This window comes from Arthrobacter methylotrophus, from assembly GCF_039539965.1.
GTDB lineage: Bacteria > Actinomycetota > Actinomycetes > Actinomycetales > Micrococcaceae > Arthrobacter > Arthrobacter methylotrophus.
Genome location: NZ_BAABED010000001.1, coordinates 3,724,640 through 4,178,483 on the forward strand (window position 1 = coordinate 3,724,640; position 453,844 = coordinate 4,178,483).

Consider the following 453,844-nt stretch of genomic DNA (forward strand, 5'->3'; position numbering starts at 1 on the left):
TCGTCCTGCGCTTGGAGTGCCGCGGCGACAAACTGTTCCTTATGCAGTCCGCTCAGGTACCCATAGCCAATGCGGGTTCCCGGGTACTCGGAAGGATATGTTCCCGGCCGCATCCCATGGAAGTAAATTCGCACATGTCCTTGGCCAAGAACTACTTCAGCAGGTGCACGACCGTTATTTCGGTGTGGGCCGGATCGGGCGTCGGATCGCCGTAGATCTCCCAGGAGTGCCCGGCAGACTCCCGGTGATTCGCCGCGATCCACTCCTCGATAGCGATGTATGCCTCATTCATGCGGTGGTACGGCCCATGGTGGACTGCAACGGCAGCCTCGCCGCCAGGCGTTTCGCTCGCGTATACCTCGCCCATCGCCGCAAAGACGCGTGTGACTTCGACGCCGAATTCGCACAGAATGGGGGCATCGGGCTTGTTTGTGTGGTGGTAGACGAAGATGTTGTGGCCGTCCGTCCACAGACCCGGCTGACTGCGAACGAAGTCCCAGACCTTGCCCACCGCCGGTCCCCATGCCGAGCCAACTTCACCCGGCGCGACCACGCGCCGGACGGCGGCCAGCATGCGCGGGCGAACAGTCTGTAAGTTAACGGGGCCGACCATGCCGCGATCGTACATCACATCGGCTTGAGGCTAGCGACACGGGCTACTTGGGCTGAGCCGGGCGTCAGTCTTCCTTCGGTTTCTCGGCGAGCATCACGATGATTCCGCTGGGTCCGCGGAGTTATGTGAGTTTGTAGAGTCCGCTAAGGGGCTCAAGGGGGCGTCGCCCCTCCGTGTCTGCGCCTGGACTGCGTCATATGATGGCCAAGGAGTGGCGGGATGGTCACGTCGCGAGAAAGGACGCAGATGGCAGGCAGGCCGAGGCAGGACAACGGGCAGGTTCAGGGAGCGGCGGCGTCGCTGTTGAATGGTCTTGCTGTGCTGGAAGCCTTTTCCGTTCAGAATCCGGTTCTTGGTGTGACTGAGGTTGCTCAGCGCGTTGGCCTCCACAAGAGCACGGTCTCGCGCATTCTTAGCGGTTTAGCAGAAGCTGGATATGTGCAGCGGGATGAGGAGACTGGACGGTATCGGCTCGGGCTCGGTCTCCTTGCTTTGTCCGGCCCTTTGCTGGCGGACCTGGATGTCCGCCGTGCTGCGCTTCCGTATTTGGAGCAGTTGACCGAAAAAACCCAAGAGACCAGCGCCATTTCCGTCTGGAACGGCTACGAGGCGATCGTCGTGGAACAGGTTGCCAGCCCCTATCAGGTCAAACACACTGCCACCATCGGAACCCGGTACAACAAATTCGAAAGTTCTTCGGTGCGGGTCTTCCTGGCTGAGCTGGCGCCCGCCCTCGCGACCGAACTGATCGAATCCGGGAAGATACTGCGCACGGCGGGAGACGGTTTGCCAGTGGACCACACCACCCACCTGCAGGAAGTCGCCCGTCAGGCTTACGCCGTCAACGACGGTTCCACTACCGAGGAGGAGTTTGGTGTCTCTGCTCCGGTTCGGGATTACCGGGGCAAAGTGGTTGGTTGCATCACCGCATCCGCTCCCCGCTCCCGCGTGCACAAGCTCGCCAGCAGGGACGCCGTGGTTCAAGCCGTGCAACATGCCGCCTCGGAAGTATCCAGCCGTTTGGGCTGGCAGGCTTCCCCGGATGTGACGTGAGCCAGTCAGCACATTGGACTTGTTTCCCCCGGCCGGCTGCCTAGCCGTGTCGACACGCGCTGAGCGGCCTCTAGCACGGCTTCGCGCAGGAGGAACTGACTCTGCTGATGCTGCACCCGGGCCCGGGGTGCGCTCGCCGTGATGCAGCCGACGACGGCGCCACGGTAGTCCCGCACGGGGGCGGACACCCCGTATTCCTCGTAGGTGGTCTCGCCGTCGTTGACGGCGAAGCCTTGTTCCCGAACGCCCGCCAGCTGTTCATGGGCCGCGTCCTCGAGTCCGAGGTAGCCTTCTCGCAGCACGGTCTGGCCAGCCAGAAGGCGGTCCGTCTCTTCGGGCGGCAGTTCGGCGAGGAACACGCGGACTGAAGAGCTGGCGAACTTGTTATAGCGCGTGCCGATCGCCGCGCTGTGCTTGACCTGATGGGGGCTCGCCGTCTGTTCCACAACGATCGCGTTGGTGCCGTTCCAGACGGCGATCGCGGCCGTCTCGCCGGTGGCTTCGGTGAGTTCTTCGAGGTGGGGCAAGGCGGCACGGCGGACGCCGAGTTCGGCCAGCAGCGGTCCCGCCAGGCCGATCATCCCGAGTCCGAGGCGGTATCGCCCGGTGTCTTCGTCGCGCTGCACGTATCCGGCTTCGTCCAGGCCGGTGAGCATCCGGGAGACGGTGCTTTTGTGCAGGCCGACGAGTTCGGAGATCTCCGTGACGCCAAGGAGCGATCGCTTGGCGACGGAGAAGGCTTCGAGGACCGTCAGACCGTTGAGCAGCGATGCTGCCGCCCCTTGCGGTTTGTCAGGAGTGGGTTGTAGGCCCAGCATGAGTTCTCCCTCTCCAGGTGTTTGTGCACGCCACGGCGCGATCCAGGAGATCCAGGACCGCGCCGTAGTGTGAGGATCCAATCAGGCCGCGGATGCCGGACCGCGGGGCTCCGAGAGTGCGGTGCGGCTCAGGCCGGATCCGCGGGGGCCGCCACCTCGGGCTGGGGATCCGAGAGGGTCTTCGGGACTGTGTCCTCGAACTGCGGGAGGCCGTTCAGGTATTCCACCACCGAATCAGTGGACTCCACGTCACCGAACTTGTTGTCGATGTCGTAGAGGTTCCACTGCACGACCCCCGGGACGCGGTCGCCGATGGTCTCCCGGGGGATGATCGGGCGGAAGCCCTTCGCGATGGCGTCCTCGACGGTGTGGCGCACGCACCCGGCCGCGGTCGCACCGGTCACGATCAGGGTGTCGATGCGGTTGGAGGTCAGGAAGAGCTCGAGGTTCGTCCCCGGGAACGCCGAGGCGCGATTCTTCTCGATCACGACCTCGCCCTCCGCGGGCGCAATGCGGTCGTCGATCTGCGCCCAGTAGGAATCCGCCGGAAGGGTCTCCGTGGGGATCTTCGAGTACCACAGGCCCATGTCGTTCGTCCCGGAGGTGGCATCGCGGTTGCGATACACGTTGGTGGTGTAGAAGACCGGGACACCCTTGGCGCGCGCGGCCTCGTTGATCCGCTGGACGTTCGGGATGATCGTCTCCATGCCCGGGCAGCTGAACGGGTGGCCCGGACGGGTCCAAGCGTTCGCGAGGTCGATGTGAATGACGGCTGGGCGGTTGCCGTAGCCGATCCGACGCCTGAAGCCTCGCTCGTTGTAGATGTCCGTGCCTGCTGCGAACGCCTCCTCCAGCACTGCTGCAAGTCGGGCTTCGATGTCGTTGAACGTCTCTGTTGTCATGGCTGTCTCCACTCTCTCGGGACCGGGTTTCCCCCGTCCGCAATTTGTTGCTGTGCCATCACAGTAGTTGCTGAATGTGCAACATGCAATCCCTTTTTTGGATTGCTCGGAATTCCCCACATCCGACTTGAATGTACAAAGGGGGTGCCTCAAAAAAAGATCGGTCAACCATTGCATGTTGCTCCCACGGGAACTACATTGCTTAGTAAGCAACTTTGTGACCTACAGCACATTGATTTGCGGTCTAACCCCAGTGGACTCCAACCCGGGGCTCGCCTAATGGCCGAGAGGCCCACCCAGGCTTTCCCCTTCAACGCAGTCCTGAGCCTCACTTCCGAAAGGACACATTATGAAGCGCATCGGAGTAGACGTCGGCGGCACCTTCACCGACTTGTATTTTTCGGACGACGATCAGCGCATCGCCGTTGTGGAAAAGGTTCCCTCGACCCCGCACGACCCGTCCGAGGCCGTGGTCAACGGCATCATAAAACTCTGCGCGAAGGCCGGGGTCTCGCTTTCGGAGATCGACCAGCTGGTGCACGGGACCACGGTCGCCACGAACACCGCGCTGACGCACACCGGCGCCGAGGTCGGGATGATCACTACCGAGGGTTTCCGGGACATCCTGCACATTGCCCGTCACAAGAAGCCGTACAACTTCTCCCTCCAGCAGGATCTGCCTTGGCAGACCAAGCCCCTGATCAAGCGCCGCCATCGGCTCACCGTCAAGGAGCGCATCACCGCGCCGAACGGCGACGTCCTGGTTCCCCTGGACGAGGACGAGGTCCGGGAGCGCGTGCGCGAACTGCAGGCGGCCGGCGTCGAAGCCATCGCCGTTTGCCTGCTGCACTCCTATCTGAACCCCGCCCACGAGCAGCGGATCGGGGAGATCGTCGCGGAGGAGTTCCCCGAGGCTTACTTGTCCCTTTCCAGCGAGATCGTACCCTTGTACCGCGAATACGAGCGGTTCTCCACCACGGCGCTGAATGCTTACGTCGGCCCCCGGGTCTCGCGTTACCTGTACCGCCTGCAGGAGCAGGCCGAAAGCCTGGGCTACAAGCGCGAAATCCTGCTGATGCAGTCCTCCGGCGGTATGGTTCCAATCAAGGAGGCTGCCAAGCGGCCCGTCACACTGATGATGTCCGGGCCCGTCGGCGGCCTGATCGGCGGCATGTGGGCCGGTCGTCAGTCCGGTTTCGAGAACGTTGTGACCCTGGACATCGGTGGTACCTCGGCGGACATCGGTGTGGCCTACCAGGGTGAACTGCGCATGCGTCACCTCTTGGACACCAAGATCGGCGACCATCAGGCCATGGTCCCCATGGTGGACATCGACACCATCGGTGCCGGCGGCGGCTCCATCGCCTACGTCGACGCAGGCGGGGTCTTCCGGGTCGGTCCCCAGTCGGCCGGCGCCGTCCCGGGCCCCGTTTGCTATGGCCGCGGCGGGACGGAGCCGACATCGACCGACGCCCAGATGTTGCTGGGCCGCATGCGTCCCGACCGGGTCCTGGCAGGCTCAGGCATGGATCTGGATCTCGAGGGCGCTCGAAAAGCGATGGAAGGGCTCGCAGAAAAGCTCAACATGTCCGTGGACCAGGCAGCCCTCGGCGCGCTGCAGATCCAGAAGTTCGGCATGACGCAGGCGATTGAACAGAACTCCGTACGCCGCGGCTACGATCCTCGCGACTTCACCCTCGTCGCCGCCGGGGGTGCCGGAGCGCTGTTCGCCTGCGAGATCGCAGCTGAACTGGAGGTCCCGAAGGTTCTGATCCCGGCCCACCCCGGCATCATCGCCGCCACCGGTCTGCTGGCCACTGACGAGAAATATGAGTTCGTCGCCACCAGGCGGTTCACCTTCGCCAACGCAGATCCTGCCGCCATCCAGGCCTCCTACGAGCAGTTGGAGCGTGACGCCAACGCCCAGCTCGATGCCGAGGACGTCCCGGCCGAACGGCGCAAGCTTGAATGGCTCGCCGATGCGCGCTACGAGGGCCAAGGATACGAGATCCGATTCACCACCCCCGCCGGTCCGGTCAATCAGGTCTGGCTGGAAAAGGCCGAGGCAGCCTTCCACGACGCCCACTTTGAGGAGTACGGCCACCGCTTCAAGAACGGCACCGTGGAGGTCATTAACATCCGGGTCGAGGCCAGCGCGGTGATGGATGACCTGCCCACGCCGGAAGCGACGAAGTCCGGTTCCCTCAAAGATGCCCTGGTGGAAACACGCCCGGTGACCTTTGAACAGGATGGCAAGCCAGTCACCTTGGACACGGGCTTCTATGATCGCGACAGGATGGGCGTGGGAATCACCTTCGCCGGCCCCGCCATCATCGAGCAGTACGACTCCACGACGGTTATTCCTCCGGGATTCTCCGGAACGGTGGACGCAGCCGGCAACCTCGTCATCGACTGCCCGGCCGCCGCCCAGAGCGCCGAGAAACTGGCCACCCCGATCCTGATGCGCGTGATCGGCGGCGCCCTGAACTCAGCGGCCAAGGAAATGGCCTCGGTGCTGTTCCGCATGGCTTACTCCTCGATCATCCGCGAGTCCGAGGACCTCGGCGCAGGCCTGTTCGACAAGGACGGCAACGTGCTGGCCGAGTCCGACTCCACGCCAATGTTCATGGGCTCCATGCCCAAGATCGTCAAGGGCGTGATCTCGGTGCTCGGCGACGACATCCACGACGGTGACATCATCCTGCACAACGATCCGTATCTGGGCGCCACGCACTCTCCCGATGTGGCGATCATCGAACCGATCTTCCACGACGGGGAGCTCGTCGGCTTCGCCGGCGCCTCGGGCCAGCTGATCGACAATGGCGGCGCGTACTCCGGGCTGATGGTGGACATCCAGGACATCCAGTCCGAGGGCACCATTTTCCGGGCGGTCAAGATCTCCGAGAAGGGCGTACGCCAGGAATCGCTGATCCGGCACATCCTTAACAACACCCGGACACCCACCTCCAACGAGGGCGATTTCCAGGCCATGATCGCCGCCTGCGAGTTGGCCAAGACCCGCTACACCGCCCTCATTGAGCGCTACGGTTTTGGCGCGGTGCGCGAGGCCGGCCAGAGCTGGATCGACTACTCCGAGCGGATGTTGCGCCAGGAGATCGCCAAGATCCCCGACGGCGTCTACGAGACAGAGGTCGGCTACCTGGACGACGACGGCCGCAACTACGGCAAGAAGCTGCCGATCGTCGTGAAGGTGATCATCGAGGGTGACGAGATCACCTACGACCTGACCGGATCGTCCGAACAAGTACCCACCGCCTACAACTGCGCCTTCGAGGGCACCACCGTCTCGGCGTTCACGTTCATCACCCGCATGATGTTCCTGGACGAGGTCGCCTTCCCGGTGTTCGTGCCCCAGAACGAGGGCATGCTCAAGCCGTTGAAGGTGATCGCCCCGGAAGGCACCATCTTCAACCCGAAGTACCCGGCGGCGACCTTCTCGCGGTTCTCCCAAGTGCAGCGCGCCGTCGACCTGGCCCTGCGGGCCCTCGCCCCCGTTATCCCCGAACGGGTCACCGCCGGCAACTCCGCCCACATCCACTTCATCTCCTACTCCGGATGGGACGAGAAGCAGGGCGAGTACTGGGTTTACCTCGAGGTCAACGAGGGCTCCTACGGCGGACGCGCCACCAGCGACGGGCCGGACTCCGTGGACAACCTCATCGCCAACACCCGCAACAACCCGATCGAGGAGCTCGAGTGGAGGTTCCCGATGCGCACCGACCGCTATGAACTGCGTTCCGAGCCGGCAGCGGCCGGGGAGTTCCGCGGCGGCATTGGCATCATCCGCGAGAACACGTTCCTGACCGACACCGCGATCACCTGCGAGGGTGAACGCCACGAGTCGGATGTACCGTGGGGCGCCTTCGGCGGGCATGAGGGCCTCAACGGATCGCTCGTGAAAAACCCCGGCCGGGCGGGCGAAGAGTCCTGGCCCTCCAAGGTCACCGGCCGCCAGCTGCTGGCAGGAGACTCCCTCCAGATCACCGTGCCCAGCGGTGGAGGCTTCGGCGACCCGCATCGAAGGGACCCGCTGAAGGTCCTGGAGGACGTGCTGGACGGCTTCACGACCGCGGAGGCGGCAGCCCGGGACTACGGCGTGGTCCTCAGGGAGGTCAACGGCCAGCTGACGGTCGACTTGGCGGCCACCGCCGAACGCCGCGAGGCTTTGGTCTCGGAGTTCAGTTCCGCGACCTGAGCCAGAAGCAGCAGTGAGGAGGCGGCCTGGAGCCAGTCAGCGACCAGGCCGCCCCCTTCGTTCCGGATTTATCACATTGCCCACCTACCCCCGTGAATTAGGAACCGCTATGTCCACTGCCTCAACCTTTCAATTTGTCGAGTCTGATGTCCGGCCCAAGGACGTCCGGCTCGCCACCTGGATCTGCTTCTTCGCCTGGACCTTCGCCGTCTATGACTTCGTCCTGTTCGGCAACCTCCTTCCGAAACTGGCCTCAGACCTCGGCTGGAGCGCTGCCCAGTCCACGGGGATAAATACCTGGGTGACCGCCGGCACTGCGCTCGTGGCCTTCGCGATCGGCCCGATTGTCGACCGGATCGGCCGCCGCAAGGGCATCCTGATCGCGGTCGCCGGTGCCGCCGTCGCTTCCCTACTGACCGCCACTGTCGGCTGGGTTGCGGGCATTGCTGCCGGCCTTGGACTCGTCTTCCTGGTCCTCGTGCGTTCACTGGCTGGTCTCGGCTACGCCGAGCAGGCCATCAACGCGGCCTACCTTAACGAAATGTTCGCCCACCAGAGCAACCCCGCCAAGGCCCGCCGCCGCGGTCTCATCTACTCACTCGTCCAGTCAGGCTGGCCGGTCGGCTCCGTACTGGCTGCCGGGTCCGTCTACCTGCTGTTCCCCATCGGCGGGTGGGCGCTCTGCTTCGCCGTAGCCGCCATCCCCGCCGTCTTCATCGTCATCGCCGGACGCTGGCTGAAGGAGAGTCCCCAGTTCGGCCACCGTCACCAAATTGACAAGATGATCAAGCACGGCCGGGTGGAAGAGGCGCAGCAGCTCGGAAACAAATACGGAATCGACGTCTCCGAGAAGGCCAGCCCCCTCGTTTCGGTCTTCCGCGGGGAATCGCTGAGGTCCACCCTGACGATCGGCGGGGCCTTCCTCCTGAACTGGCTGGGCGTCCTTGCATTCGCGATCCTTGGCACCTCGCTGCTTACGGCACCGGACGGCAAGAACATCGAGTTCGACAACGCGCTGCTGGTCCTGGTCATCTCCAATGCCACGGCCTTCGCCGGCTACCTGTTCCACGGCTGGTTGGGCGACCGGATCGGGCGCCGCAACGCGATCGGGATCGGCTGGATCCTATGTGCCGTCTCCTTCTTCATCATGCTCCAGGCACCGAACGGGAACTTCCCGCTCATCATCGGGCTGTACAGTGCCGGGCTGTTCTTCCTCATCGGCCCCTTCTCCGCCCTGCTGTTCTTCACTGGCGAGAGCTTCCCCGTCCACACCCGGGCAACGGGCAGCTCCATCATCAACGCCTCCGGCCAGGTCGGAGCGATCATCGGCGGGCTGCTGATCACCGCCACTCTCGCCTCCGGCGGCGGCTGGATCAACGCCACCCTTTGGTGGGGTGTCCTCCCCATCCTGGCCTCCGGCCTGCTTATCTTTGCCGCCCGGAACGTCGACCCCAGCAAGGTCCGCAAAGACTGACAGGCCGAACCGCACCACAAACACCATCCGCACCGCGAGAATTCCCTGGACCCCGGGGAGTTCTCGCGGTGCGGACGACTTTAAGATGCAGGAAGAAGCTGCCGGGCCCGCTCGTCCTGCTAAGCGTCCTTGCGCGACTTGGCCTGCTCCACCAGCTCGGTCATCCAGGGCCGGTGCCCTCGGTGGAGCACCATGCCCTCGGTTAGCCCTCGGACGGAGGCGGTGGAACCGGAAATGTCGATGGAGATCCGGCCGCCTGCCATGGGCGCATTGGCGACGTGCAGCTCGCCGTAGGACTCCGGCAGCACCGGGTCTAGCCACACGCCACCAAGAGATACGTGCGCGTCGTACCGCATCAGGCTTGTCACAAGCAGGACCGGCGCGGTGGCGGACCAGGCCTGCGGCGAGCACGCCGTCGGATACGGCACGGGCTGGCCAAACCGTTCCCGGTCAAAGCCGCAGAAGAGCTCGGGCAGCCGGCCGTCCGAGTACTCGGCGGCCTCCAGGAGGGCCGTGGCGATCCGCTGCGCTTCTTCGACGAAACCATAGCGCACCAGGCCCGCCGCAATAATGGCGTTGTCGTGCGGCCAGACCGAGCCGTTATGGTAGCTCGCCGGGTTGTAGGCTCCCATGTCGGAAGCCAGTGTGCGTACGCCCCAGCCGGAGAACATCTGAGGGGACATTAGCTTCTCGGCTACCAGCGGCGCCTTGTCCTCATCCACCAGACCGAACCAGAGGCAATGGCCCATATTAGAGGCACAGGCATCGACGGGGCGCTTGTCCTTATCCAGCGCGATCGCGTAGTAGCCGCGATCGGGAAGCCAGAACTGTTCGTTGAACCGTGTCTTCAGCTGTGCCGCCCGGTCGGTGAGCTCGTCAGCCAAGGCCGTGTTGCCGGCGTCGTAGGCCATCCACGCACGCGCCATGTACGCCGAATAGACGTAGGCTTGGACCTCGCACAAGGCGATCGGCGGTTCCGCCAGGGTGCCGTCCGCGAAGTTGATCCCGTCCCAGGAATCCTTCCAGCCCTGGTTGATCAGCCCCCGATCATTCAAGCGTTCATATTCGACAAAGCCGTCGCCGTCACGGTCACCGTAGTCGCGGATCCAGTCCAGTGCCCGATCCGCGTTGGGCAGCAGGGCGGCAATGGTCTCCTTGGCGAACCCCCAGCGGCTGACGGCTCCAAGCACGCTCACAAAGAGCGGGGTCGCATCGACGCTGCCATAATATTCTGGCTTACCGCCCAGGGACAGACCGCTGGAGACACCGAGCCGGACCTCGTGCAGGATCTTGCCCGGCTCCTCCTCACTCACCGGGTCAAACACCCGGCCTTGGCGGTCGGCCAGGGTCTGCAGCGTGCCCAGGGCGAGGGACGGGTCCACCGGCAGCGCCATTTCCGAGGCCCAGAGTGAGTCGCGGCCGAACAGAGTCATGAACCAGGGCGCCCCGGCGGCGACTACCACCCGCTCCGGATGGTCGGGGTCCTCGATCCTGAGCGCGCCCAGATCGTCGTAGCTGCGTTGCAGGGTGCGTTCGATGGAACGGTTTCCCATCCGCAACACCGGGATCCTGGCCACCCACTCCAACCGGCGCCGGTCCCGAGGAGACATGCCCCCTGGCTCCGGACGAACAAACGGTATCGCCGGACCGGATCCGTCCACGGCCGGCACCACGCTCAACAGGGTGCTCCAGTGGCCGTGCGGCGGGACAACTGTGCGATATGTCAGGGCGTCCGGCCCGACATCGGCGCCGTCGGCGTGGATGACGGTCCCCTTGCGGGCATCCTGCCAGGCGGCCTTGATCGTCAGTGAACCAGCGTCCGGCTGCCGGGTTTCGTCCCAGTGCCGCTGGATGCGCGCTTCCTTGACCTCGAACAGATCGGCAAAATCCGCTTCGATGCTGAGCGAGACCACACATTCAACCGGATCCAGCGAATAGTTCCGGACGGTGATCTCCTCCAGGATGCCGGCTCCCACCTCGCGCAGCCGCTCCACAATCAGGGGGCTGTCCGCATACCCGTCAGCACGGGCAACACGGCCGGCGAACAGCGCCCGGTAGGGTTCCTTCATTTCCGCTGCCAACGGCTCCAGCTGCTGGCCATTGACGGTCAGGCTCCAGCGGGACAGGATGCGCGTGTCCTGGAAGAAGACCCCGTGCGGCAGCTCGGGTTGGATGTCCCCGTTCGGCAAGGAGATGCAGAAGGACGAACCTTCCACCAACGTGATCGTCCCGGCACCCATCGGGCCGGCCGCCGTATCGGCATTCCATCCAGCCATTTCCGGCTCCTCAAACGGATATTGGCACGGTACGGCGGCGGGCCAGCCCCGGTCAGGCTGGGAGGGGCGGCCACCGCCGTCGTACTAATTGACGCTACGCCCGTCGGCTCTCCGCTGCCAGAGGCCGCGTTGACTCTCTAAGAGCTCCACGAAGGGGCCCGGGGACGATCCCACACCCTAGAACTGGGTGGTGCCGCGCAACTGGCGCGGACGGCCGTCGGGGTCGACGACGAGGCGGCCGATCAGATCCGCCCAGAAACGTTGGAGAGGCGGCACCGGTTCTGGAGTGTGGCGGCGCACGTGTCCGGTGGGGCGGGGCGGGCGGCGCCCGGTTTCGTGCCAGTGGTCGAGGGTGTCGGCAGTGGTGTTCCAAAGGTTGAGCCCAGCCGCCGGGTCGCCGAGTTGGGGATCGTCCTCATCCAAGCCCAGGTGTTCTGCCCAGAGTTGGAGCCGGAGCGCGCGGGCCAACGGCCGGGAAGCCTCGTGGCCGGTGTCCGTTCCGTGGGGTTCCCGGTTATCGGCGGTGGTGTCGAGTACGGCGCAGGTGAGCTCGCTGTCGGTAGTCCAGGATCGGCGGTTGAAATTGTCTGAGCCGCAGGTGAACCAGGTGTCGTCGATGATGCAGATCTTGGCGTCGACGTAGATCGGAGTTCCGGAGCTGTTCTCCAGGTCGAACACGCCGACCCTGCCGGGCGCGACCCGGTGCAGCATTCCGAGGGCGCGCAATTGCCCGATTCGGCTAGGCAGTCCCGCTAGTGGGCCGTCAGAGTCGGGATAGCGGGGCACGACGGCGATCACGTTCAAGTCGGGGTTCCGCTCGAGGGCGTCAGCGATTCCGGCTGCGACCTCTGTCGACCACAGATACTGATCCTCGATGTAAATCAGCGAGCGGGCACGAGCGAAGGCTTTCGCATAGCCGCGGGCAACGCTGCGTTCCCCTGCCGGCGCGAACGGAAACGGGGGACGTTTCACCCCATAGGTGCGCAGCAGCTGCACGGCATGAGGGCCTGCCGGTGGTGGTGGCGGTGCAGAGGCCGGTAGCGGTTTGGGGTGCCGGGGCATACGGGCCAGACGTTGCAGCAGCATCCGGTAGGGGGTGCGTCGGTCGAGGGGATGGGGGTCATTCCACCGTTCGGCGAACACTGCCAGCACATCTGCGACCACGGGGCCACGCAGTTCAAGGGCGGCGTCGTGCCACGGGGGTCGTTTCCCGTACCGGGAATCCATGGTCACCGCTTGCGGGTCTCCCGCGTGGTCGGCGTCGTCTCGACGACCGTGGGAAAGGTCGAGCCCGCCAACGAATGCGATGTCCCGCGCCGGATCGTCACGACGGCGGATGACCAACATTTTCTGGTGATGGGAGCCGAACCGGCGTACACGCTGATCCAACAGCACTTCTCCGCCGGCGTCGTTGATCTTACGGCTCAGGAGCTCGTTGGACCGGCCGCTCATTGGGGCCGATACTCGCTCTCCGTGGGATCTCCAGACAAGGCCCCGCACTTCGACCCCTGCGCGGGCCAACCCCGCGAGCACGTCCCCGATCGACGGTCCATCCTCCAGCAGCCGCTCATCGGCGTCGCCCCGCCAGTCGGTGAACCATACACGGTCCCCCGCCTGCAGAGTAGTCAGCTCCTCATATAGTCGGGTGAAGTAGCTCGCTCCATGAATCAAGGGCCGAACCAGGTTGCCCTCAGACCACGACGGACACCCGGCACTTCCCGCGTGCACGTCTGTGTCCAGATTCCCCCGCTCAGCGCGACTCAGGAACCAGGTACCAGCATCACTGTCCACTCGGTGCTCCTTTCGGGGCCAGGCCAGGCCGCTGGTGTCCGGTCTTCACATAGCCTACGGCTGTGCCGGTCAGTGAAAGACTAGGGCGTGGACTGGCCCGCGTGGGCAGTGTGCACGATTCGACCCCGCAATAATGGAAGATAACGTCACTTATCAAATATCTGTGCAATGTAAATCTGTGCAATGTAAGGCGGAAAACGATGGGTGTTGGCGCACAAGGCACATCAGACGACAGGTCAGCGGGAGGCAAAGGCGAACTCAGCGAAGACCGCTTCGTCGGTGACACTGATCTGGCCCAATGGAAGACCCCCGCAGGCAGGTGGCTTGCCTCCCGTGCACAGCGGCTCAGCGCCCGTCTCGGCCCATACGGTGTGCTGATCCTGACCCTTGCCGCCGGAGCGATCATCGCATCGCTGCTGGCCTTCACGACAGGCTGGGTCTACGACGCTGTGACAGAAGCGGATGGCGTGGCCGCCCTGGACCACCCGGCGTTGGAGGCGGCGAAGGCCCTGCGCAGCCCCGCACTGGACGCCGCAGCCACTGCCTACACCGACCTGGGCGGAGGAATCGGGATGCCGATCCTGGCCGCGATCGCCACGGCCGTGCTGGTCCTCCGCCGCCGCTCCTGGACCCCGGGGATCCTCATCGTGACCGCCGCAGCCGGCTCCCTGTTCATGACCATCGCCGGCAAGCAGCTTATCGGCCGCGCCCGGCCCCCGCTTAGCGACGCCGTGCCTCCCTATGAGTATTCCCCCTCGTTTCCCAGCGGGCACTCGCTAAACTCGTTCGTGATCGCCGGAATCGTCGCTTACGTGATCATCCTGCGTTGCCGCTCCCGCCGGGCCCGCGCCTGGACAGTGACCACCGCGGCCATCTTCGCCCTGACTATCGGCCTCAGCCGAGTGTTCCTGGGCCACCACTGGTTAACCGATGTCCTGGCGGCCTGGACCCTCGGCGCCGCCTGGCTGGTCCTGGTCATCACCGCCCACCGTGTTTACCTCACCGCCAGAAAGACTCAAAAGCTCAGCCACTCCCGGGGCGAGACTCCAGGCGGATGAAGGAGGGAAACGCTTCTGCTTGCGCCCCCCCATTGAGCACCCGACGAACATCAGCCACATGCGGAGTGGAACACTCCAGACCAATTACATCTCTTTACGGATAACTCAATCTCAATAAAGACGTACTACTACAGCAACCTCAAGATCACCTCAAAATAGCAACAATTTTCGAAATGGAACCATCTCCGCTGAGTGGCTTCGCCAAGGCCGACAACCCTCCTAAATGAACTAAACAAAACTGCGCGGTTTGCATTAGTGAATATAAAATGAAATAGCTTTAGATCGTGTGCCGAAGGCACACCGGCCGAGTGGACGCCGATTCAGGCCGGAGGCCGTTCAGCTGCGGCTGTAGTACGAGCTATGGGGGCATAGACGAATGGTCGGGCGGGGCATTGCCGTCGTTGTGGAGGACGACGAAGACGTGAGGGGAATTCTGGAGGACGTACTCCGGCAATCAGGTTTTACCGTGCATGCGTCATCCTCCGGGGTCGAAGGTGTCGAGGCCGTCAGGGAGCACAACCCCGTCATCATTATCATCGATGTAGGTTTGCCTGATTTTGACGGGATTGAGGCCTGCAGGCGGATCCGCACCTTCAGCGACGCCTACCTCATCATCGTCACGGGAAGGGTTGAGGAGGCCGATGCCCTGATGGGATTCGAAGCCGGCGCCGACGACTACCTGACGAAACCGTTCCGTCCTCGCGAGCTGCGCGCCAGGATCACCGCCATGCTCCGACGGCCCCGGTCACTTAGCCCAAAGCCGTCGCTCATCTCCGCAGGCACCGGGTACCGGCCGCATCCCGAGCCTCTGACCGCGGCACCGCCAACCTCTCCTTCCGTTTCATCGGCCGGGTCGCAGCTCAATCCGCAGACCGAAGGGACCTCCAGCGGTTTCGAGCACAGAGGATTGACCCTCCATGAAGGATTCCGTGCAGCCGCAATCAACGGCGTGCCCGTTGACCTGACCAGGACACAGTTCGACCTTCTCCTGGTCCTGATGGAGAACGGACGGGTGGTCCAGACCAAAGCCGACCTGGTCCGCCGGCTGCGGAACAAACCCTTCAACACGGGCTCCCATGTCAGCACCAGCGAGGAACGCACAGTCGAGGTCCATCTAGGCAACCTGCGCAAGCGCCTCGGAGACAGCTCACGCTCTCCGCGCTGGGTGGAGACCGTCCGGGGCGTGGGCTACCGGCTGACCCCGTAACTATTCCGAAAGGGAATGAGGGGCGCTGGCCAGGTTTCTTCCTCAACCAGCTTCGGGACGAGCATGTCAAAGATCAAGAGTAATCAGCACAAACTTTTGCGCTCCTGCTGCGAATGATTTCGCAAATAGTGCGAAATCATTCGTGACGGTTTTTGTCATGGATCAGAAAAATATAATGATGACCATAACGTCGTATAGGAAGTTACTGGTGATGAAAACAAAGTCTCCGTCATACCGATATTTTGAAAAAAAGGAACGGCGAAGCCGCCGAATCAAGATTGCCTCGTACGTGCTGGTGGGGCTGCTCGCGATCACCACGGCTGTCGTCGTTTATTACGCGTTGACTAAATAGTCTGTCAAGCCCCGGGTTTGATGGAGACGTTTTTAGTTCGGATACGGCAGTAGTTCCGGTGCCGGGTGCCCGGCGTGGAGATGTTCGTATTCGGTAGGTTGAATGGCGGGTAGACCCAGCCGGCGAACGTGCGGACATACTTCATGCCGGCGACCCATAGCCGTTCCACCGCGCACTGCGCGGCCGGTATGTCCCGGCCGCGCAGCTCCCTGCAGATCCGCTCGACCCCGTGTTCGTCGCGGTGCTTGTCGACGAAGTCGCACATCACCTGGGCGGGCGGTCGAGCTCCGCCTGCTGGAACCAGGTCCGCAACGCTTCAGGATGCACTCCGAGCTGCTCTCCGATCCGGCCATAAGCTCCGGCCCTGGTCGCCGGATCCCTTCTTACCTCGACGGCCATCCGGTCCGCACGTCCACGCAACTCGATCGGGCACTTCCCTTTGTGCTGGCATGGGAATCATCCTTCCGGGCAATCAATGCCTCCATCAAACCCGGTGCGATTCACTATCGACTCGCAGCGACGAACGCCTTCGAGAACGCCCATCGCGGGTCGCTCACGCCGGAGCACATGTACGTCGGGATGCCTGCTGCACACGGCTGGTCTCGCGTCATCTCCCACCAAGCGAGGTTGGCAAGCGAATTCGCCTTGGCAAATGCGCCAACTGTCGCCACGTCGGCCAGTGTGAAGATTTCCCCCGCGATGTCGTTCGCACCAATCATCGGCGTGAGGCCGACCAGAGACAGCCGCTGTGCGCTGGTGAGGCTGGCATAAGCGGGTACGGTGGCCAGCTGGGCGGCCGTCGCATTCGCTGCGGAGATCGCGGCCGCGCCCATGGCGGTCGTCCCGTCGCCATAGTCCATCGCCATGACGTTGACGGCGGACAACGTCACTCCTGCAGCGGCAAACTCCCGGACCGTGCGCAGACCGCTCGCGACAAGACCGTAAGGCATGACCGGGAGGGTCAGAGAGACCTGCAGCGGATGACCGGCTGCGGCGCGCTGCGCTTGGAGAGCCGCGACCGCCGTGGCGCGACGCTGGTTGGAGGTTGAATCGGAGACGTCAGCGCCCTCAATGTCGAAGTCGATCCGGTCCAGGCCGAATCGGGTCACAACCTTCGTATACGCGTTCAGCAACGAAGCAGGGTTGGTACAGACACGGGCGAGCTCGTCGTTGATCGCTCCACCGAACGAAGCGATGAACCGCCCTCCACTGGCTTGGAAAGCGCTGATCCCAGCCAAGGAGTCACCCGTCGAGCCGATCGTATAGGCGGTGTACCCGGCCCAGGTCGGGCTGCAAGCACTGGACCTGTCAGCGACGATGAACGCCGCTGTCATGGCCTTGACGCCGGAAGCCGAAGAGAATGCCGACAAATCTGCGGTCGGCCACACTCCCATGTCCACGTAGGGGGCGACGAGGGTGTTACCGGCGCCCGGCGTCGGGGTGGGAGTCGGCGTCGGCGTGGACGTGGGAGTGGGCGTCGGAGTCGGGGTGGACGTCGGAGTGGGAGTCGGGGTGGACGTCGGAGTCGGCGTGGGAGTCGGAGTCGGCGTGGACGTGGGAGTGGGGGTCGGCGTGGACGTCGGAGCCGAACCATTAATGGAACACGGGATTGCTGGGGCCCCCGCTGGAAGACCGATCACGGTGCACGCCGTGGGGAACAATGCGGCGGTTCCGACCTTGAAGGAGGTCAAGCCGAACGATGTGGAGGTGCCGGCGGCCAGCGTCGTGGCCCAGGAGGGAGCCGCCACGGCGAAGCCACCCGCGGCGGGCGACAGGACTCCGTTCCACAGCGTGTTCACCTGATTGCCATACGCGAAGGAGATCTGCCATGGGTTGAGTTTGGTGGACGATGTATTGCGCACTCCAACCTCGGACTGGAATCCGGTTGTCCAGACATTGGTGTTGGTCCAGGTGACAGCGACACCACCCGAAACGGTGGCCGCCGATGCTGGCAGTGTGCTAACCGCTCCCACACCGATCATGAACAAGAAAGAAGTGATGAGAGCAACTGCCCGCGGGCGTTTAGTGATCATGCCGGTCATCGTATTGATTTCTTTCCCGGGGGGCTAGCTATTACTTAGATCGATTTGGAATGTGTCGGTTTTAATCCGCCCTTGACCTATAATTCTTCTGGCATGGGCGGCGAAAAGCCTCCGGCGCTCGTTTTATGCAGCCTGCGATGACAGAATGCATGTTTTTATTCTTGGTTGCATACTTCATCTGCGGGACATCTCGATGCCCGAATGCAGACGCTCGGAGTTAAGCCAATGGACATGTGCAAAGTTCTGGTCTCAACTTGCTGACATGATTTCCGCAGCAGGTTACAATGGCGGTCGATGACCGGGCAACAACAAGAAAGCTGGTCTATCTGGCAGAACCGCAATGCTCCGATAAGACTGGCTGTGTCTTGTGCACCGAGAGCCCTGTTAACCCGATTCACAGCGTGCAAGGCGGAGTTACTAAGCTCCCGCTCCTTCCTTAAAGGTGGAGAATGCACGCGATAAGGTCATGCTCACTTTCCAGCCTGTCCTTACTTTCCTTCAATCTCAGGCGATTCTTGCAAGTCCAAAACTGCCAATGTAGCGAGAGACGCTATCAATTCTCCTTTACGGTACCTTCGGCACATCGAAGCCTGTATTAGCTCTGATATTGCGGATTGGGTTCCGGGATGAGGCGTACGGTGTGTCCGAGCAGGCCAGGGTAGGTGACGTTGAGGCGAATCCAGCGCCACGGGTCCAACCGGGCTTATGAGGATGCCAGCGCCACTGTCCAGGTTCGGACTCCTGCATATTCGCCTTTGTAGAACAGCACGGGTTCGGCGTCATCGCGGGCGCTAAAGGCGCGTACCGCAGCGACGGCCAAGTGCCAGTCATTGTGTCCTTTCAAAGTCTGTGCACTCTGTTGCGCCTATGCTCCGGCGCTCACAATGCCGGAGTCTTAAGCCGTGCGGGCAGCGTCGGCTTCTGCCCAGCTGCCCGGACCAGAGGCGAAGGGGAATCCTGCCGGACGGCACGCGACTTCCGGACCACACACCGTTGAAGGACGTTCCGAACAACGGCGGCCAGGGGCACGTGGATTGGCTCCGCGCGGCCACTCCGGACCGCGAACCCACCCTAGCGGACCTAGCCCAGGGCCGCCTGCGCCGCGGATAGGTGGCGGGCACCCCGGACCCGATCGCAGACCGCCTGGCCGACTGGCAGGCGGCAGGCGCAGACGGCATCAACGTCATCAACTGGCGCCTGCCCGGCAGTTACCAGGAGTTCAATGAACAACTCTTGCCGACACTGCAGCGCCGCGCGGGCTGGCCAAGACGGAATATGCGGAAGGCACGCTGCGCCACAAGCTCTTCGGGCAGGACCGGATCAATGAACGCCACCCGGCCGCGCGCTACCGCGGCGCCTTCGGCGGCGTCACCGTCAACAACACCGACGATTGAGCGCTTGAAGGATCCGGAGGCGACGGCAGCGGGCTTGCTACGGCTCAACGGAACCGGGTCAAACGCCCTCGTGATGCCGGAATCAATGGGCCTCCCCCTAATGAAATGCGTGATCACCTGAAGCAGGAATCTACCGGGCTGGTGATTGCGTGTTGATGGGCATATGGCGGGCCTAACCTAATGTGGAGAAGTTGTGATTGAGTGGAGCATGGCTGCACTCATAGAGGACTATGCGTTGCTATCGGATCTTCAGACCGGGCCTCTTATATCCCGGGACGGCAGTGTGGACTGGCTCTGTTTCCCGCGTTTCGATTCGCCGTCCGTGTTCAGTGGAATTGTGGGCACCGATGAGCACGGCCGCTGGCTGTTGGCTCCCAGCGAATCAGGTGCTGTGGTTGTCGATCGACACTATCTTGACTCGACCTTCGTGCTCCAAACCATCTGGGAGACCGGTGGCGGAAGCGTCCTGGTTACCGATTTCATGCCGCTGGGGGATAACGGTTCTTCCCTTATCCGCCGGGTTACCGGTTTGGCTGGCAGCGTTGAGATGCATCAGGAACTTCGGATCCGCCCGGGATATTCAACGGTCGTGCCTTGGGTGAGTCGTGTCCGGGACAATGCGCCGACGGCGGCTCCGGTCCTGTTGGCCATGGCCGGTCCGGATGCTCTGGCGCTAAGAGGACCTCATCTTCCACAAGCCCATGCGCACGGGCACGAGGGAAAATTCCTCATTTCAAAGGGCGAGAAGGTGGATTTTGAACTAACGTGGTTCCCCTCCCACCGCCCCCTGCCAGCAGCGGTTGACGTTGATGCTGCTCTTGAAGAAGCCACTGAGTACTGGAGCCGCTGGGGAAGCCACTGCCGGCAAGACGGCGCCTATGGGAGCGCGGTGAAACGTTCGTTGTTAGTACTGCGGGCCCTGACGCATTTTGAAACCGGCGGCATTGTCGCAGCTCCCACGACGTCCCTCCCGGAGGATTTCGGCGGATCACGGAACTGGGACTACCGGTATTGCTGGTTGCGCGATGCGGCCCTGACACTGGAATCGATGCTGACCCACGGTTATGAAACGGAGGCGCTTCAGTGGCGCAACTGGCTCCTTCGGGCACTGGCCGGCAACCCCGAGCAAATTCAGATCATGTACGGGGTCGGGGGAGAACGGGAACTTCCTGAACGCGAGCTCAACCACCTCCCCGGATATGCGAACTCCAAGCCTGTTCGCATTGGAAATGCGGCCGCTTCACAGTTCCAGGCCGATGTTGTCGGCGAAGTGATGGTGGCATTGGAAAGACTGCGTATGGCCGGAGGTAAAGAAGACCATTTCTCCTGGGCCCTTCAGCGGGCCCTCTTGGGATTCGTCGAAAGACACTTCGATGACAAGGACTTCGGCCTTTGGGAAATGCGCGGCCAGGCACAGTACTTCACCCACTCACGAGTGATGATGTGGGCCGCCTTCAACAGCGGGATCCGGGCAGTGCGGATCCACGGACTATCCGGAGATATAACGAAGTGGGAGCATCTGCGTGGCCGGTTGCGCGAAGAGATAATGCGCGAGGGATTCGACCGGAGGATTAACTCCTTTACCCAGACCTACGGCGGAGGCCAAACCGACGCTGCGTTACTCGTCATTCCACAGGTCGGTTTTCTCCCCTACAACGATGAACACATGCTCGGCACAGTCGCACGGCTGGAAAAAGAACTCCTCACCGACGACGGTCTCTTGCTGCGCTATCGAACAGAGAGCGGCGTTGACGGCCTGGAACCGGGCGAACATCCTTTCCTCGCATGCTCTTTCTGGCTCGTGGAACAATATGCCCGCACAGGCCGTCAGGACGAGGCAACAATGCTCATGGACAAACTCGTCGGGTTTGCCAACGAGCTCGGCCTGCTCAGCGAAGAATACGCAACGAACGAACGACGGATGGCCGGCAACTTTCCCCAAGCATTCTCACACCTGACCCTGGTCAGAGCCGCCGACGCCATCCACGGCGTCGACCGCCTCAGCCTGGCCGTCAACACAGCAGTTTAATGGAACGGCTTCGGAGGAGGCGGTCGCGGCGGGTCAATTCGGTGCTTTTGCGCCGCTCCTACCGGGAGGGCGCGAAGGTCAAGCACGAGACCCTGGCGAACCTCGCGGCCCTGCCGGAACACGCGGTCGAATCGCTGCGGGCTCCCGGGCCGGCAAGACTCTCATCTAGCACTGGCGCCCCAGACCGTCACCGATCAACCACACACCGCCACCCACACAGCGTAGCCAGAACCCCACACACCAAAAACGCCGGAATCCCCGCCCATACGGGGATTCCGGCGTTTCAGCCTGCGTGACTTCGGCCCTAGTGGGTGTCGACTGCCGAGATTTCGGACTTGTCTTCGCCCCAGAGGGTGTGGAAGGTGCCTTCAGCGTCGACGCGGCCGTAGGTGTGCGCACCGAAGAGGTCACGCTGTCCCTGGATGACCGCCGCGGCGAGGCGCTTGCGGCGCAGTCCGTCGTAATAGGCCAGCGAGGAGGAGAACACCGGAACCGGGATGCCCAGCTGGACAGCCGTGGCCACCACGCGCCGCCATGCCGGCAGCGCACCGGCAATCGCCTTGGTGAAAGCCGGAGCGAACAGCAGGTTGGCCGGCTTCTCTTCGGCTGCGTAGGCGTTGGTGATTTCCTTCAGCAGCTCGGCACGGATGATGCAGCCACCGCGCCACAGCGAAGCGATTTCATCCAGCTTCAGGTCCCAGCCGTACTCCTTCGCAGCCGAGGTCAGCATGTCCAGGCCCTGGGCGTACGAAACGAGCTTGGAAGCGTACAGCGCCTGGCGGACGTCCTCGACGAAGTTCCCGGGAACCTCGACGGCGATTTCCTCACCCGCAAGCAGCTCCTGACCCAGCTTGCGCTGCTCCGCCTGGGAAGACAGGGCCCGGGCGAAGACCGACTCCGCAATGCCCGAAACCGGAGAACCGAGCTCCAGGGCGGAGATGACCGTCCAGCGCCCCGTACCCTTCTGCCCGGCAGCGTCCACGACGACATCCACGAACGGCTTGCCCGTCCTGGCATCAACGTGGCCCAGAACCTCCGCGGAAATTTCGATCAGGAACGACGCGAGTTCGCCCTTGTTCCACTCGGCAAAGATCCTGGACTGCTCAGCCGGCTCGATGCCCGCACCCGAGCGCAGGAGATCGAACGCTTCACCGATGACCTGCATGTCGGCGTACTCGATGCCGTTGTGAACCATCTTGACAAAGTGACCGGCACCATCAGTGCCGATCCACGCACAGCACGGCTTCCCGTCAACCTTGGCAGAGATCTTCTCCAGCAACGGACCCAGAGCATCGTAAGACTCCTTGGAACCACCGGGCATGATCGAGGGGCCGTTGAGCGCGCCCTCCTCGCCGCCGGAAACACCCACGCCCACGAAGTGCAGCTCCTTCTCAGCCAATGCTGCTTCCCGGCGACGGGTGTCCTCGAAATGCGAGTTACCGGCATCGATCACAATGTCACCAGGCTCCAGCAAAGGAACGAGCTGATCGATCACAGCGTCCACCGGCTTGCCGGCCTTCACCATGATCAGGACACGACGGGGCTTCTCCAAGGAATCAACGAGCTCCTGGAGGGTTTCCGTGCGGATGAAGTCACCATCCGTGCCGTGCTTAGCCAGCAGGGCGTCGGTCTTCTCAACGGAACGGTTGTGCAGAGCAACGGTGAAACCGTTGCGGGCCAAGTTGCGGGCCAGATTGGCGCCCATCACCGCGAGGCCGGTGACACCGATGTGTGCTGACATCAAAACTCCAAAGATAGTAGTTCTAGAGATTTCGGAAGAATCTCCCGTTGTAAATGCTGGAGCACGTCGCCGAAGACCTCGTCGGGGTCGAGGCGACGCAGTTCTTCGGCGAGGCAGTCCCGCAGGCTGCGGCGCGGGAGGGAGATCCGCTGGTCGGGCTGACCGGGCTGGGTCAACTCGGCGATGGACAGGCCGGAGCGGACCAGCTGGATGTCGCCACCGGGGCGGGTCAGCCGGACGCCGTGAATGCCGGTGCCGATACCGGCCGGGTCCGCGACGATGGTGACGGGGGCGTCCAGGGCCCGGTGGAGCCAGGCGGCGAGGAGGATGGTGCTGGGTGAATCGGAGGCGCCCTCGACCTCGATCGCCGTGACGGACCATGCATCTACTTGGTCCAGGGCGGCGGCGAGTTGGATGCGCCAGTTGCTCAGGCGTGTCCAGGCGAGGTCGGTGTCTCCTGCCCGGTAGGTTTCCCGGATCCGGGCCAGTGCTGCTGCGGGGTCGGGTTCGTTGGCGGAGTCGGTGATCCGGCGGTGCGCGATGCGTCCGATGGAGGTCTCGCAGGCGTTCTCGGGGGCGCCGTTCGGCCACCAGGCCACGATGGGTGCGTCGGGCAGGAGCAGGGCCGCGACGAGGGATTCGCTTTCCTTGGCGAGTTCCCCGTAGCCGCGCAGCACGATGACTTCCGAGGCCCCGGCGTCCCCGCCGACCCGGATCTGGGCGTCGAGGCGGGTCGGTGCCTGGGCGCCGGCGTCCGCGAGGACGATGATGCGGCAGGGGTGTTCGCGGCTGGCGTCGTTGGCTGCCTCGATGGCTTCTTCTTCCAGCCCGGATTTGGTGACCACTACCAGGGTCAGGACGCGTCCGAGGGCGATCACGCCTCCTTGCTCGCGCAGGGAGGTGATCTTCTTGGAGATCTTGGAGGTGGTGGTGTCCGGCAGGTCTACGATCATGGCCTTCTCCAGGTTCGTCCGTCGCGGGCAAGCAGCTCATCGGCCGAGGCCGGGCCCCAGCTGCCGGGAGCGTAGGGTTCGGGTTGTTCGTCCAGGGACGCCCAGTAGTCCTCGAACGGGTCAAGGATCTTCCAGGACTCCTCGACTTCGGCGTGCCGCGGGAACAGCGGGGGTTCGCCCAGGAGCACGTCCAGGATGAGCCGTTCGTACGCTTCGGGGCTGGACTCGGTGAAGGAGTGCCCGTAGCCGAAGTCCATGGTCACGTCGCGGACTTCCATCTGCGTGCCCGGGACCTTGGACCCGAACCGGATCGTGGCGCCCTCGTCGGGCTGGACCCGGATCACCACCGCGTTCTGACCGAAGTCATCCTCCCCGTGCCCGCGGAAGAGCAGGTTCGGTGCGCGTTTGAACACCACGGCGATCTCCGTGACCCGGCGCCCGAGGCGTTTACCGGCACGCAGGTAAAACGGTGCCCCGGCCCAGCGCCGGGTATGGATATCCAGGCGGATCGCGGCGAACGTTTCGGTCTTCGAATCGGCCGGGATGCCGTCCTCGTCCAAATACCCCTGGACCAGTTCCCCGCCTTGCCAGCCGCCGGTGAACTGGCCCCGGGCCGAGTGGGTGGACAGGTCCTCGGGCAGCCTGACCGCGGCCAGGACCTTTTCCTTCTCGGCCCGCAGGTCATCGGCGTTGAAGGAAATCGGCTCTTCCATGGCCGTCAACGCGAGCAACTGCAACAGGTGGTTCTGGATCACGTCCCGTGCCGCCCCGACGCCGTCGTAATACCCTGCACGGCCCCCCGTGCCGATGTCCTCGGCCATCGTGATCTGGACATGGTCCACATAGTTCGCGTTCCACAAAGGCTCGAAGAGCTGGTTCGCGAAACGCAGTGCCAGGATGTTCTGCACCGTTTCCTTGCCCAGGTAATGATCGATACGGAACACCGCGTCCGGCGGGAACACGGACTCCACAATATCGTTCAGCTGCCGGGCGGATTCCAGGTCATGACCGAAGGGCTTCTCGATCACCACCCGCCGCCACTGCCCGTCCCCGGCCTGGGCCAGACCGTGGCGGGAGAGCTGCCGGCAGACCTGCTCGAAGGCCTTGGGCGGAATCGAGAGATAGAACGCATGATTCCCCCGCGTTCCCCGGGTCTCATCCAGCTCATCCAGAGTCTCGGCAAGCCGCCTAAAAGCGTCGTCGTCGTCGAACTCCCCCCGCACGAAACGGATACCCTCGGCAAGCTGGCCCCACACCACCTCATCAAACGGCGTCCGGGAATACGCCCTGACGTTCGCCCTGACCTCGTTGGCGAAGTCCTCGCTACTCCAGTCGCGCCGGCCAAAACCGACCAACGCGAAACTCGGCGGCAACAGCCCCCGGTTGGCCAGGTCATACACGGCGGGCATGAGCTTCTTACGGGCAAGATCACCGGTGACCCCGAAAAACACCAACGACGACGGCCCGGCAATGCGGTTCAGACGGCGGTCACGCGGATCCCGGAGGGGGTTATGCCCGGACCTCACACCCGCATCAAGGTAACTAACAGACATTGTTGCCTTCTAACTTTTCGACGGTCAGTACAGCTGGCGACCGACCGTCACTAGAGGATTTGTGCGGCCGTTGACCGGCGGTCATGAGAGGACCTGCTCGCGGGTCTCACCAAAGGGAACCGCGGCGCTGAGCGCGAGCGTATATCGGCCAGGATGATGGCGGGTAACCAAGATTCCGGCAGACTGTTGGGGTAGCGCTACTTGCCGGAGCATGGCTTCTGCATCGTCGAGCAACTCGTAAAGCCGAGCAGGCTCTGTAACGAGGACTTCCAAATGCTCGGCGGTCTGACTACGCATGCTGAACAGCTTCCTTCCCAGGGATTAGGGTTCCCAAATATGCCACCCCGCATATGAGGGTGTGTTGTGTCTTAGATCGAATACAGCGTGATGGGGGCATCACGAACAAACAGATGGCGGCAGCCGGTGCCGTTCTCGATGACCCAGATCAGGTGGCCGTCGTCGGCACGGCCATCAATATAGGCGGCGTAGAGGAACGAACCGTTGGACCCGAATTCAACACAGTTGCCATACTGCAGGGAATTCCACCCGCGAACAGGCTGCTGGACAGAGAATCTGCGACTTCCCCCGGGCATTCCCAGGGTTTGTTGATTCGTCAGTTCCTCCGCCGGGCTTGTACTGCCCCGCGGTGATGTAGCTCCGTGGACAGCACAGCTCAGAACCTCCGAGGCTGCGGGTCCCTGAAGTTACAGGGGCTGCGCCTCGGAGGTGACGCCCGAGGGGTTAGACGATCGCGGCGCGCAGTGCCTTGGCTGCCAGGGCCGGGTCGGCTGCACCGTAGATCGCGCCACCGGCGACGGCGACATCAGCGCCGGCCTGCTGCACGGCGGCGATGGTGGACAGGTTCACGCCACCGGCCACGGAGAACGGAACACGCGCTTCGGCTCCGGCACTGAGCAGACCGTTCAGGTCGTAACCGGGCTGAGCCTGCTCGTCCAGGCCCGCGTGCATCTCGACGAACTTCGCACCCAGCGCACGGACTTCCTTCGCACGGCTAACCTTGTCGGCCACACCGATAAGGTCAACCACGATGCCCTTGTTGTGGGCCTTGGCTGCCTTGACCGCACCGGCAATGGTGGAGTCATCAGCGCTACCCAGCACCGTAACCAGGTCCGCGCCGGCCTTGAAAGCGATATCGGCTTCAAGCTCCCCCGCGTCCATGGTCTTCATGTCAGCGAAAACGATCTTGTCCGGGTGGGCTTCCTTCACAGCAGTGACGACAGCAAGCCCGGCAGCCTTGATCAACGGGGTACCCAACTCAATGATGTCCACGTACTCGGCAACCTTGCCGGCCAGTTCGAGAGCGTCTTCGGTCGTGAGGAGGTCCACGGCAACTTGGAGTTTCATGATGATTTTATCTTTCTGTAGGGAACTGCAGAGATGGTGATGGAAAAAACGGGGGCCCCGCTAAACCAGGGACCAGTAACCCGGGGCCAGCCAGACCGGGGCCGGTAACCCGGCGGGTTACCGGGGTTATACAGGGGGGGTTATTCGAGGTTGGCGTGCCTGAGCCACAGCTGTTCAGCCGGTTCGTCGGCGTTTTCCCACAGCGACTGGAACAAAGCCTCGGTAGCCAGGAACAACACCTGCTCGAACAGGGAACCGGAGTACTGGCGCGAAACACTCGAACCATGATCGGTCTTCTGCGCGGCAGGAATGATCACCAACGCGTCGGCCAGCCCGGCCAGCGGCGATTCCCGATTAGTGGTGAACGCGGCAATACGCGCCCCGGCCTTCGCCGCGGTCTCCGCGGACTTGACCACACCCGAGGTCGTTCCCGACCCCGAAGCCACCAAGAGCAGGTCCCCGGACGCGATTGCCGGAGTAGTGGTATCCCCGGCAATATGGACCGTCAAACCCAAATGCATCAGCCTCATCCCGGCCATGCGCAACACCAGACCACTCCGGCCCGCCCCGGCGACGAACACCCGGCCCGGCTGGCCAAGATGCCCCGCAAGACCAGCCAACTCCTGCACATCAATCTTGGCCGCCGTGTCCGCGATCTCATCCCTGACAAGCGCCAAATTACGCACAATATCACTCGTAGTGCTATACACCGCACGCGTCGCGTTAGCTGTCGGATTCACGATTTGGTCCCTTCGATTCGGCAAACGGCCATAAAGGCCGAATGGGTGCTTTCCGGTTGACATCCATGATCCAGAAGCAAAGGGGTGGGAGTAACGCTATTTTCTGACGGTTCTAACTACCCTTAAGGATTGGTGGGCGTCCCCGCTGCCCAGGCAAACTGTCCGGATAGGGACCAACTCACGCTGTGCCCTCAGCCGCCAGGTTGGGGGCACGGGCTCACCGGCACCACTAAACGGCCCGGTTCAACCGGAAAACACTCCCAAGTCTGTTCCGTGCAACCGGCACGCCACCAGAGCCCGCCCCGGCACATAATTCCATGCCCGATGCGGGGCGAAGCCTCTGGGTAATTGAAACCGTCAAACGTGGGTGAGGTGTCCCCAACAAAGTTGCAGTGGACGCATGCAGGTCACTCCGTGCTGGCTCCCGTGGAGAAATCCGTGATGACCACGGATGCACAGTATCTGTGACCCAATCCACACTGAAGGGGAAGCGTTGTAGATCCTGAATCTGAAACTTTCGGAGGCTTTTGTGAACGTCTCAATCCTATGTATCCGTGAACTTCGACTGGCCCTGAGTTAATTTGCGCCTGGCGTAGCCGCGGGTGACAGCACCGTTCATAGCACCCGTGTTGGGCTGGTTGCCCAACATCTGACAAATGGGTAGCTACGTAAGCCGCCGTCCTTACCAAACAAATGAAAGGAAGAAATCGTGACTACACAAGTTGCTAACGACAGCCTCCTCCTCCAGGACGCTCTTTCACATTTTCCTGCAGGCGTGGTCGCCCTGTCGGCGACGGTCGAGGGCGAACCGCAGGTTATGGTCGCCTCCTCATTCTCTGTCGGAGTTTCGTATGAACCGTCCTTGGTTTTGTTCTCCGTTCAGAAATCTTCGTCCACTTGGCCCAAGATCAAGGAAGCTCCCCTGATTGGCGTGTCAGTAATGGGTGAGGACCACAATCCTGTCTGTCGTCAACTCGCCTCACGTGATAAGTCGAAGCGGTTCAACGGAGTCGAGACTGTTTCCGGGGGCCTAGGCGACATCTACATATCCGGGTCTCCCCTGTGGCTTACGTGCTCGATTTACCAGGAAGTCGACGCCGGCGATCACATTCTCATCCTGCTGAAGATTGAAGATTTCCAGGCTCATAGCCTGCACATGCCGCTGGTGCTCCATCGTTCGATATTGGGCCGCTTGGACCGCTTGGACCGCGTTTAGCCCCCGAACGGAAGAACCATAAGTAGCCGTACCGGAAGACGACGAATCATGAATGGGTTCTCGCCGCCACCTGGATCATCGTGATCCTTGGACAAATCGAAGGGAGGTTGAGGTGAAAAAGCGCCCACCCGTCCACTGCAGCAAATGCGGCCAGCAGCTCGTATTGCACACTGCAGGCAACATCGCAGACTACCGGCATAACAGCATATGTCCGGCCATGATCGAGCTTAAGGAAGCAGCATGATCTACGACAAGCAGTGCACCGTCTGGGGGCGGTCGCTGCCGTCAAAGCATTGCACGTGATGAACGTACAAGCCACTGCGTCTGACCAAGTCCGACGCATTAAGCCTGCTGGTCAGCCCTCGAGGCGAGTCGTCGACTCGAAGACGAGCGTAAGACAGCTTGACATTCTGCTGACGTGGAGGGGTCGGGTGGGTCTCTTCAAGAAGTCTGCGCACGGTTCAACGGCGAGCACCCCATGGGAACTTCTCTCCGTAGCCCATGCGGGCAGTGGGTGGGCTACGGATGAGGGATTCCTGCAGTGCATCCAACTGCTCCATGTGGAAACCGGCCTCGCCGTTCGCGACATCCTCACGATTCAGCCTGGCCCCACTGTCGAGTTGGTCCACGGCTCGCAAAGCACCGACCACGTCATCTACGTGGTCGAAACCAACCACCGGCGGCTGGCCCTTGGACCCGAGTATTCGGTTCACAGATGGGTCAAGAAGTCGAGGATCGGACGATTCGATGGTGGCGCCGATTGGCTCGAACCTGTACTTATGGCCGCCGTTTCCAGGCCGTCGAAATCGCCTGAGTTGGTCCACGACACGGCCGGCAACAAAGCCTTGTTGGCCTGAATGGTCTCAGCCCCATCAAGCGAAACCCCAGACGCAAGTCCCGACGAATGAGTTAAGGAAACGAATGACACTCAAACAAGCAACCCTGCCCGTAGTGCGAGGGCGCACCAGGTCTATTCGCCTGATTCTGCTGTGTCAGGTCCTGACCTTGGCCGTCTGGTTCGCCTCGACTGCCGCGTTACCTAGCATCGCTGTCCATGAATCCATTTCTGAGACACAAATGGCGTTGATGACCAGTGTGCTGCAGGTAGGGTTCGTTATCGGTGCTCTGGTCAGTGCTTTTCTCAATGTGGCAGACAGATTTGACCCCCGGAATCTCTTTGCAGTGTCGGCGGCCGTGGCAGCACTGACTACGGCAGCCCTGCTTGTGGTGTCTCCTGTAGGAACCGAAGCGTTGATTCTCAGGGCCCTTACCGGAATATCCCTGGCAGGGATCTACCCCGTGGGTATGCGTATGGTGGCCAGTTGGGCGACCAATGACCTGGGAAAACTTGTCGGCCTACTGGTCGGAGCACTGACCATAGGATCTGCACTGCCCCATCTCTTCACCATCGGTGAAGCGTGGGACTGGAAACTTGTTTATGCCGTCTCATCAATCGCTGCCCTGTCGGCAGCAGGCCTGGTCAAACTTGTGAAGCTCGGACCAGCCTTCACTCGGGCGCAAAAGTTCGACCCAAACATCGCGAAAGCTGCTTGGCTCCAACGGCCAGTCCGTCTGGCCAACCTGGGGTATCTCGGCCATATGTGGGAACTGTACGCAATGTGGGCCTGGATCGGGCTGTTCTTCCGGGCATCCTTGGATGCAAGGGGAATGAACCAACCAGGACTTGCAGCCGCAGCCACCTTCATCGTCATTGCCGCGGGCGCTCTGGGGGCAATGATCGGGGGGCGTTTAGCCGACCGATTTGGTCGCACAGCTGTCACGATTTATTCCATGGCAATCAGTGGTGCATGCGCGCTGACGGTCGGATGGCTCTTTGGCGGGCCACCTCTGCTCATCCTCTTCGTGGCCGTAATCTGGGGCATCTCGATCATTGCGGATTCTGCCCAATTCTCGGCATGCGTCGTAGAACTCTCACCCCCCGAGTCAGTGGGCACCATGCTGACCATCCAAATCTGTATGGGCTTCGCACTAACCCTCGTCACGATCCAATCCATGGGCTTCGTTGTCAGCCATTTGGGATGGGGAATCGGATTCTCGATGCTCGCCCTAGGTCCGCTCTTTGGCTGCCTGGCCATGTGGCTGCTGAGGCGCGATCCAGCGTCGCATCTGCTTGCGGGCGGACGCAAATGATGCGTGATGATCCCATCACGCTGTATTCGATCTAAGACACACCACACCCCTATATGAGGGGTTGACACCTTTGGGAACCCTAATCCCTGGAAAGGAAGCTGTTCAGCATGCGTAGTCAGACCGCCGCGCATTTGGAAGTCCTCGTTACAGAGCCTGCTCGGCTTTACGAGTTGCTCGACGATGCAGAAGCCACGCTCCGGCAAGTAGCGCTGCCCCAACAGTCTGCCGGTATCCTGGTCACCCGCCATCATCCTGGCCGATACACGCTCGCGCTCAGCGCCACGGTTCCCTTTGGTGAGACCCGCGAGCAGATCCTCTCATGACCGTCGGCCAACGGCCGCACCGCGTGTATCAAGCTATAAGGCAACAATGTCTGTTAGTTACCTTGATGCGGGTGTGAGGTCCGGGCACAATCCGCTCCGACGGCCGAGACCGCCGGCTATCACCGGTGGCGGGCCCGTCCTCCCTGGTGCTCTTTGGCGTAACCGGTGACTTCGCCGGTAGAAGCTCATGTCGCGGTGTATGACCAGACTGAAGGTATGGCTGCCCGTGTCTCGGTCGAGGCAGGCTTTGCCCTGGGCTGGAAGGAATTCGTCGACGATGCCGGCCGTTCCGTCAGCCCGAAAGGCATTCCGCGGCGCCATCGCAAGCTGCCACCAATTTCGAAGGAAGAAACAGAAGCCATGACCGATGCAACACCCACCGCACAGCTTTCCGCCGCCGGCGTGTCCACCTGGTTGGATGACCTTTCACGGGAACGTCTTTCCAGCGGCAGCCTGCAGAAGCTCATCAGCTACGACGCCAGCGGTGCTGCGCAGCAGGCCATCGAGCAGCACGTCCCGGCCCTTGTTGAAGACCGGATTGCCACCAGGATTTTCGCGAAGGACCACACGTTGTGGGGTCCCGATGCGGAGTCCGAGTCCGCCGTCCGTCTTGGATGGGTGGACGCGGCGACCGTTTCCCGGTCCTTGGTCGAAGGAATCCTGGAACTCCGGGATGCCCTCAGGGCAGAAGGTGTCTCCCGCATTGTCCTGTGTGGCATGGGCGGTTCTTCGCTTGCTCCGGAGGTCATTGCCGGCACCGCCGGCGTCGAGCTGACCGTGCTGGACAGCACCGACCCCGAACAGCTCGGTGCCGCCCTGACGGACCGCCTGGCCCAGACCGCTATCGTGGTCTCGTCCAAGTCCGGCTCTACCGTGGAAACCGACTCGCAGCGACGGGTGTTCGAGCAGGCCTTCACCTTGGCCGGCATCGATGCCAAGAGCCGCATCATCATCGTGACCGATCCGGGGTCCCCGTTGGACAAGGCCTCCCGGGAAGCCGGCTACCGGGCCGTCTTCAACGCGGACCCGAACGTCGGCGGCCGGTTCTCGGCGCTCACGGCTTTCGGGCTGGTCCCCAGCGGCCTCGCCGGAGTCGATATCCAGGCATTCCTGGACGAGGCCGAGGAAGCAGCGGAGATCCTGAACGAGGACTCCCCCGAAAACATCGGGCTCCGGCTCGGCGCTGCCCTGGGCGGCACCACCCCGCTGCGCAACAAGATCCTCATCGTCGAAGACGGCTCCGGCATTGTCGGTTTCGCGGACTGGGCCGAACAACTCATCGCCGAGTCCACCGGCAAGCTCGGCACGGGCGTGCTGCCGGTCGTTGCCGGTCCTTCCGCCCCCGAGGTCAGCAGCGGCGCGGACGACGTCCTGGTGATCCGCCTGGTCGGTGCGGACTCCGACGTCGAACTCGGTGAGAACGAAGCGGCGATCGCCGGTGGCCTGGCCACGCAGATGTTCCTCTGGGAATTCGCCACCTCGGTCGCAGGGCGCCTGCTGGGCATCAACCCCTTCGACCAGCCCGACGTCGAGGCGGCCAAGATCGCCGCGCGCGGCCTGCTGGACGCCCGTCCCGAACCCACCCCCGCCGCGTTCACCGACGGCGCGATCGAAGTACGCGGCGGTGACTGGCTCCGTGGTGCAGCCACCGCAGAGGAAGCCGTCGGGGCCCTCTTGGGAACGCTCGATGACGACAGTTACCTCAGCGTCCAGGCCTACTTCGACCGGATCGCGTACGCCGGGTTCGAGGGTGTCCGTGACGAACTCGCCCGCCTCAGCGGCCGCCCGGTCACCTTCGGCTGGGGTCCGCGCTTCCTGCACTCCACCGGACAGTTCCACAAGGGCGGGCCCGCCATCGGTTCATTCCTGCAGGTAACGGCTTCCGCGAACGGCGACATCGCCATCCCGGAACGGCCATTCACTTTCGGCCAGCTCATCACGGCCCAGGCCGCCGGCGATGCCCAGGTCCTGGAAAACCACGGCCGCCCGGTCCTGCGCCTACACCTCACAGACCGTACAGCCGGGGTCGCCCAGCTCCAGGACATCATCGCTGCGCTTGGCGCCCGGCCTGCCCTCGTCGCGGCAAGCTAAGGCCCACCAACAGCTGTGCCAGAAACCGAACACGCAGCTGGTGGGTAACCTGCCAGCCGCAGGCGCGCTTCCGGCACATTAATCAGCGTATTTCCCGGGTCCGGCAGCTTCGGAACACCGACCGAGGCACGGAACAGGTCGACCGATAGGAAGTCTCGTCCGCCTGGGCGATGGCCAGCAGATTAAATACGTAGGCATCAACGGCCTGGACGGCCAGTGATTCCACGGGGAATCGATGGAATCTGAGTCTGTAGTTGGTGAAGTTACGGAAGCCGTCGGCGATTCTGCGAGTGGTTTCGACGCCGCCATTGATCGTTTCGGTGGGTCCGTTGGAGGCGCCGTGGGTGTCAAAGTAAGCCAGGATCGCGGACTTCCATTGTTTGCGTGTCCGGCCCAGTCGGGAGACCTCGGGGATCGGGCAGGACGGGAAAGAGGAGATCACCTGGCTGACGAGTTCCCAGCCCCGTTCCGGCCGCGTGGTAAGATGTTGCGGAGCTTCTGGTAGCACTGCCAGGCCAGGCTGACTTCGTGGTTCGGGTCTCCGGCAGCGAGTTTCGCATCGCGCCGGGCGGATTGTTTTTCGGTGAGGTGTTCGACGCCGATCCGCAGGGTCCGGCGGATTCCGTAGAGCGGGTTGCCCTTGCGGCCGCGGTGCTCGAGGGTTTCCTGCTGCACGCTGCGGCGGACCTCATCGACCATGGCTGATCCCAGTTTCACGACATGGAAGGCGTCCAGGATGGTGATGGCTTCGGGCAGTTCGTCGCGGATCGCGTTCGCGTAGCCGCGGAACGGATATAGCGCCGCCGCTTTGGTGCCAGCGGTGAATTCCTCGCCGCGGGCTTTGAGCCAGTCAGCGTAGGCTTTCCCGGACCGGGACGAGGTCTGGCAACAGGGCATGGGCGGAGACCGAGGCGTCAAAACGCTGCAGGCCGGCGGTCGCCCACGCAACGGCCCTGGCCGTGAGTTTCTCGCCCGGGGCCCGGCCAACGCATGTTCTTCGGTGAAGGTGGTTCTGGGGCAGTCAGGGTCCGGGCAGCGCCAGACACGCTTGTCCCACAACGGCCGCACCGGCCGCCCGAAACAGGGTGCGTCATGGAGCCGGACCTGTCGGCGGCCGTGACAGAGCAGACGTGGATGCCTTCGACACCAAGAAGCGCGTCTGCGAAGGGCCGCATATCCTCGCGAAGAAGGCTGTCTCCTTCAGCAGCCCTTAAACCGCACAGAGCCGACACCGTACGAGGTGGCGACGTTGATCGGTTTGGACGTGTTGATCATCTCGCGGCACAGCTCGTCCTTGAACTCCTGGATAATCGTCTGCGTGATGGGGCCGATGTCTACCTTCAGCAGACCCCTGTTCTACGGGGCCCCTGTCCGGGATCTCCTCGACAACTCGTGCCCCCCGCTTTCACGGCGGTCATTTGATCCTGGTAATAGGTTCACGAATTTGGGTATCTACTAGGTCCATTCCGGGTTGCATTGAGATCGCGGTGGGTCCACTGAGCGGCTAATTATGGTTGACCCGGCCGATGCCGGGCACACACGTGAAAAAAGCAGGCTGCTGGACGGGCGCAAATGGGACTACGAGCCATTGACCGCCATAAAATTCCACGTACGAATCCGGGGTGCAACCTGCGTAGGCTTCTTCTCGCGTCATATTGATCTGCCTTTCTCGCTAGGTAGTGAGTTATCGGGAAGGGTACTGCCAGCGGGGTACTGGCCATGCCCTTGAGATCTACAACTTCTCCCTCTCATTGTGGAATGCGTCACATACACTATTCATCCGTGGCCATCACGGATTTCTCCACGGAAACCAGTACTGGAGCCAGTACTGAAGCTGTCGGGTCGTCGTTGAGCAGATCAGGGACTCCCCCGGTTTTGTTGACTCCCTGACCTAGCAAGCGAGTGCTCGTGGAAGGATGTTGACCATGCCCACACCTTATGGGTCGGAGTTCAGCCAGGATGTTATTGATGTGGCCCGCAAGGGCGAGGCGCCGCCGCTCGCTCATACACCCCGTCACGATCTCACGCCAGAACGCCCGCTCGGTGTCCCGCCTCAATGACGGATTCCCGGGCGATTTCATGACAGGTCTGGCCGTCGCCATTTTCATCCAGCCCGCCGACCTGCCCACCTCGGTCGCTTGATCAGAAGATTGTCCACCCTTGCGGGGCGTGACCCATCAGAGTGCTGTTCCTTTGGTGACCTCTACCTGGACTGGCGCCGGCCGGTGACGGCCATGACCACATCCGTGAAGAGGAAGGTAGGAATGACCGCCATGTCGATCGTTGCTCATGCCCATCCATTTGTCGTGGGTGTCGACACGCACGCCCGAAACCATGTCTACGCCATCCTCGCCGGCACCGTGGCAACCCACGGATTCCCAGTCGCCGAAGCGCCGGGCATGGATGCCAAGAAGCGCCGTGGCATGGGCAAGTCCGATCCCCTGGACGTCCACCAGATCGCCATGGCCCTGCTGCCCCTGCCGGTGAAGAAGCTGCGCCGACCACGCCTTCATGCCGGGGTCCGCCAGGGCGTGCGGATCCTGGTCACGGCGAGGGGATCCATGGGCAAGGGCCGGACCCGGTCGGTCAACGCGCTCAACGCACTGGTGCGCGGCAATGATCTGGGCATCGATGCCCGCCAGAAGCTCACAGGCGCTCAGATCAACGAGGTCTCAAAGTGACGTTCCCGCGAGGAAGAGCTTGCCTTGTCCATCGCCCTGCTGAGGCCGTACGACTGGCCAAACACGCCCTGGCGCTAGATAAACAACTCACGGCCAACGAGAACCAGCTGGACGAGCTAGTAAAGGTCAGCGAGGCCTCACCGCTCCTGGAGGGTGACCGGCGCTTGCCCGGCCACCTCAGTGGCTTGATCAGAAGCATGCCCGACCTCGCGGGGTCGTGGCTCATCACAGGTATGCCCCGAAGTGATTCCTTTCCGGGTCGGCGCCGGTCGTCAGCGACCGGATCCTCACCCCTGCAAGGAAAGGAACCGGACGCTGTGAGCATCGACTGAACCGTGGCGGAGACAGGCAACTCAACCGGGGGTTGAATGTCATCGCGATGGTCCGAATGGTCCACGAGCCCGACACCCTGCCTCCGTCCACCGCCGACGCGCCGAACACAAGACCGACGGTGAGATCCGCCGCTTCGTTGAATCGATCCGGCCCCACCCACCGGCTCACAGGATCGATGGTCTCGCTGCTGCGGATGGGCCTACCTGCCAGGCTGCATTTTCCTCAAGCATCTTTTGCGCGGCAGCCCTTTAGTCCGTCATGCAGAGGGACTCTTCAGGCCCTTCCCGGACCTTGTCTTTATCGCCGGCTGGTTCTGTTTGATGGGAAACCATCGACGAGTAAGTGTGAATGACCGTGGTGAATTCAGTGTTGAGCACGGATGTAGAGCAGTGCTTGTTGAACATAGGTTGGACAGTGATCGGCGTCACATGCGCTGAAGATAATGGAGGCAGATCATGTCGAGTTCAGTCGGATTGTTAGTCACGTTTGAAGCGAAATCGGGCAAGGAGGCCGAACTGGCTGAGTTCCTCAAGTCTGCTCGGGCCCTCGTTGTTGATGAGCGTGACACGTCCACCTGGTATGCGTTCAGGATCAATGCCAACCAGTTCGGAATTTATGACACTTTTCCCGGTGAGGAAGGTCGTCAGGCGCATCTCGCCGGAAAGGTGGCCATAGCCCTTGGGACGAAGGCGCATGAGCTTCTCGTCTCCCCGCCGGAGATCCAGCCTGTTGATGTCTTGGCCTTCAAGTAACCCCGATCTCGAAATCGTTTTTCATCGATACCCCTTACTAGTAAAAGGATGTAAGCATGGCAAATGAGCAGAACACCAAGAAGCGCATGATCCTGAACGCGTTCGACATGAACTGCGTGGTGCATCAGAACCCTGGGATGTGGGCGCATCCTGATGATCAATCCCACCGCTATAAGGACGTAGACTACTGGACCGATTTGGCAAAACTCCTTGAGCGTGGGGGATTTGACTGCCTCTTCATTGCAGATGTCCTCGGCTTCTACGATGTTTACGGCGGATCACGTGACACCGCACTTCGCACTGCAGCCCAGGCGCCTGTCGGAGATCCGGCTATCCCGGTGGCAGCGATGGCGGCTGTGACGGAAAGGCTGGGATTCGGGGTTACGAAGTCACTGACTTACGAACTTCCGTATTCTTTCGCTAAGACGATGACCACTCTGGACCACATCACAAAGGGCCGAGTCGCCTGGAATATCGTGACGTCGTATCAAGCGAGCGCAGCCGAGAACCTGGGGCTGGTCAAGCAGATCCCGCATGACGAGCGTTACGCGGTGGCGGACGAGTTCATGGAGGTTTGTTACAAGCTTTGGGAAGGGTCGTGGGAGGACGACGCCGTGGTTAGGGATAAGAAGAACCGTATCTTCACGGATCCGTCTAAAGTCCATAGCATCAACCACGAGGGGAAGTATTACAAGGTTCCCGGTGCCCACCTAGGGGAGCCGAGTCCACAGCGCACTCCATTCCTGTTCCAGGCGGGCACATCCAAGAAGGGCATGGAGTTCGCCGGGAAGCACGCTGAGGCCGTGTTCGTCATCGGCACCAGCCCGGAAGAGCTGCGCCCCACTGTGGACAAGCTGCGCCAGCAGGCCGCTGCGGCAGGCCGGGACCCCCGCAGCGTGAAGATCATCGTGATGTTGACCCCGATCACGGCACCGACGGATGAGGAAGCCCAGGCCAAACTTGAGGACTTCAACCAGTACGTAGACATGGACGCGGCACTGACCCTGTTCGGCGGCTGGACAGGCATCGATATGTCTTCAGCGGCGGCAGATCAGCCCCTGGAGAGCATGGAGAGCGACGCCATCCGGGCAATGATCGAAATGCTGACCGGCGTTGACAGTGAGATTGTCTGGACCAAGGAGCGGCTGGCGAAATGGCTGTGCATCGGCGGATTTAGCGCTTCAGTGGTTGGATCGCCGAAAACCATCGTCGATGAGATGGAGCGATGGATGGAGATCGCCGATGTCGACGGCTTCAACCTTGGCCGCGTCATTGCACCCGGGACCATGAAGGACTTCGTGGACCTTGTCGTTCCCGAACTGCGCAAGCGAGGTCACGTCCCGCAGGAACCGCTCGCCCCCATGACTATGCGTGAACGTCTCACAGGTGACTCTCGACTCCCGTCAGAACACGCTGGCGCCAGCTACAGGGTGGGCGCTGAGGCATCGGTTTCCCGATAAAGTCAAAACACTAATTGGGGCGACCTCTGGTTCCAAGGAAGTCAAGTCCGCCCCAAGGCAAGTCGGATTGTGTGGCATTTTGAATTACACACCGGTTTCCTGAGGGCGAAGCTACCGGCGGCCACCGATTTGAGGATCGGTGGCCGCCACTCTTTCCGGGCAGTATTCTTCTACGATGAGACTCGACACATGCCAGCTCGGGAGAGCGCGTTTCTAGCCACGGAGCCAGTCGCTCTAATCCAGGAATTACACAATTTCCGCAAGCGGAGTGAGTCCAACACCCGCGGAAATCTACGTGTCACAACAGGCCCCGTATTGTTGGTGGCTGCACGTTGGCCGCTCCGCACGTGCCTACTCTTGTCCGATCAGTTCGAACTACGCATGAGACCGGTTGAAGGCTTCCGGTTGAGTGTAGTGTTTAACTGCCACACCTTTGGGGGTTCAGAGAGGAATCCATTCAATGCCGGCAGACTCCAAGCAACTGCAATCTGGGTCGCTCCGTGACCGGGGTATCACCGCCAGGGAGTGGGAGGTGCTTCAGGCGGTTCTTGACCACCTGACGAACGGCGAGATTGCTGCCGCCTTAAGTATCAGCGTACGCACCGTGGAGAGTCATGTCTCGAATCTCTTGACGAAGTTCGAGGTCACTGACCGCTCGGGGTTGGTGGCTGCTGTGCAGGCTAACCAAAACGCTGAGCCAGTGCGACTGGAGGCTCCCCCGTCATTGCTACGCATGGCCAGCGCAGGTGAGTTCGTGGGCCGGGGCCCAGAGCTCCGGCAGCTCCACAATGAGTGGGGCAAGGTGCAGGGAGGCGCGCAGGGCCTTGTGCTGATCTCGGGCGATGCAGGCATTGGAAAGAGCAGGCTGGTTGCTGAGTTCGCGCGACAAATATCAGTCACTGATGATCCAGTGGTGCTGCATGGACGTTGCGATGAAGACGTGGCAGGCCCTTTCGAGGCTCTCGGCCAGGCCCTAGCCCCCTATCTCCGTGCCTGTGATCCGGGACGTTTGGCGGCGGAACTTGGTGATCTAGCTGAAGAATTGAGCCGGATTGTTCCAAATTCCGGCCTTCGTTTACCAAGGGTTCCCGTTGACGCGATGCACTCAGATCCGCACTTTATCCGTTCTCGGCTGTTCGATGCCGTCACCCGCGTTTTCCGTCAAGCATCGACGTCTTCTCCGGTGCTACTCGTAGTTGATGATTTGCACTGGGCTCCTGAGCCAACACTCCTTCTGCTCAGGCACCTCATGCAGAGGGGGATGCTTGAACGTACGCTGATAGTCTGCACTCTTCGCCCGGGATACTTTTCAGATGCCTTGATCGACTTTCTAGGTGAGCTGCGCCGCGATGCAATGCCGGTTCAGCTTGAGTTGGGCGGATTGCATCGGCTCGAGGTAGCCCAACTGTTGGGTGCAGATGTGGGGTCGGCAGTGTCCCGCGATGATATCTTCTCTGAACGCTTGGCCTATGACATCTTCTCTGAAACACGGGGAAACCCTCTGTATGCCGGAGAACTGATCCGTAGTCTGGGGGAAGATAACGGACCGAGATCAGCAGGCAATGCAGATGTACCTCACGGAGTAAAGGACATCGTTGCGGCACGCGTTCGGCGACTTAGGCAAGAGACGCAAACCATGTTGGGGATGGCCGCTGTTTTAGGCCAGGCATTTGAACTAAGCGTGCTCCAACGACTCGCCGAGGTTGATGATCAGACTCTCTTGGAGGGAGTGGAGGAAGCAACGCAAGCGCAGCTCTTGTACGATGTCACGGGGATTTCCCCAGGCGCTGTTGAACGCTATGAGTTTGTGCATGCCATCGTGCGTAAGGCAATAATTGAGAGCGTCTCGCCTGCTCGGGTGCGTCGAATCCACGCTGCAGCGGCTGCAGCACTGGAGCAATTGTTTTCGCACGCCTTGGAAGAGCGGGCAGATGAGATCGCACGGCACTTGGTTCAAGCGGGCCCGATTTCAGACCGGCAAAATATTATGCGATATCTCACGATGGCCGGCAGGGCCGCCCTGGGCAGTTCCGCGGCAGAAGAGGGACTTCGCTATCTGAATCAGGCCATGGTGATTATGGATACGGCCGAAGCCTCTGACCGTGCGGAATTGTGGTTCCAGCGAGGCTTGGCGTTGCGTATGATCGGTCGTTGGCCCGACTCGGTAGCCTCGCTGCGCACCGCCCTGAACATCTACGCGGAAATGGGCGATGTTAGAGCCATTTCCCGCACGAGTTGCGAGGCCACTCACACTATGTTTTGGTTTTTCCGGATGAAAGAAGCTCGCGATTTGGCGGCTTATGGACTCGAGAGGCTTGGCAGTCACGAGGGCGCAGAACGAGGAAGGCTGCTTGGCGCATTGTCATTTGCCCAGGCGTGGAGCGGTGAGTACGAGTCAAGTGTGGATAATATCCGTCGAGAGTTGGAAATAGCGTCCCGGCTCGAGGATACGGAGCTTCGAGGACATGGCTTGGCTATGCGAGCTATGCAGCTTCCTGCATTCCTCGAGCACACGGAGGCGGTCGCAGCGGGATACGAGGCTTTGGAGATACTACGCCACTCCAGTGATGTCTGGACATTGACAAGCATGCTGGGCTTTTTGAACTACACACTTGTTGGTTTAGGTCGCCTAGGTGAAGCCCGCGCGATAGGCGCAGAACTTGCCCCAATCGCGGTTCGAGTGGGCAATTACGCCGCCCAACAACAACACACACGTATGAACGCCATGATCGAGTTCTTTCAGAACGGAAGTCCGGCCGCCCTTGAGAGATTTGCGCGCAAGGACCTCGCATTCTGTCATGCCGTTGGTCTAGCAACGCCGGAGCATTCGCTTGCATGGCTTGGGTTAGCCAAATTTCTCGCCGGCGAATGGGAGGAGGCAAAGGAGGCATACTCAGCCGCTCTTGAGACAGAAGCGGAGACAGGCATGGTCGGGTGGGGATGGTCTGCCCTGTTTGAGTTGCTCGCATACATGGGAGATTCTCAGGCCGCGATGAGTTTGCTTGAAAAGAATCGAAACACCTTTCCGCAGCTGGATAAGGCCAACACATGCGGCTCATGGGTGGCGGCGCTTACAGCCGTAGAAGGTCTAGTAGTTTTGGGAGAGCTGAAGCAGGCCGCCGAATTGCTTCCTGCTATCGAACAATGTATCGAGCGTACCGGCGTTGTGTGCATTGAATTCCGAGCCGGTCGCCTGGTCAAACGTTCCGCTGCGATTGCCGCCGCGGCCGCTGGTGACTGGACTCGCGCAGAACGGTACTTCCGTGAAGCTCTTCAGGATGCTGAGAGCATTCCCCATGTTGTGGAGCGCGCCCATACGTTGAGGTTTCACGGAAAGATGCTTCTTCAAAGTGGTGAAAAATCATCGTCCGAGCGGGCAAAGTCGTATCTGCGAGACGCTCGTGCTACATACATGAAGCTCACGATGCCTCGTCATGTTGCGATCTGTGATCTGGACTTGGAACCGAACCAGACTGCGAGCAGATTGCCGGGATTCGCCGACACTGGCCATTGATGAACTGCAGACGCTTCTGACTTGCCAGCGGCGCCGACGCCGCACGTTCGTGTGAGGTTCCAAGGAACCCGCACCTCAACGGGACGTGAGGTGAGTCTTTAAACCGCACCATCGGAAGTCAGGCTTACGCCGAAACAACACTTAGTCATTTGTCGAGGAGTTTCAATTGAAAAAAGACCCAACAAGATGTAATTCTTCACGTACCCCGCAGTCCCAAGCGGGTCCGAACGGCTATTTCCAGATCACCGGCGTGGTTGGTCATGGAGACCATCGTGGACGGCTGCTCGGCTTTCCGACGGCCAATATCGCTATACCGCCAAATAACTTGAGCAATGGCGTCTGGGCGGGCACAGTTCACCTTGGCTCTCAACTTGACCGCTCGCTCTATGTTGCGGCTATATCAGTCGGCGACCGGCCGACCTACTACTCAAGAGGTCAAAGTCTGCTGGAGGCGAACCTTCTGGACTACACCGGCGATCTTTACGGGCAGAGCCTCGTGGTGACGCTGCACACCCTGATCCGTTCACAACGCAAATTCGCCGGCACGTCTGAGCTCGTGGATCAGATCCAGGACGACGTTGCACGTGTTCGCAGTTGGGCTGCGCAAGCCGGCTTGGGCGGCTACCTCGGTGAGGAATAAAGAGGACCAATCGCCCGCTTCCGATCCCGTCAGGACCAGACGCCTCGCGCAGGAGACGTTGCAACTTCCGTGGAAAATACTCAACAATTGCCCCACTGTCGGATTTCCACAGGCACAGAGCTAGTCCATGTGACCGGTCGAGAAATACTGTCTTTCGCCGTAACCGGGTCGGCGAGGGACCCTGTGGCGAACAGCATCCGGAGCGGCTACTTGATGCGCCACGCGGTCTGCAGCTTCAAGGTGGCATCCGTCGGTCCCCAACACGGTGCTAAGCCTGTTCCGTGCCCGGTCCGAGAGGGTGTCGCCGCCCCGCAGGAGCAGTCGGCGGTTGGCCCACACCGGATCGATGGAGCGTCCCCGCCGGCCATGGACCTGCTGGGCGAGCCGTTCCCGGACTTCGGTGAGCATGTCCTTGCCTAGCTTGACCAGGTGGAACGCATCGACCGAGACTGCGGTGCGCGGGAGCCACATCCGCATTGCCTTGCGGAACGCCGCTGAGGGGTCGATCGCGACGACCTGTACGCCCGGTCCCATTGTGGAGCGGCCGGGCGAAGAGCCAGTCTCCGACGCGCCCCTCACTGTAGCGGCCGTCCACGATCCCGAGCACCTGTCCGGCGTCCAGATCGACGACGGTGCTCATCCGTGGCGAGGCATCAACGTTTGGCGTTGTCAGGGTCGCGGAGTCCAGAGCCCGCTTGACCGCCACCATGAGGCACCGAACGAGGAGGAAGCCACAGCGCCTGTCCTCCCGACCCGGTCACGGTAGCCACGAGGGCGTAGCGGAGCCGGCGGGCGGCCTCGACGCGGACCCCTCGCAGCCCGAACGAGGACCTCGATATCTGTGACACGTTATTCACAGGCAGGTGAAAATGGCGGTGCCGACACCGTACGCGGAGTGCGGACGGCTGAGACCGGAGTGGGCGTATGGGCAGCTGCTCCTCGTCACTCGCCCTTTCCGGAAAGGTCCATTGTGTAGCACACAGCCGTGCCTTCAAGGACGATCGTCCCGTCGTCGCGGACAACCCAAGTCCTAAGCTTGGTAATCGGCTTGTCCTCGCGCGCTTCCATGACTAATACGTGCCCCGTTATTACGTCTCCGGGACGGACGGGTGCCTTGAAGTCCCAGTTAACATTCAAAAAAACTGTACCGGGACCAGGCAGCTCTTCCGCCACAACGGCGTTCAAGATGGCGCTGGTGACTCCGCCTTGAACCACTATTTCCCCAAACCGGGAGGCCTTTGCCGCCTGCGGGTCATAGTGGAGGGGATTATGGTCACCGCTGATCTCGGTAAATAGCCCGATGTCGCTGTCCGTGATCGTTCGTGACAGCTGGGCGGTTTGTCCGACAACGGGCCGGGTGCGGGTTTGGTTCAGGGTCATGTCTGACCTTTCTTGTAGTAGGTGTCGCCGGTCCCGTGGTTGTCACCCGCGCCCCAAGCCCAGACCGTCCGCTTGAACTTCTCTTGCTCTGAGCCAATTCAGCTTGGGGAAGGTGTCCCAACAGAATCACGGTTATACGCATCCGGGTCAATCCGTACTGGGTTCCGTGTAGAAATCCGTGATGACCACGGATGCACCATGTCTGTGACTCATCCCACACTGGAAGGGAAATGTTGTGGATCCTGAATCTGAAACTGTTGGATCCGCGCTGGCTCTCGATGAGCCGGGGGCGCCAAATTCTTCCGTCGAATGGACCTTGAGGGCCATGGGCACCTAAGCCATCCGGGCAGGGTGGCGTTACCCCTACAAGTTTGCTTCGAGATCATGGATATCAATCAGAAGGACCCATTCGGCCTTTATGGCCGTTTGCCGAATCGAAGGGACCAAATCGTGAATCCGACAGCTAACGCGACGCGTGCGGTGTATAGCACTACGAGTGATATTGTGCGTAATTTGGCGCTTGTCAGGGATGAGATCGCGGACACGGCGGCCAAGATTGATGTGCAGGAGTTGGCTGGTCTTGCGGGGCATCTTGGCCAGCCGGGCCGGGTGTTCGTCGCCGGGGCGGGCCGGAGCGGTCTGGTGTTGCGCATGGCCGGGATGAGGCTGATGCATTTGGGTTTGACGGTCCATATTGCCGGGGATACCACTACTCCGGCAATCGCGTCCGGGGACCTGCTCTTGGTGGCTTCGGGGTCGGGAACGACCTCGGGTGTGGTCAAGTCCGCGGAGACCGCGGCGAAGGCCGGGGCGCGTATTGCCGCGTTCACCACTAATCGGGAATCGCCGCTGGCCGGGCTGGCCGACGCGTTGGTGATCATTCCTGCCGCGCAGAAGACCGATCATGGTTCGAGTGTTTCGCGCCAGTACTCCGGTTCCCTGTTCGAGCAGGTGTTGTTCCTGGCTACCGAGGCTTTGTTCCAGTCGCTGTGGGAAAACGCCGACGAACCGGCTGAACAGCTGTGGCTCAGGCACGCCAACCTCGAATAACCACCCCCGGGTTACCGGCCCCGGTCTGGCTGGCCCCGGGTTACTGGTCCCTGGTTTAGCGGGGCCCCCGTTTTTTCCATCACCATCTCTGCAGTTCCCTACAGAAAGATAAAATCATCATGAAACTCCAAGTTGCCGTGGACCTCCTCACGACCGAAGACGCTCTCGAACTGGCCGGCAAGGTCGCCGAGTACGTGGACATCATCGAGTTGGGTACCCCGTTGATCAAGGCTGCCGGGCTTGCTGTCGTCACTGCTGTGAAGGAAGCCCACCCGGACAAGATCGTTTTCGCTGACATGAAGACCATGGACGCGGGAGAACTTGAAGCCGATATCGCTTTCAAGGCCGGCGCGGACCTGGTTACCGTGCTGGGTAGCGCTGATGACTCCACCATTGCCGGTGCGGTCAAGGCAGCCAAGGCCCACAACAAGGGCATCGTGGTTGACCTTATCGGTGTGGCCGACAAGGTTAGCCGTGCGAAGGAAGTCCGTGCGCTGGGTGCGAAGTTCGTCGAGATGCACGCGGGCCTGGACGAGCAGGCTCAGCCCGGTTACGACCTGAACGGTCTGCTCAGCGCCGGAGCCGAAGCCCGTGTTCCGTTCTCCGTGGCCGGTGGCGTGAACCTGTCCACCATCGCCGCCGTGCAGCAGGCCGGCGCTGATGTCGCCGTCGCCGGCGGCGCGATCTACGGTGCAGCCGACCCGGCCCTGGCAGCCAAGGCACTGCGCGCCGCCATCATCTAACCCCCCGTCTCTGGTGGCGTCCCGCGGCCTTGCTCAGGGCCAACACCCGCCCAGACCCGTCAGCGCTAACCACCGCCTGGTCCGAATCTCGCACATTTAACTACAGCCATAGGAGTTCCTCTGCCATGTCCAGCACCTCTCTTATCGACAACCCGCCCCTTGCCTCCCAAGCGCCCGCAGCCCCATCGGCTCCGTTAAGCGGCCCGCTGGAGGGCGCGCCCGGCATAGTCGGACTCCCTATGGCGATCGCCGGAGCATTTGGTCTGGGCCTGGTCAACACCGGGTTTGTGCCCGCCGGCGCAGCTGCCGCTGCATTACCCACAGTGATCGCGGCCTCTGCCGTTGGCCTGCTGCTGGCAGCCGTCTGGGCCTGTGCGCTCGGGCAGAACGTATCAGCTGGCATCTTCGTGTTGTTCTTCGGTTTCTTTGCCACTTATGGCACGCTGTCGCTAGGACTCATCAATGGATGGCTTGGCATTCCCTCGAATCAGGTGGTGAACGCTCAAACACTCTGGCTGACATGCTGGCTGGTCATTTTCGTGATGCTCACACTTGTGACGTTGCGTCTGCCCTGGGGTAACGCCCTCATGCTCGTGTTCGTCGACATCGCCCTCGTCCTGCTCCTCATCGGCACCGTGCAAGGCAACGCCGGCATGATCAACCTTGGAGGTTGGTTTACCTTCGCTTTTGTTGCAGTGGCCATCTATTTCTACATCGACGTGATGTGGAGCCAGACCGGTGGCCGTGGACTGCCCCTCGGGAGGCCGCTCGTCCGCTGATCAGTTCGGTCTCCGGGGACCGAGTGACGTCGCCGCGGGCACGGTCCCGCTGCGACGTCACGGGTCGGAGCGACGCCAATCTGCCCGGTCCTGCCACGGAGACCAGATAGGAGCCACAAGGTCTTTGTCATCAGCCCCATCACACCACCGATACGCCGACATCCTGCAACAGGAACCGGCTACAACGACGAACAAATGCCACTCACGTCCCTCGCCGTTGACTCGAATCGACTTTCAGCCAGCCAACGATCTTTCGGGATACAGGCACGCGAAGGATGGATCATGTGCATCGAAAACGTATCACTGGGCTTCGGCGTAGCTCCGGTGCAGACGTCAACAATTCCCTCAGCGCACGCCGTGGTAGCGATTGTCATCGAGTGTCGGGGACAGATCGCAATGTTGAAGCGAAGTCAGCTTCTCGACCACGACCGAGGCCTGTGGCATTGTATCTCCGGCTACCTCGAACGCGGAGCGACGCCCCGGCAACAGGCTCTCGAGGAGCTCTTCGAGGAAACGGGCATACTCGCAACAAACTTGCTCGACTTCCGATCTGGGCCTGTCCTGGTGATTCATGACGATGACGGGAGGCCGTGGCTTGTCCACACCTTCACCGCCGTCACATCCCAGCGCCGGCTCGAAATCGACTGGGAGCATGATTCATACCGCTGGACAGCGCCAGGCAAGGTCAAGCGCTTTGCCGACCGCGTACCTTGGCTGGACAGCGTGCTTCATGCAACCGGATTCCTCGCACCCTAGACGCCATACCCCAACTGGATCTTCAGCCTTGTTGACCTTCGGACGAGGTAATCGCGCCAAACTTGGCATATATCGGCATCTTCAAGGCCACCGGGCTGGGGCACCGATCCCGGTCCGCTGCCGGTGGACAGGACCGCGGCCTAGGCTCTGGCTGCGGTGGTGCTGGACGCGGGCGTTGACGTCGCACAGTCCGAGAACATGCACGATGACCACGGGATTTCCCAGCAGCTGGAATTCCTTCTTGGTACGGGCTACAAGAACCCGATGGCGCCGATCCTTATCAACGCCGTCGGGCTGCCCCTGGCCGGCGGCGACGTGTCAGCCAGGATGCCTGGACCAACGAATGGTTGGAGAAGGAGGGCGGTCACTCGGCCCACGAAATCCGGAAGCGGGCTGCCTCCTAGGCCGCGGTGGCCGGAGACTCCACCGTCACGAACCGGTGGTACTGGCCGGCGCAGGAATGGATGACCGGGTTCGGGGTGATGACCACCGTCTCGAAGGAGCCCTGATAATGGAAAGAACGGTCGGTGCAGAAACCCGCGCCGCCATTCAGGCGCTGACCGTTGAGCATGCCATGTGACCCTACAACGGCACAGACCCGTGAATAGCCCGAGCAGGGCATAGGCGACCACACCGGAGGTATCGCTCCGGACAATAGGCGGGTCTGGAAATCAGACAGCCGGGTCGATGACGACGGTGTGACCAAGATGTTCGAGCTTGGCTACCAGCCGTCGGGTATGGGCCTCGTCGCGCCGGTGTTGCAGCCAGTTGGATCCGAGATCGCGGTAGGGCTCATTGCGTTCCAACATGTAGTAGACGCTGACGAGGATTGAAAGCGCGGCCGATCTGGGCACTTGGCACCATGGCGGGAGGCGATCCAGGCCTGTTTCGCTAGGAGGCGGGTGTTCTTGCTGCGAGCTGCCGACGCAGCTAACCCGACTCCGGCCCGCACTTGCGGGGCTGTGTCGTGGTCAATGTTCAAATTGCTCTGTGCCACGACCCTGTGAGCATCGCTCCCGTTCTAGGAATCTCCATCCCGAGAAGTCAGGCTGCAAAAACGCCAGTCCGGCCCGACTAAATCCGCAACTCAAAGCCACAATCTGGAGCCCCCTGTCGGATTCGAACCGGCGACCCCCGCCTTAGCCTCAGACGCCTATGTGCGCCTTGAATATGGTCGCTCTCCCCCGAATCTAGGGGTTTTTGCAGGCAACGACGGGTGATGAATTGTCATTGGTTGACGCTGATTAAGGTGAGTTAAAGGTGAGTCGGTTGCAACGGCCCGCTTGCTGTCGGCCCTGCAAACGACACAGGTCCGTCTACCTCCTCTCCCGTCTGCAGGTGGACTTAGATGGTCCATCCAGTCCTTCATTGTGTAGGGCGGGCGAGTGTTCATGATTTCCCCGACGTCATCCCAATGGCAGGCCACAGAACAAGGCATCCGTGGATTGAGCGTCCGTTGAGAGCCCTCTCGTGGTGGCAAGCGACACCCACACTCTGTGATCACTGGGCCAGAGAAGAATCCTCACGTCATTCGATTCTTATTGAATCCATTCTTATCCGTTCTAGTGAGCAGACGGTTCACTAGAACCATAAGGAGTTGATTCAAGTTCACTTGAATACTTCCTCGCGTGTTCCAGTAGAAGCGCTTACAACTAGAGTCCGAATCATCTCCGAGTCAGAATGCCAAAAATGTCCGAGGCTATGTAGGTGTTCTGCGAAGCCTCGAAAGGGTAGTCTTCCAAGATCCCGAGCTGCTGCAACTTCACCACGGCGTTGCTGATGGTCTGGTAGTTCTTTCCAAACTTCTTGGCCAGCCTTGCCTTTGTGACAATCGGGCTCGCCAAGAGGGATCCGGCCACATCGAGTATCACGCCGGTCGCGCCAGCTCCTCGAAGCGTATCCATGTGTTTCTGGCTGACGTCCAGGAGATCATCAACGAGCGTGGCAGTCTCCTGAGCCGATGCGGCAATGCCCTCCGCAAAAAACTCCACCCATCCGGACCAGTCGCCTGTCTCACTTAGCCGGGCAAGCTGGTCCTGATAAACATCCCGTCTGGCCTCAAACCAAGGCGAGACACTGAGCAGCGGTTCTGTAACAACGCCGTCTCGCATCAGACCAAGAACAATCAGGAGCCGGCCTAAGCGACCGTTCCCGTCATTGAAAGGGTGGATAGTCTCAAACTGGTAATGCGCAAGGGCAGAAGCAATCACAGGATCTCGCCCGCCTTCAGGGGCTTCGTTTATCCAGTCCAACAGGTCTCGGACAGCCGCATCCAGCTCTATACCTGGGGGTTGGGGAATGAAACGCGCGTCCGTGATATCAGCGCCGCGGCTTCCAATAACGACCTGCACAGACCTAGCAGCGCCAGCGTCTGCGTTGTCTGCTGCAGTCCCCTTCACAAGAGTTCGATGCAGGTCAGTAAGCAAGCCAGGGGTTATCCGCCGGCCGGCTTGGACCCAATCAAAGGCCCTTTCCGCGACCTCGACATAGTTCATGATTTCGTCTAGCTCCGCACTTCGCGGTTTATCAGACGTGTCATCAACCGCAAGCACTCGGTCAAGAGGAGCATAAGTGCCCTCCAAAGCGGACGTGCTTTGAGCCTCACGCCTGATCATCGGCATGCGGATGAGGGCTGGGTTTGGTACTTGTCGGCTGGCTTTGTCTAGTGCACCGAGAGCTCTGTTAGCCCGACTCACGGCGTGCCAGGCGGAATTGCTAAGCTCCGGCTCCTTCCCCAAAGGATGGGGAACGTACGCGAAATGGTCGTACTCACGTTTCAGCCCATCTGTGCCTCGGATAGGCACCAAACTTCCAATCGGGCTCTCGCGAAACCTCTCGACGTCCATACTTTCCTTCAATCTCAGGCGGTTCTTGCTGACTTGAACACTACAACACACATTCTAGTCAAAAGCCTGTTGACTAGAATCAGCTCGTTCCGGTTACCCACCAGAGACAGTGTTTCAGATCTGTAGATGCGCGAGAATTTAGCGCCCCACCGTTAGGTGGGAACTGTGGATTAGACCGCCCGGTGGAGGCATTCCGTGAACGTTCGGTGTCTCACCCGAGATCACGCCGCTGTATCTAGGAAGGGAAATGTTTCGTAGAAGTCGTGCCTTCCGACCCGCCAGACTACAGCCGCAGCGTTTCGAGACGCTGGGTTACGTACCAGAATCGGGGAAGCCCTCGCCAACCTGGTGAGGATGATCGACCCTGAACTGATAGCGCTAGGTGGCGGAGTGTCACGGGCAGGCGAACCTCTCTGGGGACCCCTCACGCAGGCTTTGGGAGACTCACTCACGCGGGACGGCTACCCCGTCCCGCGTGAGTGCACGCCGAACTCAGCGACGACGCAGGGCTCCACGGAGCCGCAATCATTGCGCGAAAGGCAACGTCCGGTTCCTCAACCAGTACCGGGACACAAGGCATCGAGGTCTAGAGGGCAACGAGGTGTGACAGATTCCAACCACGATGCCGCCGAGGTCGATTATGGTGAGTTTCTGGTGGGCCCGGTTCGAATAAGACCTCCTGGGCAAGCCTTCCAGAACCAAAGCCGCAGGTCAGCAATGCGGCGCCTTCGTTCCTAGGCGCTCCGTGGTGCGCGAAGACTTGGCAGCGGCTGGTCTGTGGTCGTTGCCCGCCTACATGGCGCACACTGAAAGGGTTCGTCGTGGTCGACCCCGATTGCTCTGTAGTGCCGCTGAGCCTGTAGGTCAGCATGGTGGTGGATGGGCTCCACGGGAACCGTGGATTGTTGCCTTCGAGCACGAGCGTCAGACTTACTTTTTCTCCCTGCCCTCCCCGCGACGGACATCAGTGATGGTCCTGTTTGATATGGAGGAGGAAGTAGCCATGGAAGTCGTCCATGTCCGCTGTGCCGGGCCCGACATCTACAAGAGGGACGCAAAGGTTTGTGTCCGGATCGCCGGGGCGGGACGTCGCAAAACAATCGAGACCGTGACGACCTGGGCCTCGATGACCAACCAAATCCTCGCATTGCGAGAACACCTTGCCGTTGAGGGGGTCACCTGTGTGGTGATGGAAGCGACCGGAGACTACTGGAAGCCCTTCTACTACCTGCTCGAAGACCTGCCGGGCGTCGAGGTGATGTTGGTCAACGCCCGGCACGTGAAGAATCTTCAAGGCCGCAAAACCGATGTCTCCGACGCCACCTGGCTAGCCCAACTCGGTGCGCACGGCCTGGTGCGTGGTTCGTTTGTTCCACCGGAGCCGATCCGTAGATTGCGGGACCTGACCAGGGCCCGGACCGCGATCACCCGTGAACGAGGCCGTGAGATCCAGCGCCTCGAGAAACTCCTCGAAGACGCCGGGATCAAACTCTCTGCGGTGGCCTCGGACATCACCGATGTTTCCGGACGGCTGATGCTCGAGTCCTTGGTCGAGGGCCAGCGCGACCCCACTGTCCTCGCGGACCTGGCCAAGCGACGGCTGCGCTCGAAGATCCCGGAGCTGATCGAGGCGCTGACGGGCCAGTTCAGCGAGCACCACGCGTTCCTCGCCCGGGTCCATTTGGACCTGATCGACCGGCACGCGGCCGCGATTGAGGACATTACCGCGCGGATCGAGGCGGTGATCAAGCCCTTTCACGGATTCCGAGAGCTGAACACCACCATTCCCGGCATCGGTGTCTTGACTGCCGATGTGATCATCGCCGAAATCGGAGGTGACACGTCCAGGTTCCCCACACCGGGCCATCTTGCATCCTGGGCCGGCACGACCCCGGGCAGTAACGAGTCCGCTGGACGGATCAAATCCACCAGGACCCGCCCAGGCAACCCCTACCTCCAAGGAGCCCTTGGCGCCGCGGCAATGGCCTGTGCACAGAACCCGACAACCTACCTCGGCGCCCGATACCGGCGGATCGCTTCCCGGCGAGGTCCGCAGAAGGCAAACGTCGCGATCCAGCACAAAATGCTCGTCTCGATATGGCACATGGGCATGGACGGGACCCTCTACGAGGACCCCGGCAGCGATTTCTACACCCGTTTACACCCGGAACGGGCAACGAGCCGGGCGGTCCACCAGCTCGAAACCATGGGCTACCAAGTGACCCTCGACCGCGTTAGCTGACCACAGCAGCGGACTCTGACGCGAATCAAATCTTCGCGTCAGAGCCAAACTAAGAGCCCCCTGTCGGATTCGAACCGACGACCCCCGCTTTAGCCCCAGACGCCTGGTGGCAGGCGGGAAAGGTGCCATTATGCCCGGAATCTAGAGGTTTTTGCGGTCAGCGACAACTGATGAATAGTTGTTGTTTGACGTTGATTCAGGTGAGTTAAAGGTGAGTCGGTTGCAATGGCCGGCTTGGTGTCGGCCTGTTAGACCCTGCAATCGACACAGCGCCCGTCTAGCTTCCTCCTCCCTTCTATGCGGGACCTCGATGGTCCACCTAGTCATTCATTGCGAGGGGCGTGCAGGAAGACGAATCGACGGATGCGGTGCTTCCTTTTTGGGCGTTGTCTCACTGCTGGCTGCTCCAGGAACCGGTTGTCCACCGTCATGATTGGTATGCCAGCCAGATGGTGCGGGTCTGGCTTCAAGAAGGGCATCTGAAGAGGGGGAGTATTCGTCTCCATTATTCCCACCTTCAAATGAAAAGGACTCCCGCGGATTTGTTGATGGAGTTGGGACCATTATACGCCTTTAGCTATTTCTCAGGCCATAGAGAGAATGTTGTACGGCGCGTTATGATCTCGATATCTCGGGAATATACATGACGATTCTAAACAGTGCCAACTAGGGCGTTTATTCGATTCTTCTACTGGCGTTAAAAACTCGGATGCGATGACGTGTTTTTGCACCCTATACGTTGGTGACGCCTCGCAGGGAAGACCGCTAGCACAACCCTGCGGTGCATGGGCAGCAAGAAAGTTGCCCCAGCGTGTCCCCCCTAGGCCATCGTCTGGACCGCTCGTAAGCTTTGAGTCATGAGGCTGAGATCAGGCAAGACACCGGACCAAGTTGAACCGGCGGAACAACTCAAGTTGATCCATGATGAGATCGGCCGTCAGCGTCCCCTGCTTCTTCAGCGAATCGGCAGCATGCACACCAGGGCATCCATCCTGGTTACCGCGTCGGGCATCGCTAGCGTCCTCCAGGCCAAGCAGCCGGACATCGGATGGCAATATCTCAGCGTCGCCATGGGGGTATGTGCGGCGGTAATCGGACTCTTTTCGCTGCGACCCCAGAACGGGGCAGACGCGATGGCGTCTAAGTCCATGGAGCAGCGGTTGGAAGCCGATCTCTACGACGCCCACAAGAGCATTGTCGACGATGCTGCGGCTTCACTAGACGCTGACAGGGAGCACCTAAATCACCTCGGCAAGCCTCTTGGCTTTGGCTATGGTCTTCTAGCTGCATCCTTGTTGACCAGCATTATCCTTTCCGCCCTGCACTACTTCGAGTTCATCTAGAAAGGCACTTCAATGTCCAAGCAACAGCCGCAACAAACCCCGAAGCCCAAGGTTCAAATTCCTTCAACGCTTACGAGTATCTCCAAGAGCGGAAGCAAGCCGCAGCCCCAGCCGACGCCAAGGCCGTCAAAGGGCAAGTAAAGCGTCTCAGCTAGTAGCTAGCGCAGGAACGATTGAATCAGTCCGCTAGCTACTAGTAGTGCGCCACCGCTAGCCCCGCACCACATGGATATTTGAACCCATCGGTGCTTCTGCCAGGCGATGTCGGCCATGACCGTGATCTGCCTAGTGATGACCGGCAAGATGTCCCGCTTAGTGAGGGCGTCTTTCAGATCCTCGGGCTCCCAGTGCTGGGTGTGTCCAAAGTAGATGAAGTTTTCCGCTGACGCCTTCTGGAGGCCTTCGGATTTCAGACGGGGGATGACGGCAGTGATTGCGAAAATTGCACCAGCCAGAAGCCCTAATAGACCCATCCAGTAGAAGGTGATGGATGTGCCATTGGCGAGTCCCGAGTAAAGACGATCCTTGGCGGATAGGCCAACCGCGATGCCAATAACAGCTGAACAAAACGCGAAGGCAAACGTGGCTTTGGTGTCTACTTTGCCTGTCCAGTCAACATGAGCAGCGTGGATCTTCCACGCGGTGTCGACGGCGTCCTTATTGTCCATCACAGCTCCCACCATCCTGAGGAGCGGTAGAGATCTTCGAAGAATCCATCGTCATTCTGCATCGGTGCCCGAGTCCAAAAACTTGAATCCTCTTTCCACATCGTCACCTCGGGGGACAGAGCCTCGAAAACATCAGGGGTGATAGTGATCGGATATGAATCGCGCTTCTCACTGAGCTTGGCGGCGCGATTGGGCGCTCGGCCGATAGAGATGAGGTCATTGTCGTTGCGAACGCCGCCACGGACGACCAGCGCCTCTCCAGTGTCTATCCCAATACCATGGTTGATATCGCAGAAGTCTTTGCCGTCCGACCAAGCAGCCTCTACCGCTGGACGTATGACCTTGATGACTGCCCAGTTGATCGCAAAGGCAGCCCGAACCGCCTTCGATTCCTTGTCATCACCCATGAAAATTGCCATCACCCGGTCACCATCAAAGCTCCGGATCTCGCCCCCCTGGTGCTTCAGAATGCGCGAAGCTGTGTTTATGTAAGACCGGATGATCTTGGCCGTGGTTTCCTTCTTTAGGCTGTTGGCCATCGCTGTTGAACCGGCCAGGTCAGCGTAAAGGTATGTGGCATCAATGAGCCGGCCGCCGTTTTTCATCACGACGTCGTCAGTCGTTGGTACCTTCGTTCCGTTGGTGATGTTCCAAGTCTCGCGAAGTATTTCGGTAACGGAAGATTCAATTGACGGATACACGAGTCTCCATCCGGACGAAGACGGAGGGAGAAGTGCCTGTCACGGCTTTCTCCAACCCGACGTGCTGTACGTCTTGATAGTGTGGGGACCGACCTGTCGATCGACAGCGTTCTTCCACACCGGCTTTTCGCCCATGAGCTTGTTCTTTTGATTAAGGCGACTGTAGACACGATCCGTGATCGTAATGGTTCCAGGTTCCTTGCGGATGCCACTCAGTTTGGCGGCGACATTTGGCGCCGTCCCGATTGAGATCAAGTCGCTGTTGTCACGTGCACCGCCGCGGACGATCAGCGTTTTTCCGTCATCAATGCCCACACGGTGGCTGAGCGACCACGTCGTCTTCGAGTTCTTGAGATGCTTCTCGAGCTGAGGATTGATGACCTCGCTCACCGCCCAATTGATGTGGAGCGCGGCTTCGACGGCGTTATTCCGGCGCCTTGGACCAATGAAGATCCCCATTACTCTGTCGCCGTCGAAGCTGCGGATGTGGCCTTCCTTGAAGCGTATGGCGTCTACGGCTGCGCGTAGGTACATCCGCATCACTCTGGCGGTGAACTCTGGAACATAGGTCTTAGCCAGGAGAGTGGAGTCCGCCAAGTCCGCATACAGATAGGTGGCTTCAAGTCGCTTGCCCCCGTTCTTCTGACTGACATTCTCTGTCTTAGGAACTACCTGGCCATCTTCTATGACCCATGGCTCGGCTAAGATATCGCTAATGCGCGACGTGATGTCGTCGGACTTTACTGACATACTTCCCCCAACGATGGTTTCTATTGAATTAATCGTACTAACCACCGGTGACACTTGAGGTCCCACAGCAACTCCATGGAGCCTAGCCCTCTACCTAGAGGCAATGCCGTTTACTTAACTCGGTTGTGTTAATGTTTCCGGATGGCGCGTAGTGGATGGGTGACCCCGGAGGGTCCTGAACGGTTGACTGACCATATTTCCTTCGGTGTGTTGACACGGGTTTCCCGGCGGATGCGGTGGATGCGGTGATCGTGCGTACCGGGGCCCTGGAGCAGCGGAACCGTTTGCTGCCCTCGCGGTCACCGCAGGCTGAGGACCTTCCTAGCGGCCGCGACACGCCTCTACCTGGTCATACTGCTGATCATGCCGGCTATCGCCATCACTGCTAGCTAGCACCGGCGCCGGCGGCGTTATCATCATCGTAACCTCGGCCATTTTCCACGACAGCTGGAGTTATCTGTCGTAGACTATGAACATGAAGCGCCAAAGCCCCCTATTGGACCGGCTGCCCCGCGGCCCCTTCAGCCTCTCCGACGCCGCAGAGCACGGCGTCTCCCACACGAGCCTGTACCGGATGCGGAGCGCCGGTCTGGTTGAAAGGATCGGCTCCGGGCTGTACGTCACCGGGACCGGCCTGGAGGCCGACATTGACCTTCTTGAAGCTTCCCGCAAGGCCCCCTTGGCGACGATCTGTCTCAACAGCGCTCTCGCCCGGCATGGACTGATCGATGAGATCCCTGCCAGCATTGACTTGGCCATACCCCGCGGTAGAACTCCCCCGCTACTTTTGGCCCCGGTCACCTGGCATCTCTTTGACAAGGCCACGTTCGAGATCGGCCGCTCCACCATCTCCGTTGAAGGGACCGACGAGGCGAGGATTGGTATTTACTCCCCCGAACGATCGATCGTTGACGCCTTTCGCCTTCGTAGTACCACGGGATACGAAACTGGAATCGAAGCGCTGCGTAACTGGCTCAAGCGCCCGGGATCCCAGCCGGCCAGGCTCATGGAGATCGCCTCGTCGGTCCCCCGGTCCAAGGGCCCGCTCCGGCAAGCGCTGGAGGTCCTCCTGTGACGGCGACCGGCTCCATTTACCTCCAACTGCAGAAAGTTGCCCGGGACCGGAAACGTCCCGCCGATGAGATCTTCACCTTGTACGGGCTCGAGCGGTTCCTAGCCCGACTGACAGCCACCGCTTACGCGGACGATTTCTGCCTCAAAGGCGGCGTCCTGCTGTCCGCCCACGCGCTGCGCCGCCCGACCCGCGACATCGACATGCAGGCTCTCGACTTCCAACTCGACGTAGATCACCTCAACAAAGTCGTGAAAGCAGTCTGCGACGTCGTCGTGGACGACGGCCTGGTCTTCGACCTCGCGTCCATGCAAATCGAACAGATCCGGGACGAAGACGAGTACAGCGGCCTGCGCGTCTCGCTTCCAGGACTGCTTGGCCGGGCGAAAATCACCATCAAGCTCGACATCAGTACCGGTGACCCCATCTGGCCCGAACCGGAGCAGATAGCCCTCCCGTCTCTGCTCGGCGGATCGGTAAAGATGCAGGGCCACCCGTTGGTGACCGTGATCGCAGAGAAGACCGTCACCATGCTCCAGCGCGGCACCACCAGCACCCGATGGCGGGACCTGTTGGACGTGGCAGTCCTGTCTGACCGGTTCGAATTCAGCGCGTGGGACCTCCGGCAAGCAGCGGCACGCGTGGCTGCGCACCGCGGAGCCGAGCTCGAACCGCTCCGTGCCCTGATGGCCGGCTATGGTGCGATCGGGCAGGCGAAATGGGCTGCATGGCGCCGAAAACTAAAGGTGGAAGATCTCTGCGAACAGGACCTCGACGCGCAGGTGGAGCGAGTCCTCATCTTCATGGAGCCAGTCTTCGACGGGACCGCCGAAGACCACCACCGGTGGAACCCCAACGCGCGCATCTGGTCATAGACCGCTCTGGCAGCCTGCACCGGGAGTAGCAGCAACACGAAAGTACAAAGTGTCGTCGTCGATGCAGGTTCCTGCTCGCGCGGGTTCAAGGGCCTGAGTAAACGCCAAGACCATAGCTTCCCGCTACACTCAGGGCGTGGTCGAACACTTCACGAGGCAGTACGACAGCCCGGCTTATACGAAACTCATCAACGCAGGCAAACACTTCGAAGCTCTCGAACGGGAGATTATCGAATGGGGCGATTACAACCCGCTGCTAGCTCCTGCCCGGGCTCTAGGCCCGGATTTGTATGAACTCTTCCGTCCAGAAACGCCTGTTGTTCCGCTCCTAGCGTGGAGCGGCCGTTTTGGCGACGGAGTCCACAATCTTCGCGCCGCCTTGGACTTACTAGCGTACGAGCTGTGCCACATCGACGGTGGCTTTCCCGCGAAACCCAGGAAGGTGTACTTCCCCGTTGTGGAGAACGAGGAGAATTGGGCGGAAAAAACTGAGCACCTCGGATCAATCCCTTCTACGCTATTGGAGCGGATTCGAGACGTCCAGCCATGGCACTCAGCTGCGCCTACCAAGCACGCATTATCTTTGCTCACCGCACTGGACAACATGGACAAGCACCGTTCAACCGTGGGGTTGATAATCCTTCCCGGGAGGCTCGATCCGCCCCGCCTCCATCCGCTACCGGGAAAAGACGAATCTTTGTGGCAGGAGCCATGGATGCAGTTCGGCATGAACCCTCCCCTGCCTCAGGGGGCTCTGCCCGCCTTATGGCAGGTTGGCCCGGCTCCAATGGTCTACTTCGAGAACCGCATGACGTCCCTCGGACACCTGCAACGGTGGCTGTTCCACGAGACCAACCGAGCCTTCGGGTACATTGCCAAAGGCGAGTGGCCCACGCTTCAGCATCCGGCTCCGGAACCTGAATGGGCGAACCTCCCTTAACGACTTCTCCGACGCCAGCCTTCGTGGCCTTCGCAGTGACAGGCCTTCGCAGTGAGCGTTCCAAGGCCCTCGATAGCCGATGACCGTGCAGAATGCTGCTTTTGTTTTAACTGTGGTCGGGACCCTGGAATAGCGCGTCTCGGAGCTGTTCGATATCGGTAGCAGCCAAACCACCGAGGGTGTGGTGTCTGAGAACTGCGGTGGCCAGCGTGCGAACGCGGCCGAGTTGCATCTCATCAACGGAGCGAACCGACCCGTGAACGAGGCCACTTCGGATGCCATTTAACCGACCAACAGGTTCCTTGACCAGGTGTTCATCCACATCAAGTATTGCCGCCAACCTACGCCGCAGGGGTGCAATGTTCGCATTCTCGCCAAGTTCAAGTGATTCAAGGACCAGCCAGTACGAGATGAAGCCCATCACCCGATCTGCTTGCGATTCGGCTATCCAGTACCACTGTCCGGCAATCTTCAGTCTCTGGCGACTTGCGTCATCAAGTTCCAGGTACGCAGATATCTTGGGTTCAAACGGCCCCCAAACTTCCTGGGCGGGAAGAAGGTTTGGCCGCGCCTGTGATTCTAAGGCGACGGTGCGACCGCCTAACATGCGGTTCCAGTGCCAGTCCTCGAAGACCTCGCCGACTTCTTCTGTAATGAGGGGTCCGAGCATGCGCTCCCCGAACATCAGATCCAGCATAACCAAGAGCGGCGCTACGCCGGCACGTCCGGCGGCCACCATTCCCTCATAACTGCTGTCGCTGCTCTCACCGATGGCGTAGAGAATTTCTACGTAATTCCCTACTGGGGTGTCTGTTTGATGCGCCCGAACGTGTATCCCTACGTTTGGTTTGAACTGGTAACGAAAAAAGCCACCTTCGTGCTCGATTGACCCCCATTCGGGCAGTAGAAAATGACCAGGACGCCTGGATGAAAGGGCTCCTTCAAATATTGGTTCTCCGAGCGTTACCGCCCCATTTCCGAAGGTGAGGCGCAAAGTGTCCATGTCAACGCTGAGAGATGGCGCCACGACTGTCCGAATTGTCTTGTGGACTAGCCGATATGCGGGCTTGCCACCACCCTTTGGGTGGTCGTCGTCAGTCATCTGCCACCCTTCGAAGCTGAGTGGAGATGGAGTATCTACCTGCGGTTCCCATGCATGGATGAATTCGTCGAGCCCCTGCACTTTGTCAGCTTCGACCGGTCGAGCGCTCCCTGTCGCCGCATCAACAATCTGAACCCGCGGATCAAATTCGGCGCTGGAATTAGCGTCCAACAGAATCCATCTAGGCCCGTGCCAGCATCTCATCCAAGCCGCAACTGACGTCCAAGGCCGTAGCGGCGTATTCTCGAACAGTTTCGACTGGGATGGAGAACTCCTCTGCGTGAGCAGCCTCAGTGCGGAGCCGGCTCAGGCCGCCCGCTGCTGCTACAAGATACAGAGGAACCGCCTCCACACGCTCGAGCATGCGGGGAATGGAGCCTCGCCTTACATGAGGTGCATATTGAGCGACTACCTTTGCCGCCGCTGTTTCCACTCTCAGGTACGCTTCGAGGATTGCTGCCCGCGGTGAGATTTCTGCCAACGCGTCTATCCTCGCCAGGAAGGAAACGGCTGCCCCCGGATCATCGCCGCCTGCATCTCCGTGCCCCTCGTTGTTGGAGGCCTTCTGAGCTTCAGGCGGAAGGTCATCCTTCACTTCCTTTAGCTCTTGCTCAAATTTCAAAGCAAAGTTTCCCGGGCCAGTGATCTCTGAGACCGTTGGAATCCGTCCGGCAATGTTTCCCAGCAGGCTTTTTAACTGGTTGTTGAACATGAACATGATGACGACGATAACGATGGGCCAAGAAAGCGATGAGGCCAAGCTTGCAACAAATTCCCAACCGTTCATGTCCCGACCCTACCAACGCTGGGCAGTCGAAGGCTCTTTGAGTGCCGACCATGCCGTGTGTCTACCGGCTGACAAGAGACCATGGGCGCCTGCAGGTGCGCCAGCAGACGAGTGTTGGTGGACGTTTGAAACGACAGGCGTACCCGCAGACCCTACGGATACGCCTACATATTCGATACCCAACTATTCGCGCTAGCGGAAGGAGCCCAGGATATCGCTCAGGTTGGGGCACATCCCAACCTGACGTCAGGCAATCACTTAAACGGTTAGATTAGCATCCAGAAGGTGTTTCATGCACTCCTCTGCTGAAGAGTCTCAGATCTCAATCTGAGAGAAGGTCGCGGAAACGGAGGGCCTACGTTGAACCCTGCTGGTACAAATCTGAGAGCACCGCGCTGATAGGTGGACGCTTTGTCCAACCTGGCTGCCTCAGGCAACCTTTGAGCCACAACCCGATTTCGCCCGTGGCCACATGCTGCCGACCGGCCGGGTCCTGAAGTAGTTCAGGTTCGCCTTTACCGTGCTAACAACTGTCCGGCGACGCTGATTAAGGTGAGTTAATGGTGAGCCCTGACTGGAATGGGCTTCTTCCAAGCGGTGTTCGAAAGTAACCGTGCAGGTCAGAACCCAATTTGGTCGGCAGGAGCATTCGAACCGAAGATCCGAGCCGGAAGTTTGCGGCAATCGACAACTCGGGCGCGGCGTCCAAGTGACTGAAACCGCAGGTCAGGGCCCTCTGCGGCCACTGCGGACGCATTAGAACCGACGAAAACCTGCCGAGTCCTACATAGAATCTGGTCCTGCGCGTCATGGGCTCCTGACTAAAACCGCAGGTCAGAGCCAAACTAAGAGCCCCCTGTCGGATTCGAACCGACGACCCCCGCTTTACAAGAGCGGTGCTCTGGCCAACTGAGCTAAGGAGGCGCGCCCCGGCGGACCGGAGCTAGGTGCCCCGGCGGACCGGAGCTGGTGCGCGCGAGCGCTAGATAAGGGTAGCCCAAGACCTCCCGCCCACGGAAATTCCGCGGGCGCCAGTCGGCGCGGCGCCCATCTAACACCGCCAGTCGGCGCGGCACCACCCAACTCCCACGGCCAGCGGGCAACCACCCAACACCCCGGCACCACCCCAAACACCCCAGCCCACCCGGCGGAGCGGCACTGCCGTCATGCGACGGCAGGCATCCTCCGCCACCGGGGGGAAATCCCTAAGTGAGAACTACTTCTTCGCGGCGATAGCTGCGTTCAGGACTGTCGTGAAGTCCGTCTTGTTGTCCCACTGCTGGCCGTCGACGAAGACCGAGGGCGTACCTGTGACTCCGATAATCGAGGCCTCCTTGGTGACCACCTTGACGAATGGTCTGTACGTCTTGTTGTCGATGCAAGAGTCGATGTTCGCTGATCCCGCATCGGTGGCCAATTTCTTGAGGTCGTTGTCCGAAATACCTGCACTGCCCTCAGCAGGCTGGCGTGCGTACAACATGTCGATGAGTGCCGAGTACTTGTCCGGCGACGTGTTGGCCACGCACGCTGCGGCGTTGGCGGCACGCGAGGAGTAGTTGGTGGTGGAGCTGGCGTCCAGGAAGCCGATCGGACGGTACTCCAAGGTGATCTTGCCGTCGTTGCGCAGCTGTGTTAACTGAGTGTTGTAGGTGGTCTCGAAGTTCTTGCAAATGGGGCAGATGAAGTCGATGTAGGCCACAACCTTGACCGGCTTTCCGGACTCAGCTTCAGCGCCGGGGGCGGTCACGACGGCGGGCGCCGTGGCCGGGGCTGACGGCAGGGACGCCAGGCTAACGGTGGCAGCGGCCGACTTCGTCACGTCGGTGCCCTTCAGCAGCGTCACGCCGCCGTGCACGTTGGCGTTGGCCGGCGTCGGACCCTGGTCCGCAATCGGAGCGTTGTTCGCGATGTTCTGGGTGACCACCAGGGCAATGACGGCGAGGATGGCCACGACGGCAACCACAATGCCCCAGCCGATGAGCAGCTTATTGCGCTTGTCTTTCTTCAGCTGAGCTTCACGGATCGCGCGGGCCTTTTCGCGGGCCTGGGCGGTGCGTTCTGCCTTGGACAGGCGTGGTTCGTTTGCGGGGCTCATCAGTTCCTCGTGCTTAATCGGCGGCGTAGGTCTAGCTATGGCAACCAGGCCAGTTTACGGGAGAAGACCGACAAGACGGGCTGCGGTCGCCGACTCCAGCCGGAGGAACTAGCAAGTGTCCTTGATGATTCCCGCCGGTAGGGTGGAAGGTGAGTCACAAGTAACCCCAGGGGGCAGCAATGCAAGAACCGGCAAGCGAAATAATCGACACCGCGTCCGAGGGCAAACAGGCTCCACAGGCCCGGAAACACGATTTCATGGTGGTGTCCAACCGCCTTCCGGTGGACCGCTACCCCTCCGAGGACGGGGAAAACAGTGAGGACGGTTGGCGTCGTTCTCCCGGGGGCCTGGTGACGGCCCTCGCACCGATGATGACCAAGACCGACGGCGCGTGGGTGGGCTGGCACGGCGCCCCGGACGAGGCTTTGGAGCCCTTCAGCCATGACGGCATGGACCTGGTTCCCGTGGAACTCAGTACCACCGATGTTGAGCTGTATTACGAAGGCTTTTCCAACGCGACTCTCTGGCCGCTTTACCACGACGTCATTGCCCCACCTGAATTCCACCGCACCTGGTGGGATAGTTATCGCCGGGTCAACCGGCGGTTCGCCGACGCCGTCGTTGAGCATGCGGCCCACGGAGCCACCGTGTGGGTGCAGGACTACCAGCTCCAGCTCGTGCCCAGCATGCTCCGTCAGGCGCGCCCGGATCTGAGGATCGGATTCTTCAACCATATTCCGTTTCCGCCGCCGGAGATCTTTGCCCAGCTGCCGTGGCGCCAGGCCATCATCGAAGGCTTGCTCGGCGCTGACTTGGTGGGCTTCCAGCGCCCCAGTGACGCGGCGAACTTCATGCGCTCGGCACGGCGCTTCCTCGGCGCCAGCGTCAAGCAGCAGCAGATTCACGTCAAGGGGCCGGACGGCCGGATCACCCACTATGCCCGTGCCCAGTCCTTCCCGATCTCCATCGCCGTGGATCAGATCAGCGGACTCGCCGAGCGTCCGGACATCATCGAACGCGCCCGCCAGATCCGCCAAGATCTCGGCAACCCCAAAACCATTCTCCTGGGCGTGGACCGGCTGGACTACACCAAGGGCATCCCCCACCGCTTGAAGGCCTTTGAGGAGCTCCTCAAGGAAGGCCGGCTCACGGTGGAGGATGCCACCCTGATTCAGGTGGCGAGCCCCAGTCGCGAGCGTGTGCGGCAGTACCGGCTGCTCCGTGAGGAAATTGAAGGCACGGTGGGCCACATCAACGGCACCTACGACACGATGCAGAACACCGCGGTGCGTTACCTCCACCACAGCTACCCGGTTGAGGAGATGGTGGCCCTCTACCTTGCGGCCGACGTCATGCTGGTGACGGCATTGCGCGACGGCATGAACCTGGTGGCCAAGGAGTATGTCACCGCCCGGACCGACAACACAGGCGCCCTGGTCCTTAGTGAGTTCACGGGCGCGGCCGATCAACTCAAGCAGGCGCTCCTCATGAATCCGCACGACATCGACGGACTCAAGAGCACCATCATGAGGGCAGTGAACCTGTCTCCGAACGAATCCCGCCGCCGGATGAGGTCCATGCGCAAGCAAATCCTCGATCATGACGTCGATCATTGGTCCGCTGACTTCCTCTCGGCCTTGGCAGAAACTGTGGTGCGCGATGACTCCTGAACCAGCCACTCCCCCGCTGAGCCTCTCGCCGGAGCTGCTCGACGCCGTCCGGCGGATCGCGGGAACTGATCATCTCTTGGTGGCGATGGATTTTGACGGAACCATCTCGCCTCTGGTGGACCACGCCGACGACGCCCGGCCGCTCCAGCGCTCAGCCGCCGCTCTTGCTGAACTCGCCAAACTTCCGAGGACGACGACGGCGCTCATCTCGGGGCGGGCATTGGCCAGTCTGCGCGCGGTCGCCTCGCCGTCTGAGGACACGCTGCTGATCGGCAGCCACGGCGCTGAGGCCTGGATGGGTCCCGGTTCGGCGAAGCTCCGACTCGACGACGCCCAACGGGAGCTCCTCGCCGAAGTCCGCGGGGTCCTGGCCGGAATCTCGGAGGAAGCTCCGGGTACGGTCCTCGAAGACAAGCCGGCCGGCGTCGTACTCCATACGCGACTAGCCGCGGATGATGTAGCGGAGGACGCCGTCGCCGCAGCCCGGACGGTCCTTGAAGGCCGGCCGGGAGTCTTCCTCAAGAACGGTAAGCGCGTTTTTGAGACGTCTGTTGTGCATTCGTCAAAAGGCGAGGCCGTGGACTTCCTGCGCCAGGCGACTGCAGCTACCGGGATTCTGTTTGCGGGCGACGATGTGACGGATGAAGACGCGATTGCCAGGTTGGGTCCCGGGGACGTGGGGGTGAAGGTCGGGCTTGATTTCACCCAGGCCGAATTCCGCGTGGAAGCCCCTCTCTACGTTGCGGAACTGCTGGAAACGGTCCTTCGCGAGCGGCGTCGCGAAGTCGCGGGAGACACATCTCACATGTGACATGCGTAACATTTGCGCGAATACCGGAAACTACTGCCATACTCTTGGTTGTGATGTGGCGCACAGTTACCGTGCGGCGTCACGCGAACTCGCCTGCCTGGGCTCCGGCTCAGGGCAGGGGGTCCAACTGAATAAACATGAACCATTCACTACGGATCGTCCGGCACGTACCTGCCGGTGAAGGGATTGATAACTGTGGCAACAGTTACTTTTGATAACGCTACGCGTCTGTACCCGGGCACAGATAAGCCCGCCGTCGATAAGCTCAACATCGACATCGCCGATGGCGAATTCCTGGTCCTCGTTGGACCCTCCGGTTGCGGTAAGTCCACCTCCCTGCGCATGCTTGCAGGTCTTGAGGATGTGAACTCCGGCCGCATTCTGATCGGTGACCGCGACGTCACGGACGTCCCGCCGAAGGACCGCGACATCGCCATGGTCTTCCAGAACTACGCCCTGTACCCGCATATGACGGTCGCGGACAACATGGGCTTCGCACTCAAGATCGCCGGCGTCTCCAAGGAAGAGCGCGCCGAGCGTGTCCGCGAAGCCGCCAAGCTTCTTGACCTCGAGCAGTACCTGGACCGCAAGCCGAAGGCACTCTCCGGTGGTCAGCGTCAGCGTGTTGCCATGGGCCGGGCAATCGTCCGTAACCCGCAGGTCTTCCTCATGGATGAGCCGCTTTCCAATTTGGACGCCAAGCTCCGCGTCCAGACGCGTACCCAGATCGCATCCCTGACCCGCCGCCTCGGCGTCACCACGGTCTACGTGACGCACGACCAGGTCGAGGCCATGACCATGGGTGACCGCGTTGCCGTCCTCAAGGACGGCCTGCTGCAGCAGGTGGACACCCCCCGCAACCTGTACGACCGCCCGAAGAACGTCTTCGTCGCCGGCTTCATCGGCTCCCCCGCTATGAACCTGCTGGAACTGCCCGTCGTCGACGGCGGCGTCCAGTTCGGCGGCACGGTGTACCCGGTCCAGCACGACGTCCTCGAGGACGCCACGGGCAAGACCGTCACGCTCGGTTCCCGTCCGGAAGACCTCGAGACTGTCGGTGCCGGCGAAGGCCTCGAAGTTGAGGTTGACGTCGTCGAAGAGCTCGGCGCCGACGCCTACGTCTACGGCCACACCACGCTTGATGGCAAGAGCCACGACATCGTGGCCCGCGTCGACGGCCGCCGTCCTCCGATGAAGGGCGAGTCCATCTTCGTTCGTCCGCAGTCGGGCCATGTGCACCTGTTCGACACCAAGACGGGCCTGCGCCTGGGCGACTAGTCCCCACCGGCACCCTAACCTCGCTCCGCTTCGGCCAGGGAACCCTGCCGGCGTGGGCCCTAATATTGAAGCGACGGCGGCCCATCCCAGTGGACGGGCCGCCGTCGTCGTTAACCCCATCTCCATACGGAAGAATTGACCCATGACCGAGCAAAGCGGTGCCAAGTGGCATGACGAACCCACCGACTACACGCAGATCGGTAAACTTCCGCGTACCGAGTCCGCCAGCGCCAATGACACCGCCCCGCCCGCGAGCGTCATCGGTTCACTCAACATCACGGCCGCGGCCGCGGATCCGGAACTCCTGGATCTGCCGTGGCACATCGCACTCGAGGACTGGCCAGCCGCGAACCTGGCTGCCCTGCCCCGCGGCATTTCCAGGCACATCGTGCGTTTCGCGCACCTGGCCGGTTCCGTCATCGCCATCAAGGAAACGTCCGAGCACGTTGCCCGGCACGAATACCACATGCTCCGCAAGCTGGCCCGGATGGATGTACCCTGCGTCGAGCCCGTGGCGGTCATCACCGGCCGCACCACCGTTGACGGCAAGCCACTGAACCCCGTGCTGGTCACCCGGCACCTCAAATTCTCCATGCCGTACCGTGCGCTCTTCTCACAGATGCTGCGCCGGGACACCCTGACAAGGCTCATTGACGCCCAAGCCCTGCTACTGGTTCGCCTGCACCTGATCGGTTTCTACTGGGGCGACGTTTCGTTGTCGAATACCCTTTTCCGCCGCGACGCCGGGGCCTTCGCCGCATACTTGGTGGACGCCGAGACGGGTGAGCTGTACCCCGATCTTTCCGTGGGCCAGCGCGAATACGATCTCGAGATCGCCCGGGTCAACATCGCCGGAGAACTCATGGACTTGCTTGAAGGCGGCCTAATCGAAGAGAAGGTGGACCCGGTAGCTACGTCGGAGCTCATTATGGACTCGTACCATCGGCTGTGGGCCGAACTCACCGAAAAGGAGTCGTTCGAGCTGGGCGAACGGTGGCGTGTGGGCGCGCGCATCCGCCGCCTCAACGAACTCGGCTTCGACGTCGAGGAATATGCCATCAAGACCACCGCTGACGGCTCCACCATCCAGCTTCAGCCCAAGGTGGTCGACGCCGGCCACCACCAGCGTCGGTTGCTTCGCCTCACAGGTCTGGACGCCCAAGAGAACCAAGCCCGCCGGCTGCTCAACGACATGGATTCGTTCCGGGCGGACAACAACCCGGGCCTCGACGAAGAGATCAATGCACACACTTGGGTCAGCCAAATCTTCGAGCCCATTGTCCGGTCCATCCCCCGGGACCTTGCAGGAAAGCTTGAGCCGGCGGAAGTGGTCCACGAAGTCCTTGAGCACCGCTGGTATATGAGCCAGAAGCAGGACCGCCACATTCCCTTGGCGGAAGCGGTGCAGTCCTACCTGGACACCGTGCTGCGCCACCGTCGTGACGAGGCAGCCATCATGCTCAATCCGGACACGGCAATGCTGAAGATCCTGGAAGTGGAAACCGAAGAATCCCGGTACGACCAGGACGAATACCCGGATTCGGACGACTAGCGCCCTTTAGGGCTCCAGCGTCTCCGCGAGTCCCGTAAGCACGGTTTCGCGTCCGAGTTCAATATGCGAGTACGCCAAGGTGTCCACGAGCTCGGCTTTGCCGCCAAGGATGGCTTTGCACAGTTCCGCGTGCTCGTCGGGCTGGAGTTCGTTGCTGCGGTTATGTGCCAGCCCGAAGATCCAGCGCATGCGGCCAAACAGCGGCTTGACTGATTCGATGAGGAGCCGGTTTCCGGAAAGCCGGACGATTTCGGCGTGGAACGCCGCGACGCGGACGGCCGCCATGCGCGCAGCGAACGTTTCAACGAAGCCGGCTTCGGCCACCCTTCCATTCCCATCGCTTTCGTTCGTGGCGCCGGCTTCCGTCAAAGGCTTGCTGCAGCTGTCCCAAGGTGCCCGCGATTGTCGTGGTGCTCGGACGAAGGTTGATCGAGACAAGGATCAGTGCAACGGTGAGTTTACTGTCTCGTTTTTGGAATACCAGAAGCCTAAATGGCTTTACCCGGGTTGAAGATCCCGGCTGGGTCGAAAAGCTCCTTGATGCGATGCTCCAACTCGCGGACGGGCCCGGGCTGCTCCAGGCCCAGCCATCGCAGCTTGTACTGCCCCACCCCGTGCTCGCCTGTGATGGTTCCACCCATCTCCAGCGCAGCGTCGATGGAGTCGTCCAAGGCCATGTTCAGGCGGGCCATCGCGTCCGCGTCCACCTCCATATCCACACGGTCCACCCAGAAGGTTGGGTGCAGATTGCCGTCGCCGGCATGGGCCACCACCTTGAGCTGGACGTTGTGGGTCGCGGCCATGGCTTCGAGCGCAGCCACATAGTCCACGAGTCGGGACCTCGGGACGGCGACGTCCTCACCCACCCGGTATTCGTTGTCTACTTCGTCGCCGCGGCTCGAACGCCGCATCTCGACCAGGCGCTCGGCTTCAGCATTTGCTTCCGCCATCATCGTGGCACCGCCGGCCACCAGGACTTCCCGGACCAACGCAGCCTCCGCCGCGGCCCCGAATCCGTCCGTCTGGATCAACAGCAAGGCCTGCCCACGTTCACCCAGATCGGAACCATACAGCTCGTCGAGTTGCGCGAGCGTCCCGGCGTCGAGCATTTCCATGATGGCAGGTTGGACGCGCGCTTTGCCAACCGCCAGGACGCCTGCGGCAGCCGCCCGGAAATCCGGATAGAAGGCCGCCACGGTCTGTACGTCCCGGGGAAGATAACGCAAGCGCACCGTCACGCCCACGACGATCCCCAACGTGCCCTCGGAGCCCACCAAAAGAGCTGTGAGGTCATAGCCTGCCACGCCTTTGAAGGTCTGGTGTCCGGTGTGGATGAGCGATCCGTCGGCCAGGACGACGTCGAGCGCCAGCACCGAGTCCCTCGTCACACCATATTTGGCGCAACGCAGGCCGCCGGCGTTCGTGGCCACATTGCCACCAATCGTGGACATCTTGTAGCTCGCCGGGTCCGGAGCATACATCAGGCCATGTTCGGCCACCGCAGCGTTCAGATCGGCGTTCACCACGCCAGGTTCGACGACGGCGGTCTCGTCGTCCACGTTGAGCTGCAGAATGCGGTTCATGCGTTCCAAACTGAGCACGATGCACCCCGCGCTGGCGTGGGCGCCACCGGAAACACCGGTTCCAGCGCCGCGGGCAACAATCGGCACCTTGTGCTTCGCGCAGCTAAGAACCACATGCTGGACGTCTTCAACGGATTCGGCAAACACCACAGCCAAGGGCAGCTGCGGGTCCAGGACGGGCCCCTGGTCCGTGGCATAGGCGGTGCGCATGGGTTCGTCAACCGCGACTTGCCCCGGAGTGAGCACAGCGGCCAGCTCGGCCATGAATTCGCTGGTGCTGTTGGTTTCTGGCTGAAGGCGGCGGGCCATGATGACTTCCCGCTTGGTTTTGTCTTGCGGATAGGGCCGGCTGGCCCCAGTGTCTTCAAAACCGTGCCGGGAATAGAAGGTCCTGGCACGGGCATTTTCCTCGTGGACGCCCAGCTCGATCACCGCGGCACCAAGCTCAGCACCTGCTACGGCGCACGCTTCATCAAGCAATCGCGCGGCCAAGCCCAAACCCCGGTACTCGGGTGCAACGTAAACGCTGATGAGCATAGCTTGCAGCGCTTGGGAGGGCTCCTGTGGCTGATTCACGACCACGCGCATCAGTCCAATAATTCGACTACCGTCAGTACCGTCGTCGGCCACCAAGGTGATGCTCGAGTCACCCGACATCGTGGCTGCGCGTTCCTGCCATTGCGTGTCGGTCTGGCGACGGGCGGCCGCCAGGCTCTCCACGTAGGCCATGGGGGTGTCCGAGAGCATTTCCAGCCGCACCTCGCGAAGCAACCGCCAATCATCCGCCTGGAGACGGCGGATTCTATTCACTTCCGCCGCCCATGAACCGCGCATAGCGCTCCAGGACTCCCGGCCAATCGGCCGCGTAGTCCGCCCGGGCTTTCGCTGGCTCTTCGGCGCCTTCCCAACCGTCGTGGACCAGGCGCACCTCTGTGCCGCCATCCACAGCCCGGAACGCCACACGAACCTCGGTGGACCACATCGCAGTACTACCCGGATACCAGCTCGCATGGAACGACAACGGTGGCTGCCAATCGTCGATCGTCGCCCATACCGCCGTACGGCCGTCGTCAGCCGTCTCCAGGATGAGGTTCTCCTCGAACTCAACGTGCGAGCCCGCCCCGTAAACGCTGTGGTCTTCCATAGGCCACCACAGATGCGGGTGATCAGTAAAGCCCATGAAGGCGTGCGCCACCGGTGAAGGCACGACGACGGTGCAAACTACCGCGTCCAGCTCACCGGGCTCCTCTGGCTGAGGTTCGGGATCCGGCGCAAGATGACTGAAAAGGCTCTCCATGTGCACCAACTTTACCGTCCAGCAAAGCAATCGCCGCCGGTCCCGACGCTCGCTCACTTATGCGCGGTTCGGGCCGGACGCCCGCTCACGTATGCGCGGTTCGGGCCGGACGCCCGCTCACTTATGCGCGGTTCGGGCCGGACGCCCGCTCACTTATGCGCGGTTCCGGCCGGACGCCCGCTCACATATGCCGCGTTCTGTCCGGACGCCCGCTCACGTATGCGCGGTTCGGGCCGGACGCCCGCTCACGTATGCGCGGTTCGGGCCGGACGCCCGCTCACTTATGCGCGGTTCCGGCCGGACGCCCGCTCACATGTACGTGAGCGGGGGGTGCTGGCAACTGGTGGATTGGTGATGGAGGGTTTGGGGGAAGCGCCTGATATGTGATGGAGGGTTTGGGGTTCTGTCCGGACGCCCGCTCACGTATGCCGGGTTCTGTCCGGGCGCCCGCTCACTTGTGTATGGGTGGGTGGTTGGTTAAATGGTTCAGGCCCCGACATCGTGGTCGGGGCCTGAACGTTAATGGTTGTCCGGCGGTGTCCTACTCTCCCACACCCTCCCGGGTGCAGTACCATCGGCGCTGTGGGTCTTAGCTTCCGGGTTCGGAATGGGACCGGGCGTTTCCCCCACGCTATGACCGCCGTAACCCTGTTACCCGTCCCCCCGTGTTGGCGGGGGGTGGGAAGACTGTGGTTACAACATGGTGGTGTTGTTATTCAGTTGTTTGGTTCCTGGAGCAACGGGTTTTGTTGTTCGGGAACCACATAGTGGACGCAAGCAGTAATGGTTGTGTGGTGTAAGTTATCGGCCTATTAGTACCGGTCAGCTTCAACAGTCTTTAGTCCTGTCTTCCACATCCGGCCTATCAACCCAGTGGTCTGGCTGGGGGCCTCTCACACACGAGGTGTTTGGAAATCTCATCTTGAAGCGAGCTTCCCGCTTAGATGCTTTCAGCGGTTATCCCATCCGAACGTAGCTAATCAGCGGTGCACTTGGCAGTACAACTGACACACCAGAGGTTCGTCCGTCCCGGTCCTCTCGTACTAAGGACAGCCCTTCTCAAATTTCCTGCGCGCGCAGCGGATAGGGACCGAACTGTCTCACGACGTTCTAAACCCAGCTCGCGTACCGCTTTAATGGGCGAACAGCCCAACCCTTGGGACCTACTCCAGCCCCAGGATGCGACGAGCCGACATCGAGGTGCCAAACCATGCCGTCGATATGGACTCTTGGGCAAGATCAGCCTGTTATCCCCGAGGTACCTTTTATCCGTTGAGCGACGGCCATTCCACAATGTACCGCCGGATCACTAGTCCCGACTTTCGTCCCTGCTTGAGATGTCTCTCTCACAGTCAAGCTCCCTTGTGCACTTACACTCGACACCTGATTGCCAACCAGGCTGAGGGAACCTTTGGGCGCCTCCGTTACTTTTTAGGAGGCAACCGCCCCAGTTAAACTACCCATCAGGCACTGTCCCTGACCCGGATCACGGGCCGAAGTTAGATGTCCAAAGTGACCAGAGTGGTATTTCAACGATGACTCCACCCGAACTGGCGTCCGGGCTTCAACGTCTCCCACCTATCCTACACAAGCCACTCCGAACACCAATACCAAACTATAGTAAAGGTCTCGGGGTCTTTCCGTCCTGCTGCGCGTAACGAGCATCTTTACTCGTACTGCAATTTCGCCGAGTTTATGGTTGAGACAGCGGGGAAGTCGTTACTCCATTCGTGCAGGTCGGAACTTACCCGACAAGGAATTTCGCTACCTTAGGATGGTTATAGTTACCACCGCCGTTTACTGGGGCTTAAATTCTCAGCTTCGCCTTGCGGCTAACCGGTCCTCTTAACCTTCCAGCACCGGGCAGGAGTCAGTCCGTATACATCGTCTTGCGACTTCGCACGGACCTGTGTTTTTAGTAAACAGTCGCTTCCCCCTGGTCTCTGCGGCCCCGATCCCCTCCCACCAGCAAGTGGTGTTCAAGGTAGGGGCCCCCCTTCTCCCGAAGTTACGGGGGCATTTTGCCGAGTTCCTTAACCATAATTCTCTCGATCGCCTTGGTATTCTCTACCTGATCACCTGTGTCGGTTTGGGGTACGGGCGACTAGAACCTCGCGTCGATGCTTTTCTAGGCAGCATAGGATCACCGGATCCCCCCGAACGGGGGTCCCATCAGATCTCAGGAACGTCATCAAAGACACAGCGACGGATTTGCCTATCGCTGACCCTACATCCTTAGACCGGGGCAACCATCGCCCGGCCCGGCTACCTTCCTGCGTCACACCTGTTAATACGCTTACCTCCCGGGATCAGATCCCGCGCTCGGCCAAAACCCGCACACCACAAGGGTGATAGGGCAGGCTCCGGGCGGTTAGTATCCCCCGCTTGGCATGGGCGGTCCTTCGCCGGTACGGGAATATCAACCCGTTGTCCATCGACTACGCCTGTCGGCCTCGCCTTAGGTCCCGACTTACCCAGGGCAGATTAGCTTGACCCTGGAACCCTTGATCATTCGGCGGACGGGTTTCTCACCCGTCTTTCGCTACTCATGCCTGCATTCTCACTCGTGTAGGCTCCACCGCTGGTTTACACCGCGACTTCACCGCCCACACGACGCTCCCCTACCACTCCAGACGACTGAACCACGAAGGCTTGTCTACTATCTGAAATCCACAACTTCGGCGGTGTACTTGAGCCCCGCTACATTGTCGGCGCGGAATCACTTGACCAGTGAGCTATTACGCACTCTTTCAAGGATGGCTGCTTCTAAGCCAACCTCCTGGTTGTCTTCGCAACTCCACATCCTTTCCCACTTAGCACACGCTTAGGGGCCTTAGTTGGTGGTCTGGGCTGTTTCCCTCTCGACTATGAAGCTTATCCCCCACAGTCTCACTGCTGCGCTCTCACTTACCGGCATTCGGAGTTTGGCTGACGTCAGTAACCTTGTAGGGCCCATCGGCCATCCAGTAGCTCTACCTCCGGCAAGAAACACGCAACGCTGCACCTAAATGCATTTCGGGGAGAACCAGCTATCACGGAGTTTGATTGGCCTTTCACCCCTACCCACAGCTCATCCCCTCCATTTTCAACTGAAGTGGGTTCGGTCCTCCACGACGTCTTACCGTCGCTTCAACCTGGCCATGGGTAGATCACTCCGCTTCGGGTCTAGATCACGCCACTAACTCGCCCTATTCAGACTCGCTTTCGCTACGGCTACCCCACACGGGTTAACCTCGCGACGTAACACTAACTCGCAGGCTCATTCTTCAAAAGGCACGCCGTCACAACTACAAGGCTGCTCCGACGGATTGTAAGCACACGGTTTCAGGTACTGTTTCACTCCCCTCCCGGGGTACTTTTCACCTTTCCCTCACGGTACTGGTCCGCTATCGGTCATTAGGAAGTATTTAGGCTTATCAGGTGGTCCTGACAGATTCACACGGGATTTCTCGGGCCCCGTGCTACTTGGGATCCTCTCCAGGCGGTACACAACATTACGGTTACGGGGCTAACACCCTCTCCGGCCGGCCTTTCAAGACCGTTCACCTATGCCTGCACCCACACCCCACCGGTCCGGCAGAACCAGTACGGAAAGTCCCACAACCCCGCCCATGCAACGCCCGCCGGCTATCACACATGGAACGGTTTGGCCTCATCCGCGTTCGCTCGCCACTACTAACGGAATCACTCTTGTTTTCTCTTCCTGCGGGTACTGAGATGTTTCACTTCCCCGCGTTCCCTCCACACACCCTATGTGTTCAGATGCGGGTCACCAGATCACGCCTAAACGCCCCTGGCGGGGTTTCCCCATTCGGACATCCTGGGATCACAGTCCGGTTATCGACTCCCCCAGGCTTATCGCAGATTCCTACGTCCTTCTTCGGCTCCTAATGCCAAGGCATCCACCGTGTGCCCTTAAAAACTTGACCACACAAAGATCAAAAACTCTCGAAAGAACCAAACCACCAAAATGGCCGGGTTCATAAAAAAGAAATTGCTGTAAGACACGGACCAAACCCGAAAGCCCGCCCGTGCCTAGATGCTCGCGTCCACTATGTAGTTCTCAAACAACAACCCCGTACCACACACCCCGCACCAGCCCCCACCCCCACAAAAAACACCAGGAACAGGAAACCACACGCACGAACCATGCAGCCAGGAAACCAGAAACAAACAAACCCGGAACAAACCACGCAACCCTCACAGGCCACGCAACCCCTCCCGACCCTGTTGCCTCAGGACCCAACAGTGTGCCAAACACGAACACCAACACCCTCCCCGCACCCTTCCAGACCACCCCCCGCAAAACGAGAGACAACCGTACTAAGCACAGAAAAAACACCGGCCGCTATCTGCTGAAATTCCACCCATGAGCACCCACCGCAGAACGAACGCCTGCGCAATGGGCTTTGCTTCCACACACCCCCGAACCATCCATGCAGACAGCACAGGGGCAATAATGGTGCTCCTTAGAAAGGAGGTGATCCAGCCGCACCTTCCGGTACGGCTACCTTGTTACGACTTAGTCCCAATCGCCGGTCCCACCTTCGACAGCTCCCTCCCACAAGGGGTTAGGCCACCGGCTTCGGGTGTTACCAACTTTCGTGACTTGACGGGCGGTGTGTACAAGGCCCGGGAACGTATTCACCGCAGCGTTGCTGATCTGCGATTACTAGCGACTCCGACTTCATGGGGTCGAGTTGCAGACCCCAATCCGAACTGAGACCGGCTTTTTGGGATTAGCTCCACCTCACAGTATCGCAACCCTTTGTACCGGCCATTGTAGCATGCGTGAAGCCCAAGACATAAGGGGCATGATGATTTGACGTCGTCCCCACCTTCCTCCGAGTTGACCCCGGCAGTCTCCTATGAGTCCCCGCCATCACGCGCTGGCAACATAGAACGAGGGTTGCGCTCGTTGCGGGACTTAACCCAACATCTCACGACACGAGCTGACGACAACCATGCACCACCTGTGAACCAGCCTCAAGAGGGGAACGCATCTCTGCGCTTTACTAGTCCATGTCAAGCCTTGGTAAGGTTCTTCGCGTTGCATCGAATTAATCCGCATGCTCCGCCGCTTGTGCGGGCCCCCGTCAATTCCTTTGAGTTTTAGCCTTGCGGCCGTACTCCCCAGGCGGGGCACTTAATGCGTTAGCTACGGCGCGGAAAACGTGGAATGTCCCCCACACCTAGTGCCCAACGTTTACGGCATGGACTACCAGGGTATCTAATCCTGTTCGCTCCCCATGCTTTCGCTCCTCAGCGTCAGTTAATGCCCAGAGACCTGCCTTCGCCATCGGTGTTCCTCCTGATATCTGCGCATTTCACCGCTACACCAGGAATTCCAGTCTCCCCTACATCACTCTAGTCTGCCCGTACCCACTGCAGAACCGGAGTTGAGCCCCGGTCTTTCACAGCAGACGCGACAAACCGCCTACGAGCTCTTTACGCCCAATAATTCCGGATAACGCTTGCGCCCTACGTATTACCGCGGCTGCTGGCACGTAGTTAGCCGGCGCTTCTTCTGCAGGTACCGTCACTTTCGCTTCTTCCCTACTGAAAGAGGTTTACAACCCGAAGGCCGTCATCCCTCACGCGGCGTCGCTGCATCAGGCTTTCGCCCATTGTGCAATATTCCCCACTGCTGCCTCCCGTAGGAGTCTGGGCCGTGTCTCAGTCCCAGTGTGGCCGGTCACCCTCTCAGGCCGGCTACCCGTCGTCGCCTTGGTAGGCCATTACCCCACCAACAAGCTGATAGGCCGCGAGTCCATCCAAAACCGCAAAAGCTTTCCACCAACACACCATGCGGCGATCGGTCATATCCGGTATTAGACCCAGTTTCCCAGGCTTATCCCAGAGTCAAGGGCAGGTTACTCACGTGTTACTCACCCGTTCGCCACTAATCCCCCCAGCAAGCTGAGGATCATCGTTCGACTTGCATGTGTTAAGCACGCCGCCAGCGTTCATCCTGAGCCAGGATCAAACTCTCCGTTGAAGTAAAACAAAAACAGACACAACCACCACCACCGGAAATAACGGCGACAGGGCTGCACAAAATTTGAAACCAGCCGTAAAAACCAGCCCCACACCACAAAAAGTGACACAAGACCAGCCAAAACAACCAATTCAATAAAAAATCGGTATCAACAAACTTGGCACACTATTGAGTTCTCAAACAACAGACACACCCGACACCACCCAAACCACACGGTCCAAGATCGCTCCGGAGCAACTTCACAAAGTTACCGGCTGCATACCTCCTAGTCAAATCGGCGTTCTTGACTTGACATTCACGAGGAACTTAGTCAACTTCACCGATCTCCACTGGGGAGCAGCGCGGGTACTAACTATACCACCACTTCCCCGGGGAGGCAAAAGCTCCTCGCCCTAGCTCCTGCGTCCGGGCGAGGTTCTAAACGCAAGAGGCTAGGGCCCGGAAACGCGCGGCTTCCAGGCCCAAGTTCAGCCAGGCAACGGTAACTAGGCCAAGGGCGTGAACCAGGACGCTCCGAGCGGCGGCAAGGTGACAGTCAGTGCCGCAGGCAGTCCTTCCGCGCCAGGCGCGGTAGCAACCAGCTCACCGCTGTTGATCGCATCTGAGCCTCCGTACACCTCGGCGTCAGTGTTAAGCACTTCCTGCCATGCCCCGGCAGATGGGACACCAAGCACATAGTCCTTGTGCGGGCCGCCCGAGAAATTCACGGCGCATACCAAGGGATTGCCGTCGTGGTCCCACCGGATGAATGTCAGCACATTGCGATCTGCGTCTGCACCGTTGATCCATTGGAAGCCGCCGGGTTCGTTGTCTCGAACGTGCAAGGCCGGCGTCGAGCTGTACAAAGTGTTCAACTCGCGGGTGAGCAGCTGCAGCCCCCGGTGCGAGGGGATGTCGGCAAGGAACCAGTCGAGGCCGTGCTGCTCGGACCATTCGGCTTCCTGGCCGAATTCGGTGCCCATGAAGATGAGCTGCTTGCCCGGGTGGGCCCACTGGTACGCCAGGAAGGCCCTCAGGTTCGCGAGCTGTTGCCATCGATCACCGGGCATCTTACGCAGCATGGATCCCTTGCCATGCACTACCTCATCATGGCTGACGGGCAGCAGGAAGTTCTCCGTGAAGGCGTAGACCATAGAGAACGTCAACGTACCGTGGTGCCAGCGACGGTTGATCGGGTTTTCGGAGATGTATTTGAGGGAATCGTGCATCCAGCCCATGTTCCATTTGAGGCCGAATCCCAGGCCACCATGATTGGTCGGCGCGGTAACACCGGGAAACGCCGTGGATTCCTCGGCAATGGTCACTGCGCCGGGGTGGGTCTTGTAGATCGTGGCGTTGACCTCTTGGAGGAAGGAAATGGCTTCCAGGTTCTCCCGTCCGCCGTGGATGTTGGGGAACCATTCTCCTTCCTCGCGTGAGTAGTCCCGGTAGAGCATGGACGCCACAGCGTCCACCCGAAGCCCATCAATGTGGAATTCCTCAAGCCAGTACAGGGCGTTCGCGACCAGGAAGTTGCGCACCTCGGTGCGTCCGAAGTCGAAGATGAGCGTGCCCCAGTCCGGGTGCTCGCCAAGCCGGGGATCGGAGTGCTCGTACAGCGGTTCGCCGTCGAAGCGGGCAAGTGCCCACGCGTCCTTCGGGAAGTGTGCGGGGACCCAGTCCAGAATGACGCCGATGCCCGCCTGGTGCAGCGAATCGACCAGGAATCGGAACTCATCCGGATGCCCGAAGCGGGAGGTCGGAGCAAAATAGGACGTGACCTGGTAACCCCATGAACCACCAAAGGGATGCTCGGCTACCGGCATGAACTCGACATGGGTGAAGCCAAGCCACTTCACGTATTCCACGAGGTCCTTGGCCAACTCTTTGTACCCGAGACCAAGGCGCCAGGAACCAAGGTGGACTTCATACACGCTCATGGGCGAGTTGTGCGGATCCTTGTTGGCACGCGCCGTCATCCAGGCGTCGTCCTTGAATCGGTAGCTGGACTCCACCACGCGTGAAGCGGTCAAGGGTGGTACTTCGGTGCCGAAGGCAAGCGGGTCCGCTTTCTCTACCCAATGTCCGGCCTTGGTGAGCAACTCGAATTTGTAACGCGCCCCTGCTACAACGCCCGGAATGAAGACTTCCCAGACTCCTGAGGAGCCGAGGGAGCGCAAAGCGTGTTCACGCCCGTCCCAGGAGTTGAAGTCGCCCTTGACGCGGACTGCCTGCGCGTTAGGCGCCCAGACGGCGAAAGAGACACCGTCCACATCGCCGAGCGGGGAGCGGTAGTGCTGGACGTGGGAGCCCAGCGTGTCCCAGAGCCGTTCGTGCCGGCCTTCGCCGATGAGGTGCAGGTCCACTTCACCGACGGTCGGGAGGTAGTGGTAGGGATCATTGATGGTCACGGGATCGGAATCGCCGTACACCACCTCCAGGCGGTAATCCGGCACGTGGCCGGGCTGCACCGGCTCGAGGACCGCCACCCAAACGCCGTCGCTCTCGTGGGTCATCGGCGTGGAACCGGCTTCGGTGACCACCGTGGCCGAAGCCGCGAGATGCTTGACCGTTCGGATGGTGACGTGGCCGTGGTCGTCGAGGTGTGCGCCCAACACCGAGTGCGGGGCGTGGTGCGCACCAGCGGCCACCCGGCCCAAGGTGGCGGCGTCCACATACAGCGGGACCCGGGGCCGTTCGGTACGTGCTGAGCCTGTCATTTCCTTACCTTCCGATGTCGCCGCGGCATCCGTGCCGGGGCTCGTATTGCCGAGGAGCTGCCGCGAGGCGTTGACCGGAATAGGCAACCAATCCGGCCTGTTCCGCAACTCGTAGATCACCTCGTACAAGGCCTTGTCCAGCCACAATGCCACAAACAGCGGTGAACGGCGGTCAATCGTTCCAGGTGTGATGTCGCCGTAGCCGGCCAGGAACGCTTCGGCGCAGTCATCAACCCATGTGTCGGGCACCACCGCGCCAGGATTCTCGCGGGCCGCCGCGCCGGCCGCATAGTCGAACGACCTCAGCATTCCGACGACGTCGCGCAAGGGAACGTCGGGGATGTTACGGTGTTCGATCGGCCTCAGTGGCTCGCCCTCAAAGTCCAGGATCGCCCACCGGCCCGGTTCTCCGGCGGCGCCGGGCACCAAGAGGATCTGGCCCAGGTGAAGGTCGCCGTGGACGCGCTGCAGTGTCCCGGACTCTTTGCCGTCGAGTTGAGTCATGAGGGCCTCGAGCTGCTGCTCATGGGGCCCGACGGCGGTGCCCGCTTCAGCCCACGACTGGCGGACGCGCCGGACTACTTCGGGCGCGATGTCCTGGCCTGGAACCCGTTCCCCGGCAGTCCCAAGGCTCTCCGCAAGACGCAGGTGCACGGTGGCTGTCGCCCGGCCCATCTCCCGGGCCTCGGCCCTAAAGTCCGTGCCGGTTGCGGCGGCGTTGACCGCGAGGCGCCAAGCGTCCTGCCCGCCCGCGAGGAACTCGTGGGCCACCGCGAGGTCCGCGGAGGCCGTACCGTGCCGGCCCAGAGGTGTCCGCACTTCCCATGTTCCGGTAATCCAGCCGAGCGTGGATGGCACTTCCTGGGTTCCTGCCGCGGTCAAGGCGGCGCCGACCTCGACCTCCGGGTTCTTGCCTATCGACAGGACACGAAAGATCTTCACGATCGCCGCGGACACGCCGTCGTCGACGATCACCGAAGTGTTGGACTGCTCACCGGAAGAGACACGCACGGATCCATCGGCAGTGGGCAGGCGCAGGCTGCCAGGCACCGAATGGCCGCTCGCTGCGCACTCCCCCTCTCCGGGTTTCACCGAGGCCTCCTCCCTGATGAGATCCAGCCAAGCAGTCACGAAGGCGGGATCGTGGGGCGCGTCGTAGACCCAGACTGGCTCGTCGCCGTCGACCGTTCCGCTGATCTGGCCCACTAGGGCAGCGGACAAAGCCGGCAGCGGAGCGGAACGGTAACTGAGCGGAACCTGGATGATGTCAGTCTGCATCCCGCCGTCGGCCGTTGCGTAACGGATGGACAGTAGCCGGACCTCCAAGCCTGCACCCGCGGCGGGGTCAGCAAGCCTGAAGGCGCCGACGAAGTCGAGGTCGAATGACCCCGCCTTGACCGGAAACCAGCGCTGCCGGGGCAGCCATTCGTTGAGTAGGGGTGCCAGGACCGTGGCGGGCGCCAAGAGACTCATATCAGCCTTCGATGGAGAGCACTGGGATGGCTTGGGTGTACGGCGAGGATCCGGTGGATCCCGCCGAGCGTACCCGGAGCCAGAAGAAGTCGTGGCTGCCGAGCGTGAGGGTCAGGGAGCCGTCGGCCCCAATCCCCGGGAATGGCTGGCCGCCGAACACATCCCTCAAGCCCCTACCGGCGTATTCAGGGATATCCAAAGTGGTGGCCACCGGATGCTGGGACAGGTTGAAAACGCACAGGATGGACTCGGCATCCTCGCCTTCCGGATTGCCTTCGCGGAGATCGCGCATGTAGGCGAGCACCACCTCGTGGTCTGCCGGGACGTGCCGGAATTCGCCTAGTCCAAAGGCCGCGTGGTTCTTCCGGACGCTCAGGATCTGCCGGGTCCAACGCAGGAGCGACCCGGAATGGGCTGCTTCGGCTTCGACGTTCGCCATGCTGTAGTTGTAGACCAACGACTGGATGACGGGCAGGTAGAGCTTTCCGGGATCGGCGTTGGAGAAACCTGCATTGCGGTCCGGGTTCCATTGCATCGGCGTGCGGACGGCGTCGCGATCGTCGAGCCAGATGTTGTCACCCATCCCGATTTCATCCCCGTAGTAGAGGAAAGGACTGCCGGGGAGGGACAGCAACAACGCATTGATGAGCTCGATCTCGGAGCGGGAGTTGTCCAGCAGCGAGGCAAGCCTGCGCCGGATTCCGATGTTGGCGCGCATCCGGGGGTCCGGCGCATACCAGCCGAGCATGGCGGCGCGTTCGTCGGCCGTGACCATTTCCAAGGTCAGCTCGTCGTGGTTGCGCAGGAAGGTGCCCCATTGCGCCCCGGCGGGAATGCCCGGGGTGTCGCGCAGGGTTTCGATGATCGGGGCGGCTTTCTGGTCGCGGAGCGCGTAGTACAAGCGCGGCATGATCGGGAAGTGGAAGGCCATGTGGCACTCCGGTTCTTCCACGGTGCCGAAGTACTCCACGACGTCGTGCGGTGGTTGGTTGGCTTCGGCGATGATCACGCGACCGGGGTAGTTCTCGTCCACCATTTTGCGAAGTTCCCGCAGGAACCCGTGGGTGGCCGGCAGGTTTTCGCAATTCGTGCCCTCCGCTTCGAAGAGGTACGGGATGGCATCCGCCCGAAATCCGTCAATGCCTTGGTCCAGCCAGAACCGGACGACGTCGTGGACGGCCTCGATCACCTTGGGGTTTTCGAAGTTCAGGTCAGGTTGGTGGCTGAAGAAGCGGTGCCAGAAGAACTGCCTGCGGATCGGATCGAAGGTCCAGTTCGACTCTTCCGTATCCACGAAGATGATGCGGGCGTCCTGGTACTTTTCGTCGGTGTCACTCCACACGTAGAAGTCGCCATAAGGACCATCTGGATTCTTGCGCGACTCCTGGAACCACGGGTGTTGGTCCGAGGTGTGGTTCAGGGGGAGGTCGATGATGACCCGGACGCCCCTCGCATGGGCCTCGGCCACAAGCCGTTTGAAATCGCTGATGGTGCCGAACTCGTCCAGGACGGAGGTGTAATCGGAAATGTCGTAGCCGCCGTCGCGCAGGGGCGAATCGAAGAATGGCGGCAGCCACAAGCAGTCCACCCCGAGCCATTGCAGATAGTCCAGTTTGTCGATCAGGCCGTGAAAATCGCCGGAACCGTCACCATTGGCATCCGCGAAGGCCCTCACCAGCACCTCGTAGAAAACCGCCTTCCGATACCAGTGAGGGTCATGCTGAAGGCCCGGGGCGTTCAGCTCGAAAGTGTTCTTCGGCGTGAAGTACTGGCTCTGGCCCTGCGGATTAAAGCTCACTAAGGCTACCTCCGGATGTTGAGAATGTGTGCCGGTTCTACATGGGCGTCCAGTCGGACGTAGTTGTACTCGCCCCATTCCCAGCTTTCGCCGCTGACCAAATCATCCACCCAGAATCGTCCGTTGGCGGTGAAGTCGGATGGATCCAGCGAAAGAGCGGAGAGATCCAGGGTCACAGTGCTTTCCCTGGTGCCGTGGGGATCGACGTTGACCACGATGATCAAGGTGTCCTTGCTGCCGTCGGGCAGGGTCTTGTGCTTGGAGAACACGATGGTGGCGTCATCCGTGCTGTGGTGCAGCGTCAGGTTCTGCAGATCGCGCAAGGCGGGGTGGGCCTTCCGAATGGCGTTCAGCCGTGTGATGTAGGGGGCGAGACTGTGCCCCGAGGCAGCTGCGGCATCCCAGTTGCGGTCCTTGAACTCGTATTTCTCGTTGTCGATATACTCCTCGGCACCCGGACGTGCCACGTGCTCGTATAGTTCGAATCCGGCATAGACACCCCACAGCGGGCTGGCGGTGGCAGCCAGGGCGGCACGGATGCGGAATGCGGCCGGACCGCCGTACTGGAGGTATTCCGTGAGGATGTCCGGGGTGTTGACGAAGAAGTTGGGCCTGAAATATGCCGGGGACACGTGGCTGACCTCGTGGAAGTAGGACTCCAGTTCGCTCTTCGTGTTCCGCCAAGTGAAGTAGGTGTACGACTGTTGGAAGCCTGCCCGGCCGAGGGCGTGCATCATCGCGGGGCGGGTGAACGCCTCGGCGAGGAAAACGACGTCGGGGTACTTCTTGTTGACCTTGCCTATCAGCCACTCCCAGAACCACACCGGTTTGGTGTGCGGGTTGTCCACACGGAAGATCTTCACGCCGTGGCTGACCCACAGGAAGACAATCCGCAGGACTTCCTTGGACAGCCCGGCGGGATCGTTGTCGAAATTCAGCGGGTAGATGTCCTGGTACTTCTTGGGCGGGTTTTCCGCGTAGGCGATGCTGCCGTCCACACGGGTGGTAAACCATTCCGGGTTTGTCTTCACCCAGGGATGGTCAGGGGCGGCCTGCAACGCCAAGTCGAGCGCTACTTCCAGCCCCAGCTCGTTGGCGCGGGTTACGAAGGCGTCAAAATCTTCGAACGATCCGAGTTCCGGGTGGATGGCGTCGTGCCCGCCGTCCTTGGAGCCGATAGCCCACGGCGAGCCGGGATCTTGCGGGCCCGGGGTCAGGGAGTTGTTGCGGCCCTTGCGGTGTTGGAAACCAATCGGGTGGATCGGCGGCAGGTAGATGACATCAAAGCCCATGTCCGCAACAGCGTCGAGCCGCTTCGCCGCCGTCGTAAAGTTTCCTGAGGTCCATGTTCCGTCGGCGGGATCGAAAACGGCCCCCTCGGAACGCGGGAAGAATTCGTACCAGGCTCCGCGGCCGGCAAGGTCACGCTCCACCAGCAGCGGGTACTGTTCCGAGACGGTCACCAGTTCACGGATCGGCTGGAGCTCGACGACGGCGGCAACCTCTGCGCTGAAACCGGCGGCGAGGCGCTCCTCGGCAGTCTTAGACGTATCAGCCAACGCTTCAGAAGCGGCGCGAAGGGTGCGCTTGTCTGCCGCGCTGCGAGCGCTCTCACCGGCGGCTTCCGCGAGGAGGGCGACGCCTTCGGCGAGCATCAGCTCGACGTCGATACCGGCCTCTACCTTGACTTCGGCGTTGTGGTGCCACGTTCCGTAGCGATCGTGCCAGGCTTCGATCGCGAACGTCCAGGCTCCTGGCGCCGTCGGGGTCAGCAGGCCTTCCCAACGGTCGGTTCCCTTTCCGCGCTCGCCCGGTGCGGGTGCGAGCCGGACACGTTGACGCTCTTTGCCTTTGGGGTCCAAAAGGATGGCACTCACGCCAAGCTGGTCATGGCCCTCACGGAAGACCATGGCGCCTACCACCAGGTCTTCGCCGGGCAACGCCTTGGCCGGGAACCGGCCTTCTTCGATCACGGGTTGCACGGCCGTAATGGGGAATCTGCCGAATCTGAGACCTTCGGTGATGCCTGTCTTCTGCTTGGACTTGGATGCTGAGCTGGATCGCGGTGTTGCAGTAGTCGTCACAACCTCGACGTTAGCGAGAAAAATCACATTTTGCTAAGGGGTGCCCCCAGACTCCTCGGCGCAATGTGTCATTTACCTAAAAGAAACCGAAAGCTGTTCCTGCTGTACATCGAGTGGATTAGTGTGGCGCTAGTGAAGGCAATTCGAAGGTTTACAGTCCGTACTCTGCTCCCTGAGCCGATCCAGCCGCTGGCACGTCTCGCAACCAACCTGCGTTGGTCGTGGCACCGCCCCACCCGCGAGCTCTTTGCAAGCCTCGACCAGGAATTGTGGCAGGAGAACCGCCATGATCCCATCAGCCTTCTGGGATCAATCAGCCGCGATCAATTGGACCAACTTGCCTCCAACAATGATCTTGTTGAACGTGTCCAACAGGCCGCGGCGGATCTTGACCGGTACCTGAGTGAACCGCGCTGGTACCAGGGGCTAGGGCCGGACGCTCCGGCGTGCATCGCCTACTTCTCACCTGAGTTCGGTATCACGGAAGTGCTTCCGCAGTACTCGGGTGGCCTGGGCATCCTGGCCGGTGACCATCTGAAGGCCGCTTCGGACCTGGGCGTGCCGTTGATCGGCGTCGGACTGCTCTACCAGGCGGGCTACTTCAAGCAGTCCCTTTCGCGGGACGCCTGGCAGCAGGAAACCTACCCGGTGCTCGACCCGGACGGACTCCCGCTGACGCTGCTCCGTGAACCGTCCGACGACGGCCCCGGCAAGCCAGTGACGATTTCGCTGCCGCTGCCCAATGGACGCAAGCTCAATGCGCACATCTGGCGGGCCGACGTCGGACGCGTGCCCCTCCTGCTGCTCGATTCGAACGTTCCCGGCAACGACGACGCCGCGCGCGGCATCACGGATCGCCTCTACGGTGGCGGTGGCGACCACCGTCTGCAGCAGGAACTCCTGCTTGGCATGGGCGGAGTGAAGGCGCTGCGGGTCTACCAGCGCCTCACGGGCACCCCGGCCCCGGAAGTGTTCCACACCAACGAGGGCCACGCAGGTTTCCTGGGTATCGAACGCATCCAGGAGCTCATGTCCACCGAGGACCCGCTCTCGTGGTCCGAGGCTCTCGCGGCCGGGCGGGCGTCCACCGTCTTCACCACGCATACCCCGGTTCCGGCCGGGATCGACCGCTTCGAGGCCGTGCAGATTCGGCACTTCTTCGACGCAGGGCTGGCACCGGACGTTCCCGTGGACAGGGTCCTGGAACTCGGCAGGGAAAACTACGAGGGTGGCAACCCCGCAGTCTTCAACATGGCTGTCATGGGATTGCGCCTGGCGCAGCGGGCCAACGGCGTGGCCAAACTGCACGGTGTAGTGTCGCGCGAGATGTTCTCCGGGCTTTGGCCTGGCTTCGACCACTCCGAAATCCCGATCACCTCGGTCACCAACGGGGTCCACGTGCCCTCCTGGGTGGATCCGCGTATCTCTTCTTTGGCCCGCGAGCAGTTCGGAACCGAAGCCGAAGCCGTGGGCCGTTGGGACCTCGCCTACAACGTCAGCGACGAGGACGTCTGGAAGCTGCGCCGGCAACTTCGCGTGTCCCTCGTGGAGGACGTGCGGCGCCGGCTCCGCGCAGCGTGGAAGAAGCGCGGTGCCGCCGATGCGGAACTGGGCTGGACCGACGCCGTCCTGGACCCGGACGTACTGACGATCGGCTTCGCCCGGCGCGTGCCGACCTACAAGCGCCTCACACTCATGCTCCGGGACCCCGCACGCCTGAAGGCACTGCTGCTTGATCCCAAGCACCCCATCCAGCTGGTTATCGCCGGTAAGTCACACCCCGCGGACGACGCCGGCAAGAAAATGATCCAGGACCTGGTGAAATTCACCGACGACCCCTCGGTGCGGCACCGGATCGTGTTCCTGCCCAACTACGACATCGCCATGGCCCGCACGCTCTTCCCGGGCTGCGACGTATGGCTGAACAACCCGCTCCGTCCCTTGGAAGCCTGCGGCACCTCCGGCATGAAGGCGGCCATCAACGGTTCCCTGAACCTGTCCGTCCTGGATGGCTGGTGGGATGAGATGTACGACGGCGAGAACGGCTGGGCGATCCCCACCGCCAACAACGACGCGTCTCCGACCGAACGCGACGACATCGAGGCCGCAGCCCTGTACGAGCTCTTGGAGACCCAGGTGGCCCCACGCTTCTACGGTTCCACAGTGTCCGCGGACGCCGGCGCCGCAGGTCCCTCGCAGTCCCCTCCAGAAACCGTCCCGACGCACTGGGTCTCCATGATCAAGCACACCTTGGCCCACCTCGGCCCGGCGGTCTCGGCCGAACGCATGCTCCAGGACTACGTCAATACCTTGTACCGTCCAGCCGCAGAGTCGGGGCGGCGTGCGGGGACCGGTTCCTTCAAGGAAGCGAAGGAATTGGCGTCCTGGATCACCAAGGTCCGCGGCGCCTGGCCGCAACTGGTCGTGGAGCACGTCGATTCCGTAGGCGTCTCCGAGGAACCCCAGGTCGGCGACACGCTCCGCGTCAATGCATACATCGCCCTCCACACCCTGACGCCGGCGGACGTCAGCGTCGAGGTGGCTTATGGGCGGGCCGAGGAAACTGACGAGCTGGAGGACATCACCGTGGCCGAGCTGAACTCCTTCGAGGATCTGGGCAACGGCCGGCACCTGTTCACCGGCTCCATTCTGATCAACCGCTCCGGTTCCTTCGGCTATACCGTCCGGGTCTTCCCGAAACATTCCTCCCTGGCTTCGAAGGCGGAGCTAGGGCTGATCGTCAACGCATAGCGGTCAAACTGCCTGCCGGGCGGGCTCTGGCCCGCCCGGCCCGTATGCTACTGCTGGAAGACCGCGATGACGGCGAGGTCCCGTCCGGAGTAGCTTTCTGCGTCCTGGAGGATTTCACACACCACTCCGAAGGACCGGTCCGTGCGGTAGGCCGCCGGGACCTGCCAAATCAGCGTGACGGGCGGCTGGCCGTCCTCGGACACGGTGTCTGCGAAATCGTGGAGTGAATCGTTGAGGGCGTCCAGGTCCACGCCGTAGTACTCGGGGAAATCGAGCACTTGGCCGAAGACCTCCAGGACCGCCTGCTTACTTGCTGCCGGGGGAACCATCACCGTGCGGCGGCCGGCGTCGGACACTTGTTCTTGCAGTTCTTCCAGCGTCCAGGTATCAGCGGAATAGATCTTCATGGCGTCCCTAGGTGCGGTAGATGTTGATGGTGTTGCCTTGGACCACTTCCCGCTCGCCTGCTGCAACCAGTGCTCCCTGCCTGCGGTCATTGAGCTCGGACGTCGTCAGGCGTAGCTCGAACATACGGCTTCCCGTGCCGGATTCGGCCATCAATTTAGGGAGGACGACCTTGTGGTCATCCTTGTTGCCGTTGATCACGATCAGTCCGCGGAAGGCGCCACCTTCCGAGCTCATCAGCAACTGGACAATCCGCAAGGAGGAATCGTGCCACCGGGCCTCCGTCATGGGCTGGCCCTTTTCATCAAACCACTCCAAGCCCGTGCCGCTGTCCGGGAAACCGGCGCCTTGGGCCTTCATGAACTCTTTGCGGAGCCGGATCACCCGTTTGGTGCTCCGCAGCATCTCATGGGATTCGGGTGTCTGGGTCCAGTCGATCCACGTCAGTGGGTTGTCCTGGCAGTAGGCGTTGTTGTTCCCCTGCTGCGTTCGTCCAAGCTCATCGCCAGCCGTGATCATGGGTACGCCAAGGGAGATCATCAACGTGGTCATGAGGTTCCGCTTGGAAAGGGCGCGCGCCGAGAGGATCGTCTCGTTTTCCGTGCGGCCTTCGAATCCGTGGTTGCAGCTGAGGCTGTGGGTCTGCCCGTCCCGGTTTTGCTCGCCGTTGGCCTCGTTGTGTTTGCGGTCGTAGGACACCAGATCTGTCAGGGTGAAGCCGTCGTGGGCCGTGACGAAGTTGAGCGAAGCGAGCCTGGAACGTCCGGATGGTTCAAAAACCCGGGCCGAGCCCGTCAAGGCGTCGGCGAGATCTCCCATGGTGCTGCCGGACATCCCGCCTTCCACGGATCCGCGGTCCGAGAGCCAGAAACGGCGTACGCCGTCCCGGAAGTGATCGTTCCAGTCCACCCATCCCTTGGGGAACCGACCGGTCTGCCAGCCGCCGTACCCCACGTCCCAGGGTTCGGAAATGAGCTTGGCCTTGGACAGCACCGGATCCTCCGCGATGCGCTTCAGGAAAGGATGCTCGGGATCGAATTCGTTACCCGCATTGCGGCACAGCGTCACGGCAAGGTCGAAGCGGAAGCCGTCAATGTGGAATTCATCCACCCAATAGCGCAGCGAGTCGATGGCCAGGTCAACTACCCGGGGTTCGGCGAAGTTGAGGGTGTTGCCGCAACCGGTCGTATCAAGGTAGCGGCCGTGGGCATCGTGGCGGTAGTACTCCCGCTCCCCCAGGCCCCGGAAACTGAAGGTATCGCCGTCGGGACCGCCTTCCGCCGTGTGGTTATAGACGACGTCGAGGATCACTTCGATCCCCGCGGCATGCAGCAACTTCACCATGCCCTTGAACTCGTCTTGGACGGCTTGGGGACCCGCCTGCTGGGCTGCCTGGGTTGCGTAGTCCGCATGCGGGGCGAAGAACGCAGCTGTGTTGTATCCCCAATAGTTGGTCAGGCCCAGGTACTGCAAGTGCTGCTCGTCCATGTGGAAATGCACGGGCAGCAATTGAACGGCTGACACACCGAGCGAGTGGAAGTGCTCGATCATGGCGGGATGAGCCATGCCCGCGTAGGTTCCACGGAGGTGCTCCGGGATATCCGGATGCTGCATGCTTTGGCCCCGGACATGTGCCTCGTAGATGATGCTGTCCCGCCACGGCGTGCGAAGCGGCCGGTGGTCTTCACCCCAATCGAAGGCCGACTCCATGCGGACGGAGGTCAACAACTCCCCGCGCTGGTGCACCGCCCGGCCGTAGGGATCCAGCAACAATTGCTCGGCGTCGTCGGCGTCAAAGTCCGGAGCGGGAACGGACAGCGGGACTGCGTCCTCAAGGACGGCGGCACGGAAGCCGTACCGGCTGCCAGGTGGCAGCCCGTCCACGATTCCGTGGTGCACTCCGTCATCTATGTTGGGCAGTATCTGGACTTTCCAGGAATCGCCGGGGGCCTTGTAGGCGAGCTCGATTCGGGTGATCCCGGGTGCCCACACGGCAACGTTGACCCGGTCAGGAGAGTGGGCATCGCCGTCGGACGCTCCAGGCCGCGGAACACTCAGCCCAAGCGGCGACGGCCGCGAGGCGCCCGTTGTTGATGCTGTGTCAAAAATCGGCATAACCATTGATTGAGAGTTTAGTCTTCGATGCCAAATCTCTGTTGTCCGCTGCTCATATGACAGTGTCGATGGCCGGCGGTCGGGGCCGGACCGACGGCCCCAGCGGGTGCAAACAGGCCGCTCACCTGCTGAAACGTCCTATCACCCGGTTCCTGGGGCGTCTCCCGAAACCGGACGTGTGCGCTGATTGTGTCAAGGGGCCGGATAGCCTGCCGGCCCGCGGATGAGTTCGATTCCTCCCCGTGGTCGTTGCATACTTTGCCTATAGACCATATGGAGGTAATTGTGCGAATCGCCCTTGCTCAACTCATCAGCGGCCGCGAACTGGCAGACAACCTGATCCTGTTGGAGGCCTACGCGCGCCGGGCCAAGGACGGCGGTGCCGAGCTGGTGGTGTTCCCGGAGGCGACCATGCGGGCGTTCGGGAATTCCCTGATCGACATCGCCCAGCCCCTGGATGGCCCGTGGGCCAGCCGGGTGCGGGAGATCGCCCAGGAACTTAGGATCGTGATCGTGGCCGGCATGTTCACCCCCGGGTTTGCGTCCGACGGCAGCAGCAACGGCAAGGTGAGGAACACCTTGATAGCCACGGGACCCGGCGTGGAAGCCAGCTACGACAAGATCCACCTCTTCGACGCCTTCGGTTTTGCGGAATCGGACACCGTTGATGGCGGCACGGATCCAGTAACGTTCGACGCCGGCGGCCTCACCTTTGGCCTGGCCACCTGCTACGACATCCGGTTCCCGGCTCTCTTTACGGCCAACGCTGTCCGCGGAGCCGACGTGAATATCGTGTCCGCATCCTGGGGAGCCGGGCCGGGCAAGGCGGAGCAATGGACGCTGCTCGCCCGGGCCAGGGCGATCGATACCACAACCTTCGTACTCGCCTGCGGCCAGGGCGATCCCGCGAGCGAAGGCCGCGAGCCCAAGGGTGCCGCGCCCACCGGAGTGGGGCACTCCGTCGTCGTGTCACCCCTGGGAACGGTATTGGAAGAGCTCGACGCCGAACCCGGCCTGTTGTTCGCGGAGCTGGATGCCGCCGTCGTCGAGGACGCCCGAATCAAGCTCCCGGTCTTGGCGAACCGCCGCGACTTCTAAGGCGACTTTTCGGGCAGAAAGCGACGCTCTCTCACATATCACGGGAAAACGACGGACGCCCGCTCACATCTAGTGAGCGAGCGTCCGTTGGAAACGTCAAAAAGGTGAGCGAGCGTTGGCTACTTGGCTGCGCGCTGCCTTGAGACTTCGTACAGGGAGATCCCCACGGCCATGGAGGCGTTGAGCGATTCCATGGCGGAGTCGATCGGGATGGAGATGATCTGGTCGCAGTTTTCCCGGACCAATCGGCTCAGGCCCTTGCCCTCGGAACCCACCACAATGCATACGGGATCGGTGGCCAGGGCGAGATCCGGCAACGAGACGTCGCCGTCGCCGTCCAGGCCCAGCACGAAGATGCCCATCTCCTTGAACTGCTTGAGGGCGTTGTTGAGGTTGGCCGCCCGGGCCACGGGGACGCGGACTGCCGCGCCGGCGCTGGTCTTCCACGCAGAGGCCGTAACACCGACGGAGCGGCGCTCAGGCACAATCACGCCGTGTCCACTGAAAGCGGAGACGGAGCGGATGATGGCGCCCAGGTTTCGGGGATCCGTGATGCCGTCAAGGGCGACGAAGAGGGGCGCGTTGGCGATGTACCCCTTCTTCCACTTGCCAACCGTTTCCTCGGCGAGATCGTAGGCGTCCTGGTACTCGTACGGCGGGATCTGCAGCACGAGGCCCTGGTGGACGGCGTCCTCGGTCATGCGGTCCAGTTCCGGCTTACCGGTTTCCAGCAGCGGGATACCACGTTCCGCAGCGAGCTTGAGGGACTCCTTGACGCGATCGTCCATCTCGATCCGGATGGCAACGTGCAACGCCTTCGCGGGGATGCCGGCGCGCAGGGCTTCCACCACGGAGTTGCGTCCAGTGACTACTTCCTCAGTAGCGCGGCCCTTCGGACCCGAGCGGGCGCCGGGATTGGAGCGGCTGGCTCCCCCGGCGGCACGCTTGGCTGCCGAGCGTTCGGCCAGCTGCTTGCTCTTATAAGCCTTGTGGTATTCACGGTCCTCGGCTTTGGGGGTTGGACCCCTGCCTTCCAAGGCCTTTCGACCGTGGCCACCGGTTCCAGTGGAGGGGCCCTTCTTCTTCTTGACAGCCCGACGACCGTTGTTGGCCATGAATTCCACCCTTGATTGTGTTGAGTACGTCTGCAATCAAGTCTACTGAATCAACTTAAATCGGGCCGACGGCGCAGATTCAGTCCCTTTTCAGGCTCCAGCTGGCACCATCAGGGCCATCCTCGACGGCGATTCCAGCCGCGGCCAGAGTGTCCCGGATCGCGTCGGAGGCTGCCCAGTCCTTACTGGCCCGTGCTTCGGCGCGGGCCTGCAACTGTGCCTCCACCAGGACCTCAAGGGCTTGGACGGTCTCGGAGTTCTCCTGGACTTCGCCACGGACATCGTTCAGTCCAAGCACAGTGGTCATGGCCCGGACGGCTTGAAGCGCTTCCTTGGCCACGGCATCGTCCCCTGATGCCAGCGCCGTGTTGCCCGCGCGGACTGTTTCGTGCAGGGCGCCCAGAGCCTGTGGCACGTTGAGATCATCATCCATGGCGGCAGCAAAAGCGTCCGGGACAGGGCTGGACTCGGGATGCGCGGCGAAGCCGCCGCCGAACTTCTTGGAAGCCTTCGCGATGAAACCGTAGATGCGGTCCACGGCGGCCGCGGCCTCCTGCAGCGACGTGGGCCGATAGTCCAAGACGGAGCGGTACTGTGCCTGGCCGAGGTAGTAACGAACTACCCGCGGACTGGCGAGCTCCAGCATTTCCTGGGGGCTCACCGTGTTTCCCACCGACTTGGACATCTTTTCGCCCTCGTAGGTGACCATGCCGTTGTGCAACCAGACGTTGGCGAAGCCGTCACCGGCGGCCTGGGACTGGGCCATCTCGTTCTCGTGGTGCGGGAAGCGGAGGTCCAATCCGCCGCCATGAATGTCGAACTGCTGGCCCAAGTACTTTGTAGCCATGGCGGAGCATTCAAGATGCCAACCCGGCCGCCCGGTTCCCCACGGCGAAACCCAGCTCGCCGTCGTCGGCTCTCCGTCTTTGAAGCCCTTCCACAGCGCAAAGTCGCGTGGGTCGCGCTTCCTGTTACTGAATTGAGGCTCGACGTCGGCGGCTCCCTGCATGTCGTCGATGTTCTGGCGGGTCAGCGAGCCGTACTTGCTCCAGGAGCGGACGTCGAAGTAGACATCCCCGGAGCCGTCCAGCGCAGGATAGGCGTGCCCACGGTCGATGAGGCGTTGGATGAGAGCGTGCATCTCGGGGATGTGGCCCGTAGCTCGGGGCTCGTAGGTGGGGCGGGAGACACCGAGGGTATCGTAGGCCTGCTCGAATTCCTGCTCGTAGCGGTAGGCCAAGGCCCACCATTCCTCCTCGGCCTTGGCTGTGGCTTCTTCGGCCCAGTCCGGCCCGAACGACTGCGCCGACTTGGCGAGAATCTTGTCGTCGATGTCCGTGACATTGCGGACTACCGTGACACGCAACCCGCGGTATGTCAGCCAGCGTGTCAACTGGTCGAACGCGATCGCTGAACGGACATGTCCAACGTGAGGCATCCCCTGTACCGTGGCACCACAGTAGTAAACGCTGGTCTTCCCGGCTTCAAGGGGAACGAAGTCGCGGACTTCGGCGGATGCAGTGTCGTAAAAGCGCAGGGTCACCGCTCCAGATTAGCGGATGCACACCATTTGCCTTCGTCGCAGCACCTACCGGCGTTCAGGCACCCTCGCCGCGGACTGTCGCCGGCACGGCGTAAACGAGGGCGGTCGCGACGGCGGAGATGCCCTCGCCCCGCCCTGTGAAGCCCAAGCCATCGCTGGTGGTCGCCGTAACGCTCACAGAAGCCCCCGCGGCAGCGCTGAGGACACGCTGCGATTCTTCGCGCCGCGGGCCGAATTTGGGCCTGTTGGCAACGAACTGCACTGCCACGTTCCCAATTTCAAAACCGGCATCCCGCACAATTCTGGCCGCTTCGCCCAGCAACTTCACTCCGGAAGCACCGGCGAATTCGGGACGGTCCGTACCGAAATGCGTACCCAGGTCACCAATGCCACAAGCAGAGAAGAGGGCATCCGCAGCTGCATGGGCGACGCAATCGCCGTCGGAATGTCCTGAAAGCCCGCGTTCCCCCTCCCAAAACAGCCCGCCCAGCCAAAGCGGTTGCGGTTCGTCCTCCGGCGCATAGGCGTGCACGTCCACACCGATGCCCGTCCGCGGCAGGATCATGGCGGCATTCCCGGGCGCAGGGCCCATCAGCCTTCCACCCATCGGACTCCGAGCGGCCCTTCCAACAGGCCTTCGGCAATGATGAGGTCCAACGGCGTGGTGATCTTCAGCGATTGACTGGCGCCCCGCACCGCGTGGACGCGTACGCCCAGTAGTTCGACCAGCATGGCATCATCCGTGATTGCAGCTGATTGGGTGTCGTCGAAGTGTGCGGCCGCCGCGTGGGCACGCAGCAAAGTCTCATAGTCGAATCCCTGCGGTGTCTGCACGGCACGGAGTTGCTCCCTCGGCGCGGTGCCTGTGACGATCTCCGGCGCGATTCCGGCGTCGTCCCCGTCAGTTTCGGCGACCATTTTGACGGTGTCCACCACCGGAATGGCGGGGATGACTGCCTTGGCGCCTGACGAAAGCGCAACAGCCACGCGGTGGAAGACCCGATCGGGCGTAAGGGCTCGCGCGGCGTCATGGACCAGCACAGCGTTCGTCCCTTCAAGCACGGCCTCAAGGGCAGCACGGACCGAATCGGCCCGAGTGGGGCCGCCGTCGACCACTGTGACCAGGGGGCCGTCAGTGCCGAGCTCTTGCCGGAATTCCTCACAAATCGCGCGCAGCTCCAGGTCCCCCGCGGGGAGGGCAACGCAGATCTGGCGCGCGACATCTGCCGCAGCGACGCCGCGAAGGGCATGGGTGAGGATCGCTTCGCCGCCCAGCGGCACTCTTGCCTTGGGCATACCGTAGCCGAGCCGCTCGCCAGAGCCTGCCGCAACGACGACGACGGCAGTGGCCTCACGATTGGATGGTGTAGTCATGCGCCCAAGCCTACGTGGTGCCCACCCGCCCAACTAGCTCGCATTTGATGTCGTTTACAGGGCTCATAACGACAACAAATGCGAGCTAGTTGGGGAAGTTGGCTGGCACCGGGGATTCATGCAAAAGGAAACCCCGGTGGCAGATTGCCACCGGGGTTCAAAACTTTGAATCTTGTTAGGAAGCCAGAACTTCGTCGAGAACGCTTGCAGCCTTCTCTTCGTCGGTCTTCTCAGCCAGTGCCAGTTCTGAAATCAGAATCTGACGGGCTTTGGCCAGCATTCGCTTTTCACCTGCGGAAAGGCCGCGATCGTGATCACGGCGCCAAAGATCGCGGACGACCTCTGCAACCTTGATGACATCGCCGGAAGCAAGCTTCTCCAGGTTTGCCTTGTAGCGACGGGACCAGTTGGTGGGCTCTTCAGTGAACTCGGCACGGAGCACGTCGAACACGTGTTCCAAGCCTTCCTTGCCCACCACGTCCCGAACCCCAACAAGGTCTACGTTTTCTGCTGGAACTTCAATGGTCAGATCACCCTGAGCCACCTTGAGCTTGAGATACATTTTCTCTTCGCCCTTGATAGTGCGCATCTTGATTTCTTCAATTTTTGCTGCACCGTGGTGAGGGTAAACTACTGTCTCGCCGACCTCAAAAACCATGTGGACTTTCCCCTTTCCCGCAGACCAGTTTATCACGCTTAAGGCATACGATTGGCATGGAGAGGGGCCCCGAGGCCTGTAAATACGCGGAAAATGGCCTTTTCGGCCCTCCAGCACCCCCTTGACGGGAGGGCATAAAAGTGCATGGGACACAGCGTCCCGGACGACCCTACTCCTCTCGGAGGGCCGCCACAATGGTGATCGAAAGCCGTGTTCCTGCTAGTTTGCCGATAGGCTATGCCTGAAAAGTGTTCCAATGACTCTTAGAGGAGTACGTGTCGTGCGCATTACTGCGATGAACCGCGTCCAGCGCGGCAAGCTGGCGATGGCGTCGGCCGCTGTCGCCATCGGTCTCTTGTCCGTGACTGGCTGTGCCTACATCAATCCCCAGCAGACCAACCAGCAGTATTCTCCGTCTGACGGCGTGAGGGAAGACCTCGGTTCGCTTCAGCTGCGCAACATGCTCATCATCTCCACGGATGCCAACAAGCCGGGCCGCGTCATTGGCGCCGTGTTCAACACCTCCTCGAGCGATGCCACCCTCACCCTCAGCGGCGCCGGCGGGTCACAGGCGACCGTTCCTGTGAAGGCAAAATCCGAGACGTACCTCAACGAAACCACCGACGCCGTCATTCTGAGCACCAGCGGCGGAAACCCTGGCTCCATGGCTTCCGTCACCATCAAGAACGGCTCCGATTCCCGCACCGTGCAGTTCCCGGTCCTGGATGCTTCGTTGAAGGAATACCAGCAGTACCTCCCCACCGCGTCCGCTTCACCGAGCCCCTCAGCCAGCGGTTCCGCCACCCCGAGCAACGGTTCCACCTCGTCGAGCAGCAGCGCGAGCCCGACGTCGAGCGCCAGCAGCACCGGCCACTAAGGCGGCAAGGGCCCGAGCCTGCAAAGCTCGGCCGCCCACGAAACCACAAAGGAAGGGCTCCCACCAGGGAGCCCTTCCTTTGCCGTTGCTATGTGTTTGCCCTGCGAGGCCGTTCCGGCCGCTCAGGGCATGCGGTTCCTACGGCTCGAACTTGTAGCCGAGGCCCCGCACCGTCACGAGGTAGCGGGGAACCGAGGGGTCGGGCTCGATCTTGCTGCGCAAACGCTTCACGTGGACATCCAAGGTCTTGGTGTCACCCACATAGTCCGAACCCCAGACGCGGTCGATCAACTGCCCACGGGTAAGGACCCTGCCCGAATTGCGAAGGAGCATCTCCAGGAGTTCGAACTCCTTGAGCGGAAGCGATACTTGTTCGCCGTTGACGCTCACCACATGCCGCTCAATGTCCATCCGGACCGGACCGGCCTGCACGGTGGACGTGATGAGTTCCTCGGGCTCGCCTTGCCTGCGCAACACAGCACGCACGCGAGCCACAAGTTCCCTCGAAGAGTACGGCTTGGTGACGTAGTCGTCCGCGCCGAGCTCAAGGCCGACCACCTTGTCGATTTCAGAGTCCTTGGCGGTCAGCATGATCACCGGAACGCTGGAACGTTGACGCAGTTGCCGGCAAACCTCCGTGCCAGGTGTCCCCGGCAGCTGCAGGTCCAGCAGCACCAGGTCTGCCCCGTTGCGGTCGAACTCCACCAAGGCGTCGCTTCCGTTGTCCACCACCTGGACATCGAAGCCTTCCTTGCCCAATAGATAGGACAGAGGGTCGCTGAAGGACTCCTCGTCCTCCACGATCAGAATCCTGCTCAAGCGCCAGCTCCTTGCTCTTGGGCGCGTACCGCACCCGTCGTTTGAATCACGCTTCGGGGCTTCGCCCCGGCGTGGTCAGCCTCCTGGCCTTCCATTTCCGGAAGGCGGATGGTGAAAGTTGAACCCTGGCCGGTCTGGGACCAGACGGTGACCTCGCCGCCGTGGTTGGACACCACGTGCTTGACAATACTCAGACCCAAGCCTGTACCCCCGGTCTGGCGGGACCTGGCCGCGTCCACGCGGTAAAAACGTTCGAAGATCCGCTCTTGGTCTTCCGGGCTAAGCCCCTCACCCTGGTCTGTGACGGAGATAGCCACCACGCCCTCTTTGGCGCGGACACCTACTCCCACCCGGGTGTTTTCGGGCGAATAGCGGATCGCGTTGTCGATCAGGTTCCGCAAGGCAGTGACCAACAAGTCCTGATCGCCGAACACCATGGTTTCCGTCCGGCCGCCGACCACGATCTTGATGTTCTTGAGCTCGGCCGGGAGCTGCGAGCGATCCACGGCTTCGGCAATTACCGTGTTGATATCCACCGCGTGCCCCTGCTGCGCCACGTTGGCGCCCTGGAGGCGGGACAGCTCTATGATGTCTTGCACCAGAGCGGCGAGTCGTGTCGATTCCTTGTGCATGCGCTTGGCGAAACGGCGGACGGCTTCTTCGTCGTCCGGGCTGGCCTCGAGCGCCTCGGCCAGCAGGGAGATGGCGCCTACCGGGGTCTTGAGTTCGTGCGAAACGTTTGCGACGAAGTCGTTGCGGATCTCTTCGGTACGGGTGATTTCCGTGCGGTCATCGGCCAACAGGACGATATATTCCTGTCCGAGCATGGCTGCCCGCACCTGCACCACGATAGTGCCCTTGCCCAGCGGACCGCGGGGCAACTCGAAAGTCTCCTCCAGGATCACGCCGTCGCGCCGCACCTTCGCGGTCATGTCCAGCAACTGCTTATGCACCACGGTGTGGCCCCTGACGAGGCCGTACGCGTAGGCCGCTGGACTGGCGCGGACGACGCCGTCGATCGCGTCCACCACGACGAAAGCGCGCCCGACGACGGACAGCACCTCCGCTGCGCCCTCCGGAAGAATCGGTTCGGCGACGTCCAGGTCCGCGATCCGTCGCTGCCGTTCACTGAGCCTGAACGCGAGCACGCCAAAGACGCCGCACGACAGGCCGACGAGACCTGCGATGACACCGATGAGCACTGGATCCACGGATCTAGCTTATGCGCTGAAAACACTGCAAAATATGGAACGGTCACCAATCGGCCCCGATTCAGCTAACGTTCACCTAAAGATGCGCAACCGTTCACGGACCACTGCGATCGTTGCTAGTTGGACCATAGTTAAGCCGCGATGATTTCCGCGCCGTCAGAGGGGTGCGGAGAAGATTTCCAAGGAGAGGACGCCACCGTGCGCAAGGTTTTTCAGGAGGAGCTCACCCAAGTCGGTGAGGACCTCATCGAGATCTCAAAACTGGTCACTGAGGCGATCCAGAATGCGACCACCGCCTTTGAAGGCGCGGACGTCGATCTCGCCCAGGACGTCATTGCCGCTGACGCCCGCATCGATTTCCTGCAGAACGGCCTCGACGAGCGGGCCATCGACATCCTTGCCCTCCAAGGCCCCGTGGCCAGCGACCTCCGGATGATTGTCGGCTCCCTGCGGATGAGCGCATCACTGGAGCGCATGGGTGACCTCGCCAGGCACGTGGCCCAACTGGCCCGCCTGCGCTACCCCTCGACGGTCATTCCCGAGCAATTGACGGCAACATTCAAGGACATGGCCCGGCTCGACCTCGAGATCAGCCAGAAAGTGACCCTGTTGCTGGAGACCCGCGACTTGGAAGTTGCCCGGGACATCCTCAAACTCAACATCCACGTCGACGACCTCCACTTGAGTGTCTTCCGGGCCGTCGCGGATCCCTCCTGGGCCGAGAACGCGGCCACCACCGTGGATGTGGCCCTCGCCAGCCGCTACTTCGAGCGCTTCGCCGACCACGGCGTCTCGGTCGCCCGAAAAGTGACCTACTTGGTCACCGGCGAATGGCAGCCCGAAGGCTTCTAGCCCCCGCCAACAACGGGTTTAAACCTTAAACAACGACGCCGGCCGCCACACCTCGCAAGGTGGGGCGGCCGGCGTCGTCGATTAACGGGAGCGCAGCGCGTTCTTCGGCTGCGAAAGCCTACTTCTTGCCCTGCGCTGCAACAGCCTTGATGGACTCCGCTGCAGCCTCGGGATCGAGGTAGGTTCCACCGGGGTTGATCGGCTGGAAGTTGTCATCCAGCTCGTAGACCAGCGGGATGCCCGTGGGGATGTTCAGGCCCGCGATGTCCTCGTCGCTGATGCCGTCGAGGTGCTTGACGAGCGCGCGCAGGGAGTTGCCGTGCGCAGTGACCAGGACAGTCTTGCCCGCTTTGAGGTCTTCCTTGATGTCCGATTCCCAGTACGGCAGAAGACGCACGAGGACGTCCTTGAGGCACTCGGTGCGCGGGAGGGCGTCGCCGAGGTCCGCGTAACGGGGATCGTTGGCTTGGGAGAACTCGCTGTCATCGGAGAGGGGCGGCGGCGGGGTGTCGTAGCTGCGACGCCATTCCATGAACTGCTCTTCGCCGAATTCGGCGAGGGTCTGGGCTTTGTCCTTGCCCTGCAGGGCACCGTAGTGGCGCTCGTTGAGGCGCCAGTCACGCTTGACCGGGATCCAGCCGCGGTCGGCTTTATCCAAGGCGATGTTCGCCGTGTTGATGGCCCGCTTGAGCAAGGAGGTATACAGGATGTCTGGGAGAACGTTGTTCTCGACCAGAAGCTCTCCGCCGCGGGCGGCTTCCTCGCGCCCTTGCTCGTTCAGGTCGACGTCCACCCAGCCGGTGAACAGGTTCTTGGCGTTCCAGTCGCTGTGGCCGTGGCGCAGCAGAATCAGCTTGTAAGTCATGACTTTTATCCTAAGCGATCCGGCCGTGCCGTTGCCGGGCGTTACGCCACTACCCTTTCACCGCAACGCGGGGTCACTTAGCGCCGATGTTTGTACGTCGGATGGGCCGTAAGTGACCCCGCGTAGGAGGATAAAGTGGAACCGTGGTGCAAAAAGCGGAGCGGGTGCAAGGAAGACGCGGCAAACCCGTCGGCAACATCACAAGGGGCACCACCAATCCCAACCGCATGCGCCGCCTGGACCGCTGGCTGGCGGGACCGCAGGCTTGGCGGCTGCGCTCCGCCGTCGACCCTTTGGTAGTGGACCTGGGCTATGGCGCTTCCCCGGCCACCGCGGTCGAACTCTTCGAAAGGCTGCAGGCCGTGCGCCCGGACGTTCGTGTATGCGGGATCGAGATCGAACCCGAGCGCGTCCGGATCGCCAAGTCCTTGGAAAGGCCCGGGCTCAGCTTCCATGTGGGCGGATTCGAGGTTCCTGTTCCAGGCAATCCCGTGCTGGTTCGTGCCTTCAACGTGCTGAGGCAATATGAGGAATCGGACGTGGCCGGGATCTGGGCGTTGGTACAGTCGCGCTTGGCGCCGCACGGGTTGTTTATCGACGGAACCTGCGATGAAATCGGTCGCCGGGTGACGTGGGTTGCGCTGGATCCGGACGGGCCGTTGAGCCTGAGCCTATCCATGCGGTTCGGCGGTTTCGAGCTGCCCTCCGACGTTGCAGAACGCCTGCCGAAGGCTCTCATCCACCGCAATGTCCCGGGAGAACGGATCCACACTTTCTTGAATGCCTTGGACCAGGCCTGGCTGGAGGCGGCACCACTTGCGTCGTTTGGCAACAAACAGCGGTGGACGGCCATGTGCCAATCAACGCGCGACGCCGGATGGCCCCTTCAGGACGGACCATCGCGTTGGCGCTTGGGGGAACTTACCGTCGACTGGGCCGCTGTGGCTCCGGCCTAGTTGGCCAGCAGGAGTCGGGTCACCAGGGACCGTACGGACCTTGGTTGCGGCCGCTGTTGCCGATTTCCTTCACCGCGGGGCGGACGTCCGCCAGGTAGACACACGCCGCGGTCACGGCAGCGATGCCGAAGAGACCCAAGCCACCGCCGCCCGTGAGGACGGAAGAGCCGCCGATGACCGCTGCAATGCAGGTCAGGGCCAGCCAGAAGGTCTTAGTACGCTTGGATGCGGCTTCGAAGGAGGAGGGTTTGTGGCGCAAGCAATCCACCAGCGCCCAAAGCTCCAACGCAAAGGCAACCAGTCCCAGAAGGAAGTAAATCCCATTCTGGATGTATGAAATCAAAACTTTTCCGTCCACGTCCCCCAGCCTAGCCGTCAAGCGCCTTGAGCGCTTGCTCAAGGTCCGCCCAGAGGTCTTCGACGTTCTCGATCCCGACGCTCATCCTGACCAGATTGTCCGGCACGCTGAGAGGCTCGGCCGTGTGCCGGCGTCGGCGTTCGATGAGGGACTCGACTCCGCCCAGCGACGTAGCGGGGAGCCACAACTTCAATGCACGGACCAGCTGATCGGCGGCGTCGGCTCCGCTGCGGGTCCGGTCTCCCGCCAGCTGGATACACAGGATGGAACCGAAGCCTTTCATTTGGGACTTGGCCCGCTCATGGCCAGGATCGGTGGGGAGGCCCGGGAAGCGGATCGACTCGACCCGCGGGTGGGTACTCAACCTCTCGGCCAGCGTCGCGGCAGACGCCTGGGAGCGTTCGATCCGCAGTGCCAGGGTGCGCAGCCCCCGGAGCGCGAGCCAGGCCTCGAAAGGACCCGCAATGCCGCCGTGGATGATGCGGTGGTGGAGGAGTTCCGCGCGCAGCTCAGGATTGGATGTCACCAAAGCGCCAAGGACGACGTCGGAGTGGCCGGCCAGGTATTTGGTGACGGAGTGGAGCACGACGTCCGAGCCCAGGCGGAGGGGCTGCTGCACGAGCGGCGTGGAAAAGGTGTTGTCCGTGACAACGATGGCGCCGGCCTCATGGGCCGCGGTGCTCAAGGCCTGGACATCGGCGATGCCGAGCATCGGGTTGGTGGGGCTTTCAATCCACAACATGTTTGCGGGCTTTCCGTCCGCAGGGGCGAGCTGCGCTTTCACGGCGTCCGTGTCGGCAATATCAACGGTCCGCAGCTCAAGGATGCCCTTGGCCGCGAGTTCGGCAGCCATGACGAGCGATCCCGCGTAGCTGTGCGTGGGCATGACGAGGACTCCCCCAGCGGGCACGAGTGACAACGCCGAGCTGACCGCGGCCAGGCCCGAAGCGTAGAGCAGCCCCGGAAGTTCGGCTCCCTCCAGCTGGGACAGCGCTTCCTCGAACGGGTCCCAGGTGGGGTTGGCGTAGCGTCCGTACCCGCGGTCACCGTCGCCCAACGCTCCTGTGCCGAAATACGTGGAGGACAGAACGATAGGCGGGTTGACGGGCTGGTCATGGCTACGTTCGGGACGGCCCGCCGCGACCACCACAGTGTCAGGGGATAGATCCGCGGCATGTTCTCGGGAAAGACTCATTGCTCCAGCCTAAGGCCCGGGGAGCCGGGGCTGGAAAGGCGTTACGGCTGAGTTTCGCCGAGCGGCAGGTTCGGTCCCGCACGGGTGGGCCAGCACCGCCGTCGAGCACTGTCGGTGTTCCTCTGTAGGCTTAGAACCGTGACTACGCAGCGCGAAGAGCGGGACCAGAACCCCACGCCGGACCAGCGCCCTGGGCTCTTCATCGCCTTCGAGGGCGGCGACGGGGCCGGAAAGTCCACACAAGCTGCCCTCCTGGCCGAGGCACTCGAGTCCCACGGCTTTTCCGTGCTGCGCACGCGCGAACCCGGTGGGACTCCGATCGGCGAAAAGCTGCGTTCCTTGGTGCTGGACCACGGCCACGGCACTATCGACCCCCGGACCGAAGCCCTCATGTTCGCCGCCTCCCGGGCCGCCCATGCAAGCCAAGTCATCCGTCCCGCTTTGGCACAAGGTTCCGTGGTCATCACGGACCGATACATCGACTCTTCGGTCGCCTATCAGGGTGCTGGCCGGGACCTTGGAACCGGAGACGTCCGGCAGCTCAACGAATGGGCCACCGAAGGCCTCGAACCGGACCTGACGGTGCTCCTGGATGTTCACCCCGGCGATGGCCGGGACCGCAGAACCGCCGGTGATGCCGCGGAAGACCGGCTCGAGTCGGAACCGGATGACTTCCACGCCCGCATTCGCACCGCGTTCCTGGAACTGGCCGAAGCCCACCCCCAGACGTACCTCGTACTGCCCGCCAAGGATGCCATCGAGGACCTTGCCACGCAGATCCTCCAGCGTGTGCAGGACTTGCTCGGGAGCCGCACATGAGCGTTTGGGATGAGCTCCAGGGCCAGGCGCCCGTCGTCGCGCAATTGCGTGCCGCCGCCCAAGGCGACGGACTCACGCACGCTTGGCTGTTCACCGGTCCGCCCGGTTCCGGCAGGTCCAACGCGGCCAAGGCGTTCGCTGCGGCGCTAAATTGTGAACAGGACGATGTTGCCCTCCGCGGCTGCGGCGAGTGCGCCTCGTGCCGGACTATCCTTGGCGAAACCCATTCAGACGTGACCTTTGTCCGCACGGAGAAAGTCACCATCACCATCGAAGAGGCCCGCCAGCTGGTGTCCAAGGCTGGGGACCGGCCGGCGTCGGGCCGTTGGCGGATCATTGTGGTGGAGGATGCGGACCGCATGGCAGAGCGCACCACCAACGTGCTCCTCAAGGCGATCGAAGAGCCGACGCCCCGAACCATTTGGATGCTGTGCGCGCCGTCACCGGCCGATGTCCTCGTCACCATCCGCTCGCGTTGCCGCCCGGTGAGCCTCCGGATTCCGCCAGCTGCCGACGTCGCGGCCCTGCTGGTCAGGCGCGACGGCGTCGACCCCGCCATCGCCGACCGGGCCGCCCGCGCAGCCCAAAGCCACATCGGGATCGCGCGTCGGCTCGCCCGCGATCCGGAGGCCAGGGAGCGCCGGATGGAAACCGTCCGTTTCCCGCTGGGTCTGCGGGGCGTCACTGCTGCCGTGATGATGGCGGAAAAGTTGGTGAAGATCGCGACCGAAGAGGCCAACAGCTCCAACGACGAACGCGACGCCACCGAGAAGGTCGCCTTGTTGGCGAGCTTGGGCGCGCCGGAATCGGGGACGTTGCCGCCGTCGATGCGCAGTCAGGTGAAGCAACTTGAGGACGACCAGAAACGGCGGGCCAAACGCTCCATCACCGATTCGCTGGACCGCACCCTGACCGATCTGCTGTCCTTTTACCGGGACGTCTTGGTCATTCAGTTAGGGAACGCCGTGGAATTGGTCAACGTTGAACTCAGGAGCGAACTGGAAGCGTATGCCGCTGGCTCCACGCCTGAGGTCACGTTAGGGCGCATGGATGCCATCAATAAGGCGCGCGTCCGGATAACCACCACCAACGTGGCACCCCTGCTTGCCGTCGAATCCATGGCGAGCAGCCTGATTCAGCAATAGCCGGATAGTTTAGAAGTACAGCACGCTTCCCCACCACGAGGAGAAACGCATGACGCCCGCACGACGCCGGTCCGCCGGGTCCGGTTCACGGACACGGTTCCCATCCCTGCGGCGGGCGGTATCGGCACTCGCTGCCACGGTCTCCGCCAGCCTGCTACTGAGCGGCTGCGTGTTCTCCTTGCCGGCACCCACTGACGGAACCGGAAGCGGTTCCGTCAGTGTCAGCACCCCGGACGCGTCCATTGCCGCTGCGGCCCCGGCGGGACTGGAGAGTTTCTACTCCCAAAACCTGAGCTGGACGTCCTGTGAACAAGGATTCCAGTGCGCCAACATCAAAGTGCCGGTGGACTATGCCAAGCCGGACGGCGGCAGCATCTCCATCGCCGCCATCCGACTCCAGAGCCAGGGCACGAAGAAAGGCTCACTGCTGGTCAACCCAGGCGGTCCCGGCGCCTCAGGCTATGACTTCGTCAGGGATGCGGCCAAGACGCATTTCACCAGCAAATTGCGGTCCGGCTTCGATCTGGTGGGCTTCGATCCCCGCGGCGTCAAGCGTTCGGCGCCGGTAACGTGCCTCAGCGATGCCGAGCGCGATGCATCCCGCGAAAAGGTCTACAACTACGACACAGACCAAGGAATCGCCGCGGCACTGGCAGACACCAAAGCCATCAATGCCAAGTGCGTGGACCAGTCCGGTCCGGCCCTGGCACACATTGACACCGTTAGCTCCGCCAAGGACATGGATATCCTCCGCGCGGTGCTGAACGACGCAAAGCTCAACTACTTGGGCTTCTCGTACGGAACCTTGCTCGGCTCCACCTACGCGTCCTTGTTCCCGGACAACGTCGGCAAGCTCGTGCTGGATGGTGCGGTGGATCCGGCCCTCAACAACGAGGACCTCACCGCCGGCCAAGCGGAAGCGTTCGAAAAGGCACTCCACACCTATGTGGCGGATTGCCAAGCGAAGGCCGGATGCCCGCTGACAGGGGGCGTCGACAATGGCGTGCAGCAGATCCAGGGTCTCATTGCCGACGTGGAACAGAATCCCCAGCGGGCAAAGGACGGCCGGCTGGTGACGGGGGCGACGCTTGTCAGCGCCATTTTCACCCCGCTCTACGACAACGAATCGTGGCCCGTTCTGACCCAGGCGTTGGTGGCCACGTTCAAGGGCGATGTGTCCCTCATGCTTCGGATTGCCGACTTTGGCGCGGACCGGGAGCCGAACGGCACTTACAGTTCCAACACCACGTTCGCGTTCAACGCCATCAACTGCCTGGACTACCCCATGGTCACGGACACGGCGGGAATGCGTGCTGAGGAAGCCCGATTGAAGCAGCTCTCCCCCACCTTCGGCTACTACTTCGCGTACGGCGGCATCAATTGCAAGGACTGGCCGTACAAGCCAGTGCACACGCCGGCCCCCGTCAAGTACACCGGCAAGGCCCCGGTTGTAGTCATCGGCACCACCGGCGACCCAGCCACACCTGTGGCATGGGCAGGTTCATTGCGGAAACAGCTCGGCAACGCTGCCCTCGTGACGTGGCAGGGCCAAGGCCACACCGCCTACGGCCGCTCCAACAGCTGCGTGTCCAACGCTGTCGACGACTACTTCGTGGACGGGAAGGTGCCGTCAGACGGGACCATGTGCTGACTGGCTTTTGGCTGGGCCGCCACAAGCGACCACAATTGGGGCTGGGCTGTGCTGGCAATCCCTGGCGCGGCGCGGACGCGTGGTGCTTGCGGCCCTCAAAGCTGGTCATTTGTTGAGGCGTAGCCCTGAACGGTGAGCCCGGATTGCCGCCTGCACCTCGGCAACCATTGCTTCCGGATGGTGCACAACGTCCTCGTAGAAGTACCTCAACACGGTGAAGCCGCCGGCAACGGAAGTGTTGTTCCGCCGTCGATCCCTCTTGATGGCACGGGGCTCGAAGTGCGTTTTGCCGTCCAGCTCAACGATCAAGAAGCGCTCGACGACGAAATCGACTTCTCCGACTCCAGGCAGTTCCACGTGCTGCACGAAGGCGATTCCAGCTTGCTTGAAGTGCATGGCCGCCAGGGGTTCGAGCAAAGAATCTGCTTTCGGGCACACGAAATCCAGAACGTCCCGCGCCCGGCCATTCCGGTTGCCAGGTAGCCTTTTGCGCAGGAAATCCACAGTTGTGTCGCCGCGAATAACCGCACATTGCACCATGACCAGCGATTCCTCGGTTGGCCGGCATCGCAAGGCATGCACCAGCACATCGGCAAGAGCTGCCACCGGTCGGCCCGGCATGGGTGGCAACGAAGCGCTCCGGTGCAGCACTACGCCGTCGCGAGGTATCCCGTTACCGCAGACTAAATGGAGCTCATTGGCTGGATTCAGTTGCCAGAGTCCATAGTGTGGGGCGGCCGAGATGCATGTGAGGACACCTCCGTGCTTGTATGCCGCACCAAATTCACGGGGCGCATCGGCCAAGGCCAGCACGCCGCGGTAAGGGACCACCACGCGGTCCCGCCGTGCCGCGGTGCGGAGCTGCCAAGCCCCGACACCGGCCTTGAGGAGGTCCCGGCGCAGGGCCACTCCCCCTCGTGCACGAAGAGCAGCCATGAGATCCATACTCCACAATGCCCACAGGCAGCGTTCCTAGGGAGACGGCACCATGCCTATGTGGATAACCCGGGGAATTTTAACCCCGCCACGTCTCACCGCTTTTGCCCACCACCCTGAAACGTCAGTGGCGGGCTGGCGGCTCGCGCGGTGCGGAGCACACGGGAAAGTTGGTCGATCGTTGAGACCTGGTCCTAGAGCCGTGCTGCGCGCGGTTCCAGTAGCGCAGGAAGGTTCTTGACTGAGGGCACGACGGCGGTGGCGCCGGCCGCGCGCAAGGCCGCCTCGGAGTGGAAGCCGGTGAGCACGCCCACCACGGCGGAAGCCCCGGAGCGAACGCCGGACAACATATCCGAGCTCGTGTCCCCCACAACGACGACCTCGCGTACATCATCCAGGTCAAGGGCCAACACTGCCGTGAGAATCATGTCCGGGTAAGGGCGACCGCGGCCGGCGTCGGCGGGGCACAGGCTCAGATCGGCCTTCCCCATCCAGCCCAAGGACTCAAGGACCATGTTCTGAGTATGGCGTCCGAAGCCGGTAGCCAAGCAGACGTTCATGCCGGAGTCTCGCATCCAGTCAATGGTTTCCTCGGCTCCAGGAATCGGCCGGACGCCGCCGTCGGCAATCAGATCGTCGTAGGCGCGCTCAAAGGTCTTGTTGGCGCTCTCGGCCCGTTCCAAGTCTTCGAAAAGGTGGCTGAAGACGGTCAACTTCGAAAAGCCCATGGTGTCCCGGGCGTAGCCGAGCATGCTTTCGAAGCGGGAGGAACCGGGCTCGACGCCGGTCTCTTGCAGCGCCCGGGACATGGCGCGTTCCGTGCGCCCATCGTCCGTGATGGTGGTGCCCACCATGTCCAGTACAGCAAGCCGGAGCCGCTGTGCACGATGTGCCCCGGCGTCGTCCGCGTTGATCCTGTTGCTGCTGTCCATGCTCATGGCGCCCCTTCGCTGGTCGATGGCCGGAATCGCGCGGCCACGTTATTCCGCCCAGCTTGCCCCCGGTCCGCGACGACGGCCTGAACCGGGCGCAACGTGTGGGTGAATTCCGCAACAACGCCGCCGCGGGAGCTACGTCCGCCGCTGTTTTGACCCGGGCGAGGTGACTCTATTACAGTTGTATCTTGCGTGATTCAGCCGGAATCCGGACGATCACGCGGTGCTTCCTTAGCTCAGTCGGTAGAGCGTTTCACTCGTAATGAAAAGGTCATCAGTTCGATTCTGATAGGAAGCTCGGAACAGAGTAGGCCCGCATCCCGGTATTCACAAGGGATGCGGGCCTACTTATTGTCCGGCGTGCTTGCCCTGAAACGCCTCAGGTGTAGCCGATACCACTCTCCCGGCATGTCTCGGCACGGGAGCGCATACGGTGTTTTGCCCAGATTAGCCAAGGCATCAGGTGTCGGATCGGGCTGACGCTCTCGATTAGGCATCGCACGATTACGCGCCCCACGCGGACGCTTGATGACGGACGGCGACACATGGTGCCTGAGTTACAAATCTTCCAGCAACGAAGGTGGCCATGGCTGCGATAGAAGCGCTGCCGGCAGCCGGATCGTCATGACGAGGACCACCCCTTAGGCGTTTGAGTACCTGTCGAGCGCTCCCCTTGGCGATCTTATGGGAATCTTGATCCTTTCTTTAGGCGATCTTGACCTTCGCCGCGTAGGGCAAATTGTCTCTTGAGGGATATCCCAAGCTACGATCAGCAGGTTGTCCGACTGAAAGGCGCCGTTGCTTGTGGATCCAGACCGATATTTCAGCGGCCTAATGGTCTTCGCTGGCCTCTCACTCGTACTGATGTTTTCCGTCCATCTGCTCCTATTGGGGTGGCGCAAGCGGTCGGGCTCGGCATCGTCGCGCCCCGAGAAGTAGCAGCGGCCATGCCCTATATCGATATCAACCCTCATCGACAGCGACCGAGATGGATCAGCCATGTCGGGCTGGGCGTCTTGGCGGTGCTCGCCGTCGTGGTCGTCGTTGTTGCTTTGGCCGGCACATAATCGAATGACCAAGACCAGCATCGAGGCCTGACAGCCTACGTCGACCGGAGCTCCGGGGAAGGCGAACCGGTGACAAGGAAGCCGGTAACGGCTCGCTGGGGACCGGTGCCGTCGTGAGCGAAGGGTCCCGAAGGGCGGCGCGGGTCCCGAAGGGCGGCGCGGGTCCCGAAGGGCGGCGCGGGTCCCGAAGGGCGGCGCGGGTCCCGAAGGGCGGCGCGGGTCCCGAAGGGCGGCGCGGGTCCCGAAGGGCGGCGCGCGACTTATCAACGCCCGGATGGAAACCGTCACCGAGAAACCGTCGTTCCGGAAAGCGGCCTCGGCGCGACGCGTGTCGCTTGCTGCCGATGGGTGCTACGAGTGGGAGAAGCTCCCGAGTGGCGGGAAAATCCCGAGCTACCTGCACGACCCCGATGACCAGATCCTGGCTATCTCGGTACTGTTTGAGAACTGGCGGGATCCGGCATTGCCGGACGGACACCGTGACAAGTGGTTGCGGACGTCCGCGCTTTGCTTGACTCCATGCCCGAACCTCGCCGTGTGCCCTGGGTCGTGATTGAAACCCGAACTCAACCAGCCGGCCGCCTGAACCCGCTACCTTTGCTCGCTGTCTCAGGTGTCTCATTTTCCTGCTTGGCACTCACGCAGATCGCTTCAACGTTCGAGAGTGATCGCGAGTTCCGACACGCCGCCGGAATTTCATCTGCAGGACAACTTGGCCGATGGCTTGGACCCCTACGATGAAGCGTCATCACTCGTCTATTTAGGAGATCCATTTGTCGTACCAACAGCAACAGACCACCCAGTTTGGCAGCGCCGTCCCGCTTTGGGCCCCGTACTACGGTGCTCCTATCGGCGAAGCAGCACGCCGGTTCTTCAAGAAGTACGCGACCTTCACCGGCCGGGCCAGCCGTAGCGAATACTGGTGGTGGACCCTCATCTCCGGCGTCGTGAGCATTGTGCTGAACATCATCATGTCCGTGGCCGGCTCCGCGGGCGCGACCGTCAATGACTCCGGGGCAATGGTTCCGGGGCCCGGCATGATTGTTGGCGTCATCCTCTTAGTCATCTGGGGTCTGGCAGTCATCGTCCCGTCCTTGGCCCTCGTCGTCCGGCGCCTGCACGACGCGAACTTCAGCGGCTGGCTGATCCTCATCGGACTCGTTCCGTTCCTCGGTGGCCTGGCGCTGCTGATCTTCATGTTCCTTCCGCCCAAGCCCGAAGGCCAGCGGTTCGACGTCCCGGCCTAGTCTTTACCAGAGGACGCATTGAAGGGCCGCCATTCGGCGGCCCTTCCCTGTCTGTCTTGGAGGGCAGCGCCCCCGGCCACCGTCAGCTTCGAGTCCTCCGAGGTCGGCATGGCCCGGTTTTCTTGTCGGAGGGCCAGGGGGCGTTTCAATCTGGTCAGGCAGGCCGAGGCCAGTCGCGATGATGCCTATGAGCCCGTGTACTACACCGGGCGCGACGTGGCCGGCTATCAGCCCAAGACCATCCTTGCCCTTCTCGACGGGGTATGGCACACCGGGGTCGACGGCGCCACCTCCACGCACATCATCAAGCCGGTGGTCACAGGAAACGAACACGCCCTGCACGCCGAGGCCTACTGCCTGGACCTGTACCGGATCCGCGTCGTGGCGAGCAGGCCGGACCGCTCCATCTCCGATCACCTGTACGGGATCGCGCACACCGGGCCCCGCGGGGCTTGTGACAACTCCTATAACCTCGTCCCGGTGAAGGTCTACTGATCCGGGCGGCCGGGAGCGATCGGCGAACCGGGGTCTCCAGAAGGTCAGGTCCGGCCGAGGAGCTGCTGGTAGAGCGCACGGGTCGTCGGGCTGGGCGAGACGCCGAGCTGTTCGCGGAGAAGGTCGGACAGCTGCACGTATACGGCCAGCGCCTCGGCCAGGTTGTCCTGGGCGGCGAGAGCTTGCATCAGGTAGCGATGGCCGCTTTCGCGCAGAGGGTCCAAGGCGATGAGTCGGCGGCCGGCGCGGACGGCGCCAGCCACTTCGGCGCCGCCGACGCCGAGTTCGGCGGCGGCGTAGCATTCCAGGGCTCGCAGCCGGATCTCGGCGAGCTGCTTACGGGTCTGGTCGATCCAGTCAGCATCCTCGCCGGGCAGGAATCCGCGTTCGGCGACGAACAGCGCCACCAGAACAGGCCCCCAGGCACGGGTCCAATCATGCTGAGCGACGGCGGACTCGGCGCGGTGAATTGCTTCCACTGCGGCTTCGAGGTCGATCCACGCGCCGGGAAGATGGAGCTGGACGGTGACGCGTCCATCCACCGCATCCGAACCGAAGACGTGGCGAAGCTTCGAAATCAACGGGTTGAGGCGCGCGTCGATCCCGGCGGGATCGGGAGAGCGCCAGAGCGCCTCGACCAGCTCGTCGCGAGGCACCAGACGGTGCCGGTTAATGACGAGGTACGTGAACAGCAGGCGTCCCTGACGACCGGGCAGGCCGTGGTCGAGCCTGAGCCCGTCCCGCTCCACCACCAGCGGTCCGCAGATCTGGATATGCAGCGCTGACTGCACGGTCATGACACCATGATCGCATGTGCCCTCATCACTCCGAGGGCTCGACCAGGTTTGGGAGGTCGTTATGGCGAAGCTCATCCGATGCGAATGTGGGTTCGTCGTCCGCGGCGACACCGACGAAGAAGTGATCGGTGCGATCCGCGGCCATATTGCCAGCGACCACCCGGCGCTCCTCCGCGCAGTCAGTCGCGAGGACCTACTGGGGTGGATCCAAGTGGAATAGCCGGACCACCCCGACGCCAAGGTATCGCCAACCTTGAGCCAACTCTGGCCCAACGACAGGCGGGCAGACTATGGACATGCTCATCGAACCCATCTGGCTGGCACATCACCTGTACGATCCTGCGGTCCGCGTCGTCGAAGTGGACGTTTCCGCGGCCGCCTACAATCAATGGCACATCGACGGCGCCGTACTGTGGAACGTCTACGCCGACCTCAAAGACGAGCGGTATCGCCCGGTCGGCAGACAAGCGATCGAACGACTGTTGGCTCGCTCAGGCATCGGCCCGGCCTCGACGGTCGTGTGTTACGGCTACGCCCCGGCGCTCGGCTACTGGCTGCTCAAGCTGTACGGGCACGCCGACGTCCGCATCCTGAACTGCTCACGAGACGCCTGGCGCGCCGAAGGACATCCCTGCGGCACCGCGCCGTCCCGTCTGGAAGCGGCACCGTACCCGCTCACCGAACGGGACCACGGACTGTTCGCCGACATGCCGGCCGTGCGGCAGGCCATCAGGCGCCCGGGAACAACAATTCTGGATGTCCGCTCCGAGTCCGAGTACGCCGGTGAGCGGTTCTGGCCATCCGGCGGAATGGAACCGGGAGGGCGCGCGGGCCACATCCCGACGGCCGTCCACCGGCCGTTCGGCGATCTCTACGATCAGAATGGCGCATTCCGCCCGATCATCGAGCTGCGCCAGGCGATGCCCGTACCCGAGCTCGAGGGAGAAGACGAGCTGATCACGTACTGCACCGTAGGCGGCCGCGCGGCCACCGCATGGTACGTGCTCACCGAACTTCTCGGACGAGAGCGTGTCCGGGTCTATGACGGATCCTGGGCCGAATGGGGACTTAGCCCAGACGCTCCGGTCGAGACACCGCGCAGATCCCCGACCCTGGAGCGCTCCGTCAATGAAGGGTAGACCTTTATGAACGGGCTGGCAGTCTGTCCCGGTTGACGTATGGGCCGCGGGACACCTGCTGGGCCGGCGCGAGCGCTAACCGTCCTTGACCGGTATCGCCACCGCCGCCTCGGTCGCGAGCATGCCCAGCTCTCCCGGGATGCACCAATCTTACGCGTGCTCTTGCTCCTGAATTGGTTGAATGTGGGGAGAGTGTCACGTTAGATGGGCCGTGTGAGCGAGTCCCGAATCCGGTGCCAAGTGAACCGCATCAGAACGGCCTCGCCTTGCCAGGAGGCCGAGCAATGACACGGGAATTCACGCTTTCCCTAGCTGATCCGCGCGCGACGCTGGAGAACGTCGGCGGCAAGGGTGCATCGCTCGCGCGACTTGCCGACTGGGGCTTGCCGGTACCAGACGGCTTTCATCTCACCAGCGAGGCGTACAGAGACTTTGTGACTGACAACGGACTCGAACCTGCCATCTTGGATGCGCTTGACGCCGCGGACCCATCGCAGCCCTCATCGTTCGAGACGGCGTCAAGCGTCATATCCGGTCTGTTCGCCAGCGCTCCGATGTCGCCTGAGATCGCTCACGCCATCGCGGGCGCCTACACACGGTTGCCCGGAGGTGCTGCGGTCGTCGTGCGTTCATCTGCCACGGCGGAAGACCTGCCCGGAATGTCCTTCGCGGGTCAACAGGAGACCTATCTTAACGTGCGCGGCGAGGAGGAGCTGTTGGGGGCGGTGGTGCGCTGCTGGGCCTCCCTGTGGACGGCTCGTGCGATCGCCTACCGGCTGAGGATGGGGGTCGACCAGCGATCGGTGTCCATGGGGGTGGTGGTCCAGGTCATGGTGGCCTCGGAGGTTTCGGGGGTGCTGTTCACGGCCGATCCCACCACGGGCGAGCGCGAAGAGATGGTCATCAACGCCAGTTACGGCCTCGGGGAGGCTGTGGTGTCGGGCCGGGTTACGCCGGACACCTTCGTGGTGGACAAGACCAGCCTGATAGTGAAGAGGGCGACCCTCGGGATGAAGGACGTCTCGATCCGGGCCACCGGGGAACAGGGAACGGTCACTGAAGGCGTTCCAGAAGGACGCCGCAGGCAGCTGGCCCTCTCGGAGCGAAGTGTGAAGGAGTTGGGGAAACTGGCTCTTCAGGTGGAGAGGGAGTCTGGCGGCGTGCCCCAGGACCTCGAGTGGGCGGTCGCCGATGGGCGCTACTGGATCCTCCAGGCCCGGCCGATGACGGGCCTGCCGGCCGCCCCGCTCAAGGACATGCGGTGGGATCCCCCCATCCCGGGAACGAAATGGATCCGTCGCCAGGTGGCCGAGAACATGCCCGAGCCCCTGTCTCCGCTCTTCGAAGAGCTTTACCTCAGCGATGGGATGGAGCTCGCCATGCAGATGGACATGGAGATGCTGGGATACCCAGGTGTCGTCGCCAACACTGGCCTCCCCTCCTACGCGACGGTCAACGGGTACGCCTACATGTGTGCAAGCTTCACCATCAATGCGAGGGGCCTGCTGAAACTCCTGGCATCCCTTCTCGGCGGCAAGACAATGCGCGCGACCTTCGTCCAGGCGATACCGTACTGGCGAGACGAGGTGCTGCCGGGCCACCTGAAGACCGTGGAACGATGGAAGGAATTGGACCTGGCCTTTGCACCGGACGAGCAGCTCCTCGACGGGATCCGCGAGCTCGCCCTCTCCGAGGCCCGCTACTGGGGCAGCACCACCCTTGCCCTGGCTGCCGCGAAGGGCAGCGATATGCTCCTCGGCCGCTTCCTGGCCATCGCCATGCCAAGAAGCGGACTGAGTAGCTCGCTTTTCCTGCGCGGGTTCCCCTCGAAAGCCCTCGAAGCCCAAGCCCAGCTCGAGGCGATTGCCGAGCACATCCGTGCCTCCGAGGATCTACGGCAGATCGCCCTTTCTATCCCCGTTCAGCGGCTGCTCGATGCCCTGAGCGCCGGGGGCGGCGACGTGGCCGAGCAACTCCAGGATTACCTCGGACGCTACGGCCACCAGGTCTATAACCTGGACTTCGCGGATCCGACCCAGGACGAGGACCCGATACCAGTCCTGCTGAGCCTGAAGGCTGAGGTGCATCACCCGGGCGTGGAGGTGAGGGTACGGCAAGCGGAGATGGTCCGCGACCGCGAAAGCCTGGTGGAACAGACGGCCCGCCACCTCGATCCATTGCGCCGGCGCCTCTTCCTGAAGATTCTCCACTGGGCACAGGGCTTCGCCCCCTACAGGGAAGAGACGCTCTTCTACATCGGTTCGGCCTGGCCTGCTCTCCGTCGTCTGGCGTTGGAGCTGGGGCGGCGCTTGGCCGAGGCAGGTTCCCTCGATGCCCCAGACGACGTGTTCTACCTTCAGACCCGAGAGTTGCTGACAGCCAGTGGGGGGCGAAGAGCAGGGCGGAACTGCCCGGACCTGGCCCGGATCGCCACGGAGCGCCGCGAGCTTCGAGAGACCCGAAAGCGGCTGCATCCGCCCGCGGCCGTGCCCCCTGCCGCCAGATGGAAATTCGGACGCATCGATCTATCCGGCTTCGAGACCCAGAAGAGGAACGCCGACGAGGGGCCAACCCTGCAGGGCTTCCCCGTGAGCCCCGGACGGGTCACCGCCCCGGCAAGCGTGATCCTCTCACCCGCGGACTTTGACAAGATGATGCCCGGCACCATCCTCGTCTGCCCCACGACCATTCCCGCCTGGACGCCGCTCTTCGCCCAAGCGCGGGGTCTGGTCACGGACATCGGCGGAGTGGCAGCCCACGGCTCCATCGTCGCCAGGGAGTATGGCATCCCTGCGGTCATGGGCACCGGCAACGGGACACAGCGGATAGTCAGCGGGCAACAGGTGACTGTAGACGGAGACGCCGGCACAGTGACCTTGGGGGTCTAGATCAGCATCATCCTGCTCTCCAGCCAGATGCTCACCAAGTCCCTTCGCCACCGGCCACCGGAACTCGCCGGAAAATGGTTCGACGCGGCAGTGACACATACGGCAAAGGGACACATACGGCAAAGGCCCCGCACCTGGCGGTGCGAGGCCTTCCCGTCAAGAATGTCGAGAAATTAGGCGAAGTCGGAAACTGCCGGATCCGGTCCGATGCGGCCTTCGGCGCCTCGGTCCAGGCCGTTAATGGCCTCGACGTCGGCTTCGTCCAGAGTGACGCCAAGCGCTGCGAAGTTCTCCTGAATCCGGGACTCGGTCACGGACTTGGGGATCACCACGTTACCGATCGCGAGGTGCCAGGCGATAACAACCTGCGCCGGGGTGGCGCCGTGCTTGGCGGCGATTTGCGCGATGGTGGCGTTCTCGAGAAGCTCGCCGCCCTGGCCCAGGGGCGACCACGCCTGGGTCAGGATGCCCTGGGAGGCATCGAATTCCCGGAGTTCGGCCTGGTTAAAGAACGGGTGCAGCTCGATCTGGTGGATCGCGGGAACTACGCCGGTTTCCTCGATCAGGCGCTGCAGGCCTTCTTTGCTGAAGTTGGAGACGCCGATGGACTTGATGCGTCCGCGTTTCTGGAGCTCAATGAGCGCCTTCCAGGTGTCCACGAACTTTTCCTGCTTGGGCTGCATCCAGTGAATCAGGTACAGGTCAAGGGTTGCCAGGCCGAGGCGATCCATCGATTCTTCGAACGCGGCGAGGGTGGACTCGTAACCCTGGTCCGCGTTCCACAGCTTGGTGGTGATGAAGATTTCCTCGGGCTTGAGGCCGGAGGAAGCGATGGCACGTCCCACGCCTGCCTCGTTGCCGTAGATCTTGGCGGTATCGATGTGGCGGTAGCCGGCGTCGAAGGCCTGGCGCACCACTTTTTCGGCTACATCGTCCTCAACCTGCCACACCCCGTAGCCGAGCTGGGGAATAGTGTTGCCGTCGTTAAAAGTGAGGTTCGGTGACGAAGTCATGGCCTCCATCCTGCCAGCCGCGCACACCGGGTGACTACGGATTCCGGCCCCTCTAAGCTAGGCGCTTAATAGTTGCCGTGTGGGAATAGACGCGTCTGCACCTAAATCGGCCGAAATCCTACAAGCCGGCATGTCCCCTCAATAACCGTTCGGCTTCCTCTACATGCTCGTAAACGGCTTCGGCGCGCCGTCGCACCGAAATCGCTCCCACAGGGACGGGCCCGACGGCGAGACGCAGCATCGCGGCTGCCTCCGCCGTCGTCGCAAGGGAGTTCCCCGCTTTGGACAGCGCACGGTGGACCCCGGCGAGCGGCCCGGGGATGTCGAGCCCGTCGCTGGGTGCCCGGAGCTGCGCCTCGACGCAGATGGCCCGCACCCTGGAGGACAAGTCGGCCAATTCGTTGGCAATGGCTACTAGCTCGACATAGAGCTGTTCGTCTTCTACGCCCTCAAGCACCTGGTGGTACCGGTCAAGGCCGCGGTGGAAGCGATCGTGGGCACGCCTCCACAATCCTTTGCCTAGCTCAGCATCATCCTTCCGTCCCTGCCGGACGGCCCCAAAAAATCCCAATCCAGCGCTCAGAGGTATTGGCCCGGGTGGCGGTCCGGGTCTTCAACGCGCGGCGGCTTGCCGGGTTCGGGTTCCTTGCCGGGAAGGTGGGCACGCTGCGGCTCACCATTCTCGCCAATAACGACGCCCGGGGCGATCATGGTCCCGGGCGGCAGCTGGCGAAGCTGCAGTTGGGCAACCGCGTGCTCCCGTGCTGCCTGTTGCGCTGCGATGGCGGTCTGGATTCCGTGGAACAACCCTTCGAGCCAACCGACCAGCTGGGCTTGGGCAATCCGGAGCTCAGCGTCGGACGGAGTGGAGTTTTCAGGGAAGGGGAGGCTGATGCGTTCCAGCTCCTCCACCAATTCCGGAGCGAGGCCCTCTTCCAGCTCTTTGATGGAGCGTTCGTGGATCTCGGCAAGGCGCCCGCGCGCAGCCTCGTCCAAGGGAGCACTCTTCACTTCTTCAAGCAATTGGCGGATCATGGTGCCGATCCGCATGACTTTGGCAGGCTCGTCGACGAGGTCCTGCAGCGTGCTGCCTTTCTTGGCACCAGACTTGGCCTCGGGCTTCGAGCCCGCTTCAGTTGTGCTCTCCGCCGTACCAGCGTCCAAGGTTGTGCCCTCCACCGGGATGTCGTCAAAGCTCTCGCCACTGGTTTGAGTGTCGTCCTGATCGCTCATGCGTTCATACTCTCACGGGCCGCAACTCAGCCCAGAGCCTTGACGAGTATTTCGCCTTCGTCCTTAGCGAAACCACATTTTTCATAGAAGCCCGTGGCATAGAGGTTGGCGGGAACCCAGACTTCTTCCATCCCGTGTTCCCGCATCCAGTCCTCCATGACGGCCAAGAGGGTTCGGCCGACACCACGGCGGCGGCACGGAAGGGTCCTCATCGAACAAGTTGTCTGTCTCGGCGAGGCGGATCAGCGCGTCGGCGTCGTCGGGGCCGAGCAGCCGGATCCGAACGTCGGCATTCGTCAATGATGCGATATCGGCACCTCCTGGAGGTAGCAGTTCATGCGGCGGGTACTCCCGGGCCACGGACCATTCCGGCTGTGCCGTTGCCGGCGCCATTGGCCTGCTGGACCAGCCTCGCCTCGCAGAGATCCAGCCAGCGGGCCTCAGCCTCGGCATGGAAGATCAGGGAGTCCAGGACGAGCAACCGCGCAGTATCCGCTAATCGCTGGTTGGCGGCCAGGTCCTTGCGGGTCTGGGTAAGTTCCTGCAGTTCCTTCAGCGAAATCTCACGTTGGGCCTGGATGAGGGCGGGGACGTCGATTCCCGCCGTCGTGACTGCCAGCGCCAGCTTAATGGCCAATTCATTCCTCGGCGGAGCTCCACGATCCACCGCAGTTGAAAACCATCGGGTGATCTCTTCAGCCCCGGCGTCGGTGACGCTGAAAAGCACGTGGCCGCGGCCGTCGTCGCCCTCTTTGCGGACCAAAGCGTCGCGCTCCAGCCGGTTCAGGGTGGTGTAAACCTGGCCTATGTTCAGAGGCCAGACCGCCCCCGTGCGTTCCTCGAATGCCGCCCGCAACTGGTACCCGTAGCGTGGCTGCTCCTGGAGCAATGCCAGGATGCTGTACCGGATGGACATCTCTCTCCTTCTGCAGCTGGAGCGTTCTAGAGCAGCAGCAGGACTTTGCCCATGTGCTCGCCGGAATCGAAGTATTCGTGGGCCTCGCGGACCTGTGCCAAGGGGAACGACTTTGCCACCAACGGCTTGATCCGGCCATCGGCGAGCATTGGCCAGACCGATTCACGGACAGCGTTCATGATCACGCCTTTTTCCGCGACCGGGCGCGGGCGCAGCGCTGTGCCGATGATCGCTGCGCGTTTGCTCAGCAGCTGGCCGAGGTCGAGTTCGCCTTTGGTGCCACCCTGCAGCCCGATCACCACCAGCCGGCCGTAGTCCGCAAGCGCTTCCACGTTCTGCCGCAGATATTTGGCGCCCACGACGTCGAGAATCACGTCCGCGCCTTTGCCTCCGTTTTGTGCCTTGAGGCTTGCGGGAAAATCTTCCTCCGCATAGTTGATGGCGATATCTGCCCCGAGGAAGGCTTTGGCAGTGCTGACCTTTTCAGCCGTTCCGGCGGTCGCCGCGACTGTGGCACCGTAGGCTTTGGCGAGCTGGATGGCCATGGTGCCAATACCGCCGGTGGCGCCGTGGATCAGCACAGTCTCGCCGGGTTGCAGCTGGGCAGTCATGATGAGGTTCGAGTACACGGTGGCGGCCACCTCGGGCAAGGCAGCAGCGGTCACGAGGTCCACGCCGTCGGGCAATCTCAGGACCTGTTCGGCCGGGACAGCAACCTGTTGTGCGTAACCACCGCCGGCAAGCAGGGCGACCACCTTGTCGCCGACGGAAAACGGTTTGCTCACCTCGGGGCCGAAAGCGGCAATCCGGCCCGAGACCTCAAGGCCAGGAACCTCGGATGCACCGGGGGGCGGCGGGTAGAAACCGCGGCGCTGCTGGACATCAGCCCTGTTGAGGCCGGCGGCGACGACGTCGATGAGAACCTCGCCGGGGCCGGGAACCGGAGCTGGGACGTCGCGGATTTCCAGAACCTCGGGCCCGCCCGGTTCGGAGATGTAGACGGCTTTCATGAAGTGCTCCCGATTCCTTGCTCAATGCAGTTAGCCTTTGGGACACCTTAACCGTGTTTATCGCAGCGGCAGGTTTTTGGCGCAGCCAACTCCCTATGAAACACTACTAGGCAGGGAAGGTTGTCCGAGCGGCCTAAGGAGCTGGTCTTGAAAACCAGTGTGCGGTAACCCCGCACCAAGGGTTCAAATCCCTTACCTTCCGCGTGGCGCATTGTTTGCGCAGCTGAGAGGCCGGTTCGTGCGAATCTTTGGATTCCACGAACCGGCCTCTCTCCTTAATCGGCGGGTCCTAAGGGCCGGGTTGGGGACCCGCCAAGAAGACGCGAATGGCCGGTTCCGCGAGCGGAACCGGCCATGATCGGCGTCGAGCGCTGGTAGCTTAGACGGCTACCTCAATGTATCCGTCCACCAGACGTGTGGCGTAGATTGCGAGCCGCAGTTCGGGGTTGGTGAAGCATTCGCCGGTTTCGAGGTCGTAGATCTCTTTGTGAAGCGGCGAGGCGATGGTGGGACGGCTGCCCCGGGAACCAGTGATACCGCGGGCCATGACGTTAGCCAAGGTGGCAGGATCCTGCTGCGCAACTGCGTAAACCTTCTCGGAGTCGACCCGGAAGATCGCCACCTGGACGCCTTCTATCAAGGCTGCCTCGCCCCACGCCGGCTCCAGCTCGTCCAACGGGCAGACGCGATGCCAGCCGGACGCCATCGGCGCGTTCGTCAGTTGTTCTTCCCGCTCCAGAATGACGGTCATGTCAGCCCCTCTCGCTCTTGACTGCGGCGGACGAATGATGTCCTTGCCTCTGTCCTTGCCTTTTAGGCGACTGCCGCCAAGCAGCCATACCTTCACGGTAGGCCCGTCATGTTTCGCCGGAATGCAATCGATGTGTCCGGTGCGTAAAAGAGACCTCACACGGAACGACATCCAATCGTGATCCAGAAGTTAAGACCACGAAACAAAAGGGAAACTGAAGGGAAACTGCCCGTCCGTAGTCTGAAGTGACAAGTTGCGGAGTACGTTCTGCGGCGTATGCGAAAGGCCACCAGTGACCGGACACACTTCCAACCCCGAAAGCCAGCGCCGTGTTGTTGTGGCAGGCGGAGGCCCTGCGGCCCATCGTTTTGCCGATGCCATGCATACGCGCGGTCTTGAGGGCTGGCACGTCACGGTCCTCACCGAAGAAGCGCATCTTCCCTATGACCGGGTCACGCTGAGCAAGGCCCTCATCGAGGTGGATCACGACCTCACTTTGGGGGACATGTCCATGTGGGAGCACGATGCCCTGGACCTGCGCACGGGCGAGCGGGTGGTGAAGATCAACGCCGCAGCCAAGTCCGTGGAAACCGCGGCGGGCAACAGCTACGAATACGACGCCCTCGTGGTCGCCACCGGCTCGGATGCGGCGCCGCTTCCCTTCCCCGGCGGCGAGCTCGCGCATGTCTACCGCACGCTCGAAGACGTCTGGGCCATTAACGAGGCCATCACCCGGCTCACGAAGAAACTGGGCCGCAAGGTCAAGACCGTCACCATCGGCGGCGGTCTCCTCGGCCTCGAAGCGGCAGCAGGCACCATGGAGCTCGGCGCGCATGCCACCGTCATCAACGGTTCACCCTGGCTCATGAATGCCCAGCTGGATGAAGGCGCAGGCCAGGCGCTGGGCCGCCTCGTCAAAGACAAAGGACTTGAAGTCCTCACCGGAACCTACCCGTCCGAAGTATTGACCGACGACGACGGCCAGGTCACCGGCGTCCTCATGGCCGACGGCCGGATCATCGACGCCGACATCGTGATCGCCGCGATCGGAGTGAGGCCGCGCGATGAACTCTTCCGTGCCGCGGAAGGCGAGGAACAGGTCTTCACGCTCGGCCAGCGCGGCGGTGTTGTCATTTCCGATAGTTGCGCCACGACAGTCCCCGGTATCTTCGCCATCGGTGAAGTCGCGAACTTCGGCGGGATGTGCCTGGGGCTCGTGGCGCCGGCGAACACGATGGCCGAGATCGTCGCCGACCGCCTGCACGGCGGACACGCGACCTTCCCCGGTTTCGACACCGCCACCAAACTCAAACTCTCCGGCGTGGACGTCGCCAGCTTCGGCGACGCGTTCGCCACCACCAAACACGCCCTGGAAATCGTCTACGCCGACCCCGCCCGCGGCGTCTACCAGAAAATCGTCACCACCGACGACGCCAAAACCCTCCTCGGCGGGATCTTCGTCGGCGACGCCACCCCCTACATGAGCCTGCGCCCCCTGCTCGGCCGGAAACTCCCCGCCGAACCCGGCGCCTACCTCACCGCCGCAGGAAGCACGGACGCCCCCGACACCGAACTACCCGACGACGCAATCCTATGCTCCTGCAACAACATCCCCGCCGGGACCATCCGCGAAGCCATCAACGCCTGCGGCGCCTGCGACGGCAACACCCCCGTCCAGGAACTGGGCGAACTCAAAACCTGCACCCGCGCAGGCACCCAATGCGGCTCCTGCGTGCCCATGCTCAAAAAACTCCTCGAAACCGAACTGAGCAAATCCGGCATCGAAGTCTCCAAAGCCCTCTGCGAGCACTTCAGCCTCTCCCGCCAAGAACTCTTCGACGCCATCCGCGTCCTGGAACTGGACTCCTTCGAAGACATCCTGGCCACCTACGGCACCGGCGCCGGCTGCGACATCTGCAAACCCACCATCGCCTCCATCCTCGCCTCCCAGCATTCCGCATACGTCCTCGACGCCGGCCGCGGGACCCTGCAAGACACCAACGACCGCGCCCTGGCCAACATGCAAAAAGACGGCACCTACTCCGTGGTCCCCCGCATCCCCGGCGGCGAAATCACCCCCCACGGACTGGGCATCATCGCCGCCGTCGCCCAGAAATACGGCCTCTACACGAAAATCACCGGCGGCCAACGCATCGACATGTTCGGCGCCCGCCTGGAACAACTCCCCGAAATCTGGAAAGAACTCGTCGACGCCGGCTTCGAATCCGGCCAGGCCTACGGCAAAAGCCTGCGCACCGTGAAATCCTGCGTCGGCTCCACCTGGTGCCGCTACGGCGTCCAAGACTCCGTCGCCATGGCCATCAACCTCGAACTGCGCTACCGCGGACTACGCAGCCCCCACAAACTCAAAATGGGCGTCTCCGGCTGCGCCCGCGAATGCGCCGAAGCCCGCGGCAAAGACGTCGGCATCATCGCCACCGACAAAGGCTGGAACCTCTACGTCGGCGGCAACGGCGGCGCGAACCCCGCCCACGCACAACTCCTCGCCCAAGACCTGGACAACGACACCCTCATCAAATACATCGACCGCTACCTCATGTACTACATCCGCACCGCCGACCGCCTCCAACGCACCGCCCACTGGCAAGAAGAACTCGACGGCGGCCTCCAACACGTACGCCAAGTCATCATCCACGACTCACTCGGCATCGCAGGCGACCTCGAAACCGCCATGGCCCGGCACGTCGAAAACTACCAGGACGAATGGGCCCAAACCCTCAAAGACCCCGAACGCCTCCGCCGCTTCCGCTCCTTCGTCAACGCCCCCGACCAAAAAGACGAAACCATCACCTTCACCCCCGAACGCGGCCAAATCCGCCCCGCCACCAACAAAGAAAAAAACGCCGTCCTGATCTCTTCCGCGACCATCCCCGTCCGCAGCCAGGGCTAAGAACGCACCTTTTGGCGGGCTACGGCGACGGCGAGTGGTCGCCGCTGGCTCCGGCCACGCCGCCCCGTAGCCCGCCGTCGGCGTCTTCCAAGAGGGCACTCAACCGCTCGACCTGCTCGGCCAGCCGGCGGATCTCCTGCCTCATGGGCTCCTCGGCGACTGTCGCGGCAGCCGCCGCTCCCGAGGAAACCTGTTCAACCAGCCACGAGGCAACCGAGGCGGTCACGACGCCCAAGACAGCGATTCCACAGACCATCAATCCCGCGGCAACGCAGCGACCCACCACGGTCACCGGGTAGTGGTCCCCATAGCCCACGGTGGTGATCGTGACCATGGCCCACCAGATGGCATCGCCAAAGCTGGTGATGTTGGCGCCCGGGGCGTTCTCTTCAGCATCGAGCACGGCGAGCGCACCGCAGTACGTCAGGAGGGCCGCGGACCCGAGGACAAAAGTGAGAATGCGGCCCCGCATCGCGTTTCCGGCGGTGCGATGAAGCAGCTTCAGTAGTGTTACGAGCCGCAACAGCCTCAGCGGTCGCAGGACCGGGAGAGCCAGTATCAGCAACTCATGGAGGTTTCGCACAAACCACCGAGCGCGACGCCGCGCCAAGAGGAGGCACATAGCGTAGTCGAGGGCAAACACCAGCCATGTGACCCAGATGATCGTCTCAACGACGGTGGACTGGGCCTCACTGAGATTGGCGATCACCTGGAACGAGTAGGCCGCCAGGAACAGCACTGCTGCCGCCACCATAGGCCACTCGGAAACCTGCCGCCATCGCTCTTAGGTCATTCGTCGATACTAGCCACCCGCCCTATTAGCTGCGTTCACCTGCTGGCACACGGCTGCCTCCCAGCAAACGTTCATCTCCCAGTAACCGGTATTGGCTAGGATCGAGCCCATGATTAATATGATCCAGGCCATCGTCATGGGCCTGCTGCAGGGAATCACCGAGCTCTTCCCGATTTCCAGCCTCGGCCACAGCGTCATCTTGCCCAAGCTCTTCGGTTGGGGCCTGGACCAGACGGCACCAGGATTCCTGAACTTCCTCATAGCCACGCATCTAGCGACAGCAGTCGTACTGTTCTTCTTCTTCCTCCGGGACTGGATTGAAATCGCCAAGGGTCTCGGACGCTCCATCCGGGACAGGAAGATCGCGCCCTCAGACACCTACGCAAAGCTCGGCTGGTTGCTTGTCGTCGGCACCGTACCGGCTGGAATCATCGGCTTGGTTTTGGAAAAGCCCATTCGGAACCTCTTTGGATCCCCGCTGATCGCTGCGGCCTTCCTTGTGGTCAACGGCCTTGTCCTTTTTGGGGCCGAACGTCTGCGGACAAGGGACAGCCGCCGCGCCGCGGCGCAACCGGTGACTGCCACAGCTTCCGACGCCGAAATCGCCACCTTGTCGTGGAAGCGTGCCTTGGGAATCGGAACGGCCCAAGCGGCCGCCCTGATCCCGGGAATCTCCCGCTCCGGCTCGTCCATGGCCGGCGGCTTGCTTTCGGGGCTGAACAATGAGAACGCCGCGAGGTTCAGCTTCCTGCTCGCGACGCCGATCATCGGTGCGGCCGCCCTGCTCAAGCTTCCCGAACTCTTCGCCCCGGCCATGGCCGACGAGCGCGGCGTGTTCCTGGTGGGTGCGCTGTGCGCCGGTGTCGCAGCATGGTTCGCCACGAAGTTCCTCCTCCGTTTCTTTGAGACGCGCACCCTGACGCCGTTCGCCATTTACTCGGTGGTCGGCGGCGCGATCTACTTCGTCTTGATGCTCGTGATGGGATAGCACCCGCCGAAAGCATTGAAACTGTCAGGGGCCCCGCATAGGGTTTTGTCTGTCTCCACCACCCACTCATGAAACCGCAGCCACAGCAGCGGTAACTACCCAGGAGCAAACATGCCCACGCCTGACATCACCCCCGGATCACCTTGCTGGATCGACCTGATGACCTCGGACCCGGAGAAAGCAAAGTCCTTCTACAACACCCTCTTCGGCTGGACCTACGAGACCGGGGACCAAGAAAAGTATGGCGGCTACATCACGGCCTCCAAGGACGGCAAGTTGGTAGCCGGGATCATGCAGAAGCAAGAAAACATGGCCCAGATGCCCGACGTCTGGTCCACATACCTGCGCACTGACGACATTAAGGCCACCACCGCAGCAGCCGTCGCCAACGGCGGCCAGGTCTACATGGAACCCATGGAAGTACCGGAGCAGGGAACCATGGCAATGTATGGAGATTCCTCCGGAGCGGCCATCGGTGCCTGGCAGTTCGGCGAAATGAAGGGCTACCAGGTGGCTGCCGAAACAGGTGCACCCGCCTGGCACGAGCTGTTCGCCAAGGAGTACGATTCGGCAGTTTCCTTCTACCAGAACGTCTTCGGCTGGGAAACCACCGTCATGGGTGACTCCCCGGAGTTCCGTTACACCACGCTGGGGGCGGGCGACCAAGCCAAGGCAGGCATCATGGATGCCTCCGGTTTCCTGCCTGCCGAGGTGCCGTCCTACTGGGGCGTCTATTTCGCTGTGGACAAGGTCGATGCCTCCATCGAGCAGGCCGTCTCCTTGGGCGCCACCATCGTCCAGGCGGCTGAGGACACTCCCTACGGCCGGATGGCCACCCTGACCGACCCGACGGGTGCGATCTTCAAACTCATCGAAAACCAGCCCGCATAAGCCCACACCAGCTAGGCGCAGCCCGCCACCTACCAGAGAGCATGCTCCCCCCACGACGCGGGGAGTGGACATATTGGCAATATGTCCACTCCCCGCGTCAAAGGGAGGGCATGCTCTCTATTGTTTGTGCCGTCACCACATGGCAACCCGGTATTCACCCACGCCTGATGTGATGCCGAGCGTGATATCCCCACCGGAGTAAAGCCCGGTTCACCGCCCGACAACACACGCGACGGGCGTCTTCCAGTGCGCCCACACGGCCAATTGAAAGTTTGAGCTAATGCAATTTAAAAATGGGAAACTCGTCGGTTTGGTGGTGTCAGCGGGATTGCTAGCAGCCCCGCTCGCGACCCTACCGGCGATGGCAGCCGATACACCCCCTGCAACAGGCGCGTCGGTGGTGATCAACGAGGCCTATCTCAGTGGCGGCAGCGCCGGAGCCGCCTTCCGGAACAAGTTCGTGGAGCTGTACAACAGCTCCGACTCCGCCGTAAGCCTGAGCGGATGGTCCCTCCAATACCGTGCGGCGAGCAACGTCAATCCGCCCACCTTCATCACTCCCCTCAGCGGCAGCATCCCGGCCAAGGGATACTTCCTCGTCAAGGGCGCCAGCAACAACGCGGCCTCGACGGCGGCAGAATTGCCAGCCGCCGACGTCGACGGCTCCGGCACGCTCAACCCCAGCGGGAGTGCCGGCACGATCGTCCTCGCGAAACAAGGCACCGCAGTGAACCCGCTCCCCACGGGTTCCGTAGTGGGCAACCCCGCCGTAGCCGATCTGCTCGGCTACGGCACCACGAACACCTTCGAGACCGCAACAGCCCTCGCGCCGGCAAGCAACACCGATGTCAGGAGCCTCAACCGGAACAACGGAGCGGACACCAACAACAATGCCGCAGACCTAAGCCTTAGCGCCGCGATCACTCCGACAGCGGCCGGGGCCACAACCCCTCCGCCGACAGGCCCGGAGACCAAGACCATCGCGGAGATCCAAGGCACCGGAGCAGCCAGCCCGTTCACCGGCGCCACCGTCACCACCCGCGGTAAGGTCACCGCCGTCTACCCAACGGGTGGTTTCAACGGCTATTACGTTCAGACCCCCGGAACCGGCGGCGACAACGATCCAGCGGCCAGGACGGCGTCGGACGCGATTTTCGTCTACTCGCCGTCGACCGTGGAAAGCACCCGGATCGGCGACTACCTCGAGCTCACCGGCGTGGTGAGCGAGTTCGCCAACCAGACGCAGCTCAGCACAGACGCAGCCGGAGTAAAAAAGCTCAGCGACGCCGCGCCTGAGGTCAAGCCCAGCAACTTCACGCTACCGGCTGACGAAGCCACCCGCGAGCGCTATGAAGGGATGCTCGTCGCCCCACAGGGTCCCTTTACGGTGACGGACAACTATTCGCTCAACCAGTACGGCGAAATCGCCTTGGCGGGCGGGACCTCCCCTTTGGTCCAGCCCACAGCAGTGGCAAGCTACGGCTCGCCGGAATACAACGCCGTGGTGGCGGACAACGCCCTGCGGGGCATCAAGCTCGACGACGGCGCGTCCACGAACTTCCTCAAGGACGCCTCCACGAAGGCGGAGGCGCTCCCCTACCTGAGCGCGAGTGATCCCGTCCGGGTTGGATCGGCCGCGAGCTTCCGTACCAACGTGATCCTCGGCTACGGGAACAACGCCTGGAAATTCCAGCCGCTCTCCCAGCTGACCCCGGCCACCGCGGATTCCGTGCAGCCGGTCAGCTTCGCCGGAAGCCGGCCCCAGGCCCCGGCCAACGTGGGAGGCAACCTGAAGATCGCCTCCTTCAATGTGTTGAACTACTTCCCCACCACCGGTGACCAGCTCAGCGGCTGCACCTACTACACGGACCGCGACGGCAACCCGATTACGGTCAAGGACGGTTGCAACGCCCGCGGCGCGGCGAATGCCGAGAACCTCCAGCGCCAGCAGGCAAAGATCGTCGCCGCCATCACGAAGTCCGGCGCCGACGTCGTCTCCCTCGAAGAGATCGAGAACTCGGCACAGTTCGGCAAGAACCGCGACGATGCCCTCGCGAAGCTCGTGGATTCCCTCAACATTGAAACCCCGGGAATCTGGGACTACGTCCGCACGCCTGCCAACGCTCCTCCACTGAGCGACGAAGACATGATCCGTACGGCTTTCATTTTCAAGAAGGCCACAGCCGAACCACTGGGTGAGTCGATCATCCACAACGACACCGTTGCCTTCGCCAGCGCACGCAAGCCCCTCGCCCAGGTTTTCAAGCCGGTGGGAGCAAGCGATGACAAGAAGTTCATCGCGATCGTGAACCACTTCAAGTCCAAGGGCTCCGCAGTCACGCCGGACGACACCGACAAGGGCCAAGGCGCCTCCAACATTGCCCGCACCAAGCAGGCCCAGTCGCTCCTAACCTTCGCCGATGGGTTGAAGTCCTCCATGGGCACCGACAAAGTGTTCCTGATCGGCGATTTCAACGCCTATTCCAAAGAGGACCCGATCAACGTACTGACGGGGGCCGGCTACGCGGATCTGGAAACCACCACGGGCAAGCACTCGTACTTGTTCGGCGGAATGGTCGGCTCCCTCGACCATATCCTGGCTTCTCCCACCGCTCATGAGGTGGTCACGGGAACCGACATCTGGAACATCAACTCGGTGGAGTCGGTGGCATTCGAGTACAGCAGGTACAACAACAACGTGGTGGACTACTACGCCGCGGACCAGTTCCGGGCCAGTGACCACGACCCCGTCGTGGTTGGCTTGAACCTTCCCACCACCCCGGCCAGCGTCGACCTGCAGTTCCTGGGGATCAACGACTTCCACGGACGCATCGACAGCAACACCGTCCTGTTTGCCAGCACCATCGAACAGCTCCGTGCGGGGGCCACACCCGGTTCCACTGCGTTCATCTCCGCGGGAGACAACATCGGGGCATCCCTTTTCGCCTCCGCGGTGGCCAAGGACCAGCCAACTCTCGATGTGCTGAACGCCCTTGAGCTCAAGGCCTCCGCCGTGGGCAACCACGAGTTCGACGGCGGATGGGCGGACTTGCGCGACCGCGTCATCGCTGGCGGAAACAACGCGAAGTTCCCCCTCCTGGGTGCCAACGTCTATCAGAAGGGCAGCACCACCCCGGTGTTGCCCGAGTACACCGTCGTGGACATGAACGGCGTCAAGGTGGCTGTCATCGGCACCGTGACACAGGAGACCCCGTCCTTGGTCAGCCCGGCCGGAATCGCGGACCTCGAGTTCGGTGACCCCGTGGACGCCGTCAACCGCGTTGCTGCCAAGATCAAGGGCGGCAAGCTGGCCGATGTGATCGTCGCGGAGATCCACGACGGCGCCGGAGCCGGTACGCCGGAAGGCGCCACCATCGATCAGGAAATCGCCGCGGGCGGCCCGTTCGCCAAGCTTGTCAAGGAAACCACCCCCGATGTGGCGGCCATCTTCACCGGCCACACGCACAAGGAATACGCCTGGGACGCCCCGATCCTCGACGCCAAGGGCCAGCCGACGGGCAAGACCCGCCCGATCGTCCAGACCGGCAACTACGGCGAAAACATCGGGCGTATCACCTTGACCTTGGACACCAAGACCATGGCCGTGACCGCCTACACAGCCGGCAACGTCAAGCGCTCAACAACGGACATGTCCGGAACCTACCCCCGTGTTGCACAGGTCAAGGCGATCGTCGACAAGGCGCTTGCCGACGCCGCCGCCGTCGGCAACCACCCCATTGGCGCAGTGACTGGGGATATCACCACGGCGTTCACGCCTGACCCCGCCGGCGGGACTCCCAAGCGTGATGACCGCGCGAGCGAATCCACTCTGGGCAATCTGGTGGCCGACTCCCTGGTGGATACGCTCAGGGCACCCGAACTTGGCGGGGCTGAGATCGGCGTCGTGAACCCCGGCGGTTTGCGCAACGAGCTCTACTACGCGCCCGACGGCACCATCACCTACGCGGAGGCCAACGCAGTACTTCCCTTCGTAAACAATCTGTGGACCACCTCCCTGACGGGTGCCAAGTTCAAGGCGCTTCTTGAGCAACAGTGGCAGACCAACGCCGATGGTTCTGTGCCGAGCCGGCCGTACCTGCAGCTCGGCGTATCCAAGAACGTGAACTACACGTACGACGCCGGCCGTGCGGCAGGCGACCGGGTCACCTCCGTTTGGGTGAATGGCGCGCTGATCGACCCCACCAAGCTGTACCGAATCGGTACTTTCAGCTTCTTGGCGGCAGGTGGCGACAACTTCCGGGTCTTCACGGAAGGCGGTAATACCAAGGACTCCGGACTGGTGGATCGTGACGCGTGGATCAAGTACTTGCGAGAGCACCAGCCCGTGTCGCCGGACTTCGCCCGCCGATCCGTAGCCGTCGCGAACACCACGGCGGCAGAAGTGAAGAACGGTGACGCGGTGACCCTGGCCGTGTCCAAGCTGAACCTGACCTCGCTCGGCAGCCCGCAAAACACCTCGCTCCGGGCTGTCTTCACGGATGCCAAGGGGCTCGCAACCCAGCTGGGAACGGTCGCCGTGACTTCCGGTGCAGCGACGGTGAACGTCAAGGTACCTGCAGGAGCGGCCGCCGGCACGGGCACTTTGGCGCTCACCGCCGTCGAGTCCGGGACCGTGGTGAAGACCGCCGTCAAGATTGCCCTCCCGCTGCCTCCGAAGTGCACTGCGCCTGTCATGCCAAACAAGTGGTACGACATCCTTGGCTGGCTCAAGTATGCCTTTGCCTGGCTTGAATACCAGGGATGCCTGAGGGGCTAATCTCAGCACCAACCCCGGATGAGCATGCTCTCCCTTGGCCTCGGCGGATGGACATATGAGGAATATGCCCACTCGTTGAGACGGGCGGGGAGCATGCTCATTCTTCTTTGCGGAGCATGCTCATTTTTGGAGGGGAAGGCCGAGCATGTCCCTGGCGATTTCGTCCGCGTCGCGGAGTGTGCGCTGGCCGCTCTTGTACGCCGGGCCGTTGGAAGGCCGGGCCTCCGCGGCAATGGCCGTCCCCCATTGGGTCGAGGAAAGCTGCAAGCCAAGGGCGTACAACCCGGGAGTCACGGAGCCGTTGGCGCCCACTAAACGGTACGGATGCGAGTGAACATCCAATCCGGAGGTCTGCACCGGCATTCCCTCGGCGGTCATCATCATCTTGGGCCGCACCAAGCCGTCGGCAAGCAACTGCCGCAGGAACGGGGAATCGCTCACTCCCACCCTGTTCGCCGGGGACATGGCCTCGATTAAAGTCCTGGCTTGCGCTGCGTCGTCGTGCACCCAGGCGGATACCGCTTGGAAGGCACGCCTGGAACGGTCCACGTTGAATCGCGGATCCGGACCCACGAAACTCACGACGCCGGCACGCGCCAAGGCGGCCAACTGTTCTGCGCGCAGCGCGGGAGGCCCGCTAGCGAGTCCCTCGACGAAGGACTCGAACCAGCCCCGCAACTCGCCCACCCACGATTGGTCCGTGATGCCGCCGTCGGCCACCGCACTTTTCAGGACGGCCCGTCCCGTATGCAGGGCACCGATGGCCATCTTCACGGGATCGGCCTCCCCCAGGGAGGAACGGCGGGCATCGTCGTCCAGATAGTCCACGACGGCGTCGTCGAGTGCCTTCCTCGACGCAAATGAACGCCCGGCCAACGGCGCCGCGAGACCCAGCAGGTCGAGGCGGCGTGACGCTGCAACATGGTGTGAAACCAGCTCGTTTACTTGGTTTTCCCATCGACCGGTGGCATGCGCATGAGGCCGCAGCAGCTCTTCGAGGGCAGTCAGGAAGTCCGTCGCATGAGACACTGCCACTGGTTCCGCCACGACCAACGTCGAGTAGTAGGCCCACAGGGCATCCCGATGCAGGAGCGGCCAGAGATCGTGATCGAATCCGGGTTGAATGCCCGCGGCGGCGAAGCGTTCCAATGCGCTCTCGGTCAAGTACCGCAAACGCACGGACTTCGGATAATAGCCATCCAGTCCGGCCTTGGCCCGGTACGGAGTGCCGCGCCTGGATGCCGCAATGATCTTCGGTTCCCTGCCCGACGGCAAGTACTTGAGCTTTCCCGGGAGGCCATCGCCCGCAGCCACGAATCGTCCCCCGCGACTTTCCGTCAGCTGGCCGAGCAGGTCGAAGAAGTTCAGTCCCATACCCCGCACCAGCACCGGTTCGGAATCTGGGACCAGTGCCCAGTCCACGTCGGCCGGAGCCGCCGGGGGCAGATACAGCAAACCAAGCTCCGCCGCGGCTTCGCTGAACGAGCGCTGCTCCGGGTTGAGTCGGGACTCAAGGTGGCCCAGCGCAAGGACGAGGGAATCGACGGCGAGCCGGCCGCCGTCGTCGAGTTCGACGTCGAACCCTCCGCCCGCGGGCCCCGCCGCCGCGTCCGGCAAGGGACGGGCCGCCACGGCGCTGCTCCGATGGAAAGCGATTTCGACGCCGGCCGGGACACGCTCCAGCAGTTCTTCCAGCGTGGTACGCAGGTACCGCCCATAAAGGGCGCGGCTGGGAAAGTCGCGGGAAGCGAGCGCAGCAAGTTCGGCCCGTTCCTCGGCGCTCAGGCCTGAACCGTCGCCGGAGCGCTGCTCCGCGCGCCATTTCTCAAAGGAACCCCCGGCCAACGGCGGCGCGAGCCCGGGGTCTTCGGGGATCAACGTGGGGTAGAACGACTGCGTATTCATGAGGTATAGCCGGGATTGTTCGGGCTGCCAGACGTGTCCGGGACCGGCGGGATAGGGATCCACGACGTCGATGTGCAAGGAACGTCCGGCCGTTTCCGTCGCAGCCCAATTGGCGAGCAAACGCTCCAGCACACTGGTGCCGCGGGGACCTGCCCCGATCAGCCCCACCCGAATGTTCTGCGATTTACCCACGCCCAAGCCTAACTTCTTGTGACTTGCTTCCTGCTCAGACAGTCACCCTAGGATGAGGGATGACCACCACAGCAGCTGATCAAGCGCCCGCGCCCGACAACGAAACTGCCCAGGGAACCGCAATCGCCCCCGAACCTGTCGATGAGAACATCTGGCTCGAAGACATTCACGGCGAGGAACAGCTGGCCTGGGTGCGGGAGCAAAATGCCCGCACCGAAGACTTGCTCGACGACGCCGGGTACGCCGCCTTGGAAGCCGGAATCCTGGAGGTTCTGGACTCCACGGACAGGATCGCCATGGTCAACAAACGCGGCGAGCACTACTACAACTTCTGGAAAGACCAACAAAACCCCAAGGGCCTCTGGCGCCGGACCACTTGGGAAAGCTACCTCAGCGAGGCTCCGGAATGGGACGTGCTCCTGGACATCGATGCCCTGGCCGCGACGGAAGGCGAAGAATGGGTCTTCCACGGCGCCAACTTCCTGCGTCCAGCCGAAGGGGAACCGCATCGCTTCGCCATCATCGCCCTCTCCCCCGACGGCGGTGACGCCAACCGCCATCGTGAGTTCGACGTCGAGACCCGCAGTTTCGTGGACCCGGCCGCGGGCGGCTTCGACCTTCCGACGGCGAAGGGCAACGTGAGCTGGCTCGACGCCGATACCCTGCTGGTTGCCACTACCGCCGACGGTCTCCCACGCACCAGCTCATCCTATGCGCGCACGGGAGTCAGGCTTCGGCGCAAGCAAGCTTTGGCTGAAGCCGAACGGATCTTCGAGATCCCCGAAGACCATATGATGGCCCTTGTCGCCCACGACTCCACGCCTGGATTTGAACGCACCTTCGCAGTGGACTGGATCGACTTCTTCAACCGGACCACCTCCGTGCTGCAGGACGACGCATGGCTTCCCCTTGACGTCCCCACTGACGTCAACCTCAGTTCCCACCGCGAATGGATCATGTTCCGTCCACGGCAGGACTGGACCGCGGGCGGAACCACCTACCCCGCCGGGTCTCTGCTGGCTGCCGACTTCGAGGGCTACTTGTCCGGGGCACGCGACTTCACGGTGCTTTTCACCCCGGATGAGCACACCTCCCTGCAGTCCTGGAGCTGGACGCGGGACTACCTCCTCCTGAACCTCCTGCACGATGTCTCTTCCGAAATCAGGGTGCTGGACCCCGCGCGCAAGGACTCTGCCGGCGGGTGGGCCGTGACCCTGTTGGATGCGTGCCCGCCGTTGCACGATGTGAACGCCTACGCGGTGGACGACGAGGACGAAACGGAGGGCGACGACGCCGGCAACGACTACTGGCTCGTTGCGACCGGCTTCACCACTCCCACCACCCTCCTGCGGGGCACCTTGTCTGCCGGCACCCCCAGCTACACCCTCGATGCAGGACACGACGGCGGGGTGTCCAGCAAGCACGCAGTGGTGAAGTCCTCGCCGTCCTTCTTCAACGAGGCGGACTATGAGGTCCAGCAACACTTTGCCACCTCGGCAGACGGCACCCGGGTGCCCTACTTCCAGGTGGCTTCGAAGGGCCTGGATCTCGACGGCGAGAACCCCACGCAGCTTTCGGGCTACGGTGGATTCGAGGTCTCGAGGACCCCTGCCTACAGCGGAGCCATCGGGCGTGCCTGGCTGGAACGCCGAAGCGAAAGCATCCAATCCGAAGACGGCTCCGCGGAACATTCCCGTGGCGGGGTGTACGTCGTGGCCAACATCCGCGGCGGCGGGGAGTACGGTCCTGCTTGGCACCGCGCAGCCCTGCAAGCGAATCGACACCGCGCGTTCGAAGACTTCGCCGCAGTGGCGCGAGACCTCATCGCGCGCGGCGTCACCAGCCCGCGCAGGCTCGGCTGCGTCGGCGGCTCCAACGGCGGACTGCTCGTGGGCAATATGCTGACCCAGTACCCGGAGTTGTTCGGCGCTGTGTCGTGCGGTGTCCCGCTGCTGGACATGCGCCGCTACACGAAGCTTTCTGCGGGCTACTCCTGGATTGCGGAATACGGCGATCCCGACATCCCGGAACAGTGGGATTACATCGGCACATTCTCGCCTTACCACCTGCTGCGCGACGGTGTGGACTACCCGGAGACGTTCATCTGGACGGCCACTTCCGATGACCGGGTGGGCCCGGTCCAAGCCCGGAAGATGGCTGCCCGGATGCAGGCCATGGGCATCCCGAACGTGTGGTTCCACGAAGCGCTGGAAGGTGGTCATGCAGGGGCCTCGGACAACCGCCAGGCGGCCTCGCTCCAAGCCCGCAGCCAGCACTTCCTCTGGCGGGCACTTGCGGGCCGGCAGGGTGCCGGGGCCTGATCATCACCCTGCCGGCCCGCCCCGCGGCTGCTAGACTCCCCCGTTTTGCGCTGCGTGCCCAGTTCTGCGTATCCTTGGTTGGCTAGCAATAGCAACTGGAGACGTGCCAGAGCGGCCGAATGGGCTTCACTGCTAATGAAGTGTGGGGCACAACTCCACCGGGGGTTCAAATCCCCCCGTCTCCGCGTTTTGGCCCCGGTCTTTTGGACCGGGGCCTTTTTGCATTCCAGGTCCCGAGGGCCGGAATTTCTGGGTTTTGGCGTGGTTCATGTCGCAGACTCTTGGAATTCAGCTCGCGCCAGTAGCCTCGTCCGGGTGATCCGAGACCGACGAGGAGAAGTTCATGCGTTCAATGACGAGATTCGCCATCGCGACGGTTGGGGCCGTATTACTGTCAACCATGGTGCTCACTCCGTCTGCATTGGCGGCCGGCAACGGCTCTAACGGCAACGGGCACCAAGGCAACACCGATGGCTTCAGCTTCGGAGTAATCGGCGACGTACCCTACGGCGATGCTGAAATCCAGGCATTCCCGTCCTATATCCAGGATCTTAACGCCCACAAGGAACTGAGCTTTGTAGCACATGTGGGCGACATCAAGAATGGATCATCGCAGTGCACGGACCAGTATTTCGAAGCCATCAAGAAGAACTTTGACAGTTTCACCGCGCCGCTCGTCTACACCCCGGGCGACAACGAATGGACAGACTGCCACCGGACGAACAACGGAGCCTACGACCCCTTGGAAAGGCTGGCCAGGGTTCGGGAAATCTTCTTCCCGAAACCCGGTGTCACGCTTGGTTCGCCCATGCAGGTGAGGTCCCAGGCCAAGGAAGGCTTCCCGGAGAACGTCAGTTTCCGCAAACATGAGGTCGCCTTCGCCACAGTCAACATTCCAGGCAGTAACAACTCGATGCTGCCTTGGACGGGATTGGGCCAAACCCAGCCCACGGCCACCCAGCTCATCGAGGTCCAGCAACGGACCCAGGCGGATATCCAGGAGTTGAAGGACACCTTTCGCAAGGCGCGGAACAACGGCGACCGAGCCGTCGTCGTGATGACGCAAGCCGACATGTTCGACCCGACAATCGCGGCTCCGTCCCAGGTCGATTTTGGCGCTTTCAAGCCGTTGGTACAGACCTTGATCGAGGAATCCAACTCGTTCGGTGGACCCGTCTACCTGATAAACGGCGACAGCCACGTTTATCACCAGGACCATCCCCTCGCGGCCGGTTCCGCGTGGCTGTCCTTTTACGGCCAGCCCACTGCGGCGAAGAACCTGACACGAGTCACTGTGGATGGATCGAACAATGCGAAAGACTGGCTCAAGGTCACGATCAATCCTGAGGATGCAGCGACCGTCGTGTCCTTCGACCGGATACCGTTTACGCACCCGGCTTCCTAGCTAGCGCCCGGCGTCTTTCGTTTTGCCCGGCCAGCCCTCTGGCCTTGCCGTTTAGCCTTGCCGTTTCTCGGGCCTGCTCACGCTCCGGCTGACTGCAGCCCCGGCGTGCCGAGGCAGCGTGAGGCTGTCCGCGGTGCTCAAAAGCATCGCTACAGCCATCGCGAGGAACGCGCCACGGTACGCGGAGGAAGGGCCGCCGCCGAAGAGTGAAGCATGATCGAAGAGGCGCAGGAAGAGTGCGCCTACCGCGATGCCGGTCCCCGCTGCAAGTTGCACCAGAGTGGCCGAAACGGCGTTGGCCGAGGAAAGCTCTCCCGGAACGATGTCCGCATATTGCACGGAGGCGTAGGCCGAGAAGCCGATCGAACGGAAGGCTCCGCTGGCCAGGAGCAGGACAAAAATCAACGGCTCCGGGGTCCCGGCGTTGAGCATTGCGCAAGCTGCAAAGGTGATCGCAGACGCAAGGGAGGCGAAGACCAAGACGGGCTTGAAGCCGAAACGGCGGATGATGGGCGTCGTTGCAGGCTTGATGCTGATGTTGCCGATGAAGACGGCAGCCACCATGGCGCCGGACCTGAGCGGATCCCAGCCAAAACCGTCTTGGAACAACAACGGCAGCAAGAAGGGTACCGAGCTGATGGTCAGCCGGTAGACAAACCCACCCGTGGAGGTCGCCCTGAACGTGCGCGTGGCGAAGACCCGGAGGTCGAAAAGCGGCGACTTGGCCTTGAGCATCCACCAGGCCGCCCCGGCCAAAGCCAATACTCCGGCCAACAGCACAACGGCCGGAATCACGCCCGGGCCGTGACCGCCCACTCCTTCAAGGCCCACCACGAGAGATCCGACGCCGAAGGTGGTTAGCGCGAGCCCCCGCCAGTCGAGCCGTCGGCCAGTGTCACCTCCCGTGCGCGGAACCAGCCGCAACGCCGCGAGGAACGCGACAAGACCCAGCGGTACATTGATCAGGAAGATCCAGTGCCATGAAAGATAGGTGGTGAAAGCTCCGCCCACGAGAGGCGCCAAAACGGGAGCGAGCAAGCCCGGCCAAACAAGGAATGCCGTGGCTCGGAGAAGCTCTGATTTGGGTGTCCCCCGCAGCACTACGAGCGTCCCTACCGGCACCATCATGGCCCCGCCGGCGCCCTGTGCGACCCGGCTCAGCGTCAGCCAGGTGAGGTCCGGGCTGACCGCGCAAAGCAACGATGCCGTCGTGAATACTGCTATCGCCAGGCAGAAGATTCGACGTGCCCCAAAGCGTTCTGCGAGCCAGCTACTGAGCGGAATTCCCATGGCCACCGTCACCAGGTAGGCGGTCATCGTGACGTTGATATCGGCAGAAGCGACTGTGAAGTCGGCTGCAATGCTGGGCATGGCGGTAGTGAGGACCGTACCGTCCAGGAACTCCATGAAGAAGGTGGCGGCAACCAGCAGTGCGAGCCGTGGCTGCCACTTGGATCCGGACTCGACAGGCGGGGCTGCGCCGTTCAAGCTGCTTGACCGAGTACGAGGGGTAACACCGATCCCGCTCCGGCTTGCCTGAGGGCGCGGCCTGCAATGGTCATGGTCCAGCGGCTGTCCGCCAGGTCATCGACCAAGAGGATGCCTTGGCCGCCGAGCGAGGCGAGGTTCTGTGCAAGTTCGGTGCCAACTACTAGGCGGTCCCAGACACCGGCCAGCCGGTAGGCGCTGTTGCCTCCCCGGGCGCCGGCGGGCCCACCATGCTCGAGTTGGAGGGGGCCCAGATACGGCATCTGGCCGATCCCCGCTATGCCGCGGGCCAAGGATTCAACCAGCACCGGCTTGTTTCTGGAGGGGATGCTCACGACGGCTACCGGCCGTCCTTGCCCGCTCCACCCCGCGGTTCTGCCATCTCCGACGGCCCACTCGCGCAAGACCTGAACACAGCCCTGCAACATAGCCGGTTCAATTTCACGGTCAGCCGCGCCGGTCGCAAAGAGTTCGCGGAGGGCCCCTCCCCAACCCAAATCAGTCAGGCGGGCCAGGACACGGCCTTCAGCCAGCAACTCTTCCGGCTTGATCTTGCCTTTCACGGCCACGCCCAGCCGGTCCATGCCGCTGGGCCATTGAAGCCGGGGTTCCAGCACCAGGCCCGCGCGCCGGAGGGTCTGCCCCGCAGCGTCTGCGGCGGCTGCTTCCACGTGGGCCGGGAACCATGTACCAGCGCAATTGTCGCAATGGCCGCAGGCACGTGCGGACTCGTCGTCCAAGACGGCGGTGATATATTCCATCCGGCATCCAGCAGTGTCCTGGTAAATCACCATGGAGTCTTGCTCGTCCACCCGGGCCTCGGCAATACGAGCGTAGCGTTCGGCATCGTAGATCCAGGGACGTCCCGTGGACCTCCAGCCGCCGCCGACTCGCTCCACCGCGCCATCGACCGCAAGGACCTTCAACAGGAGTTCCAAGGGCGTCCGGCGCAAGTCCACCCGCGCTTCGAGGGCCACGGTGGACAACGCAGAGCCGGACCCGGCCAGGACGTTGAGGACGGCTGCGGCCTTTTCCTCCGAAGGCATGGAAGCGGTGGCAAAGTACTGCCAAATTTCGCGGTCTTCGGACCCAGGCAGGAGGAGGACATCGGCATTTGCGGCGCCACGACCGGCTCGGCCCACTTGCTGGTAGTAAGCCACCGGCGACGAAGGTGCGCCGAGGTGGATAACGAAACCAAGATCGGGTTTGTCGAAACCCATGCCGAGGGCCGAGGTGGCCACCAGCGCCTTCACTTGGTTGTCCTTGAGAAGCTGCTCGGCCCGTTCCCGGTCCGCAGGGTCCGTGCGTCCTGTGTAGGACAAGACCTGGTGGCCCGCTTCGGAGAGAAGCCGTGCAGTGTCTTCGGCGGCGGAAACGGTCAAGGTATAGATGATCCCGCTGCCTGGCATATCAGCAAGATGTGTGAGCAACCAGCCCAGGCGATCCCTTGAGTCGGCAAGCTTCAGGACACCCAGCCGCAAGGACTCTCGGCCAAGAGTGCCACGGATGGTAAGAACGCCGGAGCCGAGCTGCTCCTCGATGTCATGCACCACCCGGGAGTTGGCCGTCGCCGTGGTCGCCAGCACGGGGACGTTACCGGGCAACTGCTCGATGAGATCGGAGATGCGCCGGTAGTCGGGACGGAAATCGTGGCCCCAGTCCGAAATGCAGTGTGCCTCGTCAATCACCAGGAGGCCGGTACGGCGGATGAGCTCGGGGAGCTGGTTTTCCCGGAAGGAAGGGTTGGTGAGCCTTTCCGGCGACACCAGAAGAACGTCCACCTGGTCAGCGGCGAGTTGCTCGCGAACGTTGTCCCACTCGAGCTGGTTGGCCGAGTTGATCGCCACTGCTCGCACACCGGCCCGGGCGGCGGCGGCCACCTGGTCCCGCATGAGTGCGAGCAGCGGGGAGACAATCAGCGTGGGCCCGGCTCCTCGCCGCCTCAGCAACAACGACGAGACGAAGTACACCGCGGATTTACCCCAGCCAGTCCTCTGGACCACCAGGGCGCGCCGTCCGGCGTCGACGAGGGCTTCGATCGCCTCATACTGGCCGTCGTGGAATTGCGCGTCCGTACTCCCCACAAGCTCCCGCAATACCTCAAGAGCTTGCAGCCGGGTGGTGGACTGTTCTGCTGCGAGGAGAGCAGCATCAGGGTTGTTGGGCATGGGTTCAGTATTCCAGCATGCGCAAACAGCCAGAACCTGGAACTTCATCTATGTGGACGAACATCCGTGTAGCGAAGGTTTTCCACATAGCCGCTTTCCTGGCAAGGTGACGGCCGGGCTCCACAGTAGGATTGAGCCCGTGACTAGCGAGCAGAAGAAGAAGACATTTGACCTCTCGGCTTCCTTCAAGGCCTACGACGTTCGGGGAATCGTCGGTGAATCCATTACATCCCGCATCGTGGAATCCGTCGGCGCCGCTTTCGTCGACACCCTCGGGCTTTCGGGCGAGACCGTTCTGGTGGGCGGCGACATGCGCCCGTCATCGCCCGAGTTCATCAAGGCATTCGCCGACGGCGCCGCTCGCCGGGGTGCCAATGTCCAGCTTCTGGGCCTCATCTCCACCGACGAGCTCTATTACGCCTGCGGCGCCCTCAATGCCGCCGGCGCCACGTTCACTGCGAGCCACAATCCCGCAGAGTACAACGGCATCAAGATGTCCAAGGCCGGTGCTCAGCCGATCTCGTCCGAAACAGGACTCAAGGAAATCCAAGCACTCGCGGAGAAGTACCTCAATGACGGCGACATTCCTGCTGCGGACGTCCACGGTGAGATCAGCTCCCACGATGTACTGAAGGATTACTCGGAATACCTGCGCAGCTTGGTTGACCTTAAAGTCTCCCGTCCTTTGAAGATCGTCGTCGACGCCGGGAATGGCATGGCCGGACTCACCACGCCCGCCGTGCTCGGTGACACGCTGCTTCCGGCGCTGCCGTTCGAAATCGTCCCCCTGTACTTTGAGTTGGACGGTTCCTTCCCGAACCATCCGGCCAATCCCCTTGAACCTGAAAACCTGCGTGATCTGCAGGCCGCCGTCATCGAGCACGGCGCGGATATCGGGCTGGCGTTCGACGGAGATGCCGACCGTTGTTTCGTGATCGACGAGAAGGGCGAGCCGGTATCGCCCTCGGCGATCACCGGCATGGTTGCGCGGCGGGAAATCGCCCGCGCCCAAGCCGCGGGAGAAGAAACCCCCGTGATCATTCACAATTTGCTGACCTCCCGGGCCGTCCCGGAGCTCGTGGCCACGGATGGTGGCAGGGCTGTCCGCACACGAGTGGGACACTCTTTCATTAAGGCGGTCATGGCAGAAGAAGGGGCCGTCTTCGGCGGCGAGCACTCGGCCCACTTCTACTTCCGCGATTTTTGGAACGCGGACACCGGGATGCTCGCGGCCATGCACGTGTTGGCAGCCTTGGGCGAGCAGGACGGCCCGCTGTCGGAGCTCGGCCGCCAGTACGAGCCCTACGTTTCCTCCGGCGAGATCAACTCCGAAATCGAAGACAAGGCAGGAGCCATTGAGCGCGTCCGCGCCGAATTTGATGGCGAAGACGTCGATGTCGACACCATGGATGGCAGTACCTTCACCGCGAAAGATGGAAGCTGGTGGTTCAACCTTCGTCCGTCCAACACGGAGCCGTTCCTGCGCCTGAACGCCGAAGCAAAGGATGTGGCCACCATGGAAAAGGTCCGCGACCGCGTCCTCGCCCTGGTTCGAGCCTAGCCAGCAGGCCCGAAGACGAGCAGTAGCATGGGTAACACAGCCAACAACCCCGAAAATGCGGCAGAGCGTGAACTCCACGACGTCCGTGAGACCTTGGGAGCCGCCTTGGCGACGGCGCAGGAACACTTGGAACAAAATGGCGGCTTCCTGCCCTTCGCAGTCACGCTCGCGGACGACGACGAACTCCGGCTCGTCTTCGTCTCGCCCGGCGAGCCGGATGACGAAGGAAACGTCGACACCGAGTCGATGTTGGCAGACATCCTTGAGTTGCTCCGTCAAGGTCGGGATGGATACCGCGCCGCGGCGATTGCCAGCGACGTCATCCTTCCCGAACATGGCTCGGACGGAATTCACGCCGCTGCTGAGGATCGCAACGGCGGGCTGATGGCAGCTGTGATCCCCTATGTAAAGACAAGCGAAGGTTTCGCCTTTGACACCGCAGAAGCAGATACCAACGAACCCCTTATCTGGGTGGACTAGACCTGACTACGTAAGCTTGAAGGCATGAAGATCAATGCCTTCGCAGATGTGAGCCTGCGCGCGCTCCTGGTCCTATCGTCCGCGCCCGCAGGGGAACTCCTGACCACCCAAAACATCGCGGATGCTGTAGGGACGCCCTACCATCACGTCAGCAAGGCCATTGTTCGGCTGCGCGAGTTGGGCTTGATCGACGTCGAGCGCGGACGCAAGGGCGGATCCCGGCTCAGCCAGGCCGGACACAAAGCCACCGTGGGCCAGCTCCTGCGGGAACTTGATACCAGATCGGATCCCGCGGAGTGCCACTCCTCCCACGGCGACTGCCCCTTGATCATCGAATGCGGCCTACGTGGCGCCTTGGCCCGCGCCCGCGAGGCCTTCTACCGGGAGCTTGACGGCGTCGTCGTCTCCTCCCTGCCGAGTTTTCGGCAGATGGCCCCGGTGTTCCAAACGATCGGCTTGCGCCCCGGGATGTAACTCTCAGCCGTCGATTGGCAAAATCCTTCTACGACGTGTAGAAATGAACCATAGATACTTGCATTCGAAATACAAGTATTAGTCTCGGCCCGTACGGAAGCTGTGGGCCACTACGACAGGAGTACGTATGCTCTCGGACAAGTCCTTCCCCGTCATTCAGGCGACGTTGCCGCTCGTCGGCTCCAGGATTGGCGACATCACCCCCAAGTTCTACGACCGCCTCTTCGCCGCGCACCCCGAGTTGCTCGACGGGCTGTTCAGCCGTTCGAACCAGCGCTCCGGCAGCCAGCAGCAAGCCCTCGCCGGAAGTATCGCCGCATTCGCGAGCCACTTGATAAACAACCCGGGAAGCCTGCCGGAGACTGTGTTGTCCCGCATCGCCCACCGCCACGCTTCACTCGGCATCACCGAACCGCAATACCAAGTGGTCTACGAGCACCTCTTCGCTGCCATCGCAGAGGACCTGGCCGACGTCATTACCCCTGAAATTGCCGAAGCGTGGACTGAGGTCTACTGGCTCATGGCGGACGCCCTGATCAAGCTGGAAAAAGGGCTCTACGCAGCCCAGGCCAACGGCAAGATGTGGAGCCCCTGGAAGGTCGCGTCCAAGACTCCCGCGGGCACCGGGTCCATGACCTTCGTCCTGGAGCCCGCAGACGATACACCGGTCACCGAGGCGCTGCCCGGCCAATACATCAGCGTCAAGGTCACGCTCCCCGACGGTTTGCGCCAGGTCCGGCAGTACTCGCTTTCGGGCGCCGCGGGCACCAGCCGCAGCTTCACCACCAAGATCGACGACGGCGGCGAAGTTTCCCCCGTGCTGCACAACTCAGTGAAGGTCGGTGACGTCCTGGAGATTTCCAACCCTTATGGCGAAATCACGCTCAAGGACGGCGACGGGCCCGTAGTCCTCGCCTCGGCCGGCATTGGCTGCACGCCCACGGCTTCCCTCCTGCGTTCGCTCGCCGATTCCGGCTCGAATCGACAGGTCCTGGTCCTGCACGCCGAGAGCAATCTGGACAGTTGGGCGTTGCGCGGGCAGATGACGCACGACGTCGAGCGCTTGGATGCGGCAGAACTTCAGCTCTGGTTGGAGGAACCGCAAGGCGGGTCCAATGCGGGCTTTATGTCTCTGCGCGAAGTGGACCTTCCGGCCGATGCCTCGCTGTACCTATGCGGCCCGCTGCCGTTCATGAAGCACATTCGCAATGAAGCGATCAATGCCGGAATCCCTGCCACGAAGATCCACTACGAAGTCTTCGGGCCGGACATCTGGTTCGCCAACTAGCTAGCACCAGATGTCGTTTAGAGGCCCCAAAACGACATCTACTGCGAGTCAGTTGGGGTGCTCGAAGCGGCCGGAAGGACCACTCCCAAGGTTCCGTCGACGAGCACCCACTCTCCGTCGGTCAAGATGCTGGTGGCCGAGCCGGTGCCCATGACGGCCGGAATTCCGTATTCCCTCGCAACGATCGCCGCATGCGAGGCGAGTCCACCGGCATCCACCACAACCGCGGCCGCCCGTTGGAACAGCGGAGTCCAGGAAGGGTTGGTATAGGGGCAGACCAGGATTTCCCCCCCACGCAGCTGGCCGAACTCGCTCGGTACCCGGATCACGCGAACCTGGCCGCTTGCCTGGCCACGGCTGGACGGCGTACCGGAAACCAAGACGCCTCCAGAGGGCAGGCGTCCAGCAAAAAGCAACGCAGGATCGAGCAGCGGAATCCCTTCGAGCTCACGCCGTTTCGCCACCCGAGCCAGCACCAGCGGCCGGAAGCGGTGCCGGAGGGAAGCCGGCAGCGCGCCGTCGTCGGCGTCTGTAATGGACTCCAGTTCCTCGAACCGCAAGTGATAGATCTCCTCCGGCTTGTCGATCACGCCCGCCAACACCAACCGGCGTCCCAGCTCCCGGTAGGCGCGGCGGATCGGCGGAATGGCTTTGGTGGCGTAGAAGTGGCTGTCTTCGCGGAACGCAATTCCAGCCCTGGCGGACTCGACCGCAGCGAGCATCCTCCGGCGCAGTGGTTCGAAACGGAGCACCGGGTGGCGGTTCAATTCCTCCATCGCCGTCCCGGCCTTGTCAACCGTTTGAAGCCGCCCTCCGGACATCGCTTTCACGAGGCCCAGAACCACTTCGGGGGCGTCGGACCAGGTAGGCGAACTGCTCAAGACGACGCTGGTGGTTTCGCGGTGGCCGTATTCAAGCTGGAACGCCTCGAACGCCGCGCGGAAAGCACCATGTTCGGGATCTTTTTCCACCAGGTCCAGCAGCTGGCCGGAATCGGTCTCAAGAAAGGCGCGTGACAGCCCGGGGTCGTCCGCCGCGATGGACGCCAGCCGTTCAAGGGCGCGGTTCGCCTGGCTTGTCCGGGTCTCCGCGCCCGCGATCAGCACAGGAGCCAGCTTCATCTTGCCAAGCAACAGGAGCATGAGACGCATTTTCAGCATTGGCAAGAGAACCCCCGGCAGGTACGAAATCCGGAGATTCCTGATGGCCCGCATCGTCCCGAAGCACTCCTCAACGAAGGCGATGACCGCGCGCCATCGCAGCGGAGCGAGGTCCGTTCCGTTCAGCCGTTCCGTGTCGGCAAGGAACTGCTCAAAACGCGGATCCTGGGTCCACTCGCTGGCCTTGAATTCCCTTGAGCGTCGCAGCAATGACACCGGCGCAGCAAGCGACCGGAGGGTCGGGCGCGGCACGGGCGGGATGAGCTGCACCACCACGCCGTCTTCCTCAGGCAGGAACTCCTCGACCATGGGGAAGGCAACGCCCACGCTCCCGGCCATCCCGCGCAACATTTCCCATATGCCGAGGCGCATCCACCCCGAAACGTCCAGCGGATACGGCCGCTCCTGGAACATCTCCCAGAAGAAGGGTCCCACCCACCGTTGAAACCAGTTGAGGCTGGGCGGTTGGGGCGGGAGTGCGGTTATCGGCCGGACCTGCAGAACATACAGCACACCTCCCGCCACCGCCCACTCAATGTCTTGGGGACGGCCAAAATGCTGCTGGGCTTCCTGTCCCAGCTGTGCCAGCTCCGCCAATTGCTCCGCCACGAGCCCGGGCCTAGCACCCGGCGTGCCGGTCATTTCCCGCGTTCCCCCGCCCGCAGCCGCACTGATCACTACCTCCCGACCACCCGGCACGAAACTGAGCACTTTTCCGGAGCCGTCCAGGACGTAGCGCTCTGGCGTCACCCGCCCCGAAACCACGGCTTCCCCGAGCCCGGGATTCGCATCCACCACCATCTCGCCGCGCTCACCCGTTACCGGGTTCGCTGTGAACATGACGCCCGCCACGGCGGCGGGCACCATTTTCTGAACGACGACGGCGATTGCCACCTCGCGCGGGTCGATTCCCTGCCGGCGGCGATAGGTCATGGCCCGCTCGGTCCACAACGAAGCCCAGCACCTGGCGACTGCCCGTACCACCTCATCCTCGCCGGTCAGGTTAAGGAAGGTGTCCTGCTGCCCGGCAAACGCGGCCCCGGGAAGGTCCTCCGCAGTAGCACTGGAACGGACAGCGACCGCACCCCGGCCCAGCTTCGCATAGGCGGCGAGGATCTCGTCTCGAACGCGCTCGGGCATATCCGCGCTTGCGAACAGCTCCCGGATGGCGGCAGCGTGGGTTCCGTTGCCGCCGTTGGACGCACCGCCGTCGAACGCGTCACCGGGCTCCGAGGACAACAAGAGGTCCAGTTCTGCCCCCGCCTTCGTTTCCGCCAGGAAGGAGAGGTACGCGCCCGTGGTGATGACGAATCCCGGCGGCACGGGAAACCCTTGACGCACCAATTCCCCCAGGGCCGCACCCTTGCCGCCGGCGACGGCGACGTCGCCCCTACCGAACTCGGCCAGTGACGCAGTGATCTGCTGAGCCATCTGGGGCTCACTGACCGTGGCGGGCGCATGGAGGATTGGTTTTGGCGGCTGGGCGTCGTCCATCGGTGGTCCCTGAAAGTAGAGAACTATAGGTTCCCTGAAAGCTACCCCGGGCGCTTGCACGGCACAATGCCCGGAGACGACGGCGGTCCCGCACCTTGAGCGCAAGGTGCGGGACCGCCGTCCGTAGAAGGGGCCTCCGCCGCCGAGGGTTCCCTGGCTGAGCGTAGCGAAGCGAGGGAGGCGGTGGCGATCTAGGCCAGGCGGGCCTTCAAGCCTTCCAGCTCGGACAGCAACGCAGCCGGCAGGGACCCGCCGAACTTTGCGTACCACTCCTCGATCGATGCCAGTTCGGTCTTCCACTCGGCGGGGTCGACGCGGACTGCGGCCTCCACCTCAGCGGGGGTCATGTCCAGTCCTTCGAGATCGATGGACTCGCCTGTCGGCACGAATCCGATGGGGGTCTCGACGGCGTCGGTCTTGCCTTCAATGCGCTCGATAGCCCATTTGAGGACGCGGGCATTGTCACCGAAGCCAGGCCACGCGAAACCACCATCAGCGGTGCGGCGGAACCAGTTGACCAGGAAGATCTTCGGCAGCCGCTCCGAGTTCGCCTTGGCGGACAGGTTCACCCAGTGGTTCAGGTAATCGCCTGCGTCATAGCCGATGAACGGCAGCATGGCCATGGGGTCGCGACGCACAACGCCGACGGCACCTGCCGCAGCAGCAGTGGTCTCGGAGGACAGCGTCGAACCCATGAAGATGCCGTTGGACCAGTCGCGTGCCTCAGTGACCAGCGGGATGGTGGTCTTGCGGCGTCCGCCGAAGAGGATCGCGGAGAGTTCCACGCCTTCGGGGCTGAAGTACTCCTCGGCCAGCATGTCGATCTGGTCGATCGGCGTGCAGAAACGGGAGTTCGGGTGTGCGGCGGGCTTGTCGGACTCCGGGGTCCAGGAGTTGCCCTGCCAGTCAGTCAGGTGCGCAGGAGTCTCCTGCGTCATTCCCTCCCACCACACACCGCCGTCGTCGGTCAACGCAACGTTGGTGAAGATGCTGTTGCCCTTGGCGATGGCGCGCATGGCATTCGGGTTGGTGCCCCAACCGGTGCCCGGAGCAACGCCGAACAGGCCAGCCTCGGGGTTGACGGCGCGGAGTTCGCCTTCCTTGCCAAAGCGCATCCAGGTGATGTCGTCGCCGAGGGTTTCGACCTTCCAGCCCTTGATGGCGGGGTCCAGAAGGGCCAGGTTGGTCTTGCCGCAAGCAGACGGGAAGGCCGCAGAGATGTAGTAAGTCTTCTGCTCAGGCGAGGTCAGCTTCAGGATGAGCATGTGCTCGGCCAGCCAGCCTTCGTCGCGGGCCATGACGGACGCGATACGCAGGGCGTAGCACTTCTTGCCGAGGAGGGCGTTGCCGCCGTAGCCCGAGCCGAAGGACCAGATGGAGCGCTCTTCCGGGAAGTGCACGATCCACTTGTCCGGGTTGCAGGGCCAGGCAACGTCTGTCTGGCCGTCCTCAAGCGGGGCGCCCAGGGAATGCAGCGCGGGGACGAAGAACGCATCCGTCTGCGTGATGCGCTCCAGCACGTCGGTACCGATGCGGGCCATGATGCGCATCGAGGCAACAACGTAGGCGGAGTCGGTGATCTCGACGCCGAACTTCGGGTCTTCGGCGTCCAGGTGGCCCATGACAAACGGGATGACGTACATGGTGCGGCCGCGCATGGAGCCCGCGAACAGTCCACGCAGCTTCTGCTTCATCTCGGCCGGAGCCATCCAGTTGTTGGTGAAGCCTGCGTCGCGTTCCTTTTCGGAGCAGATGTAGGTCTGCTCTTCCACACGGGCCACGTCGGCAGGATCGGAGAAAGCGGCAAAGGAGTTCGGGAACGTCTCCGGGTTCAGCCTTTTCAGGGTGCCCGCGGCGACGAGTCCGTCGGTCAGTTTCGTGTATTCCGCTTCGCTGCCATCAACCCAGTGGATGCGGTCCGGCTGTGTCAGCTCGGCTACTTCCTCCACCCAGGCCAACAAGCGTGCATGCGTAGTAGGTGCCTTCTCAAGCAGCGGCAGTCGCGCCAGATCGCCCATCGTGGTTCCCTTCCTCGGGTTCAGTGGTGTGTCCTAAATGCTAGGGCTCGCGGAGTAGACCAATCTGGGTTCGGACGTGGGATCTCTTGAGCAATTCGAAGCAAAACCCCTAAAAATCAAGGATCTTGTTCAGCGATTCGCTAAATTTAGTGACTAAGGTCACATAGACCGGTCTAGTTAGGTAGATTACATCCAGCCAATTTGGCACGAACGGCGATCTCGCGTAAAGTTTATTGAGGTTCGAGGGGGGGAACGAGTTTGAAACTCCCGAGAATCACTAAGATGCGCCCATAGCTCAGCTGGATAGAGCGTCTGTCTACGGAACAGAAGGCCGGGGGTTCGAATCCCTCTGGGCGCACAAATGAAGACCCGCACCGAGCTCGGTGCGGGTCTTCTTTCGTAAAGTCGAAAGCCCAACTAGCTCGCATTTGTTGTCGCTATAAGGGCTGAAAACGACAACAAATGCGAGCTAGTTGGGCTGCGGGGCGCCCGCTCTACGCGGCGACGGCCTCGCTGATGCGGCGGCGGATTCCGTCGAAGTGGCGGTTGAGCAGTTCGGCGGCAGCGGACTTGTCGCCGGTTGCGACGGCGGAATAGATGTTTCGGTGCATGGCAGCGGTGGCTACAAGGTCTTCGTTGGCCGAGCCGATTTCCACGTGGATCTTCCGGTAGACCTTCCAGAAGACGCCCATGAGGTTGATGAGGAGCTCGTTATTCAGCGGTTCGAACAGCCGGCGGTGGAACTCGGCGTCGGCGGCGACGAAGTTTTCTCCCGCGCCTGCGAGCTCTTCCATCTGCTTGACGGTTTCTTCGATCGACGCGAGCTGCTCGGAGGTCATTACGTCCATGGAGGAGCCGATCAGCCCCGATTCAAGGGCCTGGCGCACATCCACGAGTTGCAGCGCCTCGAACCCCTGGTGGCGCAGGGACAAACGGCCACGGAAGGTTAGGCCGTCCGCGAGGGCCTCGAAATTGCTGGGGGCGACGAACATGCCGAAGCCGTGGCGAATCTCGATGACACCCAGGGCCTGGAGCACTTTCAGGGACTCACGGAGGGTGTTCCGCCCGACTCCCAGCGCCACGGAGAGTTCATTTTCCGTGGGCAAAGGATCGCCTGCCTCCAGCTCGCGCTCGAGGATCAGCTCCATAATGTCCGATTGAAGGGCCCTGAGCCGGGCCTGTGCGCTGAACCGCGCTTGCGGAACGACACCGGAAGTGGTCATGGCTCTCCTTGCAAAAGTACTCAACCTTGGCCGCTATCCATTTTTCGGGAGTGAGGACAAGGAATCAGTGCGGTGTTAATCTTTAGGTGAGCCTAGCGCCCACAATGAAGACGGTGCTACGCAACATACAATATCGGATGTCCCATCTCCTTGATAGATGTTTGCCCTGATTTTTGCTTGAACCCCCAGGTTGATCACGGCGCAGCCGCGCACGCCGGGACAGCCGAACCCCCGCGCGGCGGCGTCACAGGCCTATCCAGAGCCGAAGGTGACCCAAATCTCGCTTGACGACTTCCTGTGACCGCCCTTACAGTTTCATTACGAGCATCGGATGTCCTACATCCGATAACCAGAAAACTTGAATGGTGAGGCATCTTATGAGCAACACGATTAACAACCTGTCGGTGGTCAACGACGCCAGCCGACGCAACTTTCTCAAGCTGAGCGCGGCGGCGGGCGCTGCCGCGGCTTTCACGGCTACCCTTTCGGCATGTGGCGGCCCCGCCGCAACGACCGCGGGTGGAGGGAACAATACGGCTGCGGTCAACAAGGACCTCACCATCGAAGCGGGCATCTCCTATGCGCTGTCCACAGGTTTCGATCCTCTGACGTCCTCTGGTGCCACACCGCAGGCCGCCAACCTGCACATCTTCGAAGGGCTCGTGGAGCTCCACCCCGCCACCCGCGAGCCCTATAACGCGTTGGCCGCCAGCGATCCCAAGAAGGTCAACGACACCACGTACCAAGTGACCATCCGTGATGGTGCCAAGTTCCACAGCGGTGCACCTGTCACGACGGACGATGTTGTCTACTCCTTCACGCGCGTGATGGACCCGGCCAACAAGTCCCTGTTCTCCCAGTTCATTCCGTTCATCAAGGACGTCAAGGCCCTCGACACCAAGACGGTGGAATTCTCCTTGAAGTACCCGTTCCCGGGCTTCGGACCGCGAATCTCCGTGGTGAAGGTGGTTCCGAAGGCGTTGGCCTCGACCGACCCGAAGGGATTCGATGCCAAGCCCGTCGGTTCCGGCCCGTACAAGCTGATCTCGGCCGTCAAGGACGACAAGATCGTCTTCGAAGCATTCGCCGACTACAACGGACCCAAGCCCGCACTCGCCAAGGGCATGACCTGGCTGTTGCTCTCAGACGCCGCTGCCCGTGTCACCGCGGCCCAGTCGGGCCGAGTCCAGGCGATCGAAGACGTACCGTACCTGGACATGGACGGACTCAAGTCCAAGGACCGGGTTGAATCCGTGCAGTCCTTCGGCATGCTCTTCCTGATGTTCAACTGTGCCAAGGCCCCGTTCGACAACAAGCTGGTCCGCCAAGCCCTTCACTACGGACTGGACAAAGACTCCATCATCAAGAAGGCCTTGTTCGGCAACGCCAAGGCGGCGTCGTCGTACTTCCAGGAAGGCCACCCGGACTACGTCAAGGCCAAGAACGTCTACGGCTACGATGCGCAGAAGGCCGCCGACCTCCTCAAGCAAGCCGGCGTGAGCAATCTTGAATTCGAACTGCTCACCACGGACACAGCCTGGGTCAAGGACGTTGCCCCGCTGATGCTGGAATCCTGGAACAAGATCCCCGGCGTCAAGGTCACCGCAAAGAACCTGCAGTCCGGCGCCTTGTATTCAGACAGGGTTGGCAAGGCCGACTTCTCCGTGGTCGCGGCCCCGGGCGATCCTTCAGTCTTCGGCAACGACGCAGACCTGCTCCTGAGCTGGTTCTACTCGGGTGCCACCTGGATGACCAAGCGTGCCTATTGGACCGCTCCGGAAAGCGCTACCCTGCAGGGCCTGATGGACAAGGGCTCACAGGCCTCAACCGCTGACGCCAAGAATATCACCGGGCAGATCGTGGACCTCGTCTCCGAGGAACTCCCGCTGTACCCGATCTTCCACCGCCAGCTCCCCAGCGCATGGGACGACAAGAAGCTCTCGGGCTTCAAGCCGCTGCCCACCACCGGCCTGTCCTTCATCGGCGTCGGCCGCACCTCCTAGCCGCACCCAACCCCAACTAGCTCGCATTTGTTGTCGTTTAGACGGCTCAAAACGACACCTACTGCGAGTTAGTTGGGCGAGGCGCACCCCTTGGAAGCACTACCCCGCGAGACCGCCACGCAGCGGCCGCAACAAAGCAAACCGGAGAACAAATGGTCATGATATTGCGTCTGCTTGGACGCAGACTCGCGGCATTGCCCTTGATGATCCTGGGCATCACGCTGCTGGTCTTCCTCGTCCTTCAAGCAGCCCCGGGCGACCAGGCCAGCTCGGCCCTCGGCGAAGGCGCCAGCGAGGCCGCCAAACAGCAGTACCGCCAGGACAACGGCCTGAACGATCCCCTGTTCATCCAGTACTTCCGTTTCCTGGGCAGGCTCGTGCATCTCGATCTTGGCGTGACCACGCCGCCGTCCAAATCGGTGGCAAGCATGATTGCCTCGGCCTTCCCGTTGACGCTCCAGCTGACCTTCCTCGGCGTGATCATCGCCGTCGTACTGTCCTTGGTTTTCGGCATCATCGGCGCCCTTTACCGCGACAAGTGGCAGGACCAGCTGGTCCGGATCTTCTCCATCGCGGCCATCGCCACCCCGTCCTTCTGGCTTGGCATCCTGCTCATCCAGTGGTTCGCGCTCGGTGACAACCCGATGTTCCCTTCGGGTGGAATCGCGACGCCGGAGTCCGGCTTCGGCGGCTGGCTCAACTCGATGGCACTCCCGGCCCTCGCGCTCGGCATCCCCGTTTCCGCTTCCTTGATTCGCGTGGTCCGCACCTCGATGGTGGAGGAATTGGACCGCGACTACGTCCGCACGGCCATCGGCAACGGGGTCCCCTATCGTGAAGTGGTTTCCAGGAACGTCCTGCGCAACGCGCTGGTCACTCCGGTGACCGTACTGGGACTCCGCGTGGGCTACCTGCTGGGCGGCGCCGTCGTCATCGAAATGATTTTCGCCCTTCCCGGCATGGGCCAGCTGATCCTCAACGGCATCACCAACCTGGACGTCAACCTGGTCCAGGGCGTGGTCCTCACCATTTCCGTCACCTTCGTTCTGGTGAACATCGTGGTGGACCTCCTGTACCTGCTCATCAACCCCCGAATCAGGACGGTATAGCCATGCGCAGCAAACTTGCTGAACGGCTCAGCGCCCCGGGCGTCCGCTTCAAGTCCCTCCCTTGGGGATCGCGTCTTGCCTTGTTGTTCCTCGTGGTGATCGGCCTGGCGGCTATCTTCGCGCCCCTCGTCGCACCGCACGATCCCCTGGAAACGTTCATCCCGGCCCAAGCGCCGGACGGCGACCATTTCTTCGGTACCGACCGTCTGGGGCGTGATGTCTTCTCCCGGCTGCTCTACGGTTCCCAATCCTCCCTGATGATCGGCCTCGGCGCGGTGGCCCTCGCGATCGTCGTCGGCGCCGTGCTTGGCTCGCTCGCCGCGACGTCCAGCAAGGCGGTCAACGAGATCATCATGCGACTCATGGACATCCTCATGGCGTTCCCGGGCATCGCCCTCGCAGCCGTGCTGCTGGCGGCTTTCGGCAACTCGGTACCCACCATCATCGTCGCCATCGCCATCATCTACACACCGCAGCTCGCCCGGGTGGTCCGCGCCAATGTGCTCGCCCAGTACGGTGAAGACTACGTCCGGGCCGAACGAGTGATGGGTGCAAGCCGCCCCTACATCCTGCTCAAGCACATCGTCCGTAACACCGCCGCCCCTGTGCTGGTTTTCGCCACGGTCATGGTGGCCGACGCCATCATCCTCGAAGCCTCGCTGTCCTTCCTGGGAGCCGGCGTCCAGGATCCCGCACCGTCCTGGGGCAACGTGATCTCCTACGGCCGCAACCTGGTCCTTTCAGGTGGCTGGTGGGCAACGACCTTCGCAGGCCTCACGATCTTGCTCACTGTCCTTGCGCTGAACATCCTGGCCGAAGGCCTCACCGACGCCATGGTGAACCCGAAGCTGCGCAAGGCCCCGGTGGTGAAGGACGACGACGGTGCTGCCGCTGCCTTTGCCGGCGCCGCCGTGGCGGGTGCAGCCGTCGATACCGAAATCGCGACGTCGGTGGCCCAGCCATCCGTCGTGGAACAGCACGAACTCGACGGCGTTCGGCCGGCAAACAACGATCCCCTCTCCGAAGAGGACTACACGGCGTCGGTCCTGAACGATCCGAGGATTGCCCTGGCGAGTCCGCACGCGCTCCTCGACAAGGAACTCGAACTCCTGGCTTCCATCGAGGCCAAGCGCACCGATCGGCTCCCCCAGGTCCCGGCCGGCGCCAGGAACGTGCTGGAGGTCAAGAACCTGTCCATCCGCTTCCCCGGGCGCTTCGGCGAAACCGCGATCGTGGACAACGTCTCCTTCACCGTCCGCGAAGGGGAAACCATGGGCCTGGTGGGCGAATCCGGTTGCGGCAAGTCCATCACGTCCCTGGCCATCATGGGCCTCCTGCCCAAGACTGCCGAGATCACCGGATCCATCGTCTTCGATGGCAAAGAACTCCTGGATTCCGGCTCGAAGCACAGCAACGCCAAGGCCTATCAGGGCCTGCGGGGCGAGCAGATCGCCATGGTCTACCAGGATGCGCTGAGCTCGCTCAACCCGTCCATGAAGATCAAGGAGCAGATGACCCAGCTGACCAAGCGCGGCGGCCGCAAGACCCCCGCCGAGTTGCTGGAACTGGTCAAACTCGATCCCGTCCGCACGCTTGCCAGCTACCCGCACGAACTCTCCGGCGGCCAGCGCCAGCGCGTGCTGATCGCCATGGCTCTTTCCCGCTCGCCGAAGATCGTGGTGGCCGACGAACCCACCACGGCCCTGGACGTCACCGTCCAGAAGCAGGTGGTGGAGCTGCTCAACGAACTGCGCGAACAGCTCGGCTTCGCCATGGTCTTCGTCAGCCACGACCTCGCTTTGGTTGCCTCCTTGGCGCACCGGATCACGGTCATGTACGCAGGCCAGGTAGTGGAATCGGCACAGGCTTCCGAGCTCCTGCAGAACCCGCGGCACGAATACACGCGAGGTCTGTTGGGCGCAGTTCTTTCGATCGAGGCCGACGCCGTCCGCCTCCACCAGATCCCCGGCACCGTGCCGTCTCCGCGGGATTTCGCTTCGGGCGACCGCTTTGCGGCCCGCTCCTTGAGGCCCGACGCCGATCCGAACCAGCAATTGGTCCTCACCGTTGTTGAATCCGCCGGTGGCGGAGCAGACCGGGACCACTACTGGGCCAGCCACCTGAAGGAGGACGCAAAGTGAGTACTTCCCAACGGGATATCCCAGCCAAACCGGTCATCGAACTCAAGGACGTCAAGGTTCACCACCGGGCCCGCACCGGCGGCCTCTTCCGGCCCAACATCGTCAAGGCCGTCAACGGTGTGGACTTCAGCATCAGCCGTGGCGAGACTGTCGGGATCGTCGGCGAGTCCGGCTGCGGCAAGTCCACGCTCGCCTCGGTGCTCGTGGGACTTCAGACCCCGACGTCGGGCCAGGTGCTATTCCACGGCAAGCCGGCCATCAAACGCAACGCACGCATGCGCAAGGATTTCGGGCGTGCCGTATCCGTGGTCTTCCAGGACCCGGCCACGGCGCTCAACCCGCGCATGACCATCGAGGATATCCTCACCGATCCCCTGCAAGTCCACGGCATCGGCAACGCAGCGTCCCGCTCGGAGAAAGTCAAGGAACTGCTGGCCCTCGTCGGTTTGCCGCAATCGGCAGGCGAGGTCACGCCGTCGCAGGTTTCCGGCGGCCAGCGCCAGCGCGTGGCGATTGCGCGCGCCCTCGCTTTGGATCCGGACATCATCGTGGCGGACGAACCGACGTCGGCGCTCGATGTTTCCGTCCGAGCCCAGGTCCTGAACCTCCTGTCCGATCTGAAGACCCAGCTGAACCTCGGCATGGTGTTCATTTCGCACGACATCCAGACCGTCCGCTACGTCTCGGACCGGATCTGCGTCATGTATTTCGGACAGATCGTCGAGGAAGGCCCGGCCGCACAGGTCTTCGACAACCCAAGCAACGACTACACCAAGAAGCTGCTCGGCGCCGCACCAAGCCTGCTCCACACCTAAGTTTTTCCCTTTCAGATCCAAACAACGGAGATTTCTGTGTCTACTCAGTTCCAGGGCGTCATTCCCCCGGTCATCACCCCCCGCCACGCTGACGGCCGCGTTGACACCGCGTCCCTGAAGAACGTCACCAAGCACCTGCTCGACGGCGGCGTGTCCGGCCTTTTCGTGTTGGGCTCCTCGGGCGAGGTCCCCTACATGACCAACGAGGAGCGCGAACTCGTCGTCTCCACGATCGCCGACGCGAATGCCGGTGCCGTGCCCCTGGTTGTGGGCGCCAACGAACAAACCACCAACCGCGTGATCGAAGAAGCCAAGAAGGTCATCGACCTCGGAGCCGACGCAATCGTAGTCACCTCGATGTACTACGCCATCGGCAACGCCCAGGAGACCGAAACCCACTTCCGAAGCATCCACGCTGCCGTGGACAAGCCGATCTTCGCCTACGACGTCCCCGTCCGTACGCACTTCAAGCTGCCCACCGACCTTCTGGTCCGTCTGGGTCGCGACGGCGTGATCGCGGGCGTCAAGGACTCCTCCGGCGACGACGTCTCCTTCCGCCAACTGCTCCTTGCAGCCAAGGACATCCCCGACTTCGACATCTTCACGGGCCACGAAGTGGTCGTGGACGGAGCCCTCCTCGGCGGTGCCCAAGGCGTCGTCCCGGGCCTCGGCAACGTTGACCCCGCCGGCTACCGCCGCCTCTTCGATGCCAGCCAGGCCGGAAACTGGACGGCGGCCGCAGCCGAACAGGACCGCTTGGCGGACGTCTTCGAGATCGTCTACACCCCCAACGGCCGGGTCTCCGGCGGCGCAGCAGGCCTCGGCGCCTTCAAGACCGCCCTCCAGGTCATGGGCATCATCGAATCCAACACGATGAGCGCCCCCATGCTCTCCCTGAACGCCGAAGAAACCGCCGCAATCAAGGTCATCCTGGAACGCAACGGCCTGGTCTAGAGACGGGTTCGCGCCGTCCCACCCACGGCTGAGCTGGCCAGTGACACATGGCATCATTGACGGACCCCGCAAAAGACTTCGCAACAGACCCGAAGGACAAAACATGATGCACGTGATCGGTGTCGATCTTGGTGGAACCAAGACCGCCGCCGGGGTTGTTGCCGCCGACGGGAGCGTGTTGTTTTCGGAGCAAATCCCCACGCTCAATCGCGAGGGTGGGAACGCCATTCTGGGTGCTACGGCGGCGCTCGTAGCACGGCTTCTGCGGCGCGCGGCAGGCGAGGGAATCGCCGTCGGGCGTGTCGGCGTCGGTTCTGCCGGCGTCATTGATGCTGCGAGCGGGACCGTGGTTTCCGCTACCGACTCGATCCTGGGGTGGGCCGGGACCGGGTTGGCTGCGGGCCTGGCGGAACGGCTGGGATTCCCGCGGGACTCGGTCAGGGCTGTCAACGACGTCCATGCGCATGCCTTGGGCGAGGCGTGGCGTGGGGCGGCTGCGGGGTCGTCGAGTTCGCTCATGGTGGCCTTCGGGACGGGAGTCGGCGGCAGTTTCGTGCTGGACGGATCTCCTGTTTTGGGGCATCGCTATGTGGGCGGCCACGTAGGTCATTTTGCGTCGCCGTATGCCTACCACGAAGGTAAGGCGCTCCCCTGCGTGTGCGGCGGTTCCGGCCATGTTGAGGCGATCGCTTCCGGCCCGGCCATCCATGAATCCTTCGTGCGTTTCGGCGGCTCGCCGGACGTACCGGATACCCGAGCCGTGTTTGCCCTGGCGCTCCATGGCGATGCTGCCGCCATCAAGGCTATCGGCGCGGGCGCAGGTGCCGCCGGACAGGCCCTCGGCGGGCTCGTCAACATCCTCGACCCGGAGACGGTAGTAGTTTCCGGTGGACTGGCAGACGCCGGAGATCTCTGGTGGAAACCCATGGAACGCGCCATGCGCAAGGAGCTCATGGGCCCGCTCGCTGACATTCCCGTGCTCCGTGCGGCGCTCGGGAACACCGCGGCCATTGTGGGCGCAGCCAAGCTTGTCCTGAACTAATAACGAAAACCTTGCAAGGAGACCCCATGATCCTGACCCCTGAAGGCCTCGAAGCCCTCCGTTCGCAGTTGATCGTCTCCTGCCAGGCCTATCCGGGCGAGCCCATGCGCGATCCCCGAACCACAGGCCAAGTGGCGGCGTCGGCGGTAATCGGTGGTGCTGCGGCAATCCGTGTCCAAGGCCTCGCGGACGTCCAGTTCACCCGAACGGCTGTCGAGGTCCCGGTGATCGGACTTTGGAAGGACGGCCACGATGGCGTCTTCATCACCCCGACGCTCCGCCACGCCCTCGCCGTCGCGAATGCCGGCGCCCACGTCGTAGCCATCGACGGCACGCGCCGAGCACGGCCCGACGGCCTGAGCCTCAAACAGACGATCGACGGACTTCACGCGGAAACGCATGCCTTGGTGATGGCCGATTGCGGTTCCTACGCCGATGCGGCGGCCGCGGTCGACGCGGGTGCGGACCTGATCGGCACCACGCTCGCCGGATACACCGGTGAACGTCCCAAGACCGATGGCCCCGACCTTGAGCTCCTAGCGGAGATCGCCGGCGCTGGACTAGGCACGCCACTCATCGCCGAGGGCCGCATCCATACCCCTGCCCAGGCCCGCCAAGCCCTCGACGCCGGTGCGTTCGCCGTCGTCGTGGGTACCGCAATCACGCATCCGGCCAGCATCACCGGCTGGTTCAAGGGTGCGATGCACGGCTAGCAGCGTCCGGTCGTCCCAAGGCTGCTCAATTCCGCTGGATCATTCGCATCTCGTGGGAAAACATCCGCGCAAACACAGGCTTGACGATTCGGCTTCGAGGAATGATCCCGCAGAATCCGTCGCCGGGTCCCTGATCCCAAGCTGCGTCCGGGCGTAGGCTTCTCCCATGGCTGAGGAGAACATCCGGGAATTCGATGTCATTGTGGTCGGCGCCGGAGCCGTGGGTGAGAACGTTGCAGACCGAGTGGCCCGGGGAGGCCTCACCACAGCGATTGTGGAGGCCGAGCTGGTCGGCGGGGAGTGCTCCTACTGGGCCTGCATACCGTCCAAAGCGCTCCTTCGGCCTGGAACTGCCCTGCACGCCGCCCAATCCGTGCCCGGAGCAGCCGACGCCGTGACGAAGGTCCTGGATGCCGCACCTGTCCTGAAGTACCGCGACTACTTCACCAACAAGTGGCAAGACGACGGCGCCGTGCAGTGGCTCGTAGACACAGGCATCGAACTGGTCCGTGGCCGGGCGCGCATCACGGGCCCCCGCGAAGTCCAAGTGGATGGCAAGGACGGCAACAGCTATTCGCTCAAGGCCCACCACGCCGTAGTCGTGGCCACCGGCTCCACACCGGTCATGCCGAAGATTGAAGGCCTGCGCGACGTCCCCTATTGGACAACCCGCGGCGCCACCTCGGCGCGGAGCATCCCTGAACGGTTCGTGGTGCTGGGCGGCGGCGTCGCCGGGGTCGAACTTGCCCAGGCGTTTGCCCGCTTGGGCTCGTCTGTCACGCTCGTTGCCCGGGGGAGGCTGCTCAGCACTTTTCCAGAGGAAGCCGCCCGACTGGTTGCCGCAGGGTTGCGGGCCGACGGCGTCGATCTCCGGCTCGGGACGGACACTACGCGCGTCGAACATGACGCGGACCATGCGTTCACCGTCACGCTCGGGGACGGGACGACCGTGGGTTGCGAGCAATTGCTTGTAGCGACGGGCCGGCGACCCAACCTGGACAATTTGGGGCTTGAGAACGTGGGGCTCGACGCCGAAGAAGGCAAGGCTTTGCGCCTCACCACCGACTCGAGCGGCTTGGTGGAGGGAACTGCCAGCGACGGTACCAGCGGGCTGTGGCTCTACGCGGCCGGCGACGCGGCGGGTTCGGCCCTCCTCACTCACCAAGGCAAGTACGAGGCCCGGGCCGCTGGCGACGCCATCGTGGCGCGTGCCAAGGGAACCCTCCACGGCGCGCCGAAACCTTGGAGCCCCCAGGCCAAGACAGCCGACGAATACGCGATCCCCAGCGTGGTGTTCACAGATCCGGAGCTCGCATCCGTGGGCCCGAGCCTCCAGCAGGCATTGCAGAAGGGCATCAACGCCACAACGGTGGAAGTCCCCATCAATGTGTCCGGCGCCCAGCTGCATTCGGAGAATTACGAAGGCTGGGCGCAACTCGTGGTGGACGAGGACCACAAAGTGGTGGTCGGGGCAACCTTTGCGGGGCCTGGCGTCGCTGAACTTCTGCACGGTGCCACCATCGCCATTGTGGGCGAAGTCCCCTTGGACAGGCTGTGGCATGCTGTGCCGTCGTTCCCCACGATCAGCGAGGTGTGGCTGCGGCTGCTTGAGAAGTACGGGTTGTGAGGATTAATGGACCTTTCTCCGGATAGACGTGTGCTGCTCAAGTCGATCGGGCTTGGAGCGGCCGGTATCGCGGGTATTTCAGTACTGTCGGCCTGCACGGGCGAAACCGCACACCCTGCATCGCAGGCGTCCGCATCACTGCTTCCGGTTCCCCCGGGCAGATCGAACCGCTGCTGGACCGGGCGAAGGTCACCAATGCCTTGGCTAAGCTCGACGGATTGGTCCAAGACGCCATGGGACAAACCGGGCTGCCGGGGATGGCTGTGGCCGTGGTGTACCAGGATGAGGTGGTGTACGCCAAGGGCTTCGGCGTCCGGGAGGTCGGGAAGCCGGAGCGGATCGGTCCTGACACGGTGTTCAAGCTCGCTTCGGTATCCAAGCCCTTGGCGTCAACCGTGGTGGCGGGCGTTGTGGGGCGGCAACTCATCAAATGGACCGACCCGGTCATTGAATCCGACAAGGGCTTCGCGCTCAAGGATGACTACGTCACCCGAAGTGCCACTTTTGCCGACCTCATGTCGCACCAGAGCGGCCTGAGAACAGCGTCGGGTGATCTGCTGGAAGACCTCGGATTCGACCGCTCGTACATCCTCAGCCACATCAACCAAGAGCCCCTTGATACCTTCCGCTCGAGCTACAACTACAGCAATTTCGGCTACACGGCAGGCGGCGAGGCAGCCGCCAAAGCGATGAAGATGTCTTGGGAGGATCTGGCGGACCAGATCCTGTTCCGGCCGCTGGGCATGTCCGCAAGCAGTTACCGCAACTCGGACTACGAGAAGGCGTCGGACAGAGCCGCCATCCACGTGCCGCTCGGGAACAAGCAATGGGCAGCGAAGTACCACCGCGACGCCGACTCCGAGGCTCCGGCGGGCGGTGCGAGTTCCTCGGTCCGGGACCTCGCCCAATGGCTCCGGCTGCAACTCGGCAACGGCAGCTTTGGGGGCAAGCCGGTTATCGATCCAACCGCCCTCCAAACGACTCATGTTCCGCATGCGGTTTCCGGACCGGCGTCGTCTCCGGCCGCTCGTTCCCGTTTCTATGGCCTGGGCTGGAACGTCTCCTATGACGATCAAGCACGTGTCCAGTTGGGACACTCCGGCGCGTTCAATCTTGGCACCGCCACCGCTGTTGCCATGCTCCCTGGGGAACAGCTAGCCATCGTGGCCTTGACTAACGGACGGCCACAGGGGATTCCCGAAGCAATTACCGCGGGTTTCCTGGACGCAGCGCAGCACGGTGCACCCACGGTCGATTGGCTGGCATTCACCGCTGGCATCTTCAAACAGCTCGATGACTCCGAGAAGCCGAAGGTCGACTACTCCAAGCTGCCTTCCAACCCTGCTCCGGCGCGGCCAAACAATGCGTACACCGGCACGTACGCGAACTCGTACTACGGCCCGCTCGTGGTCCTCGATCAGGACGGGAAACTCGCCCTGAAGATGGGGCCGGCGGGCAACCCGACTACTTTCCCGCTGGCCCACTTTGACGCCGACACCTTCAGCTTTGAGTCGATGGGAGAGAACGGAAATGGGCTCGCCGGTGCACTGTTTGCCGGAAGCGGCGGCGGCACTGCACCAAGCGTCACCCTCGATTTCTACGACAAGACAGGATTGGGGACTTTTACGCGGATCTCGTGACAGCAGGACAATGGATCTATTTGAACTGACCGGTCAGTTCAGTTACGATTTGAGTAGATACCAGATTCTGCGAAAGGTCCAATTGTGCTGTCCGCACAGCAACTCCAGATCGACGGCCGCCGGAATGATCTCCTGCCTCCCACCTCGCTCGAAGCCCAGCGCGGAGAGCTCCTCCTCGTGACCGGCGACGGCCAGGACCAGCGCACAGCCTTGGCCTTGGCACTCAGCGGCCGAATGAAGCCCGGCAAAGGACTCCTGAGCTGGGACAACTCCGTGAAGACCAAGAAGCTCCGGGCAGCGAGCGCCCTCATCGACGCTCCCGGCGTCAATGAACCGGAGCAGCACTTGAGCGTCCGCGACCTCGTGACGGAAGACCTCTCGCTCATTCCCCGCCGCTACCGAGGTGCCCTCCTCAGCAAGCCATGGCTCAAGGTCAATCGCTTCGAGGACATCGCCGGGCTGTGGATTGAGCAACTCCCGGCGGACCGCCGCTTCGAGTTGCTGACCGCCTTGGCCCTCGCGGATCCGGCCCTCGATCTGCTGGTACTCGACTCCCCGGACCGGCACAGCGCGAACCCTGCGGACTGGCTCCCGCGCCTGGAGCAGTTGGCGTACGACGCCGGGCGGCCGCTCGCCGTCGTCGCGGTCGTCTCAGCCCTCCCGGACAGCTGGCGCGGCCCGGCCGCGGTGATCGGCAACTCGGTCACGCATACGGCACCCGCGGCCCCCGCCGAACCCCTCCAAAACGCCCAAGAAGATCCCGAAGAAGCACCCGAAACCCTGCAAAGGACCGCAAAGTGACTGTTCTGCGGCTGGCCCGCTCCGAACTCAAGCGCATGACCGGCGGGCTCCTGCCCAAGCTGACCATCCTCGCCCTGACCATGGTGCCCCTCCTCTACGGAGCCGTGTACCTCTACGCGAACTGGGATCCCTACGGCAACCTCAACCAGATCGACGCCGCGTTGGTGGTCGAGGACGCGGGAGCCCAGCCGGCCAGCGGCCCCGAATTGCAGGCAGGCCAGAAGGTAGCCGACAGCCTCGTGGAAAGCCACGTCTTCAACTGGCAGCGGGTGACCACCACGGCCGAAGCCGACGCCGGCGTTGAATCGGGCAAGTACGCCTTCGCCCTGAAGATCCCGAAGGACTTTTCCGCCAACCTGGTCTCGCCGGGCAGCTTCGACGCCGCCAACCAGGCAATGCTCAACGTCACCACCAACGACGCCAACAACTACCTCCTCAGCACCATCGTGGACAAGCTCACCACCGCGGTGCACTCCACCGTGGCCAAGGAAGTGGGAGAGGAAACTGCCAACCAGCTCCTCACAGGCTTCGGCACCATCCACGCCTCCATCGTCAAGGCATCCGACGGCGCGGCCCAGCTCGCGGACGGCGTCGGCAAACTCAGTGACGGTGCCGCCACCCTCCACGACGGGACCAGCCAACTCAGCAGCGGCGCGTCCGGGCTCCTGGCGGGCCAAAGCCGACTGCGCGACGGAGCGAACCAGCTCAACGACGGCGCCGGGCAGCTCAGCACTGGACTCACAGAACTGAAGAACAAAACCGCGTCCCTCCCGGCAGACTCCCAAAAGCTCGCCGACGGCGCAGCTCAAGTAGCCGCCGGAAACGCGCAGCTTAATGCGAAGGTCCAGGACGTCGTCGGGCAGCTTTCCGCGTTCGACGCCGGAGCCCGGGACCGCGTGGTGGCCTCCAACGGGCGGCTCGTGTCCGCGGGAGTCATCACGCAAGACCAGGCCAACAAGATCCTGGCGGACTTCGACACTGCCGCCGCTTCCAGCCAAGTCACGGATGCCAAGGCCAAGATTTCGGCCGATGCCGCCCAGATCCAGCAGCTCTCCGACGGATCAGCCGCAGTCAGCGCGGGCGCCGCCAAACTCGCGGGCGCCACGCCTGCCCTGACCGGTGCCATCGGCCAGGCCTCGGCCGGCGCGGACCAGCTCAGCTCGGGCGCTGCGGCCCTGGCGGCAGGCGAACAGTCTGCTGTCAACGGCACGGCTTCCCTCGCTGACGGTGCGGCCAAGCTCGACGACGGCGCGGCGCAACTTGCGAGCGGCGCCGCCACGGCCGCAGACGGATCCCGCACCTTGGCGAGCGAGTTGGCGAAGGGCGCAGGCAAGGTCCCGAACCCGAACGACGCCCAAAAGAGCGAGGTGTCCAAGGTGATCGCGGATCCGGTCGCGGTCAACAACGTTTCCCAAGCCAAGGCCGGATCGTACGGCGCCGGCCTGGCCCCGTTCTTCCTGACACTCTCGCTCTGGATCGGCGTGTTCATGCTCGTCCAAGCGATGCGCCCCATCACCCAGCGGGCCCTGGCGTCGAACGCTCCGTCGTGGAAGATCGCCGTCGGTGGCTGGCTCCCCTTCTTTGTGGTCTCCGTGCTGCAGGCCAGCATCCTCACCCTCGTAGTGGACTTGGGGCTGGGCCTCAACGCGGCACACCCGGTGTGGATGTGGTTGTTCATGCTGGCCGCCGTCATGGCGTTCACGGCCCTCATCCAAGGCATCGTGGCTTTGCTGGGGACTCCTGGAAAGTTCGTGGTGTTGATCCTGCTGGTCCTGCAGTTGGTGTCCTCCGGTGGAACGTTCCCGTGGCAAACGACTCCGATGCCGTTGCACGTGGTCCACGAGATCATGCCGATGGGCTACGTGGTAACGGGCATGCGGCACTTGATCTACGGCGGCGAGCTGTCGATGATCTGGCCGATAGTCCTGGGCCTGTGTGGCTACACTGTGCTGGGAGCCGCGCTTTCCACGCTGGCCGTCCGAAAGCACAAGTTCTGGACCCTCAAGACCCTGAAGCCGGAGATCGCAGTATGAGCATGCAAGAGCCTGCGACGCAGGCCATCGAGGGCCCGGACGGCCCGGGTCCAGAGACTCCGGAAAAGAAGCTCCGTCCAGCCCGCACCAACGCGAGCAAACAGCGCCTCTTCGACGCTTCGATGGAACTGATCGGCGAGCGCGGCGCGGCAGGCGTCACGGTGGACGAGATCGCAGCCGCAGCCGGCGTGTCCAAGGGAACGGTCTACTACAACTTCGGCAGCAAGGCCGATCTGATCGCCCAGTTGCTGCGCCACGGCGTCGACATCATGCTCGGCCGGCTCCAAACCATCGAGGGACTGCACGCCGATCCGCTCGAGGCCATGGAAGCCATGCTTGGCCAAGCCATGGACTTCATGGACGACTACCCGTCCTTCGCGCGGCTCTGGATCAGCGAAAACTGGCGGACGCCCAGCGAATGGGGCAGCCTCTTCGTCGAACTCCGTAGCGAGTTGTTGGCAGTGATCGGCGCCGCGATCGAGAAGGTGGCCAGCGAATACACCGTGGATACGGGCATTGCCCGCGGCAGCCTCGAAGCGGCAATGTTCGGTGCGATCTTCGTTGTGGGCCTGGACCGGCAAACGTACAACCCGGAACGTACCCGGGAGCAAAGTGTCGCAGCCATCATGACCATGATGCGGGGCTACGTCCTGCGGTAACGGTATGGCAACTGCGGCGTCGTACGGGCGTGGCGATTCCGCCCGGTCGGGGATGATGGTTTCCATGCGCCTGGGGAACAGTGGAAAGCTTGCGATCATCTCTGCTGTAGTGTCGGCTGGCTTGCTGGTGTTGCTCGCGATCACCCTGGAGGAAACCGTGATGTACACGTTCCTCGCGGTCTTGGCGATCGGCTACCTTGCGTGCGTCGCGGAAGTCTTCGCGCGGCGACGCTACTTCATGCTGGTCCTCGGCACGATCGCATCGGCCTTGTTCATCGCTTTCGGAATCGCGTTCCTGCGCATGTGGGGCCTCGCCTTCAACCAGGACGAGAATGCCTTGGGCAGCGCGGTGAGCAGCAAAGATTCGGATATCTACTTCTACCTCGCAGCCGCCGCAGGCTGCAGTTCCCTGCTGGTCCTGTTTGTGGGTGCAGTCTGGCCATCCCGCAGGAACCGAGCGGCGGCGTCCCGCCCCGTGGCTCGGCCAGCGGCCCGATCTGCGCAGCGGCCTTCTTCCCGTCCTTCACTGGCGCCTGCCAGGGCCGCCCAGCGGCCGGCGGCCCGTCCGGCGTCAGGGGCGGTGAAGCGAGCTGTCCAGCGGAAACCAACACCCACACCGGCTACGCCCGCAAAGCGTCCGACGTCGGGGTCCTCTGCTCAGGGATCGCCAGTTCAGCGCAAGCCCGCTCCCAGGCGCTGACGATCTTCGGGCAACGCCGGGGCTGCAGCTTTGGCGCGCCGCTGCAGGACCGCCGTCGCCACGCCGCCCAATAGGAGGAGACCGCCAGCCAGTTCCGCCGTCGTCGGGATCTCTGAGATCAGCAACCAGGCCGCGGTCATTCCCACCACCGGAACCAACAAAGTAAACGGCACCACGGCTGAACTCGGGTAGAGGCTCAGCAGGCGATTCCAGATGCCGTAACCCACCAGTGAAGCGAACACCGCGGTGTAGAGGGCGCTCAGAATCGTGGCCGGTTGCAGATTGGTGAGGGTCCCGACGACGGCGGCAGGCCCGTCCACCATCAAAGACAAGGCTGCGAGCGGCAGCGGGACCACAGCCCCGGACCAGACCACCAGGCCCAGACCCGAAGCGGCCTTGGCTTTGCGTGCGATGATGTTTCCCGCAGCCCAGGACAGTGCCGCTGCGAGCACGATCATGAGCGGCACCACGGGCGCCACCAGGCTGCGTCCCACCGCGACCAGGGCAAGCCCCGCGACACCCAGTACCACACCTGTCAGTTGGCGTTTGCTGGGACGTTCTCCGAGGAACCGGGCGGCCAACAGCACCGTCAGGAGCACTTGGGCTTGCAGCACCAAAGAGGCGAGCCCGGCGGGCATGCCGAGGGCCATGCCCAGGTAAAGCAGGCCGAACTGCCCAGCGCTCATGAACAGTCCGACGCCGATGATCGCCTTCCAGCTGACATCCGGTTTGCGGACAAAGAAGATGCAAGGGAACACCACCAGCACGAAGCGCATCGCCACGAACAACAACGGAGGCACATTTGCCGCGCCACCGCTCCCGTTGCTGCCATTCCCGCTTGCGGGGTGCAGGCCAAAGTCGATCGCGACAAAATTCAGGCCCCAAAGGACGGCGACAAGGACGGCAAGTGCTGAGTGGCGGATGTTCACGATTCAACTCTGACAGTGATGCGGATGAAGCACCAGCGTTGAATTCTTCATCGAATCATGTACGTTTGCTTCATGATTGAGATTGCGGCCTTACGGGCCCTCGTAGCGGTGGAGCAGCAAGGCTCGGTGGTGGCTGCCTCGGAGGCGATGGGGTTCAGCCCTTCGGCGGTGTCCCAGCAGATCAAGAAGCTGGAGAAGCAGAGCGGCGTCACCGTCCTGGAGCGCCATGGCCGGGGCGTACTACTGACAGACCGCGGCATGGCGTTGGCCGAGTACGGACGCCGCATCCTGGGCGAATTGGAGGAGCTCCAGGCCACCTTGCTCGCCGACCCCTCGAAGCCAAGCGGCGTGCTGCGGCTCGTGGCGTTCTCCACGGCCTGCCGGGGACTGGTAGGGCCGATGCTGGGGAAACTCGGCACAGCCGGGGGTTCCTCTGCCGGTACTGCTCGCAGTTCCGGGCTTGAGGTCCGGGTGGTGGCCGAAGACCCGCGCGAGGCCGTCCAACGGGTCGCAAGCGGTGAAGCCGATCTCGGCGTGGTGCACAACTGGAACTCGGTACCCTTGGTCATTCCGGAAAACATGGTGCACGAGGACCTCTGCCTGGACACGGCCGACGTCCTGCTCAACTCTGCGCACCCGCTGGCCGACAGGACCGCCGTCGAGCCTTCCGATCTGGCGGACGAACGCTGGATCAGCACCCCCGCCGGCGCCATCTGCAACGAGGCATTGCTGGCGATCCTCGCGGGCCTCGGACGCGTGCCGGACATCCGCGTCTACGATCCCGACTTTTCCACGCATATAGCTATGGTCCAGCAGGGCGTCGCGGTGGCTTTGGTGCCCAGGCTTGGCAGGCCGGAACTTCCCCCCGGGTGGTAGCTGTCCCCGTGGTCAATCCGGTGCAGCAACGCCAAGTGGGAATCGTATACCGGAAGACCATGACGGCAAGCCCCAGCATCCGCCATGTTGTCCGCCTGCTGCAGGACGTGGCCGCGGGACTCGACGTGGGACTCAACGCGGGCTAGCGGCGCGGGCAAGCGGCGCGGGTCGCGCGAACTGGCAGCAGATGCCCCCTGGCGGCCTTGCAAGGGGCAGGAGCTGCCAGTTCGCGCCCCGAGGTTACTTCTTTGGACGCGGAACGGCGAAGTGGGTCAGGCGAGCATCCTGCCCATCGAGTTCGGCCCACGACTTCTCCAGCTCCATCACGGTCATGGCACTGGTGGGGTAACGGGTAGCGGCATCCATGTAGGCGTCATGGTCCGAGTCGCGGGAAGCCAGGTGCATGGCGAGGTCCTGCACTCCGGGCATGTGCGAGAAGATCATCAAGGTCGTGACGGTTTCCGGCACGTGGTTGATGACCGCCAACATGCGCAACGCGGAGGCGGCATACAGACCGTCCTCGAGTTTCGGCGTCGGCGCCTTGTCCCCCAGTTCGCTGCACACCCACGTGCAGGTCTGACGGGTCCGGAGGGCAGACGAGCAGAGGATGAAGTCCGGAATCACATGGTGCTTCAGGAGCCATTTCCCGGCTAGCGGCGCTTCCCGGTGGCCACGCTCGGCGAGGGGCCGCTCATGGTCCGGCACCCCGAGAGGCCAGTCCGATTTCGCATGCCGCATGATCACCAGACGCTTGATGTGATGCTCGCTCATCCCCCCACCCTACTATCCCAACTAGCTCACATTACTTGTCGTTTTGGGGCCTCGTAACGACAACAACTGCGAGCTAGTTGGGTGGGCCAAGAGCTTAGATTGAGTATTCCGGAGCGGCCCAGACGATGACCTCAGGGTGCTCGTAGAAACGGTATCCCTGACCGCGGACGGTGCGGACGGTGTTCGCGAGGCGGCCGAGCTTGGAGCGGAGACGCCGGATGTGCACGTCGATGGTGCGCTCGTTGGGAACCTCTTCGGCATTGCGCCACAAGCCCTCGAGGAGTTCATCGCGGCCGACGGTGCGGGTGCCGTTTTCAACGAGGTAGTTGAGCAGCTCGAATTCCTTGAACGTGAGGTTCAGGGATTCGCCATCGAGGTGCACTTCACGGCGGGCGAGGTCAATCAAGACGCCGGACGGGCGGGCTTCCTGGGCAGGCTGCGGGCGGAGCGCCTCAGAGCGCTGGCGATTGCCAACGGTGGGGTCACCGAAAGTCGAGCGGACGACGTCGAGCGCGGAACCGGGCGCACTGGACGGGGCTACCGCGACGGCGGCATAACTCTCGGCGCCGGAGACGAGGGACTGCGCGTAAGCGCGGATTTCCTGGGCGAGCTTGGCGATGGACGTTCCGGCAGCCGCCGCGGTGTCCTCGTCGATGCCCATGTAGAGCACGAAGCCACGGGCCACGTTGTCATTGGCAACAGGGCGGATGGAGCGGTCTGCGGGGGCCAGAACAGGCGTGGGCGCAGTCATCGGCGCGGCCTCGTTGGCAGGAACGGCCCGGAGCTGGCCGTAGGAGTTGGGGTTGTAGCCCTGGGGCACGTAGCCGGGTGCCTGGCTACCGCCCTGCGGTGCGGGCTGCGCGTAGGCCGGGCGGTTGCCGAAGCCGGGACGAAGGCCGGCGTTCGACGCGGCCTTATTGGCGTTACGGACAGAGATGTGGACGTATCCGGATGCAACTGACATGGATTGCTTACCTCAGGGTGAATAGCCGTCATCGCGGCTTCGAATGCTGATCTAGTCCCCGCAATGAGATGGGGAGGGGCGCCCGACGCTGGGCAGTGGGCGAATGCCTGAAACTTTTTGGGGTTGAAAGTTAGGCATGCATTCGACAACAGCTCATCGAAGAACCAGCGGGTGCGCTGGCTTCGATCGCTGCGGCTGCAGATGCTGTTGAGTTCTTGTTCACATTTGAAGTGTGCAACGTAACAAAGGGAACATGCAAGTAACAATGGACCAAATGGTCCACATTTTGAGACGAATCGCACTATTGTGCCGCACATCACAATTCACATATTGCTAAATGTGAGCCATTCTCGTTCGTCACAGTGGACGTCTTGACGGCAATATTCGAAGATAATTTTACCAGAATGGCATTTTTTGAATATTGAGTTACGTCACGCGCTTGCCCTTGAATCTCGCGATATGAAACAACCCTTGTCCAATCCTGGAACGGTGTCTCATGAAAATTCCCTGGTAAATCGTCTGCTAGGGCCTTTACAAACGCCCCCAGCCTCACGCCGCGTCGGTGGTTTCCAGCTTCGACCCAGGCCCCTGGCTTGGACCGGTACATGTCGGCATCGGCCTCCATGAGAAGCTGCCGCGGCAATTCTTCCCGTGCGTCGGGAAGCATCGGCCTCATCTCGGTTGTCACCGATTGGCCTACCGCGACCTCGACACGCAGCTTGGACTCTCCCACCAGGCACTCCGGATCGAAGCTGTTCAAGATGCGGGAAGCGACCACGGCGATTTCCTCGGGCGATTCCAGGGCCGGAGGAAGAATGACGAATTCATCACCGGTGTAGCACGCGACCGTATCGATGCCGTGGACCGCCCCGGCGAGGCGTCCGGCGACATGGCCGAGGACTTGGTCCCCCGCGGCGTGGCCATAGGTGTGATTGATGTCCCCGAACCCATGTGGTCGAAGAGAACCAAGCGATATTGCTCCGTCAGGAACGGGAGAATCCGGTCCCACATCTTCTGGTCCATGCCAAAACCGTGGGCGAACATCAGGACCTGGCCGTCCAAGGCCCCCAAGACCGTGACGTTGTGCCGCTCAACCATCGACACGGTCATGGGAACCCCACCTTTTCTGTGCTACCGGGCCGACCCGCTCCCGCACTATCCGCACTATCCGCACTATCCGCACTATCCGCACTATCCGCACTATCCGCACTATCCGCACCGGGATCGTCCATGAGCCCACGTCCAGCCTCTTGTCATCCCACTGCGGCATGTTGCCCGAAGCAAGACAGGACTATGCAAGTCACATCGTATCCGGCGTCTCACCTCCCCGCATCGTCTCTCCTGGCCGGCCGCCGTAACGCTGTCAACTACGCTCAGTGAGGGTTAGTTGGTGGTGCCCGATCCTTGGGAACTTGATGCGGTTGCAGTCACGATCTGAATGGACTGGGCCGTGTACTTGTCGGATTCCTTGAGCGCAGTGACCCTCACGTTGGATCCGGACTTCACATCGGCAAGGGTCAGAGTCGTGCCAGTGCTTCCGCCTCCGCGTTGCCGCATGCCTTCCGCCACCACGACGTCCGTTCCCAGAGCATAGCTGCGGGTGAATCCATCTCCGCTCTTGACTGTCATGGAGCTTGCCGAAATATCAGTGACCGTACCCAGCTGGCCCGCCATGGTGACGTAGCTGCCGTTCTGGAGGACCACATATTCCGAGTGGACTGCAGCGTTCAGGCCGCCCATGCCCACCCCGAGGCCGCCCGGACCTGCGTTCGTCCCGCCTGGGCCACCGAATCCGCCCTGGCCGTTCTGCCCGGCGCCCGGCCCCTGCGTGTTGGTGCTATCAGCTGCCGCGGTCCCGTTTCCTGCGGCATATGCACCGGCTCCTGCCGCCGCAGCGACCACGACCGCGACGCCGCCAACGATGAGCCCCTTCTTCAGGCTCCAACTCTTGAAGAACGAAGGCCGGGGTTGCCCGGGGTTGTGTTGCTGCGGCGCACCCCACCCCGCGGCAGGCTGCTGGTTCACCGGCGGCTGCGGCGCACCCGGCGCACCCCACCCCGCGGCAGGCTGCCCAGAATCATCAAGGGGGCGAATCACCGGTTGCGGGTGCCCATTCTCCGGCTCGGAGCCAGGTACGGAGGGGTTGTTTTGCTGATCCATGGTGTTCTCCATCGAAGTCGAGATTGTTTGGTCGTGGTTGTTGCTGTCCCCAACAGCGTCGGCCGTTTTGCTGTGCGTTGGCTGTGTCGAACTGCAGGCTTGCCTGTGACCTGCAGCAGCGTTGTGTCGGAGGCCCGGCCGCAACCCAGCCGGCCCCGCCCCAGCCGGGCCCGCCCCGTATGGCCCCGCAAGAACGCCATCACAGCGCGTTGGACGTACCGTGCCTCTGGACAGCTCGCTAGGCTGGGACTCACAGGGTGCTCACAGCATCGGCTCAGCACTGGCAAAACGGCAGATTGGAGAGTTATCTCATGGCATCCTCGCACTCCATGACCAACAACCTCCCGCAGCTTAGCCACCCGGACGGTTCCCCCATCCGCGCCTTGGTGGTGGACGACGAACCCAGCCTCGCCGAACTCATGAGCATGGGCCTGCGCATGGCAGGCTGGTCGGTGGCCGTGGCGTGCGACGGTCCCGCTGCGGTCAAGCTCGCCAAGGACTTCCGGCCGGATGTCCTGGTGCTCGATGTGATGCTTCCCGGATTCGACGGCGTTGAACTGTTGGGCAGGATCCGCGCCTTTGCGCCTGAGGTTCCCGCGCTCTTCCTTACCGCGAAGGACGACGTCCAGGACCGCATCCTTGGACTAGCCGCCGGCGGGGACGATTATGTCACCAAGCCGTTCAGCATGGAGGAAGTCCTGTTGCGCCTGCACCGACTGGTCCAGCGCTCGGGTGTGGCCGCGATGGACACGGCCGAACTGGTGGTGGGCGACCTGACCCTCAATGTAGATACCCGCGAGGTCACCCGAGGGGGCGAAGACATCCCGCTCACGGCAACCCAGTTCGAGCTCTTGCGCTACCTCATGGAAAATCCCAAGCGCGTGGTCAGCAAAGCCCAGATCCTGGACCGCGTCTGGGACTACGACTTTGGCGGCCAAGCCAACATCGTTGAGCTCTACATCTCTTACCTGCGCAAGAAGATCGAGGCCAACCACCCGCCCATGATCCACACAGTGCGCGGGGCCGGTTACGTCATCAAGCCTGCCGAATAGCCCGGAGCGCCGTATGTCCGCACTCTCGGGTATCCCCCGCCAATCCGATCATCAGTGGTTCAACCCTTCAACCTGGCATTTGCGCACGCGCCTGATCCTGGTCTCGATGGCGCTCCTCGTCGCCATTTGTGGAGCCGTGGGCGTGGTCAGTTACGCCTCCATGGACCTGTTCCTCACCAAGCAGCTTGACCAGCAACTCGTGCAGGCCTCCCATGGCCGCCCGCCCGCTGGAGATCCGAATGGGCGGCCGGATCCTTTGGATGCCCGCGGCCAAAGCATCGGCACGCTGAACGCACGCATTGCCGGCGGGCAAGTGAGCAGCGATGCCGGATTCTTGTCCTCCGACGCCACCCGTACGTCTTTGACCGCCAACGACGCCGCCGCTCTGTTGGCGCTCCCCCCCAACGGGCGCGCGGTTGATCTGAACCTTTCCAACGGTGGCTACAGGGTGGTGGCGAGCGCAACCCCCTACGGCGATGAGGTCATCACCGGGCTGCCCCTCGCATCGAAGGAGAACACCGAGGCCTTGCTTGTCTGGACCATGGTCCTGGTTTCCTTGGGAGGCTTGGTGTTGATCGGGCTCGCGGGAACTGTTCTGATCCGCCGCACCATGCGTCCCCTGGAGCAGCTTTCCGACGTCGCCACGAAGGTGTCCAAGCTTCCGCTCGACGCCGGCGAGGTGGCGCTCGCGGTGCGCGTTCCGGCGTCGGCGGCTCACCCAGGAACCGAGGTGGGCAGCGTCGGCCACGCTTTGAACCTCATGTTGGACAACGTCTCCAACGCGCTCGAGGCCCGGCAGCAGAGCGAAACCAAGGTGCGCCAGTTCGTGGCCGACGCCTCGCACGAGCTGCGCACTCCGCTGACCGCCATCCGCGGCTACACCGAACTCTTGCGCATGACCGAAACGTTCACCGAAGACGGCCGCAAGTCGCTGGCCCGGGTTCAAAGCCAGTCCGAACGCATGACCACCCTCGTGGAGGACCTCCTTCTGCTGGCCCGGCTTGATGAAGGCAAGGCCCCGGTGTTCACCGATGTGGACCTCACGCAGTTGGTGGTGGAGACCGTCAGCGATGAGAAGGTCATGGCTCCCGAGCACGTCTGGCAGCTCAAGTTACCGGACGAGCCCCTCACCGTCCGCGGCGATACCACGCAACTCCACCAGGTCCTGGCCAATCTGCTCTCCAACGCCCGCAAACACACGGAGGCGGGAACCACCGTTGTCACGGGGGTCATGCGCTCCGCCGATGGCAGTGCCGTGGTTACCGTGACCGATAACGGACCAGGCATCCCGCGCGAATTCCAGGGCAGGATCTTCTCGCGCTTTGCCCGTGCCGATGCGGCCCGCTCCGGTTCCGAGGGCACGTCAGGGCTCGGCTTGTCGATTGTGGAATCCATCGTCCAAGCCCACGGCGGTACCGTTGAAGTGACCTCGCGGCCGGGCCGGACGGAATTTGCCGTGCGCCTTCCAGCGGTCAGGACCGCCCTGGCCTGAAAGTGCACAAAGAAGCGTTCGACGACGGATGGTGGCGGGCGCAAGTCGACTCACCGGCGTCGTGATCTCCGTTACCCAAATGTGACTTAAGCGGAATCCTCCTGTACCGTCGATGGGTGCGCGGGATCGTTCCTGCCACCGCCGGGTAGGCGCCGAGCTCTGCCCCTCCCCGGTGCCAACAGTCCAGGCAGAGACGGGGGACCCAGGTCTCCGGGCAAGCGCTCATGTTGAGCCGGCCCTAGGGGTGAAGCCGTACCGCCACGATTCTCAGTGGCCACGGCCGGATGACCTCATCCGAATCCGACAGCTAACTCCGCAGGCGTTGAGAGGCAATCATCATGTCTGGTTCCAAGAATCAGTCGCGCCCTGTTGCGCGCCACCGCGGCGAACCTGCCGGAAAAAACAAGTCACGTACCACTTTGCGGCGAGTCGCGGCAAACCTCGGCACCGGCCAGCGGATGGCCGTTGTTGCCGGCGTTGTTGCCGTGTTCATTGGCGCAGGTGCGGCCACCCAAGCCGCCGGTCAAGCCCTCGATGCCCAGGACATGAGCCGGGCTTCCGAATCACGCACGGTACAGCCCTCAGCCACCGCGTCGGCGGCAGCCACGCCGTCGGCGAACGCTAGCTCCAAGCCGAGCGCCGCCCCGAGCCAGGCACCTTCCCCCGCTCCGAGCACCGGAGCACCCCAAGCACCCGCGCCCGCCGCTCCAGCGCCCGCCCCGGCAGCACCGGCAGCACCGGCCGCTCCTGTGGCCGTCGATGACCCCGCCGGCGCCCAGGCCTACGCCGCGAGCGTGCTTTCCTCCTACGGTTGGGGCCCGGGCGAAATGTCCGCCTTGACCACCCTGTGGAACAAGGAATCCGATTGGCGGACCACTGCCACCAACGCTTCCAGCGGCGCGTACGGCATTGTGCAGTCGCTTCCGGGCGAAAAGATGGCTTCCGAAGGCGCCGACTGGCAGAGCAACTACCAAACCCAGATCCGTTGGGGCCTGAACTACATCAAGGAACGCTACGGATCACCGTCTGCGGCTTGGGCCTTCCACTTGGCCCACAACTGGTACTAGACCGGCAAACAGGCATCGATGCGCGCGAGGTCCGTCCCACCAAGGGGCGGACCTCTGCGCCTTTGACCAGGCACATATCCACAGCCACGTCACAGGTTCCGCCTAAAGCCTTCATATTCCGCCGCGGCACTCTGGATACATGACGCTCATCGAATCCACCACAGGAACCTTGAAGGACCCCGCGGTGGTGCCGCCGCGCCTTCCCCACCAACCGAGCACCCCTGCTCACCGTTTCCCCCTCCAAGAAGGCGCTGTGCGACGCGCCCCTGTGGACACCCACACCACCATCCCCGTCCTCGATGTCACCATCCCGGTCTTCAATGAGGAGCACGACCTCGAAGAGTGCCTGCGCAGGCTCCACGACCACTTGCGCGAGTCCTTCCCGCACGGCTTCCGCATCACCGTGGCGGACAACGCCAGCACGGACAGCACCTTGAAAATCGCCGAGCGCGTGGCCAGGGAACTTCCGGAACTAGCGGTGGTCCATCTTGAGGAGAAGGGACGCGGCAACGCCTTGCGCAAGGTGTGGCTCGCCTCGCCGTCGCCGGTCCTGGCCTACATGGACGTGGATCTGTCCACGGACCTCGCCGCACTGGCACCCCTCTTGGCGCCGCTGATCTCCGGCCATTCAGACCTTGCCATCGGCACCAGGCTGACGCGCAACTCCCGGGTTGTCCGCGGGCCCAAGCGCGAATTCATCTCGCGCAGCTACAACCTGATGCTGCACTCGTTCATGGGAGCCCGCTTCAGCGATGCCCAATGCGGCTTCAAAGCGATCCGGGCCGATGTGGCACAACAGATCCTCCCGCACACCTTGGACAACTCGTGGTTCTTCGACACCGAGCTCCTGGTCCTTGCCGAACGCTGCGGTCTCCGTGTCCATGAGGTTCCCGTCGACTGGATCGACGATCCCCACTCCAGCGTGGACGTGGTGCGCACCGCTTTGGCCGACATACGCGGCATGGTCCGGCTCACCCGGGACCTGCTCTCCGGACGTATTCCCATCCCGGAACTGCGTGCGGCGCTTGCGCGCGGGCCACTCCCGGCGTCGTCGCGTACGGCGGAGCAGAATCCGCGCAGCAGCCTCTTCGGGCAATTGGTGCGTTTCGCCGCCATTGGTGCTGTATCGACCCTCGCCTATGTACTGATCTTCCTGTTGTGCCGTGGCTTTATGGATCCGCAGCTCGCCAACTTCCTTGCCTTGCTCGTCACGGCCATTGCCAACACGGGCGCTAACCGGCGCTTCACTTTCGGCATCCAGGGCGGCAACCCCGCACGCCACCATTTCGAGGGATTGATCGTCTTCGGCATCGGCCTTGCCCTCACTTCAGGAGCGCTCGCGTTAGTGCACAGTACGACGACGCCGGACCGTTGGGGCGAGCTCCTCACAGTAGTCGCAGCGAACCTCGCCGCCACCGCAGTCCGCTTCCTCCTGTTCCGGCTCTGGGTCTTCCGGCAGCCAGCCCGGCCAACAGCGCCAGAGCAGCCAACAGCGCCAGAGCAGCCGGCACCCACCACACAAGCCACCGCGCACACAGAAACGGCAGCATCATGACCTCCACGATTACTCCCGCAAGCACGGGAACCGCCGTCGAAACTGCCGACGAGGCACACGGCCGCCACTCGATAGGACCATCAGCTCCCGGCGGCACTCCGCGCTGGACCCGATACGCTTTTGGCGGGCAACCTCGTTGGGTACGGCCGTCCGCCGCGGGGCTCCTCATAGCCACCGCGTTCCTCTATCTCTGGAATCTCGCGGCCACGGGCTACGGAAACTCCTTCTACGCCGCCGCCATCCAGGCCGGCACCAAGAGCTGGACGGCTTTGCTGTTCGGTTCGCTCGACGCCGGGAATGCCATCACCGTGGACAAGCCGCCGGCCGCCCTGTGGATCCCTGCGCTGGCGGGCCGGATTTTCGGCTTCTCGCCCCTGAGCATGCTGGTTCCCGAGGCGCTCATGGGAGTGGCCGCCGTCGGGCTCCTCTATTTGACGGTCAAGCGCGTGTCCGGGCCGGGCGCGGGCTTGCTGGCCGGCGGCGCCTTGGCACTGACTCCGGTGGCGGCGCTCATGTTCCGGTTCAACAATCCCGACGCCATGCTGACCCTGTGCTTGGTGCTCGCGGCGTACTTCACCACCCGTGCCATCGAACGCGCGGGCTGGAAGTGGCTCGCCGCGGCAGGCGCAGTGGTGGGCCTGGCGTTCCTGAGCAAGATGCTGCAGGGATTCCTGATTGTTCCGGGCTTGGGACTCGCGTACCTCTGGGCCGCCCCCACCCCGTTGCGGCGCAGGCTGCTGCACCTGCTCGGCGCCTTGGCCGGTATCGCAGTGGTAGCCGGCAGCTACATCGCCCTCTTCCAGCTCACTCCGGCTTCTGCACGGCCTTACATGGCGGGATCGCAAACCAACAGCTTCCTTGAGCTCACTTTCGGCTACAACGGGCTGTCCCGCATCACCGGCTCGGGCGAAGGCGGCCCTGGCGGCGGTGGCGCTGGAGCACCCGGGGGCGCCTTCGGTGGCGGTGGTGGCGGCAACGCCGGCTTCGGCGGAACTGCCGGGATCACCCGCATGTTTGGCACGAGCTTCGGCGCCGAAATCTCCTGGCTCCTGCCTGCCGCGCTGATCCTGCTGGCCGCCGGCCTGTGGTTCACCCGCCGGGAAGCGCGTGCATCGCGTACCCGGGCCTCGCTCCTCCTGTGGGGTGGCTGGTTCCTGGTGACCGCGGGAATCCTCAGCTTCATGAGCGGCATCGTCCACCCGTACTACGCGGTAGCGCTCGCACCGGCCATCGCCGCCTTGGTGGGCATTGGCAGCGTTGAGCTGTGGCGTGGCCGCGGGTATTGGCCAGCCAGGATTGTCTTGTCCGTGGTAATCCTCGGTAGTTCAGCGTGGTCCGCGGTTCTCTTGGGCCGTGACGCCTCATGGCTTCCATGGTTGCGCATCGCGATCGTCGTCCTAGGCGTGGTAGCGGCCGCGGCAATCCTGCTTCGCGTCGACTCGCTGCGCTTTGTCGCTCAGAACACGGCCGGCCGGTTCCGGAACGCGGCTGCCGCGGCCGTCGTCGTCGTTTCCCTTCTGGCCGGCGGACTCGGTACTGCGGCGTGGACGCTCGCGACGGCGGCGACCGCGCACTCCGGTTCCATCCCGACGTCGGGACCCTCCGGTTCCGCCACGGGCGGCTTCGGAAACCGCACCAGGGGCTTTGGCGGCGGCACCATGGGCCAATCCGCGGGGCAGGCTGCAGGCGGCCCCGGTTCCGAGGGAACGGCCGACGCCGGGTTGACCGCGCTGCTGACGTCCACCACCACGAAGTGGTCCGCGATCGTCTCCGGGGCCACACAGGCAGCCAGCCTTGAGCTCGCCACGAACACCAACGTGATTGCGCTCGGCGGCTGGAATGGCGGCGATCCTTACCCGACACTGGCACAATTTCAAGACATGGTGGCCAAGGGACAAATCGGCTACTACATCGCCGGTGGCGGCCTGGGCGGCGGCGGATTCGGCGGCCAAGGCGGAAACTCCGAGGTAGCCGCTTGGGTGCAAGCCAACTTCCAAGCCCAGACGGTGGGCAACTCCACCGTCTACAAGCTGACAAAGTAGATTCCGATGACCACTTCCTCTTCCACAGACACCGGTTCCAAGCCAGGGCAGCCCGCTCAGCCATCGCGATTGCTTGAGCCGGCGCTCCCGGAAGGGCCCGCTCCCCGCGAACCGGGCAGCCCCGGAACAAGGGGCGAACGCCGGAACCGGGGCCCGCATGTCCTGCGACACCGTCTGGAGCTCGCTATCGTGCTCCTCGCGACGGCGGTCCTGTACCTCTGGAACCTTGGCGCCTCCGGCTGGGCCAACCCGTTCTATTCCGCGGCAGCCCAGGCCGGTTCGCAGAATTGGGCAGCCTGGTTCTTCGGATCATCCGACGCCGCCAACTCCATCACGGTGGACAAGCCGCCGGCGTCGCTATGGATCATGGGCCTCTCAGTGCGGATCTTCGGGCTAAGCTCCTGGAGCATCCTGGTACCCGAGGCACTCATGGGTGTCGCCACCGTGTGGCTGCTGTACGTGGCGGTCCGGCGCGCGGCGGCCCCTGCTCTGGACGATCCGCGGCTCGCGCACCGGGCGGGGCTGCTGGCCGCCGTCGTCATGGCCATCACCCCGGTGGCAACCCTCATGTTCCGTTTCAACAATCCGGACGCCCTGCTGGTGCTGCTCATGACGGCCGCCGGCTACGCCACGCTCCGTTCCATCCAGGAGAACAAGCTCCGCTGGATCCTGTTGGCCGGGGTGTTCCTGGGCTTTGGCTTCCTCACCAAACAACTCCAGGTGCTCCTGGTGGTTCCCGGTTTTGCCGTGGCGTACGTGGTTGCCGCCCAAGGTGGAGTAGGCCGTCGCCTGCTTCGGCTGCTCGGCGCAGGAGCAGCCATGGTGGTCTCGGCAGGATGGTGGCTCGCCGTCGTCGAACTCATTCCCGCGAATATGCGGCCATACATTGGCGGTTCACAGAACAACTCGATCCTGGAACTGACGCTCGGCTATAACGGCTTGGGCAGGCTCAGCGGCGACGAGACCGGAAGTGTTGGCGGGGGCAACGGCTGGGGAGTTCCCGGGCTGCTCCGGATGTTCAACAGCGAGTTCGGAGGCCAGATTGCCTGGTTGCTGCCGTCCGTGCTGCTCCTCGCGGGAGGGCTGCTGTGGCTGGGTCGGCGCGCCCCCCGCACTGACGGCGTCCGCGCCTCGGTGATCGTGTGGGGTTCGTGGGTGCTGGTCACCGGACTGGTTTTCAGCTTCATGGCGGGCATCATCCACCCCTACTACGCGGTAGCGCTGGCTCCGGGGATCGCCGGACTCGCCGGTTTGGGCGGGGCGCTTTTGTGGCAGCACCGCGCGCAGCTCGTGGCTGCGGTTCTGCTTGCCGCAGCCGTGACCGCTGCCGGATTGATGGCGTTCGGCCTCCTGGGCAGCACCCCGACCTTCGTGCCGTGGTTGCGGTGGCTGGTGTTGTTTGGTGGTTTCGCCGCCGCAGCCGGACTGCTCGCGGGACGCTTCGCCTCGCCTCTCCTCCAACGCACGACGGCGGTGCTCGCCCTCGCGGCCTCGCTCGCCGGCCCTCTGGCGTACTCCATTTCAACGGCATCCGTACCGCACAGTGGCGCAATCGTCAGCGCCGGTCCCGCCACCGGATTCGGTGGCTTCGGCGCAGGCGGCTTCGGCGCAGGCGGCTTCGGGCAAAACACGCCGCCTCGACCCCTCCAGCAGCCGGGGACCCAAGGCGGCTTTGGTGGCGCTCGGCAAGGCGGCATGGGCGGCTTGCTCGGCGCCAGCACGCCGTCGTCGGAATTGGTTTCCGCGCTGAAAACCGGAGCTGCGAACTACACTTGGGCGGCCGCCGTCGTTGGCTCCAACAATGCGGCCGGTTACCAGCTGGCCACCGAGCTGCCGGTCATGGCGGTGGGCGGCTTCAACGGCACGGACCCTGCCCCCACGCTCCAGCAGTTTGAACAGCTCGTGGCGCAAGGCAAGATCCACTACTTCATTGCCAGCGGGACCATGCAAGCCAACAGCGGATCGAACGATCCGGCCCAGATCGCGCAATGGGTGGCTGCGAACTTCCAAGCACAGACCATCGGCGGGACCAGTGTGTACGCGCTGGCGGGCTAAGGGCGGCTAGAACCGGAGCTCGACCACCCGGCGGCCCGAAGCGTCCAGACCGGCCATGGCAGTGACAGCTGAGTAATCCGCGATCTGCCAGAGCCCTTCCGCCGCCTCGCCGCCGGCGTCGCCCACCACCACGGTCCGCATGCCCGCCGCACGGGCGGCAGCGATGCCCGCCGGGGCATCTTCGAAGACGACCACGTCGGCAGGCTCGGCACCCAACAGCGCGGCTGCCGTGAGGTAGCCTTCAGGGTCCGGCTTGCCGCGCGTCACTGCCTCAGCGGTAACAGTGGTCGCTGGCATCTCGAGTCCGGCTGCCTTCATGCGCGCGCTGGCGAGGATGCGATCGGCCGAGGTGACCATGGCGACGGCGTCGGAAGGCAGGGACTCCAGCAAGTCCGCGGCCCCTGGCAACGCCACTATTCCATCCGTCCGGGTCCGTTCCATCTCGCCGAGTTCCTCGGCGAGCGCATCGAGGTCAGCTCCCTCTGGGGCGAAGCGACGCACCGTGTCCTTGGCCTGGATCCCGTGCGAAGTCCGCAGGATCTCTTCGATGTCCAGGCCATACCGGCCCGCGAATTCGCTCCATACTTGCTCCACGATCGCGGTGGAATCCACCAGGGTGCCGTCCATATCGAAGAGGACTGCCCGGACAGCCAGGGTTTTCACGGCTTCAGCAGAAAAGTTCATGCATCCATCCTGCCTGCCCTGCGGCTCCGCTGCCCAACTCTTACAGTGTGAGTCCTAACCGTTGGGCCGGTGCGGGATGTATTGGACGGCCCATTTGTTGCCGTCCGGATCGGCGAAGTAGACGAAGTGACCCCAGTCCTGGACGTCGATGTCGCTGACGTCCACGCCATTGGCCTTGAGCTGGCTGTGGGCCTCATGGATGTCGCCCACCACCATCTGCAGGCTCGGGGCAGTGCCTGGAGGTGCGTCGTTGAGTCCCTCCCCGATGCAGATGGAGCAGGCCGAGCCCGGTGGCGTCAACTGGACAAAGCGGATGCCGTCCATGGGCCGCTCGTCGTAATCGGCGTTGAAGCCCACCTTGTTGACGTAGAAATCCTTGGCGCGGTCCACATCGGACACAGGGACAAACACAAGTTCAAGTTTCCAGTCCATGCGCCAAAGGCTATCCGCGGAGGCGGGAAACCGGTAGGGGCCGCCTTGACCCGGCTCCGTCCGCCGGGACCGCCGGCGGTGAGCTAGCCCGCCACCCCGTACAGGCGGTCTCCCGCGTCGCCCAGGCCCGGCACGATGTAGGCCTTCTCGTTGAGTTTCTCGTCGATCGAGGCGAGGACGATCTTGACGTTGGCTTCGGAAAGCTCTTCTTCCAGCTTGGCCAGGCCCTCCGGGGCGGCGAGCAGGCAGATGCACGTCACGTCCGAGGCACCGCGTTTGAAGAGGAACTTGATGGCCTCGCGAAGGGTACCGCCGGTGGCAAGCATGGGGTCCAGGACGAAGATCTGGCGGCCGGTGAGGTCCTCAGGCAGACGCTCGGCGTAGGTGATAATGTCCAGGGTTTCTTCGTCGCGGGCCATGCCCAGGAAGCCCACTTCGGCGGTGGGAACCAGCTTGGTCATGCCCTCCAGCATGCCGAGGCCTGCGCGCAGGATGGGGACAACCAGGGGCGTGGGCTTGGTGAAGGCGGTACCGATCGCCTTGGTGACGGGAGTTTCGATTTCAACCGGCTCGGTCCTGACCTCGCGGGTAGCCTCGTAGGCCAGGAGGGTGACGAGTTCTTCGGTGAGTTGCCGGAAGACCGGTGAAGGAGTGTTCTTGTCCCGCAGAACGGTGAGCTTGTGAGCGACCAGCGGGTGGTCCACGACGAGTGTGCGCATGACTCCAAAACTATCATTGAGGCATGAGCACCAACGAGCATTATCACGCAGAGCATGCGGCCTGGATGGGCCTGGCCCTGGACGAGGCCCGCCGTGCCCTCGACACGGAGGATGTCCCGATCGGTGCTGTTGTTCTAGGGCCCGACGGCGGTGTGCTGGGTGCCGGCCGGAACGAACGGGAAGCGCACGGCGACCCGACGGCGCACGCGGAGATCGTCGCCATCCGTGAGGCGGCTGCCGCGCTGCAGCGCCACGCCCTTGAACTCGGCGAAGGTGGAGACGGTTGGCGGCTGGAGGACTGCACGTTGGTGGTGACATTGGAGCCGTGCGCGATGTGCGCCGGAGCCATCGTGCTGGCTCGGATTCCCCGGGTGGTGTTCGGCGCCTGGGATGAAAAGGCCGGTGCCGCCGGATCGGTGTTCGACATCCTGCGAGAACGCCGGCTCAACCATTGGGTGGAGGTCTATCCAGGCGTACGCGAGGAGGAATGTTCCGAGTTGCTGCGCGACTTCTTCGCGGCCCACCGGAAGTAGCAGCCAGGTGCCTACGCGTCGGATTCTGCGCAATCATTCGAATGGATCAACCCCAGCGCCTTGGAATCACGCGGCAGCCAACTTCCGGGAGTGGAATGATCCAGCAAAATCCGCCGCCGGCCCGTGACTCTTGAATTCGCGGGGTGTTGGACGTCAGATGGTCTCAGGTAGCACACCCCACGGAGGTCACGATGACGGTCTCTTTCAACCACACCATCGTCTATGCAACGGACAAGCGCCGTTCGGCGGAGTTCCTGGCCAAGGTGCTCGGACTGCCGCAACCCCAGCCCATGTGGTCCTTCATGACCGTGTCCCTTGACCATGGAGTGGCGCTCGATTTTGCCACGGCGGACCGGCCCATCTCCCCGCAGCACTACGCTTTCTTGGTCAGTGAGGAGGACTTCGACGGAATCTTCGCCCGAATCCAGGCCGAGGGCGTCTCCTACTGGGCGGACCCGGCGCGGTACCGCCCGCAACAGATCAACCACAACGACGGCGGTCGCGGCGTCTATTTCGCGGATCCGGACGGGCATTTCCTCGAAGCGATCACGCGTCCGTATGGATCGGGTTCCGCATGAATTCGCTAGTACGCGTCACGGCCACGGTGACTGGTCGCGTCCAAGGCGTGGGATTCCGCTACTCGACACTGCACCAAGCCCGGTGGCTCGGGCTGACAGGTGAAGCGAGCAACCTCATGGACGGCTCGGTGCAGGTGATCGCAGAGGGTGACCGGCATGCCGTCGACTCCTTGCTGGGATGGCTGCAGTCCCGCAACGCCCCTGGCCGGGTGAGGCACGTGGATGCGGTTTTCACTCCGGCCACCGGGGAGTTCTCCAGCTTCGATGTGGGCTGAACCGGAGGGAGGCTTAGGGCCCATTTACCGGGAGCCATCTTCGGGACGGTCTGGCGAGCACACGTCATAAATCCAAGAGAGTTACAAACTTGCAATTCAAATACTAGGATTCCCGTTGGTGCGCTTCACAGCGCCTGTGACGGCCGCGCACGCTGACTGATATCGAAAATGGGGATCCTCTTTGTCGAACCACACACCACCGGGCCGTTTCCGCCTGCCCACCTCCACCATCTGCACGGGCATCGTTGCCCTCCTCCTTCTCTTCGTGAGCATCTTCGCCACCGGTTTCGGCGGCTTCCTGATCATGCTGGCCCTCATTGGCCTGATCACCGGCCTATACATTGCCGCGACCGGCCGGCGATCGTGGGCGATGGTGCCCGGAGGCCGCAGAGCCGGAGCCATCATTCTGTCCTGCACGCTGGTGCTTTTCATCCTCGGGGCCACCCTGTCCCCGAAGAAGCCCCAGGACAGCCTCGACGCATCCTCGGCCGCAGCCGCCGCCCGGCTGGCCACAGCAACCGCCTCCCCCACCCGGGCCTCCACGCCGACGTCGACGCCGTCCCAAACGGGCGAGCCGCTGGATCCGGACATCGTCACCGAACTCGCCACGACCGCCTCGTACACGGCGCCCAACGCCCAGCCTGCCTACGCGAGCAAAGCCGTGGACCTCCTGTCCACCCTTGCGGTCAAGGGCCGGGCACCGATGACCGGGTACGACCGCTCACAGTTCGGCCAGGCCTGGGCCGACGTCGACCGAAACGGCTGCGACACCCGCAACGACATCCTCAAACGCGACCTGACCCAGCTCAGCTACACGAACAGTCTTCCGTGCAAGGTCCAGACTGGCACCCTGGCCGATCCGTACACGGGCAAGTCCATCGGGTTCGTCCGCGGCACCAGCACGAGCGCCGCGGTGCAGATCGACCACGTAGTTGCCCTCGGCGACGCCTGGCAGAAGGGCGCCCAGCAACTGAGCCTGGAACAACGCACGGCCTTCGCCAACGACCCGCTGAACCTCCAAGCCACCGACGGTCCGACGAACGTCCAGAAGGGCGACGGCGACACGGCCACTTGGCTGCCGCCGAACAAGAGCTTCCGTTGCGACTACGTCGCCCGGCAGATCTCCGTCAAGGCCACGTACAACCTCTGGGTCACCCAGGCCGAACACGACGCCATGGCCAACGTCCTGGCCGACTGCCCCAACCAAACCGCCCCCACCAACGCCAAAGCACCGGCCACGCCCTCCCCTGCCGCACCCGCCCAGGACGCTGCACCGGCCCCGGCAGCACCCGCACCTGCACCCGTTCAGGCACCCGCACCTGCACCCGTTCAGGCCCCTGCCCCGGCCCCGGTTCAGGCGCCTGCGCCGGCCCCGGCACCGGTTCCAGGGGGCGGAGCAACCGCGCAATGCAACGACGGCACACTCTCCTATTCGGCGAACCACCAAGGCACGTGCTCCCACCACGGCGGGGTGGCCATCTGGTACAAATAACGCCAGAAGGCCACCGGGGAGTTCTCCAGCTTCGATGTGGGCTGAACCGGAGGGAGGCCTAGACCGCGTTCGCCTCGTCCAGGGCATCGATGCGTTTCTGCCGTGACGCCGGCGAATCCAGGCTGAACGAACGGAAATCACCCAGGTCCTCGCGGATCCAGGCCTCCACCTCACGGATCCGCTGTGTGACGGCAGCGCTTGGCTTGGCGAAGGTCCAGGCTGCGATCCGTTCCTTGCCCGGATCGTATTGCCACAGACCGATGATCCGTCCTCGATCCAGGATCGGGTGGTCCGACAGGTCCGCCTGCAACGCGAGCGTCGTGTCCAAGACTTTCCTGCCGCGGTCCTCACCGGCCAGCATGTCGGCGGAGTTCCGGCGCAACAGCACTAGGGAGTCCGTCCCGGCCAAGAGGTGGATCTGTTCCTCCTGCGGTGCCTTGAATGCGGAAAGGCGTTCGACGTCGTCGGGCAGCATCCACAGCGGCTCGCCGGCCGCCGCGGTCACTTCGACGGCGTCGACGGCGGTCAACGCCGCCTTGCTCTGCGCGACCGTGAAGCCCGTGAACCATTGGCTCTGCTTGAACGTCGCACCGCCGGTCCACCGCAGATACCGTTCGATCAAGCGTGTGCGGGCGGCGTCGTCGTCGATGGTGCTGGGCGGCAGCGCCCAAGAGGTGTAGGCGTAGCGCTGCTGGTCGAGGCGGCCGTTGACGGGGACGCGACGGATGCGGCCATCGGCTTGCAGGAGGCCCAAAGCGGTGGGCAGGGTGGTTGCCGCACCCTTTTTCTTGCCTTCTTCGCCGAGGCTTCGGACGGATTCGCCGAGCTCGTCCTTGAGCTGTTTGGGGTCCATGGGGTCGCTGGACTCGGTGAGGGTGTGCAGCACTTGCTCTTCGAGCAGGGTGATCTCACCGCGTTCGACGCCGAGCCGTGCCAGGACCCTGAAGGGCGCCACCGCGGCTTCCCGGCCCACCTGCAGACCCCAGGCGAAATCGTTCCGACCGAGGACATAGGTGCATCCGCGGGCCGTGGGTAGTTCGTGGATTTTCAAGTCCGCGACGTCCTGGTCCGCTTCTTCGCGCCCGATCCCGGCGCGGGCGAAGAGCGTCAGGTACGGGTTGGCGCCGCCCACGGAACGGGCCCAGCCGGCGTGGTCCAGGACTTCTTCCGAGGACTTGCCGGCGAGCGAGCCGTCGAGTCCCTGCCTATGCCAGGCCCAGGCGCGGAGCAGTTCCGGAGTGAGCGTTTGTGTGGAAAGCACGGCGGACGTCATGGCCCCATTCTGCACTGTTTGCCCGCCATTTATCGCTGGGTTAGATCGTGCGGAGGATTTCTACAGCTTCGTCCATCCCGTAGCGGCTGGTAAGTATGTCGAGTATTGAGTCGATGGAGATGACAGGTCCGTTCCGCCCGCTTCTGCTGGATATGGCGGTGACGGCTGACAGTGCCCGGGCAGGATCGAGCGCGACCGTCTGGTAGGCGAAAGCCTGGGGACTTATGACAGCGATCCCCTCCGGGATCTTGTCTGCCGGGAGGTCTTTTACGTTTTCGGTGATGATGGCACCGGCGCCTCCGACGACGGAGGCCGCGACAAGGTGTTCGTCATCCGGATCGGGGAGCCCGTATTTGCCGTCGAGCCCTTCCCATCCGACAACCTCGGATCCCTCAAAAGCCTTACGCATCTGCCCCACCAGATGGGAGGCGAGTTCTGCGGCCACGGAGCTGGCGGCCCCGCGCTGTACACGTTTTTTGTGCTCGTGGTATTCCAGCTCGTCCAAGATCGCTGAACTCCAGATGGGCCGGTAAAGCCCTTCCACGGCCAGGGACAGTAGAAAGTCACGCTGCAGGCTGGGCCACAGGACGCAAGTATCCAGGAGGGCGGTGAACATTCCCTCATCATGTCAAAGGCTGCGGGCGCTTCGGCGGCGCGCTGAGATGACACGGCGGGCTTCTTTCAGGTCCGCCAGCGTGCCTCTGACGTCGTCCTCGTCGTCGAAGGGAGCCGCGGTCGCTTCCAGCGCGGCGTATTGCGCTGCCCTCCGGAGTTCCCTGAAGTCCAGGACATCCTGGAGCAAGACCCGGCGGTGGGCACCGATCTTTTCAAAGGGAATCTTGCCTTCGTCGAGAAACTTGATCAGGGTGGGACGGCTGATCCCCAGAAGGTCGGCGGCCTGCTGCGTCGTCATCTTCATGGACTGCGGGGAAACCGTTACTGCGAGCCCCTGGCGCATTGCATCAATGACCTGCAGCAGCACGGGGTAGATGGCGGCAGGGATTTCGACCTGTTCCCCGGCCTCCGCACCGGCAAGGAAATACCGCGAGGGTGGAAGGCCGCGGCCGGCGTTCTCGTGTGCTTTGAGGAAGTCGTAAATTTCGGCCAGTCCCCGGCTTTCCTCCCGTGGAACATACGTTTCTGACTTTAATGCTGTAGCACTCATGACCACTCCTTAGAGTACTAAACGTAACTTATTTCGTTTCTTGCGTCTACCGGGTCATCCGCGGCTGTCCCGGAGGAACTATCGTTCGAACTCCAGGGAATAGCCTGCCCACGCGTCGGGATGTTCGCGGAGAAGGACGTCGACGCCGGCGAGCGCACCGCCGTCGTCGCTCTCGCGGACTTTTGCCGCGACCGCCTCGGCGATGAAGCGGGCCAGGACTTCCGTCGTCGTGAGCTGTCCTTCGAAGTCGGGATGCTCGTCAAGGTTCTTGTAGTCCAGCCCCTCAAGCACATCGTCCAGGAGGGTTCCGGCGGCTCCGATGTCCAGGACGATGGCGTCGTCGTTCAACTCCGCCCGACGGAACGTCACCTCTGCCACGAGGGTGGCTCCGTGGAGTCCCTGGGCCGGGCCGAACGACTCCCGCGGAAGGCTGTGGGCAATCATGAAGTGCCTGCGCACGGTGAGGCTGAACATCGTTAGTCCTGGTTTCCTTCCCGGGTCGGGGGGTAGTTGATAACACGGCAAAGATCGTCCAATTCGCCATTCTCCAAGCCATCGAAGACCGCGGGTAGCTCCTCGAACGGCGATTCCCCTGTGAGGAAGGCGTCGAACACGGGGTCCCGCAGCAAGGAGACTGCCAACTCGAGCCGCTCGCTTGTGGTCCTACGGTGCCTGCGCGAACGCGCAACCACCCCCACCTGGCTGGCGCGGATGGATAGCCGCCGGGCATGGAAGTCCTCGCCCAATGGCAGGGAAACCGGCCGGTCCCCGTACCAAGACATCTCGATGATCTCGCCTTCGTCGCCCGCCAGCTCCAAGCTACGGGCCAGACCTTCGTCCGTGGCCGAGCAATGGAACACGATATCGCAGTCTTGGCTCGCTTCGCCCGGCAGCACGAAGTCCACGCCCAAGGATTCCACGAACCCGCGCTTCCCCGGATCCGTCTCCACCAGTTGCAAGCGCCCCAGCGGGAAGCCGCGCAGGAGCGCCGCGGTCATCCCGCCCACCAGGCCGGCGCCGACGACGGCGATCCTGTCACCGAGGCGGGGCCCGGCTTCCCAGAGTGCGTTGAGGGCGATCTCGGCGATGCCGGTGAGCACAGCGCGGCGTGCCGGCACGCCGTCGGGAATTCTGGTGAGCGATGTGAGCGGCACGACGTAGCGGTCCTGATGCGGGTGCAGGCAGAAGACCTTCTGGCCGATCCAGTCTCGGGGGCCCTCTTCGACAATGCCCACCGATAAGTAGCCGAACTTGACCGGGGACGGAAACTCGCCGCTTTGATGGGGTGCGCGCATCTCCTTGGCAATACGCGGAGGAACGCGGGCTCCATGGACCACAAGTTCGGTGCCCCGGCTGACCCCGGAGCACAGTGCCCGGACCAAAGCCTCGCCTTCTCTCGGTGCAGGGAGCTCCTCGCTCCGCAGTTCACCTCGGCAGGGGCCAACCGTCCAGTAAGCCGATGCGGTTTGTGTGTGCGGGGGTGCTTGCCGTGTGAAAGTCATCGTGTTTGCGAATCTAGCCCGGCAACTGCGATTGCGGAAGGGAAGCCTACTTATAAGGCGTCTGCCACCCGACCGTTTTGGGGAACGGGCCCCCACTCCGGTACCCTATTTCAGTTGGTGACGTGTCCGAGCGGCCGAAGGTGCAACACTCGAAATGTTGTTTGGTGTAAAAGCCAACGTGGGTTCAAATCCCACCGTCACCGCGGAACAGAACGGCCCCGCATCCCTTTATTTGCAAGGGAAGCGGGGCCTTTCTCTTGCCCAAAATCAGGCCGGTGCCCACATTTTGCCCACACTTGCCAGAGAGACGGCGTGATCCAGGGCGTCTGAAACTGAGTCAAGATCCCCGTCAAACAGGTCCGCGTACGTGTCCAGGGTCATGGCTGCCGAGCTGTGGCCGAGCATCTTTTGGACCACTTTCACGTTGGCGCCGGCCGATACGGCGAAGCTCGCGGCCGAGTGCCGCAGATCGTGAGGCGTGATCCGGGGAACGCCAGCCCGCTTAATTGCGTAGGCAAACCAGCTCATGTTGTCCTCGTGCACCCTGGCAGCGCGCAGATAGTGCCCGTTCTCGTCTGGGAACACCAGCTCATCCCGGCCCTTTCCCTCGCATTGGTGCGCCAGTTGCTTCGCCAGGAACTTGGGGAAGGGTACTGTCCTCTTCTTGTGGTTCTTCGGTGTCCCGACGTGGATCACGGAACCCACTTGGACGGCGTTCTCTTCGATCATGAGACGGCGGCGCAGCATGTCCAGGTGCTTGACCTTCAGCGCGGTCGCCTCGCCCCAGCGAATGCCGCAGTAGGCCAGCACCAGGACGAGCCCTGGGTACTTGCTTGCTGCCGCCAGCTCGTGCACCTGATCGTGGCTCAGGTAGACGTGAGGCTTCTTCACCTTCCGGGGAAGCGAGACGCCCCGGGCCGGATTGCTCAGTGTCCGCCGATCGCTCACGGCGTCATCCAGGATTGATGCCAGGACACCGTAGGACCGGATTACCAGCGTTGCACCCTTAGGCTTCCGGGGCGGTGTAGCGTCCGGATCTCCTAGCGTCAGTTCGGAGACCCATTGCTGAACAGCCGTCTTCCGGACATCGGCCACGGCCACACTCCCCCAGACCGGCAGCACATGGATTCTCCAGGCGGATTCAAGCGGCCGAAGCGCGGACGGCTTCAGGTGCGTCTGACGGGCCAGCCACGCCGCGCCCAGCGGCCCAATCAGCGCCTTTGCGGCCGTAGCGTCGATGAACTCGCCGCGGTCCTTCGAAACCTCCACCGTCCTGGCGAACCGTTCAGCATCGCGCTTCGTTGTGAATCCGCGCTTATCGGTCTGCGTCCGGTCCGGCTTCCGATAGCGGACCCTGTAGCGCCGGCCCGCCGTCGTGTCATAGGGCTCAATCGTCGCCATTGCGAGCCGCCTCTCCATTCAGCGTCTCGGAGTCCCTTTTCGTGACATCCATTGGCTGCGCCGGCCACGCAAGCAGTAGCCGCTCCAAGCGTTCCGCGGGCGACTCCTCTCCATGTCCGGGTAGGGGCGATTTACCACTCGCCCATGACCACAGTTCAGGGAAATTGACGGGCCCAACGGCCGTGGCCGCCGGCTCCGGCGATGGGTCCGTGTGAGGCAACAGCAGACTGTTCGGAGGAACCCCAAGAGCAACAGCTAGCGCCATTAAGTCGTCAGCATCCACTCTCCGCTCTCCCGCCTCAATGCGGCGCAGTCCAAGCGCCGGGATAGGCCGACCCAGCGCGGCAAGGCGTTCAGATAGCTCCTTGTACTGAGTCCGACCGCGCAGCCGTGAGACGTTTGCCCGCACGATTTCACCCGTCGGGCCAAGGGGGTTTTTCTTATCAGCCATGCAGCCATTGTTGCAGATCAAAATGATCTATCAAAGCTCTACTTGTTTCATGGGGACTCACCATGTATCTTGATTCTTAGGGGATCGAAATGATCTCTCAACTATCAAGGAGGTAACGATGGGATTGGAACTACTCACCTCAGGCGAGTTGGCGGAGAAGCTGCATAAATCGGCCGCCGCGTTGGCTCAGTGGCGATACAAAGGCATTGGCCCCAAGTTCATCAAGCTTGGTTCCGGCATCCGCTACCGCGCTAGCGACGTAGAGGCGTGGCTAGATGCTCAGACCCGGCAGCAGACCGGGGAGCAGGTATCGGCCTAACACAGGACCGAACCACAGAGCATCACCAAGACCGTTGTCTGACGGCAAGCAACCAAGCTGAGAAAGAACGAACTGACATGCCAGAAAATATCCCAACCTTCACCACCATTAAGTCGTGGATCCTCGAAGCCGCTGCCGAGTCCAACATTGTGATGAGTACCCGCCGCGCCAAGAAAATGGCCGGCGACTACCTGACCCGCAATGACCCGGATTCCTACAGTCGCTTGGCGTACAGCGATCCGGTGGGCGAAAGCGTGGCCCGGCGCTGGATGGAGTTCAAGCACAACCCGGAATCGGTGGCGGCATGATCACCAGGGCGGAGCTTGACGCCGAGCTGGCCGCCGCGTGGGAGTCCGGGTATTGGCATGGGACGAGCCACCAGGGGCCGCTCAACTCCGCGGTCGTTGACGCTCGGAACCCTTACAAGCAGACAGACCCGGAGCCCACCGAATGAGCCGCTGCGAGTGCGAGTGGCTTGGGGACTGCTCCTGCGAACTTTCGCCAGTGCTGCCGACCACCCCGGCCAAGGCGTGCAAGGTGCGCCTCAAGTCAGAGGGCAGCGGCGTGACTTGCCCCATGCGCTCCGGTGAGCCGCACGTTTACGACTGGCCCGGCTGGGACCAGCACCGGGACGCCTGCTACCACTGCGGCGAACCCCGACCTCAGACAGAGAAAGGCCGCGGCGCTCCCGTCAAAGAATCCGCCACGGCCGATGAACCAACCACCACAAAGTAGGAGATTCACTATGCAGACTACCAAGACCCTCAAGCTCGTGCAGGATGCCGAAACCGACCACGACGGGTCGGACTTTCCCCCGGTGAAGTTCCCCATCGGATCTCTCGTTGTCCTAAACCACAACACTTCCGCGTTCGCTGACGTGATCGGCACCGGGACCGTCGTGTCAATGCCGAAGGGGATCATCCACCACCCTGCCATGGTCGCGGTTCAGTGGCACATCTATGACGACGGCATGGTGAGTGCGCCTTATGAACCGGTATTCCTGGAGCCCGTCGAACCCCACCGCGAAGAAATACGGCTGGAAGTCGAAGCCGCCGCCCATCAGTGGCAGGTGCGCCAGATGGCCGAATGGCTGGCTAAGCCCATTGGGCACAAGGTCACACCCGGGGATTTCGTGCACCGGATCATCTGTGCAGTACAGATCATCCGGGAGCAAGTACCGGCGTACTCCGTCAGCAAACTTGCTGTGGAATCAGGTATCTCACGCTCCACACTTCGAGACAGGCTGAACGGCAACAGCGTACTGACCGTGACGGACCTTTACCGTGTAGCCGTGGCGATGGACGTCAGTGCGATAGACATCATGGAACTCGCCAACAAGGGCACCAAGTGAGCACGCCACCAGCCGGATACGTCCGGTATAAGAAAGGCTCGGATCGTTGGACCGGCCCCGAAATCATCAAGCGGGGCTGGATCATCACGCCGGCGTGGAACTCGACCACCGGCCTTCACTCCATCGAGTTGTGGACAGCGAATCATGAGCCGCCGACATACTCAGTCCTTTCTCCCGACGAAGCCATTGAGCTCGCGGCGGATCTCATCGCGGCCGCCCAGGCCGCTCGGGCTGCCGGAGAGACGAAGTAATGCGGCAAGGGCTCAGGCGGACCGCGCAGGCCGCGTTCTGGATCCTCGCCACCTGCCTCCTGTACTTCGCCCTGGCAATACCGTCCACTCTCGCCAAACTCATCTTCGGCTCGCCGGCCTGAGCCCCCTACAACACGAACGGAAACAGCCGAATGGGAGCTCAGAACGTCACCAAGGTATTCACCCACTGGCGGCACCTTAGCCACCGGGAAGTGCGCGCCTTGGTGTTCATGGCGAACGTATCTCTTGACGCTGACAAACCTCCCGTCTACTTCGGCGGCTGGGAAGCCGTGGCATCGGCGCTGGGACTCGACTGTGAAGGCAAGCGGGACAATGCCCAAGAGCAATACCGAAGGACCATCGCGGGGCTAGTTGCTTCCGGCGCCGTGGTTTCGAGCGGCCAGGCGAAACTCCGAGTTAGGGCCGAGTACGCCCTAGCCCTGGATCCACAGTCAACGTACAAGTCCGCGGGCACTGGCCGAGACATCGGATGGACACCGATTCCCAGGGTGCCACTTCCCACCAAAAAGGTGCCCCATGTGCACCCCCCTAAAGGTGCCCCACTTCCCACCAAAAAGGTGCCCCATGTGCACCCCCCTAAAGGTGGAGAGCGCGGCACCCTGACGGTGCCCCCTATGAGTACTGAGGAACCACTAGGAGGAGTACTTGAGGAAAAACGGGGAGGAGTACAAATCACCAGCGCTTTTAGTCTCACCAACGCGCGAGCGAGCGAACGAACCGACTTGGTTGGAAATTCTTCGATCGAGGATGAACGGTCAAGGCAGCTCAGGCTAATGGATCAACGAGTGGCCGAATACGAAAAGCAGCAGGAACGGGAAGCCTCGTGAGCGCCACCGATAACGAGCGCCGGCAGGATCTTGGTCTGCCAGTCATCCCCGATCCACCAGAACACCACTGCACCAAAGGCTGGCTCTCTGAAACTCCGGACGGGCTACCCATTCCCTGCCTGACCTGCCGCCCCTGGCTTCGGCCGAACATCAGAGCCACACCCAAAACCATCGAAACCCCCACCCAGAAGGACAACTAACATGGCATGGCAACCAGGACTACCCGGCTCACAGGTAAGCAACGATGGCGACCTGATGCGCATGATCCAAGACCTTCAACGGCAAGGACGCGAGAATGCCGCAGCGAACATCTTTACCACCATGGGCATCACGCCAAAGCCCGGCGGGATCGACGTCGCCGGCTTCGTTGACTCGCTCCGCATTGACGGGACGGTTGGTGTGAGCATGGACGCGACCGGCGTTTTCGTAGTCATGGATGCAACCGGTACAACACCCGTCGCCCGGTTCGGGCCCCTCGATAACTCGAACCCCGGTCAGTACGGCGTGGAAGTCCTCGTAGGCTCCACATGGGTCCAGATCGGCGCGCAGACCACGACATGGGCAACAGTGTCAGGCAAGCCCACCACGTTCCCGCCGTCCGCCCACACGCACGTCGGCGCTGACATCACATCCGGGACCGTGCCGCAGTCTGACGGCTCACAGTACGGGTGGACGAACAACGTCGCCGGAACCACCCAATACGCCGTCTGGGTGGGTAATGACGGCGGCTTCCACTTCGGCCGCAACGTCTCCAGCATCCGGTACAAGGAAAACGTCCGGAGCCACTTCACGGACCCCGCAAATGTCCTGGCCCTCACGCCCGTGCTGTACGACAAGATCGCAGGCGGTCCCAACGAATACGGCCTCATCGCCGAACAGGTAGCCGAACACTGCCCCGAGCTCATCTCATGGTTCGAGGGAAACATCGACTCAGTCCGCTACGACCTGCTCTCGGTCCAACTGCTCAACGTCGTCAAACAGCAGGACGCGCAGATCCAGGCACTCACCGCGGCCGTGCAGACTCTCATACCCGGATTCACACTCCCGGCAGCGTCACCCGCCGCGGCAAACGTTGCCGCATCGATGGCGCCGACCCCGCAGCCGGCCCCGCTGGCTTACACGATCCAAGCCCAGTAGGAGACAACCATGATCGAAGGATATGGCCGCTCACGTCGGTACGTCAGCGGCGTCGTGGTCCTGAGCCGCAAAGATGCTTTCCTGCTTTCAAATGTCCTCGACAAACAAGCCGCACCAAAGGCGCTCAGGGGCAGCAATGAAGACCTCATTGACTGCCTCCGGGCGATTGGACTAGCACGTAGTGAATTTGCAGCTTTCATCAATGCAAGGAAGACGGCCAAGAAGGATGAAAGTAACCAAGACTTGGATAAGTGGCTTACACCCTTACAAATTGCAGACCAGCTTTCAATAACTCATTCAGCAATTAGGCAGGCGCTGAAAGACGGGCGACTCGTCGGAGTAAAGGTTGATGGCCGCTGGAGAGTTAGCCCGTCTGACTTGGACAGCTACAAGGCATTACGAAATGAACGGAGAACAGCATGACCGCAACACCCGACGACATTCGCACCACCGCCGAGGCTGCATACGACAGGGCCCGGAACAACGCCGACTTGTCCGGCGACGCACGTCGCCGCGCAATCGCCCAGGCTTACCTGGCCGCGACCACAGCCTTGGAGAAGCTCAGGACCGACCTCGAAACGGCAACCAACGGTCGAGCCGACGCGCTTGCCAAACAGCTTTACGGCGTTCCCGCGCCTGGAGATGCAAGCGTCTCGCTGTCGTACCGGGATGCTCAGGATCGAGCAGCCGCCAAGGCGGAAGATGAATCCACAGCCATCGCACTCATCAACCGGGCCATGATCGCCGGCGACGATCTCATGGTGCGAGCGTTACTCGACGTCGGCTACTCCAACCAATGGGCCGGTGTCATCAACGCGTACGTCGAACGCAACCCCACCAAAGAGGCTATCGCCCAGGAACTCTGGGATCTCGGGATGTCCAGCGGTAAGGCCAGCGCAGTACTCGGCGGATTCTTCACCTACTACGCCGCTAAGCCGCCGGAGCTCCAGAGCCTCAGTGACTACAAGATCCAGGAAGTCGCATCCGGCCAGCCGTCAACCAGCCAGCAATTCGCATGAGCCTGAGCATGGCACACAGCACCGATAGGAATAGGAACACCTCTATGCAAAATGACCAAGCGTTGCTGGCCATCGTCGATGGCATCGACCGCAGAGACTCCAAGATCGTAGACCTCGAAGCCGAGAACGCTCAGCTCAGGGCAGCACTGCAAGCGGCAACGGCACAGGGAGCACCAGCACAGGGCAAGCAGCCAACAGTTGGAAAGCAAACGGCCGGCAGTCAGCCGCACGCGTCGCCGTTTGACTCCGACGGCCAAGACCCCCGGTCCCTTGTTTGAGGCGGCCCCTACCCCCAGGGGTGCCTTATGGTCCGGGCCCTTTGACTTAGACCGTGAGGGCTGCGTCTCGGATCTCAGTCAAGTTAGAACATTTCGGCTTGAGCGCCAGACTCAGGCCGTTTCTAAGCGGCACGAGGCCGTATGGAGGTAAAGATCATGCCAGGACCGGCGCCAGACCCTAACGCGTTACGTCGTGACCGGCCAAGCGATACTGCGGGCTGGACCATGCTTCCGGCGTCGGACTATTCCGGTCCTGTGCCCGAGTGGCCGCTGCCAACGCAGTCTGACCGCGAGGTTGAGCTTTGGGCTTACTTCTGGAAGAAGCCGCAGGGTCTCTTGTGGGCGCAGACCGGGCAGGCTTACGAGGTTGCCGTTTTTGTGCGTCGGTTCGCTGAGGCGGAGGAGCCCAATTCTTCGGTGACGTTGAATATCTTGGTTCAGCGGCTCGGCGACTCCCTGCTCCTGACTATTCCGGCGATGGCCAGGGCGCGCGTGAAGATTGCCAGCGACGAGGTTACTAAGCGGCGATCTAAGCCGAGGGCTGATGCGCCGAAACTCTCTGCCAGTGAGCGATGGAAGGCGCGCAACGCCGATGCCCGCGATGCCGAGGCGCCCGGCTTCTGAGCAGCCCATACAGCCCCGCGAATACCCCGCATGGCCAACGAGCCAGTGCGGGGCATTCTGCGTTGTTCAAAGGGGCACCTGCCCTCGTGCAGGGCATGGACGGCAAGAACTATGCGCCGCCAAGGGTACTCGCTCAGTGAGTACGGGCGCTATCCGCCCCCGCCTACTTAGCTTTGCAATAGGCCAGGCCGGCAGTGATTACTAGGGTCATCGTCTGTGCGGGCGTGTACCCGAGCGCCTCGACTTTAGTTGTCAGTGGTGCACCTGTGATGCCGTCGGCCATGTACTCGCAGACTTTGTGCCCAGCAGCCTTGAGTTCCGTATCGCTGCCCGTCGGAATAGACTTCCGAGCCGCGCTCAGGAAGATGTCATCTGACTGTTGGGGTGTCATTCCATCCAGAGCTGTTTTTAGCCCCTGGACCGACCCCGACGGTGTTTGGCTGGCCGTAGGAGTGGAAGCCGCCGCCGTGCCCGTCTGAGTCGCCGACGTCGCTACTGTGGCAGCTTGAGGCGACACTGCCGGCGCCGAGCAGCCAGCCAGTAGGAGGGCAGCGAGCGGGAAGAGCACAATCGATGTCTTCATAGGTTCCCCCAAATTAGGTGCCAACAGTCGCTTCAGCGTAGAGCACCGCTCCCTCGCCTCAACGGCTGTGAACAGATAGCCCTTCTGCTTTTTTCGTTAGTCGGCACGCTCGCGCTGTGGTGGCTGGGCGTGGAGGCCGGTTTGGTGCGACCTCGGCGCAGGGGGTCTATAAGGAGATATACGGCCCGTATAAGGAATTTCTTATAACTTCCACGCCGCAATGAATGACGAGAGGCTGTCTTGTTGCCGATGGCGCCCACGCCTCGTATTCTGTGTCAGTCCGAGCTCACGCCCGGATTCGCGCCGGGATGCAGCCCTGTAGTGCACGGATAGCCACGGTCTCGCACAGTGAGGGGCTGCTTTGTCGTTTAACGCACCCTCGGGTCAAGCTTCCGCCTTCGCACCCGGGACGCTTCCACCCAGACCTCTTTGCGGCCCTCGTAGTAGTCCATCGGCCAGGGCACTGACACCAGCACATGCACCCGGGTCCATCCGTATGCGAAGGCTGGCACCTCGTGGCTTTGCCCGTTGTTGTAATCCAGCATCACGAACACGGGCAGCGGCTCTTTGGGCCTCGTCGCGCCCGCCACCGCCGCGGGATCCAGAGGCGGCACCACGGGCGTGACCTTGCGCGACTGGGGCGGCCCCCAGAACTTCTTTTCCTCCATGGCCAGAGTCTGCCACCGCGGGCAGACAATCGGGGGCCCGTCTCTGGCTTTTACCCTGGCCCCGTGGAAAGGTAGCCCTACCGGGCCAGCATTGGGGCTGCCCGGAGACGAATTGGGGAACGCGTGGAACTCACCGAGCTTGTAGAACACCTCAACCGACAAGGCAACGAGTGGCCAGCCTCTGCATTCGGGGGCGTAGAAGGGACCCTTGCAGGGCTTGCCCAGTACAGGCTCCTCAAGACGATTGGCGAAGAACGGGTCATCTGGGCGCACGGAAAGGCCGCGCCGACCGACGACGGCGGAGTTACCCTTGAGGCGCTCGTATTCACAGAGGCCTACGTGCTGACGGATAACACAGGAGGGACCGCTGCGCAGGGGCCCCGCGCAGGAACTACCCGGGTGATCCCGTGGACTGAACTCACAGGCCTGACGCTGCGAGACTACTGGCCAGACGGAAGCGGATCTAAGACGGAGAGAGCGCACTTCACCGTGCACATGGGAGAAGGCCGCGATTTTGAGATCCTGCCCGGCGCAACCGATGGAAGGCATGCGACCGTAGAGCTGCTGGACTTTGCGCTTCGCAAGTTGGCGGCCAAGAAATAGACGGGCAGTCCGCTCTGACAGCGAAAGAATTTACTCAGTCAGGTTCCGCAATCTCGGCGGCACTGAATGTCCTCACTGGCGCCTGAGTAGGCCACTCGCGAACGCGAATGCCCCGCACGCCTCACCGGCCAGTGCGGGGCATTCTGCGTCCTCCAGTAACCCCGCCCCCGGACGCTCACCAGGCGCCAGAGGGTGGGCTAGCGGAATCTCCACAGGCTGCCGGCCGATAGCCCGTCAGGGTAGCGATAAAGGAAATGTCTCAACTAGCAGACCCCCCTTTGTTTCCCCGGCAGGGTGCCCCAGCCCTGTGTCCTTCAATTCCTACGGCATCAGAAGTTCAACGAGGCCCTGATTGTTTCCCTGGCGAGCTCGGTGAGCTTGTCTCGGCCGACGCTGGTCCACTCTGTGTCTTTATTGTATTCGTCACGAATTTTGGGAAGTACTGTGATCCACAGGTCATCGGACAGGGCCAAGCCAAGGTACTCGGAGCTGTGATGGATTCCGGCATAATGGCTCGAACGATATACGACAAATCCACCGTCGAAGTGAATTTCCAAGCTGAAATTTGCGTCGAGGCTGGCGTCGCGAATTTCGATCTTGGCAGGACCAAAGTGAGCGTTGCCGCCAGCGATGAGCGACGACAGATCCACCCGGCCGAACGCGGCGTCGTCTGTGAATCGGGCACCTCGTCGCATACCGTCCTTGGACGCCATCTCCTCCACCCAACTGATCGACACATCAGGGGCAAGTTGCTGGGTCATTTGGAATCGGTACAGAATCCAAAGGAAAAAGTCGGAGATGACGGACTCGGGGATCGTGTCCATTTCCATGCTCACCCCGCCCGGACCGAATGACGGGAACATTGCTTTTACCGCGTTGGTCACCGGGTTTTTTACCGTCGGAGCATCGCGCGCACTGACTAGGACCGATGTACCGTCCTCGCCAGTGTTTTCGTATACCGTGATATCGAAGGCCTTTCGGACGTACGTCGCCTTCCAGTCGGAATGCTGCCCGAGAAGGCGAAGAAGCGTCTTGTTGAGCACGTCATAGTAGTAGCGAACGCGAAGGCGACGCGGTGCACCGTTGCCAGGGTCCTCTATACGGGCTGTCCCCGGACGAAAAACCATCTCTGTCGAGGAATTGACGACAGCCATCTCGTCCTGCAAACTGCCAAAACCCTCACTCGGCGCGGTGGGGTTTGTTGGGTATTTATTATCTTCGATCTCGATTAGCAGATCATCCAGTTTGCCGTTATAGGCTACCCGGATTGGCTTGACGGATATCATCCCGCTTGTCAACACTCCCAATGGAGTCCCCCTTCATTGCGAAACCTTCAATGGTCGCGTCTGTTTTGAAACATTTTGAAAGCAATAAAGCCCGCCACGATCGTTTGTCTTTGACCAGCGGATGAACGGAAAGTTCACAATCAATTTTTGTTGAGATTGAACGGGGCTCCTTCAGATGTAGAGATATTTCCCCGTCAGCACCAGGACCTTTCGAAAGCCCATTTTTGAATCGCGTAGTCAAGCATCCGCCGCTCAGGGCCGTTTCCCGACCATAGACTTGCTTGCGGATGCGCAGGTTCTCCATCGGAGAGAACTGAAGCTGCGCTTCCACCAGATGCCTTGCGGTAAGGCTTAGTATCCATCGCGCGAGGTAGGTGTCGGCGGTGACCAGATAGCGAAAGCACACTCCGGTTTCACGATGCGTGAGCTCGGGCCTGCTGTTAGCGGGCGGCTCCCGCCCTATCACCCACGTCAGCTCCACCTTCGGAAAACCAAGTAGGACATTGAAAAGCATCAGTGTGACGAGGCCAGAGGCAAGGGCCACAAATATGCTCACCAAGGCGTCGACCTGCTGATTGCCAAAGTTGGGCGGAAGGCCCTTGGTGATGTTGTACACGACTATTGTTACTGCGTACTTAATGCTGTCAGCGAGCGTGGTCCAGGTGATTTTCAACCGGCAGCAGCCCACCTGGCAGCCGTCTGTACCGATCGGTTCAATTCGGCGGGCTCAACGTTTGGGCTTGTGATCACTATTCCTTCTTGGCGCAGGGAAACGCTGCCGTTCTTGCTGGCATCAAGTAGGCGGATGGAATCAACATAAATTCCGGGAAGTTCCGATTTTAGAAAAGCCTCAATTCCGTCTGGATCAACGGAATTTACGAGTGCGACCAGCTCGCTCCGAAGTTCATCAACTTCCTCGCCTTCCAGACGAGTAAAGAATCGATCAGTTAGAACTGCATCCATGACTCTGTATCCCTGCTTGCAGAGTCCAGCGGCAAGGAAAATGACTTCTTGGGATCCGATCAGCATCGGGTGCATCGTGGCACCTTCAAAGCTTTCAGGATCCCGTTCTGAGGGGTTCGGGACAATCGAAAGCTCCGACCGGCCTTGAGGCCTATCGTATGAAATGAGCTGGAGGACTGTCATAACGCAATACTGTCAGATGGCACAGACATTCGGGAACCTTTGCCCGTAACGGGTGGTACCAACCGATCCGCAGGGCGTGGGCCGGCGCGCTCCGCATACCTAACGCTTCTTGCCGAACCGGAACGTCAAGCCGGGCAGGATCTTCAGGGTTACGCGTCCGCGGCTGTTTACCGTCACCGGCCCGAGCTTCTCGGAGACTGACGCCCCGGACTCGGAGATGTTGACATGCCCGGTCTTGCCGAGCTTGACCCGCTTGCGGTAGAAGAATCCCATGCCCGTATCCTCTGCTATCGGTTCGGCCAAAGCAATGCCCGGTCCACGTCCCTAATTAGGGATCCCCAAAAAGGGATCGCTGAAAATCGAGTGCCGGCTGTACCATCGGCGGCATGACTCAGGAACCGAATCCCCTCAATGGAAAACCGAAGCTGGCCTACAGCCTGGAAGAAGCAGCCCAGGCAACGGGCTATAGCGTGGCCACGCTCCGTATTGCGATCCGGCGCCATGACTTGTTAAGCCGGTACGCCAACAGCAAGGCAATCATCCTCGCGGACGAGCTCCAAGACTGGCTGAATTCGCTTGCCACCGAACCGAAAGGGGGACATCAACCTCTCAGCCACTTGGCGGACCCCGCCGATCTAGCGCCGTTCCCGGGGCCGCCCAATAAGCCTGAGCCGGCTGCCGCACCTGCCATGACCACTCAAAGGCTCGCTTACACCTTCGAGCAGGCCGCGGAACAATCCGGCTACTCAATCCGGACACTGAAACAGCAGGTCGCTGACGGCAACCTGAGAGCCCGATACGCCAACTCAAAAGGCGTCATACGCCACGCAGACCTAGACGCGTGGTTGGATGCTTTGCCGGCAGAACCGCCAGTCAAGTAACACCAGCCGTAACTCAGTCCGTCGGCGGGGTATAGGAGGTTGACCGGAGTAGGGCCGTGATTCTCTCACGCTGCGTGCGCGGCTTTCGCTCCGGAAGCACCGGAGTGGCAATTATCGCCTGGTAGTGGTCTTCGTTGAATCGGTAGAGCTGGCCGATCCTGCTGTGTGGCCACTTACGGGACCTGCACATGCGATAGACGAGTTCCCTGGATACGTTCAGCCGAGCCGCTAGATCCGCGACCGTCATCATTGGGGCGTCATTCATGGTTCGAGCCTACTCAGTGCCCGGTTTATCATCGGCACCATGACTATTCGAAAGCAGTCAGAACGCGATATGAGCCAGACGCGGTCCTACGCTACGACACAGGACATGGCCGCCAAGTACCGGATCAGCGACCACACGGTACGCCTCAAGGCCCAGACCGGCGAATGGCCATGTGACCGCATCGGGCGCCTTTACCGCTTCTCCCCGGAACAACAAGACGAGATCACACAGATCATCGCAGCAAGACGGCCATTCAGACACGACAAAGACCGCATCGCCGCAGCACTCCGAAAACTCTCCAGCTAAGCCTTCTGCCCACATCCTGCCCACATTTTGCCCACATTCGGTGTGAAATGAGGTGATTCCAGGTGATGAAAATCCCCGGAATCTAGCGGTTTCCCTTACCAGCATTGGGGCTGAAAAGGTTTCAAATCCCACCGTCACCGCCAATGAGAAAGGCCCCTGGTTCCCTTTGTTTAGGCGGGTTCTAGCGGTCGTTGCAACACCCAGAATTTTTGGGAGTTGCAACGACCGTGTCGTCTTTAACGGAGAAAACAGGCGGGCGCAGGAAGTACACGCCGGGGCAGAAGGATCAGTTCTTTTCGGTGCTGGACCGCCTTGGGAGTGTGAGCGCGACCGCCAAGGAGCTCGGATTCAACCTGATGACGTGCTACCAGTGGGTCCACAAATCCCGGCTCCCTGGGCAGGTCCCCCGGAATCGGGTGCCCGGGCAGAGGAAATACACGCCCGCGCAGAAGGAAGAGTTCTTCCTTGTGTTCGACCGCCTCAAGAGCACGACGCAGGCAGCACGGGAACTCGGACTGAGCCCCGACACGTGCGCCGGCTGGGTGCGCAACGCCGGGCTGAAAAGCCACGGCAAAACGGGGACGGGTCCTCACCCGGGCCGGGATGAGTACTTCCGGCTGCGCAAGACCGGCATGAGCCGGCGGAAAGCTGCCGCAGCAGTCGGGATCCATCTCCGGACCGCCCAAGAGTGGGACCACGGAATCCGCAAGTCCGGCGGCCGACGCATTTACCCGGATGGCCGAATCGTCGACTACAAACGTGGTGTGACCACCCTGACCCCTCCCGCCGGCACGACCGGAACGACCCAGGTCCTCCTACCGGTATCGGCACTGGAGAAGGCCATCGATCCGCGATACCTGACCGTGCAGGAGCGGGAGATGATCCGGGACCTGCACGCCGCGGGCACTTCGATCAGGGCCATCGCCCATGCGCTTGGCCGCTCGCCTTCAACGATCAGCCGCGAGCTGGGCCGAAATACCGATCCCCGGCTGGGATACCTGCCCCACGGGGCGCACCGGAAGGCCGCTGCCCGGCGGGCGCGGCCCAAGACGGCCAAGCTCGCTGTAGAGGGTCCGCTGCGGCGCTATGTGAAGGACAAACTGCTCCTACGCTGGTCTCCGGAGCAGATCAGCCACACGCTGGTCGAAGAGTTCCCCGACAACCCGGAGATGCGCGTGAGCCCAGAGACGATCTACCAAGCCCTCTATGTCCAGGCCAGAGGCGGACTCAAACGCGAGATACAGGTAGCGCTGCGCACCGGCCGGACCCGCCGCAAGCCGCACCGCACCGGCGAGCAGCGCACCCCCCGGTTCGTGGACCCGATGATCATGATCTCCGAGCGCCCGCCCGAGATCGAGGACCGCGCCGTGCCAGGCCACTGGGAAGGGGACCTCATCACCGGCGCCTACAACAAGTCAGCGATCGCGACCCTGGTCGAACGCACCACCCGCTACGTCATGCTCGTCCACCTCCCGGGCGACCACACCGCCGAAACCGTCCGCGACGGCCTCATCGCCACCATGAACACCCTGCCGGCGCACCTGCGGGGCTCCCTGACCTGGGACCAAGGCGCCGAAATGGCCGGACACAAATCCTTCAGCCTCGCCACGGACATGAATGTCTACTTCTGCGACCCCGCCAGCCCCTGGCAACGGGGCACGAACGAAAACACCAACGGTCTGCTGCGCCAATACTTCCCCAAAGGCACCGACCTGTCCGTCTACGGCCCCGAAGACCTCGAACACGTCGCGCAGGAACTCAACGGACGCCCACGCAAAACGCTCGGCTGGAATACTCCAGCCGAGCGTTTGCGTGATTTACTACTAACCACCTAACCAACAGGTGTTGCAACTGTGAGAGTTGTTTGTAGCTGGTCTGGGACTGGCTGGCAGGATAGGTACCGGCCGTTCCGCCCCGTGGAGGTGACTCATGTTGCGACTGACCCTCAGGGTGTCATTGGGTCGACTTGTCCGTCCACAGGTGGGTGGCCGGTACCCGTCCGGCCCACCTCGGTAGCTTAATCAGAAGATTGTCCACCCCTCGGGGCGTGACCCATCACAGTGCTGTTCCGACGTGATTCCTACCCGGACTGGTGCCGGCCTATAACGGCCACCACCCGAGTCCATCACAAAGGAAAAGTACGGTGACCGCCTTGTCTATCGTCGCGCATTCTCACCCATTTGTCGTGGGTGTCGACACTCACGCCCGCAACCACGTCTACGCCATCCTCGACGCCACCAACGGCGCGCTGCTGGATACGCAGTCATTCCCGACTACCGCAGCTGGCATCAACCGGGCTATCAAATGGGTGGCACGCCGCACCAACGCCGACGCCGATACCCTGTGGGTGATCGAAGGCGCTGCGTCCTACGGGGCGATCCTCGCGGGCACCGTGGCAACCCATGGATTCCCAGTCGCCGAGGCGCCGCGCATGGATGCCAAGAAGCGCCGTGGTGTGGGCAAGTCCGATGCTCTGGACGCCCACCAGATGGCCATGGCCGTTCTGCCTCTGCCGGCGGACAAGCTGCGCCGACCACGCCTTCACGACGGGGTCCGCCAGGGCGTGCGGATCCTGGTCACGGCCAGGGGATCCATGAGCAAGGACCGGACCCGGTCGGTCAACGCCCTCAACGCCCTGATGCGCGGCAACGACCTGGGCATCGATGCCCGCCAAAAGCTCACAGGCGCCCAGATCACGGAGGTCTCAAAGTGGCGTTCCCGCGAGGAAGAGCTCTCCCTGTCCATCGCCCGTGCCGAGGCCGTGCGGTTGGCCAGACATGTCCTGGCGCTGGATGAGCAACTCACGGCCAACGAGAACCAGCTGGACGACCTCGTGAAGGTCAGCGAGGCCGCACCGTTGCTGGAAGAGACGGGGTTCAGGGCGATCAGCGCCGCGAAGTGCCTCGCCGCGTGGTCACACAAGGGCCGGGTCCGCAACGAGGCAGCATTTGCCTCCTTGGCCGGGGTAAACCCGATCCCCGCGTCCTCCGGGAACACTGTCCGGCACAGGTTGAACCGGGGCGGTGACCGGTCCCTGAACAGTGCCTTGCACATGGTCGCGATCGTCAGGATGACCCATGACGGCGAAACCCGCGAGTACGTGGAGAAGCGACGCGCCGAGGGTCGTACGGACAAGGAAATTCGTCGTTGCATCAAACGCTACCTGGCGCGCCGCATCTACCGCGCGCTCAGCGCCGCGGCAATAGCGATGAACGCGGCTTGACAGACATAGAAGAGTCGACCCCTAGAATCCAAGTTTATAAGGGATCGGGGGCCTTTTGCTTTGTTCGGATTAGGGGTTTGCCCACACTTGCCAGAGAGACGGCGTTATCCAGTGCGTCCGAAACTGAGTCCAGGTCCGGTTCGCCGGTAACCTCAGTCCGGAAATCAATCGCTATCAAGTAAGAATGTCGACATCGTGACATCACCACAAACAGAAGCTGCGCCTCAGACCGCCAGCGGCTTCGCCACGACGTCACTGTTCGACCGCAACGACGGCACGTTCTCAAGCCGTCCCCGTCGAGCACAGCCGAACACTGCATCGGGTTCTGGTCCAACGTGGCCATCCCGGACGAAATCGTGACGCAGCTTGAAAACGTCTACTACCAAACCCGGCTCAACGAGGTTCAGAAGCAGGTGGATGACCATACGGAAGTGTGGGCGCAGCGTGGATCGCCGAGCACCCCAAGCCGAAGCGGGCCTCACACGAGGCTGATTGGAACGCGCAATTCGCGGCCGACCGCGAGGCGTTCATGGGCCCGCTGCGGGAGCAACTCCAGAACGAGCGCCCGATGAACCTAGATCTCTACGACTCCCGCCAGTTGGTCCGGACCGCTCAGATGCTCTACCACATTCCCAGCCCGAAAAAGTTCGCGCCCGAGGAAACATCAAGATCCGGGACCACCAAGTCGAGCTCTACAGCGAAGTGCTGACCGTGGAGGAGATCGAGGAGAAGTACCAATTCTCCTCGATCTCCACTACTGCCTGGAGCTGTCTTCAAGGACAACACCGCGGAGGAGACGCTGGAGAAGATCCGGACCATGACCTCCATCATGAGAGTCGCCCGCGACATGATGGGTCGAAGCCCAGCGCACCCAGCAGTACGACTAGGTCGCCGGCCACACCCGGCTGACCCCGCCGGCACTTCAGGTCACCAGCCCGAAGTGGTACCATATCTTGTACCACTAGGAGGAATTATGGCAATCACCACAAGCGAGGCCCGGCGCGACCTCTTCGGGCTCATCGAGCGCGTCAACCTCGACCAGACCGAAGTCGAGATCACGTCGAAGCGTGGCTCTGCCGTGCTCATGTCCAAGGACGAGTATGACGCCCTGGTGGAGACCAGCTACCTGTTGCGCTCCCCCAAAAACGCCCAGCGCCTGCTGTCTGCCCTCAACTCCGCCCGCGAGGGCAAGGTTGCCGAGCGTGGGCTCATCGCTCCTGATGATCAGGTCGTCACGTACGAGGTCATGGAAAAGTGAGCGGGCGCAAGCTCGCGTGGACTGACGAAGGATGGGATGACTACCTGTACTGGCAGACCCAAGACAGGAAGACTCTCAAGCGCATCAACACGCTCGTCGAGGACGTCCTCCGGGATGACCCCTTCGATGGGATCGGAAAACCGGAGCCGTTGAAGCACGCCATGGCCGGCGCCTGGTCCCGTCGCATTGACGAGACAAACCGGCTCGTCTACATCGCCGACGATAACTACGTGACCATCCTGCAAGCCCGCTACCACTACTAAGACAAGCCCTGCCGGTTCACGCCGGCGGGGTTTTCTTTTTCAAAAGCAACGCACAGCACAGCTGTCGCCGGGATCCCTTCGACGCACAGCTCGGGCTTCTGTCCCGGCACAGGCGCCGTCGGGCTGGGTTACGACCGGCTGCGTCGGCCGTGGCTTGGTGATGCCGCCGGTGCCGCGGCTGGCACGATAGCGTTCCCCCATGGGGGTGAGCCCACGGACCGCCCGGCCATTAAGGTTCGTTCAAAGACAAGGGGAACAGCGTCAACGGTTTCTAGACATGATGTAAATTTACTAGGCGTTTTGCCAAGCAAGTAGAGATGCCCGTCCTGACCTCGCTTGCCGCGTTAAAGTCCATTGTGGGCGCTCGGAACCGGGCATACTCTGGGAGAGGCACGAGCGGTGGGCACTGCCACCACGTTGAGGGGCGCTGCATGGACACCAACTCCATCATTACCGACACCTTCCACCGGCCCCTGCGGGACCTGCGGATTTCCGTCACGGACCGATGCAATTTCCGTTGCGTCTACTGCATGCCCAAAGAGATCTTCGGCCGGGACTTTGTTTTCATGCCGCGGGACCAGCTGCTGACCTTCGAGGAAATCACCCGCTTGGCCTCGATCGCCGTCGGGCATGGGGTGCGGAAGATCCGGCTGACCGGCGGGGAACCGCTCCTACGGAAAGATATCGAGGAACTGGTCCGGATGTTGGCGAGCTTGCGTACTCCCGACGGGCTGGCGCCGGATCTGGCCATGACCACGAACGGCTCGGTTCTGGCGCAGAAGGCTCAGGCCCTCAAGGATGCCGGGTTGAATAGGGTGACAGTGTCCTTGGACTCCCTCCGCGAGGAGACCTTCCAAGCCATGAACGACGTCGGTTATCCCGTGGCGAAGGTCCTGCACGCCCTGGAGGTCGCCCAGGCTGCAGGGCTGGGGCCGGTGAAGATCAACATGGTGGTCAAGCGCGGGATCAATGACCAGGACATCCTCGGCATGGCACGCCATTTCAAGGGAACTGGATTCATACTGCGCTTCATCGAATACATGGACGTGGGCGCATCCAATGGCTGGAGAATGGATGACGTGGTTCCCTCCGCCGAGGTCCTGGCCCGCATCGGCGCGGTGTTCCCGCTGGAGCCGGTGGCGCCCAACTATCCGGGTGAAACGTCAGGCCGCTGGCGATATTCGGACGGCAGCGGCGAAATCGGGGTCATCTCCAGCGTGACCCAGGCCTTTTGCCGCGGGTGCACCCGGGCCAGGCTTTCCGCCGACGGTAAGTTGTTCACTTGTCTCTTTGCCACAACCGGCACGGACCTGAGGGCACTCCTGAGGGGAGGCGCGTCCGACGTCGAGCTCTCGACGGCGTTGTCCGCCCTCTGGGGTGCGCGGACAGACCGCTATTCGGAACTGCGCAGTGCCCACACAACCGAAGACAGTGCCCACACCTCCCAAGACAGTGCCCACGCACCTAAAGACCCCGCCGCGGCACACAAAATCGAGATGTCATACATCGGTGGATAGCCGCCCCTATGCTGGTGCCATGACGCAGACGTCGATCAGCTCCGCCGCAGCGCTGGCCGAAATGCTGGCCGCCACCGGCTACCTCGCCGATGAGGGCCTGGCCACCATCGGATACTTGGCCCTGAGCATGGAACGGCCGCTGCTTCTGGAAGGGGAACCCGGAACCGGCAAGACCTCACTGGCCGAGGCCCTCGCAGAAGGATTCAAGCTGCCGCTCATCCGCTTGCAGTGCTACGAGGGAATCGACGCCACGCAGGCGTTGTATGACTGGGACTTCACTGCCCAGATCCTGCATCTGCGCAGCGTGGAGGCCAGCGGCGGTGCCGGAATGAGCGTGGCCGAATTGGAAAGCTCCCTGTACGACAAACGGTTCCTGCTGGCCCGGCCCATCCTCAAAGCGCTGCAGGAAAGCCCCGCGGTGCTGCTGATCGACGAAATCGACCGGGCCGACGACGAGTTCGAGGCGTTCCTGCTGGAAGTTCTCTCCACCTATCAGGTCTCCATCCCCGAGTTCGGCACAGTCAAGGCGGACACCGCGCCCATTGTGGTACTCACCTCCAACCGGACGCGCGACCTTCACGATGCGCTCAAACGTCGTTGCCTCTACCACTGGATCGACCACCCGGGGCTAGCCCGGGAAGTCGAAATCGTACGAACCCGGCTCCCCGAGGTGCCTGCGCTGCTGGCGGAACAGGTGGTGCGCGTCGTCCAACAAATCCGGGCCACCGACGAGGTACTCAAGCCCCCCGGCGTCGCCGAGACCCTGGATTGGGCCCGGGCGCTGCATCAGCTCGGCCGGGCCGAGTTGGACCTGGCCTCGGCCGCGGCCAGCATCGGTGCGTTGTGCAAGTACCGCGAAGACACCGAGCGGGTCTCGGCGGCCCTGTCCCGGATGCTCGGCTGAGCCCATGCCCCCGGCAGGCCAGAGCACCCCGGCAGGGCAGAAACCAGAGCAGCACAGCGCCGAAGAGATCCTGCTGGCCTTTGCGTCCGCGGTGCGAGCCGCGGGTGTGAAGGTCACCGCGGATCGGGCACGCAGCTTTGTCGACGCCGTTGGCAGGCTCGCCCTGGAGCGCCGCTCGGACGTCTTCTGGGCGGGCCGTGCCACAATGTGCGCCTCGCCGGAGGACCTGCCGGCTTACCAACGGGCCTTTGAGTCCTGGTTCGCGGCGGAACATTCAGCGGCCCAGCGTCTCGAGTCGTCCGCGACCTCCGTCACCGCTGCCGCTTTGGACAACGACGACGGCGGCGGGGAGGGCGGGCGCGAACAGTTGCGGGCGCTCGCCAGCCGTCGGGAACGGCTAAGGCATCGCGACGTTGCCGTCCTGGACGACTCCGAACGGGCCCTGCTGCACCGCATGTTCGAGGAACTCCCGGTGCGCTTGCCCACCCGGCAGACCCGGCGCAGGCACTTGGACCGGCACGGCGACGTCGACCGGGTGCGGACCCTGCGTGACCAGCTCCGCCGCGGCGGGGAACCGGGGCCGTTGCGCCGTGCCCGGGCGCCGCGCAAACCCCGCCGGCTGGTGTGGCTGATCGATGTTTCGGGCTCGATGGCGCCCTACGCGGAAAGTCTGCTCAGATTGGCCCACCGGGTGGTGGAAGCCGCCCCGCGCCAAGTGGAAGTGTTCACCCTGGGCACCCGGCTGACCCGGGTGACCGCGGCACTGCGGGTCCCGGACGCCGACGCTGCGTTGGCTCTCGCGGGCCGCACTGTCCCGGACTGGTCCGGGGGAACCCGGCTTGGCGAGGTGCTGCGCGCGTTCAATGACCGCTGGGGCCAGCGCGTGATGGTGCGTGGCGCCGTCGTCGTCATTGCGAGCGACGGATGGGAGCGGGGCGACCCGGCCCTGTTGGGACGCCAAGCCGAGCGGCTGCACCATCTGGCCCGGAGGATCATTTGGTCCAATCCGCACCGTGGCAAAGCGGGATACCAGCCGCTACAGCAGGGAATCAGGGCAGTACTGCCGCACGTTGACTACTTTATAGGGGGGCACTCAATGCAGAGCTTCGAGGAATTATTGGACGTGGTTGCCCATGCGTGAAGTCTTGGACGATCTGGTGGCAGCCATAGCGGCCGGCCACACAGTCGGACTCGGAACGGTGGTGCGCACGTTCCGTTCCGCACCGCGGCCCGCCGGGGCCGCGATGATGGTCGACGCCGACGGCAGCGCGGTGGGCTCGGTGTCCGGCGGCTGTGTCGAAGGCGCGCTCTACGAATTGGCCACCAAGGTGGTCCAGTCCGGCAAGCCGGTACTCCAGCGCTACGGCATCAGTGACGACGCCGCGTTCGAGGTTGGCCTGACCTGCGGCGGGATCCTGGACATTTTTGTCGAGCCGGTTTCCACTGGGATCTTTCCGGAATTGCCCCAAGTAGCGGACGACGTCGGCGCCGGCCGGCCGGTGGCCGTCGTCACCGTGATCGAACACCCCGATCCAGCTTGGCTGGGCCGTCATTTGGTGGTCCGTCCGGAAGGGTTCGTCGGCTCCCTGGGCAGCGAGCGCGCCAACCATGCGGTCTGCGACGACGTTCAGGGCCTGCTGGCCGCAGGCCGCAATGCCACGCTGATGTACGGACCAGACGGGCAACGCCGCGGGGAGGGCATGCGCGTGTTCGCCCTCAGTTTCGCTCCCCAGCCGCGGATGCTGGTGTTCGGCGCGATTGACTTCGCCGCCGCCGTCGCCAAACAGGGCAGCTTCCTCGGCTACCGGGTGACGGTGTGCGACGCACGCGCGGTGTTCGCGACGGCGGCCCGGTTCCCGCAAGCGGACGAGGTAGTGGTGGAATGGCCGCACCGCTATTTGCAAGCCCAGATCGCTGCAGGCCAGATGGATGAGCGCACGGTGATCTGCGTGCTGACGCATGATCCGAAATTCGATGTCCCGTTGCTGGAGTTGGCATTGCGCCACGAGGTTGCCTACGTCGGGGCGATGGGGTCCCGCCGCACGCACCACGACCGTTTGGAACGGCTGCGCGAAGCGGGCCTCACCGATGCCGAGTTGGCCCGGCTTTCCAGCCCGATCGGCCTGGACCTGGGGTCCCGCACGCCAGAGGAAACCGCCGTGTCCATCGCCGCCGAAATCATTGCGCTGCATTGGGGTGGCGGCGGTCAGCGTTTGAGCACCATGGAAAAACGGATTCATCACGAACCCACGGCCGACTCGGACCACGAGGATGCCGGGTACGAACTCAAGTCGAGCTAAGGCGCTTGCCCGCTCCGAGGAGTAACCTGTGTCACATCAGGACTGGATGCCGGGCAGTCGTGCTCGTCCTCCAAGACGACAGGAGATCCCCATGGCGAGTTCCAAGACGATCACCGTCGACGTCGATGATGTGAGCTACACCGATAATGTCGAGCCACGATTGCTGCTGGTCCAATACCTGCGCGAACGGCTCGGCAAGACCGGCACATTGATCGGCTGCGACACCACCAATTGCGGCGCCTGCACTGTCCATCTGGACGGAGTCAGCGTCAAATCCTGCACCATGTTCGCGGTCCAGGCAGACGGCCACAGCATCACAACCATCGAAGGCCTGGCCCGGGACGGGAAACTCGCCCCGCTCCAGCAGGCGTTCCACCAATGCCATGCGCTGCAATGCGGTTTCTGCACGCCTGGAATGATCATGCAATCCGCGTCCCTGCTGAACGAAAACCCGCACCCCACCGAGCAGGAAATCCGGGACGGCCTGGAAGGAAACCTGTGCCGGTGCACCGGGTATCAAAACATTGTCGCAGCGGTCCAGGCCGCCGCGGACGGCACGGTTTCCGCGGACAGCGACGCAACGGAAACGGCAGGTGTGGCATGACCACCACTGAAGTCGGCAGGGCGCGCCTCCGCAAGGAAGATGCGCACCTCATCACGGGACGTTCCAGATACACCGACAACATCACGCTCCCGGGAATGCTGCACCTGGCCATGGTGCGCAGTCCGTTCGCCCACGCGACGATCATTTCGATCGATGCCTCCGGCGCGAAGTCTTCGCCCGGCGTCGTTGCCGTGCTTACCGGAACCGATGTGGCCGAGCTACAGGGAAGCCTGCCTAACGCCTGGCCGATCACGCCGGAGCAAAAGGCTCCGGCCCACCCGGCGATCGCCGTCGATACCGTGGCTTTTGCGGGCGAAGTGGTGGCGTGCATCGTTGCGCGCACCGCGGCCGCCGCACGTGACGCCGTCGAACTGGTGGATGTCAGCTACGAGGAGCTGCCCGTCGTCTTGGACCTTGAGGAAGCGCTGAAGGATGAGGTGCTGGCCCACCCGGACCTGGGGACCAACAAATCGGCTACCTGGATCTTTGACTCGGGCGACGCCGGGACCGGCACGCCGGTCGCCGAGGCGCTGGAGGCCGCCGAAGTCCTCATTGAGCGCACGTTCTACCAGCAGCGGCTCATCCCCGCTTTCATGGAACCCCGATCGACCGTGGTTGACCCCACGGGTGAGCAGATCACAGTGTGGTCGGCCACCCAGATACCGCATATTCTGCGGCTCATGCTGGCTCTGACGTTGGGCATTCCGGAAAGCAAAGTGCGCGTGATCGCCCCCGATGTGGGCGGCGGCTTCGGCGGAAAACTTCAGGTGACCCCGGAAGAAGCCATCACCGTGCTGGCCGCCCGGCACACCGGCAAGCCCTGCAAATACACCGAGACCCGCAGCGAGTCCCTCATGGCGGCGCACCACGGCCGTGCCCAAGTGCAGAAGCTGAAGCTCTCGGCCACCAAGGATGGAATCGTCACCGGACTGGACGTGCATCTGCTGGCGGACATGGGCGCCTACCTGGGCCTGGTCACCTCCGGAATCCCGATCCTGGGCGCCTTCATGTACAACTCCATCTACAAGTTCCCGGCCTACCGCTTCGAATGCACCAACCTCTTCACCAACAAGGCATGGACCGACGCCTACCGCGGCGCGGGTCGACCGGAAGCTACCTTCGCGATCGAGCGTTTGATGGACGAACTCGCCGTCGAACTGGACATGGATCCCCTGGAGCTGCGGGAAAAGAACTGGATCAAGCACGAGGAATTCCCCTTCACCACCGTCGCCGGGCTTGAATACGACACCGGCAACTATGAGGCGGCCACGGCGAAGGCCGTGGAACTCTTTGGCTACGACGAGCTCCGGGCCGAACAAGCGCGGCGCCGCGAAAGCAACGATCCCGTCCAGCTCGGCATCGGCATCTCCACCTTCACCGAAATGTGCGGGCTGGCTCCCTCCCGGGTGCTCGGCGCGCTCAGCTACGCAGCCGGCGGCTGGGAGCACGCCCAGGTGCGGGTGCTGCCCACGGGCAATATCGAGGTGGTCACCGGTTCCTCAGCCCACGGCCAAGGCCACGAAACCGCATGGAGCCAGCTCGTGGCGGACAGGCTGGGCGTGCCCTTCGAAAATGTCGAGGTACTGCACGGGGACACCCAAACCTCCCAACGGGGCCTGGACACCTACGGCTCCCGCTCGTTGACCGTCGGCGGCATGGCTGTGCTCGCCGCGGCGGACAAGGTGATCGAGAAGGCCAAAGTTGTTGCCGCGCACATGATGGAGGCCAGCGAAGACGACATCGAGTTCACGGACGGCAAGTTCAGCGTCAAGGGCACTGAACAGTCCACTGCACTCGGTGAAATTGCTTTCGCCGCCTTCTCGGCGCACAACCTGCCGGACGGGTTCGAGCCCAATCTGGATTCTGATGCCACGTTCGACCCGCAGAACTTCTCCTTCCCGCACGGCACCCACCTGGCGGCCATGGAAGTAGACACCGAGACCGGGCAAGTCACCATCCGCAAGTACGTTTGCGTGGACGATGTGGGCGTGGTGGTCAATCCGCTGATCGTGGAGGGCCAGGTCCACGGCGGCCTGGCGCAGGGAATCGCGCAGGCCCTTTACGAAGAGGCCGTACATGACGACGCCGGCACCCTGGTCACGGGCTCGTTTGTGGACTACCTGGTGCCCGGCGCACCGGACCTCCCACACTTTACGACGGGGCGCACCGAGACCCCTTCGACCACCAACCAGCTCGGTGCCAAGGGAGTCGGCGAGGCCGGGACCATCGCCTCGACGCCCGCCATTGTCAACGGCATCCTCGACGCAGTGCGGCACCTGGGCGTGAAGGACATCAAGATGCCCTGTTCGCCCTCGCGTGTGTGGGCCGCCCTTGCAGAAGCCAAGATGACCGGAGGTGTGCAATGATTCCGAGCGCATTCGATTACGCCGCGCCTACGACGGTCGCTGAGGCACTGGAAGCGCTGGCCGGCGCCGGCGACGACGTGAAGCTGCTGGCCGGAGGGCAAAGCCTCATCCCCGTGATGAAGCTACGCCTGGCCGACCCGGCGATGGTGGTCGACTTGGGCCGGATCGGCGAGCTGTCCGGCGTGAGCGACGACGGCGATGCCCTGCTGATCGGAGCAATGACAACGCACCACCAGATCGCCACCGACCCGCTCATTGCCGCACATGTGCCCTTGTTGGCCCAGGCCGCCGCGACGGTCGCGGATCCGCAGGTCCGCCACCGCGGCACCTTCGGGGGCGCTTTGGTGCACGCCGACCCGGCGGGCGACATGCCGGCGCCGGTACTGGCCACAGAGGCAACGTTCATCCTTAACGGACCGGATGGGGAACGCCGCGTAGCAGCGGCGGACTTCTTCCAGGGCTACTTCACCACCGCCGTCGACGACGGCGAGATCCTCACCCACGTCCGGGTGCCGAAGTACACCGCTTGGGGTTCCCACTATGAGAAGTTCACCCGGGTCGCCCAGCAATGGTCCATCGTCGCGGTGGCCGCGATGGTCCGGGTTGAGGGCGGCACCATCGCCGAAGCCCGGATCGGACTGACCAACATGGCCAGCACGCCTTTGCGGGCCACCGCCGTCGAACAGGCACTGATCGGTGCCTCATTGACCCGGGAAGCGATCGCCGCCGCCAGCTCGCATGCTGCCGATGGCACCGATCCGGCCAGTGATCTCAACGGGGACGCGAGGTACCGACGCCACCTGGCCGAGGTCTTGACGAAGCGGGCCGTTATCGCGGCCACCGGGCTCTAACGGATACGGCGGGAGGCAGACGTGGAACTCAAACATCACTTCGTGGTTCCCAGTTCGCTGGAGGACACGTGGAATTCCTTCAACCAATTGGAAGAAATAGCGCCCTGTTTCCCGGGAGCGACTCTCACGTCCGTGGACGGCGACCAGTTCACCGGCACGGTCAAGGTCAAACTCGGGCCCATAGCGATGATCTACACGGGAACCGGCGAATTTCTCGGGAGAAACCAAGAAACGCACACCGTGGTCATTTCCGCCACGGGGAAGGACAAGCGCGGCAACGGTACAGCGGGAGCCACTGTGACTGCAGTGTTGAGCCCTGACGGTGACGGCACCTCGGTAGACGTCACCACCGATATGAACGTCACCGGTAAGCCGGCCCAATTCGGCCGGGGCGTCATCCAGGACATTTCAGACAAGTTGTTGGCGCAGTTTGTCCAGTGCGTGATCGGGAAGGCGCGCGGCGGGGCCACCGCGGATGCCGAGCCCGACGGCGGAGACGTGGCGGCGTCTGCCGAGTCCGGGACGGCTGGGGGCGAGGTGGCGGAGCCTGTGGAGCCCGCCGCCGGTCCCACCGTCGCGAGTCCCGCGGCACCGGTGGCTGCGCCTCCGACGGCGCCTGTGTCTGCGACTGCGTCTGTGTCTGCGACTGCACCGCTGTCCGCGCCGTCGTCGGAATTGGATCTGGGTTCCGCCATGTGGCCGGTCCTGGTTCGCCGTTTCGGCCCGGTGTTCTGCGTCGCCGGTGTGCTGGTCCTGGTCGCCTGGCTTGTCCGGCGGTGTGGAAAGGACTGAACGCACCACTGAGCCCGTGCCGATGCTGGCTTCGCTTGATGCTGGCTTCGGACGGCGCGGCGGTCTTGCTGCGCGCCTCAAGGCGTCGATATCATCAGGGTGGGTTATGCAGCCGGCCCTCGGAACTTTGCCATGGAGTGACCCATGATTCGCCGGACCCCCACCTCCCCGAAGATCCGCACGGCTGGAACTGCGCTGTGAACGCGCTCTTAGCCTCATGCCTGGAGGGTGAACTGGATCCAGTCGGGGGGCTTGCCAGTCTGTCCATCGCCGAACTTAATTTCCTAGCGGACGCTCTCTTCAGGCTTCTCGACATCGGGAAGCCTGAGTTCGGGATCAAGTTTTGGTACGACGGAGTCCTGGACGAGTTGGCTGCCCGCGGCGAGGTGACGGCTACCCACTCGCGCGGGGACTAATCCTCGCGTCCTGCGGAAGCAAAGGCCTCGAAGCGGGATCTCCCCTGGTCTCAAATTGTTGATAGTTTGCCAGTTCCCGGACCAGTACTTTCAATTCCTGCCTGAACATCGACGTATCGATGGACATCTGGGCCAGGACTTGCTGTTCCGATTCTTCAGCCTGCTCCAGGGCTTCCTTGCCGGCACTGGTCAGCGAGACGACGTGTACTCTGCGGTCCTCGGAACTTCGACGGCGGGCCACATGGCCGTGGGCTTCGAGCCTATTGAGGGTTTGGCCCATGGTTTGAGCCTGGACCCGCACGATCTGCGCCAGCGTGGTCTGGGTGATGGGGCCCGTGGCTGCAAGGACTTCCAGGGCGATGACTCCGGCGTGGGTAAGGCCGATCGACCTGAGATTCTCATCCCAAGCGTGTTCCACCAGCCGGGCCGCTGTCGACAACAAGCGCCCCGTAGGCCAACGCTCAATGTCCGGCATGTTTCCCATTGTAGCCGTGAGGGGATTTTGTGGAGTTGGGGGTAAGGGCAACGGGACGAGCTTCCGGCGTCCTCTCTCCTGTGGATCGCTGAGTTTCCTCAAAGGGTCATCCCGATTCGCGAAGTACCTCCGTGACATCCGATCGTGCCGAAGAGCTCGGATGCGGGCCGCCACGCCTTGTTCAGACACGGCCTTTGAGTATCAGGTTCCAGTACATGAACGGCAAGCCGTAGCGTTTGAGCAGCCACATGTCACGGCGTTCCTTGGTTGTGTCAATAAAGGGAAGGCTAGGGGCCGGCTGGAGTGAATAATCAAATTCAGCCAGCAGCATCTTGCCGCGCGCCGTCGTCAGCGGGCAGGAAGAGTAGCCTTCGTACCGGGCCGCCGGGATCGCACCGTTGATCGCAGCCAGGAGATTCTTCACCAGCACCGGGGCCTGCTTTCGGATAGCCGCACCCGTTTTTGAGTTCGGAGTGGATCCGGCGTCACCCAAGGCAAAGATTTCCGGGTAGCGGACGTGTTGCATGGTGTTTTTGTCCACTTCCACGTACCCGGCAGGGTTGGCAGGATCGGCCAACGGCGTGCGCTTGAGCCAGTCGGGGGCCGACTGCGGCGGCACGGCGTGCAGCAGATCGTAATGCAGCGATTCCTTGGACCCCTCTTTGCCGTCCGCGATGACAGCGGTCCGGGAGGAATGGTCCACTTCAACCATTTCACTGTTGAAGCGCACCTCGATTCCGTATTCGGCCACCACGCGTTCGAGTTCCTTGGAGAAGATCTTGACCCCGAACATGCCCGGCGTCGGAAGAACCATCACCACCCGGATGTCCTCCAGCACCCCCTGGCTGCGCCAGTAATCTGCCGCAAGGTAGGCAATCTTCTGTGGAGCTCCGGCGCATTTGATCGGCCCGGACGGCTGGGTAAAGACGGCCGTGCCGGAGGTCAGGTTCTTGATCATGTCCCAGGTCTTGGGGGCGAGGTCGTAGCGGTAATTGCTTGAGGCGGCAGGCGACTCGATAGCTTCGGCCATGCCGGGGATCTTGTCCCAGTCGAGCTGAATGCCTGCGCTGACAACGAGGTAGTCGTACGTAACCGTCCCGCCCGAGGCGAGAGCGACGCTGTGCCGTTCCGGATCAATGTTCGTGGCAGCATCCTTGATCCAGGCAACCCCGTGGGGAATGACTGAGGACTGGGGGCGGACGGATTCCTCCTGATCGGCGCAGCCTCCCCCGACCAAGGTCCACAAAGGCTGGTAATAGTGCACCGCGCTGGGCTCGATCAGGCCGATGTCAGTCCGTCCGGAATGACGGAGTCTCGCTGCGACACTCACCCCGGCGTTGCCGCCGCCAATGATCAGAATCTCGTGGTGGATCCTCATGTGTAAACCCTTTCGATGAATCGAGCGCCTGCGTCTATGCGGCAAACAACAGTCGACGTGTTCCTGAGCCTACGTGGGCGGCAAGAGGCAGTGGCTTAAGGTGAAGAACTCGCCACTGGGTCAAGGACTCTCAGCTCGTCGGGAGGGGCAGCAGCCCGCAGTAGTCCGGCGGATATGGCCGAGCAGGAGGCGACGGTGATTCCGAGGCATCTTAGGAGAGTCCGGTAATGACGGGTAATCAGCTGCGGATTTGGGTGGACTGCAGCGGCTCGCCCGGTATCCGGGGGGCTTGGCATTTGCGTTGATGTTGAAGTTAAAGTTCTTGATCGTGAAGCCATGTTCCCGCAAGACCTCTCGGATTTCCCGGCTGATGCGGTGGACTATGTTGCCAGTCAGGTGAAAACCGAGGTCTCGGTCCTCGTGGACTATGAATGGACAGACAGAATCTCAAGGCCTCATCGTGCTCAGATCCGTTCGGTGTTTGGCTTGGCCCGGGTTGAGCTGAGGGAAGACACGGAATCCGTTCACCACGAACCACGGTGCCGCTGTACGCAGAGAGCCACTGAATCTATGAAGGCTCGCACTGACGCAGCGGTCCCGCGTTCTAGGCCTTGGTCCGCTTCTGGCCAGTCAGCTGATCATCACCGTTCGCAGAGGGTGGAGTCGTATCTTTGCATGGTGCAGATCTGCCACCGCTGAGTGTCGGCACCATACTGATTGCCGAGACCATAGCGCCGGGCGTTGACGACTGTCCCGGTGGTGGTGCTGGAAAACGTGAGAGCGTATACCTCCACACTTGTTAATCCGAAGGTTTTTGGCATGTTGTAGTTGAGGAACTCGTAGAACCCGGTCGGGTTCTTTCTGACGATCCAGTATTGGTCGTCGTGCCCACCGTCCCACATCTCAACAGTGGTTGCCGGATACAGAGTGCTCCTCCGAGCGAGGTTGAGCCACCGTCCCGGCACGGTGGTGCTCGCGTAGTTTCCCAAGATGTATGCGCCACGGTGCGGATCGTAGGTGTAGCGCCACCTTTGCGTGGAGCCGGGGTTGTTGAAAGGTGCTTGAACCGTCACGGAGGAACCTCCCGGGACTCCCGGCGGGGCTCCGAGCGCCCGAGTCATCGGCTGGGCACTAGGCGAAATGCGATCGTAATTGATCGGTTCGCCACCGATGCGAGCGATATTCCACTGGTCCTGATCTCGCACCCCGCCCGTGGAATCGACCACGAACACCGAGGTCGAGTCGGTTACCGGCCGGGTCAGGAATCGGCCGTCCTTGCTGATAATCCGGAACCAGCCATCACCCGTGCGCTCGAATCTCCACATCACGCGATCCGAATCACTATAGAGAACACCTAGGAGATTGGTGCCATCGTGTATTAGATACTGATTGGTAATAACATTCTTGAGGCGGTAGTAGCCTGGGCTCGCGCTGACGCGCTCAGGGATGAAGATCTGGTGGGGATTCTCATTCGCGGGCCAGGTCGTCACCTCTTTGTTCATGTCCAATGCCCTGTTATGGAACAACTTCGGCCGCATCGCGAACGACTGCCCGTCATACGGGTCGGGTACAGACCCGAATTTGACGCTACCTGCCCCTGCCTGAAGTATGCATTGCGAGCCGGCCGAATCGGCAGCCCTAGCTGCACGGTCCGACCTCAACTCGGCTACACAGTATTGAGGCAATCGAGCACCCGAGGGGACAGGCGTCGTGAAGCTCGGCCCGCCATGACCATCGAAGAAGGGCGGCGTGTAGGACACCGAAGCGTTGCCAAAAGGATGACCGCTGTGCCAACGTTCGACCTGCAGGTTCTCCGGGTTCACAACCGGGGGCATCTGAACAATGGAATTTCGGTTCTCCCATGCTCGAACGGGGGCGCGATCATTGTATTGAATAGCCCCGGCAATGAACTCTGACCGGACTCCGCCAATATAGCCGACCGAATGTTCCGCAAGCTGTCCGGGAAGCGGAACCGCGCCGGCCGTAGCGCGAAGGTCGATACCGCCTGGCGCTCGAACCAGATAGGCATAGAGGGCTGCATTAGGGCCGACATCTTCCAGCACCCCCAGGTATGGATTGATTGTGTTGATGGGGGCAGCGAAAACAAAGTTTCCGATGTTTTCTCCAGAGAGAGAGCCGGCCAAATTCCAAGGCTGGTCTCCGAACGGACGGTTACCCCCATTATCCGAAATCCCATTGACGAAGACATCATTCGGCGGCCGGTAACTAAAAGCGACCACCATGTCATTCCAGTAGTAATCCGATCGGGGTACCACGCTTTGAATGGTGGGGCCGGAAGTCCTGAGGATCTCCTGCACCAGATTCTGCACAGCCGCATCGGACATATTCCGCACATCCGGGTTCGCGGCCGCACTCACGTTCGGGCCACCGAAGTCAACAGCATAAGCAGCAGTCGAAGTAATCGGGACAGCCATGCCTCCCAGAAGGACCACAAGCGCAAAGTAAGCCAGCCCAAAGCGCCATCGACGCATGCGAGCCCTCTTGACGCTCCCAGCACGACGCAAACCATCACCAAACCGCCTCGACATGACTAAACCCACGCCCCTCCCCTTCAAATCAGCAATGATCCACACTCTGTGTGGTGTTTATAGCCAGGTAACGTCTTAAAGTGATGGGCTGGTCATGATGACTTGGAACTCGAAGTCGGCCACCGAACTCACGACGCAAGCGCAACGAAACCCGAGGTTCGGATGGCTGCTGCCCATGGTCCCCACCGACGAGCAGCAGCCATCTACTAGTACAGACCAACTGCCAAACTGTGACGAGTCTGCGGCTTCGTGCTCCGACAGCACCCTAGGTTGTGCATGGCCGCCGGACTACTGGCCATCGTCAACACGCATGGATGCCCGGACGGCTGTCATTGGGTTCCGCTTTGTGACTCGCCGGTGAGGCCGTGACGATTTGGTTCAGGTAGTCCTTGTGGATCTGCCGGGGATTTGCATCCGCTTGGCCGTAGACCGGAACACGGATGCTGCCTGTTGCCCGGCGGGGCTGAGCCTGCGGTTCGCGAGGTGGGCGAGGAGGATCCTGCGTGTCGGGGAGTCGGCGAGAGGTACGGCGATGATGTCGGGGCGTAGCGCACTGAGAGCGAGCTGGGGAGCCAGTGCGATGCCGATGCCGGCGGCGACCATGCCCTGCGTTTCCTGATAGTCGTTGGCGGCGAAGGCTATGCGCGGCTCGAAGCCGGCATCGCGGCAGACCCGTCGGAGGACGTCGGCCACGGGGTGTTCGTCGCGGACGATCCACTCCTGGTCTCTCAGCGTGCCGATCCCCACCGAGCGGTGTGCCGCGACAGGGTGGTCGCACGGTACGAGCAGCATGGTGGGGTCGTTCATAAGGCGAATGAGGCTCAGGTCTTCGTCCTCGATGCGTTCCCATGGGTAGTCCCACAGCAGGGTGAGTTCGATGTCCCTCCGCCGCAGCCGTTCGAGCAGGCCGTCGCGGCGCGCGCTGACTACCGTGACGGCGACCTCGGGGTGGCGGGCGCGGAAGGCAAGCACGACGTCGGGCATGAGGGATGCGCCGACGGTCGGGAACGTGCCCATGCGTAGTTGGCCTCGCCGTAGCCCGGCGAACTCGCCCATCTCGGCCCGGGCGGCCTCGATTGTCCTGTCGATGTCGTCTGCGTAGCGCAGGAGTGCCTGGCCTGCGTCGGTGAGCACGACGCCCCGTGGATGCCGGTCGATCAGCGCGACGCCCACTTCGTGTTCGAGCTTCGCGATCTGCTGGGAGACGGCTGACGTCGTGAAAGAGAGGGCCGTCGCGGCGGACGTGAGGGAGCCTGAACGGCTTACTTCACGGAGCAGGTGGAGCCGGTGCAGGTCAAGGTCGGCCATGCATTGAGTTTAGCAAAAGTGGACGGTAGTCGAGAATCCTGTGATTGTGCTGAAGTCTGGCCCCGTGGATCGTAGAAGGAGCAGGCGCCGTGAGGCGCGACACAACGACACCTGAAGGAATGAAGACCATGCAACTCCGCGGTCACTGGTACCGGGGCGGCACTAGCAAGTGCTGGCTCTTCGACGCCAAAGACGTAGCCCCGCATGCTGCAGGCCATGAGGAGATCCGCGGGCTGCTGGCAAATGCCTTCGGCGCCGCGGATGCCCGTCAGCTCGACGGTGTCGGCGGCGGGACGTCGACGACGTCCAAGGCAGCCGTGGTCTGGGCCACACCTGATGGACCCGCAGACCTCGACTACCTCTTCGCCCAGGTCGGGATCGGAGACCCGACCGTGGAGCTCGGTTCCAATTGCGGGAACTGCGCCACTGCGATCGCCCTCTACGCGGTCCAGTCAGGTGTCGTTCCTCCCGGGGAGGGAACAACGCGGGTCAGCATGCGCAACCTGAACACCGGGGCAGTGCTCAGTGGCACGATCGTGACCCCGGGCGGCAGCATTCCGACATCGGGTCTTGCCACGGTTCCCGGCAGCAGCGCACCAGGGGTCCCCGTGAGCCTCTCCTTCCACGCCCCATGGGGCAGGACCACCGGCGCTGTCCTGCCCACGGGAAACGTGACCGACGAAATCGCCGTCGGCGGCCTCACGCTCACAGCGACTCTGGTCGACGCGGGGGCCCCGGCAGCCCTCATCCTGGCGGATGAGGCAGGCATCGACCTGTCGTCGATGACCGGCAACCTCGCCGAGCACCTACCCCGTCTCCTGAAGGCCCGCGCCTCGGCCGGTCTCGCGATGGGGCTCAGGAAGCCCGAAGATCCTCCGCAGAATGCAGTTCCGAAGGTTGGTGTTGTGGCAGCGCCCGGCGCCTATACCGCAGCCGACGGAACGAGGATCACGGCGGAAAGCCATGATCTGCGGGTCCGCATGCTCTCGATGCTGACACCTCACCCCGCCATCGGCCTGACCTCCGCGGTGGCAGTCTCCCTCGCTGCTGCGCTGCCAGGATCGGTGGTAGCCAAGGTGCTGCCTCCCGCAGGCAGGGTTCACCAGGGACCCCGTCTGTTGCGGATCGGAACACCTGCCGGTGTCATCACCACCGAGGTCGTCACCGACAACGACGGCAACGTCACCGAGGTAGTGCTGCATCGGGCAGCCCGCCATCTCGCCGCGGCCGACATCAACGTCGCACAACCTGTCGCGCAGACGGCCTAGCCCCTCCCACCATGCCCTGCCATCACGGATTTGGGGCACTCACCCAGGAAGTTGTTCAATGAAGATCAAATCCATCCTCGGCCACCTGTACGTCCAGGTACTCATCGGCGTCGGGCTCGGCATCCTCGTCGGCGCATTGTGGCCTGACCTCGGTTCCTCCCTCAAGCCGCTCGGCGACGGCTTCGTGAAGCTGGTGAAGTTCATGATCGCGCCGATCGTCTTCTGCACCATCGTCAGCGGCATCACCTCCCTGACCGACACCAAGAAGATCGGCCCGACCCTGCTTCGTTCACTCGGACTGTTCTACGCCCTCACAGGCGTAGCCCTGGCTATGGGCTTGGCCGCGGTCATGCTTTTCCAGCCGGGAGCGGGCATGCACATCAACCCCGCCCACCTCGATCCCTCGGTCGCCTCGAAGTACACAACCCAGCTGCCCAGCAGCAACCCGGTGGACTTCTTCCTGAACCTCATCCCCACAACCTTCGTCGGAGCCTTCGCCGATGGCGACGTCCTGCCCGTGCTCCTCATCGCCCTGCTCTGCGGCTTCGCCTTCACCAAACTCGGCGGCCCAGGCCAGCTGGCCCTCAACGTGGTCAACAGCTTCAACAAGCTGCTGTTTGTCGTGTTCGGCTACCTCATGAAGGTCGCTCCGATCGGAGCGTTCGGCGCCATGGCATTCACAGTCGGCAAGTACGGAGCCCACTCGATCGGCAACCTCGGGATGCTTATCCTCGCCTTCTACACCGCGTGCATCATCTTCGTGGTCGTCGCACTCGGCATCCTCGCCAAGCTCACCGGCTTCAGTCTCTGGCGGATCCTGCGCTATTTCCGCGACGAGTTCCTCATCGTCCTCGCCACGTCCTCAAGCGAACCAGTCCTTCCGCGCCTGCTCTCCAAGCTCGAGCGCATCGGCTGCGACCGCGGAGTCGTCGGCCTCGTAGTCCCGACTGGCTACTCCTTCAACCTCACCGGTACCGCGGTCTATCTCACGCTCTCTTCGATGTTCATCGCCCAAGCCTGCGACATCCACCTCAGCTGGGACCAAATCCTCCTCATGCTCGGAATGATGCTCCTGACCTCCAAAGGCGCAGCGGGCGTGACAGGCAGCGGCTTCGTCGCCCTCGTCGCGACCCTGACGATCATGCCCACACTTCCCGTTGCCGGCGTGGCCCTCATCGTCGGCATCGACCGCTTCATGAGCGAAGCCCGCGCCCTCACCAGCACCGTCGCCAACATGGTCTCGTGCGTCGCCATCGCCAAGTGGCAGCACGCGCTCGACGCCGAGAAGCTCCAATCCGAGCTTAAGTCCGGCTTCGTGCCCACCGAGGCGGAAAATCTCCAGCTGACCGAACCAGCCTTGGCCTACGCAGCCAAGGAACCCTTCGAAATCAGGAACTAACGAATCGGCGGGTCCTTAATAAGGCCGCACGCGACACCAAACCTGCACATCATCGCAACAGGTAACCCGAAAGTCGGGCGCAGGAACGGCTCCGTGTCAACGTGGACGTCGGTAAGGGAGACGGTAAGGTCTCGTGCCATTCGACTAGCGGCGGCGCGACGGAAGTCGTGAAGCTGTCCGACATCCACCATCCCGTTGGTTAGTCCGACAAGCTCGGAAGGTCGCCCCGCGCTGGAGACATAGAACGCGACCAGGGCCCTGTCTCTGTCTGTACCGAGCGCAGCGAACAAGTCCTCGAAGGCCTTGTCCGGTATGGAACGGGGCGCCTGAACGGGAACCTTTTGCCGGTAGTCAGCCCGGCGACCCGGTTTGTATTCATTTTCGGGATTGTGATGGGCCCCGAAGCGGCCGCGATCGACGAGTCTCTCAGTTACGGGATCACGTAAAGGTCCGCTCAGCGCCCTCCGGTGGAAGTCATAAAACGCGCTGAGTACGGACAGGTTCTGATTGATCGTCCGGGGCGAATAAACGTCACCCACGTAGGGCTTACCCGATGTCTTCGAACTTGCTGGCCCCGGTAGTCGGTATACGGCCTGACGGTTCCGTCGTGGTTCCGTCGTGGTTCCGTCACTTTGTCCTGTTACGTGGCTAACAAATAGCGTTCGGCATCAACGTATTGAAGGCTGCAAAGCGTCAGCTGCTATCAGCAGATACACGGCCGGCCACGTATCATGCCTTCCCCTAAAATCCACTCGAAAGGCGCACTATGGCTGAGGACAGTATCCAGACCACAGCACCTATGGCAACGCTCGACGCCGGCCCCGCGTTGCTTTCACGGCTCGGCGCGGAAGCCGTCGGCACGTTCATACTGGTCTTTGGAGGCGTGGGTGCGGCATTGTTCGCCGCATCGAGCATCGGATATGTGGGAGTGGCACTGGCATTCGGTCTGACGGTCGTCGCCGGCGGCTACGCTTTCGGCCACATCTCCGGAGGACATTTCAACCCCGCTGTGACTATCGGCCTAGCAGCAGCAGGGCGCTTTCCCTCGAAGGACGTCCCAGCTTATGTCCTGGCCCAAATGGTGGGCGGCATACTCGCTTCGAGCTTGCTGGCAGCAATCGCGTCAGGCGGTCCCGATGGGTTCTTCAGTGCCGCCCGCGCCAACGGGTTCGCGTCAAATGGTTTCGGCGAGCACTCCCCTGGAGGATTCGGGCTAGCCGCCGCGCTTGGCATCGAATTTATCCTGACAGCAATCTTCCTGCTGGTTATTCTGGGCGTCACGGACCGGCGCGCGACAAGGGGCTTCGCGGCCATCGCCATTGGCCTTAGTCTGACGCTGATCCACCTCATCAGCATCCCGGTAACCAATACCTCGGTGAACCCAGCCCGCTCCGTCGCCACTGCGATCTACTCCGAAGGTTGGGCCATCGGCCAACTATGGGTATTCATAGCGGCACCCATAGCAGGAGCCATCACAGCGGCCTTGCTCCACAGGCTCATATTCGAAACAAAGCGGGCCTGAACGGAAAGGCCCTTCTTCCCGGAGCACCAAGTCTCCGGTGCCGGGGCGTAGTCCCGCTAGCGGGTCAATGCCCCGCGGCGTCTGCCGACGGCCCTGCCTTCCGAAGGTGACACAACGCCCTGCTGTTCTAGCTTTTCAATGAAGCCGTCGACTATCCCGAGGAACTGATGAGCCCCGCAAACGAATCTCCCCTGTCCAAGGCTGAACGCACCGCCCAGACGCAGGAAAAAGCGCGCGCAATCCGCGAAGGACAGTTGAAGAAGGAGAAGCGCAACACGCTTCTGGTCGGCTGGGGCGTTGTGGTTGCCATCGTCGTCATCATCGCGGTGGTGGCGTTCATGGTTGTTGGTAACGTCCGGAACAACGCACCCATTGCCGACCAAGGTCCCGTGCCGGCTAACGGTAATGTGCAAGGCGGCGTGACGCTTCTGGCGAACACCGAAGGTGTGAAGTCAGAACCGGCCACCGCCAATGTTGCCGACGTCCCGGCCCCTGCGGCCACCAAACCGGCCACCAAACCGGCCACTGTGACAGTTCCGGGTGCCGAGGCCGGCGGGCCCGTCAAGGTTATTGCCTATGTCGACTTCATCTGCCCAAACTGCAAGCGCTTCGAAACCACCTACGGAGAGTCTCTGACCAACCTCCGCAACGAAGGAAAAATCTCCCTCGAATACCGTTCGCTGGGCTTGCTGGACCAGCACTCCACCACCAACTACTCCTCACACGCAGCCAACGCAGCTGCTTGCGTGGTGAATTCCTCGCCTGAGAAGTACGCCGAATTCTTCAACCTCCTCTTTGAGCGCCAGCCGGCTGAAGGCAGCGTTGGCATCTCCGACAAGGACCTAAAGGCAATGGCCACCGAGGTTGGAGCGGCGAAAATCGACTTCTGCGCCGACATCCAGACAGCGATCAACAGCCTCGATCGACCATTATTCAAGCCTGCTGATACACAGGGCCGCCGATAGCTCCACCGAGATGTGCCGGAGGTATCTGGCTCGGTGCCCCGGGTATCGAAGACGAGCTCTCATACCGCGGCTTCGTGATTTCTTCCCTGCAAATGAGCTCACCACCAGTATGGTGATTGCACAACGCAACCACTGATCCGAGGGGACCTTCACCATGGCTGTTCGAGTTGACCTGAATATCTCGCTGGATGGTTTCGCCACGACCACCGACGCAACTCCGGAGAATCCGTTTGGCCTGGATTGGGGCCGTCTGGTTGAGGCATACACGTCCACCCGCACATTCCGTGAGCGGGTCTTGCATGACACCAGCGGAGAAGGAACGTCCGGCATCGACGACAAATACGCAGGGGCCTACTTCGAGGGGGTCGGAGCAGAGATCATGGGTGCCGGCATGTTCGGGTTCCATAACTTCCCCGATGACCCCGATTGGAATGGCTGGTGGGGTGACGAGCCGCCCTTCCGCGTCCCCGTGTTCGTCCTCACCCACACGCCCCGCCCTACCCTCACGATGGCTGGCGGTACAACCTTCCACTTCGTGAATGCCAGCCCGGAAGACGTGCTTGAACGAGCGCGCCGTGAGGCGGGTGACGCGGACGTGCGTATTGGAGGGGGTCCCACGGTCGTGCGCGACTACCTCAGGGCCGGACTTGTCGATCAGCTGCATGTCGGGATCACCCCGATCCTGCTAGGTCGTGGAATACGGCTTTGGGACGATCTCCGGGGGTTGGAAAGCGAATACACCGTCACGTCAGAGACCGCCGAAAGCGGCATCATCCACGTCACCTTTCTCCGATAACCCTCACACGGAATGCGTGGGTCGCCTCGAAGTCGGTCTGGAATGCCAACGCGTCCCTGTTTCGACCGCTACTGTTTCAGCGGCGCGAGCTGTATTTGCTTCGCAAGCGCGTAGGCGATCGGAAGATCGCTCTCGCTTTCGACGAAGACACGGCCAATGACGAGCGCGGAGTGGGTTGGCGAAGAAATCTGCGTCATGCCGTTCGGTACGGTTCCCTTCCAGCCGGGCCCGCTGAGGACGTAGTCCCCGGCTTTGGTTCCCGTGGTGCGTTTGCCGACGTAGGCAAAATTTGTGCTCTTCGACGCGTCGGTGAACTGCACGCTGAAGTAGCGCCCGGCCATGTCCGGTACGTGCAGGACTTGCGGCCCGTTGCTCAAGTCGAGCCAGCCGCCGACGTAGAGCAAATCATCGGCTCCGGTTGCCATGAGGCTCCCGCGCGACGTCGACGGGGAAGAGGTGCCGGGCACGGCGTACAGCGTGTTGACGGGGACCGGGCCGTCACCGAACCCATGCTTGGTAATCGCCCTCTTGTATCCATTGACCGTGAGTCGCGGCCAGAGGTAAATGAAAGCGGGCGCCCCTAGTGCCCATACGATGGCTGCCGCTATGACTAGTGGAATGATCCCGTCCCCGCTGGCGATCCGCCGGTAGATGACCCAAGCGAAGACCGCCAGAATGACGGCTGTAAGGGAACGCCCGTACTTCAAGATGAGGCGGTTCATCTCAATGCGCCCTGACAATGCGCGGCAATTGGTACGTGCCGTCGAGAATTGCGGCCCCAGGCAGATACACGCGGAACATCAGCTTGAACTTCCCGGAAGGAGTTGGCAGCCAGTTCTGCTCTTGCCCGCTCGGAGCCTGATGCTGGAGATAGATATCGACTGAACCGTCGGCATTCTGCGCGAGGGTCGAACGGTCACCAACGCTGTAGCGATGAGTGGGATGGTCCACCATATACCCGACCGTATCGGTCGGCGTGAGCGACCAGAAGGCGTCATTCGGCGGGAGTTTCCCGGCAGCAAAATGCAGGACGTACCCATGCCCGCCGCTCAGCGTTTGCCCTGAGCCATCCACAGTAGTCGTCCAGTATGCGGCTTCCTCAAACACGTTGACGACCGGCAGGGCTTTGGCGCACGCGGCCCGCACGAGGACTCCGTTGCCCGGCTGGCCGCACTTGCGCATGGCACTCCACCCGTTGACAGTGGTTGTGACCGTCCTGCCCACGGCATTCATCACGAGGATCGCCGTCAAGAACGCCAGCACGGCACCGAGAATCAATCCTTGCACCACACCGGACTGCGAGAACCACGCGAGGGCATTTACCATGATCGCAACCTACCGCCCCTGCGTAAGACGACGCCGGTACCATCCAACAAAGCCCCACAGCGCACCGACCAAACATACGGCAGCGACAATCCCCCGCCACCATACAAAAGGTTGCCACAGCCCGAATATCAGGGCCCAAACAACGAGAACGCCACTCACGTCGAGTCGTGGGGCTCGGATCTTCATGGAGGCCCTCCTTCTTTCATCTGTCCCGATCCACGGGCGGGAGACCCAAAGACCATCTCAATGAAGAATACTTTCCCAACAGCCCGGCGTCGGACAGGGAATCCAAATGCCAGTGACACCGCCATCCCGGACGCCCATACTGGGATCATGAGCGTCAAGACCCGCCGCACAGCGGAGGGCACCGCTGTTGCCAGCTCGGCCGCCACCGCCCCGGCCCCCGCAACCGCACCGGGTACTCCAAGCACCGGTCCCATCACCCGCGAAGAACTGCAACTGGCTTCGCGCAACCATGCCATGCCCATGGAGATGCTCCGATGGCCCGTCACCCCCGTGGGCATGCACTATCTCTTGGTCCATTTCGATGTCCCCCGGATCGATCCCGTGTCCTGGCGACTGAACATCGCTGGCCTGGTGGACCACCCTCTCGAGTACACCCTGCCTGACCTCCAGCAGCGCGAGCGCCGCACCCATGCCGTCACAATGGAATGCGCCGGCAACGGCCGCTCTCGGCTCGAGCCGAGGCCCATGAGCCAGCCGTGGGACCAGGGCGGCGTGGGCACCGCCGAGTGGACCGGTACCCCACTCGCTCCCTTGCTGCTCGACGCCGGGGTCTCACCGGACGCCGTCGAACTCGTCTTCACGGGGGCCGACCGCGGGATCCAGGGCGGAGTGGAGCATCAGTACGCGCGGAGCCTGACCCTGGCGGAAGCAATGTCCGACGACGTCTTGCTCGCCTATGAGATCAACGGTCAAACCGTGCCACCGCAGCACGGCTACCCTGTCCGGCTACTGGTCCCGGGCTGGTACGGGATGACCAGCGTCAAATGGCTGCAATCAATCACGGCAATAGACCACAGCTTCGATGGATTCCAACAGCTCGGATCCTACCGCTACACCCAGAACGCCGACGATCCCGGCGAACCCGTTCAGCGCATCAAAGTCCGCTCCCTCATGGTCCCCCCTGGCATCCCTGACTTCTTCACGCGCCAACGCGCCGTCGGGGCCGGACCCGTCCAGCTGAGCGGCCGCGCCTGGTCCGGTCATGGAACCGTGGCGAACGTGGAAGTCTGTGTGGACGGGGCGTGGGAGCAGGCCCACCTCGAACCGCCCGGGGGTCGGTACGCGTGGCGCGGATGGACGTTCACCTGGATTGCCACACCAGGGTCCCATGAGTTGGCGTGCCGGGCCACGGACTCCACCGGCCAGACCCAGCCGGAGACCGCGGAGTGGAACTACCAAGGCATGGGGAACAACGACGTCCAGCGGCTGACCGTCACGGTGAAGGAGTAGGCAGCAATGGGCGGCACTTCCAAGAACGGGGCCGACTACGAGTTCCTCACCGTCTGGCGCGTTGCGGGGAGGGCTTTCTCCCTGCACTCCAAGGGTTGGCTGCCGTACACCCTGCGCTGGAGGTTCACAGTCACCGAACCCATCACGGAGCGAGGCTTAGCAATCTCAGCAAGCGGTGACCTGAGTGGTACCGTGCGCTGGACTTTCGAACAGGATGGACCGGAAACGATGGTCACCTATGACTGGCGTGTCAGCACATCCAAACCGCTGCTCCGGCGGCTAAGCTGGCTGCTCAAGCCCGCTTTTGCGGCGAATCACCGTTGGGCGATGGCGCGCGGCCAAGAAGGCCTCGCCCTGGAATTACGACGACGTCCCGGTACGGACCGCGCTAAGGTCCCCCGTCCGGCGCCGCCGACGTTTGCAAGCCGTTACCGCTGGCCGAGGAGTACAACGCATGCCTGATGACAAAGGCGAAGTCCGCTGGTTGCCGCAGCCCGAGGACCAGGACTACCCGAGCGCGGCCGACTATTTGTCCCTGTTGGAATCCGACGACGTCGTTGCCTCCGTGGTCGAGGCGCTCAAGGATGCGCCCATCAAGCATCGCAAGGCCAAGGACATCCTCCGGGCCGCCCGGCTGGTGCTGTTGCCCGAGGACAACGCCCACGTGGCGTCGGACCTCAAGAAGATCAAGGAGGGCAAGAAGCTCTCGCCTGTCCTCATGGTCAAGGGCGACCTTGCCCGGGGCATTCCCGCGCAGGTGGCAGATGGCTACCATCGGGTGTGCGCAAGCTACTATACAAACGAAAACACTGACATTCCGCTCAAACTGGCTGACGCGCCCCGGTAACCACCGCCGACCAACGCCGGTAGAAGGAGGAACGTGTGTCGTTCTTTCAGCTTTCGCTGATCGCCGCGGTCGCGCTCCTCGGACCACTGCTGGCGCTACCTCGGAAGTGGCACCTTCCCGTGATGCTGGGACAGTTGCTGGCCGGCATTGCCATTGGACGCACAGGCCTAGGCCTGGTTGACTCCTCGGATCCCACTTTCACGTTCGTGGCCGACGTCGGGTTCGCCCTCATCATGTTCGTCGCCGGGACCCATGTTCCCGTGCGTGACAAGGCCATCCGTCCCGCACTGGGCGGCGGGGCCCTGCGTACCGGTATCACCGCAGTGCTGGCCGCCGTCGTCGGAATCGCCATCGCCATGGCCTTCGGCACCGGACATGCCCCCCTCTATATCGTGCTGCTCGCTTCCTCCTCGGCGGCGCTGGTCTTGCCGATCGTCGACTCGCTACGGCTGAGAGGACCGAAGGTCCTGGCGACGACGGCGCAAGTGGCGATCGCCGACATTGCGTGCATTGTGGCGCTTCCGTTGGCCGTTGACCCACCAAACGCGGGCCGGGCAGCCGTGGGTGCGGCCGTCGTCGCGGCTTGTGCGCTGGTCTTGTTCCTCTTACTCCGCTGGCTGGAGAACAGCGGCAACCGCGGACGGCTGCATGACATGTCCGAAGACCGGAAGTTCGCCTTGGAGCTGCGGATCCAGCTGGCCTTGCTGTTCGCGCTTTCGGGGCTGGCGGTCCTTGGACATGTCTCCATCATGCTTGCGGGATTCTCCTTCGGCCTGGTGGTTGCCGCGGTGGGTGAACCTCGGCGCCTTGCCCATCAACTCTTCGCCGTCAGCGATGGATTCCTGGGGCCGGTGTTTTTCGTTTGGCTCGGCGCATCGCTCGACCTCCGGACCCTCACGGGGAGTCCCGGAATGGTTCTTCTTGGCATCTGCCTTGGCCTGGGAACCCTGGTGGTGCATGGAAGCCTTCGGATCCTCGGCCAGCCCTTTCCGCTTGCGGTGCTGGCGGCATCCCAGCTGGGCGTGCCCGTTGCCGCCGCAACCATCGGGACCCAATTACATTTGCTTGAACCGGGCGAAGCCGCCGCCATGATCCTTGGAGCCCTCATCAGCATAGGGGCAAGCACCATCGCGGGTTCGAGGGCGGCGCGCGCTTTTTCGGAACCCGCGCCCAACGAGCCCTCCAAGGGCAGGCCGGCCCACCCCGCTTGACGGACCATTCACCGTGGCGTTTCGACATGATTTGTCCATTGGATGGTGAAGTAGCCAAGAACCAGTACACTGACGTGATTGGACTCAACCGAGGGAGGAACCCGTGCGCGCATCGCCTGTCCGGACGCCCTTCCATGCGATGCGTTCAAGCGCCCTGGCGGTCGCCATTGTGGCCCTTGCCGCTGGTGCCCATGTCCTCTCCGGCGGCGAGCTTCCCGTAGCCCCGGTCCTGCTCGCGGTCCTCGCGTTGACGGGCCTCGCCACGACTCTCGCCACCCGGTTCAAACTCGGTTTCCCGGCCATCGCCATGCTTCTGGGAGCCGGTCAGCTCGCCTTGCACGAAGCATTCACGGCTTTCGGCCCACTCACCGGCTTGGCTCCGGGGTCACAGGAACACCATGTAGCCGCCGAGCACCTTTCCCCGCCGCTGGGGGTTGAAACAGCGCATCTCCACGAGGCCGACACTCCCCTGAGCTGGTTGATGCTCATGGGACACGCCGTCGCTACGGCCGCCTCGGCGATGCTCCTGGCCAAGGGCGAGCAGGCCCTGTGGCAGCTCGCAGCGTGGCTCCGTCCGCTCCTGCAGCTCATCCGCCTGATCTTCCGGCCCGACGCCGGCAACTCGGCCCAAGCTTTCAGCGCACCGACCGTATTCCTCCCCCGCCCGTGGCGGAACCTCAGGCAAGACAGCAGGCGCGGCCCGCCCGCCGTCGTCGTACTTTCCTGACTCCGCCCGGCACCGCCTTCACCTGGTGACGGGCTTATCCCCGCACTTTGGCGCGCTTTCGCGCGCCCGTTGAAAGGCAACACCCATGAAAAAGTCCTCGCTTCGCAGCGCCCTCTCCGCCACTGCAATCGCGGGAGGCACCGCCGCCCTGATGATGGCCGGCCTCGCCGGCGCCTCGGCCCACGTCTCCATCAACCCGGACAAGACCACGGCCAACTCGTACTCACTGCTGACCTTCGGCGTGCCCCACGGTTGCGACACCTCAGGAACCACCAAGCTGACCATCAACCTCCCTGAGGACCTGATGGACGCGACGCCCACTGTCAACCCCAACTGGACCGTCGAGAAAGTGACGCAGACCCTGCCCGAGCCCAAGAAGCTGGCAGACGGTACGTCCATCACCAAGCGCACGAGCCAGATCGTCTACACGGCCAAGGCCCCGCTGGACCCGCACTTGCGCGACGCCCTGGTCCTGTCCGTGAAGCTTCCCGACACCGCTGGCAAGACGCTCTACTTCCCTACCCTCCAGAACTGTGAGCAAGGGCAGACCAACTGGGCTGAAATCCCCAAGGACGGCCAGGACCCGCACACCCTGAAGGCGCCGGCACCGTCGGTGGCCGTCACGGCCGCGAACGCTACCGCAGATAGTGGTCACCTAGCCGCTTCCATCTCCACAGAGCAAGCAGCTTCCGTGACCGACGACGGTTCGCAGGCGCGCAGTTGGGCCGGCTTGATTGCCGGTGTGGCAGGGCTGGGGCTGGGTGGCGCGGCGTTCTTCCGCAGGCGCTCCGCCAAGGCTTCCGTGTCCCAGTAGCGAGTCCGCTGGGTTGGCGTCCGGAACATTACGATCCGGACGCCAATCCGGCGCCGCTGCCGCGCCGCAGTTGACTCGGGCAAATGACGACGAAAGGCTTTGCGCATGACGAACATGCGAGTCAAGAACGGTCTCCTGCTCATGGTGGCAGCGGCCTCGATATTCCTGCTCCCGGGCTGCGCCCAGGGCCAGACCCAAAGCCAAAGCCAAGGCACAAGCTCGGCGAGCGGGACGCCGTCGGCCTCGTCTTCGGACTCAGCCTCGACTGCTCCCAGTGGCAGTTCCAGCGCCAGTGGCAGTTCCACGCCGTCAAGCACCGCGACGACGACGTCCGGCGTCACCCTCTGCAAAGCGGCCTCGCTGACGGCTTCCGTCGATTCCACGGGCGGCGGTGCGGCAGGCAGCGTTTACATGAAGCTCATCCTCACGAATTCGGGCACGGAATCCTGCGTCCTGAGGGGGTTCCCTGGCGTGTCCCTCGTCGCGGGACCCACCGGAGATCCGATCGGCGCGGCCGCCGCGCGCGATGACGCCCAGCCGGTGGCAGAAGTCGTCCTCGCTCCCGGGAAGGCCGGCTTCGCCCAGCTTCGGTACACCCAGGCCGGCAACTACATGGACTGCACCCAGGTTCCTGCCGCCGGGTTCCGGGTGTACCCACCCGAGGACACCGCGTCATTGTTCGTCCCGCAGCAACAAACGGCTTGCAGCAACACCAACATCAACCTGCTGAGCGTCCAGGCTTTCCAGGCGGGGTAGGGCGGCGGGGCTTAGCCCCTGAACCTTATCTTGCGCTGTTCCTTATTGTGTCGGTGCCGTGAGGCATGATGGAGGAATGCAGGAGCAGGAGCTAACGGGCGGTCCTGGCACTACGGCCATGGACCGCTTCAGCCGTGCCACGCGCGAGTGGTTCCTCGGTGCGTTCTCGGCACCCACACCTGCCCAGGACGGCGCGTGGAAGGCCATTTCTTCGGGCTCGCATGCTCTCGTGGTGGCTCCTACCGGCTCCGGCAAGACGCTCGCCGCGTTCCTGTGGGCGCTGGACCGGCTCTTGTCCGTTTCCCCGGTTGCTTCGGTCGACGCCCTTCCGGGACTTGAAGCAACACCCGGCCGTACCCGCCCCAAGGCGCCCCGACGCAAGACCCGCGTACTGTACATCTCACCGCTGAAAGCACTCGGCGTCGACGTCGAGCGCAACCTCCGCTCGCCGTTGATCGGCATTACCCAAACCGCCAAGCGGCTCGGTTTGCCAGCTCCCTTGGTCAGCGTCGGCGTCCGTTCCGGGGATACGACGACGGCGGACCGCCGCGCGCTGCTCAGCCACCCGCCGGACATCTTGATCACCACGCCCGAGTCCCTTTTCCTCATGCTGACGTCGAAGGCCAGGGAAACACTCAGCGAGGTGGACACCGTGATCGTGGACGAGGTCCACGCGGTTGCCGGCACCAAGCGTGGAGCCCACCTTGCCGTGTCATTGGAACGGCTCGATGCGCTCCTGCCCCAGCCCGCTCAACGGATCGGACTCTCGGCCACCGTGGAGCCACGGGAGTTGGTGGCGCAGTTCCTGGCGGGCTCGGCTCCCGTGGAAATCGTCGCACCGCCATCCCGCAAGAACTGGAACCTCACCGTCAGCGTTCCTGTGGAGGACATGTCGGACCTGGCAGGAGCTGCAGGCGCTTTCGACTCCGGGCCGGCCTCCGGGCTCCAACCGCAAGCGTCCATCTGGCCGCATGTAGAGGAGAAAATTGTCGATCTCGTCCTCTCGAAACAGTCCACTATTGTGTTTGCCAACTCCCGGCGCCTGGCGGAGCGGCTCACGGCCCGGCTGAACGAGATCTACGCCGAGCGCCAGCTCATGGCAGTGGACGTCTTCTCCGGGGCCGGGCTGGATTCACCCGCCTCTGATTTCGGATTGCCGTCCACGGGATTGCCGTCCTCGACGGCGACGCCCGCGCACATGATGGCTCAGGCGGGAAGCACTAGCGGCGCGGATCCGGTCTTGGCAAGGGCGCACCACGGTTCCGTCTCCAAGGACCAGCGGGCACTCATCGAAGACGATCTCAAATCCGGCCGGCTGCGCTGCGTCGTGGCCACGTCATCGCTGGAACTCGGCATCGACATGGGTGCCGTGGACTTGGTCGTCCAGGTCGAGTCTCCGCCGTCGGTGGCCAGTGGACTGCAGCGGGTGGGACGCGCGGGCCACCAGGTGGGTGAGATTTCCGAGGGCGTGCTCTTCCCCAAGCACCGGGCCGACCTCGTCCACACTGCCATCACCGTGGAGCGGATGCTGGGCGGGAAGATCGAGCGCCTCCATGTTCCGGCCAACCCCTTGGACATCCTGGCCCAACAGACAGTCGCCGCAACGGCACTCGGAAGCATCGATGTTGAGGAATGGTTCGCTACCGTGCGCCGCTCCGCCCCGTTTGCTACGTTGCCCCGTTCCGCTTTCGAAGCCACCTTGGACCTCTTGGCCGGCCGGTATCCCTCCGACGAGTTCGCCGAGCTCCGGCCGCGCATCGTATGGGACCGCAACGCCGGCACCATCGAAGGCCGGCCGGGGGCACAGCGCCTTGCCGTGACCTCGGGCGGAACCATCCCGGACCGCGGGCTCTTTGGCGTGTACATCATCGGCACAGAGGCCGAAGGCTCCGGCTCTCGCTCCGGCAACGCCGGCGACACGTCCGCGCAGGAGCCGAGCCCGGCGTCGCGCGCTGCCAAAGGCGGACGACGCGTCGGCGAGCTCGACGAAGAAATGGTCTACGAATCACGCGTCGGGGACGTCTTCGCCTTGGGCGCCACCAGCTGGAAGATCGAAGACATCACCCACGACCGTGTCCTGGTCTCGCCTGCCTTCGGCCAGCCAGGAAAACTCCCCTTCTGGAAAGGCGACTCCTTGGGCCGGCCAGTGGATCTCGGCCGGGCACTCGGAGCATTCGTGCGCGAACTCTCCGCCTCGGACCAAGGTCCAGCGCTGGAACGCTGCAAGGCCAGCGGGCTGGACGACTACGCCGCCGGCAACCTGCTCCAGTATTTGAGCGAACAGAAGCAGGCCACGGAAGTGGTCCCCAATGACCGGACGCTCGTCGTCGAGCGCTTCCATGACGAACTCGGCGACTGGCGGGTGGTTCTGCACAGCCCCTTCGGCATGCCGGTCCACGCACCATGGGCGCTCGCCGTCGGGCAGCGGCTCCAGCAGCGCTACGGGCTTGACGGTTCCGCGATGGCCGCCGACGACGGCATCGTGTTGCGGGTGCCGATGATGGAGGACGAGCCTCCCGGGGCTGAGTTGTTCCTGTTTGATCCGGAGGAACTCGAGCAGATCGTCACAGCCGAGGTTGGCGGCAGCGCATTGTTCGCCTCGCGCTTCCGCGAATGCGCCGCGCGCGCCCTCTTGTTGCCACGGCAAAATCCGGGAAAGAGGCAGCCGCTCTGGCAACAACGGCAACGATCCGCACAATTGCTGGATGTCGCCAAGAAATACCCGTCCTTCCCGATCGTTCTTGAAACCGTGCGTGAATGTCTCCAGGATGTCTACGACCTGCCCGCGCTGAAAGACATTGCCGCCTCGATCGAGCGCCGGGAACTGCGCTTGGTACAGACCACCACGCAGCAGCCCTCACCATTCGCCAAGTCGCTGCTCTTTGGCTACGTAGCGCAGTACTTGTACGAAGGCGATTCGCCGCTCGCCGAGCGAAGGGCTGCGGCCTTGGCCCTCGACTCCACGCTCCTGAACGAACTCCTCGGCCGGGTGGAACTACGCGAACTCCTCGACGCAAAAGTCGTAGATGCCACCGAGCTCGAGCTTCAGCGGCTAGCACCGGACCGGCGTGTCCGCGGCATGGAAGGCGTTGCTGACTTGCTGCGCTTGTTGGGGCCGTTGAACGTGGAAGAAGTCGCCGCCCGGTTGCAGCCCGGGGAAGGGGCGGATGTCGCCGCAGATCTGCCCGCCATGCACCTAGTTGCGGCATCGCATCTGGCTGCTTTGCGGAAGGCCAATCGCGCCCTCACCGTGACCCTCGGCGGAACGGAACGATTCGCAGCGATTGAGGACGCGTCCCGGCTGCGGGATGCCATTGGCGTTCCGCTGCCCATGGGAGTGCCGCTCGCCTTCATCGAACCAGTCCACGATCCGCTCGGGGACCTGGTCTCCCGTTACGCACGAACCCACGGCCCGTTCACGGCCGAGGAGGCCGCGGCCCGGCTGGGACTTGGTGTCGCCGTCGTAAGCACTGCCCTGAAACGATTGGCGGCGGACGGAAGGGTGGTGGAGGGCGAGTTCCGCCCACACCCCACCGTGCCCGAGGCGCTGCCCGAGGCGGGGGCAGAGCCCGTTGCGGTGCCGGAGGTTCCTACCGTTCCCCTCCGCGGAGTCCCATCCAGCAGCGAATGGTGCGACTCCGAAGTACTACGCAAGCTCCGGCGTCGTTCCCTTGCCGCGCTGCGCGCCGAAGTGGAACCGGTGGACGCTGCCGCGTATGGCCGGTTCCTGCCCGCCTGGCAGAACGTGTCCGTGCCCGTTGCCGGCCGTTCCCGTGGTGCCCAGGCACTGCGTGGGCTGGACGGCATCATGACGGCCGTCGACCAGCTCTCCGGCGTGCCGGTTCCGGCGTCGGCGTGGGAGCCTTTGGTGCTTGCCAGCCGGATATCCGATTACCAGCCAGCCATGTTGGATGAGCTCATGGCCGCCGGTGAAGTCTTGTGGTCCGGGGCGGGATCATTGCCCGGAAACGACGGTTGGATCAGCCTCCATGTGGCGGAAGCCGCGGAACTGACGCTCAACCCGGACCTTGATTTCGAGCCCGGCGATGCCCAGCTCCGCCTCTTGGAGTACTTGCAGACCGGTGGAGGCGCCTATTTCTTCCGGCAACTCACGGAGGTTGCCGGCGGCATGGACGCGGTACTGAGCGACGACGCCGTGGTGACCGCCCTGTGGGATCTCGTCTGGGCCGGCCGCATCACAGGCGACACCTTCGCCCCCGTTCGGGCAATGATTGCCGGCGGCCGCACGGCGCACAAGCAGGTTGCCCGCCCTCCACGTGCCAGGTCCTTGCGGATGAGCAGGCTCGGCCGCTCGCATGGCACGGGTCTGATGGGATCCCCAGGACTCACGGGCGGGCGTTATGGTTCAGTCACCGGCACAGCTCCCACTCCCCCGCTGGCCGTGGGGCGCTGGTCAGCCCTGCCCGCACCCGAGCTCGATCCCACTATCCATGCGCGAGGCACCGCCGAGCTCCTTCTCGACAGGTACGGCGTAGTGACCCGCGGCTCAGTCATGGTGGAGAACATCGTGGGCGGATTCGGCCTGATGTACAAGGTCCTGGCACGCCTCGAAGAAGCCGGGCGGTGCCGCCGGGGCTACTTCATCGAGCACCTCGGAGCAGCCCAGTTTGCCGTTCCCGCCACGGTGGATCGCTTGCGCTCCTTCACGGAGGACGCCCAACTCGCCAAGGCCGAGCCAGTAGCTCTGGCGCTTGCCAGCACGGATCCCGCCAACCCATATGGCGCAGCCCTCCCTTGGCCCGCCCTCGCTGTCGATGCTGGATCGGGTCACCGTCCCGGACGCAAGGCCGGAGCATTGGTGGTGATGGTCGACGGTGCCTTGGTTCTGTACGTTGAGCGCGGCGGGAAGACCCTGCTCACCTTCAGCCATGACGACGCCATCCTGGCGGCCGCCGCTGCGGCGCTCGTAGGCGTGGTACGCCGGGGAGCGGTGGACAAATTGATCATGGAGAAAGTCAATGGCCATGACCTTCTGGACACTCCCGTGGCTTCTGCCCTTGCCGCCGCGGGCGCGTACTCCACACCGAAGGGATTGCGGATCCGTGCCTGAAATGAGGATCCATGCCTGAGGGCGACTCGGTCTGGCGGGCAGCCGCGGAGCTTCACCGCGTACTAGCGGGTGAGGTGCTTGTCACTTCAGATTTTCGGGTGCCTAGGTTTGCCACGCTGAATCTGGCCGGATGGACCGTGTCCGAGGTGGTGCCGAGGGGAAAGCACTTGCTCATGCGCGTGCTGGAGCCGGCGGGGGCTGGATCGGAGGCGCCTGGATCGGCTCCCCCTGGTTCGGCAGCGGCTTCGCCGAATGCCGGTGCGGCGGATGCCGAGCCGCCGCGGGGCGCCCTGACGATCCATTCGCACTTGAAAATGGAAGGAAGCTGGCAGGTCTACGCCCCCGGCGGCCGTTGGAGGAAACCGGGCCACACGGCCAGGTGCGTGCTCCGCACGGCGACGGCCGACGTCGTCGGCTTCTCTTTGGGGATCCTGGAAGTGATCCCGACGCCGGAAGAGCACCGCGTGGTGGGCCATCTTGGCCCGGATCTTCTCGGGCCGGATTGGGACCCCGAAGAAGCCGTGCGCCGGTTGCGAGGCGCGCCGGAAACGCCGATTGGCTTGGCACTCCTCGACCAACGGAAGGTGGCCGGTATTGGCAACATCTACCGCTGCGAGGCGTGCTTCCTGGCGGGAGTGCATCCTGCCGCACCGGTATCGGCTGTACCGGATCTGGCGGGGATGCTCGCAGAAGTCAAGGTGTTGCTTGAAGCCAACTTAGGACCGGGGCGAAGGATCACGCGTGGTTCCATGCTCCCCGGCATCCGGGGGGTTCCTCGTCCTGGCTACTGGGTGTACGGCCGCGAGAACCAGCCGTGCCTGCGCTGCGGCACACCCATTCGCCGCGGAATGCTGGGCCCGGCGTCGGGGTTGGAAGACCGGACCATCTACTTCTGTCCGAAGTGCCAGCCGGTGGAATCGCACGGCTGACGCTGCGGAAATTCCTGGCGACACCGGAACTCCCGGAGCGTCAGGGAATCGGCGCGTCGCCAGGACGAATCCGGGTCACGGAGCGGCCGGAACCGCTTGCTGAACACTTCGCGGAGACTGCACCGGAACCGTGAACATGGGCAGCAACAGTTGGACCACTGGCCCAATGGCCAAGGCGTAGACGACGGTCCCCACGCCGAGCGATCCGCCAAGCAGCCAACCCACCCCCAGCACCACCACCTCGATCAAGGTCCGGGACAGGCGCACCGACCAGCCCGTGCGCCGGGCAAGTCCAGTCATCAGCCCATCGCGAGCACCAGGGCCAAGGCGTGCCCCGATGTAGCAAGCGGAGGCGATGCCATTGAGGACCACGGCACCGGCGAGCATGGCGATCTGGCCCCCCAAGTGCGAGAAGACAGGGATCAGGGACAGACCGATGTCCGCGAAGACGCCCACCAACACGGCGTTGGCTAGGGTTCCGCAGCCGGGCATTTGCCGCAGCGGTATCCAGAGGAGCAGCACGAGGAAGCTGACCACCACCACCACGGTACCGATGCTCCACCCGATCCTTCCCGAGACGCCCTGGTGGAACACATCCCAGGGATCCAGGCCAAGACCGGCCCGGATGAACATGGCCAGGGAAATCCCATACATTGCGAGGCCGATCAGGAGCTGGGTGATTCTGCGGGTCATCATGAAACCATGCTCCCGAAAACTGGCATTGCTTTCCATAGCCAGTTTGCGATACTGGTCTCATGTCCGGATCCCTGAACCCCCCAGCCATGGCCCGTCTCCTCGGGGCGTGGAACACTGGCGCCGCGCCCGCCTACCGCGAGCTTGCCGACGTCGTACGCCTTTTAGTGATGGACGGACGCATCCCGCTGGACGTCGCACTGCCCAGCGAACGCGCGCTGGCGAGCACTTTGGGCGTCAGCCGGACCACCGTCACCGCCGCCTACGCGAGCCTGCGCGAGCAAGGCTTTCTCAGTGGCAGCCAGGGGAGCCGGGGCCGGACGGGCATTCCGCACCGGACGGTTCCCGTCAGCGGACCTGGCCTCGCCGTTCCGGCAGGGATTCTCGACCTCGCCTACGCTTCACTGCCGGCAACAGGCGAGGTAGTGCACCGGGCCTTTGCCGATGCATTGATTGACCTTCCGGCACTGTTGCCCGGTTTTGGCTACGACGCCGTCGGTCTCCCACCCCTCCGGGAAGCCATCGCGAAACGTTACACAGCAGCAGGCATCCCCACCACGGCCGCGCAGATCCTGGTGACTTCCGGGGCCCAGCACGCCCTGAACATCATCCTGCGGACACTCGCTGGCAGGCAGCAGAAGGTCCTCGTGGAACACCCCAGCTACCCCAACGCACTCGACGCCATCCGCACTTCAGGCTCCCGCACGGTGCCGGTGCCCATGCCACCGGCCGTTGAGCCGGCGTCCGGTGCTGGCTGGGATATCGAGGAAATGGTGGCGGCGATGCGACACCAACGTCCGTCCATGGCCTACCTCGTGCCAGACTTCCACAACCCCACAGGGCGGGTCATGTCCAATCTCCAGCGCCGCCGCTTGGTCCGCGAAGCGGCAGGCACGGGCACTGTCCTGGTGGTGGACGAGACCCTTCGGGAGTTAAACCTCGACGCCATTGAAACCTCGCCCCTCGCAGCCTTCAGCCCGGCGGTGGTGACCATCGGTTCGCTCAGCAAATCACATTGGGCTGGGCTCCGAACCGGGTGGATCCGCGCCGAGGAGGAGTTGATCAGCCGCTTCGTGGCAACGCGGACCACCACGGACTTGGGCGGACCCGTCGTCGAGCAATTAGCGGCAGCGCGGCTGGTCCGGGCGTTCACGGAACCGCTGGACGCGAGGCTCGCGGAACTATGGCGGAACCGCGAGTCGCTCCTGGGACTTCTGGCCGAGCACCTGCCGACGTGGCACGTGGAACGTCCGCGGGGCGGGCTGACTGCATGGTGCAGGCTGCCCACGCCGTCGAGCACTGCGCTCACTGTCATCGCTCCGGAGTTCGGTCTTCGGCTGGCAGCCGGGCCGCGTTTTGGGCTCGGTGGAGCTTTCGAGCACTTCATGCGCGTCCCGTATACCCTTCCGCCGGCCCAGCTCGAAACCGCGGTACTGGCACTGCGCGATGCCCAAGCGAAGCTCGACGCTTCTCCCCAGCTCCGCAGAACCCTTAAGGCACCCAAGGAGCCGGCCGCCGTCGCGTAGCCGGCCTGAACTCCGCCTCCCCCACCCAACTAACTCGCATTAGATGTCGTTCTGAGGCGTTTTAACGACAACAAGTGCGAGTTAGTTGGGTGGCCCGGGGTGAAGCTATGGGTGCTGCTCCGAGAAGGAACCCATGCGTTGCTTGGCGGTGTTGCTACCTGGACTCACCTGGACATGCGAGGTGGCTTTGGCAAGGCCAAACTGAGGCATGCCGTTGTAAACCACTTCGATTCCCGGCGTCGGCACCCGATACGTCTCATGCCACACGCCAATGTCACCGCTACCCGCGACTTCCTTCATGAATCGCCGCCACGGCCCCAGGTGCGGCGAATCCCTGTCCGCCGCGAAGCGACGCGTGCCACTTTGCCGATCTTCCACCAACGGTTGGCGCGCATTCCCTCTACCGGCTCATGTTCAGTGGCGCGCTCGCCGCGTATGTTGACTGCAGCCCGACGCCGGCGGTCGCCTCGGCAGCCATGCTTCCGCTTGTGGAAGCCGTGACGGCTGCACAGCCGGCGGGGACCATTCGCAACGTGGATGCCGGAACGGTCGCCATGGCCATCTGGGGACAGGTGCACGGACTCGTGGGCCTGGAGCTGACGAACATGGATGCGCCCGGGACGGAATGGGAAGGGATTTACGCCGCAGGCCTCGACGCCGTGACGCGCGGCTGGGCGAGCTGAAGCCGGACTCCCCTTACCCAACTGACTTGCAGTTGTTGTCGTTTTGAGGGCTCATAACGACGTTAACTGCGAGCTAGTTGGGCAGGGCGGGGCAGTTGGGTGGGTCCTGAGGGGATTTACGAGTACACCTTTTCCAGGAATCCTCCCCAGGCCTTCGCGGTCAGCTCGGAGTCGGCCTTGCCGCTGAAGTCGTGCACCGTCATGCCCACCGGGGCCCCGAAGGAGTTTCGGCCGAAGAAACGGTACAGCGTATCCGCCGTCCGCAGGCCGAGGAAGTGCTGGTTGGAGAAGTCAACCACCCCACTCAGCCGCCCGACACCGTCGACGTCCACCTCAACCGCTGAACCTTCCGCAATACCATCTACGCCGAGCGCCTTCTTCAGTTGCACGAAACCCTCGGGCGTCTGGGACGACCCCGGACCTTGGATATCAGTGAAGACCACGGGCTTGCCGTCGAAGTATTGAAGGTACTGGCCCAAGGTATGCAGGTAGAACTCGGTGTGCTTGCTGGCGCCGTCGTACTGGTCCTCCCAGTCGTCCGCGAAGATGCCACTGTGGACATAGTGCAGCTTGGCCCGTCCGCCGTCGACCGCTTCCAGGACGTGCTCGAGCTGATTGAACCAGCCGTCCGGCCCATCCATCCGGGTCACGAGGTGGCTGGGGTATTCGTCCACGGTCTTCACGGCAGGCCATTGATCGGTCGGAAACATCCAGGCCGAGGTATCAGCGGTGACAGCCTGCCAGACACGTTCAGGAGTGCCGGGCAGTTCGGTGTCGGCCACGATTTCGAATTCACGGTTGTCAGTCATTGTCCCGTTCCTTTTCTGGAGAGTGCTGTGTGTTTGTCTTGAGTGCGGGATGAAGTACGACGACGAGCCGATGCTTGCGTGCGCCGCTCACCGTTTCGCTCGAAGCACCAGGGCCGCCGTCGTGGTACTTGTCGACGAGTCGGGTCACCGCGACGCCGAGCTCCTCGGCAAAGGCGGCGCGGTCCGCTGCGGAGCGGAAGGTGATTTCGCCGTCGATCGCAAAGCTCGCAAGCTTCTTCTTGTCCGCGGCCGCGCCCGCTATCAACGTGCCCATCTCCTGGACTGTCCGGGCGGCGAGGGCCAGAAGCCAGAAGGCGGAAAAGCGGTCCGAGAAGCGTCGGGGATCCGGCGCCACGGACGCGAGTGCCACCGGCGAGATCAGGTACGACGCCGCCGTCGCACGCAAAACGCGTTCGGTGACGTTGCCCTTCTTGCGCTCCTCCACCAGCTCCACCAGCCCGTGACGCTCCAGGGCTTTCAGGTGGTAGTTGATCTTCTGCCGGGGCAGGCCCACCTTGACCGCCAGCTGCGTGGCAGAACCAGGCTCGGCCAGTTCCTGCAGAATACGGGTGCGGATCGGGTCCAGCGACGCTTCCGCCGCGGCGGGATCCTCGATCACTTCGATGTCCAACATGCTTCCATTCTGCCTACCGACAACTTTTCTTGTCAAGAACTTTTTTCTCGTCGGAGGGTTGCGGGACACCGTCAGAGGGAGCCCTGCCGGCCCGTACCGCTGCGGTCGGTGAAGGAGTACCCTGCGGGTATCACTGTCCGTGAGGTGCAAGATGAGGTTCAGTAGTCCGCCCGCTGAGTCCGGAGCAGATCGGCCGCTCAGGCGTCGCAGGGGGCGGGTCCGGGACTGGGCGTTACAGCGTCCGGCCCTCGCTGCCTTGTCCATCCTCGCGATCATCGCATTTGTCGGTGCCGCCGTCTTTTTCGGCGCCTCCTGGTCCCGGTCATTGGTGGCGGCTGGCACCCCCGCTGCAGCCGGCGCCTCGGCAGGGAATGCCGGCGCACCTGCGGTGGATGCAGGGATTTCGAAGGTCCAACACGTCATTGTCATCATGCAAGAGAACCGTTCGTTCGACAGCTATTTCGGCACGTTCCCGGGAGCGGACGGGATACCGATGCAGAACGGCTCCCCCGCGGTGTGCGTTCCCGATCCGGCCCACGGCTCCTGCGTGAAACCGTATTACGATCCTTCGGACCGGAACTCCGGCGGACCGCACAGCCAGGTCAATGCGACGGCGGACATTGACGGTGGAAAAATGGACGGCTTCATCGCACAAGCCGAGAAAGCCTCAACCAACTGCCCACCGAACGCCCCAGCCTGCGCGGGCGGCAACCAAAGCGACGTGATGGGCTACCACGACGCGCGCGACCTGCCCAACTACTGGGCATATGCCAAGGACTTCACACTTCAGGACCACATGTTCGAGCCCAACGCTTCGTGGAGCCTGCCCGCCCACCTGTATATGGTCTCGGAATGGTCGGCCAAATGCAGCCGCTCGGGAGACCCGCAATCCTGCGTCAACGCCCTTCAGAATCCCGGCAATCCGCCGGACTTTACCTCCGCGATCCAGTCCACCCTCATCGGCAAATGCCGGGCCGGCCTGCAGAACAAAGCCTGCCAGGACGCCCTCTCCGCGGCCGGGATCACCCCGGACATGGCCGCGCAACTACACACCCTCATCGTGCAGAACTGCGCTGGCTCAGATTCCTATACAAGCTGCCAGGCGGCGATCGACAAAGCGGTCCTCCCCGAGGCCCTCAAACAGAGACTGCTGGCCGCCGCCAAACTACTGGCACCCCCTGACTACGCCTGGACGGACCTCACCTACCTGCTGCACCAGCAGAACGTGCCTTGGGCCTACTACGTCTTCAACGGCACCGAGCCCGACTGCCAAGACGACGCAGCAATGTCATGCGCTCCAGTAGCCCAGAACGCTAAAACACCGGGCATTTGGAATCCGCTCCCCTACTTCGACACCGTGAAGCAGGATGGCCAGCTCGGCAATATCCAGTCCCTGAGCAACTTCTATCACGCCGCCAAGAACGGGACCCTGCCTGCCGTGAGTTGGATCGACCCGACAGGAGCCGTCAGCGAACATCCCCCGGCACTGATCAGCACGGGGCAGGCGTACGTCACGGGCCTGATCAACGCGGTCATGGCGGGTCCGGAGTGGAACAGCACAGCCATCTTCCTCTCGTGGGATGACTGGGGTGGCTTCTACGACCACGTGGCCCCGCCCACGGTGGACCAAAACGGGTACGGCCTTCGGGTTCCCGGAATCGTCATCAGCCCCTACGCCAAACAAGGCAACATTGACCACCAGATCCTCAGCCACGATGCCTATGCCAAGTTCATCGAAGACGATTTCCTGCATGGCCAACGCCTCGACCCCGCCACGGACGGACGGCCCGACCCCCGGCCCGACGTCCGCGAGAACAACCCCCAGCTCGGCAATCTGGTAAATGACTTCAACTTCAACCAGCAGCCGATCAAACCCGTCATCCTTCCGGGGGGCGCCACGTACTAGGCGCTTACCGGACGCGGTCCGGCGGAACGCCCTGTTCCGGCAGGGCGCCCGGTCCTGGCGGAACGCCCGGGGCACCCCGGTAGAATAGACCGGTGATGCAATCCCCCCTTCCAGTGCGCGACGGCGTGAACGCCACCCGCCTGCGCCTCCCGGATGAGGGACCTTGGGACACCGCCATGGATTACATGATGCATCGCTGGGGGCATATCGACCCGCAGGGTATCGAGGACAGGTTCGACGCCGGCGAGATTGTCGGCGAGGGCGGCGCGCCCCTTGACCGCCGCACCCCTCTCGAAGAACACACCTTCATCTGGTACTACCGCACCCTCCCCCCGGAGACGCGCATGCCAGTGGAGATCAGCATCCTGCACCAGGACGAGCACCTCCTGGTCGTCGACAAGCCCCACTTCCTGCCCACCACCCCGGGCGGGACCTACATTCAGGAATCGGCACTCGTCCGGCTCCGGAACCAGCTGGACCTGCCGGACCTCATCCCGATGCACCGCCTCGACCGCATGACCGCCGGAGTCCTGCTGCTCTCCACGAACCCGGAGACCCGAGGAAAGTACCAGGTGCTCTTCGAGAAGCGTCAAGTGCAAAAAGAGTACGAGTGCGTCTCTGCCGCGGCACCCGCCGCAGGCTTTCCCGCCGTCGAGCTCCCCGCCGTTGTGCGCAACCGCATGACCAAGTCCCGAAGCTATCTCCTCGCCGAAGTGATCGACGGCGAACCCAACGCGGAAACCCGCATTGAGCTGCTGAGAACGCTCGACGGCGGCACTCACAACGGCGGCATGGCTCGCCGCGCGCTGTACCGGCTGGAGCCCCACACCGGCAAGACCCACCAGCTTCGCGTGCATATGGCATCGCTCGGGCTGGGAATCGTGAACGACGCGTTCTATCCCGAGCTCCTGGACAAGGCCCCGGACGACTACTCCAAGCCCTTGCAGTTGTTGGCCCGTGGCATCCGCTTTGTTGACCCCATCAGTGGGCGAGCCGTGGAATACCGGAGCGGCCTCGAGTTGGGCGAAGCCCACCCCGCCTGACGGCCTCCCCCCAGGACGCTCACTCACGGATGTGAAGGCACATTGTCCACTTGAGGGCCATATCTGCAGGAGGGTTGGCCACGCAGCGGTCATACGTGAGCGAGCGTCCGACGAGCCGCCGAACACGGAGCGCTCGGGTTCGATCAGCCCTCCGGAACCCCGAAGACGCTCCGGAACACGTCGGTCATTTCCGCGCCGAACAGCACAAATTCGACCAGGTCCAGCGCACCGGGACTGTCCGCGTCGAAGCGCCGGACGGCGTCGAACGCTACAGTGGCGACTTCGCGCGCGTCCCAACCGTAGATCCCCGCGCTGATCGCGGGGAAAGCAATGGACCCCGCAGCGAGGGATTCGGCTACCCGCAAGCTCTCGCGGAAACACGAAGCCAGCAGTTCCGGGTCGCTCTGCCCCGCGTGCCGGTTGGGGCCAACTGTGTGGATCACCCACCGCGCCGGCAATCTGAATCCAGGTGTGTGCACGGCCTGCCCCACGGGCAAACCGCCCGGATAATGCTCGCGAACCTCCATGCACGCCGCCAGGAGCTCCCGGCCCGCGGCGCGGTGGATTGCGCCGTCCACTCCGCCGCCACCCATCAAAGACGAGTTGGCCGCGTTAACGATCGCATCGACGTCGCGCGTGGTGATGTCGCCTTGCAGGATTTCGAGCCGCATGGCGCCAGTCTTGCACGACGTTCCGGCGGATGCACCCGAGTGGGGTACTTTGTGCCCATGGACATCACCACCGCCGATGGCTGGGGAGCCGCGATCTACGTCTGGATCATCCCCATGGTGGTGGGCGATGCCTTCTTCCCGCCCATCCCTTCGGAGATGCTGGTGATCACGGGTGGCGCACTTGCCGCGCAGGGCCAGGCCAATCTGTGGCTGGTGGGTTCGTTGGCCGCCGTCGCCTCTTGGCTGGGCGACATGATCGTTTTTCAACTCTTCAAACGCCGCTTGGGCCATCTCCTGGACCGCTGGGTCTGGGGCCGCAGAGTCCATCAGGGCATCCACCGGGCCATCGCCAAGGCTGGCCGTTCCTCCACCTACGGCGCGATTATCGGCGCTCGGTTCATCCCGGGTGGCCGGCTTGCGGCGTCGGCCGCTTCGGGAATTGCCGAGGTTTCCTCCCGCGGTTTCAGTCTGTGCGCGGGCTTGGGCGGCCTGTTGTGGGCTACGTGGCAGGTCGGGCTGGGTTACTTTGCCGGCTCGACGACGAAGCTTCCGTTCTGGGCGAGCTCACTGATCGGCGTCGGCGTGGGGTTGCTGATCGGCGTCGTGGTGGGTCTGATCGTGACGCGCCGCCGGGGAGACCGTTCGCCGGTGGACGAGCCGGGCGAGCCGCCCCATCTTTAGGAGCCCTTTCGACAGGCAGCGCCGTCACGCTGAGCGGCTTTTTACGGTGCCGCGCGTCGTTGTTCCGCGAATTTCAGGAGGTGTGCGCCGTCGACGTCCGCGAAAAGCTGCAGGGCGTGACGCGCTCCCCCGGCGTCTGGCTCAGACGGGTGACCATTTCCCCCGCATACGGCGCAGCACGTAGAGGTTCCCTGTGAGGGCCACGCGTTCGACGGCGTCGCGCATCATGGCTGCCGACGCGCGGGCCTCGCTGTTCTCGCCCGGATAGTCGCGCGGCTCCACGAGGAAACGAAGGCTGATCTGGGGGACGCCGCCAACGATGTCCAATTGATTGGATTCGACGTGGTGTCGTGTTTCCATGGCCTCAACCGCCGCGGCCATCACCGATTCCGGTGGATTGCCCGGCTTGAGCCCGGTGATCTTCAACTTGGTTTGGAACGACGGCATCCCTCAACCCTAAACGCTCGCTCACGTAAGGCGCTCCTACCGGAAACGCTCGCTCAGCTGATGTGAGCGAGCGTCCCAAAAAGACCCTGATAAATGAGCGAGGGTTTCCAAAAGACCCGCATATGTGAGCGAGCGTCGGAGAGGGCCCAACGCTCACTCACTTATGAACCCAGGTGGGTGGTTGCGCTTTGTCTTGAGCAAGCCTATCTTGGCAGGAAGGAGTGCCAGCATGCACGAACTCTCAATCACGCAGAGCCTTGTTGATGCCGTTCTGGAACGTACCGGAGAACGGACAGTCACCGGCGTGAATCTTAGAATTGGACCGCTTTCTGGCGTACTGCCTGACGCCATGCGTTTTTGCTTCGACATTGTTTCCGCAGATACTCCGCTCGCCGGAGCACAACTGAAGATCGATGAACCACGAGGCCTGGCTCGATGCAGAAACTGCCGCACGGAATTTGAACTAAACGACCCGATCCTGCTCTGTCCATGCGGAAGCGCCGACGTCGAAGTGCTCAGCGGCCGCGAACTCATGGTGATGTCTGTGGAGGTGGCTTGAGGAATGTGTACAACATGCGGATGCGGCGACGAGACGAACACCAGGGTCTCTGCCCGCGATGGAGCAACGTTGAGACACGAACACCCGCACGAACACCCACATGACCACGACCACGAACACGAGCACCACCCCGTAACCATCACGCTCGAGCAAAACCTGCTCGCCAAAAACGACCTGCTCGCGGCGAGGAACCGCGGTTGGTTGGCCGGCCGCGGAATCCAGGCGCTGAACGTGATGAGTTCCCCCGGAGCGGGCAAGACCACCCTCCTGGTCCGGACGCTCACCGACCTCGGTGCGAAACTGCAGGCCGGCGTCATCGAGGGCGACCAGGAGACCTCCCTCGATGCAGACCGGATCCGGGCCGTTGGCCGTCCGGTCATCCAAATCAACACGGGAGCCGGTTGCCACCTCGACGCCGATATGCTCCAGCGCGGCCTCGACGCCTTGGACCCGCAGCCGGGATCCACGGTTTTCGTCGAGAACGTCGGCAACCTCGTGTGTCCTGCGCTCTTTGACCTCGGCGAAAATGCCAAGGTAGTCATCATTTCAGTGACGGAAGGTGATGATAAACCGCAGAAATACCCGCACATGTTCATGGCAGCCGATCTGGTGATCGTCAACAAATCCGATCTGCTCCCCTATGTTGATTTCGACGTCGACGATTGCTTGCGGCAGATCCGGCAGATCAACCCGCGCACCGATTTCCTGGTTCTCTCCGCCACTACAGGTGACGGCCTTGCCGCTTGGTATGACTGGCTAGACGGCTCCACATCCCGGTCAGATTCCTTGACTGAATCTCTATCAGACGCACATTGAGCCCGGTTCGGGCCACTGAAAGAGGCAACGATGCCTACCGAAACTTCCCTCAAGGCCGAAGAAGCCCTTATTCACGTGCTGTGGATCAACGCCGGACTCAGTTGCGACGGCGATTCGGTCGCCTTGACTGCGGCCACCCAACCAAGCGTCGAGGAGATCGCGCTCGGCGCCCTGCCCGGCTTGCCACGCATCGCCATGCATTGGCCCCTGATCGATTTCGAGTGCGGTCCCCAGGAGGGAGCCGATGACTTCCTCGAGTGGTTCCGGAAGGCTGACCGCGGTGAGCTGGAGCCTTTTGTCCTGGTGGTTGAGGGGTCCATCCCCAATGAAAAACTGCACGACGACGGCGGCTACTGGTGCGGATTCGGCAACGACGTCAACACCGGTCAACCGATAACTACGAGCGAGTGGTTGGACCGCCTCGCGCCAAAGGCCACCGCGATCATCGCCGCAGGAACATGCGCAACGTACGGCGGCATCCATGCGATGGCCGGCAATCCGACGGGCGCCATGGGAGTCCCCGACTACTTAGGCTACGACTGGAAGTCCAAGGCCGGCATCCCGATCGTCTGCGTGCCTGGCTGCCCCATCCAGCCGGACAACCTCTCCGAAACCATGACCTACCTGCTGTACCAGGCGACTGGGCAAGCCCCCATGATTCCGCTGGATGACGCACTGCGGCCAACGTGGTTGTTCGGCAAGACGGTCCATGAAGGCTGCGACCGTGCGGGCTATTACGAACAGGGCGATTTCGCCACCGAATACGGCTCGCCGAAGTGCATCGTCAAGCTCGGCTGCTGGGGTCCGGTGGTCAAGTGCAACGTCCCCAAGCGCGGCTGGATGAACGGGATCGGCGGTTGCCCGAATGTCGGCGGGATCTGCATCGGCTGCACCATGCCCGGCTTCCCGGACAAGTTCATGCCGTTCATGGACGAGCCTCCCGGAGGCAAGCTGTCCACCAACTCGATCAAGCCCTACGGCTCCGCGATCAGGGCACTGCGGAACATCACCACCCACACCCTGGACCAGGAGCCCAAGTGGCGCCGGCCCGGAAGCGAACTCCTTACTGGCGCGAAGCGCACTTGGTAACCACCCCCCTCTTCCAGACAGGCGAAGCACAATGACCTCCACTATTCCGATGAATTCCGGGAGCGAAACGGGCAACAACAAGCTGGTGGAGATGAACTGGGACCCCATCACCAGGATCGTCGGCAGCCTCGGCATCTACACCAAGATCGATTTCGCGAACAACCAGGTTGTGGAATGCAAGAGCACGTCCTCAATCTTCCGGGGTTACTCCATCTTCATGAAGGGCAAGGACCCGCGGGACGCCCACTTCATCACCAGCCGCATCTGCGGGATCTGCGGCGACAACCACGCCACGTGTTCCTGTTACGCACAAAACATGGCCTACGGCGTGAAACCGCCGAACCTCGGTGAATGGATCGTGAACCTGGGCGAGGCGGCCGAATACATGTTCGACCACAACATTTTCCAGGAAAACCTGGTGGGCGTGGACTACTGCGAAAAGATGGTGTCCGAAACCAACCCCGGCGTCCTGGCCAAGGCTGAGAACACCCGCGCACCGCACGAGGCCGAGCACGGCTACCGCACCATCGCAGACATCATGCGCTCGTTGAACCCGTTCACCGGCGAGTTCTACCGTGAGGCGCTCCAAGTCAGCCGTGCCACGCGTGAAATGTTCTGCCTCATGGAAGGCCGGCACGTGCACCCTTCCACGCTCTACCCGGGCGGCGTGGGAACGGTAGCCACCATCCAGCTGATGACGGACTACATCACGCGGCTCATGCGCTATGTCGAGTTCATGAAGAAGGTCGTCCCCATGCACGATGACCTGTTCGACTTCTTCTACGAAGCGCTCCCCGGTTACGAACAAGTAGGCCTGCGCCGCACGCTGCTTGGTTGCTGGGGATCCCTCCAGGATCCGGACTATTGCAATTTCGAGTACAAGGACATGACGCAGTGGGGCCGGAAGATGTTCGTCACCCCGGGAGTGGTGGTGGACGGCAAGCTCGTCACCACAGACCTGGTTCGCATCAACCTGGGCATCCGGATCATGCTCGGGTCGTCCTATTACGAGGACTGGGAAGATCAGGAAATGTTCGTCACCCGCGATCCCCTGGGCAACCCGGTGGACCGCAGGCACCCGTGGAACCAGCACACCAACCCGAGGCCGCAAAAGCGGGATCTCTCGGAGAAGTACAGCTGGGTGATGTCTCCGCGGTGGTTCGACGGTCAGGACAACCTGGCACTGGACACGGGCGGTGGACCGCTGGCACGGCTCTGGGCGACTGCGCTGGCCGGACTGGTGGATATCGGCTACATCAAGGCCACCGGAACCAGCGTGCAAATCAACCTGCCGAAGACCGCGTTGAAGGGTCCCGTGTCCTTCGAGTGGAAAGTTCCACAGTGGAGCAACACCATCGAACGCAACCGGGCCCGGACCTACTTCCAGGCCTATGCCGCCGCGGCAGCCTTGCACTTCGCGGAAAAGGCTTTGGAGGAGATCCGCGCCGGCCGCACCAAGACCTGGGAAACCTTCACGGTCCCGGACGAAGCCATCAGCTGCGGCTTCACCGAGGCGGTGCGGGGTGTCCTGTCCCACCACATGGTGATCCGCGACGGCAAGATCGCCAACTACCACCCGTATCCCCCGACCCCATGGAACGCGAGCCCCACGGATTCGTCCGGAACCGCAGGACCCTATGAGGATGCCGTGCAAGGACAACCGATCTTCGAGGAGAATGATCGGGAGCATTTCAAAGGCATCGACATCATGCGCACGGTCCGCAGCTTCGACCCCTGCCTTCCGTGCGGCGTCCACATGTACCTGGGCAACGGCCAGACCTTGGAGAAGCTGCACTCCCCCACCCAGACCCTGACTGGGGAGTAAGAGCGCCATGCACGGCGGGGACCGGGCGCAACAGGCGGGCGACAGAATCAGCATCCTCCTCGATGCCCTCGGCGCCGGTGGAGCAGTTGCCCGCGGACGCGCCGAGGACCTCGTGCGGGAGGTGACCGATCTCTACGGCGCCGGGCTCGAGCGGATCTTGGAAATCCTCGACGACCAGGGAAAGCTCGACGACGACACTCTCGGCGCGCTGGCCGCGGACGGGCTCGTGTCGGGCTTGTTGATCATCCACGGGCTGCACCCGCACAACCTGGAACAAAGAGTGGCCGCGGCGCTCGACAGTGTGAGGCCGTATCTCGGGTCCCATGGCGGCGACGTGGAATTGTTGGACATTGGCCCGGAGGGCGTGGTGCGGTTGAAGCTGCTTGGCACGTGCCAGGGCTGCCCGTCGTCGTCGGTCACGCTCAAGTACGCCGTCGAGGAGGCGATCGAAACCGCAGCCCCTGAAGTGACTTCGATCGAAGTGGTCGAAGAGGAAAAGCATGCCGCCACGCCTGCGCTTATCCCCGTGGAAGCGCTCATGGTGCGGGTCGCCGATCACGGGACGGCCGCCGTCGGGCACCCGTCCCAACGAGAGCTCTCCGGATCGTGGGAGCCGGTGCCCGAGATCGCGGGCCTTGAGCCCGGCGAGGTGGCGGGCTTCCTCGTGGGCGATTACCCGGTGTTGGCCTGCCGGACGGGCCAGGACGTCTACGCTTACCGCGATTATTGCCCACGCTGCATGGGATCCATGAAAGGGGCGGCCCTCCAACGGGCCCTCGCGGCGCCCACCAGCGGAGGCCTGTTGCGTTGTCCCAGTTGCCGCAGCCACTTCGACGTGCGTCGGGCTGGCGCCTGCCTTGAGGACAAGGCCGTGCATCTGGATCCCCTCCCCTTGTTGGTTCGCGACGGCGTGATGTCAGTGGCCGTCCCGGCGACATCGGGGCATGGGAGCTGAGATGGCCGGCACGAGCGCCAACGGCCTGCCGCTTGCCTTGCTGCGCCGGATCGCCTCCGTGAGGCCGGCTCCGGCAGCCGGCGAGCGCTGCGAGATGTGCGGGGAGCCTATCCCCGACGAGCACCAGCACGTAGTGGACATCGAGAGCCATGCCATGATGTGCACCTGCCGGCCCTGCTATCTCCTGTTCACCGACAGTACCGCCCACTTGCGTTACCGTTCCGTGCCGGACAGGTACCTCTCGTTCCCGGACTTCGAGCTTGGTCCGGGCCAGTGGGATGAGCTGGAGATTCCCGTGGGCTTGGCCTTCTTTTTCCGGAGTTCCACGCTTGATCGGACGGTCGCGTTCTATCCAGGTCCCGCAGGCGCGACCGAATCCGAACTCCCCCTCGACGCTTGGGACGCTGTGCTGGTACGTAACGCATCGCTTTCCGTGGCGGCTCCGGACACTGAGGCCCTCCTGATCCGCGGCCCCGGCGCCGATCGTCCGCAAGCCGACTGCCATTTGGTCCCCGTGGACGCCTGCTATGAACTGGTCGGGCAGCTCCGGCGCGTCTGGCGAGGGTTCGACGGCGGACAAGAGGCCCGCGGGCAGCTCGCCGAATTCTTCGCGCGGGTCGGCAGGCGAAGCAAGCCCCTTCGTGAGGACAACCGGGGCCCGACGACAGCCGCATGTCCGTGCAGGGAGGCCCGCAATGACTGATCTCACCTTCACCGTGCTGGATGTCCACCCCGAGCCATACGCTGCTGCCCCGCAGCTAACGGCCCGGCTGCGGGTGACGGAGTCCACCGGCGCCGAGGTGCACGCCATCGCGCTGCGCTGCCAAGTGCGCATCCTCCCGCAGCGCCGCGGCTATGCACCCGAGGAGGAACCCGGCTTGCTTGACCTGTTCGGCGAGCGCGGCCGGTGGCCAGCCACTCTAAAGTCTTTCCTGTGGTTGCAGTGCAGCACCATGGTGCAGGGGTTCACTGGTGCCGCCGACGTGGATCTCGCTTTGCCGTGCACCTTCGACTTCGACGTCGCGGCCTCAAAGTACCTCCATGCACTGCGCGAGGGCGAGATCCCGCTTGAGTTCCTGTTCTCCGGCACCGTCTTCACGAAGGGCCTGACAGGGTTCGGCGTGGAACAAGTGCCGTGGGACCTTGAGGCGTCCTACCGCCTTCCTGTTGCTGCGTGGCACCAGTTGATGGACCTCTATTTTCCCAACACCGGGTGGATCCGCCTGGACCGGGAGGTGCTCGCGGCGCTGTCGCAGTACAAATCGGCGCGGGGCCTCACCTCATGGGACGAGACCGTGGAGGCGTTGCTTTCCGGCAACGCCGCGGTGGCGGGAGAGGCATTGCCATGAACATGAGCCTGAGCCTTGCACGCGCCGTCGCGGACGCCGTCCTCTATGAGGGCTATCTGCTATACCCCTACCGCGCATCCTCGCAGAAGAACCAGTCCCGCTGGCAGTTCGGGATCCTGGGTCCGCCGGGGGCGGCTCTGGCAGGGGTGGGGGAAGAGCCGGACATGTTCGCCGATTGCCTCCTCAACCCTGGTCCGCAGGCCGCAGTGGAGGTCCACCTCCGCTTCCTGCAGCTTCAGACCCGCACGGTGGAAAAAGCGGACGACGGCGGAGGGTTCAGTCCCGTGGGCGAGCTCACCATCGGGGCCAGGCGTTGGCTGAGCTGGGACGAAGCGATCGAGCAGGAAGTCACGTTGGGGCCGTTTTCCGTGGCTGATTTGATGGCAACGGGCGGGCTCTTGCTTGTACCGGTCGAGATCGCCGGGGGCACCGACGTCGAGGATTTGGACTCGGACGCCGCGGACCCTGAGGCCGCGGGTGCGGCGACGCTCGCCGGCCGCCTGGTGCGCCGCCGTCGTGCGCTCCACGGTGACGTCCGGCTGGAAGCCGCCCGCGTCGACAACGGACTGGTCCGATTGCGCGTGACCGCCGTCAATACCGGAGCCAAAAATGCTGCCGCGCTGCCGGAACCGGCGGGCAAACAGGACGCCATAGCCCTCTCGTTCATCGGAACGCACGTGCTTTTGAGCGCACATGATGCCGATTTCGTTTCGCTTCTCGACCCCCCGGACGCGATGCTTGGAGCCGTTCAATCGTGTGCCCAGCACCGTTGCTGGCCTGTGCTTGCCGGTCCGGAGGGGCAACGTGATGTGCTTCTGGTCTCGCCGATCATCCTGTACGACCACCCCGTGGTGGCCCCTGAAAGTTCAGTGGCCTTGTACGACTCCACCGAGATCGACGAAATCCTGACGCTGCGGGTGTTGACGCTCACCGAAGAGGAGAAGGCCGAAGCCCGGGCCACCGACCCACGCGCGGCGGCGATCATCGACCGCTGCGAGGCCATGTCCCCCGAAGAACTGCAGCAGCTTCACGGAATCCTGCGCAACCCGCATTCCTTGGCCCCCGATGCCGCCGAGGAGCTGCCCTGGTGGGAACCCGAGGCGGAGGCAAGGGTCCATCCGGAAGTGGACGCCGTCGTGATCAAAGGTGTTCCGGTGGCGCGCGGCAGCCGGGTGCGGGTCAATCCCCGGAGGCGGGCGGATGCGCAGGACCTGTTCTTCGCCGGCCAGACAGGAAGGGTCACCAGCGTGCATTTCGACGTCGACGGCAGCACCCACGTTGGTTTGGTGCTCGAGCAGGACCCGGCAGCGGACCTCCATGAAGGCTACGGCAGGTCCTTCTACTACGCGCCCGATGAGCTTGAACCATTGGAACCGCTTGGATCGGTGCTGCCCGGCAACGATTCGACGATGCAGGAAGGAAAGGAAGGTCCGTGATGAGGGTTATAGGAATGGCGACCGTCTGGCTGCTTGCCGCTGTGGGTCTTGGCGCGGTTTATGTGGGACTTCGTTCAATCCCGGACATCCAGCGCTACATTAAGGTGCGCCGGATGTGAACCCCGTGCCTGCTGAAGTGCCTGCCGTGCCTGCGCTGAAAGCGGCAGCCCGCGTCTTGGTGGCAGGCGTGGGCAATATTTTCCTGCGCGACGACGGCTTCGGCCCCGAGGTGGCACGGCAATTGGCGTCCGATTCCCGGCTGTTGGGGTCCAAGGTCCGGGTGGTGGATTACGGAATCCGGGGGATGCATTTGGTCTACGATCTGCTCGACGGAGTGGAGGTCCTGATCCTCGTGGACGCGGTGCCGGCCGAGGAAAATGGGGAGCAGGCGGGTTCCTCGGTGGGTTCACCGGCGGGGAGCGTTCGGGTGATGGGGATCCGTTCTGAGCATCTCGACGGGCGGGCGGCTTTGGACCCGCACGGTATGAATCCCGCGGCAGTGCTGGGGCGGCTTCGCACGCTCGGCGGGGAATTGCCCACCACGTACGTCGTGGGCTGCGTGCCCGCGGATGTGAGCGAGGGAATCGGATTGTCAGACCCGGTGTCCGCCGCCGTGCCCGGGGCCGTTTCCGCCGTCGTGTCCCTCCTCGCCCGCCATGCCCTCGTCAACCCATCCGTTACGGCCTGAAGGAGCGTCCATCATGTGCCTTGGAATACCGGGCCAGGTCATCGAGCTCCTCGACGGTTATGGCAACCAGCTCGCGCTTGTGGACGTGGCGGGGGTGCACCGGAAAATCAACATCGGGCTCCTGGACGACGGTCCGCTGGAGCCAGGCAGCTGGGTCCTCATCCATATGGGATTCGCCTTGGAGCGCGTGGATGCCGAAGGCGCAGAACGTGCCCTCGGCGGTTTGGAGTTGATGGGGCAGTCACGGGAACCGCAAGCGGAAGCCGGGGAGGCCGCCGTCGAGAGGTGACATGCCAGGGCATTATCTGGTCATTGCGTACGAGACAACGACCATGGTGGCTGTTGCGAGCACCCCGAGCAGCACATATGAGATGGTCCTGAACCGGCGGGTGCGCCGGCGCTCCTTCTCTAAGTATCGGTATCGCATTGAATTTCTTTTTCCATCCCCATCGTCCCCAATGTTGAGAGCTCTTTCGAGACCACCCTAAAGCTTCGAGTGGTTTGACAAGGTTAGTAATGAATAATGTCGTCCTGCTGAGGTCTTAATACGGCAGGTAGATTCATCACTTCGCGATTTTGGGGCGCAGGGAGGAGATCTCCTGCTAATCTACTTCTGCGCCCTTGAAGTTCTTTATTGGGGGGCAGTTTCCGGGGGAGGCCCCTCTTTTGATCCCCCCTGGTCGAAGAAGCGGGCCTCCCCTGGTTAATTCCGTCATGGCAGACCAGCGGGCCGCGGCGCAGCCCACATCTTATTCAATGGCCCGACTTCGAGCGGGATCTGGTTAGTTGAATCAACCGAGATTATTCGATCATTTCTCCCGTTTCCTAATTACTAAGATGCCTGATTAATTCTTGCGCAGCTGGTGTTTCCTGAGATCGCTCCCTTTCCCGTTCACTGCGGCTGCCATGATTGCATGGGCAGGCCTTGGAGTTGGGAGCAATATTTCGGACGGGGTTTCCGGCGAGGTATTTCGGCGGTGGCTGTAATTCTCCGCGGTATTTGGCGTGTATTTCGCGGCGTTATATGGAGCGGTCGCTGCGTTCGCGCAGGGTTTCGCGGGCTGCTTCGACGCTTCCTTGGTGATGCTGTTGAGCTCGTTGATGTCGCGGATGCGCGCGATTTGAGTGAAAAGGCGTTGGATGAGCCGGAAGTTGCGGTTGGTGATGCGGGCGACAGCGGCGATGGCTTCGGCGTCGGTGAAGTCTTGGGGGTCGATACTCAGGCCGAGTTCCTGCCAGCGGTTTGTCAGGACGAAGGTGAGTTCCTCGGTGCTCAGGGTCCGGTAATGGTGGGCGAAGCGTTTTTCGATGCCGGGCATGCCGATAAGGATGACGCCCATGGTGTGGCGATCGTAGTAGTCCCGGACTTGCTCGAGGGCTGGAGGTTTGAGCCAGTCGGCCTCCGCGATGATGAGGAGTTCGGTCAGGCCGGATGCCCGGGAGTCGCGGTGCTCTAAGACATCGATGTTGCCTTCCCGGGCGTATTCGACGGCAAATGAGATCTTCTGGCAGGTCCGGGGTAGTTGCCGCTCGATCTCTCGGGGGCTGATGGTCACGGTGGGGGTCCAGAATGCTGTTCTGGCTTCGAGCACGCGGGCAGGGACGGGCTCGGTGTTGGTTTGCCCGGTCCGTTGCCATTGTTCCCATTCGGTCGCGCCGGCGGAGCAGTGCCGCGCGGTCTTCGGCCGACAGCCGACGTTTCATGACCGGGCAGCCGCCTCCTGGTGGCGGTAGAGCGTCGCGCGGCTCCAGCCGACGAGCCGGGCCGCGTCCTCAGCGGAGCGTCCCTTCGCACGGGCTTCCGGCCGTGATCGCGAGCTTGTCGGCGATCACGGCCGGATCGGAGAGGGGCCGCCCGAAACGGGTGCCGCTTTCCCGGGCGGCGACGATCCCGGCCGTTCACAACCTCAAGGGTATGAATCTCAGCGCTAGTCACAGGCGAGGGAAGACACGGCAATCCATCCTCGCGACAGTCCCACAAACGGTCGTATTCGACCCATATGAATGTTTCTCCCTGCGCGCCTTCACAGGCTTTCTTGGAGCGTGACGGTGTTCAGGACATCGTCAGGGATCGATTGGTTCAGGCCCGGGACCATGGCTAGTCGGAATGGTGGTTTTCCGGTACCGATCCGGTGAGATCAACGATGCGCCCTTTGGCCGCTGCATCGCGCACCGACCAGATCGCTGCGATTGCTGCGTCCTCGTCCTCGAAAGCCTCGGAGGTGAGGAGTACGTCCCCATTTCCGGTGACGAGTTCGAACCGCAGACCAGCGTCCGCGTCAAGGTGGAGATTGAATTGAGAGGTCATTGCGGTTCTCCCTTGGTTTTCCCTCAGCATGGTGTTCCACGTCGGGGTCTTGTGTTTGCCGAGGTGTTTCCGGCCCGGGCATACGTGACGATGCCAAGCATGCCGCCGTCATCCCTCACATCGAATGAATAGCCGGAACCCCGTCCTAAATGACGGAGAAATGGGAGCCTGGCTGTGAGTTTTGAAATGCACCGACCGGCTCTCGCCGCGCAGCATAAGCCCGGCTACGGTCGGAACAGATCGCCCAGGAATTCGGCGTCATGACACAACGTGATTCTCTTGCCTTCGCACCTAGTGTTCGAGCGCGATCGCGGCGCCACGGTGTTCAACGCCGGTATTGGCGATCTTAAGGTGGCGCGCAGTGAAGTGCTTCAGCTGCTGGATTTGATGCGGAGTGATCCGGTCACATACCCAGTCCCAGTGCAGTGAGACGGTGTCGCCGACGCTCAGTCCGGCGATGAACCCGGTTCCGTTGACGGCAAATTTGGCCGATTCCACCACAGGTTCGCCTACGCCCAGCGTTACTCCGTCCCATACGAGCGGCCTCGAGCTAACTACAGCCTCGTCGCCAGTGATGGCCAGGACCTCGCCCCACCGGATTCGGCACCGGTCAAGGACGTTCAAAGCAGTTGCATACCGCCGCTCATCGCGGAGCAATCCCAGCCAAGGATAGATCTCAAAGACGTGGAAGCTGTGGTGCGGTACTCCGCCTGCCAGGACGCCTTCCACCAAGTGCGGGAACTGCAGGCCGGTGCGGGCCCGGAAGCGATCCTGCATCGAATTCCCGATATTCGTGATGCCCACGGAATCCAACAGACTGTTGCCCACCCAATAAGCCTCCACTACGCGGGGATCAAGCGGGTCAGCTATCCCTGTGGAACCCGCTATGAGTTCCAAGTACGGCCACGCCCCCGCGAAGCCCTTGGCGAGTTCCCGCAGTCCTTGATCAGTGACGCCGGACTGGCCGTAGTGCAGCAGCGCATCACTGTCCGGCGGCCCGCAGCTGCCCCGGGCGTTCGGCGGATAAGCGTAGCGGACGAACAACTGCGCACCATCGGCGATCATCGCGTGGCCACCTTCTACAAGGGTCCCTTGAAACTAGCACCGGGGCAGACCCGGGACAAGGGATTCGCGCTCCGCTTGCGACGGCAAAATCGTTGACACCCAAACGCTACGAGCGGATGCTGTGAAGACCGACGCACAGACGGGTCAAAACATGGGATCCTCCGAGCTAGACCGCCGCACTGCCCTCCAAATCCTCGTGGCCGGCGGCTCCGCAGCGTTCCTGGCCGGATGTAACGGACCAGCCGGCTCCGCGCCGCCGTCGTCCGCTTCCACACAGCCGTACGCTTCCACCGCCCCGAGCATCAGCGTGACTGACCAACGCGGCAAGACTGCTACCTTTGCCCGTCCCGTCACGCGGGTTGTCACCATTCCGATGCCGGCGGCCTCCCTTCTCGTCGCCGTGGACCAGAGCTCGGACCACTTGGCCGCCATGCACAACGTTTCGTGGGTGGCCATGCGCGACGGCGTCATGGGAACCATGTTTCCCCACGCCCTCGATATCCCACACGACATCGCCGCGCAGGATTTCACCCCGAACGTAGAGAGCGTGCGGGCGCTGAATCCCGACGTCGTGATCCAATGGTCTGATGCGCAGCTCGTCGAGCCGCTCGAGAAGGCAGGACTCACCGTCGTCGGCCTGAAAAACACCGGTACACAACAAGACGTCGACGCCTGGATCACGATGTTCGCCGCAATGCTGGGAAAGCCCGAGCGTGCTGTCCAGATCAAGGCCAGGAGTGACCAGGAACTGGCCGCTATCACCTCACAGGCAGCTGCACGCACCAGCAAAGGCCCAAGCATCCTGTACTTCAACAGGTTCACGGGCGGCCTCAAAGTTGCAGGAGCCAACAGCTACAACGACTTCTACATCAAGCTCATCGGGGCCACCAACCCCGCCACCGGAAAAGACCCGCTGCCAGGCTCGGGGATGATCGGCCTGGACGTGGAACAGGTACTCAAGTGGGATCCTGAGGTCATTCTTCTGGGCAACTTCGACAACGCGATGCCCCAAGACATCTACGCTGACCCCGTGTGGCAGAACGTTTCCGCGGTCCGCTCGCGCCAGGTCTACAAAGTTCCCCTCGGCGGGTACCGCTGGGATCCCCCCGGCCAGGAATCGCCGCTCATGTGGCACTGGCTCGCCGACATCGCCTTCCCGCAGGAAAAGTCGCCGCTGCGGAGCACGGTGAGCGATTACTTCAGCTTCCTGTACAACCACCAGCCCACGGCCGCCGAGTTGGACAAAATCCTGTGGACCACCAACAACAACGCTTCCGCCAGCTACCAGCAATTCAATGCTTGATGAAACCAGCCCTCCCCGCCTGCGTCGTCACGACCGAGCCAAGCCGCGCGACCAGCGGCGCGAACCGGCCGCCGTCGTTCCCGTCGCCCTGGCTGCTCTGTTCCTTGTCACGACAGGGCTTGTAGCGCTAGCGCTCGGTCGCTACAGCGTTCCGCTCGGGCACGTCATCGAGATCCTGGCCTCCCGGATTGCCCCGTTTCCTACCGAAGCGAACGCCACGGAACAGAACGTCGTGCTCCTCGTGCGGATGCCGCGGATCCTCCTGGCGGCGCTGGTGGGCGGCGGCCTGGCGCTCGGCGGCGCAGCCCTGCAGGCCGTCTTCCGCAACCCCCTCGTCAGCCCCGAAATCATCGGCGTCTCTGCCGGGGCCTCCTTCGGTGGTGCACTCGCGCTCCTCCTGGGTCTGGAATCCGCACTCCTCGTCACCGGGTCATTCGCGTTCGGGCTGATCGCTCTCGCAACCTTGTTCCTGATCACCTCGGGCCGCGGGGGAACGCCGATGTTGATGGTCGTGCTCGGCGGTGTGGTGACCGGCTCGTTCTTCTCGGCTCTGGTCGCATTGGTGACGTATGTCGCGGACCCCAACACCACCTTGCCCGCCATCGTGTTCTGGCTGCTCGGCAGCGTTGCCACGGCGACCTTCACCAAAGTGCTAGTTGCCGTGGTCCCCATCCTGGGTGGCGCCGTCGTACTCTTGGCCCTGCGCTGGCGGATCAACCTGCTCTCCTTGGGCGACGACGACGCCGCGGCCTTGGGCGTGCGGCCGCGGCCGCTGCGCTGGGTGGTGCTGCTCGCGGTGGCCCTGATCGTGGCTGGAGCGGTCGCGGTCAGCGGCGCTGTGAGCTGGGTTGGTCTCGTGGTTCCGCATCTGGCCCGCATGTGGGTGGGGCCCGATCACCGCATCTTGCTTCCCGTGTCCTTCCTGCTGGGTGCGGCATACGTCGTCCTGGTGGACACCGTGGCGCGGACGGCGACCGCCGGTGAAATCCCGCTAGGCGTCCTCACCGCCTTGATCGGCGCACCAGTCTTCTTCCTGCTCCTTCGCCGTAACCGCGAAAGGATCTGGGAGAGTGCTTGAACTGGACCAAGTGGGCTTTGGCTACAACCAGCGGAAATGGGTCTTTCGCGACGTGAGCTTCAGGGTGTCCCCGGGCACGGCAACCGCGGTGTTGGGACCTAATGGAAGCGGTAAGACCACCTTGGTGCGCTGCGCTGCCGGGCTGCTGGCACCCTTGGAAGGGGTGGTTTTCCGGGAGCAGAGCGCAGGATTCGTGCCGCAGGCACATGGCAGCGCTTTCGCCTACCGCGCCCTGGACATGGTGCTGATGGGGCGGGCGAGGCATGTGGGTGTCTTCCGCACGCCGGGCAGTGCCGATCGTGCCGCCGCTTTGGACGCAATGGAACGGGTGGGCGCCGCCCAGCTCCAAGACCGGCTCTTCCCCACTCTGAGCGGCGGCGAGCAACAGCTGGTCCTCATCGCCCGGGCCATCGCCGCAGGCTCACCCCTCCTGGTCCTGGACGAGCCGGCCACCGGGCTTGACCTGAAGAACCAGGTGAGGGTCTTGACGCTGCTGCGCGAGCTCATGGCCGACGGCATGGCGTTGCTCCTGAGTACCCATCACCCGGACCACGCTATGCACCTGGCCGGTCAGGTTGTTCTCTTGGGCCGCACCGGCGCCCGCGCCGGCCGCGCCGCTGAGCTGCTGAGCGATGCCGAGCTTTCGGCCCTGTACGGCGTTCCGGTCAGCACGCTGTCATATTCCGACGGCGGTGTGCCCCGCTTGACGCTCGTGGTGGACTACGGCCCAAAGGTGCAGGAGCGTTCCGCCGAGCGCCCGCATAGGTGAGCGAGCGTTCCCCGAAAAGCCCACATAGGTGAGCGAGCGTCGGCAGGGAAAGAAGTGCTTAGCCGGTGTTGCGGAGGCCGGCGGCCACTCCGTTGACGGTGATGAGCATGGCCCGCTGAAGTCGTTCGTCGATCTCGGCGCCGGAAATGGAGGCTTCGCGGACGCGGCGCAGCAGCTCCACCTGCAGATAGCTGATGGGGTCGAGGTATTGGTCGCGGATTTCCAGGGAGCGCTTGAGCGTCGGCTGGGCTTCCAGGAGTTCGGTTTCGCCGCTCAGGAGCGCCACTTCGGCAACGGTGAGATCGTACTCCGCGCGGATTGCCTTGAACAGGTGGTGCAGCTCTTCCGGAACCAGCGAAGACACGTAGTGCCCGGCGATGTCCATGTCCGTCTTGGCCAAGGTCATCTCCACGTTGGAAATCACGGACTGGAAGAAGTGCCAGCGCTTCGTCATCTCGGCGAGTTCAGCGGTGTTGCCTGCTTCGCGGGCGGCCTTCAACCCTGAGCCCACGCCGAACCAGCCCGGGACGATCTGCCGTGACTGCGTCCAACCGAACACCCACGGGATAGCCCGCAACCCACCCAAGCCGGCTCCGGAATCGGGGCGCTTGGACGGCCGCGAGCCGATGTTCAGGGAACCTAGCTGCTCCACCGGCGTCGACGCCAGGAAATACGCGGGCAGGTCCGGATCGTCGATCAGCGTGCGGTACTGGGCAAACGCGGCGTCCGAAATGATCTCCATGACCTGCCCGTAGCGTTCGCGCTCGTCGTCGGAAGTGCGTGGGGTGCGGTGCAGCGCGGATCCCTGCATCACGGCGGCCAGGGAGAGCTCAAGGTTTTCGCGGGCGAGCTCCGGCAGCGAGTACTTGTCCGAGATGACTTCGCCTTGCTCAGTGAACTTGATGGCGCCTTCGAGCACCCCGTTCGGCTGGGCCATGATGGCGTCGTAGGTGGGTCCGCCGCCACGGCCCACCGAGCCGCCGCGGCCGTGGAACAGCCTGACGTTCACGCCGTGCTTGGCCGCTACGTCGCGCAGCTTGCGCTGGGTTTTGTGGATCTCCCACTGGCTGGTCATGACCCCGGATTCCTTATTGGAGTCTGAGTAACCCAGCATGATTTCCTGGACATCGTCGCGCAGCCGGACGAGCTCGCGGTAGGAAGGATCGGAGAGCAGCAGGTCCACGATTTCGGCCGAGGCACGCAGCTCTTCCACGGTTTCCAAGAGCGGAGCGAAACCGATCCTGGCGTAGGGAGCCGCGCCAAAAAGGTCGATCAGCCCGGCCTCACGGGCTAGCACCGCGGCGGCCAAGACGTCGTCCGCGCCGCGGGTCATGGAGATGATGTAGGTCTCGACGACGTCGGGCCCGTAGGTCTGGAGGGCGTGGCGGATGCTGCGGAAGACGTCGTACGTGCGGTCGCCGTCGCCGTCGAGTTTGATGGGGTGGCCGGACAATGGGCGGCGGGAAGCCAGCTCCGCGCTCAGCCGCTCAAAGCGCTCCGCGCGGCTCAACTCGCCGTACGGGATCCCCACGCCGATCCGGTCCATCAACTGCCCGACGGCGTCGTGGTGGTAATCGGCATGCTCACGGATATCGAGGGTCGCCAAGTGCAGCCCGAAGGAGGCGATCGCACGGCGGACACGGGCTAAAGCGCCGTCCGCCACGAGCACCGCCGAGTGCTTGCGCAGCGAGGTTTCCAACAGCTCGAGTTCGGCCAGCAGCTCCGAGGTTGATGCGTAGTCGCGGCCGGCTTCGTGGTATTTGGATGCGGCCACTCGGCGGCCGGTGTTGATGAGCTTGGCCTTGATGCACGTCAGCTTAAGGCGGTAGGGCTCCTGCGCGTTCAACTCCAGGATGCGTCTGTCCAGGCCGGGCAGGTTCTTGAGGTCGACGGCGATCGAGTCCAGGAGGTCTTCTTCCGCGTCCACCAAAGCCGTGGAGTTGGAGAGGATGGAGATCAGTTCATCGATCATGGAGATGCTGATCCGCACGGCGTGCTGGTTCTGAAGCTGCAGGACTTCGCGGGTCACAGAGGCGGTGACGTTCGGGTTGCCGTCGCGGTCCCCGCCGATCCAGGACCCGAAGCGGATGGGGGCGTTTTGCGGGGGCAGGACCACGCCGTGTTCGCCCAGCAGTTCAGTAAGGTCGGTGAGCATTTCCGGCATGGCGTCGGTCAGGATGCTGCTGAGGTAGTAGATGGCGTTCCGGGCCTCGTCCACGGGGGTGGGACGGACTTGGCGCAGTTCGTCGGTCTGCCACATCTGGTCAATGACCTCGGCGAGTTGGCGGTCCTGGCGTCGGCGGGCGGCCGTGCCCTCGAGAGTGGATTCGGCCAGGACGTCCGAGAGCTTGCGGACCTTGTCCAGTACCGAACGGCGGGAGGCTTCGGTGGGGTGGGCGGTGAAGATCGGACGAACGTCCAGCTCGTTGACGACGTCCTGCAGGGCCTGGGTTCCGACTTCCTCGGCAATCTCCGTCACGGCTTTGGCCAGCCAGCCATCCTTTTCCTTGCGTGTACGCAGTCCACGGACGCGATGCACCTGCTCCGCGGCGTTGGCGAGGTGAAAATAGAAGGCGAAGGCGCGCACCAGCTCCGTGGCTTCCTCAAGCGGCAATGAGGCGAGCAGCTCCCGGACCTGTGCGACGACGTCGTGCGCGCTCCAAGGGCCTGTGGCGTCAGCACCGCCGCGGGCTGCTTCCTTGGATTCCTTGGTGAGCAACCGCACCTGCTCAACGAGCTGCAACAGCTCCGGCCCGTGCTGGCGGACCAACGACTCCCCGAGAAGCGTGGAGACGCGGCGGACGTCCGCCCGGAGTTCCGCGGCAAGGTCGGTGCTGAGATGTGCAGTGTCAACCATGAAAAATACCTTCTGGCGTTGTGTGTGGCCCGTACACTGCGCTGGATACTGTGAGCCGGATTACTAATATTTCCTAGAGAATCTTACCCGCAGCTCTTCTGGTAGTGGCAATCCGTCCCAAATGTTGTCGCTGCCCCGTACCCGCCCGCCCAACTGACTCGCAGTTGTTGCCGTTATGAGCCCCCAGCACGACAACAAATGCGAGCTAGTTGGGTTACGGGAATGGCGGCGAAAGGTGCATGGTTAAGGCAACCACACACCGTCCAAGCCGCTGGAGGAACCATGAGCGCAACAGCTCCCGCAAGCAACGCCCAGCTGGAGCGCTGGCAGCGCTTCCGCAACGGCCGCAACGCCGCCCTCGCAGCGGAACACGGCTGGCTCACCCTCACCTCCTTCCAGTGGCTCGAATCCGCGCCCGCCGCCGTCGAGCTCGTCCCGGGGCTTTGGTCAACGGACGGCACGACGGCGTCCCTCACCGCGAGCGCGGCGGATGGACTCACGCTCGTGGAAACGGGAGCTCCCGTGGACGGCACGATTTCGGCGACCCTCCAGGACGAGGAATCGCTCATGTGGGTGCAGTTCGGCGGCACTGACGGCCGGCAAGTAGTGGTGGAACTCGCCATGCGTGCGGACAAATACGCCATCCGCACCAGGGATGACTCCTCGCCCGTGTTGACCGAGTTCGACGCCGTTCCCACCTTCGAGTTCAACCCCGTCTGGGTGCTCGACGGTCGCTTCGAGCCCTACCCCGAGCCCGTGGATGTACCGATCGGGACGGCCAACCCGTTGGTGGACGGGGTGCACCGGTCCGTGGGCGAGGTCGTTTTCCGGGTGCCCGGCCTTCCCCACGAGGTCCGCCTGCATGCCGAGGCAGAGAAGCTCGGAGCCCTCACTGTCACGTTCCACGACGAAACGAACGGCAACACCACGGACGAATGGCGCAAGCTCTCCATTTCACGCCCCCGCGTTGATTCCGAGGGAAAGGCGTCGGTGGTGTTGGACTTCAACCGCGCCATCAACTACCCCAGCGCCTTCACACCGTACGGCACATGCCCCATGCCCGTAGCTGGAAACTCGATCGACGTGGCGGTCGAGGCCGGGGAGAAGTTGCCGGCGGGACGGATCGTCTGAACGGAGTCGTCCAAAACGGGTCGTCCAAATCTGCATCATCGGCGCTGTGGCCGCCTGGTCGGCCCGGGAAACGTATCGCATCCCCCTTTATCAGCTGGGGACCCCGGAGGCGCCGCCGGTTGTTCGCGAGGAATACCGCCTGCTCCGGAGCGCCACCCGGTAACGTGCGCGATGATGGCAGCGATTCGCGCCCTCTGGATGAAACGATTCGGCTGGTGTCATTCCTGATCCGACTGCGACGGCGGGTGGTTGCGGAACCCGGAGCAGCCCTCCCGTTATACGGTTCGTTGCAATTCCTTCTCCTGGTTCGGTTCGTCTGTGCTTCTTCTGAATCCGGGACGGGTGCTGATGATTGCAACCAATGCGTACAGGATGCAGGAAATGGACACGCCCCAGCCAAGTCCAAAGGCTTGACTGACTGCCCCGGCGAGGGGGGCAAGGACGACAATGACGGCGGAATCCGCCATAGACACGATTGATCCAGCGGTGGCTCTGTAGGTGTTGTCGACACTTGCGTGGAAGTAACCGGATATCAGAACGGTTTGGGCGATGTGCAGCAAGACATGGAAGAAGAATGTTACTGCGATGAGCGCTGGTGCCGTGGCGGCGCCGAACGCTCCTACTACGGCCAGGTTGGCGATGGCCACGGCAAACACGAGCCGGACGGGGACCTTGAATCTTTTCAATATGAGGGGGCCGATAAGGCCCGCGAATTTCATGAGAAGGAATCCAACAACAACAAACACGATGGAGAAAGTGTCGAACTTGATCTGCCATAGAAGAAATGGAGCGACTGAACCGGCGTTGGTCAGAACCAGCAGCCAGGTGCCCCGCCGGCGCAGGACCCCGAAGACGTCCACCCGGTATTGTTTCCATGACGTTCGCGCGTGGGGCTCCCGGTGTTCTTTGTATTGGAGCATCGCTGCGCCTGCCAGGACATAGAATCCGGCCGCTGTCAGCCAGATGAGCCGCGGGTCAATTAGATAGACCCCGACGCCGATCAGGCCTCCGACGACAGCCGCGGCAGAGGACAGGTAGGTGATCTTCCCGAATGATCTGGCCCGTCCGTCAGCGGTCGTGCCTTCGCTGTGGTTGATGATCAAGGCGTTGGCGGTGCCGCTGAGGGCTGCGGCACCGACGCCGGCCAGCGCTTCGGCGGTCAAGATCCAGCCCGGGCCGAAGTTCAAGAAGAACAAGATGAAGGCTGCGGTTCGAATGAGATTGCCGATTTGCAATGCTGCCTTGTTCGACCACCGGTCAAACAACATGGCGAATGGCAGCTCGGCAACGGCAACGGCCAGGTTAAAGGTGGCCAGCAGCGCCCCGATAAACGTCAGAGAGTACCCTTGTCCCACAAAATACAGGTTGTCGACAACGGTGAAGCAGGCAACCCCTGCAGCTGAAAGGATCACGAACGAAAAAACACGCCACATGGCACTAGTTCCTTGGCTGACTACATGAACAGGGAACCGGAATAGTCTCGGTGAACTAGATCGGTCCCGGCCCATTGAGCGAATGATTCAAATCGGGAGCTTGTCTTGAAATAGCTTGAATCGACTACGGATACTTCCGGCAGGAGGCACTTGACGACGGAGATGGTGCTTGTTTCGACCAGAACGTGCCGGTAGGGGTGCATCGACTGTGCCGAGATGGACTCGAGGAGGTGTTGGAGGAGTGCTTCGTTTGAAGAGAATTTTGGGTAGCACGAGTCCTCAACACGCCCGGACTCGCTGAAGAACTCGGGGAAGATCTCCTTGACTTCTCCCGTGTACCAGATGCTTCTCATGTCCATGGGAGACGGGGATACTTCCAACCCCGTGGACAGGGACTCGTACATCTGGATGCACTCTGAGAACGCCCTTCTGATGCTTGACTCAAGTGTCATGGTCGCGCCTGTGCCGCGGGCAGTGCGGCTGCCTTCACGGAGATTGGACTCGTAGGTGACCTGCACAACGGGAATGTTGAACGGGTTTCGTAATTCCTGGATCCGGAACTTGCCGTTAAAGGAACGCATCAGTAGCTGTACTTCCCTGGGGATGGAGGCAACGGGGATATTTGAAGGCTGGGATATAGTGCGCGAGTAGAACCAGAAAGCATCCCGCTCGACGAGCTCGAGGAGTGACTGAACTGTTGCGTCTTCCAATGTCGCGCCGCAGGCTGCACCGTTTGTGCTGCTCATGGAAAATCGGCCGCTTCCAACTGCTGGGGTGTAAGGAGCGAACACCAAATTTGCGGGTAACGATACGTGTGTTCCCGTTGTGAGGCAGTCACCGTTGACCCATTCGATCGGGAGTTGCGGGGTGTAGGGGACCTGGCCTGGCGGGTTGACCCGAAGGGGGTATCCCAGCGCTTTCGGGTCCAATGCAGAAGTTGTGATTTGTTCAAAGCTTGCCCGGGTGCTCTTGGCTTGCCATACGCCGGTCAGGAAGTGACGCTCTATACCCTCACCTATGCAACTCGCGAAGCTCTGGTCGGCTCCCAGGCCCTTGCCTCCGGCGACTTCAAAACCTCGCCCGTTCGCCATAAATACGGGTGCGTTGACCACGACGACTCCCGAGTCGTCTGCAGCATAGACCGGGTTCAGCATGGCCCCAGCGAATCCAACCAAAGCCCGGTTCGCCGCAACAAATTCACTTGATGTCAAGCTTCGAAAGCCTCCACTGTCCGAATGAAAATCTGCTGGGTCGACTCGGTCACCAGGATCATCGGCGGTTCCGAGCAGACGCTGGAGTATTTGTGTGTCCTTTGGAATGTGGCTGCAAACACTGCAACCGGGCTGAGGTAAAAACACCGACCAATTCTGCACGTCCGTGAGATTCGTCAGAGCCACCGTGTATCCGCCAGAAGATCTCAATCAATTGGACCGCGACCTCGTCGTCAAATACCGCGCAAGGTGATGCCAGCGGAGACTCGGCAAGGACTGCAGTCTTTTCCGCAAGACAAGAGGGACAGCCAAGGACCCAATCACGGGCGACCGGCCCCAACGTCCTGCCAAAAGCGCCGGTGCTCAAGCGAAGGATACAATCCCCGACGTCCTTTAGCTTCTCTGCTTCATGGATAGATACGACCACTGCCATGCGTGAACCGTCAGTCGAAAACGCGTTTCGGAGGTCGCTAAGTTGGGTCAAAGAAAGGGGCGGGAGCCGGATTTCCTTGCGCAACTCCGCATATGAGTCGTTTAGTAGCGCGCTGTGCTGTGTTTGCATAGTTGCTCAGATCGTTCAAAGAGAAAATGCCGCCTCCGAATGAAGGCGGCATCTTCAACAGAGACGCGGCTTAGTTGTAGCCGCCGGCCTGACGGGCGGCAAGGCTACCTGACTTGCTCGACGTCTTCGGCGCCACCAAGGATGACTTAATCATGAATTACCCCTTTCAACATGAATCGCATCTTTTGTGAATATTCAACCTAACACGTCTTTAGTAAAGCCTCTGGAATTCTTGTGAGTTGACAAAATTTGGTGCTATTCGATGAATGCTGTGGCACTTACGCGCGTTACCGGCGTCCGCTTTCCTTGGTTACAGGTCTGAGGCGGGGAGCCAGCAACTCGTCATTCTCACAACCCCGGACCCATCACGAAGGTCGGGTTCTCGGCTGATGTGAGCTCCCAAGACCGGGGCTTGTTTCCCATCGCCGCGCTTCAAGCTCCGGCCTGGGAAACAAGCCCCCGGAATGGCGAGCCCGGCGTCCCGCTCCGCGCCCTGCGACGCCAAAAAAGCCCCTCAAACGATCGCGGAAACCCCTGTCACGGCCCGGCCCACGATGAGCGAGTTGATCTCGAACGATCCCTCGTAGGTGTAGATCGCTTCGGCGTCGGCAAAGATCTTGGCCATCTTGTAATCGGTCACAATGCCGTTTCCGCCGAGGATTGACCGGCCCATGGCCACGGTTTCGCGCATGCGGGCGCTGCAATAGGACTTGGCCAGCGCAACTTGGGCCATCTGGGCGCCGCCGTGCCGCACTCCCTTGCTGTCGGTGTACATGTCTTCCTGCAGCTGGGCGATCCGTACCATCATGCCCATACTGGCCACGGCATTTCCGAGCATGTCCACCAGTTGCTGCTGGATGAGCTGGAACTTCGCCAACGGCCGGCCGAACTGCTGGCGTTCAAGCGCGTACTGCCGTGCGACGTCGAACGCCGCCAACTGCTGCCCCACGGCCTGCCAGGCCACCATGAGCCTGGAACCGCGCAGCAGATGGTTGGTATCGGCGAAACTGTTGATCCCGGCGAAACGGTCCGCCTCGGCAATCCGGACGTCTTTGAGGCCAATGTCGGCGTTTTGCACGGTACGCAGGGCGATCTTGTTCTCGATCTTGGTGCGCGTCACTCCGGGAAGGGTGGCGTCCACGATGAAGCCGCGGATGGCACCGTCAGCCTCGTCCCGGGCCCAGACCAGCACGTGATCGCAGAACGTCCCGTTGCCGATCCAACGCTTGGCGCCGTTGAGCACCCAGCAGTCGCCGCCGTCGTCGGCTCCCCCGACGACCCTCCGGGCCATCGTCTGCATGCCGCCCGCCACGTCGGAACCGTGGTCCGGCTCGGTGAGCGCGAAGGCTCCGGTGGTCCTCAGATTGGAGGCGTCGTCCAGGTATCGGTCCTGTTGCTCCTTTGAACCGAATTCGTAGAGTGCCTCGATGAAGAGGTCGTGGTGGACCATGAAGAACGTGGCAATGGAGGTGTCCACACGAGTCATTTCCGCAATGACGAGCCCGGCGAACAGATTGCTGTAGCCGCGGTGGGTCGGGGTGCTCAGGCGAAGGGCGGCGAGCTTGGGCAAGATGTGCGCCGGGAACTCGGCCTTGTCCCACCAATCCTTGGCGTAGGGCGCGATTTCCGTGGCAAGGAATTCCCGGAGTTCATTGAGCTTGCGTTGTTCCTGGACGCTAAGGAGCGATTCGAAATCGAAAAAATCCGCCCCGGGCAAAGAGTCAGGCAGAGATCCGGGAGAACCCGGCGAACGCTCGACGCCGGCCGCCACCTTATGCGTCCGGCTCACTTGGGTGCCATCCGGATAGCGCCGTCAAGGCGGATGGTTTCTCCGTTGAGCATGGCGTTTTCCACGATGTGCGCCACCAGGTTGGCATATTCGGCGGGCCGTCCGAGACGGGAGGGGTGCGGTACCTGCTGGCCCAGGGACAGTTGTGCATCCTGCGGCAATCCTGCCAGCATGGGGGTTTCGAAGATGCCCGGCGCGATGGCCATGACGCGTATCAGCGAGCGCGCCAGTTCGCGGGCCAGGGGCAGTGTCATGGCGGCCACCGCCCCCTTGGACGCGGCATATGCGGGCTGCCCGATCTGGCCGTCGAACGCCGCCACGGAGGCCGTATTGATGATGACGCCGCGTTCCTCGCCACCGAGCTCGGTAGACACAGGCTCGTTCCGGGCCATCGCGGCTGCGGCCAGGCGGATCACGTTGAAGGTGCCTACGAGGTTGATCTGGATGACCCGGTTGAAGTTCTCCAGCGGAAGCACGCCGTCCTTGCCAAGCACCTTGCCCGGGGTTGCGATACCGGCGCAGTTGACCAGGATCCGGAGCGGGCCAAGGGCGACGGCGGCATCCACCGCGGCCTGTACCTGATCCTCGTTGGTGACGTCGGCGGGGACGAACACCGCTTTGCCTTCGGCTCCCGAGGCATTGAGTTCGGCAGCGAGGGACTCACCCGGTGAAGAGCGGAGATCAAGCAGCACGATTGTTGCTCCGGCGTCGAGCAATCGCCTGGCGGTCGCTGCCCCCAGTCCCGAAGCTCCACCGGTTATCAACGCCACTGCGCCCTTGATGTCCATCCATCCTCCTTGATGCAGAACCAAAATCCGTTAATGCATGTTAACTGAATCACGTTGATTGTGCACTGTGGAGGGCAAGTTATTCACGCTGTCGCGTTAAGCTGTCACCATGCCAGCCCCCGGAACGCCCGAAACGCCGGATTGGGCCGCGCGGGCCAATGACGCCGCGCGTTCGGTGACCCGGTATTTCGGTCGGCGCCTCGTCTTCCTCCCGGGAACCCATCTCGCTGCGTCGGTACGGCCCAGCAAGGGTCTCTCGAAGCCTTTCCAGCCATGGAACTACTGGTGGCAGGCGCATTACGTCGATTGCCTCGTGGACGCCGGCGTGCGCGAGCTGGCTTCGGGATCAAGGTTCGACGGCGCCACCCGGCCCAGCGCTGGCCATCTGGCTTCACGCCTGGTCACCACCATCCGCTTGCGCAACTTCCTGCGCTACGTCAACAGCTACTACGACGACATGGCATGGCTGGCCCTCGCAACCCTCCGCCTGGACGGCTTGGCCGAGAAAGCGCACAAGCCGGGCCGCCGACGCAACGCCCGGTTGCAGAAAAGCCTGTCGCCGCAGTTCGAGTCGGCCTCCACGGACCACATGGGTGGAGGCACCTTCTGGAACACCACACGAGATTTCAAGAACACCCCTGCCACGGCCCCCGTAGCCCTGCATTTCGCCCGGACCGGCAAGCCTCAGCGGGCCCAAGGGCTACTGGACTGGCTCGACGCCACACTCTACGAACCCACCCGGGGCCTCTACCTTGACGGTGCCAAAATCCAAGAAGGCAAACTCGTCCTGGCGGAGGAGATCTACACCTACAACCAGGGCCCGGTACTCGGCACCTTGTTGGAACTGGGTGGGGAAGCGAACCTTGCACGCGCAGCCGCGCTGGTGGGCTCGGTGGCGGCGCATCTGACCGTGCACGCCTCTCCCAAACGGCAGGAGAAACTGGTCCTGCGCGGCGAAGGAACCGGCGACGGCGGACTCTTCACCGGGATCCTGGTCCGCTACTTGGCGCTCGCCGCAAAGGACCTGCGTTTGCCTGCCGTTACCCGGGCCACCGCCCGCCAATTGGTGCTCGACACCGCGGAGGCGCTCTGGACGGGGCGTGCCACGCGCACCGACGCTGTCGGCAAGACTTCCGGAAAGTACGACGGCGGTGGCTCGCTGATGTTCTCGACGGAACCCCAGCGCCCGGCCACCGAAACGTACCCGGCGGGCACCGCCGTCGAACTCTCCACGCAACTGCAGGCATGGATGATGCTGGAAGCCGCTTCGCGAGTCCAGTAATTGTCAGTGCCGAGGCCTAGTCTGGAGCTGTGAACCCTTCACCGAGTCCGTTGCCTGTCACAGTGCTCGCTCCGCCCGCGGAATGGTGGCAGATCGTCAGTGCGCTCAGCCCGCTCGCAGTCCTTGTGGCGGCGATCGTTGCCGCGTTCGTGGGCCTCCTGTCCCTGCGGCAGAAGGCCCGGTCGGATAACAGGTCCGAGTGGTGGCGCCGCGCTCAATGGGCGCTGGACGCGTCCCTGTCCCGCAGTCGCTCCGAGGCCGAAATGGGGCAGAAAGCCATCGAGCTTCTGGGCCACAGCGAGCTCGCGTCCCGGGAGGAACTCGAGCTCCTCAAAGTCGGCACGGAGGACGCGCTCCTGGCAGCCGCCACAGCATCCGAAACCCGTACCGTTTCGCCGTCGCAGCGTCCCGCCTCGGTGAGCCCCGAGGACCGCAAGGTCCAGATCGCCGCAGCCAAGGCCAGGGTCACACTCGACAAGCGGCTCGGCGAGGACACCCCTGAGTGGATCGCTGCCCTGGCCCGGGAAACCCGCGGGTAAGTCTCCGGCTACTCTGCCACCGCGGGCTTTTTCTTCTGCGGATGCGGGGTCTCCTGCCGCGCCAGCATCTCCACGAAGCCGGCGATCTTCCTGGCCCGGGTCTCCGCCTTCTTCACCGCGTTGGTGCGGTAGATCAGGGAATAGCGATTGACCGCCGTCAGGACATCGAACATGGCCTGGGCTTCGGGAACGGCGGCGATGGCGGCAGCGAGGTCCTCCGGGACTTCCGCATCCGCTTGACCCACGTAGGCGGCCTCCCAGCGCCCGTCGGCCTTGGCGTCCTCGACGGCGGCCCGGCCGGCGGCGGTCATCTTCCCTTCGGCTTCCAAACGCGCAACGTGTGCAACGTTCCGTTTGGACCAAGGGCTTTTAGGGCCGCGGCGGGTCATGCGCTGGAAGACGCTCTCGTTGTCGCGCCTTCTGCCTTGGCCGTCGATCCACCCGAAACAGAGGCACTCATCCAAAGCAGCGGCGTAATCCAGTTCCGTCACGTTGCCGCCCTTTTTGTGCAGTACGAGCCACACGCCGGGGCTATCGGCGCCGTTCTTTTCGAGCCAGGACCGCCATTCAGCAGCGTCTTTGACGATCAGTTCTTCAAGTTCAACAGCCATGGCCCCATTCTGGTGCGAGTTAGGCTGAGACGAAAGCCCACTCGACCCATGTCCCGGAGGATCCATGCTGCGCGTCCGCCCCGTCCAGTTCACCTCCGACATCGCTGGCTGGAAGCACCTTCTTTCGGCGCTGGGCCTCGTGTGCGTCGCGGACCACGGCGCTTGGGTGGAGTTCGATTCCGGCGCGGGCCGGATCGCCCTACACCGCACGGCCCTTGGCTCGCCCGACGACGGCACAACGGTGTTCGGCGTCGAAGTAGGGGATCTGGCCGAGTTTGCGCGCCGCACCACGGCGGACGGAACCCGGGCCGAACTGATCGACGCCGATCATGGCCAGGCCGTCCGTATCGTCGCGCAGGACGGCTTCAGCTTCCTCGCGGACAAGGCGGCCAGCCGCAGCACCAGCCCTGAAGCGGATCCGCGACTCGCCGTCGTCGGGACCTGGCTCACCCCGGACGTTCAGCAAGCCGCGCGGGAGTTGCGCAACATCGGCGCGCGGCCGCGGCACATGTCCACTGGCGCCGCGGATTTCACTACGAAGAACGGCGGCATCCTTGTGGTCCGGAAATCCGCGGAAACTGCCGCGGGCGGCCTCGCTTTCGAGTACGACGGCGACCTCGCGGCCGTGGACACCCGGCTCGCCGCCGCGGGCCTCGGCTCAGCCATGGTCGGCTCGGTCCTGACGATCCCGTTCCCCGGGGAAGGCACCATCCGGGTGGCGAGTGCACCATAGCCCAACGCTCCCTCACCTATACCCGCCCTTCCACCAACGCTCCTGCACCTATATCGGTATTTCCCACGACCCGTCTGCAGATCATCTGAAGGAGCGTTCCCGATTTTTCCCCCAAACGTGAGCGAGCGTTCCAGGTTTTGGGATCGACGCAATCCTGGCTCTCTGATTGCTAAGCCTCGGAACAGCAAGGGATGGGGTAGAACTTAACCATGAGTGTTCGTACCCCTGACCCCTACTCCGGCTGGCTTTCCGATGAAGACCTCTTCGAAGCCCGCGGCCGCCTCCCCATGGTTTATGTAGAGGCGGTTCCCGTGCGTTTGGATCCGCTCGGCTTCGTCAACGAGGTGGGCACCCTGCTTCAGGGCGATGCCGACGGCACCATGGTCCGGTCCTTCGTTTCCGGCCGCGTGCTTTACCGCGAAACCATCCGGGCAGCGCTGCTGCGGCACATGGAGAAGGACCTCGGGCCTCTCGCCTTCCCGCAATTGCCTGTCAGTCCCGTGCCCTTCACGGTGGCCGAGTACTTCCCGGCGCCGTCACAGACCGGCTTCACGGACGACCGCCAACACGCCGTGTCCCTGGTTTACGTCATCCCTGTGACAGGCGAGTGCGAACCGCGCCAGGACGCCCTCGAGCTGACGTGGATGACCCCGCAGGAGATCCTGGGCCACGACGTCCAGCAGGAATTCAGCGGCGGACGCAGCAACCTGGTGCGCCAGGCCCTGGCTTTCGCTGGGGTCGGACAGTAGCCGCACCGTCAGTCAGTAGCTGCCTCCCCCACTTGTTCGGTGGGGTTTTATAGACTGTTGGGCGGACCCCAAGAGAACCAAAGGACTTCCGATGACTCACAGCCCAGCCGACCAGCAGTACCGTGAAAAGCAGGCTGGGGCCCTGCAAGTCGGAGACTACCTGTTCCTCCCCGGAGATGGTCCCGCGGAGGAAATCACCCACATCGAGGTCGAACAGGATGACTTTGGCGTTCCCGCACTCATCTTGGTGACCACCATCGCTGGCGGGAAAGTGCGGATCGCAGTCGGGTCCGGCGTGCCGGTGGGCGAGGCAGTTGCCGCCCCCGACGCCGCAGCTTCCAACGAAGGTGACGCGCCCGCAGAGGCGATTCCCGCCGTCGTCGTACCTCCGCTGCCAGCCGTGGCGCCCACTGTCAGCGGGTCTCTTGTGCCGGGTCCCGCTCAGCTCGCACTGATCCCGGTGCCGAGCGATTCTCCCGAGGACGTGGTGGCCGCCGCTGCCGAAGCGCACCCCGGCAGGAACGGCGTCGCGGTCCTCAGCGAACGGCTGGTGAAGGGCATCAACACGAAATCGGGAAGCTGCTTGCGGGATGTGAGCGATCTGGCGCACGATCTCTTCATCGAGCTGCGGGATCCGGACAACGCCCTGGCCGTGGCCGACATCCTCAATGTGCTTCCCTACGACGGAAACCGCGACCGGTGGATGTCCGTTGAACGCGCACTCGCCCTTTCGAGCTTCATTTGCCGCGAGCTCGGCCAAACGGAGCGCGCAGAGGTCTACGACCAGCTCCTGCAAGCGCCGGACACCCTCGAGACAGACCCGTTCAAGGCCCGGATCGCCGCCAAAGTCCGGCAGCGCGGGCTCAACGAACCGAACCTGTATGACAAGGAAATCTTCCGCTCCATCGACAACGGCAATCGCGACGCCGAGCGCGAATGGCGGCTACTTCGGCTCGAAAACCTGCTGTTCCTGCGCGCACACGGGGGCTCGAACACCCTCAGCGTAGGTGAACTCGATCACCGGATCGCGAACGAACTCGAGGCCGTGCGCGCCTAAGCGCTATCAGAGGATTTCACAAGACCTGTCGTGTTCGCTCCAACGGCGGTAGATTCGGGCCATGACGAACAATCTGAGCGTTGTGATTAATGCCGACGCGCAGCAAGTTTGGACTTCGCTGCGCGAACCGTCACTCGTGGCTCAATGGCACGGCTGGGAAGCCGACGAGCTTGGCGACGAAATCAACCAAATCTATTTCACCACCAACGTAGTTGAGGGTCCGGAGCACACATCCCTGACCGTCAATGGCGGAGACGTCTTCGAGCTCACTCCCGTCAGCGGAGGCACCGAGGTCCGCGTGACGCGGGCTGCCTTGGACCACGACTCCGAGTGGGCCGCTTGGGACGAGGACATCACCCAGGGTTGGTTGACGTTCCTGCAGCAGCTCCGATTCGCCCTCGAACGCCATCCGCACGGACACCGGCGTACGCATTTCGTTTCGTTGCCCGGCGGTAGCGGTTCGGGGCTCCAGAAGCTCGGCCTGTCCGACGTCCCGTCTCCCGGCGAGGATTACTCCCTGACCCTGCCGACTGGCGAGGCCATCTCCGGCAAGGTCTGGTTCCGAAGCAATCACCAAGTGGGCCTCACCGTGCACAGCTACGCGGAACACGGGGACGGGCTGCTGATTGTGGCCGACCAGCCTGTCATTCCGGAAAAGAGGCCCGACGGCGGCACTATCGTCATCGCTTCGACCTACGGCTTGGGTGCCGGCAGCCTGGACTCGATCCGCTCGCACTGGGATAGCTGGAAGGCTGAGAACTACCCCACAGAGGTCCATTCGCACTGACGATTCGCGCCTTGGGGCTGGCAGACTGTAACGGTGCCAGCCGATTCCTCCTTGCCCCCTTCCGCGTCCGGTCCTGCCCCGGCCGCTGCCCAGCAGTCCACATTCTCCTTCGAGGTGGGCGCGCGACTCAGCGAAACGCGCCCGCCGTCGTCGGGCCAGCGTGAGGTAAACGACGGCGGCGGCAGCCGTCACGACGGCGAGCGCGGGGAGTTCCTGGGCAGAACCGGCACCATCACCACGCCGCACGGCCAGATCCAGACGCCCGCGTTTATCGCCGTCGGGACCAAAGCCACGGTCAAAGCGGTGCTGCCCGAATCCATGAAGGACCTCGGCGCACAGGCTTTGCTGGCCAATGCGTACCACCTGTATCTGCAGCCGGGTCCGGAGATCCTGGACGCGGCGGGCGGCCTCGGTGCGTTCATGAATTGGGATGGGCCTACGTTCACGGACTCGGGCGGCTTCCAGGTGATGAGCCTCGGCTCTGGGTTCAAGAAGGTCATCGACATGACCTCGGTGGACATGTCCGGTCCTGACGACGCCGTGGCCCCCGGTAAGGAGCGGCTGGCGCATGTGGACGAGGACGGCGTCTGGTTCAAGTCGCACCTGAACGGGGACCGGCACCGTTTCTCGCCCGAGATCTCCATGCGGGTGCAGCACCGGATCGGCGCAGACATCATGTTCGCCTTCGACGAGTTGACCACGCTGCAGAACTCCCGTGGCTACCAAGAGGAGTCGTTGGAACGGACACGTCGCTGGGCCGAGCGCTGCGTCGTCGAGCATGAGCGGCTGACTGCCGAGCGGGTGGGGAAGCCGTACCAAGCGCTGTTCGGCGTCATCCAGGGTGCACAGTACGAGGATCTTCGCCGCAAGGCCTGCCGGGACCTGGGCGGAATGCCCTTTGACGGATTCGGTATCGGGGGCGCCTTGGAAAAGGAGAACCTCGGCACCATCGTGCGTTGGTGCAACGAGGAACTTCCCGAAAACAAGCCGCGGCACCTCCTTGGCATCTCCGAGCCGGACGATATCTTTACGGCCATCGAAAACGGCGCCGACACCTTCGATTGCGTCTCCCCCACCCGGGTGGCCCGCAATTCGGCCTTTTACACGCCGTCTGGACGGTTCAACCTGTCGGGCGCGCGCTACAAGAAGGATTTCGGACCCTTGCAGGACGGCTGCGACTGCTACACCTGCGCCAACTATTCGCGGGCGTACATCCACCACCTGTACAAGGCCCACGAGATGGTCTCGGCCACGCTCATCTCCATCCACAACGAGCGCTTCGTAGTGAAGATGGTGGACGACGCGCGGTTGGCTATTGAATCCGGGGACTTCTTCGAATTCAAGGGAGAGACCCTGGGGCGGTACTACTCCTAGCCTTCACACCGACGCCGAAATCGCCGGAACGGTGCGGGTTCGCCGGAGCGTTCAGGCGACCTAGCACTGTTCCGGCGACCCCACGTTTTCCACATAGCCGAGCAAGCAGCTTCCGTTGGCCCAGCCGGCGAACAAGGCTGGATCAATGACGCCTTCCCAGCCACTTTCGCTCCCGGACAAGGGAAACCTTTGGCGCACCGATCAACTTCACGCACACGGCCTCAATTCCCGTGCAATCCTGCACTTGGTGCGTCGCGGCCAGCTGGTCCGGCTACGGTATGGCTGCTACATTCGGGCCGCGCTCTGGGCGAAGCAATCCGCCTGGATCCGTAGTACTCAATTGATTTACGCCCATGCGCATGGAACGCTCACGACGTCGACGGGAGACTACGTATATAGCCACACCTCGGCGGCGCGGCTGCACCGCCTTTTCCTCTGGGACGTTGACGACCTGATCCACATCCTGCTGCGGGTCCGGCCGTCCAACGAGCGCCTTGGCAAGGATGTCCGCGGTCACACCAGGCCTTTCGCCGAGACGGACATCGTGACAATCGGAAACCTGCGGGTCACGTCTTTGGAGCGGACGGTGGTGGATTGCGCCATGCTACTCAGCTACAGGCACGGGCTGGTGCTCATGGATCATGCATTGAGGCTTGGCGCTGATCGTGCGCTAATGCAGGCCATGGCCGAGGCATTGGATGGCCGACGCGGCGTCAGGAAGCTTCGACAGGCCTTGGCCAACGCTGATCCGCGATCCGAGTCGGCCGGCGAAACCCTGTGTCGGGAACTCATCTCGCGGCTGAAGCTGCCCATGCCTGAACCCCAGGTTGAAGTGCAGAGCCGGGCAGGCCGGCATCGGCTCGACTTTGCCTGGCGGGAGGCAAAGGTAGCGTTGGAATTCGATGGCAGAGTCAAATACTTCGATTTCAAGCGAACGGATGAGGTGATTTTCCAGGAGCGGCGCCGGGAAAAGGCCCTTAGCGAGGATGGTTGGCGTTTCGTCCGCGTGGAGTGGAAGCACCTCTTTCGCGAGGAGGAATTCAAGAGCCGGCTACTGAAGGCCCTCCGCCGTTAGCCTGCCGCCGTCGAGATCGCCGGAACGCGCCCTGGTCGCCGGAACGTTCGGGCGAGCCGGCACCGTTCCGGCGAGCTCGCCCCGGGGAGACGCTCAGGGACGGTCCGCCATCGTCACGCCGATCACTAGGAGCACCACATTGAGCACGACGGCGGGCGTCACCAGGACCTCGGGGGCGTTGAAAAGCATGCCCAAGGCCAGCGGGACCACGGCGAAGAGGCACAGCACGTAGCCTCGGATCCTGGTTCCCAGCATGGCAGGCCCGCTCCGTCCAAGCTGCATCAGGTACACCAGCTTGGTCAGGTCTTCCGGCTGGCGGAACGCACGTCGCAGCATTCCGGCACCCAGACCGCCGCCCGCCGCCGCTCCCAGGACGAGGAGCTCCACGCGGAAACCGCCAGCCAGCACGAAGAATCCGGCAGCCGCCGTCGTCCACAACGACATCAGCAAGACCGGCAACGCGACGTGGACCCAGCGCGAAGCTGTCCTGGAAATCGGGAGGAGCGCGTCGAGGCTTGGAGCCATGCGCAGCTGCCAGAGTGGCCCTGCCGCCGCAGTGGCAGAGAAGATCACCGCGGCAAGCAACACGGGAAGCAGGATGATGGGCGAATCGAACGTCCGGACCAGCCCGGTCAAGGGAACGACGGCGAGACCCAGTCCCCAGCGCCACAGCCGGCCGGGTTGCCGGGCGAGCACGGTTGCCTCCGCGTGGAAGAGTGCGCCCGCTGCAGTCCTTGGCGTACCCGGGAGCCTGAACCTGCTCCGTTTGCCACCGCTGGAAAGCGAGGCACTGAGCTCCCCGGTGTCCATCAGCGTCAGCGCTGCCTGGACATGTCCCCTTGCGGAGCCTGCCTTGAGCAGCGAGGTCGTACGGACGGTGGAGAGCTTGTTTCGCATGCCCACAGCCGCAGCCACCAAGGCCACCGCAGGCGCGATCGCGAGGATCCAGTTTCCCTGCAACGTCCCGAACAGCATCGCGCCGAGAGCCGCCGAGGCAACCGCCAATACCCACTTTGTCGGTCCGCCTTGCCCGGCCGACGCCGCTGAACGCGTCTGGGCGAAGGCTGCGAGTGCCAGGATCGCCGCCCCGGTCAGCGCACCCGTCAGGATATACCCGGCAAACACTGGCGCGTTCGAGCCACTGATGATCGCGACGGGAATAGTCGCGAGAGCGCCGACGACGGCGGCAGCCAGGATGGCGCGACGCAAGCCTCGCGCTAAAAGGGGTTCGCGGTTGATGGCCAGCGAGTACCACCAATGCCGCTGATTCGCCGTGATGGCTAGTGGCCCGAGCCGGCTGGCCATCCAAAAGGCCGCGATGCCCAGGAGGCCAAACCCGGCAACCAGACCGTACTCCACGGGGACCACTCCGTAGTTGTCCGAAACCAGATGGCCTCCAAAGCCATGATTCGCCGCCGCGGTGAGCCCGTTGAGCAGGCCTGTCGCGTAGATCAGGGCGACGCCGAAGGTCAGGAATTGGACGTACAGCTCGTTGAGTCTGGAAAGCAGGGACTCACCGCGCGGTCTGATGACCTTGCGTGTGGCACGCTCGGGGTCGAAGTTGACGAACTCCGGTTGCGCTACCGAAACAGTGGACATGTTCACCTGCGGATCCTCGCCACGGCTTCGTCCGTGCCGACCACCTGCGCACCGCCGTCGTCGACAATCACGGCCCGCGTGCACGCGACCTGGGCGACGTCCGCATCGTGGGTAACCATGACCACAGCCGCATTCTTCTTGGCCGTCCGGGCAATCCGCTGCGCGAGCAGGCCGCGCATGCGGGTATCGAGCCGCTGTTCGGGCTCGTCCAATACCAGCAACTCGAAGGGCCGAATGAAGGCCGAGGCGAGGAGCAGCTTGCGACGCTGTCCAGAGGAAAGCTGATCGGGAAACGCGTCCGCCACGGTTCGGAGTTCAAAGAAGTCGATCTCATCCTCCACCGCCGCATCGGGGTTGGGAAGTCCATGCCCCCGGGCCACCAAGGAAAGGTGCTCGCGGACCGTGAGGGAATCGAAGTAGGCATCCTCGTCCAGGAGCACCGAGACTTTGCTGCGGAACAGGGCCGAGCGGTCGTCCGGCATCAAGCCGAGCACTTGGGCATCGCCTTCGATCGCGGCCTGCGCGCCGATCATCGTGCGGAGCAGCGTCGACTTGCCAGCCCCGTTTTCGCCGACCATCCCGAGCACCTGCCCGGAGAAAACTTCGACGTCGAGCGGCCCACACACGGCGTGCTCACCATAGCCCGCAACAAGATTCTCGGCCGTCAGCACGGCTTTTCCCAGCTTCATCCTCTGAAACTACCGGACTTCCCTGCGGTTCCCCTGAGCCAACCGCTGTCGTGCTTTGCCGGAACGCTCCCTCACCTATGTCGCCTTCCGACGGAACGCTCCCGCACCTATGTCGCGATTTCGGGTACTTAGGCCCAGTAGCTAGGCTCGCGCTTCTTGATCCACCCAATGACCAAGGACGTAACAGGCACGAGGATGTACTGCACTCCCACCTTGTAGACGAAGCCGACCACCAGGTAATTTACGAAACCTCCGAAATCCGTGATGCCGATCACCGAGGCCGCAATGCTACAGAAGATGAGCGTGTCCACGAACTCCCCCACACCGGATGAACCCATGAGCCTGGCCCAGAGGGTTTTCTCGCCTGAACGGGCTTTCATTTTGACCAGGATGAGGGAGTTGATGGTCTGGCCGGCGAAAAAAGCAAGCAGCGAAGCCAGGACAATCTGCGGAACCGGCCCCAGCGCACCCTCGATGGCGGCCTGTTTGGCGGTACCGTAATCATCGTTGAAACCGGGCAGCGCGATGATGATCCAATAGCAGAGCGATGCGAACGCTGACAGGGCGAACGAGGTGATGATCGCTTTGCGGGCCACCTTAAAGCCGTAAATCTCACTCATGACATCGCCAAGAATGTAGGCGAGCGGGAACAGAAAGAACCCGCCATCTGTGATGATCGGACCGAAGGCGACCCCTTTGGCCGCGCCAATGTTGGAGAGAATCACCACCACGGCCATGCATGCCAACATGATGCCGAAGTACGGAGACCCTATTGACGCGAAGCGCGGCGTGGGTTTATTAAGGGTCTGGGATTCTGGAGCTGTCGTCATCGCTTGTCCGTTCGTAGTGGTTCGCGCAGGCGGCCGGAGTGGGCACGGCGCCCCGCTGTATTAGCACTGTTGGTGGTCCCGCTTGCAAACCGCGGAGCCTCCCTTATTCTCGCATCGAGGAACAAAGAATCATGGATCCGCCCGTATACCCGTTGGTCCGCCCATCACCGATGCCCCTGCAGATATAGCCCCAAATCCTGCGACGCTCGCTCACCAGACATGAGCGAGCGTCGCCCCAAAACCTCACACAAGTGAGCGAGCGACGGGGAGGAAGGGAAGGGGACGACGACGGCGGGCGCCAAAGAGTTAGGCGCTGACGGGGTCCTGATCATCAGCACGTGAGTTGTCGTCCGCGCGCGGGGAGCCGAAGGCACTCCCCTGTTCCTCGTCCAGATGGGTGGACTTCTTGTTCTTCAGGGCGAAGATGTAGACCAGCAGGGAAATGCCAATGGCGACGGTGACGTAGGTGAAGAAAACCTCCACTTGGCCGGCTTTCTGGAGGGCAGCACCCACCAAGGGAACCGTTCCGCCGAACAGCGAGTTGGCGATCGCGTACCCGAGGCCCACGCCAAGCGCGCGGATGGACGAGGGGAAGAGCTCGGCCTTCACCAAGGCATTGATGGAGGTGTAACCTCCCACGATCAACAGTCCGCCCATCATCAAAAGGAAGGCCACGAACGGGTCCGTGGTTCCGCCCAGCGCAGACAACAGCGGCCAAGTGCACAACACACCGAGGATGCCGAACCACAGCAGAAGCGGCTTGCGGCCGACCTTGTCCGAAATCATGCCGTAGACCGGCTGCAGGCACATGAAGATCAGGAGCGCCCAGAAGTTGATCTGGCTGCTGGTTTCCTTGGCGATGCCGCTGGTGTTTTGCATGAAGGACAGGATGAAGTTGGTGTACGTGTAGAAGGCCACTGTGCCGCCTAGGGTCACGCCGATGCAGATCAGCAGCGAGCGCCAGTGCTTGGTGAAAAGCAACTTCAGGGTGCCCGGCTGGGCCTCGCCGGCTGCCGGAGCCGTGGCCGCAGCGGTCTGCTCTGCGGAAATGGTCTCCTCCATGGAACGTCGGAGCCAAAGGACTACCAACGCAGCAAAGCCCCCGATGACGAACGGAATGCGCCAACCCCATCCGCCCAAAGCTTCCTTGCCGAGCGCCTGTTCCAGGATGACGAGCACCAACAGGGCCAGCATCTGACCACCGATCAGCGTGACGTACTGGAAGGAGGAAAAGAAGCCGCGGCGCTTGGCTGTCGCGGCCTCGGACATGTAGGTGGCGCTGGTGCCATATTCGCCGCCCACGGAGAACCCTTGGATCAACCGGATCAGTATCAGGAGCACCAAGGCCCACACTCCGATCACTTCCTTGGTGGGCAGGATCGCGATGGCGAAGGACCCTGCGGACATCATGGTGACGCTCACGGTCAGGGCGGCCTTGCGCCCCTTGCGGTCGGCATAGCGGCCAAAGAACCAGCTGCCGATAGGGCGCATCAGGAAGGTCACGGCGAAAACGGCCATGGCCTCCAAATTGCTTTGCAGCGGGTCTTTGGAACTGAAGAAATGGGATGCGAAATAGGCGGAGAACGCCGTGTAGATGTACACGTCGTACCACTCCACAAGGTTGCCTGCCGAGCCCTTGAGGATATTGCCGACGGCCTTGCGCGTCCGGGCCGCCTCACTCTGGGGCGCTGCTTGCTGGGTGCTCATCAATGAACCTTCCTGGGGATGCCGCAGCCACCGGCCGGGCCGTCGCCACCGTACCGCTGGGTAACTTACCGGCTGGCGTTTCGGTCATATTGGTCGCCCACCAAGCGCTTCGGCTCCTCGCCCTGAATGCCTTCTCGACGTGTCAGGGGCTCGGGGCACTGACAATTGTCCTGCACAGCGGTAACATGCGCCCATGCAAGCCATCAAGAAAGCTGCCGCCGTTGCGCCGCGAAGATCTTGAGCACGCCATCCGGGCTGCTACCGACATCATTCATGGCGACCGGGTGATCGTGATCGGAAGCCAGTCAATTTTGGGGTCCTTCACGGAGGACGAGTTGCCCGCGGCGATCACCATGTCCGATGCGGTGGACATTGCCCCGTTTGCCGATGACGACGTCGGCACTCTTGCGGACAGCATCGATTCGGCGCTTGGTGAGTGGTCGCCTTTCCACAAAGAGTTCGGGTTCTATGTCCAGGCTGTCGAAAGGGAGACCGCAGTGCTCCCCGCCGACTGGGAGTACCGCCTTGTCGGTGTACGCAATGTCCGGACCCGGAACAGCACCGGGCTTTGCCTGGATCCCTACGATCTTTGCGCGGCGAAGCTCATTGCGGCACGCCTCAAGGACCATGCGTTCGTTCTGGCACTCATCGAGTCATCCCTCATCGACCGCGTGCAGCTCGTGGACAGAATCCGGCTAATAGACCCGTCCGAGCCTCGCCGCGATGCGGCTTTGTCCTGGGTCATGTCCCTCCGAAACTGAAGGAGCAAAAGCTATGACCAAGGTAGTGGCACTCATGTCCATGTCCCTTGACGGCTACGTGGCAGACCTTGAGGACGGCGTCGACGAGGTCTTCGACTGGTACTTCGCCGGTGACGTCGACGTCCCAACCACCAAGCCGGACTTCACCTTCCACGTTTCCGCAGCAAGCGCGGAGCACTTGCGGGCTTTGATGGGTGAAGTGGGCGCGATGCTCACCGGACGGCGCACCTCAGACCGGGCCAGCGCTTGGGGAGGGCAGCACCCGTTCGGGGTGCCGGCGTTCGTCGTGACCCACGAGGTGCCCGAGGAATGGTCCGATTCCGACTCAACCGTGCATTTCGTCACCGACGGACTGGAAAGCGCTGTCGCACAGGCAAAGGCAGCCGCCGGCGACAAGATCGTGGGGATGCACGGCGCCGACACCATTCGGGAGTGCCTCGACACCGGGCTGCTCGACGAAATCCGGATCGACCTGGTTCCGTTGCTGCTGGGCTCCGGCATCCGGCTGTTCGATCGTCTGGAGAACGCGCCGGTCACTTTGGGCAACCCGACCGTTGTCGAAGGGGTGGGTGTCACGCACTTGAGCTACCCTGTCATACCCCGGTAGGCGTCGGTGTCACGCCAGACGAGTTTTTGGGTCCACATCATGGGCCAATCCGCGGAATTCCGGGGTGGTTCAACCCCAGGGAATCCAAAAAGTTGCGTGGCGTGACGCGTCCCAAGCAACAGCCCCGCACAAGAACTACCCCGAGTGCGCCTCCAGGAACGCGTACACCTCGGTCTCGTCGACGCCGGGGAACGCGCCGGGCGGCATGGCGGCCAGCAGGTGCGAGTGGGCGCGGGCGGACGGCCAGGCGTTGCCTGCCCAGGAAGAAGCCAACGACGCCGGCGGGCGCTTGCAGCAGTTCGGGTCCGGACACGTGGAAGTAGCCCGCGCCGTCGTCTCCCTCCCGCGGAACCACTTCACGTGCTGGTAAGGCACGCCGATGCTGAGCGAAAACTCCCCGGCCGCCGAGCGCTCCGTACGAGCGGTGCACCAATAGGTGCCCGAGACGGTGTCCGTGTATTGGCTGTAGGCGCTGAACTTGTCCGGAACGTCGAACACGGCACGCGAAGTCCATGCCTTGCATGCCGGCTGCCCCTCGATCGCGCCCGTGTGGTCCTGGGGGAAGGCTACGCCGTCGTTCTCGTAGGCCTTGTAGATGATGCCGCTCTGGTGGGTTTTCTGGAAGTGCGTCGTGATGCCCAAGTGTTTCGTGGCCAGGTTGGTGAAGCGGTGTGCCGCTGTTTCGTAGGAGACGGCAAAGGCGTCCCGGATGTCCTCGACGGCGATCTCCTTGGCCGCTTTCGCCTTCTGCAGGAACTCCAGGGTGGCGTGCTCGGGCAGGAGCAGCGCCGCGGCGAAATAGTTGGTGGCGACCCGCTGCGCCAGGAAGTCCCCGTAGCTCTTGGGCGTTTCATGGCCCAGGACGTAGTGTCCAAGGGCTTGCAGGAGCACCGAACGGGGATCATGGTCCTGCCGCTGGCTTTGCGTGAGATAAATTCGGTGATTCTTTAGATCGGTCACTGAACGGGTGGAATGGGGCAAATCACCCACATGGTGCAGCGTGAATCCGAGGTGGTCGGCGATGTCCGCAATGACGTGCTGGCTCAAGGGACCCGAGGTATATCCGACGCCCTTGAGCACCTTTTGCGCCTCGGCCTCGTACTCCGGAAAATAGTTGCCGCGCTCACGCATCATGGCACGTAGTTCACCGTTCGCGCGGCGGGCCTCTTCCGGCGTCGCGATCTGCTCGTTGAGCTTGCGCTCAAGCTCCTGCAGGAGCCCTACCTGCGACTCCAGCACGTCGAGCGGGAGCCTCGCGCTGACGCGGATTTTCGGCAGGTTCAGCGATTCATACAGGGGCCCGCGCTGGTACCGTTCCAGCTCGATTTCCAGGGCGGCGCGGCGGCTGGGCGGCTCCGCTCCGAGCAACTGGTCGATGCCCACATTGAGGGCGGCCGCGAGCTGCTTCAGTAGGCCCAGTTTGGGTTCCCGCTTGCCGTTCTCAATGAGGCTCAGCTGGCTAGGGGCGGTCCCGACGGCGGCACTCACGTCGTCGAGGGTCAGCCCGGCCTGCTTGCGCAGATACCGCACGCGGCGGCCCAGGCTGATGACGTCCAGTTCGGCGGTGGAAGCGGACGACGACGGCGGCGGTACTTCGCGGTTCCAGCTCACAGGTGACATTTCTTGAGGATACGCGAAGAAGTGCGTTTCTTTCCATGCTTTTCCTCTAGAAAGCCTCGTGGAAGTACTGAAAAGTAAGAACCACGGAAAGAAATACCACTCGGGACCAACCGGCCTGAACTGCAATGGCGCAGTGCGGGCCGGCCCCCGGGAGGGAAAGACAGAAAACACGGCACCACACTCAGTAGCGTCAAGGGAGACAGAACAATGACCGCAGCATTTGAGCCCACTCAGCAGACAGCAACCGAGCAGGCCGCCGCACTGGAGCTCGAATGGGCTGCCAGCCCGCGTTGGGAAGGCGTCACCCGCGATTACAAGGCCACCGATGTGGTCGGCCTCCGCGGCCGGGTCTCCGAGGAGCACACCCTGGCCCGCCGCGGATCCGAGAAGCTGTGGAAGCAGCTCACGGATGAGGCTGCGAGCGGCGGTTACACCAATGCTTTGGGTGCGCTGACCGGCAACCAGGCCGTGCAGCAGGTCAAGGCCGGGCTTCGGGCCATCTACCTTTCGGGCTGGCAGGTCGCCGCCGACGCCAACAACTCCGGCCACACCTACCCGGACCAGTCGCTCTACCCGGCCAACTCGGTCCCCACGGTGGTGCGCCGGATCAACAACGCGCTGCTCCGTGCCGACCAGATCGAGTACTCCGAGGGAATCCAGACCGTTGAGGACTGGCTGGTCCCGATCGTCGCCGACGCCGAAGCCGGTTTCGGCGGCCCGCTGAACGCCTACGAACTCATGAAATCCATGATCCAGGCCGGCGCCGCAGGCGTGCACTGGGAAGACCAGCTCGCCTCCGAGAAGAAATGCGGCCACCTCGGCGGTAAGGTCCTCATCCCCACCCAGCAGCACGTCCGGACGCTGAACGCCGCCCGCCTCGCTGCCGACGTCGCGGGCACGCCTTCGGTGATCATCGCCCGGACCGACGCCGAGGCAGCAACGCTGATCACCTCCGACGTCGACGAGCGCGACCAGGAATTCATTACGGGTGAGCGTACCGCGGAGGGCTTCTACAAGGTCCGGAACGGCATCGAACCCTGCATCGCCCGTGCCAAGGCCTACGCTCCGTATTCGGACCTCATCTGGATGGAAACGGGCACCCCGGACCTCGAGTTGGCCCGCAAGTTCGCCGAGTCCGTCAAGGCCGAGTTCCCGGACCAGATGCTCTCCTACAACTGCTCGCCGTCGTTCAACTGGCGCAAGCACCTGGACGACGCCACCATCGCGAAGTTCCAGCGTGAGCTCGGCGCCATGGGCTTCACGTTCCAGTTCATCACCCTGGCCGGCTTCCACGCCCTGAACTACTCGATGTTCGATCTCGCCCACGGTTACGCCCGTGAAGGCATGAGCGCGTACGTCGAACTTCAGGAAAAGGAATTCGCCTCCGAGTCCCGCGGCTACACCGCAACCAAGCACCAGCGCGAAGTCGGCACCGGCTACTTCGACGACATTGCAACTGCGCTCAACCCGAACGCATCCACCCTGGCCCTGGTGGGATCCACCGAAGAAGGCCAGTTCCACTAGCCCACTACTTTCCCCAACTAGATAGCAGTAGGTGTCGTTTTGAGCCCTCAAAACGACACCTACTGCGAGTCAGTTGGGATCCTCAAGAGGAGAATTCCCATGAACAGCTTCACTGACAATTGCACGATCAACGGCATCACGCTGACCGCCCAGCCCATTCACCGGCAGAACGAGGTCCTCACCCCGGACGCCTTGGAGTTCGTGGCAGCCCTGCACCGCGCGACGGCGGAGCGCCGCCAGGAACTGATGCAGGCCCGGCACGCCCGCCGCGGCCAGATCGCCGCCGGTCAGGATCCGCGGTTCCTCCCGGAGACCGCGGAAATCCGCAACGATCCGAACTGGCGCGTCGCTCCCCCGGCACCGGGTCTGGAGGACCGCCGCGTGGAAATCACCGGACCCGTTGACCGCAAGATGACCATCAACGCGCTCAACTCCGGCGCCAAGGTCTGGCTGGCCGACATGGAAGACTCCTCCACCCCCACCTGGCGCAACGTCATCCAGGGCCAGCTGAACCTCACCGACGCGCTGGAACGCCGCATCGACTTCACCTCCACCTCCGACGGCCGCAGCAAAGAGTACAAGCTCCGTGCCGCCGAGGACTTGCCGACCATCGTGGTCCGCCCCCGTGGCTGGCACCTGCCGGAAAAGCACATGCTCATCGACGGAAAGCCCGTCGCCGGCGGTGTGGTCGACTTCGGCCTGTTCTTCTTCCACAACGCCCGCCGCCTGCTCGCCCAAGGCAAGGGCCCGTACTTCTACCTGCCCAAGATCGAAAACCACCTCGAAGCGCGCCTCTGGAACGACATCTTCATCCAGGCCCAGGACCTCCTCGGCATCCCCCAGGGCACCATCCGCGCCACAGTGCTGATCGAGACCATCACCGCGGCATTCGAAATGGAGGAGATCCTGTACGAGCTGCGTGACCATGCTTCGGGACTGAACGCGGGCCGCTGGGACTACATCTTCTCGGTGATCAAGAACTTCCGCACCCGCGGCCCCCGCTTCGTGTTGCCGGACCGCGCGCAGGTGTCCATGACCCAGCCGTTCATGCGCTCCTACACCGAGCAACTCGTCCGGGCCTGCCACCGCCGCGGCGCCATGGCCATCGGCGGCATGGCCGCAGCCGTGCCCAACCGCAAGGACGAAGCCGCCAACACGGCAGCGTTCGAAAAGGTCCGCGCGGACAAGACCCGCGAGGCCGGCGACGGTTTCGACGGTTCCTGGGTTGCGCACCCGGATCTGGTTCCGGTGTGCCGCGAAGTGTTCGACGGCGTACTCGGCAAGCGTCCGAACCAACTGGACCGCTCACGTGAGGACGTTACCCCCGACGACCGCGCCCTGATCGACATCGCCGCCACCACAGGAACCATCACGGAGACCGGCATCCGGAACAACATCGAGGTCGGCATTCGCTACATCGAGTCCTGGCTGCGCGGAAACGGCGCCGTCGCCATCCACAACCTCATGGAAGACGCCGCCACCGCGGAAATCTCCCGCTCGCAGCTCTGGCAGTGGATCTTCTCCCGCGCCATCACCGACACCGGGGAACTCATCAGCCGCGAATGGGTCACCGACCTCCTGGACGAAGAGTTCGCACGCCTGGAACGCTTCGACGACGACCGCTTCAACGACGCCCGCAGCATCTTCGAAGAAGTCACCCTCGCCGAAGAATTCCCCACCTTCCTCACCATCCCGGCCTACGCCCGCTACCTCACGGAGGCCCGCGAAGAAGCCACCAAGGAAGAGCTCGTAGCCGCATAGTCCCCACCGGCGTGGGCCCACCGCCTGCTGGGCCGCCTGCACTCTTCGCAACAAGTGACCCCGATGGTCGGGGAGGCAGCCCAGCAGGCGGAACCCCGTCACTGCCCAAGTAGCTCGCAGTTGTTGTCGTTTTGAGCCTTCATAACGACAACAACTGCGAGCTACTTGGGTGTGCGGCGGCGGGACTCGTGTGCGACGGCGGGACGCACCTAGCGTTGCCGGGCTACCCAGCGCACCGAGAGAGTGGTGCAGACGCAAAACGCAGCGACCGAAGCAAGGATGACCAGGAGTGGCACGGTCCAGCCGCCGGAAATGCCGTGTACATAGCCCACGATGGTGGGAGCAAGGGCGGCAAAGCAATAGCCAACGCCTTGCACGATGGCGGACATCCGGCCCGCCGAAGCTTGGTCGCGGGCGAACCTGATGATGGCGATGAAGATGACGGTGATGCCGCCGCCCTGGGCCACGCCACCTAGGGAAGACCACAGCCACCACCAGTCCGGGATCAGCAGTAAGCCCAAAGGCACAGTGAGCCAAAGCCCGCTCAAGGTGACCGCCACCGCCGTCGTGCTGGTGAACCGGGCAAGCAGCGGCACGCCGAGGCCGCCCATGATCGCGAAGATCTGGAAGAGCGATGACCCGGCCCCGGCCTGTGCGGTGCCCATGTGCAGCTCGTCGGACAAGAAACTGGGCAACCACGCCGTCACGCCGTAATAAGAGAAGGCCTGGCCGGCGAAGCCGAGGGTCAGGCCGACGGTCAGCCAGCCCACGCCGGAGGCGTTGCCGGCTCGCGACCCGTCGGCGGCCCGAACAGGAGCCGGAACGAAGGCCCTCCGGGCACCCACTGCGGGGATCCAGAACAGGATGGCTGCCAAGGCCAGGATGGCACTTGCCGCGAGGGCAAGCCGCCAGCCCACAAGTTCGGCGAGCGGGGCGGTGGCCACCGATGTCAGGAAAGACCCGATGTTCAGCGCCGCCGTGTACACGCCCATCGCGGTTGCCTGGCGCCGGGGCGCGAAGTCCCGGCGGATGATGAGCGGCACTGCGATATTGCCGATGGTGATGGCAAGGCCAATGAGGGCCGTTCCCACTATGACGGGACCACCACCGCCGCTGGAGCGAATCACGACGCCGGCGAGCACGCCCAGGAGCGTGAGCATCACCGCGAATTCGGCGCCGAACCTCCGCCCGGCCATGGAAGCCAATGGTGCCGCAAGCGAGAAGCAGAGCACGGGAATGCTCGTCAGGAGCCCAAGTTCCACAGGCGAGAATCCAAGGTCCCGCTTCAGGGAATCCACCACGGGTGCCACCGCGACGAAGGGTCCGCGCATGTTGAGGGCGATGAGGCCGATGCATGCGAGGATCAGCCAGCCTCGTGGGACTTTGGCGAGGAATTGACCGGTCATGGGATGCTCTGAAGGGTGGGGAAAGTAGCCATTAGCTTCATTGCTATCACGGCAGGCCGCTCCGGAAGGCCAAAAGACGCAGCTCAGCCCGTCGCTTGGAGCGTGGCTTCAATCACGGCCGGGGACAAAACGTGTTGCGTGACCATCTGGCTCGCGCCGAGAATTGCGGCCTGGTCCCCCGCCATCGAGATGCCGATGCGCAGATGCGATGTAGCCAGGGGCAGCGAGCGTCGATAGACCACTTCGCGGATGCCGGCCACGAGGTGTTCACCGGCCTCACCCACGCTGCCACCGATCACGATCATGGAGGGGTTGAGCAGGTTCACCACGGTTGCGAGGACATCGCCGACGTCGCGTCCGGCTTGCCGGAGTGCCTGGATGGCTTGGAGGTTTCCCTCGGCGACGAGCCGCAGCACGTCGCCGCCATTGCTCGCCTCTAGTCCTTGGGCCTGTAGTTGGCGGGCGACGGCGGGCCCGGAGGCGAGCGCTTCGAGGCAGCCATAGTTCCCGCATCGGCAGAGGACGTCGTCGCCTCGGGGAACCCTGACGTGGCCGAGGTCCCCGGCGGTGCCGTTGGCGCCTCGTTGCAGCTCGCCGCTGCTGATGATGCCTGCGCCGATGCCGGTGGCGATTTTGATGAAGAGCAAGTTGTCGTGGTCCGGCCAATACGCTGTACGTTCGCCCAGGGCCATGATGTTGACGTCGTTGTCCACCAGGACGGGGACTGGCAGCGAGCGCTGCATGTAGCGGACGACGTCGAATCCGTCCCAGCCGGGCATGATGGGCGGTTTGACCGGCCTGCCGGTGTCGTGTTCCACGGGGCCGGGCAGTCCGATACCGATCCCGGCAAGGTCCTCGAGGGCGCGGCCTGTTTCGGTGAGGAGCTCCCGCCCTTCCTTCACTACCCTGCCGAGCACCGCATCCGGACCGTCGGCGACTTGCTGCGCCAGGCGGCGCTCGGCCAGGATCGTTCCTCCGAGGTCGGTGACCGCTACGATCACGTGCGTCGCTCCGACGTCGACCGCCAGGACAACGCGGGCTGCCGGGTTGAAGGCAAAGCGCGACGGCGGCCTGCCGCCGCTGGAGCTCGCCTCGCCGGCCGGGCCCACGAGTCCGGAGTTCATGAGTGCGTCAATGCGGGAGGCGACGGTGGACCGGGCCAGTCCCGTGGTGATGGCGAGTTCGGCCCGGGTACGTGCGTGGCCGTCGCGAAGAAGCTGAAACAGATCTCCTGCGCGCGAAAGGCTCCCGGCGTCCTGTACGGAGCCGTCCTTGCCAGGGGCTTTTTCGGGTGCTGAGGTCATGCATCAGTGATAGCACGATTGCTTATGCGTGTCACGCAGCAAAAGATTGACGAATGTTTTTCAACTTTTGCTTGCTCATCGACAAAAGTCGGTTTAGGTTGTTCCTAGTTAGTTGTGAGAAGGGTCACGTAGCCTCCCGGCCGCGGTGAACCTCAGAGTCTCCTTTTACGAAGAGGTAACTGATCTTGTCCAGCCACTCACAAGCAGCCCCGTTAGGATCACTGCAGCCCCTCGGCGTCGGGATCCTTGGCGCGGGCCCGGTCACCCAGGCTATCCACTTGCCATCCCTCGCCCGGCTCCGGAACATCCTGGAAGTCCGCCACATCATGGACGTCGACGCCGCAGTCGCCGAATCCGTCGCAGCACGCGTCGGCGCCAACCACAGCACCAGCATGGACGCGCTCCTGGGCGATCCCGACGTCGACATCGTTGCGATCTGCAGCCCCCACCAGTTCCACGCCGACCAGGTCATCGCCGCATGCCGTGCAGGGAAGAAGGGGGTCCTCTGCGAAAAGCCCTTCGCCATGAACGGCGAAGAAGCAGCCCGGATTTCAGCGGTCAGCGAAGAAACCGGCGTGCCGATCATCGTAGGCGCCATGCACACTTTCGATCCGGGTTGGCTCGCGGCCGAGGCCAACTGGGGCGATCTTCCGCAGAACGTCCACACCATCCGCTCCTCGATCGTCCTCCCGCCCAATTCCCGCTTCGAAGACTTCGCCACCGAAATCATCACCCGGCCTGCCGGGGGCGTCCCCGACTACCGCGACGTCGAATTCATCAAGAACGCACTCCGCGGCGGAATCATGGGACTCGCCATCCACGACCTGCCGCTCGTCAGGCGATTCACCCCGGATTTCGAAGACCTCGAAGTGCTGCAGGCACGCCATGTGCGGCCCTTCGGCTACGTGATCTCCCTTCGTTCCGGAAAACAGGGTGCCCGTGAGCGGATCATCGAATTGCGCGCAGTCATGAACACGACGTGGAAGCCGGAATGGACCTTCGAAGCGATCTCGGACGATGCTGCCCTCCGCGTGGATTTCACTCCTTCCTACGTCCAGGCGGGATCCGCGGTGGCCACCATCACCCGCGGCACGGGCACGCGCAATGCCACGAGCATCACCTACGGGCCGTACGAGCACAACGGATATGAGGGCGAATGGCGCGAACTCGCCCAGCTGGCCCGCGGAACCAAGCAACCGCCGTCCGCCGAAAGCCTTATCAACGACCTCACCTTCGCGATCGCCATCGCCGACGCCACAGTGGATGAGGCGGCAGCCGAGCATTCCGAACACACCAACAGCCATGCAGGAGCCCGCTCATGAGCACCCAGTACACGGTCACCGCGACCCCGCGGGCCGAAGAGAGCGGCGCCGTGGCACTCGCCGTCGCTTCGCTGCCGGCGAGCTTCGGACCCGCCAGTGAGGCGACGCCCACTCCACAGATTTCCGCCATCGAGGGCGCCCCGGGCTGGACCAACGAGGCAATCAAAGCGATCGACGGCGGAGCGCTGGGCATCGTCGTGGTCAATCCCGTCCCGGAACGCACCGCGGCCCTGCTCGACGCCGCTGAAACCGCCGGCGTCGTGGTTGTCCTGGACCAGCGCTGGGCAGCCAACCCGGCGCTGGTCCCGGCCGAAGACGCTGTTCGCTCGGTCGCCGGGCGCGCGGCCATGCTGGATACCGTCGCGACTGCCCCGGTAGGCAGCGATCCGGCCCGGCTGCTGACCGAGCATCTCGCCGCCGTCGTACGCGTCACCGGTCAGTTGAACGCGCTTCGCGTCCTGCGCCGCGGCACGCACGGCTACACGATGTCCGGCCGGCTCGCGAACGGTGCCCCGGTTTCGTTCCAGGGCCTGCTGAGCAACGCCCGTCCCGCCGGCGTCGAGGTCCGTCTCTATACCGACGACGGCGGGGTCAGCATCGCAGTCCCCGAACCGCTTGCCGCGTGGCCGGCGGAAGTCCGGGCTACCGGACCTCAAGGCGAAATCCTTTTGCCCACGCTGTACGAATCCGCACATCGCGCTACATGGCGTCGGCTCAAGGAGCACCTCGACGCCGAAACCTTTCCCTCCGACCTGGCTGGCTTTGCACGGCTGACGGAATCCATCGCACACCTGTCCTGAACCCAAGCCCTCAGACACGCAAGCAGCACCACCGAGCAAACAGAGCAAATCTGAGCACCAAAAGCAATCATTCGCCTTCTCGACGACGAGCCAGACCGCACCAAACGCGAAGACCACGCAGCGGTCCCGAAAGGAATCACCATGAATGTTAAGTCCGAAGCCAGCCGCAATTTCTCCCGCAGGGGCTTCCTCGGCCTCACGGCGGCAGCAGCGGCTGTCCCTCTGCTCGCAGCGTGCGGAGGCGGCTCCAGCTCAAGCTCCGCTGGCGGCGCCATCAAGTTCTGGGATATGCCGTGGGCCACACCGGCATATAACGAGGCCGCGAAGAAGATCACCGAGGGCTTCTCCGGAGCCAACAGCCAGGCCAGCTACCAGACCATCCAGTGGAACAACTTCTACCAGACGTTCTCCTCGGCCATCGCGTCCAAAACCGGCCCCGCGGTGTCCACCGGTGGCGGCTTCCAGGCGTTCCAGTTCGACCAGCAGGGCCAGATCGCCTACGCGGACAAGGTGGTCGAAGCGCTCAAGAAGAACGGCCAGTTCGACGACTTCCTGCCGGGCGTGCTGGAGCCGTTCAAGTCCGACAAAGGCTACGTCGCCGTTCCGTGGCAACTGGACATGCGCCCGCTGTGGTACCGCAAGTCCCTCTTCGACCAGGCCGGGGTTGCCGTCCCGACCGACTGGCCCAGCCTGCTCGACGCCGGCAAGAAGCTCAAGGGCATCGGTGCAGTCGGGTTCGCTACGGGCTCCGGCGCCGGCAACAACATCGGCAACCACTTGATGATCATGATGATGATCAACAACGGTGGCGGCGTCTTCACCAAGGACGGCCAGCTGGACGTCATGAACGACCGCAATGTCGAAGCCATCGAGTTCCTGCTCGAGCTCGTCTCCAACGGCGTCATCGACCCCGCCGCGGTCAGCTACACCACCGACAACCTCGATGCCCAGTGGAAGAACAAGAAGGCGGCCTTCGGCATGTATGTGCTCGGCGTGCCGCAGCGCGTAGGCGACACCTCGGGAGACCTCCTGGTGGCCAGCCCGATGGCCGGTCCGCACGGCGACAAGGCCACACTGGTGTTCCCGAACAACATCATGATGTACAAGAACACTCCCTCCCAGGATGCCTCGGAGGCCTTCCTGGTCTACTACATGGGCCAGCTCAAGCAACTGTGGCAGCAGAAGCTCATGAACGCGCTCCCGGTCTTCAAATCCATCACCGAGCTTCCCGAGTTTGCCAGCGATCCCAACAACGTCAAGATCGTCAAGGAGTACCAGCCGATCGCGAAGACCTTCGCCGCGCAGGGAACCTCCCTCAACGCCAACCTCGCAGTCCTCGACGGCGGCCAGGCGCTCAACCAGTTCACCCAGACCATCCTCACGGGCAAGACCGACGCCAAGTCGGCACTCACGGCCTTCCAGACCGGCCTCCAGTCTGTCCTCAAGAAGTAAAGCGGCCCCTGCCATGTCATCAACCACTACACAATCGGGCCTGGCCCGGGCCCGCCGGGGCGTTGCCCCCGGTGGGTCCGGGGGCGGGAACGTGAACCGCAAGAGCAAACTGTCGGGCCAGACCCGCCGGACTTTTTTCTGGCTTCTGTTGCCTTCCATCGTCCTGCTCATCCTGATCAACGGCTACCCGCTGATCTACGCCGGCGTCCAGGCGACCCACGACGGCTCCTTGATCGACACCGGCAACTTCGTCGGCGTCGACAACTTCGCCACCGTCCTCTCCTCGCCCGCTTTCTGGAAGGCCGCCCAGTTCACCCTGTGGTTCACCATTGTCGGTGTCTTTGGTTCCTGGCTGGTGGGCTTGGGCCTGGCGTTGCTCTTGCGCACCAAAATCCCCGCGGGCGGCACCTTCAAGGTCCTGCTCCTTCTGCCCTGGGTAGTGCCGATCGTGGTGTCCTCGACGGCCTGGAACTGGCTCGTCGCCACCCCGGACAGCCTCATCCCTTCCATCTTCCGCAACCTCGGATTAGGCACCCCGCTGTTCCTGGCCGACCCGCACCTCGCGGCCGTCATGGTCATGGTCTTCAAGGTCTGGGTCAGCTTCCCGTTCATGATGATGATGATCTCCGCCGCGTTGGCCTCCGTGGACACCACCGTCTACGAGGCAGCCAGCATGGACGGCGCCAGCAAGTGGCAGCAGTTCACCCAGATCACGCTGCCGATGATCGCCCGCTCCACCTACATCAGCTGGATCCTGATGACGATCTTCTGCGTCAACGACTTCCCCACCATCTACCTCCTCACCGGCGGCGGACCGGTCGACGCCACCACCTCCCTCGTGGTCCTGGCCTACCGCAGCGTCTTCCAGGACTTCCAGACCGGACCCGGCGTCGCCATCGCCTTCCTCATGACCCTCACCCTCGTGGTCGTGTCGGTCCTCCTGTACCGCCAGATCCGAAAGTCGAGCGTCGAATAATGAGCGCAGTACTCCACGCCCAACCCGAATCAGGACCCGCCCTCGGCGTCGCGGGAGCCGAAAAGACCCGCCGCGTCCTCTCCGAAGCAGTCATGCAAGGACGCTGGTGGCGCTTCGCCCTGATCCTCGTCATCACCGCGATCGTCCTCGTCCCCATCATGGTCACGGTAATCCTGGCCCTGACCCCGGGCCCGAACAGCACCGCGACCGGGCTGACCCTGGAAAACATCACCGGCGTCTTCTCCAAAACCCTCGCCGGCACCTGGCTGAGCAACAGCCTCATCACCACGCTGTCCACCGTGATCGTCGCCGTCGCCGTCGCGGCACCTGCCGGCTACGTCCTCTCCCGCGGCCGCTCCAAAGCCGTCTCGGGCTATTCCCTGCTGCTGTTCGTCATGCAGTCGCTGCCGATCATTACCTCTGTGGTGCCGCTGTTCATCCTCTTCGCCGGCATGGGACTCGTGGACAACCTCCTCGGCCTCATCATCATCTACGTCGGCTCGACAATGACCGTCGCCACGTGGATGATGGCGGCATACTTCGATTCCATCCCGATCAGCCTCGAGGAGGCCTCGTGGATCGACGGTTGCTCCGTGTTCGGATCCTTCACCAAAGTGGTGCTGCGCAACTCCCTGCCCGGCATCCTGTCCACCGCGATCTTCGCCTTCCTCCTGGCCTGGAACGACTACCTGGTCGCGATCGTGTTCCTGCGTTCCAACGAGATCTTCACCCTCCCGGTGGGCGTGCAGTCCTTCTTCCAGCAAAACCTCACCGATTGGTCAGGCGTCATGGCCCTCGCCGTCGTCATGATGCTCCCGCCCATCATCGTCTTCGCCACCCTGAACAAATACTTCAGCGTCGGCGGCATCGGCGGATCCCTCGCCGGCCGCTAGCGGCTGCCATATGCCTCGCATCGCACGCACCTGACATTTCATGCAATTGACAACGCAAAGGAAAACCATGTCTTACTCCATCCAGCTGTACACCCTGCGCAACGCCATGCAGGAAGACCTGCCGGGCACCATTAAGAAGGTTGCCGAGATCGGTTACACGCAGGTCGAACCCTACAATTTCGTGGCCACGGCGAAGGAACTGGGCGCTGCTTTGAAGGAGAACGGGCTGACCGCCCCTTCCGGCCACGCTCCGCTGCTGAGCCAGGACCAGGATGAGATCTTCGCCGCCGCCAAGGAACTAGGAATCGCCACCGTCATCGATCCGTACCTGCCTGCCGAGCACTGGCAGAACGCCGAGGACATCCAGGCCACCGCGGCCAAACTCAACGCCGCAGCCAAGAAAGGCGCCGACTACGGCATCCGCGTCGGCTACCACAACCATGCCTGGGAACTCGAGTCCAGCATCGAGGGCCAGACCGCCCTGGAGTACTTCGAAAGCCTCCTCGACCCGGAACTGGTCCTGGAAGTCGACACTTACTGGGCATCGGTCGGCGGCCAGAACCCCGTCGAGTTGCTTGCCCGCCTGGGTGACCGCGTGAAGTTCATCCACATCAAGGACGGCCCCGGCACCACCGACACGAAAGCCCAGCTGCCGGCGGGCAAGGGCACCATCCCGGTGCTCGACGTCGTTGCTGCCGCGAAGTCCCTGGAGGTGGGCGTCGTGGAATTCGACGACTACGCCGGAGACATCTTCGAAGGCATTGCCGAAAGCCTCGCCTTCCTGCGGGACTCCGCTGCAACAGCAGGAGCACAGGACGTGAACGCATGAGCGCCGCAACGCAGCAGAGCACACCTTCCACCCCGTCTTCCCTGCGTTTTCCCTCCGGGGGGCCCGTGGGCGTCGCCGTCATCGGCGCCGGGAACATCAGCAAGGCCTACCTGGACAACCTGACGGTCTTCCCGGACCTGAAAGTCCACGTCATCGCCGACCTCTTCGAGGAAGCCGCGGAAGCGCGGGCCAAGGAATACGGAATCCCCGAGTGGGGCGGCGTGGACGCGGCACTGAACCACCCCGACGTCGAAATCATCGTCAACCTGACCATCCCGGCGGCGCACGTCGAGGTGGCCACAGCGGCCGTGGCTGCCGGCAAGCACGTCTGGACCGAGAAGCCGTTCTCCCTGGACCGCGAATCCGGTTTGGCCCTGCTGAAGACGGCCGACGCCGCGGGCATCCGCCTCGGCTGCGCACCGGACACCTTCCTGGGCGCCGGCCTGCAAACGGCCCGCCGCATCATCGAACGCGGCGACATCGGAACCCCGCTGACCGCCCTGACCATGTTCCAGACCCCCGGTCCGGAGTCCTGGCACCCGAACCCGGCATTCCTGTTCCAGCAGGGCGCAGGTCCACTCTTCGACATGGGTCCGTACTACATCACCGCACTGGTCCAGACCTTCGGTTCGGTCCGCCAGGTGGCCGCCGTCGGCTCCAAAGCCAAGGAAGTCCGCGTTGTCGGTTCCGGGCCCAAGGCCGGCGAGGAATTCGCCGTCGAGGTCCCCACGCATGTGAGCGCAATGCTCCAGTTCGAAGGGGGCGCCTCCTCGCACAGCGTCTTCAGCTTCGAATCGCCCCGCTTGCGGATGGGCTTCGTGGAAATCACCGGAACCGAGGGCACCCTCGAACTCCCGGACCCGAACTTCTTCGACGGCGACATCAAGCTGTGGCGCGCGGGAGCCGAAGAAGCTGAAACCATTCCCGCCACGGGCCCTGCCAACGGCCGTGGCATGGGCGTGCTGGACATGGCCCGTTCACTCCGCGCCGGTGTTCCGCACCGCGCCCAAGGAGCCCTCGCCTACCACGTGGTCGATACCTTGGTCTCCATTTCCGAGTCCGCCGAAACAGGCACCTTTGTAGGCGTCGACAGCTCCGCCGTGACCTCTCAGGCCCTCCCCGAGGACTGGGACCCGATGGCCGCCACCCTCTAGGAATCACTCATGACTAGCTCCGCCCCTACCCCCACCAGCCCTGAAACCAGCCACCCGCAGGGTACCAGCGTCGGTAAAACGACCCTCGGTGTCGCCGCGATCGGCTACGCGTTCATGGGCAAGGCCCATTCGAACGCGTGGCGGAATGTGGCCAGCTTTTTCGACGTCCCGGCTTTCGAACAGAAAGTGCTCGTGGGCCGGGACCCGGAACAAGTTGCCGAGGCCGCGGCGAAGTACGGGTGGAGCGAGTCCGCCACGGACTGGCGCTCGGTCCTGGAACGCGATGACATCCACATCGTGGACATCTGCGCCCCGGGCTGGATGCACGCCGAAATCGCCATCGCGGCGCTGGAGGCGGGCAAGCACGTCCTGGTCGAAAAGCCCCTCGCCAACACCCTCGCCGAGGCCGAGTCCATGACGGATGCCGCGCGGGCCGCCCGCGCGCGCGGCATCCAGTCCATGGTCGGCTTCAACTACCGCCGGGTACCGGCCCTCGCCCTGGCCCGGGAGCTCATTGCGGAGGGCAGGCTGGGCACGATCCGGCACGTCCGCGCCGCGTATTTGCAGGACTGGCTCGTGGATACCGACTCTCCGATGACCTGGCGGCTCAACAAGGAAACCGCCGGATCCGGCGCGTTGGGCGACATCGCCTCCCACGCGATCGACCAGGTCCTCTTCCTGCTCGGCGACACGGTCACCGAAGTCTCCGGCCGGCTGCACACTTTCGTGAACAGCCGCCCCGGTGCGGACGGTCCGGAACAAGTAACGGTCGACGACGCTGCCTGGGCCACGTTCACCCTCGCCTCCGGGGCAGTCGCGTCCGTGGAAGTCTCCCGCATGGCCACGGGCCGGAAGAATTCACTCACCATGGAAATCTACGGCGACAAGGGCTCGCTCCTGTTCGACCTGGAATCCATCAACGAGCTCGGCTTCCTCGACGCCACGCTTCCTCTCCGGGAGCAGGGCTTCCGCCGGATCCTGGTCAACGAAGCGGAGCACCCGTATATGGGTGCTTGGTGGCCGCAGGGCCACGTGATTGGCTGGGAACACACCTTCACCCACGAAATCCGCGACTTCCTGGCCGCCATCGACGCCGGGACGCCGCCGTCTCCGTCCTTCGAGGACGGGCTCGCTGTCCAATACATCCTGGCCGCTATCGAAGAATCCGCCGACGCCAAGAGCGCCATCATCCAGCTCGCCGGTCACTAAGCATTCCATTTACTGAGCACGGCCTTTCAGATTTCCTTCCCCGAAACTTTGCAAGGAGAACCAATGTCCCGCCCCTACACCCTGTTCACCGGCCAGTGGGCCGATCTGCCCTTCGAGGAAGTCGCCCGCCTCGCCTCCGGATGGGGCTACGACGGCCTGGAAATCGCCGTCTCCGGAGACCACCTGGACGCCTGGCGCTGGGACGAACCCGGCTACGTCGAGTCCAAACTCGCGGTGTTGGAGAAGTACAACCTCAAGGTCTGGGCCATCTCCAACCACCTCAAGGGCCAGGCCGTGTGCGATGACCCCATCGACTTCCGGCACGAGGCCATCGTCGGTTCCAAGGTCTGGGGCGATGGCGAACCCGAAGGCGTGCGGCAGCGCGCCGCCGAGGAAATGAAACACACCGCCCGCCTCGCCCGCGCTTTAGGTGTGGGTACCGTCGTCGGGTTCACCGGGTCCTCCATCTGGCAATACCTCGCCATGTTCCCGCCCGTCCCCGAAAAAGTCATCGACGCCGGCTACCAGGACTTCGCCGACCGCTGGAACCCCATCCTTGACGTCTTCGACGAATGCGGCGTCCGTTTCGCCCACGAAGTCCACCCCTCCGAAATCGCCTACGACTACTGGACCACCGTCCGGACCCTGGAAGCCATCGGCCACCGGGAAGCGTTCGGGCTGAACTGGGACCCCTCGCACTTCATGTGGCAAGGCATCGACCCCGTCTCCTTCATCTGGGACTTCAAGGACCGGATCTACCACGTGGACTGCAAAGACACCAAGCTCCGCCCCACCGGCCGCAACACGGTCCTCGGCTCCCACCTGCCATGGGGCGACCCCCGCCGCGGCTGGGACTTCGTCTCCGCCGGACGCGGCGACGTCCCCTGGGAATCCTCCTTCCGGGCCCTCACCGCGATCGGCTACAACGGCCCGATCTCCGTGGAATGGGAAGACGCCGGCATGGACCGCCTCCACGGCGCCCCCGAAGCCCTCGCCGCCCTCAAAAAATACGACTTCCCCGCCTCGAACACCTCCTTCGACGCCGCCTTCAGCCAGGACTAAGCCCCCTCCAAGTAGCGCGAACTGGCAGCAGATGACCCCAAAATCCGATGTTGCGGGCATCTGCTGCCAACTCGCGCCAAAGACGAAAGGACATCCGCATGCCCGGGAGCACAGAACCCAATGACGAAGCATTCGTTCCGCTGTTCGACGGCGTCAGCTTGGCCGGGTGGCATGCCGCACCTCGCGTCTGTGGTTCGGTATACCCGGGTGGCCCGAGCGTCCTGGAGCACTTTGATAGCTTGGGGATTCAGCGTCCCGTGGAGCCGGAAAAGCACCCTGCCCGCTGGAAAGTCGAGGACGGTGTCCTGATCGGCGAGCAGGACACCCCTGGGAGCGGCTACGGCGGCTACCTCGTCAGCGATCAAGCGTTCGGGGACTTCGAATTGAAACTCGAGATGCGCCCCGATTGGCCAGCTGACACCGGTGTGATGCTCCGGCGTCAACGCGACAGCTGGGAAGGATTCCAGGTCCTCGTGGACCACCGGCCATCCGGCGGCATCGGGGGCTTCTTCGGCAACGGGCTCGCGAGTTTCTCGGCAGTTCCCTTCGCGATCGACGTCGTCCGCGACGACGCCGGACGGCCCGCCGGCCTCGTCGCCGACGACCCGGCCACCTCGGTGGAACCAGTGACGCAAGAGAAGCGTTCCCGCCTCAGCTATGCCGCCGACGTCGACGACTTCCTCAACGTGTGGCGCTGGGACGACTGGAATGAACTCCGGGTCCGCTGCGTCGGCGCCATGCCGGTCATCACCACCTGGATCAACGGCCTCAAGATCGCGGAACTCGATACCGCCACGCTGGAATCCCCGAACTACGATCCTGATGCCATCTACAAAGTGCTCGGCGACCGGGGGCATATCGCCCTCGAAGTTCACGACAACGACGCCATGTTCGGCGAAGCCCGCTGGGGCGTCGGAGCGCAATGCCGGTGGCGGAACATCCGGATCAAGGAGCTATCAACGAACTCCGGGGCATCGCAGTGATACGCACACTCCAGCCGGGTCAACGTTGCGAGGTGTGGATCGCTTCTGCGAGCACCGGGGCTTCCGAACTGGCTTTCACCACGGACAAGCTGCTGCTGGAAGCTCCCAACTGGGCTCCGGACGGTGCGGCGCTGATCCTCAACGGGGATGGTGTGCTGTGGCGGCTCGAACTTTCCGGAGGAACGATCGAAAAGCTGGCAATCACCGGTATCCCGGACCTCAACAACGACCACGTCCTCGCGCCCGACGGCTCCGCCATCTACCTCTCGGCGAATGACGGCCACATCTACCGCGCGGCCGTCGACGGCGGAGAAGCCGAGCGGCTTACCGTAGAGGACAGGTCCGTCCATTTCCTCCACGGCGTCAGCCCCGATGGACGGACACTCGCCTACGTGGGGATAGAAGCCGGCGACTTCACCCAGCCGGGCAGGCTCATGACGATTCCGGCCAGCGGCGGTCCGTCCACGCTCGTGGACACAGGCCCTGGCCACTGCGATGGACCCGAGTTTTCTCCAGACGGCGAGTGGCTGTACTTCAATACCGAGGCCTTTACGGACCTGCCAGGCCACGCTCAACTCGCCAGGGTGCGGGCTGGCAATGGCAGCACAGCGGAACGCCTGCTCCGGAGCGACACCGTCGACTGGTTCCCGCACCTCTCTCCCGACGGGCGCCTCGCCAGCTACATCCGTTTCCCCGGCGGAACGGCGGGCCACCCCGCAGACTTGCCGGTCGACGTCGTGCTTGTCTCAACAGATGACTGGGCGACGCCCCTCCACGTGTGGCCGCTCTTTGGCGGCCAGGGAACGCTCAACGTCAATAGCTGGTCTCCCGACTCCGAGCGCTTCGCGTTTATTGCGTACCCGGAAAGCTGACGGCGAGAAGAAAGGTGGACGGCCGCATGACCGACATTCCCACTGTTGAAACTGTTGAAACTGCTGCACCACTTGAACGCCAGGAAGAGGAACTGCTTTTCACCTCTTTCGACCACGCAGACGCATGGAAGCTCGGCTCCCGGCTCACCGAGATGGCGCAGGTTGCCGGTCACTCGATCGGCATCGACATCCGACGCCCCGGGCTCATCCTTTTCCGCGCCGCTCTGCCCGGCATCACACCAGACCAGGAATCCTGGATCGCGCGGAAGTCCGCACTCGTGCTGCGAATGGAAGCGAGCAGCGCGCTTGTGGAGGCCCGGCTCGCCTCTGCCGGAATAGATGCGGTCGCCGCAGGGTGGCTGGGCACCGACTATGCGGTGACCGGAGGCTCGTTTCCGGTGCGGGTCCGTGGCGTTGGCGTCGTCGCGGCCGTCACGGCGTCGGGACTTTCGTCGCAGGAGGACCACGACCTCATCGTCGAAGGGATCCGCCAACATCTCGCAGCCAAAATGGACCCGCGATGCGCAAACGGCTCGCCGACGCTGGGATTCCCGTAGCGCCTGCCCGTTTCTGCATCGCATACCATTTAGCGTGTCGTGGATGCCGTGCTGTGACCAGTCCAACAGGCCAGTTCGGGAATGACGCGCCTGAATTTCGGGTTGTCGCCATCATGAAGATTGAGATCTGGTCGGACGTCGCTTGCCCGTGGTGCTACATCGGAAAGCGCCGGTTCGAAAAGGCCTTGGGCGAATTCCCACACCGCGACTCGGTAGAGATCCAGTGGCGCAGCTACCAGTTGGACCCGAGCCTCCCTGAACACTACGACGGCACCGAGCTCGATTACCTGAGCAAGCGCAAGGGCATGAACCCGGCGCAGGTCAGTCAGATGTTCGAGCATGTGGCATTGCAGGCAAAGGGCGAGGGCCTGAACTACCGCTTCGACGACGTCGTGGTGGCCAACAGCTTCACGGCGCACCGCCTCATCCACCTCGCGGCCGCCCACGGTCAGCAGGACCAAGCCAAAGAACAGCTCCTGAGCGGCCATTTTGAACACGGCGAGGACATCGGAAGCCAGGAATACTTGACCAAGCTCGGCCGCGATTTGGGCCTGCCGGAAGCGGAAATCGCCGAATTGTTCAGCACCGACAAGTACGCCGAGGAAGTCCGCGGCGACATCGCCGAAGCCCGGATGATCGGCGTCACCGGTGTGCCGTTCTTCGTCATCGACCGCAAGTACGGACTCTCCGGCGCGCAGCCGTCCGAGGTCTTCAGGCAGGCCCTCACACAGGCGTGGCAGGAAGCCAATCCGCTAGTCGCCGTCGGCAGCCCCGACGCCGAAGCCTGCGGTCCCGACGGCTGCGCGATCTAGCGTCTTTCGATAGCGCCCCTCCGCGAACTGGCAGCAGGTGACCCCAAAACTGCGGCAAAGGTCATCTGCCGCCAGTTCGCGCCATGCACTCACGGCTTTGCTGACAGATCGCTGTAAAGTGTCTATATGCCTAGGATTACGGCCGCCAGCAACGCGGCGCAGCGCGCTGAAACCCGACGCCGGATCCTGACCGCTTTCGGTGAGCTGCTCTTCACCCACGGCCTGCCCGGACTGACCATGACCGATGTCGCTCGGCATGCGGGCGTCGGCCGGACCGCGGTGTACAACTACTACGCCGACATGGAACAACTCCTGATCGCCTATGCCTTGGACGAAACTGAACGCTTCCTCGGCGACCTGCGCGAATCCCTCGATGCCCTGCCGAATCCCGTGGACCGCCTGGCTCTATATGTACGTGCCCAGGTCGAGGATCTGAGCCGCCGTCATCTTCCTCCAGGTCCTGCGATGGCGGCCGTCCTGTCCCCTGCTTCCTTCGCGCAATTGGCGGACCACGTCGGCGAACTCAACGTGTTGCTCCAGGACATTCTGCGCGACGGCATAGCGGCGGGCTACCTACCGCCCACCGACGTGGAGCAGCTCGCCAGGCTCATCCACGGAACGCTCTCCTCCAGTGCGGCCCGCGGCAATGCGGCGAGCGGGTCGGAGCCGGAAGAACTGGAGAAGCGCTTGCTTCAGACCGTTCGGTTCGTCCAGTTGGGCGCGGGAGCAAGGTTCGACGACGGCGGTCGGCCCGCGCGCTTGGCGTGACACTGCCACTGGGCTAGCAATGCCACTGGGCTAGCACCGTCACCGAGGCTAGGGCGTGGGCGGCGGGAGCACCGGCAGCTTCGAATTGTCCGCAATCCGCTGGTCTTGGCGAGGACAACTGAGCTTTCCCGGGGTGTTGTCTACCAGTTCCGCCGGCACCAGCGCCGAGAAACCGGGAGCGAGGATGATATCCACGGAGGCATCCGCCCGTTGGTCCTGGAAGAAGTCGGTGTTCGGAACGTTTCTTTGGATGTTGAACGCTGCCGCTTCGCCGCTGGATCCCGAAACAACCATGGCCGAGCCCGAGTAGCTGGTGGTGGAGTTGTCGACGCTGCCCACGATGTATCCCCGGGCTTTCAGCTGGTCCGCCACGTTCTTGGCCAGACCAGACCTCCCGGCTGCGTTGTAGACATTGACCTTGATCTTATTGTTGGGCGTGTAGTCAAAAACGGCTGTCGGGCACACGGCCGCCGGTGCACTGCTCGCAACGGCGGAGGGGAAGCGGATCACGCCGTTCATGACTGCCCAGGCGCCCACAAGACCTGCAACGATCAGCCCGATGAGCAGCGCGAGAACGATCCCATGCAAGAGGCGGCGGCTGAACCACCCGGGATGGCTCTCAGGTCCGGGAGAATCCACAAAGGTCGCCCGGAGTTCCGGCCCAGTAACAACACGATGCCCATGCAGAATCGTCGGGTCTTTCTGACGATTCGGCTGGTTCCGGCGCTTCCTCGGATTCGCGTTATCGGGCACAGCCACCTGCTCTTCGGGGATTGTCTCGTTAACCATCTATCACAAGCACCCGCGCATGGATGGCCGTGCGCTGGTGGAGCGCGGTACGGACTGCACGGTGGAGCCCGTCTTCGAGGTACAACAAGCCCTGATACTGCACCACATGCGGGAAGAGATCTCCGAAGAAGGTTGAGTCCTCGGCCAACAGCGCTTCCAGGTCAAGGGTGCGTTTGGTGGTGACAAGTTCATCGAGCCGAACAGGACGCGGTGGCAGTGCGGCCCAGTCCTTGGGCGTGGAATAACCATGGTCAGGGTACGGGCGTCCCTCGCCCACAGCTTTGAAGATCACTGTGCAAGCCTAAAGAAGTAAGCCGTCCAAGGGAACTTGTGAGAAGTCGGGCATCAAGGTTGTGGCCAAAAGGTAACCGTTTGAAGGGTGGACGGCATACACCGAACTACGCACTTCCACGATTGCGGCCGTCGCCGGTTTCGAGTCGGAACGCTCTTGCCGGGAACGTAAGAAGGCTCCTCAATCAGCCAGGAGTGGAAGGACGAGACCCTTTCGGTCATTGACCTCTCCGCGTTGCCACGTCGTGAGGACTGTTAGACGCAGGCCTTGGTCAGTAGTGCATCAAGCATCATGAAGAACAAGCCACGGTGATCGGCCGCCTTCGGGTCGGTCATGTATTGAATGGACGCTCCGTCGTAGATCATCAGGAAAGACCTCACGAGCGCAGGGATGGCAATACGGCAGTGGTCGCCATTGTTTTGTGCCGCAGCGGAGAATATGTTTCCCAGTTCAACTTCGTAGGCCGGATAAATCTTCGCGGCCAGCGGGCTCACCGGGGCATTACGTGCTGCCCACAGAATGAGTTCGATCTCAGCAAGGAGGCTGGCGGGCTCTTCTTCCAGTGCGCGCCAGTAGCCTTCGGCTACTTGTTCCACGGCCTTACGAAGACCTAGGTGGACCGGGACCTCGCCGGAAAAACTGCTGAGGTTCTTCAGCCAAGCCTCGGCGGCCGCCTCCATAAGCTCTTCTTTACCGCTGAAACAGTAGTGAACGGCGGCCAAGGGAGCATTGGCCTCTTTGGCGACGGCCCGGATGGTCACGGACTGAACGCCCTCACGCCTCATTAGTTCCACCGTCGCTGAAATCAATTGTTCTTTTCGATCTTTCGCGGCTACCCGCATAGCTCACTCCCCAGTCTCCGATTTCAGTCCGTCTGAACACGTCCTAAGACTATTGCTTGGAGAGTGAAAGGTCCCACCTTTGTCTTGAACGACCGACCTGAATTTCTGTTCGGTCTTGGGTGGATAGCGCTATATGTAAGCACTCAAGGTGGTTGCCAGGCTGGGTCCTGTCATGGCCGGGACACCCTTCTTGTAGACGGAAGCGTCCAGAGGGAGACTGATCCGCTCTCACTAGCGGAGGGTTGTACAGTCTGGAGTGCACAAGCGGGTGATCGGAACCTCTCCAGATCACTTCCCTGCCCATGTTCTTAGGGACCGGATAGCCGCGTACTTGGTCAGCTTGCCGCGAGGGTGTTGGTGTCGATGTCCTGAGACGTGCCGTGCAGGTACCGTTCGAGGGAGTCATCCATGGCGTTGAGCCAGCGGGTGTGGTGTTTGACTGCCATGGTGCCGGTGACCACGGAGCGGTGGATCATGCCGCGGTATCCCGGGATGCCGCCGCGGCATGTGGTGTATCCAGTCCTTGAATAGCTGTGAAACAGTAATCGGTGGCGTCAATGAGTTCGCGCAGGTAGTCCGTCTGGAAGTCAACAGAAGAACTGGCACACCGTCCGTCAGACCGTCGGCAATCACCGCTGCGACACCGCCGCCGAGCTGGAACTGTTGAACCGGATCTTGGCGCTTCAGCGGCTGTTGACGAATCATTTCGAGCCACGGCAGAAGCTCCTGGCGAAGGTCCGGGCCGGAGCGAAGATCAGCAAAACATACCACCGGCCCGCGACTCCGTTCCAACGCGTTCTGGCCGACACCGGCACCGTCTCCCGGGACGTTAAGACGCGGCTACGGCGGGAAAACAAGCCCCTGAACTCGGCCGCCATCCCACGTCAGATCCAGGCACTTAGCGCCGAACTCCTAACACTGACCACCACGAACAGGGCACCAAACCCCAGCCCGCCATCCGGGCAAAACCAAATGATTCCCCGGGGCGTTCAAGAAGACTTTTTCTCAGAAGGGCGGGGTGAGAAATTATGGCAGACCATTGACTTAGACGCTCGTCCCTGTCACAGTGGACAACACCGTGATTCAGATCACCATTACGCGATCTGACCCGGATTTATCGAAACATCCCACACTGCAAATAGCGCGCTTAGGGATATGTCGCGCATAAGAAAGGGTCTAAAGCAATGGGCGCGACCACACCTCAGTTCCTGACACCCACAACAGGGGAAAAGATCGAATTCTGGTCAATGAGGCCCATGAAGCCCATGAAGGACGAATGGCAACGATTGCTCTGCAGATTCATCAACGCCGATCCTGTGGGCAGCTGGGATGACTTCATATTGTCGGAGTGGGAACTGAGGTCCTGCGGTTGGGAAGATTTCCACCCCCACACCGAGACGAACTTCCTGATGGAGGGCGAACTCCACATCGAGAGCGAAGGCAAGACGGTCATCCTGAAGCCCGGAGATTCAGCCCGCGTAAACCCGGGACAACTCGGCAAATACTGGGCGCCTGTCTACGCTCGAATGTTCACTATCTATGGCCCCAACCCCGAAGGTCTGGAATCACACTCCTTCCGATACTTCGAAATCTAACCGAGTTACGGCCTCACCACAGGCCCTGTACGGTCTCCTCAAGTTAAGGCCCAGGGGTCACCTGCCCCAACGCCTCGCCTGTAATCGGAGGACAAACGTCCCGCTACATGTTCGGGCTAATCTCGCGCAACGGCTAACCCGCCCCGCTGAGCGTTTGAATGTGGCAAACCACCATCCGCACCACTCGCGTCTATATCCCGGACGTAAATCCGGAACGCCAGACATCTTTGGTCACTGAGTGGTGTCTGGCAATGGCAAGGTGCCGTCTCACCGCTGCCCGCACAATTGTTTGTGTTTATCACTGCCATTCAAAGGAGAATCTTATGAGTGAAAACAGTTTGAGCGCTGTCGATGACCTGAAAAGGTCGATTGACTGGAAGCAGGGTTTGTCCATTTCACTGGGCGTGCCTTTGCTGATACTACCGTCCTTGGGATATATCCCGCTGTATTTGTCAGCCGCAGCAATTCTTATCTGGGGGCTGTCGGTGGTTCAGGGTTTCTTCCAAAACACGGCGTACGCCGAAATGGCCACCACGTTCCCCAAAGCCTCTGGCCTACCGGGCTATGCACAGCACATATTCCGCACCGAAAACTACAAGGGCAAGTACGACAAAGGCAAGCTGATCGGAGGCTTCAGCGCATGGAGCTACTGGTTCGCTTGGAACCCCGTGCTGGCGATCTTCGCCATTCTGGTTGGCGGCTACCTCCATGGGCTGTTCCCGGTGCTCGCCGAGACATTCACCGAATATCAGCTTTCGTTGCTTTCAGGTCTGGTAATTTTCGCGGGACTATTCGTGGTCAACTGGTTCGGCCTTAAGGACGGCGCCATCCTGGGTTACATCCTGGCGGCTGTTTCCCTGATACCGCTGATTGTCCTGGCTGTGGCACCTTTTGCCACAGGGCACGTTGACCTGGCCAACATCACTGGCAACTGGTTGCCGGCCGACTGGACATGGGACATGCACCACGTCCTCATTCTCTTTGGCATCTTCGCGATCGCACAATGGAGTGCCTGTGGATGGGAAACGGCAGCCATCTACGGCCCGGAATACAAAAATCCGGCCAAAGATGTTCCCAAGGCGCTTTATGCTTGCGGCATCATCTGCTTCTTCTCGTACGTTCTGGTCCAAACAGCCGTTATCGGCGTCCTGGGCGTTGACGGTGTCAAGGCCGAGCCTGTCTCACCCCTGATTCCGGTCGCCCGGGCTGTCTTCGGCCAAGCCGGTTCCATCGTCACAATCATCGTGCTGATCGCCGCCATGGTCCTGATCATCCAGACGGCCTATCTTGGTTCCTCCCGTGCCATGCACTCCATGTCGGCGGAAGGCAACCTCCCCAAGGTCTTCGGCAAAACGAACGGCCACGGAACTCCGTTCGTTGCCTTGCTTGTCACCGCAGCATTCAACATGGTCCTGATTTCGCTTGGATCCCTCGCGGCAATTCTTGCGGCCGCTGCGATCGGCTACACCTGCGCCAACGGCATCAGCCTGTTCGCCTACGTCAGGGCCAGGAAGCACCCCGCCTTCGCTCAACTGGAACGGCCTTTCAAAGCACCCAAGGGCTGGAAACACGTCGCCATGCTCTTTGGGCTGTTCAACCTGCCCCTGTGCCTGATTGGGGTGGTCTACCTGAACAGCCTGGAGATCGGCTGGACCTCAACCTGGCTCGGCTTTATCGTGCTGGCACTCTACATTCCGATCTGGTTCTACTCCCAACGTGAATCCAGGCGCGCGAATCATGAACCAGCCGCCGCTGTCCCCTTTCTAGCCCGCGATCCCGATGAGGACGCCGCTGCCCTGGAAGAGCTTCCGACTGGCAGGTGACACGGGATAACACCTGAATACGGGCCCCATGGCAGGGACCGAACTCAAACTCAGCACCGCAACGACCATCGTTGTTTCAGCATCGTTTCAGCATCAACTCCTCGGGATGAATCCGGTCGCCGCTGTCACCAATTCAGGACCCTCGGTCCGCGCCAGCTCCGAACCGAGCTGGCGCGGACCGGTGACACCTCCCTAACTACGCAGGCGGGAACCCATGAGCGAGTTTTATTCGCGGGGCACTCGAGCAGAAAATCACTGTTGGAACAGGCACACAACGACGGGCAGCCAACGTCTGGCACCCAGCAGGCGCGGCAGGAAAAGTCCCCACGGCAACCGGATCCCCGCGTGGATGTATGGCAGGCAGAGAAAGGAAAACAGATGTTCCCGACCGCCGAGAAGAGGCTGGTGGGCGGTTGCGGAAAATTCGCTGTTTGCTTGCGCTCTAACTCCCCGCGGCCGCGGGCCCTCGCTGCGCGAAAGCCCCGGTCTGACGTTTCCTTTGTTGCCGCATTCGCATCCGGTCAGGGGGTCGGGTTCGTTGGCGGAGTCGGTGATCCGGCGGTGCGCGATGCGTCCGATGGAGGTCTCGCAGGCGTTCTCGGGGGCGCCGTTCGGCCACCAGGCCACGATGGGTGCGTCGGGCAGGAGCAGGGCCGCGACGAGGGATTCGCTTTCCTTGGCGAGTTCCCCGTAGCCGCGCAGCACGATGACTTCCGAGGCCCCGGCGTCCCCGCCGACCCGGATCTGGGCGTCCAGGCGGGTCGGTGCCTGGGCGCCGGCGTCCGCGAGGACGATGATGCGGCAGGGGTGTTCGCGGCTGGCGTCGTTGGCTGCCTCGATGGCTTCTTCTTCCAGCCCGGATGTGGTCACGACCACCAGGGTCAGGACGCGTCCGAGGGCGATCACGCCTCCTTGCTCGCGCAGGGAGGTGATCTTCTTGGAGATCTTGGAGGTGGTGGTGTCCGGCAGGTCTACGATCATGGCCTTCTCCAGGTTCGTCCGTCGCGGGCAAGCAGCTCATCGGCCGAGGCCGGGCCCCAGCTGCCGGGAGCGTAGGGCTCGGGCTGTTCCTCCAGGGACGCCCAGTAGTCCTCGAACGGGTCAAGGATCTTCCAGGACTCCTCGACTTCGGCGTGCCGCGGGAACAGCGGGGGTTCGCCCAGCAGCACGTCCAGGATGAGCCGTTCGTACGCTTCGGGACTGGACTCGGTGAAGGAGTGCCCGTAGCCGAAGTCCATGGTCACGTCGCGGACTTCCATCTGCGTGCCCGGGACCTTGACCACCTCATCAAACGGCGTCCGGGGTTACGCTTTGACGTTCGCCCTGACCTCGTTGGCGAAGTCCTCGCTACTCCAGTCGCGCCGGCCAAAGCCGACCAACGCGAAACTCGGCGGCAACAGCCCCCGGTTGGCGAGGTCGTACACTGCGGGCAGGAGTTTCTTACGGGCAAGATCACCGGTGACCCCGAAGAGCACCAGCGATGACGGCCCGGCAATGCGGTTCAGACGGCGGTCACGCGGATCCCGGAGGGGATTGCGGCGGGTAGCCTTTCCGGTGGACCTGTAACCGATTTCAGTTTCTGGCATGTTTGGGTTTGTGCCTTAGCTTTCGAGCGGGCTGGTCTGGCCGGCAAGCGCAGCGATGATGTCCTGGAGCTGGGCGACCCCGGCTCCGCGATCTGTGAGGTGTAGGCGCAGGACCGGGCGGCCGTGGTTTTCCAGGACCTGGGCATCGCCGGCGGCCTGGGCCGTGATGAGCTGGCCGAAAGTGAATGGCCGTTCCGGGATGGCGATGTCGCCGTTCGCGGAAGCCGTTACCTGCAGGAATGAACCGATGGCGGGCCCGCCCTTGTGGAACTGTCCGGTGGAGTGCAGGAAGCGCGGACCCCAGCCGAAGGTGACCGGGCGGCCGCTGAGGCGGGCGAGTTCGTCACGGACACCCTCGAACCCGGCGTACGCGATCCGGTCGAAGTAGGCCTGGACGCTGAGGTAACTGTCGTCGTCGAGCGTTCCCAAGAGGGCTCCGACGGCTTCCTCTGCGGTGGCTGCACCACGGAGCCAGTCACCGCCGCGTACTTCGATCGCGCCGTCGGTGAACGCGGCGGGGGTGGGTTCGGGACGGGCGTCCAGCAGGCCGCGCGCGGCGATCTTGGCCGCCTCGACGTCGGGCTGGTCGAAGGGGTTGATGCCCAGCAGGCGCCCTGCGACCGAGGTGGCGAATTCCCAGAGGAACATCTGCGTGGCCAGGCCACCGGCGATCGCCGCTTCGTTCTCACCGAGTTCGACGTCGGAGTCCGCACCGACCAGGCGGATCACCAGGACGTCGTCCGCGCCGCTGCTGACCTCGGGGGCGGAAGGACCGGCAACGACCGGCAGCACGCCCGTGCCGAGCTTGCCGGTGGACTCGGCGATGAGTTGTTCGGCCCAGTCCGCGAAACCGACAATGCCGGAGCCGTCTTCGACGATGAGGATCTTGTTGCGCAGCGGGGTGGTGCCGCCCAGGGCAGCGCCGAGCCGGAGCCCGATGTTTTCGGGGGAGTCCTCGTTCAGGATCTCCGCTGCTTCCTCGGCCTCGTCCAGGAATGCCTGGATATCGACTCCGGCGAGGCCGCTGGGGACCAGCCCGAAAGCCGTGAGCGCCGAGAACCGGCCGCCGACGTTCGGGTCCGCGTTGAAGACGGCCCGGTAGCCGGCTTCCCGGGAGGCCTTGTCCAACGGGGACCCCGGATCGGTCACGATGATGATGCGGCTCTTGGCATCGATGCCGGCCAAGGTGAAGGCCTGCTCGAACACCCGTCGCTGCGAGTCGGTTTCCACGGTAGAGCCGGACTTGGACGAGACCACGATAGCGGTCTGGGCCAGGCGGTCCGTCAGGGCGGCACCGAGCTGTTCGGGGTCGGTGCTGTCCAGCACGGTCAGCTCGACGCCGGCGGTGCCGGCAATGACCTCCGGAGCAAGCGAAGAACCGCCCATGCCACACAGGACAATGCGGGAGACACCTTCTGCCCTGAGGGCATCCCGGAGTTCCAGGATTCCTTCGACCAAGGACCGGGAAACGGTCGCCGCGTCCACCCATCCAAGACGGACGGCGGACTCGGACTCCGCATCGGGACCCCACAACGTGTGGTCCTTCGCGAAAATCCTGGTGGCAATCCGGTCTTCAACAAGGGCCGGGACGTGCTGCTCGATGGCCTGCTGCGCAGCACCGCTGGCGTCGTAACTGAGAGTGCTCATGTGGGTTAGGAAGCCTTCCGTGCAGAGGCAAGGGCACCTTCGACGTCGGCCAGGAGTTCCTTCCAGCTGGCCACGAACTTCTCCAGGCCCTCGGACTCCAGCTGGGCGACGGTCCGGCCGCTCAGGTAGATGTGGCGTGCCAGGGTAACTACCTGCTGTTCGTCGATTTTGGCCGTCGTGGCCGCGATCTCGTCCCTGACGAGGGACAAGTTGCGCACAATTTCTTTTGCGTGCCGTCCACCACAGTCCTCGCGATTGCTGTCAGATTCACGGTTATTCCCCTTTCATTTTGCAATGCTCCGTGGGCCTGGTGCGGACTCGAATGATCCGGTCACGTGGCTCCAAGGCTGACATGAACACTTGTTCCAGTCAATGGTTCATAAATACGGCAGCCGTCTTTATCGACCCCAAGGCGTACATTTTGGGCGGAATATTCATGTGGAACGGTTGACTTATACATCTGTTCATGTGAAAGTTTGTGGAACGCGCTTCCGTGACCGGCATCACAACGCCAGTAGGACTCAGGGCAGAGCTCGACTGGTCCCTTTGGAAACAGGGAATGCCGGATTCGCAGATCCCCTTTCCCGGAATCCAACCGGGGCTGTGGATCTCAGCGCAGTTCCATCACCCAACCCAAGACGAACAGTTCTAACGAACCATGCACGTCACTATTCATGGAGGAGAAACAAATGGAAACCGTTGTAGGAACACTGAGTAAGGCCGGATCCATCCACAAGGTAGTTGGCGGTTATTTGGGCCTGCCGCCGATGAACGAGCCAGGGACCGTCGCTGCCATCGGCGACTCCCTCCACAACCCCGAAGGCTCGGTCATGTGCGCCGGATTCTTCGAGCTGAAGGCTTCCGAGCCGCTGGTGTACACGTACACCTACGATGAAATGAAGGTCGTCATCAAGGGCGAATTCATCCTCACCGACGAAACCACAGGCGAAGTCACGCACGCAAAGGAGCGCGACGTCCTGTTCTTCCCGAAGGGAACCACAGTCAAGTTCGAGACCCCCGAGTACGGCTTGGGGTTCTTCACCGGCGACCGCACCTTCGCCCCGTAAGGACCGACCATGCGTTCCGCGTCCATGCCGCCGGCAGCAGGCACAGGCCTGGAACCTGGTTTCCGCGGTGTCATCTGTGCGTCTTTTGGCGCCACAGGTGACACCGCGGGTCTAGACACCGGTGTCCAGCCCAGGCATGACCTTCGTTTCCAAGCTGCAAACCACGAGGCCCTCACGGAACTGAGGTCCGCGCTCGGGCGTTCGCACGTCGGAGTCCGCCTCGTACTCGCCGGGCCGCCGGCGGACATCCGCGCTGCCGCAGCCGCCGCAGCGGAATGCGGACTGCAACAGGAGGAGCTCACCCTCCTGAACGACGAGACCGCACCCCGGGTAATTTACTGCCCACATTGCCATGCCACCACGGCAACCGTTCGCGAAGCGGGCTCCGAGGTGCAGTGCCAGGGATGTGCCACCACTCTGGCTACAACCGATCACTTCTCGCGCCGAATGGGCGCGTACCTGGGGTACTCAGCCCACGCCGAGGAGGCATCATGACTATCACGGCGCTCCCGATCACTGCCCACCCGGCCGTGGAAGGTGGCCTCCAGCTGGAGGTGACGAACGTCAGTCCCCAGACGGAATCGATTGTCAGCATCACGTTGGCTGATCCGTCGGGGGCACGCCTTCCGTCCTATGTCCCGGGCAGCCACCTGGTTGTCCAGTACGGCAGCGGCGTGAATGCGTATTCACTCACCGGTTCGGGCAACGCCCCGTCCGAATACGCCATCTCGGTCCTCCGGGTCGAGGACGGCGCGGGCGGCTCAGTGGCGATGCACCATCTCGCGGTCGGCGACCGGGTGTATGTCTCGCGTCCCCGCAGTGCTTTTGCCCCGGCATCTACAGCCACCCACCATCTGCTGATCGCTGCGGGAATCGGGATCACGCCGGTACTCTCGCACGCCAGGGCGGCGGCCGACCGCGGCACGACATCATCCTTGATCTACGTGTACCGGCCCGGGACCGGAGCCCACGTGGAGGAAGCCAGGGACCTGCTGGGACCCGCACTGACTGAATGCAGCGACCGCGGCAGTTTCCAGAATGTCCTCACCGAACGGCTCATGACCCAGAGCCTGGGAACCCACCTCTACGTCTGCGGCCCGATTGCCTTCATGGATGCAGTCCTGAATCAGGCTCGGGAGCTGGGATGGCCACCGGCGAGGCTGCACTCGGAAGCCTTCGGGGCGGCCGAACTGGACGACGGCGAGCCGTTCACGGTGAACTTGGTCCGCAGCGGCCTCAAGCTGGACGTGCCGGCCGGCGTGTCGCTGCTGGAAACACTCGAAAGGGCAGGGAAAACCATCCCCAACATGTGCCGCAAAGGCATCTGCGGGGAATGTGTCCTGCCGGTCCTCCGGGGAACCCCGCAGCACCGGGACCTCTACCTGACCGATCAGGAAAAGGCCGAGAACACCACAATGATGTGCTGTGTTTCACGCAGCGAAGACCCAGAATTGGAGTTGGACCTTTGAGCATCACCATTGGCAAAGACACTGACGCCGCCACCCTTCCGGAACGCATCAGGCGCTTTCCTTTCCCCTTCACCGGTGAAAGCTACCGCTACAGCGCCAACGTCGAACCGGCCAACAAAAACGTGCCGACAGACGCTGGCGCCTGGGGAGCCGGAGTCATCGACATCGACGAGTTCTACCTCCAGGAACTGGCCGACCGCGACCAGATCCTGACCCGGGACCCCTCACGCATGCAGGTCCTGCCCCATATGCGGCCCGCCGTGTGGGACACGATCGCCACCCTGCTGCCTGCCATGGCCGAAGATTACCCGGACATGATGTCCTTCCAGCGCGAAGGGAACGCCTGCCGCTGGCAGAACAAGCTGCAGGGCCTCGACGTGGAGTTCACCGTCGGCGACGACGACTCGCTGCCCATGGGCCCCCTGCGGTTTTTGGGCAGCCAGATCCAGGATGACATCGTTCTCCTCGACATCCGGGACAACACGATGTGGCTCGACGCCGGGCTGGTCTCCTTCGCCGCGGACTGGTCCTTCAATTTCGACGTCGGCATGAACTTCCTCGAAATCCACGGCCCCGTCCCGCGGGTCAAGGAAGAAAACATCATCCGCCGCGCCGAGCAGTTCCTCCTGCGACTGCAGCCCGGAGAACAGTTCCGCCGCACCAACTGGACCATGACCGTTGGCAACCGCCTGGACACCTCCACCGAAACCTACCCCGAGTGGGGCCCGGACCGCGGAACCATCGCCACCGACCCTGACATGCCCGACAAGCTCCACCTTCGCGTCGAGGTCCAGCACCTGATCCGCCTCCCCCACACCGGAGTCCTGCTGTTCCTGATCCGCAGCTACCTCCTGCCCCTCAGGGACATCGCCAAGGTCCCCGCCTGGCGCGAGAGGTTTGGCCACGTACTGGCAGAGCTCCCGGAAGACATGGCCGAATACAAAGGCATCATCCGCTACCGCAAAGCGGCGTCTGACTGGCTGCTGGCCGGCTAACGAGCGTGCCCTGTCAGGGGGCTGGCTGGCCGCATCCAGCCGGTCCCGAATCACAGGCACCCTCACCCTGATCAACCAACTCTCTACCACAAGCTCGTCCTCAAACAGGACTCACTAAGGAGATAATCATGACTATCAGCAGTGAAGCTCAAGCCGTTGTTGGGACGGCGCATCCGTTGGATCCGTTGTCGCGGGTGGAGATTTCCCGTGCGGTTTCGATTTTGAAGGAGGGCCCGGCTGCGGGGGAGTCGTTCCGTTTTATCAGTGTTGAGTTGCGTGAGCCGTCCAAGGCGGATTTGCGTAATGGTGTGCAGGTGGCGCGTGAGGCGGACGCGGTTCTGGTGGACCGGGCTCAGGGGCGTGCGTTCGAGGCGGTCGTGAGTCTTGAGACGGGCACGGTGGATGCGTGGAGGCAGCTTGCTGCCGGTGTTCAGCCGCCGTTCATGGTGGATGAGTTCGCCGAGGGTGAGGAGAGTTGCCGGAAGAATCCCGAGGTTCAGGCTGCTTTGGCCAAGCGCGGGATCACGGATATGTCCTTGGTGTGTTTCGAGCCGTGGTCCGTGGGTTATTTCGGTGAGGATGATGAGGGCCGGCGTTTGATGCGTGCCCTGGTTTTTGTTCGGGACGAGGCGGACGATAGCCCGTACGCGCACCCGATCGAGAATTTCATTGTGATCGTGGACTTGAATTCCGGGGAGGTCGTCAAGCTTGAGGATGACCAGGCGATCCCGGTTCCGGCCGCTTCGGGTAATTACCTGCCCAAGTACGTCGGTCCGGCCCGTACGGACCTCAAACCCATTGAGATCACCCAGCCCGAGGGTGCGTCGTTCACGGTGACGGGTAATCATGTGCAGTGGGCTGATTGGTCTTTCCGGGTTGGTTTCACCCCGCGTGAGGGTCTGGTCCTGCACCAGCTCAAGTTCCGGGATCAGGGTGTTGAGCGTCCGGTGATCAACCGGGCTTCGTTGTCGGAAATGGTTGTTCCTTATGGTGATACGGCCCCGGTGCAGGCGAAGAAGAACGCGTTTGATTCCGGTGAGTACAACATCGGTAACATGGCCAACTCCCTGACGTTGGGTTGTGACTGCCTGGGTGAGATCAAGTACTTCGATGGTCATAGCGTGGACAGCCTCGGTAACCCGTGGACGATCGAGAACGCGATCTGCATGCATGAGGAAGACGATTCCATTTTGTGGAAGCACTTCGATTTCCGTGAGGGCACCACCGAGACCCGGCGCAGCCGGAAGCTGGTGATTTCCTTCATTGCTACGGTCGCGAACTATGAGTACGCGTTCTACTGGCACCTTTTCCTTGACGGGAGCATCGAGTTCCTGGTCAAGGCCACCGGTATTCTTTCCACTGCCGGGCAGAAGCCCGGTGAGAAGAGCCCGTACGGTCAGTCCCTGAACAACGATGGCCTGTACGCCCCGATCCACCAGCACATGTTCAACGTCCGGATGGACTTCGAGCTTGATGGTCTGAAGAACGCCGTTTACGAAGTGGACATGGAAATCCCCCGGGAGAACCCCACCCATACCGCGTTCATGGCCGTGGATCGTTTGCTGGAGACCGAGAAAGCCGCGATCCGTAAGACCGATTCGGGCAAGCACCGGTTCTGGAAGGTCGTCAACCACGAGAGCAGGAACATCGTGGATGAACCGGTCGCGTACCGGTTGATCCCCACCGATGGTATCCAGCTCGCGGCCGGGGACGAGTCCTACGTCTCCAAACGTGCCCAGTTCGCCCGGAACAACCTCTGGGTCACCGCTTACGACCGGACCGAGCGCTTCGCCGCCGGGGAGTTCCCGAACCAGTCCACCGGCGCCGATGACGGCCTGCACGTCTGGACCGAAAAGGACCGGAACATCGTGGACCAGGACCTCGTGGTCTGGTACACCTTCGGCATGCACCACGTCGTCCGTCTCGAAGACTGGCCCGTCATGCCCCGCCAGAACATCGGCTTCATGCTCGAACCCCACGGCTTCTTCAACCAAAACCCCACCCTGAACCTCCCCACCGAAACCCGGGGCACCAACGGCGGGCACTGCAGCACAGGAAACGAACAATAAAGGCAAGCAAGCAATAACCGTGGTCCCCGGTGCCGTCCGCATCCGCACCGGGGACCACACCCCTTTTTCCACCCCGATCTTCAGTCCCCGGTGCTGTCCACATCCGCACCGGGGACTGAACCCATACCCCACCCAAACCCAGCAGCGAGAGCGTGATCCGCGTGTTCAACATCCCCGCAATTACCTGGACCCTCACCGCCGCCCTGCTCCTGGGCGGAAGCTACCACGCCCTGCAAGCGGCACGGTCCCGCCAACACACGGACCGGGTCAACAACATCCTCCACGCCCTCATGAACATCCTGATGGCCGCCATGCTCTGGAACCTCGCCCCCACCACCATGCTGGCCCAGATCGCCGTCCTGGCCGCCGCAGCCCTCTGGTTCACCATCCAAGCCGTCGCCCGGCCCGAATTCAAAACACTCTGCACCACCGCCCAAGGCCAGCTCAAATGCGCCTACCACGCCCTCACCATGGCCGGCGCAGCCACCATGCTCGCCCTCATGACCCACACACCCACCCACGCCCCGGCAAACCAAACAGCCGAGGCAACGGCAGAGGGGATGCCAATGCCAATGCCGGCCAGCCACCACGGCATCACCTCGGCGCAGGTCAGCACACCCGACACAACAGCAGCAGCCGTGGCAGGCCTCGGCCACACCCCCGCTCTCCTGCTCACCCTCGTCTTCACCGCCGCCGCAGCAACCTTCCTCACCCTCATTCTCCACCACCGCAGGACCGCCACAACCGGCACCCACCACGCTAGTGCCCGCAAACGAACCACACGCACCGAACACGCCCTCGAAGCCCTCGGCGCCACCACCATGGCCCTCATGTCCGTTGCCCTGATTACGTAAAGACATAAAGGCAGCTTTCCTGAGGACATCAAGGGTGTCTGTTGACCTCTTGATAAGATCGCGGGGCAATCGGACAATTCACCGGCCCCACCAGTTCCAAGCAGATCATTTCCCCATGACAGTCCACCCCCCGGAAGTGGGACTGTGGAAATAACGGTGTGTACCAAAACCGTTGGAAAACAGAGAGAAATTTCCGAGGTCGATGCCGGCCGTGAGCTGGTAAAGAAGGCCAAGGAACAGGACCTGGCGCTGACCGGCCCGGACGGGCTGCTCAAGCAGTTGACCAAGACCGTCATCGAGACCGCCCTGGACGGGGAACTGACCGAGCACCTCGGTTATGAAAGACACGACGCGGCGGCCAAGGTCACCGCCAACTCACGCAACGGCACCCGGCTCATCCGGCGATCATCCGGCTGGAGAACCCGTGGATGTCGCCAAAGGTGCTCGCGGAGCGCATCGGCTAATCCGTGTGTGCGACGTGGTTCAGGAAAATCGGGGCCAAGATCCGGCCGGAGCATTGCCGGCGGATTCAGCAGACTGGATCAGTTATGAATTCGGGACCAGGCCCAGTGCGACTGTGCTTATCTGAAGCGCTCATAGCTGTCGGTGCAGGGACACCACGGACACCTGCCGGACCAAACGATTCTGTCCCGCAGGGCGGGATCTGCTGGCCGGGATATGGGAGCTGCTCCGTGGGTTGGGGCTGTTCTGCGGCGGCTCTTGGATGAGACCGGGATCGGGTGCAGGACCAGCTTCGCGCCTGGGTCTAGCGTTCGGCCATGGTGTTCCGGACCAGGACCGTGCCGGCCAAGCTCTATGATCCGGAGAGCAAGGGCGGCGTGGAACGGACGAACCAGTCCCTGGAACCTCGCTCTTGCCGGGAAGTCCTTCGCGTCGCCGAAGGACTTCAATGCCCAGCTCGCGGCGTGGCTTGCCATGGCCAAACGCCCGTCTGGTCCGCTGCACTGGTGCCCGTCGCACGGAGCTACTGAGGACGACCCTACGGGCAAGTTCCACTGCCGGTCATTGGGCAGTTGTGCCACCCTGGCCGTTTTTCAGGGCCGCTGAACTAAGAGGGATGCGGCTTCTGGAGGGCTGAGCGACCAGAGTGGACACGAGAAGTTCAACAGCCCTGTCAGCAGGGTTAAAGGCCGGCCTTGGCAAGAAGTGCATCAACCATCATAAAGAAGTTGGCGCGATGATCCGCAGCATTCGGGTCGGTAATGTATTGAATGGCGGCCCCGTCATAGATCATCAGAAATGACCTGACCAAGGCTGGGATGCCTATGCGGCACTCTTCACCGTCGCTTTTCGCCGCAGCAGAGAACATATTTCCCAGCTCCACCTCATAGGCGGGATAAATCTTCGCCGCCACGGGGCTGCCGGGGGCATTACGTGTTGCCCACAAGATAAGTTCGAATTCAGCAAGTAGGCTTGCCGGCTCTTCCTCCAGTGAGCGCCAGTAGCCTTCGGCTACTTGTTCCACGGTCTTACGAAGTCCCAAGTGAATCGGGAGGTCACGGGAAAACCGGCCCAGGTTCTTCAACCACGCCCGCGCGGCTGCTTCCATGAGATCGTCTTTGTCAGCGAAGTTGTAATGCGCGGCGGCCAGCGGTGCGTTCGCTTCCTTTGCAATGGCCCGCATGGTTACCGACTGAACGCCCTCACGCCTCATGAGTTCTACGGTCGCGGCGATTAGCTGTTCTTTTCGTTCTGCTGACGGTACCCGCATAATTCACTCTCCAGTCTCGGGGTCTCCCCCGGCAAGGACCCTTCTTAAGGGTATCGCTTTTGCATCGTTTGAACCATTGACTGGAACGGGTGTCCCTATCAGGCTGTTCACGCACCTCACATATTGCACCCGTTTTCCAACCCACCGCGAGTCGACGACATCGGCCTCAAAGGCTCCGAGCACTCACTTTGGTAGCCGCACTGGGTGTGAGGCCCGACGGGGGACTTAGCACGTTAATGTGTGCAGGTCCCCCGGTGGATCCCACAGGAATTGGCCTGCTGCCATTACTTTATCTAAGAGCACGGATCATTTTTTTGAAAAGTCGATTGGCTGCATGGGGCCAGTTGTTAGCTTGTGGAGAGGGTGTCGGTGAGTTCGTCAGGCGTGTTGGTGTCGATGTCCTGGGACGTGCCGTTCAGGTACCGTTCGAGGGAGTCATCCATGGCGTTGAGCCAGCGGGTGTGGTGTTTGACTGCCATGGTGCCGGTGACCACGGAGCGGTGGATCATGTCGCGGTATCCTAGGATGTCGTCGTGCTTGTGCTGCATCCAGTCCTTGAAGAGCTGGGAAACGGCGTCCAGGTCGAAGGGCGGGTAATCGGTGGCGTCAATGAGTTCGCGCAGGTAGTCCGTTTGGAAGTCGGCCTCTGCGTCGTGGTCCGGAAGCGCGGCCTGGCGTTCGAGCCAGAGCTGGATGTTGGCCTCGCGTTCGGCGAGGGAGGGCAGGTTAATCGCACCGGTCATGACGTCGCGAGCAAACCAGGCCTGGGCGTCAAACATGTTGAAGGTGTAGTACTGGTCCTGCGCGCCGAGGTAGAACAGGTTGGTGTTCTGCTGCCAGACGACACCTTTGTAGAGGTTGCCCGGGTACAGCACGTTCGGTGACTTCAGCGACAGCTCGCTGGGCAGGAACGGGTACTTGTGCTGGTATCCGGTGCAAAGCACGACGGCGTCAAAGTCGTCATGGGTGCCGTCACTGAAGTATGCGGTGCTGCCCTGGAAGTGGGTGACGAGCGGCCGCTCCACGGTGGTCTCGGGCCAGTGATAGCCCATCGGGTTCGTGCGGTAGCTCATGGTGATGGATGCGGCGCCCATTTTGTGGGCCTGCATGCCGATGTCCTCAGCGGAATAGCTGCTGCCGATCATGAGCAGCCTCTTGCCGTAGAACCGCTCTGCGCCCCGGAAATCGTGGGCGTGCATAACCTCGCCCGGGAAAGTCTTGATGCCCTTGAACTCGGGGACGGCAGGGACGTGGAAGTGGCCGGTGGCAACCACGAGCTTGTCGAACACGTGGGTCTCGGTGAGGTTGGTTTTGAGGTCCTCAACCGTCACTGTGAATTCCTGCGTGGCCTCGTTGTAGGTGGTGTGGCGGGCAACGGTGTTGAACTTGACGTACTTGCGGACGTCGGATTTTTCCACGCGGCCCTTGATGTAGTCGAAGAGGACCTCGCGGGGCGGGAAGGAGGAAATGGGGCGGCCAAAGTGCTCGTCAAAGGAGTAGTCCGAGAACTCGAGGCACTCCTTGGGCCCGTTGGACCACAGGTGGCGGTACATGCTGGAATGGACGGCCTCGCCGTGCCCGTCCAGGCCGACCCGCCAGCTGTTGTTCCATTGACCGCCCCAGTCGTCCTGCTTTTCAAAGCACTTGATCTCGGGGATGGCGGCGCCTTTTTGGCGTGCTGATTCAAAGGCCCGCAGCTGTGCCAGGCCGCTGGGGCCGGCACCGATGATTCCGACTCGTAGTGTCATGATGCTCTCCTCTTCCAATAGATCTCTGGGTCGCTAGTGCGCGACGCTGTGGGTTGCCACGCGCCAAGCCGGCACTCAGACAGGTGCCGCCTGCGGTAGCGGGTGATGCTTTTGGTACCCGGCCATACAGCCGGGCGAGTTCGCTCTTACGGGGCGAAGGTGCGGTCGCCGGTGAAGAACCCCAGGCCGTACTCGGGGGTCTCGAACTTGACTGTGGTTCCCTTCGGGAAGAACAGGACGTCGCGCTCCTTTGCGTGCGTGACTTCGCCTGTGGTTTCGTCGGTGAGGATGAATTCGCCCTTGATGACGACCTTCATTTCATCGTAGGTGTACGTGTACACCAGCGGCTCGGAAGCCTTCAGTTCGAAGAATCCGGCGCACATGACCGAGCCTTCGGGGTTGTGGAGGGAGTCGCCGATGGCAGCGACGGTCCCTGGCTCGTTCATCGGCGGCAGGCCCAAATAACCGCCAACTACCTTGTGGATGGATCCGGCCTTACTCAGTGTTCCTACAACGGTTTCCATTTGTTTCTCCTTTGAAAATGGTGCTGTGAATGGTTCGTCAGAACTGCGTCTTCGACAGAACTGTCATCCTTTGGGCGGGATATGGGAGTGGCCGCATAGCAGCTGAGCAGCCCGATCGGACCCCTAGGGCATCGCTTGCAAATCGGAGATTTTTGGATCTGCACGGTAGGCGACCACTCCTAGCGTGATGCAAGTCACGATGTTTGTGCCTGAAACTTTGAAATGAACAAGCGTCTAAGTCAATCGCGCATACTGGCATCTTCTCCATTTGGGCGCACGTCGACCCTCGTGCTTATGGCAAACGCTGAGCCCCGTGAACGTCGAACTAAAAGCGGGAACATGCCCTCGCCCATTACACGGTGCGGCCTCATGAAAGCCTCCGGGCATATGAATAAGGGGGAACGCTCAATCAAGAAACGGGCCGAAGACCAGGCGACAATTTTCCGCTTTGATTTCAAAGGGTCCGGTCCTGAGAACCTCACCCGCGCTACATGAGGCTCGCTATGACCCTCCGCCTGTTGTCATGGCAGAGGCGGACCCCCTTGCATAGGGGCCACTTAGCGCATAACTTCACGCGTTATTCCGAACGGAACTTAGTCCGAGAGGGCAGCCGCATAGCGTCCCGGCTCCTAACGCGCAACCAAATGCCATGCCTTCCCGTTCGTATTGCCAGTTCCTGGAGGTCGTTCACGGCTTCATCAAGGCGCTAATCCAAAGCGCGCCGGCTAGTGACATAAATGTAGATGGACTCAAGGAGGGCGGTCATGGTGTTCCATTGTGTTAGCTGATTGCATCCGTTATTTCATTCCAGGTTCCCTCTAGAGAGCTCGGACACTCCGTGGTGAACAAACGAAGAAGTGTGGTTGCTCAACGGGTGCGAACGGCACGATGAGCCACTGGCCGCCGTAGAACTCGACGTATGAATCCGAGGGGCACCGTGCGTAAGCCTCTTCACGAGTCATGACTTTCTCTTTCTGAATCCGAAGTACGAACCGAATGGCTCTGGGGCTGGAACTCCCGGGATCATCCGCGACCCGATACCGATAGAAAGGTGGAGGCCCTGCGTATTTATGTGTGATGCACATCACGAACGCTTGCTCAAAATACTGTGACATGAACGCTTGTATAAGTCAAGCGTTCAAAACATGGTCTCTATTACCTTGCCCAGCGGCATCCGATCGCCTCAACACGCAGGGCATACGCAGCAGGCGCAGGTGCTCCAGCGCGGACCCTGCCCCATTTGGGAGACCACAAGAAACGGCAATATGCGCCTACCGTCGCCCGCCTCCGGTATTGACATTGCAGGTCACGGGAAAGCTCGCAACGGAGGGTCCTCGCGCGCCATGGCTGATGCACGGGACTCAATGTCAGCGTGGGCGGCAACACCCGATGCCCGTCATCGGCCCCGGGAATCTCCTCCTCCTGGCCGCGCTTTCCAAATCCTTGCGAGCCTCGATGTTCTAGACAGAAACTTCCGTTTAGGACGGTTGACTTATACGAGTGTTCATGTGAAAGTTTGTGGAACGAATCATAAGTGACTGGCATCACACCACCGCACTTGGGGCTGAGCTGGCTGACCTTCTTGAGGCTAGAGAATGTCAGGTTGCAGACAATCTCCCCGAGCTATCCGGGAGTTCTAACCAAGATGCTGCGCAGCCTCATACGCGCCAAAGCACACAGTTCTGACGAACCATTCACAGCACCATTTTCAAAGGAGAAACAAATGGAAACCGTTGTAGGAACACTGAGTAAGGCCGGATCCATCCACAAGGTAGTTGGCGGTTATTTGGGCCTGCCGCCGATGAACGAGCCAGGGACCGTCGCTGCCATCGGCGACTCCCTCCACAACCCCGAAGGCTCGGTCATGTGCGCCGGATTCTTCGAACTGAAGGCTTCCGAGCCGCTGGTGTACACGTACACCTACGATGAAATGAAGGTCGTCATCAAGGGCGAATTCATCCTCACCGACGAAACCACAGGCGAAGTCACGCACGCAAAGGAGCGCGACGTCCTGTTCTTCCCGAAGGGAACCACAGTCAAGTTCGAGACCCCCGAGTACGGCCTGGGGTTCTTCACCGGCGACCGCACCTTCGCCCCGTAAGAGCGAACTCGCCCGGCTGTATGGCCGGGTACCAAAAGCATCACCCGCTACCGCAGGCGGCACCTGTCTGAGTGCCGGCTTGGCGCGTGGCAACCCACAGCGTCGCGCACTAGCGACCCAGAGATCTATTGGAAGAGGAGAGCATCATGACACTACGAGTCGGAATCATCGGTGCCGGCCCCAGCGGCCTGGCACAGCTGCGGGCCTTTGAATCAGCACGCCAAAAAGGCGCCGCCATCCCCGAGATCAAGTGCTTTGAAAAGCAGGACGACTGGGGCGGTCAATGGAACAACAGCTGGCGGGTCGGCCTGGACGGGCACGGCGAGGCCGTCCATTCCAGCATGTACCGCCACCTGTGGTCCAACGGGCCCAAGGAGTGCCTCGAGTTCTCGGACTACTCCTTTGACGAGCACTTTGGCCGCCCCATTTCCTCCTTCCCGCCCCGCGAGGTCCTCTTCGACTACATCAAGGGCCGCGTGGAAAAATCCGACGTCCGCAAGTACGTCAAGTTCAACACCGTTGCCCGCCACACCACCTACAACGAGGCCACGCAGGAATTCACAGTGACGGTTGAGGACCTCAAAACCAACCTCACCGAGACCCACGTGTTCGACAAGCTCGTGGTTGCCACCGGCCACTTCCACGTCCCTGCCGTCCCCGAGTTCAAGGGCATCAAGACTTTCCCGGGCGAGGTTATGCACGCCCACGATTTCCGGGGCGCAGAGCGGTTCTACGGCAAGAGGCTGCTCATGATCGGCAGCAGCTATTCCGCTGAGGACATCGGCATGCAGGCCCACAAAATGGGCGCCGCATCCATCACCATGAGCTACCGCACGAACCCGATGGGCTATCACTGGCCCGAGACCACCGTGGAGCGGCCGCTCGTCACCCACTTCCAGGGCAGCACCGCATACTTCAGTGACGGCACCCATGACGACTTTGACGCCGTCGTGCTTTGCACCGGATACCAGCACAAGTACCCGTTCCTGCCCAGCGAGCTGTCGCTGAAGTCACCGAACGTGCTGTACCCGGGCAACCTCTACAAAGGTGTCGTCTGGCAGCAGAACACCAACCTGTTCTACCTCGGCGCGCAGGACCAGTACTACACCTTCAACATGTTTGACGCCCAGGCCTGGTTTGCTCGCGACGTCATGACCGGTGCGATTAACCTGCCCTCCCTCGCCGAACGCGAGGCCAACATCCAGCTCTGGCTCGAACGCCAGGCCGCGCTTCCGGACCACGACGCAGAGGCCGACTTCCAAACGGACTACCTGCGCGAACTCATTGACGCCACCGATTACCCGCCCTTCGACCTGGACGCCGTTTCCCAGCTCTTCAAGGACTGGATGCAGCACAAGCACGACGACATCCTAGGATACCGCGACATGATCCACCGCTCCGTGGTCACCGGCACCATGGCAGTCAAACACCACACCCGCTGGCTCAACGCCATGGATGACTCCCTCGAACGGTACCTGAACGGCACGTCCCAGGACATCGACACCAACACGCCTGACGAACTCACCGACACCCTCTCCACAAGCTAACAACTGCAGGCTAGCCGCGTGGGCAGATCGACTACACGGACTCCCCCGAGGTGGTCTCCACGGACTTCGTCGGCTCGCGCCGCGCAGGCATCGTCGACGGCCTGGCCACCATCGCCAACGACAAGAACCTCGTGGTCTATGTCTGGTACGACAACGAATTCGGCTACTCCTGCCAGGTAGTGCGCGTCATGGAAGAAATGGCCGGCGTGAAGCGGCCGTCGTTCCCCGCCACGGATGTCGTTGAGGAGGCCATGTCGGTGCTTGCCGCCCTGGGGTAAATTCCACCGCTGCTTAACCGAGCCGCGGCCATCACCACCAGCCCGCCGGAGACGTTACCGGCGGGCAGCAGCAGAAAGGTAAATCCAATGAGCAAAACCTTCCAGCCCGCAGAGCTGTTCGCGGGGGAGCTAGACGAATCCCTGCTCGGCCCTCCTCTGGCCGAGGTGCTAGGCGACGAGATTCCAACGAGAATTTCCATTCCCTTCACCAGCGACGACTCCCGCATCCTCTCTGGAGTCTGGGAGGCCGAACCCGGCCTCTCGCGGTGGGAGTTTCTGGAGCGCGGCGAGGTGATTCACGTCCTTGAAGGGCGCATGGTGGTCACTGAGGACGGCGGTGAACCGGTCACACTGGAGGCCGGAACCGCCGGCTTCTTTCCCATCGGGTGGCGAGGGACCTGGGAGATCCAGGAACGGATCAGAAAATTCTTTGTGATCTTCACGCCCTGACCGCCAAAGCTCTGCCGGTCCAGGCCCGGGGGTACACCCCGGGCCTGGCACGTTTTGGCGCGTGATCGGTGCGTGGTGTCCTGAATCCTCATCAGCGGTGGCGACTGTCCCGGTCTAAACGCCGTTATCCGTGGCGCCGTCTTGAAGGGCATTGCCATCCATGGTCACGAATTCGTGGGCTTCCGGGACGGCTGGCGTGGTGTGGTTGAGGGCGACATCATCGAGATTCCCCGCACCATGGTCCGGGGCATCGCCAAACAGGGCGGAACCATCCTTGGCACCTCCCGCACCAACCCGTTCGAGAACGGCGGCGGCCCCGAGGTCATCACAGACCACATGGAATCCCCGCACTCCGAACGCGGGCTAGACACCTTCGGCCGTCCCCGGCTCGGTGGCATCGCGGACCAACTCACCCCGGAAATCGAAGCCCGCACCGGCATCGAAACCCGTGCCACCCGCCTGGGCATGGCCGCCATCGGCCCAGGGACACGGCACCGGTGGCCATGGTATCCACACCCGTGCCTGCCCCGGCTCCCCCTCCAGAGGCGACGGCCCCGACCATCGGGGTCACGAACCGGATGAGTGCCGGCAAAAGCGAACAGGGCGACGACCATCAGCGTAAAGTCGGTGATGAAACCGGTCAAAACGTCCTTCCGGCTGTTGTTTCCCAGGAGGAGGAACGCTACCGAGTAGAAAATGGCCGCGCGAGGGAGGCAAGCAACCCGGTGCGATTCAGGACGATGAGGATGAACACGCCAACCCCGGCTGATCGGTCATGACCAGGAGCTTCATCGACTCAGCGAAACCCTGCCGTCCGTGGAGTGCTGGATGATGGCGGCCGAGAAAGCATCTGCGGCGATTCACGGACGGCACCCGCCGGAACCGTGCCGCCTGCCGCCGTCGTCCGTCACACCGCTGCTTCCCGGCGCGGGACTGAGAGAATGGAAGCATGACTGCTTCAACGCCCGGTACCACGCATCCGGCCGCTCCCGCCCTCGCGCTCCTCCTCGACATCGACGGTCCCGTCGCGAGTCCCGTGACGCGCGACGTGAGGCCGGCGATCATCGCCGATCTCGTGAGTTTGGCATCCGCCGGCATCCCTGTCCTTTTCAACACGGGCCGCTCCGACACTTTCATCCGCGAACAAGTCATGGCGCCCATGATCGCAGCCGGGATGCCCGCAGGAATCGTGGTCCACGCGGTCTGCGAAAAAGGCGCCGTGTGGTTCAGCTACACCTCGGGCGGTCCGGGACCCATCCATGTGGACCATGAACTTGCCGTTCCGAAAGCCTACGGAGACGACGTCCGCCGTATGGTGGCGGAGGACTATGCGACGCACATGTTCTTCGACGAGACAAAGCGGGCCATGGTGTCCGTCGAACAGCATCTGGACGTCCCCAACGAGGACTATCTGGCCGAGCAGAGGCTCTTCGACGCCGACGCCTTGGAGCTCATGGGCCGGCACGGGCTCTCCGCCACGCTCCTGGACCACCACGCGCCAGGGTCCGACGACGCTGCCGACTACCGCTTGGATCCCACCATCATCTCGACGGACATCGAGTCGATCCGGCTCGGCAAGGATCTCGGTGCCAGCCGTGCGGTGGAACTCCTTGCCGCCCAGGGCATCACCCCGAAGGCCTGGCGGACGGTGGGCGATTCACGCACCGACTACGCGATGGCCGATTGGCTCCACCACAATGGCCACAGCGTCAAGCACATCGACGTCCGCCCAGCGGACGGGGTGCCCAACAAGCCCTACGATGTTCTTACAGCCACAGACCTCGGCCTCGGCGAGGACGTCATTCATGACGACGCCGGGGGCGCATTCCTGCGCAGCTGGCGTGAAGCCTTGGTGGGCTGATCAAGCCCTTGACCACAACGATTCGGAGGAAAGCCATCACGGACATGGACCAGCAAGCGATTTACTTCGGTAGTCCACCTTCCGACGACGACGCGGTCGTTCCAGAACCGACATCTCCCGCAGTGGAGGAGCGCCTCAAACACCGTGCCGACGTCGTCCGCCATCGTGGCCGCTACAGCTTGCTGAACCAGAACCGCACGCCGCAGCAGGTGATGGTCGAAGACCTCCTCGTGATCCGGGCAGCGTTGGATGCGGCCGGGCTGGACTTCATACTGGTCCGCGGCAACGATCACCGGCCGGTGATCGCCGTCGACTGGAAGCTCCGGAAGAAGCTGCGCCAGGCTTTGGTTTCGGCTTTCCGGAACGAACCGTTCTACTCCATGACCGTGGATGCCCGGAAGAAATCCACCTTGCTGGTGGCGGACGGCGAGCTGTCAAGCAACCGCAAGGCCCGGATTTTCCGGCTCTTCCGGCCCCGCGTGGAACCCGGAGGCGGGCTGACCTATGGCCCTTCCTTGGGTGTGCAGCTGGAATTGTGGGAGTTCGACGGCGATCAGCTCATCCTGCCGGTGGAGAACTCCCTGACCCGTCGGACCATGCTGCGCCAGGACGCTGTCCGGGGCACGGTGGAACGCCACGGGTTGACGTGGCCGACCATAGAGAACATGTTCGCGGACCACGCGAGCGACATCGATTTCGACGTCGACATCGTCTTTTCGTGGGTGGACGGCAACGATCCGGCCTACATCGCAGCCCGCCGCGAGCAGATGAAGGACGCGGTCGTGGGTGCAGGCGATGCCCACGAGGCGCGCTTCCGGCAAATCAACGAGCTCAAATATGCCCTCCGTTCCGTGTACATGTACGCGCCGTGGATCCGCCGGATTTACATCGCAACCGACTCTCCCGCGCCCGAGTGGCTGGCAGAGCACCCGAGCGTCAAGCTCATGCGCAGCGAGGATTTCTTCAAGGATCCCGCAGTGCTGCCCACCCACAATTCGCAGGCCGTGGAATCCCAGTTGCACCACATTGAGGGCCTCTCCGAGCACTTCCTGTATTCCAACGACGACATGTTCTTCGGCCGCCCCGTAGCACCGGACATGTTCTTCACTCCTGGCGGAATCACCAAGTTCATCGAAGCCTCAACCCGGATAGGCCTCGGCGAGAACGACGCCGAACGCAGCGGTTTCGAGAACGCCGCCCGCGTCAACAGGAAGCTCCTTTGGGAGAGGTTTGGGCGTATCACCACACGGCATTTGGAGCACACAGCCGCCCCGCTGCGCCGCAGCGTGATCACCGAGATGGAGCGCGAGTTTCCGGCCGAGTTCGCCAAGACGGCCGGCAGCAGGTTCCGCGCGGCGGACAACATCTCCGTGACCAACTCGTTCTACCACTACTACTCGTTGCTCACGGGGCGGGCTGTAACACAGACGTCCGCCAAAGTCAGGTATGTGGACACCACCCTGTGGTCCGGGCTGCACTACCTGCCCACGCTCCTGGCCAAACGCAACGTGGACTTCTTCTGCCTCAACGACGGGAGCTTCCCCGAGGTGGCTGCCGATGAACGGGCTGCGCTCGTCACGGATTTCATGGAGAAGTACTTCCCTGTCAAGGCTCCGTGGGAGAAGTAGTCTCCTAGCGGGGGATCATCGCAGGGAACTTGGCGTCGGCCCTCACACCGCGTTCGTGGGTAGGCCTCTGGGGGATCCGGATCCCGGCCTCGGCCAGCCGACGCCGGGTTGCTTCGGGGCTGACATACTCGCCCACGGTCGGTGACTTGCCCAACGGCACCACCGAATGCACAATCGTTTGCTCGTAGACGTGCACCAGGTTGAAGGCTTGGGCGCCGTCGCGGCCACGGGTGCCTCCCTGCGGAACGTTGAGGTCCTGCGTGTAGCAGCTCGCAGACGCCACCGACACGGGAATGCCGGCGAACGTGGCCGTGGTGGAGTAGTGCAGGTGACCGCCCAGGATAGTGCGGACGTCCGAATTGCGCACGACGTCGGCCAGTGCTGCCTGGCCGCGCAGCTCCACGAGTATGGCGAGGTCCAGGATGCTCGGGACGGGTGGGTGGTGGAGGGCAAGAATGGTGCCGTCCGGAGCGGGTGTTTCGAGCTCCGATTCCAACCAGTCGAGCTGGTGCTGGCTCAGTTCACCGTGGTGGTAGCCGGGTACCGAGGTGTCTAGGGTGATGATCCGCAAGCCATTGACGAAGTAGCTGTGATCAACGGGGGCATCATTGTCGCTCTGGTCGAAGAGGACCGCCCGGAAATTGGCGCGGTCGTCGTGGTTTCCCATCGCCCAGATCACGCGTGCCCCCATGTCACGGCAGGCAGGTTCGACGATCGCCCGGAGTTTGGCGTAGGCGCCCGGCTCGCCTTGATCGGCCAAGTCACCTGTGAAGATCACGGCGTCGGGGCGGACCTTGGACGCATGTACTTCCGAAAAGAGCTGCCGAAGGTGGGCTTCACTATCTACCGCACCGTAAAGGGGCTCCGTTCCTCCCAACAAATGGGAGTCGCTTAAATGCAGGAGGATGTGTCCTGGCCGAGGATGTTCGGCCTCAATGAGCTCCATTGCTACCTTCGGGTCGGTAGGAGACGGCGCCTCCAGTTTCATTCCCAATAGACCCAATCCAACCAGACAAAAGGCTAACGGTGGGTAACTTACCGTCGGAATGTTGAAAAATTACTCGCGCTCACCGCGATCCCCGCTCACCTTTGCGTCATTTTCCGCCGACCCTCCTGCACTTATGCGGATACCGACGAGACGCCCGCTCACCATACGTGAGCGGGCGTCCGGGGAAACGGCACCATACGTGAGCGGGCGTCCGGGGAAGCTGGACTTCGGCGCCTGGTCGGGCCTAGGCGAGCGCCTTTTCAAGCGCCTCGATGAGCTCTTCGGAATCGGGCTCGACGGCGGACGGGAAGCGGGCGAGGACCTCGCCTTCGCGGCTGACCAAGAACTTCTCGAAGTTCCACTTGACCTTCTGTGGCTTGGACCCGTCTGCTGTCCGGGTCAGTTCTGCATACAAGGGATGCTGATTCTTGCCACGGACGTTCGACTTGCTGGAGAGCGAAAAAGAGACTCCGAAGTTACGCTGGCAGAAGTCCGCGATCTCGGCGTCGGAACCTCTTTCCTGGCCACCGAATTGGTTGCACGGCACACCCAGGATCTCGAGTCCGCGGTCGCGGTATTTGCCGTAGAGCTCTTCGAGGCCGGAGTACTGGCGGGTGAATCCACATTTCGAGGCCACGTTGACCACCAGGACGGCTTTGCCCTCGAAACTCCCAAAGTCGGCTTGGGAGCCGTCGTTGAACGTCAGTGGGATGCTGTAGAGCGGGGACATTGAATCGCTTCCTTACGATGCGGGACCTTGGCAAACTGCCGCATTCGAGTCTACGCGCGGCAGGGCGGTTGCCCGTGGTTCAGGAAAGCTTCGATTTCTAAGGCTTGGGCGCCGCAGTTGCCGTTTTGGTGCTTGTCGTGGCCGACGGCGCGGGGCTCGTGGGGGGCATCGGCGCGGGTAGGGGCGCCGCGGGGCTGGACTGGATGTGCGTCGCGGTCGGCACCGGGACAGGGGAGCTCGACGCCGGCGCGGCCGTCGGCGGAACAGTCACCGTCGGCGGAACAGTCACCGTCGGTGGAACGGTCACGGCGGGCGGCTGCGTCACGGCGGGCGCTTGCGACGGCGATTGGTTCGGTGGGCTGCTCGGCGTTGGCGCCGGCGTCGGCGTGCCCGTCAAGGTCTTGGTGCCGCTCGGGCTCGCGCTCGGCGTCGGGGTGCCAGTCGCCGTCGGACTGCTGCTGGGACTTCCGGCGCCAGTCGGGCCGGGGGTGGGCGTCGCCGTCTCACTTGGCCCACTAGGCGTACCGCTCACCGTGGGACTGCCGGAGGGTGACGCGGCCGGGGTTTGCGTTGCCGTGGCAGACTGGCTTGGCGGCGCGACCGTCGCCTCCTGCACTCCGCCGGTTACAGGCTGCTCCGCGGAGGCGGCTACCGGGTCGGTCGGCACGGCCCCCGGGACGGACCAGACAGATCCTGCCGAGGTGGCAGTTGCGGCCCCTGGCTGGTAGCTGACCATGGGGATATCGCCGAGGGGATCAACTTGCTTGGTTGGCAGGAAGGTCCAGTTCATCGGGTTCGTGTAGACACCATTGAGGATCGTTTCAAAGTGCAGATGGCAGCCTGTGGAGGAACCTGTGGTTCCCACCTTGGCAATGACCTGGCCCACCCGTATCGACTCTCCCTTGACCACGGCGATTCCTTGGAGGTGGTTGTACGTGGTGACGAGTCCATTGCCATGGTCGATCTCTACGCGGTTCCCGCCGCCCCAGGGGTGCCAGCCCACGGCCCGGACCACGCCGGCGTCGGCTGCGTAGACGAGGGTTCCGCATGCCGCTGCGAAGTCCTGGCCCCAGTGGAACTCGCCGGGCAGGCCTGTCAAGGGGTCGATCCTCAGGCCGAAGGGAGAACTCGGAACCAGCACTTCAAGGGGTGCATAGAGTTTCCCGGCGCCCGGCCGGTCGAGGGAACTGGAAGCGACGTTGAGACTTCCGACGCCGTTCTTGTCGAGGGTCTGGACCGGGGAGCGTTCAAAAGACACGGAGGCGTTGCTGCTTGCAGGGACCGAAGCCGACGACGGGTTTTGAGCCGTGCTTGCTTGCACACCGGACGTCGGGCCTTCGGTGGGCAGCATGCTGGGCGCTACCTGGCCCACGGCCGCCGAGCCGGTTGTCGTTTGCCCACCCCAACCTGGACCCTGGAATCCAAAGGCGAGGATCACCATGACAGCGAGGAAGCAGGCCGAGAGTACCCGGCCAAATTTTCTTGAGAGCACCAGATCGACAACCTGGCCAGACTCATGATGCTTACCCACAGCCACTCCTGAGACGGGCGCTCCTCCCCAGTACGGGCGCGCTTGTCCCATTGTGCGGGCTATCAATTTGAATGGGAACACTCGACTTTTTTACTTGTGCTCCTTTGGAACCACTCGCCGGAGCGTACCGGGCTACTCGCCGAGGTTTTCCTTCAGCAGTGCGCGGTGCTCGACGGCGGCAGCCGAGTGCAGTGCACGGCCGGCGTCGGTCAGCTCGAGGTACAGCGAGCGGCGGTCGTCCACGCAGGTGACACGGGACACAAGTCCGGCTTTCTCGAGCCGGTCGACCACTTTCGAGACAGCGCTCTGGGTCATCGGCGTTCGTTCCCCAAGGGCCTTCATGCGGCAGGCGGAGTCAACGCTTTCGGCGACGAGATCGAGGATTTCGAATTCGTTCAGGCCGATGTCGAACTTGGCCTCGAGGGCGCGGTCGATTGCCGCCGCGGTGCGGAAGTACGAGTTCTGGATGCTGCGCCATTGCTCAACCAGCTGGCGATCCTGCGTTGTTGCCATGGGGTGATTCTAGTCGAAACCGCAGATAAAGTCCATGTCATAAGATTCCCTATCATATTCCTTGTCATTGAATGACGCGTCATATACATTGAATCCATGACTTCACCAATCACCCTTACGAGACCTGCCGAGCAGCTCCACGCAGCCGTCCGCTGGACCCGGGCGCAGTGGCTGCTGCTCATGGTGGTGTGCACCGTCCTGGCCCTCGACGGCCTGGACGTTTCCATGGTCGGAGTAGCCCTCCCCTCGATTGGCCACGAACTCCACCTCGGGACCGGTTCCCTGCAGTGGATAGTTTCCGCATATGTCCTGGGTTACGGAAGCCTCCTGCTCTTGGGCGGCCGGCTCGCCGACCTGCTGGGGCGGCGTCGGATCTTCCTGATCGCCTTGACCGTTTTCGCCGCCGCATCGCTCCTCGGCGGCCTCGTGGATGATCCCGCCATCTTGATCGCTACGCGCTTCGTCAAGGGCCTGGCCGCGGCATTCACCGCCCCTACCGGATTCTCGATCATCACCACCAACTTCGCCGAAGGCCGCGAGCGCAATAAGGCACTGTCCATCTTCACAACTTTCGGCGCGAGCGGCTTCTCACTGGGACTCGTTGTTGGTGGACTCATGACCAGCCTGAGCTGGCGCTGGACCTTCCTGGTGTCGGTACCAATCGCCGTCGCCGTCGTCCTGCTCGGCATGCTGTTCATCCCCCGGGACAAACCGTCCACTGAAGAGAGCGGGCACGATATCTGGGGTGCGGTCACGCTCGCCCTCGGGATGCTTGGCTTGGTGTACACCTTGGTTTCAGCTCCGGAAAAGGGCTGGGGATCTGTGGCAACAATCGCCGGATTCGCCATCTCCGCCGCCGTGCTGGCAACCTTTGCCATCATCGAAAACCGGGTCAAGCACCCGCTCATCCGCTTCGGCATCCTGCGTGAAGGCTGGGTGGCCCGCGCCAACCTCAGTGCGGTTGGCTTGTTCGGTTCCTACCTGAGCTTCCAGTTCATCCTCACCATGTACCTTCAGTCGGTGCTCGGCTGGTCTCCCCTGGGCATGGCACTTGCCTTGCTTCCCACAGGGCTCTTGGTTGCAACGAGCGCGCCATTCGCGGACAGGTTCATCGAAAAATTCGGAGCTCCCAAGCTCATCCTCGCGGGCCTGACGGCGATGGGGCTGGGCTACGTCCTCTTCCTCCGCGTTGGAACCTCGCCCAACTATGTCCTGGACATTCTTCCTTCCGTCCTCCTGCTGGGCGTCGGCTTCGCCTTGGCCTTCCCGTCCATCAACGTCCAAGCGACCGCTGGAATCCGGGACTCGGAACAGGGACTGGCCGCCGGCCTCATCCAGACCAGTACGCAGGTTGGGGCCGCCCTGGTCCTTGCCGTGACCACCGCCCTCGTCAGCGGCCACGGCACCTCCGACGGCACAAGCAGCACCGTCAGCGCTGCGGCCATGCTCGATCAGTACCGGCCAGGATTGGCCCTGAGCGCTGCCGTGGCAATCGCGGCCCTGCTGGTGGCAGCGTCCCCGGCGCGCCGCCGTCGTACCTCCTAGCCCGATTTTGTGCACAGTCACCGCCCCTTAATCGATTCTTAAGGGGCGGTGGCTGTACACAAACGTGGAAGCACGATCCAATAGCTCCATGGTCAACTTCCTCAAGAAGTGGCAATCGGAACTGCGGATGACTTTCACGGGTCACCCGCAGTCGACGCCTGACTGGGTGCTGCGGCTTGCGGACGGCGACGACGCCGGATACCACCTTCCCGGCTCGGCCGTCTGGGCCGTCCACGGATCCATGGCCACGATCGTTGCGGGAATCCGTGTGCTGCTCATGCAGTCCCTGCACCCCGGCGCCTTGGCCGGCGTCTACGACCATTCGGGCTTCAAAAGGGACCCCCTCGGCCGGTTGGCAAATACCATCCGTTGGATCTTCACGGTGAGCTACGGTTCCATGGAATCAGCCCACATGGCCACCCACTTCGTGCGGAGAGTCCACGACTCCGTCAAAGGCAGCTACGTTGACGCCGCCGGGCACACCCGCGAATATTCAGCCAATGATCCCGAACTCCTCCGCTGGGTCCACGTTGCCTACGCGGATTCCTTCGTGGCGGCGCACCGGATCTGGGGCGGTGCAGTTCCCGGCGGTGCCGATGCCTACGTGCGCGAGTGGGCCCAGGCGGGCCGTTTGATGGGCGTCCAGGACCCTCCGTTGAGCCTGGCCGAGGTGACATCGGAAATGGACGGGTGGTATGCCTCCGGCCATCTGCGCGCGGACCAACGGCTCAAGGAAACCGTCGATTTTATCCGGAATCCCCCGCTGAAGGCGTCGCTTCAACCCGGCTATCGGATTCTGTTTGCTGCGGCCGTGGCCAGCCTGGAGCCCAAGTATCGGGAGCTCTTGGGACTGGAGAAGCCCCACTTCGGCCCGATACCATTGCCGTCGATTCTCGCCGCCCGGGTGGTTCTCACCGTCGTGCGCCTGACTTTGGGACGAAGCGGCCCCAGCGAACAGGCAGCCCGGCAACGGCTGCGCCGCTTGGGCTACGAGGCTTAAGGCACAAAGAAGCCCGGCGGGACGGCTTGGGGCCGTCCTGCCGGGCCTCTCTGCTTCCTTGGTGAGTTGCTAGATCAACGCGTCGGACAGGTGGTTCGGCGTGCCGAAGCGGTGCGCCGTGATGCTGATGGCCTGTTCATGCAGGAACGGCAGCATCTCGATGCGCCCGGCCGGGGTCACGGTGCCGTGGTAGATCGCGACGTCGGGACGTCCGCCGGTTGCGGCACTCAGCGCGGTGCTGTCCCCGCCGATCAGGCGGATGCGGCCACCGTCGATACCTGCCGCGGAAGCCAGCCATTCGGCGTCGTTCTGGAGGCGGGTGCTCACGCCCAGCCCGGCGAACGCCGCTACCACGGCGTCGGGAAGCCCGACGGCGGAGGACACCGTGAGTGCCGAACCCGCCACGGCGCCGGCTGCTACGACGCGAAGCAAGTCCACGAGCTTCGCGCCCTCGGACAAGCGGACGGTCACGGGGACGGACCGGTACCGGAAGACGTTGCGCTCGGCACTCAGGCCGGAGACGTCCTTGCGGGTGCCGAATTCCGTGGCCCATGCCGCGGCGTCGCTGAAGAGCGCCTTCTGCAAAGCCTCTGCTTCGCTGGCTTCAACAAGCGGGCCCGCGGCCTTGGCTGCGGCCAGGATCGAGGCAGCCGCACCCTTGAGCGTGGCACCGGGCTTGGCACCGGGCTCGGCCGGGAGCCAGCGGCCCAGCCCGACCAGGTAGTTGGGGCCGCCGGCCTTGGTGCCAGCACCCACGGCAGACTTCTTCCATCCGCCGAACGGCTGCCGCTGGACGATGGCGCCCGTGATGCCGCGGTTCACGTAGAGGTTTCCGGCCTGGATGGTGTCCAGCCAGACGCCCATTTCACCGGAATCGAGCGAGTGCAGACCGGCGGTGAGGCCATATTCGATCTCGTTCTGGATGGCGATGGCTTCTTCCAGTGTGGCCGCAGTCATGACGCCGAGGACCGGGCCGAAGAACTCGGTCAGGTGGAAGTAGGAGCCTCGCTTGACGCCGAACCGGATGCCCGGGGACCACAGCCGCCCCGTCTCGTCCAGCTTCTCCGGCTTCATGGCCCAGCTCTCACCGTCGCCGAGGGTGGTCAGTGCGTTGAGGAGCTTGCCGTTGGCGGGCTCGATAATCGGTCCCATCTGGGTGGTGGCCTGCTCCGGGTAACCCACCTTGAGCGAACGGGCAGCATCAATCAGCTGGTTGTGGAAGCGCCCGGACGTGGCAACGGAGCCCACCAGGATCACCAACGAAGCGGCGGAGCACTTCTGCCCGGCGTGCCCGAAGGCCGAGTACACGACGTCCTTGGCAGCCAGGTCCAGGTCGGCGTGCGGGGTGACGATGATGGCGTTCTTGCCGGACGTCTCCGCCAACAGCGGCAGGTCCTGCCGGAAGGATCGGAAGAGCTCAGCGGTCTCGTAGCCGCCGGTGAGGATCACGCGGTCAACGCTGGGGTGTGAGACCAGCTGGGTGCCCAGCTCGCGTTCTTCCAGCTGCACGAGCGCCAGCACTTCGCGCGGCACGCCGGCCTCCCAGAGGGCGTCCACCATGACGGAACCGGAGCGGCGGGCCTGCTTTGCGGGTTTGATCACGACGGCGGATCCCGCCGCAAGTGCCGCGAGCGTGGAACCCGCAGGAATCGCCACCGGGAAGTTCCACGGCGGCGTCACGACGGTGAGGTTCGCTGGGACGAACGTGGCGCCGTCGACCGTTTCCAGGTCCTTGGCGCGCTCGGCATAGTAATGCGCGAAATCGATAGCTTCGCTGACCTCCGGATCGCCCTGCTCGATCGTCTTGCCGGTCTCGGAAGCCATGACCTCAAGGAGTTCGGCGCGTCGGGATTCAAGGATGTCGCCTGCGCGGTGCAAGATGGCTGCCCGCTCGGCCGCCGGCATGGCACCCCATTTTTCGCCAGCCTCGACGGCGGCGGCGATAATGCGGTCAAGCTCCTGGGGGCTACTGACCTTGCTTGCTTCAACGATCGCGTTGCCCGCGGTGGAGCCTGGAATGCGCTCCAGGATGGCCCGGCCCCAAGCCCGGTTGGCGGGCAGGGCGGGATCCGTGTCCGGGGTGTTGGCGAAGCCCTGGTTTGTTGTGGAAGCCGAGGGCTTGTTGCGGTCCTGTGTGCGGTTGGGGGCCGGAACGGCGTCGTCCAGCTCCGCGAGGGACGCGAGGAAGCGCTGCTTTTCGCGTTCGAACAGGGATCTGCTTTCTGGGGAGTTCCCCCCAAGTTCGAACACCGCAGACATGAAGTTATCCTGGCTCGCGCCCTCTTCCAGGCGGCGGATCAGGTAGGCGATGGCGACGTCAAACTCGCCCGGGTGAACCACCGGCGTGTAGAGCAGAAGGCTGCCGACATCCTTGCGCACTGCCGTGGCCTGGCCCGTGGCCATTCCGAGGAGCATCTCGAACTCGATGCCTTCAGTTACTCCGCGTTCCTTCGCCAGCAACCAGGCGAACGCCACGTCGAAGAGGTTGTGGCCGGCGACGCCGATGCGCACCGCGTCGATGTGCTCGGCAGTCAAGGCGTAGTTGAGGACACGCTTGTAGTTGGTGTCCGAATCCTGTTTGGTTCCCCAGGTGGCGAGTGGCCAGCCCTGAATGGACGCCTGGACCTGTTCCATGGGCAGGTTGGCGCCCTTGACGACGCGGACCTTGATGGGAGCGCCGCCGCTGGCCCGCCGGGCCGCGGCCCATTCCTGCAGTTCCTGCATGGCCGAGAGCGCGTCCGGAAGGTAGGCCTGCAGCACGATGCCGGCTTCAAGGTTCTTGAATTCAGGCTTGTCCAGAATCCTGGTGAACACGGCCATGGTCAGGCTGAGGTCCTTGTATTCCTCCATGTCCAGGTTGATGAACTTGGGCTTGGAGAAGGATGCTGCCAGCCGGTAGAGCGGGGTGAGTTTCTCCACCACGTGGTCCACGGCTTCGTCGAAGGCCCAGAGCGAGTGCGGTGCCACCGTGGAGGATTCCTTGATGGAGACGTAGTCGACGTCGTCCCGCGCCAGGAGCTTGAGGGTTCCTTCGAGCCGACGGCTGGCTTCGCGTTCGCCCAGAACAGCCTCGCCCAACAGGTTCACGTTGAGGTGGACACCGTTCTGCTTGATCTTGGCGATGGCCGGGCCAAGTTTGGCGTCCGTGGCGTCCACGATCAGGTGGCCCACCATGTCACGGAGGACCCTGCGGGCGATCGGAATGACCACTTGCGGAAGGACCGGAGCCATGACGCCGCCGGTACGCACGGCAGCCCGCATATACCAGGGCAGGAAGGCCGGGACTTTCGGGGCAAGCTTTGCCAGGTTGCGGCCGGCCACGGACAGATCCTCGGGGCGGATGACGCCGTCGACGAACCCCACCGTGAAGTCCAAGCCGTTCGGGTCCTTCAAGACGCCGGCGAGGCGTTGTGCTGAAACGTCGACGGGCACCTTCGAGGCTTCGGTGAGCCAGTGTCGAACCAGCTGGATGGCTTCGTAGGCCAGCTCTTCGTGGGCCAGTTCCGGGTGTCCGGATTCCGGGGTGGACTGCGTCCTGGCGTCGATGCTCTGATCCCGGGTTGGTGTGCTCATGCGTTGGGTTTCCTTTTGGTGCGGAGAGAGCTTTGTTTCCCTCAGTATGGATCTACAATCAGATTAGGAAAAGCGATCTTTTCTGAAGAATATTCATTAGATTTCTCGAGCCATCTGGAGAGCCGAATGCTGGATGTCCGCAGGCTGCGCTTGCTGCACGAATTGAAGATCCGCGGAACACTCGCCGAGGTGGCCGACGCCATGAAGTACAGCCCGTCGTCGGTGTCCCAGCAATTGACCTTGCTGGAAAAGGAGGCCGGCGTGAAACTGCTGAGAAAGTCCGGGCGACGCGTCCAACTCACCCCGCAGGCCGAGATCCTCGTGGAACACACGGCGGCCTTGCTGGCCACGCTGGAACGCGCAGAAACGGACCTTGCAGCCTCCCTTTCCACGGTGACGGGAACGGTGCGGCTGGCAGTGTTCCAAACGGCCGCCCTGGCCCTCATGCCGGATTTCCTCACCATCATGAAGGGCCAGTACCCGGAAGTGCGCGTGGAGATGATCCAGCGCGAACCCGAGACAGCGCTCTATGAAACCTGGGCCCGCGACTTCGATATTGTGGTGGCCGAGCAATACCCCGGACACGCCGCGCCGCACCACCCCGGACTCGACCGGGCCACCCTGACCAGCGACGCGATCAGGCTGGCCACTCCCCCGCCCGGCCTGGGAGGTGAAACTATTTCCTCGCTCGCGGACACGGCGGCGCTGCCGTGGGTCATGGAACCGCGCGGCGCGGCGTCAAGGCACTGGGCGGAACAGGCGTGCCGCTCCGCGGGATTCGAGCCCGATGTCCGCTACGAGACCGCCGACCTCCAAGCGCAAATCCGCCTTATCGAGTCCGGCAATGCCGTGGCCCTCATGCCGGACCTCGTCTGGACGGGCCGGAACACGCCAGTCCAGCTACTGGACCTTCCCGGGCTACCCAAGCGGACGGTCTTCACTTCAACACGCACCGCCGGCCGCATCCACCCGGCAATTCTGGCGTGCAGGGAGGTGCTGGAACGGGTGGCCGCGGAGCGTGCATAGGGGTTAAAGGAGCGCCCAATCCGAGGTTGGCGCCGAGGACGCAAAAAGGCCCCGGTCTTTTGGACCGGGGCCAAACGCGGAGAATGGGGGATTTGAACCCCCGAGGGCGTTAACCCAACACGCGTTCCAGGCGTGCGCCATAGGCCGCTAGGCGAATTCTCCATGCTTCTGAATCAAAAGCAGACTCCACTGTACCCGAGAATTTCGGCATCGCCCAATCGGGACTTTCAGGGTGCCGGCGGGCCTTTCTTACCGTTAAACGTAAAAATGGACGCCCCCAATGCGTCCATTCTTCCGGCACTCCGTTGAGCTGCTGGGTCCGGCCCCTGAAACCAGGCCCTGCAGCTCACAATCTTGAGATTGCCCCAATCGGTGTACATACTAATGGTCCGCTACGTTTCTCCGTTAGGCAATGGAGATCAAAAACCATCCTTTGACCTGTTTCTAAGCGGCCGCTGGAAGAATGGGCGGCATGAGCCAACTACACGCCCTCGTTGCCTACGTCCCGGCCTCACACAGCGAGGACGTGCTAGTCGCCATGGGGGACGCCGGGGCCGGCAGAATCGGCAACTATTCCCATTGTTCCTTCACCACACCAGGGACGGGACGCTTCACCCCGCTGCCCGGGGCCCAGCCGTTCATCGGGGCCGTGGGACAAGGTGAATCGGTGCGGGAAGTGCGCGTCGAGTGCGTGGTTGAGGCGGACATGCTCGACGCGGTGGTGCAGGCCCTGCGCTCAGCGCATCCCTACGAGGAACCTGCCTTCATGACGTGGCCAGTGAACGGTTGGCGCTAATCCACCAGTGGACATGCCCTCCCCTAGCTTCTAGCACTGGACATAAGCCCAGTATGTCCACTACTTGGCTCACACGCGGGACATGTCCCTTGGAGTCAGGGAGCGTACGGGGGACATGTCCAGTCCCTGGCTCAAGCAACGGGCATGTCCCCCGGAACCAAGGACCAAAAGCCAGGACAACCGCAGATTCGGAGGGCTCGATAACTTCGGGTAAGCTTGTCGACGGCCCCTCATGTGGCGTCATCCTGTTGAACTCCCCCAGGACCGGAAGGTAGCAAGGGTAGATGGGCTCTGGCGGGTGCATGAGGGGTCTCTTATTTAAATGTCAGTCCCTATAGCTAGGTTTCCCCTGTGACTGTTACTACTGCGCTTTACCGCAGATATCGCCCGGATTCGTTCGCGGACGTTATCGGGCAGGAACACGTCACGGAGCCGCTCATGACGGCCTTGCGCAAGAACCGCGTCAACCACGCCTACCTCTTCTCCGGTCCCCGCGGTTGCGGAAAAACCACGTCCGCCCGTATCTTGGCCCGCTGCCTCAATTGCGCCGAAGGCCCCACGGACACTCCCTGCGGCAAGTGCAACAGCTGCGTTGAGCTGGCCCGCGGCGGTTCCGGTTCCCTTGACGTCATCGAGATCGACGCCGCCAGCCACGGCGGCGTGGACGACGCCCGGGATCTCCGCGAGCGCGCCACCTTCGCCCCGGTCCGGGACCGCTACAAGATCTTCATCATCGACGAAGCCCACATGGTCACCTCCGCAGGATTCAATGCGCTGTTGAAGATCGTCGAAGAGCCGCCGGAACATATCAAGTTCATCTTTGCCACCACGGAGCCGGACAAGGTCATTGGCACCATCCGCTCCCGCACACACCACTACCCCTTCCGGCTGGTGCCGCCCGAGCCCTTGATGAAGTACCTCGAGCTCCTCTGCCAGCAGGAGAACGTGCCTGTGGCTCCGGGCGTCCTCTCCTTGGTCATCCGGGCCGGCGGCGGCTCGGTGCGCGATTCCCTCTCCGTGCTTGACCAGCTCATGGCCGGCGCCGGACCCAACGGCCTGGACTACGAGCTCGCCGTGGCGCTGCTTGGGTACACGCACGCTTCTCTACTCGACGACGTCGTGGAGGCAATCGCCGCGTCCGATTCCGCCACGGTCTTCCGCGCTGTTGACCGTGTCATCCAAACAGGGCATGATCCCCGCCGCTTCGTCGAGGACTTGCTGGAGCGGTTCCGGGACCTCATCATCGTCCAAGCCATGCCGGAAAGCGCCCAGGCCATCCTCCGCGGCATGCCGGCGGACCAGATCGCCCGCATGCGCAGCCAAGCCAACAACCTCGGTGCCGCGGAGCTTTCCCGCGCGGCCGATGTCACCAATACCGCGCTGACCGAAATGACCGGCGCCACCTCGCCCCGGCTGCATCTCGAGCTGCTGTGCGCCCGGATTCTGCTACCCAGTTCCGAACAGACCGAACGTGGCATCGCGGCCCGGATCGACCGCGTCGAACGCCGCCTCAACTATGGCGGCGCACTTCCCGCAGCGGAAGCCCACGCCGCGCCCGCAGTCGCCGCGGCCCCGTCCATTGCTCATGCTCCGGCCGGGCGCCCGGCTGAGCAGCCAGTGAAGCGCACGACGGCGGACGCCAGTTCCGTTTCCGCCTCACCAGTGCCCGCCTCACCAGTGCCCGCCTCACCACTGTCCGCCTCACCAGTGCCCGCCTCACCAGTGCCCGCCTCACCGCTGTCCGACTCGCCAACGTCCGGGCCGGTCCCGGTCACTAAGGCTCCGGTTTCCGACATTCCATCTGTTGCGGAGGCCCATTCCAGGGAGCAACTGATACCGCCGCGGGTGTCCACCAGTGACTGGCCCGTCGATGAGGCCAGGCCGCCGGCCAGCCGAGCCGGCGCCGAAGCCGACATACATCCTCACGCGCCTGCCGCAGCCCATGCAGCGCAGCCCGTTGCGCAGGCGCCAGCGGTTCAGCCAGCGGTAGACCAGGAACGGGCGCAGCCCGTGACCGCACAAGCGGCAACCCAAGGTCCCCCGGCAACTCAAACGCCCGCGCCAGGACAAGCCGTTCGTCCGGCTACCGGTGGCCCCGACGTCGAGGTCATCCGGCGGGCTTGGCCCGAGATCCTCCAGACGCTGACCAAGATCAAGCGCAGCAGCTGGGCGCTGGTTGGAGCCAACGCGCAAGTGGCACAGTTCGACGGCCAACTCCTGACTCTGGCGTTCAGCACTGACGGATTGGCGAGCGCCTTCAGCCGGGCAGACCATGCCGAGAACCTGCGCCAGGCTATCCACAAGACGATCGGCATCGACTGCCAGATCATTTCCGTTGTCGGCGGCAACAGCTCAGGCAGCTCTGAACCAAACCCAAAAGCACCGGCTGACCCGGCGGGCCCGGGCGCCTCCGCAATGGTGCCGTCCGCCGTGGACAGCGCATGGGGCCTTGCCCCTGCACCACAAAGCACGGCTGTCCCTGAGCCGGCCTCCGGAGAGATACACGCGTCCCAACCGACCCGGGCCCCGGAGACAACTCCGGCGCACCCACCGGTTCCCCTCGCAGAGGGTCCCGCCGCAACAGCAGTCACTGTGCCGCCCACACCTGCAGGCCCAGCGTCACCCGCCGACCCGGGCGCGGACTACTCGTATTCGGACGGCGACTGGGGTCCCCCGCGCGACGAGGATGTTCCCTCGTTGGACGAAGAACCGCCAATGGATTGGGAGCCATCAAATTCTTCTGGCGTCGCCGCCAGGCCTGCGGCCGGCCCCGATGCCCCGCCGATGGCCACGGGGCAGACCTCCACTCAGGTTCGCGCCGCAACTCCCGCGGTGGACGGCTTAGGCTCCGGCGGCTCGGGCCCCAGAGACCCTGTCTCAAGCAACAAACGCTCCCCCAAAGCAGCTCCGGAAAAGAAGGGCCCCGAAGATCCTTGGTCCAGGGCCGTCGAGCAGGCGCCGGGGTCGTGGGTGGTCGGCTCCGAATCCAACGTTGGAAACGCGGCTTCAGGCAACTCAGCCCCTGTAGGGCAGGCCGAACCTGCCGGGCAAGCCGATCCCGCCCTGCAGCCGCTGTCCAGCCCCGTCTATGAACCAGCCGCCGCGCAGATTCCAAGCCAGACCCCTGCTCCGGCCACAGGCTCAGCGGGCGTCGCGGAAATCTCCCCCTCCACAGTGGCACTCGCCCAGGCCACGAACCACGCTCCACCACCGGTCCAAGTAGTACCGTCGGCGCCTTCCGGGACCGGGAAGCAAAGCCTCTATCAGCGGCTTTCGAACAGCCCCGAAGCCTTGGCTGGGCGCGGGCAGGCACCCGTGCGGGCCGCTGCTCCCGGCAGCGTGGTGGAAGACATCCCCAGCGCGGACGACGAGACGATCGAGGAGTCGGGAGTCTTTGGGCGTGCCGCCGTCGAGCGTATTCTGGGCGGAAAGCTACTGGAGGAACGGTCGCTGGACGGCAATCCTTTGGTGCGCCGCTAACAACCGGACACCCTAACAGCGCCCTGGTGGGCCCGCATGATGTTCCGTGAGGAAACTCAGGATCCACACAGTGCGCGCCCGCACCAAGGTGCCACCAAACTGCGACGCCCGCGGAACAGCAACGGCGTCGACATCGAACGAACGAGGACATTGTGTACGAAGGCGCAGTACAAGAGCTGATTGACGAGCTCGGCCGGCTCCCCGGCGTCGGGCCGAAGTCGGCTCAGCGCCTGGCCTTCCATATCCTCGAGGCTGATCCCGAGGACATGAAGCGACTGGTCGCGGCCATCACCACTGTCAAGGAACGGGTGAAGTTCTGCACTGTGTGTGGCAACGTCACCGAACAGGAGCTGTGCAACATCTGCCGCGATCCACGACGCGACCCCTCCGTGATCTGCGTGGTCGAAGAGTCCAAGGATGTCTTGGCGGTAGAACGCACGCGGTCCTTCCGTGGCCGTTACCATGTGCTGGGCGGCGCCATCAATCCGATCGCCGGCATCGGGCCGGAACAACTCCGCATCCGCGAACTCCTCACGCGGCTCAACGACGGCGCCATCCAGGAGATCATCATCGCGACCGATCCCAACCTTGAAGGCGAAGCGACGGCAACCTACCTTGCCCGCATGCTGAAGTCGATCGGCATCACGGTTACCAGGCTTGCTTCCGGGCTCCCGGTCGGCGGCGATCTGGAGTATGCGGACGAAGTCACCCTCGGAAGGGCCTTCGAGGGGCGCCGCAACGCCTTGATGTAAGCCTCTAAGCGATCCGCGTGTCCCGGGCCAGCCGATGTGCCGGGGTCCGCGGCGAATGCCAGCCCAGCCACAGGCTGCATATTTCCTGATAGTACGCCGCGTTAGAGCGCCTAGGCGTCCATCAAGGGGCGGATATTTGGTCACAATTCCCCGGCCCGCGGCGCCCGGCGATAAACTGGCCACATAAGCCACGTAGCCGTGCCGTTAGCTGGCCACGCAACGTATGATCCCCAATTTAGCAGTGAGGGTGCGCGCATGAGTTTGCCCACTACCGATGTGAAGACCGAAGACTTGACCGCGCAGACTGCCAAGACCAAGCAGCTGATCGTTCAGAAGTTCGGTGGCTCCTCGGTGTCCGACGCCGAGGGCGTCAAGCGTGTCGCCCGCCGCGTGGTTGACGCACAAAAGGCCGGCAACGAGATTGTCGTGGTGGTCTCGGCCATGGGAGACACCACGGACGAACTCCTTGATCTCGCCGCCCAGGTCACCGATTCCGCTCCCGCTCGTGAGATGGACATGCTCCTCTCCGCAGGCGAGCGCATTTCCATGGCTCTGCTCGCCATGGCCATTAACAAGTTCGGTGCCTCGGCCCAGTCGTTCACCGGCTCGCAGGCCGGCATGATCACGGACGGCATCCACGGCAAGGCGCGCATTATCGACGTCGACCCGCACCGCATCCGCACCGCGTTGGACAAGGGCCACATCGCCATCGTGGCCGGGTTCCAAGGCATGAGCCACAACACCAAAGAGATCACCACCCTTGGCCGCGGCGGGTCGGACACTACTGCGGTGGCTCTGGCCGCTGCGCTTGAAGCGGATGTCTGCGAGATCTACACGGATGTGGACGGCATCTACACTGCGGACCCGCGCGTGGTTTCGACAGCCCAGAAGATCGACCGTATCTCCAGCGAGGAAATGCTCGAGTTGGCGGCTTCGGGTGCCAAGATCCTGCACTTGCGTTGCGTGGAGTACGCCCGCCGCTTCGGGGTGCCCCTGCACGTCCGTTCCTCATTCAGCCAGAACGAAGGCACCTGGGTCCTACCCAGCGCCGATGACAAGATCACGATTCAAGAGGGAGTTGCCTTGGAGCAGCCAATCATCTCCGGCGTTGCACACGACCGTTCAGAAGCCAAGGTCACAGTGGTGGGCGTCCCGGATATCCCCGGCAAGGCCGCCGCGATTTTCCAGGTCATCGCCAAGGCACATTCGAACATCGACATGATCGTTCAGAACGTGTCCACCCACGGCACTGGGCGTACCGACATTTCCTTCACCCTGCCCATTGTGGAAGGCGCCGACGCCCTCGTCGCGCTCCGTGCGGCACAGCCTGAAATCGGCTTCGAAGCCATCGAATACAACGAAAACGTCGGCAAGCTTTCCCTGATCGGCGCCGGCATGCGTTCGCACCCGGGAGTTTCGGCGACGTTCTTCAAAGCACTCTCCGACGCCGGCATCAACATCAACATGATTTCCACCTCGGAGATCCGCATCTCCGTGGTCACCCACGCCGACCTGCTCGATGACGCCGTTCGCGCCATCCACAAGGCATTCGAGCTCGACGGCGACGCCGAGGCAACCGTCTACGGTGGCACCGGCCGCTAGGCTATGTAGCTATCAACAGATCACGCAAACGCTCGGCTGGGTATCCAGCCGAGCGTTTGCGGTTTCGTGGGGCGACTCATGAGAACGGCCCTCCCGGACGCGGTCCGCTGGGCTCTGGCCGTCGCTACGGACGTCGGTGGATCGACTTGTAGCTGAGGTAGGCGTTCAAGCCCTCGATGCCGTATTCGGTGCCAAGTCCCGAGTCGTGGCGGCCGCCGAAGGGCGCGGCATGGTTGGAGGCGAAGAAGTTGATGCCCACTGATCCGGTGTCCATCCGGTCCGCGACGGCCAGCGCAGCCTCCGGGTCATGCCCGAACACGAGCCCGCCCAGGCCGAACTCGGTGTTGTTCGCGAGCGCAACCGCCTCATCAACACTGCCACCGGTGTCGTCGTATTTCAGGACGCAGATGACCGGACCGAAGATCTCCTCGCGGGAGATCCGCATGTCTGGGACGACGTCGGCGAATACGGTGGGTTCCACGAAATACCCGTCTTCGAGGCCGCCGCCCAGGCGCGCCGCCCGCCCGCCGGTGGTGGCCCGGGCGCCTTCGGCTAGCCCCGATTCGACGTATTCCAGAACGGTCCGGTACTGCGATTCCGTGGCGCACGGGCCGAATACCGTCTCGGGATCCAGCGGGTCCCCCTGCTTGCCAGCAGCGATCGTGGCAGTGACCATGTCCACCACTTCCTCGTAGCGGCTCGCCGGGGCAAGGATGCGGGTGGCGATGTAGCAAGTCTGTCCGGTGTTGCGCATGGAGGAGCGGATCAGGACCTTGGACATGGCATCCAGATCCGCGTCCGGCAGCACAATCGCGCTCGACTTTCCACCGAGTTCCAGAGTGACGGGACGCAGCAGCTCCCCGCAGGCGGCGGCGATCTTCCGGCCCACCGGAGTTGAGCCTGTGAAGGCCACCTTGTCCACGCCGGGGTGCTTCACCAACACGTCGCCGAGCCTGCCGGAGCCAGTGACGAGGTTGACCACGCCGGCAGGGACGCCGGCGGCGGCTACGGCGTCAATGATGACGCGGATGGACAGCGGGGTGGGCGACGCGGGTTTGATCACCACTGTGCAACCGGCGAGCAGTGCCGGGGCCAACTTGATGATCACCAGGTTGATGGGGAAGTTCCAGGGCGCGATCAGCGCGCACACTCCCAGCGGGTCGCGCCGGACCACGGATTCGCCGCCGCCTCGCGGGAAGGGGCGCACGTCCTCCCGCTCGAGGTAGTCGGCGAGGGTTGCGAAGTAGCGGAAGATGCCGGCCGCGTTGGCCGCAGCGCCGGCGGATTCGGCCACCGGCGAGCCGTTTTCGCGGGAGTTGGTCAGGGACAGCTCCTCGGCCCGTTTCTCCACTTCCTCTGCAATCCGGAGCAGGTACGCAGCCCGCTCGGACGCGGCCAGCCTGGGCCAATCGCCTTGAAAGGCGCGCTGGGCGGAGCCGACGGCGGCGTCCACGTCTTCCGGCGTGCCGTCCGGTACCGAGCCCCAGACTTCGCCCGTGGCCGGGTCGGTGACCGGGTTCCGGCCGATACCGCGCGAAGGCTGCCAGGCGCCGTCGACGAAGATAGTGTCCACATGCGTGTGCGGCAGGTTCAGCTCCGTGCGCGCAAGCAAGGCAGGTGAAGGATGGGTGGCAGAGGTCATCGGATGACTCCCGTCTTGAGCAGAGCGTTGGACCGGTTGAGGTCGGCCGTCGCCATGTCCACGGCGGCCTGGGTGATGAGTTCGGGCACGATTTCGGCGGCGAGCCGGTCGGTGTAGGTGGCCGGGTCCATGGCGAACCAGGATGATGCCAGCGAGATCCCGGCGCGGTCGAAACGCCACAGTCTGTCGGCGTCGCGCATCAAAGCATCCTCCAGGGACCGGGCCACGGGCCGGGTGTCATGGCCGTCGATGATTTGACAGACGCGTTCCACGAACTCTGCTGAATAGCCGAGACCGGGCAGCACCCTGCGCGCCACGTTGCAGCCCTCCTGCTCGTGCTCGTAGCGGATGGCAGCTTTCCGCCAGTTGCCAGTGAAGCCCTCGGAGATGATGCGAGATTCATCCACATGGGCCCACCCGGTGTCGTGCAGCACGGTGGCGACGCGCACCAGTTCGGCGTCAGCGTCGGGGTACGCCCGGCACAGCCGTTCGGCGTATGCCAGGGAGATGGGCAGGTGGATATCATTGCCGCGGGTCCGGGTTTCCTGGACAACGGTCTTCCACAGCGCGTCGAGCTCCCCAAGTGCAGCCGGGGTGTTGCAGATGGCGGTGGTGTCTACCGGGCCAGCGGCGGGAACGGGCCGAACGCTGTACTCCGCAGCGAAGGCTTCGGCCGCCACATCCGGTTCAGCGGCGGGGCCAGCGTCCGTGGGGCCGGAGGCGACCGGAGTCTTGGGGGTGCTCATAATGCTCCTTCAGGTGGGCCAAGCTGCTGTCCGAGTACAGTTAGCTGCCCGTGGTGATGGTCTTGAGTTGCGTGGCGGGGTCCGCTGCAGCGTCGGCCGGGATGTTCTGGCCCTTGGCCAGGGCGTTTTTTACCGCCATGAAATCCAGCGGCGCATTGACACAGTCAGCGGCAATGACCTGGCCCTGACGGTAGTAGAGGACGGTGAATTTGCCGCGTTCCTTATCGCGCCGGAGCACCGTCTGGTCGAAACCGTTGCACAGGCCCGCGATCTGCAGCTTGAGGTCGGCTTGGTTGGACCAAAACCACGGGATTCCGGCGTATTCCTCGCGTCTTCCTGTGAGCGAGTAAGCGGCCACTTTGGCATGCTCGATGGCGTTGTTCACGCTCTCCAGCCGGATCCGTTCGCCTGTTTTGGAACCTGGCACGGGGTTGGGCATATTGGCGACATCCCCCACCGCTACTGTGGTGCCGTCCGAAGCCAGCGCGAACCGGTCCACCACGACGCCGTTGTCCACGACCAGGCCCAGCTGCTCGGCAAGTTGTGTATTGGGGATAACGCCGATACCTATCAGCACAATCTGCGCTGGCAGCACTGTGCCGTCCTTAAGCTCGACGGCGGCGACTCGAGTCTGTTCCTTGCCTGCGGCGGTGTCCGGGGCGAAGCGCGCAGCACTCGTGTTGAGTCGGATGTCCAGGCCGCGGGCGCGGTGCGCCTGCAGGAAGTACTCGGCCGTTTCCTCGCCGACGGCGCGCCCCACGAGCCGAGGACCGAACTCCAACACGGTGACGTTCTTGCCCATTTTCTGCAGGCTGGACGCGGCTTCGAGGCCGATGAATCCGCCGCCGATCACCACCACATCCTGCGCGTCCGCTACCCGGGCCTTGAGCGCCAGGGCGTCGTCGGCGTTGCGCAGATACAGCACGCCGTCGAGGTCCGCGCCCTCGATCTCCAGCTTACGGGCACGGGCACCGACGGTGAGGGCGAGCCGTTTGAAGGGGAATTGTTTCCCCGCGGAAGAATGGGCCACCCCGGAGCCGTCGGCCTCCTTGTCGATCCGGACGATGTATTCGCCCTTGACCAGGTCCACGTTGTGCTCGGCCCAATACTCGCTGGAGCGGAAAATCAGGGATTCGCTTTCCACGGTGCCCTGGAGAAACTCCTTCGACAGGGCCGGGCGCTGGTAGGGTCGGTGGTCTTCGTCGCCAAGCAGGGTGATGTGCTCGGCGAAGCCGAGCGCGCGGAGCGAGACTGCGAGCTGGACGCCGGACTGGCTCGCGCCGATGATCAGCAGGCCGGTCCGGCTCTGCTTGCCCAACGCGGCTGCGGTGTTGGTCTGTTCAGCTGCCGCGGCGGAACTCTGCTCGGCGACGATATTAGTGCTCATGGCTACACCTGGGTTTCCGGGGTGGTGACGAACAGTTCCCGCTCGTCGGTGAGACGGACCTGGCAGGACAGCCGTGAGTTGTCTTCGCGGTCCACGGCGGTGCCATAGAGCATCTCGTCTTCCATGTCTTCCATCGGCGGGAGCTGGGCCAGGCAGTCCTCGCGGACGAAGACGTGGCAGGTGGCGCAGGACAGCGAGCCGCCGCATTCGGCCACGATGCCTGGGACACCGTTGCGCACGGCGGTTTCCATGACCGAGTCGCCAGTGTTGCCCTGGACGTCCCGGACAGCGCCCTCGGCGTCGGTGAAATGAACCGTTGGCATTGGTCCTCCTTGAGGGTTGAAAGTCGGTTGAAAAATTGGACCGGGGGTCAGATGAACTGACGGCCGCCATCGACCACCATGGTCTGGCCGGTGTAGTAGGAACTATCCGGACCGGCCAGGAAGAGTGCGGCGCCCACGATGTCTTCCGGCTGGCTTGCCCGCTTGATGGCGCCGCGGTCCACACCGTAGTTCTCGGCGTTTTCCATGAGCCCGTAGCTGGCCTCGGTGAGGGTGAAGCCGGGGGCAATCGCGTTGACAGTGATCCCCCGCCGGCCCAGTTCTTTCGCCATGACCCGGGTCAGGGCCACCACGCCGCCCTTGGAGGCGACGTAGTGCAGCCACTGTTCCGAGCCGCTGAAGATGGTGGCGCTGGAGAGGTTGATGACGCGCCCGCCCTCGCGCAGATACGGACTGGCGGCCCGGGTGACGAGCCACGGGCCCTTGAGGTTGACGTTCATCACCAGGTCCCATTCGGCCGGATCGATGTCCTCGAACGGGCTGCGGGTCACCCCCGCGTATACGGCGGCGTTGTTGAGTACGACGTCGATGCTCCCGTTGCCGAAGTCCGCGCAGCTTTTCGCTAGTGACTCGGTGGAGTCCACGCTCGTGACGTCCGCATGGAAGGCGGCCGCGTCAACCCCGGTTTCGCGGACCAGCTTCGCGGTTTCCTCCGCGCCGGCGAGGTTCACGTCCGCCACCGCCACGCGGTAGCCGCGGCGGCCGAAGCCGAGCGCGAACGCCCGGCCCAGGCCGCCGGCGGCACCGGTGATCAGGACGGTCCGGGCCCGCTGGCCCGGACTCTCATCTTCTGCAGCAGGCATATTCACGTCAGACATGGCTGTGGCTGTGCGCGTGGGCGCCGGGCCCGGCGACCTCCAGCTCCGCATCCCCGGCATCGGGAATCAGTGCGTCGAGGATCTGGACCGTGCCTTTGGTGCCGTCCACTCGGAGCCGCTGCCCGGTCTTGATCGTGGTGGACGCCGAGCCCGTCCCGGTCACAGCCGGGAGGCCGTATTCGCGGCAGACGATGGCCGCGTGGCTCATCATGCCGCCGATGTCAGTAACGGTGGCCTTGATCTTGCCGAAGATCGGGCCCCAGGACGGCGCAGTGACCGTGGCAACGAGGATCTCGCCCTGCTGCACTTCGGAGAGCTGGTCCGCGTCGGTGATGACGCGGGCCAGGCCTTCGACGACGCCGGGCGAGGCGGCCATGCCGCGCAGCCCGCCGCCTTCGACCGCTTCGCCGGCACCCAGCCACTGCTGGACCTGCTCGGTGGTGATGCCCCAGAGCATCCGGGTGAAAGGTTCGGTGATGGATTCCGGCGGCGTGTTCAGGGCAGGAGCCGGGCGGGCGGTCTTGAGCGCGTCCACGATCCCGCGGCGGCGTTCGATCTCTTCGGGCCAGTAGTCCGGGCCGATCGGCTTGGCGCCGACGCCCCAGCCGGTGACGAGGTCGAAGAGCGCGTCACGGACCTCGTTGCGGCCCAGGTACAGCAGGTCGTCCGGTTGGGTCCAGAAGCCCTCGGCCTGCATCATCCGGGACAGCTCGCGGATCTTGCGCCAGAAGACGCCCATGGTCCAGTGCTCGATGTAGAAGTTGTGGTTCTCCACGTACGGGTACGCGGTGGCGGCGAGTCCGCGCTTGGCATCGAAGAGGGCCTGGTTTTCGCCTTCCAGCAGCTCGCGGTATTCCTCGATGATGCGGTCGCGTTCGGTGATCAGGGCCTCGACCGGGCGCAAGATTTCCTGGCCTTCGTCCACGCGCCGGATGTAGTCGGCGATGTAGCCCAGCGGGATTTCCTGGTGTTCGTTCCAGTACTTGTCGTGGCCGTAGAAGCCGTTGCCCACGGTGAAGTTGAACCACGGGTCCTTGGCGCCCTCGTACTGAGCCGTCCAGCGGTCCCCGCCCGGGGCGGCGGCGATGGCACCCAGAGTGGCATCGACGTCGTCCGTGTTGCTGAAGTGAGCCTGGAGCCCCAGTTCGACGGCGAGCTTGGCGAGTTGCTTGAGCTCGTCGTCCGGGCGGAAGAGCTCCATGTCCACACCCTGCACCATGGTGGCGATGGACTGATCCGGGATGTTGGGGAAGACCTGCTTGCAGAAGTTGAAGAAGTCAAGGTAGGCGATGTAGCCGAGATTGAGGAACTCGAAGTGGTACTGCCAGTTCTGGTAGGCCAGCTGAATCAGCCGGTCGTAGCTTTCCAGCAGCTTCTCGGAGCCGTCCTTGCCTTTGCCGGAGAGGATATCCTCCATGGGAACCATATCCGGGAGCCGGGGGAAGGAAATGGTTTCCATCTCGTCGATGGTGCCCTTGACCTTGACATGCCACTGTTTGAGGAGCTGCTCCCAGTTCTGGAAGTAGTGGCCCACCCTCTGTTCGAACAAGGGCACGCGGGCGGCGATCTGGTCCTCGGGGACCGGGATGGGCGACATGTAGAGGTAGCCCAGGTGGATGCGGAACTCGATGCCGTTGGCGTTGGGGATCATCAGGTGCCGGGCGTTGTACTGGCCCAGGCATTTGACCGCGAACTCGCCGCCGATCGTCTCGAAGGGCTTGAACACAGTGGGCCAGTGCTGGCTGTCGCAGAACCAGAACTTGGCGTCCTCCTGCTCCTTGAGCTTGTCCTGGAAGACCAGGTAGTACGGGTAGATCTTTTCCCAACCCTCGGCGCCGGCGGGAACCGGAAGCTCGGACGGTTTGGGGAAGGACTTCAGGGACATGGCGGTCCTTTCAATACGGGCTCGGCGTTGAGCCTGGGTGATGGAGCGGACTAGCGGGTCAAACTTTTTCAGAAGGAGGGCTTCAGCAGGGACGCGGTGATGCTCCCGAGGCTGAAACCTGAAGGGGACGACGGCGTGGCGGCCGGCGCTGTGCCACCCGGTGGCGTCGTGGCAGACGTTGCGTGGCTCAGCCCACTGAAGTAGCCGCCCGCACCTGCGGGGGTCTGGACAGTTTGCCGGACCGCCGTCGGCTTGGCGGAGTGCACGGTTTCTGGCCTGGACTGCAGAAGGAGCAGGTTCTCGCCGTCGGGCAGATCCGCGTCGAGGGCCCATTCGATGTCCTGCGGGCATTTGTAATGCTTCTCGGCCCGCTTGGCCATCTGCGCAACGGCGGTGAGCTCGGCATCGGTGAGGCTGCGGCGGCCGCGGCGTTCGGCGTCGACCTCCCGCTCCACCAGACGGCCGGCGGCGGCGTCCGGGACGAGTTCGGCGTGCTTGTCGCCGAGGTGTTCGGAGACGACGGTCAGCGTGACCTTGTCCAGCATGATGTTGTCCGGCGTGACCTGGCCGGACACCACCATCTCCCCCACCCCGTAGGAGGAGTCGATGGTGATCTTGGAGCGGTCGCCATTGGTGGGGTCCATGGTGATGGCGACGCCGGAGACGCGCGCGTTCACCATCTTCTGCACCACCACGGCCATCGAGAGGCCTTCGTTGGGAATGTTGTTCTTAAGCCGGTAGATGATGGCGCGGGAAGTGAATAAGGAAGCCCAGCACTGGCGGATGTGTTCAGTGACGGCCTTGACGCCGTCGAGCCAGAGATAGGTGTCTTGCTGGCCGGCGAAGGAGGCATCCGGGAGGTCTTCGGCGGTGGCGCTGGAGCGGACGGCTACCGGGACCGGGGCCTCGAAGCGGGACATCAGGGACTCGTACGCAGTGATGGTGAGTTCGCGCAGCGCCTGCGGCACCGAGCGCGAGCGGATGTCCTCGCGGATGGCGGCTGAGACCTTGTCCACCTGGCCCATGTCCTCGGGGTCCAGCCCGGCGAGGAGCTGGTGGATGTCCCGGGTGATGCCGGCTTCCTCCATGAAGGCGTCGAACTGGGCGGTGGTGACCACGAAGCCGGGCGGGACGGGCATACCGGCGGAGGTCATGGTAACCAGCGAGGCGCCCTTGCCGCCGAGGTTTTCGAGCTTCGGTTCAATGCCGCCGTCGAAGAACTGGATGTATTCGTTGCTGTGCATATTTCTCAGGCCTTCCAGCTGACGGGGACGGTCTCGGGGACTCGGAAGGAGAGGTTCTCGCGGAAGGTGATCGCTTCCGGGTTCTCCAGCTGCAGCTCCGGGGCAAGCCGGGCCACTTCCTCGAGTGCGATTCTTGCTTGGAGCTTGGCGAGCATGTTCCCCAGGCAGTAGTGGATGCCGAACCCGAAGGAAAGGTGCTCGCGGGCGTTGGGGCGGGTGATGTCGAAGTCCTCGCCGGCGTCGAACTTCGTGTCGTCCCGGTTGGCTGAACCCATCAGGAGCAACAGCTGGGCGCCTTTTTCGATGGCGACGCCGCCGACTTCGGTATCCTTCAGGGCCTTGCGGCGCCAGCCGACGATCGAACCGGCGTAGCGCAGGACCTCGTCGATGGCGGCGGGGATCTTCTTGGGATCCTCCACAAGCGTCCGCCACTGCGCGGGGCGGGCCAGAAGTTCGCGGAGGGCGTTGGAGATCAAGGTGGTCGTGGTCTCGTGGCCGGCGAAGAGCAAGCTGTAGAGGACCGAGGCGATCTCGTGGTCGGAGATTTCGGCGCCTTCCTGCTGCGCCTTGACGAGGTCCCCGGTGAGGTTGTCGCCGCCTTCGTCATGAGCCACCTGGACCAGGCGCAGGCATTCCTGCCAGTACTCCACGAGGTTGTGGGCGTGCGGGATCTGCTCCTCGTCGCTGAGGTCGCCCCAGGTCATTGCTGCCCGGGAATCGCTCCAGCGCTTGAAGGTGTCCACCTGGGAGACGTCGGCGCCGATCAGGGTGAGGATGGTGATGGTGGGGACGTCATAGGCAAGGTCCTTGACCATGTCGCCGCGGTGTTCCGGACGCGCGAGCATGGCTTCGAGCAGCTCGACGACGTTCTGCCGGATGAAGGGCTCCAGGGCCTTGTAGCGGCGGGGCGTGAAGGCCTTCTGGACGATGGCGCGGATGCGGGTGTGCTCCGGGGGGATGCGTGCGGAAAGACCGGAGTAGGCGGTGAACCCGCCGTCGTCCATGATCTTCTTCGCGGCGCCGCCGCGTTCGCGGACGGGGGCCTGGGCGTTTTCGCTGGAGAAGGTCTCCCAGTCTTCGAACACTGCCTTGATGTCGTCATAGCGGGCGACAACATAGAGTCCCGTCCGCTCGTCGAACATGACGGGCTGCTCGGCCCGGAGTTCGGCGTAAGCGGGGAAGGGATTCTTCATTTGGAACGGCTCGTAGCCGTGGTGCCCGGCGGGGGCTTCGGCGCCATGGCCAAAGGGACAGCGGCCGGCCGTTTCAGTCGACGATGACATCTGGGCTCCTTGGTTTCGGTCCCGCCGGCAGCGCCACTGCATGCCGCGGGTTCTTATTCACCAGTGTGGCCCCCATCACCGCGATAAGGCAGGGATTGCTTCCGCTGGACGGAAGTCGGTTATGCAACCGCCCTTTGCTGCGCGGGGATCACCCTCAGCCTGTTCCCCCGATGTGACTGCCGAGTAGCGTCTCCAGCGGTATCCGGGCCGTGGCGCGCTCGATCTGCGACGAGATACCCTTCAGAACCGGCAAATGCCGGGTCATCGTGCCGGCTTGGTTGGTGGGCAGCACCAGACCAATCGCGGCGCCGATCCTGCCGGTGTGGAAAACCGGAACGGCGATAGAGCAGGAACCCAGCCGAACTTCCTCGACTGTGGTGGCGTAACCCTGTTCTCGGATCTGCGTAAGTTCAGCGGACAGTTTCCTGGGGTCAACGTGGGTGTGCGCGGTGTGCCGGTCGAGTTGCCGGTTGAGGTATGCGTCGCGGACCCAGTCCTCCTCGAAAGCGAGGATCACCTTCCCGACGGCGGTCGCGTGCATCGGCAGCCGCCCTCCCACACGCGAGGCGCGTGGAACGCGCTTTGACCCGTAGACGCGGTCAATGTACAGCACTTCGTAGCCGGCTCGGACGGCCAGATGGGCGGTTTCCCCGGTGAGGGAGAAAAGATCCTGGACGTAAGGCCGGGCCGCGTCGCGAAGCTGGCGGCCGGTATTCTGGGCAAGCTCCCAGAGCCGTATGCCCAGCTGGTAGCGGCCGTTGGGTTCGCGGGAGAGGAAGCCCCAGTCGGTGAGTTCGTTGACCAAACGGTGCGCCGTGCTCAGCGGGAGACCGGATTTCTCGGCGATGTCCGTCAGGCTCAGGGCGCCCCGGGACTTTTCGAAGGCCTCCAGGATGGCCAGGACCTTCGAGGTCACCGTCCTGCCGGGTTCGCGGCTGCCGCCCGCCATCGTGACCTCCTTTGTCCGCGTGGGCCCAATACAACCGGCATCCGGCATCCGGCCACCCGGATCAGAGTCTAGTCTGCGGTCAGGAGCTCTCGCCGTTGCGGCCACAGCGTGACTGATTCCAGTGCGGTCAGTGCGTGGGCAATGGTGTTCGCTTCCTTCGTGAAGAGGTGGCCGTGGACTCTCTGGCTGCAGAGGTGCAGAGCACGGCCTCGGTCCAGCCCGAACCAGTCCATGACGGTGTCGATGCCGTGCGGGCTGAGCCGCCATGTCTTGTCCGAGTCCTTGACGATTGCGTCCTCGATCGAGAGCGCCTCGCGCCGGGAGTCGTGACCGTCGATGATCGCCAGGATCGCCGGTACTTTTGCGGGGTCATAGCCTGTCGCCGCCAGGATGCCGGCTGCCAGCCGCGCGCCTTCCTTTTCATGGAGGAGGACAAGATCCCGCCTCCCGCCTCCCGGCGCAATCGCCTCCAGTACCTCGTCCGGCGGTACCTGGGACCATCCGACGTCGTGCAGCATCAGGGCAGGAAGGACCACAGCAGCGTCGGCCTCGGGGTGCGATTCCAGCAAGGCATAAGCAAGACCCAGTGCATACAAAGTGTGTGCGTCGTTGTCGCGGACACGCAACAACGGAGCAGCCAGCTCCCAGACGGCAACGAGACCCGGATCCAGGGCAATAACACCGTCGGGTTCCGCTTCGATGCCGGCGGAGACATCCTGGCCATAATGGTTTGCAGCAGGCAGCAACTTGGTCATGCTGCAACCATCCTCCCTGGTTCACGACCGCCGCAACGGAATATTCCCGCTCAGTGGAAGCTAACTGGCCGGAACGAGGGACCTCCCCTGCGGCGGTGTTGACGCAACGCGGTCTTAGGCGCCTTCCTTGCGGATTCCGTAATGGTGCCCCTGATCATCTGATTCGACGACGAAATGCCCGAGCTCCTCCTCCGACGCCGTCTCGAAGTCGTCATGCTTGTGGACTACAGGCGTATCAATGTCGCCCCGCGTCGCCGGGCCGAACCAGAAACGCAGTCGATCGGTCACCTTCATAAAGCTATCGAGTGCATGTCCCACAATTCCCACCTCCTTCCCCGCTGCGAGGTCCAGCCGTGCGGTTGGACCTGAGTGGTTCCAGTGAGGCAATTTTACGCCCCGAACCCCCAAAAGGACCGAGTGGGCCCACCCCGGCCGGGCCCTTTGAAGGCCTTTAGCGCAGGGACTTGTCCTCGGGGTTCTTGGGGACCACGTAGGTGCTGCCGTCCGGCCGGCGGATGGTCTCCCATTGTTGCGCTTCAGCCTGGCGCTGCTTGAGGAGCCGCTGGTTTTCCTCGGTCATTTCGTGGTCCAGGGAACTACTGTGGGCCGGTCCGAAAATGATCCGCAGCCTGCCGGTCGCACGCATGAATCTCTGGGTCATGGTCTCTTTGGCCACCTGGTCTGCCTTCTCTCAAAGGATGTTGTGCTTTAAGCGTACACTAACAATTAGTGCACTAACTATCGTCCGGGTACCCGACCGCCCGACGCAGAATGGAGCAAGCCATGGCCGACACAGGCGCACCCATCCCACGTGAATCCACCACGCAGCGTGACGACGAGCTATTGCTGGAGCGTCAGTTGTGCTTCGCCCTGACCGTCGCGTCGCGGAGCGTAGTGGGTGTCTATAAGCCGGTGCTCGAAAAAATGGGACTCACGCACCCGCAATATCTCGTGATGCTGGCCCTTTGGGAACGCAGCCCGCGGACACTCAAGGACATCAGCGAAGCTCTCCTGCACGAGCCGGCGACCCTCTCGCCTATCCTGCGCCGGCTTGAGGAAGCGGGCTACGTGATCCGCAATCGCATCCATGGAAACGAACGGGCCCTCGCCATCACACTGACTGAAACCGGGGCCGCCCTCAGGCAGCAGGCGACGGCCGTGCCGGGAACCATCATGGAGCGACTCCACCTCACGCGGGCCGAGGTCGCAGAACTGCATCGGGCCATGACCGGGCTCATCGAGGCCACCCAGCACCCGGCTGCCGGCACGGGCGATAAACTGGCATAAATCAAGGAGAACCCATGCGCCTGCGAATAGTCCGGTCAGTGCTGGCCGTCCTCGCCGTCGCCGGGCTCGCTGCCTGCACGCCGGGTCCCGGAGGCGGTTCGCCCAGCAGCCCGGCCCCTGGCAGCAGCGCTTCCTCCACGCCGTCGGGCAGTCCTACCGGACCGTTGCCGGGCGCACCCGGCACGCCGGGCCGCGGAGACGCCGAACTTTCCATCATCGTCAAGCTTTCCCCCACGGCAGCGCCAGAAAGCTACACGCTCGTTTGCACCAACGGCGTGCCCGCCGCAGAGAGCCACCACCCCACGGCAGCCGCAGCGTGCGCGGCCTTGAAGAAGAACCCCAAGCTCCTCACGCGGCCGCCACGCCCCAGCGAGCAAGTCTGCGACCAGCGCTACGGCGGACCCCAGACGGCAACAGTCACGGGGACGGTGGATGGCGTGGGCGTCGCATCCTCGTACAAACTCACTGACGGTTGCGAAATCGCGGCATGGGCCGCCGTCGCCGACATCCTAGGTTCGAGCGGTGCTGGAGCCTAGGCCAAGGCACCTCCCGCAAGAGACATGGCTCGCGCTGGAGGCTGCCCACCACGAACGCGTCGAGCGCTATGCCAAGCCATACCTTGCCCGCCGCTCCGCTGGCGAGAAGCATCCCGTTGAAGATTTCCTCTTCACCTATTACACCCAGAAGCCCGGCCAGCTGCTGCGCTGGCACCCCGGCGACGGCGTCGTCCTGTCCGGCCCCAAGGCGGCAGAACGGGCCGGGTGGAAGTACTACCGAGCACTCGACGACGGCGCGCTGGCGGCCGCCGGCCTCACCGCCGGTACCGTCGCAGTCACCTTCGATCGCGGACAGTTCGTGGCCGACCGCACCGAGGCCGTCCGCTTCGCCGGCATCATCCTCGCGGGCACCGTCGCGCGGCCCGCCCAGTTTGGCTGCTTCGGGCTGCACGAATGGGCCATGGTCTACCGCCAGGACAAGTTCGAGCTGCGTCACGAATACCTCAAGCTGCGGCTGGGCTCCGAAGGCACGGACGCCGTGGTGGAAGACAACCGGATCCGCTGCTCGCACTTCGACGCTTTCCGTTTCTACACCCCGGACGCGATCCTGCTCAACGAGCTCACCCCCACACGGGACAAGCAACGCACCATGGAGCAACCCGGATGCCTGCACGCCAACATGGACCTCTACAAATGGGCATACAAACTGGCACCGGCCCTCCCGAGCGAGCTGGTGATGGACTGCTTCGAACTGTCCTGGCGGATCCGGGCGATGGACATGCAGGCCTCACCCTACGATCTTGAAGAATGGGGCTACCCGGCCATCAGGATCGAGACACCGCAGGGCAAAGCCGAGTACGTTGAGTATCAGCGGGCATTCGCAGCAGAGGCCCAAGCACTCCGCGCAAGGGTCCTGGAGAAAGTGGAGCCGCTGCTGGAGCTCCTCGGGCCGGCCCAGTCTCACAAAGGAAACCCATGACTTCAAACAAGGGAAAGTACGACGTCGAACTCACCATCACGTTGACGGAGGCACCCGGCGCCGTGGAACACGAGTTCGTCCTGCTCGGCTCCGGCGGCGAAGTCTCCCAGGGCTCAACCCTTCCGGACCCCCGCGCGGCGCTTGCCGCCGTCGAGCAATTCGGCGAAGAGATCTTCTTTCCGATCCCACGGCCGGACCGGATTTGCACCCAGCAATACGGCGGTCCGCAGGTAGCCGTGGTGACGGGCCGGTTCCGCGGACGGGAAGTCAGCAGCCGCTTCAGCCGGACGGACGGTTGCGAGATCGCCCGATGGCGCACCATGGCCGCGCTCCTCGGCGGGGTGGCTGGATCCACGGGAAACATCTGACCCTCCATCACAAATCCCCCCACCCCGCCCAACCCTCAATCACAAATCCCCCCACCCCACCCAACCCTCCATCACAAATCCCCCCACCCCGCCCAACCCTCCATCACAAATCTGCAGGAGTCCCCGTCGATTGGACTCAAAAGTGAGGGAGCGTCGGGGATTTCGACCAAATAGCCGAGCGGGCGTCGCAGCGGTAGAGGCGCTACCCACAAGGACGACGCGCGCCCAGAAAAGGCACAGAATAACAACAGCGGCCGGCGGGATACTCCCGCCGGCCGCTGTTGTTATGTGTCCGTCAGACCATCATTGCCACATCACGTGGCGTTGTTTGGCTGCTCTTCTCTTTCATTCCTCAGCTTGCCCTTGCCGTGATCGCCCTCTTGATCCTCCTGCGGCGCCACGGAGACGCTGCCGTTCGCCGAGACCAGCACAGAGACGAAAGTCGGCGCACTGGTACCGGCAAACGTGAGCCGGCCGAGGTAGGAGCCCGGCGTCAGCTTGGTCCACGCAAACGTGAGCTTCCCGGCTTTGCCGTTTTTCAGCTGGATCGGATTGGGAGTGACGGTCGCGTTGCCTTGGTTCGCACCCAGGATGGCGACATCAACGCTGGCCTTGGTGGCCCGGCTCCCGGGGCTCGCGGACAGGTTCGCGATGACGGTGTAATCCCCCGCCTCCGGGTTGTCGAGGGAGAGCGATTCACTGGCACTGGGTGTGGCGGCTGTGAACAACTGACCCGACGGCGAAAACACATACAGGTCGAAATCCGCGGAAGGATCGGCGGAGATCACCGAGAACTTCGCAAAAGCCGTTCCGGGAGCAACCGTGGCGGTCTTGACGAAGTTCGAGGCATTGCTTGCCATGGACACAGGGCCCGGAGTGAGCTGCGCCGCCGAAGAATCAGCCTTCGAGAGGCCGTCAATAGTCACGGCCGTCGGCGAGTCGGAACCGGAGACAATGTTGATGTCCCCCGAGCCGCTTGCTTGCTGGGAGGTGAAGGCTGCGCTCTTGGAAGCAACCACCGACTGGGGACGGACCGCAATCGGGGAGACCACCGTCTTATCGGCGCCCTCCCACTTCAGTGATCCCATGGCGAACGTACCGAGGGCGGCAGTCTTGTTTTCGAAGGTCACCTTGAAGGTCTTCTGCTGGCCGACTTCGTTGAAGTTCAGCACGGACGGAGTGACTTTGACGTCGACCCCAGGGACGTCGACCGTAGCCCGGTAGAGTCCAGGGGTCAGTGCCGTGACCGTACGCGTGACCTCGATTTTGCCGGCCAGGTTTCCAAGGGCGAACGACGGAAGGTTCATGTCGCGCGGCAGCGTGGAACCAAGGCCCGGTAAGCCGAGATCGACGCCGGTGCCCTGGATGAATTTCAGGTAGTCCTCAGTTCCGGCGTCGTACACCAAGCCCGGATCGAGCACGCGGGCCGGGTTCATTTCCCCTGCGCCCGTGGCGAAAACATCGTTGTTCTTGGTTCCATCGGCCTGCTTGACGTCACTCGCGGTGGTCATCATGGCCGATTTGACCGCAGCCGGAGACCACGCGGGGTTCTTCGCCATGATCAGGGCTCCGAAGCCTGCAACGTGCGGGGACGCCATGGACGTACCGGACATGAATCCGTACTCGTCACCGTTGCTGCCGATGGGGGAAACCCCTGCCAGCACGGCAACACCGGGAGCCGAAACGTCCGGCTTCAGCAGATCCGAATCGGTGGCGAGAAGCGGACCGCGCGAAGAGAACCCGGCAATCTGCGGCTGCGCCTCAAGCGGAAGCCCCGTGGTGTCGTGGTCGACCAGTGAAACAGTGAGCCCCGGGTTGGCCGCAACCTTGTCCTTGATGGCTTGCGAGGCCGGCGGGTTCACGTGGACGGTGGGCACTGCGTGCTTGTCCGTGTCCAAAGAGGAATTGGTGAGGTTAACGAGGATCATCCCGACGCCGCCGCCGCGGAGCACCTCAGCACTCTTGGCGACGCGATCAACCACGCCGCGGTCACACACCACTACCTTGCCCGCGATCTTCGCCGGGTCCAGGGACCCGGGCGCACAGAGAGCTGCGTTGCCGGTGCCTGAGGCAGCGTTTGCGGAAAGTACGACGCCGGCCCCGCTCACCTGGCGGTTCATGATGCTGGCCCCGCGGAACTTGCTGCCGTCGGAGAATTCGATCGTTCCCTGGAGCTCCTGGGAGAACGAGGTAGCCGCGACGGTAGTCATCCAAGGTGCGCCGTGGTTGACCGTACTGGCCTGCGGGCCGGAGTTGCCGGCGGATGCGGCCACGAAGATGCCGGCCGAAGCGGCGGAAAGGAATGCCAGCGAGACAGGATCGGTGGTGGTGTCCGTAGCGCCGGAGATGGAGTAGTTCAGGACGTCCACACCGTCGGCGATCGCTTGGTCGATCGCCGCGATGGCAGCGGAGCTGTAGCAGCCGCCCGTGTTGGGGTCATCGTCTTCCCAGCAGACCTTATAGATCGAGAGCTTGGCCGCCGGTGCGACGCCGCTCGTCTGGCCGAAGCTGCGGCCATCCACGGACGCCTCCACTCCGGAGTCACCGGCTGCGGTGCTGGCCGTGTGCGTCCCGTGGCTCGCGACGTCTACGGGCGAGATCAGTTCCTGCGGTGCGCGATGGGCTGGCGGAACAGATTCCAGGAAGGCATCGGCGAAGTAGTGGGTGCTGAGGACCTTGGAATTGCAGGCGCTGCCGTCGTAGGCCGAGCCGGTTCCGGTGCCTTTCTGGCACTCGCCCACAAAGGTATCTCCGTTGGCTTTCAGCATGGCGATCTTGCCGTCACTGGTCCGGTACGGGACGCCTACTTTGGGGTTCCCCACAAGCGGCTGGACCGGATCGCCGGCGAAGAACTTGCTCGAGGGGGTGTACCCGGTGTCAATGACGCCGACCACTGTGCCTTTCCCGGCCTGGTCCTGGCCGCCGAATTGGGTGTTCCAGAGCCCGTTGGGTCCGCTGAGGTTGAGGAAATCAGTGGTGGAGTAATCAGGAGCGGACTGGGTGTCCGGGGCGACAATCAGGACGCCGGGATTCTTCGCGAGATTAACGGCCTGGTCCGCGGTAAGAGTAGCGCTGAAGCCGTTGATGGATGCCGTGTAGTCGCGCTTGATGTTCACGTTTTCTTGTTTGGCCACTTCTTGCTGCTTCTGCTGCAAATGGGCCTGGTATTGCTTCACTTCGGCATTGCCGACGTCCAATTTCTTGCCCGCTTGCGGTTTAGTGGGCACATAACCGGGCGTCCCGCCGTCGTACGTGGCCGCTGGCTTCTCTGCCAGCACCACGACGTAACGGCCATCCTGATAGGACTTGGGGTCGACATTCTTCGGGGCAACCCCAGGGACCGCTGATCCGGAGACCGTTGGCTTGGAAGCGGGCGCGGCTTGAGCGGGTGTCAACGCCACGGAGGAGAGCAGAAGGGGCAGTCCGACGGCCAATGCCGCAGCTCTTCGAAGCCCCCCGCTTCCAATGAAGCTCTTACCTTGTGAATTCACGGGTGATTGCACCTTTCCGGACGGTCGCGGCAGTTTGTCAAGATCAATAACCTGAGGATGGACACCGATTGACAGTTCTTGTAATCAGGGAAAGCCCAGCCGTTTCATAGAGTACATAGTGATAGCAGAATATGACATAGGGCACATTTCGCACTTTTTGTCTTGTCACGTCGGCATCAGAATACAACCCCTTTAGTCCGGAAGATCCGCGCATTTCCGCGTGCCGTATTAGTCCAGTTCGTTCAGGTCCCGATCGATGCCCGCATCAGTGACCTAACCCCTGACGGCGGCCAATTCACAGGGTTAGGCGAGCGTGTAGCCGAAGACATCGACGATGACTTGCGAGGTTTCAATGCGTGGTACCGAGGCGAGGATGGATTGGATCTCTATCTTGCCGTCAGCTCCAATCGGCACATACGCCATGTTCGCAATCGTCTGCCCGCCACCGAAGTTCAGATTGGAAGTAAACGTCCGCGGGGCCCTATAACCGCGCGCCATGAAGCAGCCGAGGATTGTCGGTTCGGTCACCGTGAGGTTCACCCATACGCCACTTGCATTTTGCGGTATTCCATTAACGCCTACGACCTGAACGGGCACAGTACCGGCGTTGACAACCGGGCCTCCGTATGTGCGAGTGTCGACAAGACGGGTTGGCAAAACCCCCGCGAATGCTCCCGATGTGGTTGGCGTCCCCGCCAGGAAAAGCCGACAACGTCTGCAATGATCTGAGCTGTTCCGGACGAGGTGTTTGCGATCGTCACCGTGCCATCGGGACCCACCGGCACGACGGCAAGGTTGGGGACTGTTTGGCCGGTTCCGTAATTCTGGTTCGAGACATTGGGTCTTGGTGAACCGCTTGGGTAAGCGGTAATGAACCCGAATGATGTCGGCTGCGTCACTGTGAGGTTTACGACCACCGCCGAGGCGTTTGCCGGAACGCCAGTGGATCCTCCCAGACGGAGTGGCACGCTTCCGCCACCTGCGATGGGGCCTGACGAAGTCCTGGTGTCGAGAAGCCTGGCGGGCGCCACAGCCTGGTAGGAGCCCGGCAAGCCCAGGGGCCCGGACATAGCGAAATAGGCCGTGGCGTCAACCACGATCTGCACAGTTCCTGTCGAAGTGTTGGAGATCGCGATCTGCCCGTCAGCGCCGACTTCCACGATAGCCAGGTTCGCAACCATCTCTCCCGGCCCGTAATTGACATTGGAAGTGTGTGGCGCCATGACGCCCGAATGGTACGCCGTGAGGAATCCCGCCGCAGTAGCGCCAGTAGCCGTGATGTTAAGGACGACGGCTTGCGTACCGTAGGGGAATCCATTTGTCCCCGGGATTCGGATTGAGACACAGTGAAGCAAGCACCAGCATGATGCATGCTAGCTGTGATCTGGTACGGGCATATTTCTTCAAAACTGATCCCCCAAAATTAAGATGCAAAAGCGAAGAGGTCTACGACCTCATCGGCATTCTACGGTTTGATCCCTCGCAAGGCATCGCTGATTTTGGCCCTTGTCGAAGCATCCGGAGGGACGGAAATGCGGTTTTCCCGGGCAGCCCGGTCCGCCATGATTCTTTGAAAAACCATCCTCCCCAGGCCGGCAAAAACAGCGGCAAGGACCACGGGCAAAACCATCGACTTAGCGTTCTCGGCCATGCCGCAATCCTAGTGACGCAACCCACCCCCGGCCAGCGCCGCCGTCGTTCAGTGCCCAGCGCCGCCGTCGGGCACTGAAAACCCGACGACGGCGGAGCCGCGCAGCGAGTTGGCGCGGCCCACAAGGCCCCTTCACCGATCTCCACAAATAGGGCATGAAGCAGTGTGCCCGGTAGAATGGGCTAGCAAGCTCGCGGAGCGCCCCCTTATTCCGTAAGTCACTGCATCTACACACTGTCGCTGAACTCTGTTGGATGCAGTTCCGGCGTGAGACGGCACCACTCCGCGGCAGCCTCTTAACCAAGGTTTATTCAACGCTCACGCACAGGAGTTACCGGATGCCCCGGATCGTCGTCGACGTCATGCCCAAGCCCGAGATTCTGGACCCTCAGGGGAAGGCCATCGTGGGCGCACTGCCCCGCCTCGGCTTCACCAGCTTCAGCGCAGTCCGCCAGGGCAAGCGCTTCGAATTGACCGTCGACGGCGAGGTGACCGACGCCATCCTCGCCCAGGCCCGCGAGGCCGCCGAGACCCTGCTGTCCAACCCGGTGATCGAAGACGTCGTCAACGTCGAGGTCGTCGAGGCCTGACATGACTGAACTTCCTTTGATCGGCGGCGCCCCTGTGGCCGTCGAGCCTGTTGATGCTCGCGGGCTCGCCGGGGCCAGGATCGGCGTGGTCACCTTCCCCGGTACCCTTGACGACCGCGATGCCGCCCGTGCGGTACGCCTGGCAGGCGGCACCGCCGTCGCACTATGGCATGGAAACAGCGACGCCGACGCCTTGCGGGATGTGGACGCCGTCGTCATCCCGGGCGGATTCTCCTACGGTGACTACTTGCGCGCCGGAGCCATTTCGCGCTTCGCACCGCTGATGTCACGCATCATTAAGGCAGCATCAGGTGCTGCCTCCTCTAATCCTTTGCCCGTGCTGGGTATTTGCAACGGCTTCCAGATCCTGACCGAGTCGCACCTGCTGCCCGGCTCCATGATCAAGAACGACCACTTGAAATTCATGTGTCGTGAACAAGTGCTGCGCGTTGAGAACAACACCACCTGGTGGACCTCGGACTACGAAGTCGGCCAGGAAATCACGGTGCCGCTGAAGAACCAGGATGGCCAGTACATCGCGGACGAGAAGACCCTGGACGCCCTTGAGGCCGAAGGACGCGTCGTGTTCCGCTACGTCGGTTGGAACCCGAACGGCTCCCGCCGCGACATCGCCGGCATCACCAACGCGGCCGGCAACGTGGTGGGCCTCATGCCGCACCCCGAGCACGCTGTGGAGCCGGGTTTCGGCCCGGAGTCGAACGCCGGAACGGATGGTCTGGGCTTCTTCACCTCCGTCCTGAACAAGATCGTGGGAGGCGCACAGTGACTACCTCAGCTGAAACCGTCGGCAAGAAGTTCAACATCGACACCGTCGAGAACGCGGCCAAGACGCCGGACACCGAGCTCCCGTGGGCCGAACTTGGCCTGAAGCAAAACGAGTTCGACGAGGTCGTCAAGGTCCTGGGCCGCCGCCCGACCGGCGCCGAACTCGCCATGTACTCCGTGATGTGGAGCGAGCACTGCTCCTACAAATCTTCAAAGAACCACCTGCGCCAATTCGGCGAAAAGGTGACCGAGGAGATGAAGAAGGACATGCTGGTGGGCATCGGCGAAAACGCCGGCGTCACCAACTTGGGCGACGGCTGGGCCGTGACGTTCAAGATCGAGTCCCACAACTCGCCGTCGTTCGTGGAGCCCTACCAGGGTGCCGCAACCGGCATCGGCGGCATTGTCCGCGACATCATCTCCATGGGCGCCCGCCCGGTTGCCGTGATGGATCCGCTGCGTTTCGGCGCTATCGACCATCCGGACACGGCCCGCGTCATGCACGGTGCCGTTGCCGGTATCGGTGGCTACGGCAACTCGCTTGGCCTGCCGAACATCGGCGGCGAAATGGTGTTCGATTCCGTGTACCAGGGCAACCCGCTGGTCAACGCGCTGGCAGTGGGCGTCATGCGCCACGAAGACATCCGCTTGGCCAACGCTTCCGGCAAGGGCAATAAAGTGGTCCTCTTCGGTGCACGCACCGGCGGCGACGGCATCGGCGGCGCGTCGGTGCTGGCCTCGGAGTCCTTCGACAACACCAAGCCATCAAAGCGCCCCGCTGTCCAGGTGGGCGACCCGTTCGCCGAAAAGGTGCTCATCGAGTGCTGCCTGGAACTGTTCAAGGGTTCGCTGGTCGAGGGTATCCAGGACCTCGGCGCGGCAGGCATCTCCTGCGCCACCTCCGAGCTCGCCTCCAACGGCGACGGCGGCATGCAGGTTGAGCTGACCTCCGTCCTGCTGCGCGATCCCACGCTTACCCCGGGCGAAATCCTGATGTCCGAGTCCCAGGAACGCATGATGGCCGTGGTCACCCCTGAGAACATTGCCGCTTTCGAAGCGGTCATGGACAAGTGGGCCGTGGAGTACTCCTGGCTGGGCGAAGTGACCGATACCGGCCGCCTGATCATCACGTGGGAAGGCGAAGTCATTGTCGACGTCGACCCGCGCACCGTTGCCCACGACGGCCCGGTCTACGACCGCCCGTATGCGCGCCCCTCATGGCAGGACTCCGTGCAGGCCGATACCTTCACGGGCTCCGTGCAGGATGCCGGCCGCCCCTCCACCTCCGGGGAACTGGCCGCTGCCGTCACCGAGCTCATTGCGTCGCCGAACATGTGCAGCAAGGCCTGGATCACCAATCAGTACGACCGTTACGTCGGCGGTAACACCGCCATGGCGTTCCCTGACGACGCCGGAGTGGTCCGCGTGGACGAGGAAACCGGCCTTGGCGTGGCCCTGGCCACCGACGCCAACGGCCGCTACACCTACCTCGATCCGTACCACGGTGCGCAGCTGGCCCTGGCCGAGGCGTACCGCAACGTCGCCACCTCCGGCGCGGTCCCCATGGCCGTCAGCGACTGCCTGAACTTCGGATCCCCCGAGGACCCCGACGTCATGTGGCAGCTGGCCGAGTCCATTCGCGGCCTGTCGGACGCGTGCATGGAACTGGGCGTCCCGGTCACCGGTGGCAACGTCTCGCTGTACAACCAGACCGGTACCGTGCCCATCCACCCCTCCCCCGTGGTTGCCGTGCTGGGCAAGCTCGACGACGTCGCGCGCCGTACCCCGTCCGGCTGGAAGGAAGATGGTCAGGCCATCTACCTGCTGGGCACCACGGCCGCGGAGCTGGATGGTTCGGAATGGTCCAATCTGCGGGGACACCTCGGTGGTTTGCCGCCGAAGGTTGACTTGTCCCTGGAACGCCAGCTGGGCGAGATCCTCATCAACGCTTCGCGCGACGGCATGATCGACGCCGCTCACGACCTCTCCGAGGGCGGCCTTGCGGCTGCGCTGGTTGAGTCCGCGCTGCGCTATGGTGTGGGCGCCCGGATCGCCTTGGAAGAACTCATGGAGCGCGACGGCGTGGACCTCTTCACGGCACTATTCTCCGAATCCCAGGGCCGGGCCATCGTGTCCGTTCCGCGCTCGGAGGAAGTCCGGTTCAAGGACATGTGCACCGCCCGCGGCTTCGCCCACCTCCGGATCGGCGTGGTTGACGCTGAAGGCGGCAAGCTGGAAATCAACGGCGTGGACGAGCTTTCCTTGGACGCTCTCAACGAAGCCCACGAGGCCACCCTGCCGAAGTACTTCGGCTAACCACCCGGCCTCACCTTCGATTGCTCCCCACCTGCGGGTCGGGGAGCAATCGTCTTTAAGCACGCTCCTGCAGATATCCGCGCTCTTCGGTAAACCCTCCATCACCTTTGGCGCCTTTTGGCCTAACGCTCCTGCAGATGACGTGAGCGGGCGTACGCGGGTGGGGTCAGTCCTCGCTGTGGAGGTCCCGGCGTCGGGCGCTCAGCAGTTCCACTTCGGGACGCGCCGCAACAAAGCGTTCGACGGCGTCGAGCACCTCGACGAGGTGCGCCCGGTCCGCGGCTACCGCGGCTACGCCGATAAGGGCACGGCGATGCTGGTCCAGGTGCCCGGTTTCGGCGGCGGAGACCTCGAAGCGGCGCTTCAATTCGGCGATGAGCGGACGCACGAAGGAGCGCTTCTCCTTCAGGCTGTGCACCTCGCCGAGGCGGATGTCGAACTCGATCCACGCGATCCACATGCGCCCATGCTACCGAGCGGCGGTACTCCTTCCGACTGGGGAGCCCCCGGTGGCAAGATAATGGCAGATCAAAGGAGACCCATGGGCAACGACGATCATTCGAACAAGGCCCGCAGCGCAGTGTCGAGGGGCGCCGATTCGGTGGGAGACGCCGTCGACGACGCTAAGGATTCACCGACGGTCCGGGCAGTGGCGCGAGCGGGCTTCGTCGCCTTGGGGCTGATACACCTGCTGATCGGGGTCATCGCCCTGGGGATCGCGCTCGGCTCATCCGGGCAAGCCGACCAAAGCGGGGCGGTCGGCCAGATGGCCGCCACGCCTGGCGGCGTCGTCCTTCTGTGGGCGGGGCTGATGGCGTGCGGTGTCCTCGCGCTTTATATGGCCAGCGACGCCGTGATGGGGTGGAGCGGGGGTGGCAGCTCGAAGCCCTGGATGAATCGGCTCAAGGCAGCCGGGCAAGCGGTCGTCTTCGCTGTGGCCGCGGTGACCTTCGGCAGCTTTGCGCTTAGCCATCCAAGCAGCAGCAGTGACAAATCCCGGTCAGCCACTGCAGACCTCATGTCCAGCACTCCCGGCACCGTCCTCCTGGTGATCATCGGGGTGGCGCTTCTGGCGGCTGCCGGCACATATGTCTTCTTGGGAATCACACGCAAATACGAAAAGAATCTGCGAGGCAAACCCTCCGGAGCCTTGGGAGATGCATTCACGGTGCTGGGCGTGGTGGGTTATTGCGCAAAAGGGGTGGCGCTCGGTGCCGTCGGCTTGCTCATCCTGATCGCCACAGCGGCGCACGACCCGTCCCAACAAGGCGGCCTCGACTCCGCGCTCAAGGCTTTCCTGAAACAACCCTTTGGCGGATGGGTGCTCGTGTTTGTCAGCCTAGGACTCATGGCCTACGGGGTCTTCTCCTTGTTCCGCTCCCGTTACCAGCGGCTCTGACGGCGGCACGCAAGGGGAGAACCGCCGTCGGGCGTCTATTTAACTAAGTTGTGCTATTTGGAGGTGCCCTGAGATACCGAACCTTGCAACTGGCGCTGGAAGATGATGTACACGATGAGAACCGGGACCACGGTGACCGTGACGGCTGCGAACAAGGCGCCGAAGTCCACTGCGTAGCCCATCTGGCCAGCGAAGGCGGCCAGGCCCTGGGATAGTACTCGGGGGCCGGCCGCATTGATCGCCACCGGAATCAGGAATTGGTTCCACAGGCCCAGGAAGTTGAAGATCGCCACGGACGCGAGTCCCGGCTTGGCCATCGGCAACATGATTTGGAAGAAGGTCCGCCACTCCCCTGCTCCGTCCAAGGAAGCCGCCTCGGTAATTTCGTGGGAAAGCGACTTGAAGAAGGAGAACAGGAAGAAGACGGTGAACGGAAGCGCGAAGCCGACGTACACCAGGATGAGGCCCGGCAAAGTGTTCAACAACCCGAGGTTCCGCATGACGAAGAACAACGGCACCATGGCGAGGAAGATCGGGAAGGTGAGCCCGGCAAGCATGAGGTAGTAGATGGCCTTGCTGCCGAAGAAGACATAGCGCGCAAGGACATAGGCGCACATGGAGCCAAGCACCATGACGATTACCAAGGCGGAACCCACGACGATCACGGAGTTGAGGAAGTAGCTGCCGATTCCGGCCTCTGTCCACGCCCGCGCGTAGTTGTCGAAGCGCCACTGCGACGGCAAGGCGAAGGGCGAGGCGAAGATCTCGCTGGACGTCTTGAAGGAGGACATGAATGTCCACAGCAACGGCAGGATCACGATGAGCGACCAGATGCTCAGCGCCGTGTGCGAAACGGCACCCACCACCTTGTCCCCGGTGGTGGCGACCGGTTTGCGGGGGTTGAAATGCAGGGACGTCATTTCCTGGCTGGCAGTTTTGGTAGTCATCAGAGGGACACATCCTTGTCGCCACCGGTGAGCCTGTTGACCAGGAAAACGAGACCGGAGAAAATCAGGGTTGCTACGGCCAAGACAACGCCCATAGCGCTGGCCAGGCCGAACTGACCCTTGGTGAAAGCGGTGAAGAAGAGCTGTTGGGACATCACCAGGGTGGAGTTGTCCGGGCCGCCGCCGGAGTTCAAGGCGGCCATGTAGACGAACGCGTCGAGCGCCAAAATGCCCATATAGATGTAGGCGGTCTGGATGTTGTCGCGGATCAACGGGATGGTGATGGAGACGGCAGTGCGGAAACGCCCCGCTCCGTCAATCCTGGCGGCCTCGAACAGCTCTGCCGGGATGCCCTTGATGCCCGCTACGAAGAGCACCATGTAGAAGCCGATGAAGCCCCACACAATGACGAACATCGTGGCGATCATGGCGGTGCTCTTGTCGCCGAGCCAGGCGAATGCCTTGAACTGTTCGAGCCCCAAGGAGGTCAGGATGCCGTTCAGCAGGCCTCCGGAAGGATCATAGATCTGGCCCCACATGATGCCGATGGCAATTGCCGGAATCGTATAGGGGAAGAACGAGACAACCCGGTAGAAGCTGGAATTGCGCAAGCCCTTGATCTGACCCCTGCTGCCGCCACCCACCGTCACCAAAGTTGCCAGGACAAGGCTGAGAATGATCGTGATGATGGGCAGGAAGATGACCAGCAGGATGTTGTTCCCCATGGCCTTCATGAAAATGTCATCCGTGAAGAGCTTCTGGTAATTCTCAAGGCCAATGAAGTTTTGCTTGGGTGAGAATCCCGACCAGTCGGTCAGGGAGTAGCCGAAAGCCTGGATGAAAGGCCAGATCACAAAAAGGAGGTAGATCGCCAGCGGCAAGCCAAGGAAGACAACGAAGAAACTCACCTTGTCGAATGTGAGGGGCTTGCGCCGTCTCTTGTAGACGGGTGGTGTTGCGTCCGGAACGACGACGGCGGACGCGCCGTCGCCCACCTGGAGCGTTTTTGTTTTCACTGAAGTCACTTCACTTCAATCTTCTTGACCGAGCTGTCGTTGCGGATTTTGTCGGTAATTTCCTGCAGATTCGAGGTCAAAGTGGCGACGTCTGACTTTCCATCGAGGAACGTGTTCCACACAACCAGCTGGTCTTTGTTGGTGCCGTAAAGGTCGATGAAGTTCCAAGTGTAGATATTGTCGCCTGCGTCGCTGAGCAGCTTGGTCTGGGACACCAGGGCCGTGGAGCCGAAGCCATCGGCAGGAACCGTGTCCTTGACGATGGTGGGAGCGAGCTTGGTCTTGGCGAAGTTGGTGGCAGCATCCTTGGACAGCATGACGCGAAGCAATTCCTTGCCGCCAGGCACGTTCTTGCCCTGCGATGGAACCACGAAGGGCTCGCCTGCCGCGCTGTGCAATGACGCGTATGGCAGTTTGGAACTTGTGGTCACGGACGGGACGGGTGCGCCCGTCATCTGGAAGCCGGACTTGGTCTGGTCCTTCATCTCGTTTTCGATCCACGAACCGGAGGGGTAGAACAACGCTTCCTGGGCATTGCTCCACTGGGCCTGTGCCGCGGTGAACTGGGTTCCGGAGCCCCCTGGTTTGAAGTATCCGGCCTTGATGATCTTCTCCAAGGCAGTGAAGACACTCTGGAGCGCAGGGTGGGACCAGCAGTCAGCCTTCAGGTTTTCAAGTCCGAGGCGAACGTCCTGGCCGCCTTCCTTGATGGCCGAAGCGATCGCCATTTCCTGATAGTAGGTGGCGGCTTCCTTGCCCCAAACGAACAAGTACTTGCCCTTGGCCTTGGCTTGCTCGCCGAGTACATACAGTTCGTCCCAGGTCTTCGGAACGGTCCAGCCGTTGTCCTTGAGCAGCGCGTCGGAGTACCACATCGCGTAGACGGTCAGCACGTAGTTCATGGCGGCGAGTTTGCCCTCGAAAGTACCTGGAGCGAGGACGCCCCCGTAGAGGGTGTCCTTGATGACTTTACCTTCGAGGTTCTTGGCATTGACCACGCTGGTGAGGTCTTCGAGTTGGGCCAGGATGGTGCTGAAGCCGATAGCCTTGGCGCCGGAGTTGTCAATCAGGTCTGGTGGGTTGCCTCCAACGAATCGCGGCTGGAGTTCCTGTGCGATGTCGGTCGAAGGGGAAATTTTCGCGGTGGAACCCGAATGCGCGTTTTCGAAGGCCTTGCCGGCGAAGTCAACATAGTCGATTCCGTACCCACCCTTGAAAATAACGGCGTCAACGGTGGATTTGTCTGCCATACCGAACGGATTGGTATCTGAAACGGTCCCCGTCGGACCGGCGGTTCCACCGCCGCCATCGGCTGCGCAGGAGGCCATCGAGCCGGCTAACGGCACAAGCACGGCCGCGGCAAGCGCGCCGCGGAGGAAACCGCGGCGTGCAAAGGACTGCTGCTGAATGTTCATCCTAAAACCCTCCAGAGGCTCGTAGTACCGACCCTGACGGTCGCGGCCGGCAGTTGATCGGTCCGGGCACCGCCGCTGCGACGCACCCTTCGTGTGACATACTTCACCACGGATGATTGAAATGCAATATTTGAGGGCAGTTTCAATCAACTTTTGTCAAAAATGTGATGTGTTGCCAACCGTTCTGAAGTGGCTTTTAAGCCCTTCAGCCCCGTAAATTCAAGGATTTTGCACACTCGGCAATAGCTTCGCGCGCCCATTGCCGTTGTTGCTCGGTTCCGACGCGTTCCGCCCACTGCTCAGCGAGCTGGAACTCCACCATCGCTTCGGTGCGCCGCCCGTCGTCGTACAGTGCCCAACCGAGGTTGTTGTGCAAGGAAACCATCCACCGTTTGGTGCGGGGATCCTCGACCGCAGAGGCATACTCGAGAACACTGCGCGTCCATGATTCCTGGTGGCCGGAGTCCGCGATGGCGAGCATATGAAGGGCGTCCACGGCGAGGAAATCTTCGCCCAGGAGGTCTCCCAACTCGGCGGCCTGCTCAAAGAGCGGAACAGCCATGGCCGGATGCCCCGCCGAGTTGAGCAAGCGCCCGCGTTCCAGGAGTACCCGCACCGCAACGGTCGGTTCCTCTTCGGCGTCGATCCCGTCCAGGAGCGCATCTGCTTCCTCGAAGCGGCCCTGCAGGCCGATGGCCCGACCCAGTTGGGTGGCGAGCTCCGCGTGTTTAAAGGCATCGTAGCCAGGATCCGTCATGGCTTCTCGGAACCGGGTTTCCGACAGCGCGGGGTCCTCGAAATTCCACAGCTCATCAAGGGTCTGCTGTGCCAGCATCCGGCTCCTCCTGATTGCTTCGAGGCGTTGGAAAGTGCGATCCACTCACAATCTAGCCGAAGCAGTGGAGTGGCTCCGCGTGTCAGCCCTTCGCGAGGCGAGCCCACCCCAACTGCTCCTGCTGCCTGCGGCTCAACGAGGAAACCACCAGGTCGTAGGAGTCCTCCACCATGTCCCGAACCATGGCGTCGGGCAGGGCGCCATCCAAGCGCACCCCGTTCCAATGGGTCTTGTTCATGTGCCAGGCACCGGTGATTTCCGGATGGGCTGTGCGCAATTGCACCGCCAGTGTGGGATCGCACTTGAGGCTCACCGCCAGGTTCTGCTCGTCCAGGGCAGAGGCCGCGAACATCTTGCCTTCCTGCTTGGCTCCCGCGGACACGGTGGAACGGACTTTGAAAACCGAGGTTTCCGGACCGAAGGGGAAGTCTTCATAAGCCCCGGGAAAGCCCAGGCAGATTTGGCGGAGTGAGGCAGCATCCATGTAGCGAGACTAGCGGAGCGCTGCGCTTGGCGGAGCGCCTGCCTCACTCAACCCCTAGGAACTCCTCCAGAAGCACCACTTCCAGGCCGGCGGCCGCTTGCGCGGAGCGGAAGGCCTCGAAATCAGCCGCGAATTCAGGGCGGAAGTGCATCAGGACGATATCGCCGGGCCGCAGCGAATTGCCGTATTGGTAGTCCATCTGCCCGGCGTTTGCCTTCGCCTCCCACGTAACGATTGCCTTCAGGCCGGCGGCGGCCACGGCTTGCCTCATGGCGATCGAATAGGCGCCCCCAGGCGGCCGGAACAAAGTGGGCTTGCGGCCGTACTGCTGGACAGCGAAGTCCTGCATCCCTGCAATGTCGTCCAATTGCCTCTGGTAGCCCCATTGGGTAGTCATGTTGACGTTGTGGCTGACCGTATGGTTTTCGACGAGGCTGCCCTGCGCCATGAACGCCTTGAAGAACGCAGGGTTGTCGCGGACAGTGTCGCGCGTCAGGAACAGTGTGGCCGGGTAGTCGTGCTCCGCGAGGAGCCGGACGCTTTCCGGAGACTTGACCAGTCCGTCGTCGATCGTCAGGAACACTACGGGATGTTTGGTGGGGATCTTGGTGATCACCGGGGCCAGTCCGTTTTGGATGGGTGGCAGCTGAAAGTCAGGGACAAAGTAGCGCCGGGGCCGCTGAGGTGGCGCGAGACTCGGCGTAGGGCTAATTGCATCGCTTGCGGACGACGACGGCGACGGGCCCGCAGTGCCGGGCGCAGCCGCCGAGCTTTCTGCCAAGGGGCCTCCGGGAGCAGCACATGCCCCCAGCCCGGCCACGAGGGACGCCCCGAGTAAACCGAGCGCGGTGCGTCTACTAGTCGTGGAGTGGTGGTCATCGCACATGTGTTCCCTGGTCTGTCAGTCGGGTGCTTGCCCCCGGACTGTACTAGCGGCCGGTTAACAGAAAGTGACGCTATCCGGAGCCGTCGTCCTGGCTCGTCCGCCCCCTCCGGCTAGATGCCGATCCGCCAGCCCACCTGCGCCGGACAAGCGTTCATGACCACGTCCAGGCCCGCTGCTTTGGCCCGCTGGGCCGCGTCCTCGTCAATCACTCCGAGCTGGAGCCACACGGCTTTCGCTCCCACGGCAATCGCTTCGTCCACAACGGCGCCAACACGCGAGGAGTTCACAAAACAGTCGACGACGTCGATGGGCCGCTTCCCGAGGGGCACGTCGGCAAGGAATTTGTAGCCGGTTTCGCCGTGGACGTCCTCGCCTTTCCTGTTGATCGGGATGATCTCCATGCCCATCGTGTCACGAATGTAGAGGGCTACTTCGAACGCCGAGCGCCACTCATTCGTGCTGAGTCCCACGATTGCCCAGCGGCCTTTTGTGCGCATCAGCCGGTCGATGACAGCCGGATCGTTGACGTGTGCCATAAGTCAAGCCTACTAGCGGGATAGCAGGCCAAGGAGCCATCGCAACGAAGCTCCGGGAGGCTTCAGGGACACATCGTTCTGGCCGCTTTGCGCGGCTTGCTGTACCCCGTATTGGAGGTCCTGAGCGGTCCCCATAGAGGGGATGGCAGTTTTGGGCAGCGGGAGGATGCCCCGCGAATCGATGGTCGGCCCGGCGTGCGCGGCCTCGGGCTCTTCGGGCTGCCGCCCAGCCGGCTGGGCGGCAGGTGTGGGGGTCGCCGCTGGCGCTACTGCTTCCTGCTCTGCTTCGGCCGCGTTCTCCGGAGCGGGCGGCACCGGACCTCCCGAAGGCTCGGCGGCGGCGAACCCTGCCGCCGGGGTTCCCGCCGGCACAGGCGCCGGCACATCGACCGGAGCCGGGTGCGTCGTGCCCTCCGGGGAGTGGTTGGAGGAGGTGGGAGGTACCGGCGACGGCGGAGCGGTGGTCCAACCCGGCACCCAGCCGGGGATCAGCACATGTATGAAATCGGGGGTGCCCTCGCTAAATTCGGCACTCGAGGCCGCAACGCCACCAATACCCAAGGCCATGGCTGTCGCCACGGCAGCGCCAATGACGGCAGGGCGGTTTTTGCGCAGCTTACGCCGCTTGCGGAGCTCGTCGCCGCGAAGATCGTCCGCAGGGTTGCCGGTGGGGGCGCCCATGCCGATTCCTGCATCGGCGCCTGCCATGCCATCGGCAGCCGAGCCCAACAACATCGCAGCGAGTGCGGGCCCGGGGGTCGGCGCCGGCATCGACGCGAAGGACTCCAGCGCCGTCAATGACTCCCTGAGTTCGGAGGCGTCCGTCAGCTCAGCCTCGAGCAGGAGTTCATGGATGATCGCATCGCGGTCAATATCCTTGCAATCCCAACGCCTCATGGGGCTATGTATTCCTTTACTACCGAGTGCTCGCGGAGTGTATTCAACGCCCGGCGCTGCAGTTGCTTGACCGCGCCTTGGCTTTTCCCCATGATTTCGGCTACATGGTCCACTGTCAGACCGGCAACGATGCGAAGTGACAAGACTTCCCGCTGATCCTCCCGAAGGAGATCCAGCAGCGCCCCGACTTCGCCGGGCGCCACGCGGTCCATCGCTTCGGCTTCCGCCGAATTCGACTGGCGCGGGTCCCGCTCAGGTTCAAACTCATGCAGTTCCGGCGCCCTGCTTTGCCGACGATGATCATCCACCATCCGTGCGTGGGCTACCGAAAATACAAAAGTCCGCAGGCCGCTGACGCCGCCGGTGATCGTCTCAAGACGAGGCAGGACGGCAAGAAAAACCTCTTGGGTAACTGCTTCCGGATCCGAGGCTCCCTTTGCCGTCAGGTAGCCGAGGACTTGGCCTGCGAAGGCCTGGTACACGGCTGTGAACAGCTCAGCTTCCCGGCCCTGGAGGTCGCGCAAGGCTGCATCGGTCAAGGCGTCGGTCACAGAAGCGTGGCTTTCGTTGGGGAACACAGGTCCGGATTCAAGCGAGATCCTGCTGCCGAAACGCCGCAGCGCCGGGCAACGTCAGCTAGCCTAACCGGTGTTCCCCTGAAGCCCAAGGACCGGCTATCCGTTCCGGAGTTTTGCCTCTCCCGGACTTTGCACATCCACGAAACCCTTCAGACATAAAAAGAGCCGAGCTGAAACCTGATGGGGGACAAATTTCAGCTCGGCCTTCAAACAGGTAATCGATGGGGCATCCCCAAGGGTTACGCGGATTCCAAAAGTTTTTTTCACGCCTGTTTTCGGGGCGCTTGGCGAGGAAACGACGACGGCGAGCCGACCCTGAAAGGGCCACTCGCCGTCGTCGTGATTCAGCTTTGGTGACTAGTCCTCGATGAGGTCATGCACCACGATCGTCTGATCCCGGTCCGGGCCGACGCCGATCGCGGAGAAACGCGTGCCGGACAGCTTCTCGAGGGCCAGCACGTATCTGCGGGCGTTCTCGGGGAGGTCTTCGAGCGTCTTGGCGCCGGTGATGTCCTCGGTCCAGCCGTCGAAGTACTCGAAGATCGGCACTGCGTGGTGGAACTCGGTCTGGGTCATGGGCATTTCGTCGTGACGAACGCCGTCGACGTCGTAGGCCACACAGACCGGGATCTGCGCAATACCGGTGAGCACGTCCAGCTTCGTGACGAAGTAGTCCGTGAATCCGTTGACGCGGGAGGCCGCACGGGCCAGGACGGCGTCGTACCAACCGCAGCGGCGTGGACGGCCCGTGTTCACGCCGAACTCGCCACCGGTCTTCTGCAGGTACATGCCCATCTCGTCAAAGAGCTCCGTGGGGAACGGACCGGCGCCAACACGGGTGGTGTAGGCCTTGATGATGCCGATGGATCGCGAGATCCGGGTGGGGCCGATGCCCGAGCCAACCGATGCCCCGCCGGCCGTCGGGTTGGAGGAGGTGACAAAGGGGTACGTGCCGTGGTCGACGTCCAGGAACGTGGCCTGGCCACCTTCCATGAGGACCACTTTGCCCTCGTCCAGTGCGTTGTTGAGGACAAGTGTGCTGTCGATGACCAGCGGCCGGAGGCGTTCGGCGAAGGACAGGAAATACTCCACGATCTCTTCCACCACCACGCTGCGGCGGTTGTAGACCTTGACCAAGAGCTCGTTCTTTTGACGCAGCGAGCCTTCCACTTTCTGGCGGAGGATCGATTCGTCGAAGACGTCCTGGACACGGATGCCCAAACGGGCCACTTTGTCCATGTAGGCAGGTCCAATTCCCCGGCCCGTGGTGCCGATGGCACGGCTGCCGAGGAAACGCTCCGTGACCTTGTCCAGCACCTGGTGGTACGGCGCCACGAGGTGGGCATTGGCTGAGACGCGCAAGCGGGACGTGTCCGCGCCACGGGCTTCCAGTCCGTCGATCTCCTGGAACAGCGCCTCGAGGTTCACCACACAGCCATTGCCGATGATCGGAATTGCGTTCGGGCTCAAAATGCCGGCAGGAAGGAGCTTGAGCTCGTACTTCTCACCGCCGACGACGACGGTGTGCCCGGCATTGTTGCCGCCGTTGGGCTTGACCACGTAGTCAACGCGGCCACCGAGCAGATCGGTTGCTTTGCCTTTGCCTTCGTCGCCCCACTGGGCTCCGACGATCACGATAGCTGGCATGGGATCCTCCCCCATTCTTTCGGGCCGGTCCTGGCGGGTAACCAAGGCTCAGCGCCGTACATGAGAACGCCCCGAATCTTTCGATCCTGCCCGCAGACTTTCGCAAAAGTTCACCGGCGAGATCAGCAAGAGTTCCGGGGCTCTTACCCGCCAAGTTTAGCCGATGCGGCTCCCTGCCCGGTTGTCATACGGCCGAAGGGCGGTATGAAGGCAATCGCAGCCACTGGAAAGTCCCTGTTAGCGGAGCGTGAACTCTTTCCACACAGTCCGCGTTTCCCTTCCGAATCGATAGTCTGGCCTCAGACCACCGGCTACATTCTTTGTGAATCCACCCCCACACACCCAACTAACTCGCACTTGTTGTCGTTATGAGCCGTCTAAACGACAACAAGTGCGAGCCAGTTGGGCGGGTTAGGCCCGTGAATCTGAAGGGAAATCCATGAAATCTCGCGATAAGCGCTTTCTGTTGGCTAGCGGGGCGAGCGCCCTTGCAGCATCCACGATCGCCGCCGGCATGATCGGGCTCGGCATGGCACCGGTCACGGCCTCGGCCAATGACGACTACCAAGGAACCGCGACGCCCATCAAGCATGTCGTCGTGATCTTCGGTGAGAACGTTTCCTTCGACCACTACTTTGCGACATATCCACAAGCAAGCAACACCCCCGGCGAAACCCAACAAGGCACCGGCGCAGCGGCCCCGGCATTCACCGCGGCCAAGAACACGCCCAAAAACATCGCCACCCTTGCCCAGGACAAGCTGCTGGCACCGAACAACCCCAACTCTGTCCAACCACGGCGCCTGACGCCCGGCCAAGCCATCACGTGCGACCAGGACCATGAATACACCGCGGAGCAGAAGGCCTACAACAGTGGCCGGATGAACAAGTTCGTCGAGAACACCAGCATGGATAACTGCTCTGGTGGCCAGTTCGCTCGCCCCGGGCTCACCATGGACTACTACGATGGCAACACCGTCACGGGAATCTGGAACTACGCCCAGAACTTCGCCATGAGCGACTCCCACTTCAGCACCACCTTCGGCCCGTCCAGCCCTGGCGCCCAAAACCTGGTGTCCGGCCAAACCCACGGCGTTTCCGAATTCACGCCTGATGGGCAGCCTGTCAAGCCCGCAAGCAGCGACTACACAGTCAAGTTCCCTGATGCCAATGGCGTGGGCACCATGACGGAAGACCCCGATCCCGTCTACGACGACTGCTCCAACAAGAGTCACGCAAGCAAGAACAACCTTGCCGGCATGCAAGGCAAGAACATCGGCGACCTGCTCAACGACAAGGGAATCAGTTGAGGCTGGTTCCAGGGCGGCTTTGCCCCGACGACGGCGGCAACGGACTCCACTCCGGCAGCCTGTATGAGCACCCACACCAACGTTTCAGGCGCGACGGTCACGGACTACAGCCCGCACCACCAGCCGTTCCAGTACTACAAGTCAACGTCCAACCCGCACCACCTTGCCCCGGCGAGCGTGGGCGAGATCGGGCACAATGGCCAGGCCAACCACCAGTACGACACCACGGACTTCGCCAAGGTAGTCAACTCTGACAACATGCCGGCCGTCTCCTTCCTGAAGGCGGGAAGCTCCCAGGACGGCCACGCCGGCTACTCCGATCCATTGGACGAGCAGAAGTTCATCACGCAGCAAGTGAACGCCATCCAGAACTCGAAGAACTGGGAAAGCACCGCCGTCGTCCTCGCCTATGACGACTCGGATGGTTGGTATGACCACGTCGCCGCTGCGGTAAAGAACTCTTCCAAAACCACCGACGACGCCGCGTGGTGCCTTAACGCCTACAACAAGGGTGTTCCGATGGCCGGAGGCTATGCGGACCGTTGTGGCCCCGGACCCCGCCAGCCGCTCGTGGTGATCTCGCCCTTTGCCAAGAAGAACTTCGTGGACCACACCCAGACGGACCAGTCATCCATTCTTCGCTTCATCGAGGACAACTGGCACACCGGTCAGATCGGCGACTCCTCGGCAGACGCCAAGGCCGGCTCCATCAACGCGATGTTCGACTTCGATCATCAGCGGGACGTGAAGCTCATCCTGAACGAATCGAACGGCACCATGGTTTCCCGCGGCAAGGAAAGCGACGAACAGAACACGAACCAGCAGTAGCAGGCGTTCCTGACGCGGCAGCGCCCGGATCCATCGGGACGCTGCCGCGTCAGATTAATGACTTACGCCGCCGCGGCCGCCAGGGCGGCATCCGCCAAGCCAGACCATTCCGAGGAGGACGCAAGGGGTACTTCCACCCAGTCCTTGAAGGGCCGTTTCATGCCTGAGGGGTCGAAGAGTTCCGCCCCGGGGAGGGCCAAGGCACGGGCATGCTCGGCGGAGTCTTTGCCGAGTTTGAACGCCACATTGTTGCCGTAGAGGCAAGCGATGGCCTTCTTGTTGAGCATCAGGGAATTGGCGCCGAACATTTGGCCCAGAACCACGCCCGCGTCACCGAGATCCGCGGCCAGGTCCTCGAATGCGGAGAGGGCGGCAGCAGAAGACTCAGGTTTTTCCATACCGGCATCATGCCGGAAGCCAGCCACCGCCGTCGAGAGACCCACCACAGAAGTCCCGATTCACCCCACAGGGCCTCGCCGTTCCGGTAGAGTTAACCAGCCCCCAACACTGCACCCAACCCGACCGGCAGCGGCCTACCGCGACCGGCTGGCAAAGTGCGCCTCGCTACACGTAGGAGACCTAAGCCCATATGCAAGACCTGGCGACTGAATCACTCGAAGAGCAGCTCTGGAACCGACGTTTCGAACCCCATATCGCCGAGGTTACGGGGCTTTGCGATTCCCTCAAAGAACAGAAGCCGGGCAGCGAAGTCCTCTACGTGGATCCCGCCCACAGCGTTGACGAGTGCCGAATCATCAGCCTTTTCTCCAACACCCGCACCACCGAGGGCTCTGGCTTCATTGTTCCGGGTGACGCGGACGCCGCCACCCGTTTGTTGGGCATGCAGTGGCAGTTGGGGCTACGTCCGGAACTCATGATGCCGTGGAACGTGTACCCATGGATCGAGCCCGACGGAGAGCCAGGCAAGCTGACTCCGGCCAACATCACCGAAGGCCTCAAGCCACTCCTGCGCCTCCTGGCGATCGCACCGCGAACCTCCGCCCTGGTGGCCCACGGCAACGAAGCCCACCGCCTCGCGGACCAGCTCATGAAGGCCGCCCCGCAGAGCATCCACCGCCGCGGTTTCAAGACGTTCAAGGTCCGCTCGCTGGGCGGCCGCTCCTTCGCCGGTTCGCCCGCCCGCCAGCAGGAGTACCTGGACATCATCCACGGCGCCTACGCGGAGGCCATGGCCAGGACCGGCCTCACCCCCGTTTCCTAGAACTCACCCAACTGACTCGCACCTAATGTCGTTTTGACGCCTCATAGCGACATTAAGTGCGAGTCAGTTGGGTGGGGAAAGCGCGACGGCGACCGTCCACCTTTCGGTGGAGGGCCGCCGTCGGTGTCTTGTCAGCAGCCTTAGCCTTCGATCGCTGCCTTAGCGGTGGGATCGGAATCGTTTAGGAACTTCTCGATCCGCTCCGGTTCCTCGGGTTCGCCGATGGCGGCGGATGCCCGGCCGAGGGAGTACAGCGCCCGCAGGAATCCCCTGTTGGGCTCGTGCTCCCAGGGGATGGGCCCGACGCCGCGCCAACCGTTCCGGCGCAGTGAATCCAGTCCTCGGTGGTAACCCACGCGCGAATAGGCATAGGAATCGATGGTCCGGCCGTCAGCCCAGGCTTCCTCGGCCAGGATCGCCCACAGCAACGAAGATGTGGGGTACTTGGCCACGAGGTCCAGCGCCTCCTGTCCCAGGGCCAGGTGCTGGTACACCTCGGTCTCGGCAGGCAGGAGCGTCGGTTCGGGACCCATCAGGTTCTTGCGGAATTCGTCGGACATTAGAAGGTCTTGCCTACTGAGCCGAGCTGCTTTGCGGCTTCCACGATCCGGGCAGCCATGCCGGCCTCCGCCGAAGCACCCCAGACACGCGGATCATAGGCCTTCTTATTGCCCATCTCGCCGTCGACCTTCAAGACACCGTCGTAGTTCGAGAACATGTGTCCGGCAACCGGACGGGTGAACGCATACTGGGTGTCGGTGTCGATGTTCATCTTGATGACACCATAGGAAACAGCATCCGCGATCTCCTGCTCCGTGGAACCCGAACCACCGTGGAACACCAGATCAAACGGGTTGTCCTTGCCGATTTTGGCACCGACCTCCGCCTGGATCTGCTTGAGGAGCTCCGGACGGAGCTTGACGTTGCCCGGCTTGTACACGCCATGGACGTTCCCGAACGTCAACGCCGTCAGGTAGCGGCCGTTCTCCCCCGCACCCAACGCCTCGATCGTGGCCAAGGCGTCTTCGGTGGTGGTGTAGAGCTTCTCGTTGATCTCGTTCTCAACACCGTCTTCCTCGCCGCCGACCGTACCGATCTCAACCTCGAGGATGATCCTGGCCGCAGCCGCACGCTCCAGAAGCTCCCGGCCAATCCGCAGATTCTCGGACAAAGTCTCATGCGAGCCGTCCCACATATGCGAGTTGAAAATGGGGTCCTTGCCGGCCTTCACCGCTTCCTCCGAAGCAGCCAGCAACGGCAACACAAAATCAGCCAGCTTGTCCTGCGGGCAGTGATCCGTATGCAGGGCAATATTCACGTTGTAGTTCTTCGCGACCTCACGGGCGAAAGCAGCAAAACCCAAGGAACCGACAACCATGTTCTTGACCGAAGCACCGGACCAATAAGCCGCGCCACCAGTCGAAACCTGAATGATGCCATCCGACTCAGCCTCAGCAAAACCGCGGATCGCCGCGTTCAGGGTCTGCGACGAGGTCACATTCACGGCCGGAAACGCGAAACCACCGACCTTCGCACGGTCGATCATCTCGGAGTAAATCTCTGGGGTTGCGATGGGCATACTGACTCCTATGCTGATTTTTCGTCTTTGGGTTTTGTTGACCCTGGAGTAGACCTCTACGGCTAGGCACCATCCTAGCGACTCCGGATCCGGCACCGTGTTTCCGGTCACGGAGCCGGGTAACAGTTGCAGACCTTCAGCTCAGATCCCTTCCCCGGGGGTTGAGGTTTGCGATTGCGGTCGACAAGGCCGTGGCGAATCCGCACCAGAGCGCGTAAGGGGCCAGAGACACGCCGGCACTGCGGTTCAGATTGTAAGTTCGCCGCACCAAGTCGGCGCTGCTCGCTGTCAGCACGGCACACTCCGCCGCAGCCAGCCAAGGCCGGCGGGCACGCCAGAAGAGCCAACTCCAGGAGGCATTGAGAACGAGGTTCACCGCCAAGGCACCGCGGTAGGCGGCTGCTTCCTTTTGCCGGGCTTTGCTGCCGAGGGAACCGGGCGCAAAAGCACTGTTCAACGCTACGGCGGAACTCGCGGCGAGATCGGCGTAGAGTGCCGTCCACACGAGGGGAAAAGCGATGGGGGGCGGCTGCCAGCTTGGTTTGTGCAGCCGTCGGTACCAGTAACCATCCGGATCGGCCGCCAGAGACCCGGCCGCGGCCGTGACTATAGTCGATCCCGCCGTCCACACCAGTGTGGTCAGTTTCATCACGGCTCCTTTGGCTCTGCCGCAGTCCTACCCGGAGGCGGGCTGTCACCTGTATCCCTGATTGTACGGCGAAGCGCTAAGACACCCGCTGGCCGAAGTTATGGCGCCGAATCCAAGCGTGCATCGCTATTGCCGCAGCCGACGCCGCGTTCATGGACCGCGTGGAACCATACTGCTCGATCGACAGGGTGGCGACGGCGGCGTCGTGCACCTCAGGAGTCAGCCCGGGGCCTTCCTGCCCGAACACCAGCACGCAGTTGCGCGGCAGCTCGTAGGTTTCCAGGGGCACGGAATCGGGGAAGATATCGATGCCGATGATCGCGAGGCCCTCCCCTTGCGCCCACGTCACGAAGTCTTCCACCGTGGGGTGGTGGCGGATGTGCTGGTAACGGTCGGTGACCATGGCTCCGCGACGGTTCCACCGGCGTCGTCCGATGATGTGGACCTCCTTGGCAAGGAACGCGTTGGCGGTGCGTACCACAGTGCCGATGTTGAGGTCGTGCTGCCAGTTCTCTATGGCGATGTGGAAATCGTGCCGGTGGGCATCCAGGTCAGCCACGATCGCGTCGTGCTTCCAGTATCGGTACTTGTCGACCACGTTGCGGCGGTCGCCGTCGGATAGCAGGTCCGGGTCCCAATGCTCGCCTTCCGGCCACTCGCCTTCCCAAGGCCCGACGCCGACCTCAGGTTTCGCTTCGAACCCACCCTCGGTGGAGGAGACAGGAGGCGAGACGGCAGCGGAGTACGGGGCGGAGTCGGCAGGGGCTGGGTTCTGGGGCCGGTCAGTCACCACTCAACCCTAGCCCGGGGCGCCGTAACGTAGGGCACACGAGTGTCGCGGGAAGCGAAAGATGAAAGACTTGGAACCAGAACAAACCAATACGCGGAGGAAAAGTATGGAGAACGCAACCGAGGCCCCCAAGAGCTCACCCCTTTACCGCAACGGACACGAAATCGAATGCTGGCTCACGGACATGGACGGTGTTCTGGTCCACGAGAACCAGGCGGTTCCCGGAGCGGCTGAACTGATCCAGCGCTGGGTGGATACCTCCAAGCGATTCCTCGTGCTCACCAACAACTCCATCTTCACGCCGCGGGATTTGGCGGCGAGGCTGAGCTCCTCGGGCCTGGAAATTCCGGAGGAAAACATCTGGACCTCGGCCCTGGCCACGGCACAGTTCCTCAAGGACCAAGTGGGCGGCTCGGACTCCGGCAACCGCGCCTACACTATCGGTGAGGCAGGGCTCACGACGGCGCTGCACGAGGCTGGCTTCATCCTCACCGACCAGAACCCGGACTTCGTCGTGCTGGGCGAAACCCGCACCTACTCTTTCGAAGCCATCACCATGGCTATTCGGCTGATCCTCGCCGGGGCGCGTTTCATCGCCACCAACCCGGATGCCACCGGCCCGTCGAAGGATGGCCCCATGCCAGCCACGGGCGCCATCGCCGCACTGATTTCCAAGGCGACCGGCCGCGAGCCATACATTGTGGGCAAGCCGAACCCCATGATGTTCCGTTCCGCGATGAACCAGATCGACGCACATTCAGAAACCACGGCAATGATCGGTGACCGCATGGACACCGACATCATCGCGGGCATGGAAGCCGGACTGCACACCGTCCTGGTGCTCAGCGGAATCACCCAGCACGAGGACATCGCGGCCTTCCCGTTCCGGCCGAACCAGGTCCTGAACTCTGTCGCGGATCTCAAGAACCAGATCTGAGAAGAAGGGGCCGGTGCCATGGCTGTCCTGAACCTGCGGTCCTTGCCCGGTGGGCGCATCCTCAGGGGTAGTCAGCCGTTTGGGATGGACACTGTGGCGACGGCCGCCTTCCTTGAACTGCATGGCATCCAGACGGTGGTGGATCTACGCAGCGGGTACGAACGCACCATCGTGCCCTGGCAACTGACCAACGGCGCAGTGGAGCTTGTGGAAAACCCCCTCGACCCGCGGATCGCCTCGGCCGGTCTCGAATCGATCCACACAGCCGAAGATCTCGGGGAGCTTTACGTGGGCTGGGTACGCGCGCGCCCCGATTGGGTGGCGGAGTCGCTGCGTCCTGCGGCCCAAGGCAAGCGGACGCTGATCCACTGCTCGCTCGGCAAGGACCGCACCGGCGTCGTATCCGCTTTGGCGCTCCTCGCGACGGGTACTGATCGTGCGGCGGTTGTGGCCGACTACTCCGCAAGCACCGCCGCCCTTCCCGCGATGCTTGAGACCATGGCAGCGGCGTGGCGGTTGGCCGTCCCGGAGATTCCGGAGGACGCGTTCAGTCCCTCGCTCATGCTTCTGCAATCCCCCCAAGCAGCAATGGAATACTTCCTGGGCGTGTTCGGCCACGAGTTCGGCAGCGCAGCAGACTACCTCCACGACGCCGGCCTCACGGGTGCCGAGCTGGATGGCCTGCGGCGCAGCTAGGGGTTCTTTAGGGAGCGGTGGTCAGTAGAACACCACGCGCGGGCCGGCCCGGGGTGGCGGAAATAGCTCGTTCTCGAGGTCCTCGATAATCGGGTTGTAGACGAAGGGATTCCACTGGGGGCTCGCATGGGTAGGGCGGGCGCCGTCGGTCCTGAGGCCAGTGGAGGCCATGTTGAGCGGGAAAGTTTTGGCCCACGCAGCCCGGGCAGTCTCGTAGTTCACCGTGTCATCGCGGGGGTTTCCGATAAAAGCCATGCGGGTATCCCCCAGCCTGTCGGTGAACCGGGTGCCGTCGAAGTGGTAAATGTAGTCCGATTCGCTCTGGATCAGGACGCTCGAGGGTGCGATCGGCGAGAGTTGCTCCAGGGTCTGGTCCCAGATCTGCCCCCACGTGCGTTCGTGCTTGTTCACCACGCGCTCGCCCAGTTCGTAGCCGCCCCGAAGGACCGACGGAACCTGGAAGCCGCTCTCGTACAAGAACACAACGCCGTCGAACCAGCTTTGGTCGAGGATGTCGTACTTACTGAACGGCGACGAATCCAACAAGATCAGCTTCACGCCGATCCCGTTCCGTTCACGCAGGAGCGCCGCCACTTCAGTGGCCAGCATCCCACCGAAACTGTGGCCGTAGAAATAGAGCGTGTTCAGCTTCCGCTCATTGATGTAGTCGGCGACGGTGTCGACTACATCGGACACGTCCAACCCCAGGTTGGAATACCCGACGGCGGCCAACTGACCCCGCTGATGGAGCGAACCCCGAAGTGAGTTGAGGATCCATTGGGCCTCTTCCCAGCTGGTCTTGTAACCGGGGAAGAGAATCCAGCTCGAATTGGGGTAGGAGGAATCAGCGAAGTCGTCACCTACCGGAAGAATCTTGGTGACGCGACGCTCTGCCTGGACCTGGCGGGTAAACAGCATGTCCGCCGCGAGGGCCGTGGAAGCACCCGCGCCAATGAGGAAGGAGCGACGGGAAAAACTCTTGAGCTCGGCAGCATGGCGGAGGACCTGGGCAGGGGAGCCCGGGTCCTGCCAGCGCTGCTGCTTCCGGGGGAATTTCCCGGCCCGAAGGTTCACGCAGCCAGCTTAGGCTTTTCAGTCCCCGGGCACACGGTCCCGTTCGAAGCTGCCTTGGCTGGGAGTTTGGGGTCAGTCGAGTCCCAGCTCGTCCTTGCCGAAAGCGAAGAGGTACGGCACGCCGGTTTCGGCTTCGATCTTTTCCTTGGCCCCGGTGTTGCGGTCCACGATGACTGCCACGGCCACCACGTTGCCACCGGCCTTGCGCACGCCTTCGACGGCGGTCAGCGCCGAGCCACCGGTGGTGGAGGTGTCTTCGAGAACCACGACGTTGCGGCCTTCCACCGAAGGACCTTCTACCTGCCGTCCCATGCCGTAAGACTTCTGTGCCTTGCGTACGACGAAGGCGTCAACGGCACGGCCGGCGTCAGCAGCGGCGTGCATCACGGCGGTACCGACCGGGTCCGCACCCATTGTCAGGCCACCGGCGCACTCAACGTCGATTCCGGCGTCGTCGATCATGGAGAGCATGACCTGGCCAACCAGCTTCGAGGCCTCGTGGTGGAGGGTGATGCGCCGCAAGTCGATGTAGTAGTCCGCCTCTGCCCCGCTGGACAGGATCACCTTGCCGCGGACAACCGCCAGTTCTGTGATCAATTCAAGGAGGCGGGCACGGGCAGCGGAGGTGGCGGTGGCAGCATCAGAGGCGACAGTCATGGTGCCTATTCTACGTAAAGGCGTTGGGCGGAAAGTCCGGCGACGCGCATAGCGCCCTTTGACACAATGAGAGACTCCCGACACCGGAATTCGGGTGTCGGGAGTCTCTTTCTGTGACGCAAAGGAAATTCCGCGTCGCAGCCCGCGTCGCCAGCCCAGGTCACTCACCGTAACCTGGGAAATATCTGCGCCGGAGGCGGTGTTCCCGCACGTATGACAACAATCGGAATCATCGGTGCGGGACACATTGGCAGCCAAGTCGCTCGCAAAGCGGTCCAGCTCGGCTATGACGTAGTGATCAGCAACTCGCGGGGACCGGAAACCTTGGCGGAACTGGTGACGGAACTGGGCCCACATGCCCGGGCCGCAACACCGGCCGAGGCAGCAGCGGCCGGCGATTTCGCCGTCGTCACCGTCCCTCTCAAGAGCTACAAAAACATCCCGGTGGAGCCCCTCGCGGACAAGATCGTGATCGACACGAACAATTACTACTTCGAGCGGGACGGCCACATTCCGGAACTGGACAAGGGTGAGGCCACCACGGCCGGTCTGCTGCAAGAGCACCTGCCCACCTCAAAGGTTGCCAAGGGATTCAACCACATCTATGCAGCGCAGATCACGAGCGACGGCACCCCGCCCGGCACCGAAAACCGCCGCGCATTGGCCACCGCAAGCGACTTCCCCGAGGCCGCCGAACTCGTGACGAAGCTCTACGACGAGTTCGGCTTCGACACCGTCAACATCGGACCGCTCAATGAGAGTTGGCGCGTGGAGCGTGACCGCCCGGCCTACGCGGTACGGCAGAACGCGGCCGAGCTCAAGGACAACCTCGCCAAGGCCCCGCGCACCATCTAGCCCTCAGCGCGCCTTAGCAGGATCGACGACGCCGAGACCCGTGAACTCAGGGGTGGACGCCATAAAGATTCGAAAACTTCATGCGGAAACCTCTTTGCGGTCGGCCCCGGGGTGGGAGGGGGCGTTGCCGGTATGGACCTCCACGTTGTTGTAGTTGCCGGCCACGACGTCAGCGATCAGCACAGAATGGCCCAAGGTGGCCGAGACATACAGGGCACGCACGGTTGCCAAGGCGTTCAGGGCGTCCTGAACCGTGACGCCCGCGGGACGTCCTGCCCGGATCGCCGCGATGATGTCGCGGTACTGCCGGACATGTCCGGCCGGGTACACCGTGGGATCCAGTGCTTCGACAGTATCGTCGGGGTACTTGGCGAGTTCGACGGCGGCCTGGTTCCCGCTGCCGAGAATGCCCATGGCGCTGCTTTGCGAAGGGTCGGCCGCATCGGACGCGTGGAAGTACGCGAGGTCGTCGTTATCGATCACGGCCGAGCCCTTGCTGCCCATGACCTGGAGGCGCACCGTCAAACCGGGGTACGCCGCCGTCGTCGCATGCAGCACGGCAAGGGCGCCGGACTCGAAGGTGACGGTGGCTACGGCAGTGTCCTCCACCTCAACGCCTTCATGGGCGAGGAGCGCAGTTTTGGCGCTGATCTCAACCGGCTGGCCGAGGAACCACAGGAGAAGATCGACGGTGTGGACGCCTTGGTTCATAATGGCTCCGCCGCCGTCCATGGCCCAGGTTCCGCGCCAGGCACCCGAATCGTAGTAGCCCTGGCTCCGCCACCAGCTGACAGAGGCGACGGCGGAGGTCAGCGTGCCGAAGCGTCCGGCCCGGCGGGCCTCGTCCACCACCCGGCTGGCCGGATCGAAGCGGTGCTGGCTGATCACGGTGGCCACCAAGCCCTTGGCCTCGGCAGCCTTGGCGGCAGCCAGGATTTCGTCCGCCCGACTCAAGTCGACGTCAAGGGGCTTTTCGATCACGACGTGTTTGCCGGCGTCGAGCGCTTCCAGCGCTTGCTGGATGTGAAGCCCGCTGGGCGTCGCGATGATGACCAGGTCCACGGGGGCGGCGGCGAGCGCCTCTGCCAGTGTCAGGAAGACTGCTGGCTTCGGGTCGCCTTGGGCTTCGATCTTGGCGGCAATCGCCTCGGAAGCCCCGGGAACCACATCCACAAGCGCGGTGATGACGACTTCCGGAAACTCCCGGATCGCGACCGAGTGGGTGCGGCCGATGACGCCACACCCCACGATGGCGGCGTTGATCGGCACTGTGCCGTGGGGATCCACGTTCGCCTGGCTCATTTGGTTCCCACCCCTGCTTCATTGAGAACTTTCGCGAACGCCCTCGCGGCGATGCCGAACGCCGTCGGGCCGGAGAAACCGCCCAGCCCATGGGCACCGGCCAGGTGCGGCTCGAGGCTCGCGAAACCGGTGTAGCCGTCGGCTTTCAGGGCCTCGACCGTCCGGAGTAGGTCGCCGTCACCTTCGCCCGCGGGGACCACCGTCGCGTCCGAGAACAGGGCGTCCTTCACTTGCAGGTACTCAAGGTGCGGGCGGAGCTTGGCGTAGGCGTCGTCGAAAGGCTTGACGCCCACCTGGACGAAATTGGCGGCATCCCAAGCCACTTTGAGCGCAGGAGAGGAGACTGTTTCGATGATATCAAGCACCCGTTCGGGGATGTCCCCGTAGATGTCCTTCTCGTTTTCGTGCAGAAGTACGACGCCGGACTCTTCCGCCACGTCCGCGAGGGCCCGCATGCGTTCGATCACCGCATCTCGGATACTCTCTACCGCAACGTCCTCGCCATAGTAAAAGGAGAAGATCCGGATGTAGCGGGATTCCAGGACCTGCGCGGCGTTGACTGCGCGGCGCAACCGTTCCACCTCGTGCTCCACTGGAAGGGAAACATCCACTTTCCCGATCGGCGAGGCAATCGCGGAAACCTTCATCTCCGCGGCATCCAGCAAGGATTTCAACTCACGAAGCTGCGCGTCATCCAGATCCACGATGTTGGTTCCCCAGGCGCTGCGGACTTCGATGTGCTTGGCTCCCAACGCCTGCATCACGGCAATCTGGATCTTAGGGTCGTCGTCGATCTCGTCGCCGAAGCCCGAGAGCTCCCATTCAACAGCTGGCGTGCCCATAAGCTACTTAACTCCTCCGGCGGTCAGGCCGCCCACTAGGTAACGCTGGAAAATCAGGTACAGGATGACCACCGGGGCAGCACACACGAGGGAAGCCGCCATCATCTGGCCGTAGAAGGGAATCGCGCCGCCTTCTTGCGCGGCACCGAAGAGCTGGAGCGCGACGGCGGCCGTCTGGCTTTCGGGCCGCGTCATGACTGAGGCGAACAGGACGTCGTTCCAGCCGAGCAAGAAGGCGAAAATACCGGAAACGACGACGCCGGGCCAGCTCAGCGGGAGGATGATCCGCACCAGCACGCCCAGGTTGCTGGCGCCGTCGATCCTTGCTGCTTCCTCGAGTTCGCGCGGGAGGCCGCGCAGGTAGGTGACCATCACCCAGGTGGAGAACGGCATCGCGAACGTCAGGTAGGTCACGAACAGGCCCCACTGTGTCCCGATGACCTGGATGCCCAGGTAGCTGGCCGCCGAGGAGAACAGCACGAATACCGGCAGGACCATGAGGGTGCCGGGCACCGATTGCAGTGCCAGGAGCCCGCGAAGGATCGTCAGGCGGCCGCGGAACTGGTAGCGGACCAGGACGTAGGCGGTGGCAATGGACATCAGTGCGGAGACCACCGCAGTGGAACCGGCAACGAGCACGCTATTGGCCAGGCCCGTGGCCAAGCCGACGCTCGACCAGATCGTGGAGTAGTTCTCAAAGGAGAAGCTGGAGGGGAAGAACTCGCCCCGGGCCACCCCGATGTCCGAATTCACCGACGCCAGGAAGATGTAGAGCACCGGGATAAGTACCAGGGCACACAGCACCGTCAAGATGATGGCGAGCACGGGACCTGGCAAGAGCTTGGTGACTTCGTGCTGGCGTTTGGAGCCCGGGCGGAAGTTTTCGCTCGATCGGCGCCCGACGGCGGTAGTTGCGGTGCTCACTTTTTGCCTCCGGGGGTTTCGGCATCGTCGAGTTTGACGGCCCGCAGATAGACGAACAGGGGGATCGCGATCAGGATCAGTGAAATGAACGCCATGGCCGCGCTGAGTCCGAATCGGAAGCTCTGGAAGCTGGTGACGTAGGTGAGGATCGGGAGGAGCTCTACGTCGGACGGAGCCGGCACGCCGAACAGGACGAACGGCAAGGTGAAGTTGTTGATGTGGTGCAGCATGCCGATCAGGAACGCCAAGGCGAGCGGACCCTTGAGGTAAGGGAAGACCACGTAGCGCAGCTTGTTCCACCACAGCGCCCCGTCCAGGGCCGAAGCCTCGTGGACCTCATGGTCCACGGACTGCAGGCCGGACAATGCCAGCAGGTAAACGAACGGCCATGATGCCCAGATCTGGACCAGGATCAGCGTCCAGTAGGACTGGGGCCCGTTGAGCCAAAGCCCGGGGTCGATACCCACCGAATGCAGCGCAGAGTCGATCACGCTGCCCGGCTGGAACATGGTCCGCCACACCGTGGCCACCACGAAAGACGGAAGCACGTAGGGGATGAGGAAGATGGAACGGATGACCGCGCGGCCCTTGAACGCGTTCTGGGTCGCAACGGCGCCGGCAATGCCTAGCGGGATGGTGACCACCATGGCGAGCAGCGAGTAGCTGACGCTGAGCCAGATGGAGTGCAGCAAAGGCGACGCGGTCAGTGCTTCGACGAAGTTCTGTACCCCGATGAACGGAGCGCTGACCCACTGGCGCAGCGAATACTGGTCCAGGTCCAGTCCCGACATGAAGATGCCGAGCAGTAGCGGCACCACGATGATGATCACCATCAGCAGGCCGCCTGGAATCAGCATCCACAAGGGACGGTTGCGCTCGCTCAGCCCCTTGCGGCGCCGAGGCGTTTCATCCGGCGACTGCGGGCCCGGCCTGGCAGCACGGGACGAATTGCGGCGCGTGTGCTTGCCCGCAGTCAATGAATCGGTGGACATGTCCATTCCTGCTTACTTCGAAGCCCGGTCAAGTGATGCCTGGCCTTTGGTTTGTGCATCTTTGAGGCGAGCCTGCAGGGTCGAGTCGTCCACGGAGCCTTTGGAGAGGTCAGGGATCGATTGGACTACGACGTTGACGAGGGCCAGCTGAATGTCGCCCCAAGCGCCGGTGAAGGGAGTCGCCTTGGACTTGGCAGCAGTATCGGCAACCGGTTGGAGCGTCGGATCAGTCAGGGCCTTCAGTGCCTCCGCGTTGGCAGGCAGATCGCCGAAGATCTTCTGGTAGTTCAACTGCTCGTCCTTGGACGTGATGAGGTTGACGTAGGCGAAGGCCAGGTCCTTTTGCTTCGAGTAATCGGCAACAACCACGTTGTCACCGGACAGGATGCTGGCCGCATTCGCGGCATCGCCCTGGGGAGAGGTCTGGCCCGGGGCCGCCGTCGGCATGGTTGCGTAGGCATACTTACCAGCAACGGCGGACTTCTCGAGCGTCGGGACGGAACTTGAGGTCGTCATCATCAGATATCCGGCCTTGCCTGAGGCAAAGGCCGCAAGGGCGTTGCTGTTGCTCCAGCCCACTGAGGCCGGATCGACAACTTTGTCCTTGGTGAGCCATCCGAAGTAGGTTTCGTAGGCCTTCTTGACTGTCGGATCGTCGAGCTTAAGCGTCTTGCCGTCCACCAGCGGGTTGCCTGCCTGAACGGACATGGCCCAGATGAATTTCCACGGATCAAAGTTGTCCTTATACCCCGTGGCCAGGCCAAAGGTTCCGGTGGTCGGGTTGGTCATCTTCTTGGCCTGGGCTTCGAGTTCGTCCCAGCTGGTGGCAGGCTTGTCGATCCCGGCGGCCTTCAGCAGGTCCTTGTTGTAGGCCATGACGAACGGGCGGCTGACAAAGGGAATGCCCGCTTGGTGCTGCGCGTCGGGGCCGGAGATGCCCAAGGCCGCTGGATTGAAACGGTCCTTTCCACCCACCTTCTTCCAGTCGTCATCGGACAAGGTCACAAAGGCCTTCGTTGCATAGGCCGTGGGCGTGAAGGTGGTACCTAGGCTGTAGACATCCGGACCCTGGCCCGACACCACAGAGGTCTGGATCCGCGTGAGTTCGTCATTTCCCGATGCGAAAGTTTCGAATTCGACGTCGGCGCCCGTCTGTGCCTTGAACTTGGCGGCAATGTCGGTAAACCACTGCTTTTGCTGTGCCGGATAGTTTGCGTTGGAGTTAACCAGGACGCTGAGCTTCTTGCCCTTACCATCAACGGGTCCAGCGCTCCCCCCTGAGCTGCTGCCCCCGCCTCCGCATGCGGTCAAGGCGAGGGCCGCCGTTACTGCAACAGCGGCGAATTTGGCGGACGATGCAAACTTCATTGTTTTCCTCCCTGGAAACCCGATGACCTCAATGGCGTGGTGCGCGTCACATCGGGCGATTGCTCCGAGTCTAGGCACGGCCAACTGGGATGACAAGCGATTGCCAAAAATTGTCATCGGTGCTGCAATTGTGGGACAGGTCACTCATTGTTGAGCGGCTGCGGCAGATGAGGAATACCCAGATCATGGCAGAACTCCAGCTCCAGTCACCGGGCAGGCAGCCCACCATCCGCGACGTCGCGGAGCTCGCAGGAGTGGCCACGTCCACTGTTTCGCGCGCTCTGTCCAATCCACTGAGGGTGAACCATGTGACGCGCGAACGGATCGAAGAAGCAGCCGCGCAATTGAACTACGTGCCAAGTTCCCAGGCCCGCGGACTCAGCTCCGGACGCACACAGACGGTCGCAGTCCTCGTCCCGGACATCACCAACCCGTTCTACTTCGACATCATTCGCGGAGCCCAGCACCAACTGAAGGCCGCGGGCTACACACAATTGCTGGTGGACACCGAGGAATCGGCCGAAATGGAGGCCGATGCCCTGCAGAAGATGCGCCGCTCGGCCGACGGTTTCATCCTTGCCGCGTCCCGGCTGACGGACGCCCAACTTACCGAAGCAGCGGCACAACAACCCTTGGTCACGATCAATCGGGCCCCAGCCATTGCACCCACCGTGGTGATCGACACGCCGTCGGCCATCATCCAGGCACTTGAGCACCTGGTCTCTCTTGGCCACTCCCGGATCTGTTTCGTTGGAGGCCCGTCCACGTCTTGGTCCAACGCCAAGCGGTGGAAGGCGTTCCAGGACGAGACCGTAGAGCGGAAATTGACCACTTTCAGCGTGGGGCCATTCGCACCCAAGACGACGTCAGGCGCAGCTGCTGCCGACGCAGCAGCGCACACGGGAGCCACGGCATGCATTGTCTTCAATGACCTGTTGGCGATCGGCATGCTCCAACGGCTGCGCGAACGTGGTATCCGGGTGCCCGAAGACATGAGCATTGTTGGTTGCGACGATATTTTCGGAGCGGATTTCTGCAACCCGCCACTGACCACCATGGCATCGCCCATTGAGCAGGCCGGGCGAGTGGCCGTCTCCATGCTCCTTTCCCGGCTGAATCCCCAGTACGGCGGAACCAGCCGGAGCCTGGCCGTCATGCCCACGCACCTCACGGTCCGGGCGTCGACGGGAGTCGCCCCCGCCCATTAAGAGGCCCGCCCCCAACTAGCTCGCATTTGTTGTCGTTATGAGGCCTCAGAACGACAACAAATGCGAGCTAGTTGGGGTGGGGAGGACGCGCGCGGCGAGGCACAACACTCGGAGTGTTCACCGAACGTCAATTTTTACTAGTGTTGGGGACATGCGCACACTCCAGGCCACGATCATTGCGGAAATGGGCGTCCAGCCCCGGATCGACCCTGCCGGGGAGGTTCGCAAACGCGTCACGTTCCTGAAGGAATATCTCAAGGCCACGCAGACCAAGGGCTTCGTCCTCGGCATTTCCGGCGGACTGGATTCTTCCCTGGCCGGGCGGCTCGCGCAGTTGGCCGTCCAGGAGCTTGAGGCAGAGGGCGTCGACGCAAACTTCGTCGCCGTTCGCCTGCCGTACGGCACGCAGCACGATGAGGACGACGCCCAGGCTGCCCTGGATTTCATTCAGGCCAAGACCGAATGGACGTTCAACATCTCGCGCGCCGTGGATGGCTTCGAGGACGAGTTCGAAAAGACCACCGGCGCACGAATCTCGGATTTCCATAAGGGCAACACGAAGGCCCGGGCCCGCATGACCGCCCAGTACGCCCTGGCCGGCGAGTACAACTACCTGGTGATCGGCACGGACCACGGAGCCGAATCCGTGACCGGGTTCTTCACAAAGTTCGGCGACGGTGGCGCGGACATCTTGCCGCTCTTCGGCCTTAACAAGCGGCAGAACCGTGCACTCCTCGCGGAGCTGGGCGCTCCGGCGCGGGTTTGGGAGAAGATTCCGACGGCGGACCTCTTGGACGGTAAGCCCGGGCGCACCGACGAGGACGAACTTGGTGTCAGCTACGAGCAAATCGACGATTACCTTGAAGGCCGGGAGGTCTCCGACGAGGTGGCAGAGGCCATCGAGCAGAAATACCTGCGTACCAAGCACAAGCGCACTGTTCCAGTCACGATTTTCGACACGTGGTGGAAGTAGCAGTCGCCTGAACCGGGGCGCCGTCACGCTGAGCGACTTTTTGGAGCGTACGACGGCGGCCTGCCGCGCCGTGGCGGGGCCTCCGCCGTCGTGATCCCGCAAAAGTGTGCCCGGCGTGACGCGACGCTACAGACGCCCCTAGCCTCTTCCAAACCCTTGGATGTCCTAGTATATTGCAGGTGAAGCGGATCACACGGCCAGTCCGCACTGATCTGATCCACGCAGGGCGAAAGGCAGACAATGACAGTCACCGACGACTTCCGCGCAGCCCGCGACCGGCTCCTGGAGTTACGCACCGACTACTCCCAGGCGCACAGGGAGTTCCAGTGGCCCCGCTTCCCCGAGTTCAACTTTGCCATCGACTGGTTCGACCAAACCGCAGCCAACCCCGCCACGGCCGATAACCCCGCGTTGGTCATCGTCGAGCAGGATGGCAGTTCCACCCGCCGCAGCTTCGCCGAACTCTCGGCACGGTCCTCGCAGATTGCCAACTGGCTCCGCACGAAAGGCGTCCACCGCGGCGACCGCATGATCATCATGCTTGGCAACCAGGTGGAGCTGTGGGAACTCATGCTCGCCGGGATCAAACTGGGTCTGGTCCTGATCCCCACCACAACACTCATGGGCCCGCGCGACATCGCGGATCGCGTGGAGCGCGGCGGCGCCCGCTGGGCCGCCGTCGGGAGCGCCAACATCGCCAAATTCGCCGAGGTGCCGGGCGACTATACGCTCATTGAAGTGCGCGACGGCGGCCCTGCCGCCGGTCACGAAACCACCGGCGGAGAGCACACGACTGCCCTCCAATACACCGAAGCAGATTCCGCCGGGACCGAATTCGTCCCGGATTCTCCCACGCTTGCCGATGAGACCATGCTCCTCTACTTCACCTCGGGCACCACGTCGCGCGCGAAGCTAGTGGAGCACACCCACACCTCGTACCCGGTGGGACACCTATCCACCATGTATTGGATCGGCCTGGAACCCGGGGATGTCCACCTCAATGTGGCCTCGCCCGGCTGGGCTAAGCACGCGTGGTCCAACGTTTTTACTCCGTGGATCGCCGAGGCCTGTGTGTTCGTCTACAACTACGAGCGCTTCGACGCGAAGGCCCTCATGGAACAGATGGAGCGCGAAAAGGTCACGAGTTTCTGCGCCCCGCCCACCGTATGGCGCATGCTGATCCAAGCAGATCTCACCTTGCTGAAGACCCCGCCCACCAAGGTGGTTTCGGCAGGGGAACCGCTCAACGCCGAGGTCATCGGGCAGGTAGAGAGGGCCTGGGGCCAGACCATCCGCGACGGTTTTGGGCAGACGGAATCAACCGTCCAGGTTGCGAATACTCCTGGGCAGCCGGTCAAGACCGGCTCCATGGGACGGCCGCTGCCCGGTTACGACGTCGTGCTTGTTGACCCTGCCACGGGTGAAGAGGCCGACGACGGCGAGCTGTGCTTGCGCTTGGATCCTCGCCCCGTGGGACTCATGAAGTCCTACTTCGGCGATCCTGACAAAACGGCCGAGGCCTTCCGCGACGGCTTCTACCACACGGGCGACATGGCGAGCCGGGACCAAAGCGGCGTCATCACTTATGTGGGTCGCGGGGACGATGTCTTCAAGTCCTCCGACTACAGATTGTCCCCTTTCGAACTCGAAAGCGTCCTGATCGAACACCCCGCCGTGGCGGAAGCCGCCGTCGTACCCTCTCCGGACCCGGTCAAACTTTCGGTGCCTAAGGCATTCGTGGTGCTGGCCAGTGGACATGTCCCCTCGCCCGAGCTTGCCGAGGACATCCTGCGCTATTGCCGGAACAATCTGGCCCCGTTCAAGCGCATCCGCCGGATCGAATTCCGCGAGCTGCCCAAGACCATCTCGGGTAAGATCCGCCGCGTGGAGCTTCGTGCGAGCGAGGAGATCCGGCATGGCGGAGGCGTGGTGCCGGAAGGGACCGGGATTGAGTACTCCGAATCCGACTTCCCGAGTCTGAAAGAATAGGCAGCCACCAACCAATGTCAGGAGGCACCGTGGGCAGCCCGCTCCCCCGTGACCCCATCGCCGATGCCCAGCGAAACTGGGAACGCCACGGCTGGGGCGAAGTCGCCGCGCCCATGGCGGCCATCACCGCGATCATGCGCACCCAGCAGATCCTGCTGGCCCGGATCGAGGGCGTGTTGAAGCCGTTCGGCCTGACGTTTGCCCGTTACGAGCTCTTGGCGCTGCTCAGCTTCGCCCGTAGCGGGGCGCTGCCCATGAACAAAGCCAGCGCGCTGCTCCAGGTGCATCCGACGTCGGTGACCAACGCCGTGGACCGCCTCGAAAAGGCTGCCTTGGTGGTGCGCTCCCCGCACCCCACCGACGGGCGCACCACGCTGATCGAGCTCACCTCGGAGGGGCGCACCCTCGCGAAGCGCGCGACGACGGCGCTCAACACCGAAGTGTTCGGCCAGTCCGGATTCGGTGACGAAGACGTCGAGCACCTCATCCGCGTCCTGGGAGACTTCCGCAAGGCGGCCGGAGACTTCACCGACTGATCCCCACGGCCCCTCCCGCTTCACGCATTGTCCATATTTCGAGATATACATATCAAATAATGAGACCGTGCGTAGCATTGGGGCCATGCAGAGTTCCGCGATGGGCCCCTTTGTCGATCTCGAATGGTGGTCCCAAAACCGCCGCCGCGTGGTGCTCGCCGATGTGCGCTGGTACCTCGACGGGCGCTCCGGGCGGGAGGCGTACGACGGAGGGCACCTCCCCGGGGCGGTCTTTATTGACCTGGATCGATGGCTCTCGGCTGAGGGATCGCCACTCGAAGGAAGAAACCCGCTCCCTGCTCCGCATGACTTTGCCCTCGGGATGCGGGAAGCGGGAATCAGCGACGACGACATCGTGGTGGCGTACGACGACGCCGGCGGGGTCATCGCCGCACGCTTGGTCTGGATGCTGCGCGCCACAGGCCACAGCTCAGCCATTCTGGATGGCGGGCTCGCCAGCTACGAAGGTCCCCTGGAAACCAAGCCTCCTTCGAGGGCCGCCGGTGATTTCACCGCACAACCGTGGCCCGGAAACCGCCTGGCGGAGATCCACGAACTCTCAATCGAAGCAAACCTCGCGGTGGACGCACGCAACCGCGACCGCTTCGAAGGCAAGCAGGACCCCATCGATCCAAGGCCCGGGCATGTGCCCGGCGCGAGGAACGTCCCGTGCAGGGAGAACCTGGACCCCTCCGGGAAACTGCGCAGCAAGGCCGAGTTGCTGCGCATCTTCGCCGCGGCAGGCATCTCGTCTGCAGAGAACGTGATCAGCTATTGCGGCTCCGGAGTAACGGCTTGCCACAATCTCCTGGCCTTGGAATATGCCGGCCTTGGGCACGGCCGGCTCTTCACGGGCGGGTGGTCCCAATACGGCCACGCCCTCGAATTCCCGGTGGAACTCGGACCCGCGTAGCAGGCCCGAGGCTCAGCGGTGCTTGAACTCCGGCTGGCGCTTCTCGGTGAACGCGGACATGCCTTCCTTCTGGTCCTCGGTGGCGAATAATGAGTGGAAGATTCGACGCTCAAACAACACGCCCTGGGACAGCCCGGTTTCAAACGCGGCGTTGACGGCCTCCTTGGCAACCATGGCAACCGGCTTGGACTTGGAGGCGATGACCTCAGCGGCCCCGAGGGCTTCTTCCACGACGGCATCTGCCGGGACGACGCGGGAAACGAGTCCTGCGCGCTCGGCCTCATCGGCATCCATGAACCGCCCAGTGAGGACCATGTCCATTGCTTTGGCCTTGCCCACGGCACGGGTCAGCCGCTGCGAGCCACCCATGCCGGGAATGACACCAAGGTTGATCTCCGGCTGGCCGAACTTGGCGTTATCCCCGGCAATGATGAGATCGCACATCATAGCCAGTTCGCAGCCACCGCCCAGGGCAAAACCGGACACCGCGGCAATCACGGGAATGCGCAAGCGCGTGAAGTCTTCCCAGCCCCGGAACCAGTCGTCGGCGTACATGTCCATGTACCCCTTGGATGCCATCTCCTTGATGTCGGCGCCGGCCGCGAAGGCCTTCCCGGAGCCAGTGATCACCACGGCGCCCACGGCGGGGTCGGCGTCCATGGCGGAGACGGCTGCCACGAGCTCATCCATCGTGGCCTTGTTCAATGCATTCAGCGCCTTGGGCCGGTTCAGGGTCACCAGGCCCACGCGTCCACGGAGTTCCACCAGGATGTTTTCGTACTGCTGCGCCAAGCCGTGCCCCTTTTGTCAGTTGTTCAAGATAGTCGGTTGCTCAAGGTTGCACGGGAAAGTCCGCCAAGGCTACTTGGCGGACTTGTCCCGAATGTCCGTGATGATGCCGGAGAAGTCGCGCCCGGCGCCACCCTCGGCTGCGAAAGCGTCGTAAATCTGCGATGCCAAGTGCCCCATCTGTCCGTCTACTCCGGTGCTCTCGAGCGCGTTGACTGCGAGCCGGAGGTCCTTCGCCATGAGCGCTCCGGCGAATCCCGGTTGGTAGTCGCGATTGGCCGGGCTGGTAGGGACCGGTCCTGGAACGGGGCAGTTGGTGGTCAGCGCCCAGCATTGTCCCGAGGCGTTGGAGGCGACGTCGAACAGGGCCTGGTGCGTGAGACCCAGCTTCTCGCCGAGCACGAATGCCTCGCTGACGGCGATCATGGAGATGCCCAGGATCATGTTGTTGCAGACCTTGGCGGCCTGCCCGGCACCGTGGTCCCCGCAGTGCACGATCCTCCGGCCCATGAGCTCCAGGATCGGTTTCACGGTGTCGAAGTCCTCGCGCAAGGCCCCCACCATGAAGGTCAGGGTTCCGGCCTCGGCACCCACCACACCGCCGGACACGGGCGCGTCCACGGAACGGTGGCCGGCTTCCAAAGCAATGGCCGCGGCCTCCCGGGCCTCGTCGACGTTGATGGTGGAGCAGTCCAGGAACAGCGTGTCCGGCGCCGCAAGCGAGAGCAGGCCCGGCGCTCCGTCCGCTCCCCGGTAAGCGTCCAACACGTGCTTGCCGCTCGGCAGCATGGTCAGGACCACAGAGGCGCCGGCAACGGCTTCCCCGGCGGATTCCACCGTGGCAATGCCGTGTTCACGAGCCGCCTCCAGCGCTGCCGGAACCGGATCGTATGCAACCACTTGATGACCCGCTTTGACAAGGTTCACGGCCATGGGGCCGCCCATGTGGCCGAGGCCGAGGAAAGCGATGGTGCCGGAAGCTGCGTTTTCAGACATGGTCGGACTCCTTTGAATGAAGTTTGAGTTCACGGTCGCCGAGCGGCGCGAAGAAGCCCGCGACGGCGGCCGGCGACACCTCGGCCAGGGAAGCCGGCTTCCACTGTGGCTTGCGGTCCTTGTCCACCACTTGGGCGCGGATCCCCTCCCGGAAGTCAGCCCCGGTCAGGCACCGCAGGCCAACACGGTACTCCTGTTCCAGGGCTTCCTCGAGGGAGAGTCCCCGGACACGCCGCAACGATTCCAGCGTGACTTTCACGGCCGTGGGCGATTTTGCCACGATGGTTTCCGCGGCTGCGGCGGCTTCCCCACCGGCGGCGCGCAGCCTGCCGACGATTTCCTCGGCGTCGTCGGCAGCATAGGCGTCATCGATCCACTCGCGCTGGGCTTCCAAACCAGAGGCCGGCGGTTCCTGCACAAAGCGCTCGACGGCGGCCTCCGCCGTCGAGCTTTCCAGCGCTTCCGCCAGCGCGGGGAGGCTTTCGGACGGTACGAAGTGGTCCGCCAGCCCCAGGAACAAGGCATCGGCCCCGCTCAGATGGGCTCCGGTGAGCGCCGCGTGGGTTCCCGACTCGCCCGGTGAGCGGGAGAGCAGCAGGGTCCCGCCGACGTCGGGCACAAAGCCAATGGTGGTTTCCGGCATCCCGGTACGGGTCCGCTCGGTGACCACGCGGACGGAGCCGTGGGCGGAGATCCCGACGCCGCCGCCGAGGACCAGCCCGTCCATGAAAGCCACGTAGGGCTTCGGGTACCGGGAAATGAGCGAGTTCAAGCGGTACTCCGCGGCCCAGAAATCGGCGGTCTGGTCCCCGTGGCGCAGCATGTCGTCGTAGATCGCCACGATGTCTCCACCTGCGCACAGTCCGCGGTCTCCGGCGCCGCGCACCAAAACGGTCTTGACGGCGTCGTCGTCCGCCCAGGCGGTGAGTTGCTCCAGCATGGCGTGCACCATGCCGGAGGTGAGGGCGTTGACGGCCTGGGGCCGGTTCAGGGTGACGACGCCGAGGTGGCCGCGTTTCTCGAAAAGGACCTCGGCCATTAGCTGCCGGCCGGCATCACGAAGCTGGCGCCCTGGCGAATGCCCGAGGGCCAACGGGTGGTGACGGTCTTGGTCTTGGTGTAGAAGCGGAAGGCGTCCGCGCCGTGCTGGTTGAGGTCGCCAAAGCCCGAGGCCTTCCAGCCGCCGAAGGTGTAATAGGCGATCGGCACGGGAATGGGGACGTTGATGCCCACCATGCCTACTTCGACGCGGCTCGCGAAGTCGCGGGCGGCGTCACCGTCACGAGTGAAGATCGCGACGCCGTTGCCGAATTCGTGCTCGGAGCAGAGGCGCAGCGCTTCTTCGTAGTCGGAGGCGCGGAGGACGCTCAGGACCGGGCCGAAGATCTCCTCCTTATAGATGGACATGTCCTTCGTGACGTTGTCGAACAGCGTCGGGCCAACCCAGAAACCGCCCTCGTAGCCGTCAACCTTGAGTCCGCGCCCGTCGGTGACAAGCGTGGCGCCTTGGTCAACGCCCGCCTGGATGTAACCCTCGATCCGATGTTTCGCGGAGGCTGCCACCACAGGGCCGAAGTCCGAGTCGCTGGCAAGGCTCGGCCCCACCTTCAGGTCGTTGATGCGGTCGTGCAGCTTGGAGACGAGCTGGTCGGCCGTCTCTTGGCCAACCGGCACGGCCACCGAGATGGCCATGCAACGTTCGCCGGCGGAACCGAAGCCGGCGCCGATGAGCGCGTCCGCGGCCATGTCGAGATCGGCGTCGGGCATGATCACCATGTGGTTCTTGGCGCCGCCGAAGCACTGGGCGCGCTTGCCGTGAGCCGCAGCCGTAGCGTAAATGTACTGGGCGATCGGTGTAGATCCGACAAAGCCGATGGCCTTCACACGCGGGTCCTCAAGGAGGGTGTCCACGGCTTCCTTGTCGCCGTTGATGACGTTGAAGACGCCGTTCGGCAATCCCGCCTCGGTGAAGAGCTCGGCCAGGCGCAGTGGCACCGAAGGGTCGCGCTCCGAAGGCTTGAGGATGAAGGCGTTCCCGGCAGCGAGCGCGGGGCCGGACTTCCAGAGGGGAATCATGGCCGGGAAGTTGAAAGGCGTGATGCCCGCGACCACGCCGAGCGGCTGGCGCAGCGAGTGGACGTCGATTCCGGTTCCGGCGCTGTCCGAGAATTCGCCCTTCAGGAGGTGCGGTGCACCGGCGGCGAACTCCACCACTTCAATGCCTCGTTGGATATCGCCCTTGGCATCGGGGAAGGTCTTGCCGTGCTCCGAGGAGAGGAGCGTGGCGAGTTCGTCCATGTGCTCGTTGACCAGGTCCACGAACTTCAGCAGGATCCGGCCGCGGCGTTGCGGGTTCATGGCGGCCCATTCGAGCTGGCCCTTTTCCGCGTTGGCAATGGCGGTCCGCACCTCATCGGCGCTGGCCAAAGGAAGCCTGGCCTGCACCTCGCCCGTGCAGGGATTGTAGACGTCGCTGAATCGTGGAGAGGTCCCGTCGACCCTTTGGCCGTCAATGTAGTGGGAAAGTTCGCGCACCATGGAATGCTCCTTTGCATAGGGGGAATACCCGCCATCAGCCTCGAAGGCACATGTCCAACTGTGCCCCGGGGTCTTTGCACCGAATATACTCGGACTTCCTACTAATTTCTAGGGGTCTGCCGCGACCTCCACAACCGACCACATACGGGAACGCCCGACGCCGGAACCCGCATTCTGTGCGGACGTTCCGGTCTGTGCCGGCGACAAAGGTGGTAGATCCTGGTGGTTGGTTTCAGTGCGTCAGGGTGCTGTATGCGTCCAGAGCCTCCCGGCGCGAGGCCTTGAGGTCCACCACCGGCTCAGGATAGTCCGGAGTGCCCAGTTCCGTTATCCACTGGCCAACATAGCTGCCGTGGGCATCGAATTTCGCAGCCTGGGTCTCCGGGTTGAAGATCCTGAAGAACGGCGAGGCGTCCGCACCGGAACCGGCTACCCACTGCCAGTTCGCGGGATTCGAGGCAGGATCGGCGTCCACCAGCGTGTCCCAGAACCATTGCTCGCCCAGTTGCCAGTGGATGCCGAGGTTCTTTACCAGAAGGCTCGCGGATACCATCCGGACCCGGTTGTGCATCCATCCCGTATGCCACAATTGCCGCTGGCCGGCGTCCACCAGGGGGAACCCGGTGCGGCCTTCCCGCCATGCGTGCAGGAGCGTGGTGGCAGTTTCGTGGGCGCCTGCGCCCTGACCACCCGGCCAGGCCCAAGGATAGTGGTCGAACCCAGGCCGCAAATTGGCCGTCGCCAGATCGGGGTGATGAAAATATTGGTGCCAGCAGAATTCACGCCAACCCAGTTCCGCGGCGAAGACGGCGTCGCCCAGTTCCCGGCGTCGGCGCTGCTGGGCGTGCCACACCTCGAAGGGGCTGAGTTGCCCCCAGCGCAAGAAGGGTGACAAACGGCTGCTGCCGGGCAGGTCCGGACGGTCCCGGTTCACCGAATAGTCCGCCAATCCGTGCTCCACGAAGTCACCGAGGAACTCGTGAGCCTGCGCCGAACCCGGTTGCCAGCTTTCCGCAAGTCCTGCAGACCAATCGGGGTTCCGCGGCAACAATCCCCAAGTGTCCAATTCCTCGGACTCAGGGAGCCACCCGAAGAAGCCCTGGCCCGGTTCCGGAGAATCCAGCGGCTCCCGGAAATCCAGTCCGGACACGGTTCGCCAGAAGGGCGTGAAGACCTTGAAAGGTCCGCCTTGCTTCGTTGTGACGGCCCACGGTTCGTGCAGCAACGAGGCTTGAAAACTCTCCGAATGCATCCCGGACCCGCGAGCCGAAGTCTTGATGCCGGCGTCGAGCATTCGCTCTGCCTCGCCGTACCGCCGGTTCCAATACAACGCGCCCGCACCGAGCGCCGTCGCGGTTTCCTGCACGACGACGGCGGCCGGCCCGCGGCGCAGCAAGAGCGGCACGCCCAGCGTGGCGAGTTCTTCGCGAAGGGAAAGGAGGGAATGGTGCAGCCACCAGCGGGCGGCGCCGCCAAGTGGCCTGATGCCCGGCGATTCCTCGTCAAGGACATAGAGTGCGACGGCGGCTCCGTCGTCGACCGCTGCCCGCAGCGCTGGGTTGTCGGTGACGCGTAAGTCGTCCCGAAACCACACGATTGACGGCTTCACATCGTTCCCTTCAAGATTTTGCGCACAGCTCATGCCCCTTACGACGAATCCTAAGGGGCATGAGCTGTGCACAAAGGCCGGAGATTTACTTGGGCATCAGGACGCTGTCAACCAAGTACACCGTCGCGTTGGCAGTGTGGACGCCGCCGCAGATCACGGCGGACCCTCCGTCAACCTTGAGCGCGTCTTTGGTTCCGGTGACCGTCACCGAGTCTCCCTCAACCGTCTTGTGGGTACCGACGATCTGGTCCGGAGTCAGCTGGCCGGGAATGACGTGGTAGGTGAGGATCTTGCTGAGGAGCGCGTCGTCGGTCTTGAGGCTGTCGATGGTCGCGGCGGGGATCTTGGCGAAGGCGCTGTCCACAGGAGCGAAAACTGTGAACTGGCTACCGTTGAGCGTGTCCACCAGGTTCACCTTTGGGTTCAACTTGCCGGACACGGCGGCGGTGAGAGTCTTGAGTAGCGGGTTGTTGGACGCGGCGACGGCGACCGGGTCGGCAGCCATTCCGGTAACCGAACCCGCACCGCTGGGAACCTGGGCGGCGTAGCCTGCGCAACCAGGTCCCACCAGGTCGCGGGCCGGGTCCATCGCAGCACTGGCCGAGGGGGTCGCAGCCATGGTGGTGGCAGCGGGAGCCGAGGACTGCGAGGAGCTGGCCGAACCGCCACAAGCAGTGAGGCCCAGCAGGGCGGAAGCGGCGAGGCCGGCGATCGCAAAAGACGTGCGCTTTGTAGAAAGCATGACATTTCTCCTTCAAACGGACTGACATTCGGTGCCGGTCGTTTCCGGCGTGAAAGCACTTCGCCCTTGTGGGGTAAGTCCTTATGCCAGCTATTCGGAGGTGCGGGCCGGGTGGATGGGTGAATTTTGAAAATCATTTGGGAGCCCCTCAACAACCGACCGCTTTTGGAAGCGCCCGACGCCGGACGGCGGCCTGGGTGCCAACGTTGCGGCTCAAAGGTGGTCGGTTCTTGCGGAGCTCATCCGGTGGGCTTCTTCCAACAGCAGCTTGCCGAGGAATTCCTGGCGCTCGGGACGGAACCGCGGTTCGATGCCGGTGAGGGACAACGCGCCGATGGGCCTTCCCAGTGGGTCGAAAACGGCGGCCCCCATCCCCCAACTGCCTTCAAGAACCAAGCCGGGATTCACCGAGTACCCGGCCAAGCGGGTCTGCTCAAGGTTCCGGCGAACCACACTCTCGGTGTGGCCGTTAGCGAAATCGCCAGCATGCCGTTCCCAAACCGACAGGATCGTTTCCTGCTCATCTTCCGGAAGGAACGCCATGATCGCCGTGCCGGCCGACGCCACTCCGAGGGGGAACCTGACACCTTCATGCAACACGAAAGAGCGCACCGGAAAGCTTCCTTCTTCCCGGAGCACGCACACAGTTTCGTGGCCCCGCCGGATGGAATAGAACGCGCTTTCCCCGCTTTCCTCGGCCAAGCGACGCAGGCTGGGCCGGGCCAAGTCTTCCAACGGGAACCGGGCCGCAGCCACGGACCCCAGCAGGAAGATCTCCGGTCCCAGGATCCAGTTGCCGGTCCGCTGATCGTGGTCCAGCAGGCCTTCGGCCGCGAGGGATGCGAGCAAGCGGTGCACCGTGGGGCGCGTCAGTCCGGACTCGCGGACCAGGCCAGCAATGGACATGCCCTCCGTTTTGCGCCCCACGAGCCGCAGCAGTGCGGCAACCCGGCCCACCACCTGGGCACCCTGGACAGGCGTGCGTTGTGGCTGCTGAATCGGTGACATGATTCCCCCTTCAAAGAATTCCTCCACAATGTGGACACTTCAGAGACTACCGTCCACACTGTGCAATGGCAGCACCCGCTGCCCCACCAGCCCGTTGACCGACCGGACTGGACCGCCATAAGCTCCATTCTCAGACGACTTACCAGACGATGCACCCGGCAGCCTGTCCACAAAGTGGATAGCTCCGCATTCCCAAACCACTCAAAGACGAGGACAAAGCCATGGCCAAAATCCAACCCGGCGCAGCCGAGGCCCTGCGGGACGTGCTGCGTGACGGCCAGACGATCGCCGTCGGAGGTTTCGGGCTCAGCGGTATCCCCGCGGACCTGATCGACGCCGTCCGCGGTGCGGGCGTGAAAGACCTGACGGTGGTCTCCAACAACATGGGCATCGACGGCAAGGGCCTGGGCGTCCTCATCGAAGCCGGCCAGGTCCGCAAGGTCATCGCCTCGTACGTGGGCGAAAACAAGCTCTTCGCCGAGCAGTACCTTTCCGGCCGGCTCGAGGTTGAGTTCGCACCCCAGGGCACCCTCGCCGAGCGGCTCCGCGCCGGCGGTGCCGGCATCCCCGCCTTCTACACCCGGACCGGCGTCGGGACCTTGGTTGCCGAAGGCAAACCTTTGGAAGAGTTCGACGGCGTGACCTACGTCCAGGAGCGCGGGATCGTGGCCGACGTCGCCCTGGTCCACGCGCACACCGCGGACACGGACGGGAACCTGATCTACCGCTACACGGCCAGGAACTTCAACCCCGTGGTGGCGACGGCCGGAACCGTGACCATCGCGGAGGCCGAGGTGATCGTGCAGCCCGGAGAATTGGACCCCAACCACATCGTGACCCCCGGCGTGTACGTCCAACGGCTGGTCCAGGCGAGCAGCCGTACCAAGGACATCGAACAGCGCACCGTCCGGCCCCGCCCGGAAGCCCTGACCGTCTAAGCACCCACCAGCAAAGGAGCAACACCATGGCATGGACCCGCGACGAAATGGCCGCCATCGCAGCCGAAGAACTCCACGATGGCGACTACGTCAACCTCGGCATCGGCATCCCGACCCTCGTGGCTAACAACCTGCCCGAGGGCGTGCGGGTTGTCCTGCAAAGCGAGAACGGTCTCCTCGGCATGGGCCCGTTCCCCTATGAAGGCGAGGAAGACGCCGACCTCATCAACGCCGGCAAGCAGACCGTCACGGTCCTGCCCGGCGGCAGCATCTTCGACTCCGCCACGTCTTTCGGCATGATCCGCGGCGGACACGTCAAGGTCGCCATCCTGGGCGCCATGCAGGTCGCCGGAAACGGCGACCTTGCCAACTGGACCATCCCCGGCAAGATGGTCAAGGGCATGGGCGGAGCCATGGATCTGGTCGCCGGGACACCGCGCGTGGTGGTCCTCACCGAACACAACGCCAAGGACGGGACAGCCAAAATCGTCACCGAATGCACCCTGCCGCTGACCGGCCTGGGCGTGGTGGACCGGATCATCAGCGACCTCGCGGTGTTCGATCTGTTCAAGGATGACGACGGCGGGCGGCAGCTCAACCTCACCCGCCTCGCCCCCGGCGTCACCATCGAGGAACTCCGCGAAAAAACCGAGGCGGCATTCGAGCTCGCGTTGGAAACCACCCCAGCGTTGGAAGGAACTGTTTTGGAAGGAACACTGGCATGAGCCTGCGAGACCAGTTCGGCAAAGATGTCCTCCTCACCGGATGGGGACACAGCAAGTTCGGCAAACTCACGGACGAGACGCTGGAATCCCTGATCGTCCAGGTGTCCGCCGAAGCCATCCGGAACTCCGGCCTTGAGCCGCGGGACATCGACGAGATCTACCTCGGCCAGTTCAACTCCGGCATGCACCCCCTGGGCTTCCCGTCCTCCCTGGCCCTGCAGTTGTCCGGGGAACTGGCCAACGTGCCCGCAACGAGAACCGAAAACGCCTGTGCCTCGGGCTCGGCCGCGTTCCAGCAGGGCGTGAAAGCCGTGCTCGCCGGGACCGCTCGCAACGTGTTGGTGATCGGCGCCGAAAAGATGACCGACGCCGGCGCCGACGTCGTAGGAGCAGCACTCCTGGGTGCCTCCTACGAAATGGCCGGCAAGGCCTCCACCACCGGCTTCACCGGACTGTTCGCCGAGGTAGCCAAGCACTACCACAAGCGCTACGGCGCAACCCTGAGCGGTGCTGGTTTTGCCGGAGGCCTGGGCGACGTCCTGGGTTCCATCGCCGCCAAGAACCACCACAACGGCATGGACAACCCCTACGCCCAGATGCACCGGGACTTCGGCGAGGAGTTCTGCCGGACCATTTCCGAGAAAAACCCCATGGTCGCCGAACCGCTCCGCCGCACCGACTGCTCCCCCGTGTCCGACGGCGCCGCCGCCCTCGTGCTCACTACAGGCCCGGCGTCGGGCGCTGCCACTGAACCGGTACGGCTGGCGGGATTCGGGCATGCGAACGACTTCTTCCCGGTCGAGCGCCGCGACCCCACGGAGTTCGCCGCCACCCGTGTCTCCTGGGAACGCGCCCTGGGGATGGCCGGCGTCGCGATCGACGGACTGGACTTCGCCGAAGTGCACGACTGCTTCACCATCGCCGAACTCATCATGTATGAAGCCATGGGACTGACGCCCCGCGGAGAAGGCGCCCGGGCCGTGCACGAAGGCTGGGTCTACAAGGACGGGAAGCTGCCCATCAACGTCTCCGGCGGCCTCAAAGCCAAAGGCCACCCCGTCGGCGCCACCGGCGTCTCCCAACACGTCATCGCCGCCATGCAGCTCACGGGCACCGCCGGCGCCATGCAACTGCCCAACGCCCGCCGCGGCGCCGTGCAGAACATGGGCGGCGTGGGCATCGCCAACTACGTCTCCGTTTTGGAATCTGTCTAGCGGATGCCCGCTGAAACTCCCCGCTTTTGACACCGACGCCGACGGCGGCCTGCGTAATGACGCGGTCCGCCGTCTGGGTCCAAGTCCAAAGGTGGGGAGTTTCAGCGACCACTTCACCAGCCACCGGCACGGGTCTACACTGACCCTATGTCCGACACTGCAGGACGCAAGTTGTTTCAGCATTCCGGAACGGCCCTCATCTTCCGGGGAGCCTTGGCCCTTCTCTTGAGCTTCCTGGTTGCTTCCTTGCCGATCGCAACGGTCTTTGCCCTTGTCTACGTGTTCGGCGTCTACGCCATCACCGACGGGCTTACCAACATGGCCCACTACTTCTACGATCCTGAACGCCACTCCCGCTGGAGCATGATCGGCGGCGTCGTTTCCGTAGCGGTTGGCCTCGTGGCAGTTTCGTGGCCGGGCATCACGGCCGCGGCGCTCGGGGTCCTCATCGGAGCATGGGCCCTGATCCTGGGCGTATCGCAAATCATCCTTGCGATGGACGTCAGGACCACCATCAGGGCCTGGTTGGTCTGGTTGTTGACGGGGCTGATCACCACCGTGTTTGGGCTTTTTGTGCTGGTCAATCCAGGCGCCGGGTTCCTGGGCGTGGTGGCGCTTCTCGCGACATACGCTGCGGTCAGCGGGGTGCTGTTGATCGCCTCTGGCATCAAGCTCCGCAGGCTGGGCACGTCGTCCATGGTTCCTGCCCACTAGCCCTTCCGGGAGCAATCCGGTGCGAGGGGATGCGCTGGGTCCCAAGTTCGGTAAGTTAGTGGCTGTGAAGATAGCTACTTGGAATGTGAACTCGCTCCGCGCACGTGCCGACCGCGTAGAGGCTTGGCTGCAGCGCAGTGATTGCGACGTCCTCGCCATGCAGGAAACCAAGTGCAAGGACGAAAACTTCCCTTGGGAGCTCTTCGAGCGCATGGGCTACGAGGTTGCCCACTTCGGTCTAAGCCAATGGAACGGCGTGGCGATCGCTTCCCGTGTAGGGCTCGACGACGTCGAACGCACCTTTGTCGACCAGCCCGCCTTCGGAAAAGCCGGCAAGGATCCTATCCAGGAAGCCCGCGCAATCGGCGCGACGTGCGGCGGCGTCAGAGTATGGAGCCTGTACGTTCCCAACGGCCGCGCCCTGGACGACGAGCACATGCCGTACAAGCTGAAATGGCTCGACACCCTGAAGGGCCATGCCGCCAGCTGGGTCACTGAGAATCCCGATGCGCAGGTGGCCCTCATGGGCGACTGGAATATCGCGCCGTTGGATGACGATGTCTGGGACATGGACTTCTTCCGGGCGAACGCGCTCACGCACGTCAGCGAACCCGAGCGCGAAGCATTCCGCGCTTTCGAAGCGGCCGGTTTCACCGACGTCGTCCGCCCTTATACTCCCGGCCCAGGTGTCTACACCTATTGGGACTACACGCAGCTGCGCTTCCCCAAGAAGGAGGGCATGCGGATCGACTTCGTCATGGCCTCCCCCGCACTGGCCACCCGCGTCACCGGCGCCTCGATTGACCGCGAGGAGCGCAAGGGCAAAGGTGCTTCGGACCACGCTCCCGTGATCGTGGAGCTTTCGGACTGAGCAATAGCAATCACTGAGCAGTAGCAATCAATGGAGGAGGCGGGCCCGCGATGAGCGGAAAGCTGTACGGGAATCAGGCTGGGCTGCCCTTCTCTTCAGCCCTGCGCGTCTACGAACCGCTCGAAGCCTTCCCGGAGGACCAACGGAAGCAACTCGTGGCGAGCGGTACCCGCAGCGGTTCGCGTGCCGCCGTCGAAAACGCCGAGCTGCTCGCGTCGCTTGGACGTGTCACCCGCAAGGGCGGGGATCCCTTCCCTACCGGCAGCACCGATCTGGTCCGCATCACGCGGGTTCCTTCCGGAGACCCCAACGATCCCGACGACGGGCGGCTGCTTTACTGCCCCAGTCAACTGGTCATCCGGGCGGGCTTGGCGGCCAACGCCCTCATGGAGGGTATCCACGGACCGCTCGCGGACCTGCTCATCCCCGTGAACCAGCGCGACCGACATCAGGCTCGAATCGACCGCATCAACGCCAGTCACGACGCGAAACGCGTGCACACAAGGGCCTCCACGTGGGGCATTCCCTTCAGCTGGTTCTCGCTCTTCCAGGAGTCAGACCGCAAGGACGTCGTGGAATCCGGTGGCCGCATCCTCACGGTCAGGGTCTGGGCCTCACTCACGGATGCCCTGGACCGGGCACGCTTCGCAGTGGCCAACCTCGCCCTCGCCGCCCCGGACCTGGACATGCTGGACGACCTCACCCAGCTCACCGAATGGCTCGAATCGTTCCATGCCCAGTCAATGGTCGAGCTGGATTACGGCGCCGTGGCGGACAAGGTTTACCCGGATGAGTCGCCCATGGATGTCCGGCTCGGCATCGAATGCTTGGCCGAGGGGGATATGACGGGAGCGGCCGCGGCTTACCGCAGGCTGGCTTCCCGTTGGATCCCCATCAGGCAGCTGGCCAGGGCATCCTAGCTTTTGGCCTCGGCCGCTGCTCCGCACTCCTCGCACGGAGCGCGGGGCGGCGCCGTGGATTCGCGGATGATCAGCCGGTGGGGGGCTTTCATGGACCGTACGGAGCCTGTGGCGCCGGCCAATTCGTCAAGCAACATGCGAGTGCCCAGCTGGGCTTGTTCCACAGGGTCCTGCGCCACTGTGGTGAGGCCCATGGCTTCGGAGAATTCATGGTTGTCGATGCCGATGATGGACAAGTCCTCCGGTACGCGGACTCCGCGGCGGCGGGCCTGCAACATGGCACCCATGGCCATTTCATCAGAAGCGCAGAAGATTGCCGTCGGCTTGCGTCCGGGTTTGCCCCAGAGCTCCTCGAACGCTTCCTGGCCGCTACCCACCGTGAAGTTTCCGAAAATGTCCCATTCCGGCGGCATGGAGCAGCCTGCACTCGTCATCGCATCGGTGAAGCCGTCAATGCGCAACCGCGGCACGGTGAAGTTCAAGTCCGAGTCGTCTTGGCCGTGGAGCAACGCGATCTCCCGGTGGCCGAGGTTCAGCAGATGCATCGTAGCTTCCACGGAGGCGGCGTAGTCGTCGATGCCGATGCTTGGGCAGTCCTCCACGGGGCCACCGACGATCACCAAAGGGATGTCGATCCTTTGAAGATCGGCGATTTCCTCGGGTGTCAGCGACATGCAGAGGACCAGGAGCGCATCGATCTGCTTGTAGACCATCGTCTTGCTGAAGAGCCGTTCCCGCGCTCCCCGCTGCCCACCCAAGTTGAAAAGGGAGAGGTTGTAGCCGCGGGCGTGGAGCTCGCGGTCTACGCCCTCGATGGCCTTGAAGAAGAACCAACGGTCCACGTAAGGGGCCAAGACGCCGATGGTTTTGGTGCGGCCGGTGGCCAATCCCGAAGCGGACAGCGACGCCACATACCCAAGTTCCTCGGCGACCCGCAGGATCTTTTCCCGCGTAGCAGGTGATACGCGGGGAAGGCCCCGCACTGCCCGCGAAACCGTTGCAGTGGAAACGCCCGCGGCCTGCGCCACGTCCTCAATGCTGACTCCTGTGTGGCCGCCACGCTGGGACCGTTCACTCGTTTTTGCCACTCGAGCCCCCTCAAAGAATCCGTGCGGAAGCCGGGGATTGCTTCCCAGACGGCAGATAGTCAGCGTATTCCGCTGAGGGGTCCGCCGCCGATTCCGCACTATTTATTTCGGATCGCAGCTCAGCCGATGCGTCTTGTGGTCCTCGCGGGGAGCCGCCGGCGGAGCCGAAACATCCCCCACAGGGCAAGCAATATTGCCAGCAGGCCCAGGGCCCACCCCAGTGCGGGCTGGGCTGTGAGTTCGGCGGCCACGGTGATGACCAAGAGGACCAAGGCCCAAAAGCCGAGAAAACCTATCACGAGGTCGAAATCCTCCGCAGATTTCACTCGGGTCTGCTGCTCCTTGGCCGGGCCGTGGAGTGACGGCCCGGCCGAGTCCGGAGTCTGCGTCATTTGACCGCGCCCGCTGTCAGGCCTGCCACGATCTTGCGCTGGAAGATCAGCACCAGGATCACGAGTGGAATTGTCACGACGGTTCCAGCTGCCATGACGGCGGTGTACGGCTCTTGGTGGGCCTGGGCGCCGGCGAAATAGGCGATGGCCACCGTGACGGTCTTAGTTTGGTCATTGGACAGCTGGCTCGCAATAAGGAACTCGTTCCAGGAAGCGATAAACGCCAGGATTGCTGTGGTGAACACGGCCGGTGCGGCAAGCGGCATGATGACCTTGCGGAATGCTTGCCCCTGGGTGCAACCATCAATTCGGGCTGATTCCTCCAGTTCCCACGGCATTTCCCGGAAGAAGGACGTCAGGGTGTAGACAGTCAACGGCAGCACAAAGGAGATGTTGGGAATGATCAGTGCCTGGTACGTGCCGTACCAGCCGATGTTGGTGAACAGCTGGAACAACGGCGTCACCAAGGCCACACCCGGGAACATCGAAGCCCCGAGGACGAACCCGAGGACGAGGAACTTGAAGCGGAATTCGAGCCTGGACAGCGCATATGCCGCAAACACCCCGAAGAGCAGGGCAATGACGGTGGTCACCCCGGCCACGAAGAGCGAGTTAAGGAGGTTCCGGCCGAAGTGGTTCCCCAGGTTCTCGGAAAAGACCGTGGTGAAGTTGTCCCACGTGACATGGGTGAAGAAAGGCGTCGAATCGAAGGTGTATCCCACGTCTCGGAACGCGGTCACGATCATCCAGTAGAACGGAATCAAGCACCAGATGAAGATCAAGATGGCGCTGATGTAGGTGCGTCCGTTCGCCCAGCGTTCCCGCCGTCGGGCAGCTGTCTTGGGCGCGGTGTCAAAGCTCACGGCGGTCATTTGTCTTGCCCCTTGGTCTTGGGTGTTGCTGAGGCGACTGCGTTAGCTCCCAGGAAACGAACGAAGATGAACGCCACAAGGAAGATGATCAAGAAGGTGATGGTGGACAAGGCCGCCGCCGAGTTGAATCCCTGACGGATCTGATCAACCACCAGAATCGACAACGTCGTTGTGCCATTCGAGCCCTGGGTCATGATGGCCGGAAGGTCGTACATGCGCAGTGCATCAAGAACCCGGAACAGCACGGCCACCATGAGCGCCGGCTTCACCAGCGGCAAGGTGATCTGGGTGAAGCGCTGCCATGCCGAGGCTCCATCGACCTTCGCGGCTTCATACACCTCGGCCGGGATGATCTGGAGGCCCGCCAAAATCAGCAGGGCCATGAAGGGCGTCGTCTTCCATACGTCGGAAATGATGATCGCCCAACGCGCTGGCCATTCGCTGCCCGTCCAGAGGATTGCCGTTCCGAACAGTTTGTTTGCGATTCCGTCGAAAGCGAAGATGAAGAACCACAGCTTCGCGGTCACGGCCGTAGGAATGGCCCACGGCACCAAGACCGCTGCACGAAGGGCGCTGCGTCCGCGGAAGCTCCGCGCCATGATGACGGCCATCCAGAACCCGAGGACAGTCTCAAGCACCACGGTGACAACAGTGAAGAAGAATGTTGTACCAACGGCGCTCCAGAATTGGGAGCCAAGGGTGCCGGGGGCACAGGCTGCGGAGCCACATTGCTGGGCCAGCCAGTGGACGAAGTTATCAAGACCGGCGGGGCCGCCCTGGACGAAAACCTTGGTCACCGGGTCCAGGCCCTGGTCCTTCTGGAATGCCATGATGATCGCGTTGACCACCGGGTACACGATGACGACTGCGAGCAACACCAAGGCGGGGGAAATCAACCAGAACGCCCACCGGCCTTGAGACGTGGCCGCCCGGTCCTGTCCTACTTCTTTTTGAACTTTTTTGGTTTTGGGGCTTGGTGTCTCTGGCGCCTTCTTAGGCTGCGCAAGGGTGGACATTTCCCCTCCTTCCGGAATAAATAGCGTGTGCCTCGGGCGGCCGGTCGCGAAAAGCGCCAGCCGCCCGGGGTGCACTGGGGGTGTCGCTACTGACTGGCCGAGTTGATGGCCGTGTCCATATCCGTCATTGCCTGATCGACGGATTTGTCACCCTTGATGGCAGCGTAGGCATTGTCCTGGATAGCCTTGGTGACTGCTGGGTAGAACGGCGTGACCGGACGGGGCACGGCATTCTGAATCGAGGTCTTCAGCACCGGAAGGTACGGCAGCTGCTGGACCAGGGTGGGATCGTCGTACAGGGAACCCAGCACCGGGGCAAGCGAACCCTGCGTGGCGTAGAACTTTTCAGTTTCTTCGCTGGTCATGAAGGTCAGGAAGTCCTTCGCCGTTGCTTTGTGCTGCGAGTAGACGCTGACTGCGAGGTTGTGTCCACCGAGGGACGAGGCGCCGGGGCCGTCCTTGCCCGGGAGCGGAGCCATGCCGAAGGTGTCCTTCACCTTGGACGAGCCGTCCGTCTTGGCGAGGTTATAGACGTAAGGCCAGTTGCGCAGGAAGAGGAGCTTGCCGTCCTCGAAGGATTGCCGGCCCTGTTCTTCCTGGTAGGTAACGCCCTGCGTGGGGATGTTTCCGTTCTTGTAGGCCGTGACCAGGTTGTTAAGGCCCGCCTTGGCTGCAGCAGAGGTCACCGTCGATTTGCCGTCGTCTCCAACGATCGTTCCGCCGGCCGAGTTGATTGCTTCAGCCGCATTCACGGTGAGGCCTTCATACTTGGCGAACTGCCCCGCATAGCAGTCGATGTTGTTCTGCTTGGCGATAGAGCACATGTTCATCATCTCGTCCCAGGTCTTGGGCGGGGTTGGCACCAAATCCTTGCGGTAAAAGAGGATGCCGCCGTCCGAGGTCTGGGGTGCCGCGAAGAGCGTGTTGTTGTAGGTTGCCGTCTTGACCGTGGCGGGCAGCATCTTGGACGTATCGATGCTCATCTTGTCCGTGAGTGGCTGCAGCCAGCCCTTCGCTGCAAACTCGGCGGTCCAGATGACGTCCACGTCTACGACGTCGTAATTTGCGTTCTTGGCCTGGAAGTTCTGCACCAAATCGTCGTGCTGCTGGTCAGCCTGGTCGGACTGTTCCTTGAAGGTAACCTTCTGGTCCGGGTGCGCGGCATTCCATTTATCGACGAGCGGGCGGACGACGTTGCTGTTGTCCTTGCCTTGGACGTAGGTGATGGGACCCCGTCCGTCGAGGTTTGCTGCGGCATCTCCGCCGCTTGAGGCTGTGCTGCCACCCCCGCCGCCACCACAGGCGGACAAGGAAAGGGCGAGCACGCCGGCGACAGCAGCCGGCAAAAGGTACTTGCGTGTGTTCATGCTGGGAACTCCTCAATGAGTGGACCAGGTATTTCCGCAGTGCGGTTGATGTGGTGAGCCTCACATTAGTAAGCTTCCTGCTAGTTATGCAAGCGTTTACACAAAAAATGTCTCCGAGAGGAATCCAGTGCCGCACTCCCCAGTCCCAACCCCCGGTTCCAGCAACTCAGCGTGGTGGGCCAGCGCCGTCGTTTACCAGATTTATCCCCGTTCTTTCGCCGATGCCAACGGCGATGGAATGGGCGATCTTGCTGGAATCACGGCGAAATTGCCATATTTGCAAGGGCTCGGCATAGATGCGGTGTGGCTTTCTCCGTTCTACAAGTCACCCCAAGCGGATGCCGGGTACGACGTCGCGGACTACCGGGCCGTGGACCCCCTCTTCGGCACTTTGGATGACTTTGACTCCATGTTGGAGAAGGCGCACAGCCTGGGAATCAAGGTGATAGTCGACCTCGTCCCCAACCACACCTCGGACGAGCACGCCTGGTTCCGCGAAGCCCTCGACGCCGCTCCCGGCTCCCCTGAACGCGAGCGCTATATGTTCCACCCGGGCAAGGACTCAGCGCCCGGCTCCGGCGACGGCGCCCTGGCCCCGAACAATTGGAAGTCGATCTTTGGCGGCCCGGCCTGGACTCGCCTGACGAACGACGACGGGACCCCGGGCCAGTGGTACCTGCACCTGTTCGATACGAAACAACCGGACCTCAACTGGGAGAACCCGGAGGTCCACGAAGAGATGCGATCGGTACTCCGCTTCTGGCTCGACCGCGGCGTTGACGGCTTCCGGGTGGATGTTGCTCACGGCCTGGTCAAAGAAGCCGGCCTGCCCGACTGGGAGGGCGCTACCGCCATGGTCGAGGGCGGTGTGGCCACCCCCGGCGCCCACAGCGAAGCCGTCGAACCGCACACGGCCCACCCGCACTTCGCCACTGGGCCAGAGCCCGCTACGGGAGCTGTCGCCACCGCCGTCGAACACCACGTCAAGCCGCCCCTGGACCCGCCGTCGCCCTTCTTCGACCAGGACGGCGTCCACGAGATCTACCGGGAGTGGCACCGGGTCCTCGCCGAGTACGACGGCGACCGCATGCTGGTTGCCGAAGCCTGGGTTGAGCCCGCTGAGCGGTTGGCCCGGTACGTCCGCAAGGACGAAATGCACCAGGCTTTCAACTTCGATTTCCTGCTGGCCGGCTGGGACGCCGCGCGCATGGCTGAGGCAATCGAGTCTTCGCTGGATGCCGCGGGCTCCGTCGAGGCGCCCTCCACCTGGGTCCTGAGCAACCATGACACCGTCCGGCACCCCAGCCGGTTCGGGCTGGCCGATCCCACAACCTTCCCCAAGGGCATCGCGGCAGAGGACGAACAGCCCGACGCTTCCCTTGGTCTGGCTCGGGCTCGCGCCGCTTCCATGGTGTCTTTCGCCCTGCCAGGCTCGGCCTACTTGTACCAAGGTGAGGAACTTGGACTGCCGGAGCACACATCCTTGCCGGCCGAGGCGCGCCAAGACCCCGCGTTCTTCCGGACCAAGGGCGTGGAGAGGGGCCGCGATGGGTGCAGGGTCCCGCTGCCTTGGAAATCCGCTGAGCCTGGCTTCGGGTTTTCGGAGACGGCCGGGGCCGGAACGCCCGCTGCTGGGACCGAAACGCCCGCGGCGCCTTGGCTCCCCCAGCCTGAAGTGTTCGGCGAGCTGGCCGCGGACCTCCAGGCCGGCGTCGAGGGCTCCACCCTGGAGCTCTACCGCTCGGTCCTGGCATTTCGCCGGGCGCACCGGCTGGGCTCAGGCACCTTTCAATGGGCCGAAGAGCACGATCCCGCCCACGGAGTTCTGGCCTTCCACAACCGGGACGTATTGGTGCTGGCCAATATGGGTACGGCGCCTATCGCCATACCGGCTGCTTGTCGGGTAGAACTCTCCAGCGACGGCGGCCCAGGCGGAGCTTCTCTTCCTCCGAATAGCGCGGCGTACCTTGTCGAGCAGTAAAGACCGCCCTTCGGTTGCGTGTCAGTTCAACGAACACGCTCGGCTCTGCTGAACCGGGCCCGCGCGCCAGCCCCGATATGAATCAACACCGGGATCTTGCGTCCCACCACCACATCCAGCGCCTCCACCAAACGGGAGATGTCCACGGCCAATGCATGCGGTGAGGCGCCGAGACGGGGCTGGACCCTGATCCTGAGTCCCGGACGGCCCCTGACTTCATAGGTGACCACGGTTGCGCCCGCAAGATCCGGACGTTCCGCAAGAGCCGCCTTGAGCGCCTGCTCAGCAAGGCTCCCGCCGATGTTGACGTCGCCCGGGGTTCTGGCGTCGTCGTACTCGGACACGATCACGTTGGCGCGCCCTTTGCCCTGCTGGGATACCCAAGCCACCATGAGCACAATCAGCACCACAAGCGCCACTGCTGCCGCCACCCAGAGCCAGCTTTCCCCACGGCCGGGAATCCGGGTCTGTTCCGAGATGAACTTGAGGTGTTCCCAGAGCCCGGAGGACCACCCTCGCCACCACGTTCCCACTGCGGGAACCGTGGCGAGCAGCACCAGGAGAATGCCGATGGCCAGCAACTTGAGCCCAAGGATTCCGATCAGGATCCGGTTAAGGATGTGCGGGGTCCCGTTCATGCGCCGATCACCCCGGACGTGGCCACGTGGACTCGGACCGCTGGCATGGGCGAAGGCCCCATCTCCTGAAGCTCATTCTCGACGGCGGCCAGGATCCGTCCCTCGTTCAAGGGCACGCCCGAGGTGGGCCGGACGTTCACCACCACTTGGCGCTGCGAAACCACCACCATGACTTGCTCCTGGGTGACGTTCCCGGCCGTCCGGGCTGCCCGGGCAAGGGCCGAAGCAATGACCTCATCGTCCACCACCACTCCGGCCCGGGGATCGGGGAGCAAATGCCGGGACTTCCTCCCGGGGAGGACCGCGTTCAGGAAGAAGATCAGACCCACCATGGCTATCACGCCACCGAGGGCGCCGAGCAGCAGCGGCGAGGTACCTTCCGGCAGGACAGTCAGGCGTTCAGCAGCAGCTTGCGGGTCAATGAGCCATGGTGGTTGGCCAAGAGCGCGCAGGGCGGATTCGAGGAGCGCGTAAACGCAGGCCACGATCACCAGGGCCGCGGCTAGTCCGGCCATTCCCGCACGTGAAGACCTGGTCTCACGCTTGAGGATGCGCTGGAGTTCGGCGTCGATCGGTGCGCCGCCGTCGGTGTTCCCCGGCGTCTGGGTGGCGCTTGGGTGCCCGTCGCTTACGTGCGCGTGGTTGTTTCGTGCGTGCGGGGCCTGGGCGTGGCTCATTGGACCCGAACTCCTTCACTGATGTATGCGCCGCTGATCCGGATATCCACGCGACTCAGGGTGGAACCACTGAGCTGGGTGACACGTTCAAGGATGACCGTTTTGGCAACGATGGCCCGGTCCCATACCGTTCCACCGAATGCCGCTATTCGGAGGGGATCCCTGCGGACTTCCATCAGCGAGGGCACACGGATCGGGGCGGCAATCGAGAGTGCCAGGAGTCCGCCGTCGTCCGACCATTCGGCTCGCACATCGTGCGCCGGGACACCGAGCGCCTCGGCAGCGGCCGCTTGCGCCAAAGTGGTAAGTGCCTGGGTGCTGATCCGGTTGTGGCCAGCCATCGTCATGGCGGGCTGCACCGCCTCAGCCGCGGAGCTCATGACGACGAGCGGCGGCCGGTGAGGGCGTCCAGCACGCTTCGCAGATCAAGCTTTCCGTCTACGGCGCGGCCCAGGAGTGCACCGATTCCCATGAAGAGAAGGGCAATAACAAAGCCCCATAGCCCGAATTGGAAGGCCATGAACGCCACGAAGGCGCCGATCCCGATTCCGACAACGGTCATGTTCACTGGAGTGGCTCCCTTTCCGATAATGCGCCCTTTGTTCCGGCTTTGACGGGTGGGGCAACGTAGACGTCGTTGATCTCGACATTGACCTCGATGACCTCCAGGCCCACCAACGATTCCACCGCATGGTAAACCGCCGCGCGGACCTGGTTGGCGACATCATGCAGAGGGTATCCATAGACGGCCACAAGGTTGATGTCCACGGCTACTTGGGTTTCGCCGACCTCGGCGCGGACGCCCGCAGCATGGTCTTGGCTGCCGACAGCGTCGCGGATGGCTCCGAGCGCGCGTGAAGGGGCCGAGCCGAGCGAGTAGACGCCCGGGACTGCGCGCGCGGCGATGCCGGCAACCTTGGCGACAGCGGAATCCGAGATCACTGTGCGGCCGCTACCTGCCACCGTTTGCCTGTCTTCGGACACCGGAGCGCCAACGGCCTCCGGTTCAGGTGCGGTATAGCTTTCCTGCTGTTCCATGTAGCCCTCCCCTTATTGTCAGTACCACCCTAGCGCTTGCCTATGAGAAGGCGGAGACAAAGGGGAATACAAAGAACAAGACGGCAATTCGGGGGCGGGATTGCTGGTTGCCGCGGGTCAGCCGAAATTCCCAAATCCGCGCAGGCACGGATTGTTCGGGATTGTAGCGTCATTCGTGTCGCGGTCCCGGCTATTAAGTAGTGGAAGCTTCTGGCCGAAAGACGAATGTGGAGAATCTATGCCGACTACACCCCCGGCCCTGGACTGGTCTGGCGATCGGGCAGCCCTCGTCACGCCCCCCACGGCGGCCTCGCCCATCCCGACCTTCCGCCGGAAGTGGCCGGTAGCCGTAGCCGTCCTGATCCTGGGCATCGTTTTCGCGAACCTATATATGCTCAATGTAGGTGTCTTTCCCCCGTTCAACGCTCATGGTGTTCGCTTCCCAACAGCGACCGGCAAGTCGCTGTTCTGTTGAGGTCGGTACCTATCTCATTGCTGTTCACCTCATGGGCGACATGACCTATCCGGGGGCAGGTGGCCAGGGCTTCTGGGTAGCTGGGCAACTGGGTGACGAATCCAGCGCCGACTTGATGGCCTTACGCAGGGAGGTAAGGCCGGGTGGGACGATCAGGTCGGCGGATTTCAAGCACAGTTGTTGAACTGGCGAGACTTTTCCCTTGCACGCGCCCGTCCCGCTTAGGTTCACTCGAGCCTTCGGACTGCCGTTCCTCTGGGTTCCAGCAAGCCGTTTGCACGACCTGCGGCCATTCCCAGCAGGTCCAGTTGGGATACACCCCAAACTGACGGAAACGGGTGTTACGTCTTGACTTTCTTCTGGGACAGGCCTAGGACTCAACCTGACAGGACGAGAGTTGGAGGCAGCAGTGGCCGGACAACGGATCGGATATGCGAGATAGTTCGGCATGAGACGTGTCCAGCAGATGTGTGTCTCATTGTGAACCGCAGCGCTATGTGGCACGCCGCCCGTTAGGGGATCGGCTGCCGGGCATCTCAACGCTCGGCTCGGTAGCATGGCGGATATGCTTCGCTTGCCGGGTGAAGCCTGAGTGAGAGATCGTCGGAAGTTCACATGGGAGGGCGGAAGGTGGCGTCTAGGGCAGAAGAAGAGCACGCGAGAATTGTGCTCGAAGGCGAACTCGGAGTGGAATTCCAACACCACGACGACGGATCCAAACCGAGCATGCCCGACCTTCTATCACTGGACGGGAACCACGTGGCGGAAGTGATCACGACCACTCCGCCTGCCGTCCGTGAGGCACAACAACGCCTAGACTCAATGCCGGATGCGGCACTGCCCCACTGCGTATTGGTGATGGTGCCGTACACGATCGTGGGAGGCGCCACCAAAGCCGTGCGCCACAAAATCAAGGCAGATGTCCTGTGGTGGACTGCGAAGCCAGGATGTAAGTGTCACTGGTCATCGCCCGACGAACGGCAGCTGCGCCCTGGCGTCGATCCCGACCCGATCCTCGGCCTTCGGGCTTACGACGACGGGGTCAACGTGCTGTGCGTTCAACGCTGTCAGCATTCGGACATTGAGTCTCATCAGATCGAGTGGTCGATCGTGCACGAACCCTCACCTGATGATCCATGGGAGTTGATTCGGCAATCGCTGCACATCGTCGACAAGGAGCAGCATGGCGGAGTGCAGGCGCTGGCCAAGAAGTTGAACGGGTACTCGAGCAAGCACTTGGTGATGTACCCGTTTGGTCCGCCAGGGAATCAGACAGCAGAGTTCAGCCGCTATGTGCCCCCGTCGAATTCGCGCGAGCTCATGGTGCCGCAATTGAACCCGCCACTGGCCGACATTCACGTTTGGCTCTTATACCGGTACGGGAACCGCGATGCCGTAGAGGGACTTCACGTCTGCGGCGGCCACTGGGCGAAATTCGGGACGACGTTCCCAAAGGCGGACGACCCATCCTCCCCACTCCGGCGCCTCCATTACCGGGATGCCGAGGCTCGCATCATCCCGCGCGACTGCCCGCTCGCTGGTCGGCCATCATGCACGAATAGGGAACGCTGAGAGTGTTGGCGTCCTTGTAGACACGGAAAATACCGGGACCCCTGGAGGCGATACTGCCTGCCGACCACATTCCCTGACGCCAGGAGCGCTCTCACCCGCCTCAATGCACGGCATATGCGAGCCAGGCTGGCCTTAGACCCGTCCGGCTTTCTGATAAGCGTCTCGTCTCCTTAGAACCAGGACACTCTTTGCCGAGAGAGCGGCATGCTTCGGCCTTGTCCGATTCAGAGCAAATCAGCTTCTTCTGTCAGGCCGTATCCGACACCGGCGCTGAGGGAGATTTCGAAGGTAGCGTGATTAATCCTGGTTACGAGAATGCCACATTCCGCAGTTGCAGCTCTTTCGCGCATGTGTGAAGTGGCCTGCTCCAGCTGTTGATCCCTGGACGCAGCGTCCTTAATCTGGACTGTCATCACTGACCTGTTGGTGAACAAGGTGAGGCTCCTTCTCTCTTTCTTTAGTTCCAGCCCGTCGCCTGGGATGCCCGAGCGACAACGATTGTGGGCTGATGACAACGGTTAGGAAAGTGTTTGGAATTGGACCTTGGCGTTGACTACTTCGGTGCGTGTCAATGGCCATCAGTTTCTGCCCACCGACGGCCAGTGAATGTGCCCGCTGGTGGCCAGCAAAACTGCCCGGTGATGGCCAATAGATCTGCCCACTGCATGGTTCGGCGGGATCGGCCATCTTCGGGTCGTGTTAGTTCAGTTGGGTGACTCCTTTTCCGGCGAGGGCCTGGGTGAGGCGGATGGAGTCGCCGCTGGTTTGGCAGACGTGGGCGTGGTGCAGGAGCCGGTCCACGGTGGCCGTGGCGAGGGTTTTGGGCATGAGCTCGTCGAAGCCGGCCGGGTGCAGGTTCGAGCTGATCGCGACGGAGCGTTTTTCGTAGGCGGCGTCCACGACCCGGTAGAGGCCTTCGGCGGCGTCGGTGGCCACGGGTAACAGGCCGATGTCATCGATCACCACGAGTTCGGCGCGGAGGATTCTGGCGACCGCGCGGGTGACGCTGTCATCGGTGCGGTGGGCCCGGATCAGGGCGCCGAGGTCCTCGAGCCGGAACCACGCCACGCGCATCCCGGCTTCGACGGCCTGTTGGCCGAGGGCTTCGAGGAAGAACGTTTTCCCGGTCCCGGAGGGTCCGCAGACGACGAGGTTTTCCCGCCGGGTGATCCATTCCAGCGTCCGCAGTGCCCGCTGGGTCGGGGCCGGGATCGAGGAGGCTCCGGGGTCCCAGGCGTCGAAGGTCTTGCCTGTGGGGAAGCCTGCTGCTTTGCGGCGGGTGGCGAGCATGGACCGGGCCCGGCCGGCTGTTTCTTCGGTGAACAGGGCCTTGATGACCTCGGCCGGTTCCCAGCGCTGGGCCCGTGCGGTCGCGATGAGTTCCGGGGCGAGGGCCCGGGCGTGGGGCATCTTCAGCTGGCGCATGAGCGCTTCGAGGTCTGCCGGCAGTGCCGGGGCGGTGGTGTTCGTGGTGGTGACCGGGCTCATCGGTTCTGCTCCTTCGGCGTAGCGAACGGTCCGGCGCCCATAGCTGCCCAGGCGCCGGTGCCCTGGGTCAGGGACCGGGTCTCGTCCGCGGAGTGGGCGGTGGTGCGTTGGATATTGGCGTTCAGTATCGAGGCGAGGTCCGGGTGGGCGAATCGGCCGTGGACTGCTGCGTTGCCCAGGGCTTTATCAACTTCAGCGGTCCCGGCGATTTTGGCCAGGGTCACGGCCTCGGCCATCTTCACGTTCATCCTGGCAGTGCCGGCCGCCGCGGCCTCCAGAAGCCAGGTCCTGGCGCCCTCACCGATGGCCAGGAACTCGGCCTCGCCGGCGTTGCGGGCCATCACGGCATAGTCGCCCGGGATTCTGGTCCTGGTCCCGGGGAAGTGCTCATCGATGATCGCGGGGCTGCCGGGCCTGGCTCGGCCGTGGCGTGCGGCCTCGATCGGACCGGACGGGCCGTGGTGGACGATGATGATCTGTTCGTCGGGTCCGGTGCCGTGGCAGCGGACGAACACCCGGGCTCCGAGCAGGTGCGCGGGCACGGAGTACTGGGCGTTTTCGAAGGTGACCATCGGGGTGTTCTCCGGAACGGTGCGGGCCAGTCCGAACGCGACCGTGTGCGCGGTCTCCGGGATCCGGTGCAGGCGGGATGCCTCCTCTGCGAGCACCGCGGCCGGTTTACGCCGAGTGGTGCGGTGCTCACGGTTGTTTACTTCGTCCATGAACGCCTGGCAGGCGGCCTCGAGCTCGGCGAAAGAACCGTACTCAGGCCGGAGGTTAGTGTCCTTCGGCACGAGGTCGGCCTTGGCCAGTTTCACGGACGCTTCGACTCCACCCTTCGTGGCAGGGTCCGCGGGCTGGCAGGTCAGCACGGTGATGCCGTAGTGCCGGGCGAAGTCCAGGGTCTGCTGGTTCCGCACCGGGACCCCGGCGACATGGGCGGTGATGACGGTTTTCTCGTTGTCCGTCAGAACATAGGTCGGTGCCCCGCCCAGGATGCGGAAGCAGCGGTCCAGGGCGGCGAACACGCTCGGCGCGGTCCTGTCCCGCAACGGGATCACGATCCGGAACCGGGAGAACGCCAGCCAGGCCACGAACAGGATGGTCTTCACCCCGCCGACGCGTGGCCCGTCGCCGAAGTCATACTGCAGCCACATCCCTGGCTCTGTGATCCATGGCCGGTGAACGCGGGTGTGGCCCAGCCGCCATGCGGCTTTGACCTGCGCGATCGCACGGCGGGTGGACCGCTCCGACCCCGCATAGCCCAGGGCGAGGAGCTTCTCGTGGGCTTTGTCGGCGCGGATCCGACCCTTGGACGCCTCGATCCATTCCTCAATTTTGGGCAGGTACGCATCGGTGACCCGGGGCCGAGGCGCCGGTTCGGCGATTGGCCGGCCGGCGTCCCGCGCCGCGACATGTCTGGCAACAGTGTGGTGCGAGCATCCAGTGAGCTCCGCCGTTGCCCGTAGCGATCCGGTCAGATCGTAGGCAGCAAGAATTTCCATGATTTCTCCGTCATGCTTCATACAGGGCCTCTTCCTGAGTGACTTGGTGCGTCTAGACACCGTCATCAAATCCCGGGGAGAGGCCCCCGCCGCTTAAGACGCGGCAGGTTCAGTAAGGAAGTGGGCAGATCTCATGGCCACCGGTGGGCAGTTTTACTGGCCGTCAGTGGGCATTTTCGTGGCCGCCTACGGGCAGTTTTTCATGGCCGCTAACAGGTGCGCTGCGCGGTCCCAAGTCAGTGCCGCAATTCTCCAGTTCCAGTACCGCGTATTCGTCCTCGCGGAACAGCGGCCCGGGAGATTCTCCCCCGGATGTCACACCGTAGCCGAGGCGCCGATTCCGTTGAGTGCCTTGGCAGGCACCCCTTTTTTGTTTCAGAAACACTCGCGGGAGATGGCTGATGTGCCATCTCCCGCGAAGCGCTATTGCGGATTCAACGAAAGTGAAACGAAGGGGCTTTCACTTTTGGGTGGGAGATGGATTGGGTCGCGCCTGCTCTGTGGGGCAGGGTACTGGATCGCGAGGGTGTTAGCGTCACCCGGTTGCTGAGCCCTATCCGATGGCCCACTGCTGCAAGGGCGACCCGGTCGACGTTTGCTGGGTGATCAGCGCCCCAACGGTGGATGATGCTGCGGTGAGGAGGAGCCCTGACTGCGCGGACGCCACAGTGTATGAACCCGTGGAGACCTTCGTGAGTGTCCATCGCTGGTTGGTTCCGCCCGTGCACGTCCATTGGATGATCTTCGCCCCGGCAGCACTCGAATTACCGTCGACGTCGAGGCACAAGCCGGATTCGACGCCCTTGATCTCGTAGGTGCCGTCGGACTGACGGGTGAAGGTGAACGCCTGGTTGTTTCCACCCGTGGTTGACCAGGTAGCGAGCTGGGTTCCTGCCACCGTGCTGTGGTTCGGCACGTCGAGGTTGTTGGAGCCGGTTTTCAGCGTGCGGGTTCCTGTGAGATCGGTGCTGGAGCTCGTACCTACCACGGTAAGTGACAGCGCTTGTTCGGCAGCGGTGCGGCCGCCGCCGACCGTGTTGCCCGAGGTGTCCGTCCAGGTGCGGAGGGCTGTCGTTTCGGCGAGTCTCGTGGACGTCGAGGAGAGGTCAAGCTCGAGGCCGCTGTAGCGGTTGACGAGCTTTACGGTGCCGGTCGGGGCGTTGTCGGTCGCCGAGGTTCCTTTGATGACCCACCATTGCTGACCCACTGCGCCAGCTCCCGTAGCAGCGGCCGTCACCGTTGGTTTCGTGCCCCATGCCCGGTTCGACGTTGATGAGGTTCCAACACCCAGCCGCGAACCGCTCGCATTGTTCGTGATGGTGTAGGAACCGTCACCGACGGCGCCGAACTGCCAGCTGGTCTGCCCGGTTGTCCCGGACGCAAGTGACGTTGTTGCCGATCCGCCGGTTGTTTGGGCGAGCAGGCGGCCGTCGCCGTTTGTGATGGTGTAGAGCTTGGTCACGTCGACAGGAGCCGCAGGAGCGGCTGACGATGTAATCGTCACTGGCACGTATTCGCTTCCACGTTGTGGTTGTGCGTCCAAGTTGCAGAAATAGCAGTAGCTGCGGAAGTCCTTGCCGATGATTTGGTTGCTGGTTTTGTTCGCTGAGTCGAGGAACCAGCGGTACCACGACTTGGTGTGATAGGCGCCGGTGTCGCCGATGAGGGTCCACTGCTGCTTGGTCAGGTCGTCTGTCGCGTAGTACTGCTGCGGGGCATTCCCGCTCTGGTCCACCGCTTGTGGCTGTCCGATGTACAGCCCGAGGTAGGCATTGTAGGCCACATCCATCACGTACAGGGGAGAAGTCGGTTGGAGCGTCCCTGCCGTGATCTGCTGCTGAGTGGTGCCGGTGTTTGCCGGGTTGTACTCGGTCGCAGCCGATGCGTAGCCGGTCTGACCAGCGCCCGTTACCGGTACCAAGCTGCTTTCTTTGCCGCCCGCACCCGGTTCGGTCCAGGCACCGTTGTACCATTTCTGCCAGGAATTCGGGGACATCTTCGAAGAGATCGGGGCCCGTGCCACGTGACTCTGGAATGAATCCCATCCTCCCGTCTTGTTGATGACCCGAGAACCGTAGTACACGTAGAAATAACCGGACGCGTGGTCAACGAGGAGGCGCTGATCCCCGTCTCCGTAGTAGTAGGTCTGGTTCGGGAACGCGGAGGCGTCGTTCCTTGTGGTGCTGAATGGCGAGGTGATGACGTGGTCAGCGATTGACCACGTTTTGCCTTGGTCTTTGGAGACCGCACGGTCGATGGCGTCATAATGGACTCCGTCGCCGAAGGGGCTGCCGGTGAACTCGTTGTGTACCAGGCCGTACCAGTCCCCGGTATCGGGGTCGATCCAGACACCGGCCAGATCACAGAAGTTCTTTTGCGAGTATGTCCCGGACGGATCGCTGCTCGCAGTGAGCCCGGTAGGGCTGTTGTTGCAGCGCCACGTCGTGTCTTTGTTCGTGTCCTGACTATTGGACGGATTGACATAGCCACTGAGAGCAGTGGACTTCGTAGCATCGTCCATTGTCGTTCCGGTGTAAAAATCCCAGTGACGCTGCTCCGTGGCGCCATACTGCGCAATGGACTGCTGATGATAGTAGGTGCCGTCCTTATCAATGAACGGAAACGCCGGCGTATCCGTTGCCGAAGGACCGGCCGCCGGTGCACCCACCGATACGTTGAATGTCGTACCGGCAGGGACCGCCTGCGGAACCGCCGCGCCTGAAGGGGCCGCGATGCCGGCAAGCGCAGCAACTGCCAGAGGAACCACCGCCACCATAAAACTCTTCCTGAGGGCCATTTCGTCTCCTAGGTATGAGGCCGCCTCATCCGCCCCCCACGGAACAGCCAACAAGTGATATGGATAACACTATATTTTGACTAAGTATTAATCACAAGTGATTTATTATGGTTAATTTCAATCACTTTCAATCACTTGAGTTGAAGCCGGAAATCGCCCGCCACGGGTAGGGGACGGCACTTTGATAGCGAATGAACTCACCCATGCAATGAGGGTACGCATTCATGGGCCACTGTCAGATCCTGTCCCGGTGAAGGATCCCCATACGTGCGTCTGGCCTGAGAAGGTCAGCGCGGTCTAGTGATTCATGCGTCAGTCAGGACTTTGCCGGGCTCAACAGCCGCCATGCCTGCGTGCCGTTGGGAAGAGTCACTTCAATCGGCTCCCCGGCGCCAGGATAGTCTTCGCGCAGTCGGTCGCGAAGGGAAGGATCAGAATCCCCTTGGCGCGGCTCCATAGACCGTATCCCGTTCACTTCCATGTGGAGACCAGGGTGTTCACCTCGGTTTTCCCGCCAGGCAATGACCAGGTCTCCGCAGGTGGCCTCGACGAAATCTTCGACAGACTCGAACCATGCAGCCTCGCCCCGGTTCGGAAACATGTTGTTAAGCCGGCTGTGAGCCTCCGGCGAAGGATCGACCAGAGTCAAGGGAACGGACTCACCGGTGTTTGTTCCGAGGAATGTGCGGGTCCCGGAGTCACTGGGTGGGAAGGAATAGCCGATGACATCCACGGCTGTCGCCTCTCGAAGAGCGGCCGCAGCGCGCTTCCACTGAACCCGTAGTGGCGCGCGATCGTAGTAGTGGCTCTTGCTGCTGGCAGGAGGGACGACGAACGGAGAGAGATCCTCGTGGAGGTATGGCGGGATGTGGTCTTCGCGCAAGACAAACCGCTCCGTCGAGGGGGCCCGCTCGCCTCCGTGCAGCCAGTTGACGGAACCATGCAGCTTGTAGAGGGCCGGACTCTCCCGCAGTGCGGGGCCACCCGAGGGGTAGACGGCCGCATCCACCGGCTGGCGTTGTTCCAGAGCGATTTGATACAGGTCCCCGAAACCACGCGCGCCGACGACCTCGGCGAGGGCTCGTTCAAGAAGTGTGTCGTAGTTGAATGTCAGAATCGTCGCCTTCTCATGCGACCACTGCGCTACCAACCGCTGCAGCCACGGCGGCGTCTCCTCTTCGGTTCTGCTTTGGGCCTCGACGATGATGTCGTGGATGGCTTGGACTCCATCGACAAAAAGCGCGCGAGAACGAAGGTTGTCGCTGTCCTCTAGCCACGGTTCGTCACTGCCAAGATGGCCGAGCCAGGCCTCGACGTCACCACCAAATGGCGAAAGGGTATCGGCGGGGAGATCGAGGCGCTCCAGCACCAATGGTCCGAGCTGTTTCATCAGGGGCATTTCTGGACTGATTGCTCGCGAGAAGCCGGCGCCGAGCAGAACTACTTTCATAGAAGAAACTCTATGGAGGCACCTCTGAATCGGTCGTCGGCGCGCCGCAGTGCGGACCTAGTCATTGGCCCGGCGGTGTCCCGGTGAGGGATCCCTGAGCGGGCATTCTGACCGAGACGGCGTTCCTACACTTTGGCAACGAGCTCTAGTTCGAAGCCATCGGAATTCACAAGATATGCGGCGTAATGTTCGGGGCCGCCGGCGTTCGGGTACTTGTCCGCGAACAAGGGGCTCCAGCCGTGATGCGCGCTCTCTCTAGCCAGAGCGTCAACATCTTCTCGGTTCCCGGCCCTGAAGGCCAGGTGATTCAGCCCGGGCGCGGTGCGGTGATGTTCTCGGCTGCTCAAGTCCGGTGATTCCTCAACAACTATGTAGGTGGGACCCAGCCGCCAACTGATCCCGTTGCTCCAGTTCTGATAATTCTCGTATCCCAAGCTGGACAAGATCCAGCCCCATTCATCCTTGGCTCGCTTGAGGTTAGGTACCCACAGTTCAATATGGTGCAGGGAGCCTTTGGGATCATCGTTCACATCGAGAGTCTTTCATGCATCCAGATCCGGAAAACCGCCGGCTAAGGGTGGGTCACGTCGTCCCCCTAGAAGATCGCTCATCGGGACGCTTTGAAGAGAACGAGCTCTGACTGACCGTCGTCCGCGGTCACTCCGCGAATCTCCGGGAATCGGGCGACCGGCCGGAAATTGAGAGGCTCGTGCATCCTGATGGATGCGGTGTTGTGTTCGTTAGTGAAGTAGTAAGCGACCGAAGCCCGAGACCAGATCCATTCCAATCTCGCCCGGGTGAGGGCAAAACCCACTCCTCGCCGGCGGAACCCTGGAGCGACCACCACGCCCCCAAGATAGTGGCCGGCAGGAGAACAGCCTTCGGGATTCGGGTGGAGATGCGTCTTGGCCACGCCGACGACTTCATCCTGTGTGACAGCCACCAATACGACCCGGTCGCTCCTGGGGGCGATCATCTCGCTGGTCCAGTGTGTTCGGCCGCTGGCATCACAGACCGCAGTCACATGTCCTAAGTCATCCACGGTGGCTTCACGAATCTGCATAGGCACAGCGTACTGGGCGAGCCGAGCCGCTCCTTCGTTCCCGCCCGTAAGCCGGTCCTCCACCGGACGCCTCCCCGGCTGCCTTGAGCCCCGTTCAGATCCGCGTGATTCCGCCCTCACCGGATTCCCGTATACCCTGCCGAATTAATGCCCGGTGAAGGTGCCTTATACGCTACAGTCCAAAGTATGCTCATCGGCTACGCTCGTTGCTCGACCAGCTCTCAGGACCTCACCACTCAGCGCAATGCCCTCTTGGCCGCAGGGGTGGACCCCGAAGCGATCTACGTCGACCACGGGTTCACCGGCACCAAGCGCGACCGCCCCGGACTGGGTAAGACCCTGGCCGCGTGCCGCGCCGGCGACACGCTCGTGGTGACTAAGCTCGACCGCCTCGCCCGCTCGCTTCCGGACGCGAGGGACATCGCCGACGAGCTCACCCGCAAGGGAGTAACTCTGAATGTCGGCGGAAGCATCTACGATCCGCACGACCCTGTGGGCAAACTGCCGTTCAACGTCCTAGGCATGGTCGCCGAGTTCGAATCCGACCTCATCCGAGCCCGGACCCGCGAAGGCATGGCCGTCGCGAAGGCCAAAGGCAAGCTTCGAGGTCGGCAGCCCAAGCTCTCCAAAACACAGGAAGTCCACCTCGTGAGCCTCCACCGAGGCGGCAAGCACACCACGACGGAGATCGCCGAACTCTTCGACGTCGCCCGCTCCACCGTTTACCGCGCGATCCAGCGTGCAGGATCCACTGTGTAACTCTCCCCTGATAACGCCGGGCACACCGCGCCCACGATTCAGCACGGCCTTAGTACCTCAATTTCACGCCGGTCCAAGACCCCGTATTGGAGTGCTTGAGACACGCGTAAACCGCAAAACTAATGTACGCGTGAGCACGCTGGACCAGAACGAGAAGCGCCAGCTCGAAGGCCAAGTGCTGGACCGCGTGTTCACGGACAAGGCATCCGGCCGGGACACGTCCAGGCCGGAACTGACCGAGTTGTTGCTATTCGCCCGCGACGGCGACACCGTGGTGGTGCACAGCATGGACCGGCTCGCGCGCAACCTCGATGACCTTCGTGCCCTCGTCCAAGGACTCACCCGCAAAGGCGTCCGGGTGGAGTTCGTCAAGGAGAGTCTGGTTTTCACCGGCGAGGACTCCCCCATGGCCAACCTAATGCTCTCCGTCATGGGAGCCTTCGCCGAGTTCGAACGTTCCCTCATCAGGGAACGCCAGAAGGAAGGGATCGCCCTGGCCAAGCAGCGCGGCGTCTACAAAGGACGGAAGAAGACCCTGACTCCGGAGCTCGCGGCCGAGCTGGTCCAGCGGGCCGGCAGCGGCATTTCAAAGGTCGTCCTTGCCCGCGATTACGGGATCAGCAGGGAGACGGTCTACCAGTATCTGCGCCAAGCCAACTTGTAGGGGTCCCTCCCCTGCCAAGTCACTGCTGCTGTCACAGCTTATGGAACGTCCACTACCGGCGTCAGAACATGACGATTAGATGTAGAGGAGGAGACGGGTTTCATCCCTGTTTTCGAAGCCGGGCTCGTTGGCCCGACGACTAGCTTCCCTCCGCTTTAGGGACTACTATCATTGAAAACGAACAAAACGATAATTTCGCAGAAAACGGATAAGCGAGCAAACCATGGCTACGAGTACAGCGACCAAGGAAACCTTCCTCGCACCAGAGGCGCCTCACACTGGAAAGATCTACAACTTCATGGAGGCCCATGCCGAGAAGAACGGCTCGCAACCTTCCCCTCAGTTCTTTCTTTCCGGTGCTGAAGCCGGCGACCAGGTTGAGATCCCCCACGAAATCTATGAAGTGCTCGTTAAAACCGTGGAAGCAATGCGTAAGGGCCTGGCCATTACCATCACACCCAGTTCCATGACTTTGACCACTCAGCAGGCGGCAGAGCTGTTGGGCGTTACGCGCCCGACGCTCGTTCGCCTCCTCGATAGCGGAAAGATCCCCTTCGAAAAGCCTGGTACTCACCGGCGCATCAAGCTTGAAGACGTCCTAGCTTTCAAGGAAGTCCGAAAGGCGGAGCAATACGAAGCCTTGGATTCCTTGGGAGCTATTGACGATGTAAACCCCGAAGCAGCGATCAACAGGATGAAGAAGGCCCGTGCTGTGGCGGCGGAGCGCCGCCGACAGCACAAGGAATGACACCATAGGAGTCATGTTCACCGCCCTCCTTGACAGCTGTGTCCTCTGGCCCAGTACGCAACGCGATTTTCTGTTATCTCTGGCATTCGAGGGGGCTTACCGCTTCATCTTTAGCGAGTCCATCCTCATGGAGGTCGAGGCAAACGAAGAGATTAAGCGTGTCGAGCGAGGGGACAGCGTGGAAGAAGCGAGGGAAAAGGCCTTGCACCTGGTCGACCGGATGCGTTCCAGCTTCGGAGACGCGATCGTCACGAATTGGGAAGGGCTCGAGGGGACCTACGGTTTGCCTGATCCCGACGACGAACATGTGTTGGCTGCAGCAGTTGTGGGCGGTGCTGGCAGCATCGTAACCGAAAATTACCGAGACTTCCCTGAAGAAAAAATCCCTGCTGGCATCCAGGTAGTGAGTGCGAAGGACTTTGCCTTTGACACGGTGTCCATGAGGCCAGATCTGGGTCTCCATGCCGTCATGGCCATGTCCACCCGGTCAGGGCGGAACGGTACAGCGTCCTCCCCAGAGGACATCCTAGATACCTTGAACAAGCTGTACGGCATGGACGCGGCCACGGCACTAATTCGGGATCTCCTCTAGCGACCTGACAGACCCGACCCAACAAGCCAGACTCGAATTGTCCAAGGCACTTTGGACAATTGGCCGCAGCCGTTCTTCGCCCATTGACCGCGAGCCCACATCCCGTCACGATCCGCAGCTTAAGACAGATCATGTCACCGATTTGACCCCCGGTGCCAGAGCAAAGCCCCGGCGGGCCGGCACCGCCGTGGGCCACCGCATCCGCCCTGTCCTGTCTCATCCAACGTGATGCACGGAGCGTCCAGATTACGCGGGTGCGTCAACTGTAGTGAGACAGATTCTCCCGATTTGTCTCACTACAGTTGACGCAGATTGGAGAATCTCAATGCGTACCAGGGTTCAAGTTCAGTGCCTTGGCGGAGCATTCTTCAGCTTCGGTCGACGTGCCTAAGGGGAACTGGAACCTTGATGGGCTTTTATGATCGATTCCGTCTACTCTTGCGGCATGCAAAGTTCACATCCTGCACGCGGCCTCGGCGCTGAGAACCTAGGTCGCGTTCCACCCGTCCGGGATCTCATCTGCTCCGGCGGGCGCGATGAGTGATCTTGCGGCGGTCCTTGGTCGTATCGAGCTTGGCTTGAACGCTCTGGGGAGACAGGCAGTGTTAGAGAAATTGCTTCCGGGTAAAACTGGGTCCCGGGTCAGGGACTGCATCAATTCAGTTGCCCTGCCTTCCAATGCCCAGGTCGAGTCGCTGTTCGGGTGGCGCAACGGAACGAACACACAATCCGTGACGTCGCTTGATGACATTCATGTCTTCCCTGGCTTCTACTTCCTTTCGATTGAAGATGCGACAGCCAACTACCGAGCTTTCCGCAATGATGATCGTTGGAGTCATGGATGGCTGCCCCTGTTTGCAAACGGAGGGGGCGACTTTTACGTGGTTGACCTCGCAAGTGATTGCCCAGGATCCGTTCGGCATTTCCGGATTGACGAGGACGAACATCCTCTCGAGTTCGAATCGATCGCGGCAATGGCAACCACAATGGCTGCAGCCTTTGAAAGAGGCACCTTCTTCGTCGACTCTGACGGCTACCTCGAAATGGACGACATCGCTTTTGCCGCGTTGGCCGCGGAACTAAACCCGCTTGTTCCTTGGTGGAACGAGACCATTCAAGGCTAGGTAACGATCAAGTACGGTGTGACGGTCTCCGGGCCCAAGGTCCATCATGGCTTGGGCGGGCTGATGGTGTCGGGTCCGCGGAATCCGGGTAGCCAGTCTGTGTCCATCCAGTGCCGTAGGGGGTCTGAGGCTCCGCGGGGGTGCCAGCCGTCAGTGAGTTCAATGCTGATGCGGTCCAGGAATTGGTCGGGGTGGCGCGAGTGGGCTATTTCGTCCCAGTGTGGTGAGCTGATCGCGGCGGTGAGGGTGACGATGGCGGGGTAAAGCGAGGCGGCTACGATGGCGTGGCTGTTGGCGTGCCGGGGCTGATCGGCTGCCAGTTCGTCGTAAATTCCGGTAGTGGCAGGGAAGTGATGTAACTGGTCGTACCAGGTCCAGTTGATGACGCGGGCGACGTGGAAGGCTTTGCGGACTGTGGAGCGCCCGTGGCTGGTGATGAGGTTTTTGTGGTGGTGCCAGGCGGCGGTGATCTCCGGGGCCGCACGGATGGAGAACTGGTCCGTGAAACCGGCGACGCCCTCGCCGGTCCAGAGTCCATGACGCGGGCAGATGACCATTTCGTGGGTGGTGTAGATCTGCACGTACCGGCCGGCGCCGTGGGCAAGTGCGCAGCGGTGGCAAGCGGCAGTGTGGGTTGTGCGGATGGGGCGTCCGGCCAGTTTCTGCCGCAGTGACGGGGCGGGGTCGTGCTGGCCAAGCTGCGGCATAGCGAGGACCAGAACGGCGGGGTCGTTGTTCGCCAAGACGGCAAGAGTTTCGAGCCATGGCCGGCGGCTGCTCTTCAGGAGCGTTCTGAGCTGTCGGGGCTGGAGGGAGTTGGCAGTTCCGAGCCGCCGGATAATGGAGGGAGTGGTCTCGTCTTTGTAGACGCGGACCGGGCGTGGCAGCGGCCGCGAAGGGATCCGCACTGCGGCGGTTGTCATCGTGGGGCTGCAGTGGTCGTGGCCGGTCGTGGTGCGAGGGATTCGGCTGCGTGGTCGATGCTGGTCTCGTTCAGCAGTTCGCGGTCGATCTTCTCGGTGCCGGTGAGGATGGCCATGATGGCGGCTTGGCGGATCAGGTGGGAGAGGCTACTGATGCTGCCGCCGGTGCGGTAGTGCAGATGCTGGGCCTGGGCGGTGAGGGTGCCGGGTTCGTGGTGGTGCAGGCGCAGGCCGTTTTCGAGGGTGGCGACCAGGGCTTCCCATTCTTCGGTGAACGGGAACGGGCCGGTGGTTTTGAGAACGGAGCGGGCGGAGATCTGCCGTCCGCGGAGCCCGGTGAACAGGCCGGAGTTTTCGACGTTGATGCCGGCGTAGACGAAGGTGGCTGGCATGTGTTCGGTGAAGTATTTGAGGTGGTCTGACATGTCTTCGCCGGCGCTGGTGGCCAGGTTCAGGTTGTGGATCTCGTCGACTTTACCGACCGCAGGAGCTCGTGAAGCGGCTCTGAACTGCGACGATACATAGACTACATGTCCGCGACGGCGAGTTGGGGCCATTGCTGCAGCGTGTCGGGGTGGTCTCGGTGTTGGCAATGTGGTGCCGGCCCGGTGACCAGGGATTTCCTGGGCGCCGGGCCGGACGGAGCGGGACGGTCTGGATTTTCAGCTGCCCGCGATCTGGGCTTCGAGATCGGCGACGCGCCGGTCCTGGAAGCGCAGGTTCGAGCGGGCGGCCTTGAGCCGCTCGTCGAGAGCGCGGTTCTCGGCGGTCAACTGGCGGACGCGCTGTTTGAGGGTGGTGTTCTCGGTGGTGATCCGCTGGACGGCTTCCTCGGTCCATTCGGCCTGCAGGTCACGGATCTGGCCGAGGAGTTCACCGATGCGGGTGCGCTGGGTGAGGATCTCGGCCTGGGCGGCTTTGAGACCGTCTTCGGCGTTCAGGGCGCGTTCGCGCCAGGTCAGCTCGCGTTCGCTGTCCTGGTCGGCGAGCATCCGGGGCCGGTGTTCACCGGCCTCGGCCATCGCCGTTGCGATAGCGGTTCTGGCCTCGAAGTTGTCGTAGAGGAAGGTGCGCGAGACATCCGCCCGGCGGGCGACGGCGGCAACGCTGACCCGGGCCTTTTCGCGCCGGAGCCGGGCGATGGCCTGATGGACCCGCTCAAGGGCGGTTTCGGTCTTGCGGCGGCGGGCGGCCTGGGCCGCCGCCGTGCGGGGCTCAGGGACGGCAGCGGTGTTCATGCGACGTCCTCTTCGGGGCTGATGTCCTCGATGGTGGACGTATCGCTGTATCCGCTGTACTCGCTCTCCTCGTCGTTGCCCGCGTCGGCGAGGTCGGTGGCGCGGAAGGCGGTGGACCACACGCGGTGAAAGTAGTCCTGGGGTTTGCGCAGGTCCAGGGCCAGGGCGTCCTCGAGGAGACCGAGGCCGGCCAGGGCCTTCTCCAGGCCATCGATGGCACGGGCGGTGGGCTCGAAGTGCCGGTGGAGATAGTCGGCGGTGGCGTCGTCCGGGGCGCCTTCGGCCAGCAGCCGCCACTGCTCGCGCTTGCGGCGCCAATAGAGGAGGTCGGCGCCTGAGAGGACGAACTTGTCGCAGTTATGGCAGTCCAGGTTCCAGGGGCAGGCGCCGCCGGAGACGACGGGCTGGAAGGTGCAGAACCCGCCCTCGGCCGGAGTGCTGCGGCGCGACAGGTCGATCGCCAGGGCCTGGGCCTGCTGGCGGGTGAGCGGGGCTGCGTCCCCGGCCAGGAGCTCGCCGGGTTGGGCCGTGCCGGGGCCGGCGACCCAGACGTGCTGAAGCACGTTCTCCAGGTCGGAGCTGGTCAGGTGGACGTAGTGCTCCGCCATCCGGTCACTGACCTGTCCGAGGTATCGGCGGATGTGGGTCAGGGTCGCGCCGTGGCGCAGCAGGTTGGTGGCCAGGGTATGGCGCGCCTGGTGGGGGACGTAGTGGCCGAGGTCCATGGCGTCCACCCAGGGACGGAACCGGCTGTAGAACCACTGGTGGGTCAGCGAAGCCGTCCCGTCGTGGCTGCGGTAGGTCGTGGGAAACAGGGCCAGTCCGGCCCGTTGGGCTCCGGTCGGCCGGTGGCCGTAGCGGGCGGTGAAGCGGTCCAGGGTCTTGCGCTGGCGTTCGGCAAGGATCCCGTAGAGGCGTTCGGGTATGCGGATCGCGACATCGTAGTTGCCGACCTTGGTCTGGTCATGCCAGAACATCGCCAGGCCGCCGTAGCGGCCGATGCAGTCCCACCGCACCTTGATTACCTCCCCGATGCGGCGGCCGGTGATGACGGTGGTCTCCCAGATGTCGCGGGCGCCGTTGTCGCTGGCGTCGTGGGTTGCGGCCAGTTCGGCAAGATTCGCCTCGTCTGCCAGGGCCCGGGCGACCTCGTCGGGGAAGGGCCGACGCGCGGTCCGGCCGGTGGCGGCGCCGGCACTCGGAAACGCGATGATGAACTCCCGGTCCAGGCCCAGCCGTTCGACGGCGCCGCTGTCCAGGGCCCCGCGCATCAGTTTGCGGACGGCGTTGAACACCACCGACCGGGTGACGGTGGTGACGATGCTCGCGGTCCCGTCCATCCGTTTGACGGCCAGCGAGGGGAGCCCATCGCGTTCGCGGTGGCGTTGGTCGGCGACGAACCTTTGGGCGTGCTCTTCCCGCAGGGCCGCCGGGTCGTGGCCACCGCCAGGGGCGTCGACTTCCAGGAAGGTTCCCAGCTCGACGGCTGCCCGGCGCAGGTTGTCGACCGGGCCGGCCGAGCGCGGGCAGCGCGGGGACCGGAGCAGGTCCGCCAGGTGGTCCCACGTCAGATCCCGCAGCCAGCGCTGCGGGATGCCGGTCAGGTCGAGGTGGCTCAACCGGTGCGGGAACAGCACCCCGAAGTGCTCGGTCTCCAGGAACCCGGCGTCCCTGGCCTGCTCAGGGGTGAAGTAGACCAGGCGCAGCTCGTGCAGGATCTCCTTGGCGATCGCGGCGGAACCGCTGTCCACGCGCTCGAAGTCGAAGTCGACCAGCGAGTCCACCTCGAGTCTGCGGCAGGTGGTCACCAGCGACCGGATCCGGACCAGGTCCCAGCGGCTGGGCCGGGTCCGGCGGGTGTGGACGGACAGCCCCCACTGGATCTCGGCGCGCACCAGGGGCCGCAGCCCGCGAAGATTGATCTGCCCCGGCCACGGCTGGGCGATAACGGCAGCGCACCAGTCTTGGAACGCGGCCTGGTCGCCGTACCCGATCGGCACCGTCTTTCCGAACCTCTCGTATTGCTGCCACCAGTTGTGCGGCATCGCGGCGTCCCCGGGCCGGCCGTCACGGCGGTAGCGGCTGCCGTGCCACGCGCACAGCCCCAGCGGGGAGTCTGCCAGATTCGGGCAGACGACCGCACCGCAGCGCCCGTAGCCGGGGCACGCCGGTTCGCCGCTGACCCAGGCAGCGAAGGAGCCGCTGTCCTCTCCCTCGCCCTTGCGTGCGGCCCAGCGGCTCACATGGCGCTGGCACAGCCCCAGGTCATTGCCGGCTGCAGGGCGCTCAGGGCAGATCCGGCAGATGGCCTC

At 62.9% G+C, this 453,844-nt stretch carries 442 protein-coding genes, 7 tRNA genes, 3 rRNA genes, 1 other RNA gene, 11 pseudogenes, 1 riboswitch and 1 other annotated feature (2 of these 466 cut by a window edge); of the genes and pseudogenes, 248 read left to right on the top strand and 216 right to left on the bottom strand.

Translation table 11 applies throughout. The features are described 5' to 3' along the window. Both ABD884_RS19235 and ABD884_RS19240 read right to left on the bottom strand, forming a co-directional pair. A protein-coding gene (locus ABD884_RS19235) for a hypothetical protein (protein ID WP_345049870.1) crosses the window boundary here: on the bottom strand, positions 1-134 show its 5' end (the start). It extends 178 nt beyond the left edge of the window; 134 of the gene's 312 nt are visible here — the first part of the coding sequence; its start codon is at positions 132-134; its stop codon lies off the left edge, out of view. 17 nt (positions 135-151) lie between these two features. Continuing rightward, a complete protein-coding gene (locus tag ABD884_RS19240) occupies positions 152-613 on the bottom strand; it encodes a GyrI-like domain-containing protein (RefSeq protein WP_345049874.1) in 462 nt (153 codons plus the stop codon). Positions 614-832: 219 nt separating this feature from the next. On the opposite strand from ABD884_RS19240, the gene ABD884_RS19245 reads away from it, so the two are divergent. Beyond that, positions 833-1,666 (top strand): IclR family transcriptional regulator, encoded by an 834-nt coding sequence (locus tag ABD884_RS19245; RefSeq protein WP_345049880.1) that lies wholly within the window; start codon positions 833-835, stop codon positions 1,664-1,666. 5 nt (positions 1,667-1,671) lie between these two features. On the opposite strand, the gene ABD884_RS19250 is transcribed toward ABD884_RS19245, so the two are convergent. After that, positions 1,672-2,484 carry an IclR family transcriptional regulator gene (locus ABD884_RS19250; protein WP_345049886.1) on the bottom strand — a complete coding sequence of 271 codons (813 nt, stop codon included), beginning with the start codon at positions 2,482-2,484 and terminating at the stop codon, positions 1,672-1,674. Between the two features lie 128 nt (positions 2,485-2,612). Continuing rightward, complete coding sequence (locus ABD884_RS19255) at positions 2,613-3,386, bottom strand: N-carbamoylsarcosine amidohydrolase (protein WP_345049889.1); 774 nt, start codon at positions 3,384-3,386, stop codon at positions 2,613-2,615. 349 nt (positions 3,387-3,735) lie between these two features. On the opposite strand from ABD884_RS19255, the gene ABD884_RS19260 reads away from it, so the two are divergent. Beyond that, positions 3,736-7,602, top strand: a complete 3,867-nt coding sequence (locus ABD884_RS19260) for a hydantoinase B/oxoprolinase family protein (protein ID WP_345049895.1) — start codon at positions 3,736-3,738, stop codon at positions 7,600-7,602. Between the two features lie 109 nt (positions 7,603-7,711). After that, positions 7,712-9,076, top strand: coding sequence for an MFS transporter (locus ABD884_RS19265; RefSeq protein WP_345049898.1), 1,365 nt, complete (start codon positions 7,712-7,714; stop codon positions 9,074-9,076). Positions 9,077-9,195: 119 nt separating this feature from the next. Here the strand turns inward: ABD884_RS19265 and ABD884_RS19270 are convergent, their stop codons facing one another. Continuing rightward, positions 9,196-11,352, bottom strand: coding sequence for an amylo-alpha-1,6-glucosidase (locus ABD884_RS19270; protein ID WP_345049903.1), 2,157 nt, complete (start codon positions 11,350-11,352; stop codon positions 9,196-9,198). Between the two features lie 177 nt (positions 11,353-11,529). Then, positions 11,530-13,143: a phospholipase D family protein gene (locus tag ABD884_RS19275; RefSeq protein ID WP_345049906.1), complete on the bottom strand. Its 1,614-nt coding sequence runs from the start codon at positions 13,141-13,143 to the stop codon at positions 11,530-11,532. 200 nt (positions 13,144-13,343) lie between these two features. Here ABD884_RS19275 and ABD884_RS19280 point away from each other — a divergent pair, with 200 nt between their 5' ends. Both ABD884_RS19280 and ABD884_RS19285 read left to right on the top strand, forming a co-directional pair. Then, positions 13,344-14,201, top strand: a complete 858-nt coding sequence (locus ABD884_RS19280; RefSeq protein WP_345049909.1) for a phosphatase PAP2 family protein — start codon at positions 13,344-13,346, stop codon at positions 14,199-14,201. A 376-nt stretch (positions 14,202-14,577) separates the two neighbouring features. Continuing rightward, positions 14,578-15,408 carry a response regulator transcription factor gene (locus ABD884_RS19285; protein ID WP_345049913.1) on the top strand — a complete coding sequence of 277 codons (831 nt, stop codon included), beginning with the start codon at positions 14,578-14,580 and terminating at the stop codon, positions 15,406-15,408. A 356-nt stretch (positions 15,409-15,764) separates the two neighbouring features. Here the strand turns inward: ABD884_RS19285 and ABD884_RS19290 are convergent, their stop codons facing one another. The 4 genes from ABD884_RS19290 to ABD884_RS19305 all read right to left on the bottom strand — a co-directional run bounded on the left by ABD884_RS19290 (position 15,765) and on the right by ABD884_RS19305 (position 18,646). Then, on the bottom strand, positions 15,765-16,025 hold the full coding sequence (locus tag ABD884_RS19290; protein WP_345049917.1) for a hypothetical protein: 261 nt from the start codon (positions 16,023-16,025) through the stop codon (positions 15,765-15,767). Then, positions 15,955-16,067: a sequence feature (AL1L pseudoknot), on the bottom strand. Its footprint overlaps the gene before it by 71 nt. Next, a complete protein-coding gene (locus ABD884_RS19295; RefSeq protein ID WP_345049920.1) occupies positions 16,025-16,180 on the bottom strand; it encodes a hypothetical protein in 156 nt (51 codons plus the stop codon). It overlaps the preceding feature by 43 nt. Before ABD884_RS19295 ends, ABD884_RS19290 begins: the two co-directional genes overlap by 1 nt. Before the next feature lie 83 nt (positions 16,181-16,263). Continuing rightward, the gene (locus ABD884_RS19300) at positions 16,264-17,793 is read right to left on the bottom strand and encodes a cellulose binding domain-containing protein (RefSeq protein WP_345049925.1); all 1,530 of its coding nucleotides are present in this window, start codon (positions 17,791-17,793) and stop codon (positions 16,264-16,266) included. Positions 17,794-18,505: 712 nt separating this feature from the next. Continuing rightward, entirely contained in the window at positions 18,506-18,646 is a 141-nt protein-coding gene (locus ABD884_RS19305; protein WP_345049929.1) for a hypothetical protein, read from the bottom strand. A 23-nt stretch (positions 18,647-18,669) separates the two neighbouring features. Here ABD884_RS19305 and ABD884_RS19310 point away from each other — a divergent pair, with 23 nt between their 5' ends. The 4 genes from ABD884_RS19310 to ABD884_RS19325 all read left to right on the top strand — a co-directional run bounded on the left by ABD884_RS19310 (position 18,670) and on the right by ABD884_RS19325 (position 21,521). Continuing rightward, positions 18,670-18,912: a hypothetical protein gene (locus ABD884_RS19310; protein WP_345049933.1), complete on the top strand. Its 243-nt coding sequence runs from the start codon at positions 18,670-18,672 to the stop codon at positions 18,910-18,912. Beyond that, the gene (locus tag ABD884_RS19315; protein ID WP_345049938.1) at positions 18,913-19,317 is read left to right on the top strand and encodes a hypothetical protein; all 405 of its coding nucleotides are present in this window, start codon (positions 18,913-18,915) and stop codon (positions 19,315-19,317) included. Between the two features lie 87 nt (positions 19,318-19,404). Beyond that, positions 19,405-21,225 (top strand): glycoside hydrolase family 15 protein, encoded by a 1,821-nt coding sequence (locus ABD884_RS19320; protein ID WP_345049942.1) that lies wholly within the window; start codon positions 19,405-19,407, stop codon positions 21,223-21,225. Further along, positions 21,225-21,521, top strand: a complete 297-nt coding sequence (locus ABD884_RS19325) for a hypothetical protein (protein ID WP_345049944.1) — start codon at positions 21,225-21,227, stop codon at positions 21,519-21,521. The genes ABD884_RS19320 and ABD884_RS19325 overlap by 1 nt, the downstream gene beginning before the upstream one ends. 8 nt (positions 21,522-21,529) lie before the next feature. Here ABD884_RS19325 and gndA read toward each other — a convergent pair whose 3' ends face one another. The 7 genes from gndA to hxlB (ABD884_RS19360) form a co-directional block, all read right to left on the bottom strand. Continuing rightward, positions 21,530-22,966 (bottom strand): NADP-dependent phosphogluconate dehydrogenase, encoded by a 1,437-nt coding sequence (gene gndA / locus ABD884_RS19330; protein WP_345040389.1) that lies wholly within the window; start codon positions 22,964-22,966, stop codon positions 21,530-21,532. After that, positions 22,966-23,919: a glucose-6-phosphate dehydrogenase assembly protein OpcA gene (locus ABD884_RS19335; protein WP_345049947.1), complete on the bottom strand. Its 954-nt coding sequence runs from the start codon at positions 23,917-23,919 to the stop codon at positions 22,966-22,968. Before ABD884_RS19335 ends, gndA begins: the two co-directional genes overlap by 1 nt. Then, complete coding sequence (gene zwf, locus ABD884_RS19340) at positions 23,916-25,472, bottom strand: glucose-6-phosphate dehydrogenase (RefSeq protein ID WP_345049949.1); 1,557 nt, start codon at positions 25,470-25,472, stop codon at positions 23,916-23,918. The genes ABD884_RS19335 and zwf overlap by 4 nt, the downstream gene beginning before the upstream one ends. Positions 25,473-25,553: 81 nt before the next feature. Further along, the gene (locus ABD884_RS19345; RefSeq protein ID WP_345049951.1) at positions 25,554-25,769 is read right to left on the bottom strand and encodes a hypothetical protein; all 216 of its coding nucleotides are present in this window, start codon (positions 25,767-25,769) and stop codon (positions 25,554-25,556) included. A 71-nt stretch (positions 25,770-25,840) separates the two neighbouring features. Beyond that, positions 25,841-26,065: a hypothetical protein gene (locus ABD884_RS19350; protein WP_345049952.1), complete on the bottom strand. Its 225-nt coding sequence runs from the start codon at positions 26,063-26,065 to the stop codon at positions 25,841-25,843. Positions 26,066-26,213: 148 nt separating this feature from the next. After that, positions 26,214-26,837, bottom strand: a complete 624-nt coding sequence (gene hxlA / locus ABD884_RS19355; protein WP_345033371.1) for a 3-hexulose-6-phosphate synthase — start codon at positions 26,835-26,837, stop codon at positions 26,214-26,216. Between the two features lie 140 nt (positions 26,838-26,977). Continuing rightward, a complete protein-coding gene (gene hxlB, locus ABD884_RS19360) occupies positions 26,978-27,577 on the bottom strand; it encodes a 6-phospho-3-hexuloisomerase (protein ID WP_345049957.1) in 600 nt (199 codons plus the stop codon). A 709-nt stretch (positions 27,578-28,286) separates the two neighbouring features. On the opposite strand from hxlB (ABD884_RS19360), the gene ABD884_RS19365 reads away from it, so the two are divergent. The 5 genes from ABD884_RS19365 (at position 28,287) to ABD884_RS19385 (ending at position 33,358) form a co-directional block, all read left to right on the top strand. Beyond that, positions 28,287-28,793, top strand: a complete 507-nt coding sequence (locus ABD884_RS19365) for a flavin reductase family protein (RefSeq protein WP_028266014.1) — start codon at positions 28,287-28,289, stop codon at positions 28,791-28,793. 302 nt (positions 28,794-29,095) lie between these two features. Further along, on the top strand, positions 29,096-29,650 hold the full coding sequence (locus ABD884_RS19370) for a hypothetical protein (protein ID WP_345049966.1): 555 nt from the start codon (positions 29,096-29,098) through the stop codon (positions 29,648-29,650). A gap of 64 nt (positions 29,651-29,714) precedes the next feature. Further along, entirely contained in the window at positions 29,715-30,944 is a 1,230-nt protein-coding gene (locus tag ABD884_RS19375; protein ID WP_345049971.1) for an MFS transporter, read from the top strand. A gap of 107 nt (positions 30,945-31,051) precedes the next feature. After that, positions 31,052-31,267 carry a hypothetical protein gene (locus tag ABD884_RS19380; protein WP_345049976.1) on the top strand — a complete coding sequence of 72 codons (216 nt, stop codon included), beginning with the start codon at positions 31,052-31,054 and terminating at the stop codon, positions 31,265-31,267. A gap of 165 nt (positions 31,268-31,432) precedes the next feature. Beyond that, a complete protein-coding gene (locus tag ABD884_RS19385; RefSeq protein WP_345049981.1) occupies positions 31,433-33,358 on the top strand; it encodes a glucose-6-phosphate isomerase in 1,926 nt (641 codons plus the stop codon). Positions 33,359-33,440: 82 nt separating this feature from the next. On the opposite strand, the gene ABD884_RS19390 is transcribed toward ABD884_RS19385, so the two are convergent. Then, positions 33,441-33,800, bottom strand: coding sequence for a transposase (locus tag ABD884_RS19390; protein ID WP_345049987.1), 360 nt, complete (start codon positions 33,798-33,800; stop codon positions 33,441-33,443). Beyond that, positions 33,797-34,255, bottom strand: coding sequence for a transposase (locus tag ABD884_RS19395; RefSeq protein ID WP_345049995.1), 459 nt, complete (start codon positions 34,253-34,255; stop codon positions 33,797-33,799). The genes ABD884_RS19390 and ABD884_RS19395 overlap by 4 nt, the downstream gene beginning before the upstream one ends. A gap of 188 nt (positions 34,256-34,443) precedes the next feature. Here ABD884_RS19395 and ABD884_RS19400 point away from each other — a divergent pair, with 188 nt between their 5' ends. The 4 genes from ABD884_RS19400 (at position 34,444) to ABD884_RS26235 (ending at position 36,371) form a co-directional block, all read left to right on the top strand. Then, positions 34,444-34,572, top strand: coding sequence for a hypothetical protein (locus ABD884_RS19400; protein WP_345050009.1), 129 nt, complete (start codon positions 34,444-34,446; stop codon positions 34,570-34,572). Between the two features lie 754 nt (positions 34,573-35,326). Then, positions 35,327-35,500, top strand: coding sequence for a hypothetical protein (locus ABD884_RS19405; RefSeq protein ID WP_345055342.1), 174 nt, complete (start codon positions 35,327-35,329; stop codon positions 35,498-35,500). Next, positions 35,497-36,039, top strand: coding sequence for a hypothetical protein (locus ABD884_RS19410; RefSeq protein ID WP_425548296.1), 543 nt, complete (start codon positions 35,497-35,499; stop codon positions 36,037-36,039). The genes ABD884_RS19405 and ABD884_RS19410 overlap by 4 nt, the downstream gene beginning before the upstream one ends. Further along, on the top strand, positions 36,036-36,371 hold the full coding sequence (locus ABD884_RS26235; protein WP_425548297.1) for a hypothetical protein: 336 nt from the start codon (positions 36,036-36,038) through the stop codon (positions 36,369-36,371). The genes ABD884_RS19410 and ABD884_RS26235 overlap by 4 nt, the downstream gene beginning before the upstream one ends. 249 nt (positions 36,372-36,620) lie before the next feature. Here ABD884_RS26235 and ABD884_RS19415 read toward each other — a convergent pair whose 3' ends face one another. Further along, on the bottom strand, positions 36,621-36,776 hold the full coding sequence (locus ABD884_RS19415) for a hypothetical protein (RefSeq protein ID WP_345050012.1): 156 nt from the start codon (positions 36,774-36,776) through the stop codon (positions 36,621-36,623). Between the two features lie 51 nt (positions 36,777-36,827). Here ABD884_RS19415 and ABD884_RS19420 point away from each other — a divergent pair, with 51 nt between their 5' ends. The 4 genes from ABD884_RS19420 (at position 36,828) to ABD884_RS19435 (ending at position 42,738) form a co-directional block, all read left to right on the top strand. Beyond that, the gene (locus ABD884_RS19420; protein ID WP_028266008.1) at positions 36,828-37,124 is read left to right on the top strand and encodes a putative quinol monooxygenase; all 297 of its coding nucleotides are present in this window, start codon (positions 36,828-36,830) and stop codon (positions 37,122-37,124) included. A 56-nt stretch (positions 37,125-37,180) separates the two neighbouring features. Further along, entirely contained in the window at positions 37,181-38,584 is a 1,404-nt protein-coding gene (locus tag ABD884_RS19425; protein ID WP_345050022.1) for an LLM class flavin-dependent oxidoreductase, read from the top strand. A 460-nt stretch (positions 38,585-39,044) separates the two neighbouring features. Further along, positions 39,045-42,098: an ATP-binding protein gene (locus ABD884_RS19430; protein ID WP_345050025.1), complete on the top strand. Its 3,054-nt coding sequence runs from the start codon at positions 39,045-39,047 to the stop codon at positions 42,096-42,098. Between the two features lie 166 nt (positions 42,099-42,264). Further along, positions 42,265-42,738 (top strand): riboflavin kinase, encoded by a 474-nt coding sequence (locus tag ABD884_RS19435; protein ID WP_345050030.1) that lies wholly within the window; start codon positions 42,265-42,267, stop codon positions 42,736-42,738. 120 nt (positions 42,739-42,858) lie between these two features. Here ABD884_RS19435 and ABD884_RS19440 read toward each other — a convergent pair whose 3' ends face one another. Then, the gene (locus ABD884_RS19440; protein ID WP_345050036.1) at positions 42,859-43,272 is read right to left on the bottom strand and encodes a transposase; all 414 of its coding nucleotides are present in this window, start codon (positions 43,270-43,272) and stop codon (positions 42,859-42,861) included. Position 43,273: 1 nt separating this feature from the next. On the opposite strand from ABD884_RS19440, the gene ABD884_RS19445 reads away from it, so the two are divergent. Then, complete coding sequence (locus ABD884_RS19445) at positions 43,274-43,504, top strand: hypothetical protein (RefSeq protein ID WP_345050040.1); 231 nt, start codon at positions 43,274-43,276, stop codon at positions 43,502-43,504. A gap of 176 nt (positions 43,505-43,680) precedes the next feature. Here ABD884_RS19445 and ABD884_RS19450 read toward each other — a convergent pair whose 3' ends face one another. Then, positions 43,681-44,118 carry a MaoC family dehydratase gene (locus tag ABD884_RS19450; RefSeq protein ID WP_028266004.1) on the bottom strand — a complete coding sequence of 146 codons (438 nt, stop codon included), beginning with the start codon at positions 44,116-44,118 and terminating at the stop codon, positions 43,681-43,683. 450 nt (positions 44,119-44,568) lie between these two features. Between ABD884_RS19450 and hxlB (ABD884_RS19455) the strand changes: the two genes are divergently transcribed. The 4 genes from hxlB (ABD884_RS19455) to ABD884_RS19470 all read left to right on the top strand — a co-directional run bounded on the left by hxlB (ABD884_RS19455) (position 44,569) and on the right by ABD884_RS19470 (position 47,446). Next, positions 44,569-45,168 carry a 6-phospho-3-hexuloisomerase gene (hxlB, locus tag ABD884_RS19455; RefSeq protein WP_345049957.1) on the top strand — a complete coding sequence of 200 codons (600 nt, stop codon included), beginning with the start codon at positions 44,569-44,571 and terminating at the stop codon, positions 45,166-45,168. Positions 45,169-45,287: 119 nt separating this feature from the next. Then, on the top strand, positions 45,288-45,911 hold the full coding sequence (gene hxlA, locus ABD884_RS19460) for a 3-hexulose-6-phosphate synthase (RefSeq protein ID WP_345050051.1): 624 nt from the start codon (positions 45,288-45,290) through the stop codon (positions 45,909-45,911). Between the two features lie 125 nt (positions 45,912-46,036). Then, positions 46,037-46,690: a GPR1/FUN34/YaaH family transporter gene (locus ABD884_RS19465; protein ID WP_345050053.1), complete on the top strand. Its 654-nt coding sequence runs from the start codon at positions 46,037-46,039 to the stop codon at positions 46,688-46,690. A gap of 282 nt (positions 46,691-46,972) precedes the next feature. Then, positions 46,973-47,446, top strand: a complete 474-nt coding sequence (locus ABD884_RS19470) for an NUDIX domain-containing protein (RefSeq protein ID WP_345050055.1) — start codon at positions 46,973-46,975, stop codon at positions 47,444-47,446. Positions 47,447-47,527: 81 nt separating this feature from the next. Here the strand turns inward: ABD884_RS19470 and ABD884_RS19475 are convergent, their stop codons facing one another. From ABD884_RS19475 to ABD884_RS19490, 4 genes are all read right to left on the bottom strand, one after another. Beyond that, a complete protein-coding gene (locus ABD884_RS19475) occupies positions 47,528-47,659 on the bottom strand; it encodes a hypothetical protein (protein WP_345050059.1) in 132 nt (43 codons plus the stop codon). Positions 47,660-47,846: 187 nt separating this feature from the next. Further along, entirely contained in the window at positions 47,847-48,068 is a 222-nt protein-coding gene (locus tag ABD884_RS19480; RefSeq protein ID WP_345050063.1) for a hypothetical protein, read from the bottom strand. Positions 48,069-48,117: 49 nt separating this feature from the next. Beyond that, positions 48,118-48,300 (bottom strand): hypothetical protein, encoded by a 183-nt coding sequence (locus tag ABD884_RS19485; protein WP_345050067.1) that lies wholly within the window; start codon positions 48,298-48,300, stop codon positions 48,118-48,120. 810 nt (positions 48,301-49,110) lie between these two features. Beyond that, positions 49,111-50,292, bottom strand: coding sequence for a Fic family protein (locus tag ABD884_RS19490; protein WP_345050072.1), 1,182 nt, complete (start codon positions 50,290-50,292; stop codon positions 49,111-49,113). Between the two features lie 603 nt (positions 50,293-50,895). On the opposite strand from ABD884_RS19490, the gene ABD884_RS19495 reads away from it, so the two are divergent. Together ABD884_RS19495 and ABD884_RS19500 are read left to right on the top strand one after the other, a co-directional pair. Then, positions 50,896-51,030 (top strand): hypothetical protein, encoded by a 135-nt coding sequence (locus ABD884_RS19495; protein WP_345050078.1) that lies wholly within the window; start codon positions 50,896-50,898, stop codon positions 51,028-51,030. 265 nt (positions 51,031-51,295) lie between these two features. Beyond that, entirely contained in the window at positions 51,296-52,534 is a 1,239-nt protein-coding gene (locus ABD884_RS19500) for an IS110 family RNA-guided transposase (RefSeq protein ID WP_345055079.1), read from the top strand. 323 nt (positions 52,535-52,857) lie between these two features. Here ABD884_RS19500 and ABD884_RS19505 read toward each other — a convergent pair whose 3' ends face one another. Beyond that, positions 52,858-53,040, bottom strand: a complete 183-nt coding sequence (locus ABD884_RS19505) for a hypothetical protein (RefSeq protein WP_345050081.1) — start codon at positions 53,038-53,040, stop codon at positions 52,858-52,860. A 351-nt stretch (positions 53,041-53,391) separates the two neighbouring features. Here ABD884_RS19505 and ABD884_RS19510 point away from each other — a divergent pair, with 351 nt between their 5' ends. Together ABD884_RS19510 and ABD884_RS19515 are read left to right on the top strand one after the other, a co-directional pair. Beyond that, positions 53,392-53,877, top strand: coding sequence for a hypothetical protein (locus tag ABD884_RS19510; RefSeq protein ID WP_345050086.1), 486 nt, complete (start codon positions 53,392-53,394; stop codon positions 53,875-53,877). A 12-nt stretch (positions 53,878-53,889) separates the two neighbouring features. Continuing rightward, a complete protein-coding gene (locus ABD884_RS19515; protein ID WP_345050091.1) occupies positions 53,890-54,018 on the top strand; it encodes a hypothetical protein in 129 nt (42 codons plus the stop codon). A 17-nt stretch (positions 54,019-54,035) separates the two neighbouring features. On the opposite strand, the gene ABD884_RS19520 is transcribed toward ABD884_RS19515, so the two are convergent. From ABD884_RS19520 to ABD884_RS19530, 3 genes are read right to left on the bottom strand one after another with little or no spacing between them, the layout of a single operon-like run. Then, positions 54,036-54,545, bottom strand: coding sequence for a Pycsar system effector family protein (locus tag ABD884_RS19520; protein ID WP_345050097.1), 510 nt, complete (start codon positions 54,543-54,545; stop codon positions 54,036-54,038). Next, positions 54,545-55,246 carry an adenylate/guanylate cyclase domain-containing protein gene (locus ABD884_RS19525; RefSeq protein ID WP_345050100.1) on the bottom strand — a complete coding sequence of 234 codons (702 nt, stop codon included), beginning with the start codon at positions 55,244-55,246 and terminating at the stop codon, positions 54,545-54,547. Before ABD884_RS19525 ends, ABD884_RS19520 begins: the two co-directional genes overlap by 1 nt. 39 nt (positions 55,247-55,285) lie before the next feature. Beyond that, a complete protein-coding gene (locus tag ABD884_RS19530; RefSeq protein WP_425548298.1) occupies positions 55,286-55,843 on the bottom strand; it encodes an adenylate/guanylate cyclase domain-containing protein in 558 nt (185 codons plus the stop codon). A gap of 628 nt (positions 55,844-56,471) precedes the next feature. Between ABD884_RS19530 and ABD884_RS19535 the strand changes: the two genes are divergently transcribed. From ABD884_RS19535 to ABD884_RS19545, 3 genes are all read left to right on the top strand, one after another. After that, positions 56,472-57,071 carry a type IV toxin-antitoxin system AbiEi family antitoxin domain-containing protein gene (locus tag ABD884_RS19535; RefSeq protein WP_345050111.1) on the top strand — a complete coding sequence of 200 codons (600 nt, stop codon included), beginning with the start codon at positions 56,472-56,474 and terminating at the stop codon, positions 57,069-57,071. Continuing rightward, positions 57,068-57,943, top strand: a complete 876-nt coding sequence (locus tag ABD884_RS19540) for a nucleotidyl transferase AbiEii/AbiGii toxin family protein (RefSeq protein WP_345050116.1) — start codon at positions 57,068-57,070, stop codon at positions 57,941-57,943. The genes ABD884_RS19535 and ABD884_RS19540 overlap by 4 nt, the downstream gene beginning before the upstream one ends. Positions 57,944-58,079: 136 nt before the next feature. Continuing rightward, a complete protein-coding gene (locus ABD884_RS19545) occupies positions 58,080-58,883 on the top strand; it encodes a hypothetical protein (RefSeq protein ID WP_345050120.1) in 804 nt (267 codons plus the stop codon). A 106-nt stretch (positions 58,884-58,989) separates the two neighbouring features. Here the strand turns inward: ABD884_RS19545 and ABD884_RS19550 are convergent, their stop codons facing one another. From ABD884_RS19550 to ABD884_RS19570, 5 genes are all read right to left on the bottom strand, one after another. After that, positions 58,990-60,156, bottom strand: coding sequence for a hypothetical protein (locus ABD884_RS19550; protein ID WP_345050124.1), 1,167 nt, complete (start codon positions 60,154-60,156; stop codon positions 58,990-58,992). A 10-nt stretch (positions 60,157-60,166) separates the two neighbouring features. Then, positions 60,167-60,772, bottom strand: a complete 606-nt coding sequence (locus ABD884_RS19555; protein ID WP_345050127.1) for a hypothetical protein — start codon at positions 60,770-60,772, stop codon at positions 60,167-60,169. 547 nt (positions 60,773-61,319) lie between these two features. Next, complete coding sequence (locus tag ABD884_RS19560; protein ID WP_345050130.1) at positions 61,320-61,583, bottom strand: hypothetical protein; 264 nt, start codon at positions 61,581-61,583, stop codon at positions 61,320-61,322. Positions 61,584-61,622: 39 nt separating this feature from the next. Beyond that, positions 61,623-61,696, bottom strand: a tRNA-Thr gene (locus ABD884_RS19565). A gap of 292 nt (positions 61,697-61,988) precedes the next feature. Beyond that, positions 61,989-62,867: a DsbA family protein gene (locus ABD884_RS19570; protein ID WP_345050136.1), complete on the bottom strand. Its 879-nt coding sequence runs from the start codon at positions 62,865-62,867 to the stop codon at positions 61,989-61,991. A 179-nt stretch (positions 62,868-63,046) separates the two neighbouring features. On the opposite strand from ABD884_RS19570, the gene ABD884_RS19575 reads away from it, so the two are divergent. From ABD884_RS19575 to ABD884_RS19590, 4 genes are all read left to right on the top strand, one after another. Next, positions 63,047-64,537, top strand: coding sequence for an alpha,alpha-trehalose-phosphate synthase (UDP-forming) (locus ABD884_RS19575; protein ID WP_345050140.1), 1,491 nt, complete (start codon positions 63,047-63,049; stop codon positions 64,535-64,537). Continuing rightward, positions 64,527-65,348 carry a trehalose-phosphatase gene (otsB, locus tag ABD884_RS19580; protein WP_345050147.1) on the top strand — a complete coding sequence of 274 codons (822 nt, stop codon included), beginning with the start codon at positions 64,527-64,529 and terminating at the stop codon, positions 65,346-65,348. The genes ABD884_RS19575 and otsB overlap by 11 nt, the downstream gene beginning before the upstream one ends. Positions 65,349-65,543: 195 nt before the next feature. Next, positions 65,544-66,626: an ABC transporter ATP-binding protein gene (locus tag ABD884_RS19585; protein WP_028265995.1), complete on the top strand. Its 1,083-nt coding sequence runs from the start codon at positions 65,544-65,546 to the stop codon at positions 66,624-66,626. A gap of 142 nt (positions 66,627-66,768) precedes the next feature. After that, positions 66,769-68,178 (top strand): DUF4032 domain-containing protein, encoded by a 1,410-nt coding sequence (locus ABD884_RS19590; RefSeq protein WP_345050157.1) that lies wholly within the window; start codon positions 66,769-66,771, stop codon positions 68,176-68,178. Positions 68,179-68,184: 6 nt separating this feature from the next. Here the strand turns inward: ABD884_RS19590 and ABD884_RS19595 are convergent, their stop codons facing one another. The 4 genes and pseudogenes from ABD884_RS19595 to ABD884_RS19610 all read right to left on the bottom strand — a co-directional run bounded on the left by ABD884_RS19595 (position 68,185) and on the right by ABD884_RS19610 (position 71,058). Further along, positions 68,185-68,616, bottom strand: coding sequence for an FCD domain-containing protein (locus ABD884_RS19595; protein WP_345050160.1), 432 nt, complete (start codon positions 68,614-68,616; stop codon positions 68,185-68,187). Positions 68,617-68,666: 50 nt separating this feature from the next. Beyond that, on the bottom strand, positions 68,667-70,025 hold the full coding sequence (locus tag ABD884_RS19600) for an FAD-binding oxidoreductase (protein WP_345055084.1): 1,359 nt from the start codon (positions 70,023-70,025) through the stop codon (positions 68,667-68,669). 96 nt (positions 70,026-70,121) lie between these two features. Further along, positions 70,122-70,595: pseudogene (locus ABD884_RS19605) on the bottom strand (GNAT family N-acetyltransferase); the annotation flags it as partial. After that, positions 70,564-71,058 carry an SRPBCC family protein gene (locus tag ABD884_RS19610; protein ID WP_345050165.1) on the bottom strand — a complete coding sequence of 165 codons (495 nt, stop codon included), beginning with the start codon at positions 71,056-71,058 and terminating at the stop codon, positions 70,564-70,566. The pseudogene ABD884_RS19605 and the gene ABD884_RS19610, both read right to left, overlap by 32 nt. Here ABD884_RS19610 and ABD884_RS19615 point away from each other — a divergent pair. After that, the gene (locus ABD884_RS19615) at positions 71,057-71,413 is read left to right on the top strand and encodes a hypothetical protein (protein ID WP_345050169.1); all 357 of its coding nucleotides are present in this window, start codon (positions 71,057-71,059) and stop codon (positions 71,411-71,413) included. The two genes, ABD884_RS19610 and ABD884_RS19615, sit on opposite strands and share 2 nt — an antisense overlap. A 173-nt stretch (positions 71,414-71,586) precedes the next feature. Here the strand turns inward: ABD884_RS19615 and rrf are convergent. The 6 genes from rrf to ABD884_RS19645 form a co-directional block, all read right to left on the bottom strand. Then, positions 71,587-71,703, bottom strand: a 5S ribosomal RNA gene (gene rrf, locus ABD884_RS19620). Between the two features lie 146 nt (positions 71,704-71,849). Next, a 23S ribosomal RNA gene (locus tag ABD884_RS19625) occupies positions 71,850-74,987 on the bottom strand. Positions 74,988-75,531: 544 nt separating this feature from the next. Next, a 16S ribosomal RNA gene (locus ABD884_RS19630) occupies positions 75,532-77,056 on the bottom strand. Together the 16S, 23S and 5S rRNA genes form the textbook arrangement of a ribosomal RNA operon. 485 nt (positions 77,057-77,541) lie before the next feature. Continuing rightward, on the bottom strand, positions 77,542-81,228 hold the full coding sequence (locus ABD884_RS19635) for a 1,4-alpha-glucan branching enzyme (protein ID WP_345050174.1): 3,687 nt from the start codon (positions 81,226-81,228) through the stop codon (positions 77,542-77,544). 1 nt (position 81,229) lies between these two features. Beyond that, positions 81,230-83,026, bottom strand: coding sequence for a maltose alpha-D-glucosyltransferase (gene treS, locus ABD884_RS19640; protein WP_345050179.1), 1,797 nt, complete (start codon positions 83,024-83,026; stop codon positions 81,230-81,232). A 5-nt stretch (positions 83,027-83,031) separates the two neighbouring features. Beyond that, positions 83,032-85,110, bottom strand: coding sequence for an alpha-1,4-glucan--maltose-1-phosphate maltosyltransferase (locus ABD884_RS19645; RefSeq protein ID WP_345050183.1), 2,079 nt, complete (start codon positions 85,108-85,110; stop codon positions 83,032-83,034). A 132-nt stretch (positions 85,111-85,242) separates the two neighbouring features. On the opposite strand from ABD884_RS19645, the gene glgP reads away from it, so the two are divergent. Next, positions 85,243-87,861: an alpha-glucan family phosphorylase gene (gene glgP, locus ABD884_RS19650; protein ID WP_345050188.1), complete on the top strand. Its 2,619-nt coding sequence runs from the start codon at positions 85,243-85,245 to the stop codon at positions 87,859-87,861. A 47-nt stretch (positions 87,862-87,908) separates the two neighbouring features. On the opposite strand, the gene ABD884_RS19655 is transcribed toward glgP, so the two are convergent. Together ABD884_RS19655 and glgX are read right to left on the bottom strand one after the other, a co-directional pair. Further along, a complete protein-coding gene (locus ABD884_RS19655) occupies positions 87,909-88,268 on the bottom strand; it encodes a barstar family protein (protein ID WP_028265987.1) in 360 nt (119 codons plus the stop codon). Between the two features lie 7 nt (positions 88,269-88,275). Continuing rightward, positions 88,276-90,387, bottom strand: coding sequence for a glycogen debranching protein GlgX (gene glgX, locus ABD884_RS19660; RefSeq protein ID WP_345050195.1), 2,112 nt, complete (start codon positions 90,385-90,387; stop codon positions 88,276-88,278). Between the two features lie 279 nt (positions 90,388-90,666). Between glgX and ABD884_RS19665 the strand changes: the two genes are divergently transcribed. Further along, positions 90,667-91,479 (top strand): carbon-nitrogen hydrolase family protein, encoded by an 813-nt coding sequence (locus ABD884_RS19665; protein WP_345050199.1) that lies wholly within the window; start codon positions 90,667-90,669, stop codon positions 91,477-91,479. 119 nt (positions 91,480-91,598) lie between these two features. On the opposite strand, the gene rlmB is transcribed toward ABD884_RS19665, so the two are convergent. From rlmB to ABD884_RS19690, 5 genes are all read right to left on the bottom strand, one after another. Continuing rightward, entirely contained in the window at positions 91,599-92,594 is a 996-nt protein-coding gene (rlmB, locus tag ABD884_RS19670) for a 23S rRNA (guanosine(2251)-2'-O)-methyltransferase RlmB (RefSeq protein WP_345050204.1), read from the bottom strand. Positions 92,595-92,673: 79 nt separating this feature from the next. Next, complete coding sequence (gene cysS, locus ABD884_RS19675) at positions 92,674-94,137, bottom strand: cysteine--tRNA ligase (RefSeq protein WP_345050208.1); 1,464 nt, start codon at positions 94,135-94,137, stop codon at positions 92,674-92,676. A gap of 55 nt (positions 94,138-94,192) precedes the next feature. Beyond that, the gene (ispF, locus tag ABD884_RS19680) at positions 94,193-94,702 is read right to left on the bottom strand and encodes a 2-C-methyl-D-erythritol 2,4-cyclodiphosphate synthase (RefSeq protein WP_376954556.1); all 510 of its coding nucleotides are present in this window, start codon (positions 94,700-94,702) and stop codon (positions 94,193-94,195) included. A gap of 26 nt (positions 94,703-94,728) precedes the next feature. Continuing rightward, a complete protein-coding gene (gene ispD / locus ABD884_RS19685) occupies positions 94,729-95,511 on the bottom strand; it encodes a 2-C-methyl-D-erythritol 4-phosphate cytidylyltransferase (protein ID WP_345050217.1) in 783 nt (260 codons plus the stop codon). Between the two features lie 175 nt (positions 95,512-95,686). After that, a complete protein-coding gene (locus ABD884_RS19690; RefSeq protein ID WP_011690592.1) occupies positions 95,687-96,169 on the bottom strand; it encodes a CarD family transcriptional regulator in 483 nt (160 codons plus the stop codon). Positions 96,170-96,464: 295 nt separating this feature from the next. Between ABD884_RS19690 and ABD884_RS19695 the strand changes: the two genes are divergently transcribed. Then, complete coding sequence (locus tag ABD884_RS19695; RefSeq protein WP_345055089.1) at positions 96,465-97,046, top strand: hypothetical protein; 582 nt, start codon at positions 96,465-96,467, stop codon at positions 97,044-97,046. A 138-nt stretch (positions 97,047-97,184) separates the two neighbouring features. On the opposite strand, the gene ABD884_RS19700 is transcribed toward ABD884_RS19695, so the two are convergent. Together ABD884_RS19700 and ABD884_RS19705 are read right to left on the bottom strand one after the other, a co-directional pair. Next, the gene (locus tag ABD884_RS19700) at positions 97,185-97,865 is read right to left on the bottom strand and encodes a response regulator transcription factor (RefSeq protein WP_059388662.1); all 681 of its coding nucleotides are present in this window, start codon (positions 97,863-97,865) and stop codon (positions 97,185-97,187) included. After that, positions 97,862-99,067 (bottom strand): sensor histidine kinase, encoded by a 1,206-nt coding sequence (locus tag ABD884_RS19705; RefSeq protein WP_051423047.1) that lies wholly within the window; start codon positions 99,065-99,067, stop codon positions 97,862-97,864. Before ABD884_RS19705 ends, ABD884_RS19700 begins: the two co-directional genes overlap by 4 nt. A gap of 207 nt (positions 99,068-99,274) precedes the next feature. On the opposite strand from ABD884_RS19705, the gene phoU reads away from it, so the two are divergent. Continuing rightward, positions 99,275-99,928 (top strand): phosphate signaling complex protein PhoU, encoded by a 654-nt coding sequence (phoU, locus tag ABD884_RS19710; RefSeq protein ID WP_345050233.1) that lies wholly within the window; start codon positions 99,275-99,277, stop codon positions 99,926-99,928. A gap of 118 nt (positions 99,929-100,046) precedes the next feature. On the opposite strand, the gene ABD884_RS19715 is transcribed toward phoU, so the two are convergent. Further along, positions 100,047-100,793, bottom strand: coding sequence for a phosphoglyceromutase (locus tag ABD884_RS19715; RefSeq protein ID WP_345050235.1), 747 nt, complete (start codon positions 100,791-100,793; stop codon positions 100,047-100,049). A gap of 143 nt (positions 100,794-100,936) precedes the next feature. On the opposite strand from ABD884_RS19715, the gene ABD884_RS19720 reads away from it, so the two are divergent. Further along, complete coding sequence (locus ABD884_RS19720; protein ID WP_376954542.1) at positions 100,937-101,749, top strand: class I SAM-dependent methyltransferase; 813 nt, start codon at positions 100,937-100,939, stop codon at positions 101,747-101,749. Between the two features lie 19 nt (positions 101,750-101,768). On the opposite strand, the gene ABD884_RS19725 is transcribed toward ABD884_RS19720, so the two are convergent. Next, positions 101,769-102,107 carry a DUF2516 family protein gene (locus ABD884_RS19725; protein ID WP_028265975.1) on the bottom strand — a complete coding sequence of 113 codons (339 nt, stop codon included), beginning with the start codon at positions 102,105-102,107 and terminating at the stop codon, positions 101,769-101,771. 10 nt (positions 102,108-102,117) lie between these two features. Then, complete coding sequence (locus ABD884_RS19730) at positions 102,118-103,302, bottom strand: trans-sulfuration enzyme family protein (protein ID WP_345050242.1); 1,185 nt, start codon at positions 103,300-103,302, stop codon at positions 102,118-102,120. Positions 103,303-103,440: 138 nt separating this feature from the next. Here ABD884_RS19730 and tmk point away from each other — a divergent pair, with 138 nt between their 5' ends. The 3 genes from tmk to ABD884_RS19745 are packed head-to-tail and all read left to right on the top strand — an operon-like array spanning position 103,441 to position 106,917. Beyond that, a complete protein-coding gene (gene tmk / locus ABD884_RS19735) occupies positions 103,441-104,121 on the top strand; it encodes a dTMP kinase (RefSeq protein ID WP_345050246.1) in 681 nt (226 codons plus the stop codon). After that, the gene (locus ABD884_RS19740) at positions 104,118-105,266 is read left to right on the top strand and encodes a DNA polymerase III subunit delta' (RefSeq protein ID WP_345050250.1); all 1,149 of its coding nucleotides are present in this window, start codon (positions 104,118-104,120) and stop codon (positions 105,264-105,266) included. The genes tmk and ABD884_RS19740 overlap by 4 nt, the downstream gene beginning before the upstream one ends. Before the next feature lie 49 nt (positions 105,267-105,315). Next, positions 105,316-106,917: an alpha/beta hydrolase gene (locus ABD884_RS19745; RefSeq protein WP_345050254.1), complete on the top strand. Its 1,602-nt coding sequence runs from the start codon at positions 105,316-105,318 to the stop codon at positions 106,915-106,917. A gap of 105 nt (positions 106,918-107,022) precedes the next feature. Here ABD884_RS19745 and ABD884_RS19750 read toward each other — a convergent pair whose 3' ends face one another. Both ABD884_RS19750 and ABD884_RS19755 read right to left on the bottom strand, forming a co-directional pair. Then, positions 107,023-107,853, bottom strand: coding sequence for an endonuclease domain-containing protein (locus ABD884_RS19750; protein ID WP_345050257.1), 831 nt, complete (start codon positions 107,851-107,853; stop codon positions 107,023-107,025). A 194-nt stretch (positions 107,854-108,047) separates the two neighbouring features. After that, positions 108,048-108,791, bottom strand: coding sequence for an HAD family hydrolase (locus ABD884_RS19755; protein WP_345050262.1), 744 nt, complete (start codon positions 108,789-108,791; stop codon positions 108,048-108,050). A 222-nt stretch (positions 108,792-109,013) separates the two neighbouring features. On the opposite strand from ABD884_RS19755, the gene ABD884_RS19760 reads away from it, so the two are divergent. After that, positions 109,014-109,086 (top strand) — tRNA-Thr (locus ABD884_RS19760). 343 nt (positions 109,087-109,429) lie between these two features. Here ABD884_RS19760 and ABD884_RS19765 read toward each other — a convergent pair. Beyond that, positions 109,430-110,143: a hypothetical protein gene (locus tag ABD884_RS19765; protein WP_345050265.1), complete on the bottom strand. Its 714-nt coding sequence runs from the start codon at positions 110,141-110,143 to the stop codon at positions 109,430-109,432. Between ABD884_RS19765 and ABD884_RS19770 the strand changes: the two genes are divergently transcribed. From ABD884_RS19770 to ABD884_RS19780, 3 genes are all read left to right on the top strand, one after another. Next, entirely contained in the window at positions 110,130-110,408 is a 279-nt protein-coding gene (locus ABD884_RS19770; RefSeq protein WP_345050271.1) for an SOS response-associated peptidase family protein, read from the top strand. The genes ABD884_RS19765 and ABD884_RS19770 overlap by 14 nt on opposite strands. A gap of 220 nt (positions 110,409-110,628) precedes the next feature. Continuing rightward, positions 110,629-111,102 (top strand): DUF805 domain-containing protein, encoded by a 474-nt coding sequence (locus tag ABD884_RS19775; RefSeq protein WP_345050274.1) that lies wholly within the window; start codon positions 110,629-110,631, stop codon positions 111,100-111,102. Positions 111,103-111,120: 18 nt separating this feature from the next. Next, positions 111,121-111,597 (top strand): hypothetical protein, encoded by a 477-nt coding sequence (locus ABD884_RS19780; protein ID WP_345050278.1) that lies wholly within the window; start codon positions 111,121-111,123, stop codon positions 111,595-111,597. Between the two features lie 44 nt (positions 111,598-111,641). Here the strand turns inward: ABD884_RS19780 and ABD884_RS19785 are convergent, their stop codons facing one another. Next, the gene (locus ABD884_RS19785) at positions 111,642-112,394 is read right to left on the bottom strand and encodes an AfsR/SARP family transcriptional regulator (RefSeq protein ID WP_345050282.1); all 753 of its coding nucleotides are present in this window, start codon (positions 112,392-112,394) and stop codon (positions 111,642-111,644) included. A gap of 61 nt (positions 112,395-112,455) precedes the next feature. On the opposite strand from ABD884_RS19785, the gene ABD884_RS19790 reads away from it, so the two are divergent. From ABD884_RS19790 to ABD884_RS19800, 3 genes are all read left to right on the top strand, one after another. Continuing rightward, positions 112,456-112,614, top strand: a complete 159-nt coding sequence (locus ABD884_RS19790; protein WP_155854336.1) for a DUF1059 domain-containing protein — start codon at positions 112,456-112,458, stop codon at positions 112,612-112,614. 76 nt (positions 112,615-112,690) lie between these two features. Further along, positions 112,691-113,533, top strand: coding sequence for a sulfurtransferase (locus ABD884_RS19795; protein WP_345050286.1), 843 nt, complete (start codon positions 112,691-112,693; stop codon positions 113,531-113,533). A 284-nt stretch (positions 113,534-113,817) separates the two neighbouring features. Continuing rightward, complete coding sequence (locus ABD884_RS19800) at positions 113,818-116,421, top strand: PEP/pyruvate-binding domain-containing protein (protein ID WP_345050289.1); 2,604 nt, start codon at positions 113,818-113,820, stop codon at positions 116,419-116,421. A 173-nt stretch (positions 116,422-116,594) separates the two neighbouring features. On the opposite strand, the gene ABD884_RS19805 is transcribed toward ABD884_RS19800, so the two are convergent. The 4 genes from ABD884_RS19805 to ABD884_RS19820 form a co-directional block, all read right to left on the bottom strand. After that, complete coding sequence (locus ABD884_RS19805; RefSeq protein WP_345050293.1) at positions 116,595-117,434, bottom strand: aldo/keto reductase; 840 nt, start codon at positions 117,432-117,434, stop codon at positions 116,595-116,597. 118 nt (positions 117,435-117,552) lie between these two features. Then, a complete protein-coding gene (locus tag ABD884_RS19810; RefSeq protein ID WP_345050296.1) occupies positions 117,553-118,005 on the bottom strand; it encodes a hypothetical protein in 453 nt (150 codons plus the stop codon). An 8-nt stretch (positions 118,006-118,013) separates the two neighbouring features. After that, the gene (locus ABD884_RS19815) at positions 118,014-118,667 is read right to left on the bottom strand and encodes a bacterial proteasome activator family protein (RefSeq protein ID WP_345050299.1); all 654 of its coding nucleotides are present in this window, start codon (positions 118,665-118,667) and stop codon (positions 118,014-118,016) included. Positions 118,668-118,693: 26 nt separating this feature from the next. Further along, positions 118,694-118,813, bottom strand: coding sequence for a GNAT family N-acetyltransferase (locus tag ABD884_RS19820; RefSeq protein ID WP_345050302.1), 120 nt, complete (start codon positions 118,811-118,813; stop codon positions 118,694-118,696). Between the two features lie 10 nt (positions 118,814-118,823). Here ABD884_RS19820 and ABD884_RS19825 point away from each other — a divergent pair, with 10 nt between their 5' ends. Beyond that, entirely contained in the window at positions 118,824-118,970 is a 147-nt protein-coding gene (locus ABD884_RS19825; RefSeq protein WP_345050307.1) for a hypothetical protein, read from the top strand. 31 nt (positions 118,971-119,001) lie between these two features. Here the strand turns inward: ABD884_RS19825 and ABD884_RS19830 are convergent, their stop codons facing one another. Both ABD884_RS19830 and ABD884_RS19835 read right to left on the bottom strand, forming a co-directional pair. Continuing rightward, a complete protein-coding gene (locus ABD884_RS19830; RefSeq protein WP_345050313.1) occupies positions 119,002-119,583 on the bottom strand; it encodes a PadR family transcriptional regulator in 582 nt (193 codons plus the stop codon). Between the two features lie 26 nt (positions 119,584-119,609). Further along, positions 119,610-120,593: an NAD(P)H-quinone oxidoreductase gene (locus ABD884_RS19835; RefSeq protein WP_345050318.1), complete on the bottom strand. Its 984-nt coding sequence runs from the start codon at positions 120,591-120,593 to the stop codon at positions 119,610-119,612. 114 nt (positions 120,594-120,707) lie between these two features. Between ABD884_RS19835 and ABD884_RS19840 the strand changes: the two genes are divergently transcribed. Continuing rightward, a tRNA-Ser gene (locus tag ABD884_RS19840) sits at positions 120,708-120,795 on the top strand. A gap of 177 nt (positions 120,796-120,972) precedes the next feature. Here ABD884_RS19840 and nirD read toward each other — a convergent pair. Next, a complete protein-coding gene (nirD, locus tag ABD884_RS19845; protein WP_345050323.1) occupies positions 120,973-121,344 on the bottom strand; it encodes a nitrite reductase small subunit NirD in 372 nt (123 codons plus the stop codon). Positions 121,345-121,636: 292 nt separating this feature from the next. Between nirD and nirB the strand changes: the two genes are divergently transcribed. Further along, positions 121,637-124,255 (top strand): nitrite reductase large subunit NirB, encoded by a 2,619-nt coding sequence (gene nirB / locus ABD884_RS19850; protein ID WP_345050328.1) that lies wholly within the window; start codon positions 121,637-121,639, stop codon positions 124,253-124,255. A 19-nt stretch (positions 124,256-124,274) separates the two neighbouring features. On the opposite strand, the gene ABD884_RS19855 is transcribed toward nirB, so the two are convergent. Beyond that, positions 124,275-125,009 (bottom strand): potassium channel family protein, encoded by a 735-nt coding sequence (locus ABD884_RS19855; protein ID WP_345050333.1) that lies wholly within the window; start codon positions 125,007-125,009, stop codon positions 124,275-124,277. A gap of 148 nt (positions 125,010-125,157) precedes the next feature. Between ABD884_RS19855 and ABD884_RS19860 the strand changes: the two genes are divergently transcribed. The 3 genes from ABD884_RS19860 (at position 125,158) to ABD884_RS19870 (ending at position 131,704) form a co-directional block, all read left to right on the top strand. Further along, on the top strand, positions 125,158-126,036 hold the full coding sequence (locus tag ABD884_RS19860) for an undecaprenyl-diphosphate phosphatase (RefSeq protein WP_028265958.1): 879 nt from the start codon (positions 125,158-125,160) through the stop codon (positions 126,034-126,036). Positions 126,037-126,147: 111 nt separating this feature from the next. After that, entirely contained in the window at positions 126,148-126,927 is a 780-nt protein-coding gene (locus tag ABD884_RS19865; protein WP_345050340.1) for a VOC family protein, read from the top strand. A 280-nt stretch (positions 126,928-127,207) separates the two neighbouring features. Beyond that, the gene (locus ABD884_RS19870; protein WP_345050350.1) at positions 127,208-131,704 is read left to right on the top strand and encodes an ExeM/NucH family extracellular endonuclease; all 4,497 of its coding nucleotides are present in this window, start codon (positions 127,208-127,210) and stop codon (positions 131,702-131,704) included. Between the two features lie 120 nt (positions 131,705-131,824). Here the strand turns inward: ABD884_RS19870 and ABD884_RS19875 are convergent, their stop codons facing one another. Beyond that, positions 131,825-133,801: an FAD/NAD(P)-binding protein gene (locus tag ABD884_RS19875; protein WP_345050353.1), complete on the bottom strand. Its 1,977-nt coding sequence runs from the start codon at positions 133,799-133,801 to the stop codon at positions 131,825-131,827. Between the two features lie 59 nt (positions 133,802-133,860). Between ABD884_RS19875 and ABD884_RS19880 the strand changes: the two genes are divergently transcribed. From ABD884_RS19880 to ABD884_RS19890, 3 genes are all read left to right on the top strand, one after another. Further along, the gene (locus tag ABD884_RS19880; protein ID WP_345050359.1) at positions 133,861-136,122 is read left to right on the top strand and encodes a prolyl oligopeptidase family serine peptidase; all 2,262 of its coding nucleotides are present in this window, start codon (positions 133,861-133,863) and stop codon (positions 136,120-136,122) included. A 97-nt stretch (positions 136,123-136,219) separates the two neighbouring features. Further along, a tRNA-Ser gene (locus ABD884_RS19885) sits at positions 136,220-136,307 on the top strand. 215 nt (positions 136,308-136,522) lie between these two features. Next, positions 136,523-137,527 carry a metallophosphoesterase family protein gene (locus tag ABD884_RS19890; protein ID WP_345050363.1) on the top strand — a complete coding sequence of 335 codons (1,005 nt, stop codon included), beginning with the start codon at positions 136,523-136,525 and terminating at the stop codon, positions 137,525-137,527. Positions 137,528-137,578: 51 nt separating this feature from the next. Here ABD884_RS19890 and ABD884_RS19895 read toward each other — a convergent pair whose 3' ends face one another. Together ABD884_RS19895 and ABD884_RS19900 are read right to left on the bottom strand one after the other, a co-directional pair. Continuing rightward, positions 137,579-139,015, bottom strand: coding sequence for an MFS transporter (locus ABD884_RS19895; protein ID WP_345050367.1), 1,437 nt, complete (start codon positions 139,013-139,015; stop codon positions 137,579-137,581). Next, positions 139,012-141,183 carry a RecQ family ATP-dependent DNA helicase gene (locus tag ABD884_RS19900; protein WP_345050373.1) on the bottom strand — a complete coding sequence of 724 codons (2,172 nt, stop codon included), beginning with the start codon at positions 141,181-141,183 and terminating at the stop codon, positions 139,012-139,014. The genes ABD884_RS19895 and ABD884_RS19900 overlap by 4 nt, the downstream gene beginning before the upstream one ends. 139 nt (positions 141,184-141,322) lie before the next feature. Between ABD884_RS19900 and ABD884_RS19905 the strand changes: the two genes are divergently transcribed. The 4 genes from ABD884_RS19905 to ABD884_RS19920 all read left to right on the top strand — a co-directional run bounded on the left by ABD884_RS19905 (position 141,323) and on the right by ABD884_RS19920 (position 144,986). After that, positions 141,323-142,744 carry a phosphomannomutase/phosphoglucomutase gene (locus ABD884_RS19905; RefSeq protein ID WP_345055100.1) on the top strand — a complete coding sequence of 474 codons (1,422 nt, stop codon included), beginning with the start codon at positions 141,323-141,325 and terminating at the stop codon, positions 142,742-142,744. A 27-nt stretch (positions 142,745-142,771) separates the two neighbouring features. Next, the gene (locus ABD884_RS19910) at positions 142,772-143,224 is read left to right on the top strand and encodes a hypothetical protein (protein WP_345050378.1); all 453 of its coding nucleotides are present in this window, start codon (positions 142,772-142,774) and stop codon (positions 143,222-143,224) included. A 24-nt stretch (positions 143,225-143,248) separates the two neighbouring features. After that, entirely contained in the window at positions 143,249-143,698 is a 450-nt protein-coding gene (locus tag ABD884_RS19915; protein ID WP_345050389.1) for an RrF2 family transcriptional regulator, read from the top strand. Positions 143,699-143,825: 127 nt separating this feature from the next. Beyond that, positions 143,826-144,986: a globin domain-containing protein gene (locus ABD884_RS19920; RefSeq protein ID WP_345050400.1), complete on the top strand. Its 1,161-nt coding sequence runs from the start codon at positions 143,826-143,828 to the stop codon at positions 144,984-144,986. 38 nt (positions 144,987-145,024) lie between these two features. Here the strand turns inward: ABD884_RS19920 and ABD884_RS19925 are convergent, their stop codons facing one another. Together ABD884_RS19925 and ABD884_RS19930 are read right to left on the bottom strand one after the other, a co-directional pair. Then, positions 145,025-147,640: a PEP/pyruvate-binding domain-containing protein gene (locus ABD884_RS19925; protein ID WP_345050410.1), complete on the bottom strand. Its 2,616-nt coding sequence runs from the start codon at positions 147,638-147,640 to the stop codon at positions 145,025-145,027. Between the two features lie 191 nt (positions 147,641-147,831). Further along, positions 147,832-149,658, bottom strand: a complete 1,827-nt coding sequence (locus ABD884_RS19930) for a phosphoenolpyruvate carboxykinase (GTP) (protein WP_345050416.1) — start codon at positions 149,656-149,658, stop codon at positions 147,832-147,834. Positions 149,659-149,942: 284 nt separating this feature from the next. Here ABD884_RS19930 and ABD884_RS19935 point away from each other — a divergent pair. After that, positions 149,943-150,016, top strand: a tRNA-Arg gene (locus ABD884_RS19935). A 136-nt stretch (positions 150,017-150,152) separates the two neighbouring features. Here the strand turns inward: ABD884_RS19935 and ABD884_RS19940 are convergent. Further along, positions 150,153-150,881: a FadR/GntR family transcriptional regulator gene (locus tag ABD884_RS19940; protein WP_345050421.1), complete on the bottom strand. Its 729-nt coding sequence runs from the start codon at positions 150,879-150,881 to the stop codon at positions 150,153-150,155. A 362-nt stretch (positions 150,882-151,243) separates the two neighbouring features. Between ABD884_RS19940 and ABD884_RS19945 the strand changes: the two genes are divergently transcribed. The 13 genes from ABD884_RS19945 (at position 151,244) to ABD884_RS20005 (ending at position 167,118) form a co-directional block, all read left to right on the top strand. Next, positions 151,244-152,884 (top strand): ABC transporter substrate-binding protein, encoded by a 1,641-nt coding sequence (locus ABD884_RS19945; RefSeq protein ID WP_345050425.1) that lies wholly within the window; start codon positions 151,244-151,246, stop codon positions 152,882-152,884. Between the two features lie 152 nt (positions 152,885-153,036). Continuing rightward, positions 153,037-153,993, top strand: coding sequence for an ABC transporter permease (locus ABD884_RS19950; RefSeq protein ID WP_028265886.1), 957 nt, complete (start codon positions 153,037-153,039; stop codon positions 153,991-153,993). Positions 153,994-153,995: 2 nt separating this feature from the next. Continuing rightward, entirely contained in the window at positions 153,996-156,134 is a 2,139-nt protein-coding gene (locus ABD884_RS19955; protein ID WP_345050434.1) for a dipeptide/oligopeptide/nickel ABC transporter permease/ATP-binding protein, read from the top strand. Continuing rightward, positions 156,131-156,949 (top strand): ATP-binding cassette domain-containing protein, encoded by an 819-nt coding sequence (locus ABD884_RS19960; protein WP_345050438.1) that lies wholly within the window; start codon positions 156,131-156,133, stop codon positions 156,947-156,949. The genes ABD884_RS19955 and ABD884_RS19960 overlap by 4 nt, the downstream gene beginning before the upstream one ends. Positions 156,950-156,985: 36 nt before the next feature. Continuing rightward, on the top strand, positions 156,986-157,903 hold the full coding sequence (locus ABD884_RS19965) for a dihydrodipicolinate synthase family protein (protein WP_345050443.1): 918 nt from the start codon (positions 156,986-156,988) through the stop codon (positions 157,901-157,903). Between the two features lie 103 nt (positions 157,904-158,006). Next, complete coding sequence (locus ABD884_RS19970) at positions 158,007-158,945, top strand: ROK family protein (RefSeq protein ID WP_345050446.1); 939 nt, start codon at positions 158,007-158,009, stop codon at positions 158,943-158,945. Positions 158,946-158,971: 26 nt separating this feature from the next. Continuing rightward, positions 158,972-159,658, top strand: a complete 687-nt coding sequence (locus ABD884_RS19975) for an N-acetylmannosamine-6-phosphate 2-epimerase (RefSeq protein ID WP_345050449.1) — start codon at positions 158,972-158,974, stop codon at positions 159,656-159,658. Between the two features lie 166 nt (positions 159,659-159,824). Then, on the top strand, positions 159,825-161,285 hold the full coding sequence (locus ABD884_RS19980) for a dihydrolipoyl dehydrogenase family protein (protein WP_345050454.1): 1,461 nt from the start codon (positions 159,825-159,827) through the stop codon (positions 161,283-161,285). Between the two features lie 200 nt (positions 161,286-161,485). Beyond that, positions 161,486-162,925 (top strand): serine hydrolase, encoded by a 1,440-nt coding sequence (locus ABD884_RS19985; RefSeq protein ID WP_345050458.1) that lies wholly within the window; start codon positions 161,486-161,488, stop codon positions 162,923-162,925. Between the two features lie 84 nt (positions 162,926-163,009). After that, complete coding sequence (locus tag ABD884_RS19990; protein ID WP_345050461.1) at positions 163,010-163,726, top strand: ABC transporter ATP-binding protein; 717 nt, start codon at positions 163,010-163,012, stop codon at positions 163,724-163,726. Then, positions 163,723-165,759 (top strand): YhgE/Pip family protein, encoded by a 2,037-nt coding sequence (locus ABD884_RS19995; RefSeq protein ID WP_345050466.1) that lies wholly within the window; start codon positions 163,723-163,725, stop codon positions 165,757-165,759. The genes ABD884_RS19990 and ABD884_RS19995 overlap by 4 nt, the downstream gene beginning before the upstream one ends. Positions 165,760-165,761: 2 nt before the next feature. Then, the gene (locus ABD884_RS20000) at positions 165,762-166,418 is read left to right on the top strand and encodes a TetR/AcrR family transcriptional regulator (RefSeq protein ID WP_345055104.1); all 657 of its coding nucleotides are present in this window, start codon (positions 165,762-165,764) and stop codon (positions 166,416-166,418) included. Between the two features lie 4 nt (positions 166,419-166,422). Then, positions 166,423-167,118: a hypothetical protein gene (locus tag ABD884_RS20005; RefSeq protein ID WP_345050469.1), complete on the top strand. Its 696-nt coding sequence runs from the start codon at positions 166,423-166,425 to the stop codon at positions 167,116-167,118. Here ABD884_RS20005 and ABD884_RS20010 read toward each other — a convergent pair. Continuing rightward, on the bottom strand, positions 167,091-168,047 hold the full coding sequence (locus ABD884_RS20010; protein WP_345050474.1) for an EamA family transporter: 957 nt from the start codon (positions 168,045-168,047) through the stop codon (positions 167,091-167,093). The two genes, ABD884_RS20005 and ABD884_RS20010, sit on opposite strands and share 28 nt — an antisense overlap. A gap of 72 nt (positions 168,048-168,119) precedes the next feature. Here ABD884_RS20010 and ABD884_RS20015 point away from each other — a divergent pair. Further along, positions 168,120-169,069: pseudogene (locus ABD884_RS20015) on the top strand (LysR family transcriptional regulator). A 94-nt stretch (positions 169,070-169,163) separates the two neighbouring features. Here the strand turns inward: ABD884_RS20015 and ABD884_RS20020 are convergent. The 3 genes from ABD884_RS20020 to ABD884_RS20030 all read right to left on the bottom strand — a co-directional run bounded on the left by ABD884_RS20020 (position 169,164) and on the right by ABD884_RS20030 (position 171,667). Then, entirely contained in the window at positions 169,164-169,694 is a 531-nt protein-coding gene (locus ABD884_RS20020; protein WP_345050478.1) for a SixA phosphatase family protein, read from the bottom strand. Between the two features lie 94 nt (positions 169,695-169,788). Then, entirely contained in the window at positions 169,789-170,658 is an 870-nt protein-coding gene (locus tag ABD884_RS20025; protein ID WP_345050481.1) for a winged helix-turn-helix domain-containing protein, read from the bottom strand. Between the two features lie 316 nt (positions 170,659-170,974). Continuing rightward, positions 170,975-171,667 carry a GGDEF domain-containing protein gene (locus ABD884_RS20030; RefSeq protein ID WP_376954780.1) on the bottom strand — a complete coding sequence of 231 codons (693 nt, stop codon included), beginning with the start codon at positions 171,665-171,667 and terminating at the stop codon, positions 170,975-170,977. 12 nt (positions 171,668-171,679) lie between these two features. Here ABD884_RS20030 and ABD884_RS26240 point away from each other — a divergent pair, with 12 nt between their 5' ends. Continuing rightward, positions 171,680-171,892 (top strand): hypothetical protein, encoded by a 213-nt coding sequence (locus ABD884_RS26240; protein ID WP_425548299.1) that lies wholly within the window; start codon positions 171,680-171,682, stop codon positions 171,890-171,892. A 149-nt stretch (positions 171,893-172,041) separates the two neighbouring features. Here the strand turns inward: ABD884_RS26240 and ABD884_RS20040 are convergent, their stop codons facing one another. Continuing rightward, positions 172,042-172,818, bottom strand: a complete 777-nt coding sequence (locus tag ABD884_RS20040) for a hypothetical protein (RefSeq protein WP_345050494.1) — start codon at positions 172,816-172,818, stop codon at positions 172,042-172,044. A 311-nt stretch (positions 172,819-173,129) separates the two neighbouring features. Between ABD884_RS20040 and ABD884_RS20045 the strand changes: the two genes are divergently transcribed. The 6 genes from ABD884_RS20045 to ABD884_RS20070 all read left to right on the top strand — a co-directional run bounded on the left by ABD884_RS20045 (position 173,130) and on the right by ABD884_RS20070 (position 182,081). Beyond that, positions 173,130-173,870 carry a response regulator transcription factor gene (locus ABD884_RS20045; RefSeq protein WP_345050497.1) on the top strand — a complete coding sequence of 247 codons (741 nt, stop codon included), beginning with the start codon at positions 173,130-173,132 and terminating at the stop codon, positions 173,868-173,870. A 13-nt stretch (positions 173,871-173,883) separates the two neighbouring features. Further along, positions 173,884-175,362, top strand: coding sequence for a sensor histidine kinase (locus tag ABD884_RS20050; RefSeq protein WP_345050502.1), 1,479 nt, complete (start codon positions 173,884-173,886; stop codon positions 175,360-175,362). A gap of 163 nt (positions 175,363-175,525) precedes the next feature. Then, positions 175,526-175,698: riboswitch (cyclic di-AMP (ydaO/yuaA leader) on the top strand. A gap of 2 nt (positions 175,699-175,700) precedes the next feature. Continuing rightward, a complete protein-coding gene (locus tag ABD884_RS20055) occupies positions 175,701-176,429 on the top strand; it encodes an aggregation-promoting factor C-terminal-like domain-containing protein (RefSeq protein WP_345050505.1) in 729 nt (242 codons plus the stop codon). Positions 176,430-176,568: 139 nt separating this feature from the next. Further along, positions 176,569-177,984: a glycosyltransferase gene (locus ABD884_RS20060; RefSeq protein WP_345050509.1), complete on the top strand. Its 1,416-nt coding sequence runs from the start codon at positions 176,569-176,571 to the stop codon at positions 177,982-177,984. Next, positions 177,981-180,026: an ArnT family glycosyltransferase gene (locus tag ABD884_RS20065; RefSeq protein ID WP_345050513.1), complete on the top strand. Its 2,046-nt coding sequence runs from the start codon at positions 177,981-177,983 to the stop codon at positions 180,024-180,026. The genes ABD884_RS20060 and ABD884_RS20065 overlap by 4 nt, the downstream gene beginning before the upstream one ends. Positions 180,027-180,032: 6 nt before the next feature. Continuing rightward, on the top strand, positions 180,033-182,081 hold the full coding sequence (locus ABD884_RS20070) for an ArnT family glycosyltransferase (protein WP_345050517.1): 2,049 nt from the start codon (positions 180,033-180,035) through the stop codon (positions 182,079-182,081). A gap of 6 nt (positions 182,082-182,087) precedes the next feature. On the opposite strand, the gene ABD884_RS20075 is transcribed toward ABD884_RS20070, so the two are convergent. The 3 genes from ABD884_RS20075 to upp all read right to left on the bottom strand — a co-directional run bounded on the left by ABD884_RS20075 (position 182,088) and on the right by upp (position 183,916). Continuing rightward, positions 182,088-182,765, bottom strand: a complete 678-nt coding sequence (locus tag ABD884_RS20075; RefSeq protein ID WP_345050520.1) for an HAD-IA family hydrolase — start codon at positions 182,763-182,765, stop codon at positions 182,088-182,090. A 54-nt stretch (positions 182,766-182,819) separates the two neighbouring features. Continuing rightward, positions 182,820-183,197, bottom strand: coding sequence for a VOC family protein (locus tag ABD884_RS20080; protein ID WP_028265866.1), 378 nt, complete (start codon positions 183,195-183,197; stop codon positions 182,820-182,822). An 83-nt stretch (positions 183,198-183,280) separates the two neighbouring features. After that, positions 183,281-183,916, bottom strand: a complete 636-nt coding sequence (gene upp, locus ABD884_RS20085) for a uracil phosphoribosyltransferase (protein WP_028265865.1) — start codon at positions 183,914-183,916, stop codon at positions 183,281-183,283. A 23-nt stretch (positions 183,917-183,939) separates the two neighbouring features. Between upp and tadA the strand changes: the two genes are divergently transcribed. From tadA to ABD884_RS20105, 4 genes are all read left to right on the top strand, one after another. Continuing rightward, on the top strand, positions 183,940-184,449 hold the full coding sequence (gene tadA, locus ABD884_RS20090; RefSeq protein WP_345050538.1) for a tRNA adenosine(34) deaminase TadA: 510 nt from the start codon (positions 183,940-183,942) through the stop codon (positions 184,447-184,449). Positions 184,450-184,640: 191 nt separating this feature from the next. Next, positions 184,641-185,027 (top strand): VOC family protein, encoded by a 387-nt coding sequence (locus tag ABD884_RS20095; protein WP_345050544.1) that lies wholly within the window; start codon positions 184,641-184,643, stop codon positions 185,025-185,027. After that, positions 185,024-185,302 carry an acylphosphatase gene (locus tag ABD884_RS20100; protein ID WP_345050547.1) on the top strand — a complete coding sequence of 93 codons (279 nt, stop codon included), beginning with the start codon at positions 185,024-185,026 and terminating at the stop codon, positions 185,300-185,302. Before ABD884_RS20095 ends, ABD884_RS20100 begins: the two co-directional genes overlap by 4 nt. Positions 185,303-185,483: 181 nt before the next feature. After that, a complete protein-coding gene (locus ABD884_RS20105) occupies positions 185,484-186,794 on the top strand; it encodes a GmrSD restriction endonuclease domain-containing protein (RefSeq protein WP_345050552.1) in 1,311 nt (436 codons plus the stop codon). Positions 186,795-186,852: 58 nt separating this feature from the next. Here ABD884_RS20105 and ABD884_RS20110 read toward each other — a convergent pair whose 3' ends face one another. The 5 genes from ABD884_RS20110 to ABD884_RS20130 all read right to left on the bottom strand — a co-directional run bounded on the left by ABD884_RS20110 (position 186,853) and on the right by ABD884_RS20130 (position 190,734). Then, positions 186,853-188,067 (bottom strand): DNA glycosylase AlkZ-like family protein, encoded by a 1,215-nt coding sequence (locus tag ABD884_RS20110; protein WP_345050560.1) that lies wholly within the window; start codon positions 188,065-188,067, stop codon positions 186,853-186,855. 40 nt (positions 188,068-188,107) lie between these two features. Continuing rightward, positions 188,108-188,683: a PIN domain-containing protein gene (locus ABD884_RS20115; protein ID WP_345050563.1), complete on the bottom strand. Its 576-nt coding sequence runs from the start codon at positions 188,681-188,683 to the stop codon at positions 188,108-188,110. A 12-nt stretch (positions 188,684-188,695) separates the two neighbouring features. Beyond that, a complete protein-coding gene (locus tag ABD884_RS20120; protein ID WP_345050568.1) occupies positions 188,696-189,232 on the bottom strand; it encodes a helix-turn-helix domain-containing protein in 537 nt (178 codons plus the stop codon). A gap of 78 nt (positions 189,233-189,310) precedes the next feature. Then, on the bottom strand, positions 189,311-189,706 hold the full coding sequence (locus ABD884_RS20125; protein ID WP_345050575.1) for a 6-pyruvoyl trahydropterin synthase family protein: 396 nt from the start codon (positions 189,704-189,706) through the stop codon (positions 189,311-189,313). Positions 189,707-189,708: 2 nt separating this feature from the next. Further along, positions 189,709-190,734, bottom strand: coding sequence for a zinc-dependent alcohol dehydrogenase (locus ABD884_RS20130; protein ID WP_345050581.1), 1,026 nt, complete (start codon positions 190,732-190,734; stop codon positions 189,709-189,711). A 116-nt stretch (positions 190,735-190,850) separates the two neighbouring features. Here ABD884_RS20130 and ABD884_RS20135 point away from each other — a divergent pair. Then, positions 190,851-190,937, top strand: a tRNA-Ser gene (locus ABD884_RS20135). Positions 190,938-191,001: 64 nt separating this feature from the next. On the opposite strand, the gene ABD884_RS20140 is transcribed toward ABD884_RS20135, so the two are convergent. Continuing rightward, positions 191,002-192,135 carry a tyrosine-type recombinase/integrase gene (locus tag ABD884_RS20140; RefSeq protein ID WP_345050587.1) on the bottom strand — a complete coding sequence of 378 codons (1,134 nt, stop codon included), beginning with the start codon at positions 192,133-192,135 and terminating at the stop codon, positions 191,002-191,004. A 569-nt stretch (positions 192,136-192,704) separates the two neighbouring features. Here ABD884_RS20140 and ABD884_RS20145 point away from each other — a divergent pair. From ABD884_RS20145 to ABD884_RS20210, 14 genes are all read left to right on the top strand, one after another. Continuing rightward, positions 192,705-192,905: a helix-turn-helix transcriptional regulator gene (locus ABD884_RS20145; protein ID WP_345050592.1), complete on the top strand. Its 201-nt coding sequence runs from the start codon at positions 192,705-192,707 to the stop codon at positions 192,903-192,905. Between the two features lie 77 nt (positions 192,906-192,982). Then, positions 192,983-193,213: a hypothetical protein gene (locus tag ABD884_RS20150; protein WP_345050597.1), complete on the top strand. Its 231-nt coding sequence runs from the start codon at positions 192,983-192,985 to the stop codon at positions 193,211-193,213. Then, complete coding sequence (locus ABD884_RS20155; RefSeq protein WP_345050601.1) at positions 193,210-193,359, top strand: hypothetical protein; 150 nt, start codon at positions 193,210-193,212, stop codon at positions 193,357-193,359. Before ABD884_RS20150 ends, ABD884_RS20155 begins: the two co-directional genes overlap by 4 nt. Beyond that, positions 193,356-193,640, top strand: coding sequence for a hypothetical protein (locus ABD884_RS20160; RefSeq protein WP_345050608.1), 285 nt, complete (start codon positions 193,356-193,358; stop codon positions 193,638-193,640). The genes ABD884_RS20155 and ABD884_RS20160 overlap by 4 nt, the downstream gene beginning before the upstream one ends. A 10-nt stretch (positions 193,641-193,650) precedes the next feature. Continuing rightward, positions 193,651-194,256, top strand: coding sequence for a helix-turn-helix domain-containing protein (locus ABD884_RS20165; protein ID WP_345050614.1), 606 nt, complete (start codon positions 193,651-193,653; stop codon positions 194,254-194,256). Further along, positions 194,253-194,507, top strand: a complete 255-nt coding sequence (locus ABD884_RS20170) for a hypothetical protein (protein ID WP_345050617.1) — start codon at positions 194,253-194,255, stop codon at positions 194,505-194,507. The genes ABD884_RS20165 and ABD884_RS20170 overlap by 4 nt, the downstream gene beginning before the upstream one ends. After that, the gene (locus ABD884_RS20175; RefSeq protein WP_345050622.1) at positions 194,507-194,629 is read left to right on the top strand and encodes a hypothetical protein; all 123 of its coding nucleotides are present in this window, start codon (positions 194,507-194,509) and stop codon (positions 194,627-194,629) included. The genes ABD884_RS20170 and ABD884_RS20175 overlap by 1 nt, the downstream gene beginning before the upstream one ends. 30 nt (positions 194,630-194,659) lie before the next feature. Next, complete coding sequence (locus ABD884_RS20180; RefSeq protein WP_345050626.1) at positions 194,660-195,355, top strand: hypothetical protein; 696 nt, start codon at positions 194,660-194,662, stop codon at positions 195,353-195,355. Then, on the top strand, positions 195,352-195,555 hold the full coding sequence (locus ABD884_RS20185; protein WP_345050630.1) for a hypothetical protein: 204 nt from the start codon (positions 195,352-195,354) through the stop codon (positions 195,553-195,555). Before ABD884_RS20180 ends, ABD884_RS20185 begins: the two co-directional genes overlap by 4 nt. A 1-nt stretch (position 195,556) precedes the next feature. Further along, positions 195,557-196,492 carry a tail fiber domain-containing protein gene (locus ABD884_RS20190; protein WP_345050633.1) on the top strand — a complete coding sequence of 312 codons (936 nt, stop codon included), beginning with the start codon at positions 195,557-195,559 and terminating at the stop codon, positions 196,490-196,492. 9 nt (positions 196,493-196,501) lie between these two features. After that, positions 196,502-196,915 (top strand): helix-turn-helix domain-containing protein, encoded by a 414-nt coding sequence (locus tag ABD884_RS20195; protein ID WP_345050634.1) that lies wholly within the window; start codon positions 196,502-196,504, stop codon positions 196,913-196,915. After that, on the top strand, positions 196,912-197,511 hold the full coding sequence (locus ABD884_RS20200; RefSeq protein WP_345050637.1) for a hypothetical protein: 600 nt from the start codon (positions 196,912-196,914) through the stop codon (positions 197,509-197,511). The genes ABD884_RS20195 and ABD884_RS20200 overlap by 4 nt, the downstream gene beginning before the upstream one ends. A 44-nt stretch (positions 197,512-197,555) precedes the next feature. After that, positions 197,556-197,789, top strand: coding sequence for a hypothetical protein (locus tag ABD884_RS20205; protein ID WP_345050641.1), 234 nt, complete (start codon positions 197,556-197,558; stop codon positions 197,787-197,789). A 156-nt stretch (positions 197,790-197,945) separates the two neighbouring features. Beyond that, on the top strand, positions 197,946-198,413 hold the full coding sequence (locus tag ABD884_RS20210; protein ID WP_345050645.1) for a phage terminase small subunit: 468 nt from the start codon (positions 197,946-197,948) through the stop codon (positions 198,411-198,413). Between the two features lie 163 nt (positions 198,414-198,576). On the opposite strand, the gene ABD884_RS20215 is transcribed toward ABD884_RS20210, so the two are convergent. Together ABD884_RS20215 and ABD884_RS20220 are read right to left on the bottom strand one after the other, a co-directional pair. Beyond that, positions 198,577-198,996: a DUF732 domain-containing protein gene (locus ABD884_RS20215; protein ID WP_345050650.1), complete on the bottom strand. Its 420-nt coding sequence runs from the start codon at positions 198,994-198,996 to the stop codon at positions 198,577-198,579. Positions 198,997-199,364: 368 nt separating this feature from the next. Beyond that, a complete protein-coding gene (locus tag ABD884_RS20220; protein WP_345050654.1) occupies positions 199,365-199,937 on the bottom strand; it encodes a hypothetical protein in 573 nt (190 codons plus the stop codon). Between the two features lie 126 nt (positions 199,938-200,063). On the opposite strand from ABD884_RS20220, the gene ABD884_RS20225 reads away from it, so the two are divergent. Beyond that, positions 200,064-200,267, top strand: coding sequence for a hypothetical protein (locus tag ABD884_RS20225; RefSeq protein WP_345050657.1), 204 nt, complete (start codon positions 200,064-200,066; stop codon positions 200,265-200,267). Between the two features lie 329 nt (positions 200,268-200,596). Here the strand turns inward: ABD884_RS20225 and ABD884_RS20230 are convergent, their stop codons facing one another. From ABD884_RS20230 to ABD884_RS20245, 4 genes are all read right to left on the bottom strand, one after another. After that, positions 200,597-201,553: a hypothetical protein gene (locus ABD884_RS20230; protein WP_345050661.1), complete on the bottom strand. Its 957-nt coding sequence runs from the start codon at positions 201,551-201,553 to the stop codon at positions 200,597-200,599. Continuing rightward, positions 201,519-202,169 carry a hypothetical protein gene (locus ABD884_RS20235; RefSeq protein ID WP_345050666.1) on the bottom strand — a complete coding sequence of 217 codons (651 nt, stop codon included), beginning with the start codon at positions 202,167-202,169 and terminating at the stop codon, positions 201,519-201,521. Before ABD884_RS20235 ends, ABD884_RS20230 begins: the two co-directional genes overlap by 35 nt. Positions 202,170-202,222: 53 nt before the next feature. Continuing rightward, complete coding sequence (locus ABD884_RS20240) at positions 202,223-202,699, bottom strand: hypothetical protein (protein ID WP_345050670.1); 477 nt, start codon at positions 202,697-202,699, stop codon at positions 202,223-202,225. 99 nt (positions 202,700-202,798) lie between these two features. Next, positions 202,799-202,972 carry a DUF4236 domain-containing protein gene (locus ABD884_RS20245; RefSeq protein WP_345050673.1) on the bottom strand — a complete coding sequence of 58 codons (174 nt, stop codon included), beginning with the start codon at positions 202,970-202,972 and terminating at the stop codon, positions 202,799-202,801. A 113-nt stretch (positions 202,973-203,085) separates the two neighbouring features. Here ABD884_RS20245 and ABD884_RS20250 point away from each other — a divergent pair, with 113 nt between their 5' ends. After that, entirely contained in the window at positions 203,086-203,580 is a 495-nt protein-coding gene (locus tag ABD884_RS20250; protein WP_345050678.1) for a hypothetical protein, read from the top strand. A gap of 13 nt (positions 203,581-203,593) precedes the next feature. On the opposite strand, the gene ABD884_RS20255 is transcribed toward ABD884_RS20250, so the two are convergent. Beyond that, on the bottom strand, positions 203,594-203,845 hold the full coding sequence (locus tag ABD884_RS20255; RefSeq protein WP_345050683.1) for a helix-turn-helix domain-containing protein: 252 nt from the start codon (positions 203,843-203,845) through the stop codon (positions 203,594-203,596). Between the two features lie 39 nt (positions 203,846-203,884). Between ABD884_RS20255 and ABD884_RS20260 the strand changes: the two genes are divergently transcribed. The 3 genes from ABD884_RS20260 to ABD884_RS20270 all read left to right on the top strand — a co-directional run bounded on the left by ABD884_RS20260 (position 203,885) and on the right by ABD884_RS20270 (position 207,374). Beyond that, positions 203,885-204,151: a hypothetical protein gene (locus ABD884_RS20260; RefSeq protein ID WP_345050688.1), complete on the top strand. Its 267-nt coding sequence runs from the start codon at positions 203,885-203,887 to the stop codon at positions 204,149-204,151. A gap of 632 nt (positions 204,152-204,783) precedes the next feature. Then, positions 204,784-205,986 (top strand): IS30 family transposase, encoded by a 1,203-nt coding sequence (locus ABD884_RS20265; protein ID WP_345055108.1) that lies wholly within the window; start codon positions 204,784-204,786, stop codon positions 205,984-205,986. A gap of 308 nt (positions 205,987-206,294) precedes the next feature. Next, positions 206,295-207,374, top strand: a complete 1,080-nt coding sequence (locus tag ABD884_RS20270) for an IS110 family RNA-guided transposase (protein WP_345036717.1) — start codon at positions 206,295-206,297, stop codon at positions 207,372-207,374. Positions 207,375-207,598: 224 nt separating this feature from the next. On the opposite strand, the gene ABD884_RS20275 is transcribed toward ABD884_RS20270, so the two are convergent. Beyond that, on the bottom strand, positions 207,599-207,799 hold the full coding sequence (locus tag ABD884_RS20275) for a hypothetical protein (protein ID WP_345050692.1): 201 nt from the start codon (positions 207,797-207,799) through the stop codon (positions 207,599-207,601). A gap of 8 nt (positions 207,800-207,807) precedes the next feature. On the opposite strand from ABD884_RS20275, the gene ABD884_RS20280 reads away from it, so the two are divergent. The 12 genes from ABD884_RS20280 (at position 207,808) to ABD884_RS20335 (ending at position 218,645) form a co-directional block, all read left to right on the top strand. After that, positions 207,808-208,083: a hypothetical protein gene (locus ABD884_RS20280; protein ID WP_345050698.1), complete on the top strand. Its 276-nt coding sequence runs from the start codon at positions 207,808-207,810 to the stop codon at positions 208,081-208,083. Positions 208,084-208,347: 264 nt separating this feature from the next. Then, a complete protein-coding gene (locus ABD884_RS20285) occupies positions 208,348-208,632 on the top strand; it encodes a type II toxin-antitoxin system Phd/YefM family antitoxin (protein ID WP_345050703.1) in 285 nt (94 codons plus the stop codon). Further along, positions 208,629-208,895: a Txe/YoeB family addiction module toxin gene (locus ABD884_RS20290; RefSeq protein ID WP_345050709.1), complete on the top strand. Its 267-nt coding sequence runs from the start codon at positions 208,629-208,631 to the stop codon at positions 208,893-208,895. Before ABD884_RS20285 ends, ABD884_RS20290 begins: the two co-directional genes overlap by 4 nt. A gap of 431 nt (positions 208,896-209,326) precedes the next feature. Then, positions 209,327-210,412, top strand: coding sequence for a GTP 3',8-cyclase MoaA (gene moaA / locus ABD884_RS20295; protein WP_345050716.1), 1,086 nt, complete (start codon positions 209,327-209,329; stop codon positions 210,410-210,412). 19 nt (positions 210,413-210,431) lie between these two features. Beyond that, the gene (locus ABD884_RS20300; RefSeq protein WP_035741484.1) at positions 210,432-211,316 is read left to right on the top strand and encodes an AAA family ATPase; all 885 of its coding nucleotides are present in this window, start codon (positions 210,432-210,434) and stop codon (positions 211,314-211,316) included. A gap of 4 nt (positions 211,317-211,320) precedes the next feature. Beyond that, positions 211,321-212,457 carry a vWA domain-containing protein gene (locus ABD884_RS20305; RefSeq protein WP_345050725.1) on the top strand — a complete coding sequence of 379 codons (1,137 nt, stop codon included), beginning with the start codon at positions 211,321-211,323 and terminating at the stop codon, positions 212,455-212,457. Continuing rightward, complete coding sequence (locus ABD884_RS20310; protein ID WP_345050731.1) at positions 212,450-213,616, top strand: XdhC family protein; 1,167 nt, start codon at positions 212,450-212,452, stop codon at positions 213,614-213,616. Before ABD884_RS20305 ends, ABD884_RS20310 begins: the two co-directional genes overlap by 8 nt. Positions 213,617-213,707: 91 nt before the next feature. Then, complete coding sequence (locus ABD884_RS20315; RefSeq protein WP_345050738.1) at positions 213,708-214,220, top strand: (2Fe-2S)-binding protein; 513 nt, start codon at positions 213,708-213,710, stop codon at positions 214,218-214,220. Next, positions 214,217-216,586, top strand: a complete 2,370-nt coding sequence (locus ABD884_RS20320; protein WP_345050747.1) for a xanthine dehydrogenase family protein molybdopterin-binding subunit — start codon at positions 214,217-214,219, stop codon at positions 216,584-216,586. The genes ABD884_RS20315 and ABD884_RS20320 overlap by 4 nt, the downstream gene beginning before the upstream one ends. Then, positions 216,583-217,437 carry an FAD binding domain-containing protein gene (locus ABD884_RS20325; RefSeq protein WP_345050752.1) on the top strand — a complete coding sequence of 285 codons (855 nt, stop codon included), beginning with the start codon at positions 216,583-216,585 and terminating at the stop codon, positions 217,435-217,437. The genes ABD884_RS20320 and ABD884_RS20325 overlap by 4 nt, the downstream gene beginning before the upstream one ends. Positions 217,438-217,458: 21 nt before the next feature. After that, on the top strand, positions 217,459-218,229 hold the full coding sequence (locus ABD884_RS20330) for an SRPBCC family protein (RefSeq protein ID WP_345050759.1): 771 nt from the start codon (positions 217,459-217,461) through the stop codon (positions 218,227-218,229). A 197-nt stretch (positions 218,230-218,426) separates the two neighbouring features. Beyond that, a complete protein-coding gene (locus tag ABD884_RS20335; RefSeq protein ID WP_345050765.1) occupies positions 218,427-218,645 on the top strand; it encodes a hypothetical protein in 219 nt (72 codons plus the stop codon). Here the strand turns inward: ABD884_RS20335 and ABD884_RS20340 are convergent. From ABD884_RS20340 to ABD884_RS20350, 3 genes are all read right to left on the bottom strand, one after another. Beyond that, complete coding sequence (locus ABD884_RS20340; protein ID WP_345050772.1) at positions 218,623-219,120, bottom strand: MarR family winged helix-turn-helix transcriptional regulator; 498 nt, start codon at positions 219,118-219,120, stop codon at positions 218,623-218,625. The genes ABD884_RS20335 and ABD884_RS20340 overlap by 23 nt on opposite strands. Before the next feature lie 181 nt (positions 219,121-219,301). Next, positions 219,302-220,498, bottom strand: a complete 1,197-nt coding sequence (locus ABD884_RS20345) for an NAD(P)/FAD-dependent oxidoreductase (protein ID WP_345050778.1) — start codon at positions 220,496-220,498, stop codon at positions 219,302-219,304. A gap of 641 nt (positions 220,499-221,139) precedes the next feature. Then, positions 221,140-222,183, bottom strand: a complete 1,044-nt coding sequence (locus ABD884_RS20350; protein ID WP_345050784.1) for an RICIN domain-containing protein — start codon at positions 222,181-222,183, stop codon at positions 221,140-221,142. A 102-nt stretch (positions 222,184-222,285) separates the two neighbouring features. Here ABD884_RS20350 and ABD884_RS20355 point away from each other — a divergent pair, with 102 nt between their 5' ends. After that, the gene (locus tag ABD884_RS20355) at positions 222,286-222,414 is read left to right on the top strand and encodes a hypothetical protein (RefSeq protein WP_345050788.1); all 129 of its coding nucleotides are present in this window, start codon (positions 222,286-222,288) and stop codon (positions 222,412-222,414) included. Here the strand turns inward: ABD884_RS20355 and ABD884_RS26250 are convergent. Further along, a pseudogene (locus tag ABD884_RS26250) lies at positions 222,406-223,047 on the bottom strand (scabin-related ADP-ribosyltransferase); the annotation flags it as partial. The gene ABD884_RS20355 and the pseudogene ABD884_RS26250 sit on opposite strands and share 9 nt — an antisense overlap. Positions 223,048-223,141: 94 nt before the next feature. Here ABD884_RS26250 and ABD884_RS20360 point away from each other — a divergent pair. Next, positions 223,142-223,408 (top strand): hypothetical protein, encoded by a 267-nt coding sequence (locus tag ABD884_RS20360; RefSeq protein WP_345050792.1) that lies wholly within the window; start codon positions 223,142-223,144, stop codon positions 223,406-223,408. Positions 223,409-223,425: 17 nt separating this feature from the next. Here the strand turns inward: ABD884_RS20360 and ABD884_RS20365 are convergent, their stop codons facing one another. After that, the gene (locus tag ABD884_RS20365; RefSeq protein WP_345050797.1) at positions 223,426-224,355 is read right to left on the bottom strand and encodes a LysR family transcriptional regulator; all 930 of its coding nucleotides are present in this window, start codon (positions 224,353-224,355) and stop codon (positions 223,426-223,428) included. Between the two features lie 89 nt (positions 224,356-224,444). On the opposite strand from ABD884_RS20365, the gene ABD884_RS20370 reads away from it, so the two are divergent. Together ABD884_RS20370 and dctA are read left to right on the top strand one after the other, a co-directional pair. Then, complete coding sequence (locus ABD884_RS20370) at positions 224,445-225,623, top strand: PrpF domain-containing protein (RefSeq protein ID WP_345050803.1); 1,179 nt, start codon at positions 224,445-224,447, stop codon at positions 225,621-225,623. Positions 225,624-225,681: 58 nt separating this feature from the next. Beyond that, positions 225,682-227,022 carry a C4-dicarboxylate transporter DctA gene (dctA, locus tag ABD884_RS20375; protein ID WP_345050809.1) on the top strand — a complete coding sequence of 447 codons (1,341 nt, stop codon included), beginning with the start codon at positions 225,682-225,684 and terminating at the stop codon, positions 227,020-227,022. Here dctA and ABD884_RS20380 read toward each other — a convergent pair. Further along, positions 227,019-227,561 (bottom strand): hypothetical protein, encoded by a 543-nt coding sequence (locus tag ABD884_RS20380; RefSeq protein ID WP_345050814.1) that lies wholly within the window; start codon positions 227,559-227,561, stop codon positions 227,019-227,021. The genes dctA and ABD884_RS20380 overlap by 4 nt on opposite strands. Before the next feature lie 227 nt (positions 227,562-227,788). On the opposite strand from ABD884_RS20380, the gene aqpZ reads away from it, so the two are divergent. From aqpZ to ABD884_RS20395, 3 genes are all read left to right on the top strand, one after another. Next, positions 227,789-228,544: an aquaporin Z gene (gene aqpZ / locus ABD884_RS20385; protein ID WP_345050818.1), complete on the top strand. Its 756-nt coding sequence runs from the start codon at positions 227,789-227,791 to the stop codon at positions 228,542-228,544. 167 nt (positions 228,545-228,711) lie between these two features. After that, on the top strand, positions 228,712-229,509 hold the full coding sequence (locus ABD884_RS20390) for a DsbA family protein (RefSeq protein ID WP_345050824.1): 798 nt from the start codon (positions 228,712-228,714) through the stop codon (positions 229,507-229,509). A 154-nt stretch (positions 229,510-229,663) separates the two neighbouring features. Then, positions 229,664-230,305, top strand: a complete 642-nt coding sequence (locus ABD884_RS20395) for a dihydrofolate reductase family protein (protein ID WP_345050829.1) — start codon at positions 229,664-229,666, stop codon at positions 230,303-230,305. A gap of 68 nt (positions 230,306-230,373) precedes the next feature. Here ABD884_RS20395 and ABD884_RS20400 read toward each other — a convergent pair whose 3' ends face one another. From ABD884_RS20400 to ABD884_RS20410, 3 genes are read right to left on the bottom strand one after another with little or no spacing between them, the layout of a single operon-like run. Then, complete coding sequence (locus ABD884_RS20400; protein WP_345050833.1) at positions 230,374-231,027, bottom strand: DUF1254 domain-containing protein; 654 nt, start codon at positions 231,025-231,027, stop codon at positions 230,374-230,376. A gap of 1 nt (position 231,028) precedes the next feature. Next, positions 231,029-231,631, bottom strand: coding sequence for a DUF1214 domain-containing protein (locus ABD884_RS20405; RefSeq protein WP_345050838.1), 603 nt, complete (start codon positions 231,629-231,631; stop codon positions 231,029-231,031). Positions 231,632-231,640: 9 nt separating this feature from the next. Beyond that, complete coding sequence (locus ABD884_RS20410) at positions 231,641-231,817, bottom strand: hypothetical protein (protein WP_345050843.1); 177 nt, start codon at positions 231,815-231,817, stop codon at positions 231,641-231,643. A 147-nt stretch (positions 231,818-231,964) separates the two neighbouring features. Here ABD884_RS20410 and ABD884_RS20415 point away from each other — a divergent pair, with 147 nt between their 5' ends. The 9 genes from ABD884_RS20415 (at position 231,965) to ABD884_RS20455 (ending at position 243,462) form a co-directional block, all read left to right on the top strand. Beyond that, positions 231,965-233,107 (top strand): sulfite oxidase, encoded by a 1,143-nt coding sequence (locus ABD884_RS20415; protein WP_345050847.1) that lies wholly within the window; start codon positions 231,965-231,967, stop codon positions 233,105-233,107. A gap of 6 nt (positions 233,108-233,113) precedes the next feature. Then, the gene (locus tag ABD884_RS20420; protein ID WP_345050851.1) at positions 233,114-233,569 is read left to right on the top strand and encodes an SRPBCC family protein; all 456 of its coding nucleotides are present in this window, start codon (positions 233,114-233,116) and stop codon (positions 233,567-233,569) included. Beyond that, positions 233,562-233,954 (top strand): hypothetical protein, encoded by a 393-nt coding sequence (locus ABD884_RS20425; protein ID WP_345050855.1) that lies wholly within the window; start codon positions 233,562-233,564, stop codon positions 233,952-233,954. The genes ABD884_RS20420 and ABD884_RS20425 overlap by 8 nt, the downstream gene beginning before the upstream one ends. 35 nt (positions 233,955-233,989) lie before the next feature. Beyond that, positions 233,990-235,165 carry a cation:proton antiporter gene (locus ABD884_RS20430; RefSeq protein WP_345050859.1) on the top strand — a complete coding sequence of 392 codons (1,176 nt, stop codon included), beginning with the start codon at positions 233,990-233,992 and terminating at the stop codon, positions 235,163-235,165. Positions 235,166-235,268: 103 nt separating this feature from the next. Beyond that, positions 235,269-235,892: a hypothetical protein gene (locus ABD884_RS20435; RefSeq protein ID WP_345050864.1), complete on the top strand. Its 624-nt coding sequence runs from the start codon at positions 235,269-235,271 to the stop codon at positions 235,890-235,892. Positions 235,893-235,977: 85 nt separating this feature from the next. Next, positions 235,978-236,706, top strand: coding sequence for a YcnI family copper-binding membrane protein (locus ABD884_RS20440; protein ID WP_345050868.1), 729 nt, complete (start codon positions 235,978-235,980; stop codon positions 236,704-236,706). A 105-nt stretch (positions 236,707-236,811) separates the two neighbouring features. Beyond that, positions 236,812-237,462: a DUF4232 domain-containing protein gene (locus ABD884_RS20445; protein WP_345050873.1), complete on the top strand. Its 651-nt coding sequence runs from the start codon at positions 236,812-236,814 to the stop codon at positions 237,460-237,462. Positions 237,463-237,538: 76 nt separating this feature from the next. Further along, positions 237,539-242,533 carry an ATP-dependent helicase gene (locus tag ABD884_RS20450; protein WP_345050877.1) on the top strand — a complete coding sequence of 1,665 codons (4,995 nt, stop codon included), beginning with the start codon at positions 237,539-237,541 and terminating at the stop codon, positions 242,531-242,533. An 11-nt stretch (positions 242,534-242,544) separates the two neighbouring features. After that, positions 242,545-243,462, top strand: coding sequence for an Fpg/Nei family DNA glycosylase (locus ABD884_RS20455; RefSeq protein WP_345050882.1), 918 nt, complete (start codon positions 242,545-242,547; stop codon positions 243,460-243,462). A 75-nt stretch (positions 243,463-243,537) separates the two neighbouring features. Here the strand turns inward: ABD884_RS20455 and yczE are convergent, their stop codons facing one another. Next, complete coding sequence (yczE, locus tag ABD884_RS20460) at positions 243,538-244,158, bottom strand: membrane protein YczE (RefSeq protein ID WP_345050886.1); 621 nt, start codon at positions 244,156-244,158, stop codon at positions 243,538-243,540. Between the two features lie 59 nt (positions 244,159-244,217). Between yczE and yczR the strand changes: the two genes are divergently transcribed. After that, positions 244,218-245,681, top strand: a complete 1,464-nt coding sequence (gene yczR, locus ABD884_RS20465; RefSeq protein WP_345050894.1) for a MocR-like transcription factor YczR — start codon at positions 244,218-244,220, stop codon at positions 245,679-245,681. A 105-nt stretch (positions 245,682-245,786) separates the two neighbouring features. On the opposite strand, the pseudogene ABD884_RS20470 reads toward yczR, so the two are convergent. Continuing rightward, positions 245,787-246,035: pseudogene (locus tag ABD884_RS20470) on the bottom strand (monooxygenase family protein); the annotation flags it as partial. A 56-nt stretch (positions 246,036-246,091) separates the two neighbouring features. Here ABD884_RS20470 and ABD884_RS20475 point away from each other — a divergent pair. Beyond that, positions 246,092-246,364, top strand: a complete 273-nt coding sequence (locus tag ABD884_RS20475; RefSeq protein ID WP_345050904.1) for a TetR-like C-terminal domain-containing protein — start codon at positions 246,092-246,094, stop codon at positions 246,362-246,364. Between the two features lie 116 nt (positions 246,365-246,480). On the opposite strand, the gene ABD884_RS20480 is transcribed toward ABD884_RS20475, so the two are convergent. Both ABD884_RS20480 and ABD884_RS20485 read right to left on the bottom strand, forming a co-directional pair. After that, positions 246,481-247,173, bottom strand: a complete 693-nt coding sequence (locus ABD884_RS20480; RefSeq protein WP_345050909.1) for an SRPBCC family protein — start codon at positions 247,171-247,173, stop codon at positions 246,481-246,483. Beyond that, positions 247,166-247,807 carry an ArsR/SmtB family transcription factor gene (locus ABD884_RS20485; protein ID WP_345050918.1) on the bottom strand — a complete coding sequence of 214 codons (642 nt, stop codon included), beginning with the start codon at positions 247,805-247,807 and terminating at the stop codon, positions 247,166-247,168. The genes ABD884_RS20480 and ABD884_RS20485 overlap by 8 nt, the downstream gene beginning before the upstream one ends. Before the next feature lie 151 nt (positions 247,808-247,958). Here ABD884_RS20485 and ABD884_RS20490 point away from each other — a divergent pair, with 151 nt between their 5' ends. Then, on the top strand, positions 247,959-249,713 hold the full coding sequence (locus ABD884_RS20490; RefSeq protein WP_345050928.1) for an alkaline phosphatase family protein: 1,755 nt from the start codon (positions 247,959-247,961) through the stop codon (positions 249,711-249,713). 95 nt (positions 249,714-249,808) lie between these two features. Beyond that, entirely contained in the window at positions 249,809-250,756 is a 948-nt protein-coding gene (locus ABD884_RS20495) for an RluA family pseudouridine synthase (RefSeq protein ID WP_345055111.1), read from the top strand. Positions 250,757-250,899: 143 nt separating this feature from the next. On the opposite strand, the gene ABD884_RS20500 is transcribed toward ABD884_RS20495, so the two are convergent. After that, positions 250,900-251,427 carry an O-acetyl-ADP-ribose deacetylase gene (locus ABD884_RS20500; RefSeq protein WP_345050937.1) on the bottom strand — a complete coding sequence of 176 codons (528 nt, stop codon included), beginning with the start codon at positions 251,425-251,427 and terminating at the stop codon, positions 250,900-250,902. A gap of 57 nt (positions 251,428-251,484) precedes the next feature. On the opposite strand from ABD884_RS20500, the gene ABD884_RS20505 reads away from it, so the two are divergent. After that, complete coding sequence (locus ABD884_RS20505) at positions 251,485-252,108, top strand: DedA family protein (protein ID WP_345050942.1); 624 nt, start codon at positions 251,485-251,487, stop codon at positions 252,106-252,108. A 141-nt stretch (positions 252,109-252,249) separates the two neighbouring features. Here ABD884_RS20505 and ABD884_RS20510 read toward each other — a convergent pair whose 3' ends face one another. Continuing rightward, on the bottom strand, positions 252,250-252,555 hold the full coding sequence (locus ABD884_RS20510) for a hypothetical protein (protein WP_345050950.1): 306 nt from the start codon (positions 252,553-252,555) through the stop codon (positions 252,250-252,252). Positions 252,556-252,763: 208 nt separating this feature from the next. Here ABD884_RS20510 and ABD884_RS20515 point away from each other — a divergent pair, with 208 nt between their 5' ends. From ABD884_RS20515 to ABD884_RS20565, 11 genes are read left to right on the top strand one after another with little or no spacing between them, the layout of a single operon-like run. Continuing rightward, on the top strand, positions 252,764-253,114 hold the full coding sequence (locus ABD884_RS20515; RefSeq protein ID WP_345050957.1) for a hydrogenase maturation nickel metallochaperone HypA/HybF: 351 nt from the start codon (positions 252,764-252,766) through the stop codon (positions 253,112-253,114). Positions 253,115-253,117: 3 nt separating this feature from the next. Further along, positions 253,118-253,930, top strand: coding sequence for a hydrogenase nickel incorporation protein HypB (gene hypB, locus ABD884_RS20520; RefSeq protein ID WP_486303895.1), 813 nt, complete (start codon positions 253,118-253,120; stop codon positions 253,928-253,930). 30 nt (positions 253,931-253,960) lie between these two features. Continuing rightward, entirely contained in the window at positions 253,961-255,019 is a 1,059-nt protein-coding gene (locus tag ABD884_RS20525; protein ID WP_028265804.1) for an NADH-quinone oxidoreductase subunit B family protein, read from the top strand. A 31-nt stretch (positions 255,020-255,050) separates the two neighbouring features. After that, positions 255,051-256,844: a nickel-dependent hydrogenase large subunit gene (locus tag ABD884_RS20530; RefSeq protein WP_028265803.1), complete on the top strand. Its 1,794-nt coding sequence runs from the start codon at positions 255,051-255,053 to the stop codon at positions 256,842-256,844. A 7-nt stretch (positions 256,845-256,851) separates the two neighbouring features. Then, complete coding sequence (locus ABD884_RS20535) at positions 256,852-257,799, top strand: NifU family protein (RefSeq protein ID WP_345050979.1); 948 nt, start codon at positions 256,852-256,854, stop codon at positions 257,797-257,799. Position 257,800: 1 nt separating this feature from the next. After that, positions 257,801-258,502 (top strand): DUF5947 family protein, encoded by a 702-nt coding sequence (locus ABD884_RS20540; protein WP_345050984.1) that lies wholly within the window; start codon positions 257,801-257,803, stop codon positions 258,500-258,502. Continuing rightward, a complete protein-coding gene (locus tag ABD884_RS20545; RefSeq protein WP_345050990.1) occupies positions 258,495-259,148 on the top strand; it encodes a DUF6084 family protein in 654 nt (217 codons plus the stop codon). Before ABD884_RS20540 ends, ABD884_RS20545 begins: the two co-directional genes overlap by 8 nt. Beyond that, a complete protein-coding gene (locus tag ABD884_RS20550) occupies positions 259,145-260,584 on the top strand; it encodes a hypothetical protein (protein WP_345050992.1) in 1,440 nt (479 codons plus the stop codon). The genes ABD884_RS20545 and ABD884_RS20550 overlap by 4 nt, the downstream gene beginning before the upstream one ends. Beyond that, positions 260,584-260,703: a DUF6893 family small protein gene (locus tag ABD884_RS20555; RefSeq protein ID WP_376954864.1), complete on the top strand. Its 120-nt coding sequence runs from the start codon at positions 260,584-260,586 to the stop codon at positions 260,701-260,703. Before ABD884_RS20550 ends, ABD884_RS20555 begins: the two co-directional genes overlap by 1 nt. Then, positions 260,700-261,272 carry a hydrogenase maturation protease gene (locus tag ABD884_RS20560; RefSeq protein WP_345050997.1) on the top strand — a complete coding sequence of 191 codons (573 nt, stop codon included), beginning with the start codon at positions 260,700-260,702 and terminating at the stop codon, positions 261,270-261,272. Before ABD884_RS20555 ends, ABD884_RS20560 begins: the two co-directional genes overlap by 4 nt. 13 nt (positions 261,273-261,285) lie before the next feature. Further along, a complete protein-coding gene (locus tag ABD884_RS20565) occupies positions 261,286-261,561 on the top strand; it encodes a HypC/HybG/HupF family hydrogenase formation chaperone (protein WP_345051002.1) in 276 nt (91 codons plus the stop codon). A gap of 556 nt (positions 261,562-262,117) precedes the next feature. On the opposite strand, the gene ABD884_RS20570 is transcribed toward ABD884_RS20565, so the two are convergent. The 4 genes and pseudogenes from ABD884_RS20570 to ABD884_RS20585 all read right to left on the bottom strand — a co-directional run bounded on the left by ABD884_RS20570 (position 262,118) and on the right by ABD884_RS20585 (position 264,645). Further along, a complete protein-coding gene (locus ABD884_RS20570; RefSeq protein WP_345051006.1) occupies positions 262,118-262,864 on the bottom strand; it encodes an AAA family ATPase in 747 nt (248 codons plus the stop codon). Positions 262,865-262,972: 108 nt separating this feature from the next. Then, a pseudogene (locus ABD884_RS20575) lies at positions 262,973-263,168 on the bottom strand (recombinase family protein); the annotation flags it as partial. A gap of 202 nt (positions 263,169-263,370) precedes the next feature. Next, positions 263,371-263,580, bottom strand: a complete 210-nt coding sequence (locus tag ABD884_RS20580; RefSeq protein ID WP_345051009.1) for a YegP family protein — start codon at positions 263,578-263,580, stop codon at positions 263,371-263,373. A gap of 291 nt (positions 263,581-263,871) precedes the next feature. Beyond that, a complete protein-coding gene (locus ABD884_RS20585; protein WP_345051011.1) occupies positions 263,872-264,645 on the bottom strand; it encodes a DUF6390 family protein in 774 nt (257 codons plus the stop codon). Between the two features lie 151 nt (positions 264,646-264,796). Between ABD884_RS20585 and ABD884_RS20590 the strand changes: the two genes are divergently transcribed. From ABD884_RS20590 to ABD884_RS20600, 3 genes are read left to right on the top strand one after another with little or no spacing between them, the layout of a single operon-like run. Then, positions 264,797-265,948 carry an ABC transporter substrate-binding protein gene (locus ABD884_RS20590; RefSeq protein WP_345051016.1) on the top strand — a complete coding sequence of 384 codons (1,152 nt, stop codon included), beginning with the start codon at positions 264,797-264,799 and terminating at the stop codon, positions 265,946-265,948. Next, complete coding sequence (locus ABD884_RS20595; RefSeq protein WP_345051021.1) at positions 265,941-267,026, top strand: FecCD family ABC transporter permease; 1,086 nt, start codon at positions 265,941-265,943, stop codon at positions 267,024-267,026. Before ABD884_RS20590 ends, ABD884_RS20595 begins: the two co-directional genes overlap by 8 nt. Continuing rightward, positions 267,019-267,795: an ABC transporter ATP-binding protein gene (locus ABD884_RS20600; RefSeq protein WP_345051025.1), complete on the top strand. Its 777-nt coding sequence runs from the start codon at positions 267,019-267,021 to the stop codon at positions 267,793-267,795. The genes ABD884_RS20595 and ABD884_RS20600 overlap by 8 nt, the downstream gene beginning before the upstream one ends. 58 nt (positions 267,796-267,853) lie before the next feature. On the opposite strand, the gene ppc is transcribed toward ABD884_RS20600, so the two are convergent. Beyond that, positions 267,854-270,652: a phosphoenolpyruvate carboxylase gene (gene ppc / locus ABD884_RS20605; protein ID WP_345051030.1), complete on the bottom strand. Its 2,799-nt coding sequence runs from the start codon at positions 270,650-270,652 to the stop codon at positions 267,854-267,856. A 282-nt stretch (positions 270,653-270,934) separates the two neighbouring features. Between ppc and ABD884_RS20610 the strand changes: the two genes are divergently transcribed. Then, positions 270,935-271,783 carry a DUF1684 domain-containing protein gene (locus ABD884_RS20610; protein WP_345051036.1) on the top strand — a complete coding sequence of 283 codons (849 nt, stop codon included), beginning with the start codon at positions 270,935-270,937 and terminating at the stop codon, positions 271,781-271,783. Between the two features lie 275 nt (positions 271,784-272,058). Here the strand turns inward: ABD884_RS20610 and ABD884_RS20615 are convergent, their stop codons facing one another. The 4 genes from ABD884_RS20615 to ABD884_RS20630 form a co-directional block, all read right to left on the bottom strand. Continuing rightward, positions 272,059-273,195: an MFS transporter gene (locus ABD884_RS20615; protein WP_345051041.1), complete on the bottom strand. Its 1,137-nt coding sequence runs from the start codon at positions 273,193-273,195 to the stop codon at positions 272,059-272,061. Between the two features lie 41 nt (positions 273,196-273,236). Next, positions 273,237-274,427, bottom strand: coding sequence for a YcaO-like family protein (locus ABD884_RS20620; protein WP_345051046.1), 1,191 nt, complete (start codon positions 274,425-274,427; stop codon positions 273,237-273,239). Between the two features lie 1,076 nt (positions 274,428-275,503). After that, positions 275,504-276,760, bottom strand: coding sequence for an acyl-CoA dehydrogenase family protein (locus tag ABD884_RS20625; protein ID WP_345055116.1), 1,257 nt, complete (start codon positions 276,758-276,760; stop codon positions 275,504-275,506). A gap of 14 nt (positions 276,761-276,774) precedes the next feature. Continuing rightward, entirely contained in the window at positions 276,775-277,566 is a 792-nt protein-coding gene (locus ABD884_RS20630) for an SDR family NAD(P)-dependent oxidoreductase (protein WP_345051053.1), read from the bottom strand. 109 nt (positions 277,567-277,675) lie between these two features. Between ABD884_RS20630 and ABD884_RS20635 the strand changes: the two genes are divergently transcribed. Continuing rightward, the gene (locus tag ABD884_RS20635) at positions 277,676-278,848 is read left to right on the top strand and encodes a glycoside hydrolase family 76 protein (protein ID WP_345051057.1); all 1,173 of its coding nucleotides are present in this window, start codon (positions 277,676-277,678) and stop codon (positions 278,846-278,848) included. Between the two features lie 29 nt (positions 278,849-278,877). After that, complete coding sequence (locus tag ABD884_RS20640) at positions 278,878-279,387, top strand: hypothetical protein (protein ID WP_345051063.1); 510 nt, start codon at positions 278,878-278,880, stop codon at positions 279,385-279,387. An 8-nt stretch (positions 279,388-279,395) separates the two neighbouring features. Here the strand turns inward: ABD884_RS20640 and ABD884_RS20645 are convergent, their stop codons facing one another. Then, positions 279,396-279,998 (bottom strand): YdeI/OmpD-associated family protein, encoded by a 603-nt coding sequence (locus tag ABD884_RS20645; RefSeq protein ID WP_345051068.1) that lies wholly within the window; start codon positions 279,996-279,998, stop codon positions 279,396-279,398. 64 nt (positions 279,999-280,062) lie between these two features. Between ABD884_RS20645 and ABD884_RS20650 the strand changes: the two genes are divergently transcribed. From ABD884_RS20650 to ABD884_RS20675, 6 genes are all read left to right on the top strand, one after another. Next, positions 280,063-280,731, top strand: a complete 669-nt coding sequence (locus ABD884_RS20650; RefSeq protein ID WP_345051072.1) for a VOC family protein — start codon at positions 280,063-280,065, stop codon at positions 280,729-280,731. 209 nt (positions 280,732-280,940) lie between these two features. Then, positions 280,941-281,480 (top strand): NUDIX hydrolase family protein, encoded by a 540-nt coding sequence (locus ABD884_RS20655; RefSeq protein WP_345051079.1) that lies wholly within the window; start codon positions 280,941-280,943, stop codon positions 281,478-281,480. Positions 281,481-281,571: 91 nt separating this feature from the next. Then, entirely contained in the window at positions 281,572-282,537 is a 966-nt protein-coding gene (locus ABD884_RS20660) for a DUF6707 family protein (protein WP_345051084.1), read from the top strand. Between the two features lie 61 nt (positions 282,538-282,598). Further along, on the top strand, positions 282,599-283,324 hold the full coding sequence (locus tag ABD884_RS20665) for an SRPBCC family protein (RefSeq protein ID WP_345051089.1): 726 nt from the start codon (positions 282,599-282,601) through the stop codon (positions 283,322-283,324). A 33-nt stretch (positions 283,325-283,357) separates the two neighbouring features. After that, positions 283,358-284,698, top strand: coding sequence for a tRNA guanosine(34) transglycosylase Tgt (gene tgt, locus ABD884_RS20670; protein WP_345051097.1), 1,341 nt, complete (start codon positions 283,358-283,360; stop codon positions 284,696-284,698). A 145-nt stretch (positions 284,699-284,843) separates the two neighbouring features. Beyond that, complete coding sequence (locus ABD884_RS20675; protein ID WP_345051101.1) at positions 284,844-285,773, top strand: hypothetical protein; 930 nt, start codon at positions 284,844-284,846, stop codon at positions 285,771-285,773. A 93-nt stretch (positions 285,774-285,866) separates the two neighbouring features. Here ABD884_RS20675 and ABD884_RS20680 read toward each other — a convergent pair whose 3' ends face one another. From ABD884_RS20680 to ABD884_RS20695, 4 genes are all read right to left on the bottom strand, one after another. After that, positions 285,867-287,372, bottom strand: coding sequence for a DUF6297 family protein (locus ABD884_RS20680; protein WP_345055118.1), 1,506 nt, complete (start codon positions 287,370-287,372; stop codon positions 285,867-285,869). Between the two features lie 2 nt (positions 287,373-287,374). Then, positions 287,375-288,061 carry an ABC transporter ATP-binding protein gene (locus tag ABD884_RS20685; RefSeq protein ID WP_345051107.1) on the bottom strand — a complete coding sequence of 229 codons (687 nt, stop codon included), beginning with the start codon at positions 288,059-288,061 and terminating at the stop codon, positions 287,375-287,377. A 128-nt stretch (positions 288,062-288,189) separates the two neighbouring features. After that, the gene (locus ABD884_RS20690; RefSeq protein WP_345051113.1) at positions 288,190-288,891 is read right to left on the bottom strand and encodes a queuosine precursor transporter; all 702 of its coding nucleotides are present in this window, start codon (positions 288,889-288,891) and stop codon (positions 288,190-288,192) included. Positions 288,892-289,197: 306 nt separating this feature from the next. Next, the gene (locus ABD884_RS20695; protein ID WP_345051122.1) at positions 289,198-290,598 is read right to left on the bottom strand and encodes an MFS transporter; all 1,401 of its coding nucleotides are present in this window, start codon (positions 290,596-290,598) and stop codon (positions 289,198-289,200) included. A 2-nt stretch (positions 290,599-290,600) separates the two neighbouring features. On the opposite strand from ABD884_RS20695, the gene ABD884_RS20700 reads away from it, so the two are divergent. Both ABD884_RS20700 and ABD884_RS20705 read left to right on the top strand, forming a co-directional pair. Then, the gene (locus ABD884_RS20700) at positions 290,601-291,359 is read left to right on the top strand and encodes a DUF6036 family nucleotidyltransferase (protein WP_345051129.1); all 759 of its coding nucleotides are present in this window, start codon (positions 290,601-290,603) and stop codon (positions 291,357-291,359) included. 13 nt (positions 291,360-291,372) lie between these two features. Then, positions 291,373-291,966 carry a dihydrofolate reductase family protein gene (locus ABD884_RS20705; protein WP_345051132.1) on the top strand — a complete coding sequence of 198 codons (594 nt, stop codon included), beginning with the start codon at positions 291,373-291,375 and terminating at the stop codon, positions 291,964-291,966. A 135-nt stretch (positions 291,967-292,101) separates the two neighbouring features. Here the strand turns inward: ABD884_RS20705 and ABD884_RS20710 are convergent, their stop codons facing one another. Further along, positions 292,102-293,586, bottom strand: coding sequence for a helix-turn-helix domain-containing protein (locus ABD884_RS20710; protein WP_345051136.1), 1,485 nt, complete (start codon positions 293,584-293,586; stop codon positions 292,102-292,104). Positions 293,587-293,793: 207 nt separating this feature from the next. Between ABD884_RS20710 and aceA the strand changes: the two genes are divergently transcribed. Both aceA and aceB read left to right on the top strand, forming a co-directional pair. Then, positions 293,794-295,110, top strand: a complete 1,317-nt coding sequence (gene aceA / locus ABD884_RS20715) for an isocitrate lyase (protein WP_345051141.1) — start codon at positions 293,794-293,796, stop codon at positions 295,108-295,110. 99 nt (positions 295,111-295,209) lie between these two features. After that, positions 295,210-296,871: a malate synthase A gene (gene aceB, locus ABD884_RS20720; RefSeq protein ID WP_345051148.1), complete on the top strand. Its 1,662-nt coding sequence runs from the start codon at positions 295,210-295,212 to the stop codon at positions 296,869-296,871. Between the two features lie 209 nt (positions 296,872-297,080). Here the strand turns inward: aceB and ABD884_RS20725 are convergent, their stop codons facing one another. After that, a complete protein-coding gene (locus ABD884_RS20725; protein ID WP_345051154.1) occupies positions 297,081-298,277 on the bottom strand; it encodes an MFS transporter in 1,197 nt (398 codons plus the stop codon). A gap of 83 nt (positions 298,278-298,360) precedes the next feature. Further along, positions 298,361-299,581: an ROK family transcriptional regulator gene (locus tag ABD884_RS20730; protein ID WP_345051159.1), complete on the bottom strand. Its 1,221-nt coding sequence runs from the start codon at positions 299,579-299,581 to the stop codon at positions 298,361-298,363. Between the two features lie 185 nt (positions 299,582-299,766). Here ABD884_RS20730 and ABD884_RS20735 point away from each other — a divergent pair, with 185 nt between their 5' ends. The 14 genes from ABD884_RS20735 (at position 299,767) to ABD884_RS20800 (ending at position 313,270) form a co-directional block, all read left to right on the top strand. Continuing rightward, positions 299,767-300,903: a Gfo/Idh/MocA family protein gene (locus tag ABD884_RS20735; protein ID WP_345051164.1), complete on the top strand. Its 1,137-nt coding sequence runs from the start codon at positions 299,767-299,769 to the stop codon at positions 300,901-300,903. Next, a complete protein-coding gene (locus ABD884_RS20740) occupies positions 300,900-301,703 on the top strand; it encodes a hypothetical protein (RefSeq protein ID WP_345051168.1) in 804 nt (267 codons plus the stop codon). The genes ABD884_RS20735 and ABD884_RS20740 overlap by 4 nt, the downstream gene beginning before the upstream one ends. A 141-nt stretch (positions 301,704-301,844) precedes the next feature. After that, the gene (locus ABD884_RS20745) at positions 301,845-303,155 is read left to right on the top strand and encodes an ABC transporter substrate-binding protein (RefSeq protein ID WP_345051172.1); all 1,311 of its coding nucleotides are present in this window, start codon (positions 301,845-301,847) and stop codon (positions 303,153-303,155) included. Positions 303,156-303,168: 13 nt separating this feature from the next. Continuing rightward, entirely contained in the window at positions 303,169-304,131 is a 963-nt protein-coding gene (locus ABD884_RS20750; RefSeq protein WP_345051177.1) for a carbohydrate ABC transporter permease, read from the top strand. After that, positions 304,131-305,024 (top strand): carbohydrate ABC transporter permease, encoded by an 894-nt coding sequence (locus tag ABD884_RS20755; RefSeq protein ID WP_345051181.1) that lies wholly within the window; start codon positions 304,131-304,133, stop codon positions 305,022-305,024. Before ABD884_RS20750 ends, ABD884_RS20755 begins: the two co-directional genes overlap by 1 nt. A gap of 67 nt (positions 305,025-305,091) precedes the next feature. Next, a complete protein-coding gene (locus tag ABD884_RS20760; RefSeq protein WP_345051184.1) occupies positions 305,092-305,853 on the top strand; it encodes a sugar phosphate isomerase/epimerase family protein in 762 nt (253 codons plus the stop codon). Then, entirely contained in the window at positions 305,850-307,007 is a 1,158-nt protein-coding gene (locus ABD884_RS20765; protein ID WP_345051189.1) for a Gfo/Idh/MocA family protein, read from the top strand. Before ABD884_RS20760 ends, ABD884_RS20765 begins: the two co-directional genes overlap by 4 nt. 9 nt (positions 307,008-307,016) lie before the next feature. Beyond that, positions 307,017-308,216 carry a Gfo/Idh/MocA family protein gene (locus ABD884_RS20770; RefSeq protein ID WP_345051192.1) on the top strand — a complete coding sequence of 400 codons (1,200 nt, stop codon included), beginning with the start codon at positions 307,017-307,019 and terminating at the stop codon, positions 308,214-308,216. Positions 308,217-308,279: 63 nt separating this feature from the next. After that, entirely contained in the window at positions 308,280-309,278 is a 999-nt protein-coding gene (locus tag ABD884_RS20775; RefSeq protein ID WP_345051198.1) for a sugar phosphate isomerase/epimerase family protein, read from the top strand. 98 nt (positions 309,279-309,376) lie between these two features. Next, the gene (locus tag ABD884_RS20780) at positions 309,377-310,261 is read left to right on the top strand and encodes a 3-keto-disaccharide hydrolase (protein WP_345051201.1); all 885 of its coding nucleotides are present in this window, start codon (positions 309,377-309,379) and stop codon (positions 310,259-310,261) included. Beyond that, on the top strand, positions 310,258-311,133 hold the full coding sequence (locus tag ABD884_RS20785) for a TolB family protein (RefSeq protein WP_376954856.1): 876 nt from the start codon (positions 310,258-310,260) through the stop codon (positions 311,131-311,133). Before ABD884_RS20780 ends, ABD884_RS20785 begins: the two co-directional genes overlap by 4 nt. 26 nt (positions 311,134-311,159) lie before the next feature. Next, positions 311,160-311,690, top strand: a complete 531-nt coding sequence (locus ABD884_RS20790) for a heme-degrading domain-containing protein (protein WP_345051210.1) — start codon at positions 311,160-311,162, stop codon at positions 311,688-311,690. A gap of 113 nt (positions 311,691-311,803) precedes the next feature. Next, positions 311,804-312,502, top strand: coding sequence for a DsbA family oxidoreductase (locus tag ABD884_RS20795; RefSeq protein ID WP_345055120.1), 699 nt, complete (start codon positions 311,804-311,806; stop codon positions 312,500-312,502). A 126-nt stretch (positions 312,503-312,628) separates the two neighbouring features. Next, the gene (locus ABD884_RS20800; RefSeq protein WP_345051217.1) at positions 312,629-313,270 is read left to right on the top strand and encodes a TetR/AcrR family transcriptional regulator; all 642 of its coding nucleotides are present in this window, start codon (positions 312,629-312,631) and stop codon (positions 313,268-313,270) included. 48 nt (positions 313,271-313,318) lie between these two features. On the opposite strand, the gene ABD884_RS20805 is transcribed toward ABD884_RS20800, so the two are convergent. The 4 genes from ABD884_RS20805 to ABD884_RS20820 all read right to left on the bottom strand — a co-directional run bounded on the left by ABD884_RS20805 (position 313,319) and on the right by ABD884_RS20820 (position 315,669). Continuing rightward, positions 313,319-314,059, bottom strand: a complete 741-nt coding sequence (locus ABD884_RS20805) for a LytR C-terminal domain-containing protein (RefSeq protein ID WP_345051222.1) — start codon at positions 314,057-314,059, stop codon at positions 313,319-313,321. Next, positions 314,052-314,351 carry a type II toxin-antitoxin system VapB family antitoxin gene (locus ABD884_RS20810; RefSeq protein WP_028265753.1) on the bottom strand — a complete coding sequence of 100 codons (300 nt, stop codon included), beginning with the start codon at positions 314,349-314,351 and terminating at the stop codon, positions 314,052-314,054. Before ABD884_RS20810 ends, ABD884_RS20805 begins: the two co-directional genes overlap by 8 nt. 254 nt (positions 314,352-314,605) lie before the next feature. After that, positions 314,606-315,193, bottom strand: coding sequence for a TetR/AcrR family transcriptional regulator (locus ABD884_RS20815; RefSeq protein ID WP_345051228.1), 588 nt, complete (start codon positions 315,191-315,193; stop codon positions 314,606-314,608). A gap of 335 nt (positions 315,194-315,528) precedes the next feature. Beyond that, entirely contained in the window at positions 315,529-315,669 is a 141-nt protein-coding gene (locus ABD884_RS20820; protein WP_345051231.1) for a hypothetical protein, read from the bottom strand. A 187-nt stretch (positions 315,670-315,856) separates the two neighbouring features. Here ABD884_RS20820 and ABD884_RS20825 point away from each other — a divergent pair, with 187 nt between their 5' ends. The 4 genes from ABD884_RS20825 (at position 315,857) to ABD884_RS20840 (ending at position 318,807) form a co-directional block, all read left to right on the top strand. Next, entirely contained in the window at positions 315,857-316,300 is a 444-nt protein-coding gene (locus ABD884_RS20825) for a hypothetical protein (RefSeq protein ID WP_345055345.1), read from the top strand. Positions 316,301-316,377: 77 nt separating this feature from the next. Beyond that, positions 316,378-316,788, top strand: coding sequence for a cupin domain-containing protein (locus ABD884_RS20830; protein WP_345051234.1), 411 nt, complete (start codon positions 316,378-316,380; stop codon positions 316,786-316,788). Positions 316,789-317,111: 323 nt separating this feature from the next. Next, a complete protein-coding gene (locus tag ABD884_RS20835; protein ID WP_345051237.1) occupies positions 317,112-318,611 on the top strand; it encodes an APC family permease in 1,500 nt (499 codons plus the stop codon). A gap of 28 nt (positions 318,612-318,639) precedes the next feature. Further along, positions 318,640-318,807, top strand: a complete 168-nt coding sequence (locus tag ABD884_RS20840; RefSeq protein WP_345051240.1) for a hypothetical protein — start codon at positions 318,640-318,642, stop codon at positions 318,805-318,807. A 314-nt stretch (positions 318,808-319,121) separates the two neighbouring features. Here the strand turns inward: ABD884_RS20840 and ABD884_RS20845 are convergent. From ABD884_RS20845 to ABD884_RS20860, 5 genes and pseudogenes are all read right to left on the bottom strand, one after another. Next, a pseudogene (locus ABD884_RS20845) lies at positions 319,122-319,592 on the bottom strand (glucose-6-phosphate dehydrogenase assembly protein OpcA); the annotation flags it as partial. Continuing rightward, positions 319,589-319,888 (bottom strand): annotated as a pseudogene (locus ABD884_RS26255) (glucose-6-phosphate dehydrogenase); the annotation flags it as partial. The pseudogenes ABD884_RS20845 and ABD884_RS26255, both read right to left, overlap by 4 nt. Positions 319,889-319,915: 27 nt before the next feature. Continuing rightward, positions 319,916-320,197, bottom strand: coding sequence for a hypothetical protein (locus tag ABD884_RS26260; RefSeq protein ID WP_425548300.1), 282 nt, complete (start codon positions 320,195-320,197; stop codon positions 319,916-319,918). 15 nt (positions 320,198-320,212) lie between these two features. Beyond that, the gene (locus tag ABD884_RS20855) at positions 320,213-321,844 is read right to left on the bottom strand and encodes a glucose-6-phosphate isomerase (protein WP_345051245.1); all 1,632 of its coding nucleotides are present in this window, start codon (positions 321,842-321,844) and stop codon (positions 320,213-320,215) included. Positions 321,845-321,849: 5 nt separating this feature from the next. Continuing rightward, a complete protein-coding gene (locus tag ABD884_RS20860; protein WP_345051248.1) occupies positions 321,850-322,062 on the bottom strand; it encodes a hypothetical protein in 213 nt (70 codons plus the stop codon). A 275-nt stretch (positions 322,063-322,337) separates the two neighbouring features. Here ABD884_RS20860 and ABD884_RS20865 point away from each other — a divergent pair, with 275 nt between their 5' ends. The 8 genes and pseudogenes from ABD884_RS20865 to ABD884_RS20900 form a co-directional block, all read left to right on the top strand. Next, the gene (locus ABD884_RS20865; protein ID WP_345051250.1) at positions 322,338-322,496 is read left to right on the top strand and encodes a hypothetical protein; all 159 of its coding nucleotides are present in this window, start codon (positions 322,338-322,340) and stop codon (positions 322,494-322,496) included. Between the two features lie 37 nt (positions 322,497-322,533). After that, positions 322,534-322,911: a cupin domain-containing protein gene (locus tag ABD884_RS20870; RefSeq protein ID WP_051422984.1), complete on the top strand. Its 378-nt coding sequence runs from the start codon at positions 322,534-322,536 to the stop codon at positions 322,909-322,911. A 9-nt stretch (positions 322,912-322,920) separates the two neighbouring features. Further along, positions 322,921-323,406, top strand: a complete 486-nt coding sequence (locus ABD884_RS20875) for a dimethylamine monooxygenase subunit DmmA family protein (protein WP_345051258.1) — start codon at positions 322,921-322,923, stop codon at positions 323,404-323,406. Next, positions 323,403-324,380 carry a PDR/VanB family oxidoreductase gene (locus ABD884_RS20880; protein WP_345051261.1) on the top strand — a complete coding sequence of 326 codons (978 nt, stop codon included), beginning with the start codon at positions 323,403-323,405 and terminating at the stop codon, positions 324,378-324,380. The genes ABD884_RS20875 and ABD884_RS20880 overlap by 4 nt, the downstream gene beginning before the upstream one ends. Continuing rightward, the gene (locus tag ABD884_RS20885; RefSeq protein WP_345051263.1) at positions 324,377-325,375 is read left to right on the top strand and encodes a heme-dependent oxidative N-demethylase family protein; all 999 of its coding nucleotides are present in this window, start codon (positions 324,377-324,379) and stop codon (positions 325,373-325,375) included. The genes ABD884_RS20880 and ABD884_RS20885 overlap by 4 nt, the downstream gene beginning before the upstream one ends. Positions 325,376-325,503: 128 nt before the next feature. After that, entirely contained in the window at positions 325,504-327,444 is a 1,941-nt protein-coding gene (locus ABD884_RS20890; protein WP_345033404.1) for a primary-amine oxidase, read from the top strand. Positions 327,445-327,605: 161 nt separating this feature from the next. Continuing rightward, positions 327,606-328,298, top strand: a complete 693-nt coding sequence (locus ABD884_RS20895) for a DUF5134 domain-containing protein (RefSeq protein WP_345051264.1) — start codon at positions 327,606-327,608, stop codon at positions 328,296-328,298. A gap of 156 nt (positions 328,299-328,454) precedes the next feature. Next, positions 328,455-328,691: pseudogene (locus tag ABD884_RS20900) on the top strand (transposase); the annotation flags it as partial. Positions 328,692-328,879: 188 nt separating this feature from the next. Here the strand turns inward: ABD884_RS20900 and ABD884_RS20905 are convergent. The 5 genes from ABD884_RS20905 to ABD884_RS20925 form a co-directional block, all read right to left on the bottom strand. Beyond that, positions 328,880-329,236 carry a hypothetical protein gene (locus ABD884_RS20905; RefSeq protein ID WP_345051266.1) on the bottom strand — a complete coding sequence of 119 codons (357 nt, stop codon included), beginning with the start codon at positions 329,234-329,236 and terminating at the stop codon, positions 328,880-328,882. 206 nt (positions 329,237-329,442) lie between these two features. Then, positions 329,443-330,030, bottom strand: coding sequence for a TetR/AcrR family transcriptional regulator (locus tag ABD884_RS20910; protein WP_081736714.1), 588 nt, complete (start codon positions 330,028-330,030; stop codon positions 329,443-329,445). A gap of 347 nt (positions 330,031-330,377) precedes the next feature. Further along, positions 330,378-331,778 carry an NAD(P)-binding domain-containing protein gene (locus ABD884_RS20915; RefSeq protein ID WP_345051270.1) on the bottom strand — a complete coding sequence of 467 codons (1,401 nt, stop codon included), beginning with the start codon at positions 331,776-331,778 and terminating at the stop codon, positions 330,378-330,380. A 146-nt stretch (positions 331,779-331,924) separates the two neighbouring features. Continuing rightward, positions 331,925-332,302, bottom strand: a complete 378-nt coding sequence (locus tag ABD884_RS20920; protein WP_051422984.1) for a cupin domain-containing protein — start codon at positions 332,300-332,302, stop codon at positions 331,925-331,927. 818 nt (positions 332,303-333,120) lie between these two features. Next, positions 333,121-333,264 (bottom strand): hypothetical protein, encoded by a 144-nt coding sequence (locus ABD884_RS20925; RefSeq protein WP_345051275.1) that lies wholly within the window; start codon positions 333,262-333,264, stop codon positions 333,121-333,123. Between the two features lie 761 nt (positions 333,265-334,025). Here ABD884_RS20925 and ABD884_RS20930 point away from each other — a divergent pair. From ABD884_RS20930 to ABD884_RS20960, 7 genes and pseudogenes are all read left to right on the top strand, one after another. After that, positions 334,026-334,403, top strand: a complete 378-nt coding sequence (locus ABD884_RS20930) for a cupin domain-containing protein (RefSeq protein WP_051422984.1) — start codon at positions 334,026-334,028, stop codon at positions 334,401-334,403. A 146-nt stretch (positions 334,404-334,549) separates the two neighbouring features. Beyond that, the gene (locus ABD884_RS20935) at positions 334,550-335,950 is read left to right on the top strand and encodes an NAD(P)-binding domain-containing protein (RefSeq protein WP_345051270.1); all 1,401 of its coding nucleotides are present in this window, start codon (positions 334,550-334,552) and stop codon (positions 335,948-335,950) included. Positions 335,951-335,967: 17 nt separating this feature from the next. Then, positions 335,968-336,228 (top strand): annotated as a pseudogene (locus ABD884_RS20940) (glyceraldehyde-3-phosphate dehydrogenase); the annotation flags it as partial. An 87-nt stretch (positions 336,229-336,315) separates the two neighbouring features. After that, a complete protein-coding gene (locus tag ABD884_RS20945) occupies positions 336,316-336,678 on the top strand; it encodes a cupin domain-containing protein (RefSeq protein WP_091256992.1) in 363 nt (120 codons plus the stop codon). Between the two features lie 84 nt (positions 336,679-336,762). Next, a pseudogene (locus ABD884_RS20950) lies at positions 336,763-337,020 on the top strand (6-phosphofructokinase); the annotation flags it as partial. Between the two features lie 607 nt (positions 337,021-337,627). Then, a complete protein-coding gene (locus tag ABD884_RS20955) occupies positions 337,628-338,539 on the top strand; it encodes a Cof-type HAD-IIB family hydrolase (protein WP_345051283.1) in 912 nt (303 codons plus the stop codon). Positions 338,540-338,583: 44 nt separating this feature from the next. Continuing rightward, positions 338,584-340,167 carry a stealth family protein gene (locus tag ABD884_RS20960; RefSeq protein WP_345055123.1) on the top strand — a complete coding sequence of 528 codons (1,584 nt, stop codon included), beginning with the start codon at positions 338,584-338,586 and terminating at the stop codon, positions 340,165-340,167. A gap of 4 nt (positions 340,168-340,171) precedes the next feature. Here the strand turns inward: ABD884_RS20960 and ABD884_RS20965 are convergent, their stop codons facing one another. The 4 genes from ABD884_RS20965 to ABD884_RS20980 form a co-directional block, all read right to left on the bottom strand. Continuing rightward, positions 340,172-341,113, bottom strand: a complete 942-nt coding sequence (locus tag ABD884_RS20965; protein WP_345051286.1) for a phosphodiesterase — start codon at positions 341,111-341,113, stop codon at positions 340,172-340,174. Between the two features lie 286 nt (positions 341,114-341,399). After that, a complete protein-coding gene (locus ABD884_RS20970) occupies positions 341,400-341,885 on the bottom strand; it encodes a glutathione peroxidase (protein WP_345051288.1) in 486 nt (161 codons plus the stop codon). 97 nt (positions 341,886-341,982) lie between these two features. Further along, a complete protein-coding gene (locus ABD884_RS20975; RefSeq protein WP_345051293.1) occupies positions 341,983-343,416 on the bottom strand; it encodes a peptidoglycan DD-metalloendopeptidase family protein in 1,434 nt (477 codons plus the stop codon). A 132-nt stretch (positions 343,417-343,548) separates the two neighbouring features. Continuing rightward, positions 343,549-343,929, bottom strand: coding sequence for a MarR family winged helix-turn-helix transcriptional regulator (locus tag ABD884_RS20980; protein ID WP_028265733.1), 381 nt, complete (start codon positions 343,927-343,929; stop codon positions 343,549-343,551). A gap of 96 nt (positions 343,930-344,025) precedes the next feature. Here ABD884_RS20980 and ABD884_RS20985 point away from each other — a divergent pair, with 96 nt between their 5' ends. Then, complete coding sequence (locus ABD884_RS20985; protein WP_345051298.1) at positions 344,026-345,474, top strand: MFS transporter; 1,449 nt, start codon at positions 344,026-344,028, stop codon at positions 345,472-345,474. A gap of 88 nt (positions 345,475-345,562) precedes the next feature. Next, positions 345,563-346,474 carry an oxygenase MpaB family protein gene (locus ABD884_RS20990; protein ID WP_345055128.1) on the top strand — a complete coding sequence of 304 codons (912 nt, stop codon included), beginning with the start codon at positions 345,563-345,565 and terminating at the stop codon, positions 346,472-346,474. 69 nt (positions 346,475-346,543) lie between these two features. Here the strand turns inward: ABD884_RS20990 and ABD884_RS20995 are convergent, their stop codons facing one another. Next, complete coding sequence (locus tag ABD884_RS20995) at positions 346,544-350,047, bottom strand: proline dehydrogenase family protein (RefSeq protein WP_345051302.1); 3,504 nt, start codon at positions 350,045-350,047, stop codon at positions 346,544-346,546. Between the two features lie 126 nt (positions 350,048-350,173). Here ABD884_RS20995 and ABD884_RS21000 point away from each other — a divergent pair, with 126 nt between their 5' ends. Beyond that, positions 350,174-351,073 carry a LysR substrate-binding domain-containing protein gene (locus tag ABD884_RS21000; RefSeq protein WP_345051306.1) on the top strand — a complete coding sequence of 300 codons (900 nt, stop codon included), beginning with the start codon at positions 350,174-350,176 and terminating at the stop codon, positions 351,071-351,073. A 77-nt stretch (positions 351,074-351,150) separates the two neighbouring features. On the opposite strand, the gene ABD884_RS21005 is transcribed toward ABD884_RS21000, so the two are convergent. Next, positions 351,151-351,235, bottom strand: a tRNA-Ser gene (locus ABD884_RS21005). A gap of 310 nt (positions 351,236-351,545) precedes the next feature. Between ABD884_RS21005 and ABD884_RS21010 the strand changes: the two genes are divergently transcribed. The 6 genes from ABD884_RS21010 (at position 351,546) to ABD884_RS21035 (ending at position 357,703) form a co-directional block, all read left to right on the top strand. Next, entirely contained in the window at positions 351,546-351,869 is a 324-nt protein-coding gene (locus tag ABD884_RS21010) for a YqfO family protein (protein ID WP_345051309.1), read from the top strand. An 82-nt stretch (positions 351,870-351,951) separates the two neighbouring features. Then, complete coding sequence (locus tag ABD884_RS21015) at positions 351,952-352,083, top strand: hypothetical protein (RefSeq protein ID WP_345051314.1); 132 nt, start codon at positions 351,952-351,954, stop codon at positions 352,081-352,083. Between the two features lie 7 nt (positions 352,084-352,090). Then, positions 352,091-352,187: signal recognition particle sRNA small type (ffs, locus tag ABD884_RS21020), an RNA gene on the top strand. A 33-nt stretch (positions 352,188-352,220) separates the two neighbouring features. Beyond that, the gene (locus tag ABD884_RS21025) at positions 352,221-355,349 is read left to right on the top strand and encodes a DNA polymerase III subunit gamma and tau (RefSeq protein ID WP_345051317.1); all 3,129 of its coding nucleotides are present in this window, start codon (positions 352,221-352,223) and stop codon (positions 355,347-355,349) included. A gap of 152 nt (positions 355,350-355,501) precedes the next feature. Continuing rightward, on the top strand, positions 355,502-356,101 hold the full coding sequence (gene recR, locus ABD884_RS21030) for a recombination mediator RecR (protein WP_028265726.1): 600 nt from the start codon (positions 355,502-355,504) through the stop codon (positions 356,099-356,101). A 255-nt stretch (positions 356,102-356,356) separates the two neighbouring features. Then, complete coding sequence (locus ABD884_RS21035) at positions 356,357-357,703, top strand: aspartate kinase (protein ID WP_345051321.1); 1,347 nt, start codon at positions 356,357-356,359, stop codon at positions 357,701-357,703. Between the two features lie 124 nt (positions 357,704-357,827). Here ABD884_RS21035 and ABD884_RS21040 read toward each other — a convergent pair whose 3' ends face one another. The 12 genes from ABD884_RS21040 to ABD884_RS21095 form a co-directional block, all read right to left on the bottom strand. After that, positions 357,828-359,345 carry an aldehyde dehydrogenase family protein gene (locus ABD884_RS21040; RefSeq protein ID WP_345051326.1) on the bottom strand — a complete coding sequence of 506 codons (1,518 nt, stop codon included), beginning with the start codon at positions 359,343-359,345 and terminating at the stop codon, positions 357,828-357,830. After that, a complete protein-coding gene (locus tag ABD884_RS21045; RefSeq protein ID WP_345051328.1) occupies positions 359,342-360,091 on the bottom strand; it encodes an HD domain-containing protein in 750 nt (249 codons plus the stop codon). The genes ABD884_RS21040 and ABD884_RS21045 overlap by 4 nt, the downstream gene beginning before the upstream one ends. 40 nt (positions 360,092-360,131) lie before the next feature. Beyond that, the gene (locus ABD884_RS21050; RefSeq protein WP_345051330.1) at positions 360,132-361,478 is read right to left on the bottom strand and encodes an NAD(P)/FAD-dependent oxidoreductase; all 1,347 of its coding nucleotides are present in this window, start codon (positions 361,476-361,478) and stop codon (positions 360,132-360,134) included. A gap of 2 nt (positions 361,479-361,480) precedes the next feature. Then, entirely contained in the window at positions 361,481-361,801 is a 321-nt protein-coding gene (locus ABD884_RS21055) for a 2Fe-2S iron-sulfur cluster-binding protein (RefSeq protein ID WP_345051333.1), read from the bottom strand. A gap of 47 nt (positions 361,802-361,848) precedes the next feature. Then, positions 361,849-362,637, bottom strand: coding sequence for an SDR family NAD(P)-dependent oxidoreductase (locus ABD884_RS21060; protein WP_345051336.1), 789 nt, complete (start codon positions 362,635-362,637; stop codon positions 361,849-361,851). After that, entirely contained in the window at positions 362,630-364,522 is a 1,893-nt protein-coding gene (locus ABD884_RS21065) for a PEP-utilizing enzyme (protein WP_345051339.1), read from the bottom strand. Before ABD884_RS21065 ends, ABD884_RS21060 begins: the two co-directional genes overlap by 8 nt. A gap of 68 nt (positions 364,523-364,590) precedes the next feature. Next, on the bottom strand, positions 364,591-365,766 hold the full coding sequence (locus ABD884_RS21070; RefSeq protein WP_345051341.1) for a PEP/pyruvate-binding domain-containing protein: 1,176 nt from the start codon (positions 365,764-365,766) through the stop codon (positions 364,591-364,593). A 5-nt stretch (positions 365,767-365,771) separates the two neighbouring features. Beyond that, complete coding sequence (locus ABD884_RS21075) at positions 365,772-367,049, bottom strand: cytochrome P450 (protein ID WP_345051343.1); 1,278 nt, start codon at positions 367,047-367,049, stop codon at positions 365,772-365,774. A 154-nt stretch (positions 367,050-367,203) separates the two neighbouring features. Beyond that, entirely contained in the window at positions 367,204-367,998 is a 795-nt protein-coding gene (locus ABD884_RS21080) for an IclR family transcriptional regulator (protein WP_345051346.1), read from the bottom strand. Between the two features lie 68 nt (positions 367,999-368,066). Then, positions 368,067-368,753: an HD domain-containing protein gene (locus ABD884_RS21085; protein WP_345051348.1), complete on the bottom strand. Its 687-nt coding sequence runs from the start codon at positions 368,751-368,753 to the stop codon at positions 368,067-368,069. A gap of 114 nt (positions 368,754-368,867) precedes the next feature. Then, on the bottom strand, positions 368,868-369,047 hold the full coding sequence (locus ABD884_RS21090) for a hypothetical protein (protein ID WP_155854302.1): 180 nt from the start codon (positions 369,045-369,047) through the stop codon (positions 368,868-368,870). Between the two features lie 157 nt (positions 369,048-369,204). Continuing rightward, positions 369,205-369,414 carry a hypothetical protein gene (locus ABD884_RS21095; RefSeq protein WP_345051350.1) on the bottom strand — a complete coding sequence of 70 codons (210 nt, stop codon included), beginning with the start codon at positions 369,412-369,414 and terminating at the stop codon, positions 369,205-369,207. Positions 369,415-369,536: 122 nt separating this feature from the next. Here ABD884_RS21095 and ABD884_RS21100 point away from each other — a divergent pair, with 122 nt between their 5' ends. Genes ABD884_RS21100 through ABD884_RS21115 form a run of 4 tightly spaced genes read left to right on the top strand, consistent with a single transcriptional unit; the run spans position 369,537 to position 371,884 of the window. After that, positions 369,537-370,040 (top strand): MarR family winged helix-turn-helix transcriptional regulator, encoded by a 504-nt coding sequence (locus ABD884_RS21100; RefSeq protein WP_345051353.1) that lies wholly within the window; start codon positions 369,537-369,539, stop codon positions 370,038-370,040. Between the two features lie 14 nt (positions 370,041-370,054). Next, complete coding sequence (locus tag ABD884_RS21105; protein ID WP_345051354.1) at positions 370,055-370,576, top strand: SSI family serine proteinase inhibitor; 522 nt, start codon at positions 370,055-370,057, stop codon at positions 370,574-370,576. After that, entirely contained in the window at positions 370,563-371,516 is a 954-nt protein-coding gene (locus ABD884_RS21110; protein WP_345051356.1) for a 3-methyladenine DNA glycosylase, read from the top strand. Before ABD884_RS21105 ends, ABD884_RS21110 begins: the two co-directional genes overlap by 14 nt. Further along, positions 371,513-371,884 carry a serine protease inhibitor gene (locus ABD884_RS21115; protein ID WP_345051359.1) on the top strand — a complete coding sequence of 124 codons (372 nt, stop codon included), beginning with the start codon at positions 371,513-371,515 and terminating at the stop codon, positions 371,882-371,884. The genes ABD884_RS21110 and ABD884_RS21115 overlap by 4 nt, the downstream gene beginning before the upstream one ends. A 314-nt stretch (positions 371,885-372,198) precedes the next feature. Here ABD884_RS21115 and ABD884_RS21120 read toward each other — a convergent pair whose 3' ends face one another. The 4 genes from ABD884_RS21120 to ABD884_RS21135 form a co-directional block, all read right to left on the bottom strand. After that, entirely contained in the window at positions 372,199-375,375 is a 3,177-nt protein-coding gene (locus ABD884_RS21120) for a S8 family serine peptidase (RefSeq protein ID WP_345051361.1), read from the bottom strand. A gap of 303 nt (positions 375,376-375,678) precedes the next feature. Beyond that, on the bottom strand, positions 375,679-375,903 hold the full coding sequence (locus ABD884_RS21125) for a hypothetical protein (RefSeq protein WP_345051363.1): 225 nt from the start codon (positions 375,901-375,903) through the stop codon (positions 375,679-375,681). Between the two features lie 50 nt (positions 375,904-375,953). After that, a complete protein-coding gene (locus ABD884_RS21130) occupies positions 375,954-376,730 on the bottom strand; it encodes a hypothetical protein (RefSeq protein ID WP_345051365.1) in 777 nt (258 codons plus the stop codon). A gap of 110 nt (positions 376,731-376,840) precedes the next feature. Further along, positions 376,841-377,026, bottom strand: a complete 186-nt coding sequence (locus ABD884_RS21135; RefSeq protein WP_345051367.1) for a hypothetical protein — start codon at positions 377,024-377,026, stop codon at positions 376,841-376,843. Positions 377,027-377,364: 338 nt separating this feature from the next. Between ABD884_RS21135 and purS the strand changes: the two genes are divergently transcribed. From purS to purL, 3 genes are read left to right on the top strand one after another with little or no spacing between them, the layout of a single operon-like run. Next, the gene (gene purS / locus ABD884_RS21140; protein WP_028265707.1) at positions 377,365-377,616 is read left to right on the top strand and encodes a phosphoribosylformylglycinamidine synthase subunit PurS; all 252 of its coding nucleotides are present in this window, start codon (positions 377,365-377,367) and stop codon (positions 377,614-377,616) included. A 1-nt stretch (position 377,617) separates the two neighbouring features. After that, positions 377,618-378,403 (top strand): phosphoribosylformylglycinamidine synthase subunit PurQ, encoded by a 786-nt coding sequence (gene purQ, locus ABD884_RS21145; RefSeq protein ID WP_345051371.1) that lies wholly within the window; start codon positions 377,618-377,620, stop codon positions 378,401-378,403. Next, a complete protein-coding gene (gene purL, locus ABD884_RS21150; RefSeq protein WP_345051374.1) occupies positions 378,400-380,718 on the top strand; it encodes a phosphoribosylformylglycinamidine synthase subunit PurL in 2,319 nt (772 codons plus the stop codon). The genes purQ and purL overlap by 4 nt, the downstream gene beginning before the upstream one ends. A 166-nt stretch (positions 380,719-380,884) precedes the next feature. Here the strand turns inward: purL and ABD884_RS21155 are convergent, their stop codons facing one another. Next, positions 380,885-381,178, bottom strand: coding sequence for a DUF503 domain-containing protein (locus ABD884_RS21155; RefSeq protein ID WP_345051377.1), 294 nt, complete (start codon positions 381,176-381,178; stop codon positions 380,885-380,887). An 81-nt stretch (positions 381,179-381,259) separates the two neighbouring features. Here ABD884_RS21155 and ABD884_RS21160 point away from each other — a divergent pair, with 81 nt between their 5' ends. After that, the gene (locus tag ABD884_RS21160; RefSeq protein ID WP_345051380.1) at positions 381,260-382,117 is read left to right on the top strand and encodes a DUF1206 domain-containing protein; all 858 of its coding nucleotides are present in this window, start codon (positions 381,260-381,262) and stop codon (positions 382,115-382,117) included. A gap of 53 nt (positions 382,118-382,170) precedes the next feature. Here ABD884_RS21160 and ABD884_RS21165 read toward each other — a convergent pair whose 3' ends face one another. From ABD884_RS21165 to ABD884_RS21210, 10 genes are all read right to left on the bottom strand, one after another. Then, a complete protein-coding gene (locus ABD884_RS21165) occupies positions 382,171-383,064 on the bottom strand; it encodes a carbohydrate ABC transporter permease (protein ID WP_345051383.1) in 894 nt (297 codons plus the stop codon). Beyond that, the gene (locus ABD884_RS21170) at positions 383,064-384,089 is read right to left on the bottom strand and encodes a carbohydrate ABC transporter permease (protein ID WP_345051386.1); all 1,026 of its coding nucleotides are present in this window, start codon (positions 384,087-384,089) and stop codon (positions 383,064-383,066) included. Before ABD884_RS21170 ends, ABD884_RS21165 begins: the two co-directional genes overlap by 1 nt. After that, positions 384,086-385,495: an N-acetylglucosamine/diacetylchitobiose ABC transporter substrate-binding protein gene (gene ngcE / locus ABD884_RS21175; protein ID WP_345051391.1), complete on the bottom strand. Its 1,410-nt coding sequence runs from the start codon at positions 385,493-385,495 to the stop codon at positions 384,086-384,088. The genes ABD884_RS21170 and ngcE overlap by 4 nt, the downstream gene beginning before the upstream one ends. Positions 385,496-385,700: 205 nt before the next feature. Beyond that, positions 385,701-386,330: a tetratricopeptide repeat protein gene (locus ABD884_RS21180; protein ID WP_345051394.1), complete on the bottom strand. Its 630-nt coding sequence runs from the start codon at positions 386,328-386,330 to the stop codon at positions 385,701-385,703. A gap of 82 nt (positions 386,331-386,412) precedes the next feature. Continuing rightward, on the bottom strand, positions 386,413-386,814 hold the full coding sequence (locus ABD884_RS21185) for an MmcQ/YjbR family DNA-binding protein (protein ID WP_345051398.1): 402 nt from the start codon (positions 386,812-386,814) through the stop codon (positions 386,413-386,415). A gap of 43 nt (positions 386,815-386,857) precedes the next feature. Continuing rightward, positions 386,858-387,595 (bottom strand): polysaccharide deacetylase family protein, encoded by a 738-nt coding sequence (locus ABD884_RS21190; protein WP_345051403.1) that lies wholly within the window; start codon positions 387,593-387,595, stop codon positions 386,858-386,860. A gap of 215 nt (positions 387,596-387,810) precedes the next feature. Then, a complete protein-coding gene (locus ABD884_RS21195; protein ID WP_345051407.1) occupies positions 387,811-388,236 on the bottom strand; it encodes a CoA-binding protein in 426 nt (141 codons plus the stop codon). 12 nt (positions 388,237-388,248) lie between these two features. After that, positions 388,249-389,133, bottom strand: coding sequence for a hypothetical protein (locus ABD884_RS21200; RefSeq protein ID WP_345051411.1), 885 nt, complete (start codon positions 389,131-389,133; stop codon positions 388,249-388,251). Continuing rightward, positions 389,130-389,684, bottom strand: a complete 555-nt coding sequence (locus ABD884_RS21205) for an RNA polymerase sigma factor (RefSeq protein ID WP_345055139.1) — start codon at positions 389,682-389,684, stop codon at positions 389,130-389,132. Before ABD884_RS21205 ends, ABD884_RS21200 begins: the two co-directional genes overlap by 4 nt. Positions 389,685-390,068: 384 nt before the next feature. Further along, positions 390,069-391,358 carry an adenylosuccinate synthase gene (locus tag ABD884_RS21210; protein ID WP_345051414.1) on the bottom strand — a complete coding sequence of 430 codons (1,290 nt, stop codon included), beginning with the start codon at positions 391,356-391,358 and terminating at the stop codon, positions 390,069-390,071. A 529-nt stretch (positions 391,359-391,887) separates the two neighbouring features. On the opposite strand from ABD884_RS21210, the pseudogene ABD884_RS21215 reads away from it, so the two are divergent. Then, positions 391,888-393,495 (top strand): annotated as a pseudogene (locus tag ABD884_RS21215) (phospholipase C). 62 nt (positions 393,496-393,557) lie between these two features. Here ABD884_RS21215 and ABD884_RS21220 read toward each other — a convergent pair. Then, on the bottom strand, positions 393,558-393,893 hold the full coding sequence (locus tag ABD884_RS21220; RefSeq protein ID WP_345051417.1) for a hypothetical protein: 336 nt from the start codon (positions 393,891-393,893) through the stop codon (positions 393,558-393,560). Between the two features lie 191 nt (positions 393,894-394,084). On the opposite strand from ABD884_RS21220, the gene ABD884_RS21225 reads away from it, so the two are divergent. Then, a complete protein-coding gene (locus ABD884_RS21225) occupies positions 394,085-394,717 on the top strand; it encodes a uracil-DNA glycosylase family protein (protein ID WP_345051420.1) in 633 nt (210 codons plus the stop codon). 140 nt (positions 394,718-394,857) lie between these two features. Here ABD884_RS21225 and ABD884_RS21230 read toward each other — a convergent pair whose 3' ends face one another. The 4 genes from ABD884_RS21230 to ABD884_RS21245 all read right to left on the bottom strand — a co-directional run bounded on the left by ABD884_RS21230 (position 394,858) and on the right by ABD884_RS21245 (position 397,735). Beyond that, complete coding sequence (locus tag ABD884_RS21230) at positions 394,858-395,277, bottom strand: DUF3151 domain-containing protein (protein ID WP_345051423.1); 420 nt, start codon at positions 395,275-395,277, stop codon at positions 394,858-394,860. Beyond that, on the bottom strand, positions 395,277-396,308 hold the full coding sequence (gene fbaA, locus ABD884_RS21235) for a class II fructose-bisphosphate aldolase (RefSeq protein WP_345055144.1): 1,032 nt from the start codon (positions 396,306-396,308) through the stop codon (positions 395,277-395,279). The genes ABD884_RS21230 and fbaA overlap by 1 nt, the downstream gene beginning before the upstream one ends. Positions 396,309-396,432: 124 nt before the next feature. Further along, on the bottom strand, positions 396,433-396,945 hold the full coding sequence (locus ABD884_RS21240) for a TspO/MBR family protein (protein ID WP_345051426.1): 513 nt from the start codon (positions 396,943-396,945) through the stop codon (positions 396,433-396,435). A gap of 76 nt (positions 396,946-397,021) precedes the next feature. Next, positions 397,022-397,735 carry a TrmH family RNA methyltransferase gene (locus ABD884_RS21245; protein ID WP_345051429.1) on the bottom strand — a complete coding sequence of 238 codons (714 nt, stop codon included), beginning with the start codon at positions 397,733-397,735 and terminating at the stop codon, positions 397,022-397,024. Positions 397,736-397,841: 106 nt separating this feature from the next. Between ABD884_RS21245 and ABD884_RS21250 the strand changes: the two genes are divergently transcribed. Both ABD884_RS21250 and ABD884_RS21255 read left to right on the top strand, forming a co-directional pair. Beyond that, a complete protein-coding gene (locus tag ABD884_RS21250; protein ID WP_345051431.1) occupies positions 397,842-398,672 on the top strand; it encodes an HAD-IIA family hydrolase in 831 nt (276 codons plus the stop codon). 18 nt (positions 398,673-398,690) lie between these two features. Continuing rightward, positions 398,691-399,368: a tyrosine-protein phosphatase gene (locus ABD884_RS21255; RefSeq protein ID WP_345051434.1), complete on the top strand. Its 678-nt coding sequence runs from the start codon at positions 398,691-398,693 to the stop codon at positions 399,366-399,368. Between the two features lie 21 nt (positions 399,369-399,389). On the opposite strand, the gene ABD884_RS21260 is transcribed toward ABD884_RS21255, so the two are convergent. Then, the gene (locus tag ABD884_RS21260; RefSeq protein WP_345051438.1) at positions 399,390-400,442 is read right to left on the bottom strand and encodes a thioesterase domain-containing protein; all 1,053 of its coding nucleotides are present in this window, start codon (positions 400,440-400,442) and stop codon (positions 399,390-399,392) included. A 72-nt stretch (positions 400,443-400,514) separates the two neighbouring features. After that, on the bottom strand, positions 400,515-401,099 hold the full coding sequence (gene pyrE / locus ABD884_RS21265; protein ID WP_345051441.1) for an orotate phosphoribosyltransferase: 585 nt from the start codon (positions 401,097-401,099) through the stop codon (positions 400,515-400,517). A gap of 213 nt (positions 401,100-401,312) precedes the next feature. On the opposite strand from pyrE, the gene ABD884_RS21270 reads away from it, so the two are divergent. Beyond that, positions 401,313-401,954 (top strand): NADPH-dependent F420 reductase, encoded by a 642-nt coding sequence (locus ABD884_RS21270; RefSeq protein ID WP_345051444.1) that lies wholly within the window; start codon positions 401,313-401,315, stop codon positions 401,952-401,954. Between the two features lie 78 nt (positions 401,955-402,032). On the opposite strand, the gene ABD884_RS21275 is transcribed toward ABD884_RS21270, so the two are convergent. Genes ABD884_RS21275 through ABD884_RS21295 form a run of 5 tightly spaced genes read right to left on the bottom strand, consistent with a single transcriptional unit; the run spans position 402,033 to position 407,382 of the window. Then, a complete protein-coding gene (locus ABD884_RS21275; RefSeq protein WP_345051447.1) occupies positions 402,033-403,256 on the bottom strand; it encodes a Gfo/Idh/MocA family protein in 1,224 nt (407 codons plus the stop codon). Continuing rightward, on the bottom strand, positions 403,253-404,098 hold the full coding sequence (locus ABD884_RS21280) for a sugar phosphate isomerase/epimerase family protein (protein ID WP_345051450.1): 846 nt from the start codon (positions 404,096-404,098) through the stop codon (positions 403,253-403,255). The genes ABD884_RS21275 and ABD884_RS21280 overlap by 4 nt, the downstream gene beginning before the upstream one ends. A gap of 3 nt (positions 404,099-404,101) precedes the next feature. Then, a complete protein-coding gene (locus ABD884_RS21285) occupies positions 404,102-405,022 on the bottom strand; it encodes a carbohydrate ABC transporter permease (protein WP_345051466.1) in 921 nt (306 codons plus the stop codon). Then, positions 405,019-406,014: a carbohydrate ABC transporter permease gene (locus tag ABD884_RS21290; RefSeq protein ID WP_345051471.1), complete on the bottom strand. Its 996-nt coding sequence runs from the start codon at positions 406,012-406,014 to the stop codon at positions 405,019-405,021. The genes ABD884_RS21285 and ABD884_RS21290 overlap by 4 nt, the downstream gene beginning before the upstream one ends. A 12-nt stretch (positions 406,015-406,026) precedes the next feature. Then, the gene (locus ABD884_RS21295; RefSeq protein ID WP_345051475.1) at positions 406,027-407,382 is read right to left on the bottom strand and encodes an ABC transporter substrate-binding protein; all 1,356 of its coding nucleotides are present in this window, start codon (positions 407,380-407,382) and stop codon (positions 406,027-406,029) included. A 185-nt stretch (positions 407,383-407,567) separates the two neighbouring features. On the opposite strand from ABD884_RS21295, the gene ABD884_RS21300 reads away from it, so the two are divergent. The 5 genes from ABD884_RS21300 to ABD884_RS21320 all read left to right on the top strand — a co-directional run bounded on the left by ABD884_RS21300 (position 407,568) and on the right by ABD884_RS21320 (position 413,001). Further along, positions 407,568-408,590, top strand: a complete 1,023-nt coding sequence (locus ABD884_RS21300; protein WP_345055149.1) for a LacI family DNA-binding transcriptional regulator — start codon at positions 407,568-407,570, stop codon at positions 408,588-408,590. Positions 408,591-408,741: 151 nt separating this feature from the next. Continuing rightward, positions 408,742-409,563 carry an ammonia-dependent NAD(+) synthetase gene (nadE, locus tag ABD884_RS21305; RefSeq protein WP_345051480.1) on the top strand — a complete coding sequence of 274 codons (822 nt, stop codon included), beginning with the start codon at positions 408,742-408,744 and terminating at the stop codon, positions 409,561-409,563. Between the two features lie 240 nt (positions 409,564-409,803). Further along, positions 409,804-411,552, top strand: coding sequence for an AMP-binding protein (locus ABD884_RS21310; RefSeq protein ID WP_345051485.1), 1,749 nt, complete (start codon positions 409,804-409,806; stop codon positions 411,550-411,552). Positions 411,553-411,581: 29 nt separating this feature from the next. Further along, a complete protein-coding gene (locus tag ABD884_RS21315; RefSeq protein ID WP_345051487.1) occupies positions 411,582-412,088 on the top strand; it encodes a MarR family winged helix-turn-helix transcriptional regulator in 507 nt (168 codons plus the stop codon). Between the two features lie 85 nt (positions 412,089-412,173). After that, the gene (locus ABD884_RS21320; protein ID WP_345051489.1) at positions 412,174-413,001 is read left to right on the top strand and encodes a sulfurtransferase; all 828 of its coding nucleotides are present in this window, start codon (positions 412,174-412,176) and stop codon (positions 412,999-413,001) included. 12 nt (positions 413,002-413,013) lie between these two features. On the opposite strand, the gene ABD884_RS21325 is transcribed toward ABD884_RS21320, so the two are convergent. From ABD884_RS21325 to ABD884_RS21355, 7 genes are all read right to left on the bottom strand, one after another. Beyond that, positions 413,014-413,793, bottom strand: coding sequence for an enoyl-CoA hydratase (locus ABD884_RS21325; protein WP_345051498.1), 780 nt, complete (start codon positions 413,791-413,793; stop codon positions 413,014-413,016). 69 nt (positions 413,794-413,862) lie between these two features. Further along, positions 413,863-414,786, bottom strand: a complete 924-nt coding sequence (mmsB, locus tag ABD884_RS21330) for a 3-hydroxyisobutyrate dehydrogenase (RefSeq protein ID WP_345051509.1) — start codon at positions 414,784-414,786, stop codon at positions 413,863-413,865. Continuing rightward, positions 414,779-415,825 carry an enoyl-CoA hydratase/isomerase family protein gene (locus tag ABD884_RS21335; RefSeq protein WP_345051513.1) on the bottom strand — a complete coding sequence of 349 codons (1,047 nt, stop codon included), beginning with the start codon at positions 415,823-415,825 and terminating at the stop codon, positions 414,779-414,781. Before ABD884_RS21335 ends, mmsB begins: the two co-directional genes overlap by 8 nt. After that, complete coding sequence (locus ABD884_RS21340) at positions 415,825-417,324, bottom strand: CoA-acylating methylmalonate-semialdehyde dehydrogenase (RefSeq protein WP_345051517.1); 1,500 nt, start codon at positions 417,322-417,324, stop codon at positions 415,825-415,827. The genes ABD884_RS21335 and ABD884_RS21340 overlap by 1 nt, the downstream gene beginning before the upstream one ends. A gap of 232 nt (positions 417,325-417,556) precedes the next feature. Beyond that, positions 417,557-418,933, bottom strand: coding sequence for a cryptochrome/photolyase family protein (locus ABD884_RS21345; RefSeq protein WP_345055162.1), 1,377 nt, complete (start codon positions 418,931-418,933; stop codon positions 417,557-417,559). Positions 418,934-419,018: 85 nt separating this feature from the next. Next, positions 419,019-419,675, bottom strand: coding sequence for a fasciclin domain-containing protein (locus ABD884_RS21350; protein WP_028265670.1), 657 nt, complete (start codon positions 419,673-419,675; stop codon positions 419,019-419,021). Between the two features lie 213 nt (positions 419,676-419,888). Beyond that, on the bottom strand, positions 419,889-420,683 hold the full coding sequence (locus tag ABD884_RS21355) for an IclR family transcriptional regulator (protein ID WP_345051526.1): 795 nt from the start codon (positions 420,681-420,683) through the stop codon (positions 419,889-419,891). A gap of 221 nt (positions 420,684-420,904) precedes the next feature. Between ABD884_RS21355 and ABD884_RS21360 the strand changes: the two genes are divergently transcribed. The 6 genes from ABD884_RS21360 to ABD884_RS21385 all read left to right on the top strand — a co-directional run bounded on the left by ABD884_RS21360 (position 420,905) and on the right by ABD884_RS21385 (position 426,065). Continuing rightward, positions 420,905-421,621 carry a CoA transferase subunit A gene (locus ABD884_RS21360; protein WP_345051530.1) on the top strand — a complete coding sequence of 239 codons (717 nt, stop codon included), beginning with the start codon at positions 420,905-420,907 and terminating at the stop codon, positions 421,619-421,621. A gap of 26 nt (positions 421,622-421,647) precedes the next feature. Continuing rightward, a complete protein-coding gene (locus tag ABD884_RS21365; protein WP_345051533.1) occupies positions 421,648-422,346 on the top strand; it encodes a CoA transferase subunit B in 699 nt (232 codons plus the stop codon). Further along, on the top strand, positions 422,343-423,560 hold the full coding sequence (locus tag ABD884_RS21370) for an acetyl-CoA acetyltransferase (RefSeq protein WP_345051536.1): 1,218 nt from the start codon (positions 422,343-422,345) through the stop codon (positions 423,558-423,560). The genes ABD884_RS21365 and ABD884_RS21370 overlap by 4 nt, the downstream gene beginning before the upstream one ends. Before the next feature lie 147 nt (positions 423,561-423,707). Beyond that, complete coding sequence (locus ABD884_RS21375; protein WP_345051541.1) at positions 423,708-424,274, top strand: HdeD family acid-resistance protein; 567 nt, start codon at positions 423,708-423,710, stop codon at positions 424,272-424,274. A gap of 64 nt (positions 424,275-424,338) precedes the next feature. Beyond that, positions 424,339-425,145: an exodeoxyribonuclease III gene (locus ABD884_RS21380; protein WP_345055167.1), complete on the top strand. Its 807-nt coding sequence runs from the start codon at positions 424,339-424,341 to the stop codon at positions 425,143-425,145. 50 nt (positions 425,146-425,195) lie between these two features. Further along, the gene (locus tag ABD884_RS21385) at positions 425,196-426,065 is read left to right on the top strand and encodes a DUF8083 family protein (protein WP_345051544.1); all 870 of its coding nucleotides are present in this window, start codon (positions 425,196-425,198) and stop codon (positions 426,063-426,065) included. On the opposite strand, the gene ABD884_RS21390 is transcribed toward ABD884_RS21385, so the two are convergent. The 5 genes from ABD884_RS21390 to ABD884_RS21410 all read right to left on the bottom strand — a co-directional run bounded on the left by ABD884_RS21390 (position 426,062) and on the right by ABD884_RS21410 (position 430,800). Beyond that, on the bottom strand, positions 426,062-427,153 hold the full coding sequence (locus tag ABD884_RS21390) for a LacI family DNA-binding transcriptional regulator (RefSeq protein ID WP_345051547.1): 1,092 nt from the start codon (positions 427,151-427,153) through the stop codon (positions 426,062-426,064). The two genes, ABD884_RS21385 and ABD884_RS21390, sit on opposite strands and share 4 nt — an antisense overlap. Before the next feature lie 119 nt (positions 427,154-427,272). Beyond that, positions 427,273-427,545, bottom strand: coding sequence for a hypothetical protein (locus ABD884_RS21395; RefSeq protein ID WP_345051549.1), 273 nt, complete (start codon positions 427,543-427,545; stop codon positions 427,273-427,275). Then, complete coding sequence (locus ABD884_RS21400) at positions 427,542-428,417, bottom strand: carbohydrate ABC transporter permease (RefSeq protein WP_028265660.1); 876 nt, start codon at positions 428,415-428,417, stop codon at positions 427,542-427,544. Before ABD884_RS21400 ends, ABD884_RS21395 begins: the two co-directional genes overlap by 4 nt. After that, positions 428,414-429,433 carry a carbohydrate ABC transporter permease gene (locus ABD884_RS21405; protein ID WP_028265659.1) on the bottom strand — a complete coding sequence of 340 codons (1,020 nt, stop codon included), beginning with the start codon at positions 429,431-429,433 and terminating at the stop codon, positions 428,414-428,416. The genes ABD884_RS21400 and ABD884_RS21405 overlap by 4 nt, the downstream gene beginning before the upstream one ends. 86 nt (positions 429,434-429,519) lie before the next feature. After that, complete coding sequence (locus ABD884_RS21410) at positions 429,520-430,800, bottom strand: ABC transporter substrate-binding protein (RefSeq protein ID WP_345051556.1); 1,281 nt, start codon at positions 430,798-430,800, stop codon at positions 429,520-429,522. A gap of 238 nt (positions 430,801-431,038) precedes the next feature. On the opposite strand from ABD884_RS21410, the gene ABD884_RS21415 reads away from it, so the two are divergent. Continuing rightward, positions 431,039-432,781, top strand: coding sequence for a glycoside hydrolase family 13 protein (locus ABD884_RS21415; RefSeq protein WP_345055175.1), 1,743 nt, complete (start codon positions 431,039-431,041; stop codon positions 432,779-432,781). A gap of 26 nt (positions 432,782-432,807) precedes the next feature. On the opposite strand, the gene ABD884_RS21420 is transcribed toward ABD884_RS21415, so the two are convergent. Genes ABD884_RS21420 through ABD884_RS21440 form a run of 5 tightly spaced genes read right to left on the bottom strand, consistent with a single transcriptional unit; the run spans position 432,808 to position 435,134 of the window. Continuing rightward, positions 432,808-433,419, bottom strand: a complete 612-nt coding sequence (locus ABD884_RS21420; RefSeq protein WP_345051561.1) for a hypothetical protein — start codon at positions 433,417-433,419, stop codon at positions 432,808-432,810. Next, positions 433,416-434,096 carry a DUF6286 domain-containing protein gene (locus ABD884_RS21425; protein WP_345051564.1) on the bottom strand — a complete coding sequence of 227 codons (681 nt, stop codon included), beginning with the start codon at positions 434,094-434,096 and terminating at the stop codon, positions 433,416-433,418. Before ABD884_RS21425 ends, ABD884_RS21420 begins: the two co-directional genes overlap by 4 nt. Next, complete coding sequence (locus ABD884_RS21430; RefSeq protein ID WP_345051567.1) at positions 434,093-434,476, bottom strand: hypothetical protein; 384 nt, start codon at positions 434,474-434,476, stop codon at positions 434,093-434,095. Before ABD884_RS21430 ends, ABD884_RS21425 begins: the two co-directional genes overlap by 4 nt. Then, the gene (locus tag ABD884_RS21435) at positions 434,473-434,664 is read right to left on the bottom strand and encodes a DUF2273 domain-containing protein (RefSeq protein WP_345051570.1); all 192 of its coding nucleotides are present in this window, start codon (positions 434,662-434,664) and stop codon (positions 434,473-434,475) included. The genes ABD884_RS21430 and ABD884_RS21435 overlap by 4 nt, the downstream gene beginning before the upstream one ends. Beyond that, positions 434,661-435,134 (bottom strand): Asp23/Gls24 family envelope stress response protein, encoded by a 474-nt coding sequence (locus tag ABD884_RS21440; protein ID WP_345051573.1) that lies wholly within the window; start codon positions 435,132-435,134, stop codon positions 434,661-434,663. Before ABD884_RS21440 ends, ABD884_RS21435 begins: the two co-directional genes overlap by 4 nt. 238 nt (positions 435,135-435,372) lie before the next feature. Here ABD884_RS21440 and ABD884_RS21445 point away from each other — a divergent pair, with 238 nt between their 5' ends. Together ABD884_RS21445 and ABD884_RS21450 are read left to right on the top strand one after the other, a co-directional pair. Continuing rightward, the gene (locus tag ABD884_RS21445; protein WP_345051577.1) at positions 435,373-435,609 is read left to right on the top strand and encodes a hypothetical protein; all 237 of its coding nucleotides are present in this window, start codon (positions 435,373-435,375) and stop codon (positions 435,607-435,609) included. 615 nt (positions 435,610-436,224) lie between these two features. Further along, positions 436,225-437,181, top strand: a complete 957-nt coding sequence (locus ABD884_RS21450) for a hypothetical protein (RefSeq protein WP_345051579.1) — start codon at positions 436,225-436,227, stop codon at positions 437,179-437,181. A gap of 224 nt (positions 437,182-437,405) precedes the next feature. Here the strand turns inward: ABD884_RS21450 and ABD884_RS21455 are convergent, their stop codons facing one another. The 7 genes from ABD884_RS21455 to ABD884_RS21485 form a co-directional block, all read right to left on the bottom strand. Further along, on the bottom strand, positions 437,406-437,594 hold the full coding sequence (locus tag ABD884_RS21455; protein ID WP_345051583.1) for a hypothetical protein: 189 nt from the start codon (positions 437,592-437,594) through the stop codon (positions 437,406-437,408). A gap of 286 nt (positions 437,595-437,880) precedes the next feature. Beyond that, a complete protein-coding gene (gene istB, locus ABD884_RS21460; protein WP_345051586.1) occupies positions 437,881-438,669 on the bottom strand; it encodes an IS21-like element helper ATPase IstB in 789 nt (262 codons plus the stop codon). After that, positions 438,666-440,195 carry an IS21 family transposase gene (istA, locus tag ABD884_RS21465; RefSeq protein WP_345051589.1) on the bottom strand — a complete coding sequence of 510 codons (1,530 nt, stop codon included), beginning with the start codon at positions 440,193-440,195 and terminating at the stop codon, positions 438,666-438,668. The genes istB and istA overlap by 4 nt, the downstream gene beginning before the upstream one ends. A gap of 532 nt (positions 440,196-440,727) precedes the next feature. Beyond that, the gene (locus tag ABD884_RS21470) at positions 440,728-442,971 is read right to left on the bottom strand and encodes an RICIN domain-containing protein (protein WP_345051592.1); all 2,244 of its coding nucleotides are present in this window, start codon (positions 442,969-442,971) and stop codon (positions 440,728-440,730) included. A 316-nt stretch (positions 442,972-443,287) separates the two neighbouring features. Next, entirely contained in the window at positions 443,288-444,421 is a 1,134-nt protein-coding gene (locus ABD884_RS21475; RefSeq protein ID WP_345051595.1) for an SIR2 family protein, read from the bottom strand. Positions 444,422-444,546: 125 nt separating this feature from the next. Beyond that, complete coding sequence (locus ABD884_RS21480) at positions 444,547-444,951, bottom strand: VOC family protein (RefSeq protein WP_345051601.1); 405 nt, start codon at positions 444,949-444,951, stop codon at positions 444,547-444,549. Between the two features lie 77 nt (positions 444,952-445,028). Continuing rightward, complete coding sequence (locus ABD884_RS21485) at positions 445,029-445,484, bottom strand: GNAT family N-acetyltransferase (RefSeq protein WP_345051604.1); 456 nt, start codon at positions 445,482-445,484, stop codon at positions 445,029-445,031. Between the two features lie 186 nt (positions 445,485-445,670). Here ABD884_RS21485 and ABD884_RS21490 point away from each other — a divergent pair, with 186 nt between their 5' ends. From ABD884_RS21490 to ABD884_RS21510, 5 genes are all read left to right on the top strand, one after another. Beyond that, positions 445,671-446,243, top strand: coding sequence for a recombinase family protein (locus ABD884_RS21490; protein ID WP_345051607.1), 573 nt, complete (start codon positions 445,671-445,673; stop codon positions 446,241-446,243). Between the two features lie 130 nt (positions 446,244-446,373). Beyond that, positions 446,374-446,907 (top strand): recombinase family protein, encoded by a 534-nt coding sequence (locus ABD884_RS21495; protein WP_345051612.1) that lies wholly within the window; start codon positions 446,374-446,376, stop codon positions 446,905-446,907. 223 nt (positions 446,908-447,130) lie between these two features. Next, positions 447,131-447,655 (top strand): helix-turn-helix domain-containing protein, encoded by a 525-nt coding sequence (locus ABD884_RS21500; protein ID WP_345051617.1) that lies wholly within the window; start codon positions 447,131-447,133, stop codon positions 447,653-447,655. A 13-nt stretch (positions 447,656-447,668) separates the two neighbouring features. Continuing rightward, the gene (locus ABD884_RS21505) at positions 447,669-448,247 is read left to right on the top strand and encodes a PIN domain-containing protein (RefSeq protein ID WP_345051621.1); all 579 of its coding nucleotides are present in this window, start codon (positions 447,669-447,671) and stop codon (positions 448,245-448,247) included. 602 nt (positions 448,248-448,849) lie between these two features. Next, positions 448,850-449,371 (top strand): SMI1/KNR4 family protein, encoded by a 522-nt coding sequence (locus tag ABD884_RS21510; protein WP_345046057.1) that lies wholly within the window; start codon positions 448,850-448,852, stop codon positions 449,369-449,371. A 44-nt stretch (positions 449,372-449,415) separates the two neighbouring features. Here the strand turns inward: ABD884_RS21510 and ABD884_RS21515 are convergent, their stop codons facing one another. From ABD884_RS21515 to ABD884_RS21530, 4 genes are all read right to left on the bottom strand, one after another. Continuing rightward, positions 449,416-450,294, bottom strand: a complete 879-nt coding sequence (locus ABD884_RS21515) for a TniQ family protein (RefSeq protein WP_345046058.1) — start codon at positions 450,292-450,294, stop codon at positions 449,416-449,418. After that, entirely contained in the window at positions 450,291-450,851 is a 561-nt protein-coding gene (locus tag ABD884_RS21520; protein ID WP_345051628.1) for a hypothetical protein, read from the bottom strand. The genes ABD884_RS21515 and ABD884_RS21520 overlap by 4 nt, the downstream gene beginning before the upstream one ends. A 105-nt stretch (positions 450,852-450,956) precedes the next feature. After that, entirely contained in the window at positions 450,957-451,532 is a 576-nt protein-coding gene (locus ABD884_RS21525) for a DUF6262 family protein (protein WP_345046060.1), read from the bottom strand. Next, complete coding sequence (locus ABD884_RS21530; RefSeq protein ID WP_345046061.1) at positions 451,529-453,340, bottom strand: tyrosine-type recombinase/integrase; 1,812 nt, start codon at positions 453,338-453,340, stop codon at positions 451,529-451,531. Before ABD884_RS21530 ends, ABD884_RS21525 begins: the two co-directional genes overlap by 4 nt. A gap of 51 nt (positions 453,341-453,391) precedes the next feature. On the opposite strand from ABD884_RS21530, the gene ABD884_RS21535 reads away from it, so the two are divergent. Further along, positions 453,392-453,844, top strand: partial view of a hypothetical protein gene (locus ABD884_RS21535; RefSeq protein ID WP_345046062.1) — the 5' portion only. It continues 390 nt past the right edge of the window; only the first 453 of its 843 coding nucleotides appear in the window; it begins with the start codon at positions 453,392-453,394; its stop codon lies beyond the right edge, outside the window.

Bases quoted from the DNA above. Each gene is read 5' to 3' on its own strand.
- ABD884_RS21515 (WP_345046058.1), bottom strand. From the start codon at position 450,294: ATGACAACCGCCGCAGTGCGGATCCCTTCGCGGCCGCTGCCACGCCCG.
- ABD884_RS19610 (WP_345050165.1), bottom strand. From the start codon at position 71,058: ATGGAGAGCCTTTTCAGTCATCTTGCGCCGGATCCCGAACCTCAGCCA.
- ABD884_RS20395 (WP_345050829.1), top strand. From the start codon at position 229,664: ATGGCTGTTCGAGTTGACCTGAATATCTCGCTGGATGGTTTCGCCACG.
- ABD884_RS19950 (WP_028265886.1), top strand. From the start codon at position 153,037: ATGGTCATGATATTGCGTCTGCTTGGACGCAGACTCGCGGCATTGCCC.
- zwf (WP_345049949.1), bottom strand. From the start codon at position 25,472: ATGTCTGTTAGTTACCTTGATGCGGGTGTGAGGTCCGGGCATAACCCC.
- ABD884_RS20685 (WP_345051107.1), bottom strand. From the start codon at position 288,061: ATGAAGCTGGGAAAAGCCGTGCTGACGGCCGAGAATCTTGTTGCGGGC.
- ABD884_RS20080 (WP_028265866.1), bottom strand. From the start codon at position 183,197: ATGGACTGGAAACTTGAACTTGTGTTTGTCCCTGTGTCCGATGTGGAC.
- ABD884_RS19690 (WP_011690592.1), bottom strand. From the start codon at position 96,169: ATGGTTTTTGAGGTCGGCGAGACAGTAGTTTACCCTCACCACGGTGCA.
- ABD884_RS19440 (WP_345050036.1), bottom strand. From the start codon at position 43,272: ATGGGACCGGGCGTACAGGTCGTCGCGATCGACCCCTCAGCGGCGTTC.
- ABD884_RS21350 (WP_028265670.1), bottom strand. From the start codon at position 419,675: ATGCTTTCTACAAAGCGCACGTCTTTTGCGATCGCCGGCCTCGCCGCT.
- ABD884_RS20215 (WP_345050650.1), bottom strand. From the start codon at position 198,996: ATGAAGACATCGATTGTGCTCTTCCCGCTCGCTGCCCTCCTACTGGCT.
- ABD884_RS19910 (WP_345050378.1), top strand. From the start codon at position 142,772: ATGGGTAACACAGCCAACAACCCCGAAAATGCGGCAGAGCGTGAACTC.
- ABD884_RS19750 (WP_345050257.1), bottom strand. From the start codon at position 107,853: ATGGCTGCTCTTCGTGCACGAGGGGGAGTGGCCCTGCGCCGGGACCTC.
- ABD884_RS20055 (WP_345050505.1), top strand. From the start codon at position 175,701: ATGTCTGGTTCCAAGAATCAGTCGCGCCCTGTTGCGCGCCACCGCGGC.
- purS (WP_028265707.1), top strand. From the start codon at position 377,365: ATGCCCCGGATCGTCGTCGACGTCATGCCCAAGCCCGAGATTCTGGAC.
- ABD884_RS21445 (WP_345051577.1), top strand. From the start codon at position 435,373: ATGCCGACTACACCCCCGGCCCTGGACTGGTCTGGCGATCGGGCAGCC.
- ABD884_RS20230 (WP_345050661.1), bottom strand. From the start codon at position 201,553: ATGATATCCGTCAAGCCAATCCGGGTAGCCTATAACGGCAAACTGGAT.
- ABD884_RS21135 (WP_345051367.1), bottom strand. From the start codon at position 377,026: ATGGCCGAGAACGCTAAGTCGATGGTTTTGCCCGTGGTCCTTGCCGCT.
- ABD884_RS20100 (WP_345050547.1), top strand. From the start codon at position 185,024: ATGAATTCGCTAGTACGCGTCACGGCCACGGTGACTGGTCGCGTCCAA.
- ABD884_RS19405 (WP_345055342.1), top strand. From the start codon at position 35,327: ATGTGGCCCGCAAGGGCGAGGCGCCGCCGCTCGCTCATACACCCCGTC.
- ABD884_RS20765 (WP_345051189.1), top strand. From the start codon at position 305,850: ATGAGCGCCGCAACGCAGCAGAGCACACCTTCCACCCCGTCTTCCCTG.
- ABD884_RS21400 (WP_028265660.1), bottom strand. From the start codon at position 428,417: ATGACCGCCGTGAGCTTTGACACCGCGCCCAAGACAGCTGCCCGACGG.
- ABD884_RS20025 (WP_345050481.1), bottom strand. From the start codon at position 170,658: ATGTCAGTTGCATCCGGATACGTCCACATCTCTGTCCGTAACGCCAAT.
- ABD884_RS20815 (WP_345051228.1), bottom strand. From the start codon at position 315,193: ATGCGGGTAGCCGCGAAAGATCGAAAAGAACAATTGATTTCAGCGACG.
- ABD884_RS20795 (WP_345055120.1), top strand. From the start codon at position 311,804: ATGAAGATTGAGATCTGGTCGGACGTCGCTTGCCCGTGGTGCTACATC.
- ABD884_RS21340 (WP_345051517.1), bottom strand. From the start codon at position 417,324: ATGGTGCGCGAACTTTCCCACTACATTGACGGCCAAAGGGTCGACGGG.
- ABD884_RS20050 (WP_345050502.1), top strand. From the start codon at position 173,884: ATGTCCGCACTCTCGGGTATCCCCCGCCAATCCGATCATCAGTGGTTC.
- ABD884_RS19920 (WP_345050400.1), top strand. From the start codon at position 143,826: ATGCTCTCGGACAAGTCCTTCCCCGTCATTCAGGCGACGTTGCCGCTC.
- ABD884_RS20405 (WP_345050838.1), bottom strand. From the start codon at position 231,631: ATGGTAAATGCCCTCGCGTGGTTCTCGCAGTCCGGTGTGGTGCAAGGA.
- ABD884_RS19930 (WP_345050416.1), bottom strand. From the start codon at position 149,658: ATGGGCGATCTGGCGCGACTGCCGCTGCTTGAGAAGGCACCTACTACG.
- ABD884_RS21045 (WP_345051328.1), bottom strand. From the start codon at position 360,091: ATGAGCACCCCCAAGACTCCGGTCGCCTCCGGCCCCACGGACGCTGGC.
- ABD884_RS20890 (WP_345033404.1), top strand. From the start codon at position 325,504: ATGACTATCAGCAGTGAAGCTCAAGCCGTTGTTGGGACGGCGCATCCG.
- ppc (WP_345051030.1), bottom strand. From the start codon at position 270,652: ATGGTTGACACTGCACATCTCAGCACCGACCTTGCCGCGGAACTCCGG.
- ABD884_RS19285 (WP_345049913.1), top strand. From the start codon at position 14,578: ATGGTCGGGCGGGGCATTGCCGTCGTTGTGGAGGACGACGAAGACGTG.
- ABD884_RS21010 (WP_345051309.1), top strand. From the start codon at position 351,546: ATGAGCCAACTACACGCCCTCGTTGCCTACGTCCCGGCCTCACACAGC.
- ABD884_RS21335 (WP_345051513.1), bottom strand. From the start codon at position 415,825: ATGGCCGAGGTCCTTTTCGAGAAACGCGGCCACCTCGGCGTCGTCACC.
- ABD884_RS21295 (WP_345051475.1), bottom strand. From the start codon at position 407,382: ATGAAGTTTGCATCGTCCGCCAAATTCGCCGCTGTTGCAGTAACGGCG.
- ABD884_RS19755 (WP_345050262.1), bottom strand. From the start codon at position 108,791: ATGAGCATGGACAGCAGCAACAGGATCAACGCGGACGACGCCGGGGCA.
- ABD884_RS20000 (WP_345055104.1), top strand. From the start codon at position 165,762: ATGCAAGAGCCTGCGACGCAGGCCATCGAGGGCCCGGACGGCCCGGGT.
- ABD884_RS19570 (WP_345050136.1), bottom strand. From the start codon at position 62,867: ATGAGCCCCGCAAACGAACCACGCCTGTCCAAGGCAGAACGCACCGCC.
- ABD884_RS19785 (WP_345050282.1), bottom strand. From the start codon at position 112,394: ATGACCGTGCAGTCAGCGCTGCATATCCAGATCTGCGGACCGCTGGTG.
- ispD (WP_345050217.1), bottom strand. From the start codon at position 95,511: ATGACTACACCATCCAATCGTGAGGCCACTGCCGTCGTCGTCGTTGCG.
- ABD884_RS20390 (WP_345050824.1), top strand. From the start codon at position 228,712: ATGAGCCCCGCAAACGAATCTCCCCTGTCCAAGGCTGAACGCACCGCC.
- ABD884_RS19280 (WP_345049909.1), top strand. From the start codon at position 13,344: ATGGGTGTTGGCGCACAAGGCACATCAGACGACAGGTCAGCGGGAGGC.
- ABD884_RS21095 (WP_345051350.1), bottom strand. From the start codon at position 369,414: ATGACCCAGAGATTCATGCGTGCGACCGGCAGGCTGCGGATCATTTTC.
- ABD884_RS20590 (WP_345051016.1), top strand. From the start codon at position 264,797: ATGGGATCCTCCGAGCTAGACCGCCGCACTGCCCTCCAAATCCTCGTG.
- ABD884_RS21185 (WP_345051398.1), bottom strand. From the start codon at position 386,814: ATGGATGCTGCCTCACTCCGCCAAATCTGCCTGGGCTTTCCCGGGGCT.
- yczR (WP_345050894.1), top strand. From the start codon at position 244,218: ATGTCCGGATCCCTGAACCCCCCAGCCATGGCCCGTCTCCTCGGGGCG.
- ABD884_RS19800 (WP_345050289.1), top strand. From the start codon at position 113,818: ATGACACGGGAATTCACGCTTTCCCTAGCTGATCCGCGCGCGACGCTG.
- ABD884_RS20875 (WP_345051258.1), top strand. From the start codon at position 322,921: ATGCGTTCCGCGTCCATGCCGCCGGCAGCAGGCACAGGCCTGGAACCT.
- ABD884_RS20020 (WP_345050478.1), bottom strand. From the start codon at position 169,694: ATGAGCGAGCATCACATCAAGCGTCTGGTGATCATGCGGCATGCGAAA.
- nadE (WP_345051480.1), top strand. From the start codon at position 408,742: ATGCGCACACTCCAGGCCACGATCATTGCGGAAATGGGCGTCCAGCCC.
- ABD884_RS19975 (WP_345050449.1), top strand. From the start codon at position 158,972: ATGATCCTGACCCCTGAAGGCCTCGAAGCCCTCCGTTCGCAGTTGATC.
- ABD884_RS19510 (WP_345050086.1), top strand. From the start codon at position 53,392: ATGAGGCTGAGATCAGGCAAGACACCGGACCAAGTTGAACCGGCGGAA.
- ABD884_RS19370 (WP_345049966.1), top strand. From the start codon at position 29,096: ATGAACGTACAAGCCACTGCGTCTGACCAAGTCCGACGCATTAAGCCT.
- ABD884_RS19345 (WP_345049951.1), bottom strand. From the start codon at position 25,769: ATGCGTAGTCAGACCGCCGAGCATTTGGAAGTCCTCGTTACAGAGCCT.
- ABD884_RS20805 (WP_345051222.1), bottom strand. From the start codon at position 314,059: ATGGTTAACGAGACAATCCCCGAAGAGCAGGTGGCTGTGCCCGATAAC.
- ABD884_RS20320 (WP_345050747.1), top strand. From the start codon at position 214,217: ATGACCACCACTGAAGTCGGCAGGGCGCGCCTCCGCAAGGAAGATGCG.
- ABD884_RS21455 (WP_345051583.1), bottom strand. From the start codon at position 437,594: ATGACAGTCCAGATTAAGGACGCTGCGTCCAGGGATCAACAGCTGGAG.
- ABD884_RS21115 (WP_345051359.1), top strand. From the start codon at position 371,513: ATGACTTCAAACAAGGGAAAGTACGACGTCGAACTCACCATCACGTTG.
- ABD884_RS20965 (WP_345051286.1), bottom strand. From the start codon at position 341,113: ATGGAGCTCATTGAGGCCGAACATCCTCGGCCAGGACACATCCTCCTG.
- ABD884_RS19555 (WP_345050127.1), bottom strand. From the start codon at position 60,772: ATGAACGGTTGGGAATTTGTTGCAAGCTTGGCCTCATCGCTTTCTTGG.
- ABD884_RS20420 (WP_345050851.1), top strand. From the start codon at position 233,114: ATGGGCGGCACTTCCAAGAACGGGGCCGACTACGAGTTCCTCACCGTC.
- ABD884_RS19730 (WP_345050242.1), bottom strand. From the start codon at position 103,302: ATGAGTCTTTCCCGAGAACATGCCGCGGATCTATCCCCTGACACTGTG.
- ABD884_RS20740 (WP_345051168.1), top strand. From the start codon at position 300,900: ATGAGCACCCAGTACACGGTCACCGCGACCCCGCGGGCCGAAGAGAGC.
- ABD884_RS20095 (WP_345050544.1), top strand. From the start codon at position 184,641: ATGACGGTCTCTTTCAACCACACCATCGTCTATGCAACGGACAAGCGC.
- ABD884_RS20755 (WP_345051181.1), top strand. From the start codon at position 304,131: ATGAGCGCAGTACTCCACGCCCAACCCGAATCAGGACCCGCCCTCGGC.
- ABD884_RS20915 (WP_345051270.1), bottom strand. From the start codon at position 331,778: ATGACACTACGAGTCGGAATCATCGGTGCCGGCCCCAGCGGCCTGGCA.
- ABD884_RS20190 (WP_345050633.1), top strand. From the start codon at position 195,557: ATGGCATGGCAACCAGGACTACCCGGCTCACAGGTAAGCAACGATGGC.
- aceB (WP_345051148.1), top strand. From the start codon at position 295,210: ATGAACAGCTTCACTGACAATTGCACGATCAACGGCATCACGCTGACC.
- ABD884_RS20045 (WP_345050497.1), top strand. From the start codon at position 173,130: ATGGCATCCTCGCACTCCATGACCAACAACCTCCCGCAGCTTAGCCAC.
- ABD884_RS20760 (WP_345051184.1), top strand. From the start codon at position 305,092: ATGTCTTACTCCATCCAGCTGTACACCCTGCGCAACGCCATGCAGGAA.
- ABD884_RS21275 (WP_345051447.1), bottom strand. From the start codon at position 403,256: ATGAGCCAGGCGAACGTGGATCCCCACGGCACAGTGCCGATCAACGCC.
- ABD884_RS20265 (WP_345055108.1), top strand. From the start codon at position 204,784: ATGAGCCGGCGGAAAGCTGCCGCAGCAGTCGGGATCCATCTCCGGACC.
- ABD884_RS20550 (WP_345050992.1), top strand. From the start codon at position 259,145: ATGAACATGAGCCTGAGCCTTGCACGCGCCGTCGCGGACGCCGTCCTC.
- ABD884_RS20440 (WP_345050868.1), top strand. From the start codon at position 235,978: ATGAAAAAGTCCTCGCTTCGCAGCGCCCTCTCCGCCACTGCAATCGCG.
- ABD884_RS19425 (WP_345050022.1), top strand. From the start codon at position 37,181: ATGGCAAATGAGCAGAACACCAAGAAGCGCATGATCCTGAACGCGTTC.
- ABD884_RS21000 (WP_345051306.1), top strand. From the start codon at position 350,174: ATGCTGGATGTCCGCAGGCTGCGCTTGCTGCACGAATTGAAGATCCGC.
- ABD884_RS21040 (WP_345051326.1), bottom strand. From the start codon at position 359,345: ATGACCTCTGCCACCCATCCTTCACCTGCCTTGCTTGCGCGCACGGAG.
- ABD884_RS20820 (WP_345051231.1), bottom strand. From the start codon at position 315,669: ATGATCCACCGCTCCGTGGTCACCGGCACCATGGCAGTCAAACACCAC.
- ABD884_RS19415 (WP_345050012.1), bottom strand. From the start codon at position 36,776: ATGTTCAACAAGCACTGCTCTACATCCGTGCTCAACACTGAATTCACC.
- ABD884_RS19505 (WP_345050081.1), bottom strand. From the start codon at position 53,040: ATGGAGACGAATACTCCCCCTCTTCAGATGCCCTTCTTGAAGCCAGAC.
- ABD884_RS19820 (WP_345050302.1), bottom strand. From the start codon at position 118,813: ATGCGGGAACACGGGATGGAAGAAGTCTGGGTTCCCGCCAACCTCTAT.
- ABD884_RS20645 (WP_345051068.1), bottom strand. From the start codon at position 279,998: ATGGCTGTTGAACTTGAAGAACTGATCGTCAAAGACGCTGCTGAATGG.
- ABD884_RS19265 (WP_345049898.1), top strand. From the start codon at position 7,712: ATGTCCACTGCCTCAACCTTTCAATTTGTCGAGTCTGATGTCCGGCCC.
- ABD884_RS20855 (WP_345051245.1), bottom strand. From the start codon at position 321,844: ATGAGCACTCTCAGTTACGACGCCAGCGGTGCTGCGCAGCAGGCCATC.
- ABD884_RS19740 (WP_345050250.1), top strand. From the start codon at position 104,118: ATGAGCGTTTGGGATGAGCTCCAGGGCCAGGCGCCCGTCGTCGCGCAA.
- ABD884_RS20995 (WP_345051302.1), bottom strand. From the start codon at position 350,047: ATGAGCACACCAACCCGGGATCAGAGCATCGACGCCAGGACGCAGTCC.
- ABD884_RS20130 (WP_345050581.1), bottom strand. From the start codon at position 190,734: ATGACTTTCACACGGCAAGCACCCCCGCACACACAAACCGCATCGGCT.
- ABD884_RS19450 (WP_028266004.1), bottom strand. From the start codon at position 44,118: ATGACCCTGAACCAAACCCGCACCCGGCCCGTTGTCGGACAAACCGCC.
- ABD884_RS20835 (WP_345051237.1), top strand. From the start codon at position 317,112: ATGAGTGAAAACAGTTTGAGCGCTGTCGATGACCTGAAAAGGTCGATT.
- ABD884_RS20870 (WP_051422984.1), top strand. From the start codon at position 322,534: ATGGAAACCGTTGTAGGAACACTGAGTAAGGCCGGATCCATCCACAAG.
- aqpZ (WP_345050818.1), top strand. From the start codon at position 227,789: ATGGCTGAGGACAGTATCCAGACCACAGCACCTATGGCAACGCTCGAC.
- ABD884_RS21035 (WP_345051321.1), top strand. From the start codon at position 356,357: ATGAGTTTGCCCACTACCGATGTGAAGACCGAAGACTTGACCGCGCAG.
- ABD884_RS21415 (WP_345055175.1), top strand. From the start codon at position 431,039: ATGGGCGATCTTGCTGGAATCACGGCGAAATTGCCATATTTGCAAGGG.
- ABD884_RS20630 (WP_345051053.1), bottom strand. From the start codon at position 277,566: ATGGACATCAAGGGCGCAGTGGCGTTGATAACCGGTGGAGCTTCGGGA.
- ABD884_RS19520 (WP_345050097.1), bottom strand. From the start codon at position 54,545: ATGGACAATAAGGACGCCGTCGACACCGCGTGGAAGATCCACGCTGCT.
- ABD884_RS19380 (WP_345049976.1), top strand. From the start codon at position 31,052: ATGCGTAGTCAGACCGCCGCGCATTTGGAAGTCCTCGTTACAGAGCCT.
- ABD884_RS26240 (WP_425548299.1), top strand. From the start codon at position 171,680: ATGCCAAAACCGTGGGCGAACATCAGGACCTGGCCGTCCAAGGCCCCC.
- ABD884_RS20315 (WP_345050738.1), top strand. From the start codon at position 213,708: ATGGCGAGTTCCAAGACGATCACCGTCGACGTCGATGATGTGAGCTAC.
- istA (WP_345051589.1), bottom strand. From the start codon at position 440,195: ATGAAGCATGACGGAGAAATCATGGAAATTCTTGCTGCCTACGATCTG.
- ABD884_RS20425 (WP_345050855.1), top strand. From the start codon at position 233,562: ATGCCTGATGACAAAGGCGAAGTCCGCTGGTTGCCGCAGCCCGAGGAC.
- ABD884_RS20450 (WP_345050877.1), top strand. From the start codon at position 237,539: ATGCAGGAGCAGGAGCTAACGGGCGGTCCTGGCACTACGGCCATGGAC.
- ABD884_RS20200 (WP_345050637.1), top strand. From the start codon at position 196,912: ATGACCGCAACACCCGACGACATTCGCACCACCGCCGAGGCTGCATAC.
- ABD884_RS20245 (WP_345050673.1), bottom strand. From the start codon at position 202,972: ATGGGATTCTTCTACCGCAAGCGGGTCAAGCTCGGCAAGACCGGGCAT.
- ABD884_RS20545 (WP_345050990.1), top strand. From the start codon at position 258,495: ATGACTGATCTCACCTTCACCGTGCTGGATGTCCACCCCGAGCCATAC.
- ABD884_RS20040 (WP_345050494.1), bottom strand. From the start codon at position 172,818: ATGGATCAGCAAAACAACCCCTCCGTACCTGGCTCCGAGCCGGAGAAT.
- ABD884_RS19835 (WP_345050318.1), bottom strand. From the start codon at position 120,593: ATGAAAGCCGTCTACATCTCCGAACCGGGCGGGCCCGAGGTTCTGGAA.
- ABD884_RS20160 (WP_345050608.1), top strand. From the start codon at position 193,356: ATGAGCCGCTGCGAGTGCGAGTGGCTTGGGGACTGCTCCTGCGAACTT.
- otsB (WP_345050147.1), top strand. From the start codon at position 64,527: ATGACTCCTGAACCAGCCACTCCCCCGCTGAGCCTCTCGCCGGAGCTG.
- ABD884_RS19940 (WP_345050421.1), bottom strand. From the start codon at position 150,881: ATGACCACTTCCGGTGTCGTTCCGCAAGCGCGGTTCAGCGCACAGGCC.
- ABD884_RS20415 (WP_345050847.1), top strand. From the start codon at position 231,965: ATGAGCGTCAAGACCCGCCGCACAGCGGAGGGCACCGCTGTTGCCAGC.
- ABD884_RS20555 (WP_376954864.1), top strand. From the start codon at position 260,584: ATGAGGGTTATAGGAATGGCGACCGTCTGGCTGCTTGCCGCTGTGGGT.
- ABD884_RS19880 (WP_345050359.1), top strand. From the start codon at position 133,861: ATGACCACCACAGCAGCTGATCAAGCGCCCGCGCCCGACAACGAAACT.
- ABD884_RS19855 (WP_345050333.1), bottom strand. From the start codon at position 125,009: ATGGTGGCGGCAGCAGTGCTGTTCCTGGCGGCCTACTCGTTCCAGGTG.
- ABD884_RS19795 (WP_345050286.1), top strand. From the start codon at position 112,691: ATGCTCATCGAACCCATCTGGCTGGCACATCACCTGTACGATCCTGCG.
- ABD884_RS21090 (WP_155854302.1), bottom strand. From the start codon at position 369,047: ATGAAGGTGACCGATCGACTGCGTTTCTGGTTCGGCCCGGCGACGCGG.
- pyrE (WP_345051441.1), bottom strand. From the start codon at position 401,099: ATGACTGTCGCCTCTGATGCTGCCACCGCCACCTCCGCTGCCCGTGCC.
- ABD884_RS20480 (WP_345050909.1), bottom strand. From the start codon at position 247,173: ATGACTGACAACCGTGAATTCGAAATCGTGGCCGACACCGAACTGCCC.
- hypB (WP_486303895.1), top strand. From the start codon at position 253,118: ATGTGTACAACATGCGGATGCGGCGACGAGACGAACACCAGGGTCTCT.
- ABD884_RS20525 (WP_028265804.1), top strand. From the start codon at position 253,961: ATGCCTACCGAAACTTCCCTCAAGGCCGAAGAAGCCCTTATTCACGTG.
- ABD884_RS20145 (WP_345050592.1), top strand. From the start codon at position 192,705: ATGGGATTGGAACTACTCACCTCAGGCGAGTTGGCGGAGAAGCTGCAT.
- ABD884_RS20920 (WP_051422984.1), bottom strand. From the start codon at position 332,302: ATGGAAACCGTTGTAGGAACACTGAGTAAGGCCGGATCCATCCACAAG.
- ABD884_RS19470 (WP_345050055.1), top strand. From the start codon at position 46,973: ATGTGCATCGAAAACGTATCACTGGGCTTCGGCGTAGCTCCGGTGCAG.
- ABD884_RS20910 (WP_081736714.1), bottom strand. From the start codon at position 330,030: ATGCGGGTACCGTCAGCAGAACGAAAAGAACAGCTAATCGCCGCGACC.
- ABD884_RS19575 (WP_345050140.1), top strand. From the start codon at position 63,047: ATGCAAGAACCGGCAAGCGAAATAATCGACACCGCGTCCGAGGGCAAA.
- ABD884_RS21320 (WP_345051489.1), top strand. From the start codon at position 412,174: ATGCAGAGTTCCGCGATGGGCCCCTTTGTCGATCTCGAATGGTGGTCC.
- ABD884_RS21270 (WP_345051444.1), top strand. From the start codon at position 401,313: ATGACAACAATCGGAATCATCGGTGCGGGACACATTGGCAGCCAAGTC.
- ABD884_RS20660 (WP_345051084.1), top strand. From the start codon at position 281,572: ATGACTCACAGCCCAGCCGACCAGCAGTACCGTGAAAAGCAGGCTGGG.
- ABD884_RS19925 (WP_345050410.1), bottom strand. From the start codon at position 147,640: ATGGACGACGCCCAGCCGCCAAAACCAATCCTCCATGCGCCCGCCACG.
- hxlA (WP_345033371.1), bottom strand. From the start codon at position 26,837: ATGAAACTCCAAGTTGCCGTGGACCTCCTCACGACCGAAGACGCTCTC.
- ABD884_RS20110 (WP_345050560.1), bottom strand. From the start codon at position 188,067: ATGACGTCCGCCGTGCTTTCCACACAAACGCTCACTCCGGAACTGCTC.
- ABD884_RS21160 (WP_345051380.1), top strand. From the start codon at position 381,260: ATGGGCAACGACGATCATTCGAACAAGGCCCGCAGCGCAGTGTCGAGG.
- ABD884_RS20985 (WP_345051298.1), top strand. From the start codon at position 344,026: ATGACTTCACCAATCACCCTTACGAGACCTGCCGAGCAGCTCCACGCA.
- ABD884_RS21405 (WP_028265659.1), bottom strand. From the start codon at position 429,433: ATGTCCACCCTTGCGCAGCCTAAGAAGGCGCCAGAGACACCAAGCCCC.
- ABD884_RS19465 (WP_345050053.1), top strand. From the start codon at position 46,037: ATGTCCAGCACCTCTCTTATCGACAACCCGCCCCTTGCCTCCCAAGCG.
- ABD884_RS19350 (WP_345049952.1), bottom strand. From the start codon at position 26,065: ATGCCCGGGGGAAGTCGCAGATTCTCTGTCCAGCAGCCTGTTCGCGGG.
- ABD884_RS20305 (WP_345050725.1), top strand. From the start codon at position 211,321: ATGCCCCCGGCAGGCCAGAGCACCCCGGCAGGGCAGAAACCAGAGCAG.
- ABD884_RS20340 (WP_345050772.1), bottom strand. From the start codon at position 219,120: ATGCCGGACATTGAGCGTTGGCCTACGGGGCGCTTGTTGTCGACAGCG.
- ABD884_RS20925 (WP_345051275.1), bottom strand. From the start codon at position 333,264: ATGACTCGTGAAGAGGCTTACGCACGGTGCCCCTCGGATTCATACGTC.
- ABD884_RS20530 (WP_028265803.1), top strand. From the start codon at position 255,051: ATGACCTCCACTATTCCGATGAATTCCGGGAGCGAAACGGGCAACAAC.
- ABD884_RS20365 (WP_345050797.1), bottom strand. From the start codon at position 224,355: ATGGCCGACCTTGACCTGCACCGGCTCCACCTGCTCCGTGAAGTAAGC.
- ABD884_RS20060 (WP_345050509.1), top strand. From the start codon at position 176,569: ATGACGCTCATCGAATCCACCACAGGAACCTTGAAGGACCCCGCGGTG.
- ABD884_RS19955 (WP_345050434.1), top strand. From the start codon at position 153,996: ATGCGCAGCAAACTTGCTGAACGGCTCAGCGCCCCGGGCGTCCGCTTC.
- ABD884_RS20070 (WP_345050517.1), top strand. From the start codon at position 180,033: ATGACCACTTCCTCTTCCACAGACACCGGTTCCAAGCCAGGGCAGCCC.
- ABD884_RS19655 (WP_028265987.1), bottom strand. From the start codon at position 88,268: ATGAAGATCTATTCCGCTGATACCTGGACGCTGGAAGAACTGCAAGAA.
- ABD884_RS20830 (WP_345051234.1), top strand. From the start codon at position 316,378: ATGGGCGCGACCACACCTCAGTTCCTGACACCCACAACAGGGGAAAAG.
- ABD884_RS20210 (WP_345050645.1), top strand. From the start codon at position 197,946: ATGCCAGGACCGGCGCCAGACCCTAACGCGTTACGTCGTGACCGGCCA.
- moaA (WP_345050716.1), top strand. From the start codon at position 209,327: ATGGACACCAACTCCATCATTACCGACACCTTCCACCGGCCCCTGCGG.
- gndA (WP_345040389.1), bottom strand. From the start codon at position 22,966: ATGTCAGCACACATCGGTGTCACCGGCCTCGCGGTGATGGGCGCCAAT.
- ABD884_RS20195 (WP_345050634.1), top strand. From the start codon at position 196,502: ATGATCGAAGGATATGGCCGCTCACGTCGGTACGTCAGCGGCGTCGTG.
- ABD884_RS19260 (WP_345049895.1), top strand. From the start codon at position 3,736: ATGAAGCGCATCGGAGTAGACGTCGGCGGCACCTTCACCGACTTGTAT.
- ABD884_RS21525 (WP_345046060.1), bottom strand. From the start codon at position 451,532: ATGAACACCGCTGCCGTCCCTGAGCCCCGCACGGCGGCGGCCCAGGCC.
- ABD884_RS21425 (WP_345051564.1), bottom strand. From the start codon at position 434,096: ATGAGCCACGCCCAGGCCCCGCACGCACGAAACAACCACGCGCACGTA.
- ABD884_RS19480 (WP_345050063.1), bottom strand. From the start codon at position 48,068: ATGCCCTGCTCGGGCTATTCACGGGTCTGTGCCGTTGTAGGGTCACAT.
- ABD884_RS21505 (WP_345051621.1), top strand. From the start codon at position 447,669: ATGTTCACCGCCCTCCTTGACAGCTGTGTCCTCTGGCCCAGTACGCAA.
- ABD884_RS20655 (WP_345051079.1), top strand. From the start codon at position 280,941: ATGAGTGTTCGTACCCCTGACCCCTACTCCGGCTGGCTTTCCGATGAA.
- ABD884_RS20500 (WP_345050937.1), bottom strand. From the start codon at position 251,427: ATGCGGCTCGAAATCCTGCAAGGCGACATCACCACGCGCGACGTCGAT.
- ABD884_RS20680 (WP_345055118.1), bottom strand. From the start codon at position 287,372: ATGTCCACTGTTTCGGTAGCGCAACCGGAGTTCGTCAACTTCGACCCC.
- ABD884_RS21050 (WP_345051330.1), bottom strand. From the start codon at position 361,478: ATGAGCACTAATATCGTCGCCGAGCAGAGTTCCGCCGCGGCAGCTGAA.
- ABD884_RS19825 (WP_345050307.1), top strand. From the start codon at position 118,824: ATGACGGCCAAGAGGGTTCGGCCGACACCACGGCGGCGGCACGGAAGG.
- ABD884_RS21080 (WP_345051346.1), bottom strand. From the start codon at position 367,998: ATGGCGGGCGGCAGCCGCGAACCCGGCAGGACGGTGACCTCGAAGGTC.
- nirD (WP_345050323.1), bottom strand. From the start codon at position 121,344: ATGACCGTCATTCTGGAGCGGGAAGAACAACTGACGAACGCGCCGATG.
- ABD884_RS19310 (WP_345049933.1), top strand. From the start codon at position 18,670: ATGCTCCGGCGCTCACAATGCCGGAGTCTTAAGCCGTGCGGGCAGCGT.
- ABD884_RS20535 (WP_345050979.1), top strand. From the start codon at position 256,852: ATGCACGGCGGGGACCGGGCGCAACAGGCGGGCGACAGAATCAGCATC.
- ABD884_RS19250 (WP_345049886.1), bottom strand. From the start codon at position 2,484: ATGCTGGGCCTACAACCCACTCCTGACAAACCGCAAGGGGCGGCAGCA.
- ABD884_RS20790 (WP_345051210.1), top strand. From the start codon at position 311,160: ATGACCGACATTCCCACTGTTGAAACTGTTGAAACTGCTGCACCACTT.
- ABD884_RS20410 (WP_345050843.1), bottom strand. From the start codon at position 231,817: ATGAAGATCCGAGCCCCACGACTCGACGTGAGTGGCGTTCTCGTTGTT.
- ABD884_RS20165 (WP_345050614.1), top strand. From the start codon at position 193,651: ATGCAGACTACCAAGACCCTCAAGCTCGTGCAGGATGCCGAAACCGAC.
- upp (WP_028265865.1), bottom strand. From the start codon at position 183,916: ATGCGCACACTCGTCGTGGACCACCCGCTGGTCGCTCACAAGCTCACC.
- ABD884_RS21070 (WP_345051341.1), bottom strand. From the start codon at position 365,766: ATGCACAGCAACGAATACATCCAGTTCTTCGACGGCGGCATTGAACCG.
- ABD884_RS20345 (WP_345050778.1), bottom strand. From the start codon at position 220,498: ATGAGGATCCACCACGAGATTCTGATCATTGGCGGCGGCAACGCCGGG.
- ABD884_RS19695 (WP_345055089.1), top strand. From the start codon at position 96,465: ATGAACCGCGTCCAGCGCGGCAAGCTGGCGATGGCGTCGGCCGCTGTC.
- rlmB (WP_345050204.1), bottom strand. From the start codon at position 92,594: ATGGCCAACAACGGTCGTCGGGCTGTCAAGAAGAAGAAGGGCCCCTCC.
- ABD884_RS19240 (WP_345049874.1), bottom strand. From the start codon at position 613: ATGGTCGGCCCCGTTAACTTACAGACTGTTCGCCCGCGCATGCTGGCC.
- ABD884_RS20485 (WP_345050918.1), bottom strand. From the start codon at position 247,807: ATGTTGGACATCGAAGTGATCGAGGATCCCGCCGCGGCGGAAGCGTCG.
- ABD884_RS19590 (WP_345050157.1), top strand. From the start codon at position 66,769: ATGACCGAGCAAAGCGGTGCCAAGTGGCATGACGAACCCACCGACTAC.
- ABD884_RS21490 (WP_345051607.1), top strand. From the start codon at position 445,671: ATGCTCATCGGCTACGCTCGTTGCTCGACCAGCTCTCAGGACCTCACC.
- ABD884_RS20970 (WP_345051288.1), bottom strand. From the start codon at position 341,885: ATGTCCCCGCTCTACAGCATCCCACTGACGTTCAACGACGGCTCCCAA.
- ABD884_RS19535 (WP_345050111.1), top strand. From the start codon at position 56,472: ATGAAGCGCCAAAGCCCCCTATTGGACCGGCTGCCCCGCGGCCCCTTC.
- ABD884_RS20725 (WP_345051154.1), bottom strand. From the start codon at position 298,277: ATGACCGGTCAATTCCTCGCCAAAGTCCCACGAGGCTGGCTGATCCTC.
- ABD884_RS19860 (WP_028265958.1), top strand. From the start codon at position 125,158: ATGATTAATATGATCCAGGCCATCGTCATGGGCCTGCTGCAGGGAATC.
- ABD884_RS20945 (WP_091256992.1), top strand. From the start codon at position 336,316: ATGAGCAAAACCTTCCAGCCCGCAGAGCTGTTCGCGGGGGAGCTAGAC.
- ispF (WP_376954556.1), bottom strand. From the start codon at position 94,702: ATGATCCTGCCGCGGACGGGCATCGGTGTGGACGTGCACGCCTATGCG.
- ABD884_RS20250 (WP_345050678.1), top strand. From the start codon at position 203,086: ATGACTCAGGAACCGAATCCCCTCAATGGAAAACCGAAGCTGGCCTAC.
- ABD884_RS21310 (WP_345051485.1), top strand. From the start codon at position 409,804: ATGACAGTCACCGACGACTTCCGCGCAGCCCGCGACCGGCTCCTGGAG.
- ABD884_RS20510 (WP_345050950.1), bottom strand. From the start codon at position 252,555: ATGCCGTCGTTCCAAACCAAGTTGAAGATCACCGGGCTCAAGCCGGGC.
- ABD884_RS20585 (WP_345051011.1), bottom strand. From the start codon at position 264,645: ATGATCGCCGATGGTGCGCAGTTGTTCGTCCGCTACGCTTATCCGCCG.
- ABD884_RS20255 (WP_345050683.1), bottom strand. From the start codon at position 203,845: ATGAATGACGCCCCAATGATGACGGTCGCGGATCTAGCGGCTCGGCTG.
- ABD884_RS21410 (WP_345051556.1), bottom strand. From the start codon at position 430,800: ATGAACACACGCAAGTACCTTTTGCCGGCTGCTGTCGCCGGCGTGCTC.
- ABD884_RS21055 (WP_345051333.1), bottom strand. From the start codon at position 361,801: ATGCCAACGGTTCATTTCACCGACGCCGAGGGCGCTGTCCGGGACGTC.
- aceA (WP_345051141.1), top strand. From the start codon at position 293,794: ATGACCGCAGCATTTGAGCCCACTCAGCAGACAGCAACCGAGCAGGCC.
- ABD884_RS20445 (WP_345050873.1), top strand. From the start codon at position 236,812: ATGACGAACATGCGAGTCAAGAACGGTCTCCTGCTCATGGTGGCAGCG.
- ABD884_RS19420 (WP_028266008.1), top strand. From the start codon at position 36,828: ATGTCGAGTTCAGTCGGATTGTTAGTCACGTTTGAAGCGAAATCGGGC.
- ABD884_RS20690 (WP_345051113.1), bottom strand. From the start codon at position 288,891: ATGACGACAGCTCCAGAATCCCAGACCCTTAATAAACCCACGCCGCGC.
- ABD884_RS19790 (WP_155854336.1), top strand. From the start codon at position 112,456: ATGGCGAAGCTCATCCGATGCGAATGTGGGTTCGTCGTCCGCGGCGAC.
- ABD884_RS21370 (WP_345051536.1), top strand. From the start codon at position 422,343: ATGAGCCTGCGAGACCAGTTCGGCAAAGATGTCCTCCTCACCGGATGG.
- ABD884_RS19515 (WP_345050091.1), top strand. From the start codon at position 53,890: ATGTCCAAGCAACAGCCGCAACAAACCCCGAAGCCCAAGGTTCAAATT.
- ABD884_RS19865 (WP_345050340.1), top strand. From the start codon at position 126,148: ATGCCCACGCCTGACATCACCCCCGGATCACCTTGCTGGATCGACCTG.
- ABD884_RS19325 (WP_345049944.1), top strand. From the start codon at position 21,225: ATGGAACGGCTTCGGAGGAGGCGGTCGCGGCGGGTCAATTCGGTGCTT.
- ABD884_RS19770 (WP_345050271.1), top strand. From the start codon at position 110,130: ATGGAAACCGTCACCGAGAAACCGTCGTTCCGGAAAGCGGCCTCGGCG.
- ABD884_RS20935 (WP_345051270.1), top strand. From the start codon at position 334,550: ATGACACTACGAGTCGGAATCATCGGTGCCGGCCCCAGCGGCCTGGCA.
- ABD884_RS20240 (WP_345050670.1), bottom strand. From the start codon at position 202,699: ATGACAGTCCTCCAGCTCATTTCATACGATAGGCCTCAAGGCCGGTCG.
- ABD884_RS20140 (WP_345050587.1), bottom strand. From the start codon at position 192,135: ATGGCGACGATTGAGCCCTATGACACGACGGCGGGCCGGCGCTACAGG.
- ABD884_RS20695 (WP_345051122.1), bottom strand. From the start codon at position 290,598: ATGAGCACCCAGCAAGCAGCGCCCCAGAGTGAGGCGGCCCGGACGCGC.
- istB (WP_345051586.1), bottom strand. From the start codon at position 438,669: ATGAGCCCGGTCACCACCACGAACACCACCGCCCCGGCACTGCCGGCA.
- ABD884_RS20705 (WP_345051132.1), top strand. From the start codon at position 291,373: ATGACCAAGGTAGTGGCACTCATGTCCATGTCCCTTGACGGCTACGTG.
- ABD884_RS20880 (WP_345051261.1), top strand. From the start codon at position 323,403: ATGACTATCACGGCGCTCCCGATCACTGCCCACCCGGCCGTGGAAGGT.
- ABD884_RS21065 (WP_345051339.1), bottom strand. From the start codon at position 364,522: ATGTCCCTGAAGTCCTTCCCCAAACCGTCCGAGCTTCCGGTTCCCGCC.
- ABD884_RS21255 (WP_345051434.1), top strand. From the start codon at position 398,691: ATGGCTGTCCTGAACCTGCGGTCCTTGCCCGGTGGGCGCATCCTCAGG.
- ABD884_RS19980 (WP_345050454.1), top strand. From the start codon at position 159,825: ATGGCTGAGGAGAACATCCGGGAATTCGATGTCATTGTGGTCGGCGCC.
- ABD884_RS19815 (WP_345050299.1), bottom strand. From the start codon at position 118,667: ATGAGCGATCAGGACGACACTCAAACCAGTGGCGAGAGCTTTGACGAC.
- ABD884_RS21450 (WP_345051579.1), top strand. From the start codon at position 436,225: ATGGGAGGGCGGAAGGTGGCGTCTAGGGCAGAAGAAGAGCACGCGAGA.
- ngcE (WP_345051391.1), bottom strand. From the start codon at position 385,495: ATGAACATTCAGCAGCAGTCCTTTGCACGCCGCGGTTTCCTCCGCGGC.
- ABD884_RS19970 (WP_345050446.1), top strand. From the start codon at position 158,007: ATGATGCACGTGATCGGTGTCGATCTTGGTGGAACCAAGACCGCCGCC.
- ABD884_RS20325 (WP_345050752.1), top strand. From the start codon at position 216,583: ATGATTCCGAGCGCATTCGATTACGCCGCGCCTACGACGGTCGCTGAG.
- ABD884_RS20840 (WP_345051240.1), top strand. From the start codon at position 318,640: ATGGCAGGGACCGAACTCAAACTCAGCACCGCAACGACCATCGTTGTT.
- ABD884_RS19945 (WP_345050425.1), top strand. From the start codon at position 151,244: ATGGTGAGGCATCTTATGAGCAACACGATTAACAACCTGTCGGTGGTC.
- ABD884_RS20675 (WP_345051101.1), top strand. From the start codon at position 284,844: ATGACGCCTTCCCAGCCACTTTCGCTCCCGGACAAGGGAAACCTTTGG.
- ABD884_RS20700 (WP_345051129.1), top strand. From the start codon at position 290,601: ATGAACCTTCCTGGGGATGCCGCAGCCACCGGCCGGGCCGTCGCCACC.
- ABD884_RS20065 (WP_345050513.1), top strand. From the start codon at position 177,981: ATGACCTCCACGATTACTCCCGCAAGCACGGGAACCGCCGTCGAAACT.
- ABD884_RS21385 (WP_345051544.1), top strand. From the start codon at position 425,196: ATGAGCGGAAAGCTGTACGGGAATCAGGCTGGGCTGCCCTTCTCTTCA.
- ABD884_RS19805 (WP_345050293.1), bottom strand. From the start codon at position 117,434: ATGACTTCGTCACCGAACCTCACTTTTAACGACGGCAACACTATTCCC.
- ABD884_RS20635 (WP_345051057.1), top strand. From the start codon at position 277,676: ATGCCAGCCCCCGGAACGCCCGAAACGCCGGATTGGGCCGCGCGGGCC.
- ABD884_RS20775 (WP_345051198.1), top strand. From the start codon at position 308,280: ATGTCCCGCCCCTACACCCTGTTCACCGGCCAGTGGGCCGATCTGCCC.
- ABD884_RS19900 (WP_345050373.1), bottom strand. From the start codon at position 141,183: ATGCCCAACAACCCTGATGCTGCTCTCCTCGCAGCAGAACAGTCCACC.
- ABD884_RS19560 (WP_345050130.1), bottom strand. From the start codon at position 61,583: ATGACGCGCAGGACCAGATTCTATGTAGGACTCGGCAGGTTTTCGTCG.
- ABD884_RS19915 (WP_345050389.1), top strand. From the start codon at position 143,249: ATGAAGATCAATGCCTTCGCAGATGTGAGCCTGCGCGCGCTCCTGGTC.
- ABD884_RS20115 (WP_345050563.1), bottom strand. From the start codon at position 188,683: ATGTTCACCGCCCTCCTGGATACTTGCGTCCTGTGGCCCAGCCTGCAG.
- ABD884_RS21375 (WP_345051541.1), top strand. From the start codon at position 423,708: ATGTCCGACACTGCAGGACGCAAGTTGTTTCAGCATTCCGGAACGGCC.
- ABD884_RS21365 (WP_345051533.1), top strand. From the start codon at position 421,648: ATGGCATGGACCCGCGACGAAATGGCCGCCATCGCAGCCGAAGAACTC.
- ABD884_RS21060 (WP_345051336.1), bottom strand. From the start codon at position 362,637: ATGTCTGACGTGAATATGCCTGCTGCAGAAGATGAGAGTCCGGGCCAG.
- ABD884_RS20800 (WP_345051217.1), top strand. From the start codon at position 312,629: ATGCCTAGGATTACGGCCGCCAGCAACGCGGCGCAGCGCGCTGAAACC.
- dctA (WP_345050809.1), top strand. From the start codon at position 225,682: ATGAAGATCAAATCCATCCTCGGCCACCTGTACGTCCAGGTACTCATC.
- ABD884_RS20990 (WP_345055128.1), top strand. From the start codon at position 345,563: ATGGTCAACTTCCTCAAGAAGTGGCAATCGGAACTGCGGATGACTTTC.
- ABD884_RS20780 (WP_345051201.1), top strand. From the start codon at position 309,377: ATGCCCGGGAGCACAGAACCCAATGACGAAGCATTCGTTCCGCTGTTC.
- ABD884_RS21200 (WP_345051411.1), bottom strand. From the start codon at position 389,133: ATGAGGCGTTGGGATTGCAAGGATATTGACCGCGATGCGATCATCCAT.
- hxlA (WP_345050051.1), top strand. From the start codon at position 45,288: ATGAAACTCCAAGTTGCCGTGGACCTCCTCACGACCGAAGACGCTCTC.
- ABD884_RS19615 (WP_345050169.1), top strand. From the start codon at position 71,057: ATGTGCACCAACTTTACCGTCCAGCAAAGCAATCGCCGCCGGTCCCGA.
- ABD884_RS20455 (WP_345050882.1), top strand. From the start codon at position 242,545: ATGCCTGAGGGCGACTCGGTCTGGCGGGCAGCCGCGGAGCTTCACCGC.
- ABD884_RS19245 (WP_345049880.1), top strand. From the start codon at position 833: ATGGTCACGTCGCGAGAAAGGACGCAGATGGCAGGCAGGCCGAGGCAG.
- ABD884_RS19715 (WP_345050235.1), bottom strand. From the start codon at position 100,793: ATGACTTACAAGCTGATTCTGCTGCGCCACGGCCACAGCGACTGGAAC.
- ABD884_RS21290 (WP_345051471.1), bottom strand. From the start codon at position 406,014: ATGTCCACCGATTCATTGACTGCGGGCAAGCACACGCGCCGCAATTCG.
- ABD884_RS19395 (WP_345049995.1), bottom strand. From the start codon at position 34,255: ATGCCCTGTTGCCAGACCTCGTCCCGGTCCGGGAAAGCCTACGCTGAC.
- ABD884_RS21075 (WP_345051343.1), bottom strand. From the start codon at position 367,049: ATGTCATCGTCGACTGAAACGGCCGGCCGCTGTCCCTTTGGCCATGGC.
- ABD884_RS21355 (WP_345051526.1), bottom strand. From the start codon at position 420,683: ATGTCACCGATTCAGCAGCCACAACGCACGCCTGTCCAGGGTGCCCAG.
- ABD884_RS20540 (WP_345050984.1), top strand. From the start codon at position 257,801: ATGGCCGGCACGAGCGCCAACGGCCTGCCGCTTGCCTTGCTGCGCCGG.
- ABD884_RS19300 (WP_345049925.1), bottom strand. From the start codon at position 17,793: ATGATCACTAAACGCCCGCGGGCAGTTGCTCTCATCACTTCTTTCTTG.
- ABD884_RS20650 (WP_345051072.1), top strand. From the start codon at position 280,063: ATGCTGCGCGTCCGCCCCGTCCAGTTCACCTCCGACATCGCTGGCTGG.
- ABD884_RS19490 (WP_345050072.1), bottom strand. From the start codon at position 50,292: ATGGACGTCGAGAGGTTTCGCGAGAGCCCGATTGGAAGTTTGGTGCCT.
- ABD884_RS19375 (WP_345049971.1), top strand. From the start codon at position 29,715: ATGACACTCAAACAAGCAACCCTGCCCGTAGTGCGAGGGCGCACCAGG.
- ABD884_RS21180 (WP_345051394.1), bottom strand. From the start codon at position 386,330: ATGCTGGCACAGCAGACCCTTGATGAGCTGTGGAATTTCGAGGACCCC.
- ABD884_RS20490 (WP_345050928.1), top strand. From the start codon at position 247,959: ATGAGGTTCAGTAGTCCGCCCGCTGAGTCCGGAGCAGATCGGCCGCTC.
- ABD884_RS20180 (WP_345050626.1), top strand. From the start codon at position 194,660: ATGGGAGCTCAGAACGTCACCAAGGTATTCACCCACTGGCGGCACCTT.
- ABD884_RS19430 (WP_345050025.1), top strand. From the start codon at position 39,045: ATGCCGGCAGACTCCAAGCAACTGCAATCTGGGTCGCTCCGTGACCGG.
- ABD884_RS20310 (WP_345050731.1), top strand. From the start codon at position 212,450: ATGCGTGAAGTCTTGGACGATCTGGTGGCAGCCATAGCGGCCGGCCAC.
- purQ (WP_345051371.1), top strand. From the start codon at position 377,618: ATGACTGAACTTCCTTTGATCGGCGGCGCCCCTGTGGCCGTCGAGCCT.
- ABD884_RS26260 (WP_425548300.1), bottom strand. From the start codon at position 320,197: ATGCCAGAAACTGAAATCGGTTACAGGTCCACCGGAAAGGCTACCCGC.
- ABD884_RS21015 (WP_345051314.1), top strand. From the start codon at position 351,952: ATGTCCCTTGGAGTCAGGGAGCGTACGGGGGACATGTCCAGTCCCTGG.
- ABD884_RS20955 (WP_345051283.1), top strand. From the start codon at position 337,628: ATGACTGCTTCAACGCCCGGTACCACGCATCCGGCCGCTCCCGCCCTC.
- ABD884_RS21250 (WP_345051431.1), top strand. From the start codon at position 397,842: ATGGAGAACGCAACCGAGGCCCCCAAGAGCTCACCCCTTTACCGCAAC.
- ABD884_RS21155 (WP_345051377.1), bottom strand. From the start codon at position 381,178: ATGTGGATCGCGTGGATCGAGTTCGACATCCGCCTCGGCGAGGTGCAC.
- ABD884_RS19270 (WP_345049903.1), bottom strand. From the start codon at position 11,352: ATGGCTGGATGGAATGCCGATACGGCGGCCGGCCCGATGGGTGCCGGG.
- ABD884_RS19290 (WP_345049917.1), bottom strand. From the start codon at position 16,025: ATGTGCGACTTCGTCGACAAGCACCGCGACGAACACGGGGTCGAGCGG.
- ABD884_RS19870 (WP_345050350.1), top strand. From the start codon at position 127,208: ATGCAATTTAAAAATGGGAAACTCGTCGGTTTGGTGGTGTCAGCGGGA.
- ABD884_RS21085 (WP_345051348.1), bottom strand. From the start codon at position 368,753: ATGACCAAGTTGCTGCCTGCTGCAAACCATTATGGCCAGGATGTCTCC.
- ABD884_RS20400 (WP_345050833.1), bottom strand. From the start codon at position 231,027: ATGAACCGCCTCATCTTGAAGTACGGGCGTTCCCTTACAGCCGTCATT.
- ABD884_RS20750 (WP_345051177.1), top strand. From the start codon at position 303,169: ATGTCATCAACCACTACACAATCGGGCCTGGCCCGGGCCCGCCGGGGC.
- ABD884_RS20260 (WP_345050688.1), top strand. From the start codon at position 203,885: ATGACTATTCGAAAGCAGTCAGAACGCGATATGAGCCAGACGCGGTCC.
- ABD884_RS20495 (WP_345055111.1), top strand. From the start codon at position 249,809: ATGCAATCCCCCCTTCCAGTGCGCGACGGCGTGAACGCCACCCGCCTG.
- ABD884_RS20175 (WP_345050622.1), top strand. From the start codon at position 194,507: ATGCGGCAAGGGCTCAGGCGGACCGCGCAGGCCGCGTTCTGGATCCTC.
- ABD884_RS20960 (WP_345055123.1), top strand. From the start codon at position 338,584: ATGGACCAGCAAGCGATTTACTTCGGTAGTCCACCTTCCGACGACGAC.
- ABD884_RS20075 (WP_345050520.1), bottom strand. From the start codon at position 182,765: ATGAACTTTTCTGCTGAAGCCGTGAAAACCCTGGCTGTCCGGGCAGTC.
- ABD884_RS20595 (WP_345051021.1), top strand. From the start codon at position 265,941: ATGCTTGATGAAACCAGCCCTCCCCGCCTGCGTCGTCACGACCGAGCC.
- ABD884_RS21475 (WP_345051595.1), bottom strand. From the start codon at position 444,421: ATGAAAGTAGTTCTGCTCGGCGCCGGCTTCTCGCGAGCAATCAGTCCA.
- ABD884_RS21240 (WP_345051426.1), bottom strand. From the start codon at position 396,945: ATGAAACTGACCACACTGGTGTGGACGGCGGGATCGACTATAGTCACG.
- ABD884_RS19320 (WP_345049942.1), top strand. From the start codon at position 19,405: ATGGCTGCACTCATAGAGGACTATGCGTTGCTATCGGATCTTCAGACC.
- ABD884_RS21220 (WP_345051417.1), bottom strand. From the start codon at position 393,893: ATGGAAAAACCTGAGTCTTCTGCTGCCGCCCTCTCCGCATTCGAGGAC.
- ABD884_RS21105 (WP_345051354.1), top strand. From the start codon at position 370,055: ATGCGCCTGCGAATAGTCCGGTCAGTGCTGGCCGTCCTCGCCGTCGCC.
- ABD884_RS21470 (WP_345051592.1), bottom strand. From the start codon at position 442,971: ATGGCCCTCAGGAAGAGTTTTATGGTGGCGGTGGTTCCTCTGGCAGTT.
- ABD884_RS20905 (WP_345051266.1), bottom strand. From the start codon at position 329,236: ATGGCAAGCCACGCCGCGAGCTGGGCATTGAAGTCCTTCGGCGACGCG.
- ABD884_RS20665 (WP_345051089.1), top strand. From the start codon at position 282,599: ATGACGAACAATCTGAGCGTTGTGATTAATGCCGACGCGCAGCAAGTT.
- ABD884_RS21100 (WP_345051353.1), top strand. From the start codon at position 369,537: ATGGCCGACACAGGCGCACCCATCCCACGTGAATCCACCACGCAGCGT.
- ABD884_RS20580 (WP_345051009.1), bottom strand. From the start codon at position 263,580: ATGACCTCTCAATTCAATCTCCACCTTGACGCGGACGCTGGTCTGCGG.
- ABD884_RS21195 (WP_345051407.1), bottom strand. From the start codon at position 388,236: ATGGCACACGTCAACGATCCGGCTGTCATCGACCGGCTGATGCGCACA.
- ABD884_RS21360 (WP_345051530.1), top strand. From the start codon at position 420,905: ATGGCCAAAATCCAACCCGGCGCAGCCGAGGCCCTGCGGGACGTGCTG.
- ABD884_RS21225 (WP_345051420.1), top strand. From the start codon at position 394,085: ATGCAAGACCTGGCGACTGAATCACTCGAAGAGCAGCTCTGGAACCGA.
- ABD884_RS21395 (WP_345051549.1), bottom strand. From the start codon at position 427,545: ATGACGCAGACTCCGGACTCGGCCGGGCCGTCACTCCACGGCCCGGCC.
- ABD884_RS21430 (WP_345051567.1), bottom strand. From the start codon at position 434,476: ATGAGCTCCGCGGCTGAGGCGGTGCAGCCCGCCATGACGATGGCTGGC.
- mmsB (WP_345051509.1), bottom strand. From the start codon at position 414,786: ATGTCTGAAAACGCAGCTTCCGGCACCATCGCTTTCCTCGGCCTCGGC.
- ABD884_RS19890 (WP_345050363.1), top strand. From the start codon at position 136,523: ATGGTGCTCACTCCGTCTGCATTGGCGGCCGGCAACGGCTCTAACGGC.
- ABD884_RS20300 (WP_035741484.1), top strand. From the start codon at position 210,432: ATGACGCAGACGTCGATCAGCTCCGCCGCAGCGCTGGCCGAAATGCTG.
- ABD884_RS21210 (WP_345051414.1), bottom strand. From the start codon at position 391,358: ATGCCAGCTATCGTGATCGTCGGAGCCCAGTGGGGCGACGAAGGCAAA.
- ABD884_RS20475 (WP_345050904.1), top strand. From the start codon at position 246,092: ATGTTCAGTGGCGCGCTCGCCGCGTATGTTGACTGCAGCCCGACGCCG.
- ABD884_RS21500 (WP_345051617.1), top strand. From the start codon at position 447,131: ATGGCTACGAGTACAGCGACCAAGGAAACCTTCCTCGCACCAGAGGCG.
- ABD884_RS19500 (WP_345055079.1), top strand. From the start codon at position 51,296: ATGGAAGTCGTCCATGTCCGCTGTGCCGGGCCCGACATCTACAAGAGG.
- ABD884_RS20155 (WP_345050601.1), top strand. From the start codon at position 193,210: ATGATCACCAGGGCGGAGCTTGACGCCGAGCTGGCCGCCGCGTGGGAG.
- ABD884_RS19830 (WP_345050313.1), bottom strand. From the start codon at position 119,583: ATGTCCATCCGGTACAGCATCCTGGCATTGCTCCAGGAGCAGCCACGC.
- ABD884_RS21280 (WP_345051450.1), bottom strand. From the start codon at position 404,098: ATGGGCACGCCAGCTGTTGAATGGGAGCTCTCGGGCTTCGGCGACGAG.
- tadA (WP_345050538.1), top strand. From the start codon at position 183,940: ATGAGCACCAACGAGCATTATCACGCAGAGCATGCGGCCTGGATGGGC.
- ABD884_RS20005 (WP_345050469.1), top strand. From the start codon at position 166,423: ATGGCAACTGCGGCGTCGTACGGGCGTGGCGATTCCGCCCGGTCGGGG.
- ABD884_RS20120 (WP_345050568.1), bottom strand. From the start codon at position 189,232: ATGAGTGCTACAGCATTAAAGTCAGAAACGTATGTTCCACGGGAGGAA.
- ABD884_RS20285 (WP_345050703.1), top strand. From the start codon at position 208,348: ATGGCAATCACCACAAGCGAGGCCCGGCGCGACCTCTTCGGGCTCATC.
- ABD884_RS20730 (WP_345051159.1), bottom strand. From the start codon at position 299,581: ATGACCTCAGCACCCGAAAAAGCCCCTGGCAAGGACGGCTCCGTACAG.
- ABD884_RS21165 (WP_345051383.1), bottom strand. From the start codon at position 383,064: ATGACTACCAAAACTGCCAGCCAGGAAATGACGTCCCTGCATTTCAAC.
- ABD884_RS21420 (WP_345051561.1), bottom strand. From the start codon at position 433,419: ATGAACGGGACCCCGCACATCCTTAACCGGATCCTGATCGGAATCCTT.
- ABD884_RS21440 (WP_345051573.1), bottom strand. From the start codon at position 435,134: ATGGAACAGCAGGAAAGCTATACCGCACCTGAACCGGAGGCCGTTGGC.
- ABD884_RS20610 (WP_345051036.1), top strand. From the start codon at position 270,935: ATGAGCGCAACAGCTCCCGCAAGCAACGCCCAGCTGGAGCGCTGGCAG.
- ABD884_RS21300 (WP_345055149.1), top strand. From the start codon at position 407,568: ATGGCAGAACTCCAGCTCCAGTCACCGGGCAGGCAGCCCACCATCCGC.
- ABD884_RS21230 (WP_345051423.1), bottom strand. From the start codon at position 395,277: ATGTCCGACGAATTCCGCAAGAACCTGATGGGTCCCGAACCGACGCTC.
- ABD884_RS20360 (WP_345050792.1), top strand. From the start codon at position 223,142: ATGATGACTTGGAACTCGAAGTCGGCCACCGAACTCACGACGCAAGCG.
- ABD884_RS19255 (WP_345049889.1), bottom strand. From the start codon at position 3,386: ATGACAACAGAGACGTTCAACGACATCGAAGCCCGACTTGCAGCAGTG.
- ABD884_RS20150 (WP_345050597.1), top strand. From the start codon at position 192,983: ATGCCAGAAAATATCCCAACCTTCACCACCATTAAGTCGTGGATCCTC.
- ABD884_RS19745 (WP_345050254.1), top strand. From the start codon at position 105,316: ATGACGCCCGCACGACGCCGGTCCGCCGGGTCCGGTTCACGGACACGG.
- ABD884_RS19335 (WP_345049947.1), bottom strand. From the start codon at position 23,919: ATGATCGTAGACCTGCCGGACACCACCACCTCCAAGATCTCCAAGAAG.
- ABD884_RS21520 (WP_345051628.1), bottom strand. From the start codon at position 450,851: ATGGCCCCAACTCGCCGTCGCGGACATGTAGTCTATGTATCGTCGCAG.
- ABD884_RS20930 (WP_051422984.1), top strand. From the start codon at position 334,026: ATGGAAACCGTTGTAGGAACACTGAGTAAGGCCGGATCCATCCACAAG.
- yczE (WP_345050886.1), bottom strand. From the start codon at position 244,158: ATGATGACCCGCAGAATCACCCAGCTCCTGATCGGCCTCGCAATGTAT.
- ABD884_RS20275 (WP_345050692.1), bottom strand. From the start codon at position 207,799: ATGGTCATCCACCTGCTTCTGAACCTCGTTGAGCCGGGTTTGGTAGTA.
- ABD884_RS20745 (WP_345051172.1), top strand. From the start codon at position 301,845: ATGAATGTTAAGTCCGAAGCCAGCCGCAATTTCTCCCGCAGGGGCTTC.
- ABD884_RS20505 (WP_345050942.1), top strand. From the start codon at position 251,485: ATGGACATCACCACCGCCGATGGCTGGGGAGCCGCGATCTACGTCTGG.
- ABD884_RS19635 (WP_345050174.1), bottom strand. From the start codon at position 81,228: ATGAGTCTCTTGGCGCCCGCCACGGTCCTGGCACCCCTACTCAACGAA.
- ABD884_RS20205 (WP_345050641.1), top strand. From the start codon at position 197,556: ATGCAAAATGACCAAGCGTTGCTGGCCATCGTCGATGGCATCGACCGC.
- glgX (WP_345050195.1), bottom strand. From the start codon at position 90,387: ATGGTTATGCCGATTTTTGACACAGCATCAACAACGGGCGCCTCGCGG.
- ABD884_RS19600 (WP_345055084.1), bottom strand. From the start codon at position 70,025: ATGGCCGAGCTGGCCGCTGTGCTCACTCCGGGGCAAGTCGCGGTTGAC.
- ABD884_RS20565 (WP_345051002.1), top strand. From the start codon at position 261,286: ATGTGCCTTGGAATACCGGGCCAGGTCATCGAGCTCCTCGACGGTTAT.
- ABD884_RS21485 (WP_345051604.1), bottom strand. From the start codon at position 445,484: ATGCAGATTCGTGAAGCCACCGTGGATGACTTAGGACATGTGACTGCG.
- ABD884_RS20125 (WP_345050575.1), bottom strand. From the start codon at position 189,706: ATGTTCAGCCTCACCGTGCGCAGGCACTTCATGATTGCCCACAGCCTT.
- ABD884_RS20980 (WP_028265733.1), bottom strand. From the start codon at position 343,929: ATGGCAACAACGCAGGATCGCCAGCTGGTTGAGCAATGGCGCAGCATC.
- ABD884_RS20770 (WP_345051192.1), top strand. From the start codon at position 307,017: ATGACTAGCTCCGCCCCTACCCCCACCAGCCCTGAAACCAGCCACCCG.
- ABD884_RS20710 (WP_345051136.1), bottom strand. From the start codon at position 293,586: ATGTCACCTGTGAGCTGGAACCGCGAAGTACCGCCGCCGTCGTCGTCC.